The sequence below is a fragment of the Dysgonomonas sp. UBA7710 genome (assembly GCF_002482385.1).
GTDB lineage: Bacteria > Bacteroidota > Bacteroidia > Bacteroidales > Dysgonomonadaceae > Dysgonomonas.
The window spans coordinates 78076-440256 of the sequence record NZ_DLFW01000047.1; the positions used below are offsets into that span (position 1 = coordinate 78076).

The window sequence follows — 362181 nt, forward strand, 5'->3', positions numbered from 1 at the left end:
ATATAACTTTATCCAATCCATGAGACCGTGTACTCAGCCAAAGGTTTCCCTGCTTGTCGGAAAAAGCAGTGTGCATTACATTCGAAAACCTCCAGGTTGGCGAATATGGCTCGTTAAAAAAGGGAATCAGGCTATCTTTTTGAGGATCATAACTGGAAAATCCTCCCCCCCGGGGATGCACCCATAAGCGGTTTTCTATATCCTCAAAAATAAAAAAATTAGAAGGAAATACATTCGAGACAACACTTTCTATCTTCATCCGGAAGTGCTTTATTATCCCTGTTTCCGGGCTGAATTTTGAAACTCCCGCCTGGTCCGATTCAAACCATATATTCTTCGACCTGTCAATGTAACAGGATATAATATGATTAGTAGACATCCCGGCCAGAGTCGATACATCATATTTCTTCAAGTTCTTGGAATTACGGTTATAAATAAAGAAACCGTCACTCCTTGTAGCAATCAATACCTGATTATTATCAATATTCCGGATATGACTAATATATGAATCAGTGCCGGTCTGTAATAAATCCGACTGCCCATTCCCTCTATTATATATCCATATTTTTCCGTTGTCAGACCCGAACCATATTCTGCCCTCCTGCTCCATTACAGAATAAAAACTCTGAGCGGGCTTGGATTCTATATAAATCTTATCCGAGAAAAAACTGGTTATCTTATTGTCTTTAGATAAGAGATAAAGTCCGTTGTCGGTAAGTATCCAGCTATTGAGGTCCGTATCTTCATATACTTCATATATCTTATTACTATTCAATTTGCCATTTTCCTTATTAAAAGTCTCTATCATAAATGTTGAGTCTGTAACACAAACACAGCCCATGTTATCGGACAACAGCCAGACTTTACCTGATTGCATCGTTTCTATCTTGGTAGCGATAAAAGTAAGGTTCTCATATCCTTTCAGCGACCTTATTCCCATAAAAGTTTCGGTATGAGGATCAAACCGGTGAGGCTCCCGGTCATATGGGAGCGCCCATATATACCCGTATTTGTCTTCGTATATATTATCTATGCGATTACTGCGCATATGATATTTGTCTCCCTGTTGAATCCTGTATGTATAAAAATTGTATCCGTCGAAACGACAAAGCCCATTCCATGTAGAAAACCACATAAAACCTTTTTTATCCTGTACAATACTCATTATGGTATGCTGCGGCAATCCATCTTCAGGCCCGTAATGTTCAAAGAAACATTTTTGCTGGGCAGAAGCAGATATAGCAACACACAGAACGAATAGAAAACAATAGAAGCGATTCAAATTCATGGCACCAACAGGTTTTGTACAAATATAAGCAGTTTTAAATAAAATGCTGTAAGATACGGGAGCAAGTCAATTCATCCCCCTTAAAAAAATATTTTACCACCCCTTTGCTCCGGAAATGATATATACATTGCATTCGAAATCTAATAACATCATTTAAATAGAAAAACAAATATTTATCAATGGCTAAAAACATATAAACTATCTATTTAAAGAAAAGTATAACTAAATTTAATAAGGAAAAACTAGACTGATAAAACGACCTTATCCTTTCGGATACAATTTTTAAAGAAATACAAATCATAAATCTAAACAACCATGCAAAAGACAATCAAAAGAATTTTGTCTCTTATTTGTATCTCAATGTTTCTGTTATGCGGACAAAACGTATATGCCCAGCAACGTGAGATAAAAGGGACAGTAACCGATACTCAGGGTGATCCTCTGGTTGGTGTTACGGTTTCAATCAAAGGTACGACCAAAGGCACAATGACCGATATCGATGGTAAGTACACACTTTCTGTCAGTAATACTGACAAAACCCTTTCGGCATCATATATCGGTATGAAACCGAATGAAAAACCAATTACAGGAAATATAATCGACTTTGTAATGGAAGACCTTAGTTCCGAACTGGATGAGGTGGTAGTTATCGGATATGGAACAGTTGCAAAAAAAGATCTGACAGGTTCTGTGGCTTCCATTGGCTCTAAAGATATCGGCTCTATTCCTGTATCCAGTGCTGTTGAGGCTATGACTGGCAGACTGGCGGGAGTAAACATTACTACCACAGAAGGCTCTCCCGACGCAGATATAAAAATCCGGGTGCGGGGTGGAGGCTCACTGTCTCAGGACAATTCTCCACTATATATTGTAGACGGATTTCAGGTTTCAAGTATCAGCGATATTGCACCCACTGAAATACAAAGCATCGATGTATTGAAAGATGCCTCTTCTACAGCCATATACGGTGCACGCGGCGCAAATGGTGTAATCATCATTACAACTAAAAGTGGCCATGAAGGAAAAACCAGAGTCGACTTCGGAGCATATTTCGGTATAAGAAAAGTTGCTAAAATGACTAAAGTGATGAGTCCGTATGACTTTGCTTACTACCAGTACGAATTAGGCAATACCGACTATGGAGATTTTCAGGATCTCGATATCTGGAAATCTATAGAAGGAAACGTTTTTCAGGACGAAATTTTCGGACGCACCGGCAACCAGACACAATATAATGTAAATGTAAGCGGTGGGACTAAAGATATAAAGTACAGCGTAAGTTATGCCCATAACGAAGAAAAAAGCATCATGTTGGGCTCCGGCTTCAAGAAGGATAATATTAATGCAAAAATCAATACTAACCTGAACCAATGGTTGAGTCTGGACTTCAATGGACGCTTGAGTTATACATCTGTAGATGGCTTGAGTGGAGGTGCTGATACAAACGAATCGAATGCAGCTAATTCTATCGTTGCCAATTCGGCCCGTTTCCGTCCTGTTAATCCAATATCCAGCAATACGGACGATGAAGAAAACAATACCTCATCCCAGAAAAATCCATTGGAACGTTTACTAGCTACATACAAAAGACGTAACACATTCAATCAGAATTATAACGCAGGGTTGAACTGGAAACCGACAAAGGAACTTACTTTCCGTTCCGAATTTGGTTATGGCTGGAAATATGACGATACAGACCAAATCTGGTCTGCCGATGCTGTTCAAAACTCAAAACTGAAATATGACGGGCAACCTCAGGCTATATTGTTAAGAACTACAACCAAGAACTGGCGGAATGCAAATACAGTGACTTACGATAATAAGAAAATGTTTGACGGACGCGACCACTTGAATATATTATTAGGACATGAAGTCTCCAGCAGCCAGGCAAAATCAGTTGAAAACACATCTGTGGAATTTCCTGCTTCTATGACTATTGCTGAAGTGAAGGCTAACATGTCGGCGGGAACTCCACTACCTACAATTACGACAATAGGAGCAAAAGAGAATATGTTATCTTTCTTTGGCCGTGTAAATTATACAATGCTGGGTAGATATTTATTCACCGCGACAATGCGGGCCGATGGCTCCAGTAAGTTTGCCCAAGGTAACCAATGGGGTGTTTTCCCTTCTGCAGCATTGGCTTGGCGAATGTCTGACGAAGAATTCATGAGTAGTACCAATAGTTGGTTATCAAATATGAAATTCCGTCTGAGCTTTGGTACTGCAGGTAATAACCGTATTAAGTCAGGTTTGACAAATACCACTTATTCTATGGCCAGCAATACATCAAAAGCCCCTTTCTTTAATGATAACCGCACCAGTATGCTGGAGGTAGGTAAAACTTTATACAATCCCGACCTGAAATGGGAAACAACTGTTACCCGTAACTTCGGTATCGATTATGGCTTCCTGAACAATCGTGTTTCCGGTACTTTAGACTTATATTGGAATACAACCAGGGATTTGCTGATGCAAACGGTAATCCCGTCAAATACGGGCTACGACAATCAATTCCAGAATTTTGGACAGACATCGAACAAGGGCGTCGAACTAGCAGTGAATGCCGTATTGGTAGATCAAAAGAATTTCAATCTGAACTTTAACTTCAACATATCTTACAACAGGAGTAAAATTGACAAGCTACCTATAGAAAGTTCGTGGCAAAGCAGTAACTGGGCAGGCAGCACTCTTTACAAATACGAAGATTTCCGTGTGGAAGAGGGCGGACGCCTCGGTGAAATCTGGGGTTATAAGACCAATGGATACTTTACGGCATACGACCCGAATACTAACCCCAACGGCGAATTGGTATTGAATGGTACAAACTGGGTATTGAGAGATGGTATTGTTGACAACAGTAAAACCATAACCGGAGGTAACTACTATCCGGGTGCATTAAAAGTCGAATGTGACGAAAACGGAGAGCCTCTCAAACAGAGATTGGGCAACACCATAGCTCCTGTTACTGGTGGTTTTGGGTTCAACGGTAATATAGGTAATTTCGATTTCAACGTATTCTGTAACTATTCCATTGGAAACAAAATCATAAACGGGAACAAACTGGCATTAGCTTTCAACACTGGATCTGCAAAAGGTTATAACCTCAATGACGATTTTGCGATAAACAACCGTTATACATGGATTGACCCCGCAACAGGAATGAATCTTGGTAAAATAAGCAATTCTACGATATCTTATTACGGAAGTGCCGATGCTGTAGCTGCACGCCTGAATGAAATAAATGCAGGAGCCAGTATATACAACCCGGCTGCTGTTACCAATATGCAATTGATAGATTATGCCGTAGAGAATGCCTCCTTCCTGCGTATAAACAATGTGACTATAGGCTATAACTTTCCTAAGACATGGGTAAGAAAAGCCTTTATACAAGATGTAAGAATCTACTTAACAGGCTACAATCTTCTGTGTATCACAGATTATTCAGGATCTGACCCTGAAGTGGACACCAGTAGCAAGAGAAATCCTATGACTCCGGGTGTTGACTATGCATCATATCCAAAAAGCCGTTCTTTTGTAGCCGGTATAAATGTATCATTCTAATTTCTAAAGAAGAAAAACGATTATGAAAAATATAATTAAAACAATAGCATTGTCTGCCGGTATACTGGGCTTATCTGCCTGCTCCGATTTTTTAGACCAGAGTTCACCGTCAGAACTAACAAAAGACCTTGTTTTTGAATCGACATATTACACCGGGTTAACAATAAATAAACTCTATGGAGAGATGACCCTGGACCAAACTTACTCACAATATATTCCTATCGTATGGGGAACAAACACCGATTGTGAACTGATAGACGGATTAGGCGGGGATGCAACCAATACTGCTAACGAACGTGGTAATATGAATTACAATGCCAGCCCGGGTTGGGGGAATATTGCCAAACTATGGGACGCTATGTATGGTATGATCGAAAATGCCAACCTTACTATAGAAGGCATCAATAGCAGCACCCTGGCCCAATCGGGAGGTAGTGATGGTAACACAATGCTTCGTTTCAAAGGTGAAGCATTAACCATTCGTGCTATGCTGTATTTTGACCTGATTCGCTTCTTTGGAGACGTACCGTTGAAACTTGAATCTTCGAAATCCGATTTAAGTAATGCCTATCTCGAAAAAACAGACCGGGATGAGATCATGGACCGGTTGATTACAGATCTGGAGGAAGCCATCGGGCTTCTCCCCTGGGCCGGAGAGGTTTCTTCTTACACTACCGAACGTGTAACCAAAGGCTATGCACATACATTATTAGCTAATATCGCCCTGACACGTGGCGGATGGGCTATCCGTGAGAAATCTAAAAGTGGTTATATCACCGCCACTGAAAATAGCGATGGAACCTACCCCACTCAGCGTTGCGACGATGCTACCCGTAAATCCATGTATGAGTTGGCTTTGACTCATTTATCTGCTGTTATTACCAATAACACCCATAAATTGAACCCTTCGGTCGAAGACCAATGGTACTTACTCAACCAGAGCCGACTGGACCAGACTTATCGTGAGAATATATTCGAAATCCCAATGGGATTAGGAGTAAGCAGTGAACTTGGTTATACGATAGGGGTACGTATCAATGGAGCCAGTGCTCAATACGGAGAAAAAGGCAACTCATCCGGAAAGCAAAAAGTTACCGCTCCTTTCTTCTGGTCATTTGACAAAAACGACCTGCGCCGTGACATTACATGTGCCCATGTACAATTGAAAGAAACCAATGGAGTATTGGAAGAATCCACGATAGGCAATGCGCCGTTTGGCATTTACGTCGGGAAGTGGGATATCCGCAAAATGAGCGAAGAATGGCGTAATGTGGCAATCGCTACGGGCAATGCAAAATGGATGAGTGGTATCAATGTAGTAAGGATGCGCTATCCGCAAGTATTGCTAATGTATGCGGAAGTAATGAACGAATTGGCCGGCCCCGATGGAGGCTATACTAATTCGGCCGGGCTGACAGCCCGTCAGGCATTAGGCGAAGTACATTCCCGAGCGTTCAATGATACACATAAAAGTGTCGCGGAAGAATATGTTGCAAACATTCCTGCTGACAAAGATTCTTTCTTCCATGCAATAGTTGATGAAAATGCTTGGGAACTGGCTGGTGAAGGATTCCGCAAATTTGATTTGATCCGCTGGAATCTGTTAAGCAAAAAGATTGATGAATTCAAGGCTAACTATGAAGAACAACTGGCTAACAAATATCCTGAAAAAATCTATTTCAATTACACTGATGTATCAAAAACAGTCATCGACATGTCCAGTGTAACATGGTATGAAACGCCGGCCAACACAGGTAACTATGATGCTAATGCATCATTCTTCGGAGCCGAAAGGACTGCTGCTACCCAGACGCAGTTAAAAACCAATCTGCCGTCTATTTCATCCGGATTGAATTCAACGGTAAGAAACCGTTACTTATTGCCATTGGCTTCGACAACGATTTCGGCATCTAACGGAAAATTGCAAAATTCATATGGATACAGCAATTAATAGTGTACAAAAAAATAAAATGAGCAAGATGAAAAAAATAAAATATATAATCGGTCGGGGAGCATTCATGCTTCTGACCATATTTGCCACTGTGTCTTGTACAGATGGAAATGACTGGGATGTAGACAACTCATACGATCGTTTGTTCAGTGTCACATCTTCATCATTGAGCATTTCTCCCGAAGCTACAACAGCAGAATTCAAGTGGACGAAAACTCCGGGCACCGAATATTATATAATAGAAGTCAGCAAGGATACTTTATACAACGAGGTACCCATGAATAACGCTAATAGCATTGTTTTCGGTGAAGATAAAACTATCACTCAATCTCCTTATGTATTGACAGACCTGGATAGTGACAGTAAGTACTTTATCCGTATTAAAGCCATGTCTTCGGTAAAAACCGGATCAAAATGGACTTATCCTGAGAAATTTTCGTTCAAGACTAAATCTGAACAGATAATGAACTCTGTATCAAACAGTGACAAGACATCGAGCAGTATAAGGCTATCATGGACTGCCGGAGCAACCGTTACTAAAATAGAATTGCTGAAAAACAACCTGGTAGTTCAGGAAAAAACTTTGACTGCTGATGAAATCGCCGCCGGAGAAACTACTTTGACCGGTCTTGAACCGAATACTTCTTATCAGGCCAATCTGTATAATAACATTATCAGAAGAGGCTATGCTCTCTTTATTACTTTCCCGGAAGCACCTAATGCCGACATTATACTATACCTGGCCGCTGATGATGTCATCGACCAAACATATCTGGATGGTCTGGCAACACAGTATCCGGGTAAATCGATAACTCTGGCACTAGCTGCAGACGCAACCTATACGGTAGCTGAAAAAATAACGATACCAGATGGAATGTCAATCAACTTCTTCGGTATTCCGGGGAGTAATAAAACTGCACTAAGAATTCAGGGAACTGTAGATTATGCCGGAAGTCATGATTTCATCACATTCCAGAATTTAAATCTTGATTGCCTGAATAAAGGCTATATAATGAATCAGAGTAGTGCCGGACAGGTAAATAAGATTGAGTTTGATGACTGTCTTATTCAGAATATAGCGACAAGTTTTTTCCGTATGCAGAGTACGCCGATAAAAGTTGTCAACTCACTGGTTCTTAACAATTGTATCTTCCGTAATATAGGTAGCGGTTACTTCTTTATTCATATCGATGCTAATTCAGGAAGTGGCGTATTAAAGAATCTTACTATAAGCAATTCTACCTTCAATAAAGTATGTGCATCAGGGAAAGGATTTATTTACAGCAATAAGACCAATATGGAGAGTCTGACTATAAGCAATTGTACCTTGTATAAAGTAGCAGGAGCCAGCCAGCGTTTTATTGATTTTAACACTGGTTATGGAGCTACGACCTTCAGTATTAGCAATACGATATTAGGTATGACTGGTGATGCGACAACCTTAGGTATCCGTTCCGTACCTGCTCCATCTATAAACTCTACATATGCGACAAGTAATTGGGCTCAAACTAGTGACGCCGTTACTTACTCTACATATAACGGTACTGCAGCCGACTTATTTACAGATCCTGAGAATGGCGATTTCTCAATTAAAGACGGCTCGTTCAACAATAATATCGGAGATCCCAGATGGCGTTAATAAATAATTAATATACAACATAGAGGAGGATATAATATCCTCCTCTATCTAAAAAAAAGTAATGATATGAATTTTTTGACAAAAATGTCTTTTGTCCTTCTATGTATTTTGCTTTCTGTAAGCACAGTAAAGGCTGAAAACAGATATAACTATCTCTATAAAGACCTGCCATTCAAAATGCCGGTCATCCAACGTCCAGTATTTCCAGACAATAAAGTATCAATTACCGACTTTGGCGGAGTCGCTGATGGAATAACCCTGAATACCGAAGCTTTTGCAAAAGCAATAGATGCTCTGTCTAAGAAAGGAGGCGGAACTCTTTTCGTCCCTTCCGGAGTATGGTACACAGGCCCCATTGTTTTCAAATCAAATATAAATTTGCATTTAGAAAAAGGAGCGCTTATATTGTTTTCTGCCGATTTCAATCTGTATCCGCTTGTCAACACAGTTTTCGAAGGTCTGGATACACGCCGCTGCCAATCGCCAATATCAGGACGTAACCTTGAAAATATAGCCATAACAGGTAAAGGTTCCATCAACGGATCAGGCGAAGCCTGGCGTCCCCTGAAGAAAAGTAAAGTGACAGAAATCCATTGGAAAAAAGTAATCACCTCCGGAGGTGTGGTGAAAGATGATAACTACTGGTTCCCATCAAAAGGTTCTCTGAAAGGACTTGAGATAAGCGACATGAATGTCCCCCGCCAAGACCTGACCGAAGCGGAATGGATGGAAATAAAAGACTTTCTCCGCCCGGTAATGGTGAGCTTCATCGAATGTAAAAATGTATTACTGGAAGGTGTTTTGTTCGAAAATTCGCCAAGCTGGAATATACATCCACTGATGTGCGAGAACGTTATTTTAGACAATGTAATGGTACGAAATCCGGGATATGCTCAGAATGGAGACGGTCTGGATCTGGAATCATGTAAGAATTCGATTATAGTAAATAGTATTTTCGACGTTGGTGACGATGCTATCTGTATCAAATCGGGAAAAGATGAAGACGGTCGCCGACGTAACCGACCGACCGAAAATGTGTTGATAGATAATTGCAAAGTTTTCCAGGGACACGGAGGCTTTGTTGTAGGCAGTGAAATGTCGGGTAGTGTCAGGAATATATCGGTGTCCAACTGCCAGTTCCTCGGAACAGACGTAGGTCTGAGATTTAAAAGCTGCCGTGGCCGTGGCGGTGTGGTGGAAAATATTTATATTAGAGACATAAATATGTTTGACATTGCAACCGAATCATTCCTTTTCGACCTTTATTATGGCGGCAAATCGGCGGTAGAATCGCTTGAAGATGGTGATACCATACCTGTAACATCTACCATCCTGGCGGTGGACGAAACAACTCCCGCGTTCAAAAATATTTATGTAAAGAATCTTGTTTCGCGAAATGCACGCCGGGCTATGTTTTTTAACGGTCTGCCGGAAATGAAGATTGAAAATATAAATGTGGAAGATGTTACTATCACGGCAAAGATCGGAGCCGAACTTGTGGAATCGAAAGATATTCATTTCAAAAATGTAAAAATCGTGCCGGCACAGGGGGCGGCTCTTATTCTCCGGAATGTAGAGAATGTGACCATTTCGGATTTTAAATTCCCTGCATCTCTAAAAGAAGTGGTAAATATAAGCGGCGATAATAAAGATATACATTTGCCAAAAACGATAGATAAGACTCTTATTAAAGAAACAAAATAAAAGAAAGGTGAAACAGGCATGAATATTAAACTACTTATTTGCTTATTGTCTATAGCTTCCATCGCATCAATGGAAGCCCAGACAAAATATTATGTCCGCCTGACCGATTCGGAAATCAAGCGAAACCCCGAATCGTGGATGCTTGATTTTTCCAAAGCTCCCAAATGGAACTATTGCCACGGACTTGAGTTGCAAGCCATATTCCAAACATGGCAAAAGACGTTCGACCAAACATATTACGACTATGTATATAGTTTTGCCGACCTCATGGTTGAGCCTGACGGGCAGATCAAGACCTACAAACCTTTGGAGTATAATATAGACCGGGTAAATTCAGGTAAGTTTCTCTTCCCTGTGTATGCGCTTACCAAACAGGAACGCTTCAGAAAAGCTCTGGATCTGATGCGCGACCAGATGCGGACACATCCGCGGACAGCCGATGGCAGTTTCTGGCACAAGAAAATATATCCGCATCAGGTATGGCTCGACGGATTATATATGGCAGGGCCATTTCTGGCAGAATATGCCAGTACTTTCAATGAGCCGGAATTATTTGATGACGTTGTTGTTCAAATATTGGATGTACATAAATACATGTATGATGCTAAAACAGGCCTTTATTATCATGGCTGGGACGAAAGCCGGCAACAACGGTGGGCAGATAAGAAAACAGGCCTATCTCCTAATTTCTGGTCGAGAAGTATTGGCTGGTATATGATGGCGATGGTAGATGTACTTGACTATCTCCCCGAAAATCATGAAAAGCGGGGCGATGTAATCAAGTTATTGCAAGACCTGTCGTCCTCTATCGAAAAATACAGGGATGAAGAAAGCGGTATGTGGTATCAGGTAACCGACCAGACAGGGCGCGAAGGTAACTATATAGAATCGAGTGCGTCGGCTATGTTCATCTATACATGGGTGAAAGGCGCTCAGAAAGGATATCTGGATAAAAGTTATCTCGAAAAAGGGAAAATAGCCTATAACCAGTTTGTAAAAAGATTTATAAAAGACAATGGAGACGGTACCATTTCACTCACAGATGGTTGTAGCGTTGCCGGACTAGGCGGCGAAAAGAATTATCGCGACGGAAGCTACGAATACTATATCAATGAACCTGTAAGAGATAACGACCCTAAAGCTGTAGGACCATTCATTATGCTTAGTGTATTATTGGATAAATAATTTTAATCTCAAGATTTCAGGTTTCAAAATTTCAAGATTAAATATAAATATAGGAGTAAGAAACAATCTTGAAACCTGAAATTTTGAAATTTTGAAATCAAATATGAAAAAACTTATACTACTTCTCTTCTTTTCACTTTGTCTGGCCTTTGCTTATAGCCAGACTCCCGCATTCCCCGGTGCAGAAGGGGGCGGAATGTACACCTCCGGAGGCAGGGGAGGCAAAGTATATTACGTAAACTCTCTCGAAGATACAATAACGGGTAATAAGAAAACTCAGGAAGGAACACTTCGCTGGTGCCTGAAAAGACCGGGGGCAAAAACAATCCTTTTTAAAGTTGCCGGTATTATCCGCTTAAAATCGAAACTGCAAATATCCGACAGTACCACTATTGCGGGACAGAGTGCACCCGGTGATGGTATCTGTATCGCGGATTACCCGGTAAGGGTAGAAGGTAATAATGTTATAATACGTTATATGCGTTTCCGGCTCGGAGACTTACAAAAAGTACAGGATGATGCGTTATATGGTTTCCGCAACAAGGATATTATCATAGATCACTGTTCTATGAGCTGGAGTACGGATGAATGTTCCTCGTTTTATGACAACGAGAATTTCACCATGCAATGGTGTATCATCTCCGAAAGTTTACGGGGGTCGGTTCATCAGAAAGGGAGTCATGGCTATGGAGCAATATGGGGTGGAAAAAAAGCATCGTATCATCACAATCTGCTGGCACATCACGACAGCCGCAATCCGCGTATGTGCGGAAGCCGTTACAGTAACCAGCCTGAGCTGGAACTGGTAGATTTCAGAAACAATGTAATATATAACTGGGGAAGTAACAGCGGATATGCAGGGGAAGGCGGCAGGTATAATTTTGTCAACAACTACTACAAACCTTCTCCCACTTCCTCAAACCCCGACAGGATATTTTCACCGAATGCCGATGACGGAACAAACAAACAGGTCAAAGGGATATGGGGTAAGTTCTTCCTTGAGGGAAATTATTTCCCTGAAAATGAAAAAGTAAACAAAAACAACCTGATAGGTTTACAACCTAATCCATCATCTAAGGATATTAAGGATATCGTAGTGGACAGACCTTTCGATGTACCTTATACAACAACAGATAATGCAAAGGATGCTTATAAAAAAGTATTGGCAAATGCCGGAGCCAGTCACATACGGGATAAAACAGATACAAGAGTAGTGAACGAGACTGCCAGAGGATTAACTCCAGTCAGAGCCTCGGGTAGACTTGGAACCAAACCGGGCCTGATTGATTCACAAAATGATGTGGGCGGATGGGAAACATATATCTATGACCCTGCAACCGTGCCCGTCGATTCAAATATAGATGGCATTCCGGACGGATGGCTGGAAAAACATTATCCGGGCAAATTGGCAAATGATACAGACGAAGAAGGCTATACCTATCTGGAAGTTTACCTGAATAGCCTTTTAAAAGTGAAAAGTGAAAAGTGAAAAGTGTAAAATAAAAAGTGTAAAATAAAAAGTGTAAAATAATTGTCACCTTGTAACTATTATACCCCATGAAAAAACTCATTTTAGCTTGCTTGTTATTATTTTCCACCTGCTTTTATGCTCAGGAGAAAACCGAAATAACCGTCGACCGCAACGGAACCGGTGATTTCAGGAATATACAGGAAGCGATTAATTCTGTCCGCACAGCCGATCCCAGAGGAACAATAACTATATTCATCAAGAACGGAGTTTACAAAGAGAAGTTAATCGTTCCTCCGCATATCACCAATATACATTTAATCGGAGAAGACAAGGATAGAACTGTTATCAACCATGACGATCATGCGAATATAAACAAGATGGGTACTTTCAAAACATATACTTTCCTACTGAGTGGGAATGATATTACAGTGGAAAATCTCACAATAGAAAACTCTTCGGCAGAACTCGGACAGGCCGTTGCCCTGCACATCGAAGGCGACCGTGTAGTACTCCGCAATTGCCGTCTGCTCGGTCATCAGGATACGCTCTACGCGGGTAGAGACGGAGCAAGGCAATATTTTGAGAATTGCTACATCGAAGGTACTACCGATTTCATTTTCGGCCCGTCTACTGCCTGGTTCGAAAAGTGTACTATTCATTGCAAAAGGAACTCATATATTACAGCAGCCAATACACCGGAAAATATCAGATACGGATATATATTCAACAATTGTACAATCACGATGGCCAACGACATTAACGCTGTCTATCTTGGCCGTCCCTGGAGGGCTTATTCCATGACTTTGTTTATGAACTGTACCCTTCCAAAAGGAATAAAGACGACCGGATGGGACAATTGGCGCAATGCTGACAATGAAAAGACAGTCCGCTATATGGAATATAACAACAAAGGCGAGGGAGCAAATACATCAGGCCGTGTAAAATGGGCTAAAATATTATCTTCCGGCGAAGCAAAAGAATACACTATTGAAAATGTACTGAATGGCTGCGACAACTGGAATCCATTAACCAAAACATATCAGTAGTTAAAGGACAGGTGTTACTTTATTCATATAACTTTATCTATATATAAGGATAACAAGCGTGTTATATTACAAAAGGTGACAGAATGAAAAACTTTGAAAAGGTTGTTACTTTTGTTACCTTTTAACAGTTACAAGTTACGAGTAAACAAGATACGAGATACGAGTTGTTTACTGCTAACTGTTGACTGTTAACTGTAAAGGTTGTTACCTTTGTTACCTTTTAACAAGTTACAAGTTACGAGTAAACAAGATACAAGATACAAGATACAAATTGTTGACTGTTCACTGTAAAAGGTGTAACCTTTGTTACCTTTTTTGAATTGACATAATTAAAATAACCATGAACAAGACATCTGTACTTCTGACAATTACACTTTGCCTGTTAAGCATTTCGGCGATTGCACAGAAGCGTATTTTTATGATCGGTGACTCCACTATGGCCGATAAAGTTTTATTTAAAACAGTTACCGACAGCATATCGAGTGATTCCATATGTGAACCTTTTCCTGAAAAGGGATGGGGACAACTTCTTCCGGCCTTTTTCAATGATAATGTTGAAATAAAGAATTATGCAAAAAACGGCCGTAGTTCGCGTTCTTTTATTGCCGAAGGCCTGTGGTGGCAAGTCATAGATAATATAAGTAAAGGAGATTATCTGATTATACAGTTCGGACATAATGATGCTTCTATAGAGAAGAAAGAACGTTATACGACTCCGGAGGAATATGTGAAAAACTTTACAATGTTTGTAGAAAAAGCCAAAGCTAAAGGAGCAAAACCGATCATCTGCACATCGGTGGTAAGACGAAGATTCGATAAGAGTGGAGCATTCCGGGATTCGCATGGTGAATATCTCGATTTAGCACGGGGTGTAGCCAAAAAGGAAAAGATACCGATGATAGATATGTATGAAAAGAGTAAAGCTTTAATCACCGGGTTAGGTGACGAAAGCTCCAGGCCATTATTTCTGCATTTGAAGCCGGGAGAAAACAGAAACTTCCCGAAAGGAAACACCGATAATACACACTTCAACGAAAAAGGAGCTACAGCAATGGCAGCCTTGTTTGTAGAAGGGCTTAAAGAACAAAATATAGAGGATTTAGTTAAAGAGTTAAAGTAATGAATGTAACAAAAAAAACGATTATAGGCTTTTTGTTTTGCATTATACCTCTTGGTATTTCGGCGCAAGACTATGTATCTAAGGTATGGATATCTGACTTAGGAAATGGTAACTACAAGAATCCGGTTTTATATGCTGATTATTCCGATCCCGACGCCTGCCGTGTAGGAGATGATTATTATATGACTGCCTCCAGCTTCAACTGTATACCGGGGCTACCGGTTCTGCATTCAAAAGATTTGGTAAACTGGACTATTATCGGTTATGCTATAAATAAGATGCCCAAAGATGCTTCGTTCGGAAAAGGCGTGAATCATGGAGGTAGTGTATGGGCTCCGGCTATCCGCTATCATAAAGGCGAATTTTATATTTACTACGGCGATCCCGATTTAGGGATATTTATGACTAAAGCCAAAGACCCGGCAGGAGAATGGGAACCATTAACATTAGTAAAAGAAGGTAAAGGATTAATCGACGCCTGTCCTCTATTCGACGATGACGGACAAGTATATCTGGCGCATGCCTATGCAGGAAGCCGCGCAGGAATAAAGAGCCTGCTGGCCGTTACCCGCCTGACACCCGACGGCAAAAAGGCAGTAGGTGAATCGAAGATAATATATGACGGACACGATATAGACCCCACAATAGAAGGCCCTAAGTTCTATAAAAGGAATGGCTATTATTATATATTCGCCCCTGCGGGGGGTGTTGCTACCGGATGGCAATTAGCCATGCGTTCGGGAGATATATTCGGCCCATATGAAAGAAAGGTAGTAATGGATCAGGGTAAAACTGTAATAAACGGACCGCATCAGGGTGCATGGATAGACACGAAAACAGGCGAAGACTGGTTCCTTCATTTTCAGGATGTAGGAGCATTCGGACGCGTTATGCATCTGCAACCGATGATATGGAAAAATGACTGGCCTGTAATTGGCGAAGATAAGGATGGCGACGGCTGCGGCAACCCGGTACTGACTTATAAAAAGCCAAATGTAGGACAAGCATATCCGGTTGCCACTCCTCCCGAGAGCGATGAATTTAACTCAAACACACTAGGCTTACAATGGCAATGGCATGCCAACCCTCAGTCATGGTGGTATTTCACCAATCAGGAAAAAGGCTGTCTTAGCCTGTATTCGGTTCCGGTAGCTGATGACTATAAGAGCCTGTGGGATGTGCCGAACCTGCTGTTGCAAAAAACACCAGCTCCTGCTTTTATTGCAACGATGAAACTTACATTCAGGCCAGATGCACGCTTCTATGGCGAACGTACAGGACTGGTAGTGATGGGAATAGATTATGGACTACTCTCCTTTGAGAACACAGAAAATGGCTTCATCCTATCGCAGAATGAATGCATAAATGCTGAGAAAGGGAATAAAGAGGTTGTCAATGAGTCCATTACGATGAAAGATTCTACAATATACCTGAGAGTGAAGGTCGTAGCCGATGCTACCTGCATCTTTAGCTACAGTACCGATAACAAGAGATATACAGACTTGGGTAAAAGCTTTAAAGCAAAAGAAGGTAAATGGATTGGATCAAAAATCGGTACATTCTGTACACGCCCTGTTCTAAAGAATGATGGAGGGCGTGTCGATATAGATTGGTTCAGGATTACTGAATAAATGTTCTTTAGTTCAGATTGTTTTTAGGTTTTATTGGGAGGTGGAGGCAACTACTACTCATTGCCTCTCCCTCCTTGTATAAATGGCTTTTAAAACTCTGATATCTCACTCAATTCGGTCTTGAATCCCTTTACATCCGATAATACATACGGCTCTACACCTTTGGCTACTTTAGCCCGGTAGTTAACCAAACGGCAACCATCCACATCTTTCATCCAAATGGAAGGACGGTAATCCGGCGTCATAAGATCTACCTGCACATTATTGAGTTCTATATTACGTGCATGGCGGATAAAGAAGCCCGACGCAGGTATGGTTCCGAACATCCAGGGTTCAGGATATAAGCCCTCGTTTTCGGGAGGAGTAAGCTTCGCATCCTCCGCCGTGCCGCCACCCTTATATAATATGCGGATATCCGACAGGGTCACATCTTCGATATGATAATCAGGCACACCGCTAATAATAGAGGCATAGCGCGAATCGGCATTATAGACATTGACATTACTGATCGTTATCCTCGACATGCGCCCCATAGGAGTACCTTTCGGACTTCTCATACGCGAGCCCAGACGAAGAAAGATAGGAGCGTTCACTATATCCCGCATTGTAATATTGCTGATAACGATATCCTCCAGAAAGCCTCCGTCCACTGTTTCGAGGGCAAGACCACGGCAACGTTCGAATACACAATTGGATATGCTGATATTCCTGAATCCCCCACTCGACTCGGTGCCCAATTTTATACGTCCGGTTACATACCCCTGATCCGGGGCTTGTGGCTCATCCCGCCGGAATGTACCGTCTATTAGCGAACCCTTGTCGTATCCGCTTACATAGCAATTAGTTATGGTTATATTCTCCGTATCCCGGAAAAATCCTAAGCCATAGCTGCTTTTCAGTACGATAGCGTCATCCCACGGTGAATTTACCGAACAATCCGATATACGGACATTGCGGCAGCAATCTATATCGAAGCCATCCCTGTTTGTATCCACTTTTACATTGTGGATGGTCATATTATCCACGCCTGTAGCCAATAGCGCAAAATGTCCGCAGTTGACCATCGTCACGTCTTTAAGGATTACATTGCGGCATAGTTTCAAGCTCAACGCCTTATTCCCCACTCCGGGCAGCCGGCTTTCTTCGCGGGTAAGCCCGCGTCCGTCTATCATACCCTGACCGCAAACTGTTATGTTCCCGAGTTCTATCCCCCATATCAGGCTATTCTTCCAATGACTATGGCCGAAATCCTGAAAGCGGTTATGTTCATTATCCTCTGCGAGATCGTATCCTGATGCTTCTCCGGGATAAGCGGCCAATAATACAGACCCGGCATCCAGATAAAGCGTTATATTACTTTGCAGACGAACTGAATAACTCAGGTATGTACCTGCCGGAAAGAATATTGTTCCTCCCCCGTTCCTTGCGGCATCTTCAATAACCCGGTTTATAGCCGGCGAATCTATTTGTATGCCATCGCCCTTTGCCCCGTAATCTTTTACATTATAAAAAACGGATGCATTCAAATTCAAATAACTGAAAATCAACAATATAAAAAATACATATTTCATAATATTCATTCTAACGGCATTAAACGGAATGTCCGCAATTCGGAAGCATTCCCGTACATTGTATGATGTCTCGATAGATTCCAGAATCCATCTTTCTCTTTTCCCTGACTATTATCATAATCAATAACAGCCCAGCAAAGGCCGATCAGTTTATCCTCCCACAATTCGGAAGCGACCGAATGATCCACTCCTTTGGGTGAAGCATAATCGAACGGAGTTATATAAAACTCAAGTATAAGCTTACCGCTTTCGCCCTCTTTGAAATTATAGTTGTATGCATAACCGGAATAAGGTTTCTCCCTGAGCCACTGCTGTGGGCCCCAATACATACACCAATCACCATTTTTGGCCGGGGTGTATATATGATAATTCTGAGCATGCCGCCCGTGAAACAACAGCCAGGCATCTTCTTTACTTACATCCCGGAACGGATAAAACTTATCGATAAAGGGACCACCCGACCGGTCGCCGTCTATTACAACTTCAAATATATCGACCATAAGATCGTCACGCATAAAAGACCAGTAATCATCATAAACTTCGTAGAGAAAGTATAGCCTGTTCTGACCCTGCACCCATCCTACTTTCACTTTTATATCCAGATTCGCCTTATCAGGCCGGCTGTGCTTCCCTTCGTCCTCGGTCATAGATTCCATGCCTATAGTATAGCTATCGGGCACAATATCCCAGTCATCGGTGTTTCCGTCTATCCGTGGAATTTTGTCTGACGGGAAACAAAATACACTGAACACCGTATCGGTCTGCCCCCATAGAGGACTGATAAACACATATTGTATGAAGAGTATAAATACAGCAATACTCTTTTTCATATCATTCACTAATTATACCGGCCGTCTCTTTCCGGAAGAGTGCGGGCAACATATAATGATTATAATCAGCCTTTTCGTTTTGCCTGTATATACAGAAATACTCCTTCTGTCCGCTTTTCAGAGGCAAAACAGCCGCTAAAGCCGGAGCATCCGTCTTTTTCCCCGATTCGAAGAAAGAGAGTGGAGACTGTTGCATATAGGCATCCGACAAACGGATTTCGGAAGAAACCGGCATGACAGCATTGATCGTTTTCAACTTCATACTTTGCCCATAATACAAAGTAAAGGCTGTGCACTCCACACTGAACACATTATACTTACAGTAAACCGGCCTTAAACTACCATTACCTGTCTTTTCCAATACTTCTCCATAAGCTCCTCCGTACGACCAGAACAGGAAAATATCATCCGGTATTTTTACAGCGGAGACCTCTATGATAAGTCCGTTCGAAGAACTCAACGCGACCGCATTTACAGTAATTTCTCCTCCTTTCAATACCGGATCGGAAAGCCTGTATGTCAATTGCCTGCCGGACTGCTTTACATTTTTTACTTTGAAATCTCCCAGCCATATACTGCTCTGCCCTTGTACAATCCCGAACTTTAAATTTCCCGCCATTTCGGGTAAAAGGAAGGAAAATTCGGGATGTGCGGCGCCTTTTATTTTCGCCTCTTTATTTACTCCATTCAAGGTATAAGGAAAATCCGTTTCTATAGCCACAACACCTGACGGGAAATGAACATTTTCACTATTTTTGATTATAACAGGCTCCCGGTTCTTTGCTTTTATATTTATATTGTCAAATTTCCAGTCTCTTGCATATCTGACATCGCCTATCCTGTCTACATTGGCATCTATATCACTGAAGTTGAAATTCTTCATCAGAGAAGTCTCACTCCCTTCCACACTCATAAACGTTTTCGAATTCCGTACCTTAAAACCGGATAGATATATATCTTTGAAGTAGGGCATCCCTTTGTCCGGTTCCACTTCTTCAAGCATTTTCCTCCAGTGTTCAGGTATTTCTTTGTTTGCATATTCTTTGGGCAAAGTAGAATAACTATATGATGGATTCCAGTTCATTGTCGCTTCAAACACCGTTCTCACATTATCCATTTCTACATTCCTTATATAGATATGCTCGGTAGTGCCACCCCTGTTCATCGCTGATTTAAGGCGGATACCTACCGTTGTCCCCTTCGCTTTCAAGCCTTCGGCAAGCACGTGACGGATACCGCCCGAAGTCTCACTGCCGCATGTCAGTAATCCTCCGCCTGCACGCGATATACAATTGCGTATCACGATATATTCGGTAGGACGGTTTACCCGTAGACCATCGGCATCACGCCCCGATTTGAGACAAAAATTATCATCATTACAATCTATATCGCAGTTTTCTACTAATATATAGGATGATGAATCTATATCCACCCCATCCGTACTCGGCCCATGCCCTCCCACGTTGTTTTGGATAATAACCCCGTCTACAGTGCAATAAGACGAATAGAGAATCTGTATAGTCCAGAATCCCGCCTGACGAAAAGTAAGTCCCTTTACCGTTACATCCGACGATTCGGAAACCAAAAGTGTACGCGGACGTTTACAATCGTAATCCACAATCCACCTTAACCCCTTAGCTTCGTAATCCTTACGCATCGACCAGTAGGAATCCCAAAATACTTTACCTTGTGCATGTACCACACCTTCTCCGCTCACCATCACGTTTTTTTGTCCCAGAATATTTATTAACGCCGATGGCCACTGCATCTCTATCCCCGCAACCCGTGTATCCATCTCGGGATAATCTTTCAGATCGGTACTGCCGAGTAGAGTGGTACGCTTAGGAATAATAAAATGAACTCCTTCTTTCAGATAAACAGAGCCTGTAAGATATTTTCCCGGAGAAAAGGTAACAGTTCCGCCACCATTTCCGGCACATTCGTCGATGGCCTTCTGAATAGCTTTTGTATTCATTGCAATACCATCGCCCACCGCACCATAGTCGGTTACATTATACGACCTGTTATTTTTCGGTAAATTTCTCGCACCCGTTTTCCCTACCCAGTTCAATTCGGGGATACGGCTCGCATAAGTCATGCAAGTCACATATAAACAGATTATTAAAATAAAAAAACGGATACTATTTATCATAATTATATTTATTAGCCCCCTAGCCCCCATAGGGGGAACTTTTAATACAGCTGTATTCTCTTTGTGGCTTCCCAAAAGGAGCAGCGCTAAAAAGGTAACACATGTAACAACTTTTACAGTGAACAGTTAACAACTCGTAAGATGTAAAAAACCTTTGCGCCTTTACCTCTTTGCGTGAAACAAAATAAACAGGCTGCCTTTTCCGTAACTTGTAACTGCCCTAGGGCGAAGTAACTCGTAACTTGTTAAAAAGTAACAAAGGTAACAACCTTTACAGTTAACAGTGAACAGTCATCAGTTAACAACTTGTATCTCGTATCTTGTTTACTCGTAACTCGTAACTTGTAACTGTTAAAAGGTAACAAAGGTAACACATATTACATATTTTAAAACCTGTAACCTTTCACTCATTATCAACACTTTGACAACACTGTATAGATAAAATTGTTACTTTCCGATCACATTATTTTTTCCGGCTCTGAGACTTTGCCAGTTTCATCATTTCTATACCCGTATCGATGATAAGCCCCAGTCCATGCTTTTCGTTCTCGCCCACCGGACGGTTGTAATAGAAAGGCAAATCGTCGGTGATTCCCGTACCGACACATACATTCCTAAAATGCCCGTCTGCTGTTATCTGCTTTTCTTTCAAGGCCTTCCATGCAATCTGGGCTATAGCGGTATAAGCCGGATCTATCCATTTATTGTTTACAGCCTTAGCAATACCATAGATATACATGGCTGTAACAGATGACTCGTCATACGATTCAGGCTTATCCAGCAACTGATTCCACATGCCATTTGCATTCTGGTATCGGGATGCACCGACAATCTGTTTTTCAAGCAGGGCTATAAGTTCCCCACGCCTCGGGTGAGTATCCGGCATTACATCCAGAAGCATCACTAAGGAGACAGTTATCCAACCGTTCGCCCGTCCCCAGAATGCCACACCATTGCGTTTCATATCAGTATAATAGCAATGGTAAAACAGTTGCTTTTCGGAGCACCACAGGTAACCGGCAATATTGATAATCTGGCGTGCTGCCTCATCATAGTATTTCGCTTCCCCTGTCATCTTTGCCATTTGCGACAAAAAGGAGACACTCATATAAACGTCGTCGGCCCAGACCGTCATCTCACGGGGAAATGTCCGGCAAAGCGTACCGTCCGATAAGCGTACCTGCCCATTCATTATATGATCGGCTGCCGTTTCTATATATGTCTTATATTCCGCTCTCTTATCCAGCATATATACATCAATCACCGCCGCGCCCATTGCCCCGCAATCATCCAGTTCCTTTGTATTCCATAATTGTCCGAAAGGCCAGTGCCAATGTTTCCGGTCGTTACGGAATGTATTTTTAAAATATCCGTAATTGGCAAAGCCAAAAGCGACATGATTTTTCGCATAGTCCGTATATTTCGGCTCATTGAGGTATTCACCCAGATGCATCATGCTCATATCCAGCACTCCATTGGAATAATGCCACTCTGTAAGCGGACTTTTAAACCTGACGTCTTCACCTTTTGGTATCTCCTTTGTACTGTTGTATGTAACTCCGGTGGTGACTCCTACAAACTGTGTCACAGGTTGTTTCAATATATTGTCGGCGACAGCCCTTATACATTCTTCATCGGTACGTTGTTGTCCGAATACCGGGATTGATAATAAAGAGAATACTCCGAGAATGATTGATGCAGTTCGTTTCATATAATTATAAAAGTTTTTATTTCAAGATTTTATGTATCTGTCAATTTTGTTCTATTCCATATCAGTTACCGTCCGGTTTTACTATCGAAGAGAATGGAGTGGCCGGAATACCGAATTTATCAGGGTCATCGGGATGAGCCGGATCGAAAGGCCTGACATCTTTTCTGATGTATTTTTTTACAGGCAGGTTATTATCGATCATGCCTTTTAGTATGCACCTGGCTATTTCGGTTCCTCCATAAGGATTGAAATGTGTATTATCAGCCAGCGGTTCTTTCTGATTCGGGAAAGTACCTGCGGGATAATAGACAAAAGCTCGTTTTGACCCTTCCACGCCCCATGCTTCATATAATGTCGCACTCATATTATTGAGGTCGATGAGTGTAATATTTTCTTCTTTTGCCAATTGCCTTACAGCGTCGGGATAATCGCCATGCGTATTTTTCACTTTCCCGTTATCATCAAAGAAGCGGCGGTGCATAGATGTTACCAATACGGGAATCGCTCCTTTTTCGCGGGTCTTACTAGCAAGATATTTCAAATCGCTTTTATAACTTGTATAGGGGCCTTTCCCCTCTCCTTTCTGTTTCTGGTCGTTATGCCCGAACTCGATGAACAGGTAATCGCCTTTTCTCATTTTAGAAAGGAGTTTGGCAAATCTTTTTGAGGTAACGAATGTATTGGCCGCTTCACCCGATTCTGCATAATTGGCTATCGCAATATCAGAGGTAAAGAATCCCGGGAAAATCTGCCCCCAACCGCACCACGGCTCTTCGGCTTCATCCACCACCGTAGAATTTCCTGCAAGGAATATGGTCGGAATATTATCAGCCTTTTCTATTTCTATCTTTGCTACCGCCGGATTCTTCCCGTTAAACTCCAACGTAAGTTTATCGTCCCAAATAAGTTTTCCTGTTTCACGCTTCTTTATCCGCACCGAATCCGTATCTCCGATTTTTGTATTACGAATATTCACGGCAAAAGTATGAGCCGAATATTTACCCTTTGAGGTTTTGATATTGGCAAGCATCAGCCTGCGCGACTCGGCTTTCACGGTTGTGTTGCTTTCACCTTTATCGCTGCCTAATACAACCGTTACCTTATAATTGCCTTCGGGTACATCTACGGAAAAGAAAAATGGATTCCCGTCTATCGGATTTGTATTCAAATCATAACCGTATACCGGATTTTCGCCATAGATAGTATTCGACGGCACAGATGTATAACCTTTTACAGGTTTATCCGTAAAGTTGAATTTATAAGCCGTCTGCTGTCCGAGGACAGTTATCGAACTTAAAAGAAGCAGAAAGATGTAACAGGTTTTTCTCATTTGATATACTGTTTAATCCATATGAAAAACTTCCTGCAACGGAATGGATACGGGCGAGTTATCCGGATTCGTATCCATAATATCAGCCATATGAGCCCACCATTTCTGCACAATCGGATTACCGCCTAAGTCCTGAGAGGAACTATCGCCATCAATAACCTGATAACCAAACAATAGATTCGTTTCCTTATCCCAGAAAATCGTATAATCGGATACACCCGTATCTTTGAGTAATTGCTTCAGTTCCGGCCAGATAGCGTTGTGTCTTTTCTCATACTCTGCTTCGAATCCCGGTTTCAAATACATTTTAAAAGCTTGTCTTTTCATGATATGTTATTATTTCAATATATACTGGTTCAAAGAAAAACCATTCAGACTTTGTAAGCCTTCTATTACCGACTGCCCGTTTATGATAGCCCCGTCGTATGTTGTATGCACACTGTCAACGAACAGTTGCTTTCCTTTTTCTTCACCCATGGCATCGCATTTATCAGCCGTGCGATCATTGAGGTCGATAAATTCCACACCTTCCTGCCGGGCCACTTCTTTTGCCCATTTGGTATATGTTTCGGTCATACGGTTCATTTTTCCGTTTGTCCATCTGTTGCCGGGTGTAGGGGACAGCACAACCGGTATGGCTCCGACCGCTTTTGCCTGACGGATATAGATACGCAGATAGTGACCAAAAGTGAACACTTCTTCGGGGCCGCCGTTACGTTCCATTATTACCACCTGAGACTCATCCCCCGTACCATTGAGTGAAGCACGCGCACGCCCTGTATTCAGAGGGCCTCCATCGTTATGTCCGAACTGTATAAACAGATAATCGCCTTTTCGGATACCCGGCAATACCTTATTCCAGAGATCTTCGGTAAAGAATGTCCGGCTACTGCGTCCGCCTAATGCATGATTTTCTACTGATATACGTGTTGTATCGAAAAATTGCTGAAAGAAGCTTCCCCAGCCCCACTGACCGCCGTCACCTTTCCCCCGGCCATTCTTTACGGTAGAGTCGCCGATGAGGAATATCACCGGTGCTTTATCGTTTACCCGTGAGCTGCCTGAGGCGACCGCATCGGGACGTGTAGTATCTTCTATCCCGAATATAGGGGACTTGGTTGTCTGTGGAGAAGTATAATATTGTATGGCACTGTCATTCATGCGCGGGTAGAATTTTTTCAACAGGTTTATCATTTCCGCTCCTGCCAGTAATACAGGCCCGTAACCATGCGCCGCATATACATTCACCGGACGGTAGTAATAGAATGCCGGATCAAATGCCATGCCTGTACCTACACAAGTACCTTCTACCTCTCCGGCATTGTTTATCTTGGTAGAAACCGCGTTCCAGCCCAGTTGCACCACCGGACCATAAGCCAGAGGATCTATCCAGCCTTTGTTTATGGCACGGGCGATACAATATACATATATCGCTGTAGCCGAAGTCTCCGGATACGAATCGTTTCTATCCAGCAACTGATGCCAGAATCCTTCTCCCGACTGATACGAAGCTATTCCTTTGATATGCGCACGCAGTTGTTCCAGTATGCGTTGCCGTTCAGGATGGTTTTCGGGTAATACATCCAGTACTTCAGTCATAGTCAGCACAGCCCATCCGTTGGCACGTCCCCAGAAAAACGCAGGATGGTCTGTCATAGACTCTACCCAGCCATGCATATACAATCCTTTTTCTTTCACAAACATACGTTCCGAGAATTGTTTGATTTGCTTCACCGCTTCATTATAATATTTGGCGTCTCCCGTCAGTTTTCCCATTTGTACTATCGCAGGGATACTCATATACATGTCGTCGAGCCAGAGCGTGTTCATTTGCGGGCGCTTACGGGCAAATGTGCCGTCGCTCAGGCGGTATTCCTTATACATGATGTAGTTCATATAGTTGTCTATAATACTTCTCAGCTCATAGTCAGGTTTGTCCTGTTGCAGCTTTATCATCGCGGCGCACATAGCGCCTGCGTCATCGAGCGCATGAGGAGTAAGCATCTGTTTCATCTGCGGGTCGATAACCCCGTAATCGTTCATCAGTCTTTTGAAATGAGGAGCGGCATCCGACAGTAATCTGAATCTGTCGTCCACATACTTATAATATGCCTTATCGCCGGTAGCCTTCGCCACTTCAAGCATTCCGGAGTAGGTTACCCCCCATTCATAACTCGCAAGGCGGAAATTACCCCGTTCCAGAATCGCATTTTTGTCCACTTTGGATAAGTCGGTAATTACCTTATGGCTATCTTTATCTACAACCCGTGCCGGAGTAGTTTCATCCAGATATTTCAGAACTCTGTCCAAGGATGCTTTTATATCCTTTTCGGTCAGTTCCCTGTATGGAGTATTATAATCGGGAGTCAAAAGATGTAATGGCGTATTGAAATCATTTACTTTCTCCTGCTTCTTTTGAGCAAATGAAATGAAACAATTAAATAATAATACGCCCAATATAAATATGTTCTTTTTCATGAGATTTTTTATTACAAATAAAGCTTTTTCTACAGATAGAGAGTATGTAAAATCATTCAAATAGATAGAAATATGGTTCTATTCCTACTTATTTACGGCTTGATTTATATTTACGATCATCAAACTTAACTTCTTTCCATCGGTAAGATAACCGGACTGAATCAATATCCGGGTATTATCCGGACTGAACGACGGATGTGTATGATCCGGCTTCATCCGGTGATTTGCAGTTAACAACTTCCTTTCTCCGGTCATACTGTTTATAAGATAAACTTCCCCTTCGAAATTATCCGATGCTCCCCACTTTCCATCCGAAGTACCTCCGCAATGCCAGAATCCGGAGCCGTAATCGAGTTGTCCGAGTAGCTGAACTTCATCTGTGCGGACATTAATGCGAAATAAGCCGGTCGGTCTTTTGCGCAAACGGGGTAAATGTCCCATCACATTGAAATATACATGATCCCTGTCTACCCATGTTTCGTGTGTTACCCAATCGTCAGCATCTTCTACAAATAGGGGACGGTTATCCGAACCATCCGCTTTTGTAATCCACATGCGCTGCGGAGCATCCCCCCCTGTTTCCTGACAATATAGGATTTCTCCTGCCAGAAAAGGATTTGCCTGTACATGTCCCATTGTAAAAGGTACATCTATGACTGTGGATATATCTCCCGTTTTCAGGTCAATTGCCCTTATACCGGAAGGTACCTGTGCTATACGGAACTCATTATCATCTTCTGCTTTTTCTACTTTTGCACCAATAAGCCGTACGCCAACATATGCTTTCGTTTCACCGGCATCGAGTGTAAAACCACCAGACTCCGCTAAGTGGGAAGGCAATACTGCAATGGCACGCTCGTAGGCTTCTTTTTGCTTTATCGTATTTCTGTAGCTATCATTAAGTAATGAATCGAGATTTAGCTCTATCAGTGTTTTTACATTATTCTCCGTTCTGAAATAATATAATTTATTGGAAAGACGCGCCACATTCAGACTGCCTGTACCTGTACCCTCACCATCTGTCAGTTGGATAATCTCCCCGGTCGCTTCCGACACGGCAAACGCCTGTGAATGCTTATCTGCCGAACGGTCGGAAGACCTGAAAACGATATACCTCCCATCCGAAGTCCATTGCGGATGCGTCGGATATAATTTAGCATCACTATACGTACCGTTTGTAAGTGCCGTTATTGTATATCCGGTACGGGTATCTACCATCACAAATTTCTCAGAAGGAAAACGCTTGCCGATATCCGAAGCCCGGGTAAAAAGGGACAGGCAAAGGAGTACTATTAAGATTGTGGTATATCTATTCATCATTTAAATGTTATATAAACATAGTCCTTAAACTCGTATCCGCGATAAGTCACAGTCAGTTCAACTCTTGTTTTCTTACCTGCAGGGATATCTTTTGTTGTTATTTTTCTTATTCTCTCGTTTCCTCCTACCGACCAGCTATATGAATCATAATCCATCCCGGCATCCAGTTCTACATAATCTTTATCTACAACAATATCCTTTACGGGAAAACATTTGCCCAAATCGGCTCCGAAATAAAACCCGGATTGGGCAGGCTGGTTATAAGCCACATTCTGAGTAGCGATGCTAATCCTGTAAACAGGGTCCTCGAGGAACGAATGGAACCTATAACCGGTATCATTTGTAGATACATATAATCTCAGATTCTTATTGTCTTTTGTCCTGAAAAGCACCTCTTCACGCCAATCACCGATAATATCGCCTTGCAGGCACGGAGTAGCTTTCGTTCCATTATTGGAAAGGCATTCATCGGCAGAGAAAATGACCTTAGAGATCTTGTTTTTATAATCGTACTTTGTAATACTTACTTTATCCAACAACTCTCTCAGCAGGTCTCCATCCCACCAGCAAGCCATATTTACCGATACATTTTCTATAGAAGGATTAATACATTGTCCGTCCACATTGTAAATCCCATTACTGAAATGCGACCACATCTCCACTCCGGTATGCTCAGGGTCAATATCGGCAGCCATACAGCGCCCGACATCCTCTGATGCTTTTATCTGGAAAAGAACTTCCCCTGTTGCAGCATCACGGTAACTGGAACCATCGCGCCTGTTTTCGTGGCAATCCCAAACCTGCATTCCTTTTCTGCGGGGATCGAACACAGTCATATGCATCGCATCGCCATGCCCCATCTGTGTGCTATACAGGCCTGTTCCATCATGATCTATCGCACAAGAACCATATATAATCTCATCGCATCCGTCCCCGTCGACATCTCCTACCCTAAGGTTGTGATTGCCCTGCCCGGCATATTTCCCGTTTCCGGGCTGATCGGAGTCAAACACCCAGCGGTTTGTCAGCTTGCCCTTTCGCCAGTCAAAGGCAGCCAGCACTGTGCGTGTATAATATCCACGACACATAACCACACTCGGGTACTCTCCATCGAGATAAGCGACACAAGCAAGGAAACGGTCTACCCGATTGCCTCTGGTATCGCCCCATGCACTTACATCTCCTCTCTGCGGAATATAATCGATTGTAGACATTGCTTCGCCTGTTTGCCCATTGAAGACTGTAAGATATTCAGGCCCTTCTATTATAAAACCGTATTTATTTCGGTAGTCGGCATCAGCCTTACCTATGATATTTCCTTTTCCGTCGACAGTCCCGTCAGCTGTTTTCATAACAATCTCGGCCTTACCGTCATTGTCCAGATCGTAGACCATAAATTGTGTATAATGCGCGCCTGCACGGATATTCTGTCCGAGGTCTATGCGCCATAATTTTTCACCGCTCAACTTGTAGCAGTCTATATATACATTTCCGGTATAACCGTTATGTGAGTTGTCATGGGCATTTGAAGGGTCCCACTTCAATATAACTTCATATTCTCCGTCGCCATCGACATCTCCTACCGAAGCATCATTGGGTGCATAGGTATATGTTTGTCCGTCGGGAGTTATGCCCGACGAGGGTATGTCCAATGGAATATTTAAGCAGCCAACAGGTGCATCAGCCGGTAATGTGTAAGATTGTTCGTCAATCTCTGTCTCTCTTAATATTTGTTTTAACTGGTAGGTAAGCGCCCCATCCGGTTGTATCTTGTCCTCAAAGTATGTTTTACCCGAAACAGGTTCTGAATTTATCTTTTTCCCGTTTCTGTATATATTAAAAGAAGCGTCTGAAGCATCCGATGAAAGATAACGCCAACTTATAGAATTTGTATTGCTATTCTTCTTTACCGCAACGAGTCCTCTCCCTAACTTCTCCCTCTTGAGCCTGGAATAGTTATAATTGGGTTGGGAGATAATATGTGTGGTAATAAGTAATAATAGGGAAAGTAATAGGTTGTACTTCATACTACTGAATTTTTATTTTATAAATGAGGGTGTGTCAAAAGGGGCACAGTACTATCAATGTGCTACCCTCTTTGTCATTGGCTCCGCTTCGCTCTGCCGAACGTTGTTTCTGAGTGTAACGAAGGATCTCGACCCAGAGAAACGAGATGTTTCACTCCGTTCAACATGACAACCAACGGTCACAGGAGCGTAGCGTATGTAAATAGAAAGTGAAAAATACTTTTGACACACCCTCATTTAAAGATATTCTTAGAAAACAGGCAGATTAATTACCATTCGGGATTTTGCATAGCCTGCTTTTCTCCTGCGGATAAAGATTGTCCGTTTTTAGTTACAGCATCGAGGAAAGTTTGTGGCAATGGACGAAGGTAGTGCTTACTTGCCTTAAAAGCCGAACCTGTAATAACCGAACCGTCATTAAATGCTTCAAACCGTTTTTCAAGCTGTTTGCTACGAGCCAAGTCTGGCCAACGATGTAATTCACCCATCAATTCACGAGAACGCTCATTCATGATAAAGACCATAAACTTCTCGGCATCTGAACTTGCATTCAGAACATCATAAAATTCTTTTGTGGAATTAAATATATCACTTACCGACGCAAACTGCATCACACTCTTTGTAGGAGCTGTCGTCTCCGGCATATTATTATTAGATTCGTAGTATGTATTTGTCTCCGAGTACACTGCAAATCCGGTACCACTCCCGTGTCCTGCCGAATTCTTCTTATAAGCCTGTCCTCCGTCGACATTTTTATTACGCACTTCCCCATCAGCATATCCGGCTCTCTCACGTAGCTTATTGATATACGGAAGAGCTTCACTGTATTTACCCTGACGGCCATAAGCCTCCGCAACCATCAGATAATCCTCTGCCGAACGGGCCAGTATACCATCGCGGCATCCGAACTGATCTGCAACTGTAGTACGCGAACCATCACGGAATTTACTTAATGCGACATAACGTGATTTAGTCGCATATGTACCACTGTTGCCATGTTCGCCGATGTATAATTTTGACTCACCTTTAAAGTAGCGGACAAACATATAAGGGGCATAATAATTAAGGTTGTCTGAAGTATAACGGGTATCTCCTGCATCGTTAACTATATAGCGGACCGCTTCTTCTCCTCCGGTAAATCTAGGATCATCTGCCGTTTTTCCGGCAGGGGCGTAACTACCCCACTTAGGTGCCGCCGAAGGGTTATTGCAACGATATGATGTTATATAACTTTTCCAAAAACGTGAATCATTCACCCTGTCATATACATCAAGGGCATATTCGGTTGTACGCAAACGGGAAAATTCACGGTCACCCGATATATCCCTCTTCAAACCCACAAGATTCTGATAAAGAGATGGATAATACAAATGTACCTGATTACCATAACGACCTTTAGATGAGGCATCATTTGAAAACTGGGCGGCTAATACAACTTCCGTTACTTTTTCATTTGCACCGTTAGGCTCCTGATAATTCCATAAATCAACAAAATCATTACATAAAGGATGAGCGGTAATAACCTCCTTTGAAAATTTTATAACATCGTCTAAGTCCTGAGTTTTATAACCACTATTCCAGGAGTCGTTTAATTCACTCGCCCGGAATAAACAAGCTTTGGCAATAAAATGAGCTGCCGCCCATTTTGTTAAACGGCCTGTTTGGCTGACGCTTGGAGGTAATAAATTGTACGCTTCTTTCAAATCGGATATTACAAGATTGTATGTATCTTCAATACTGCCACGTTCAAAATCGGTCGTTGCACCTATGACAGGTTCCTTCAATAAAGGCACTCCTCCGAATTGACAAACTAAACGGAAATAGTTGAATCCCCTCATAAAATACCCTTCTCCCAAACGGGTATTATAATTAGCGCTATTCGAATCATAATACAGAGGAACATTCTTTATCAATATATTAGCCGAAGATATGCCGGAATACATATTATCCCATAGTTCGGGCATTCCATTTGCCCTGCTGGGATCAAAAGCCGATGTATAACTATTGTAAGGTTCCTGAATCCCGTCATTTGCCACAGCCATCTCGTCTGTCCCGTATTGCCAGAGGGTATAGACCCATTCATAGTTGAAATGAAACTCAAGATTTTGATAGAGGCCGATAGACAGCTTGTCAAGACCTTCCTGTGTTTCGAAAGACTGCGTACTTTCTGTTGTTATCAATTTCTCATTGAGAAAATCAGCGCTACAAGACGAAAGGCCAAATATTGAGGATGCAATTATCAACCCCGTATATAATATTTTATATTTATTATTCATAATAAGCATTTATTAAAATCCGACATTAATACCAAAAACAAAACTACGGTTGAATGTAGACCCACCTAAGTCCGGATCGATAAAGTCTATCTTTGAATAAATGAGGCCCGGATTCATACATTGTGCATAAAGCTTAAGATTATTAATACCTAAAGATTTGGTTATTTTCGGAGAGAAGTTATATCCTAATGAGATATTTCTCAATTTGACGAACGAACCGTCGCGATAACTCATCGAAGCTTTGTATGTATCACCATTCTCTCCACCTACACCTGGAGCATAATATTCAGCACTTTCATTCACTCCTTCAATCCAGTAGTCGAGTTTGCGCATAGCAAAACGTCCGGAAAGAGTTTCCTCTCCTGTACGAACAGTAAACCCAAAACGCCCGTATAAGAAGAACGATAGTTCCCAGTTTTTATAAGTAAATGTATTCAGTAGGCCTCCGGACCAGTCAGGGCGAGCTTTACCTACAATTTGCCTGTCATTATTAGCATCTATATTTCCGTCTCCATTAAGATCCCTGACTTTCAACTGTCCCGGTTCACGGCCATATTTTGCAGCTTCTTCTTTTTCGCTGGTTTTCCACACACCATCGTAGACATAGTCATAATACGAGCCTATAGATTCTCCGACAAACCATCCGTTGGCTATATCCTGAGTTTTTCCATCCGCCAACTCTGTAATCTTATTTTTATCAGCAGAGAACGTAATAGACGAAGTCCATCCAAAATCTTTTGTTTGTATATTAGTTGTATTTAAAGTGATATCAATCCCTTTATTTTCAGTCTTTCCTACATTTGCCCAGGTTCTCAAATAGCCGGTCAGAGAAGGTAAACTTTTTGTCATCAACAGGTCTGAGGTTTTCGATTTATATAAATCGATAGAGCCTCCTATACGTCCTTTCAGGAAAGAGAAGTCTAAACCCAGATTATATTGGGTAGTCTTTTCCCATCCCAATTCCGGATTTGCCATTACTACCGGATCTTTTGCAGAAGGGTCTGATGCGACCATACCATTTACCGTAACGTCTCCGAAATGGTAATAGTTAGGAGCAATAGCACCTTTTGTCGCATATGCATCAATTGCCGAGTTTCCTGTAATACCCACACCTAAACGAAGTTTAAGCAAGTTGATCCAACTCATCTCTTTCAGAAATTCTTCCTGCTCTGCTCTCCAACCCAAAGCTGCAGATGGAAAGAAATCCCATTTATGCCCCTCTGCCAATTGAGACGCTCCGTCCCAACGCCCGGAAGCCGTAAGAAGATATTTATCTGAAAATGCATAATTCATACGAACCATATATGATTGGAGAGATGTTTCTGTGAGATACGTTCCATAGCTTTGGATATCGCTTTTCGAAGCAATGTTATACCAGAGTTCCTGTGATGAATTAACATAGCTTCTCATATTTGAACCTTCCAGATGATAGGCTGATGCACTTTGCAATAAAGTAAGACCTAAATTATGCTTGCCAATAGTCTTGTCGTAATACAACAGATTGTCCAGAGTCCATGAGCGTTTGGTTTCAGTATTGTACTGAGCCAGATTTTTCCCATCCCCATTTATAGATTCAGCCGGATCGGCTATACCTGTACGACCATAACGGAAATCGGGTCCGAACTGGAAACGGTACCGCAGTCCGTCCAATACCTCTGCCATCTTTCCCATATTCAATTCGGCATAAAAACTACCGAAAGCACGAAGATTCTGCCGTTGATTGTTACAATATTCAGCCTCTCTTATCGGGTTGATGATATTTACGTCTCCTCCCGGATTTCGGATATATCCCCCATTATCATCATAAGGTACAGTCCAGGGTAGCATACCTTGCAAAGCAAAATAGAGATTGGATGCACCCGTTGTACTCTTGCGAAAGTTATAACCATACTCCTGGTCTCCCCATGTGACATTCATGCTACCCCCTAACTTGAACCAATCGTTCGCTTGCATATCCACACTCGTTTTTGCAGTATATCTTTGATAACGTTGTCCCGGTTGCGTGCCGTCCTGATTTAAATATCCAAAGGAGAAATAAGCCTGCATTTTATCAGAACCTCCGCTGGCACTAAGTGTATGCTCGTGAGTAAAAGCCGTTTGAAGACCTGCGTCTGTCCAATCATAAGTAGGGACAAGGCTCCCATCCCAAGAACCGCCGGCCCATCCTTTTTTGAATTGAGCCCATGCATAAGGATCTTGTCCATATACCTTTTCATCATTCTCCATCGAAATAGTTGTAGATCCATTATATGTGCCTGCTTTTATCTTTGCCGCACGGCTATAATCAATCCATTCCTGAGAATTCATCATTTCCAGTCGGTCATGCATATTTTCCACGGAAAAAGTTCCTGAATAATTTATTGAGACTTTACCAGTCTTACCTCTCTTCGTTGTAACAAGAATTACCCCATTGGCACCTCTTGATCCATAAATAGCTGCTGCCGAGGCATCTTTAAGAACATCTACCGACTCTATATCGCCCGGATTTAAATTTTCAATACCTAATCCCTGTAATGGAATACCATCCACTACATATAAAGGGCCATTAGTCGCATTGATAGAACGTTCACCACGTACACGTATAGAGCCTACTTCTCCCGGACGTTCATTAGAAGTTATATCTACTCCGGCTAGTTTTCCCTGCATAGCTTGTAAAACATTTTGCACAGGCATAGCTTTCATTTCTTTCTCACCAACTCTCACCATAGCTCCGGTCACATCACTTTTCTTCTGAACTCCATATCCAACAACGATTACTTCATCCAGCATCTGTGTATCTTCGTGAAGCACAATTTTAATGTGTGTTTGTGATCCTACCGTAATATTCTGCTCAATATAGCCGATGAGCTTTATATTGAGTACATCCTGGGCACCTGCCACAACAGAAAAATTTCCGTCATGATCTGTTACCGTTCCTTTTGTTGATCCTTTTACTGTTATTACAGCTCCGATTACACCATCTCCCAAATCATCGACAACTGTACCGGTTACAGTCTTTGTCTGCGCAAAAACTAATGTCGACATAAAAACGAGAATCAATGTCAACATACCTCTGGCTCTTAAAAGCCGTTTTCCATGGTAATTCCTCATAAATATTAATTTAAAATGGTAATTGAGTTTCGTGTGTTTAAATTCTTTTTGCTTTAGATTCTAAAAATTACAACACCAGGTTTTTCATATTTCGATTTACAGCAGCAAAACTAAGATTAACATATTTTCAGAAAAATGTATTTTTGTTCATAGTTATGGAAATTCATTTTTGCTATTACAAAACATACAATATTGTAAAAATGCAAATTTCGGAAATTGTTTACAGGAAACAGTTACAAGCCAGACTTTCGCAGATTGCAGGACAAAGGAACATGACATCTGTAAAATCGTTCAATCTCATAGATTTTTAGCCACCCGGCCCCGAATAAACATTAGTTTTCGTACTTTTGATAAGAGTTTCAAATATTGTTAGCCTTATGAACCTATTGAAATCTATAGTCTTCATTATTCTATTCATTATCTTACCTGTAAAATCGTATCCGGCAAAGGACAACAATTTGCAGTTCACACAAATCAGTACGAAAGACGGGCTGTCGCAAAATACTGTCCGGGCAATTCTCGAGGATAAAAAAGGTTTTATCTGGGCAGGAACTTTAGATGGACTGAACAGATATGATGGCTATAATCTTATTGCTTACAAACCTCAGCTTAACAATCCGAATTCACTGATAGACCATCGTATAAAAGACGTTTTTCAGGACAAAGACGGGTATTTGTGGATCAAGACATATAAGAATGAGTTCAGCTGTTATAATCCGGTTTCAGATTCCTTTGTAAACTACCATTCACAGGGAAATAAGATCCATGAAAACAATGCATATTATATAAATTATTATGAAACTTCGGATGGTACTATCTGGTTGTGGGGAAATACCAACGGTTGCCTGCGAATACACAAAACGGGGAGTAGATTTTCCACAAAATCATTTCTTACCGGGAAGACAACAGAGAATAAGAAAGACTGTAAATTTCTCTTCGAAGACTCCAAAGCTGCAATATGGGTTGGCGGCGAATCCGGTCTTTTCATGATATCGGGAGATAAGGCAGATACTCTCTTTTACAATGAACATTCTTTTACTAAAGCAATAGAACTTAATAATAAAATATACTTCATAACCGAAAAGTCGGCTATCGTCGAATATGATATTAAACGAAAATCATTTCAGGAAACTGCCAACACCTCACTCAATGACATTTATTCCGATGTGACTAAATTATCAGATAATGAACTATTGATAACAACAAAAGCGTCGGGACTTATTTCATATAATATAAGTACCGGACTTTTTGACAAACCTGTTTGGGCAAAAGATCCGCAACTCGCAGGTAATACAGAGTTTATAATCGATAAGAATCAGGGTATCTGGATATATAATCACTCCGGTATAGTATGGTATTATAATCAAAACAGCCGAAAGGTAAAAAAGATGGAATTAATACCATCGGCTATTGCTCAAATCATCGACTTAGAGAGATATAATGTATTCATAGATTCTAAAGGTTTCATCTGGATTACGACATATGGGAATGGACTATTTTACTATAATCCTGAAACTGAGATTCTACAGAACTATAAGTATAGCGCCGACAAGAACAGTCCTGCATCGGATTATCTCCTGTCCATCACGGAAGACAGATATGGAAATATCTGGATTGGAAGCGAATATGCAGGTATCATTAAGGTTACCAAACCCAATTACGACATACAGATTGTCCGCCCTGAGATAGAGACTTCAATAGGGAAAAACAACAATGTACGCACAATATATGCCGACGCATTCGACAAAACATGGGTAGGCACAAAGAATGGCAGCTTATATGTATATGAAGACATCCTGGAAGCCGGGAGATGTATATATAAAGATATGAATCCTTATACTTTGACCGAAGACTCCAGAAAAAGAATGTGGGTAGGGACTAAAGGAAAAGGCTTATACATCATAGATCTGGCCACATACAAAGAAATAGCTCACTATACGAATATAGAGACAGATACCAATTCACTAAGCTACAATACCATCTTCAATATATATAAAGACAATAAAAGCCGTATGTGGATAGGCACTTTCGGAGGAGGGATAAACCTTGCCGAAGATACACCCGGCGGTATTAAGTTCAAACGTTTCTTCTTCGACGACGGCAACCGTAGTTATATCAGGTATATATATCAGGATAGTAAAGACCGTATATGGGCAGGAAGTAGCGACGGCATCCTTTTATTCAATCCGGAAGAGTTGATAAAAAATCCTAAAGCCTATAAAACATACCGCATGAACCTGAATAAGAAAAACGGTATTAACTGTAATGATATAAAGACAATATTTGAAGACGAGGAAGGCATCATCTGGATAGGTACTGCCGGAGGCGGACTAAATAAGTTTATTCCTGCTACCGCGGAGAATGATGAACATTTTATAGCCTATACTACTGCAAACGGTTTGTCCGGTGATTTTGTATCAGGTATTCAAGAAGACAAAGAACATAATCTGTGGATCAGCACAGAAAGTGGAATAACCAAGTTTAATAAGAATACAAACACATTCATAATCTATCAGTTTTCTGAGAAAACATACGGCAACCATTTCAATGAGAATGCAAATATCCACTACAAAAACGGCAATATGTTGTGGGGTAGCCTCGATGGATTAATCGTTTTCAACCCCGAATCGTTCGTGCCCGACCAAAATACCCCACCTGTTACATTGACAGACTTTTTCATTTATGATGTCAAGGTTGAGGCCGGAAAAAAAGACTCACCCCTGAAACAATCGATAAGCTATTCCGATAAAATAAACTTAAACTATAAGCAGAATACATTCACTATCGAATTCGCCTCCTTAGTATTAAAAGATCCGGCAAAAAACAGGTACGTTTATATGCTGGAAAACTATGACAAGCAATGGAGCGCGATAAGCCATTATAATACAGCCACCTACAAAAACCTTTCATCGGGGAAATATATATTCAAGGTAAGAGGGACAAACAGTGACGGAATCTGGAATGAGGAAGTCACACAGATTGAAATCATTATCTCACCCCCTTTCTGGAAGTCATGGTATGCCTATATTATTTATGGCCTGTTAGTAATGCTCCTTTTATACATCGCTTTCAGACTTATCTATAAGTTTAATATGCTGAATAATAATGTAAAACTAGAAAAAGAGCTGACAAATCATAAACTGCGTTTCTTTACCAACATATCCCACGAATTCAGAACCCCGCTGACGCTGATCAGAGGGGCTGTGGAAAACCTGAATGAACAAACAGGAGTGTCTCCGCACGCAATGAAGCAGATAAACATTCTGGGTAGAAACTCCGTTATACTCACCCGGCTCATCGACCAGTTACTAGAATTCCGAAAACTACAGAATAATGTATTGACTCTCGATTTGGAAGATACCGATATCATTGACTTTTCCAAAGACATATATTCCAATTTTCAGGAAGCCGCTAATCAGAAGAAAATAGAGTACTCGTTTATCAGCAACACCGAGTCATATAAGATGTTTATAGATCGCCGCAAGGTGGATAAGATCCTGTATAACCTGTTATCCAACGCATTCAAGTTTACTCCTAACGGGGGCAAAATAGAACTTATGATTTCTATCGACCAGCAAAAGCAAACATGCCTTTTCAAAGTGAAAGATAACGGTATAGGTGTCGACAAAGATAAGCAGCATATGCTGTTCAGCCGTTTCATGCAAATCAACTTTTCATCGTCCGGAACCGGCGTAGGTCTGTCTCTGGTAAAAGAGTTTGTCGATGTACATAAAGGCAGGATCTGGTATGAGAACAATGAAGAACAAGGCTCCATATTCAATGTCGAGATATCTGTAAATAAGGAAACTTACAAAGGCGAAAATTTCATTACTCCAACTCATTCCGATATTATCCCTACCGAAAACAAGAGCAAGATACTTTATCCATCGGATAATACTGAAAGCATCCAATTACCGGATATAGACGATTCCACACTCTCCAATTACAAGATGCTTATAATCGACGACAACGATGATATCCGCAATTTCCTGATTGATGAATTCAGCAAATACTTTATGGTAGAAGTTGCCGAAGACGGACAAAAAGGATTGCAAAAGGCGGTTGAAACAAACCCAGACCTTATTATCTGCGATGTAATGATGCCTGCCATGGATGGATTTGAAGTGACACGGAGACTGAAAGAAGATTTCCAGACCTGCCATATTCCTATCATCCTGTTAACGGCACATTCGTCGATAGAGCATCAACTGGAAGGTATCCAGAGCGGGGCGGATGCATATATCATGAAGCCATTCAGTCTGAAATATCTTGTAACCAGAGTGTTTAAACTGATAGAACAACGGGAACAACTGAAAAAACGTTTTTCGAATGAGTATGTTCTCGACGGCAACCTGATTACATCTACAGACAAGGATAAGGAATTCTTCAACCTGATAGATAAAATACTGGAAGAACATCTTGCCGACACCGAATTTTCTGTAGATAAGTTCGCCGAATTAGCCAAACAAAGACGTACTATTTTCTACAAAAAGGTTAAAGGCATAACCGGACTTTCGCCTAACGAACTCATAAAGATAAAGCGGTTGAAACGCGCCGCCGAACTGCTTTTACAGGGAGAACTTACTGTATCCGAAATATCTTACAAGGTAGGCTTTGACGATCCGTTCTATTTCAGCAAATGTTTCAAAGCCCAGTATAAATGTTCTCCATCGAAATACGGACAACCGATAAATCAGAAGGAGTAAATCCACAAGTTTCAGAACATGACAAACAACGCTCACAAAAAAGATTTATATCATTAATTACCAACACGTTTAAACGATCATCATTAACTGTCCCCCAAAAGCAAATTTTCTACCATCGGAAAAGAGTCTCTCATAAAGCATAAAGACCGCTGTTTATTCAATTACCAAAATATCTCCTTTCTTCAGACCAAATTCAATTAGCCTGTTTGTATTCTGCCTTAATCCTATTTTCTTACCATTTTTCAAGATTCGAGGAGACGGCATATTTTCAGGTAATTTGACGGAGAAGTTATTATCTATTTTAGCTTTTATCAATGCTTTCTCCACTTTACCATTTTTCCAGTTCAGATCAATTTCGGCACCTCCCCTCACACATAAGCCTTTAAAATAACCTGTATTCCATTGCTGAGGTAAAGCCGGGAGAAATTCTATATATCCCTCATGACTCTGTATAAGCATTTCTGCAATACCTGCACCTCCGGCTTCATTTCCATCATATATGAATATATCATAAGGAGCTCCGGCAATGCCTTCGGGTGAGATAGTCAGCAGGTTCTCACGTGTAAATTCACGTTGTAACTGAACCACACTTTCATATGCCTTTTGTGCATCAAACAGACGCGCGTATAAGCAGATCATATTTGCCCGGCTCCATTCCACATCTTCCCAGTCAGGTGCAGCTAACCTGTATTCTATTGTTTTTCTGGCTGCTGCAGCCAGCCCGGGTGTCTTTATCGCTGAAATCTGGGAGAAAGGATATAATGCCAGTAAATGGGTAGTATGCCGATGATTCGGCTGCGCCTCTTCAAAGTCTTCGAACCATTCCTGTATGGCTCCATTCTTGCCTATCATTATCGGAGGTAGATCTTTCAATGCAGCCTTTATTTCTTCCCGGAACGATGCGTCTACACCTAGTACTTCCGAAGCAGCAATGCATGAAGCAAAGGCTTCATAGGCTAGTTGCCTGTCACAGGCCGGCATCATCGATATGGATAACTCGTCTCCCTTGTATCTGAATGAATTTTCAGGGGAAGTACTCGGACCTGTTATTAAATACCCTGTCTTAGGGTCCTGAACCATGTAGTCAATCAGGAACTCAGCATTGCTTTTCAAGATAGGATATGCCTGCTTTTTCAGGAAATCTCTGTCTAACGTATAAACATAGTGCGTCCACAGATGAGATGCAATCCATGTTCCTGCAAGTGGAAACAATCCCCAATTGACCCCCTGTCCCGATGGAGTATATCCCCATACATTTGCGACTGTATTTGCCAGCCAGCCTCTTGCTCCGTAAGTGTTTTTTGCCGTCCTCTGCCCATGCATGGACAGGTCTTCTATGTAATTGAATAAAGGTATATTCGTTTCATGCAGGTTCCCGATATTTGACAGCCAATAGTTTTGCTGGGTATTGATATCGAGATGGTAATCGTTTGTCCATCCCATGTTGCAGGCAAGGTTATCATTCCATATCCCTTGCAGATTAGCAGGTAATGGCGAATTCTCACGGGAGGCGGCAATTTGCAGATATCTTGCATACTGGAAAAACAAGGCATCCATGCCAATATCATTCTTTCCGGCTTTTACACGCTCCCATCTTTTATCTGTGGGTAAATTGCCGGATTCACTCTTTCCTAAAAACAGATCAACACGTTTGTAAAGATTAGAGTAATCATTTATATGTCTACTTTTCAGCATATTATAATCCTGCGTTAATACGTTATCTACTGTTTTTACACAGTCCTCCTTGTATTGTCCGTTAGCATAATCCGTTCTTATATCTACAGCAATAGTAACAGATGTCGCGTCTTCTATGCTAATCTTATCTTTTGTACCCGATACTTTTCCATCCTTAACGTTCACAGAGACTTTACCCATAAAGTTGACCCCGCCCGGTCCCTGTTTTGGGAAAGAGACTTTACCTGAAAATTCAATACTGTTATTTGTAGCAGTGAAAACGGACTCACGCAACATATCTAATGAAAGATCAAATTTCAAAGACTTCGGTTTATTGGCTGTGAGGCGGATAATGAGCGCATCGTCAGGATTACTGCAAAAATATTCCCTGGTATATTCTACATTTCCGACTTTGTATGTTACTGTATTTATTGCATTATCAAGAGTCAATTCTCTCTTATAATTTGAAATATTTGCCGCAGGGTAATAAAATTTGAGTTTCAAATCGCCTGCCGGAACATGTGAACCGAACGAGTGAGGCACACCCGACATGAACTCTGATACGACACGGTTGCCTTCAGCATACTTTCCGTCAAAAAAGAGCTGGCGTATATTGTTCAGCATTTCTTTTCCTAACGGCCGTTCCTGAAATATATCAGGCTGACCCGACCACATTGTGATTTCATTAAGAGCAACTGTTTCTGTTTCAACACCACCAAATACCATTGCTCCGATTCGTCCGTTACCGAGCGGTATGGATTTCATCCATTCATCAGCAGGTTGCTCGTACCATAATGTATATGACCGGCTGTTCTGAGATATAATATTCTGAATATTAGCGATGGATAAGACTATAATCAAAAAAGTCAATAAATATTTATTTTTCATGGTTCTGGTATTTGATAAAAAAGTAACATTACATAAAACAGTTATTTCTCTCATAATCAATTGATATCTTATTAAAAAGTAACAAAGGTAACAGAAATATCAGTGAACAGTCAACAGTTAGCAGTCAACGACTCGTAAGATGTAAAACCTTTGCGTCTCTGCGTCTTTGCGTGAAACAAAACAAGGTGCCAGCCAACCCGCAACTCTTAAAAAAGGTAACTTTTCAGTTAACAGTAAACAGTTAGCAGTTAACAACTTGTATCTCGTGTCTTGTCTACTTGTAACTATTCCCAAAAAGGTAACAAAGGTGACACTTTTTTCAGTCAACAGTTAACAGTTATCAGTTAACAATAAAATCATCTCTGCCCTTGCAACTTTTCTCAAAAAGTAACAAAGGTTACACCTTTTACGTGAACAGTCAACAATTTGCATCTTGTATCTCGTATCTTGTTTACTCATAAACTTGAAACTCAAAACTTATTACTCTCTATAATAGATAAAATTAAAGGAATATAATAATCACAGGCTTTTATTTTGTGATATTTTAATTAATATCCTTTGCCGGAACAGTAAAAGAGGGCTTTAAACCGATGTTTTCCCCGTTCCATAATTCTCTGGCAGAATAAGAGTCTTCGAATCTTTATTGGCTCTTCCGGTTTCCAATTTACCTCCCACAAACTACGGCCAGAAAATAGTGTACCAATTTTCATACTTAACATGATTGATATATACAGATTCTTATTCCTGAGAAATAAGCAGCACAGAACTATCAAATGGATTTCCTATATTAAGGCTGACCCCGGCTTTCATCAGGTAATCTCCTGTAAATATCTGCCCGTTTCCATAAAAAGAACTTTGCCCGGGCTTCACATTCAACTCTGTGATTTTATAATTCTTATCAGGATCAAGTCCTTTCAATTTTGTCTCAAAATAAGTTGTACGTCCATGATATTTCAGGCTATATGCAAAGAATACCGATTGCTTTTTATCTTTTGCAACGTACATATGTGATGCCCAGCCGTTTTTATCATAAGGAGATATAAGCCGGTATAAATCGCCTAATTGCACAACCGGTCTGATAAGTTTATAGTCTTTTACTGCATTTGTCGCAAAACCATACTCATCTCCCTGTATATCTTTTGGTTGAAGTTCCATACCCAAACGGCCTGACATGGCCACATCGAAGCGAAATTTGAGCGGAGCCATCATCCCCGTCTGATGATTGGGACTAGTGGAAACATGTGATCCTGTCGCAATAGCAGGGAAGAAAAGATTGGTTCCATATTGTATGAAAATCCTGTCGAGGGCATTTGTATTATCGCTTGCCCAGAATTCGTCATGATACTTCAATGCTCCAAATTCGACACGGCCTCCACCGGATGAACATAGTTGTATCTGAATATCGGGATATTTAGCCCTTATTCTATCATATACTTTATATAAGCCTTTGACATACTCATACCAGAAATGGGTTTGTTTATCAGCCGGAAGATAGTCCGAACCCACATTGTCCACATGCCTGTTGGCATCCCATTTTATATAGCTGATGTTTGGAGATAATGAAACCACATCATCAAATGTCTTGAAAACAAAATCCTGAACCTCCGGATTACTCAAGTCCAGCAACCATTGGTTACGCATAGGAAGAATATCGCGCTTACCACTCTTTACAATCCATTCCGGATGGCTCTTTGCCAGTTCGCTATCCGGATTTACCATTTCCGGTTCTATCCATATACCGAATTTCAATCCTTTATTTACAGCATAATCTGCAAGATAGGAAATTCCTCTTGGCAACTTCTTTTTGTTGGTCTGCCAGTCTCCAAGTCCGGCATTGTCACTGTTACGCGGATATTTATTTCCAAACCAGCCGTCATCCAGAACAAACATTTCCACGCCGAATTTAGCAGCATTGTCTATCATATCCGTAATTGTTTTCTCATCAAAAGAGAAATAAGCCCCTTCCCAACTATTCAAGATAACCGGATGAAGCTGGTCTCCATGAGCCATAGCGTATTTGCGTGCCCAGTCGTGATAATTCCTTGATATTTGTCCTATCCCGTTTGCGCTGTATGTGAGCACCATTTCCGGTGCTTCAAGTTTTTGATCAGGTTCCAGATAGAAAGTAGAAGCAAAAGGATTCATCCCGGATAAAATACTCAGTTTGCCTGTTTCATCCAGTTCGAAGGATAACTTATAGTTACCAGACCAAGCTAGAGAACCGGCATAAACTTCCCCCGAATCTTCTCTTGAAGGACTGTTCAGTGATAAAATGAATGATGGATTCTCAGATTGAGTAGCCCTTACTCCCTTTTTAGTTTCCACGACTTTTATACCGTGAGTTAGCTCTTCTTCTTCCACTTGCATCTCGGCGGACCAGGTTCCATTAAAGTGTATGAGATAATATGATCCGGCATGCAAAGGGATATAGGAAGAAGCGAAATCTTCTACCTTGATTTTACTTTTTTCTTTGTGATGGATAATTGCGGACTGGCATATGATATTCTCCTTCAGATAAGCGACAAAGCGAATGTCTACAAAAACAGGATATAATTTATCTTTAAGGCTGATGATCGTTTCTGTCTTGTTAGCATCAAGCACTTTTGTCTGACTACTTATATAAACCAGTTCCGTGGTAAGGACACCGTCGTCATGCGTCAGCTTCAATGCAGGGTTGAGATAATAGCGGCCTCCATATGCCGGATATAGTTGCGATGCAAAATCATCGTTTGTGTCAGGCTGCCCCTTAATCTTTTTATTAAGGAAAGAAGAAACTCCATTCAACTTATTTCCCCAATACTGAAAAATAACCTTTTCGTTTTGGACTGCCGTAAAAACCATCGTCAGGTCTTTTGTTTCAACTTGTATGACTTTTTTCTCTTGACCCTCGACATTGACGTAAATAAAAAAAACGAACAGAACACTTAATACCAACGTTTTCATTTCTATGAATTTTGGAAAGGATATAATGTCGGACATCAGACAAAATATCTTCTTATATTATTAATCTTTATTTATTTCCTAATACATTTAGAAAAGATAACATATATGCCCGCCACAAAGGCATATATGTACCTTATATGATAACCAAACTTAAATCATCTGGTAAGCTTATATACCCTTACATCCTGTGGCGGTACAGAGTATTGGAGCATACCTTTTTCGACCGGGACCTCTGACGAAGTCCACAATTCTTTACATTCTACCTTATTACCGGCCAATCCTATCCTATCCAGATTCATACTTCCCGCTTTATTTGCAATTTTATCGAAATTGAAAACTGCCACATATGTGCAATCCGTAGTTTCGAGCATATAGAACGGTTCTGCTTTTCCCGGGGCATCTGCAATATAGCCCTCTACCGGATAAAAAGATTTGCCAATACGGGCTATATCATTTATTTCTTTATTCGTTGCTACTTTTACAGCCTTTTCCCGTGCAGCTATATTTCCCGGGATTTTGCCTTTACTGCTAAAATTATCACCCAGCATATAAATACCTGTAATAACAGCAGAGGTGATACGCGCCCGGTTAGCACCTTCTTTATAATCATCGGCTTCCTGTGGTTTATAAAGGAGGATATGATCCGCATCATTGAACGGATATACACGGTCGAGCCACCATCCGAAAGAAAGACTGTTGAGCATATAGCCGGTTGTACCCCATTCCCCTTCGGTCATTGCACCCCACGCATCGCAACTGATACGTTTCGACGTACCATATTGAGATGGGAATGTAGGAGCAATGGACAGTGCCATAAACATATCCTCGCCGCATAAATCCGACAAATATTCCATCCCCTCATTGTAAGCCTGTATACCGGTGGTTACAGCCGGATTGTGGAACGAATCTGCTTCTAATGTACCATTATTGATAAAATCAAGCTTTACATATGTATATCCCAGACTCTTGAACTTATTGATATAATGAGCCATCCGTTGTTTTGTACCCGGATGAGTAGGGTCTACAGCCAGAGACTCCACTTTACGTGGTTTACCATTTGCATAAAGGTATATATCTTTATACTTATAAGCATTATTAGTACCCTCTACAAAGGCTTCCGCATTTCCATGCCAATCGGAAAACGGACACCAATAAATTCCGGCTTTCTGCCCGTTGGCTTTGCAATGTTCCACAAACTGACGGAGCTGGTCTTCCGTAAAATTGTCCCAGAAAGAGTCCAGGCCAATATATGTTACATTATCATTTTCGAAACTATTTGGTTGTAGTTCCGTCTTTATAAAATCTGCAACATCTACAGCCCCTTCATAGTTTACTTTTTCGGCCATAGCTCCCCAGCTATTCCAGCCAAAAGGAGTACCACTATTCCATTTACGCGGAGGAGCAACTACGGCATTAGCCTCTCCGAAAGCTTCCATACCCTTGCGCCAGTCTTTAAATATGCCAAAGAATATTTTAGGGGATTTCAGGTTTTTCCCTTTAATACTGCCATGTTCTTTAGATGGTCTGTCGGGTCTTTCGCTGATGTCTCTTGTCAATTCATGAGCAACACCACCAAAACATTCCAGTTCAGTGATATATTGATTATTCTCTCCTCTGTAACGGATTCCTGTCTTCCATGTATCATGTTCTACAGAGCCTATAACCAGCCCATTACGCTCTTTACCGTTAAAGATGGAGGTTACTTCGAAAGACATATCTGCGGTAGATAACGGCGAGGATAAGTAGTGTACAAACGCGTCGTTATCGAAAGGTACGCGTAAAACCCTGTTTGACTCATCCGCCGGAAGAAATGCTGTTTTTGTCGCAGTATATATTGGAGCAATATAATTGCTTGAAATGTCTGATTCGGATTCCAAATATACTTCGGTGAGGAAGTATTCTTTATCTGGATAGAAAAAATATACCTGCTTAATATCAGGCTTACCTGCCAGCCCTGTATAGCTGACTGTAAATTTTACACCTTCCCCGAATATATCGGTCACAGATGTCTTATCAATACTCACTTGCGGATAATTTGTACTTTTTATAAAGTCACCGGCTATTTTTGCTTTTACAAACACACCTGATAGAATATGTTTGCCATTGTGTTTGTAATCTAATGTTTTAGTGTCCTTATTATAAACAATAGACCATTGTTTATACTCTATCTTATTGTCATTGGTATAAGTTGCACATGCCGGCAGGCATATGCAACTCATACTAATAAGAATAATAAGACCTTTTATTGTCCTGTAAATCATCTTATCTAATTTAATTAATTGTAACCCGGATTTTGATCTTCTTGAGTGAATGCTTCGTTAGTCTTGATCTCTGTGTCTGGAATCGGATAACGTTTGTTGAAATCCTGTATTGTTCCCGATTCTCTCGCCCATCTGTTACGCTCTTTTACCAGCTCTACAAAGTTGTTGGTGCGCAACAGGTCGATACGGCGCCATCCTTCAAAACATAACTCACGCATACGCTCATCCATAACTTTTATACGGAAATCGCTCTGAGACATATTACTCCACTTCTTATCTGCCGGTAGTGTACCTCCCCATGCACGTGTACGAATCTCATTATTTACCAGATTTACCGCATCAGAAGTTTGTCCTAATTCATTCAAGCACTCAGCATGCAAAAGTAGAACATCCGCATAACGTATCACAGCAAAATTCTTACCTGAATTCCACATATTGTTGATTCCAAGGCCTGAAAGAATATCCGTGCGGAAATCTTCATATTTCCTGATATGCGGGTCCAATTCATCTGTTGTTCCTGTCCATTGGGTTTTTGATAAGTCCGGGGTTACATATTCAAATGAACCGTCTCCCGTATATTTATTGGTATAGTATGTGAAGTCATAACGCAACGCTGCGTCCTTACGCAAATCTCCATTTTCCCAAATGCCTCCTTCTGTTACCGTTTTATAAACAAATGGGGTAGGAACAAGGAAGTCATAACCGGAGAAAGAGCATCCCTGACTGAACCATGAGTCGCAGGCCCGTGAACCTGTATCGAACTGCCAGTAATTACAATCCGGCCATACGTTATTGAATTGCAATTCGAACAGTGATTCGGCTGAATTGGGGTTGTCATAGCGGAACAAATCACCATAATTATCCAACAATCTGTAACGGCCCATATCGATTATCTGTTTAAAGCAATCATCCGCCTTGGAGAAATCGCGTAAGTTGGTCGATTCGGGAGCGGCCATGTAAGCTTTTCCGAGCATGGCCAAAGCAGCACCTTTCGTTGCGCGTTGTGGCTCGCTGTTATAGGAATCCGGCAAATTCTGGGCTGCAGTTGTAAAATCATCTATAATATATTTCCATACTATATCCAGCGGTTGGCGTCCAAGCCCTAACTCATTAGTCTTTGCAATATCAATAACCGGGATCTCTCCCCAATACATACTCAGCTCAAACATCAACATTCCACGGATGAAACAAGCTTCTCCCAGTAATTTCGCGGCACGTTCGGGCTGTTCGGTAGTCATGCCTAATGCATAAATAGCTTTCGCGGCCGATACAACGGCTGGCCAGCGATTGTTCCAGATACTCGAAACCTGGGTAGAAGTGGCATTCAACTGTCCGTTGTATTTGTCCATACCGGCCTGGTCGCCGGAAGAAATCAACTGGAAGTTCCCTTGCTGAGTTTCATCAGTTCCCAAATAGGGCATTAAGCCGTTACGCCCTTCTTTACAATTGCGATAACTCTTATATAATCCGAGAACTAATGGTTCTACATTATCAATCTTTTCAAAAACCTGTTCTTCGGTTAATGATCCTGTCGGATCTACTTGCAGAAAATCAGCACAGGAAGTTGTGTTCAGAGCAAATGTGCAAACCAACACACATATTGCACTATATTTATATATCTTTTTCATTGTATATTCTCTTTATAATTTAAATGTTTTATATCTCCTGTTCCGTTAGAAAGCTATATTTACGCCGAAAGTCCACATACGTGTAGGAGGATACCAATCGCCTGTTTCAGGATCATATCCTTTATAATCGGTCAGACAGAAGATGTTAGAACCAGTGGTATAAACACGGAGATTGGAGAGTTTCATGGCATTTACTACTTTAGCAGGGAAGGTATAAGCCAGTGTCAAAGCAGACAAACGAAGAAATGACGCTTTTTGCACACTGAAGTCCATCTGGCTTGCGTTATAGTGATTATAATCAAAACCAGCCAACGCACGTGGAAATCTGGCATCTGTATTTTCAGGGGTCCAACGATCCAGCAGGTCAGTTGAGGCAACGCTCGAACCAGTACTACCAATCAGGGACTCATACCACGGACTTAATTTTTTAGCGCCATAAGAGTAACTGAACACAGCATTCAAGGAAAGACCTTTCCAACTGAAATCGGAAGAGAAACCTCCATAGAACTTAGGGTCTGTAGAACCTACGACAACACGGTCATTCTGGTCTATTTGCTTATCATCGTTTACATCTAAAGGATAAAGGTCTCCCGGATTTACATTATAACCATTCCAATTGATTCCGTTCAAACGATCCATATCCACCGCCTGAGCAATACCACCTGTCTTCCAGATATAAAGTGTGTTGCGCGATTCACCCAGAAACAGATTGCCTTCTTTCTGGATATTACGGTCACCATCTACCTTATAAACTACTCCCGTGTTTCCGTAGAGTTGAGTAACCTTATTTTTATCCATCGACAGCGTAGCCGCGAAGTTCCATTCAATGTCTTTTGTTCTCAACAAATTTGCATTCAACGCGAACTCCAAACCTTTATTTTCGATAGCACCAATGTTTTCAATTGTAGTTGAATAACCTGTGGTAGTAGGTAATGAATGGCTCATAAGCAAATCTTTGTTCTTTATTAAGAAAGCATCCACAGACAGATTGATACGACCTTTTAAGAACGCCATATCCAGACCCAGGTTCCATTGTTTTTGTTTTTCCCAGCTAATATCCGGTGTACCACGGCGCCCGTTGGATACGAATGAATTGGTATAACCTGTTTCCGAAGTACCGGTATAGCTGACATTATATAGAGAGAGATAAGCGAAGTCGTCGATATTCTGATTACCTACCACACCAAAGCCGGCACGTAATTTCAACTGGTCAAAGATAGTCTGGTTTTTCATAAAGTCTTCCTGCGTAATATTCCATGCAGCTGACAATGAGGGAAATATACCCCACTGGTTACCTTTAGCAAATTTGGATGAGCCATCGTAACGGGCAGTAGCTGTCAATAAATATTTATCTGCATAAGTATAATTTACACGTGCAATATAGGATAATAAAGTCTGTTTTGACCATCCCGAACTCAAACCACGCTGGTCTTTCTTATAGCCTGATTGTAAGCTGTGATACCCGAATAGGTTAGAACCATAACCTGTGGAAGTTCCATTAATATAACTGTAATTTGTTTGGGTAGCACTTGTACCCAACATTCCATTCAGTTTATGTTGGTTATTAATAGTGGTTGCGTAAGAAATTGTGTTATCCCATTGCCATACGGTACGTGTGTCACGATTGTCGACAGCTTCACCCTGAGTTCCGTAACGCTCCGATTCATAAATATCGTTAGGAGTGTATTTATTTTGCTGCTTCTGAGCATAGTCGATAGAGAAAGTCGACCGCAGATTCAATCCGTCTATTGGATTAATATTAATATAGTTAGAGCTAAGTAAGCGATTATATACTAAGTCATTGTCAACTTTCAAAGATCGTAAAGGATTAAAATTATTCTGATCGAAGATTCCCTGCCAGTTCAATGTCTCCAGTTCATCGGAGATTGCCAGCATCGGGTTAGCCAAACGCGCACGGTTCATAATACCGTCATCAACCAATGTATTATTTGTACGTGTATAAGAAGTGTTCGTACCGACTTTCAGCCAAGGCTTTATCTGTTGGTCGGCGTTAATACGTCCAGAATATTTTTTTTGTTCGGATTTTTCAATCACACCTTTATTATCCGTATAGCCGAAGCTGAGATAGTAAGAACCTCTGTCGTCACCGTTAGACAAACTTACGACATGGCTTTGCTGTACACCTGTACGGCTCACCGCATCCAGCCAGTCATAGTTTTCATTGTTTTTGTAAGCATTAAATTCATAATCGGCAAATACGGTATTTGAACCCATAATAACATCATTAATATAAGCATTTACATCTCCATTCGGATTTGTCTGCTTATAACCGTTTGTATAGGCTTCTTTACGAAGTTCAAATAACTGAGAGGTGTTCATCGTCTTTGGAGTATTGGCATAAGACTGAACACCAATCCATCCGTCATAGGTCACTCTACCTTCCCCTTTCCTACCTTTCTTGGTGGTAATCACTACAACCCCGTTAGAACCGCGTGATCCGTACAAAGCTGTGGCAGAAGCATCTTTCAACACTTCGATAGACGCTACATCATTCAGGTTCACAGCATTGAAGCCGGAAAACGAATTATCCATTACCATGCCGTCTACCACATATATAGGATCGGTAGAACCATTGATTGTATTGATACCGCGGATTTTGATAGAGGCATCATCTGTCGGGCGTGTCGGGTTCGAGATGAAAACGCCGGCTACACGGCCTTGAAGTGCCTGATTGATATTGGTCACAGGTTTTTCTTCCAGTACTTTACTGCTTACACTACCTATAGCCCCAGTCAAATCGCTTTTTTTGAAAGTCGCACCTACTATTACAACTTCATCTATCTGAAAATCCTGTGATATAAAGGTAATATTCATTATTTCACCGGTTACAGAGACTTCCTTTGTCTCATACCCCAAAAAAGAAAAAACCAATGTGTTATTTTTCGCCGCAGATATGGAATATCGTCCGTTTTCATCAGAAAACGTTCCGGTGGTTGTGCCTTTCACCGCCACTGACACTCCAATTACAGGTTCTTTTGTCTGGGCATCAGTTATAACTCCCGTAACAGTCATATTCTGTGCGAAAGCTACACTCCCGGAAACAATAAACAGCATCATTATTAATGCCATTTTCAGTTTGGAATTAATGTTAATACAATTGTTCATAAATTAGTTGTTTAAGATTAAAGATTTATGGTAATATCGATTATTAATTTACTTGTCAGAAATCAACAAATAGAATATTATTTTTCTTAAAATGATATTAGGTATAATGCATTATTCTGATGGTAAAAGTAGATTTTTGATGTCTATTAAAAATGTAAGTTCCTTTTGAAAAAATGTAAAATATTACTATTTTCAATTTTAATACTTATCATTATATTTACTTAGCGAAAGTAGTTTCAATATTTGAATATGAGAGAATTTGACTCTTCAAAAAATAGAATAAATGTAGATTATATGTATTTTTTGATAGATTTGAGACATATGTTATATTTCTTGCGACCATTGTAATTTTCATTTTATGTATACTTGCTCTAATACTACATCATTTTTTCAGAACAGGTATATGAAACAGATATTTATAACGGATATCTATTCTTCGATAGTAGAAAATAATAACTTTGTATTGAAAATACCGTTATCTCAGAATCTTGTAGAAAAAGCAAAAAACAGAATAAGGGATAAATTATTCTTCGGCCCTGAATGAATAAATAATTGTATCCTTTTTTTCTTTGCCGGGTTCCAGAATATTTCGTGTAAAATCAGTGTGATTCATGGCATCGGGGTAATATTGCGCCTCCAGGCATAGCCCCTGAAATGGCAAGAACTGGCCGGATAGAAAATCACCTGTGTAAAACAAAACTCCGGGCATAGTAGAATAGACATCCAATACCCTGCCGGAAATAGTATCTTTTACTGAACCGAGAGCTTTCTTATTATCCTGTTTGATAAAATAAACATTATAACCGTCCAGATTATCCTCCTTGAGTAAGGCCATTTTTTGTATAATCTTGTAATCGCCGAAGTCAAATGCGGTTCCCTCAATGCCTGAAATCCGGCCTGTTGGTAAGAATTCGGCATCTGCTTCCAAATATTTTTGTGCGTTTACTCTCAACTGGTGATTAAGTATATTATCCTTATTAGCCGAAAGATTAAAATAGGTATGGTTTGTAAAACTGGCAGGAGTCCGTTTGTCCGAAACAGCGCTATATTCTATTTGCAACTCATTATTTTCAGAAAAGGAATAGGTTACCCGGAGTTTCAAATTTCCGGGAAACCCTCCTTCTCCATCAGGGCTTTCGATATAGAAGGCCACGCTTTCATTGTTGATGTGATAGCTGAATATCTTCTTGTTTAGGCCATTATATCCTCCATGATTTGAATTCTCTCCATCATTCTTATCCATATTATATACTATGGCGTCCATTGTAAAACGAGCTTTGGATATCCGGTTGGAAACCCGGCCTACAGTATTGCCAAGGTAAAAATTACCGGTAAGATAATCTTCAAGATTGTCATATCGTAAAACAACATTGGAAAGTACTCCTTTCTTATCAGGAACAACGATTGAGACTATACTTGCTCCGATATTTGTGAGTTCGATATATGCTCCTGAAACATTCGATATGCGAAATAAAGCAATTTCCTGTTTCCTGATAAAAACACTTTTCCGTTTTACTATATTCGCCATATTACTGAGGATATATTCTCATCGCAAGACCACCTCCCTGGGCCAGCGGAATTACGATTTTACTGTTGTTATCTATTAATTGTGTTTCAAATATATAATGTGTTGCCCATAATCCGGCATCATCTTCGTCTTTATAGATCTCGGCCTTATATTCTTTTCCTTTGTCAAGAAATGAAAAATCAATTGTCATATTCCGGGCTGCCCAATCGGTCATTCCACCTATATACCAATTCTCACCCTTTTGCTTTGCTATAAGGATATATTCCCCTACTTTAGCATCCAATACTATTGTATTGTCGAATATAACAGGAACATTAGACAGGAATTTCATTACATTGGAATCCTTTCTGTACTCGGAAGGTGAATCGCACAGCATGGCCAGATACTGGTCATAAACGACAAACATCGCTAATTCATGGCAACGGGTTCCTTGTGCAGAAGGTAATCCCGGATCAATCGGCCTGAATAGTTGAGGAGAACAATTACGCATCGCACCCGGAGTATAATCGAGCGTCCCGCCCAACATGCGGGTAAATGGAAAAGTCACATGATGCTTAGGGTTTGCAGTCAAATCCCATTTGGAGCATTCGGCACCCCGTACAGCTTCATAGTTTACTATATTGGGATACATACGTTGCATCCCCGTAGGTTTACTGCAACCATGAAAATTAACCATCAGCTTGTTTTCCGCAGCCTTGCGTGCAATTGTCTCATACCAATCCATTGCCAGTTGGTCATCACGGTCAAAGAAATCGACTTTGATACCGGCAGCACCCCAATCGTGCATCATTTTCAGATATTCATCCGCTTTATCGGTCAGGGCCATAGCAACACACCATAAAAATACACCTACATTCTTTGATTTGCCGTAATTGATTATCTCTTTTATATCTACTTTCGGATTTATCTGCGACAGGTCGAAAATATGCGACCAGCCTGCGTCAATCATCAGGTACTCCAGATTATTTTCTGCTGCAAAATCTATATAATGCTTATACAGGGCCGTATTCCTGTTAGCCATACCCGATGGAATATCCGCTTCGGGCAATATGGCATCGTGCCACCATTCCCACGCCGCTTTTCCGGGTTTTATCCATGATACATCCGTCAGTACCTGAGGTGTTGCCAGTTTGTAAACAAGCTCATTTGTTAGCAGCTTCTTATCATCTTCCGTTACAATGATTACTCTCCAGGGAAACTCCTTTTTACCATCGGTTTTAGCAATATAATCCTTTGTACGTTGTACTACGGAAACAAATCCCCAACTGCCTAAAGCCGTACTATCAGGATAATGTGCGAAATCTCCGGAAAAACCCCTCGCGCTCTTTTCCAGATACATGCCCGGATAATCCCTGACATCGGATTCCGCCACCACAACCTTTACATTATCAGGCATTGTGAATAATACAGGAGTAATAGACCGTTTTCCGTCTGCTATAGCAGACGCACTGGTGTAATCTATTTGCATCAGTTCCCACGAAGTATAATTGGATGTTTCCTGAAAGATAACGGCAGGATCTCCAGCTATATTTACATTGACAATTTCGTTTTTCACTATTATTTCCCCATCAAAATCAGTAATAAACCGATAGGCGACACCTTCGTTATATGCCCTGACAATTAATGAACAGCCCCCTTCAAAATCTATTCTCGTTTCATTATAATTATCAGATAAAAGTTTAAACTTACCATATAACGGTTCAATCGTCTCATTTACAGATTTGGACTGAATATTTTCTATCCTTGCATTTATCCCCGGTGTTTTCCCTTCCAGTTCAAGCCCTATTACCGAACGGGTTACAATTTCTTTTTCGTTAAATAAGGCTCTATAAGACAGAGAATCTTTTGTCTCGATCACAATCTTCAACTTAGAGTCCGGGGATACAATTTCGATATTCTCTTTCTTACAAGAAGTAAAAAAGAGAATACCGGTTAACAGAATATATAAATATTTCATCATCTTACACTATTTAGTTGAAGAACAACACTTTCATATTCATTATACATAGGGAACGTAAGCCCAACATTCATAAGATAATCTCCACTAAATTCCTTACCCTCGTATGCTGACGAACGCGACCAGTCAGGTGAAATTTTGTTGATTTCTTTCAGCGTATATTTCATATCCGGGTCAAGTCCCTGAAGATATATTGTTTGTATATTAGGTTTAATTTCTTTTCTTACAAGGAAATTAAATACAATAGCTTCATTCTTATCTTCGGAAATATACATGAAAACAGTACGATTATTCTTATAGGGAGATAATATTCTGTAAAGGTCTCCATGTAAAACGGTTTTCCTTATTTTTTTATAAGTTTCTATAGCGTTTCTTGAGAAAACTTTCTCTTCATCGGTCATTTGCACGGGTTGCAGATCCATACCAAGTTTACCTGCCATCGCTACATCAAAACGATATTTCAAAGGAGTACTACGACCTGAGATATGATTAGGTGATACAGAAACATGGCTTGCCAATCCGATAGTAGGAAAAAAATATTGTGCGCCCCACTGTGTGAAGATTCGTTGCAACGGGTCGTTATTATCACTGATCCAGTATTCATCGAAATTCTTCATGGATGCATAGTCGATACGCCCTCCGCCACCGGAGCATAACATAAATGTTACATCAGGATATTTCACCCTTATTTTATTCATTATTTCCAGCAGAGCATTACTGTAATCTATCCAGAGATGAGATTGACGGCCGGCAGCAAGATATGATGAACCCGGATTATATACAAATCTGTTGCAATCCCATTTCACATAATCTATACCCGGGTTTTCCTGCAATATATTATCCACAGTATTGTATACAAACTCCTGTACTTTAGGGTTACTTAGATCCAGAATCAACTGGTTACGTTGCTCGGTACGCTCCCTGTGAGGCTGCGCGATTATCCAGTCAGGATGTTTTTCATACAATTCGCTTTTCGGGTTTACCATTTCAGGTTCTACCCAGATACCAAATTTCAAACCTCTCTTATGGCATTCGTTTATCAGGTATGGAATACCGTTCGGCAGTTTTTTCTTATTGGTTTGCCAGTCTCCAAGCCCGGCATTATCACCATTGCGCGGATACTTGTTACCAAACCAGCCATCATCAAGAAGGAATAATTCAAAGCCCATCTTAGATGCATCGTCAATAATCCGGGTTAGTTTTGGTTCATCAAAATCGAAATAAGTTGCCTCCCAGTTATTCAACAGGATACTTCTTTCTTTATCGCCATTTTTAATTCCGTACTTCCGTGCCCAACGATGAAAATTGCGTGTCACCTCGCCACTGCCCTCATTGCTGTATGTATATAATAAAGCAGGAGTTTTAAATGATTTATCTTTATCCAAAGTATATGCAGAGGCATAAGGATTTATTCCGGATAATACGCGCAATTCCTGGTCATTATTGACCTCGAAACAGAATTGGAAGTTTCCGGGCCAGGCCAGTGTGCCACCAATAACTTCACCATGATTTTCCTCCACAGGATTATCCAATGATAAAAGAAAACATGGATGCGTGTATTGATTTGTTCTTACGCCTAATTTCGAATCAATAATTTTAATACCCGGAGTCAGTTCTTGTTCGGCAATGTTCATCTCTTCGGACCAATCTCCGTGAAACTGGCTTACAAAATAGTTCTTCGCATAAAAAGACAAATCGGAAGATGCAAAATTCTCGAGTCTCACGCTTTTGTTTTCGGTATTACGAATCTCTGCCCATTGCTCGATAATATTTTCCTTCTGATAGGCATTATAATGCAGGTCAACATACAACCCGTAATAAGCATCCTTCAGTGATATGACAGTATGGACAATATTACCATCCGGCCGGTCTGATTTTGAAGATATATAAACGAGATCCGTAGATGTATTCCCGTCTGCGTGGGTTACTCTCAAGGCTGCTTCGAACACATGGTTGGTACCAAATGTAGAGTATACGCTATAATCTTTTAACGGGACTTTTTCCAGTTCGTCCAAATGCCTAGTTCTCTTACCGAAGTAGCTTTGTTCAAGCTTCTTCTTTTCGTTTACTTTTAGTAACAGGCATGTATTGTCCGTCGTAATTGTTATAAAATCATTTGCAAATACCCCAATAGCAAGCATGAGGCATAATGTTGTAATCAGGTATCTCATTTTTCAATTTTATTTAATATAAGTTGACTATCCAGATGGTTTATATCCAACTCTTTTACTTTTCTCAGATATTCTTTGGCTTTCTTTAAATTACCAAGTCCCAGATGACCGAGCCCCATTACATAGTAACAATGTATCTGATTACGGGTGTTCAAATCATCTTCCCAAATAGCCAAATCCGGCAAAGAAACCGCAAAATAATCAATACGGCAGTTATCGAACAGATGTTTTTCTCCATGGGCTACCAGCTTGTTATAACGGCTGTGTGCTTTATCCATATTACCCAGAGCCTCCCATGCCAGCCCCTGATAGTAAATCTTGTCCGGTTGCTGATCGTTATAGAAAAATGCCTGTTGCGGCTCCGCCATTCCAACAGTTGCTTTCTGCAAGAAGAACTGAGCTTTTTGTTCATCGCCCAGGCCCCGGTACGCAATTCCTTTGTAGTAATCAATATCATTTTCTTCAGCATTCGCCAATTTGCCTTCGCCCAAATTATGAGGATAAGTGTCTGTTTCATGCAAGAGCCTCAAAGCTTCTCCATATTGTTTACTTGCAATAGATTGTTTTGCCAGCTCTATCCGGCAAAGTATATATTGCCTGGTGATTTTCCCTTCACCACCTTCCCATGGATGAAACTTGCGCGCATTAATAAGCTCCATAGCTTCTTTATATTTACCCAATTGATTATAAAGGGTGATACGTTCTATGCAAAGGTCATCGCGCTGCTCCGTCAGTTGAGGATACTTTTCGAGTAAAGCAAGCCGTTCGGCATGGGAAAATCCTCTTTTTTTGTAGAGTTGATCCAGTTCCATCAATAGACGTGAGTCTGTCGGGTCCAACGCAAATGCTTGTTCCAGTAGCTCTTTTGCTTCCTGTTTTTTATTGTATTTGTTATAGTATGCCAAAGCCAGATTACGCAATACGGTAGGATATTTATTATTCAGTTCTTTTGATTTTTCCCAGCATACTGTTGCTTCATCATATTGGCGGGCGGCATACCAGAAGTTGCCAAGGTAATATGGCGCCAGAGAATCCGAAGGATTTACTTTCATTGCATCCTGTAAAATATTCACTTCTTCTATCCGATTCGGGAAGCACTTTTCGGGAGGCATCTGTGATGCTTTTATATAGTATTCTTTTGCTTTTACCGGATTGCCCGACTGTGAAGCAAAATAACCTAACGTATAATATACCATCGGGTATACATTATTTTCATCGATTATACTGTAAGACAGGAATTGTTCCGCTTCCTCATATATACCTGCATTGGCGAAATCGAGAGCATATTCGATATATGAATGGGTTGCTCCTCGCATCAATGCTTTCAGTTCATTCAGGTCTTTAGTATCGTTTGTCAGAAGATATTGTTCGAAACGGCATCCCATATTGAATTTATCGATTTTCAGCGATTCTTCAATCAGGTTCAATGCCTCTTTTTTTCTTCCCAGTTTTCTTAATATTGAAGTTTTGAGTTGACGTGCCTTATGATTGTGCCAGTTGCGGATAAGGCTCCGGTCTATCCTGTCCAGAGCATCTGTCCATAAACCTCTGTTTGCATCTATTTGGGCTAAGGCGAAATATCCGCAGTCTTGCCATGCCGCATTCCATGTCGCCTTGAAAAAAGCAGCATAAGCGTCATCATTTTGTCCCTGCATTTTAAGGCACCAGCCCAAATTGTAATGCGGTTCACCATCGTATGGATTAGGATTGCGTTCAGTTTGGGTTTCTATTGCCTTGCGAAAGAAAGGCTCTGCTTTGGCAAACTGCCCTCTGCGCATCAGTAAAAGCCCCATTGCGTTGTTGCAACGAATATCACCGGGTTCACGGCTGAGGGCTTCCATATAATAATCAACCGGATTGTAAGTAGCGTGGCGATACTGCTCCAGATGAAGTCCCGTCAGATAAAGCTGTTCCATAGAAGCGATATCCTTAGGCTCTTTCGCTGGTTTTGCAGAATCCGGAGTCGGCTTTATTTCGGGTTTATCAGCCTGATATGCCAATAATTCTTTTCCATCTGATGCATACAGTTCAAATTTCAGATTCTCCGGAAGTATTTCTCCAACTACGACTTCTTTCAGATACGATTCCGCCGGGGAAGTATTTGTACAATCATCCAGAAACATTTTGCCTTCTGTATTCTTTAGAATTACACGGAGATTCTTGAATTCTGAAGTTGTGTAAAGAATAATATTAGCCTTATGGCCTTCAATTTCTATGTTTACAATTGCGTCTTTGTTTGCATTCTTTACATATCCTACCTCAGCGTAAGGCATAAAATACTGTACCCATGATTTTTCTTCATTAGGCTGCAACCATGTGAAGTCTGGCTGGTTATCGGTATAAACACCTGTCATTAGCTCAATGTATGGGCCATCCTCATCTGTGAGGTTTCTATCCCAGGCTATACCGAAATCGCCGTTTCCCCATGTCCATTGTTTTTTCCCCGGAGAAATATTATGGTTGGCAACATGTAACAGGCCTCCTTTTGTATCATCTTCGTATCCGCCTACGAAATCGAATTTGGATTCGATAGCCATATATGAGGTAGGAACAGGTATATTCTTATATTTAGATATGTCTACCCCCGCGGAATAATCTTGTTTATAATATTCACCTGTAGCGATAGGAAAATTTGAAACAGCCCGTTTGCCATGATCGAAAACGGCATGTACATCCGGCGGAAACACCGATTTATACCCATCATTCACTACCACAGCAGGATTAGCCCACCATAGGAACGTTTGAGGAAATGCTGTACGGTTATATACTTTCACGCTAATCTCAATATATGCTTTTCCCGGATAGAGAGTAAAGCCTTGCATACCTTTGGTGCGGAACATACGTTCCACTTCATTACACCATACAGTAACGCTTCCATCCTTATTCTCTTCTATCAGGTAGTCTGTAGGCAGGAATGTACTTGGGCGGTGATGCTGCGGCCAGTTAAACTCGATTCCTCCGGATATCCAGGGACCGGTAAGACCAACCAAAGCAGGTTTGATTACCTGGTTATAATATATAAAATGACGTTGTTTTACTTTATCATAAGCCATTTGTATACGGCCGCCCAGTTCGGGTAATATCATTACCTTAATATATTCGTTCTCAATAAACAATGCCTTATATTGTTTATCTTTCTTTTCATCTGAAACCTTTTCTACTACAGGATAGGGATATACCCCCCCGGAACTTCCCTGATAAACCCGCTTTTCTAAAAAGATCGGATTCTTTTCTTCCTCTCCTATTTCATATGTAGGCAACATGATATTTTCTTTCCATGCACGGACTACATTTTTTTCATTCACTGTAGATTGAATCAGATAATGAGTTATCTTTTCCATTATGCTTTCGCTTTTTAAATTAAATGTTAAACAATCAAGGTCGCAGACCTATTTATTTTCTTTGCAGATAAAACAGCAATAGTTTGTTATAATCTAAGTATTATTGTTTTGGATACTCTCTACTCCTTATCTGGTAAGCTCTTTTTCTATTTCTTCAAGAGATTTACCTTTTGTCTCAGGAAGGTTCTTCTTCACGAAAATAAATCCTAACAGACAGATAATTCCATATAGCCAGAATGTACCATATGCGCCCAAACCGCTATTCAGTAAAGGGAATGTGTAGGTAAGGACAAAGCATGCTGTCCATAGAGAGAATGTAGACACAGCCATTGCCATTCCCCTAATACGTGTCGGGAATATTTCGGAGATAACCACCCATGTGATAGGAGCCAGTGTCATGGCGTAGCATCCTATAGCCAGCATAACCAGCACTAATACCGCCATACCTGAAATGTGAAAATAATAACATGCTCCAAGAATGGCATATATGCATGTCAGGCCAATAGCCCCAAACAATAGTAATGACCTGCGCCCGAGCTTATCCACAGTATACATACCCACTATAGTGAATATGACATTGGTAACCCCTGTAATTACTATATTGAACAGAATATCGGAAACGCCATACCCTGCAGCAGAAAAAATCTCCTGTGCATAATTGAATATTACATTTATCCCGCACCATTGCTGAAATGCGGCTATTACAACCCCGATCAGTAATATTTTAGGCATCTTTCCTTTAAAGAGAAGTCTGAAGTCTGCCATTTCTGTAACTTCTGATAAAGAAGCACGTAAAGACGATACTTCTGACTGAGCATATTCTATACCGCCAATTCGTGTCAGGATTTTTTCGGACTTATCAAATTTCAGTTGTGTACCAAGCCATTTCGGACTTTCGGGGACAATGAATATCATTATAAAGAATAGTATAGCGGGAATGCCTCCGGCCCAAAACATCCAGCGCCATCCTATTTGGCCGTTCCATGAATTCAAAATATCTTCTCCCGGATTAATTGGTTCTGCGATAAGCCAGTTTACCAGTTGTGCAGAAAGTATTCCAATTACAACTGTAAGCTGGTTGAGCGAAACGAATTTACCTCTCACGCTCGCCGGGGACACTTCAGCTATGTACATCGGCGACAAATTGGAAGCTATACCAATACCTATACCACCCAAAATACGGTATGCTATAAACCAGGGTAATGTATCGCTGATACCTGTGCCTATAGCGGCCACGATAAACACAAGAGATGCTATTATCATCAAAGGCTTTCTTCCGTAACTATCTGATAAACTGCCGGATACCATCACACCTATCAGACATCCCAGAATAGCACTACCCATTACCCATCCTTGCATATAAGGTGAGTCTGTAATATCAAAAAAGACTTCATAAAATGGCTTTGCCCCGCCGACAACTACCCAATCGTACCCAAACAGTAGTCCGCCCATAGCTGAGACAAATGTAATAAGCAATAAATAAGAACTATTCTTTTGTTTCATCGTGATATTGATTTAATGTCAGTTTAATGAATGTAAAAGTACTATCTTCATATGAACTAAAAATGTAACTTTTCTTCAAAAACATGTAAAATATTATTATTTTAGCGGACAAAATCAATACCATTTAAATAGAACAATCATGGAAAACATTGAAATAGCCGAAGGTTTCAAAGGTGAGAAGGCTATCGTTACCCCCTATAATATAAGAGAATACCAGGATTCTAACGAAATAACCAGACAATTATATGTAACCCATATTGGTTATTACCCGAATGCAAAATATCATTTTCGACAAAGGATAGATGGAACGAATGAGAATATTCTTATCTATTGTGAAAAAGGTAAAGGATGGATTGAATGCAAGGATGAAAGGTATATCCTTTCAGAAAATCAGGCATTCATCATTCCGGCGAGTGAAAGCCATGCTTATGGAGCAGACAGCCGTAATCCGTGGAGCATATACTGGATACACTTTAACGGAAAAAATGTGCATATGTTCAGTTCTATTATCGGGAGGCAACTATTTATAAAAGAGTCTGATAACAGTAGATATAACGACCGTATCACTTTATTTGAGGACATGTATCAAAATCTGGAAATGGGATATAATCCCGAGAACCTCGAATATATCAGTTTTTGTCTGATGCACTTTCTGGCTTCCCTGAAATACCTTACTCAGTTTAGGGAAATTAAAAATGTGAGAGTCGATGATGTGATACAACAATGTATCCACTATATGAAAGATAATCTCGAAAACAAAATAACCCTGAAAGATATTGCAGATGCTGTAGGCTATTCAAGCTCTCATTTCACTACATTATTCACCCAGAGAACATCTTTTTCGCCTATGGTATATTATAATCAGTTAAAAATACAAAGAGCATGTTCGTTTCTCCAATTTTCAGACCTAAAAATTAAAGAGATAGCTTTCCGGCTGGGATATTATGATCCGTTCCATTTTTCCAATTCCTTTATCAAGGAAATGGGAATAACTCCGAAAGAGTACAGAAAAAGATACCATGAGGACAAAAGCGGCAATATTAAAAATATTTGAAATCATTACTTAGATATAAGGGCAGCACTGTTAAGTTCTAATTAGACTATAAAAAGAAATGTTTGACATTTCTCGCAAAGGCGCCTATACAAAAAAGTAACACATGTAACACTTTTTTCAGTTATTTACACTTATAACTTTTTAATTTCTCTCTCTTCATTTTTTCTTTTTCCCTTCGGGGGCCAGGAGACCTGTTCAATATTTCAAAGAATTAATAACTATCAGCTAACGACAAAAGCTATATACATAGATAAAGTTTTATGGAATAATAAAGGATTCATCGGTTATTATTATCTATGAAATAAATTATTTAATCAAGTTGTTCAATATGTCTTCAGAAACTCTAAAAGCCGTACCATGCCGGACGCCCACAGGGAAAACAATAGAGTCGGAAACATCCTCCCATACTTTCATATCCTTCGACCTTACCGCTCCATATTTATGATCCCTGTATTTATCAAAATACACATAAACATATTCTCCAACTTGTAACGGCGCAGGCCCTTCCGCCCAATAGTCCCCTGTAATAGGCTCTGACACCGTAACAGGAAAGCCGTAAGGCTTATCATTTGATACTATACGGATATTCTTCTCTGCCGGACTTGAATTTTCATTCTTTATAAAAAGATAATGAAGCCCGTCCTTATCCAGTATGGCGCCGTCAATTACACTGAACCCCGGTTCAAAGAACAGTTTGGTATCGCTGAACGTTTTGAAATCTTTAGTTGTTACATAATATTGCCTGTGATTTAATCCCTTTTCGCTTTCAGAAGTAGGTAAATCCGGAAACACACCCGGTATAGTCGAGGCCCAGAAGATATAGAAAGTCCTGTCTTTCTTATCATAGAATAGTTCCGGCGCCCATGTATTCTTCGTTCCTTCAAACTTTTCCATAACCGGAATATTCATTTGTTGCGACCATGTTTTCAAATCTTTGGACGATGCATAGCCAATACCCTGATCCCACCAGCCCGAAGTCCATACCATATGGAAAGTACCTTCTTCATCCTGAACAATACTGGGGTCACGCATCAGTTTATCTTTTCCAATTTCAGGTTTCAGGTAAATGGAATCGTTATTCAATGCTTCCCATTTCATCCCGTCTTTGCTATATGCCAAATGCAGGCCGTCTCCATTTCCCTTGAAATACGAGAATAAATACACAGATTTTGCATCCTCGGCTTCTGCCGTTCTTTGCTTTCCTCCACAAGAGAAAAGAAGTACCGGTAATAAAATAAGGTTAATTAATGTCTTCATTCTTTCTCTGTCCTTTTTTGTTCTTTAACCGAATTATTGTTGCATAAAGTTATTCAATTATAGATATTTTTTCATATTGCCGGTTTATATTCAGAGTAAGCCTCATCATCATTCCTTCCATACAGAGACTCCCGCCGCAGGGATATCCTTACTACCAATCACATATTTTGTGGTTGCGGGCAAAGGCAGCGAATATATTTTGTCCGCGTAATTCACTGCGATTCCAAAGCCGTCACGATATTCGATATGCAATCCCGCAGGCAAATCCGCTAATGGAATATTTAGAATGCCATACAGTTTTTTCAAAACAGCCTTTTCCATCTCCCCTTTTTGAGAATCCACACCTACATAAGTAACCGTGCCTTTACCCAAACGATGAAATACTATTGCAGGACTTCCTTCATAAAAATCGCCCTCATATGTAGCCCATGTGTCAGTATTTGCTTCGGGAACCAATATTTCGCCCCAGCTTGTCCAATCATATTTACGGCCGTCGAATACTATCCGGTCGGGAGTCCGGGGTTGCAGCAAATCGTAAAAATCAATCTTTGCTCCTATCAAAGAATAGATAGGTTCGCCAAAAGGAGCCTCAAACAATTGTCCGTTGCGTGTTTTATGACCAGTGCGACTCGTTAAAACCAGATTTCCACCTTGCTCCACATAGTTCCGCCAACATTGTACCAGTTCCCTGTCCAGCATCTCATATGCGGGAGCGATCATTACATTATATTTCGAAAAGTCGTTTCTTTCATCTATAAAATCAACAGGCGCCCCAAAGTTCTTCAATGCATTGTAATACTTGTCTATATGCTTTTCCGTATCCCATTCGGATGTCTGCCTGTTCCGCTGCATTTCCCATGTGTTTTCATGGTTATAAAGTATAGCAGTACGACGTTTCTCATAACTATCCGGATTTTTTGTACTACCCTTATATTCTTTACGCAGTTGCGCGATCTCCTTTATAAACCGGGAATATTCCAGTCCGCTTTTTGTAGGTGTCACACCATCCGGGCCAACAATACCATAGTGATAAAGTTCCGTTCCGTATATCGGCTGACGGTAGCGATAAGTACAAGTAAATTTGCTTCCTCCCGCAAATACATGCCACAACCACAGCCTGACTGCTCCGGGCAATGGCTGCGAATTTATCCTGCCCCAGTTCACCTGTCCGGGTTGCAACTCCATCACTCCATACACCCCGTCTATAGTACGGAAAAAGTCATTTGCCTTTGCTATTCTTTCCACCGGCCCTAAGCGATAACCTTTGCGCCCGATACCATAATCTTCACCAAATACCATATAGCGGGTATAGGAGTGGAAGTCCAGCTCATTGCTTTTCCTTAAATGTCCTTCACTATATTCGGGAATGTAGTTAGTAGTAATCCATTGTTGCGGATTCGCATATTTACGTATAAGCACCGCCTGCTCATCCAGAAAACCAGCCATTTCGTCTGTTGTAAAACGATGGTAGTCGAGTATTTGATGAGAATTCATAAACATCTGGGATAGACGCGGAATATTTATCTCCGAAAAACCGGAATATACCTGACTCCAGAATGCTGTACCCCAGGCCTTATTTACGGCGTCTATTGTCTTATATTTAGCTTTCACATAATCGCGGAACCGTTGCTGCGCATCCTTTCCGTAATCCTGTGCCGGACGTGGTTCGTTGTCGAGCTGCCAGCCCATTATACGTTTGTCATCCCCATAATGCTGCGCCAGTTTCTCTATCATCTTCATCGAATATTCCCGATAGAAGTTATTTGAAACCGAGGGGTGCTGGCGTGCGCCGTGATCCATCTTCGTGCCGTCCTCATGTTCTATCAGTACATCAGGATGCCGGCGTACAAGCCATACGGGAGGAGTAGCCGTGGATGTACACATAATCACTTTCAAGCCGTTTCTATCAGCAATATCCACCGCTCTGTCAAGCCATGCAAAATCATATACACCTTCCTCCGGTTCAAGTTGCGCCCATGCGAATTCGGCATAATGCACAAAATCGAAGCCGAGCTCCTTTATTTGTTTCAGGTCGCGCTCCCATTGCGATTCGTCCCAATGTTCCGGATAATAATAAGTTCCTACTATCGTAAGGTCTTTCGGATTAAACCTGTCCGGATTTTGGGCTGTGAGGCCAAGCCCTAAAAGCAAAAGGAAGGTCAATAAAAACGTCTTCTTCATGGTTGTATTTTTCTTAATTCTTTTATTGTTACAGGGCCTAATAGTCCCGACGGAACAGGGTTCCACGTATCGAAACGCACATCTTTATAAGTGATGCTTACAAAGTTGATTTCCCGGAATATGCGCCATTCGATACCCTGCTTATCATAGCAGGCAATACGGTTGGCAGGCAGGTTGGTAACTTCAATCTCCAGTGTATTCTCGCCATTGACAAGCAATTGCCCGATATTCGTTTCGAATGGTACAGCGAACAGTGTACTTGCATCCTTCCCGTTAACACGCACCCTTGCACTTTCACGGACATCACCTAAACACAAACGGTATTCTTCATTTGCATGTTTCTTAAAATTGAATTTTATTGTGTAGCAGGCAGTTCCCATATTCCTTTTAAGGTCGTCATTATCCAGTTCCGTCCATGAGCCTAATGTATGTAATTTGAAAGTCCCCTGAATGGCCGGCTCACTTTCTACAAAGTTCATCTCCCATCCGTCTTTCAATTCCGTTTGATTCCCTGCCGGTTGGTAATAATCCCAACTATCCGTTGTTATTTTGGTGTTAGTAAATGTTTTCAGGATAATGGATTCCCCCGGTTGCAACTGCATGTAAACTTCTGTTTTTCCATCCCGCTTTCTTAAAGCCGCCTTGCCTTTCTGTCCGGTCATAGGATCAAAGAATATAGCACTTTCGGCATCTACACCCAAAGTCACCCAGTCGTCTACAGGTTTATTTTTCAGCATAGTAAAGAAATAGTGATATCCGGTAGCGTTCTTACGGCGAATAAGCTGCCCGCCAAGTTCAGACACAAACATTTCTTTGTCTGCCCCACATGCCGGTAATATTTCCCCATAGTCATTTCCTGTAATAATTTTCCCTTTACCGAATATATTCACAGAAACTTTACCAAATGAATCTATGGCCGGAAATGATTTCATTACTGAAGTAAATTTTAACCGTCTTTCTTCCAGATTGGATAATCCCGGAACATCGGAAGGATACTGTTCGGCAAAAATAACGGTAGCACCTTGTTCCGCCAGTTTCTGAATCCAGGTCAGTGTTTCAAGCGGGATTAGTTTTGCTGCCGGAAGTATAAGGGCTTTATAAGTGGTTCCACCTTGCGTCTTCAATAATCCGTTTTCTATGGTGGTTGTTTGTATAAAACGATCCGAGATATAGTCCAGATCATAGCCTTTAGCCATTATTTGTTCCACAGCCCCGCAAAATTCAGGAAGACGGTCTCGCATTCCATGTATGGCAAAGGTGGTAAAATAATTTCCGCGTTGCCCTTCCCAAATATCATACATTGGCAAATACAATAAGAAGTCGTTATCCGGAGTCCCTTCCTGTAAAAACGACTGTATTCTTGTGATATAACTAAAAAACGCAGGGGCATCGCGCCAGATGGAATTTGTCGGGGACATATCCACCGAAGCGTAAAATTTCCAGCCCGGCCAAGCCGCATCTTTAGGTGAATAAGTAGAACCATGGAAGTAAACGTGATTTACACCTGATGTAAATATCTGGTCGATCTCCGGCTTACACTGCGATAAGGATGTGCGGAAATGCTCTGTCAGCCAGGTGAATGTTTCGGATGAAGTGTATTTTTTACCTGTTATATGTGCAGCTGACGACGCATATTTCAGCGTGGTAGGATCTCCGTCGTTCTCTTTCCGTATAGAATCTTTACGCAGATAAGGAATATCAAAATCTGTTATACCGAAAGATTCACATTCGGGAATATCTACCGCGGCATATAAATCCAGCAAGTTCGCAGGTGACCCATGAGCCTGATTCTTTGTAGTCGTATTATGTAAATGCGCCCATGTAGTCCATGCTTGAGTAAAGTTTTCCCGCAACATATCTCCGACAGTTTCACGATAATCGCAAATGACACGTGCAGAAACATCTGTCGCTCCATCTGCCAGCAATTCAGGGAAATAGTCCTGTAGTTTATATCCACGCCTGCGCTCGAACTGATCGAGTAGATCCGGAGTCCAATCCCCGCCATATACTTCATACGAATCGTTGAAAAAGCTATGAGGAAATGATGTTTTATTATCCGTAAAAGCCTTGTCAAACTTGCCGAAATAGCGTTGTACCGCGTCTGCATCGAAATGGTTGAGGACATAACCCTGTCCGCCGGGCGCGGCACGTTTTACCTGTTGGAATGTTTTTCCTATAAACAGAGCAACCAGTTTGTAATTATCGCCGGCAGGTGCGATCCATATCAGTTTTCCGTCAGAACCTACTTTGTCGGTTATATCCAGTTTCTCTCCTTTTGAAGAATAAGCGATCAGTTTGCTCAGATAAGCAACTTCTTTTTGCTTTTCATCTTTTACCTGAATAGATTCTTTCAGTTCCTGTCCTCCTATTAGTTCATATTGCTGAAAAATTGCTTTGGTTGCTGCATCTTCAATTGTAATTTCAGGCCCTCCGAACGGCCATCCCGTGCCCATATTCATATCTACCGCCATCCCCAAACGGTCGGTTTCCGATTCGGTAAAAGCTAACATTTGCATCCATTTTGGAGTCAGATAATTGATATAATGGTTTTCACGGCCTTTAACTCCATAGATAGGGGTAATTTCCACACCTCCGATTCCGGCCTTACTCATCTCCTCCAGATTGTAAGTCAGATTCACAGAATCAACGTCGCTCCCCATCCACCACCAGCGGGTCCACGGCTTTGCTTCTTTTGTTACTTCGGGCCAGTCGGTTATGACTTTATCCTGAGTACAGTTTATTAATGTTGCCAACAATAAAACTGCCGCTAATATTTTTTTCATGTTATTATCTTATAATGTTTTTCAATTCATCCGGAGCATCTGTTGTATGCGTATTGATACGCTCGCCTTCATTCCTCACCAAGTCCTCTATTACAGACAGTTGCACTGACTTTTCGGGTACAAAATGAATTGTGTTCATATAGTTTATTATCGAGTAATACAGCTGTCTTGCCACAATACGCCTATCTGGTTCAGTCGTAATATCGGCGCTGCAGACCATCATTTTGCCATTCCCTACGTTGGCTTCAAACAACGTCCCCAATTTACGGTTGATAAACCATGTATCGATAGGCTGAATGATCGGCTGGAAACCGGCTGGAAAATTATTCATCTCCATCACCTGCCCTTTTTGCACCAGCTCCCACCACTGTAATCCGGTATAGAAGTCTGTAGGAAAATCTTTAAATACAGGATGATAATTATTTATCAATGAGCCTTCTGTATGTGGCGGGCGCATTTTGAACCATGAAGTATTCCAGAACGAAGGGGTCATATATTGTACGACATCTTTGCCCTGTTCTACTTCTCCCGCTAAAAGCAGAAGCACTTTACCACCTTTATCCAATACGCTTTTTGTTTGCTCGTCTATCCGATTGGTTATGTGTATTTCCGAAATATCTATTTCCGGTAACTGCGCCGGATATACCCAGAAATCCCAGTTATTGGAAATATCCGTACAATCGAACGATATCTCAAGATTTAGTTTCTGTGCTTTATCGATTGATTGAAGCGCAAAAGAGACTGTGCCCAACTGCTGACAATTACCTATCTGAATATCTTTAGGTGAAAGTTGTCCTTTTGCCAGTATTTTCCCGTAAGTATCCGTTATCCGCCACTTAGCCGATTGTTGTCTCAATACATTCTCTCCAAAATGAGCAATTTCGATATGGGCGGTCATTGTCTCATCATTTTTAAACGTAAATTTATCCATGCGGGACAATAAGACGGTAGGTGCACAAAACTTACGGAATTCGTCGGCATCAATATATCCTTTTTCTTCCCAAAAGGCATTCAATACGCCAACCAGGGCAGTACCCTGTCCCGAGTAATCATTCAGGCTCAATAATTGAAATCCTGCATATTCTGGTGTACGCAGTGTCTTTTCTATTTCGTGTTTATAACATAATGCCTGTAATTTACCCGAAGCCATCAGGAAATCATAAGCCAAATCTCCCATGTGCCTGTCGGCCAAATCTTCACGGAACAATTCAAAATTACGGGCACGCATTACCCCTGTATATTTTTTTATCTCCGAAAAGTCGGGAAATACACACCATTGCCCTGTTTCGTGCGATACATAGGGCTGTTTTACCGTGTCTATACGTGACAAATAATCCGATTCCGATTCCGGTTGATTATCCCATGCAAGCCCTCTGGCTCCCGCTTTCACATGGAACTGATTGTGAGGCTGCCAAGCCCAGCTATTCCCCACCGAAGCACCTGTATAAACACGTCTCGTATCCGCTTCTTTCCAATAATCGACAAATTTACTTACCCATGGCACCCAACGCCCCCGGGGTTCATTGCCAATAGCAAACATACAGAATGAGGGATAATTGCCATATTGCTTCACTATACGTCCAGCCTCTTTCCACAGATAATCATCTACAGGACGGCCGTCGCCTAAAGACGAACCATGATTAGGCCAGCTGGGTCCCTCAGGTTGCAAATAAAAGCCGACTAAATCAGCTGCTTCCATTGCTGCTTCAGGGGGACAAAATGAATGGAAACGCATATGATTAAGCCCGAAACTACGGCAAATACGGAAAATCCTTTCCCAAGAATCCACATCCATAGGAGCATAGCCTGTAAGGGGAAAAACACAATTTTCGACAGTTCCGCGAAGCATGGTTTTCTGACCATTTACATAGAAGTATTTCCCCTCTATCATAAACTCACGCATACCAAAGCGGACTTCTTTTGTATCTGTTCCTTTTGACGTCTTCAATGATACTAATAATTTATACAGGTTGGGATGAAACTCATTCCAGGTAAGCATTTCATCACCCATAAATAATTCCAGTTCTACCTTTGTAGACTGACTTTTAGCCGTATAATTTTGCAGAACCGGCTCTACCGTATGTACTTTCTCTCCATTGTAGCTTTGCGCTTTAAGTGTTATCTGCCCCGATACCCGGCCTACAATGGTGAGTCTTACCAATGCCTTCTTATTCTTCAGGTCGGGATATACCTGTACATCGTCTATATAGGTAACAGGAGTAGATTGCAGTTCCAGTTTGCCTACTATTCCGTTCCAGTTTCCTTGTGTCTGGTCGGTTATGCTATGTGAATCTTTGCCTACATCTATATCTTTTGTACGATTGTCGATGCGTAAAGTAATAGTATTACTTCCTGCTTTAAGGAAGCTACTGATGTCAAAAACATGAGGAACGGAAAGAGAATTATCCGTACCTACTTCTTTTTCATTGATCCAAAGGCGGGATTCTGTATGTGGACGCTCCAAAAACAAAGTAATCCGTTCTCCCTTCCAATCTGCCGGAATAATCACATCTTTCTGATACCATGCCGCACCGACATAGTATTTTACAGGAGTGAGCCAAAATGGGAGTTTAAGGTTATCCGGATTACGGAATTTTTCTAATCTCGGATTGAAGAAAAACGAACTGTCGTATATACTGGCTGTCCATTGCGTAGTAAGCGTGACATCGTCCCCTTTGTAATTTTCGGTCATGGAACCGGGCAGATAGATATTATCGTTAAGTTTTTTACTAAACCATTTTTCTTTTTCCCCTATATCAGACCTGTCTATCTGAAACCGCCACCTTCCTTCTAAATTTATCGTTCTATTTTGAGCCTGAGATATCAGGCAATTTAATAAAAATAGCGTGCTGAGTAATATGGAAACGTATTTCATGGTTTTTCCCCGGTTTTATATTTTAAGGTGAATTCATACTATTACATGATACAAAAATACCGTTTACATACAATCGGACATATGTAATTTCATTCAAAAACATATAGATTTCGACAAAATTGACATAAACAAGACAAAAGGCACAGATGTTTTCAAGGTTTATTTATATCCGGAATACAAAGCTGATAAATACGATATTAATTAAAGTCCGGTAACCTATTATTCAAACCGGAAGCTAAAATCACACTGACAAAAGATAAATTTTTAAAAATTAATTTCCTTAAAAAGAATAATTGTTTTACTTTTGCACTCACCAAACGACTCCGTAGCTCAGTTGGTAGAGCAAATGACTCTTAATCATTGGGTCGAGAGTTCGAGCCTCTCCGGGGTCACAGAAAGCTATAAAGTTTGAAAGATAACTTAAAGCCATAAAAAAGAAAACTCTCAGAACTAACATCTTGAGAGTTTTTTTATTTCTATATCATAAAATACACAAAAAGACCCCTCAAAACAGATAGAAGAAATAGTTAACACTATTAAAAATGAAAATGTTATACCTGATTATTGTCTGCGTTGGCCTTTACTCTGAGACTCTTATTTTCTTTATCTCATAAGGAGATTTTGGATTGTACTGCCTCAAAATCATTTTTAACAAAAAAATCGGCTTTATTTTAATATCTTTATTTTCCGTATTGTAAATAATGCTAATTGCCATGAAAGAACACTTCTTGTTATATATAAAATCTGTAATCATACTTTTCTCCGGCTTGTTAATGAGTATCTCATTAGCAGCAACAAATAACAGGCTGGATTCGTTGCTGAATGTTCTCGATAACGTGATAAAGAATGAAAGCCAGTATACATTAAAGAAAGAGGAAAGGATACAAAATCTGAAACTTGTACTTCCCAATACTATTAAGCCAGAAGATAAATTTAGTCTATATAAGCAGATTTTTACTGAATATGAAGCTTTCATCTGCGATTCTGCATACCATTATTCTGTTTTATGCCTGTCATTAGCTGAGAAGGGAAAAAATATATTCTGGATAAATGAAAGTAAACTTCAAATAGCCAGTACCCTGACTATATCGGGCATGTATCCCGAATCTGTCAGTTTGCTTGAATCCATAGATAAACCGAATTTGAGCGAAGAGCAGCTCATCGTGTATTATACAAACTACTACCATGCCTATAACGAATGGGGTGAGTATGCCGAATACAGTTATGCAGCAAAATACAAACAACTTGGAAAAGCATATCAGGATTCAGTATTATTGTATGTAAAGCCCGATAGCTTCGAACACACGATGGAATATGCATGGAGATATATGGAGCAGGAAGAATATGACAAAGCAAAAAAAATATTACTCGCATACTTACCAGAAATAGAGCCCGATACACGCAATTATGCCATGATAACTTCTGTCACCGGTATTCTTTATTGGTATTTCGACGATATTGAAAAACACAAAGAGTATCTGGCTATATCTGCCATTGCCGATATAAAAGCAGCTGTAAAGGAAAATACATCACTGAGAAGTCTGGCTAACGTGCTCTTTCAAGAAGGTGGTGAACTGGAAAGGGCAAACAGTTATATAAAGAAGAGCATGAGCGATGCCAATTTCTACAATGCAAGGCTGAGAAGTATACAAATATCAAAACTGTATCCTCTGATCGAAAATGCTTATCAGTTGGAAAGAGAGCAACAGGAAAGAAGGCTTCACATTTTATTGATTGTAGTCAGCGTTTTATCTGTATTACTTATTATTACCATTATTTATATCATCAGTCAATTTAAAAAGTTGTCCGAAGCGCGGAAACAGACACTGATTGCAAATGAAAAGCTAAAAGGTAATAATAAAGTATTGGCCGAGGCCAATCATATAAAAGAAGAGTATATCGGGCGTTTCCTGAACCTTTGCTCAATGTATATAGAGAAAATGGAAAAGCATCACCGGACGCTGAATAAAAAAGCGAAAGAAGGTAATCTTGATGAATTGTATAAACTCTTGAAATCGAATAAGTTTATTGATGACGAACTGAAAGATTTCTATAATAACTTCGATAGTGCGTTTCTCAATATCTTCCCTGACTTTGTCAGCCAGTTCAATGCCCTTCTAATTGACGAAGAAAAAGTAATTCCAAAGCAGGACGAAAAGCTGACAACCGAACTAAGGATATTTGCCCTTATCCGGCTAGGTATTACTGATAGTCAGAAGATAGCCGAATTTCTACGCTATTCGATTACTACTATTTATAACTACCGCTCAAAATACAGAAATAAATCTGTAGTTTCCCGCGACGAATTCGAAAATGAAGTAATGAAGATAAGTTCTTTCTGATTATTTTTCTCAAATCTCGTTTTTAACCGATTTTCCTCTTTTAAAAGATATAGAAATGGATACTAGGGCTTTAGTATCCATTTACTTTTTCGCCACTCTACTCATCGTTTAAATATCAAGATATCAAATATTTATACCAGACCAATATTTACTTTTCACTTCACTCAAAAAAATGAAGTTCAGTTCTTCTATACATTTGTAATACACTCCGTAACATACACCTCTTGTTTATTTTTTGCAAAAAGAACCAGTATTAATATAATTAGAACTAAAAAGAAAGATTAAACCTAAATCTATGTTATTATGAATCTGAAAAATTACAAACAACATTTTCGGGCTTTCCTATTCTTATTGCTGATGATAGGAATCAGTCAGGTATCTTATGCTCAGGGTAAGAGCATAAGCGGTACGGTAAAGGATGTAAACAACGAGCCCCTTACCGGGGTTAGCGTAGTAATAAAGGGAACCACTACCGGAACTGCGACAGACGAGAATGGAAATTATTCCCTTATAGCCGGGTCTAATTCTACACTCGTATTTTCTTTTATTGGTTTTATTCCGCAAGAAGTTGAAATTGGAGACAAAACTTCGATCAATATCACTCTTGAGGAAGACAATCAGATGCTGAAAGAAATCGTAATCATCGGTTATGGTAGTATGGAAAAAAATAAAATTACCAGCGCCATAACCAACATTAAGCCCGAGGATTTCAATAAAGGGAATATTAATAATCCGGCCCAGCTTCTGCAAGGTAAGGTTGCCGGCCTGAGCATTGTTTCTCCTCAGGGAAATCCGAACGGGACATACAATATCCGTCTGCGTGGATTATCCACTATTGGAGCCAATACCCAGCCTCTGGTCATTATAGATGGAGTCATAGGTGCCGAACTTAGCAGTGTAGATCCGAATGATATTGCCAGTATGGATATATTGAAAGATGGAGGAGCGGCAGCTATCTATGGGACACGTGGTTCCAGTGGGGTTATCATTATCACGACCAAGACAGGATCAAAAGATCAGGCAAGTGTAAGCTATAATGGCTATGTAGCCATGGAAAACATGGACAGGTCGTTGCCTATAATGAGCCGCAGTGAATATCTCGAATATGGCGGAACCGATTATGGCGGCGATACCGACTGGATGGATGAAATCACGCGTACAGCCCTTTCGCATGTGCACAATGTATCATTATCGGGTGGAACACAGAAATTCTCATACATGGCATCCCTTAACTACCGCGATGTAGAGGGTATTGTTCACAACACAGGTTACGACCAGTTGAGCGGACGTTTGAATCTTTCTCAGAAAATATTGAATGACAGACTTACACTTAGTCTGAATCTTGCGCTTGCATCCAAAAAGGCAAAGATGGGATTCGATGATGTATTCAGGTCGGCTATCATTATGCCGCCTACGGCACCTGTGTATGGCACAGGTGAAGAATATGACCAATACGGGGGATATTTCCAGAATCGTGCACATGAATTGTACAACCCGATGGCTATTATCAATCAGAATATAAACGACCAGAAAACCACTCGCGTGACATACAATGCACAAGCCGATCTGAAAATTATAGACGGACTATCAGCTACAATGCGTTTTGCACAGAATAATGAAGATATTACGAACGGACAATATATTAGCAAATATAGTCTTTACGGTAGCGGTATAGACCGTCAGGGATTAGCCTCGCGCAGTACTTACAATAATAAAAGCGACTTATTCGAATTTACAGGAAACTATCTGAAATCGTTCGATAAACTGAACCTGAACGCTTTATCCGGATATTCATATCAAAAATTCACATCCGAGCATTTTTATTTACAGGTAGGTAACTTCCTTACCGATGGATTTTCTTACAATAACCTTGCAGCAGCAAGAGACCTTGCCGATGGAAAAGCAAAAGCTGAAAGCTTTAAAGAATCGAGCAAACTGATTGCATTCTTCGGCCGTGTAAATCTGAGTTATGACGATACTTATTTCCTGATGGCATCACTCAGAAGGGAAGGTTCTTCCCGCTTCGGGGAAGGTAATAAATGGGGTAATTTTACAGGAATCAGTGCAGGATTGGATGTATCCAGAATTATAAATATTCCTTATCTAAACCAGTTGAAACTGAGAGGTAGTTATGGTGTTACAGGAGCATTGCCTGCACAGAGTTATCTGTCGAAACAGATTTATGGTCCCGGCTCTTCTCTGGATTACTACCTGTACAACGATAAATTTACGCCGGTATATTCTCCGCAAAGTAATCCGAATCCTGACCTGAAATGGGAAACAAAAACAGAAGTAGACTTCGGTATCGACTTCAGTATGTTCAATTCGCGATTGACCGGAACTCTTGATTATTATAACCGGAAAACATCAGATGCGCTGATTACATTGAATGTACCCGTTCCTCCGAATCTGTATCCTACATCGGTACTGAATGCAGGTAAACTGAGAAACAGAGGATTTGAAGTGGGATTGAATTTTGAAGCTATAAAGACAAAAGATTTTTCGTGGACTACCCGTCTGACCTATTCTACAAACAGTTCGAAGATTATTTCCTTATCGATGGGTGACATACAATACGGAGTAAGGGAAGTAGGAGGACTACCGGCTCCGCTGACAGGAAATGTGGTCAGAGTGCAGGAGGGAAAACCTCTCGGCCAAATGATAGGATGGATATATGAGGGAGTAGATGCAGATGGAAATTACATCCTCAAAGACCTGGATGATAACGGCGTAATTAATGAAAAGGACGTAGATGTTATCGGGCGGGGTATGCCTAAGGGCGAATTCGGTTTCGGAAACACATTCACCTATCATAATTTCGACTTCAGTTTCTTCTTCAGAGGCGTATATGGTCACGATCTGGTTAACTTGCACCGTACAATGTTCGAGCAGGTATCCCGTATCAGTACATATAACCTGATAAAAACAAAACATTTTCAACCGGAATACAAAGGACCTGTTGCTTATAACAGTCACTATGTAGAAAATGCATCTTTCGTCAAATTAGATAATATCACATTGGGCTATAACTTTAAGTTGCCCAAAAATTCGGTAATCGAAGCAGCAAGAGTATATGCCACAGGGCAAAATCTGTTCTATATCACAGGGTATTCGGGCGTTGACCCTGAACCCCGATATTCGTATGACAATAATGTACTGGCTCCGGGCATCGAACCTCTGAACAGCTGGGTGACTACCCGTACATTCACTTTAGGCGTTAATCTTACTTTCTAAAACAGACAATTATGAAAAAAGCATATATATTAAAAACAATCGGCTTATACATGAGAAAATCGGTTGTGGCAGCCGCACTGATTTGCCTTTCTCTCAGCTACTCGTGTACAAACCTGGATGAAACTTTATACAGCCAGTTGGACAATGATAACTTCCTGCAAACCGAAGAAGAAATATCTTCTGCTCTGGGAGCAGCGTACAGCGGATTAAGGACTTTTCAGAAAAACGATCATATGTGGACAATATATTGTACGACCGATGAAGTAGCCGTGCCGGGAAGAACCGGTGGCGACTGGGCGGGTGACGGACAAGACCAGCAAATGACAGATCACAAATGGATTGCTAATAACCGTTTCTATCGCGGGACATGGGAAGCCTTCTTCGCTCAGGTAAATACGTGTAATCGTCTTATCTACCAGTTGGAACAAATAGACCCTGCTAAATACGCATCTTACATCTCGGAAGTGAAAACGATAAGGGCTCTCTGGTATCTGTGGCTTATAGATATGTGGGGCAATGTACCTATTGTTGACAGGTTTGATGTACCGAGCGGCTATCTGCCTTCTACGAACACACGTAAGGAAGTGTACGATTTTATAGAGAAAGAAATAAATGACAATATCGCAAATCTGACAAAGGACAAGTCAAGCCTTACCTATGCACGTGCCGATTACTGGACGGCAAAGGCAATACTGGCAAAGTTATACCTTAATGCAGAGGTATATACCGGAACACCACAATGGCAAAAATCGTTGGATGCCTGTAATGAGATTATCACTTCGGGTAAGTTTTCATTAACCAATACATACAGAGAAAATTTCATATCTAAGAATGAAGGTTCATCCGAAGCTATTTTTGCCATACCATTTGATGATATATACACCGAATGGGGTTGGATTCTGCCACTTGTTTCGTTGCATTACTCCAGTCAGCAGACATTCAATATGACAAATGGCCCCTGGAACGGATTATCGGTACAAACAGAATTTTTCTATATGTATGAAGACAATGATATCCGCAAGAGTGACAACTTCCTGTGGGGACCACAATACAGTTCTACGGGAGAGCCTATAACCGATAGCGGATACGAAAAAGACCTCGATCCCGATGGACCTCAGGTAAACTTTACACCTGAATTTGTATCCCTGTATAATACTATCCGTCAATCGGGTGTACGTATCAAGAAATGGGAGATAGAAATGGGTAGTAACGGATTCCTCAACAGCGATTTCTTCCCTTTCCGTTATTCGGATATTGTGCTGATGAAAGCTGAAATACTGTGGCGGATAAATCCTGCCAGTACTGAAGCTTTGACGTTGGTCAATCAGTTCAGAACCCGCGCAGGAGTGACTCCGTTCGATGCACTGACAGAAAAAGACTTACTCGAAGAACGTGGACGGGAACTGTTTATGGAAAGCTGGCGTCGTTCCGATATGATCCGTTTCGGTAAGTTTAATGACCCTACCATCTTTAAACCGTATAAAAGTGAAGAGTTCAGACGTTTATATCCAGTTCCGAAAGATCAGTTGGATGCAAATCCCAATCTGAAGCAAAATCCGGGGTATTAGTATGTGGTAAATTACTTAAAGTTTTAGGTTTAAAGGGAATAACACGGCCTTTTATTGATTTATTCTCCGGATAAGGCTGTGTTATTTTCAATACGAAATATAAAAATAGATTGTTATGAATATTCAGCATAAAATAGTCATGTGTATCCTGTTAATCATTGTATTGTCATCCAATATCTTATTATCTGTCGCGCGTGACAGCCCTTTTACCCGAAAAGGTACAGGCCCAAAATATTGGATTGCTTACGAACATTGTTGGGTAACCAATGCAGCTATACCCGAAGCCAGATGGAAAGCCAATATAGATTGGATGAACCAGCACTTCAAATCGTTCGGCTACGATATGATCTGCAATGATGGATGGATAGAAGCTGCTCAGACTATCGATGAGTACGGATATATTGTAAAATATAACGATGACTGGGAGCACAGTTTCAAATACTGGGCAGATTATCTTGCCCAGCGCGACATGAAACTAGGTGTTTACTACAATCCTATGTGGATGACAAAGGCAGCCTACGACCACAATGTGACTGTGAAAGGAACGAATTATAAAGCACAGGACATTGTAGGCCCTATCTCTTTCAACGAGCCTTTGTATTGGGTAGATGCCGACAAGGCGGGAGCAAAAGAATGGATACAGGGATATGTAAACTATTTTATCGAAATAGGAGCTACATACCTTCGTATAGACTTTCTTGAGAATTATGAGAAAAATTACGGAACAGCCAAATACATACAGGTACTGGAATGGATTAAAGAGGCTGCCGGAGACAAAATATTTCTTAGTCTGGTAATGCCTAACTGTTTCGATCACGGACGTAATGAAATCACCTATGGCGATATGATCCGTATCGACGACGATTGTTTCGACGGAGGATGGGAGTTTATCAGCAACCGCCGGCGCGGACAACAAAAAGCTATATGGCCGCAATATGGTAATGCTTTTGATGGTTTCATCGGATTTGCCGATATCGGAGGGCGCGGGCAACTGATTCTCGACGGCGATTTTATCCGGCTGAATACAATGGCAAACGACAAAGAGAGAATGTTCCTGTTTTCGCTTATGGTAATGGGTGGTTCGGCACTGGCTATCGCCGACCAGTACGATACTATCGGCGAAAGTACGTGGGTATATCAGAATACCGAACTGCTGGCACTTAACAATCAGGGATTTGTAGGTAAACCATTGAGTTACGATCACAAAGATATTGCAGCAAGCTCTACATGGGCCGGACAGCTACCTAATGGTGACTGGGTTGTAGGCCTTTTCAACAGGGAAGAAACAAAACAGATAAGAAGCATTGATTTTTATCGAGACCTGGGTATTACAGGAATTGTGGAAAATGTAAGGGACTTATGGGCACATGCTGATCTGGGTGCGATGTCGGGCGGTTATTCCGTAGAATTGGCTCCACACGAATGCAGGATTATAAAGATAAAGAACAATTCTTTGAAATATGAAGCCGAGTTTACTTCAATGATGGGTGGTGCGAAAAAAAGTATTTCAGATTTCAAATATAGCGGTTCAGGTTATGTGGATGATTTCCAAAATACTGGTGCAAGCATATTATTGGCAGTAGAAGTTCCTGCTAAAGGAGAATACACATTACAAATAAGATATGCCAACTCTGAAAAAGAATCCGGTACGGGAAGTGTTTACATCAATGACAATAAGATTTCTAAACAAATGGGATTTCCTGTTTTGGACAAAAATGAATGGGGTACTGTCAGCACGAGAGTATCGTTGGTACAAGGGATTAATTTTATTTCCATACAGAAAGATAAGGGAGATAACGGACTCTTCTGTCTTGATTATTTACAGATTGACAAATAATATTATAAGATCAACAGCATTAAATGTAATCATCTTATCTGCCTTATAAAAAAAGCCTTGCATTGCAATTGAATAAAATAGGTATTCAGCTGCAATGCAAGGTTTTCAACTAAAGATACTAAAAGGAAACAGTCTTAATATCCTTTGTTTTGTGACCAATTGGTATTGGTGTTCAGAATATATTTTGGAACAGGGAAGATACGGCGATAAAGTTCTGTTTTAGCACTCGGATTGATGATATGTTTATAACCCCAGTCATCTTCAAACTTACCGAAACGAATCAGATCATTACGACGCCAGTTCTCATCGGCAAATTCACGGGCACGTTCATCAAGAAGCTCATCCAGCGTCGGATTCTGGGTAACTTTCGGAGCATGAACATAATCACGAATCTGGTTCATAAGGGACATAGGAGTGTCCCCGTTAGTAGCAGTAGCTCCACGTAAAATAGCTTCTGCTTTCATTAACAATATATCTGCAAAACGGAAGATAGGCACATCATTACTTTGATTACGGCTCTGAGAGGCTGTCGTTTTCAGGTCCATATAGAACTTGATGGAACGATAACCCTGCGAACGGCCACCATGAGCTGTATTGTCAACCGGCATAGTTTCATCCAAGGCGTTTAATTTAATAACTTTAGTTAATGTTACTTGCTGTCCGCTTACCATCCATGGGGTAGTAGTGGCTTTGTAAGTACTAGCAGAACGCACATATAATGGTCCGCCAATAATTTGCTCGTTACGATCATCGCCTGCCAGATTAAATTTGTCTACAAATTCGGAATTAATCGCAAAACAACCGCCTACACTACTCGGCAAATTTACTCCATAGAATTCAACGTTACCATTACGGTGCGTCCAAAAACGGGCGTATGTCATACCTTGCTGAGTTTCGCGATCGAAAGGCATAGCATAAATGAAGTCTTTGATATGTGCCCCGTTTTCCGAATTAAATTTAGACATATAGCTATCTGTCAGGTCAAATTTACCGGAAGCAATAATGTCGTCACAGAATTTCACCACATCATTTAGCTTATTATTCGCCATTGTCGGAGTATAGGTAGCCACATCACCGCAAGTATAAACGGCCCAGTTCAGATAGAGTTTTGCCAACAGGGCATCGGCCATCCAGCGGGTAGGCTTTCCATATGTAGAGATGTCAACATTCGTAGACAACAGATCGATGACAGCCAACAATTCCGATTCTATGAACTGAGCTATATCAGCACGGGGCGAGCGGTCTATCGCCTCGTCTTCCGCCAATATACGATTCAGCAAAGGTACATCACCATAGCTATCCATCAATACCCAGAGGTAATAGGCACGGACAGCACGGATAGGCGCGGTTACAGCAGCTTCATCCCCTCCCATTTCTGCAATCAGTCCATTACAGGTTGTAATGCCCTGTGTAAAATTTTCCCAATAACCAATTGTAGCATCATCCGGTGTCCAGTTATGCAAAGCCATATGATTATAACGACCATTGTCGTAATAATCAGAACCATTAAAAGAAAAAGACATAGTTTCGTCTGAAGACAAAGTCTGAGCGTGATTATAATCACGTCCCAACGGGCCGCGCATAGCAAAATAAGCATTGGCCGCTTTTGCTTCCGCAGCAATCTCCGAATCAGGAAACTCTGTATACTGTGATTTAATATCTACATCGAGATCCGTACAGCTTGCTGCTAAAACCAGCAGAGCAACTGTCATGAATGATTTTATATATTTAACTTTCATATTCATAGTATTTTAGAAATTGACATTAACTCCGAACATAAAGGTACGCGTACGCGGGTAAGTCTGACGATTGTCGATACCCGGTTCTATACCACCCAAATTCACCTCCGGATCAAGACCTTTGTAACCTGTAATAGTAAATACATTGTTGCAGGTGGCATAAACGCGAAGTCCTTTGATGTAATCATTCATACGGCCAAAGTTATATCCCAAGGTAAGGGATGACAGACGTACATAGCTACCATTTTCCAAATAGCGATCAGATGGAGCATGAGAGTTGTTATCAGTTACCGGATTCTCATCTGCGATAGAAGCCAATACATTCTTACCTGCTGTCACGTTACCGATATTGCTCAGGTAAGCGCGCGAAGCATTCAGTATTTTGTTACCGAATACACCCTGAAAGAATGCGGTCATTGTCCAGTTTTTGTAAGTGAACGTATTGCTCCATCCTGCATTCAGTTTCGGTTGTGCCGAACCTGCTTTAGCACGGTCATCGTATAAAGGCTTGCTGGTAGTCACATACTCTCCGGTTTCATTATCGATATAGCGTCCATCCTCCTGTTTCGTTACTTTACCTTCAAAACCTCCCTGATCTTTGTAGATTTCAGTCAGGCTGCTTTCACTATATACATAAAAATTTGAAACTCCATCTTTAACTCCCGCCCATTTCCAAAGGTAGAACTGGCCGATAGGAGAGCCTTCCATCACACGTTGGTTGGTTGCAGTCGCAAAACCTCCGGCATCAACATTCGCTTTGTCGAAATAGTCGACAGAATACATGCTATTGGATAATTTAACAACCTTATTTTTATTGTGGGAAAGATTCAATGACGTTTCCCAGCTAAAGTCATTTGTTTTCACGGGCATTGCATTGATCGTTAACTCAATACCTTTATTACTGATTTCACCTACATTGGTAGTCAGCCAGTTATATTGGTACTTGGTCGTGGAAACTGCATAATCGGCAATAAGATCTTTTGTACGCTTATCATAGTACTCTATAGTACCACCCAGACGATTATTGAAGAAACCAAAGTCTAAACCTACATTGAACATGCCTGTACGCTCCCATTTCAAATCCGGATTAGCATTACGGGTAGCACCAAGTATATGAATCTGCTCTGATTCACCCGTCGAGGTCAAATGATCGTACCAGCCTGTTGCACCGTAAATCTGGGTAGCAGTAAATACATCAAAACCTAATGAATTACCACTGACACCATAACCCATACGCAGTTTTAAATCGTCAAATATATTCAGGTTCTTGATGAATCCTTCTTCTGAAAGACGCCATGCCAAAGAAACGGAAGGAAAAGTTGCCCATCGGTTGTTATTACCGAACGCAGATGAGCCGTCACGACGAACAGTTGCCTGGAATAAATATTTACTGGCATAAGAGTAATTGACACGGCCGTAGAATGAAATCATGCGCAGAGTAGAAAGTGCCCAGCCTCCAAGACCATTCTTGTCAATCTTATTTGCCATACCCATATTGTGGTAAGTCAAATCATCGTTATAATAATTATAAGTAGTCAATTGGAAACCATCGTTATCATTTGATTCTTCCCAGGAGTAACCGCCCATTAAACCAAGTTTATGAACATCTTTGAATGTTTTGTCGTAGTTCAGGTATGTTTCAAAAACTTTCTTTTTATTGGTTACAGAAGAGCGTTCGGCCTTACCATCCATACCGTTAGCAATCAATGACTTGGTAGAGTTGTAATTACTATAGATATTTTGTTCATTCTGATAGGCCAGACTTAAATTATAAACCAAGCCGTCTATGAGTTTCAGCGAGGCCTTACCATTTCCCTGAATGCGTTTGCTTTCCGTGTCATAGATATTTTCATTAATCAAAGCTACCGGATTGTAGTTCTGAGAGATACCGCTATTTTCGTACCAACTGCCGTCATCATTTCGAACGGGTACCAACGGAGAGTAATAATACATGGCATCCAATACGCTCTTTCCCTGAGTATCCATCGGAACAGTATGATTGTTGGTTACACTTGTATTGATATTGAATGACAGAGTGAGACGGTCTTTCAAGCCTTTAGACTGGACAAATGCACGTCCAATCAGGCGATCCATATCTGTACCTCTGATAACACCCTGACGTTCCATATAATTGATACTGGTATTGTAGGTAGTCTGTTCGGTACCTCCACTGATAGAGACATTATGATTGTGGCTGAAACCCGTACGTTGTACTTCATCCTGCCATTTGGTATCAGCGCCTAAATCGTTGACCAGCTCGATACCTCCCGATTGCGCATAACTACGAAGTTGCTCAGCATTCATCACATCATAATTCTTCATCACATTATCAACTGCTACATAGGCGCTGTAACTGATGCTTGTATGTCCGGCCTTACCTTTCTTAGTAGTCACGATAATCACTCCGTTAGCCGCTTTCGATCCATAGATAGCAGTTGCTGTGGCATCACGGAGAACATCTATACTTTCAATATCGTCCGGTGAGATCAGAGATAAAGACATCCCCGGAACACCATCAATTATATAGTAAGGTTCCATCGCTGCTCCGGTACGCAAGGTGGAAGCACCACGCAGTGTGATGGAAGGAGAAGCATTCGGGTTACTGCTTTGGGTAATCGTCAGTCCGGGGACTTTACCTTGTAACAATTGAGCAGGATCCGAATAAACGCCTACATTCAGTTTGTCAGCTCCTACCGTAGTAATAGAGCTTGTCACATCTTTACGCGTCATGACACCATAACCAACGACCACGACTTCATCGAGAGTTTTGGTATCTTCTTCCAAAGTAATGTTGATTACATTCTGGCTAACTTTTACTTCTTGTTTGGTAAAGCCAATGAAAGAAAATATGAGGGTTTGTCCTCTTTCCGCTTCAATTGTATATTTACCGTCTACATCAGTAATATAACCGATTGTTGTACCTGCCACTAATACATTGGCGCCTGCCAGCGGTTCACCTGTCTTATCGGTCACTGTACCGGTCACCTTGTTCTGGGCAAATGCCAAGGTACTACTTAGCAAGAGCACAACAAAGAGCATTCCTTGTGTAAATGTTCTTTTTCTTTTTATTTGCACATTCAGCATAAAATAAAGTTTTAGTTAGAAATTCAGTTCCTATTTTCCCATCTAAGGTCGCAGACCTATTTGTTATTTTTGTATCTACAGCAGCAAAAATCGCTTACTATAAAATAATGTTACATTAAATACCTTCTTTTACTTATCTATTGAGTATTGTTCCATTGTAGAAATACGACCCACCTGTATACAGGCATATTCCCGGATATTACAACACAAACCTCGGTTATTTGATCAGCTATTTATTGAAGAAAAAGACAAACAGGTTTCACATTACTCTTTATATAAAGCAATGTAAAAGGGATATAGTAATCTTACTGTCCTCCATAATAAGTGTCAATCGGAGGGAGAAACGAAAATGTCTTTGCTTCCATAGTATTCCAGATTTTAATTACAGCAAATTTAAGTCAACAAAAGAAGACGCAGGGGGAAAATGATGCAAAAGAAGAGGAAAATAGTGAAGTTAACATTTTGAATGTCCGGAGAGGTTCCTAAAATTAAAAATAAAGTTGTATCTTTTCGGACAATAATCGCACCTAACGGATACTAAAGAGGGGAATTATCATGAAACGACATATCTCACTAGCCATCTTTTGGCTAATACAAATAGTGGTGCTTTTTTCTCAAAATACAGACCGCTTTTTCGACCAATACAACTTCAAATTCATTACAGAAAGCAAAGGATTGCCTTATAGCTTCGTGAGTGACATTTTTAAAGATTCAGAGGGATATATCTGGGTTGCTACACATCATGGGATAGGGAGATATGATGGTTATGAGTTTCTGAATTACGACATGCAAACTGCACCTATACATTTGAAGAACGACTTTGTACACAAAATATGTGAAGACAATTATAAACGGCTCTGGATCGCTTCCGAAGGAGGAATTGATATTATTGACCTCAATACTTATTCTTCCTCCGAACTTAATCTATCCTCGGACAGCCCGTTGCAACGGCTAATGAATGAATATGTCAGTACGATATACAAAGACAAACGAGGCCATTTATGGATTTCCGGTAACAAAGACCTATGGTGCATAGAATTGGATGAGAAAGGAGATGTCAAAACCTATTATTGCCTGAAGAACGCTTCCGCTTCGCCTGTGCACGCGATCCTTGATATAGGCTGGACCATCTGTGCAGGTATTGATAACCAGGTCTGCCGTATCGAGAAACAACCCAATAATCTTCTGAAGACAAAAATCCTATCTGATAGCCTGACCTCTTTCAGTGAAGATTGGCGTATTTCATGCATGGAGGCTGATGGCGAATATCTGTGGATTGGTTCGAACCGGGGAGTATTCAAATATAACCATACAAAACACAGTCTGAAAAGATACCGTTACTCTACTCATCGCTCAGGAATGTTGAGTCAGGCATATATAACGGACATCAGACTGACCGACAAAGAACATCTTATTGTATCTACTCTTAACGGATTGAATGTCTATCACAGGGACACTGATACCTTCTCATTCATCCGTCAGACCAGCGAACAAAATGGCGCTACGATCAACTGTAATGCGATTAACTGCCTGCTCACGGACGGAGAGATAATCTGGTTAGGCACCGAAACCGGAGGAGTCAATGTGCTTTCTCCGAAACGCCTGCAAACCGAGTTATGGTCATGCGGAACATCTTCTGTCAATATGGATACTCCTACTCCTGTAAATGCAGTGGATGAAGACAAGGAGGGTAATCTCTGGATCGGAATGGTGGAACGTGGGTTGATGAAATGGAATAAGGAAAATAAGGCATGCACTCATTATCTTTTTTCACCTAATGATATCACATCCATTAGCAATAATACGATTAATGGAATCCTGATAGACTCTGATAACTATTTATGGGCATATACCTGGGGTGTCGGTATAAATGGTCTGGACCTGAATATCCGAAATAATCGTACCTTCAAACGCTATACGCGCGAGATCATACCTGAATTGGAAGGCGATTTCATTAATAGTGCCTGTGAAGATAAAATTAATCATGGAATCTGGTTTGGGTCCACCCGTGGAGTACATTTTTACGATAAACGAAAAAACACTTTCACAAGAATATTATTTGACCAGTCCGATAACGAATTCGAGGCTATACATGCCATTTTAATCGACCGGAAGAAACGTTTGTGGATAGGAACAACTCAAGGAGTCTTTATCGTCGACCTGCCATCTTTTGCCAAATCCAATAAAAGATTCGATTATAAATATCTGAAGTATAAGCTGGATAATCCGGAGTCTACACAACTGGAAAAGATAAACAGTATAACAGAGGACAAAAACGGTACAATCTGGCTGGGAGGCAATGGAAGCGGATTATACCAACTGACAAATGACAAGAACAATCATTTCATCTTCAAGAATTATACGACAAGGCACGGATTGCCTAATAATACGATTATCGGTATGGCAGAAGACGGACAGGGAAATTTATGGCTGGCAACCAATGACGGAATCTCACGATTGAAAATCCAGTCGATGACATTCAGTAATTACACGCAAGCCGACGGATTACCTGCCACTCAGTTCTATTGGAATGGCATTCATTATTCTGCAATACATGATTTTATATATCTGGCTACTATAGACGGCTTGGTCATTATCCATCCGGAGAGTGAAACCTTATTACATACAGATTCGCAAGTAAAGTTGTCGTCTCTGGCAATCGGAGGAAACACCATTTATCCATCCAGCGGTAATTACCTCGAGAAAAACATTACCTTCGCTCCTAAAATCTTTCTACATGAAAAAGACAATCGTTTCTCCATCGGCTTTACTACACAGGATTATGGGAACAGTAGTCGTATCCGCTTTGCATACCGGCTAAAAGGATATGAAGAAGAATGGAACGAAACACAGCCCGGAGAGCATCTGGCACGATATACGTCCGTACCTTCAGGAAACTATACATTGCAGGTACGCGCAACAGATGAATTGGGACGCTGGTCAGATAAGATCACTGAAATAGAAGTTGATATAACTCCTTATTTCTATAAGTCCGGATGGTTCTATCTGTTACTTATTGGAGTAACCTGTCTGGCCATCTATTTATTGTATAAGAGAAAAATCCGTACTTACCGTGAACAGAAAGTACGACTGGAGAGAAAAGTTAAGCAACGCACACAGGAACTGGCAGTCCAGAACAAACAGTTGGAAGCCATGGCACAACACATAAAGGAAATAACGGAAGAAAAAATATCCTTCTTTACCAATATTACCCATGAGTTCCGTACACCCGTCACGCTTATCCATGGTCCTATCGAACATGCTCTGAAAGAAACAAAGGACGAAGGTGTAAAAACGCAACTGGAGATTGCCGAACGAAACTCCCGCTATTTACTCTCTTTGGTTAATGAATTAATGGACTTCCGAAAGCTGGAAATGGATAAAGTTATATTGGATAAGCGCCCGGAAAACTTTGTTGATTTCCTGTCGGAGCTACTTCTGCCCTTCAGGGTCTTTGCTAAAGAAAGACATATAGATATACAGACCTATTTCCGCCTGGATAATCCTTCTTTGATTATAGACGCCGCATATATACGTAAAGTAATGGTAAATCTGATTTCAAATGCCATCAAATTTACACCGGACAATGGATGTATCAGCATATTTATAGCATCAGTCAAACGGCACAACAGGGAAAAGTCTCTTTATATAAATGTACGCGATACAGGACATGGCATTGTGACAGAAGACATGGAAAAAATATTTGACCGCTTTTATCAATCCAAAAAAGTATTGAAATACCCTGTTTATGGCCAAAGCGGTACAGGCATCGGGCTTTTCCTTTGCTGGAAAATAGTAGAACTGCATGGAGGAGAAATATGGGCACGTAATAATCCTGACAAGGGAGCCTCATTCCGCATATTGATGCCATTAATTCCTGCCGGAGATGTAGAACTGACTGCCGGAGAAGACATGAAAATTCAGGAAGACAATCGCCTGCGGAATATATTACAACCGGCTGACGGAACAAAGAAAGAAACGGTTCTTATAGTAGAAGACAATAAGGATATGCGTTTGTATATCCGTATGCTACTTGAGGGTGATTATCGTCTGTTTGAAGCCGAAGATGGGAAAGAAGCCCTGCAAATTGTACAGAAGCATACGATTGATCTGATTGTCTGTGATCTTATGATGCCTGTAATGGATGGAATGGAATTATCACGCCATATTAAAGAAAATCTGGCGACCTCGCATATCCCTATTCTCATCCTTACTGCTGTTCACTCAGAACTTCAGGAGAAAAGAAGTTTTGAAATCGGTGTGGATGAATATCTCTGTAAACCTTTTGATGAAGAGGTGCTCCGGCTCCGCATCCGTAACATTTTAAATTTGAGAAATAAGTACAAAATGATGTTCTCGGCAAGCAGCAACGTAGAGGAACTGCACATACAGGAAGAATCCAGGGACAAGGCATTCATTGCAAACGCCGTCAATCTGATGAAAGAAAATTATGCAGAGTCGGAATATAATCTGGAACGTTTTGTCCGTGATATGGGATATAGCAAGACATTGGTAAACAATAAAATGCAGGATCTGACAGGTCAACCCATCGGACAGTTTATGAAGAATTACCGGCTGAATGTAGCACAAAAAATGCTACAGGAAGGACCGGGAGATATAAATGTCTCCGAAATAGCTTATTCCGTAGGCTTCAATGATCCCAAGTATTTCACTAAATGCTTCAAGGAGTTTTTCGGATATTTACCAAGTTCTAAACTTAATAAGAGATAAGTGTTTTTTTACTATTCGCCATATCTGTATGCACCTCTTATTTGTGTTAAATAGGAGTATGAATAAAGTTTGAACCGACTAAAACGAAAAGTGTAAATTCTCCACTTTACTATTTTCTTCCCAATCTTTCTTATTTTCCTCTTTTCATAGAGGATAAGCCGCTATTTTTGCATATCACCCTAAATAATGGATACTATGAAGATGAAGCCCAAGTTCTGTTTTCTCATTTTTCCTGCTTCCGGCCGGTCAATAAACAGGATTATTGCTGATTCAAAAATTTTGACAAGCATTACTTCACCAGTCATTTCCGGAATAGGATATTAATAAGATACAAATGAGACAAACCATTTACACATATTGTTTCGCACTGCTTGCTATTATATTGCTACAGTCTATAATGTCGTGCTCCGGCGGCTACCGCAATACTATCGAGGATTCGCGGATAAAATACATCGATACCCGTGTCGGTACCTCCGCTAGCACAACTCATACGGCAGGTAAATTCGGAAAGAATACGGAGGAATACGGACAGACACTTCCTGCGGTACTCGAACCGAATGGCATGAATTTCTGGACTCCTCAAACACGCGATACAGAACAGAAATGTATAGCTCCTTATTATTATGCAGACACATTACTGCAAGGGTTCCGCAACTCTCACTGGATTGTAGGCGGCTGTACTCAGGATTATGGTTCAATGACGCTTATGCCTCTTTACGGGACTCTGCGCTGCCAGCCTGAATCCCGGGCAACCCGTTTTTCCCACCAGACAGAAAAAGCGACCCCGTCTTATTATGCCACTCTCCTACCCGATGAGAATATATACACCGAGATGACAGCCCGTTCCCGCTCGGCTATTTACCGTTTTACTTATAAGAAAGCAGGAAAAGGATATTTGATAGTCAATCCTAACAGCGATGAAGGTCAGGGATACATCTCTATCGATACGCTCAACAACCTGATTTATGGGTATAATCCTGTTCACCGCATTTATCAGGGCTGGGGAGAACCTGCCGGATACAGTGGCCACTTTATTATCCGGTTCAAGAAGAAAATAACAGACTACGGAACACACAAGGGAGACTCCTTATTTTCACATACCACACAAATAGGAAATGCCGGGCAGATAGGCGTATACGCGGAATTTGATGTGGAAGAAGGAGAAGAAGTCTTGATAAAGGCCGCTTCGTCTTTTGTCAGCAGGGAAGGTGCCATCCGTAATCTGGAGGCTGAAATTCCTCATTGGAACTTTGACCTGACAAGGACAGAGCTAAACCGGATATGGGAGCAACATCTTTCCACAATACAGGTGGAAACCGAAAACCTTGTGGATAAAGAGCAGTTTTACGGCGCCTTCTACCGGGCCTCTTTCCTCCCACGCACATTTAACGATGTGGACGGACGTTATCCGTCTTTTGCCAAAGGCCTTCCGATACGTCAGTTACCCGGGGGGGAAACGTACTATGAGGATTACAGCATGTGGGACACATACCGTGCACTACATCCTCTGATTAACATCCTCTTTCCTACCAAAGGCGGAAATATGATGCAATCGCTTGTACATAAATACGAACAAGGTGGCTGGCTACCTATCTTTCCCTGCTGGAACAGCTATACTGCCGCTATGATAGGCGACCATTCTATTGCCGCTATCGGCGACGCTTATAGCAAAGGTATCCGCAATTTCGATATTGAAAAGGCATATGAAGGGATGAGAAAGAATGCTTTTGAGACTCCTTCCGATCCGGATGAATATAGAAACGGCATGGGACGCCGTGCACTGACATCTTATCTCAAATATGGCTATATTCCTCTTGAAGATGCCGTACCGGATGCTTTTCATACCCGCGAGCAGACTTCACGGACTTTAGAATATGCCTATGATGATTTTGTACTCGCACAGATGGCTAAATCTTTGGGCAAAACGAAAGATTACCAGAAATTGATATCACGTGCGACTAATTACCGGAATGTCATTGATCCCCGCACCGGATACGCTCAGGGACGTCATGCCAACGGCACTTTCCTGAATGAATACAATGCTTTCGACTTTGCCCGGTTCATTACCGAAGGAGCCCCTTGTCACTATACATGGTATGCTCCTCACGACCCATACGGACTGATGGAGTGTATGGGTGGTAAAACAAACTATATAGCGAAGTTGGATTCCATGTTCAGCGAACAGCGCTATTGGCACGGAAACGAGCCATGCCATCAGATTGCCTTTATGTTTAACTATGCAGGAGAACCGTGGAAAACCCAACGTACCGTACGCCACATTATGGCAACGGAATATATGAATACACCGGGTGGACTTTCGGGTAATGATGATGCGGGACAGATGTCGGCATGGTACATGTTTGCAGCTATGGGATTTTATCCTGTCTGCCCGGGTACGCCATATTACATGCTTGCCAGCCCTTCATTCCCCAGTCTTACCCTGCATCTGGAAAATGGAAAGACCTTTACTGTAAAGGCTCCGGATACATCCGAAGAGAACATCTACATACAATCAGCTACGCTAAACGGAAAACCTTATACGCATAATTACATTACGCATCAGGATATAATGAGTGGTGGAACAATCGAATTTGTTATGGGAAACGAGCCTAACCGGAAATGGGGAACCAAACCTGAGGATTGTCCGCCTGATATGATGAAATAAAGATATAAAGAAAGGATATACATGATAACATCTCTCAGAGTTACTATACTATTTCTGCTTGTCATTAGTAGTTCTGCGGTATGGTCTCAATCTGTTTATAATATTATAGACTATGGGGCTGTTCCTGACACTACGCGACTCTCCACAAAGGCCATACAAAAAGCAGTGGATGATTGTGCCGCCCATGGAGGAGGTGTAGTATGGGTACCACCCGGTAATTATCTCAGTGGTACAATTCAGCTCAAAAGCTTTGTTAACCTGCATCTTGAAGCAGGAGCAACGCTTTATGCCAGCAGAAGAAGCGAAGATTTCAGTAATTTCACCAGAGAGATCGGTGCAGCCGATAACACCGAGGCCGAAATGCTGATCGGCGCAGTCAATGCCCGGGATATTTCCATCACCGGACAAGGTACGTTGCATTGTCAGGCAGAGCGTGTTGGATACCGTAGAGAACCAAAGACTGAAGTTACAGACTCTATAACCGCACGGGAAATTGTCAATGCCGGACTATATGGAGTAGACTATCAGAGCAAGTTCAAGAAAGTCCCGCCTTGTCCGGGAGCAATCAACTTCACGGGATGTACAAATATTCATATCCGGGACATACAGGTTGTTGAATCTTCTTTCTGGTCGGTACACCTGCAATGGTGCGACAGAGTATCTGTTGACGGCATATATATCATGTCCGATCCTCACAATGGCGTTAACGCGGATGGTCTGGATATTGACGGTTGCAGCAATGTAACGGTCAGTAATTGCCGGATAGATACCGGGGATGATGCCCTGTGTCTGAAAACAACCCGTCAGAACGGGAGAACTCAACCCTGCCAGTATATTACCATCAGTAATTGCATTCTGACTTCCTCTTCAGCAGCCTTGAAGATAGGGACAGAATCACACTGTGATTTTGAATATATCACCGTATCCAACTGTGTAATCAACCGGGCCAACCGGGGGCTAAACATCATCGTCCGCGACGGAGGCACTGTGCGCAATGCGATCTTCTCAAATATGACTATCAATACTGTACGCAAAGAAACATTCTGGTGGGGAAATGGCGATCCTGTCTGGTTCACGATACAGAAGCGCGGGAACATTCCGTCAGCCGGAAACATAGAGAACGTAATGCTTAATAACATTATTGCCTATGGACAAAGCGGTATCAGGATGGAAGGTTTCAGCAACCGGATGAAAAATATCCGCCTGCGTGACATACAGCTATTTATGGAACCGGAAGACGCTATTGATAAAAGATCCCGTAACGGGTTCCTGTTTCATGGCGTAGATGAACTATCTCTTGCAGATTGTCTGGTACGCTGGAACAAGGACAAGCCGGAGAAGCTCTGGGAAAGCGCTTACCTTTTCCGGGAAATCAATGATTTGACCCTTATCAGGGTCAAAGGTGAGAAAGCGCCGGGTAGCCATTATGAAGCTTTCAGGTACGAAAGCTGTGAAAGAGTAACCATAGACAAGTAATTAATAAGAAAAGCTATATTTATGAAAATTAAAGCACTTTTGTTTACCTTATGCGCCATCTCTCTGTTAGGTGCCTGCAATAGCCCGAAGGCAGGCAAGAGCACCTATAACATTATAGATTATGGTGCTAAGGGAGACGGAAAGACCGATGATGCCACAGCAATACAGGCAGCTATTAACGCATGTTCTCAATCGGGTGGCGGCACAGTACTTATCCCCGCAGGACATACTTTTATGTGCAGTCCCTTTGAGTTGGCTTCATTCGTCGAACTCCGGTTGGAATCCAATTCCCGCCTGCTCGCCAATCCTGACGAGACGGTATATACACAAAGTGCTTTCCGCGACAACCGGGGCGAAGGCATGATGTGGATCTACGGGAAAGATCTGAAAGAAGTCTCCATTACCGGAACGGGTACAATCGACGGGAACGGCGTCGCATTCATGGGAAAAGAGTTGGAAGACTCTTATGAATTGAAGCCCGTGACCGACTTTGATCCCCGCCCACATGTATTGACTCTCATCAATGTGGAGAAAACCGTGATAAGAGATATTACCATCCGCAACAGTGCCTATTGGACTGTTCACCTTATCGGCTGCAACGATGCTTCCATCGACGGCATCACGATACTGAATGACCTGAAAATACGCAACGGTGACGGCATTGATATAGACCATTCCAAAAACGTACGCATTGCCAACTGCCATATCGAGTCCGGTGATGATTGCATATGCCTGAAAAACCGGCGGGAGTTCGAAGAATACGGCTCCTGCGAGGACATTGTTGTAACAAACTGCACCATGGTCTCCCGTTCGTGCGCCATCAAGATAGGGTCGGAGAATATGAATAAGATCAATAATGTGTTGTTCAATAACTGCATTATCAAGAACAGCAACCGTGGCATAGGCATCCAGAACCGCGACGAAGGAACCGTCACCAATGTGATATTCTCAAATATGATCGTGGACTGCATGTTCTTCTCCGATGTATGGTGGGGAAAAGCCGAACCGATTTACATCACATCTTACCCGCGTGCCATAGGCAATCACAAAGATGCAGGTTGGCGTTTCCCGAAAGGAGCTACCGAAGGCCGATGCGGAGAAGTAAGCCGTATCTGTTTCTCGAATATCAAATGTACCAGTGAGAACGGTATTTTTGTAGGCGGGGATACTCCCGACAAAGTCAATCATATCTATTTCAAGGATGTAGACCTGCTATTACAGAAACGTACTGCATACGAAGGCGGCATCTACGACAAGCGTCCGTGCGACGGTGAAGGCTTCATCCGTGATAAAACTTACAGTTTCTACATAGATACGGCATCTGATATCAGACTTGATGACTGCAATATTACGTGGGGTGATATTCGCCCGGATCATGCGGCTGAAGGCATCTGGCAAAAGAATGTCCGCAATTTAAAAATCACCAATTAAGTAGGAAACAGTATTCAATGGTACGCTATCGAATTATAACTTACTCTTGCATTTTCACTTACCAAAGTAATAAACAGGTCTGCGACCTTAAGATAAGGCTTATGAGACAATATATTATATTCACTATACTTTTACTAAGCGGACTTTCGGTCTACTCTCAACCGACGCCGGAACAAACCGGAAGTATTTATTACGCTTATCCTGCTCCTCCCGAGGCCTACACTCCTGCACCGGAAGGATACGAACCTTTCTACATCAGTCATTATGGCCGTCATGGTTCCCGCTGGATGACAGCGGACGAACGTTATATAGAAGTCCTGCACGTTTTTGACTCGCTTTATCAGCGTTCCGAATTGACTCCGCTCGGCATAGATGTCCGTAAACGCCTGCAACAAGTATGGGAAGACGCCCGGGGCAAGAGCGGCAATATCACCCCTCTGGGCGAACGCCAGCAACGTGAAATAGCCGGACGAATGTACCATAATTTCCCTCAGGTATTCCGTGGAGATGCATTTATTGACGCCCGTTCGTCCACCTCGCTGCGCTGTGCCATGAGTATGAGTTATTTCACAGAACGTCTGAAAGAACTGAACCCTGCATTGCACGTAGACCGGAGAGCTTACCAGCGATATATGGATTATATCGCCTACACCTCACCGGAAGGAGAAAAGTTTTCTTCTGGAAAAGCCCCATGGAGACGTGACTTCCGCGATTTTGAGAAGAAAAATGTTCGTCCGGAACGCCTGATGGCTTCACTGTTTGTAAATCCCGATGCAATAACAAATCAGGATGCCCTTATGCGTGGAATCTACTGGATTGCAGCCGATATGCAGAATGTAGACATAGATGTTACTTTCTATGACATCTTCCGGTATGAAGAATTAGCCGGGATTTGGAAAACAGTAAATGCCCGCATGTATGTCTGCAATGCCGGTGCTCCGCTTAATGGTGGTTTGATGCCCCGTTGCGCCATACCTCTACTACGCAATATAGTGGAAAGTGCGGAAACCGCTATAAAAGAAGGAACTCCTGCGGCCGATCTTCGTTTCGGACATGATACGCACCTCATCCGCCTGCTTACACTGATGCAGGTAGAAGGATGCAGTAATCAGGAAACCGATATGGAGAAATTCCATCTGGCCTGGCAGGATTACCGGGTTTCTCCTATGGGAGCTAATCTGCAACTTATCTTCTTCCGTAATAAGAAGAATGAGATACTGGTAAAACTTCTTTTAAATGAAAATGAAGTAAATTTACCTTTAGAGAGCCATACCGGCCCCTACTATCCGTGGGAGACAGTTAAGGCATTCTTTAAAGAGCAATTAAAACAGGACGAAACCGAAATACATCCGGCTACCCATAATCCGCTCTCTGAAGATACGGACTATTAGAGCGACGGGTGTGAGGTTATCCATCTTAATTAGCTTTTATCCGCTAAAAGGTAACAAAAGTAACAGTCTTTTTAGCCTTTGTGCCCTTTGTGATTTCCTTCGTGTACTTAGTAGTTAAAACTCTTTACCACGAGGGACACCCCCGCTCGCGCAGACGTCCCGTTTGTGTGTTGCGTAGCAAACATTTTCGCCCTCTCAACAAGACACGGACTGGAAGTCCGCGCCAGCGGGGGAAGCATCTTGTTCAAAAAGTAACAAAAGTAACAATGAAATCAGTTAGCAGTTAACAGTCATCAACTTGTATCTCGTATCCCGTTTACTTGTAACTATTTTCAAAAAGGTAACAAAGGTTACACTATTTTCAGTTAGCAGTCAACAGTTATCAGTTAACAACTTGTATCTCGTGTCTTGTCTACTTGTATCTCGTGTCTTGTCTACTCGTATCTCATATAACTTTCAACTTATTACTCAATACTTACTACTTTGAAAAGGTAACAAAGGTTACACTTTTTCTACCTATTACTTTTTACCCTCTCTGTAGCCTCCCTTTGGGGAGGTTGGAGGGACCATTCCAATCTTTCAAAGAACTATCAGCTGACAGCTAAAGGCTATCAGCTATATACATAGATAAAGTTTTTAATATCTGCTTCGCCTTGATAACATTTTTCAGGCAAGCGCCCTTTCCAGATCACTAATTAAGTCCCCGGCATCTTCCAGACCTACAGATAATCTAAAAAGTCCGTCTCCTGCAAAATCATTCCATGATTCCAGTTGCTGAGGAGTTGAGAATTTAAACGAAGTTTTTAATAATTCATTGCTATCCAGATAAAAGATCAAAGAACGATGATGACCGAGCGAGACTGCATAATGAATTATTTGTAGTCTCTCCACAAATTTGCGGGCCTGTGACCTTCCGTTATCTATCTGGAAAGTAATAATTCCCGAGAAATTTTTCATTTGCCTCTTTGCCAGTTCATACTGAGGATGTGAGGGCAAACCCGGATAAAATACACGCTTAACTTTCGGATGTTTTTCCAGATATGCTGCAATTTTGAGAGCATTCTCCTGATGAACCCGCATACGAAGAGGAAATGTAGCTAAGCCTCTTAATATCAGCCATGCGTTAAACGGGCTCAGTACTCCGCCAAAACGGATGGCTGTCTTTTTCCGTAAAGGAACCAGATTTTCTTTACTACCCAGAATGACTCCGCCCAAAGCATCACCATGTCCGCCTAAATACTTGGTAAGTGAATGTATCACAAAATCGGCACCCAGTGCCAAAGGTTTCGTAGCGGCAGGTGTCGCGAATGTTGAATCTACAGCCAACTTCGCACCCGCTTCCTGTGCAATTTCCGCCACGGCGGCGATATCTGTAAGGCGTAGCAGGGGATTGCAGGGAGTCTCTATATATATCAGGCGGGTATTTGATTTGACAGCCTCTTTCAGAGACTTCAGGTCGGAGGTATTCACTTTTGTGATTTCAATGTCTAACCCGGGAATCATTTCATTCGTCAATTCAGCAAGGGCTGCATAGGCTACATCACTTACAATCGCATGGTCTCCGGCCTTCAGTAAATGGAAAAGTAATGCGACGATAGCACCCATCCCGCTTGCAAAGGCAACAGCCGTTTCGGCTCCCTCGCAAATAGCCAGCTTTTCCTCCAGCTGATGAACGGTAGGATTACCCCAACGGGAATAAAGCCATGAATCATTTTCGTCAAGACCTTCAACGGAAAATCCGGCGTCGGCATCTGTAATAAAAGTTGTGGACATTATTAGATTCGGGGAAGAAGCTTTAGTCACAGGATCGGGAAATTCCCCTCCATGAATTGCTTTGGTTTGCTCTCCCGCATTCAGTAAAAAATCAGATTCTTTAGACATATTCTTCTCTTTTATGTTACTCCGTACTATATTTTCCGGATGACTTTAATACCAGCGAAGTTATATCCTTTATAAAAAAAGAAAAATACCACTAACATGGTATTTTCCAAATGAGAACAAAAATCTTTATCTATAAATATTTCTGAAACCACCGGGTAATTTCGTCCAAGCGTTTGATCCGGTTTGTAGGTTTCCCTGACCGGGATAATTCATGGTTTTCATTGTTGAATATTATCAGGCGGGTCGGGACTTCAAAATATTGAAGGGCATAATACATCTGCACACCTTCAACCAACCAGCATCTGTAGTCCTGATCGCTATGGAGGAACAACGTTGGTGTATTTACCTGATTTGCATATTTCAGGGGAGACTGTTCCCATAGTAGCTCACTGTTTGTCCATAGATTATGACCGATGTATGATTCGGTAAAAGTATGTCCGATATCACTCGTGTTGCTGAAGGAAATCCATGAAGAGATGCTCCGTTGCGAAGCCGCCGCTTTAAATCTATTGGTATGTCCGATTATCCAGTTGGTCATATATCCGCCGTAAGATCCGCCGGTAACCCCCAAACGTTCTCTGTCAATAAACGGAACCTGTTCTATCGCTGCATCCACAAAAGCCATGAGATCATTATAATCTACAGAGCCGAATTTACCACGCAGATCAATAAATACGTTTCCCCTCCCATTACTGCCTGTGGGATTGGTATATAGAACGGCATAACCCTGATTTGCCCAATACTGCATCTCGTGAAAGAATACTGTCCCATAAGTTGCTTTCGGGCCACCATGTATATTTAATATAGCCGGGTATTTTTCGTTCTTCTTATAATTGGCCGGAGGCAGAATATAGCCGTTTAGTTCCCGTCCATCTTCATTTCTGAATTTTATTTCTATAGGTTTCACAACATTATGGTTCTCAAACAGGGCCGTATTAATGGAACTAAAAAGGGAAATCTCTCCTTTACTGTTGAGAAAATACACTTCTTCACCCTGTTGCTCTGCCATGGCTACAACCAGAAAGCCATCCTTATATGGCACATAATCGTTTATAGAGATATTTTTCGGCGAACGAACAGATATAGAGGTGTCTTTGTAATTTATGTGGATAAGTGGAGCCTGATCTATCACAGTTGAAACAAAATTAAACCCATCTTTATCAAATGTAATTTTGCTACGGCCCCCCGACTTGATATCAGAGCCGATACTATTGCCTATCGCATACAAATCTCCATCATATATTCCTTTAATATTCCCTGATGACAAATTCAGACGATAAAATTCAGGATTCTCCTGTTTATTGCGTTCTAAGCTGCGATTGACCAGAACAACAAATTCATTATTATCCGCAAACTGGATTTGGGAGTAAACGGCTTTATTGAACAAATTCCATTCTTTTTTCTCCAATGTTCCGGTATTCAATGATACCAGACTGTTATCTTGTGAAGCCTTCCTCCGGTATGTTTTACGGATATAAGCCAGATGCTTCTTATCGGGACTAAGTTCTATGTCGGAAACCGTTTCCAGAGAATCTGAAAGGTCGGTGATTTTTCCTTTATCATAATAATAAAGGTGGGTACGGGTTCCACTGATATCACCCTGACCATTCGACCAAAAGGGTAATTCATCGAAGATACGATACCTTCCATTTTCTTTTATGTCTTTCAGCACCTCCGTCTGGGATTCTTCTTTCGGAGCCAACCGATAAGAAGCTGTAAAAAAGAAACGGTTTCCGTCTATTAGCCGGATATCTTTTACAGCATAAGGCAACCGCAACCATTCTGTTGCTTCCTGATAACCTTTGGTCAATTTCTGAAATATTGTAAGCCGCTCTCCTTTCTTTAGTCTTTCTTTGTCCTTTTCATCGCGTACACTTTTGAAAATAATAGTATCGCCAAGAAAAAAGTAATCGGAGACATTTTCTGAAGATGTCAGTCTTAACTCCCTTCCATCCACCAGCTGATATAAGTCACTTCGGTATGTGTCTCCCTCTAAATCGGGCTGTCGAAGGATAAAGAATATATCCCCTTTATTTTCTTTCAGATTAGAAATGCTCCTAACTTTCGTAAAAAAGTCGATACCGACCGGTTCTTTGCCATAGGCCGAATATCCGTAACCTGCATAAATAGGGAAAAGAAAGACAGTCAGCAATACAATGGTATAAATTCTCTTCATATTTTTCGAATTAATTATAAAAATTGGAAGTGCCTGCAAGAAGCACTTCCAACAAATCCACAATCTGGATTTACCTAATTACCTATTTTAACTATACGGCCTTCTATTGTTTGTTCATCCTTCAATAAGTTGTATATCGGACAAACTGCTTCTACGGCATCCCGCAACACTTTGATTTGTTCGTATGTTGCCGGAGATTTCACATGCACAGTATAATGAATCCCATACGGATAGCCGGGGACATTCTCAAAACCACTGCGCCCGGCACGAATATCGGAAGTGGCTTTTACATTCACTTCCAGCGAATCGAGCGGAATCTGGCGGGCAGCAGCCTGAATCAGGAAAATATGAGTAAGGCAGCTTGTCAACACGCCTAACTGATGTTCCTGAGAGGTCGGTCCGAGATCGCTTCCTCCCAGATATGCAGGATTGTCGTGCAATATACGGAACTGGCGGATCTGAAGCTGGCGGACACCATTATTGTTTACTGTAACCACCAGACAATTACGGTTCTCGTTATTCGCCAGCGATGGATTCTTCTTTCTCTCTTCTTCCCGTTTCTTACCTTCTTCCTGAAGATGTAAGTACGCGGCACGCTTATATTTCAGATATTCTCGGAGTCCGGGCTGCCCTCCTTCCGGTATCACCAGCTTATCGGGAGTCCGGGTATAATCAATTTCTCCGGTCACTACTTGTGGTTTAAGGATAAAATTGAATATCGGAGAATTTGCTTCCGCGGCCTTCCGTAATTCTTCCAGTTGCTTATCATCCGCTGACGATTTTATATATGCAGTATAGAGGAAGTTACGGGGATAATTTACTTTATTCGCAGGAACGGCATCCGGGCGATTTATAATTTCGATTCTTAATGAATCGACAGGTATATTTCTCAGAGCTGCCTGGTTAAGGTAGCTATCTGCCAAGTCACTGGCTATAATAGCAACCTGCGATTCAGGTGAACCCGGCCCTACATTGTAACCCGCAAAGTCCGTCCCGCTATCGCTTATGATCTGGAAGCCGCGGATACACATTCTCCGTAAGCCCGACCTCTGCTCTGCCGTGGTACGGGCTTCTAATGTCACAGCCTGTAATTCCTCACTTGGCAGGCTTTGCAATTTAATGAGTGCTTCCCGCCTGCTGAAAAGATAGTTGCGCAATGGACTGGCATTCTGTTCAAATGTCTTTTTAACCGCATCTTTTACAAATACAGAATTGGGGCCTGTATTAGCATTATCAGTCTGTGCATCAACTGATGTTGTTCCAAATACGGAAAGTATAATAATAGCCAATATACTTATCCGTTTTTTTGTATCCTGTGAATAGATTTTCATATTGCTCTTTTTAATGGGTTTCTATTATATAATTTATTTATTCGAATCCGGCATAAGGATTTGCACCGGTCTTCGATTCGTTATAACCGTCGTATCCCCAGTTCTGCCATAAACCTTCAGGATTTATATTCCGTTGGGATTGAGGTATAGGAAAACGGTAGTTTTTGAGGCTTACGGAACTTTTCTTGTAACTCTCGTCTAATCCCGATTCCTTTAAGGTCTTGACGTAAATTCTCCATCTTACCAGATCGAGCCAGTGGCTTTGCTCATAGGTAAGTTCAAACATCCTTTCCTGCTGAACCGCTTTTCTGAAGCCGTTGTAATCAAGTCCTGCCGGCAAATCGTCCGGAGATGTTTGATTTAGAGGGAAATGTTCGAAAGCTCTTCTCCGCACCTGGTTTATTGCGTCATAAGCATCTGTTGTCGGTCCGTTATTCAGTTCATTGATTGCTTCGGCTTTTACCAGCAAAATATCGGCATAGCGTATGATAGACCTGTTGATATTGCGGTTACTGGCCGATCCCAACGGATCGCTGGCGTCGATATATTTACGATAGCGGGGACGGGTGAATGTAAAGACCGAATTTGTAGAAGGATTGTATAACTCTTTGGCATATGTCCCGCTCTTCCGTTGATCACGGTCGTCGAAAGCGTCATAGTATTTATTATCCGAAATAAGTACGTGAGGAGTAGAATTGCTGAAACCGCTGGAAAAGGCACAATGGGCCAAATGGTTTCCTCCGCTACCGTCGGTAGCAGTACCGGAAGCATGCTGAGTTGAGAAAATACTTTCTTTCCCGTTCTTATTATTTACATTCCAGTTGTCCAGAAAATCTTCTTCCAGTTCGTATCCTGTTACACTATTGGCTGCGTCTACAGATTTCCGGAATCTGTCTTTGCGGGCTGTGTCGCCCCCGCTTTCAGATGTTTGTGCCCATACCAGATATACTTTTGATAATAATGCATAAGCGGCACCTTTGCTCGCCCTGCCTTTATCGCTGTCTGCATAACTGCTTACGTCCGGCAGATTATCCGCAGCACTTTTCAGGTCGTCTTCAATCTGTGCATACACCTCATCTATCGACGCGCGGGTCGTATTTTTTCCATCAACATTATGTAAGACAAGCGGCACTTCTCCCCAAAACTGCACTGCATAATAATAGTAATATGCCCGCAGAAACCTGGCTTCGCCGATAGAGCGTTTCTTAATGGATTCTGAAACGGTTTTGGATTCCGACAATTTATCTATGGCATCGTTTGCACTTGTAATGCCTACATAAAAAGCAGTCCATACCGATGTCACATAACTATTGGTCGGCTCCCACTGTATCAAGCCTAATAATCCTCCGCCACTGTTCGGATTCTCCCCCGAAACAGTAGTTTCGGTGGTCAGATCTATCATGTACGCCAGCGAAGTGCTTATGCCGACATTCGGCGTATAAATCCCGTTGGTAAGGGCTATAGCGTCCTCATCCGTTACGGGAAAGTTCCCACCCATCAGTTTGCCTATTGGTGTCACATCAAGACTATCGCTGCATGAAAGAATTGTCACCGATAATATTAAGGTATATAATAACTTCTTCATCTCTTTCTGATTTAATTATTTTATAGTAAGCTGTTTAATAAGATATATTCACGCCAAAAGATATTGTTTTCGCTGTGGGGTATGCTCCGGAATCTATACCGCTGGAAACTTCAGGGTCGTATCCTTTATATTTGGTAAAGGTCAATAAGTTTTGCCCCGTTGCAAAAATTCTGAATTTTGTCTGAGGAGCCTTTGTTATTTTCACAGGAAGGACATAACTCAGAGTTATATTTTTCAGACGTAAGAAAGAGGCATCTTCGATATAGCGGCTATCGAGCCATGTGGCCGATGTGACAGAGGCTTTAGCAATTGTATTGGACGGATTCTGCGGCGTCCACCTGTCACGGAGTGTAGCTAATACATTGTAGCTGGTGGATGGTGATTCCAGCTCCTGCCGGAGCTGATTGTATAGCTGATTACCTTTACTACCCTGAAAAGCTGCAAATAAGCTCAATGATTTATATCTCAGTGTGGTCGAAAATCCGTAAGTGAAATCAGGCTGAATAGAACCTAAGACAACTCTGTCCTCATCCTGAGTAACTTTGCCGTCGTTGTTTTGATCGACATATTTTACATCACCGGGCTCAACACTCGTTTTCCAGCTCGGCGCAGGCACTTTCGAAATATCTGTTCCGGTTTGTACTATTCCATCGAAGACAACACCATAGAAAGAGCCTAAAGATTCCCCTTTCTTTATGATCGTATTGCCGGACAGGAAATAATCCAGATTACCGATATTGGTGACTTCATTCACATTTTTAGCAATATTGGCAGACAGATTCCATTGCAGGTCTTTCTGATCTATAATACTGCCTGTCAATGCAAGTTCCACCCCTTTATTTGTAACATTGCCCACATTCATAAGCATGGTACTGAATCCTGTTGTTATTTCCACAGGCACATCTAGCAGCAGGTCGCTTGTCTTTTTATAATAAATATCGGCTATAATGCCTAATCTGCGGTTAAGCAGATTCAGATCAAAACCCAGATTATATTGCGATGTTTCTTCCCATTTCAGGTCGGGGTTTTCAGCATTAGCCCTGCCGTAAGCCGTAACGAGCTGATTATTGAAAGAATATACCTTTGTAGAGTATGTCGCTTCATATCGGTAGTCGCCTATCTCCTGATTGCCGACAACCCCGAAACTTCCCCTCAGTTTAAGATCATTGATGACCTTATTATTTTTCAGGAAAGGTTCTTCGCTGACGTTCCATGACAAACCGATGGACGGAAAATAACCCCATTTATGATTTTTTGCAAATCGGGAAGAACCATCCGCCCTGAATGTTCCGGTAAGATTGTACCTGCCGAGGAAAGAATAGTTGACCCTTCCCAGTACCGAATTGAGGATAGATTCCGAACCGCCCGAACTTGGTGACAAGAGAGTGGCGCCTCCCTGCAGGTTATGGTAAGACAATTGTTCGTTAGCGAAATTACTGGCCGATGCTATCGAGTATTCTATATCGGTGGTCTGGGTCGTATAACCGGCCAATATATCCACATAATGGTCTTTATTCAGCTTCTTTGTGTAATTGAGCGTATATTCATATTGCCACGAATCAAACCGCTTGTTTCCGATACTTCCATACCCTTTAGCCAGAAAACCTGACGCAGCGCTGGAAGGCGCGAAAAAATTAAGGGTCGTATTACTCAGATTGGTTCCTGCGCTGACCTTAGCCACCAACGAGGGGATGATAGTATATTTAGCGAAAAAGTTTCCGATGACAGTATTATTTTTTGTCTGCGATGTAGTATTAACCAGATCCGATATGGCATTTACGGTACGGTCGCCAAATCGTAAATCCCCTTTTTCGAAAAGGTTATTGTAATTATAGCTTCCATCCTGATTATATATAGAAACTACCTGCGGTATCCTCAATACATAATCGAGCGAGTTTGAAACACCGTTCACATACAGTCCGTTATAGCTGCTCAATCCGCTTTGATCCATTTTACTGGCTGTAACATTCAAACCTACAGTCAGATTCGGGAATAAATCCCTTTCAAAGTTGAACCGTCCGCTATAACGCTTAAAGCCCGTGTTCAGCAAGATACCATCCTGATCGCTGTAATTACCAGATAAGAGAAACCTCGTCTTATCGTCTCCGCCACTTATCGAAAGCTGATGGTTCTGGGTTGTCGCTGTGCGCAGGGCTGCATCCTGCCAGTTTGTACCTTCACCCAATTGTGCCACTTTTTCAGCAGTAAGACCGGTTTCACTGATATTTTCGGCAGATGCGATTTCCAGATAAAGCTCACCCCATTCGCGCGCATTCATCAGATCGAGCTTCTTACGGGCTTGCTGCCAGCCGATAGAATATTGATATTCAATATTCGTTTTCCCTTTTTTCCCACTCTTGGTAGTAATAATAATTACGCCATTTGCTCCACGCGAACCATAGATGGCCGAAGCGGACACATCTTTCAGCACCTCTATGGATTCAATATCACCGGGATTCAATGCAGCTAACGGATTCAATGCCCCGGCAGCACGGCTTATCCCGATATTGGCCGACGAATTGTCGTTATATATTATAACCCCGTCTATCACATACAAAGGCTCATTCCCTCCGTTTATAGAGTTTCCTCCGCGTATGCGAATGTTGGAAGTAGTTCCCGGCTGACCGGAGCTTTGGGATACATTCAAGCCGGAAACAGCCCCACCCAGTAATCCATCGAATGAAGTAGATAATTGCGATAACGCATCTTTTGAAACCGAAGAAATGGCCCCGGTAAGTTCTTTACGCTTCTGGGTACCATATCCAACCACGATTACTTCATTCAAATAATTTAAATCTTCCGTTAAGGGAATAATGATCGGCCCGTTATTTTCATATACATCCAATTCCTGCGATTTGAAACCCACAAGAGCCACCTTGATAGTAACAGGCAGTTGGCCCGAAACAGGGAGAGAAAAGGACCCGTCTATATCAGTGAGACTACCCTGTGTGGTAGAAACCAATGCGACAGAGGCTCCCACCAGAGGCTCCCCGGTTTTTTCGTCTACAACTGTACCTTTTATTACTGTTTGCCCTATCATACTACCTGACAGCAATAGAAAGAATATGATAATGTAATAATACTTATTTACACGATACCTGTCTCTCTTATCGCTAAAAGAGCTAATTGTTTTTGCCATAATTTTTTAATGAATATCCATTGTAGCCAAGTATAGAAGGCTACAAGAAGTGTTTGTTTATAGATTGCTTAATTGAAGGATAATATCTTGCGCATTTATTAGTTCAGGGGTTCAGAACCTTTATAATACAGTTCGGACTACCCTGGAATATATGCGGATATCAATTAGGGGAAATAAACCGACGGGTTTATTTTCGGAATAGTTAAATATAGGTTAACAACACATTCGCATGTGAAAACAAGAAGCCGGACATTGATCTATGGATGATAATACATGTAGAGAATAAAACCGGGACAAATTCCTTTGTTCCTCATGTTCCCCTCCGGGTATGGAGAAGGCCTTAATGGTAATAAAATTTTTCATAGAGTCTTTTTATATTAGTTAATACTTGAATAACCTCATTCTCATATAGAGGTGCTTATTCCGGTAAATCCGGACTTAGATTCTTTTTATCGGTGTAAGTTGATAAGGCAAGCGTGAGAGCTCCGTCGCTGGTTATATTATGGGTAGTCCCGAAACTATCGAGAAGAGCAAAAATCGTTATCATCAGAGCTGCTCCCGCATCATCTATCCCCAAGACAGCATGTATCAGACCTAAAGAAGTAATAAGAGTTCCTCCGGGCAACCCCGGAGCAGCTATCGCAAAAATACCAAGTAACGGAATAAAAATGAGTATCTGAGTTATATCCGGCATAGTCCCGTATAATAATTGAGAGACGGCAAGGGACAGGAATACCACATCGAGGATAGAACCCGGAAAGTGGATATTACCAAACAGTGGTATGGCAAAATCTCTTATTTCCGGTTTTAACTCAGGACATTTCTTTGTTTGCTCTATGGCGACTCCCAGGCTGGCCGCCGATGATTGTGTTCCCAATGCAGTCAATGCCACCGGTCCGTAATATTTGAGTACTTTCCAGGGATTTACGCGGGCATACAGCCCCGAAGAAATATAAAGAAAACTTATCCATATCAGGTGACAAAGCACTGTTATTACTAAAATAGCAAGGAATACAGGCAGTCTGGATGCCAATGCACCTTCGTATGCCAAAATACTGAAATTAGCAGCAATAAAGAAAGGAAGTATCGGAATCAGGATTTTCTTTACCATCGCAAAGATCAGATCCTGAAACTCATATAAGGCCCCTTCTATTTTCACAGCTTTGGTCCATATGACAGACAGCCCCAGTAAAAAAGCAAATACCAAAGCGCTTAATATGGGCATCAAAGGAGGTATATCCAGGCGAAAAAGCATTTCGGGAAGGCTGTTTGTCGCTTCTTTGACCGGAACTATATCAAGTAGCGGAATTATCTTATACCCCACAAAGGCTGCCAGTGAAGCACTTCCGATACACGACACATAGGCCAGCAACAAAGAACTCCCGAGTAACCTCGACGCGTTCTTCTTGAGACGAGTTATAGATGGGGTAATAAATCCGAAAATGATAAGAGGTATAAGGAAAAAGATAACTTGCCCAAGAATATGTTTGATAGGTAATACAACCGCGATTAAAGATTCAGAAGCAAAGAGTCCGAGTACCACACCCCCCAGAACACCCAGCAAAAGCCTCAGTGTGGTGTTTGATAATAATTTTCTCATGCAGATACACTTTGAATAATTTATTCTTTTAAAACATTACAGATCACGATTATTTCTTCACTCTGTAATCGAGTGCCGGCTTCCGGTCTCCCAGTAGCGGTACATACTTAAAGCCAGCTCCCCTACGGGTATCGAATTCTTCTCTTATCTCCTTTACCAATCCGGGATTTGTGTATAATTCTATAGCCGAAAGGCTGAACACTTTAGCTGTATTTATCAGCGATTTTGTTCCTATAGTAGAACCTCCCGCCGCCACATTTTGCCAGCTATGCCCCGCACTTCCCGGTACAAAGGTCGCCGTATTGAAACTTACGGTAGGAACTACCCAGCTAACATCACCCACATCCGACGAGCCACCTCCCAGCGAAGGTTTTTCTTCTTCCAGAGGCTTCACCGATTCGGCATCTTTCAGTATGCTGATATCTTTATTCAGTCCCTTTACTATTTCCTCGGCAAAGGCCTTTTCACGTGCGTCATAATGCACACCACCCACTACCTCGAGTTTACGCTGTACCAGTTCCGACAGTTTGCGGTTATTCAGACGCTCATAAAAACCGGATACAATTTCAGACTTAACTTTTGTCTGTGTCCCTAAGGCTGCACCTTCGGCTGCCTGCCCTATCCATTCCACAAGGTCTTTGAGAATCTCCCTTTTCGGACTCCGTATGTAATAGGACACCCTGGCATAATCGGGTACTACATTCGGGGCTTCGCCTCCATCGGCTATAACGTAATGTATCCGGGATGACATCGGTACATGTTCGCGCAAAAGATTGACCATATAATTGAGTGCTTCTACGCCGTCTAAGGCAGACCGGCCCTTATCAGGACTTGCCGCGGCATGAGCGGCTACTCCAAAGAAGCTGTAGTCTATCATTTGTATGGCTGTTCCCGTATCGGTTGTAACACCATTCCCGGTAGAAGGATGCCAGTCAAGGACGACATCTACGTCATTAAACAATCCGTCCCGTACCATGTAAACTTTACCGCCTCCTCCTTCTTCGGCAGGTGTACCGAATACTTTGATTGTACCTGTGTGTTTTTCTGAATCAAGCCATTGTTTTATAGCGACAGCCCCTGCGACTGCTCCTACTCCGAATGTATTGTGACCGCAACCGTGGCCGCTCCCTCCTTCGACCAAAGGTTTACGATAAGGGACTGTATCCTGCGATAACCCGGGCAAAGCATCGAATTCGGCCAGTACAGCTATCACAGGATACCCTGATCCGTAAGTGGCGACAAATGCGGTAGGCATGCCGGCAACTCCGGCCTGAACTGTAAATTCATTCTCTTTGAGATGGTTTTGTAGCAAAGCTGAACTTTCCGTTTCGAGAAAACCCAGTTCAGGATTACGCCATATCGTTTTCTGTAGTTTATCATACACAGAGAAAGACTTGTCCAGATAGTTAACGGACACATTGTTCAATGGAGCATTCTTTTTAATTTTCTGCGCAAATACAGTGACAGCTAATGTTGTCAGTGCTATTACCAACAATACTTTTTTCATTTTATTTCTTTCGTTTTATATCAATATAGGCCTGATCTGTTTTATCTGAAGCTATTGTATGCATTTATATTATTTCCGAAAACAACAGCGTTAACAAAGGTGCGGGTAGTGGCATCCCAAATACCTCTGAAAAGCGGGTCTTCAGCGAATAATACAATATTTCCGGAGCCTTGTCTTTCTGCTATTATCGAAGCCGATCCTTTCAGATTGCTTAACTGTGAAGCGGAGATATATCCATTCAGGAGCGGGGTATCTGAATAGACTGATACCGTAGCTGACAGATTCTTCGACGGAGCCAGAAAGAGGCTACTCTCACGAGTAACAGGTAAAGACTCATTCGTTAACCCAAACGCTAAAGGATGCTTCAGGTTTATCTTTGTTTCGAATACCGATGTCGGAATTCTGTCTCTCTCCTGTGGAAATTGTTGTTCTGATTGTTTTTGCTGGAGAGAATCGGTCTTCAATTTCTGTAATTGTGCTGCACTTATTCCATTATTTACCGCCCATCTCGAAGCAGAGTTGATTGTAATCAATGTTCCTCCGTTGCGCACCCAGTTTTGCAAATCCTGGATTCCCTGTTTCCCGAGAAATGAATAATCGCCACCTGCCAATACAATCCGGTTAAAGCTGTTCAATGGAATTCTGGGAAATATGTTGTAATCAGCACGGGTTAACTGATAATTCAGTTTCTGGTCGAAGAGATGCCAGACTTCTCCGGCCTCGGTAGAAGATATATTGCCTCCGGTGACAACCAGCACCTTCGGCCGTTCCACTGTGCGGAAAGCGCTACTGCCCAGATCCACTCCTTTTACACTATAGCCTGTAGAGACGGGTATTATTTCCACGTCTGAGGCGACCGCCAATTTCTGTAATGTGGCATATAATTCATCCGGGCTTATAGTCTGGTTGCTGACAGGAATAAGAAGACTTCCATAAGAGAAATCTTTGGTTCCATTCTCTGTTTGTACGGAAAAAGGGCTGAATGATGTCTTTACAAGAATGTTTTTTGCTAATAATTGGAAAAGCAGATGCTGGCTATGCGAATCCCTGTAATCTACGATATAGGCATACTGTGATGTAGAGAATGATGTATTTGCAGATTTCTCCAGTTTCTCAACCTTGGCTCCGCGAACAGCTTTTGTTATGGAAGCATACGACAGGCCGGATGAGTAAGCGACCGAAAATCCCGCGCCGTAACCCAGTTTGGACGGATCGGTATAATCTTTGGTTTCATCAAATATGATATTGACTAACGCACTGTTGGGTTGCCCGAGTGGAACAATGTATGATTTCCCTTTTTCGTATTTTGCCTTATCCACCGTTATGTCCTCCTGATTTTCATATACTTCGAGGCGGTGGTCCAGTAACAACTGAACAAACTTACGCAAACGCGAAATATCATAACTATCTCCTACTATAAATGACTTGGAACTGTCTTTTCCTGTACGCGATGCATCGAAAAATTCTTTCTGCAAGTCGAATAAGCTGTTTTTATTAGCATTAGCGGCATCCACTGTCGCAATACTCGACACCAGTTGGTTTCGTACAGTAAATGCAAATGTAACGATCCCATTCTCAGATTCCTGATGTATGCCTCTCGAAGAACCTTGTTCGAATAAAATACCCACAGCCCCATTATAATCAGGGTATGTAGACCCGAAGGTTGGATTCTTATTATCGTAAGACTCTTTCGTATAATAAAACGAACCGATTTTATCCAAAGCCTTTGAATAATAATCAGCAAATAAACGGTTCAACTTATAAGTGGTTTGCGGAACAAAGCGGCTCTCATTTCCGTCCGGATCAGTGGGTTCGAAAAAGAATGTGCTATTTGTACCCATCTCATGATGATCGGCCTGTACATGCGGTAACCAATCCTGATAATGTGCAACCCGGGCTTTGCTTTCGGGATGGACAATATTAACCCAGTCGCGGTTCAGGTCGAACCAATAGTGATTTCCTCTTCCGCGCGGCCATCCTTCAGTATGTTCCCTGTCATACTGCGATGTATTATAATTGGTTATACTTGTATTCGAATTTACCCAGGATACGAACCGCTCTTGTCCGTCAGGATTACGAACCGGATCAATAAAGTAAATTCCATTTTCGAGCTGTTCTTTTACAAAATCGTTTTGAGCGGCCACGTAGTAATATGCAGACAATAAAGCTGCCTCCGAACCCGAAGCCTCATTCCCATGAACGGTACTTCCCAGAAAAACAATTAACGGAGTATCCGGCTTCTCCCCTTTTCGGGCTTGCTGACGGATCTCTTTGTATTTGTCTATATTCCGGATATTCTCAGGGGAAGAAACAATCAGCACATACAGCTTACGGTTTTCGTATGTCCGGCCTATCTCCACCAACGAAACGCGGTCAGAGAGGGAAGCGAGTTTCTCAAAATAAGCATTTATCTTATAATGCTCTGTTATACGACTACCTATTTCATACCCGAGAAATTCTTCAGGAGAAGGTATTTTGCTATCGAACTGGATGGACGGATCGAAAAAACATGTGATTTTTTCAGCTTTGATACCTGTTGCCACCAATAAAAATAAAGAAAAAAAACTGATTATAATGGTCTTCATAACGCCCTTTTATTCTGATTAGTTCAGTAAATCCTTCAGTGTCTTACCCAATTCTTCACCTCTTATATTTTTAGCGACTATCACCCCATCCTTATCTACAAGCAGATTGGATGGGATTGCCCTTACCCCGTACAACTTAGCTGGCTCACTATCCCAATACAGAAGGTCTGAAACATGTGTCCATGTCAGGTTATCTTTTTTTATAGCTGCCACCCAGGCTTCTTTACCTTTATCCAGCGAGACCGCAAAAACATCAAAGCCTTTTCCTTTATACTCATTATACACTTTTACAACATTTGGATTTTCTCTCCGGCAAGGGCCACACCAGGATGCCCAAAAATCGATAAGAAGATATCCTTTTCCCAAATGATCGGATAGCTTTACCTGATTTCCGTCAGTATCTTTAGCCGTAAAGTCCGGAGCGTGTTTCCCGACAGAAACTGCCTCCAATGTTTTCGTCAACTCTTCGAGCACCTGCACATAAGGAGTTTTCCACAATGAAGAATCGAGCAATTGGATATTTGCCTTGATTTCATCAGGAGATAATCTGTACGAAAAATCCCGATATAGAGCATATGCTGAAACCAGCGATTTAGGATTTGCTTTAATAAATTCATCTATCTTGACCCCTCTCTCTTTTTTATAAGCGACAAACAAGTCCTGAAGTGCGGAACCCGTGACTACGCTATTACGGTAATAGGATGATGAATCCAGTTTTACAACAACAGGATTTTTGTCGAGGAACAGGAGTAATGAGCCTTTGGCCGTATCTAATGTCAATCCATATATTTCCGGCAATTGCACATTTTTCGAAAAACTGAATTGTCCGTCTATAACTTCAGCTGAATCTATTACGCGATACATTTTATTTTCAAACTTCTGCAAATATACTTTTCCCTCCGAAATCCCTTCCACGTTACCATTTAAGGATAGTCCCTCAGGTTCTCCGGTCCCACAGGAAAATGCAACCAGAGATATTAATATTGATAGGATATACTTCTTCATTTTCAGTTATTTAAGTTGGGATTATTATTAATTTCATTTACCGGAACAGGAAACAGATAGTACGGACTATTCGGAACTAATGCCGTTTTATCAGGAAATGTCCATACATAATGGCCCTTTATGGCTATTACGTCCCCTGTCGGGAGAGTGTATGTTTCTGTTGATTCTCTTCTATCGGGGGCTATCTGCAGACGTAGAATATCGGGGAGACGAAATCCTTCACCCCAAAGTTCGCGGCGACGTTCGACCAGAATTTCGTCTATCAATTGACTCTCCGTATAATCCGAAGCCAAAACCTCTTCCAGATTTCTTTTTACACGTAATTCATTCAATGCTTTTGCGGCTCCGGTAAGATCATGGTTGCGGGCTTTTCCTTCAGCTTCTATAAGTACCATTTCTGATGAACGCATTAATGGAATATGACCGGACTGATCTGATTTATTGACAAATTTCTTGTACTTATACCAGCGATACATCGGGTCGGACTCTTTCGTAACAAGCTCAAACAATGAGAATCGTACGTCTTGGGGGTTAAATAATTTCCTGAAATTCGGATCAGGCATAATACTCCGGTAGCCGGTAGCCGGCGTTACATCGAGATACGCGAAATACGAGGCTCCTCCCAAATTCTGATCGGCTGTTTGAGGATGTCCCCATATCCATTCCACATTACTTACGTCATTGAAGCCTAGTGTATATTGGCTCGCTTCCATTACCGGATAGCCGCTTCGGGCTTCAGCCGCATATTCTGCAGCCAGTTCCCATTGTCCTGTTGTCAGATAAGTTCTTGCAAAAAGACCTCTTACTACATTAATATCGGGACGGTTTTTTACCGAACGCTTGAATCCGGTGAGTAATTTCTCTGCTTCTGTGAGATCGGAAATTACACGTTCATAAACCTCTTCAACCGTAGCTTTCGGATTAGGAACGGAGCTTGGCACAGTCGGCTCTGTATATATAGGGACTGCTTTAGCGTTCTTATCCTTTAAGTATGTGAACTGATACTGGCGAACGAGGTTGAGGTAAACAAAAGCACGCAGCGCATAAGCTTGTCCCTTCAAATACTTCTTTTCTTCATCCGTACCTTGTGCTGCATCTACTTTTGCAATAATATTATTTGCATTATCAATTATTTTATATTGCAATGTCCAGAAGAAAAGAGCGCGGCGTGTTGTATTATCATACGGGTCACGATAAGGATAAGAGTCCCTGTATCCATAAACTCCGTCACGGGCTATAGCATCTTCCCCCATCACTTCCTGTGTGAGTAGTATTGCGCCATACCCCGGATTATCCTGCGATGTGGCATTCTCCATCAGATAACGCAAAGTCCCGTTGACTACTGCATTTATATTAGATGTCGTAGAATATGTTTCACTTCCGGTCAGGTCTCCCGATGGCGACGTTTCAAAAAAGCTGTCGCTGCAGGAAACAAATAGTACCGATGAAACAGATAGTATATATATAATCAATTTTGATTTCATAATTGTCCTTTATTTTACTGATTAAGGTCTCAGACCTATTTCTTACTTTGGTAAGTATAACAACTCATGTAAGTTACCGTTCGAAAATCTATCTTTAAATATCTTCTGTTACTTATTATTGTTATGCATTAAAACGTTATATCTATCCCTAACGAAAATGACTTTTGAGCAGGATAACGGTAAAATGTAACACCATCTACGGCCTGTTCCGGATCCATTCCTTTATGTCCGAAAAATGTCAGAAGATTCTCTGCATTAGCTCTCAGTTTCACCTGTTTCAGTTTTGCATGTGACAATACGGATGCAGGAAGATTGTAAGTAAGATTCAGATTTTTCAGACGTGCATATGTAGCATCATACAAGAAACGCGAGGATATCGAGTTCCAGTTTGTAGTTGTAGTCGTAAGGCGAGGATAATTGGTATTGCGGTTCTCTGGCGTCCACCTGGTCAAAGCTTCTTTTGTCCATGTCCGGCCCTGATTGTTGCCAGTATGGGCAATCATCACTTCGTCGAGATCGAGGACTTTACCTCCAATGCTGTATGACAGAAGGAAAGACAACTCAAATTGTTTGTATGTAAATGTATTCGTTATACCGCCATATATATCCGGCAATGAACTTCCCTGAAAATATTGATCGGCATCCGCATACACATTCGTTGTAGTGCGTCCCGATATCACTTTATTTCCATTCGCATCCGTCGTATATTCATTCTTATACCACAGGGCATCGCCATTTTCGGGATTAACACCTGCCCATTCGCGGATAAAGAAATCATAGACAGAGCCTCCGACAACCATCTTTTTTGTAGATCCCAATTGTCCGACAGTTCCTGCGATAATCTCTTTTTGAGGAAGTTCTGTTATTTTATTCTTATAATGTCCGAAATTAAGGCTTACGTCCCATCTGAATTCTTTGTTTCGTAGAGGCACAACTTGTATTTGCCCTTCGATCCCCCTGTTACGCAATGCTCCTATATTTGCATCTATTTGTCCGAATCCTTGCGATGGAGCAAGCGGCCGGCTAAATAAAAGATCCTTTGATTTGCGTTCATATATATCTACTGATGCCACCAGCCTGTTATCAAACGCGGCAAAATCAACACCGAAATTGAGGTTAAGGTTTGTTTCCCATTTCAAATCCGGAGTTGGGAGTCTCGAGCTGATCAATCCCGCTTGTCCTAAACTATTGTAAATAGAGTATAAATCCTGATAGGCGTAATAAGTACCGAGATTATCATTCCCTTGCGCACCATAACTTGTACGGACGGTCAGATTGTTTATCCATTTTACAGGAGCCAGGAAATCTTCTGATTTCGCATTCCACGAAGCACCTACCGACCAGAAATTACCCCAGCGCGAATCTTTGCTGAATCGTGATGAACCATCGCGGCGAAAGCTAGCCGATAAATAGTAACGATGCAGATAATCATAATCTATTTTACCTAAATAACTTGCTAATTTATAGTTATCCGCTGCTCCGGTAAAGCTGTTTAATAATGAAGCGGCTGCTGGTTCTTCTTTATCGAGAAAACCGAAGTTACTACGGCTTCCCGACAAAGAGGATACGTTATAAACATATACTTCGGGGCCTGCAAGTATATTTATAAAATGCCTGTCTTTGACGTTGAATGTATAATCCAGAAAACTATTCACCGTATAGCCAATAGCCCTACTGGAGCCTTTGCTTACAGAACCCCCGTTGCTGATGCCGGAGCCATAAGCAGGATTGGTATATGAATGATTGGTACGTGCATTGTAATCTGCATTGACACTATTTTTCCACTTTAAACCTTCCAGAAATGTAATAGTTGCATTTGCCCTGACTGAAACTATATCTTGTTTGTTGTCATATGTGTTATATTTGGAACTGCCTAAAAGATTGTTTCCTGTCGCTGCCGAACTCGGACGGTAATTACCATAATCGTAGATTTTGTCACCATTCGCGTCAAGTACATACGAGCCATCTGCATTCCGTTCATAGACCGGGTATATATCCGCGACCAAACGTTGGAAATTGGCGAAGTTCCCCTGACTGCTATCTGTTTGGGGAGGAGCACTCTGTTTACTTGTAGAAGCAGAGATTCCGAAGCCGGTCTCTAACCATTTGTTGACTGTAGAAGTCACATTTGCACGGGTATTGAACCGTTCGAAATCGGAGCCTATTATAAAACCTTTTTCATTCAGGTAGCCTCCCGAAACGAAGTATTTAGAATTATCGCTTCCCCCGTTCACACTCAAATCATATTGTTGCCGTATACCGGTGCGGGATAAGGCGTCAGCCCAACTATCGTTCCATAACGGTTCAGCCCCGGCCACTATTTTTCCATCAGTACCCACCGGCTGCGGATATTGTGAGCCGAATGGATTTATCTTTAATGAACCCACCAGTTCGGCTGATGCATATAAAGCAGCATTTTCGGCCGACTTGCCTTGATCCAATTGATTATTGCGAATAGCCTCCCATTGCAATTCATAGTATTCTTTAGTTGTAAGCGTTTTGTAATCCTTAATCGCCCTTGAGGTAAATCCGATAGAGGATGAGAATGCAACCGTCGGCTTCTGGTTAGATACACCTTGTTTGGTACTAATGATAATAACGCCATTTGCTCCACGGGAACCATATAAAGCACTTGCAGTAGCATCTTTCAGTACCGATATAGACTGTATATCATTTGCATTAATGGCACTTATACTACCTGCAAATGGTGCTCCGTCCACTACATACAAAGGAGTGCTGGATGCATTAACAGATCCTACTCCCCGCAAAAAGATGGCAGCATCGCTTCCGGGCTGTCCGGCCGACGATACGGATTGAAGTCCGGGAATAGCTCCTTGCAAGGCCTTGCTGATATTCGTTATTTGTAATTTTCCTATATCTTTATTACCGATAACAGCAACAGCCCCGGTGTAGCTGGATTTTTTAGCTGTTCCGTAACCGACAACTACAACTTCATCAAGTACATTCTGATTTTCCGAAAGCGAGATTGTAATTTCTTCGCCGGATTCATAAACATCTATTTCCTGCGTTTTAAAGCCCAGAAATGAAATAAGAAGAGTGATTGGGAACGGCTTGTTCTCCGATAACTGAAATTTACCATCATAATCTGCCTGAACAGCATTGTTGGTCGACTTAACTTTTATCAGAGCCCCTGATACGGGAATTCCGCTGCGCTCATCCAATACTTTTCCTCTAATCAGCGTTTGTCCCTTTGCCGAAAAAGAAAAGAAAAGCAGAAAAAGTAAAATATAAACAGAAATATTCTTCATCTTTTATTTGAGCTTATTTATTCAATAAATTGTTTAATGTTTTTTCAAGTTCTTCCCCTTTTAAATTTTTGGCAACAATATTCCCTTCTTTGTCTATAAGAAAATTTGCCGGGATAAGCCTTACCCCATAATTCTTCACTCCTTCTCCAGCCCATGCATTCTCATCTATCAGTTGAGGCCAGGTAAGGCCATCAGCCGCTATGGCTTTTTTCCACGGAGCGGTCGCGTTATCTAAAGAAACACCTATTATTTCAAGATCTTTAGCCCCGTATTTTTCATATGCTTTTACCAGATTAGGATTTTCTTTGCGGCAAGGCGCACACCACGAAGCCCAGAAATCAATCAAGACATAGCGTGTTCCCAGATAATCCGATAATTTTACACTCTTTCCCTCCAGATTAGTAGCGCTAAAATCCGGAGCTTTATGGCCAATGGAAACTTTACTTAAAGTATTTGCAAGCTCTGTAAGCACTCTCACATAATCGCTGTTTTTAAGAGAGGGGTCCAGCAATTCTATATTCGCATTGATTTCTTCCGGTGACAACCGGTAAGAGTAGTACCTGTATAGTATGTACAAAGCTGCAATAGACGATGGATGCTCTTTTATTATATCATTAATATTTGCTTTTTTCTGAGCCCTGAGTTCCAGATATAAGTCATGTTCTTTCGAGCCAGTCACTATCGTTTTTTCAAACTCATTGATAGTGTCGAATTCTACTTTGATCGGATTATTATCCAGAAACAAAATATATGAATCGAATGGATTCTCGCCGGAACCATATAGGGATAAACCGTATATCTCCGGTAGTTTGGTCTCTGTATTGAATTTGAATCTTCCACTTATAATATTAGTGGAATCGATGGTGACGAATGATTTATTTATATACTGTTGCAGATATATTTTACCCGTAGTCACATTATTTACCGTTCCGGATAAATCCAGTTTATTCGGATTCTTGCTGCAAGCTGTAATAATAGTAATCAGGAAGATAGCCGCAAGAGTATATTTGTAAAACTTATTTGTTCTCATTGTATTTCTGTTTTTTAATCGTTTATAGCCTTATTCGTTAAGATTTCAGTATTGGGTATTGGAAATATATACCCATCGTCAGTAGGTTTCACTTCGCGGGGAGTCAAACTACTCAGCGAAGGTTTAGTCGGGAATGTCAACAGATCACGCAAAATGTCCGTAGCTCTGAATCCCTCGCCTAATAACTCAATACGTCTTTCTATCCTGATTGTATTCAATATCTCTCCCTGAGCTAAAGATGACGGAGGAAAAGTATAAGAAGGGTCAGAACGTTTTCTCACAGTTTCCAGCAAAGCTGTTGCTTTGCTGAGACTTCCGGCTCTGGCTTCTGCCTCTGCATAATTCAGCAATACTTCCGCATAGCGGATTACAGGTATATAATCTATAGCGGGGTTTGTCTTTGCATACTTCGACAGCAAATACAGACCAAGTGTTCCATTATATGTTACAAAAGACCGGCGTGCATCTGTACTTTTCCACTCTGTATCTGCAATTATTCCTTTGGTATCGGAGTTAAGAACAAAGTCGGGTGCTGTATAATAAATATTAGCCAAAGCTGTACCCGAAGGTGGGTTGGCTGTGGTCATCGGCATTGAAAAGATCGACTCTACAGATGTATAATCGGATGAAAATATATTGACAATATTCGATTGCAATGCATTTTTAACCCCCGATGTAGCGGCAAAAGGAGCCTGTGTCTGAGGAGCAATTTTTTTAGCTTCTTCTATAACTTTTCCAAATTCCCCTTTACTCAGATATACCCTTGTTTTCAGAGCAATGGCTGTATTTTTATGGGCTCTCGTTGTATTCAGCAAATTTGTAGAATAACTATCGGGGAGATTCTGCTCTGCAAAATCCAGATCCGAAATAATTTGCTCGTATACAGAAAAGACCGAACTTCGTGCCAGATCATTATTGGCTGATGACGATTCGGCTTGCAGCCTCAATGGAACGGCTTTGGCTTCTCCGGATTTTTCAATATATGGCCTTCCGTAATAAGTAACCAGATTGAAATAAGCAAGGGCTCTTAGGAAACGGGCTTCGCCCAGATAATTATTTTTGAGTTCATCACTGATTACTCCCTGTGATTTACTCAAGCCTGCAATCAGTACATTAGCATTGTTTATAACAATATATAATTGCCCCCAAACCTCATTAACATCACCTGTTATATTGGAGAAGTTATTAGCCCATACATACCCTCCTGTCAGAGCATTCTCGGTGCGGCATACAAAATCTTCGCCTCTGACATCTCCATACAGAAGGATACGGCCACTATATAGATTCGCACTTTTAAGAGAATTATAATTTCCATTGACAAGTCCTTCAATTCTTTTAGGTGTATCGAAGATTGTGGCAGAGCTGACAGAAGTTTCTGAAGTTTTGTCCAACAGGTCGTCGCATGCACTCAGAGTGCTCAAAGCCACCAGTCCTAACACTATTGTAATCTTCTGTCTGATATGTTTATAAATTGGAATATTCATATTTGTAGAGATTTTTATTTAAAATGTGACATTTACACCGAAAGTAAAGGTCCGCCCAAGTCCTGTAGTATTGTACTCAACCCCGGGTGCTGTATTTGAGTTTCCGTTGGCTGAAACCTCAGGGTCGATACCCGAATAATTCGTAAATAACAGGGCATTTGTTATCTGACCATAAACCCTCACTGCATTTAATCTACTAAATGCTAATGCCTTTTTAGGAATATTGTATGCAAGGGATACGTTTTGTAGACGAAGAAAATCTCCCTTTTCCACATGTTCGGATATGGGAGTAGAACCACCGAAAGAAATTCTATCGCCATTTACTACCCTTGGCATATCCGTAATCTGTCCCGGTTCTGTCCACCTTCTCAGAATATCTGTAGAATTGTTGAAAAATATCTGATCGGTTAAAGTAGACTTTGTTCTGTTCATTATATAGTTACCACCCGCATAGGTAAAGTTCAGATTAAGGTCGAACTGTCTATATCTTAAATTACTGGTCAGACCTCCATACCATTTGGGAAGCGTGTTCCCCAATACATAAAAGTCATCACCGGATAACGCCTGAGCTGCTCTGCCATCTAAATATGTCCACGTGCCAAGACCGTTATACTGTACTTCCTCACCTTCTCCGTTAAGAAATACCCGTTGGCCGTTTTCAGGATTCACATATAATGTTTTAAGCCCGTATAAACTTCCTATCGACTCACCCACCCGTGTAATATTCGTATTTCCTGAACCAGTAGAACCGATAATATCCTGATTATTATTGGCCAGGGCTGTCACTTTGTTTCGTATAGCAGAATAATTAAGCGTTACATTCCATGACAGGTCTTTCCGGCTAATAATCTCATAACCGGCACTAACTTCAATACCACGATTATACATTGAACCTACATTGGCGAGAATAGAGTTACCGGGAATACCCTTAGATGGTGACTGAGCCACACTCAGAATCAGCCCGTCCACATCATTGTTGAAGTATGCAAATTCGAAATGAAGCCTGTTTTTCAAAGCGTTCAGTTCAAGCCCGACATTCGTTTGCTCACTGGTTTCCCATGTCAGATCAGGGTTTCCTTGCTGAGTAATGGCCCATGTGGCTGCACCTCCGTACAAAGAGGCCGAGTATAAGTCATAGGAACTATAATCGTTGGACAGATTACCATTACCCACTCGTCCCCAGCTGGCATTAAGCTTTACATCACTGAATACCTTTGACAGTGACGATGATTTAAAGAAATTTTCTTCCGATAACAACCAACCGGCAGACACACCGCCAAAATTACCATACTTACGTCCCACTGCAAGTGCAGAGTTACCATCCCTCCTGAAATTCCCTGTAATGAAATATCTATTTTTCAGTTCATAGCTAAGACGGGAGAAGAAAGAGGCAAAAACCCTCTCACCTTTCTGATTTCCGGTAGCTACCACATTAGCCCATCCACCCTGATAATATTCGAAAAAATCGTCGGAGGCTTTAGTCGCATTTGCTCCCCATGCAGAGACTTTATAGTTCTGTATATCCGTTCCTATCAGCAGGGAAACATGATGGTCCTTAAAAAAAGTTTCATCGAAGCCGAGCGTGTTCGTCCAGGCTTCTGTTTGCCGTGTTGTCGAGATATTGGACACGGACCCACCACTTGTATAGGCGCTCGATCCTAGTTCCGGACTTTGATATGCTACATCTTCACTCTTTATTCTGTCGATTGCATACCTCACCGTTAATTCCAGTTGTTTAACAGGTTTGATGACGGCATTTACATTCCCTACCAGATGATCGTTCTCTGATGTATATCTCGACAACTTGAACAAGGCCGCCGGATTATATAATGGTATAGTTGCTTTGTTATTTCCAGAACCAAGAGTTCCACTACTTGGGTTGAGATTGAAACTTCCGTCAGCATTATAGGCTCCCACATTTGGAGGCAATACGAGAGCAAGCCGGGTGGCCCCTGTTGTTGTCATAGATGCACCGGGTAAACTTCCCGAATCGAAAGATTCATTGTTACTTATATTATAGACCGCACCTCCCGACACTTTGAGCCAACTTGTAACCTCATTGTCAAGATTGAAGCGTATACCTTTCCTCTTAAAATTATTACCTATAAGAAAGCCTTGCTGATCGGAATAGTTAAGGGACAGGTAATAATTTACTTTTTCGGAACCTCCCGAAATATTCAGCGAATGATTATGTGAAACCGCTGTTCTATATACATAATCTTTCCAATTGGTATCCACTACCGAGCCATCAGGGTTATAAGACAAGGCGTAAGCCGCATCACGGGCTACGCCATCTATAGATGTTGCATTGGCTATTGCTTCATTCTTGATATCTGTATATTGCTGAGCATTCAGCACCTCGGGTAAGCGAGTTGCATTTGTGATTCCAAGCCACCCTTCATAAGTAGTGGTAATACGCCCTGTTTTACCACGCTTAGTGGTAATAAGAATAACCCCACCGGCAGCTCTCGATCCATAGATCGCTGTTGATGCAGCATCCTTCAGTATATCAATTGAAGCTATATCGGCCGGATTGATATCACCTAAAGGATTATTTGAAGCACGATTCGATGAAATATTCCCTGTACTTACAGGGATGCCATCAACGACAACTAAGGGATAAGAGCTTAAGGAAATTGAGTTTACACCTCTGATTCTGATGACTGGCTGCGAGTTGAGCTGTCCGTTAGGTAAAGCAATACTTACTCCGGCGGCCTTGCCTTGCAGGGCCTGCTCAAAACTCTGAACCGGTACATCTTTTATCAAGTCTCCGTTGAGCGAAGATATAGCACCCGTAAATTCCCGCTTTGTTTTTGTGCCATAACCGACAACTACAACCTCATCAAGTACATTCAGATTTTCCGAGAGTGAGATTGTAATTTCTTCGCCGGATTCATAGACATCTATTTCCTGTGTTTTAAACCCCAGAAATGAAACAAGAAGTGTTATTGGAACCGGTTTGTTCTCCGACAACTGGAATTTACCATCATAATCTGCCTGAACAGCGTTGTTGGTCGACTTAACTTTTATCAGAGCCCCTGATACGGGAATTCCGCTGCGCTCATCCAATACTTTTCCTCTAATTACTGTTTGTCCTTTTGCTGAAAAAGAAAGAACTAACAGAAAAAGCAGGGATAGAAAGAGATATTTTTTCTCCTGTAAGAGTAATTTTTTACCCTTATTTAATTGTATATTTGTCATGTTCTAATACCTATTTTAGAATATTAAGTGCTTCTTTATCCGGCTGCAATTGGAAGGAGAAGCACTTTCTCTTACATTTAAACTATTATTTCAGATTCATTGTATATAGCACTTTTTCCAATTCTTTTATCTGGTATGTAAGTACTTTCTCATCCGGGTTTAGAATACCATAACTATGGTTGAATGTTTTGCCTTCAGTCAAAACCCATACAAGAAACTCTTTTACCGTCTTGTTCCCGGGGGAATATGCAAACCCGATATTATCGACAGGGATCAAATCGATAGGCTCCGACTCCAATAACTCAATCACGTTATCTATATTGACCGATTCCGTAAAATAGTTGCGGTATTCTTTCTTCACATCTAACGGAAGAATAGTGATATTGTCTTTTAAACCACGAGTATTAATATCGAATATATTACCCAAAGCATTGAATGTGACACCCGTTTTATCTTTCTGTATGGCATTTATAAGAAATGCATCATCTCCTGAGATCTTTTTGCCTTTCAGGCTTGAAGAAGTATACCCGAAATATGAAGCAAAACTATGTGCTACTGATTCATTGTTATTTCCCGAATATACAGTTACGTCATAACCGGGTTTCGAAGGACTTGTATCTTCGCTAAGTATATCCTTTTCGAAGAACAGATCTTTAATCCTTTTATCATTTAACTTTTTCTTAGAAAACTCAGCGAGTAAAGGATTGTCCTTACCAATGACAGGCAAGATTGCGTATCGACCGAAAAACAGGATTTGTTCGCCAATCTGCAATCCGTTTTTACTATTGTCTGACACTACTACTTTTAAGGAAATATTTTCTGCCTTTACACTATTATCAGCCAGCTTAATCTGTGCCTGAGGATTCACTTTAGTATATTCATTTATCCATTTTTCAATCAGGGGAGATGCAAAGCGTGAGCTTTTGATATATATGGTTTCGTTTACATTATCTTGAGCAAATATTGGAGAGGAAATAAGAAGAATGACCAATATTGATTTGAAAAGCTTCATTGTTTTCATATTTATTATATATTATTGTTTTATATGCTTTTATATCAGAATATATGAAATTCCGTACCTTAATCAAGGTTATATTATTATTGGGGTTACCTATGGGGAAATAGGAAGATTTTAATTTTTTGAGAATAAAGAAAAACTGAAAGATATAGCGGAAGCTATAATAAAAAGGATTAGAAGCAACACATCGACATTCGCATGCCGGAGATTGTAGAAGGAGTAAAATAAGTAGAAGCAGAAGTGATATTCAGAAAGTCATACACCCCGAAAGAATCATATTTCCGCTCTTTCCGTCGTTTAGTAAATCTTTTCATTTTGTTATTTTTTAGAAATTTAAAATCTTTTTGTTATTTGATTTTCATGAAACAAAATTATGATTCGCTATCATTATATAAAATACCATGATGATGGTATTTTTATACCATGCATTAGGTATATATTATAAAACAGAAAATTAAGAAGACCATACTTTTTTATGTTATAAGAATTGCATCTGATAACAAATAGCCATTAATTATTATAAATTCATAGTTATTCATATTCCGGCTCAACAATACCATATGAGATGATTTCCTCATAGCCGCTTGGTATGGAATTGACAACAACTCCATCTTTACGACGTAAGGTGAAGCTCTCTCCATTGGGATCAACAACTTGAAATATTATACTAAAGCCGCTTTCATACCGGGCTGAATACCAGTGATCTTTTATAAAATGTTTTGGGGTCATTATGCTATAAACTTACAATACGCAAAAATAAGACTATTGTAATTGTTTATCAAATTGTAATCGATAGAGTTATGAACATTTGGTTTAAAATAGCATATAAAACTAATAATCAACAACTTTACCCATCAAAAACGCTGTAAAGTCATAGACTAAGAGCTAATACAATACCCTTTACACCATCGTTTTTTGACGTTTACTGTATTTTTGGATCTGTATTCACTTGTGGATATATTTTTTTTTAGCTTTATTTACACAAAATAATTACATCAGCATTCTTTGTAGGTTGCAATCACACTAAACTCTTCTCCCCTTTCTATGTGTAATGTTTTTGTCTCGAAACGTGTTTTTACAATCATAATATTTTTATTATGCGATTTCTTATATGTCTTTTCACAACAGGGAGAGGCCGTAAATAAAGTTATTGCAAAACTAAAGACAGAATTAGAGAAAGATATAACGGATAAAAAGTCATTGAAGAAAATAAGTGAACTATTGATTAACAGCGGCGATTACAATCAAACTATACATTATGCACTACTCTTGGATAGTGCAGCTCAATTAACCAATGATGAAACTGCTCAGATGTACTCCTACATATATCTGGGCCAAGCTCTGGTGATGAATGGAGAAGAACGGAAATCCAAGTATTATATTGATAAGTCTCTGGAACTGGCTACAAAATTATCCAACGATTCTGCATTAGCATCTGTATATAACGGATTAGGGCTGTATGCATCTAATGTAGAAATGGATTACTACAGGTCCATTAATTATTTCTTTCAAGGCATCGAAGCCGCAAAACGAAGTTCTCACGAACGTTTATATTCAATATTACTATGCAACATATCCGGGATATACTATCTGAAAAGAGATACGCAAGGCCTCAAATATGCATTGGAATGTTATACTTTGGGACACGAAAAAGATGATGCCTACCTTATTTATTGCGGGTCTACCAATTCGGCTTATATGTTCTTCTTGTTGGGAAACTATGACGAAGCACTGAAGTATATTAAAGAAGCTGAATTTATTACTGAAAAAAATAATTTCTACGATAAAACGAACTTGTACAATTTGTATGGAAATATATTATTCCGGTCGGGCGATAATAAAGCAGCGATAGATGCTTTTTACAAAGCCTTAGAATATAAGGACCAATCGCAAATATCTTCAGTAGCCAACACATACCTTAGCTTGTCAAAAGTTTTTATAAAACAAAAACAATATAAAGAGTCTGTTGCATTACTGGAACTGGGATTAGATCTTTCAATAAAAAACAAAAATACGATTCATGTACCGGAATTATATGAGTATATATCCATATCTTATGAATTAGATCGCGATTACAATAATGCATTGAAATATTATAAGATTTTCCAATCCTTTTCAGATAGCATATACAATGCAGAGAAAGAACGTTCCTTAAGCGAACTAAGAATAAAGTATGATACTGAAAAACATGAAAATGAGATAAAACAGAGTAAGCTGAGTTTGCTACAGAAGGAGAAAAGATTCCAGCTACTCCTTTTCGCTTTTATTCTGATCTTTCTTATATTAGGAGGAACCTACATTTCTTATTATAAAAAAAACAAGTTATACCTTCAAATAGTAAAAAGAAATAAGGAAGCCATAAAACGTGAAGCGAACCTGAGAATGCAAATAGACGAACTTAGAAATAGAATGGGAAAGGAAACCGGTACAGAAAAATATTCTGTATCATCGATGAGTGAGGAAAAAGAAATAAAGCTATACGAAGAGTTGACTAACCTCATGAGGAATGAACATATATATAAACAGAATGATTTGACAAAAGAAAAGCTGGCGGCACTATTAAATACAAACAGAACTTATTTATCACAGGTAATAAACAAATATTCCGGCTTGTCATTTACTCACTTCATTAATTCCTTCCGTATAGAGGATGCTGTTCATGTCTTGTCCGACCCTAATAATGACATTCCACTTAAAGCTCTTTCTTCCGATATTGGGTTTAATTCTACGACTACCTTCTATACGGCATTTCAATCCTCAGTTGGTATGACCCCATCTCTCTATAGAGAAAAAGTACATCTGTTAGACAAGCAAGAACGAAAAAGACAATAGCTGAATGCTCTCTAATCAGTGATAATTATATCATTTTATCACTAAAAGTTTTACAAAAACAACAATTGCCAATATTGACGTATCATTTTCAGTTGTTTTAACAATTGTTTTCTTTTATTTTACCTTCTCGCATGTATTATTTGAAATAAGGTCTAATATGAAGAAAATTGTAGCTTTTAGTATTTTTATGATCTTTATCTTATTTAATATAGATAAAGCTGATGCACAAAACAACACGAAATCTGAATTTACAGTTTCCGGAATTGTTACTGATGAAGACCAACTCCCGATAATAGGAGCGGTCATTTCAGTAAAAAGAGATGGGAAAATTACAGGTGGTACAACAACTGATTCTGATGGGCATTATACTATAAATGCCAGGTCGGAATCGGATTCTCTTATATTCTCGTATTTAGGATATATTCCCCGGAATTATATTATAGGAGGAAGGAGGATTTTGAATGTCGAGATGCGATCATCGATAACGGGTTTGGATGAAGTAGTTGTTACCGGTTATCAGACTATATCTAAAGAACGGGCTACCGGATCTTTCTCTAAGGTAACATCAGGAACACTTGACAAACAACGGCTGAGTGACCTCAATACACTCCTTGAAGGGCAGGTTGCCGGTTTTACCGGCGGATTATTGAGGGGTACAACTTCAATGTATGGAACAACACAACCATTATATGTGGTAGACGGTTTCCCTATAGAAAATGTCAGGTATGATGCATATACCGGCAAAGCAACAGAAGGCCTTCCCGAACTTAATATGGAAGATATAGAAAGTATTACAGTATTGAAAGATGCCGCTGCAACATCGATTTATGGAGCCAGAGCAGCAAATGGAGTCGTTGTTATTATCACAAAAAAAGCATCGAAAGGGAAAGTGCAAGTATCTTTCTCCAGTACGTTTACCTTTTCTCCGTATTCTTATTATAAAGACGGGTTAACCAATTCAGGTGACATTATTGATATAGAAAGGGAATGGGCTTCAAACAATAAATCATTACAAGGTACCGATGCCCCGGCTTATGCTCAGCGCATGCTTGATTCCAATATATATCCGACTCAGGGAATAACATCTATTCTTAATTACTATACCGGGAAGATATCCGAAACTGAGCTTGAACAGAAATTAAACACACTCTCTGCGCAAGGTTACAGCTATTATAATGATGTAGAGAAATATGCTAAACGAAATCCATTCTATCAACAATATAATCTATCGGTAGGGAAAACAACAGATAATAATATGTTCAAAGCCTCCATTACATATCGGGATAACAAGCAGGCTGACCGTTACACCGACGATCAGTCAATAGGTGTTAACATTACAAATAACCTTGAGGTAACCAAATGGCTGAAACTTGACATAGGAACTTATAATTACTACCAGAAACAAAATAAACAATCTTATGATGCCTTATCTCCGGGATACAAGTATATGCCTTATGATGTACTAAAAAATACAGATGGCAGTAATTATACGTCATTAGCTTCGTCACGGTTAACTAAAGATAATTATGCGCTGATAAGCGATTATGGTTTGTATAATATGGATATAACTCCGCTTAACGAACTGGGTCTGAATAGAGCGAAAACTAACAGTTTTCAAAACAGGACTTATGGTAGATTAAACATAGCATTTGTAGAATGGCTCAATTTCAGTAGCATGTTCCAATATGAATATGGTTCTGACCAGTATTCTAAACTATCAACTAAAGATTCTTACGCTGTACGGTCAAGGGTGAATAATATGGCTTCGCGGACAAACAATACAACAGTATTTAATATTCCATATGGTAATATTTATAACACAGTCGATTTTTATTCTAAAGCATACACATTGCGCCAGCAACTCAATTTTGATAAAACTTTCGGCCAGAAACATCAGGTAACCGCTTTGATCGGAAATGAGGTCCGCGAAAATAAATATGAAATATCCAACAATACATTATTTAACTATGACCCTGATATTCTATCATATACTCTTATCGATGCAGCAACATTAGCTAAAGGAGTAAGTCCTTTCTGGGGAGGAACATTCTATTCTTCAGACATTGCTTCCAGGAGTGAAGTGACAAACAGATTTGTTTCTTATTATGGAAATGCAGCTTATTCCTACGATGATAAATATTTATTTACAGGAAGTTTGCGTTGGGACAGATCCAATCTTTGGGGAACGGCCTCCAAATATCAAAACAAGCCTATCTGGTCTACCGGCTTGGGCTGGAATATAGATAAAGAATCATTTATGACCATTGGATGGATAGATCGCCTTAAACTGAGAACTTCTTATGGGATTGGTGGCAATATCGCTAAAGACAAAGCCCCGTATATGGTTGCTTATTACTCAACAAATGCAAATGTGGGAGGAACTCAGGGATCTATATCTTCTCGTCCCAATCCTTCATTATCATGGGAAAAAACAACCACAACAAATATCGGTATAGATTTCGCCTTGTTTAAAAACAGATTAAGCGGGACTATAGAATATTATAATAAATACGGTAAAGACCTGCTTTCGAGCACAATGGGGGTACCAACTGAAGGATTCGGCTATTCCACGTATCAGATCAATAATGGTGAAATGAGAAACAGAGGTGTGGAAATAACCTTATCCGGAGATATTATCCGCACTAAAGATTTTACTTTAAACTCTACTTTAATTTACGGATACAATAAGAATAAAGTAACATATGTGAATGTTGAAGCACCCGTTTACTATCTTCAGATAGACTATCCGACAGCTTATCCCCGCATAGGAAATCCATATCAGGCTATATATGCCTATAAATGGGCCGGACTCAGCGCCGACGGGCTACCTCAGGTATATAATGAAAAGGGAGATGTTGTATCCTCTGTGCCTACCAGTCTTGATGCGATTGTATATGCAGGTACTACAGTACCGGTTCATAGTGGTTCGTTTAGCAGTAATATACGTTATAAGGATTTTGATTTATCGTTTATGTTGATATATGAAACAGGACACAAAATGCGTAATACCTTCTTGCCAACATTAGGTACTTCATATTCCAGCGCAGCTTATTCTTACATAACCAATATTACCGCAACCAACAAAGATATCGTAAACCGTTGGCGCACCCCCGGAGATGAAGCTCATACAAATATACCTCGCATTATTTTTGCAGAAAGTCCTTTCTATAGTAGTGATCTGTATAGTATATATGCCAATGCTGATATAAATGTAATCGATGCTGCTAATCTCAGATTGAGTAATATCTCCTTGTCATACAGTATACCTGGAAATATTTGCCAAAAGGTATTTCTGCGAAATGCACGTTTACAGTTCAATATAGAGAACCTGTTCACTCTCGCCAAAAGCGATGAGGCTAAATACCTGCTAGGCGGATACAATAGCCCTAACTATGTATGGGGGTTATATTTAAACTTTTAAATAATTAAATACAATTGATATATGAAAACCAATATATTTCCTATAAAATTATTATTTGTATTTGTTCTTACCTTGTCATTTACAGCATGTAACGATTACCTCGATATTCTGCCGAAGGGTGAAAGAATTCCTACTACCCTTTCCGATTTTGAGGCTTTGCTAAGAGATGAATATGGTACCCACAGGCTGGATGCATCCAATGCAATAAATCTACTAAATGACAGATATCAGACAATTGCTAATTTGAATTACTATCCTTTAACCAAGGCAAATTATATGTGGGATGAAAATGCAAACCGCATAGAGCTGAATAATTCGGATGAAACAATGTATTACGCCAGCTATGCCTCTATCTCTACATGTAACCTGATTATAGAACATGCCCCAACTGCGACAGAAAGTACAGATGCTGAGTGTAATGAAGTTATTGCCTATGCAAAAGTACTACGTGCTATAAATTATTTTTATCTGGTAAATTTTTATGCTGAAACTTATCAGGAAAATAATGCTGCCACTAAAAACGCAGTACCCCTTATAACAAATGCTAATATCGGCGCTTCGTATCAACAACTGACCGTAAAAGGAATATACGATTTTATCCTAAATGACATGCAGGAAGCTTTGCCATTTCTGAAATCTGAATCACCAACCCCTTTACATCCAAACTTAGGGACAGCTTATGCATTTTATGCACGTGTGTATCTACAGATGAGTAATTATACGAAAGCTCTGGAATATGCAAATCTGGCTTTAGCCGAGAATGGCCAATTGTATGATTGGACAACGTATTATTCAGAAAATAAAACACAGATAGAAACTCCTGATTCATACACCACGACAGCTTCACCAACAGGGCATTACTATATTGAAAATTATTATTTCAGGCATGGAGCTTCATCCTATTCTTCAACAGAAAATCCTATTTCTGTCGAACGCAAAGCTAAATTTGAAGATGGGGATGCCAGAGCTGCAGCTCGCTGGAAAGTCAGAACTGTAGGGACAGAAACATATTGCGTAAGTACTACCCGTGGATTTTTCAACGCAGGAGGCATCACTACTACAGAGGTTTATCTTATTAAGGCTGAATGCCTTGCCCGTAGTGGAAAGTACAGCGAAGCAATGAATGAACTTAATAAAGTCCGGGAAAAACGTATTTTATCCGAAAAATATGTGCCACTTACAGCTTCTACAGAGGAGAAAGCTATAGAATATATCCGTCGTACGAAAGATAATGAGTTGATATTGACTATTATTCCTTTTGCCGATGCACGCCGATATAATACTGAGACTAAATATGCCCGTACACTGAGTAAAGTGGTAGACGGACAAACAATTTTACTGTCACCGGCATCTCACATGTGGACAATGCCTTTCCCTATGGGAGCTATTAAGAATCCGGGTAATGGTACAATTATACAAAACGTAAGTAAATAACACTAAAAAACATAATCGTCATGAAACTTTTAAAGAATCTATCGGCTTTTTTAATAGCAAGTACAATAATGATTTCTTGTACTGAAAAACCAGCTACATCATATACCATTGAGGGAAACCTTCAAGGCATACCAGATGGGGCTAAAGTTGAATTAATTCCGGGAGCTACCCATAAGGATGAAAAGCCTGTTGCTGAGTCTGTTGTTACAGATGGAAAATTTACATTTACAGGAGCGACCGATGAACCCCGGATATTTTATATACATATAGCTGAAAGCCGGGGATTGGCAAAACTTATGGTTGAAAATGGGAAAATCGAATTAACCGGAGATGTAAAAAAGAATGAACAAGGTGATATTATTAATTATAATTTCGAGGGTATAATAGTGAAAGGGAGCAAATCACATGATCTTTATTTGCAAAAAATATCTCCAAGAAAGATGTTGGACTCTTTATACACAGCTTACCATGACAATAATAAAGAAATATCAGAAGCTATCGGTCAGGCACGTGTAACAAAAAATAAGACTCTGTTAGACTCATTGAACCAAACTGATGCGGCAAAGAAACTGGCTGCAGATGAAAAAAACTTCTTTGAAACTGTAGAAAAAACAATGAAAGGTATTATCATGGATAATAAAGATTCATGGTGGGGTCCGATGCTGATGCTGGATGTTATGAGTTATTTTACTGAAGAACAAAAGCCTTGGTATGAAGAATTTTCACAGGAAGCAAAAGACAGTTATTATGGTAAGATGGTAAAAAAAGAGTTATTCCCTGAAGGATTTGTCGGAAAACCTCTCCCTGCATTTATTCTTATAGGCAAAGACGATAAAGAAACTACGGTGGCAGGAGTAAGCAAAGGTAAGAAATATACTCTTGTCGATTTTTGGGCGTCATGGTGTGCTCCGTGCCGCAAGGAAATACCTAACCTGAAAAAATTATATGAAAAATATTCATCGAAAGGATTTGAGATTGTTAGCATTTCAATAGATAAAAAAGAAGCCGACTGGGAAAAGGCCCTTAAGGAAGAAAAACTGGTATGGCCTAACTATCTGGATACGAAAGGCGCTAGTGATGCCCTTAATGTGAAAGCCATCCCGGCAATGTTTTTAATCGATGACAAAGGCATCATTATTGCAGAAAAGATAAGAGGTGAAGAGTTAGAAAATAAACTCGCAGACTTGTTTAAATAAAACAAGGTAGCCTATGAAAAAAATATTTTTTTCATTATTACTCTCCGTTTTGGCAATCAGTTCCATTGCTCAGATTCAGGAACCTGTAAAATTTTCCGCTGAATTGAAAATTATTTCAGATTCAGAAGCGGAAATAATTTTCACAGGAACGATCGATGATGGCTGGCATGTTTATTCTACCGAATTACCATCCGGAGGACCAATTTCCTCATCCATTACGATAGAAGAAATTAAAGGAGCTGAAACAGATGGGAAACTTACATCCGGAGGCTCGGAAATTAAAGCATTCGATAAAGTATTCGAAATCAATCTTCGTTATTTTGAGAAAAACGTAGTATTTGTTCAAAAAATAAAGATTACAGCCCCCGTGTATCAAATAAAAGGGTATCTCGAATATGCAGCATGCAATGAGGAAAGCTGTTTGCCGCCGGCTGATGTTTCTTTCAATTATACAAACGGGGATGTCGAGGCTATAGCAGGAAACAGCCAGACTGGAGTTTCCGGTGTATCCGAAAGTTCTGACTATTGGACGCCTGTGATTAAAGAGTTGGATAGCTTTGGTGAAACATTTGGAAAAAGTGACACATCCTGGATATATATTTTTATTACCGGTTTTTTAGGTGGACTGCTTGCATTATTCACTCCTTGTGTATGGCCGATAATACCCATGACCGTGAGTTTCTTCCTGAAAAAGAATAAGGCCAGGAAGAGAGGTATCAGGGATGCTATAACTTACGGTGTATCTATAATTGTGATATACGTTCTTCTAGGCTTGGCCGTAACTCTGATATTTGGGGCCAGTGCGCTTAATGCGCTATCGACAAATGCAATATTCAACATATTGTTTTTCCTTATGCTGGTTATATTTGCTGCGTCATTCTTCGGAGCTTTCGAAATCACATTGCCTTCCTCGTGGAGTACTGCTGTAGACAGCAAAGCTGAGAAAACCGGAGGACTTATAGGTATTTTCCTTATGGCATTTACTCTAGCTTTGGTTTCATTTTCCTGTACCGGGCCTATTATAGGGTTTCTGTTAGTAGAAGTATCTACGACCGGGAGTATTGTGGCTCCGGCCATTGGAATGTTAGGATTTGCAGTAGCATTAGCTTTGCCTTTTACATTCTTTGCTTTATTTCCATCTTTTCTTAAATCAGCACCGAAGTCCGGCGGATGGATGAATGTGGTAAAAATCTTTTTAGGATTTATAGAACTTGCTTTTGCTCTTAAATTTCTATCCGTTGCAGATCTTGCGTATGGTTGGGGAATTCTTGACCGGGAAGCATTCCTCTCGCTATGGATAGTTATATTCGGCCTGTTAGGGATATATATGCTCGGGAAGATCAAATTCCCCCACGACGATGACAGCACTAAAGTCAGCATCCCGCGTTTCTTTCTCGGCCTGTTTTCTATTGCTTTTGCAATATATATGATACCGGGATTATGGGGAGCCCCGTTAAAAGCGATCAGCGCTTTCTCTCCGCCGATGAATACTCAGGATTTCAATTTGTATACAAAAGAAGTGCATGCAAAGTTCGATGATTTCGATATTGGTATGGAGTATGCAAAAAAGAGCGGAAAGCCTGTTATGATTGATTTTACAGGATATGGGTGTGTAAACTGCAGAAAAATGGAATTAGCGGTTTGGACTGACAGTAAAGTAAGCAAGATTATCGATAATGACTACATACTTATTACATTGTTTGTTGATGATAAACGCCCATTGCGACAACCGATAACAATTATTGAAAACGGAAAAGAAATTACACTTAGATCTATTGGAGACAGATGGAGTTATCTACAACGGATAAAATTTGGCGCAAATGCACAACCATTTTATGTATTGCTCGATAATAATGGAAAGCCTCTAAACAAATCATATGCTTATGATGAAAATATAGACAAATATGTCGAATTTCTGCAAACAGGTCTTGATAATTATAAAAAGTAAATAATACTCTTTTCTTACAGATGATCTTAGAGGGAATTTTATAATATTAATAATACTGAAGTTCCCTCTGGTTATATTATATCTTATGAAAGATACAGAAAGAATAGATATGAAAGATTACGAAAAAATAATATCTCTGATAAAAAAAGAGGTTATTCCTGCTATTGGTTGCACCGAGCCTATTGCTGTAGCTTTATGCGCAGCTAAATCAAGAGAAATATTAGGAGAAATGCCTGAGCATGTCCAAGTACGTTTAAGTGCAAATGTTCTTAAAAACGCAATGGGCGTAGGTATTCCCGGCACCGGAGGAATGATCGGCTTACCTATTGCTATTGCATTGGGTATATTGGTAGGTAATTCCGATTATCAGCTTGAAGTACTCAAAGATGTTACACCTGATGCGGTTGAAAAGGGAAGTGTATTAATTGACAAAAATATTATTGATATAAAACCTGCCGAATATGTAAATGAAAAATTGTATATAGAGATACATTGCCAATCCAAGAACAATACCTCTATTGCGATAATCGCCGGAAGCCATACTAATTTTGTGTACTTACAAAAGAATGAGTCGACTCTTCTTGATAAGAAGAACTCCTCAATAATAAATACAGGAAACACTGAAGTGGAATTGAATATGTCTAAGATTTATGATTTTTCCATGAATTGTCCCGTTAACAAAGTAGATTTCATACTGGATTCTGCACGAATAAACAAGGCTGCTTCCGAAGAGTCCTTAAAATACAAATACGGTCATGCAATAGGTAATACTCTGAAGGGGGATATAAATAGCATGATAATGGGCAATAGTATATTAAACAGGATACTAATATCTACTACAGCAGCCTGCGATGCCCGTATGGCAGGAATTAAGATTCCTGTAATGAGTAATTCCGGAAGTGGGAATCAAGGTATTGCAGCAACTTTGCCTGTTGTAATATTTGCAGAGAGAAACAAGAACAATCAGGAGGAACTAATAAGAGCTCTTATTCTCAGCCATCTTACAGTAATATATATTAAACAAAAACTAGGCAGACTATCTGCTCTATGCGGATGTGTAATTGCGGCCACCGGTTCTGGTTGCGGCATTGTACATCTGATGGGTGGTAAATATGAGCAAGTATCTTACGCTGTAAAAAATATGATTGCTAATCTGACAGGAATGATATGTGACGGGGCAAAACCCAGTTGTTCCATGAAGTTAGCCAGTGGCGTTTCAACAGCCTTGCTGTCTGCAACACTGGCAATGGAACAAAAAGTAGTGACATCTATAGAAGGTATCATAGAAGATGACGTTGATCAATGTATATTAAATCTTGTTCGTATAGGAGCACAGGGTATGCAAGAAGCTGACAGATTGATACTTGATATAATGACAAACAAGAGGTAATTTCTGCCTTTATCGGTAAATTATCTTTATAGATTTACAACAAGATTACGTGATTAAAAACAGTTATTTTAAAGGAATAATTTTGATATTATAATAATTACCTGAAGCATTTTCTTTTACTACAAACAAAGGTAATCCATCTACAACATCTAAACTTTGTTTATGTATATGTCCGGCAAAAACTCCCAGAAGATTAGAGGTTTTCAGTACCTCTTCCCGAAATTGCATCGTGGTCTTTGTATGTCCTTCTTCTCGCCATGGCTCTCTTCTTTCCAGTTCGTATAATTTATCATTCTCTTTCTTCCAGTCCGGATGAGCACAACCATAATTAACCGGGCATCCCGGCATATATAGAGGAATATGCATTACCAGAATAAGAGGTAGACCAGAAGCTGCTTCTTGTTGAAAAAAGGCAAGTTGTTCGGACGATATTTCATATGTAGAATTGTCTATTACAATGAGCTTAACACCCTTTATCGTAACAGAAAAGAACAAAGGATTACGTTCTTGATATAAAGAGATAAGCCTGTTATTTATCCAGGTTTGCCTCAGCTTTTGAGAGGTTCCTTGCATCCCTTCATAATGCCAGTCATGATTTCCTGTTGTGTAGACATATTTCAATTTAGACTCGATAAGGACGGAGTCAACCCATTCCACAGCCCGTTCCGAAGGATAACTGAATATATCACCTGCAAGTACCAATAGATCAATATTTTTCTTTTTACCTATTTCAATTGTTTCGGCGAATGCCTGTTGAGGATTGGTTTCTTCTCCTGTTTGATAATGTCTGGTTATCGCATATGCTCCGGACATACGTTTACTATATTCTTCATAGGGTTTCTCCCGATCATCTTTCATCGACAAATGAGTATCTGATAATAGAATGATATCTATAGTATCTACAATACTTGCCGAATATATGTTTATAGAATTCCCATCCAAGGAAAAAGAACTTCTATAGCCAGTGTCTTTAATACTCTGATTCGTTTTACAGCCTATCAAATAAATCAGTAATACACTAATTATAAAGCACTTATTCAATTGCTCTTTCATACGTCAATAATTTTATTTTATTCAGGAATAATTCTTACAAAAGGTATTAATCAAAAGAATCAGTTACAATATACGAATTTTAATCCTTCAAAAAGCTAACAAGTAAGTATACGAATCTTCATACAAAGATAAAGTACACTTACTTGCTTATAAATAATATAGATCAGTAGTAAAAAATTGACAGAGTTTATTCTTTACATTTCTCATTCTGTCATTAAAGACAAAATATTTAAAGATGAATCAGGATTTCAACTACTGATTGTCAGAAATATCAGTCAACAGTAATCCATTGATACTCGCCAACCAACTTCGCAGAATATTTTCCGGTCAGGTCTTTTATATCTTCATTATTCTCTACAGTAGATGTAAATTTCCATCCACAAACCAGATCTGATTCGGAACCGGTAACAATAATTTCTTTATCCATTATTTTCCTTACTTCCTCTTCTGTTTTCGCAGATTTCCAGATATGGAAGTCTTTGATATATCCAGACAGTCTCCAGGCATCCGTCATTCCGCCTACTCCTGCAGGCTGGCCAAATGCAACCATCGAGGTTTCAAGATAATTCGACAGATAATTTTTTCCGGCTTGTGCTGTAGCCTGATCCTTCAATTCTCCATTCAGATAGACTTTAATAACTGCCGATTCCCCATTGATGCCATTCTCATCTATAACGGCTGCAAAGTGAGCCCATTCTCCGGTAGTTCCAAAATTCACTCCGGGTTCCATCAAACCCCAGTTCTCAAGCCCGATGGTCATACGCACTCTTGAATTATCAAAATTGTTGATAACCCAGCCTTTACGAGTCTGAGTTTCACCATCTTCATTAAAGCATGAAACTATACTACCAAAGCCTTCCGTATATTTTAACTTAAACCACAGTTCTACTGTAAAAGCCTGTTTACCCGACTCACCAAAATTAGAATAATCAGGGCTATATCCAAAGTCAATATATCCGCCATTTTTGCCATTAACATATAATTCAGCATCTTTAAATTCAGGGGGTAAGTCTTCGGTCCGCTGTGTCGCCTTAAAGTCAGCAATCGCTTTATTCGCAGCGGCAATAGCCTCATCCGTCTTATTCTGGGTAGGATCTGTTTCTGTTCCATTCTTAAAATAACGGATCGTTTTTTCTATCTGTATCACAGCATCGTCTAATATATATTTGCTCTCCTGCGGATACATATCTTTCTTATCGCCATATTGGACATTATCTCTTAACTGTACCATTTCATCGCGGACACCTTCCATTTGTGTAACAAATTTACTCACATCTACTGTCGAATTATCGTTTTCATCGGAACAAGCCGAAAATACAAGTAAAGAGAAGGCTAATAAGGTCAAAAAATTAAAAATGTGTTTCATAATGTAAGAATAATTAGATTCTATAAAAAGTTTAAAAATATGGTCTATTGAAGTGATATCCACTGGGAATCACCGACTAATCGTGCTGAATATCTACCTGTCAGATCTTTTATATCCTGATTATTTACCGGGACAGAATTGAATCTCCATCCGCATACCAGATCAGGTTCAAAGCCTGTAACATCGATATCTTTATTCATAATTTTTCTGATAGTACCTTCCGATTTTGCACTCTTCCAGATATGAAAATCTTTTATATAACCGGAAAGCCTCCAATCGCTGGTCATTCCTCCTACACCCGCAGGCTGGCCAAAAGCAATCATTGGTGTCTGTAAATAATTTGACAAATAATTTCCTCCATCAAAAGATGTACTCTGGTCTTTCAGTATTCCATTCTGATAAACTTTTAAAACCACAGGCTTTCCATTAATTTGTTCCCCGTTTATACCATTCTCATCCACTACAGCAGCAAAATGTACCCATTGCCCGGTCGTAGAGAAATCAAAGCCCGGTTCCAATAACCCCCAATTTTCCAAGCCGAGTGTCATCCTAAGCCTCGAATTATGAAAACTATTGATTACCCATCCTTTGCGAGTCTGGGTCTGACTGTCCTCATTAAAGCATGATACTACACTACCAAAAGCTTCTGTATATTTCAATTTAAGCCACAATTCCACCGTAAATGCTTGTTTCCCATTTTCTCCAAAATTTGAATATTCAGGGCTATGACCAAAATCAATATATCCTCCATTTCGGCCATTAATATATAGTTCAGCTTTAGCTTGTTGCTTATTTTTAACAAACTCACTGACCCAATAAGCAGTCCTATCCAAATAATAGTCGGGAGAAAGACTGCCATAGTCTGAGTAAGTAAAGGAAGAACTACTGAATGGTACAGCCGGTTCTATTTGTGACCCTTCATGCCATTCATTAAAAGAAGTGATAGAAATATATTCAGTACCCGTGTCTATTGCTTTTCGGTACATATTGTCATAATACTGACCATTGTTACGGTTGCGGGTAGTAGCATCGTTCCAAGGACGAACTCGGGTATCTATATACCCGGGACCAACACTTGGAATGAACAGCTTATTATTTTGTTTTGCCCAAGTTTGCATTGAAGCCCAATTAGAAGATGTGGAACCAAAAGTGAAGCCATCAGATGCAAAATAGGTATAGAATCCATCAAAATTAGCATCTAAAATAACGGATGGCTGCGAACTCATATTATTCAACCATAATCCGATAACATAAGAATCATACGGAGTATTCCTTATCGTTCTGCTACCTCCGGGACTTAATAGAGTAGCCCAGTCGGAAGCCGAAGTAAGATAAGAATCGTAAATAAAGAAAACAGGTTTGCCCTTCAGCCTGTAAAAAGCCGGATGTCCTCCATAGGTATCAATTAAGTGAGTAATACTTTCTTTCATAGATGCTGCATTTCGGCCTGAATAAGGTTCTATATGAAAACATACTTTAAGACCGTATTCATTAGCTATATTAAGAAGCAAAGATATTTTTTCCGGTTCGGAGGTACCCGATTCATTCCACCATGACAAGGCTACAACACCGACTCGCAAACGGACAAACATCTCCATGTGCATTCTTATTAAGACCGGATCTTTACTGCTATAGGTCCCTAACTGAGGATAAAAGTTAGCAGCAATATCACCATTTGTCCCCGGTATATAACCAGGACTGGTACTTTGCCCCGGCCCCGGAAGTATATCGTGTCCCCAATGGAAATATCCGTTATCGAATTCTGCATTACCATACCAGTTATAGTAAAATCCAAAAGTATTATAATCTAAATTCTCTGTAGATAATGCCGTGTTCTTTAGTACAGAGGTGTTTGTATTATCCTCTGTTTTTTCGTTCAGATCTAAATTATTGTTACAGCTGAATAAGAGGACAGATACAAACAATAAAATCTGAATAGTCAACATGTTTTTCTTTTTCATTGTTTCCGGTTTTAGATATTGATTAAGTATGTGAAGTGAGTTTAATTTCTGCTCTTTCGAAACTCCTTGATCCAATGAGCGGTTCTTGTTAAATAATAATCCGGAGCTAAACTCTCATAATCCAGATAAGTAAATGCTGAGCCAGTGTATGGTGTAGCTGGTTCTATCTGTGATCCTTCATGCCATTCATTAAATGATGTTATAGATATGAAAGATACTTTCGACTCTATTGCTTTTCCGTACATGACATCATAATATCTACCATTATTCCGGTTACGGGTGGCAGGCGTATTCCATGGACGGATACGCGTATCTATATATCCCGGGCCAACACTTGGAATAAAGATCTTGTTGTTATTTTCCGCCCATTTTTGCATCGTATTCCAATTTGTAGGAGTAGAACCATAGTTGAATCCGAGAGAAGAAAAGTAGGTGTAAAATCCATCGAAGTGAGAATTAAGGATTACAGGGCCCTGTTTATCTACGTTGTCAAGCCACAAACCAATCACATAAGAATCATAGGCGGTATTCCTTATTGTAATTGCACCATTTGGACTTAACAGTTTTGCCCATTCTTCCGCCTCAATATTATATGAATCATAGATAAAGAACATCGGCTTACCATCAACTTTATAAAAAGCCGGATGATTACCATATTTATCAATAAGCTTCTTCATATTTTCTTTCAGATTCTCCGGATTACGCCCGGAGTATGGTTCAAGATGGAAGCAAACCTTTACTCCTACTTTTTGTGCCTCATCCAATAAGAGTTGGTTTTTATCAGCCTCTGCAGCCGTTTTCTCATTCCACCAACTAACAGCAGCAACGCCGATTCGTGCTTTCTTGAACATTTCCATGTGCTTTTTTACAATCTCGGGATCACGATTACTATATCTTCCTAACTCCGGATAAAAATTAGACGCGATGTTACCCTCGGTGCCTGGAATAGTCCCCGGACTACTTCCTCCATTTGGATTGGGTGCTATCGCATGAGCCCAATGTGACATTCCTCCATCAAACTCTTCATTTCCATACCAGTCATAGTAGAAACATATAGTATTATAGTCCAAGGTCTCATTATCTCCGTCCTCCGGTGATTCAGGAGTTACAATATCTTCTCCATTATCGCTACTGCATCCCGTATAAGAAATCAGCATAAATAATGCAAGTAAAGAACAACCGATTATTAATAATTTCTCTTTCATATTTTATAGTTAATTAGTTTTTAGATATAACTTTAGCCGGATAGTATGAAAACTACCTGATATTAATCAAATCAGTAATCTCAACAACAATGATTATGAGAATATCTGTTTTTAATCTCCGTTCATTTCAAAGGATGGAGGAATAGAAGCCTTATCCGAAGCCCATTGCTTATTGGGTCTGTTTCCCATTACAAACTCCAGTTTTCCACCTTTTATTAGGTCTTCATGAGTAAACCAGGATTTATTCCAATCGACACCGTTCAGCTTTGCAGATTGTATATATTTATTCTCTGGTGAATAATTACTACATATAATATCAAATGTCTTACCCTCTCCCAATTTTATACTTGCTTTTTCGAAGGTCGGACTTCCTATGACATACATTGGTAAGCCGGGAGTTACCGGATAAAATCCGAGTTGGGAGAATACAACAAAAGCAGTCATTCCGCCTCCGTCTTCATCACCGGGAACACCCATAAGATCGTTTCTGAACCACTGATCCAACAGATTCCTGATTCTTTTCTGGGTTCTCCAGGGCTGTCCTGCATAATTATATAGATATGGGATATGAAGGCTAGGTTCATTAGCCATCGAAAATTGGCCAACGTTCCCCGTATGATCGGGTAGCTGTGCATAAAAATCAAATTTGCTTTTGCCCAATGGCGTATCGTACATCTTCTCCAGTTCTTCAACAAATAGAGCATCTCCCCCCATTAAGTTAACCAGATCAGCAATATTATGAGGCACGTCCCACCGATATACCCATCCATTGTTTTCTCCATAATAATCACGGGCACCTTGTCCTCCCGAGTACCTGTAATCGAACGGTTTAATATAGCTTCCATTCATATCTTTAGGATGGAAGAATTTAGTATCCGGATTAAACAACTTATGATAGTTCAGGCTTCTTTTCAGAAAATGAGAATAGTCATCCTTTTTGCCTATATGTTTTGCAATCTGGGAAAGGCACCATTCGTCATACACTGTACCTAAAGTGACTGCGACAGGCTGCCTTTTTTCAAAATTATTCACATTGGCAACCGATTCTATCTCACCGTCTCTTAAGGCCGGAAAATAACCGTTCTTTTTATAGAAATCATCTAACACTCCGGCCTTATCTCCTGACCATGGAATAAGTGTTTTTTCAGTAATACCCCTCTTGCATGCATCATAAGCCAATTCGAGATTAAATCCTTTAAGCCCTTTTACATAAGCATCGATGACTGTTGCCACTCCGTGATTTGAATTCATCCTGCGACTATCACCAGTAATTTCAGGAAAAGTTGGCATCCAAAAATTATCCATCTGTTCAGCCATACGGACAAATGAATTAATCATCTGAACTTCCTTTTCGGGTTCTATGATAACTCTCAGAGGATGTGTGGCACGGTATGTATCCCAAATCCAGTCATCAGTATAAAATGGTATACCATTATCGCCATGCACCTTATCATCAAACGAACTATAATACATCCCATCTTCAGAGATACAGATCATTCGTTCATAAGTGCGGTAAAGAGATGTATAAAACACTGCTTTAGCATCTTCACAGTCCCCTTCGACTTTTATTTTACTCAGTGTCTCATTCCATATAGCCCGCCCTTGTTCTTTGACTTCATCAAAGCTGGCATTTTTCACTTCCCGGTAAAGATTCTTTTTAGCCTGCTCTTCACTTATAAAGGATATACCATAACGAATATGTATTTGTCGTGAATTCTCTGTAAATCTCATTACAAGACAAGAACTATCCTCCGTTTTATCATCAAAGGGATCTATCCGTTCAGGATCAATATCCGTTTCGAGATACAGATAGACTTTTGTTGGAAAATCTCCTATTTGCTGATAACCAGATACTGAATTTCCATTCGCTTTCAATATACCATTCTTACTATTTATCACAAAGGACGGAGCGCCCTCACTAAACTGAAATTTATATATTGCAGACTGATACGATGGTACATATTCCACATCGATATTATCCTCATTCAGAAATACCCGATAGAAATATGGCTTAATCACTTCATTATCGTATTCCAGCGGAATAACCGAAGATAATTGCTTGTCCCCGGCAAACGGACTTATGGAAAATGCCGAATTTCCTCTATGACTTGTAACTATCACTGGCAAGCCTTTTATTTTATTTCCGGTATAATCTTCCCTTTCCGGATATACCCTTAGCATACTGTTCGGAAGATGGATGGTAGGATAAGCAGGAACTAACAGATGACTTATATTTCCTATATACGGATTCACATAATCAACCGGTTCTTTACTTATAACCTCTTTATCTGAACAACTTACTACAATCCCCAGAATGAAAGAAAGGGATATAATCCGAAAAATATTTTGAGATATTTTTTTCATGTTTTATTTATTAGCTTGCACTCTGCAAAGATTACAAATCAACATTCACCGCAGGAGCATAATTATATTTAGCCTCCGACGCGCCACTTAATGCACCTATACGGAAATAATAGCTATTGCCCGTGGATATTTTATTATAATTATTTATATCCATAACAATCTCATATTCTACATCTTCCGCAATCGTATTTAATTCGTATGTTACACTCGCCGTTTGTATACGATATCCCACAGATATATCCGGATGGGCAAATAAGGAAATCGCCTTAACAGGCTCCGATGTAGTCTGTTGCATTTTGAATTTCGCGACAATTTTCCCATCTCTAAATTTAATATCAGTATCAGTAATTCTTATATACGGTATAACTTCGAATGTATGGGTATTCGCCCCTTTTTTCATTTGATATCTTATTGTATCCTGCGGAATATAGTTCCCTTTATTCATTATAATCTTATAATCACCCGAGAACATAAGATTATTCTGAAAAGTCCCGTCATTTTTGAACACCATCGATTGCACCGGAGGATTATTCCAGCCCAGTTCAATAAAATAAATTTTCGCGCCTTCCAGAATATCCTGCTGCACTAATTCTCCGGTTTCAAGGTCTCTGATTTCTCCTGAAAAGGATGCATCCGGGGCGTAATCGAGATTATCTTTTTCACAGGAAGAAAAGATTCCGAAAAGCACCAGCATGGCAATTATTGTCAAATTCTTTTTCATAATATTCTATATTAAAGAGTGTTTTTTATGGATTCTGTACAAGTCCGTTACTTCCTATGCCCGGTATTTGTCGGTAATACCGTGAGTAGTTATATGTCTGATTATTATATCCCGGAGGATTCATTCTTACGAATATATATTTAGGAGTAGCTTCTCTCAGGTCGAGAAATGGTACTAAAGAGTGTTTCATCCTGTTTTCAAACAACTTATGGTAAGTTCTCCATCGAGTCAGATCCCATCTGCGTTTGTTTTCAAAAGCAAATTCAATAAATCTTTCTTTACGGACATTATCTACAGTCAATACTATTTCATCTTTATGAGCAGCTCTCTTACGGATATCATTTAATGCTTTTTTGCCTTTTGTCTGCTCCTCCAATGTAGGAGAAGAGTGTTCAGCAACAGCCTCTGCATAATTAAGAAGGACTTCTGCATAGCGGAACTCTATCCAGTCGTTAGAACCCTTATTCCACTCAGGAGTAACATCTTCTTTTTCCTGAAGGAATTTTCTTAATAAGAATCCCGATCTGGTATAATTTCCACCAACCGGACTAAATCCGGAATATTGATTTGCATTATCGGACCCATAAGTATAATATGTCTTACCATCAAGTCCTTTTACACTCGCATCGGTACGGAAAATGAACGAACCATCGGGTTTTACAATACCTCCTTGTATGATAATAGTCTTGTTTTTCCATTCAGTACCCGGAAGTATCATGGTTGCCCATAGCCGGGCATCTTTATTTTCAAAGATTTCGTATGGCTTATCTATAGGAAAAGAATAGTAACTCGCACTTCTATCAAAACCGCCATAAGTGCTTTCATTACCATCCACCCGTGTTTTTATCAGACTACTCAAACCTTGCCCGTCATCAGTATAATCTTCATATGCATCTACCAAATCGAGAGTCGGATTCATTCTTCCGGGATGAGGCCATCCGCTAGCTGTCTGGTTAGGACGGTACCAGATATCATAATTATGGGCTAATACAGTACCTGATGTATAACCTTTGATAAACATAGGTTCTTTTATTCCTGATAAAACATTGTTAGGATTCTCAAACATCTGTTGGTAGGAATTTATAGCATCCTCTTTTGTCGACGGATTCGCTCCGTACAATTCATAATTACCACTTTTCATTATTTCATCAGAAGCATTAATACACTCTTTGTAATATCTGTCAGCTTCAGATGAATCAATCCCTGCTAACTTCTGTTCTACTGCTGGGCCCGAAATACTGACATAGGGAGCATGGGTAAATTTAGCAACCGAAGCAGCATGGAGTGCAGCTCTTGATTTTAAAGCCAAAGCAACCCACTTATTCGCCCGGCGGGTATCGGAAGGAGAGTCTGTCAACTTCGCTGCAGCCATATCACATTCACTCAGAATAAAGTCCCATGTATCTTTTTCTGTGCTACGGGGAACTTTCAGTGCCTCAACATCACCATCATATACCTGTACTTCTTTAATCAGAGGTACTCCACCATAGCGTTTAGCCAAAGCATAATAAGTAAATGCCCGCAGAAATGCTGCCTCACCCTCTAACGTTCTCTTTTTATCTTCCGAAACTTTGGTCAGGGCCGGAATTGTCTCAATCAAGCTGTTAATATCCCGTATTAATGTATAAATTCCTCTCCAGGATTTGTATGTACCTTTATCATCTATATATCCTTCCCAAAAATCGAAACCTTCGTCTACATCATCATTAAATTCGGAGTGCATGGCTTCGTCGCAGGCATGAGCAGCCGAACGGCCTCCATTGTTGGGATCTGTATTGCCTATACCCAGGCTAAAACCTTTGTCGATGGCATATGAAAAGTCTTCGATAGGCAGACGTCCATATAAATTAGCCATATGCATAGCTATACCTTCCTCCGAATCCAGCACTTTATCTGCAGGGACTTTATTATTTGGTTCCACATCCAGAATGTCTGTACAAGCCGTAATCCAAAAGATCAGGCTTAAAAATAATATTGATTTATATATCTGTTTCATAGTTATTATATTTAGAAGTTAGCAGTAAAGCCGAAATTGAAACTTTTCATTAACGGATAGTTCATCCCTGCATTATAAGAGCCCTCTATCCTTTCCGGATCGAAAGGTTTAACGAACGAGTCAGCGAACGTAAACAGGTTATATCCATTCACATAAAGACGGACATTATCAATTCCAATTTTTTTCATCACAGAGTTTGGTAAAGTATATCCCAGTTCCAAAGTTTTTAATCTCAGATATGATGCATTTCTACGCCATATATCACTGTTGTCTTTATACAAAGCCCCTACATCCTGTATCAGACGGGATGCCGGCCATTCTCCTGCAATCCAGCGGCTATCCGAATCGTAAGGATCTTCTTTGTGCCATCTGTCATAAAAATACGCCGGAGTATTGGCTCCTTTCGACCATAGAATCTCAGCATATACTTCACTAAACTGGACTGTATACATGCCCGCACCCTGAAATAGTGCATAGATATCGAAGTTTTTCCATGACGCTTCTAACGTGAGGCCGTAATGAATGAGAGGAGTCCCTGACCAGAAAGCCGGTGTTTTATCATTATCGTCTATAATACCATCACCATTCACATCCCTAAAGATATAATCACCTGGCAGTTCTTTGCTATTTCCCATTTCTCCAGATTGAACCACTCCATAATTCCTTATTTGCTCAGAATTGGTAAATTGGCCAATAGTTTCATACCCCCAGACGAAATCATTCCAACGGTTAGAAGTCTGGTTCCGCCAACGGTCCCAACTACTTACGAATGGCCCTCTTTCTACATAATTCATTTTTGTACGGGCAAGGTTCATATTTCCTTTTATACTATAAGAGAAATCTCCGATTTTATTACGATGTCCCAACGTAAAGTCTATCCCTTGAGTGATATCACTATTCAAGTTCTCCTGAGGTAAACTTGCACCATAAGTATTCGGAAGTGACACTGTACGCGTGGCCAACAGCCCGGTTCTATCTCGTCGGTACAAGTCTAACTCCATTGAGAACAAGCCATTGAACAGAGATAGATCTAAACCGATATCAAATAGTTTTGCCCTGTACCATGTAAGATTCGGGTTGGTTATAGATGGTGAGCCGATTCCTGATAGGGCTGTACCGTCAGTAAATTCATATATACCTACATTCAGATTGTATCCCGGTATATATTGGAAAGCGTCACCGGCATCCTGTCCCGATTTTCCATAAGAAGCCCTGAATTTAAGATTATCTACAAAGTCGAACTTATCTTTTATAAATTTCTCTTCCGAAGCACGCCATCCTATAGATCCCATTGGAAAAAATGCCCATCGGCTATCCGGTGCATATCTGTAAGAGCCATCATACCTGAATGCCAGTTCAAGAAGATATTTACCCATAAAATCATAGTTGAAGCGTCCGACATAAGAAATGAATGCGGATTCGTTTGACATACCACTCGACAGTTGATCTTTTATTCCTGCATAATCAATTTCGTCATATGTATAAAGATCATATTTACGTTCTATATTAGACCAGTCATTTTTCTCCTGTTTTCTTTCATACACAAGAGTCCCACTTACATTATGTATAGTATTAAACGTACGGGCATAGTTTATTTGCGCCTGTAAATCCAACCGGTTTGCTTCGTTATTTCCTACTTGTATCAATGATGGATTATTATATACATTTTCCATGTATTCATCATTATCTGCAGAATAAGTATATGTAGAGTATTTCTTTCTTATACCTTTATGTTTTTGTTGATTATAGTCATATCCTAATTGTCCTTTTATAGATAATCCTTGTACGAAAGGAAGATCATATTTCAGAGAAAATGTGGATTGAAAATTCTTATTATGATAAGTGTGGTATCCTGTTAGATCGGAATCAGCCAATGCTATCGGATTAAAGCCCATTTCCTGGGTAGCCAGATAATCCGGATTATTATTGGCATAAGCCGGATATGTAGGCACATTTATACGGGTTTGCTTAAATATTTCGAAGAATGAGTTCCATGGCTGACTGGTTTTATCCCATCTTCCCGAAAGATTTATTCCTGCCACCAGTCCGTTAGTTATCTTTATATCCGCATTGGAACGAAATGTATATTTATCATAATTCAGGTCTTTCGATTTCAATAAACTTTCGTCACGGGCATATCCGAGACTTCCGAAATACGATACATTATCAGATCCGCCTTGCATTGAAATAGTATGCTGATGCTGCACAGAGTATTTTCTGAAAACATCATCATATAAGTTGGCACTTTCATATCCGGGAGCTCCCTGTTTCCACAAGGCAAGTTCTTCTTTGGTCACCAGGGGATTACCCTCACCTAATATTGCAGCATCATTTCTCATTTCCATATATTGTGCGGCATTTGTCATTTTGGGAATATCGGTAGGCTTTGATATTCCTATATTTGACGATAATGTTATTTTTGTTTTTCCTTTTGCTCCTCTTTTCGTTGTCACTATAATAGCTCCATTCGCCGAGTTCATACCATATATAGCCGCTGTACCATCTTTTAGGAAAGAGATACTTTCAATATCTTCAGGATTTAATCGCTGAAAAGCGTCCGCACCATCGCGAACAATTCCATCAATTATAAATAATGGTGTTCCTAATCCCCTGACATTGATATCAGATCTGAATTGTCCCGGTTCGCCATCTTGCTGCCTTATTCTAAGGCCGGATACTTTGCCTTGTATAGATTGAGCCAGACTCGGAGATTTAGTTTTAATTATTTCATCCGATTTGATGTTCGAAATAGCTCCGGTGAGACTTTCTTTCTTTTGAACTCCATAGCCGACAACAACAATATCATCTAACTTTACATTATCTTCTTCTAATCTTATATCTAAATAATTAGCATCACTCACCTTTATCTTATAAGATTTAAAGCCAAGATAAGTAACTTCAATTTCTGTCCCGATAGGTATATCAAGTGAAAATGTACCGTCAACATCGGTCATTGTACTCTTTATAGGGGATGTCACCGATGCCCCTATTATAGGTTCTCCTTTATCGTCTGTTACTTTTCCCGATACGGCGGGCCTGGTCTGCGCCATAACCAAGCTAATAGAAAGAGTAATACCTATCAATAAAGAAAGAAATCTCAAAATTGTTTTTTGGGATTTTTTTACACGCTTCCTTGTTTTCATAGTTGTAGTATTAATTAAAAAAGTCTTTTATTTTTTCAGGTTCAGATTTCCATAACTATGCTCAATATTCAATCTCCCGGGTATGAATTATTCAGCAATAGGGGGACTATACATTCCTGCATCAAATATAAAATGGATGGAGTTAATCCTGCGTTAATCGAGCATTAACACATGGTAAACATTTTTGTCAATATTTCACAAACAGCTAATAACCAATGACAAAAAAACAATTAAAAATGTATCGATTCTTTGATTAGACAATAAGAGAAACACCATTAATCTCTCATTAATTCTTCGTTAAACTGCTTATAATATCTTCATAAGAGAAGTCCGGTTTTGTATTCAGCAAGCGTACATAGTCTCCACAGAATTTATCATAGCTTTGCTTCGATAATCCTTTTTGTTTCATCTGGTACAGGACTTTACATTTAATGCGGATAGCATCTTCATCTATATTATCATGGATAAGTATAACATCTGATATTTTAAGTAACAATTTAGGATCATCTGCCATCTCATGCCCATTAATTACTTCGAGTAATGCATTTACCAATTTAGTAGAGAATTCTGATTTAAAATCATCTGCCCATTCTGTATTTATATTAGGTAGTAAAGGTCCGGAAGATGCAATGTCTACAATTTGGCTAATTATACCCTTATCAAAAGGATTCTTCTGTAACTGATCCAGAAGCAGAGAAATTTCACTATAATCACAAGTTGTATTATCTCCTATGTTCAGATACCAATAACTATTTTTATTAATTATCTCAATATTACCAATGTCCTGCAACAACAGTCTGAGCTTCCTTATATTTACACGTCTATTATTCGACGCACTATCTTTATCCATACCAAACCAAAAGGTTTCATCCAGTCTCTGAGAAGTGGTACCTTTGTCATTCTTAATGGAATTTAAAAGAAGATAAACCATTATTTGCTTGATAGTAGGTGAAAATTCACCGGTAATATTCTCGCCATTTCTATCATAGATGCGGAAGCCGCCCAAGAGATAAACAGCTGATTTTTGAAACATTACACTTGACCTCTCTTTTCTCGGTCTATGTTGATAGTCTATATCCTCTTCTGGTACCGCCACCTCTCCCATCCTCTTTTTTCTATAATAAAATATGACTATAAATAAAACAGAAATAATAGCAATAACTATAACAAGCGAAAAGACAGGAGAATTACTGCCTTTTTTAGACGCTTCATAAGTATGAATATAGTCTTTGGATAAAGGAGGAAATGCCAATGAATATATTTCTATAACAGTAGATTCTCCTGATGCAAGTTCCTGTTGCACTAATGCATAGAGTGAAGACGTCTTTCTATATAAGAATAAATCACAATAAGACTTAATATCCAGAAAATTATATTTGATAGAATCACTCAGTACCTGCATCGACGGATTTTCTGTATTTATATCAAAAGCAGATAAATACAGAGACGAATAATATCTGTCATTATTATATGTCAGAGCATATATTTTGTTTGCGTCAATGTCGGCGACCATAGAATTACTAAACGTGTAATGATTCTTATCGTTAAGAAAAGACCACAGGCGAATATATTCTTTTGTGTTGATGTTCATTTTATAGAGATCGTAATAATTCCTCGGAGATTCTTCTTGCTTTCCGGATACGCTTCCATATCCACCTAAAACCAGGAAGTTCTTCTCGTCAAGGTTACATAGAGCACTCAGATAGCGGGGCTGGACAACAGAATCAAGGGATTCTATATGCCATTTCGCAGTATCATTAATCCCTATCATGGATAATTGTGCATTGTATCGATGAATTCCATATCCTCCGAAAACAACCAACCGATCATTCTTATAATCTATAAATCTGTTGTGATGCTGCCGGGTATCTATCTCTACAATAGATTGTTCGCTCCACTCATTTTTTTCGAAATCATAAAAATTCAGTTTTGGTAAATCCGGGTTATAAGAAATGAGTTTATTATGTTTACTATCAAACACCAATTGACTCGAAGAACCTACTCTGAAATAAGGATATCCTCTTTGAGGTTTTATAGTATCTGTCTGGTTATTATCTATATGATATGTATATATTCTGTCTCGTGTAACAATAAAAACTCTTCCCAGGATCGAATCATAAGCTAGCTGAGGAAGAGGATTAACATTTGTGCCATTGGTATTTAAGGTAAAAGATGCAACTTTACTCCATTGGGTATGTTTATCTATTTCCCAAATGGGATTATCAGCAATTGCCTGCTCTTTCGTTATTTCATCATATACTTCATTTCTATTATGTGTAGAGAGTTCCCATTTGTGTTTTACTACATTCTTACTATCTCTGATTACAATATTCCGGATCGTCATAGGAGGTACATCATTCGTATAAAAATGAGTATCCTTATTTGCCCCGAAATATATTTTTATATCGGCAAAATTAATTAATGGTTGTTCTATAGTTTGTTTATTATTATCAATCAGAATTTTAATATTCTCCTTGTTAAAAGATAACTTTACCTTAAGCCACTTATCTTTAACTATTCCGATAGAGTCACGGATAGATGACGTTTCAATGACCTTATCTGCTTTTGTCAGTAAAAATCTCAGATTTGACTCCAACAAGTGAGAGATAATATCAAAACTTTCCGAATTATTTGAGACAATACGACAAACATAGCCATAAGTATGAAGTTCTTCTCTCAACTTCAAGTCAAATTCTAAAGAGAACCCTTCTTCCGAATATTTCATAGCTCTCTTTGTCGTCAGATTTAACCCTGTACGCTCATCCTGATTTTTAGTGTGGGCAATAAATGTCAGACCCGAATAATGAGATTGATCATTTATCTGAGCAAACACATTTATTTTCGACAAGAATAGAGATAGTATTAGTGCTAGTAGAAGTATCTTTCGCATTTATGAACCATTAAATTCAAAAATAAGAGTAAAGATAATAATTTGAATATATAATTATATAAGTCTCCAAAAGATTAACTTTAATTTCTTGTGTAGGTAAGGATGGACTAGAGAAAAACATTCACGAATCAAAATCACGAATCAAATTTCTCTCCGGAATTAGCTTAGCATCAAAAAAACGAGTTTTTCAAACTTAATTGAAAAGATTTAATCAGCCCTAAATTTGAAAAGATATTTGAAAAATCGAACACAAGCTGGATTTCAATAATCAAAAAGCAATATATAATATAAACGAAACAAATACATATAAGTGGTACCTGGAAAGATAGTGTAATGGCATTCAGGGACGACCCTCTCATAACAATATATTTTCAGAGAAAAAATATTTCCAGCTACAATTTCCACCCTAGTGTTTTTTCCTGTATTGTCCATAGCTTGTAATAGAGACCATTTTTAGAGATCAGTTCCTCATGTGAGCCTTGTTCCACAATACGACCTTCTTCCATTACAATTATAGTATCAGCACTTTTGATGGTTTTCAGACGATGTGCAATTACAATAACTGTACGTCCTGCAATCAGGCTGTTAATAGCTTTCTGTACGTCTATCTCATTTTCAGGATCGAGCGAAGCCGTAGCCTCATCGAGCAATACTACCGGTGCATTTTTCAGGATAGCCCGCGCAATGGAAACACGCTGCTTCTCACCTCCCGATAAAGTGCACCCTCCTTCTCCCACCATCGTATCATATCCTTTGGGCAGGCGCATAATAAAATCGTGGCAACAAGCTTTCTTTGCTGCCAGAACAATCTCCTCTTCTGTAGCGCCCGATTTGCCAAAACCAATATTGTTTTTAATCGTATCTTCAAATAGATACACATTCTGAAATACCATTGAGATATGTTTCATTAAAGCTTCCGGATCTATTCGGGCCATATCTGCTCCATTGAAAAATACCTTCCCTTTCTGTGGGTCATAAAAGCGTGCGCAAATTTTCATCAGGGTACTTTTCCCACTTCCTGACGGGCCTACCAACGCCGTTAACGAACCTTGTTTCATAGTAACCGATATGTCGCGTAAGACTTCTTTATCCGCATATCCGAACGAAACATGTTCCAATCTGATATCACCACTCTCCGGAGCAGCCTCCGAGCCTTGCATCTCTGGCTCTTTCATCAGGTCAAGAATCCGTCCTCCCGCAATAGAGAAATAACGGAATTCGGCAAAATTTGTAAGAGCTGAAGTAAGAGGATCAAATACCCGGGAACCGACAATAAGAAACATGACGAATGTAAGCAAAGACAGTTCGCCGCCAATCAGCAGATAACTTCCACAAAGGATCATTAAAGTCAGGCCTGCACGGACAATAGTTACCGATAGTAAAACAAATGGCCCTATGATAGCTTCCTGCCGCATACTGGTTTTCATTAAGTTATAAAGTGCATCACGTAAGCGCACAAACTTATCTCCCAGCAGATTATAAGCCTTCATGACACGGATACCCTGCAAATATTCTTCGAAACGATTTCCGGCATTGATCTTAGCTGAAATCTGCTTTCCACTGAGCGACATCTGAACTCTTGAACTCAGAATAAGGACCAGTATGGCAAACGGTAATGCAATAAACATTGCAAGTGACATTCGCCAGTCTATCCATAGCAATGAAAAGAAAGCCAGGATAGGCATTATCAAAGCCCCCATTAACTGCGGCAAGTGGTGCGAAATACCGGTTTCTGCCATTGTAAAGTCTGTAATCATCATCGATGATAAATCTCCCGGATCGCGTTTGGAAAGAGTGCCTAGAGAAAGCTTCCGAAGATGCTCTGCTAAGTTAATCCGCCCGTCTGCGCTCATTTCATAAGCACCCCGGAAGTTATGCCTATACGATAACCTCTCAGCCCAGGCCATTATCAGCATATAAACGGCCAAAAATCCAATTATAATCCAGAGGCGTTGTGCATCCAATCCTGCATTACTGCCATCGAAAGACCTGAAGATTATGTTAACAGCTTCGATAGAAAGCATGAATGGAACGACATTTACCAGATTTGCCAATATTGTATAACCGACAGGCTTTTTTAAACGTTCGGGCTGGCCTATTGTTATGTTTTTGATCGTACTATTCATTATTTTATCTCCTTATTTTACTAATGTCCATTGAAAAGCATCAGTGTATGCATCCCACATCTTTTTATAAAGCCCTTCCGTTTGGGATAATTGCGAATGAAGGCCATGTTGCACAATTTCGCCTTCTTTTAAGACGATAATCTGATTTGCTGAAACAATTGACGATAAGCGGTGAGCAATTATAATTACTGTCTTCTCTTTTATCAGTTCCTGAATAGCCGTCTGCATCTTATGTTCGTTTTCAGGATCAGCAAAGGCTGTTGCCTCATCCAATACAAGAATAGGAGAGTTTTTCAGTATGGCACGGGCTACAGAGACACGTTGTTCCTCTCCACCCGAAAGATAAACGCCTCCTTCTCCGATCAGCGTATTATAACCATCGGGCAACCGCCGGATAAATTCATCACATTGTGCTGCTTTCGCGGCAGTTACAACCTGCTCTTCGGTCGCATTTGGATTACCGACACGAATATTCTCGTAGAGCGTATCAAAGAACAAAAACGAATCCTGAAATACAAAAGACACTATATCCATCAAGTGTTCTGAGGGAATGTCTTTTATATTCACACCGCCAATCTTGATCTCACCTTTCTGAACATCCCAGAACCGGGGGATCAGATTGGCAACCGTAGATTTTCCTGAACCGGATGGTCCTACCAGTGCCGTAATCTGATGTGCGTGCGCTTCGAAAGATATATCTTTCAGAGCCTCTGTCCGTGTAGCTTCTTTGACGTTATCATAAGCGAAACTAACGTTTTCGAATGTTATACCGTAGCTTTCAGGTATCTTAGGTTCAAAGGTTTCAGGAACAGGTGGTTCTTCAAATATACGATCGATACGGGCAACTCCTTCATCTATAGTTTTAGTATTTTGTGCCAGGAATGAAAGCCGGTAAAAGGGAGAGGCAACTCCCGGACCTAATACGATAAAGAATAAATAAACCGCGGCAAAAGCGATATTCGAAGGTTCCCTGCTTAATATCAAAAGTCCGGCTGGTAATATAAAAGTAGCGATAGAGTTAAGCAACACCATAAAAATAACCATTCCTGATTGATAAGTGTCACATACTTTCAATGCATATGTTTTATAGGCTTGTATCTCTTTATTAAACTGGCGAAACGAGTGCACGCTTTGTCCGAAAATTTTGACGACAGGCATCCCCCTAACATATTGTACAGCCGAAGCGCTCATCCGTTCCTGCGTATCAAAATAAGTCCTCATAAACTCCTGGCCCGATTTTCCGAACATCATTACAAATTGCACGGAGATTCCAAGTATAATGGAAAACAGGCAAACGATAGCCATCCAACCATTTAAAGAGAAGAAGATCGCGAACATGACAATGACCGTTGTAGCTACATTCACTAAATCCGGTATGGTATGGGCAATGAATGTTTCTATCTTTTCTATATTCTGCTCCATTGTCTTTTTTATTGTTCCGGTAGATGTACTGTTAAGATAACCCAATGACAATTTGCCAATATGTTCCGATAGCTTTATACGCAATCCGTAAAGGATACGGAATGCAGCCAGATGTGACGACATCAGGGATGCATAAAGGAGGAGTAATCCTCCGACAAGTCCGGCAAAAGCGATCCACGCCCATTGAATCATATAATCCCTGTCTACACTTTTAATATCTCCTGCATTTTGCAATAGTTCATTTATTACGTTATAAACAGATAAGAAGGGAACTAACATGCAGCAGGCACTTACTGCTGACAAAATACCAGCCAGTATTAATAAGTTCTTTTTCTCACCTGCTATTTCAAATAAGCGGGCTAATCCTCTTTTCTTTTTCATTCTTCATATGTTTTGGTTTCATCTCGGTTATTATACTCTCTTGCTTCTCAAAAAAGAACAATATTCAAAAAATGTCAAAAAAAAGAGCTTATGCATCCATAAGCTCTTTCCATCCCGCCGTTCCAAAAGAAACATATTCGGTTATAAATCGTTTCAAATCCTCCTTTTCTATACGATGTGTGACCAGCTCTCCCAACATCGTGAACGTCCACGATATTTGGAGGTGGAGGAAGAATGGAGATATGTCTACATTCAGATGTGGATATTTATGTTTCATCGCCCTAAAGTAATTATCTATTATTACTGTCATTTTATCAGTAAGCTGCTCCCTGAAAGAATCGAGAGACGATCCCTGTGAATAAAATAACAGAAGCTTAAGTCCTACACGATGCTGCTCAACTAGTTTCATGTAATCCTCTACATCGCGCTTACGGTATTCAACAGACGTGAAAACATCCATCGTTACCTGTTCCCCGCTATGATGTGTATAGAATAAATGATATAAATCCCGGATAACAGGCATCAGTATTTCCTGATAAATATCATCTTTACTATGGAAGTAGTTATATATATTACTCAGTCCTACGTTAGACTTTTGGGCGATCTCTCTCATGGAGGTTCCCTGAAACCCCTTATTCAGAAAAAGCTTTTCTGCTTCAGTAAGAATACCCTTTCGTATATCTGATTTTAAGCACTGCATACAAGTGTGAACACTGTTCTTTTTTCAGAATACAAAATAAGCCTAAGTATACCAGTCGCACAATACCTATGAATAGTGATTTTTGATCTTGCCTTTGCCCTATTTGTTAATAATTTGTAGGTATGACAGAATAAAAAGGGTCCCATCTTCTCCACGACATTACGATCTATACCACTTTTTTTAAAGCATAAGAAAAGGAGGTAAATAAACAAATCGATAAATACCTCCTGATATGCTTTATATACTATTATTTCTTGTTAAAATAATCCGAAACCCTTTCCGGACTGAGCATCTGCCAAAGAGATGCGACAGTCCAGCCGGGAGCAAAAATATCATTGTAAAAACCTTTGCCATTCTTCCCGTAATCCCAATGAGTGTGCTGTACAACTTCGGGATAATAGCCGACTTTACCTATATCGAACATATGTCCCTCTACAGGCATCAATTGGAGCATTGAGCTTTTTATAACAGACGAAAATTCAGAGAAACGAGGCTCTTTCCGTTCCACTGCCAGCCAATCGAGAATAGTGGCAAATTCAAAGATAAATACATCGATATGATTATTTTCAACCGAGACATTACCCCAGCCTCTCGACTTAAAGCCTACATCACCCAGCATTTGTCCCTGGGCAAATGGTACATCCCACATATAATACCACGAAAGGCAGAAATAAGCCGACTCTTTACACAGGTCGATATAGTGTTCGCGTTCTTTCCCTTTGGTTACGAAAGACAGGTAATACATAGCTGTAGATGCATAAAGCGAGGCTTCTTTATCTTCACAGTTAGCATCGAGTGTGGATGAGAAATAATCCGATTTGGATATTAACTCTTTTTCGAGATAAACAGCTGTTTTCCGTGCACTCTCCAGATAGTTTTTATCCTTAAAGTAGCTATATGCCATAGTCAGTGGCAATGTTGCCGAGGGTGTACTGCCTCCCGAAGCATCTGTAATATTAAAATTATCATTAAACTTACGCGGAAAGCTTCCGTCTGCTCCTTGTAGTTTTAGGAAATTCCCTAGTATGTTTTTAATCCTGCTCTCCCACTCCGGGTGCGAGCGTCCCTTCTTCTTCTCGTATTGAAGATAGTTCAGAATGGAGAACACCCCTTCCGACTGGCGGCGAATACTGTAAACGTCAGGTTCGGCATTATAAGAATAGTCTACAAATTCGCGGAAGAACCCATTGGGAGTAAACCCGTTTGTCAAATAACTATCAAGTACTGCATTGGCCTTCTGTACTAAATCGGGGCGATTATTCTGTTCTCCATATTCCAATGCATTGAATGCATTAATCAGGACACGTCCCACAAATCCTACTTCCGCAGAACTCGTACTTTTACAGTCATCAGTACGCAAATGTACACCGGAAAAATATTTCAGATCATACTTATCCACGTAACTTTCTGAAAAGAAATTGGTCATTACCTTTTTTGCCGACTCCGCATTATAGCCGGTTTCAACTGTCTGAGGCTTAAATCTGTCATATGAATACGTCCATACATCGGAGACGAAAGCAGAATAATCTTTCACATTTCCTTTTCTGACTTCCCATACAAGATCGCGTGTTTCACCTTTTTCGAGTTTTTCGAAAGCCTGTACAGGAGGGATCAATGTGAGTTTGCGGACATATGCTTTTGGTGCTTCGTGGTAAGGAAAGCCAAATACCAAAGTCGAATTCTCGTCAATATTCCGGAAACCAGTATAACCAATTGATGTTTTCCCTGACAAGATGACCTCACCCGAAGCATGTTGAGCAATAGTCTCGTCCGCAAACTCATCGATCCTTAATATAGTATAGTAATCTCCTGATTTTTCATTATATATTCCTGTAAGAGGAGTGCTCAGCCGGTCCTCCCTTACCTGCCAGCTATCGCTTGTATGGAAAGACGGGGCTTCCTTAGGAGAACGCATATTACGATGATACCAGAATCCCGGCATATAGAACTGGCAATTGCTATGCTTCATTTCAGGGAGCAGATATGCCTGGCTAAAATTGTAATAAGTCTTTTCTTTTGCTTTAATGCTAACTGTGACACGGACTATATCGCCATCTGATGTTAGTTTCCTTCTTATCTGTAAAGGCAAATCCGATCCTGACTCCAAATTACCATCCTTATCGGCTGTCAGCTTGTATGTTACTGATTTATTACCGGGAACCTTTATCGAAATATTACTTGACAGCTGTTTGTCTATGGAGTTTGCATTTACGCAAATAACAGATGCTATAACAGTAATAAACAATAATACTTTCTTCTTCATATTTTAGTAAAATTTATTTGTAATGTGAATCAGTGGTTAAAACAGTTGGCAGTTAGCAATAAAACCTATTCAACCTTATTAACTGCCCCTGTCAAGTTTCAATTATCAACTAAAAAAGGTAACAAAAGTAACAGAAACCAATTAAGAATTAAGAATGAAAAATTAATAATTCTGTTAGTTCAGATTTGCTTTTTATCTCACAACTGACCCTGTATTCTAATTTCATATTCACAACTATATTTAGTTAAAAGGTAACAGATATATCAGTTAACAGTATTTCTCGCAGAGACGCTAAAGCGCAAAAAGGTAATAAAGGTAACACTTTTTTCAGTGAACAGTTAACAGCCTTCAGTCAACAACTTGTATCTCGTACCTCGTCTACTTGTACCTCTTTATTTATAACTTACTACTTATTAAAAGGTAACAAAGGTAACACCTTTTGCAAGTTATCTTCGTTGAACCTTTTTTCCAGACAACACGCTTGTTATCTGCCCTATATAGATAAAATCGGATAAAAAAGTCACAGTTATTCTCAACTATTGATTCACATTAAATACTTCTCAACTTTTAACTTCTTATTCCAATTCTTTAATTTTTATATTCTTAAAGAATACCTCATCGCCATGATCCTGCAATAAGATATTGCCTTCGGCAAGATTTCCGAAATTCGGCCAGTTTTTATATTTGCTATAAGCAACAAGGGCATTAAACATCTGGTTATTACGCTCATATTCCACAACCTTTACCCCGTTTAACCAATGTTCGACTTTATTGCCTTTTACAATTACTGTCGCCGTATTAAAATCATTTATATCAAACTTAAATGAAGCGCCTCTTTGCGACGGTATAAGGTCATACAAAGAACCCAGTGTTCTGTTACCTTTTACACCTAATTTGGCATCCGGATGGTTTTCATCATCCAATATCTGGAATTCACAGCCAATAGCTGACCCTTCACCTTTATTCAAGTCAGAATCAACAAAATATTTTACGCCGCTGTTTGCTCCTTTGGTAATCTTGAAATCGACTTTCAGTATAAAATTCTTATACTTTTTAACGGTAACAATATCCCCGCCATTGGCAGATTCAGCCCCGCCACTCTTATGAACCCGGAGTACGCCATCTTTTATGCTCCATCCCTTTTGAGGAAAAGCATCGAGTTTAGCACCCCGCCAACCATCTGTGGTTTTTCCGTCCCATAGCAATTTCCATCCTTCCCGTATTTCAGTTTCGGTCAGTACATTCGGTTTTTCATTCTGAGCCGGCAGGCTGATAGTAAATAGAGAGACTGATATCAGTAATAATAATTTTTTCATGTCTTTAATATTTTAAATAATAGATAGAATTTAATGATATATTGGCATTATAATTAGCTGTTGTTGTTTGGCTTACCTAAGCAGCAAACAGGACTGAGACCGTTATTATATTTTATAAAAATCCTCCCAACCCTTACGTGGCGGCACTCCTGCCAGCATATCGTTTGCAAATGCATTATTGGTGACAACTTTTGTATTACGGTCAAATTTGATCGGAACATTCAGCCTCTGAGCCATCACCCCTAATGAGAATACCTGACTAAGCGGACCGAATACTTCGAATGGCGAGCGCGTTTTCTCTTTACCCTGACATGCCAGCAAGAAATTAGCAAAGTGATTTGATGTACTCTCAGGTACTTCAGGTAATCTCGAAGCCATCTCTTTCGCCTTGTCTTCAGGGATAATAGATAATGTACTGCCATGCGATCCTCCTTTGAAGATAAGATCTTTTGAGTAAATTATCTTTCCCGGATTTAGTTTTGCCGGTTGTATCTTACCTCCGGCCACAGTCGGGATATTAGGGTCCAGTTCAGATACTCCGTAGCCTTCGGGTACAGGAGGTACATTATTTACACCATCGTACCAGGTAATATCCAATGGGGGCATATCTCCACGTCGTGGAAAACGGAACTGTATGGTGGAAGACATTGGGAAGAAATAATCGTTATGCCCTTCCAGTTTTATTGGATTCACTTCGTATGGCAAACCCAGATCAAGGAATTCGTGTACTGTATCCAATATATGAGCACCCCAGTCCCCTAATGCTCCCATACCAAAGTCGTACCAACAACGCCAGTTCCCATAATGATATTTATCGCTGTAGTCGTGATAAGGTATGGCCATCAGCCATGTATCCCAGTCCATACCTTGCGGTATCGGCTGTCCTTCGGGTAATTTATAAATATTTGTATCCCAGCCGTGCCATCTGCGGGGAGAATTCATATGAGCCACCACTTCGGTCACATCCTTTATAATACCTGCTTCTTTCCATGCTTTAAACTGGAAATAATTTGCTTCGGAATGACCCTGGTTACCTACCTGTGTAACTACATTCGGATATTTCTTAGCGGCCTGCATCATCAATTCAGCTTCGTAGAAGGTCCGTCCCATCGGTTTTTCTACATATACATGCTTGCCGTAGGCCATAGCCATCATACAAATGGGGAAATGGGAGTGATCCGGAGTACCTACCGAGACAGCCTCTATTTCATTACCCATCTTGTCGAACATTTCCCGGAAGTCTCTGAATCGTTTCGCTTTAGGAAACTTCCCCATGATTTCCTGAGTATGTTTAGCTCCCATATCCACATCACACAGAGCGACTACATTTGCTAAACCTGTTTTCTCAAATTCTTTGATTATATCGCCGCCACGATATCCGATACCAACACAGGCAAGGTTAATCTTTCCGTTAGCGCCATTCACCCGTTTCAGGCTCTCCGCGCTTAAAGCGCTCACAGAACCGATGCTGCTTACAGCTAGTCCTGCAGTGGCAAGTCCTGCCTTCTTTAGAAAATTTCTTCGTGTTACCATTTTTATCTTATTTTCTTATATTTTTCTGAATAATATTATCAGAAAGTATATATTGTTGCTTCAAAATGTTTGAAAATATCATGTCTATTTTCGGGTTATGGGCAAAGTATGTTTGACCTCTGAGAATGCACAGAGCCAGGGACTGGATACGAACAAAGCTGCCGCTTCTGCCATAGCCGCCTTTTTTTAAGAAATATCACTTGTCAAAAGAAATATCCTCCATAAGATTTATTTTAATCAGTAATAGACAGGCAATATTCCGAAGCCTGCCTATTACTGTAAATAATTTTTAGATCAATAATCAGTGCCGGTAGCTAAATACTACGTATCTAAACCTCACCCATCCAATTTAACTAATTTATTTTCTTTTTACATCATCACTGGCTAAGCCATATGCACACCACATAAGCGCAGCTTGTCCGTGCAGATCTCCGATCAAGCGTTTACGATTAATGTAATGGTTATAGTCATTTTTTGTACCGGTACCTTCACATACATTCCTAAGATTGTAATCTTCATTCAGATATGTAAGTAAGGCAAGCCATCCCTTACGCACAGCGGCTCCATATGTTTTCTTATCCAGCCAGCCATTCTTTACACCAACAATCATTGCGTATGTAAACATTGCCGTACCGGATGTTTCTCTCCACGAGTTCGGATCGTCGATAAGTTGTCCCCACATACCATCATACCCCTGGTATCGCAATAGGGTTTTCATCATCTTTTTATAGGCTTCTTTTATTTTCTCACTATTCGGATTGTCCTTGGGAAGTATCCTTAATAACTCAGCCATTCCCACAGCCATCCAGCCATTACCCCGCCCCCAGAAGAAAGGAGCTTCCGGTGCGTGATAGAACAGTCCGTTTTCGCGTTGTATACGGTCAAGATAGAGAACCATCTCACTGGCCGACCTATCGATATATTTCTTATCTCCTGTAACCAGATACGCCTGATCTTGTACTGCCGTTATCATAAACATGTCATCGATCCAGAGACGGGTTTGCCAAGAGTAACCTTTATCATGCCATTCTTTTTCATAATCTTTAGGATTCTCCGGCAATATCCATTGACCGTCTGCATATTTCATCCCAAGATCGAGGTATTTTTGTTCTTTTTTCTTCTTGTATATCTCTAGCGGCACAGCCCCAAATACATACCAGTCCACAACATTGTGCGCAGTAGGGCGCAGGGTAGGTAAAAAATCCTTTTCGGTGGTGAACAACGGATCGAATCTGTCAACCAGTTTGTTGTACAGGTTCTCATCTTTTATAGATTGGGTAAACCATAAAGCACCCAACCATGCGCACACATCAGGATAAGTAACAAATGTTACTTTATGTTCAGAATTGATGTTACCCCAGTGTGAATGTGGTGTCTGTAGGTACCTTTCTGTAAGTTTTTTTCCGATAAATTCAGGTTCACATCCTTCAGGAAAATTTTTCAGATCATAACTCTGCGCAAATGACAACTGAGTCGAGAAAACGAATAATAACGCAAATATTTTTTTATACATAAAGTTCTTTTTTGTTTGTTAAATAACTAACACTATTAACCGGCTAAATTTATATCTCGCCGGTTAATAGCATTCAGGTATACAGACTCCTATTTACTCTGTTTTATATTCGTCTGCTACGGCATCCTCCCAGTTATCCCATACCGGAGTATCAGGATTATAGCCATCATAACCGTAATTTTGCCCCAAGTCACCTTTGTTGTTCGCTCTGATCTCCTTATTAGGAATCGGCCAGTAAATATTCTTTTTATCCATCATATAGTTGATGGAACCTTTGGTTGCATTAACGCTTATAGGGCCTTTATTATACATACCTTTTTTTGTAACACGCTGATACCAATAGCTTCCGCCAGTAGCATCCGTACCGCTCTGTTTGTCGAAAGTATTCAAATTATAAGTATTTCCCCATTCGTCAGGTTTACCGCTACGGGCAAGACACAGCGACACACGGGTCAACTCTACATTACGCCATTCTTCCCAATACAATTCGCGGGCACGCTCATCCATAATGTCCCCGATGGTGACGGTAGAGTAAAGTTCGGTACATTTAGCTCTCTTTCTCACTTCATTCACATCATCCTTTGCTGTGGCATCACCCAGGTAAAACTTAGCCTCTGCCCTTATCAGATATGCTTCTGCCAGACGATAAAGATACCAGTCGGCTATACCTCCATTTGTAGCACCCCTGTTTCCGTCAGAGCCGCTTATATTAGCTTCATTGACAGGGTCGTCCAGATAGAATTTGTAATGAGGAACATCGAACCAGCGACGGATAGTATCACTGCATAATAACTTCCCTTTGTCATCGAAAAGTGTTACAGGATTTCCAAATTCTGAGGACGCTTTATTATTCACGCGATAATCTTCCATCCGTACCCAGTTGCCGGTGGCTGAACTGTGACGCAAGTCGGTGGCATCCATTTTCCCGTTTACTTCCCATACTTTATGAGTCTGGAAGTAAGAAGGACGGAACGTAGCGATGCCACGTCCGAATGCACGCATGTAATCATACTTGGAATTGTAATCAGCGCTATTGCGTTTTATGTTCATCAGTGCCTGTTTGCTATCTTTTGTCTGTACCTTTCCGTCAAAAACAAAAGGATATAAGATACGCATTGTTAACATTTTAACAAAAGATTCAGCTTCTGCCCCACGATTTGGCATCCCCATAATAACCTCTTTGTTCGCGGAAATAAGTTTATTTTCAGCACGGTGCATATCCCAGATTACATTACGGGTAATAGGCCAGGTGGCAGGTTCCCCACCGTCGTTGAATGTTCCGAAATTTTCAGTCATTAGCGAATAGCCCGATTCGTCGATCAGAATATCTGTCTGCCCTTTAGCTTTGGCATACTCGCCCAATGCCAGATAACATTTTGCCAGCAACATGCGGCAGGCCCCTTTATTTATCATGCCTATCATAGACATGTCCTTCTGGTCAGGCACCCATTGCACGGCAAATTCCAAGTCCTTGACAAGCATTTGCAAAATGGCATCGCGTTTGGTCCTGCGGTAGTTTTGCTTAGGCACTTCCACCACTTTGGCTGTAAGCGGCACATCTCCATACTGAAAAACCAAAGCATAATAACGGAATGCGCGATGGAAGTATGCCCTGCCTTTGAAAGCGTTTTTGGAGGCTTCATTCATTCCTTCAACTCCATCCACATATTGGATAATGGTGTTGGCGTACATAATCCCTTTATAAGTTTCCTCATAGAAATACCAGATGCTGTTCGTCCTGTCCAGGTTGTTTTGAGACGATTGATCGCTTGTCGGTGTAAGCATACTTGCTATATTGTCGAGCATTCCACTTTTGTCGGTGGCGGAACCAACCATCAGGTCGGAGAAGATATATTCCGTCCCCAGCGTAAGCATTTCGTTATGGTCAGTCGAGTAATATCCTCTGAGATGGCGGTCACATATGGCCATTGCCGCCATCAGACCCGATTCGGTAGTGAACGTGGCTCCGGGTTCGTAAATGGATAACGGATCGGGGCTCAGAAAATCCTCCGAACATCCGCTAAATAAGATTGTGCCTCCCATGAGCAAGCTGAGGCATATATAGTTCATTTTCTTTATTATCTTTTTCATATCTGTTACTATTAGAGGTTAAAAGGTTAAATTCAATCCCAGCGTATAAAGACGTGTGGCCAATCCACCATATTTCCCATTACCTGAATCGAAAGCCGGATCTACTTCAGGATCACCATATTCCCAGTCTTTTGCCCATGTGGCAACGTTACGAACAGAAGCGTAAACTTTAACATTCTGTATATCAAATTTTGAAACCCATTTTTTTGGTAATGTATATCCTACAGAAATATTCTCAAGACGGATAAATGAACGATCGTATAATCTACCCGGACTGGCAGGCCCCCCTATCTTACTAGGTCCCTGAGCATTGATCCGTCCATACTTATTTGAAGGGTTATCGATACTCCAGTATTCTTTTGCCGGCACATTCTGTAAAGCATAAGTCATACGTCCTCCATCGTCATCAAAGTTAAGATAGTAGCCAGCCAGACTCTTATGTCCCATATAAGAATAGATATTGAATGAGACAGTCAGGTCTCTCCACAATGTAAACTCATTACGCACAGACCAATGGATAGGAGGCGATGTTTGTCCCAGAAATTGTCTGTCCTTGTCATTATACACAGGCGTAATAGAACCATCAGCATTTACGATATCATCAGCAGTGTAGCTGTTTTCCACTTTAGGGTCGCCCGGAACCTGTCCGTGTCTTGCAGCTTCTTCTACTTCATCTTTCTGCCATATTCCGGTAACACGATAGTTCCATATCTGGCTAACAGGTTTTCCGATAAACCAACCGTTTGTCAGGTCATCCATTTCTTTGCGACCTGTTACATTGCCATTGGCGTCCAACACGTCTTCATACTGGTAGTACAAGTGCTTTATTTCGTTCTTGTTGTATGAAAACCCAAATCTGGTAGTCCATTTAAAATCCTTGGTATCGATATTCAGCGTATTTAATGAAATTTCAATTCCACGGTTATCCACCTGCCCTAAGTTGGTAGTAATATTATTAAATGCCGTAAAGGTCAGCAGACTTTGTCTCATAATCATATCATGGGTTTTCATGTTATAATATTCGAGAGTACCTGATATCCGGTCGTTGAGGAACCCAAAATCAAGTCCAAAGTTCCACGACGCGGTTTTTTCCCATTGCAGATTAGGATTTGCCATCCGTTCCGCCATTAAATAACGGTACAGGTTCAACTCCCCTTTCGAATCGATATAGCCATGCATCTTACCGGCTCCTGCATAAAGGTTAGAGAGCGCCTGGTAAGGGTCTGATAATCCTCTGTTTCCATTCTTTCCGTAAGATACGCGCAACTTACCGTTATTCATTATATGGCCCCATTTGAAGAATTCTTCGTTTGTAAACGTCCATGCAGTTCCTGCAGAAGGGAAAGTCGCATATTTATTGGATGCGCCGAATCCGGAATATCCATCCCGGCGAATAGTTCCGGTAATCATATAGCGGTCGTCATAGGAATAAAATAAACGGGCTAACAATGCGTCTGCTGTTTGGTACGTATCGTAAGAATCGAACGTACTGTTTTCTTTAGTGCCATTCTTGGTATTGTGGAAACCTAATGCATCTGATGGCTGGATATTGCGGGCTTCGATGCGATCCTTCCATGATTGCAGTATCTCGGCTTCCTGCACAAGCGTTAACATTGCGTGATGCTTTTTATTGAAAGTGTAATCCCAGGCAATGGTATTGTTATGCGACCAATCGAAACGCTTTGTCTGTTCACGGTTTACTCCACGGGATGCAGGATCGGAACCCGGCAATTCGGCCGACATAAAATAACGGTCGTAGAAAAACTGGTAGCGTGGCGAAGCATTGAATGTGTAAGTAACATTGTATGGCAGTGTTATTTTGGCATTGAGTATAGTATTCAATGTTGTGTAACCCTTTTCCAGTTCCAGGTATTGTTTCTGGAAATCATAGTTATAGCCTCGTTGACTATAGCTTCCGTCGAGAGGATATTGTACAGGGTTGCCGTTTTCATCCGCATAATCGGCATAAGGGCTGTTGCGCATCTGATAATCCAGGTCTATACCGACTTCGCCATCCGACCGGTCCTGAAAGTTTACGTTGGCGCCTATCTGGAGCCATTTGGTGACATTAGCATCCAGTTTCATATTGGCGCGTATAGCTTCATATTCATCACTTTTTGCAGCTCCTTGATTTTTCAGGTAACCCAATGAAAAATAATAATTTACATTTTCTCCGGCACCGCTTATACTGGCATTATAGTCCTGGTTGAATCCTGTGCGGTAGGTCTTATCTGCCCAATCGACAGTCCTTCCCGCAAGAAGATTATCGAGAGCATTCCCTTGAAACTCCAAACGCTTGGCCCAGACGCTCAGATCAGAATCATCAGTTCCGTTAGCTGTATAACCACGCCATGTATCCTGAGATACGCCATAGCGGCCAAGACCTTCCACCCTTGCAAAATATCCGGTCGGAAATTGCAGGCTGCCGTCTGTTTTTCTTGCCTGATATGCTTCATAAACGCCGGTTTCCGGATTCACACCATAAGTTCTTTGTTCGAACCAATCCTGACGGTGTTGCAAATAGTCTTCCGGGCTGAACCTTTCGCGATAGTTACTCCGTTGTGTAAATCCGATGCTGGTGGTAAGGTTTATAACAGGTTTTCCCTGCTTTCCTTTCTTAGTAGTAATGATAATAACTCCACTTGCTGCTTTTGCTCCATAAACGGCTGCTGCCGAAGCATCCTTAAGAACGTCTATCTGGGCGATGTCATCCGGATTAATTTCCGAAAGTTCTCCATAAAACTGCATTCCGTCAAGAATGAGTAGCGGGTTATTATGACCACCGTCGGTATATACCGAACGCTGTCCACGTATTTCCATGTTACCTCCACCTTTGGCAGTTGCGCTATAACCTACCTGCAAACCGGGTGTACCCCGTAGTATATCCTGAACAGTTTTCGGATTTTCATTTGCGAGGTCATCGGGACGGATTTGAATAACGGAACCAGTCAGGTCTTTTTTCCTCATAGTACCATATCCTACTACGACAACTTCCTCCAGATTAAGAGCGCCCTCACTCATTACTATTTCGTAATTGGAATTCCCGGTTATTTCCAGTTCCTGAGTAGTATAACCAATATAAGAAACAACAAGCGTACCTTTCGATGGGACACTCAGTCTAAACTTACCATCCACATCCGTCATAGTTCCCAGAGTAGTGCCTTTTACCGCGACTGTGGCTCCGATCACAGGCTCCCGTTGGGTATCCAACACCGTTCCTGTAATATTTTTATTACTTGTTTGCGCATTCAGATGAATGCATAAAAACATGCTGTATAGAATCAGCATACAAAATCTAATTTTTGAAATCATACAATACAGATTTATGGTTTAACTATTTACAATTGATATATTTCATAGGTATAAATAATTGGGTTTCGTTAGGTATAATAGATTTATCTCTAATTATTAATCCTCAAATTATCAGTAAGATCAATTGAACGAATTCATTAATCCCCTGTCACTTCATTGTTTTTCCATAGGCATAAACTTTGGGGTTATCTAATTAATTTTTTAAGTATATAAATAGACGAACTTCATCTTTATTTCAGGATACTAATTACCGGTAAACACAAAAACCTTCTTCCGGGAACAGATTCGTTCCACGGAAGAAGGTTTTCTTAAAACAGAAATAACTGGCCGGATTGTATTTACGACATCCGGTCTGTTGTTTTTTCGCCCTTTTTTTAGTAAGATTAGTCTCTCTCTCTCTCTCTCTAACAAAATACAGTTAACAGACAAATTTTCAAGCAAAAAAATGTCATTCACAATCGTTGTATTTTGTATTATATGGAGCATATATTATACGTATAAAGGTTCTTCTTTCTGGTATTCTTTAAATGAAGTTTCAAAGGAAAAGAATTATGGATAAAACAGGTAAAACAACCTGTGCATTAAATGAGAAATTCCGGTCAACACTGCCTTGTCGACTAAAAAACACCATTTTTTATTCTATTTTTCACATTCCTGATATAAGACAGATTATCATTCAAAGGTTACTACTACCGGCTTTAAAATATCACCGTACACCTGCATAACCGGTATTGCTTCATTTGTAAACCGAACAGAGGCAATATACATATGTCTCGGATGGATCTTTTCCTGATTGTTATGAGCATGGAATACAATTCTCAACTGCCCTTCTTTATCTTTAAACATAGCACTATGCCCTACACCAACAAGAGTATCCGGTTTTTGGAGAATCGGGTTTTTGTCGTATTTTGTCCAAGGCCCCACAGGAGAGGCGGCTGTAGCATAACCGACTCCATAAAAAGGACTTTCGTAGCTATTCCCTGAATAAGTCATATAATATATGCCTTCATACTTAGTAACAAAGGCGCCTTCATTGACACGTGGATGCACCTCTTCCCAAGACTGGGATACATTAATACATTTCGTTAAAGTTGGAAGCTTGATCGTTTTAAGATCCTCCTCCAATTCTGCCACCCATATATTCAGTCCGTCGTTAAAGCGGTCAAAATACAAATAGGGCTTCCCGTCATCATCAATAAATAATGAATTATCTATACATTTTTCGTCTGCAATCATGGGTTGTTTCTCATCCTGCACAAAAGGGCCAAGAGGAGAATCGGAGGTAGCCACACAAATATGTTCGTCTGCCGAATAGTACATAAAAAATTTATTTTTTTCTTTTATATAATACACTTCAGGAGCCCAGAACCAACGTTCACCCCACGAGTCCTTCTGATGTAAGGCCAGAGATCCAGCTTTTTCCCAATGTACCAAATCACCGGATGTATATACCTCTATCCCATCTTTGGCATGTGTACCATATGCATAGTAAACATTTTCGTGAAGTATAATAAATGGATCTCCAAGAGAAATCGCCTCCACCTTCTCTTGATTGATTTTCCCATTATTTTGACAAGACACAAAACCAAAACTAAACAATAGGGCTGTCAGAATGTTGAGTATTTTCATTTTATCGGATCTTTCTTAGTTTTTCAATATCGTTTAATGATTTTCTCTTTCTCAGATTTCTTTAAAATATCGGATACAACTGAAATCCGAGCAGGAAAAAACTATACGCAAATATAGCGGGGGTAAAACATGCTTAAGGATACTTTTAAAAATAAAAAGAGTAAAAATCGGTCAATAAACCCCGTTTGACCGAAAATTATCATACATTGGTTATTTTTTATCACAAATATGCCCGGTCTCTTACATTACCGATTCATATATAAAGTAATTTTACTTATCAAAAAATGTTTGCATACATATGAACATCATTAAATTTATCATCCTATCACTATTTTTCGTAACTAATTTGCCTCTGTTCTCCCAAATAGAATCGGATTTTCATTTCAAAAAAATACAGGTTGATGAAGGTTTGTCGGAGAATGCAGTCTATTGCATACTACAAGACTCGAAAGGTTTCATGTGGTTTGGGACAAAAGACGGACTGAACCGTTTTGATGGAAATAACTTCCGTGTTTTTCGTCATAGTTTAGAAAGGACGAATTCAATAGGAAACAATTTCATACGATGCCTGATAGAAGGAAATGACCGCAATCTATATATCGGTACTGACGCCGGATTATATATAATGGACCCGGTGGAAGAAACTTTTAAAAAGGTTACCGGAGCCACAAATAATGAAAAGAATTATTTAACCTCTGCTGTCAATGCTCTATATCAGGATCGAGCCGGTGATATCTGGATAGCATCTATGAATCAGGGTATATTTAAATATAATCCTAAACAGAAGAAACTTTCGAGAATAGAGCTTTCGAGATATAATCTGCAGAACAATGCCAGCTGGGCGATATATGGTGACCTATCCGGAAATATCTGGGTAGGGACCCGTCTAGGCTTACTTAGATATAATAAGGAAACGAACAAGCTAGATCCTATAGAGTCCATGTTTGGCTTCTCTGATAATTTTTCTTACGAAACCTTATCCATCTTGGAAGACAATAAGGGTAACTTATGGCTGGGTACCTGGTCTAATGGGCTCTGCCTGTACGACAAACAATCTAACAGCCATATATCATACCTCGGCCGGAACGATATATTTCAGTATGTGACACATATCAGAGCGATTTTTCAATATGATGACAGATCCCTATACATTGGCTCGGATGATGGATTATACCTTTTCGATCTGGATACAAAGAAAGCCAAAAGAATAGATATGCCTCAACTGCAGCATAGTCTTAGCGACCAAAATGTGTATTCTATCTATAAGGATAAGGAAAACGGGATATGGATAGGAACTTATTTCGGAGGAGTGAATTATCTGAATCCATCTCAATTAAATATTGAGACTTATTATCCCGACCGCCGCCCCGGAACATTATCGGGAAAAGCGATCAGTCAGTTTTGCGAAGATCGGTTCGGAAATTTATGGATTGCAACCGAAGACGGAGGAATAAATTATTTCAACTCTGTAACGAAAAATATCGGCCAGCCGATAACAACGTCTTATCATAATACGCACGCATTGCTTCTGGACGGAGATAATTTGTGGATCGGGACATTTTCGAGAGGTATAGATGTATATAATACCAAAACCAGATCTTTGACAAACTACAATAGTATAAGCGGGAACAAAAACACGCTAAATGACAATTGTGTTTTTTCATTGTATAAAACCAGTAATGGAGACATCTACGCAGGCACACCGGTAGGCTTAAACAAATATAATAAGGCGACCAACAGCTTTACACCTATAGAATCCATTGCCGGTTTTATCTATGATATAAAAGAAGATCATTCCGGCAATTTATGGCTGGCAACATATGGAACCGGTGTTATAAAACTGGATATCAAAACGAACAAATGGATATATTATGACGCTATATTAAATAGCGAGGATCCCATCGTCAAGAGTAAGCTAACCAGTGTATATATAGATAGCCAGAGAAGGATTCTTTTCTCAAGCGAAGGGAAGGGCATTTTTATTTATGACGCAAAAAAAGATAATTTCATAAATATATCAGAATCGGATGGTTTGCCTAATAATGTTGTTTATGGCATACTTGATGATCCTTTCGGTAATTTATGGATCAGCTGTAATAAGGGATTAGCTTGTTTTAACCTGTCAGCCCCTCAGAATTCAATCCTATATAACAAAGAGGATGGACTACAAAGCAATCAGTTTAATTACAAGTCAAGTTATAAGGCCAAAAACGGAAAATTCTATTTTGGTGGTATAAACGGCTTTAATTCCTTTTATCCTCAAGATCTCAATGCAAACAAGAATATAGTAGTACCACCGGTAGAGATTACGGGAATAAGCCTATTTGGCAATTCCGATGCTGAAACGGAAGACGAAATACAAATTAAACTGAATAAGAGACAAAAAATAACGCTGCCATACAATAAGTCATCTTTTACAATATCATATGTCAGCCTGAGTTATGTTACTCAGACAAAGAATCAATATGCATATAAACTGGAAGGAGCCGATACAGACTGGAATTACACAGGAAACAATAAAAGTGTGACATATGTCAATCTGCCTTATGGAAAATATTGCTTCTGGATAAAAGCAACAAATAATGATGGTTTATGGAACGAAACCGGAGCTAAAATAGAAATAGAAATACTCCCTCCATTCTGGCTTTCGCTACCGGCAAAGGTATTGTACTTCATAATACTGATATCTTTAATTTATATTATCATGTCTTATTATTGGGCTAAAGACAGGAAGAAACGGATACAACAGCTGGAAGCATATAAAACTGAACAGGAAACTCTGGCCTTCAAGTCGAAAATAGATTTCTTTACAACCATAGCTCACGAGGTAAGAACGCCGTTAAGCCTTATTACAGCGCCATTAGAGGAAGTAATTAATATAAATGAGGATAATAGCGAGACAAAACAAAACCTTCTTATCATTGAGAAGAACTGCAACCGCTTAACCGTACTTATCAATCAATTGCTCGATTTCAGAAAGATGGACTCAACTGTATACGTTGTAAATCCGGGAGATATTAACCTCAAAGAATTTGTTTATGAGCTATATGAACGCTTCAAAAAAACAGCTCAACGAAAACAAATAGACTTTATACTAAATTTACCTCAGGATAAAGAAATCAGGATAAATTCCGATGTAGACGCCCTGACAAAAATAATCGGAAACTTATTGACAAATGCTTTGAAATACACTAAAGACCAAATCATATTATCTTTAGCCTGTAATAGTGATAAATCATATACCATAACTGTCGAGGATAATGGAAGAGGCATATCTGATGAGCATAAATCACTGATATTCGATCCGTTTTTTCAGGTTCAGACCGACGATCGTAATATCGGAACAGGCCTCGGATTAGCATTAGTCAAGAATCTGACCGATATTCTGGGTGGAACCATCAATGTGGCTGACGGTAAGAACGGTGGAACAACATTCATTTTCCAATTTTGCGATATAGAACCATCATTCGACAAAATGCCATCTGTATTCCCGGATCAATCCATACCTCTTACATCCGAAAGCGAACTTCAAACAGAGGCTGGCAACCAATATTCAATCCTGATCGTTGAAGATAATCCCGAGATGGCCCTATTTATAAAAAAGACCTTACTTAGCGATTATATAGTTGATTCTGCTCCGGATGCCACAGTAGCATTATCTCTGCTCGAAGAAAAGAGTTATGATATCATTATATCGGATATAATGATGCCGGGTATAGACGGAATTTCTTTTACAAAGAAACTAAAATCAGATATTAGTTACAGCCATATTCCCCTAATATTATTATCGGCCAAAACAGAGAATGCAGTTAAAATAGAAGGACTGCTTTCCGGAGCTGATGTATTTATAGAGAAACCATTCTCTACCTCTTTCCTCAAGGCTCAAATCCTAAGCCTGCTCGAAAACCGTAAAGCAATGCTGGAAGCATTCAACCGTTCACCATTGACTTCCTATTCAGTTCTTGTCTCCAACAAAAATGACGAAATCTTCCTTAACAAACTAAACGAAGAAATAGAAAAGCACATAGCAGAAGAAACCTTTTCTGTGGAATCGCTGACCGGTATCCTCAATATCAGCCGTTCTAACCTCCAACGAAAGCTGAAAACAATAAGCGGAGTAACTCCCGGTGATTATCTGAGAAATTATCGTTTAAGGAAGGCATGCAAGTTACTGATAGAAACCGATATGCGAATCAATGAGGTTGCCTATAGCATAGGATTCAATTCCCCTTCTTATTTTACAAAAGTCTTTCAAAAAAATTATAACATGCTACCTAAAGAATTCGTAAATAAATATTTGAACGAAGACAAAGAAAAGAGAATATAACTTTTATTCTAATACAAGGATAACCAAAAGTAAATAGAGGTTATTCTTTAGCTAAAAACGATAAAAATACAATAGGTCCCGGGTTGTTTCTTTAATAATATGTCCGTTGCAAACAGCACTAAATTAACCTGTATTCACTATATATAGTTAAAAAGTAACAGTATAATCAGTTAGCAGTTAACAGTCATCAACTTGTATCTTGTATCTCGTATCCCGTTTACTTGTAACTATTTTCAAAAAGGTAACAAAGGTTACACTTATTACAGTTAACAGTTTGCAGTCATCAATTCGTAAGATGTAAAAACTTTGCGTCTTTGCGTCTTTGCGTCTTTGCGTGAAACAAAACAGGGCGCCAGCCAACTTGTAATTTGTAACTCTTAAAAAAGGTAACAAAAGTAACAGATATATCAGTTAACAGTCAACAGTTAGCAGTTAACAACTTGTATCTTGTATCTCGTACCTTGTCTACTTGTAACTATTCCCAAAAAGGTAACAAAGGTGACAGCTTTTACGCATTTTAATTATTGAATCCTTAAACATTAAATTTTTAAATCTTAAAGCCAATACTTCAAAGAACTATCAGCTATCAGCTAATGGCTAACAGCTATACCTATAGATAAAGTATTCTCAAAAAAGCACCTTGCTCAGAAATATCCGCTAAAATAGAATAGACTCCCAATCTGGAACTTATTTCTATTTAATAGTAAGCATATAAGGTTTTCCATATTTGTCACTGCTGCCGGAGTATTTACTCCAGCTTTAATGAAACTAATTATTTAAATAAAGAGTACAAGGTAAAACGACTTTATATTGTCCTTTTTCACCCGATTGCTCATTTTTTTCCCGAATCTCTCCAAGTAAAATATCCATAGCATTCTTACCTATATCGGCAACCGGCATTTTTGCGATATTAATTTGGGGGGCTAATATTTTAAACAAAGATACTCCATGTATACATGCCAGTTGAAATTGCCTGTTAAAATCTATTCCTCTATTATTAAAATAAAGGAAAGCCTCCAACGCAAGGATATGTGTGGTAAAAAAGAAACCATCGACATCCGGTACCTTTTCAAATATATTGTCCAATATCTTTACAATTTTATTCTCGTAGTCTTCATATTCTACATTTCCTACCAATGTGGGATTGAACTTGATCCCCGAATCCAATAATGCTTGTTTGTATCCCTCATTTCTCTCACCCATTGTCGTAAGATATGAGTTAGTTGTAATAAGTGCAATATTTTTACATCCCTTATTTACAAGATGTTTTGTTAATTTATAACTACTTTCTTTATTATCAATGATGATATAACTTGTTTCTAATTCAGGAAAATAACGGTCAAATGTAACCAGAGGGAATTTCTCCAGCATAAGCCGTTCAATCTCTACTTTCGATCGCTTTGTCGGAGCTATAATAATTCCATCCACCCCCTTAGACTTAAACATCTGTATGACAAGCTCTTCTTTATTAAAATCAGATTCAGAGCTTGCTATCATAAGAGAATAACCATACAGGTTAGCTTGATTTTCTATTTCTCTGGCTACAGAAGAATAGAAAAAATCCGATATTGAAGGCAGAATAAGGCCAATAGTCTTGGTCTGGCCTATATTGAGACTCCGGGCTATTAAGTTAGGTTGATAATGCAATTCCTTAGCACAGTTCAGTACAATCTCTTGTGTACTCTTACTGATACCTTTTTTTTCTGCTTGTCCATTCAGCACCCATGATACTGTAGTTTTTGACAAGTTCAGTTTTTCTGCAATATCCTTGAGTGATGTCCTTTTTTTCATTTCCAATACGCAAATAAGATGATTTTATTTTATTGAACGGTTAAATATCGAAGAATAAGAGAATATACACAAGAAAATCAGATATTTTAATAAAATAATTAGTTAGTATTATTGTTTATCAGTCTTCTCTTATCTGAATCCTGATTATTGAGTTCACATATCAGCAGCCTCAATTATTTTGTGAAAGATTCTTCTTATATATGATTACTTATATCTTCCTGCGCTTTTAAAGCATACAATGGCTATCAATACTATTCCGCTATACAAATATAATATTCGATTTATATTTCTACAAATGTAGATTATTTTACTTTCACGGTAAAATTAAAATTCTCTTTTTTTATTTATAGGAGATGAATCTCACTAAAACTACGAGCTGAAAATATAATTCATATATATTATCCATATGCCATAAATGAACATAAAAATATATAAATCAAATATTTAAATAAAGAATAGAACTCTTAGAAGAGAGATATTCCTATTTTTAACAAATGTTAATCACAAAAGAAATTTAATCTTATTGTTGGAATTATTAAAATAAGCATTAAATTTGCATTACTTAACCGATTAAGTTAATTGTAAGTTTATAAAAGTAAGCTATATAAGATATCCATACCCGCTTATGTAGGAAACTTCATTTACTTGAGACTAGGAAAAGTACTTTTTTTTGTGTATTACACAGGGTATATAAGAAGTTATGGATGTCTACATTAAAAAGCCATCGTAATATATGAAAAATACAATAAAACCATAATTTAATAACTTTGAAACAATTTATTAGCTAAGAATCCCCACTTTTGCGGACAATTATAAAATGAGATTTTATTTTTTGAACATTTTGCTAAACCGTTAAAGTTAATTTACCATATAATAATAAAATTATGCCTAAATCTAAATCAATTGTAGCTGTTTTATTGCCGGTAACCCTTCTTTTAGTTCTTGTGGTACAATCATGCCGAACCAAAAATGTCAAAATAGACAATTTAAGATGCGAGTATATGCACAACCCCAAAGGGATTGATGCGGCTACCCCACGTTTTACATGGAATTACGAAACAGCTTCCAGTCACGATTTCAAACAGGGAAGTATCCAACTCCTTGTATCTAAAAGTCCGGATGCTCTTTCTGACAAAGCTTCCGATAATGTATGGCGTTCGGAAGTAGTCAGCACCGGAGAATCTTTTATCACTACAGACTCCGGTTGCAGGCTCGAACCAAGCACCACTTATTACTGGAAAGTTATAGCATGGGACAAGGAAAACAAAGAGGAAATAATATCACCTATAGCTCAGTTTGAAACAGCCTTCATGCAGTCTTCAGACTGGCAGGCAAAATGGATATCGGACAACGAAGCTATAGATAACCCGCGGGCGCCCATGTTGCGGAAATCTTTTGAGGCAAACATCAATAAACAAATAGAAAAGGCCGGATTATATATTAGTGCAGCAGGATACTATGACATATCGATCAATGGAAACCCTGCCGATACATCCGTATTTCTGGCACCGGGATACACCCATTATGACAAGCGCAACCTGTACAACACTTATGACGTAACCCTGCTGCTACAATCCGGTAAGAACGCCATAACATGCGTTCTGGGCAATGGATTCTACAATGCATTTGCACCGGTTGCAACATGGAGTTTCGAGCAGGCGCGTTGGCGCAATCGCGCATCCATGATCTGCGAATTACATATTACTTATACAGATAATACAAAAGATGTGATAGTATCTGACTCCACATGGAAAGTTTCCCCGTCAGGACCTTATACGCAAAACAATATTTATAGCGGAGACACCTACGATGCAAATAAAGAGATTGACGGATGGGACAAACCTGCATTCAACGACTCTGCGTGGCCACAGGCAAAAATAATGAAGGCTCCATCAGAGCGCCTGGTTGCTGAGACAGAACCCGTAATAAGAAAAGTAAAGGATATACAACCAGTATCGGTAAAATCCTTTGGCGACACTGTGTTTGTGTATGATTTTGGAGTTAATATGACAGGTGTATGCCAACTGAAAGTAGAAGGGGAGAAAAATACAAGAATTGAAATGCAATATGGTGAACTCCTGAGACCTGACGGGCATATAGAAATGCGGAATCTCGACATCTATTACAAACCGCTTCCGGGACTGGCTTTCCAGACAGATGTCCTTATTCTTGATGGCAAGGAGCATGTTTTCACTCCTAAGTTCTCATACAAAGGATTTCAGTATGTGGAGGTACGTTCGGACCGTCCGATAAAACTCGATAAAACGAATATAACAGCGCTTAACTTCCATTCCGATCTGAAAAAAACCGGACATTTCAGCTGTTCCAACGACTTGCTGAATCGGATATGGGAAGCTGCAAACAGGTCGTATTTATCAAATATAATGAGTATCCCGACAGATTGTCCTCAACGTGAAAAGAACGGATGGACTGCGGATGCCCATATCACAATGGATCTCGGATTATTGAATTTCGACGGTATCCGTTTTTACGAAAAATGGATCGAAGATTTAATAGACAATCAGACTCCGGAAGGACGCATCTCCGGAATTATCCCAAGCTCAGGTTGGGGATATGATGATTGGATCGGCCCGGTGTGGGACGCGGCCATGTTCATTGTCCCAATGGCTCTATACGACTATTACGGAGACAAACAAAGTATAAGCAGAGTATATGACACTTGCCAGAAGTATCTGGTATACCTGGCAGCCCGTGAAGACAAAGACGGCTGTGTCACTTATGGAATCGGAGACTGGGTACCATACAAAACCCAGACGCCGACTGAATATACGACATCGTGTTACTATTATCTGGATAATCTTTATATGTCCAAATTTGCTGATATACTGGGACGTGACGGATCGGCCTATAAAGAAAAAGCCGATAGGCTGAAACAATTGATAAACAAGAAGTACTTCGATTCGCAGAAAAACATCTATGCCAACGGATCACAGACGTCGCTGGCTGTAGCCCTTTATCTGGGAATAGTACCCGATGGACTGGAACAGGACGTAGCTGACAATTTGTACAGGATAGTAAAAGGAAACAACGGATATCTCGACTTCGGTGTATTAGGCAGCAAAACCGTACTGAGAATGCTATCAAAATACGGCTATGCGGATATGGCCTACCAAATGGCTTCTAAAGAAGATGAACCATCATGGGGAGCCTGGATAAAAAAAGGATTCAATACAATGCCCGAGACATGGACACTATCCCCCGAATTCAGGGACGCGTCTATCAACCATATGTTTTTGGGAGATATTAATGCCTGGATGTACAATGTATTGGCAGGCATAAACTATGACCCGGACAGCCCCGGATTCAAACACATACTTATCCGGCCTCACTTTGTCGAAGGTTTGGATTGGGTGAAAGGAGAATATAACTCCATCAAAGGACTTATCCGGTCCGAATGGAAACGGGAGGGAAGTAAAGTCCGGCTGGAAGTAGAGATTCCTATCAACGCTACTGCCACAATCGAAGTCATGGATAAGAAGATTTCTGTTGAAGGAGGCAAACATACGTTCAAATTTTAAGAAATAAATAAATGAAAGGAGGTAAGGATATGAAAGTATAAGTAACCTGAATGCAAAAATATTAAAGGCAATTTACATCAGTAAAAAATAAATTAAATAATCTTCATCAATGAAAAACAAGCTTAATTGTTATCGAAAGGTATTTTTGGTAATGTTTATGTCCCTTTTGTTTATAAACATTGTACATGCTCAAAATATATCGACAAATGGCAATATAAAAGGTTCCGTTTTTGACAAAAAAGGGGAACCTATTATTGGTGCAACAATAATAAACAGTATAACAAAGGCAGGGACCGTTACAGACCTTGATGGACTGTTTACTATTGCCGCACAACCGGGTGAAACGCTCACTATATCTTATATAGGTTTCAATTCCAAGACAGTACGGATTGGAACTGAAAAAGAATATCAAATAGTTTTAGAAGAAAATACCTCGCTGCTGGATGAAGTCGTTGTTATCGGATATGCGACCCAAAAGAAGAAACTGGTAACAGGTGCGACATTACAGGTAGACGGGAACAGAATAAAAGAATTGCATACGCCTAATCCACTGACAGCTTTGCAAAGTATGTCTCCGGGTATGCAGATAACCAAGACATCCGGAGAACCCGGATCTTCATACAAAGTTTATATCCGGGGGATGGGAACTATCGGAAACGCCGATCCGCTCTACATCGTAGATGGTGTACCCGGAAATATATCAAATATAAATCCTGCGGATATCAAATCTATAGATGTATTGAAAGACGCGGCATCTGCTGCAATCTATGGAGCGCGTGCAGCCAATGGTGTAGTACTGATAACCACACACCGCGGAGAAGGCGAAGACAAGGTGCGCATCGCTTATGATACATATCTGGGTTTTTCGAATGCTCCTGACTATAAATGGTACAGCGATGCCACCACACAGGCAATGCTGGATGATGAGTATTCGAAAAACACTTACGGGTACGGAATCAATTTTTCCCAGATGGTTCCCCACTGGGACAAAATACTATCGGGGGAATGGAAAGGTACCAACTGGTACAAAGAGATAAAGAACAAAAATGCGTTCTCGCAAAACCACTCTATAACAATTTCGGGAGGAAGCAAAAAATCGTCCTATTTTACCAGCTTCTCATATTCATCACAGGAAGGTACTCTTGGCAAGCCTGTACAAACAAAACAGGATAGATATACTTTTCGCCTGAATGCAGACCAGACTCTTTTTTCCGCAAACGGACGGGATATCGTACGCATGGGAGAAACAATCAATTTTGTGTATGCCAACAAAGACGGATCATTAAGCGGAAGATCTACCGAAGGATTGGGTGCGTTGGGTATGATAATGGGAGGAAGCCCCTTTATGCCTATATATGACGACAATGGAAATTATCATGGGCCTATTGCATATGCCCCATATGCTCCTAACCCGATTGCATATCTGGTATATAACAGTAACAATACCAAAAAAAATTACCAGTTAAATACAAATGCATTTATAACAATCGAACCAATTAAGAATCTAGTATTCCGCTCAAATTTCGGTTTAACGATGGATGGTGAAGAAAGCCGGTCTTATATACCTCAATATAATCTGGCTCCCGAATATACAAGCCAGGAAACAAAAGTAAGTCAGGATATATCACTGGGTTTTAGCCGCATGACGTTCGAGAATACCCTGAACTATAAATTCTCACTGGATGAAAACAAACATAACTTCGATGTATTAGCTGGTACGAGCGCCGAAAAAGGAGGATTGGGGACAAGTGTTTCCGGATTTAATACCAACTCCATTTTCGAAGGATTCAAATATGCCTATCTTGTAAACACACCTAAAGTAAGCGAAACCTCGACACGTCTGGGCGGTTCGCCTTGGAGCAGATCGGCATTACTTTCATATTTCGGACGTATCAATTACGACTTCAAAGAGACCTATATGCTGTCCCTTATTGCCCGTTCGGATGGTTCTTCAAACTTTGCTCCGGGAAAACGCTGGGGATTCTTCCCTTCAGTTTCAGCCGGCTGGGTTATAAGCAACGAGAAGTTCATGGAACCATTTAAGAAGCATCTTAATATGTTCAAACTCAGAGCAAGTTGGGGGCAGAACGGAAATCAAGCAATCTCCCCATTCCAATATGTAGCAAAAATGCGGGTAGGCGGACAAAACACAGGTGACTATTCAAGTGTAGAGTACAGCTATTATTATCCGGGAGTGGATAAAAACAGTTATACGATTGCTTCATACCCTATGAACCTGCCCAACCCCAATATTACATGGGAAACCTCGGAACAGTTAAATGCCGGCTTTGATGCCTTATTACTGAAAAATAGATTATCATTCAACTTCGACTGGTATCGCAAGACGACAAAAGACTGGCTGGTAGCAGCGCCTGTACTTGGTTCATACGGAGCCAATGCGCCCGATATAAACGGTGGAGATATAAGAAATACAGGAGTAGAATTAGCTGTAGTATGGAGAGATCAGATCAGTGATTTCAGCTATGATATAAACGTCAACTGGGCGTATAATAAAAACCGGGTAACCCGCATTGCTAACGAGGAAGGAATCATTCACGGCAGTGCACGGACTGTCGGCACGTGGAGCCCCGAATTCTATCGGGCACAGGTAGGTTATCCTATCGGCTACTTCTGGGGACTGAAAACCGATGGTATATTCCAGAATCAGGATGAGATCGACGCTTATCGCAATTCGAAAGGAGAGTTAGTTATGCCGAATGCCGTACCGGGTGACGTCAGATATGTGAATCAGAATGACGATGGCGAAATCAACGAAGAAGACCGTGTATTGATCGGTGACCCTAACCCCGACGGGATATTCTCTTTCTCATTCGGCGGTGCATGGAGGGGATTCGATTTCCGGGCATCATTTTCAGGAGTGTACGGTAACCAGATATACGGAGGTCAGCATGACCCGCTGGACCGCTGGCATGGTGAAGGCACTTCCAACAAATGGCCAAGGCTGGGACAATCGGCATATACCAATATCGTTTCCGACCTTCATTTATACGATGGGGACTATATCCGGTTGAACGACCTTACCATTGGTTATGATTTCGCAACCTTACTAAAGAAACAAAATATCTTTTCTCAAGTACGGCTTTATCTTACAGGGCAAAACCTGTTTACATGGACAAAATATACAGGGCTCGACCCGGAAATAGGCGCCGGCCCTACAGGATGGATGAGCGGTATAGATCATGGATTCTACCCGAACTCCCGTACATTCTTATTTGGTCTTAATCTCAAATTTTAAAATCTAAGGCAAAATGAAAAAGATAATTATAATATTAATTTCTGTTTTTATAGTTAGCTGTTCCGATTTCCTGGACACAGATCAATTAACACAGAAAGACTCATCAAACTATCCCCAAACTCCGGACGAGGCATATACCGCGCTGATGGGAGTCTACAACGCTTTCGGGTCCCGTGTGGGGGGTGGTGAGACCGAGCATTCCTTCATTGTTCTAAACCTCATGGCCGACGATATGCTGGGGGGAGGAGGAAAAGACGACCTTACGGCCCATGCTATCGACCTGTTTAAACTGACATCCAGAACAATGTACACCGACCTCTGGGAATGCACATGGCGTTCGGTTTACAGGGCAAATTTACTGCTCGGCTCTCTGGATAATATAGAATGGCCAACTCCCGAATCCAGAAACAAAATAGAGGGTCAGGTACTCTTCTTACGTGCTTTCACCTACTTCCGTCTGTGTTCCATGTTCGGACCGGTACAATTAGTCACAAGCCCCGAGCCTGTGAACTTTCCAAGGGCATCGGCTGAAGATATATATGCGCAGATGGGAGCTGATTTGAAACGTGCAATAGAAATATTACCCGCTACTAAATTTCAGGATATACCTAAAACCGAAAACGGATTAGCCACACGCTGGGCCGCTCAGGCTCTGATGGCCCGTATTTTCTTGTTCTACACCAATTACTACAAACAACCCCGGATGGGAGATATAACAAAAGATCAGGTAATAGGCTGGGTGGATGATTGTATTGCCAACAGTGGGCATGACCTGCTTCCCGACTTCAGAAACTTATGGCCATATTCGATAGTAATGTCTGGCAAAACAATATCCGATTACAAATATGCGGCGGACAATGACCTGAAGTGGATAGGCGAAAACGGAGACAATTATGAAACTATTTTTGCTATTAAATGCTCAACCGCAGCTCAGGGCAATAATTACGACCGCCGGAACACTGTAAATCTGCACTTCGGATTCAGAGGAAACCAAGACTTATTGCCTTTTGGCTCAGGTTGGGGCAAAGGGCCAGTCAACAGCAAATTCTACAATGAATGGCCTAATGGCGATGTGCGGAAAAGAGGCTCGGTTCTGGATGTTTCGGACGCGACACACGAAGGCGAAGGCTCCACCACCAAGTATAAATGGGGACAAGCCTATCAATGGAATGAAACGGGCTATTGGTCAAAAAAATATATGCCGGTCAATGTATACGACGATAAAGGAAATATTGTATCCTACAGCTCTATCCTGTGGAATATGCCAAACGATCCGCAGTTCAACAGCACTCAGGATATTGTACTAATCCGTTTTGCCGATCTCCTGTTAATGGGCGCGGAACTCGGTGGTTCCAAAGCGCAGGGATATATGGACCGTGTGCGTGGACGTGTAGACCTTCCAACTGTTCCGGCAACATTGGAAAATATCAAAAACGAACGCAAATACGAACTTGCATTCGAAGGCATACGCTGGCTCGACATATTGAGATGGGGAGACGCAGAAACCATTGTCAACGATATGAATGGCATAACCTTGAAAAATAATAGCCAGAATGCCACATATAAAATAAAATTCCGTCCGGAGACAGGAGGATTCCTTCCCATTCCGGAAGCCGAAATAACATTGTCGAATGGAGTCTTGACTCAAACACCGGGGTGGAACAGCAACGATGCCATGCTACAGCCGGGTGAATAAGAAAAAAATAATTATGACTATAATTAAATACAGATTATTAACCCTATTAACCGCAATCCTATATCTGGGAAATATGGCAGCCTCTTCAGGCAATATTCCTTTGAATGGGAAATGGCAGCTTTCGTACTGGAAACAGCCGGCCGAAGCAATTGTTACCCCGCAAACTATCAATGATATGCAGGTGGAAACGATAGAAGCAACTGTTCCGGGAAATGTAGAGCTGGACCTGATGGCTGCCGGATTGATTCCCGACCCGATGATAGGAAGTAATGTGAACGCCCTGCGAAAATATGAAAACTATCAGTGGTGTTACACAAAAACATTCGGGGCGCCATCAATACAAAACGGTCAACGGCTCGAACTGTTCTTCGGAGGAATAGACTGTATGGCCGATATCTGGCTGAACGGGGAAAAAGTGGGAGAAGCTGCAAATATGCTGATCGAACACAAATTCGATATAACCGACCATCTGAAAAGCGGAGAAAACACTCTGCAGGTTATAATCAGGTCGGCGGTTATGGAAGCCCAGAAACATACATTAGGCACATTCAGCATCGGCAATTTTCCGGCCGAGGAGGCTGTTTATATCCGAAAGGCTCCGCACATGTACGGATGGGATATTATGCCTCGTCTGGTCAGTGCCGGATTGTGGCGCGATGTTGAGCTTCGGGTACTGAATCCTACCCGCCTGAAAGATGTGAACTGGATGACCATCAGCATAGATACAGTAGCCCACACTGCACGTATTTTCACTGATGTGCAACTAATCATGCCCTTCGACAAATTTGATAAAGTCAAAGCCCAATTCACTCTCCGCCGTAAAGGGAAAGTCGTATATCAAAATTCGCAGACAGTAAGTACTCCGGCTTTCCGCCACATATTCGAACTGAATAATGTCGATTTCTGGTGGCCCAGAGGTTACGGTGAAGCTGCCCTCTACGATGCCAGTGTACAGTTGATCGGTCCGGATGGTAAAGAGTTGGATACTAATAATTGCAGAATCGGAATCCGCACCGTGAAACTTGATATGGACGATATCAATCTTCCCGGTAAACCCGGACAATTCCGTTTCATAGTAAATAATGAACCGATATTCATTCACGGAACCAACTGGGTACCGATGGACGCGTTGCATAGCAGGGACAAATTACATTTGAATATGATGATCGATATGGCCGTGGATATCAATTGCAATATGATCCGCTGTTGGGGTGGGAATGTTTACGAAGATACCGGCTTTTTTAACCTTTGTGATGAGAACGGAATCCTCGTATGGCAGGATTTTGGGATGGGTTGTACATTCTATCCGCAACGGGAGGATTTCGCTAAAATGATCGAACAGGAGGTTACTTCTGTGGTGCTCAAATTTCGCAATCATGCATCCCTGATCCTTTGGTCGGGCAACAACGAAAATGACCTGGCAATGCGCTGGACGCTGCAACCACTGAATATCAACCCGAATAAGGATGTCATAACCCGTGAGGTTATTGCCCGCGTTCTCTACGAGTTTGACCCGACACGTCCCTACCTGCCAAGTTCTCCTTATTACAGCCAAGCTGTATGGGAACACGGAGGAGGTGATGAATTGTTGCCGGAAAACCATTTATGGGGACCACGAGGTTATTATAAAAAACCGTATTACACGAAGGCCAGCTGTTGCTTCGTCAGCGAAATCGGTTATCATGGATGTCCTAACGTAGAGAGTTTGAACAAGATGATGACTAAAAATGCCGTTTACCCTTGGACCAGAGATAAAGAATGGAATGACGAATGGGTTACAAAATCGACACGCCGCTTTCCATCTCAGGGAAAAACTTTCGACCGCAATAATTTGATGCTCAATCAGGTGAACCTGCTATTTGGTGAAGTACCAACCAAGCTCGAAGATTTCGTTTTCGCATCGCAAGCCGTACAGGCCGAAGCCATGAAATTTTTTGTAGAGCTGTGGCGCGGGCAGAAGTTCAGCCCTAAAACCGGTATAATCTGGTGGAATCTGCGTGACGGATGGCCAATAATTTCAGATGCCATTGTAGATTACTACAACTCGAAAAAGATGGCATACTATTTTATTAAAAACGCACAGACAGACCTTTGTGTACTCATAAATGACCCTGTCGATAACGCTTATCCCCTGATTGTTACCAATGATACCCGCAATGCTCAAAAAGGGCAGGTAGTAGTAATTGACGTCGCATCCAATAAAGAAATATATACGGGAAACTTTGAGGTATCGGCAAATAGTATGAACAAAATAACTTTATTACCTCTCCAAAAAGGACAAGGAATACTCCTCATTAAATATAAAGTCGGACAAAAGGAATATAGTAACCATTATTTATATGGGGAAGCTCCTTTCAATTTACAAGAATATAAGAAGTTATTGAAAAAGACAGGATTGTACCCTGACATTAAGCAGTGATATGGAAGATAATTTATTAGGAATTGATATAGGAGGCACTAAATGTGCCATCGTTTACGGTAAAAGAATAGGTTCCGATTTACAGATAGTAGATAAAATAAGAATTGAAACTACTGTAGTTGAAGAAACTATAAGAAGTATAATAAGCGAAGCAGAAAAAATGATGGCATGCTATAATCTCACCGCTGATAAAGTCCGCGCCATAGGCATTAGCTGTGGCGGACCACTCGACAGCAAATCCGGGACGGTTATGTCTCCGCCCAACCTGCCGGGCTGGGACAGTATCCCCATCGTGAAAATCATCGAAGACCAACTTGGCATAAAAGCGGGATTACAAAATGACGCCAATGCATGTGCATTAGCCGAATGGAAATTCGGTGCGGGAAAAGGAACCGAGAATATGATCTTTCTTACATGCGGAACAGGACTTGGAGCGGGAATCATTCTTAATGGCTCTTTATATTCGGGGACAAACGACAATGCCGGAGAAGTAGGACATATCCGTTTGACGGAAAACGGGCCTGTTGGATATGGAAAAGAAGGTTCGCTTGAAGGATATGCCAGTGGAGGTGGAATTGCTCAATTGGCCCGTAGCATAGCAGAAAATGAGATGAACCGGGGAGGCCATGTTTCATGGTGCCCGTCCCGTGAAGATTTAGATATGATAACTGCCAAGCTGGTTGCTGAAGCCGCCGATGCCGGAGACAAACTCGCGCTGAAAGTGTATGAAACATCTGCTTCTTATTTGGGAAAAGGGCTGGCTATTTTAATAGATATTCTAAATCCCGAGCTTATTGCCATCGGCAGCATATATGCCCGCAACAAGGATATGATGGAGCCTTATGCACTGGAACAAATATCAAAGGAAGCGCTGGAAGGTGCAAGAGAAGTTTGTAAGATAGTTCCGTCTGCCCTTGGCGAAAATATCGGAGATTATGCAGCCCTTTCCATAGCTGCCAATTTAATCGATTAAAAACAATTTTATGAAAGATTTGATAATAGAAAGCTCTGATGCTATACTGAAAGAAGCTGATATATTCTGGAATAGTCCGGGAACAATAGAAACAATCGAACGGGCTGCCGCACTATTGTCTGAAGCGTTGGCGAACGGAAATAAGATAATCAGTTGCGGAAATGGAGGCTCACTCTGCGATGCCACACATTTTGCAGAAGAACTGACCGGACGCTACCGCAAAAACAGAACATCCCTGCCTGCCATTGCAATAAATGACCCGGCATACATAACGTGTATAGGGAATGATTTTTCGTTCGATGAAATATATTCCCGCTATGTGGAAGGAGTCGGGAACGAAGGAGATGTATTATTGGCGATCAGTACCAGTGGCAATTCGGGCAATATCGTAAAAGCCGCTGAAAGCGCCCGGTTGAAAAAGATGAAAATTTTGGTTCTGACCTCTACCGGCAATAATCGTCTTTCTTCCTTGGGAGATGTTGTAGTAGCTGCGCCGAAAGCCGATTATTCCGACCGGGTACAGGAGATACATATTCAGGTAATACATATTTTGATTCAAGCTATAGAAAAACAACTAGGTTTTGAATAACTGAATTTTATAAAAAAGATAATCAATGAAAACACTGAAATATTTTAAACAGACCTTCCTTATAGGTTTAACTTTAAGCATGGTTACCATTTCAAGTGCCTGCTCTAATATAGATGAAGGCTATAACAGTATTCCATCCAATTTCTATCCGGTGGAAGTGAAAGAATCGACAGGAGTAAAACTGGTGGGAATGGGCGTCGAGCTGGACCCGCATTTCTTCTCTCAGAACTTAACCCGCCCGCAGGACGGATCTAAAGCCGAGGATTGGAATATAGTGAAAGAACGCGTAAAGAAAATGGGTATCCAAAACTTCCGCGTAATGGTACAGCCTCATTGGTGGGAACCGCTGAACGACAACGATGATCCCAATGTTGCGGATATGAGTAAGTTCACATTCGACTCTCAGGAGATGGAGTCATTGTACAAAGTGCTGGAACTGGCACAGGAAAACGACGGAGAAGTAACACTTGTCTTATGGGGATGTCCTGTGAACATGGACCTGATAGCAGGGACACCGACCGGAAAGCATTTTCTTTGCGACAGCAGGCCTAATGCGCCCTGGGTATGCGGAACTGACAAATATGAAGAATTTGCAGAAAACTTTTCGGTATTGGTCAAATACCTGATCGAAACAAAAGGTTTTACATGCGTGAAAGCGATAACTCCGTTCAATGAGCCGGACAGCCATACAGCCAATTACGGAAGAACAATGTGGCAGGGAGAGCCCGACAGCCATCCCGATCAATACGCTCCTATGGCAAAGGCTTTGGATGCAAAATTTAAGGCTATGGGCGTTCGGGACAAAGTCCGGTTTAACCTGTCCGATAATACGGACGGCAGCCCCAATTACCTGAAGTCATGCGCAGAAACTCTACAGGCAGAAGCGGATTTGTTCAACACCCATACTTATATATTCGGATATACGACGCCGAATGCTGACATCGTTAACTGGGAAAAAAACAATGTAGCCATGTCGAACGGCAAAAAACACTTTATCGGCGAGTTCGGCTCTAACCAGACTTCGGGTTCTTCCCGTCAATTGGATATTGATAAATACGAGCGGGGAGTACTATTGACCCGCATTGCCATCAACCTGCTTAACGGAAGCGCAGCAGGCGTAAGCTACTGGTCGCTGATCGATCAATATTACAGCAGGAACGGCAGTTATTCGGAAATGCAGCAGCTCGGCCTGTGGAAATATGTAAAAAAAGCTTATGAACCCGACCCGGAAATTTATAATGCGATAAAAGAAGACTATGAGGTCAGACCGCATTATTATGCATATGGCATGTTGACCCGCTTTATCAAAAAGAACGCGGAAGTATTCCCGTTGGATCTGAACGAAGACCTTGTTGCCGGAACAGCCATTCTGAATGAAAATAATAAATGGGTGTATATTTTTGCCAATGGTTCGGAACACAATAAGCCGGTAGAAATCATAAACAGCAAATCTCAGGCAAATGGAGAATACGCCGCATATAAATACATTGAAGGAAGTCTTCCCGCCGGGGATGATCTCATCCAATCGTCGGAAACTATAAATATTAAAGACAGGGCTTCACTCAGCATTCCGCGCTCCAGTGTATTAATATTAGTTCAAAAATAAACAATAATTAAAACCGAATAAGATGTATAAGTTTAGATTATTAATATTATTGGTTTCGCTAACTTGCTTTTGGAGTTGCGATGATGTGACCGAATATGATTTATCGTTCGGTATATCCGGCGTTGTTATTCCCGAATATGAAGATGGTATTCAAGGTACGGAAGTGACAATCGAAGGACGGGGTTTTCAGTCCGGTGACCGCCTGCATTTGCGCCCGCTGCTCAAACCGCTTGATAATTCTTTCGACATAGAAGTGGAAATAAAAGAAGTGACATCTTCCCATCTGAAGTTCTTATTCCCTCTCAATGCACAGGAAAGCGGGTATTCATTAGTCCTGATAAGAGGAGACAAAGAAATATCGCTCGGTAGTATGCAACAATGGTTACCTAAAGGATGGGTGGCGGATGTAAACCTTCGAAATTCTTTGAAAGTAATAGGGCCACAGCTTTTCGACGCTCAGGACAGTTTAAAACTTTCCGTAGCGGCTGCCTTCGAATTCGAAGGCGGAACTCTGAATGTTTCGGGTAAAGGAATTACCAGTTTAAGCGGTTTGGAAAACTTCCCTAAACTGAAAACACTCTGGGCTACCGACAATAACCTTGGTAATATCGAATTAACAGGAATGGATGGTATTGTCAGCATCTTTGCATGGAGCAGCAATATTACCAGCATGAATATACAGTCTAAAACATTACAGACATTATACATGGGCAACAATCCTCTGACAGAACTTGACCTGAGTAAATGCCCGGCATTGCTTAGTATTGTATTGGACAATATCAAGTTCCGCAAATTGGATATCAGCAACTGTATGTGTTTCGGCTCGTTCGATAATTTTAAGTTTGACTTCGATACCAGTCAGGAATGTCAATTACTGGTGAGTAACATCTGGTTCTGGCACATGGATATGTTCAATAGGTCAACTGCTGTAAGGACTGCCGGCTTGTCGGGAGTGAAGGTAACAACAATAGGCCTCGACCGGGAAGTTGTATTCGACAAAATTAATTGGGGGAATACAGGTACGGCAGCAATGCCCGATGCTAATCTGCGTACTATAATGAAGGGCTATTGTCCTCAGGCTTTCAGTGGAAATGATATTATAATCAGTGAAGCCAGAAATGCCAAATTACCAACAAACCTGGCTAACAAGCTGGATATATCGAACAAAAATATAACATCGCTGGACGGCTTGAAATATTTCGATGATATATGGCATCTGGTATGTGACAACAACAATATAAGCGAGATAGATATGGCCGGATGGTTCAACCTGACAACCATATCGGCGAAAAATGCAGGACTGACTTCGTTCGTAACAAAAGACCAGCCGTGGTTGAGAGATATAGACCTAAGTAACAATACTGCATTAACATATATAGATATGAGAGGTATTTCATTGCTTAGCAACTATGATATCCGGTTCATAGCTACAGGATGTCCGATAGAGTATCTCGATATACGCAATGGATATGCCTGGTCTACATGGGGACAGAGTGGCGATAAACTGGCTTTCGACTTTACGGCAAATACATCCAAATCGCGCATACTGAAAGTAGAAACTGCCGAAAACGGAGGTTGGAGCAGCACCTGGAATTCAGGAGTAAATCCTGTACAGAAAGCAATCGAAGCCGGCGTGCGTGTCGAATACTATAACTGGACAAATGCCGCTACGGGTAACTATGGAGAGCTATTAAAAACCGTCAACTAAAAGTATAATTAAAACATTCCAAGCTATCCCGGAATTAGTCCGGGATAGCTTTAATCAAACGAATTTGTAAAGGATGAAAAATAATACTTCCGCCATAAGAATTCTATCAGTGATGTTCGGTTTTTTCATCATGGGATTTGTAGATATTATAGGAATATCCACAAATTATGTAAAAAATGACTTTAGTCATCTTACCGATTCCGTGGTGAACCTTATATCATTGTCCTGCTTTTTCTGGTTTCTGGTCTTATCTGTCCCAACCGGGATGCTGATGAACAAGATAGGCCGCAAAAAGACAGTGCTGATAAGTTTTGCGTTCCATGTGCTGGCTATGTGCCTGCCACTGGCCGCTTACGATTTCACTACTGTTCTTATCATGTTCGGACTGATCGGAATCGGCAATACATTGTTACAGGTATCGCTCAATCCTCTTGTAGCCGATGTTGTAAACTCCGATAAGTTGACCGGCACCCTTACTCTGGGGCAGTTTGTGAAAGCGGTAAGTTCCTTTATCGGCCCTATTCTGGCAGCATCGGTAGTAGGTTCTACTCTGGGGTGGAGGATGATATTCCCTATATACGCCGCTCTTTCTCTCCTCGCTTTCATCTGGCTGAGCCTTACCCCGATAGAAGACAGGCGAAGTGAAAAATCGAATATTTCGATAAAAAACACACTCGAGCTGTTCAAAGACAAATATATCGTGGCCTTTTTTATTGGAATACTGGTACTGGTCGGTGTCGATGTAGGAATGAACATGACTTTCCCTAAGCTGTTGATGGAAAAATCCGGGCTTTCGGTCGAAGATGCCGGTATGGGTAATAGTATATACTTTCTTTCCCGTACAGTGGGCGCTTTCTTAGGCGGGATATTACTAATGAAAAGTTCCGAATCGAAGTTCTTTATCTACAGTGTGTGGATAGCGTTAGCAGGATTAGTCCTTCTATGCATCAACGCCAATCTGTGGGCAACGCTGGCCTGTGTTGCGGTTTTCGGTCTGGGCTACGCCAATCTGTTCTCGATCATATTCTCGCTGGCATTGAAGCGTATTCCCGAAAAGGCAAATGAAATATCGGCCCTGCTGATTGTCGGAGTCTCGGGAGGAGCTATTCTGCCTCCTATTCTCGGCGTTGTCACAGATGCGTTCAAGACTCAGGTATCGGCGATCATTCTCATAGCTGCCATATGGTGCTATCTGTTGTGGCTGATTAGCATTGTCAGAAAAACCAGTAAATAGAAAAAATTGGAATCAATAAAAAACATTACAAATTTCTTGTACAAAATAAACGTTTCATGATAAAAAATATTTGCAGTAAAACAATCGTTATATTCCTCATTCTTATCTGCGCAACAATCAGTTCGAGAGGACAAACTGTAACTAAAATAACAAAGGCTCCCGTAAATGTGGAGAATCTGGTATCAACTCTGTTTGCCAAAGGGAAGACTCCTCCTTTCTCCTTTATATACGGCGGAATCTCATCGAAAGAGTTTATCCGCAAATGGAAGCACTCCATAGAGAAACAACCCGGCAATGAACCGGGGGTTGTCCGGTATCTGGCAATTTATACAGAATCGGAAACCGGATTGAAGGTTGAATGTGAAATTAAAGGATATCCGGCCTTTAAGGCGTTGGAATGGACAATCCATTTCACAAATATGGGTACCGCCAATTCAAAAAACCTCAAACAAGTGAAAGCCATAGATATGGAGATGGAATATCCGACCGGAGGAGATTTCAACCTGCATTACGCGGATGGAAATCATATATCCAAATATGACTTTCATCCCCGTACACTGATACTAAAACCGGGTGATAGCAAATCCATGGAGCCGATCAACGGCCGTTCATCCGAAGGAGATTATCTGCCTATATTCAATATAGAATCAGCTTCCTCTCAGGGCGTATTTGTCGGTATAGGATGGAGCGGTAGCTGGTATGCAGATATCCGCTGCGAAAAAGAGAAGAGAATATCCATAGAATCGGGGATGAAAACAATGGATCTCTATCTGTATGGAAAAGAAAGCATACGCACGCCGGGCATTACACTTATGTATTGGAACAGCGACGACAGGATGGACGGGCATAATCAGTTCCGCCGCTTTGTATTGAGCCACAAGACACACAAAATAAACGGTAAGAATGCCCCCTACCCTCTGGCTACAGGATTCAACTACAAAGACCCTGCTCCTTATACTGAATATTCAGGTCTGACCGAAGAATACGCTACAGCCATGATGAAGCGTTACAAACAATTCAACATAATGCCCGAAGTATTCTGGCTCGACGCCGGATGGAATACCGGAGCCGCGGATTGGGAACACGGAAAAAGCTGGGCTAACACAGTAGGTAACTGGACAGTAGATACCACACGTTTCCCCAAGGGTTTGAAGCCTATTTCGGAAGAAGCTCACAAGTTAGGCGCAAAATTCATGGTATGGTTCGAGCCCGAACGTGTGATAAGGGGTACGCAATGGGCGGTAGAGCATCCCGAATGGATGCTGGATATCCCCGGACACAACGATGATACTTACCTGATGTTTGACTTAGGCAACGCCGAAGCATGCGACTGGCTTTGCAAATATATCGGCGATATGATAGAAGAGAACGGAGTGGATCATTACCGCCAGGATTTTAATATGCATCCCGATATTTATTGGGCGGCAAATGAGGAAGAAGGGCGAACCGGGATGAAAGAAATACGTCATATCGAAAATCTGTATAAATTCTGGGACTATCTGCTCAAGCGTTTCCCGAACCTGTTTATAGATAATTGTGCCAGTGGAGGAAAACGTATCGACATGGAGACAATTCCGAGAAGTGCACCTCTATGGCGAAGCGATTATTACCATTACGACGACCCCGACGGCTATCAATGCCATACTTACGGACTGAACTTCTTCCTTCCCCTGCATGGAACGGGTATTTTACAGACCGACCCGTATGCGTTCCGTTCGAGTATGAGCACCTGTCTGACCTGCAACTGGAAAATAACGGATAAGAGCTTTTCGATATACGAAATGCAAGCCCGGTTAAATGAGTTTCAGAACATCCGCCCCTATTATTACGAAGACTATTATCCATTAACGGGAATAGAAGATACGACCCTCGATAATATCTGGCTGGCATATCAACTGAACCGCCCGTCGGATGATAGCGGCGTCATAGTCGCTTTTCGCCGCAAAGCGTCGAAAAAAAACAATATCACGGTGAAACTTTCGGCTATTAAGCCCGAAAAGAAATATGAAGTAACTGATCTTGATAAAAAAGAATCTGTTATTGTAAACGGCAGTGAGCTTGCCGCGCGGTTTGTTTTGACTCTGGATAAACCTAACCAATCATTGTTGATAAAATACAGAGTGGCAGAATAGAGCGAATAAGCGGAAAATATGTTAGAGAAAGCAGAATACTTTATCTATAGGTATAGCTGTTAGCCGATAGCTGATAGTTCTTTGAAGTATTGGCTTTAAGATTTAAAAATTTAATGTTTAAGGATTCAATAATTAAAATGCGTAAAAGCTGTCACCTTTGTTACCTTTTGAAAGTAGTAAGTATTGAGTAATAAGTTGAAAGTTATATGAGATACGAGTAGACAAGACACAAGATACAAGTTGTTGACTGATGACTGTTTACTGAAATAAGTGTTACATGTGTTACTTTTTAACTATACACAGTTAATTAATGTAAAAATTACAAGATAAAAACAATGAAAAAACTGTCAGATGTGTCATATTTTAACATTGCATGGTTAATAAATGCAAATACGGCAATAAGTTATGAATTATGAGTTGGACTTTGCGGCTTTGCATGAGAACATTGTTAATTGCTAACTGCTAACTGAAAAGGTAAATCAACAAATTTGCCCTGAGCTATTAATTGAAAAATAAAATATATAATGAAAAAAAACATAGTTTATCTGATTTTATTATTATTTGTCTCGTCTTTTGTCACAGGACAATCGACGACACAAATAGCAGATAATAAAAATGATATAAATAAATGGATTTCCTCCAATTTCAGAAAAGGAACCGCTCCGCCTTTCTCATTTGTTTATGGAGAAAAACATTCTTCTTCTTTCATAAAACATTGGAGTTATAGCGTAAAAAACATCAAGGAGAATGATCCGTCCATCATCAGACGTATTTATTCATATAGAGACCCTGTATCGGGGCTCACGGTAGAATGCGAAGTAAAAGGCTTCACAGATTACAATGCGGTGGAATGGGTGCTTCGTTTTATAAATACAGGCAATAAAAACACCGACGAAATATCATCGGTCAACGCCTCCGATGTCACATTTGCATATAAAGAGAACGGAGACTTCAAATTGCATTATGCCGATGGCAGCCATGTATCGAAAGAGGACTTTCATCAAAGACTGAAAGTCATGCAACCGAACGACAGTGTCTGCATGCAGCCATACGGAGGACGTTCCTCCCAGAACGCGTTTCCATTCTTCAACATACAGGCTCCCAAAGGACAGGGAGGTGTCTTAGCGGCTATCGGCTGGACAGGCACATGGTTTGCCAAAGTAAAGGCTGAGGCAGACAACAGGACAAACCTAAAAACGGGTATGGTAAACTTAAAAACATACCTTTATCCGAAAGAGGAAATCCGTACCCCGAAGGTATGCCTGTTATTCTGGTCCGGTGACAACCGCTTTGTAGGGCACAATGCCTTCCGACGGCTTGTTCTCGAACATTATACATGGAAGCAGGATGGCAAGCCGACGGTTTATCCGGTATCGACCAGTTTCAATTACGGCGACCCCGCCCCGTGCAACGAATACACATGTATGACCGAAGATTATGCTATCGCCCTGATTAAACGCTATGCGCAATATAAACTGATCCCTGACGTCTTTTGGCTGGATGCAGGATGGTATATCAAAGCGGCCGATGTTGCAGGTAAGAAAAACTGGGCTAATACTGTCGGGAACTGGACTATCGACCCCGAACGATTTCCGCGCGGATTCCGTCCCATCGCAGATGAAGTGCACAAACAGGGAGCAAAATTCATGGTGTGGTTCGAACCCGAACGCGTGATGAAAAATTCGGACTGGGCAAATCAACATCCTCAGTGGATGCTGGATGCGAAAGGCTCTGTAAAGCAGGAAGAATGGCAAAAGGATGGAGAGCATGACGCCGTTCTGTTCAATCTGGGAAATCCGGAGGCTTGTAAATGGCTGGGGGAATTTATAGGTGACTTTATGGAAACGAACGGAATCGATTACTACCGTCAGGACTTTAACACAGAACCGGCCGGTTTCTGGTACAACAATGATGAGGAAGGACGCCGAGGAATCTGCGAGATACGTTATATCGAAGGCCTTTACAAATTCTGGGAGTATCTATTAAACAGATTTCCGAATACGATAATTGATAATTGTGCCAGCGGCGGACGCCGTATCGACCTGGAAAGCATATCCAGAAGCGCCGCCCTATGGCGGACTGACTATAACTATGGCGAACCGACCGGATCGCAATGCCATACTTACGGACTCGAACTTTATTTGCCGTTGCATGGCACAGGCGTACAACAAGCCGACTCCTATACCTTCCGCTCCAGTTTAGGCACATCCGTTATCTACAACTGGAAAGTAACAGAAGGAAGCTACAATGTCGTGGATATGCGCAATAAGCAGGCCGAGTTCAATGAAATACGCCCTTACTTTTATGAAGATTATTATCCGTTGAGCGGATCAGGCGACATCGATATCACTGCCGGCAATATCTGGATGGTATACCAGTTGCACCGCCCATCGGACGACAGCGGATATATTGTCGGTTTTCGCAGGCCCGACTCTCCGGACAAAACCTATATGATAAGGTTGCAGGGGTTAAAAGCGGATAAAGAGTATAGGTTGACGAATAAAGACACGGGCACTGTCCTCGTAAAAAAGGGCAGTGAGCTGTCCGAAGGGTTTGAACTCTCTTTGGATCAAACCCGTTCGAGCCTCTTAATCAAATTTGAAATAAAGCCTTAATATTTATTGCAAAAGATAGTATCAGAAATGGCTGTTTTTGATAATAACCGGGAATGGTACTATCTTTTTTACTATTTAAAACAACACAACCATGTCCAGAATATTTTCTCCAATACATAAGATACTATTGATATCTTCTCTTTTCTTTCTTTTCTTATCCAGCACTTACTGTTCAAAAACATCTAAGCCGGATTCAGATACAGATGATAAAGAAAACGTTACAGAACTCACTGTCTTGCAACTTAATATTTGGGTCGAATGCACTAAAGTACCCAATGCTCCGCAGGCGTTAACAGATCAGATTATAGGATTAAAGCCTGATGTAGCCACATTTTGCGAACTATACAAAGGAGATGCGGACGATCCTGTTATGCCGAAACTAATAGCTGAATTAAAGAAAAACAACCTTCATTATTATAACGCACGCATCAACGGGCGGGCTATTATAAGCAAATACCCGATCATCGAGCAGCGGCGGGTCAACAAGTGGCAATTTAAGGCTGTACTCGATGTGAATGGTAGACGCGTCGCGGTTTATCCGGCACATTCCGAATACAGATACTACACCTGTTATTATCCGAGAGGTTATAACGACGGTAGCAAGGACTGGAACAAGCTGGAAGCGCCGATCACGGATGTGGATACAATACTGGAAGTTTGTAATCTATCGGGACGTATCGAATCGGCTCAGGATTTTATTAATGATGCCAGGACTGAAATCTCGAAAGGGTCTCTGGTCATTTATGCCGGAGATTTTAACGAACCATCCCACCTCGACTGGCAGGCCGGGACAGCGGATATGTTCGGCCACAACGGCTGCATCGTAAACTGGGGCGTCTCTTCTTTATTGTACAGGAACGGATTTAAGGATGCGTACCGGGAGATGTATCCGGATGTCGTAAATTATCCGGGCTTCACATTCCCGGCTGACAATAAAGATATTGAACCTGACGCGATAACATGGGTTCCCGATGCGGATGAACGGGAACGTATCGACTTCGTATATTACTACCCTGATAAGCAATTGGCTGTAAAGAAAGCGGAATTATTCGGTCCGAAAGGTTGTATTGTAAAAGGAAGAAGGGATGAAAACGTAGCTAAAGATCCGGTCATTTCTCCATTCAACAATCATTGGCCGAGCGATCATAAAGGTGTTCTCATTACTTTCGAAGTTAAATAGTAAGGCTTTGGTAATCCGACAAGAACAGTACAATGGCAGCAATCAGACTATCGTAGTCATTATCCCCCTAAAATAAGAAAAGACTGTCATCCCGACAGCCAATCTTCATTGTTAACCTTAAATCTAATACCATGAAAAACACAGTACAAAGATAGAATAAAAATATGTTATAAAACATATTTATAGAAAGAATCAATGAAGAAAAGATAAAAACTATTGGAGATGCATACAAGAACGTTATTCTTTATCCTGTTTTATTATAATCTTCTGTTCCGGTATATAAGGAGGGTAGTACCTATTAAAAAGGACTAATTGTCCATTTAGAAAATGCAGCAAATAAGGAACCTCTGTTTGCGAATAATACTTAATTATTTCTAACACGCCATTCTCCTCCTGAGAGGTCGATTCAACAATATACTTATCCCCCATGATACTTATCGCATCCTGTTTGCTCATTCCAATATGGAGTTGCTGTATTTTTTTACTATTATCATAGTTATCTCCATAAATCACCGCACATGAAGAGCATATAATACAAATGGCAAAAAGATAGAGTAGTTTTTTCATGCTAAACATATTTTTATTCAAAAATAACAAAACATTTCAAATAATTAACCCTATAATAATAGCAATAAAATTCCACAATTGAAGGATTACCTATATATGCCGGTTCAATGTTTATAACATACAGCATTTCTATTAAAGGAGTTGCGAAGACTTCGTAAAACTTTAAACCGGTTTATATCATAGCAACAACATATTTACATTCTTTAACTATATATTTTCTGCTAAGATTCTCCTTTGATTTAATTTTGATAAAACTTAAAATTTGTAGTTATGAATCACCATTCTGATTCAAGCCCATACATAGATATGATGGAATCAGAATTTAATGATTTTCGAAAAAAGACTAAAGAATATTTATCTAATACTATATAAAAATCATAAATTGGATGGGTGTGGGATAATAGTACACTCTTGATAAATATTGATCTTTTCTTGAAATATTTAATTCTGAAAATGACACTCAAACAGAAAAAATATGTTTGATAAGTATTTAGAAACCTTATATATAATATAGTGAAGTTTCCTTTAAGAAAAATCATCTTACTATACTGCCTGATACTACATATTATACCCTGTGTAATTGCACAGGATGTGGAATACGGTTTAAAATTCAGATCGTACGAAGTAGAGAAAGAGAAACGTACGGGCCTGAATCTTACGCCTGATGCACCACTATCTCTGCCGGAAAACTATCATCTTTCGTTTAATCTGAAAATAGATTCTGCTGCACTATATCCATTCGGCTATGTATTCCGGATTATCAATAAAAACGGACAACATATAGACTTCTTACTCAACGAGAAAAAGAATACTGGAGAACCAAAATTCTTAATGGCTCATTCATCCGGAGAGATTCTCAGTGAAGTATTTAAAGACGCAGGAATAAGCTATAGCAAATGGATATATATTGATATTCACATAGGCACTAAAACCAATACACTGACTGCCAGGATAGGAGATAAATCATATACAAAACAGATAGAATCATTAAATGAATTTCGCCATGTTTCTATAATATTTGGAAAGAATAACTATCAGGGATTTCAGGTGACCGATATCCCCGCTATTTCTCTGAAAAATATAGAGATCACAAATGAAAATAAGAAGACATTATATCAGTGGATATTAAATAAATATACATCAAACGGAGTTTACGATGAAATAAAACATCATAAAGCAGTATCTGAGAATCCTAACTGGATCATAAATCAGCATATATTCTGGCAAATGCAAACTTCCTTTACTACAAAGCTGAGACCTATGATCAATTATAATCCTGATAATGATGAAATAGCTGTATATGACCAGACGTATTTCTATAAGTATAGTCTAAAATCCAATACGATAAACCGGAAAAAGGTAAATAATTCCGTACCATATACAGTACAATCTAACAACCTTATATACAACCCTGTTATAAGAAAATATGTTAGCTATACTTTCGAATTGGAACAGGAAAAAGATGTCTTGCTATACGATACCCTTAAGAACAGATGGAACATAATACCGGATATAAAGTTGCCACCCGACTTTTGGCATCACAATCGCTTTATCTCCAACAAGGATAACTCCCTCTATCTTTTTGGCGGGTACGGGTATCACAAATACAAGAATGATTTGCGAATATATGATTTCGAAACCCGTACATGGAGAAAAAACAAATTGGCAGGGGATAATCCTCAGCCCCGCTATCTGAGTGGTTTGGGAAAACTTGATGATAATCATTTCTTAATTTTCGGAGGATATGGTAACCAGACAGGGAACCAGGAATTATCACCTCAGTATTTTTACGACCTGTATGAAGTAGATGCACAAACTCTGCAATCGAAAAAACTATGGACGCTGCAGCCGCCGGCAAATAATTTTGTAGTAGCAAACTCTATTGTAGTAGATATCGCTAATAGATCATTCTATGCATTAAGTCATCCGTTGCAACAGTTTCATACAAAAATGACATTACTGAGATTTTCGATAGACAAACCCGAATATGAAGTGCTTGGAGACAGTATTCTTGTTAATTTTGAAGACAATAAATCATATGCAGATCTGTATCTGGACAAACAAAAAAACAGGCTGATCGCTGTAACCTCGGGACCTGGTAGCATCGGGGACACCCTCAATACTGTATCTATCTACACACTATCATTTCCGCCTGCATCCAGAGAAGAACTATATCAGGAGGAGAATGCCGAAACCGGTTATCGAATCTTCATTATAGGAGGATTCTTGGTCGCGATCCTACTAATATGTATTGTAATGCTTATCTACACTCATTATAACAGGAAAAAACCGGGATATGCAGAAGGTAATGATCTGTTGCAAGAGTACAACGATATGGCAGTAAAACCTATCAGCAAAAAAAAACGGAACAAGTCGATATCCCTATTCGGAGGATTTTGTGTTATTGACAAGGATGGAAATGATATCACAAAAGAGTTTTCCCCTATGCTTAAACAGTTGTTCATCCTTATCCTGCTGCATACATTCAAAGGAGGAAAGGGAATATCGTCTGTAAAACTAAAAGACACATTATGGTTTGACAAAACGGAAGAAAGTGCGAAAAACAATAGAGGAGTATCTTTCAACAAACTGAGAATAATATTCGATCTGGTAGGACAAATAAACATAAAAAGTAACAACTCATACTGGACTGTCGAATTCGGAGACGATGTTTATTGTGATTATTCACAGGCGCTCTATCTCATAGATAAACTTTCTAAAAATAAAGAGATAGACACCAATGACATAGTAAAACTCTTGTTGATAGTCTCAGGTGAACTGCTACCCAGCCTGCAGGTAGAGTGGGTAGACCCGTTCAAAGCTGATTTTTCCAATGCACTTGTCGATCTTCTACTTGATTTATCAAAAAAAACTGAAATAAGATTAAATCCTCAGATATCTATCAACCTGGCTGATACCATTTTTATCCATGACTCACTAAATGAAGACGCCCTTCGGTTAAAATGTTCTCTTTTAGTAAAAATGGGAAGGAATAGACTTGCCCAAAAAGCATATGCAGCATTCATCAAAGAATATAATATGCTGTTCGGAACAGAGTTTGAATATTCTTTTGATCAAATTATCAACAGCAATAGTTAAAATTACACTACTTTATCTGCGTAACAATTCCGGCCTATAAACAGTTCTGTAAAAGTTTTAGGAAATTTAAGCATTTCTTTCTGAACACTGGAAGAGAGAAAAAGCTATACTTCACTCTTGCCCCTTAGAGACTTAAAGTATAAAATAAGAAGAAAGTCAAAATTTTGCAATCTATTAACCAAATCATTAACCGTCTTATTAGGCCTGAACAAGCATCTTTGCAACAAATAACCCACCCCTTATTTATATTATTAATCTTTAAATTAATGCCTATGAAAAATTATTTTTTAAGGAAAGGGAAGGAATATATTCCTTTTTACCAAAGAAAAATTCACTTAAAGATGTTTGCGCTTTTACTGATATTTATCAGTTCTATCCATTTAGGATATGGGCAAAACATCAAAACTATTACAGGTACGATAACAGATGAATTTAGCGAACCTATTATCGGTGCCAGTATAACCATAGAAAACACTTCTGTAGGAACTATTACAGATAGTGACGGGAACTTCAGTCTTAATGTACCTTCCAATACACAAAGATTGAAAATATCGTATGTCGGATTTATTTCACAAACTATAGACATTACGAACAGAGTGAGTTTCAAGATCGTGTTAAAAGAAGATCAGAAGATGCTGGACGAAATTGTAGTAGTAGGATACGGTACCCAGAAAAAGGCAACCCTGACAGGATCGGTAGCAGCCATCAACAGCGAGGAACTGATGGCAACAAAAAACTCGAATGTACAGAACATGTTGACAGGAAAAATAGCCGGAGTACGTGTGATTCAGAAAACATCGGAGCCGGGAGAATTCAATAACCAGTTCGATATTCGCGGTTTCGGTAATCCGCTGGTAGTTGTGGATGGTGTACCTCGCGGAGATTTTTCCCGTATGGATCCGAATGACATAGAGAGTATCTCTGTTCTCAAAGATGCCTCTGCCGCCGTATATGGCGTGCGTGCAGCAAATGGTGTGGTTCTGATAACAACAAAGAAAGGAGAAAAAGGAACCGCAAAGATTGAATATTCGATGTACTATGGTATTCAAAACCCGATAGAGAAACTGAAACCTGTAGGAGCTGTAAACCGTATGACCCTGTTTAATGAGAAAAGTATGCGCAGCACCACCGACCCAAAGCTTACGTTCAGTCAGGAGCAAATAAACGAATATCTAACCGGCCAAAAAGTAAGTACCGATTGGTACGACGAAGTAATGAAAAGCACAGCGACCCAACAACAGCACAATGTATCTGTAAGTGGTGGTGGCGACAAAGTCGATTACTATGTTAACTTCGGTTATACCGAACAAGGGGGATTCTTCAAAAGTAACTCATTGAATTATGACCGTTACAATCTGCGTTCGAATCTGAATGCCCAAATTACAAATAATCTGAGAGCCTCATTGAAAGTAAACGGGATCATAGATCAACGAGATCGCCCGCGTGCTTCTACATGGGAAATATACAAAACTCTATGGCGTTCGATCCCTTCAGAATCTGTATATGCCAACAATCGTATCGGATATTACGACAAGCCGAACGGAGATATACAAAACGTCGTAGCCATGTCCGATGCAGATGTATCGGGTTATGTGAATAATAAGAAAAGGATATTTCAGTCAACAATGGATCTGACATATGATATCCCATTCATTACAGGATTATCAGCCAAAGGCTTGTTCAGTTATGATACGACTGTAGACGACAATACAGAATATACAAAGGAATATAATGAATATAATTATGACGAAGCCACAGGCATATATACAGCTGTTCCTAAAAATGTACCATCCAGATTATATCGCAGATACAACACCTCGTATAGCAGACTATGGCAGGTATCATTAAACTATAACAGGCTGTTTGCAAAAGCGCATAACGTTAGCGGATTGCTCTTATGGGAAGAGTCATACAATCAGGGCGACAATATATGGGCGCAACGCGATCTCGAGATACCTATACCATACCTGTTTGCAGGAAACTCTACAAACCAGATCGGAAATGGTGACGGTATAAGCGAGTATGCTTCTACCGGTCTGGTAGGAAAATTCAACTATGATTATAAAGGTAAGTACCTCGCCGAATTTAGCTTTCGCTACGATGGTTCCTCTAAGTTCCCTAAAGATTCCCGCTGGGGATTTTTCCCTAGTGCATCCGTAGGCTGGCGCTTATCGGAAGAGGAGTTCATTAAAAATGCTATTCCTTTTGCCGACAATCTGAAGGTCAGGGCTTCATACGGGAAAATGGGAGATGACAGCGCCGCCAAATATCAGTTCCTGAGCGGTTACAACTATCCGAATACAGATGGCAACACTCAGGATAATTATCCTAAAGGATATGTTTTTGGCGGAGAGTTTATCAACGGATTAGGATTCCGCTCCGTAGCCAATCCTTACATTACATGGTATACTGTAAAAACCATGAATATCGGATTGGATACAGACTTATGGAAGGGATTGTTCGGCTTTTCCATCGACCTGTTCCTGCGTAATCGTGACGGCTTGCTTGCCGACCGTCTAATATCCATTCCGGGAACATTCGGATCTACTATGCCGCAGGAAAATATCAACAGTGACAGGACAAAAGGATTTGAACTGGAACTTAGACACCGCAACAAAATAGGACAGGTAAACTACAATGTAACCGGTATAGCGTCTATAACAAGATCTATGAATCGCTATGTGGAATCGGCTACACGTGGTAACTCATACGATTACTGGAGAAACAACCTGGCTTACCGCTACAATGACATTTGGTTCGGAAAAGGAGATAACGGACGTTATACTTCTTATGGTCAGATAGCAAATTCACCTATATTTACAGGTAACGGAACCCTTCCTGGCGACTATATATATGAAGATTGGAACGGTGACGGTACTATCGACAGTATGGACGAATATCCTATAGCCACTACTACCGATGCTAGCAAAACAGACTTTCAGGACAAGCGGAACTACCCTTTGATGAACTTCAGTATGAACATTTCTGCAGACTACAAAGGCTTCGATCTGAATCTGATGTTTCAGGGATCGGCAATGTCGTATGTAGCCTATGGTGAACAATTATCGATGCCGCTACTGTGGGATGGCAACGCATTAGACATGATGATGGATCGCTGGCATCCGTCAGACCCGAATAAAGATCCATTCGACCCGAGTAACCAATGGGTAAGTGGCTACTACGCATATGGTGCTGTCGGTTATGATACAAACTCAAGGTTTGCAATTCAGAACGGAGCTTATCTGCGTCTGAAAAGTGCCGAGATCGGCTATACCCTGCCGGCATCTCTGATCGGAAAAGTAGGTATCAAACGTATGCGTATATATACAAACGCATATAACCTGTTCACTATAACATCGGTAAAAGGTGTCGATCCTGAAAGACCTACTGAACTATACGGATATATGTATCCACTTAACAGAACAATTAATTTTGGAGCAAGCATTACTTTCTAGTTATTATAATAAGAAAACAATATGAAAAATTATAAATATATATTACTGGTCTTCTCCTTCCTGTTTATGGGAGCTTGTCAAGACTTGGATATTCCTCCGACAAACATACTCACAGACGAGGATATATACAACGAAGCGGGAATAAAAGCATATATGGTTGGTTTATACAACCATCTGCCAATGGATGATTTTAATGTAAGCCAAGAAGGAGACAAAGGCGGTTATTATAACTGGAACAATATCGTATGGCCTATGCTCAGTACCGGAGAAACAGGCAATAGAAACAATACGGGTATATACATCCCCGAAAAAGGATATTGGAGCCAGGGATACCAGATTATCCGTCAGGCAAACACTCTTATCCAGAATCTGCCAGCCTACATCGGTCAACTGGATGGAGCCGAATCATGGATAGCAGAAGCTCGTTTTATCCGTGCTTATGTGTACTTTCAGTTAACTAAACGTTATGGGGGCATACCTTTGATTGGAGAACCTCAGCCATTACCTCAAGGCGAGAATAGCGAAAGCTCTCTGTGGGTCCCACGTAACAGCCATGAAGAAAGTTATGATTTTATTTTAGCCGATCTGGACTATGCCATCGAAAATATGGTAGCAAAAAGTGTCGCGGGAAGAGCCAACAAATATGTAGCCGCTGCCCTGAAAAGCCGCGTTGCAAACTTTGCCGGTTCGATAGCCCGTTATGGACAAAAATACAATTATTCTGTAGAAGGAGTAATGTTATGCGGAATACCTGAAACAAGAGCTAACGATTACTTCCGGCAAGCATGGGATGCATCTGTAATTGTGGAAAAAGGTGGCTATAAACTGCTACAAGCAGAGGGAACCGCTACCGAAGACAATTTTGCTAATATATGGCAAAAGGCTGACGATAGCCCCGAATCGATCTTTATAAGACAATACGATTATATAAATTATCGTCACAGCTTCGACGCTGTATATTGTCCACCACGCATGACCACTACCTATGGAGATCGCTACAATGTTACTTTAGACTGGGTGGAGTTATTCGATGGATTACCTATAAATCCGGCTACAGGCAGGATAAAAACAACTGACGACGACAACAATTACATTGTATTCAATACTCCACGCGAACTATTCGAAAATGCGGAATCTCGCTTGAGAGCATCTATACTGTTACCTGGAAATACATATAAAGGTATAGAGCTGGATATACGCAGGGGCATCATCAAAGAAACAGTAGACCCATCTGAAAAGATTAAAAAAATGAGTATAGATGATGGACAAAACACCCAATCGTACTCTACTACAGGCGGAAGTTTCTGGAAAGATAATATTCTGGAAACCACAGAGAATATTACACAACAAAAACCATACGAAATGGCAAATGGGGTAAAACTGAATAAAAATGGTATGGATGGCCCTGCAAACGGAGGTTCAAACAATACTATTACCGGTTTTCACGGTAGAAAATGGCTGAGTATGGATCTGACTGTAGGCGCCACCAAGCTGCACGAATCGCATCAGACCTGGATAGATATGCGCTATGCAGAAGTATTGCTGAACCGGGCGGAAGCTGCCATAGAACTGTCACAAAGCGGAGTAGCTACTTACGGAGGTAAAAATATGATAGAAGATGCTTACGAATCTATAAATAAAATAAGAACAAGAGCCGGAGCAGACCTGCTGAGCAGTAGTGGCGAACTTTCCACAGCCCCCGCTTATGAAAAAGGTGCCGGAAAAGGTGGATTCGTCCAGGCTCCTAACCGTGCGTTACAAATTCTCCGTGTGGAACGTTACAAAGAGCTTGCATTCGAACACAAGATATATTGGGATTTACGCCGCTGGTTCACGTTCGATACCCAGATATACAACTATCGCAGAAGAATGCTGAATCCGTTCTTGTTTGCCAAAGGAGCAACTGTAAACGAAAATGGTAATCCGGAGGGTAAATACATATATGATGCACGCGTATCTGAAAGGGCCAACAACAATCTCACATTTGCTACCAAGTATTATTATGAAAAAATACCTGATGGACAAATCAAAACGAATCCGCTATTGAAACAAAACAACCAATATTAATTGTAATAATCAGACAGATATGAAAAAGTCAATTACTTATATAATTCCCCTGATATTTGCATTGTGCATTTTCGTTTCATGCGAAAAAGACAACTACGATGCACCCGAAGCTACGATACAGGGTAAAATATTAGATCATAACGGAAACCTGTTACAAACAGAACAGGGCAACGGTAATATGAGGATCAAGATGGAGGAACTGAGTTGGGCCGGCGATGACGAAAGCATAGCTATTACTCCTCAATATCTGAACATGAGACAGGACGGTACATATATTAATACGAAATGGTTTGCCGGAGAGTATCGCATGACTCCCGTAGAAGGAGCTTTCTACCCATACAAAACAGAAGGCGAGAGTGTACAGATCAAAGGAATCTCTACTCAGGATTTTACCGTAATACCTTATCTCGACATAGAATGGGTAAAAGAACCGGTACTGACACCGGATAACTTTATAGAAGCCTCTGTCCGTTTCAAACGTAACGCCAAAGAAGGCGTAAATATGCCTAATCTCAACAATGCCATACTATGCGTTGCTACAACCCAATATTGCGGCAACAATAACAAAGATGGACAGTTATTCAACGGCACACAGAAAATCACTAACGATCAGGAAGGAACCGTTATAGATTTTAAAACCTCGATGGCAGTAAAATATACAAACACTACTTATTGGGTGAGAGTAGGTATCTGCTGTGACGACACGTACAAGAAATATAATTATACGGACATCAAGACCGTAAAGGTTCCATAATTATCAATTACTTATTATCAAACAAGGGGTCTGTTACGACCCCTTCTAATTCAATTTATCAAACCTGGTGGAATAATGAGAAACAGAAGACTAACGTATATTTTATCCTTGCTTACAATTATCTGCAATCTGGGGATGGAAGCTCAGATAAAGGAAACATTCAGTGATTCACAGTCGAAACTTACTATAATAGGCAGGGGAAATTGCCGTATAGAGAACGGTGTATTTCTGTCTAAGGACGCATATGCCTGCTTCGGAGATCAAGAGATGAAAAACTATACCTTTACATTCAGGGCGCGCGCGCCGAAAGATGCCGAACAGGTCCAGATATGGGCCGGGTTCAGGGCATATAACCGCTTCGACCGTTATATCCTGGGCGTAAAAGGAGGATTGCAAAACGACATATACCTGAGTCGTATGGGCTATATGGGAACAGATGAATTACTTGATATACGGCCGCTGGACTTCCACCCGGTTGTAGGTCAATGGTACGATTTCAAAATAGAAGTATGCGGAAACCGTATACGTGTATTCCTCAACAATGAAACCCTGCCGCGAATAGACATAACAGACAAGAACGGAAATCTGGCTCCGGCAGGACCTGTTACACTGGGTGGCGGATGGATAGAGACCGAATTTGACGATTTATCAATATCTGAACTTCCCGCCAATATCCTGGACGAGATACCGGACAGAATATATGAAGTAAAGGCTAACATTCAGGAAAAGGAAGCAGAAAGAAAAAATTTACGGGCTGCTTATCAGCCTGTCAAAATAGATAAAATCAATACAACACGCACAGAAATAGCACTAAATGGCAATTGGCTCTTTCTACCCGACTATGAATCAAAGAATGCAGAAAAAGAAGCAGATCCGAATATCGCGGACAATCAATGGCACACAATGAATGTACCTGATTTCTGGAATCCTATCCGCATATGGTTACATGGCGAAACTATGGGTAAATTTCCGAAAGGGGTATCGGATACATACTACCAACAGGAAACAGCACGTTGCGAAAACTATACATTCGATTATAGAAAAACCAAAGCCGCATGGTATCGTCAATGGATAGAATTGCCGGCCGATGTGAACGGTAAGAATATGAAACTTGTATTCGATGCCATTTCTAAGATGGCCGATGTATATGTAAACGGAACTAAGGTGACATCAAATGTAGGTATGTTCGGAGAGATCAAAACCGATGTTTCTTCGTTGCTAAAACCCGGAAAAAATCTCGTGGCGGTATATGTTACACGCGACTATATAAAAGATATAGAGGATGCCGATAAGATAGTGGATGTTGCAGTTACAGTTCCTGTTACCAACAAGATGCTGAAAGACATCGCTCACGGCTTTTACGGGGATGATCCGGCCGGAATATGGCAACCTGTTTCTCTCATTATTTCTAATCCGGTGAGGATAGAAGATGTATTCATCAAGCCTGACCTCAATGGAGCAACGTTCGAGATTACATTAAAAAACTATTCGGGTAAGAAAGCCAGATTTAGTTTATCAACAGATATTACAGATCATAATACATCAAATCTTTTCTATGGTCAGGAATCTTTAAATAAGATAGAACTCAATTCAGGAGAAGAAAGAGTAGTCAGCTATTCTATCAATAACCTGAAGCCACGGTTATGGACACCACAGTCTCCGAATCTTTACGATTTCACATTCAGACTGACGGCAAATAACCAGACAATAGACGATACCACCATTTTGTCTGGATTCCGCACATTCGAGTCTAAGAACGGATTATTATACCTCAACGACAAACCATACTGGCTGCGGGGAGGTAATCACACGCCGTTTGCACTAGCCCCTAACGACCTGAATCTGGCAAACAGTTTTTATCAGATAATGAAAGCCGGAAATATAGACGTAACCCGTACTCATACTACTCCCTATAATAAACTCTGGATAGAGGCTGCCGACATAAACGGTATCGGCATTAGTCACGAAGGCACATGGCCCTGGCTGATGATACAGCAGTCTATGCCCAATAAAGTACTCATAGACATGTGGGCTAAAGAATATCTCGGCTTGATCAAGAAATACAGGAATCACCCTTCCATCCTGTTTTGGACAGTAAATAACGAAATGAAGTTTTATGATAATGAACCTGATCTCACAATACGAAAAGAAAAAATGAAGATCATTTCAGATGTTGTAAAACAAATGAGAAAAATAGATTCTACCCGACCGGTCTGTTTCGACTCCAATTACCGAAGAAATGTAACTAAGCAAGGTAACGCTTTTTATGAAGGAATAGACGACGGGGACATAGACGACATACACTCATACATCAACTGGTATGATCATACGATCTTCAAAGAGTTTAATGGCGAGTTTCAAAAGAGGAACCGTAATGAAGGCCGCCCGCTAATCAGTCAGGAAATGTCTACCGGATATCCGAACAACGAAACAGGGCACCCTACTCGTTTCTATACACTTGTACATCAAAATCCACAAACATTAGTAGGATATCAGGCTTATGCCTATGGCAATCCGGAGGCATTCCTAGAAGTGCAGTCATTCATCACAGGCGAACTGGCAGAAGCGCTGCGCCGCTCTAACGATAAGGCATCAGGCATACTGCACTTTGCCCTGCTCACATGGTTCCGCAATGTATATAACGCCGAAACAATAGAGCCTTACCCTACTTATTATGCAATGAAAAGAGCCTTGCAACCGGTATTGGTTAGTGCAGAATTATGGGGACGCAACTTTTATGCAGGAGAAAAGATTCCTTCCCAGATATATATTGTGAATGATAGAGAAAATGGCAAAGCTCTGGAACCATCCTTATTATACTGGTCATTAGAGACTGAAACCGGAAAAGTGTTGATAAAAGGACAGGAAAAGGTCGTTGGGGTAGCACACTACGGACGGCGGGTAGTTACTCCTTCCATTAAAATACCGGACATCTTGCCTGCACAAAAAATAAAAGCCAGACTAAAGCTAAGATTAACTGAGAAAGGCGTACAGGTCTCTGAAAACGAATATAAAATATTGCTCGCCGAGAAAAAGTGGAATACAATACAAACGGGTGATAAAAAAATTGTACTGTTAGATTTCAGTGATATAAAACCGGCATTAGATTTTGCAGAAATACACTATAACACAGCTACATCTGTAGCCGCCGCATTGAAGGCCAAAGCCGACCTGTATATATTTTCGGGGATAGATGATAAATGCAGTATAAATGAAATCAAACAGATCAAGGAATATGTTGCCAAAGGTGGTAAAATATTTATCTCAAATTCACCCGAAACCGCACAACAGATATATCCGGAATACATATCAGGTAATATGAAACCTACCGAAGGTGATATTGCAAATATGGAAATACCCGAATCACCTGTATTTGATGACATTGACCTCCTCGAACTGAGATATTTCAACAACAATAAACGCGAGATTCCTACCATCTGCAATACCGTACTGAAAGTAAACAGGAACCCGAATGTAGAGGAATTAGCCAATCAGACCAAGATACACGGATACATAAATGGAGACATGGCACAGCGCTCTGAGTATGTAAAAACCATAAAAGGGTATCCATTGCTGAAAATACATGACGACAAAGGCGTGGCAACCATATCAACCATGTCTCTGGAAAAAGCCGTAACCGATCCTGTTGCCGGAAAACTACTGACTAATATAATATATGATCTTCTCAAATAAACCGAATAGAGAGTATTTTAGTCTTCCTTACCCTCATATATGGTTCTTAGAATAGCACTAAGAACCATATATAGTGAGTAAGTTTATTTATATTCCTTTTTATATTCCTTATACAATAAAAACAGATGTGCGGCCGACCAGCTGAAATGCGAGGCTTTTAGCCGTTCTCCTGTATATACGTCATAATTCTCATGTATCGGCGCATCGTTTTCCAGACCTTGCAGCCGATCGAAAACCTGCTGTGTATACATATCCGCCTCTTTTGTATATCCATACTTCCGTATGCCGGATATGGCAAAATAAATCTGGTCGATCCAGATAGGTCCCCGCCAGTATCCCCTCGGTGCAAATTCAGGATTATCTGCGGCAGCTGTCGGAAAAGGAATATATGTAGAGAACTTTTTCACATCGAACATGATTTTAGCGGCTTCATCCGCCTGCTCTTTAGTTGCCAGTCCTGTCCATAGCGGAGTCCATCCTTCGGGACCGAATACTTTTATGAACGATTTATTCAGCTTCTTATCAAAAAAGTAACCTGTTTCTTTATCGAAGAAGTAATCCTGAATAAGACTTTTCCTGTCCGGCTCATTAAAAGGAGTATTCAAGATTGCAGCAAACCCTTTCAACAGTGAATATTCGTATTGCAGATAAGCATTCAGGTCGATGGATTCCTGATCCATACTCCATGCCATCTCTCCGTTTTTCACCATTTTTGTATCATCGAAACGTATTGCATTATCCATGCCGCTCTCCCATTTCGCAGCTTCCAATGTTCCATCGGTTGCTCCGTATTCACAGATACCGTTCCGGTCGTGATCCCTGAATTTATACCACCACTGATGGTATCTGAGTAGTTTCGGGTACATTTCAGCCACAAAAGAAGTGTCCTTATCGGCCTGGAATACTCCATTTACAGCCCAGGCAGCTAAAGGAGGTTTCGTATCACGGTAATTATTCTCGGCAGGATCGGTATAGATACAGTCTGCAATCATTCCGGCATCATCCTGATAATCGAACATCGTCCGTATCTGGTCTTTTGCGAGAACCGGATCAAGATACGACAGGGCAACAGCATGCTTCCATGAATCCCATGCCCAGAATCCGACAAAGTAGTTCATCGCATGCGATGGTACAATACCTGCGTGCAGCAATGCCCCTTTGGGACTACGCCAGTTACTCATAAGCGTCATGATGCTTTTTACCATTATCCGGTTATTCTTATCCGGCATATCCTGACGGAGATTCTGCCTAATATAATGATTCCAGCATATATTGCGTTCTTCGGCTTTAGTATCGGAATTGGTCAAAATATCAACTATTTCCCCGTTCTTTTTTAAGAAATCCTCTTTTGTATTAAAATACGAAATTACAATATCGAATTGCTTTCCGATATCTTTCGATGTAGCAGTATAATGACCTGCCGATAGTTCCAATAGAATATCTTGAGGAAAACTAATCATTATTATTTCTCCGTTTCTTAAAGACGCCGTAATCCCGTGCGATTCTTTATTCCATATCAGGCTGTCATTCAGGCATCCCTCTGTCACAAAATAAACTTCATTATCCGATTTACATTTCAATAGAGCATGATTGGCTGTTACGAAAACCAGTTCCTGCCGGATGCTTTGCTCATCGCCCGACAAGTTCAGTGTCAATTTGCCCGGATAATAGATTGCCGTATCTTGCTTTAATATAACAGGCGCGCTTTTTCCATTTAAGACCGAAACTTCACAAATGGAATTACTTATCCACTTACGATGGTCTAAATCGACAGGGCCGCAAAATCCACTGATACCTGCTTCTTTACCGGGTATTGAAAAGCCCATCCACGAACCGCAATCTGTAAAATAGCCTTGTCCCTGACTGACTTTTCCCTGTGGGGTATGAACTACATTAAGCAAATTGGGAAAATTGAGAGTTAAATCTTCTTTCTGAAGTTCCGCCTTGTCCCCGGCCTTACAGGAATGTAAAAGCATTCCCGTAACAACAGCCAGAAGTATAAAAATTTTTGATCTATTCATTTCGCTCTTTTAATATTGTTTACCGGTCTCTACAAGGTTTGTGTCTTTATCTACCGGAATAATAGTGAATCCGTACGACATATCTTCCGGAGTAATCGTATATTCAGGGTGAGTCTGGGCTCCCCAAGTATTATCTCCGCCCACGCCCATCTGCATATAGTCTATATTCACCCATACCATATCCTGCTTTCTTACACTGCCGCCATGCTTGCGCTCTACATCGAAAGGTATATACATCAGGTCTTTCATCGGAAAATTCCATGCACTTATACTCAGAGGTTGTTTACCTTTTATCAATAGCCCGTCTCCCGTTGCATTTTGCAGGCTAAACCACCGGACATCGGATTTATTTGCAGTTTCCTGCGGGCGTATATACGGGTGGAACTGGCTCCAAACATCACTTTTATACAAATCCACCATAGCGGAGGTTTTCCTGTCCCAATAATTCTCATGAGGTCCGCGGCCGAACCATGTCATCTGGTCATATTCACCTTGTAATACCATATATAAGCCCACTTTCGGTATTTCGGGCAAGACGATATCCCCTGTTGTCAACTTATAATCCGTCTCAATAGTACCATCCGGGTAAATCATATAACTGATGCCAATCTTACAATTTTGTTTTTCCAGATTATAGGCAACCTTTATGAGTGTGTTATTACCTGACTTCTCACTAGTCAGGTTTTCTAATGTCATTTCCCCGGTTGCTTCCTTCCATGTCAGGCTACGTGTACCCAATCCGTTAGCTACGTCATTATCGGTCAGCGGTCGCCAGAAATTCGGAGTAATGCCCGTTTGCAGCAGTTCTTTACCATTTCTCCTGAGTGAATACAATTGTCCGTTTTCCTTTGAGAATGAGACTTCGAAAGCATTACCCGACACAACAATACGGTTGGCATATTCAGCTGATTGGGTATTACCCTGTATGCTGTTCTTTACAATATCTTTACTGCCGGCAGGCAGGGGAAACTGTTCATATGCCTGTAAGTGTCCTTCAGGTATAAATGGATGGCTACCCCTGTAATAAGCATTAAGATGTAGAAAATATTCGGTGTTATTCCTGACGGCAAAATCGGGAATATCGAGTGTAATATTTCTCGATTGATGCGCATTTAATCCTTGTACATCAAAATTTTTCCGGGCGATAATTTCTCCGTCAGCTTTCACCTGCCATTCGAAATCAAAGTCATCCAGATTTATAAAATCGAATTTATTGGTAATACGGACTACATTATTCGTAAACGGAACAGATTCGAAACGTACAGGCTGATATACTTTTTTCACTTCCCATATATGCGGGCGAAGCTTCCTGTCCGCCAATACTAACCCATTGGCACAGAAGTTGGAATCATTGGGAATGCCGACGAATCCCATATCTCCTCCATATCCCCAGATATCATTACCGGCCTGGTCTTTGATAGGGAAAGTCTGGTCTACCCAGTCCCATATAAATCCGCCTTGCAACTGGTCGTGCTCATCTATAAGATCCCAGTAATCCTTCAGATTACCGACACTGTTCCCCATTGCATGTGCATATTCGCAGAGAATCAACGGGCGGCTCTGGCGTTGATTGACATGCTCTCTCAATTGCCAGATGCGTGCATACATCGGACAATAAATATCCGAAAGGCCTGTCTTACGCGCACCTTCGTATTGTACAGGACGCGAAGCATCGAACTTTTTCAGCCAGTGATATACCGTCTCGAAATGTTCTCCGTATCCGGATTCATTTCCCAGAGACCATGTAACGATACTGGTATAATTACGGTCGCGCTTTACCATTCGTTCCACCCGTTCCTGAAACGGTACAATCCAGTCCGGAAAGTTTGCCAGCGTACGGGCTTCCGTTGCTTCCATTCCATGAGATTCTATATTAGCCTCATCTACAAGATATAAGCCATATTCATCGCATAGTTCGTACCAGCGTTCTATATTCGGATAATGGCTACAACGCACGGCATTGATATTGAATTGCTTCATCAACCTGATGTCTTCTATCATGCTGCTCTCGGTGATGGTACGGCCTGTTTTCGGCTCGAATTCATGGCGGTTTACCCCCTTAATCGTAACAGGTACACCATTTACCATAAAGAGTCCGTTCTTCATTTCCACCGTACGGAAGCCGAAACGATGGGAAAAAGCTTCTGAAACTTTTCCTCCTTTGTCCAATGTAGAAACAGTCAGGGTATAGAGGTCAGGCGCCTCCGCACTCCATGGTTTCACTGCCGCAAATGTATTTTCTATGCTGATCGTGCTGCCCGTTTTATCTGACAATTTTTTAATTGAAGAATAAATGATTTTTCCGTTTTCAGCAACTTCTATTTGTAGCGAAGAATTGGTAAAAGAAGTATTCTTATCCATCTCTATATTGAGTCTGAACAGGCCGTCTTTATAGCCATTGACTAAATCGGCCTTCAATTCAAAGTCCTGAATTCTTACTTTAGGACGGGCAAGAAGAGATACGCTGCGTTCTATACCGCTATACCGCCAGTAATCCTGCCCTTCGAGATAAGACCCGTCGCTGTATCTGTACACTTCTACCGCGATGTCATTAGTTCCGGCCTGCAGGTAATCATTGACAAGGAATTCGGCCGGGAGCCGGCTATCCTCACTGTATCCTACATAATGTCCGTTTATCCAGCAATAAAAAGCGGATTCAACCCCTCCAAAGTGCAGGATTATATCCATTCCTTTCCAATGCGCAGGGAGTGTAAATGTGCGTTTGTACGAACCTACCGGATTGTAATCGTGCGGAACATAAGGAGGGTTTGCAGGGAACGGATAAGCCACATCGGTATAGATAGGCGAATCGAAGCCTTGTAGTTCCCAACTTCCGGGAACCGCAATTTTACTCCATTCCCTCACATCGAAATCCTTTTGATAGAAAGCGGACGGACGCGAAGCCGGATTTTTTGCATAATGAAAATCCCATGTGCCATCGAGGGATAATTCCCTGTCGCTTGCCTGTTGTTTTATTGCAGCTTCTTTAGTCGAATGCGGCCTGAAAAAAGCATGCATAGGCAAACGGTTGACCTGATTGACCAATGGATTTTCCCACTCTTTGGGCTGTTGTTGAGCCAGACTGCATTGTAAAAACAGAAACAGTCCGATTAAAAGATTTATTTTTTTCATAATGATTTAGGTCGCAGACCTATTTATTACTTTGTTAAGTTCAAATACAACAAGAAGTTAAACTGAAATAGCATATCATTAAATCCTTATTCTACTTATTTACAAATAGCAGAAGAAAGTAACAAGAAACGGGACGGTAAGATCGAGTGTAATTCCATGGAATATGGCAATTATTACAAATTCCGGCCCGGAATATTTGGTAATAATGGGAAGTGTAGTATCCATTGTCGTCGCTCCGCCGGATGAGACAGGGGCCAGTTTTCCGAAATAAGTAACAAGCAACGGTGCCGCGAGCAGCGTAAACAGTTCCCTTATAATATTTGAGACTAAAGCGATTGTACCTAATTCAGCCCCCTTATATTGAGTAATAAAAATACTGGATAACGAGTAATACCCGAATCCCGAACCTACTGCCATACATTCGAAAATGCTCCAGCGGGGAATAAACAGACCGACGATTGCACATCCTGCCAAAGTGCCGACCAGTGTAGCTGCTGGTACGAGTATCACCTTAAGCTTATTATTTTTGAGAGCGGATAATGCTTTCTTATCATATCCTATATTAATACCAACCAGAAACATAAGGCCATAAAGGATATACACGCTTAAATCGTTATCAAGAACGACCTGAGGCAATATGCCCATACATGAAGCAATGGCTCCGGCTATAAAAAACGCAAGGATTATCAGACTGCCTTTCATATTTATTCTTTTCCTTTTACAAAGAATTTTTTATAGACAAACCATGCCAGCAAGATGCTGCCTGCAATGGCTCCCATCGTGATGATGAGAGCCTGCAAGCCAATTGTTGTCAGATTGTTCACTATCTTTTCATTATGTCCTACCGATATCCCCAGAAAAAAAAGGAGCAGGAATATGAAACAGGTTATCAGTTTCCCGATTATTTTAATATCCGGGATGCGGCGCAGAAAGTATCCGGCACCGATGCCGGCAAGCATAATAGCAAAGACTGTAAGCATAGTAATTTAGTGAATAGAAAAGAGTGTTTTTTCTTTTATTGATACAAAATTAAGGTCTCAGACCTTTTTATTACTTTGGTAAGCACAACAACGATAGTCTGTTATAATTCGAAAATATATCATTAAATACTTTCATTTACTCAATTAATCTGGTCGTTCGATTTTATTTCCAACAAAGGTATGGGATAAAAATTATTTTTGTCGGGAGAAAAACCCGTCCGACCGACAGCGGTAAGGGCTTCCTTTACCTTACCCCAGCGGCGCAAATCATAGAAACGTGTGTTTTCAAGAGCAAATTCCAGTATACGTTCATGCTCAATCTGCTTCTTCACAAAGTCCTGATTCGAGTCAGCAGGAATCCCCGGCATATCCGCCCTGTCCCTTACCTGATTGATAAGCGGTACGGCTTCCGGTGTCTTCCCCTGTTCGTTTAAGCTTTCGGCAAGGAGCAACAAGACATCTGCATAACGCATCAGAGGCAAATTGACCGCCGTCCTCGATTTATTCAGGTCTTCCAGAGTCGCAGGAAGATATTTTCTGAAACAGGCTTTTTGTGAAGCGGCCCCGAATAATTCATTATAGGTATAACCGTACACCTTCTTGTCTGCCATATCATTGAAATATGAATCGTTAAAGAAGACGGTTTGGTATAGCCGGGAATCGTACAGGCCTGTAGTGGCTGTCTTTCCTTCTTTTTTATATTCATCGATAAGTATCTGGTTAGGGAATATTTCGTCCCATCCTCCCAGTTCCCCGGTCGATATCCATTTGTGCAATGCAGTTCTGTATGCTGCACCATTAGCAGTATTTTCTGTGAACTGCAACTCAAAAACAGACTCTTTGGAATTTTTATTTGTCCCGTTAAACATAGACAGGAAATTCTTTTCCAATTCATAGCCTTTCACCTTTTTAAAGGCGTCTTCAGCCTTAGCCAGATATTCGGCTTTCTTGCCTGTTTCTTCATAAGCCCGGGTAAGGAGCGAATATCCCATGTACGCATAAGCTGCTCCCTGTGTGGCACGTCCAGTACGTTCAGGAGTTTGTTTCTGAGGCAAACCTGTAGCCGCTTCAAATTCACCGATTATAAAGTCCCATGCAGCGGCCCTGTCTGACAATGGCTTGCTGATCTGCGCTTCACTCGTAATATATTCGTTACGGATAATTATTCTCTCCCAGTTAAGCAATAGTTTCATGTGGTAATATCCTCTTAAGAAGTGGGCTTCGGCCAGGATTTGATTTTTATACGCCTCATCCATGCTGATGGAAGGAACTTTTTCCAGCACCTGATTAGCATAAGATATTCCCTGATAATGGATCTCCCAGTATGTGTAAAACTGGCTGTTGCCATTAGTATATGTGAAATTGAATAATTCTACCCATGTAGGATAATTAAGCGCATCACTTCCGATATTACAAACATCCTCTCTGTAAGCCTCTACGGGGAACTTTACTTCGGCAAATTCCCAGGTTTCAGTCGCACATTCCAGTTTTGAATATACTGCCGCGAGTCCTGCTTCCGCATCGGTCTGGCTACGCCAGAAGTTGGTTGAAGTAAGTTTGTCGGGAGAGTTCATATCAAGCCTGTCATCGCAAGACGATACAAAAAGTCCTGTAAGTACCAGACAAAGTATAATATATAGATTTTTTTTCATGTCGATAAAATTTATAAATTCAACAAGCCTCATTTAAAATGTATATTGGATACCCAGTACATATGAACGTGTGAAAGGGAATATATAACGGTCTACCCCTGTATTCAAGACATGTGAAGGGGCAAATTCAGGGTCAATCCCTTTATACTTAGTCCATGTAAGCAGGTTCTCGCCACTGATATATATCCTCAGATTTTCGGATTTCATCTTCGCAAGCAATGACTTAGGTAATGAATATCCTATCTGTATCTGACGCAAGCGGATAAAGTCGCCGGACTCAAGGAAACGATCCGATTCACGGCTATTTCCGTTAGGGTCCTGTAAGACAGCGCGAGGTACGTTGGTATTCGTATTTTCCGGTGTCCATGAATCCAGAGTGGATGCAAGGAAATTCGATCCGGAGTTCATACCCTCGTAAAAATATCTGTTGGCATTGTATAACTTGTGTCCCCAACCGCTACCGATAAGAGCACTGAAGTCAAAACCTTTGAACGAAGCCCCTAAAGTCAGGTTTATTTCAGCTTTCGGAAGCCCCGTTCCGGAATATACCTTGTCGTTATCGTCAATTACACCGTCGCCATTTGTATCTGCGAAGCGGATATCACCGGGTTTTGCATTTTCCTGCAACAATTCTCCCTTATCGTTTTTATGAGCATTAACTTCGGCTTCCGTCTGGAAAATACCGTCCGTTTTGTAGAGGAAAAATGCCCCGATAGGATATCCCACCCTTGTCTGATTCGGGAAATGCTCCGTATCAAATTTCAGTCCGGTTCCCAATAATATCTGATCTTCATCGGCCAGTGCAACCATTTTGTTTTTCAGCAGGGAAACATTAAATCCTACATTATATTTAAAATCCCCTGAACTCTCCGCATAAGTAAATTCAAATTCCAGACCGGTATTACGCATTTTTCCTACATTGAGCGTCGGATTCTCCAATCCGGCGGAAGGTGCAAGCCTCTTGGTTATCAGCAAATCCTCTGTAGTATTGTTGAAATAATTTATTGTACCCGTAATTTTATTGTTCAGGAATCCGTAATCCAGTCCGATATTTTTCGATACTGTCGTTTCCCATTGCAGTTTTTTGTTCTCAAGTCCCATCGCTATACTTCCGGGCCATGGATTGTTGCCATCGCCCTGTACGTATCCCATATAGAGGCTGTTATATGTAGTTATCAATGCCTGATGAGCATAATATCCCAAAGCTACTTCATTTCCCAGTTTACCCCAGCTCGCTCTCAATTTCAGGTTCGAAACCGGAGTATTTTCGGGGAAGAACGCTTCCTCTGTGATTCGCCATCCTAAAGCCAGTGACGGGAAGTTACCAAAACGGCTGTCTTTACCGAACTTGGATGAACCGTCGCGACGGAATGTAAACTGCAACAGATAGCGGTTATCGAATGAATAGTTTACACGTCCGAAATAAGACATGCGGTTATATTTATATTTGGAGCCATCGGCACTGTATGTACCACCTTTTCCAGCTCCTATAGTCATAAAGAATGGATCAAGGAAACCCTCTGGTAACTCACTGGTTATAATAGACCCGTTATCTATAGAGTAAATTGTCTTTTTACCTTCAACTCCGACGCTGTTCCAGTTGTACGACTGCAAATCGAGAGATGTTCCCAGCATTGCATTAACCGAATGCTTATTGAAGGTGGCATTATAGTTCAACAGGTTATCAAACACCTGTTCGTCCCAATAGCTTCTGTTCTCCTCATAATATGCATATTCGTACGGATTTTTGATATCAGAAGTGAAAGGCGGGTTATGATAATATGACTGAGTATTGTTACCCCTGTATGAGTAGCTGGTTTTGAAGGTCAAACCTTTCATTATGTCCACTCCTACCGCAATATTTCCGGCAACCTCCTGACTCTTTGTCCAGCTTGTGATATAGTGATTGTTTGCCATCACATTCACATTATTTGGAATATCGCCCCAGTTTGTAAGAGCAAAACCGTCTTTTTCATTCTCATCATATACAGCCACCAAAGGGGAAATCATGTACACTTCCTTCAAGCTGAAATTCGGGGTTTTCCGCTTCTTTCCGGTAAAAGCCAGATTGCCATCAATGGTGAATATATTTTTCTTGGTGCTGATTTTCATTCTGGCATTCTGCTGCATAAGATTATTGGATAGAACGATTCCTTTTTCCTCTGTGAGATTACCCGACAATGCGTAGCGAGTGTCTCCCTGTCCGCCCCGTACCGCAATACTCTGTGTAGAAGAAAGACCTGTTCTGAAAACTTCATCCTGCCAATTGGTATTGTTTGTACCCGGATTTGTAAAGTAAGCCGGAAGATTGACAGGCTGGGAAGCATATTTGTTATATTCATCATACATTCGCTTGTGTACAGTAAGGTAGCCGTCTGCATCAAGCATTTTGAGTCTTTTAGCTGTTTCCGTAATGCTTACATACGAATTTATATCCACCTGAATTTTTCCCTGCTTACCGTTTTTGGTCGTCACAATGACCACCCCATTGGCAGCCACGGAGCCATAGATAGCTGCCGCTGCCGCATCTTTCAGTATTTCCATCGATGCTATATCGTTTGGATTAACAGTAGATATATCTCCCGGAAACCCGTCGATAACATAAAGAGGCTCATTGCTCCCGAATGTATTGACACCTCTGATTTTCACAGCAGCTCCGGCTCCGGCCAATCCGCTGTTTTTCTGTATATTTACACCGGCAACCACACCTTGTAATGCTTCTACTGGATTACTTGTCGCCTTGGTAGTTATATCTTTTGTATCGACAGACGCCAGCGAGCCTGTCAAATCGCTCTTCTTCAATGTACCATAACCGATAACGACAACTTCATCGAGGATTTTATTGTCTTCTTTCAGCCGGATATCAAATGAAGTCTGGTTCCCTATTCTGATTTCTTGTTTTTCGAAGCCTACATAAGATATGAGCAGTGTTTCGCCGGATGATGCGTCGATATCGAAATTACCGTCTATATCGGTAGTAGTACCTCTGGTTGTGCCTTTGATAACAACGCTTACTCCGATTACAGGTTCATTAAGATCATCTACAATATTTCCCCTTATCTTTTTCTGAGGCTGCGTTTGTTGAGGTGCTATACTTCCCGCTTTAGTAAGAATTATTTTATTTGACGATATTTCATAACTGATAGCCTGATTTTTAAGGGCGCTGGTGAGCAGGGAATTTATATCTCCATTTTTTTCGTCTATAGATATACGTTTGCTGTCATCTATATCAACATTACTATACATGAATGAATACCCCAGCTTTTTCTCTATCGTAGAAAAAAACTCCTTTAAGGTTACATTGTTCAGGGTAAGGTCTATTTTTTCTTTGCTCTGCGGAAAAACCGCAACTGAAAAGCAAATAAAGAACAGAACGCAAAGTGAAAGTGTTTTTCTTTGCATAGCAAAACTTATTTATATTGTTAATAATTAATATATTAAGAAATAGAACAGAAGTCTATTCCGGAATAATAAAGAAAGGTTAATTAATCTATTTCAATAGTATAGATATCTAAGGTCACTTATTAATAATGGTCACCTCCTTTCCGTTTATTTTATAATCGATTGGGGTTAACTTATTAAATAATTCGAGCAATTCGCGCAAAGATTCGGTTTTTACCGAGAATGTATATTTCTGTTTTTCATCAGGGTTTACCAGTTTAATATTTATACCATACCAACGTTCCAACTTCTTGGTCACTTCATATATATCCTCATTATAGAATATCAGTTGATCCTGTGTCCATGAGCGATAAGTATTTGCATCATCCTTAAACAAGGTGTACTTCAGGTTTTGCCGCGAGATGATGGCCAGTTCGTCCGGATTAAGGTCTGTCATATATTTTCCCGTTTTATCGGTGATGACCACCTTTCCTTCCAAAAGGGACACACTTATTTCGCGGTCGTCGTTATAAGCCGATACATCAAAGGAGGTTCCCTTTACTACTATATCGACATCCGATGTTCTTACCTTGAATTTTTTACTTTGATTTTTTGTCACATTAAAAAAAGCTTCACCTTCAAGGTTTACAATACGTTCGGAACGATTGAAATCTCCTGCATATGTCAGCTTCGACCCGGAATTGAGCCATACTTTTGTGCCATCGGGAAGAGTCATTTGCATTTTCTGTCCCTGCATAGTTTCTATGGTTGTAACCGACTGGGACAGAAAAGCCGAATCTATGGTAGATTTCACAAAAACAGTAGCTGCAACACCAACGATAATCGCAACCATAGCTGCAATACCGGCAACTTTGATAAGTAACTTCCTTGTATATGATTTTACCGGAAGCGATGTCCTTATGTGCGAAGATATACCCGACCATATTTTGTCCTTGTCTGCGCGAACCGACTGTTCCGGACTGTCGTAGATATTTTCCCACTCATTTAATAATTGCTCGAATAATTTACGGTTTTCGGCAGAACTATTAATCCACATATCTATTTTATGCCTTTCCTGTTCAGATAATTCCTGACGGATATATCCGGCTATTTCATCATATGGAATATGTGCATGATTCATATTTCTGCTTTGTTTTATTATTAGACACGTAAGCTATCCGAATACCCTTAAACTATTTTCATTTTTTTTGATCCAATCAAAAGAACACCACCATAATACTCATTATCAATCAAATAACAACATAAATTGCATAGCTAAAGTAATTATTATTGCAGGTAAAAGATTTCTTCCATTGTAATATTTAAGTATATATTCCCTCACTTTCTTTATTGCAATAGACATTTGAGCCTCCACTGTTTTTACAGACAAGTCCTTCTCTCCGGCAATCTCCTTATATGTTTTATTCTGTTCTCTGCTTAGGATGAATATCTCTCTGCATTTTTCAGGTAAACTATTAATAGCCTGCTGGTATACAGAACTAAATTCTTCCATATTTATACAATCCCTGGCTCTTTGCTTTTCGAGTTCCCGGCTGGCCCACCCTTCGAGTAGAAGTGATCTGTTTTGTTCGTCACGCAGAGAATTTAATACCCTGTTCCGGGCCGCATTGTAAAGGTATGTTTTTATGTAGAAAATATTTATTGCATCCCGTTCTTCCCAAAGCCTGATAAAGACATCCTGTATAATATCTTCAATCAGCTGTTTATCATGGGTGTAATAGTTGAGAAAAGTACACAAACTATCGGAATATACATTAAAAAGTTCTTTCAATGTAGATTCATCTATAACAATTCCTTTGTGTTCAGGATCTTTTCGCATCCAATAAGTCAATAAAGATCAAATTGTACGAAACTATAAATTTTATTGAGATCTTTCTCTTTTTTAAGGTTAATTTTGCTCAGAGCCTGTTTAAATTTTCCACAAATATTTTTCTATGAGTATTTTTCAGTCTTTCTTCGTTCATTTTTAATCTCTTTTTGTCTGATCTACCCTTTTGTTCAACTCTAATAGCCCGCTATTATCATTTCCAAAGTTTAATTTTTTTGAAGAAGTTTATCAATATAGTAAGCTGAGAGCCTTTAACTGTTAGCTGAGAGTTCTTTGAAAGATTGATATGAGAATTTAAAAATTCAAAGTTTAATGCTTTAAAAATTGAAAATGTGTAAAAGCTGTAACCTTTGTTACCTTTTGCGCCTTAGTGTCTTTGCCAGAGAACATTGTTAACTGATGACTGTTCACTGTTGAGTTGGCTAGCGTCCTATTTTGTTTCACGCTAAGACGCTAAGACGCAAAGTTTTTACATCTTACCAGTTGTTGACTGATGACTGATGACTGATAACTGTTGACTGTAAATAGTGTTACCTTTGTTACTTTTTAACAAGTAACGAGCTTTAAGTAATAAGTTGAAGAACTGTATTTCTGTTAACTGCTAACTGTTGACTGTTAACTGAAACATATGTTACCTTTGTTACTTTTTGAGGATTCATGTAGAGGCAATCCCTTGTGGTTGACTACCTGTCGCATAACGAGGGTGTGTCAAAAGGGGAACAGTACTATCAATGTGCTACCCTCTTTGTCATCCTGAGTGTAACGAAGGATCTCGACCCTGAGAAATGAGATGTTTGCCTCGCCTTCGCTTCGGCGATTTTGGCTCCGCCGATTTTCAATTCAATTCACTCCGTTCAACATGACAACCAACGATCAGGAGCGTAGCGTATATAAATCGAAAGTGAAAAATACGTTTGACACACCCTCCTACAAGAATTATAAAAGTGTTACTTTTGTTACTTTTTCAAAGTAGTAAGTACTGAGTAATAAGTATAAAGGGCTTCTAATTGTTTACTGATAACTGTTTACTGATATATCTGTTACCTTTTTCTACCTTAGCGTCTCTGCGTGAGAATATTGTTGACTGAAACATTGCCGATTTTCGTACGTTTACCCTAAGAATATAATGTTTATGAATTTAGTATATGACTAGATTCAGTAAACTTTCCCAAAGACAAATACTTCCTGTACAACTCTTTATATTGCTCAAAATTCTCCCAATCAGGCTTGTACTCACAGATATAACCTTGTCCCATTTTCAACTGTGCTTCCTGCACTGTATTATACTTTCCTGCAACAACAGCCGCGAACATAGCCGCACCCAATGCGCAGGTTTGCTGCGAACGGGCGATTTTTATCGGTAAGCCTATTACATCTGATAACGTCTGCATTACAAAAGGAGCTTTCAGCGAAATCCCACCAATGCCGATTACTTCTTTTATTTCGATGCCGGATTCTATAAAACGTTCTATAATCGCCTTAGACCCAAATGCAGTAGCCTCAACCAACGCCCTGAAAATCAATGGGGCAGAACTTCCGAGAGTCAAGCCTGCAATCGTTCCTGTAAGCAGCTGATTTGCATCCGGCGTACGACGGCCGTGCATCCAGTCTGTAGCTACAATCGTACTTTTTTTTACAGGAACTTTCATCGCCTCTTCCGAAAGGAGTGGAATAATAGCATCACCCACTTCTTCTATCAATTTGGATTTCAATTCGTCGTTGAGTAATTCTGATTTGGATAGTATATTCTCCAACGGCCATTCCAATAATTTCCGGAACCATGCATACAAATCACCAAAAGCCGACTGTCCCGCTTCAAGGCCTATATATCCGGGAAAAACCGAACCATCTACCTGTCCGCAAATACCGGGGATAAGTTTATTCTTCATCTCATCGTAGGGCACAACCATTATATCGCAGGTAGATGTTCCCATTACACGAACAAATGCTCCGGGGCTAATACCTGCCCCAACTGCTCCCATATGGCAATCTATAGCTCCTATCCCCACCTTAACTTTCGTTGTCAGTCCCAAACGTGAAGCCCATTCGGCAGTAAGAGTCCCGGCACAGGTATCCGAAGGATATGTTTTCTCAAAGAGACGGGACCGAAATCCTGATAGTAATGGAGAAAGTTCTGAAAGAAACTCTTCGGATGGAAGACCATTCCACTTCTCGTGCCACATGGCTTTATGCCCGGCTGCACAACGGCTGCGGAGAACGCTTTCGGGTTTCGTATTCCCTGTCAGTAATGCCGGCATCCAATCGGTATGCTCAATCCATGAATAGGCTTTTTCGCGGACTTTTTCATCTACACGAAGTACATGTAATACTTTAGACCATACCCATTCGGCGGAGTAAATTCCCCCTTCATAAGCAGTGAAATCGACAACCCATTCTTTCGCCAGTTCATTAATTTCGATGGACTCCTTTATGGCCGTATGATCTTTCCATAAAACAAACATAGCGTTAGGGTTATCCTTATACTCATTCAGTAAAGCTAAAGGAGTTCCCTCTTTATCTACAAGCGCCGGTGTACTTGCGGTCATGTCGAATGAGAGACCTATTATATCTTCGGCAATATTCCCCGGTGCGTTCGATAAAGAATCCTTAACTGCAGCTTCGAGCGTATCGATGTAGTCTTGCGGATGTTGCCTGTACTGATTTGTCTGTGGATCACAATATAAACCTTTCTTCCAGCGGGGGTAGTATTTTACGGAGGAAGAAATTTCCTCCCCATTCTCGACATCGATTATCACGGCACGGCACGAATCCGTTCCAAAGTCCACTCCTATCACAAATTTTCTATTCATAATATATCTTTTTATTAATAAATAAGCTGTTTTACACTTCAAAGGATCAGTCAAAGCTACCCATATCTGCTAGTTCGGCTGTCATCAGAAACACATTATAAGGTAGCCACATAGACATCAGAAAATACAGGCTGTCGCCATCGACCGACAACGGATGAAAATAAGAACCGTACAACTGCGCATATTCCGTTCCTGATGCCAATTCATAAGGTTCACTCCAAGGTCCGGTTATTTCTGTTGCCGTACGCATGGTTATGTTATATCTATCGGCGTTAAAATAGGCAATTATCCATTTTTGATGCTTCCGGTTATATATAAATGATAGTTCTCCCACTTTATCATTAAATATGTCCGTAGCCTGTTCTTCATCACCTTTGAGCCATTGCTTGGTTAAGCCATTCCAAAATTCATAATTAGCCTGATCCTCTATATGCTGTTCTTTGAACCGGGCCAGGCGCGCATTACTGTCGCGTCCTGTTTGAGTTCCAATCATATACATATATCCATCCTTCTTAAAATATCCTCCCTGGCCAAAATTACTATTGGACGAAAAACGTACATTTTCACATTTTGCCCATGTTTGGCCGTTATCGATAGATTTATACATACCTGAATAATTGGTAATCCAGCCTGTCCAGTTTTTTATATTAAAATAATGCACATAATCTATATTATTTGCGCGGATAGCTGCTGTCGGAATAGATGTCCAGTCTCCATTACCCGACGCATCTTTTCCTCCATATATAATTTCGCGGGCATTACCCGACGCATCTACAGCCATACTATTGAATGTCAATCCATCTTCAAGATCATTATCATCCGAAAAGGCAAGAACATTACTGCGCCAACTCCCGCCGTTAGGACCGGGAGCGGCAGAGTTAGGCGAAAAGTCGCGCCCGAATGTATCCCCAAAGAAAATCCCATATTTTCCCGGATTCATTTCCCAGATAATACCCAGATCGGTTCCTCCCACATTCCATTTCTGCGCTGTATTATTCGGGCTAGGGAATTGTTCGCCAGACATAGGGCTCCCTGTTACACGTGCCGTACGGGAAACCTTACGAATAAAAAACCCCCACCGATTATCTATAGTCAGAACTTTTTCTTTCGATTTATTTCCGCCCTTGTAGTAAGCAGTCAATAATAGCCGAAAGGATTCGGGATCTGTTTTTTTTACCACATACCTGAATAGATAAGAAGCAGACAATTCCGATTTTTCTATTTTCGCAGAATAACTCTCCCCTCCGCTTTTTGTAACCAGCAGGTAATCTATCTCTCCTATATTTTTAAAAGTAAGTGTCGTAGAAACTGCTTTTGTTTCCTTATCAGGTACCAGTTCTGCTATTGAAACTGTAATTTCGTCAATAGGGATATAGGGTTCATTCTCTTCATCTTTACTACAAGAGTAAAACCCTGAAAAAAAGGCCAGCGCCCATATATTAACTATATATTTAAATAATCGAGTCCTCATATTAATATATTATTATTCCAATTCCGCTCTCATCAGGAACACATTATATGGCCTCCACATCGACATCAGAAAATATAAATTATCACCATCTAATGATGCCGGATGTATATACGAACCATATAACTGAGGGTATTCTTTCCCTGTCGCCAATATCTGAGGTTCGCTCCACCGGCCGGTCAATTCTTCCGCATAACGTATAGATATATTATATCTGGCTGCGCAGAAATATGTTATAATCCAACATTTATACTTGTTATGATATACAATAGACAGTTCACCCACTGTATCTTCAAACAGGTTAGTAGCTTGAGATTCATCACCTCTGATCCATTTATTGAGGTCCTTGTTCCAGTATTCATACAAGGATTGGTTTTCTATATCTTTTTCGTTGAACCGTGCCAGACGTGGATTACTATGCCGGCCTGTTTCCGTTCCTATCATATATACATAGCCATCCTTTTTATAATATCCGGCTTGTCCAAAATTACTATCGGAAGTAAAATGGACTGTTGTACATTTTCCCCATGTTTTTCCATCGTCTTCCGATTTGTAAAGACCTGAATAATTGGTTATCCATCCCGCCCAGTTCCTCATATTGAAATAGTGCACATAATCCTTATTATTTGCCCGGATAGCCGCTGTCGGGATCGATGTCCAGTCTCCATTGCCCGACTTATCTTTTCCTCCGGGAATAAGTTCTCTGGCATTGCCATTTTCATCAGAAACCATGCTGTCAATCCTCAACCCATCTTCAAGATTACAGTCATTAGAAAAGGCTAAGACGTTGCACCGCCAGTTATTACCAAAGTTTGCAGGATCATCCTGATCGGGAATGAAGCCTTTACCAAAAGTATCGCCAAGAAAAATCCCATATTTTCCCGGATTCATTTCCCAAACAATACCGAGGTCTGTACCTCCCACATCATACACGGCGGTTGTGTTGTTAGGAGAAAGCAGATTTTCAGCGTCTACCGGAGTTCCTGTTATACGGGCAACCCGCTTTACTTTTTTTACTTTTAGATGCTTTCTATTTTTTGAAGTTCCGGGGTCTATTTTCAGATTGTTGCTCATCACAACTAAAGAAAAAAGAAATCCGCCCCAGAGAAATATATGCTTAATTGTGCGTGATAATTTCATATTAATATCATTCGTGAATTCTTCCGGAAGAAGACAATACCCCTTCGCTCAATTCAAGAAGGGGTATTATGGCTTATTTACAATTATTGTTTAGGCATTTCATTACCCCAAAGTTTAGAATCTTCACCCCTGTTTTTTCTCCATTCGTGACGCCACCGGTGCATATCCGGCACATTGATAAACGGCTTCAATTTACGCACTTCTTTCGATGGTGCAGGAGGTAAAGGGCAGGCTTCCGACTGATACCAGTATGCGACGGTAGCCAAATCCAATGTAAGATTATTAGCATGTCCGTGTTCTATACTTGCTTTCAAGCTTTTTTCGAAGAAAACAGGATCCTCTATAAAGAAGCGATATATATGTGTACGTCCCAGCCAGCCTACATCATTGTTTACACGGGGATATCCGAAGTATGGATGAGAATAAGCCTCTTTTGGACACCATGATGTATTGAACAGGTCTTCCGTACCTGTCCCCAACAATGAAGCATCTTCTTCTCCATCAATAAACCAAAAGTCGTCCCCTTCACCATACCAGATTGGAGAAGGGCAATGGACATAATAATTAAGTCCTACAAAATGTCCTTTACCTTTGATATCAGCAAATACATAATTGCGCTCGCCGGTTGTATTATTGTCCTGTTTTCCGATTACAGCCCATTCTGTTTCTCCTTCAGGCGCAGCCTCTGTCAGTTCCTGATTGTACCATGCATGGAAACGTCCCAGATCGGCCGGTAATTTTTTAGTCTCATAATAATCTACATAGAAATAAAATTTCTCAAGATTTACATCCGACTGGTTTTCAATTTCGATCCTGGCCCCCTTAGCAAAAGGCATGGAGAAATACGATACCATCGAGGTGCCATTTGCAGGGCCTGCTGTAATAGGCAACGCCGAGTAGTTGTACCGTTCATTCCATCCCTGACCAAAGAATGGCCCGATAGGTGATTCAACAGAAGGATAGGTATTGCCATCCCAGTACATACGGATTATAACGTCACTACGGTTCAGAACATGGGGTTCGGGAGCCATTGTTATCCATATATGGTTTATAATACCGGAACCGGATATATCTGCAATTATACGTTTCTCCCCCGGACGTATATCTGAAAGATGATCCAAAACTCCTCCTGCAGGATCATTACTGCTAATGCGACGGTTTCGCATACCGTTTTTTATTTGCGATAGCTCATACATAGTTCCCGGAACGGGATTTTGAGCTACTGAATCCGGCATACAAAATGATGTAAGTAATAAACAAATCAAGACTAGCTTTAATGATTTCTTTTTCATGATAATAAATTATTTATCTAAAACTTCTCAAGATCTGCCCCTCTAAAAAAGAGGCAGACCAAGATATTAATACTCACAGTACACGATCAATCAAATTTCAGAGGAAAAGTAATTTCATCATATTCTGAAATAATAATCATAGAATTTATGTTATAGAATTTTGCCCATTGAATATTGTTGGGACCGGCCTGCAGAGTTATATGTATATTACCTTCGTTATCCGGAACAATATTCTTAATCATTGCTATTCCTGATTGATTATGAGCTGTACTAAGAGTAGTAGAACCTTGATTCTGGCCTTCAACAATATATTCATTCTCTGTTCCATTATCATTTATAGCGGAATAAAATATAAATGAATATTTAAAGCTTTTATTCAAATTGGAAAGCTTGAAGCCTGCAGAAGCGACCCCTATACCATCGTTGAAAAACATATCGTTAGATACCTCTGAAGGAAATCCAAGTGTGTTAGGGATATCTCTGATTATTTCAAAATCGTTGAAAGAGCCTACAATTTCTATCGAATATCCTGTATTCTCTCCGTCTCTGGTTAACAAATTCTCGAGTTTCCCATCTCTGGGTCTTTGAAAATTGTTGAAAGGTGATGGAGATAAGACCGGACCAAAATCGATAAAGACTGGTTCAAAGTCAGGCGCTTTCATCACATTCAAAGTTGAAAAATATTTTAGACTCCCGTCTTCCGACTCCAATTTAAGTGTTGTTTCTCCAGGAGTAAGACCTTTAATAGTCACAGAATTATCCGAGTGAGATTGCAAGGAAGCAAGTCCTCCATCAGATATGCTCCATACAAATTTTTCTTTTGCCGTTTCTTCACTATCAAAGACGGGATGTATTGTTACATTATATTTCTCTGCAGTTTTCACTGTTATATTCTTTTGAGTAATCCTTGCATATTTAGTTGGGAATTCAGGCATATCATCATCGCTCTTGCAAGAATTGATTACCAAAACTATTGAAAGAATATAGAAAATATATTTAGAAGATTTCATAAGATAATATTTTATATTCACTATTATTTGTATCAGTAAGAAGAACCGGAGCGGAAACTACCGATCCCGGTTCTCCCTGTTTGAGAATTAATAACCCGGAGCCTGAATCAGCTTGGGATTAATATCAATCTGGGCTTGTGGCACAGGCCACAGATACATTTTTTTGTAAAATCTACGATTTTTGTAAAAAGTACGTTTATAGAATGCATCAGGATTATTAATATCATCACTTTTCGCAGACCCTTTAAAGTTCATCCCGTAATACGGACGATTAAGTTCAGTTTCTGCAATTTTCCACCGACGTACATCATGAAAGCGAATACCTTCACAGTTAAACTCCACCCGCCTTTCTTTTTGAATCAGCTTACGGATTTCGTCCTGAGAACCTGATGTTACATTCGGGATTCCGGCTCTCTGTCTTACATCGTTGATGTATTTTAAAATATCCGCATTACCCGGGTCGGATTCATTCAGAGCTTCGGCATAACCTAAGTATGCTTCTGCCAAACGGTAAAGAATGCCAGGCTGATACGGATACTTCCCTTCCCGGGGAAATGCATCCAAGCTGATTCTTTTTCTTACATTATAGCCATTTTGCGGAGCATCGAAAGTATTTCCGGTATCACGTCCTCCATTCTGATAGAATTCGACTCTCCTGTTGTCTACTCCGAGCCATGCTTCATTATAAATTACAGACACATAGAAACGTGCCTCTCTGTTGCAATACATGTTAAATGTACCCGATAAAGTCACTTGCCCTTGTATATTATCTGGTCCTAAACCTCCTTTCCATTTGGTATTCCGAATTTCTCCGCCTGTAGAAAAACCACTTTCAGAATATCCCGAGGCAGCATTTATTATAGGCATATTATTAGAGTCATATCCCAGTATCGGACTCATCCCATTCTTCATGTAAAACGCATCTACCAATTCTTGCGTTACTCCCATTCCTGCATTTCCGTTTATTCCCTTAGGTAAATGATGGGCCTGCCAATTTGCCAATCCTTCATAATAATCCCTGCCCGGATCCCAAGTTCTACCAAATATAATCTCTTTGTTGCCTTCCGAAAACTTTTTCAAAGACATATTATAATATGACATAAACGGATCTATTGTACCATCATTATTATATTCCTTATATAACTGATAGCCATTAGCATGAGCCAGATCAATCAACTCTTTATGAGCTGTTGCCGCACGGGCCCACTTACCGATCTCCGCTGTAGGTTTGAATAAATTGACCCCATCACTATTCTTCCAGTCTTTAAGATCCGGATTTCCGTTAAATAAAGGACTTGCTGCAAAAAGGAGCATACGGGCTCTTACAGCATAGCACATTGCAGAAGTAGCTCTACCCCAATCAGCTTCTTGGGTATAAACTGCAGGCAGGTTTTTAGCCACTTCTACCAATTCATTATCTATCCAGTTCACAATATCATCATACGGGGTTTGAGTAATCATCAACTCTGATTCCGGAGCATCAACAGATTCTATAACCCCGGGCTTGAACGGGATCGGACCATATATCTCCAGCATTAACGCATAGTAATACGCAATCAGAAAGCGGGCTTCATATTTCATTCTCGTGACATATTCCTCGCTCATACCCTGTGCCTGATTCGGACGCGCATTTTCTATAAATATCAATGCACTCCGTATTTTTTGAGGAAAAGTAACCCAATAATAGGGATTCCATGCCGATTCGGGATTCCAATCCCCGGCAGTGTATGCATACACATTTTTCCATCCAAAAGGTTGCCACTCTGATGGAATAGTAATGTCATCTGACATTATGTTCCATCCCTGTTCTTTAAAATACCCCCACATCGGATTAGGTACCCCTGAATACACACCTGCAAGCCAGTCTTCAGTTCTGATTTTATCAGAAAATATCATCTCCATCGTCAGATAATCATCAGGTTTCTTATCCAGAAAATCGGAGCATCCTGTTGTGCCAATTATTAGTAATGAAGAAATAAGGGCCAGTATTAAATATTTTATATCTTTCATATTCATCATTATTTATTGGAAATTAATACTTAATCCAAATGATATGGACTGAGTCATAGGATACTTAAGCCCATCCGTCGTGGCTAATTCCGGATCCCATAATTTAAATTTAGAGAAAGTAAAGATATTCGAACCCCTTGCAAAGAGACGCAGGTTTTCTATTCCGGCCGGTCTCATCCATGTCTGAGGTAATGTATATCCAACCTCTAAAGTTCTCAGGCGCAAAAAGCTCATATCCCTCAACCACCAGGTAGATGCTTGCTCGTTGTTGGTATTGGCTCCATAAGTTAGTCTCGGCCAGAACACATTCTGATCCGGATTCTCTTTAGTCCACCGGTCATCAATATTCGTGAAAATATTCCCTGTTGCACCTAAAGCGGTACCTGGCAACCAGTTTTCACCACCAAGCATCTGATATGTATTTGCTGTACCCTGGAAGAAAAAGCCAAAATCGACAGCCTTATACCTGATATTAGCGCCAAATCCGTATACAATTTCCGGATTAAAGGTTCCCCCAATAGCTGTCCTGTCTCTTACATCAATCGAATTATCTCCATTCAGATCTTTATATTTGATATCTCCGGGGCGAACAGTCCCAAAAGTATGAGCAGGTATTTCCGGCTTCAGATTGCCATTAGCATCGAAATCATCTTCAGTAAAAAGCCCCTCTGCGACAAGTCCAAAAATTTGATTAATGGGGTGCCCTGTCTCTGCTCTATTGGTTCCTATAACAGCAGCAGGCTCATCTTTCTCTGTAATTTTGTTTCTGGCAAAAGTATAGTTTGCCATTGCCGAAATATACCAGTCGTCAGACAATTTCTTATTTGCATTTAAGGACAATTCAAAGCCTTTATTCTCTACTTTACCAAAATTGGCATAAGGAGTCTGCATAAAACCAGCCGAACCCGGAACTGTCCTTCTCTGCATAAAAATATCTCTTCGTTTATCCATGAAAACATCCGCCGTCAAATTGACAGAATTACCCCATAAACCAACTTCCAAACCCAGGTTAGTCTTAGTTGATGTTTCCCATGTTAATGCAGTATTTTCGGCATTACCTTCCGCTTTTCCTATACGATGGAAATTACTATCTGTCCCGAATGTATACCATCCGTAATTTTCATTAATTGTAGATAGATATGCAAACCTGTTATCCCAGATATTTACTCCAAGGATACTATTACCTACCTCTCCCCACGATCCTCTGAGCTTAAGGTTAGATATAGTTTTCGCGAGACCTTGCATAAAATCTTCCTGTGAAATAATCCAACCTAAAGAAACAGAAGGGAAAAATCCGAAACGATTGCCTTTAGCAAAATTTTCCGAACCATTATATCCAAAATTGAACTCCGCAACATAACGTGTATCATAAGTATATGAAAACCTTCCTGCGAATCCCTGGGTACGATAAGGCAACCGGTCCCAATATTCAGAACCTCTTTCCAGTTCCCTCTGATTATATAGAAACATGGAATTCACCGCATGTTTTTTGTCAAAAGTTCTTTCATAGTTGACTGCACCTTCCATATAGATACTTTGTTCTCCCCATTCAGAGCCAACATCATAACCTAGAAACTGTTGGCCATTGGTATATATAGACAGGACTAAATTCCCATTAGCATCCCTTTCTGTAGCAGGTGTATAATAATCCGGATTTTTACCTCTAACTTTATATGACCCCGAATATCTGTCAAAAGAGAAACTAAGTTTTGCACTTAACCCGGGAGTGATAAATTTCAGGTCTTGTTCAACAGACGCCAAAGATTCTATTTTGTGTCGGTTCAATGTTTCATACCCACGTTGTGTAGCCCAAGCCCATGGATTCTCCCTCGCATATACCCTTGGTATTTCTCCGGTTGAGTAAACAGGAGGATGAACATATGGGGGAATCCTGGACGCCTGATAAAAAATACCAACATTGGTTTCATCCCATCCGGGAGGGGAGTTGCGACTTATCAAATGCCCACCTAAATTAAATCGGAACAAGGTTGTCTTAGTCAGATTAACGTCTATATTTGAACGGACATTATAACGCCTGACTTTCAGAGAAGAATCCCATGCCTGATTTTTATCTCTCTCTATAATTCCACTCTCATCATAAAGCCCTAATGTCAGAGCATAACGTAATATGTCACTACCTCCGTTTATATCTAAATTAGCAGTAGTACTACTTGCATAATCCTTTGCTACTACATCCCACCAGTTAATATCCGGATATAACTCGGGATCTGTTTGATTTCTATAATTCTCGATAGTTGCATTATCAAAAATCGGGGATTGATTGGGATATGCATCCAGATACACATCGTTCATCAGTTCCAGATACTTCACAGAACCTACATACTTAGGCAGTTTCGTTGGTCTAGTATACGCCTGCTCTATGCGCGCGCTTACTTTTGGTGCTCCGATCTTACCTCGTTTTGTGGTAATCATTATCACGCCATTAGCCCCCCTAACGCCATATACGGCACTGGCAGCAGCATCTTTTAACACAGAAAATGATTCGATTTCATTCGGGTCCATATCGTGTAAGGAGCGCTCTATTCCGTCTATCAACACTAAAGGCTTAGAATTTCCAAAAGAACTCATACCTCTAATCCAAAAATCAGAATCATTAAACCACGGATTGCCACTTCGTTGTACAGCAATTACCCCGGCTAACTTCCCTGCAAGATTATTGCTGACCGAACGAACCGGGGCTGTAAGTAATGATTGAGGCTCAACAGTACTAATAGCTCCAACAACAGATGCTTTTTTCTGGGAACCAAATCCGACAACCACTACTTCATCCAAGAAAGCGACATCTTCATCTAAGGCAATATCAATAACCTTTCTATTCCCTATTTCTTCTACTTTCTCTTTAAAACCAATACATGTAAATCTCAATACGGCACTATTCGATTTTGTACTAATGGAATAAGTTCCATTTTCATCTGTGATTACTCCATTTGTAGTGCCAACTTCCGTAACGACTACTCCGGCCAATAACTCTCCTTTCGAATCGCTCACACGTCCTGTTATTACTCTGCCTGACTGGGCAAAAGCAAAAACAAGGTTTAGGAAACAACACATCGTCAACAGGAAATACTTTCCATTTTTTCTTCGCTTTATGTGTCTCATAATAATCATAATTTTAGCATAAATATCTCATCTATATATTTTTTAATAAGATCATCCTTTTTATCGTACCGGGTATTGGTAAATTTCGTTTCTTAGATTTTGCTATTCAGGTCCCAGACTACAATTCATATATTATAAGCAAGTCCTATATAAAAAACTAATACCCGGTATCTTCCAAATCCTCTGGCATTCCTGCATATTAAATTATTCGATATGAATAACCTGCCCTTCTGAATAAACTCTGTCTGTTTTACCCTCTTCTTTTGCTTCATTAGTCAGATAACCCAGTAGTTTCACAACAAACCGATATTTCTTACTTGTATCGATTGTTATATCGCGAGATGTTCCTTCATTTTCGACTATAACTATTTCTCTGTAAATATTATTCTCTACTACCTGTATACTGACTTCCAATGGCCGTCTGAAATCATCTGATATATTTGCAGGAATCTGCCATGATAATTTGACAAGATTATTCTGCTTTGTATAACTCAAATTTTCAATCTTTGGTAAAGAATAATCAAATTCTTTATAATCAATGACATCTCTATCATAACAGCTTGTAAATGATATAATGGTGAGCGTTATGATCAGCATTCTAGCTATATTTTTCATAATCATATCTTTATTTTCAATATTAATACCCCGGATTCTGTGTATAATTACCTTTTGCCCATTTCATTTGAGGTAATGGAATTGGGAAATACTCATCTCTACCCGCTGTAAAGCGCGCATTATCCATCCATGAAAATCTATTTTTCTCAACAGCAAAATAATCATTCATCGTTTTTTCCAAAATACCCCAACGCTGCAAATCGAAGAACCGACGCCCTTCACAAGCCATTTCCAAACGGTTTTCCCATTGTAATGCTTTCATTGCAAAATCTTTTGTCCAGGTACAATTAGTTCCGGGCTTATATGTTTCACATTTGTAATTCAATATTGGCGATCCATCCGCTTTCCTCAAACGGATAGTACTTTTTGCCGCCCGCTCCCGAATTTTGTTGATTAACGGCAAGGCTTCATCCCATCTATCCAACTGTATGAGCGCCTCAGCTTTCCATAGTAATACTTCATCGTAACGAATCATCCTTTTATTCATCGAATTGAACTGCCAACCATCATACAACAAACAATTACAATTAGGATGTACCAATTCCTTTATTGATTTCAGATATCCATATTCAGCCGGGTTACGAATTGCTTTTTGTTCGAAGATCAGAAAAGGATCATATTTATAGGGTTGTCCCGGAACGGCGGCAGTATGACTAAAACGGGGATCGAATGTATTTTTACCGAAAAATTCGTTATCCCCATCAGCATAGCTACCGACATTGTAAGTATCAAACATTGGCAATCCGTCCGCTCCGGTCTTGAAAGCATTTCCCATTGTGTAACTCACATGGTGAAAACCACAGCATTGAAATCCGGCCCATTGCCATGGATGATTCAATCCTTCACTTCTGTTTATTTTTCCTCCGGTAGAGCTACCGTCATCGATCGAATATTGTATTTCCCATATAGATTCTTTCGTATTATTATCAAAAGCAATATCAAAATTATCTCCAAAATCATCGCACAAGCCAACAGCTTTACCTTCCTGCTCCGTCAACTTATTGAGATATACCAAGGCTTCTGTTAATCTCTCTTTATTGATGGTTGTTACACGGTGTCTTTCATCCTGCTCATAGGCCATAGAAAGCAGTACCCGGGCAATCATTGCCGTTGCTGCATTCTTCGTTATGCGCCCTTTATCCACTTGGCTTGCGGGTAAAAGATTTTCCGCGTCTTTAAAATCGTTCAACAGTTTTTCCCATAAGTACAGATCGTTTGGCATATCTTTTTCCCTGTTCGGTACTGATTCAAAAGCAGAGGAAGTCCCAACAACCTTCTCGTCAATATAAGGCACATATTTCCAGAACAGCTTAATACGATAAAGCGTAAAAGTCCGTATAAATTTCATTTCTCCCATTCTGGCGTTCCTGGCCGGAAATTCATCTTCAGTGATTGTCTCCAGTCTTTGCAAAGCTGTATTACATCTCTGTATTACCTGATATGATACATACCATGGGTAATCGAGAGGCCATCCATTTGGAGTTACGCCCACAAAGGTTTCCATAAAATGCCAGCCATCTCCATCCCATGTACCTCCTCCACCTTTATAAGAATCGTCGGAACGTAATGAACCTGACCACCAAGGAGCAAAAGGTGAATCCCAGGACGGTATATCTGTCATTCTTGCATATGCTGCCGTTACAAAACCTTCCATATCTTCCGGTTTTGTAAGCAAAGATTCATCTAATACCTGTTTGGGAGCCACATCTAAAAAATCGGAACAACTATTTGCCGTAAAAAAGAAGGCCAAAACGAATATTATTAATTTAAACTTTTTCATAGATACTAAGATTTAGAATGTAACATTAAGTCCAAATGTTAATGAGAATGGAGTCAAATAACCGTAACCGGGCATCTCCGGATCAAAACTTGTGTATTTATCTTTACCCCAGCCTTTTTTCAGAGTTAAGACGTTTCGTGCCGAAGTATAGATTCTTAAGTTCTGCATCAACATCTTACCTGATATTTTCTTCGGAAGTGTATACCCTAATTCTATATTTCTTAGTTTGAGGTAGGACCCATCTTCTACAAAATAGCTGGAGAAACGATGTTCTGCATTTTGTGTCGAATTAGATATAGCTGGAATATCTGAATCAGGGTTATCGAATGACCAGGCACCTAAGATTCTCTCCGGATGATTTTTATGAGCCGGTACAGTTATATTCCATAAGTCGGATTCTTGTTTCCAGATATTATTTACTTTATTGCCATAAACACCCTGGAAGAATATATTCATATCAAAATTGCGGTATTTAAGGTCAAATGTGATCCCTCCGAAGAAATCGGGATCTGTAACTCCGATATATGTTCTGTCATATACTTCGTCTACCACTCCATTTCCATCGAGATCTTTGTAGCGAATACGGCCGACAGCCTTTCCTTTCTGTTCGGCATGGTTATCAACTTCCTCCTGTGTCTTAAAAATGCCATCAGCAACTAAGCCATAGAGTATATTAGGAGTTCTTCCGGTAACAAGGTCAAGTACCCCATCGCCCGGATATTTATTAATTACGTTTTCGGGAAGATCTATTATTTTGGTTTTATAGGTTCCTATATTAGCCGAGATAGTGTACTGGAATGCTGATTTAGGATCGTTGCTATAACTAATGGAAAATTCTATCCCTTTATTATTCATATCAGCACCATTAATCCAAGGTTCGCCACCTTCGCCCATCGCTGCAATGTAAGGCGTTTGTACTAATATATCCGATGTTTTCTTATAATAATATCCTAACGATCCGTTGATCCGTTGATTAAGGAATCCGAAATCTACAGCCAAATCGGTCTGTGTTGTTGTTTCCCATTTGAGATCCGGATTACCCAACCATGTTCTTCTATAGCCCGAATATAAAGGCCCGGTCTCGTTCCCTTCTATAGGGTAAGATGTCCCGAAATAATCGGTTGTGAACGGAGTGGATGTATAACCTCTGGGTAAACCTTGTACACTCCCGTTCGCTCCCCAACTGGCACGCAACTTAAGGTCAGATATAAAGTTAAAGTCCGCCATGAAAGGTTCGTTATTGATCCGCCATCCTGCCGAGAATGCAGGGAACGTCGCATAACGATTATTTGCACCGAAAAGTGAAGACCCATCCCGACGCAACGTGGCTGAAAACAAATACTTTGTATCATAAACGTAATTGGCTTTTCCAAATACGGAGAAATATGTATACTCATCGGCAGAACTTCCAAGAGAATATTTTGATCCGGTAGTTATCCCTAAGTGAGCAAAGTCACGGTCTTCAAGATAGACACCTTCTCTTCTCGCTGAAAACCCTTCCTGTACAAACCTTGTCAGTTCTACTCCAAATACGGCATCAAGGCTATGTTTCCCTTTGTTCATATTATAAGACATCGTATTAGTCCAAACATAGCTAAGCGGATGAGACTGGCTACTTCCTACATAGTTTTCGCCGTCACTATTCCTACCTCCGTTTTCGGACCAGGCACGATCCAGAGTCCTGTTATATGCATTCCCGTAATCGACACCAAACTGTGTGCGGGCAGATATTCCCTTCCAGATATCAAGATCCAGAAAAATATTACCAATCACTTTTACATAATTATTAGTATTATCCCTGTTGTTTGTCAATACACGTACAGGGTTTGTAAAATCGTCAAAACCAGCAGCTCCTGCCCATCCTCCATTGACGTCATAAACGGGAACCGCCGGAGGCATAATCATAGCCCAACGCATCTCGTTGCCATCTCTGTACTGCAAATAAGATACAGCAAGATTTTCTCCTATCTTCAACCGGTTATTTATCAGATTATACTCAGTATTGACCCGTATTGAATACTGTCTGAAATATGTATGAATTTGCGTTCCCTGATTGTCGTAATAGCCTAACGAAAATAAACTTTTCGATTTATCCGATCCACTGGAAACCGTTAATTGATGATTAGTCATTATTGCTGTCCTGAGAATCTCATCCATCCAGTTTGTATCAGAACCTCTTACCGTTTTGTCGGCATTAAGCCATTCAGCCGGCCGCGCCGCATCCAGTATAGCTCTTCCGTTAGCATCTCTATGCCATGTGAAATCGTAGGTAGATGGTAACGACATAGCCATCCCATATATCTCTTCGTCATATGCCTGCGCTCTGAAAGTCGCAATCCCGTATTGTTCAGCATTCATCAGTTTCGGCTTATTCAATACGGTATTAAAAGAAACGCTTCCATTATATTCGACCTTGGTTGTGCCAGCTACTCCTTTTTTAGTCTGAACCAATACTACCCCTCCTGAAGCCCTGGCTCCGTATATACTTGCAGAAGCCGCATCCTTCAAGACTTGAATAGACTCAATATCTCCTGAGTTTATATCACGAAGATTCAGGTTTTCAGTTGGCATCCCATCTAATACTATCAAAGGCTTAATTCCTCCCGATAAAGATGAAAGTCCCCTGATTTGTATATTAACTCCTTCTGCCGGATCACCTCCGTTAGTAGTAATATATACTCCTGAAAGTTTTCCCTGAAGAGACTTCATTGCATTCGCTGACGGATTTTTTGCTAAATCAGCGGCATTGGCAATAGATAGTGATCCCGTCAAATCAGCCTTCTTCTGAGTCATATAACCGGTATAAATCACCTCTTGCAACATGGTAGCATCGTTCTCCATATTTACATTAATCGTGCTCTGATTCCCGACTATAACCTCAATTGTTTTCTTTCCAATAAAGTTAAAAATCAAAATAGCTTTGTCTGAATCGACTTCTAATGTATACTTCCCATCAATATCAGTCATCGTACCTTTTTGAGTGTCCTTAATAAAGACACTCACCCCGGGCAGAGTCTCTCCGGTTTCAAGTTCAAATACCGTACCTGTAACTATTCTTTTTTGGTATGTCTCATCAGTACCGTTTATCGCAAACAGGCCAACTGATGTGAAAATCATTAGCATTAGAATAAGTGCCTTTCGATACATGTTTTTCCATAGTTTTAGAAACAATATAATTCTGAGATTACATAGCAGTTCCTTTTTCATAATTTTTAGTTTAAGGTGAAACAGTGTAAAAAATCTTATTTTTGATTTTAAAGATTATAGACAGGAAGAGTTTAGAAGAAAACTCTTCCTGTTTTTATATCAACCTTCTATTTATAAATAGGGCCATATGTATTACATGCCCTATAATCAGAACCTTCAGGATCAGAGCCAAAGGCACTCCATGCCGATGGACGGAATATCTTATCCTCATCCACATTATGCATACAGACAGGGATAGAACACATGGAAGCAAGCGAAATCAGATCTGCTCCGATATGTCCGTAACTGATAGCTCCATGATTGGCTCCCCAATAATTCATAACAGAGTACACATCTTTAAAATGGCCCTGTCCGGTAAGTCTGGGCACAAAGAATGTAGACGGCCAGGTTTTATCTGTACGCTGATCAATAACACTAAATATTTCTTCAGGGAATGTAGCTGTCCATCCTTCTGCTATCTGAATAACAGGCCCTTGCCCTTTCACCAGATTAATGCGGCACATTGTAACAGGCATTCCCGCTTTTGACAAAAGCTTGGAAGAATAACCACCTCCACGGAAATATTCTAAGGAAGAAGGCCCCCACTTTGTCGCTTTAAGCATAGCGTTTACCTCCTCTTCATCTATTTCCCAGAAAGGTTTCATTACAGGTTTACCATATTTGGTCTGCTCTCCTGTAGCATCCAAAGTACAGGCTCCGGAATTAATCAGGTGGATAGCCCCATTCTCCAACAAGCCGTCCGGTTTCCAGCCTGTAACCCTTTCCAAAGCTGCAGGACTCCAATATGTTCTTACATCTGCAAATATCTGAGCCGTATTTGTTAATAATTTACCAAATAACATTGATATCCCATTCAGATGATCATCCTCTGTCGCAAATGTAAAAGGCTCACGTATGCCATTCCAGTCAAAAGATGTATTAAGAATTGCTTCAGAAAAATCGCCGTTCGGAAGAAAATCTGTCCACTGGCGCTGTCCCTGGAATCCTCCGGCAATAGCGTTGTGCCCCATTGCTTCTTCTCCAAATCCCATATCCCATAACTTATCATTGCCTATCATCAGATCGCGCATGATTAAAGTCATTTTCACTACAAATTCCCAGTCTTGGTCTTTCTGCTCACGCGAGCGCCGGATTGTTTCAGGATTATGATCCGGCAATTCATTCACAACACAGTTTTTCTTGGTCCAAGCCAGCGCTTTTTCAAATTCATCCTTATCATATATCTCCTGCTGAATCCTCCGAAGCACTTCGGAACAATCTACATATTCGGTACGCATACCCAGATATTCCTGAAGAAAATCAGGGTTTACAATAGATCCACCTATCCCCATCGAGACAGATCCGATAGCCAAATAAGATTTCCCCCGCATGATGGCTACTGCAAGGCCTGCTTTAGCAAAACGTAACAGTTTTTCCTGCACATCTTCAGGTATTACAGGATCGCCCATATCCTGAACATCACGCCCGTAAATACCGAAAGTAGGGAGGCCTTTTTGCGTATGTGCGGCAAGAGCAGCAGCCAGATATACAGCACCCGGACGCTCAGTGCCGTTAAAGCCCCATATTGCTTTTGGTATCAAAGGGTTCATATCTATTGTTTCTGATCCATAACACCAGCATGCTGTTACGGAGAGAGAAACTCCAACATTTTCCCTTTCAAACTTCTCTGCGCAGTCAGCCGCTTCTTTAACACCGCCGATACATGTATCCGCGATGACGCATTGCACAGGTGATCCATCCGGATAGCGAAGATTTGTGCTATAAAATTCAGCAACTCTTTTTGCCATATTCATCACTGTATCTTCTAAAGACTCACGGATACCTCTCCTGCGCCCGTCAATAACAGGGCGAATCCCAATTTTTGGATAGTTCGTTTTTTTCATTTTTTACTTTTTAAATTTTACTTTTTCTTTATTGTTTCTCAAGGGTCAGTATATCGAAGTGAAATTTTGATCCCCTCTCTGTTTTTTTCACTTTAATTGAAATAGAATTTGTATGTCTGGTAAGAGTAAATATCCCTAACTCTGCATTCTCCATTTTTTCTTCAGCCTTACTGTATACATCTTCCCACGATTTTATTTGCTTTTGTCTGTTCCAGACTTCAAAAGCTCCTCCATCGGGAGTTTTATAATAGGTCAGCTTAATTTTATAGACGCCCTCAGGTACTTCATCCAGCATAATACGCACCATACCTTCATTTTCAGTATCCGCGATCAAGCGATCTTTGTTTTCAACTTTCAGTCCATGGCCGATCGACAAATTCATTAACTGTGGATAAAAGATATGTGTAGAAGGCTCATAGACCGTACGCAGTTCTTCGGTCGGAAACACACCACATTCAGCAGGTTTTGATCCGTAATAGAATGCCAGAGATGTATAATCGACAGGAAATCTGTTTTGCTCAGGTCCATGTTCGATCGTAACCAGAAGGTTCTTATCGAATGTAACTTTATCCGTCATAAAAAAACGATATCCTCCGGTGCGTGCCATCGGTAAGGAATAATCGAGAGATCCGTGTATGGGTAAACTCACCCCCCGATCCCATCTATCGAGTAAAGCATACCATCCTCCATTGTAATAATCCTCCGACCCTGTACCATGCATCCTCAATTTATTATCGACCACAGTAGAATCATCTCCTTCGAAAAACAGAGTCATACCCGGGCGTAAAGCTTGAGCAATATGTATTATCCCTATATAATGCCCCCGATCTTTGATGTCTGCAAATAAATAGGGTTCGAATTCCTTTGGGTCAATCTCCCGGCGCCAGATACTATATAGGCGACCTTCTTTTTCGGGGTTCTGCGCTTCTTTTGTATAAAATACCCTGGCTTTTACTTCTACCTTCGATTGATTTATATCCTGCCTTTTTTCATATACAAGGCTCAGCCTCGCTTTTTTACTGTATGGCATAGGGATATATGAATAGTTGATTGACTGAAAAGAGCCTAATAGAAGGCTTTGCATGGCTGGCTTTCCGTATGCGTAGCCAAAGAAATCGGCGGCGGGACTGTAAATAGCAGGAGACTCATCATCATCCCACTGCGCTTTCAATATAATATCTTTATATTTACCTTCCAGAGCCGGACTAAAATCCAGTTCGATACCAGATATACGTCCTCCTTCATTGGCTGAGAAAAAAGGAACAGCTTCTCCTGGAGCAATAAAAAATTCTTTTGTTTCTACCAGCTGTTCAGCCCTATTCAAACTAGTTAAAGGTTTAACTTGACAGAGCCAAAAATTACAAGCCGTGTTTAAAGCCTCTTTTTGCTCTGTATTCCATACCATACTGAAAGACTCTGTTTGCGCATTCTCCGGATAAGGGCGGTATTGTATCTGATGAAACATGATCTTCTCTCCACAAAATACTATTTTACATGATTTTGCAAATTGAATAGGTACATAACAATAGTATCCTCCTATTTCATTTCCGCAAACCGGATTAACAAAAGGAAAAATCTTTCCTGAAAACAAGTCTATAAAAGGAATACTGATACGTGGCGTTTTTTCGCCATCAATATAGAATTGTATTGTATCTGTAGTCGGTGTGGGCGTCCAAATACGATTAATAACGCCAGGTCCTTTGTAATCGGCCAATACCAATTTCCCATTTTCCTTGCGTAGATAGGAATATTTTCCCGAAAAACCATCATCATTGTTTCCTGTACGGTCATAACTTGATTCTTGTTCTATTATCCCGGTCCGGTATTGTGGCAATAATGCAAGATCGTATAACTGCTCCAATTCACTGACCAGTGTAATAGCACCTGCATTTTTCTTCTTTTGTGAGTATGCAGGAAAAACAAGTAAAAATCCGAAAATAATAAAAATTAATTTTTTCATATTTAGTATATATTATCTGAATATCTCGACGCCAAATTTATCACGGATGCGGTTATATACCTCAGCAGCAGCCCCATTACCCCAATCGTAAATAGTGAATTCACCTATACCTATCCCATCCTTACTTGTCCGGCCGTCGTGCCCGTAGTTTTCCATCGTAAAGCCATAGTCTTTTTCATTGAAGAATGGCCAGACTCTTTCCCATTGCTCTTTGGCTAAAGGATTTTCTGGACAATACATCATTGAGAATGAAGCCCGGATCGCAGATAAACCCCGCTCTTTGTATTCTTTTTTATTCAGCAGTTTTCCATATTGAAGAATCGTTTCGGCAAAAAGGCTTTGACGAGAGTCATTCCATTCTCCGTCTGCATTCATTACACCAAATCCACCCACTGCATTTACATAAATATAGGGAGGCTGCCATACGGTTTGTGTCATAAGCATCTCATCAAGTGTGCGCTGACCAAGTTTGAGATATTCCTTATTCTTAGTTATTCTATAGCTTTCGAGAAGAGCTTCCGCTGTCCAAAAGATAGAAAAATTACATTGCTTGTACATATTGTTCCTCTCCACTTTCTTCCCTACCCACTCCGGTGTTCCCAGACGGCAACATGACCAGTACGTTTCAAAATCCTCCCACCGTCCGACAGGCACAATCTCCTTACATACAGCGTCTATCGCTCTTAATGCAGATGAACGATATTTTTCGATTTTAGTCAACTCATACAGCTTGAGCAAGAAAGTAACGCTCATTGATGTCTCCGGCGAATCGTTAAGATATTCCATCGGTTCCAGAGTTTCCAGATCGAGCCATCCCGGGAAGAAACCTTTTGCATCCTGCTTTTTTAATAAGGCGTCTGCGTATTTCCGGGTATATTCCAGTAACCGTTCATCTTTCTCTAATTCTTCATACCAACGCAGCATCAGGGTAGCAGTCCAACTCATATCCAGAATATGGAAAGGAGATTTCCGGGCATCCCAGGTGTATGGATTTCTATTGGAGTTTCCCCAATAATAAGTATCCCAGCCTTTCGAACGATTATATTGCTTCCCTTCAGTTTCTACCGTTTCCATCTCCGTACCGATCAACCCATAGAAAAAACCTTCTTTCATGCGAGCGGCCAAAGCTAATTCTTTTGAGAGTAGCGCCTTATTCAATAGTTCCTTATCGCCTTTGCGACGGGCATAACGATACAATCCACTTGCCGAACGCAAAGAACTAAACCATGCCTGATTCCATATCGACCGAAACTCCCTCTCATTTATTCTGCCGGGGTAATTAGGGCTTTGAGTTGTATTTACGATAAACACCGGAGCACCCACTTTCTTGTCACCTAACATAAATTCTTGCCAAACGGCATCTTTCCATGTATTAAATGCCCAGTTATAAGTGTAATCAACATAAGGTTCCAAATCTCCTTTTACCGGATTTCCTTCTTCATATAGTTTCTTTCCCCAATTTGTCCAGAAGAACTTTAACGGTCGGCGAAAAGGGTTTTCCAGATCTTCCTTATCTGTATATTTCATCAGATAAAAGCCGAATTCAACCCTCCCCTTAGGATATACTGCTCCTTCTTTGCGCTCATAGATAACATGTCCTGATACAAGTGTTTCACTCATACCTATTATAAGCTTATTTTCCGGAGCGATCATATCCATATACCATCGTGTAGGAGTTCCATTTTTCATTATATTGATATCCGGTATTACAGCCAGCCCTTGCTTATTATCGGTCACTATCATAGCAGGACTACGAAAAACATGTTGATCGATAATATTCTTCTCTCCGGGAGTAATATGAGGGGCCCAATTAAAGTCAGGGATAAACGCAGGCTGTATCGTTAGTTGCCAGTCATCTTGCTTGATTTCGGCAGACAAATCAAAGATAAGCCTGACATGAATCAAGCCTCTGTCTATATTCTTTATTTCCTGCTGCGGTTTAATCGAACCTAAACGATCAAACTTGATACTGTGAATTACTTCCTGAAATTCTTTTGGAAGTTTTTTCATCTCTAACAATTCTTCACTTAATACCTTAACAGGGAAAAAAAGACTTGAAATAAAAGATAGAAAGCCGACAACTAACAAATAATACATTTGTTTATTCATAACTATTATATTGTTGTATTCCTCTTATATATACTGTTTTATTAAAATGCATTGGTAATATCATCTATAGAAACTCCAAGCAGTTTTTCCGTTATTTTTGTCAAATGAGCAGGTTCTCCCACAAAATGGAATACATTATGATTATGAACCTGGGACTCATTTGGTTTGAGGAAAGCGGCCGGGGAGCAGCTCTCCACTTCCAGGAAAGGCCCCATAATACTGCCATCTTCAAGAGGTCCATCGTTATATGCATTCATAGCATCCCCAACAAGCGGATCTTTCGAAGGATTCCATTCCTGATTAAGATAAGTAGCACCTTTTTCCACATCGAAAGTAGTGATAGTCAATCTATTCAATTCAGGATCATAATTTCCGGCAATACCTTTTGTCCTGAATGAATTCAAACCTAATTTTCCCCGCTGAGCACCATCTGTCTTCAGATAGAGCGTTTCTTCTTTTACAGTTAATCTGCCGGCAGGAATTTCTCCGAAATAATCACTGGTCACGATTTTACCCATCGTTTTTTCATCACCCTTATTAAATGGAATAATAGTTACAGCTTTTGGTGCCGGGATAAACATATCCAATATCCATGTAGAAATCGTACCCGTAGCTTTAGTCCATTCAAAATCATTTTTATTGGTAATAATATTCCGGGTACTATATGCTACATATTTGACTTCATCAGCTAACCGGATACCTAGCAGGGACTTTATTTGCTCTCCATCTAATAATTCGACAGTACGGTCTACATTCAACTTAAATTGCGTTCCAAGAAAGTTTTTTACTTCCATTTCTTTTTTCATAACAACCCGTTGGCCAGTTGCCGAAATCAATTCCCATGGTTCTATATCAATAGGCTTAGGTGTATGCCAGTTATCATAGATCTGCTCCTTTCCCTTTTCGAAATAGACAGAGTATTTTCCGCCTTCAGGACCAAGCCAAAAACGATTTTCGCCTCCATAGCCATTCATATGTTCATCAGGAACAGCCTGTTCGAAAGCTTTATAGCCTATAAAACCCAGACTCCTGCCCCTTGGCCCGTCAACAGTACTGGTAAATACTTTTGCCTGATATTTGGGAGAGACGATTACCTGAGCATCATTATCCCCTTTCAGTATTACCAAACTGTCTTTTTCAGACAGATAATTCAGATCGTATCCGAATGTCCCTTTTTCATAATTTTCCATAGCGGTTTCTTTTCCCTTCTTGTTAGAATTAGCACAACTGAACAATAGGCCTAAAGCCAAAATCAGGGCTATAAATTGACTGATTTTAATCATATTATTATTTTTTTATATCTATTTGGTGATGTCTTCCCGAAACCAGACACTCCTGAATGTCGATTTCTCCGTATTTAACCTCCAGAAATGGCTTTCCATTTTTCAATCCCACATTCGCAAATCCGGTATCAGTAGAGAGAAAAGACACAAAATCATCCCCGATCCGGGAGTCGAAATAAATTGTCTTATCTACTGCATCGTAGCGGATACCGGTCAGTCCCTCCAAAAGAGCATAACTCGCCATTGCACGGGCATACCATGCTCCACATTCATATTCATTGAAAGGATTACGTATTTCTCCACTATAACGGTCACGGCATGCACGCACTATTTCCAAACCTTTCTCAACTTCGCCCTCGAACATCAGATGTGCTGCAACCTGATATTCAATACCTGTCCACACCTCATCACTATATACAAACGGGAGTTTAGGTTTACCTCCTTTCGGCCAGGAGCAGAGAAGCAGGCCACCTTCATTACCCATTGCAAACGTTGGGCGTTGAGGGTTCGCGTGTTCGCGTAAATCATGTTTCAGGTTATATTTATGCACGGCATTCAAGTGACTCGTAACTTTCGTTTTATCTATTATCTCAGGCATTCCGCATACAATTGACATCCACGAACCTAATATACCATCTGACAAACAGCCCTTGCCGTATTGATATTTAGGACCTTCTGCTTCCAATATTTTAAGAGCTTCATCCGAATAGCCCGAATTAAATGCCTGTACTTTGGTCGGATCGTCCGCATTCAAACCTTTCCATTGTATATTCTGAATAAAATATTCGCCATCGAAAAGCTTTGTTTCCATATATACTTTACTCTTGTCCATCAGCGCTTCATAACGTGAAATATCTTCTCCCAAATATTTTCCCATCAAACATATCGCCTGTAATGCTCCGGTATAGAAACTCGTAATCATACCATCAGCTCCCCAGAATTCAATATCGTAGGTATTATGATGAGGCTCTTCTATCGCCCCTACTTCACGCGGGTCCCATGTCCTGATACAGTAGTCCATACTTGCTTTTACGAAAGGGTACATTTCTTTGAGCCAATTATTATCACCCGATATACGCCATTCGCGATAGACCTTCATGATACCGCCGAGTTGTCCGTCCGCTGCCGAATGGAAATCGTGAATAACAGGACGTATAGGCAAATTGCTCCGGAATACCTGATGGCCTTCCTTATTTTGGCCTGCATAATATTCTGTCTCCCGCAATGTGCGTTCCATTGCCGGAAACAAATGAGGCACTGCCTGCGCATAATTCCAAACATGTGTACAGGAACCATGGCACGATCCCCAGGTATCTCCACATCCTTCCCAATTCCACATACGTCCATCATATTGGCGGAAGACTGTCGGAGATTTTAATATTGTAAGATTAGCAGTAACGGCTTCAACCACTTCCGCAGGAAGCGTACTATTATAAAAAGCCTCTGTAAATAGCTTAGTCTTTGATTTTAGATCATTATAGTTTTTAAGCCAGTAAGCAGAAACTTCTTTTATATTCTCAAATTTATTACTATACCATGGACGGTAATTCCCATCCCCTTTATTATCATAAGGATAGCATTTTGTTGTACCATCTGTGCATTCAGGGATATTTGGATAGTCCGATCCGGATTTAGGATCTCCGCCTATGCGCAGATTAGAGTAAGGTACATACCAAGCCATATAGAGTTTTACTGTTTTAACTTCTCCGGGTTCCAGTTTCACGGGAACAAACAATGACGCTCCGGTAGCCCCCTCTAATTCGGGTGGATTGTTTTCTATTGTTCCTGTAACGACATTATTCCAACAGATAGTCAGCGGGTCAAACCACCCTCCTCTGAACCAGTTATGATTTACCTTAGTTTCAGGATCATCAGTAAATATAGCAAACTCACCCTGATGGAAAGGTTCATCCCCGGCTCCGGACTGGTATAGAATAAAGCCATTTTCGTGTGATTTTATACAAGAGGTACCTTTCCCGTGTACATACATAAAATTGCGTGTATTGTACGAAAAAATTGCTTCGATGACAGTATCGCCTGTATTTTTGAATTCATACTCCAATCCCCCTACCGGCAGACTCGAGTTATCAGCATCTGTAGGGATAAATGGATTCCATGCGTTTATTTTTACATCCACAGGCATTTGATCGTCTTTCAACTCTATTTCGGCAAATGGAAAACGAGCAGTAAAGGTATTTTCCTTATAACGGGGTAGCCCCCATGTCCCACCTCCACCTAAAGCAGAGAGCGGCATTCCAAACTTTTTCCAGTCAGGGACCTGACCTTCTAAGATTTTGGTTGTATTGTTGACATCTTTTATATGAAGGGCCGCAAACATGGCAGGTTCATGAAAAACCTCTGGACGATGCCGCAACGACATATTTGATATCGCACCACTTCCTTCGAGACAAAACATCCCTGTTCCCATTCCCCCTATCGGGAAGGCAATCCGGTTTGTATAATCTCCTGTATATTTTTCATTATAGATTCTGGATCGTTCCCTATTACTTTTCTGAGTACAGCAAGTAAGAGATGCCAGCCCAATCACAGCCATACATAACAGGCTATGGTGTACTTTTTTCATAGATACAGTCTCGTTAAATTAAGGACGATGAATATACCTTTATAGAAGGTATCAAAAAGACATTAAGAGTAGATTATAATAAGCCTTCAGGGCTTATACGTTTTTGTTTTCTTACTTATTATCTTAAGAGAGACAAAGAAATATCTTATATATATTCCAGAACAGAATCTAAAGGGGGAGGATAAGGCTTACATCCCCCTTTAGATAAATAACCTAAATTATTAATTAACCTCTAAATCCTGCCAACCCGGTAATTTCGGAAATTTAGCATGTGGTTCACTCTGATACCAAAAAACAACTGAAGATATATCCGATTTTTGAGGCAGGTAACGTCCCCCTGCTCTCCAACCCAAATCTTGAATTGTTATTTTGAGATCTTTTTCGAAACGTACAGGATCCGCTATGTGCCATCTATACATACCGAAGCGTTGCTGGGAACGGTAAGTTCCATCGGGACGAATAACCTGATGTAATCCTGCATAAGGCGTACAAAACTCTTTATACTGTCCTTCACGGTCAAAATTGTAAGATCCACAGAAATAATCTTCCGCGCCGGTACCGCAAATAGTAGGGTATTTAGTATCTCCATCCATAAAGAATTTTATTTCTCCTTCGCCCCACCATCCATTATTATTTACTCCCTGAGCCATATATGTACCCACGTAATGTCCTTTTCCTTTAACTCCGTCAATCATTGTATAATCTGATGTTTCATTGTAATGTGTACGACGGAATTGCGCATGGAAGTACCCTGCATCAGCCGGAACATCAGTCAGTGTATAGTCGACTTGATAATAAAGTACCATCGCATCTTCCGGATTGACATTTTCCATTGTGATCTTACATTTCTTACGGAAAGGCATTGTCCAGTAACAATTGAATGCGCTTCCCGGATTAACGCATATGGCCAATGAGCTTAAAGGAGCATAAACACCCCATCCCATACCGAAAAAGTCTCCAACAGGACATTCTACCGATGGTTCTTTTTCATCGTCCCAATAAAAGCGCAGAATAGAAAAACGCCAGTTGCCTGTAGGTGTCATCCAAATATGCTGGATTGCCCCAGGGCCTTCAATCTCAGCTAATGTAAATGTTTCGCCGGGTGCTATATGAACATACGGATTAACTTTCCATGTTTGCCCGAGATCCCGAGCAGCATGGTGTGCATTCGCTACATTCCGTTTATCTCCCTGCATAGCCGGATCAGCCATTCCTCCTTTACCCTTCTCTCCTGTAAAATTTTCCGGGCTGATAGAACGTGTTTTTGCATTAGATAGCCGATGCAGATTACTCATATCCACACCAAGACCGTTAAACGCTTCTTGCGAGAATAAAAGCTGCGTTATAATAAAAAGACTAATTAGAAAACAAGTTTTTTTCATGGTATTTTATTTTTAGATAATAATTGAAAGTTCGGTTTAATTTTTTGCCGGCTTATAGCCATGTAAGCCAAAATATAAAATAAATAAGAAACATGCGAGCGGGATAAAAAAACCGATAGCCATATTTTCCTCACCTAATGCACCCATTATAATCGGAGAAAACGCACCTCCTGCAACAGCCATGGTTAAGAATGACGCGGCACGCTTTGTGTGCTCGCCCATTTTCACAAGCCCTAATGCATAAATCGTAGGAAACATAATGGACATGAAAAAGAAATTAATGTATAGGGCATATAAAGATATCTTCCCTAAAGAAAGAATAACCAGAACCATTGATATAGTACACATTAAAGCATAAAGAGACAAAATATGCTGAGGTTTGAATTTTGCCATAATAAAACTCCCCGACAGTCTGCCAATCATAAATAAAAGCATGCCTCCGAACGACAATAACTGGGTAGCCTCTATTTTTGATATATTATGATCCTGCTCCATCACATAATTGATAAAAAAACCAAATATTCCCGATTGCGCCATCATATATGCGACCAAAGCCGCTATCGCTAACACAAAATGCCGATGCTGAAATAAAGGTATGGCGTTATCATGTCCGGGTTCGGCAATTTCCTGAACAACTTCTTCATCGGACTCCTGTATATCCGGAAGTTTGACAAAAAAGAACAATACTGTAATAACCAATGTACAAATACCAAGCAGAATATAAGGCTTTGTTAAGGCTAATGTATCACCTTCTTCTGCACCGAAAATAAGAGCACCTCCGATAAGTGGGCCAAGAATCCACCCCAATCCGTTTAACGACTGGGACAAATTGAGCCGCTGCGCGCCACGTTCTTTCGGCCCTAACACTGTTGAATAAGGATTTGCCGCAGTTTCAAGAAAGCATAACCCGCACGCAACAACAAACAGTGCTATAAAAAACGGGTTGGCCGAATGAAGATAGGCCGCCGGAAGAAAAGAAAAGGATCCTACGGCGTAAATCAATAAGCCAAATATAATCCCCTTTTTATATCCAAAACGGCGCATGAACATGCCTGCGGGAACACTCATAAGACCGTATGCTATATAGGTAGAAAATTGCACAAACCCCGATTGGGCCTTGGTCATAGTAAACGCTTCCTGAAAATGTTTATTCAAAACATCAAGTAACCCATGGGCAATTCCCCACATTAAAAACAGGCTACTAACCAGAATAAAAGGGATCAAATAACTCCCTCCGCCGGGTGAGGCAAACAATGATAATTTCTTTTTTTTGTGTTTTTCCATTATAGTATTATTAATAAAAATATGCTTATACGTTTAACTAAAAATAAAAAAAATTTATCTTTTCTATTTTTGTTAATTTTCTCCGGGAACCACTATATTCGTTTGTAGGGTTACGCTTTCCACAATTTTATATTTTGGGTTCTCTATATATTTGAATAATATATCCAGAGTCCTTTCCCCCAATTCCTTCACAGGCTGCTCTATACAAGTAATATCTATATCTGCAAAAATATACTCATCAGGATTATCTATACTTACATATTTCAAATCGCGATAATTATCAAATTCTCTCAACGCAATTAATGACTGTACTCCCACCCTGTTGGTCGCAAAAACAACAGAATCGACCTTCTTATCCATCAATGCAGCTATAGCCTGCTTCACATTTTCTTCAAAATTCTCGAATGAGACAGAACGAACAAGATCACCATCAACAGCAACACCATTCATTTCTAAAGCTTTCGCATAACCTTCATATCTCTTCTTTATATTCGGCAAATTAATATTATAAGCCATAAAACCGATACGCTTACAACCCTGCTCCAACAGGATATTAGTCAATTGAAAAGAAGCCCCTATATTATCAATCTGAATAGAACTTACGGGCAAGCCTTCGATACCTCTATCCACTGAAACCACCGGCACTTTACGCTTTACAAGTTCCATCATAGCCTTTTCGCTATCCTGAGGTGGCACTACAATTATACCATCGACATTTTTTTCTATAAAAAGATGAATAAGACTTTCAAATTTGACACTCGACTCATCAGAACTACCGAACATAACCTGATACCCCTTTACCTCCGCAATATTTTCAATATGCCTGGCCAGTTTCGCAAAGAAAGGATTGGATATATCGGCAACAATCAAGCCAAGAGTCTTTGTCTTCCCTGTACGCAAGCTTCTTGCGGCCATATTAGGCCTATAGTTCATTTCAATTGCAGCCCGGCGAACTTTTTCTGCAACTTCCTTCCCAATACGGGAATCTTTGTCTTTTTCATTCAAAACCAAAGAGACCGTAGCACTGGACACTCCTAATTTTTCTGCAATATCTTTTATAGAAACTCTAGCCATAAATCTATTTTACCTAATCGATTCCACAGGGTTTTTGCACTCTTAAATAAACTAATAACGACAACCCATGATGCAAACATAATACTATTAAATCGTTTTAGCAAACTTACGGATTATTTTTTTTATCAGATTATTAATTTTAACATTTAACATAATTAAAAACATATTTAGGCATAGTCTACATATCGATTTTCTATATTTCGATTTTAAAGCAGAAGAAGGGCATCATTCATAGGAAAAAAACATAAACATCTGTTTATAAATTATATGATAAAAAAAGATAAAGCATTATGGTAAAAAAAGAATCATGTTAAATCAGAATTATATATTGTCAACGACGAAAATATGGCACTTTCTTCAATATTTATTTCTAATTAATTTATACATTTGTTATAGTTAATCGTTTTATTAAAATAGAAATACCATAAAGAATATTATTTCCATTGTTCTACTCAGCCTATTTACATTATTATCAAAAGCACAGCATGAAAAACTAAAATTCGAAAATATGGCGGCACCCGATACAAGTGAAATATGGATACAGCCAATTCAGGGGAAACCTGCAATGGCAATATGGGGACACACTAAAGGTATTTCTGTTGCTATTCCCCAACTAAACATTATGGCCAGAGGAATTATTACAAAAGAGAAATGAAGGAGCCCTTTAAAAATGGGAACCGATATATATCTGACACTACACCTGAATCTCCTAAGGACTTTATAAAAAAATAAGGACAGGCAAGTAAGCAGGTTATATCTATTCTTTTTTTCGAAAGATAAATTAATTAAAACCGTGATCCTGCACATTGCTCCTGTATTGTCACGTTTACTAAAGGGTTATGAATATTTACTAATAACCGGAGTTATTCTTTCCCTGCGAATAAGATGGGAAAGATAAGCATTGTTTTGGATACACATTGTTATCAATCAGAACTTAACTAATCGGGGCCACATGATAATCTTCTCTATGAAGGCTGGGTTCCTTTCCCTTACATGAATAAGCAGTACCGAATAGAAATATCACGCTGTCATATGATTATTATATCAGATTTATATGTACTTTTATCCGTAACATAAGAATCTTACAACTAAATGAAAAAGACACTCCTCTTCCTGCTTTGTATTATATACAATACAGCAGGATGCATATATTCAAAAAATGAGATTGACTCTCTTCTTAAAGTTCTGGATAAGACTATCTCAGAACGTCCTACATATATGAAGGAAAAGATACAAAGAATAGACCGGCTCAAATTAAAGCTAAATAATAGTCTTTCACTAAATAAAATATTTAGTATAAATGAAGATATTATTGCCGAGTATGAATCTTTTGCTTGTGATTCCGCCATTGCATACATTGATAAGAATATAGAAATAGCTAAAAAGTTAGACAATAAAGAATTTTTGTCGCAAAGCAAACTGAAGCTTTCTTTTGTACTATCCTTGTCCGGTTCATTTACGCAGGCTTTAGAGGAATTAAACAGCATAGAGTATAAAGAACTGCCCACGCATCTGAAATCCATGTATTGCTGGACATATATACGATACTACGAAAACCTTATAAAATATACAGACGACCCTCAATATGAGAAAAAATATCAGATTGAAAAAATGCGATACAGGGATACAGTCATGTCCTTTCTTGGAGAAGGAACAGATATGTATGTAAAGGAAGAAGCTTTCAAGTTTCAGGATGAAGGCCGCTACAATGAGGCTCAACAGATACTGTCCGATATATTTTCCAAACAGGAACTCCGGACACACAACTATGCAATGTCTGCAATGAGTCTGGCATTAGTAAATAAATATCTGAAAAATAGCGAATTGGAGGAAAAGTATCTTATATTAGCCGCAATAACAGATACTCAGCTTGCAGTGAAAGAGAATGAAGCACTTTTGGCATTAGCAATAAACCTATATAATAAAGGCGATGTTAATAGGGCATATAACTATATAAGAGCGGCTCTTGACGATGCAAATTTCTATAACTCCCGTTTCAGAAATACGATGATTGCACGTGTACAGCCTATTATAGAAGATACATACTTAAATAAGATAGAACAACAAAAGAAAAATCTAAAGGCATATGCAGTAGTTATCAGTTTGTTTGTTATTGTATTGGCTATTGCTTTATTTTTCATATACAAGCAAGTAAAAATAGTTTCCAGAGCCAGGAAAAACCTGAAAGCAATGAATGAGAAGTTAGCCAGTATTAACCATAAACTGGATGAAGCGAACCTTATAAAAGAAAAGTACATCGGTTACTTTATGAACCAATGTGCCGTTTATATTGACAAACTGGATGATTACAGAAAAAATGTGAATCGCAAAATAAAAGCCGGCCAAATTGACGATTTGTACAACATGACAGCTTCTACACGTAATCTGGAAAAAGACGTAGAAGAACTGTATATCACCTTCGATAAAGCATTCTTCAAGATATATCCCAATTTTGTGGAAGAATTCAATGCTCTGCTTAAGAAAGAAGAACGCTATAAGCTGGAAAAAGAGCAACTGAATACAGAACTCCGGATTTTTGCTCTCATCAGGTTAGGTATAACAGATGTCAATCAGATAGCCGTATTTTTACGTTATTCCGTCCAGACTATCTATAACTATAAAAGCAAAGTAAAAGGAAAAGCTACCATAGACAGTGAAAACTTTGAAGAAGAAGTAAAAAAAATCGAGGTATTTTCTATTAAAGACAACTCTATATAATTTACCAAAACCAAGAAATACAAACCAAGTAAATATCTAATAAATAGCACCTTGGTGGATATATGACTTGAAAATCATTTACTCAAAGGCTTACTTCGGACAGGAGTAAGTTTCTTTTGTAAATATATTTGTACATGGCTTTTTGAGGCCGTACACTAACGTAAGCATTTTGAGACAACCTGACCAAAAGTCGTAAAATCCAATACCTGATGAAAAACAAATCTGTTACAATCATTATTCTGTTCGTGCTGCTATGTTTTTTCATACCATCGAACGCTCAGAAAATCACTCCATTTAAAGACGGGGAAAGAGCCGTATTCCTGGGGAACAGTATCACTCATGGTGGACACTATCATTCGTATATATGGCTTTATTATATGACTCATTTTCCGGAAATGAGGATTAAGATATTGAATGCCGGAATTGGAGGTGACAGGGCCATTGACATGGTAAAACGGCTGGATGGTGATGTATTCAGTAAGAATCCCACAGTCATAATAGCCACTTTTGGTATGAACGACTCGGGCTACTTCGAATACAACGGAGATCAACCTGAAAAATTTGCAGACGAAAAGGTCAAAGAATCTTATGACGCATATAAGCAAATGGAGGCCAGATTCAAAAATCTGGAAAACACGAAGGTTGTGCTCATGGGCAGTTCCCCTTACGACGAAACAGCTGCTATAGAAGGAAACAATCCTTTCAGGAATAAGAATAAGGCAATGCTCAGGATAGTCGATTTCCAACGCGAATCAGCAAAAAATAACGGATGGGAATTTTTCGACTTTAACGAGCCTATGACGGCCATTAATCAACAATTCCAACAAAACAATCCTAAGTTTACCCTTTGTGGAACCGACCGCATTCATCCCGACAATGACGGGCATATGGTAATGGCTTATCTGTTCCTTAAAGCACAGGGATTTGCAGGTAAGGAAGTTGCAGATATAAATATAGACGGCTCAAAGATGAATATCATATCTTCTTCGAACTGTGAAATTTCCAATCTGAAAAAAAGTTCGACTGGAATGGCGTTCGACTATCTCGCAAAATCATTGCCCTACCCGATGGATACAATAGCCCGCGGATGGGGATATAAGAAAAGCCAGGCCGAAGTGGTAAAATCAGTTCCGTTCATTGAAGAAATGAACAGGGAGATACTATCTGTAAAAGGATTGAAAGGAAATTATAAACTAATGATAGATGAGGAAAATATAGGAACATGGCCTGCAAAAGATCTGGCAGAGGGCATCAACCTTGCCACGCTTACCAATACACCTCAGTACCAGCAGGCCCTCAGAGTTATGTTCCTGAATGAAGAACGCTGGGAAATAGAATGCCGTTTTCGTGAATATGCATGGGTACAGTTCAACTTTTTCCTGAACAAAGGTATAACCGATCCGAATACCAGGGAAGCTATTAAGATACTGGATAAATATAAAGGCAGTGATGGCTGGCTTAATGGCAGGCGTGACCTTTACTCGAAAGCGATGTTTCCTGAAGTAAGACAGGCATGGCAGGATGAGATGGATTTGCTTCTTTCAGCTATTTATGAAGTAAATACTCCTGTGAAAAGAAAGATAACTCTTATACGTGTAAACTAATACTGTGAATTGAAAACACATAGATTGTTTTGCGAATGAAATCTATTTAAAAGTTAATTGTAAGTAAGAGAAAATCAGAGAGTAAGTATATTAAAACCACTTCGCTTACGCTTGAATGAGGACTACAATCCAAATTCAAGCGGAGGGCGAAGAACACCCGGAGTAAAAGAACTTCGACAATCTCATAAACCAACGTATTCGAAAAATAAACCCAAAACTGATATATGAAGCGGATTTTTGCTTTTGTACTGATATCTGTGTCTATACTCGGAAAAATATCTTCCCAGCAACAGGCATACTTTGTCGACGGCTATCATGGCGGCGTCTACGGGCATTACCCGATGTGGGTGACCCAGTTTATGACAGATAAACTGTCACAACACCCCGAGTGGCGCATAGGGCTCGAAATAGAACCCGAAACATGGGATACGGTAAAAGTAAAAGAACCGGTTGCGTACAACAATTTCAGAAGTATCGTAACAGATAAAAGAATCGAGTTTACGAATCCTACCTACGCCCAACCCTATTTATACAACATATCGGGAGAAAGTATTATACGGCAGTTCGAATATGGTATTAATAAGATACATCAGCATTTCCCGGATGTGACTTTTACGACATATGCAGTAGAGGAACCCTGTTTTACAAGCAGTTTGCCACAAATTCTGAAATTGTTCGGATTCAAATATGCTGTGCTTAAATGTCCGAATACCTGCTGGGGCGGATATACGGCAGCCTATGGTGGCGAACTGATTAACTGGATAGGACCTGACGGAACTGCTATCCTTACAGTGCCGCGCTATGCATGCGAAGAGTTGGAAGAAAATTCCACATGGCAAACCACAGCATGGGGAAATTCCAAAGCCTACCTCAAGGCATGTTTCAACTACGGAATAAAAAATCCTGTCGGAATGTGTTATCAGGATGCCGGATGGAAAAACGGCCCGTGGCTTGGTCACGGAAACAAGGTAAGGAACAACTCTGTATATGTGACATGGAAAGAATATATAGAAAACAAGTCGGTAGGCAGTTCCTCTGATAATCTGCACTTTTCGCAGGAAAATATGCTGGTCAACCTGATGTGGGGAAGTCAGGTGCTTCAGAAGATTGCGCAGGAAGTACGTACATCAGAAAATAAAATCATAATAGCCGAAAAAATAGCAGCCATGGCGACTATCGAGAATAATTATACTCCGTTGCAAACATCACTGGACGAAGCTTGGCGTACTCTGATGCTGGCACAGCATCACGACTCATGGATAGTTCCTTACAACCGTCTGCATAAAAATCGCACATGGGCGCAGGAGATCACTCTGTGGACAAACAATACAAATAAAATTTCGGACAATATCATCAAAGAGGCTACCGGAACTTATGATTCTGAAAATACAACACCTTTCCATAATTCAGGCTTTGTGAAAGTATACAATACGCTGGCGACAAAAAGGTCGGAATTAGTTGCCATAAGCCTATCGGCTGCCGACATCAGGCAGGGATTGACGGTGTACGATTCGAAGAAAAAAAGAGTTCCTTCCAGATTCCGCCATGAAGGAGATTCCGTTTATCTCATTTTCAGAGCCGAGGTACCTTCTTTCGGTTATGCAACATACAGATTACAAGATGAGAAACCGCAAAAAGAGACGTATCCTTCTGTAAAAAATAATTCAAAAGGCGATTATATACTGGAAAACGATATGTATAAGATCGTTATCGATCCGGCAAAGGGAGGAACGATAAAAAGTTTGATTGCAAAAAAAGAGAAAAACAAAGAATATATCGATGCTACCAACCAATATGAGTTCGGGGAACTAAGAGGCCATTTTTACGAGGATGGGAAATATTATTCCACCGCCGACTCTCCGGCAAAAATAACAATATTGGAAGACAATGGTCTCAGAACCATCATAAAAATAGAAGGGAGTATTTCTATTCACCCCTTCACGCAGATTATCACTTTGAACAGTGGGCAAAAACGTATAGATTTCGACCTGACGGTAGATTGGAAGAGCAATGTCGGCATAGGCGAATACAAACAAGCTGGTAATTGGCGCGATAACAGGAGGGCATATGTAGATGACAGGTTCAAATTAAATATAATGTTCCCTGTCGGCTTATCTTCACCCAAACTATATAAAAATGCTCCTTTCGACGTATGTGAAAGCAATCTCAAAAATACATTTTTCAACACATGGGACAGTATAAAACACAATATAATACTTAACTGGGTAGACCTCATCGATAAAGACGAGACATATGGCTTTGCCCTTTTGTCAGATCATACCACCTCTTATTCTTTCGGAGAAAATTATCCGTTAAGCCTGACTGCCCAGTATTCGGGCATCGGATTATGGGGTATGGATTATAAAATAACAGGGCCCTTGAAAATGAAGTATGCCATGATCCCCCATACAGGGAAATGGGAAAAATCCCATGTGTCGACCGAAGATAACAAGTGGAATGAACCATTAGTGGCTTCACTTCTCGGCAAAACAGCCGTAGAAGACAAATCCTATTTCGACACCGGCAACTCAGGTTATGAAGTAACTGCCTTTAAAACTCACGGAGACGATCTTATTATCAGGTTATTCAATGCCGAAGGAAATACTTCCATACAAAAATTGAAGTTCGGGTTTCCCGTATCATCAGTAGAAGAAGTTGATTTAAGAGGAAATATAATCACAAAGAATGCAATTGATAAAAACAGTATATCGCTGTCAATACCCCGTTTCGGGATTAAAACATTATTAATAAAAAGATAAGATCGGATAATAATTGAAATGATTGATACTATGCTAAAAATGACAACAGCTCTTATAACGGTTCTTTGCCTGACGATAACAGGATGCACCACGGAAGTCAAAATAAAAAGTTCTGCTCCTTCCGATTATGTCAATCCGTTTATCGGGGCCAGTACCAGTGTAGGCGCTGCCGGAGTTTACCACGGACTGGGGAAAACATTCCCCGGCGCGGCCACACCTTACGGAATGGTTCAGGTTAACCCAAACACAATAACGGGAGGTGACAATTCGCCGGGTTACAGTTACGAACATAAAACTATCGAAGGTTTTGCGTTCACACAAATGAGTGGTGTGGGTTGGTTCGGCGATCTGGGAAATTTCCTTGTAATGCCTACTACTGGTGACTTGAAGATAATTGCGGGTAAAGAAGACGGAAGCATAAGCGGATATCGCTCCCTGTACGATAAAAAGACCGAAACCGCTAAAGCAGGATACTATTCAGTAAACCTGACCGACTACAATATCGGAGTAGAGGCCACAGCAGCGCCGCACAGCGGGATGTTACGATTTACATTCCCCGAACATAAACAATCTCGTATACAGATAGACCTGGCTCGAAGAGTTGGCGGGACATCTACATATCAATATGTAAAAGTAGTTAATGACAGCACTATACAAGGATGGATGAAATGTACGCCGGATGGTGGCGGCTGGGGCGATGGTGAAGGCAATACTGATTATACTGTGTTTTTCTATGCGCAATTCAGTCGTCCGTTAAACAAGTACGGGTTCTGGAGTGCCGATATACCCGACAATTGGAAACGAAAACTCAAAGATGTGATAAGCATCCCTTATCTGAAAAGAGTATCGGAAGCTAAAATTTTTAGAGAGATTAAGGAACTGGAGGGTAAGCACCTCGGCTTCTTTACCGAATTCGATACTAAGAAAGATGAAGAAGTGACATTGAAAGTAGGAATATCTTTTGTCGATATGGATGGTGCGGAAAAGAACTTCAAAGCGGAAATAGCAGACAAAAATTTCGACCTTGTCCGCAATGAAGCAAAAGAGAGCTGGGATAAAGAACTGGGCAAGATAAATATTGCGGGAGGAACCGACGATCAGAAAACTATTTTTTATACATCGCTTTATCACACAATGATAGATCCGCGCATATATACCGATGTAGACGGACGTTACACAGGTGGTGACAACCGGATATACAGCGATTCCACATTCACGAAACGTACTATATTCAGCGGATGGGATGTATTCCGCAGCCAGTTCCCTTTGCAAACCATCATTAACCCCCAATTAGTAAACGATCAACTTAACTCTCTGATTACCCTTGCCGAACAGAGCGGACGCGAATATTACGAGCGTTGGGAAATTATGAACGCATACTCGGGCTGTATGATAGGAAACCCTGCCCTATCCGTTCTGGCGGATGCTTATGTGAAGGGTATATGTAATTACGACATAGACAAAGCCTACAAGTATGCAGTGAACACATCGAAAAGATATGGTAATGACGCTCTGGGCTATACAGCTTCATCACTCAGCATATCCCATACTCTCGAGTATGCTTATGCTGACTGGTGTATATCCCGTATTGCCAACAAAATGGGCAATAGCGACGATGAAAAACTATTCAGGGAAAAAGGTCAGGCCTACAGGAATATTTTTGATAAGGAAAAGGGCTGGTTCCGTCCGCGGAAGGCTGATGGTTCTTGGGAAGAATGGCCTGAAAATGCGCTATTTAAAGAATGGTATGGCTGCATAGAATCTAATTCTTACCAGCAGGGGTGGTTTGTACCTCACGATGTTCCGGGTATGGTCGAGTTGATGGGTGGTGAAGATAAAGTTATCGCAAACCTCACAAACCTTTTTGAAAAGACTCCCGAGGATTTTTTATGGAATGACTACTATAACCATGCCAACGAGCCGGTACACCACGTTCCGTTCCTGTTCAATCGTCTGAGACATCCTTGGCTGACACAAAAGTGGACTCGCCATATATGTGATAAAGCTTATGCTAACAAAGTAGAAGGTATAGTAGGTAATGAAGATGTGGGCCAAATGTCGGCCTGGTATGTACTTACCGCTTCCGGAATACATCCTGTGTGCCCGGGAGACACACGTATGGAGATAACAAGCCCCGTATTCGACAAGATAGAATATAGGCTGGATTCGAAATACTTTAAGGGAGGGAAGTTTACCATAATAGCACACAATAATTCACCTGAAAATATATACATACAAAAAGCGTTGCTGAACGGAAAAGAATATAGAAACTGTTATATAGATTTTTCAACTATAGCAGACGGAGCCACCTTGGAATTGTTTATGGGTAGCAAACCAAACAAGGACTGGGGTATATGAAACTTGGAGAGGCTTAGAAATATGATGCGGAATAAATCACAAATACATTTTCTTATGGAATGAAAAAAACAAATACAAAAGAACCATAATTTAATATATAGCCATATGAGAAAACTATCGATTAATAATATTGACTGATAAGTAAAGCTCTAGCTATTTCAATGATTGTTTTATTAACCTAATACATTATATGTATGAAAAACATTTTATATCTATTATTAACATTGACTGTCATATGGGGATGTTTTTCCTCCTGTAGTGACAAAGGGTTTCTGGACGAAACTGTAACGACAAACCTTGATTATAATAAGGTCTTTTCCGACAGTGCGCTTACCGAGGGCTTTCTGGCTGAAATCTACCGGGAGGTTGGTTTTGACGTGAAAGGTAACCGTTTCAGCACAATATCGGAACAATTGGGCGGGCTTCAGACCGCATGCGATGAAGCCGAATTCAGACTGTCTTCGGAGGGTATTGCCGATGTGCAATTTGCATCGGGAACTGTCAATCCAGTAATTATTACTGACGATGCATGGAGAATACCTTACCAAAACATCCGCCGGGTAAATGTCTTTTTTAAAGGAATTGAACAGGCCCCTTTACAGAAATCACGAAAAGACCGCCTCAAAGCCGAAGCTCGTTTTCTGCGAGCCTGGTATTACCATATCATGGTGAGACATTATGGAGGTGTACCATTGATCGGTGATACTATTTACTCTAACGACGACAAGACAAAAGATACACGCGACACGTTCGATGATTGCCTGAAATATATTATCAATGAATGTGAAACTGCGGCCTCCGAGCCCAATCTACCGGTAAAACCATCGGGAACATACTACGGACGTGTAGGAAGTGGTGCCTGCAAAGCTCTGATCGCCCGCATGAAATTGTATGCAGCCAGCCCGTTATATAACGGGAACAGCGATATAGTTGCCGGAACAAATGTCCCTGCCGAGTTAGTCGGATATCCGGAGTATAGCAAGGAACGATGGAAAGAAGCCATGGATGCCGCGTATAACGTCATAGCTCTGGGGCGGTATAGCTTGTATGTATTACAGACCGATCCGACTAACAATAACAGACCCGACCCCGGACATGGTTTCTATGCTTTGTTCCAGGCATTAGAAAACATATATAAACCCGGATCTCTCGTTGAATCGATACTCGACGACCGCAGCCTTGGACGAGTAGCAAGAGAAAGCTGGTTCCAGCCTCCATCCCGTGGTGCTGCGAAGAGCGGATTCATTTATCAGAATCTGGCTGACGCATTTCCTATGAAAAACGGAAAGCCGATCAGCGATCCGGCTTCGGGGTACGACCCTAATAATCCGTATGCAAACCGCGATCCAAGATTTTACAATACCGTGGCTCACGATCAGACTATGATTGCATATCCGCCTAATAATATCCCTGAACCGATAAATGTCTATCTCAATGCCGACGGTTCGTCCAGCGGTAAGGATGCTGTACATCAGGGTACACCTACCGGCTATTATATCAATAAGATGGTTAGTCGTATCAGGGCGGCTAATGCTGTGCATGGCGACAATGAGGAGACTCCTATCTTACGCTTCGCCGAAATCTACATGGCCTATGCTGAAGCAATGAACGAATATGAGATAGGCGACGGCAACGGATCTCAGATAGTATTACCGACTGATAAGACATACGAAGTATTGAAAGCAATCAGGGAACGCGGAGGAATAGAAGCCGGCACAGATGGAATGTACGGACTAAAACCGAATATGACGCGACTGGAAATGCGCCAGGCCATCCGTGACGAAAGGCGTATCGAATTTGCTATAGAAGGCCACCGTTTCTTTGATGTTAGGCGCTGGAAAATTGCCGAACAAACAGACAATCAGATGATGGCAGGTATGGAAGTTCGCTTGAAACCCGATGGTGGTAAATCCTATACACGTTTCAATGTGCGGCAGCGTGTTTTCAGAAAAGCGATGTATTTCTGGCCTATCCCATATGGGGAAACCTCCAAGTCTCCCAACCTGATACAGAATCCTAACTATTAATCCGAAACCTTTTTTCTAACTCTATAAATAAAGATACATTATGAGAAGATTAAACATAAAAATGATGTTTATGCTTTGCATTATGGTATGCTCTTTCATTTCCTGTGACAAGTTTAAAGATTCGGCCGATTACGATATCGAAGAACCAGTTAAAGACCTCGCGGGTTCCTGGTATATCACGAAGGCTACAAGGAATGGAATAGATATTACCAAATCCATGGATTTCAGTGACTTTAGAATCACTTTCAATGGAGATAAAACTTATACCATCGACAATTACCTCCCGTTTTTGGTTCGTCAGGACGGGACATGGAATGTAAACGACCCTCAGTATCCCACACAGCTGTTGTTCAAGGAAGGAACTTCTACTCAATCCAATATATCTCTTTTCGAATATCAGACAGTGAAGGGCGAACGTCAGATCACCCTTTCGTTCTCGCCGGGATGTCACAGCAATGTATATTCTTATATATTAGAACGAGTGTCTAATAATTAAAATCGAACACTATGAAATCAAATCCGAAAAATAAAATATTAATATATAAGATATTAGTCTGCATAATATCTCTTATTATATTCATCTCCTGCGGTATAGCATGGTACGAGAATCATGGCGATACGTTTAAAGATGAATATAAGGATAATCGCTCGCCGGTTATCTATAAGACGAGTGCGGTAAAAGCAGGTGAAGAGGCCGAATTTGTCATGTATGTAAAATGTGCGTCGAATCAAGATAACGAAACGCATAAATTGATTGTCGCCGTAAATGTTCCCAAAGTATGGACAGATACTAAAAATGCGGAAATAACATGGGAAAACAGTGATGATCTGGGTACCGAACGGAAAATGTCGTTGATACCGGAGGGAACTTCACCTAAGAATAGACCCGGGCTGACTTGGGACCAGGCACTGCTCAATGCTGTGGGCGGACGTAACCCGAATATATTAGACGACATGCAATGGGTTGCATTTCAATCTAACGACTCGTGGACAATCAACAACGGTGGAAATGATTATACGTTATTTATAAAAGTAAAAATAAAAATAAAGACCGGACCTGATAACCTGAGAGCAAAAATAGGATTCTTTGCAAACTATGATAACGACGGACTGGGCACAGACGAAGACCGCTGGAAAGTGATGTGGGGTGACTGCTTTGAAGTAACAGATGGGGAAGGTGCCGAGCCGATAGACTTTTGTCAGTACCATTTCTTTCAGGCAACTCCGGGCAATGCTACTCAAAATGATATTCTTACATTCAAGTATATTGGCGACTATTACAACAACCAGTTGATAAACGAAAGCAACATCTACCTGAATGCCAAGGCGCACACTGCAAATGGTAAGACTTATACAATAGACGAAATATCCGATAAAACAAAGTTGATAAAAGATTCCAAATGGGGAGTAATGTGGAGTAATACATTATGGCCCGAAGGCTATTTCGGCATACCGGCTAACGAAACGATTACCCATATCGAATATTATTTTACAAACGCGAATGGAAGTCTTTATGTCAGCAAATATGACGACGAATTGGTAAGAGATGCTAATCCGGGTTATGAAGAAGAACTGGTACGTCCGGGGAGACCAATCACACCATTTGTGTACTATTTCGTTTGTAAATGAGATTAATGTATAATTTTTTATAATTAAAACCGGAATTTATGTATAATTCAATATATAAAAGAATCAGTAAGAGCTATTTCTTGCTTATGGTTGTATGCTGGTTATTGTCAGGGTATGGGGCCACATATGCTCAAGAGAATGCGGCTAACGGCACATCCGGCTTTTCGGGTGTGGTTGTCGACCAATACGGGAGACCAGTACAGGGAGTGGAAATAGCCGTTAAAGCGAGTAATTATAAAGCAATCAGTGACGAAACAGGTACATTCGGTATCGATGCTATCAATGGAAATATACTTATTCTCACACATCCTGATTACCTTATAAAAGAGGTCAAAGTTCCTAAAAACATTAAGAAAGGAACAGTATTTACAGTGGATATAAAAGATAAGAAACTCAAAAATCCATTAAAACTGGATGTCCCTTATGGGAGGACAATAGACAAAGAAAGTTATTTGGGTGCGGCTTCGACCATCTATACAGACGAAATAACCCCTACATTGTCGGCAAATATACTGGGTGCATTGGCAGGCCGGTTACCGGGTTTGTATGTTTCTCAAAGCAGAGGATACAGAAATACCTATACCGGAGCAAGTACACTTAGTAACGCTTATCTAGGCGGCATGGCTGACGATTCCAGAGTAGGATACAATGATAATACTCAGTATAGTTTCTCCTTGCGGGGGGCCTATTCCCCTGTAGTAATTGTCGACGGATTTCAAAGCGAACTGGTCAACCTTGATATGGAAAGTATCGAATCCGTTTCGGTACAGAAAGATGCTTTGTCTTCTATGTTTCTGGGAGGAAGAAGTTCTCGAGGAGTGATGTATGTGACTACAAAAAAACCGGTAGGAGAAGGATTTAAAATATCGTTCACCGGCAGGTACGGCATACAGGAACCGATAAAAAATCCTAAACCGCTTCCTTCTTACCAATGGGCATATTTGCTAAATGAGGCGTTAGTAAACGACGGCAAAAAAGGTTTATATACAGCCGATAATATCGAATCGTTCCGTTACGGAACAAATCCGCAGACATTCCCGAATGTAAACTGGTACGATCAGGTAATGAAAAATAACTCCGATATACAGTCATATAATCTGAATGCTACCGGAGGTAATAAAACAGCCCAATATTTCGTCAGTCTGGGATATTTTTCCGAAAACGGACTACTTCGTGAAGACACACAGAATGCTTACAATACCAACCTCTCGTACGATCGGTACATGGTGACTTCCAAGATTAATGTAAATGTCTTACCGGGACTTAAAATGGGAGCTACCGTTATAGGACGTATCGAGGAGGGGAATCAACCAGGAGCGGGCCTGAGTAGTATTATGAGCGATGTATACACACTTCCCGGAGGTGTATATCCTGTTCGCAATCAGGACGGAACCTTTGGAGGAAACAACAATTACCAGAATAACCTGCTGGCGAAGACTATCAGTTCAGGTTACCTGAAAGACCTCACCCGCGACGGATACGGCAATATCGTCATCGATCACGACATGGCATGGCTTACCGAAGGCTTGTCGGCACGCATGGTGGGTAGTGTCGCTTCTCAAAGCCGCAGCGCCTTGGATCGTAGCAAGCAGGAACCAGTCTATTTACATACTCTAAATCCCGATGGGTCGGTAAAAAGCTCTGAACGTTTTGGAAATATAGTACCGCAAAAGAACGGTTTCATCGGTGTGTCAAACTTCCAGTATATGTACGGACAGATTGCTTTGGACTATAAAAAAGTGATTAATAGGTCGCATACTATAGAAGGAAATGTATTTGCTGACGTAAAAGAAGTTCTGGACAACTATCAGTTGCCTGAAAGACCTATAAACCTGAATGCAGAAGCTAAATACGATTTTCAGCAGAAATATTTTGCGCAAGCCGCCGTCTCCAGAAGCTACCTGAACAGGTATGCACCCGACAAAAGATGGGGTACATTCTATGCTTTCGGTTTAGGATGGGATATAAGCAAGGAAACATTTATGCAATCAGTTGACTGGATAAACAAACTCAAGCTGCGTGGGGTATTCGGACGAACCGGAAACAGTATCGGACGCGACAACTATTATACGTGGAGACAGCAATACGACGGAGATCTCGTTGCTGTTGGTCAAGCCGGCTATTATTATCCTCAGGGATCGATTTATACATCCTTATACAATGGACCTGCAATAGGAATTATAGAAACGAATCTTAGCTTGTCCAATCCGAACCTGACATGGGAAAAGGCCTATAAACTGAATCTGGGGCTCGATGCCAATCTGTTCGACAACAAGCTTTGGATTTCAGCCGACTTTTACAACGATAAGCATTTCGACTTATTGATGTCAAGAGGAAAGAGCATAGAACTCATCGGTTTGAACTATCCGAATGAAAATATAGGAAAAGTTCGCTATCAAGGTGCAGACCTGTCCGTTACTTACCAAAACAATGTGGGGGATTTCAATTATTACGTGACCGGAAATTGGAGCATAAATCAATCAAAGATATTATTCATGGACGAACAGAATGTTCCTGAAGAATATATGCGCAAAACAGGCAATCCTATCGGAACCCGCTACGGACTCATTGCCGAAGGATTTTTCCAAACTAAGGAAGAAGTGGCAAACAGCCCGGTTATTTCCGGTTATAACATCGCTCCCGGCGACCTTAAATATAAGGATATGAATGGAGACGGAGTAATCAACGAATATGACCAGACAGCGATCGGAGGCACTAAACCTCTCTGTTTTTTCGGGCTGAATTTTGGCTTCGAATACAAGGGGTTTGAACTGTCCGCCTTATTTCAAGGTGCTTACAACAGGGAAATTTATTTTCCGGATGCCGGATGGGAATATGCGACAGGATTCATAGCATGGGGTAATACTTACAGCCAGGCCTACGAGCATGTATTGAACCGCTGGACCCCCGAAACGGCAGAAACGGCTCTTTTCCCGAGGCTTTCCACAAGCCCGAATTACAATGTCGCTCCTAGTGGTATGAATAATTCATTTTGGTTGAAATCAGGAAATTACATCCGGTTAAAAAATCTGAATATCGCCTATACCCTCCCTGATTCATTTTCGAGGGATTATCTTGGCGGAGTGAAAGTAAAAGTATTTGTGGGCGGTCAAAATTTATGGACACAAGCTGCTTTCGATCTGGTTGACCCTGAGATTGTAGATTTCAGGAACTATCCGGCACTACGTGGCTTCAATACAGGGATCAATATCAAATTTTAGTATTCTCTAAAAATGAAAGACATGAAAAATAAATTATATATCATACTGATAGGCCTGTTCTGCACGCTGTGGTCATGTAACGACTACGAAGATGTACCTGTAGAAAAGCATACGCTTGAATATGTGTTTTCAACCACAGACTCACTGGGAGTAGACGCAAAAAGATATTTAAACAACATTTACAGTGCTTTGCGATACGGACACAATGCCATAGACGGAGACTATCTCGACGCAGCTTCGGATGATGCTGTCACATCAGTCAATTCGGAAAATCAAATTTATCAATTACAGATAGGCAGGTACTCACCTTTTGTACGCCTCGCTGACATGGGATGGGCTAATTATTACAGGGGAATCCGCTGGTCGAATACGTTCATAAACAATATAGACGTGGTCCCCTTCATGCAAACATATGACAATCACATCGGAACTAAAATGCCTCTTAACAGAGCACTGAAGGCCGAGGCCCGATTCTTCAAAGCTTTCTACTATTTTGAACTCGTAAAACGCTATGGCGGTGTGCCTTTGGTTGGCGATATACCTTACGAATTAGGTGAACCGATGGAGTTTCCGCGAAATACATTCGACGAATGTATAGAGTATATCGTAAATGAGCTCGACAATATCAAAGACAGCCTGCGTTCGGTTCCTATCGCCAATGCCGGAGCAGACGGCCATGTGGTAACATCAGGAGCGGCTATGGCTCTCAAGACAAGGGTATTGTTATATGCCGCCAGTCCATTATTTAATGAATCTCCGATCAAAGCCGGAAATCCGTATGTAGGTTATGAAAAATATGATCCTGCCCGCTGGAAAAGAGCTGCGGATGCAGCAGAGAATTTCATCAAAGACTGGGGTCCTGGAGGAAATTATGGCGGATATGCCTTAATGAGTGATTTCAGGGATGTTTTTCTTAACTATTACGGCCCGTCTACAAACGAAGTTATCTTCCATGTGCAGGGGGGTAACGACAAAACAGATGTGGAGGTAAACAACGGTCCATTAGGATTTTCAAGTGAAGCGAAAGGTAACGGACGTACCAGCCCTACCCAGGACCTGGTAGATGCTTTCCCCATGAAAGACGGAAAACAGATAGGCCAGAGCACAAAATATGTGTACTCGGAACAGACGATGTACGATAACCGCGATCCTCGCCTTAATTATACTGTACTACATAATGGTTCACAATGGCTGAGTTCGATGCTGGCTACATACATCGGTGGACGAAGCAATCCAAGCGGAGTTACCGAAGCTACAACAAAAACCAGTTATTACCTGCGTAAGTTTATGGGTAAATACGAAGATCAGGAGAAATATACAGGGATTCTCCGTAACTGGGTTTTGTTCCGCTATGCCGAGATATTGCTCAACTATGCCGAAGCACAAAACGAATATGATCTTGCTACTTCAAAGACAACGGCTGATGCCAAAGTAATTAATTATATCAGGGAAATAAGGAAAAGGGCAGGAATTGACGGCGATGACGAAACTTACGGTATAGCCAATAACACAACCTGCGTAGAGATGAGGGAACTTATCCGCAACGAAAGAAGAATTGAAATGGCATTTGAGGAGCAACGTTTCTGGGATATACGACGTTGGAAAATCGCCGAAGATATTTTCAGCCGACCACTGAAAGGATTAGCGTTGGTGATGAGAACAGGAAACGTCCAGATAGAACATATCAATGTTCTGGATGCGAAATTCGACCCGAAAAGATATCTATATCCTATACCGTACAGTGAAGTAAACAAAAACAGTAACATGGTTCAAAACCCAGGCTGGTAACAAAGCTATGTTTATCAATTCTTTAACAATCAATTGATATGAAAAGACTAACTCTATTATTTATAAGCATACAAATCTTTGCCTTTGCTTTCGGACAACAACAGTTCCAGCTGAAAGGCAAGGTATCATCAACTGACGGAGAACTTCTGGCGGGAGTGAGCGTTACCGTTGATGGAACAACAAACGGCACGATGACTGATCCGGACGGTAATTATATATTAACGGTGAAATCCGGAGATCAGGTTACGTTCTCTTTTATCAGTTTCGCAAAGCAATCTGTCAAAATAACTAACCAGAAGACTTTGGATATTGTACTCCGGCCCGATCAGACAGCATTAGATGAAGTCGTGGTTGTCGGTTACGGTAAAGTAAAGAAAATCACGTTGACCGGAGCCGTGAGCGCTATGTCGGCCGAAGAAATACGAACTGTTCCCACATCCAGTGTACAAAATGCATTGGCGGGGAAATTACCCGGATTCTTTTCGCAACAACGTTCGGGACAACCGGGTAAAGATGCATCCGATTTCTTTATCAGGGGTGTAAGCTCTTTGAACAATGAAGGTAACCAACCACTGATTATTGTAGACGATGTTCAATATACATACGACCAGTTGCAACAGATCAATGTAAACGAAATAGAAAGTATTTCAATCCTGAAAGATGCTTCTACTACGGCTATCTACGGTATCAAGGGTGCTAACGGCGTTTTGGTAGTAAAAACCCGTCGTGGCGAAGAAGGTCGCCCCCGCATAAATGTAAGGGTTGAAGGCGGTTTGACTATGCCAATCCGCACTCCCAAATTTTTGAATGCTTATGAAGCAGCATCACTGACAAACGAGGCTTTCGTAAATGATGGGCTGGAAAGCAGCAAACCGTTTACCAATGCTGATCTTGAACATTTCAGGCTTGGAGACGACCCTTATGGTCATCCTGATGTGAACTGGTACAAAGAGATTTTTAAAGACGTAGCCAGCCAGCAGAATGCAAACGTGGATATTTCGGGTGGTACCAAAAGATTGAGATATTTTGTTACAGGCGGATTCTTCTCGCAAAATGGCTTGACACGTAATTTTGAGGACCCGTACGGCGAAGTGAATACCGACTATTTTTACCGTAGGTTTAATTTCCGTACTAATCTGGATTTCGATGTCACGTCTACAACAAAAGTACGTTTGGATATGTCGTCCCGTTTTATGAATATCAATGAACCGAACAGTTTGAACGCCGTAGGGGAAATCTACAACTTTAAGAATATGACCCCATTTTCGGCTCCTCTGAAAAACCCGAACGGAACTTACGCTTATCATAATTACTTCCTTACCGACAGTAAAGATCCTACGTTGAATGCGCGTCTGGCAAATGAAGGTTACAGCCGTACAAGGAGATTCGATTCTAATATACTATTCGATGTATCCCAAAACTTAGATTTCATCACCAAAGGGCTTTCGGGCATGTTGCGTATAGCATATTCCAGCATAGATGAAAACTCCAGAAGAATGTGGCGGGCTAAGGACATGTATCCTACCTATCATTATACGCCTACTGAGAACGGAGAAGGCTCGTATACGATCAATCCTACGGCAAACTCATACGCTTATGAGAAGTATATACCCGGGGCAGGTATCAACAAAGCTATCAGAGATTTTAATTTACAGGCTTTTGTTAATTACGAGCGTACTTTCAACGAAGTCCACAATTTGAAGGGAATGTTGATGTGGAACAGACAAAATCGAACCAGAGATTGGGATTACCTTTTTATGAATCCCGAAGTTCCTGCAAAATTCGAAGGTTATACAGGCCAGATTAACTATAACTATAAAAACCGTTACATGCTCGACCTGAACACGGCTTATAACGGAACCGACCGTTTTGGAAAAGACAACCGCTTCGGATGGTTTCCTGCTGTCGCGGTAGGATGGAATATAGGTGAGGAACCTTTCTTTCAGGAAAAATTCGGCAACAAGGTTGATATGCTGAAAATCAGAGCTTCATACGGATTGGTAGGTTCTGATGTAACAGCAGGCAACCGCTATCTCTTCAAGCAGGTGTATGAGCAAGGAGGCGGATATCGTTTTGGCGAAAGCCATACGAATGCAGCAGGTGTGGCAACATATAAGGAAGGCACGCTAGGCAATGAGTCGGTCACTTGGGAAAAAGCCCGTAAATTAGATATCGGTGTTGATGTCAGCCTGTTCAGCAACAAGTTATCGTTTACGGTAGATTATTTCTATGATTACCGCTACGATCAGTTGGTAGAAAGAAAGGATGTGCCATTACTTTTGGGTATAGGCTTACCTCGCACAAATATAGGGGAAACCTCCAATCAGGGCTTCGACGGACAAATTGGTTATACAAGTAAATTCGGAGAATTTAATTTTAATACCAACCTCGTATTCTCTTATGCAAAGAATAAAGTGAAGTATAAAGCCGAGGCTCAGCAAAGATTCCCATGGCTGGCCGAAACAGGTAAACCGATCGATCAACCTTTCGGTTATACATGGGTAGGATATTACACACAAAGTGACATAGACGAGATCAATGCGGGCAACCCGAATAAAATTGCCGTTCCTTCTGTTCCTGTATCGGCAGGTGACCTGAAATATCTGGATATGAATGGAGACGGTGTCATCGATGACTTCGACAAAAGCGCTATCGGTAAGCCTAACCTGCCTACCACCACACTTGGTTATACCATAGGCGGATCATACAAGGGCTTCTCCCTGAGTCTGTTGTTCCAGGGATCGTTCGATTACAGTTTCAGTGTAGTAGGAACGGGTATAGAATCTTTCAAGAGCCAGTTCCAGCCCATTCACATGAAACGCTGGACACAGGAGAGATATGACAATGGAGAAACAATTGACTTCCCGCGCCTGACAACAAACCCTGCGACCGTAAGCAGCAGTGAAGCCTATATGTCGAACTTCTGGTTAGTAAATGCATGGTATATCCGTCTTAAAACGATTGACTTTGGTTATGAACTACCTAAGAGTACATTGCCAAAAGGAATATATAGTACACGTTTCTATGTGAATGCTTACAATCTGTTCACTAAGACGAACTATGATAAATATCAGCAGGACCCTGAAATAAAGACGAACTCGGCAGGTGACGCATATATGAACCAGCGGGTGATAAACTTCGGCGTGCAGATGTCGTTCTAAAAAACTATTGAGGCAGGGTTATCAATCATGTATATGAATGATAACCCTGTATACTATTACGATACACATTCATGACCTTTATTTATAATGCATATGAAAAGATTTTATGAATTTTTCAAAACTTCGCAGAGGTTATACATATTCGTCCTGTCATTATTCGTTATCAGCTTTATACTATATGGCTGTTTCAGATTGAGATCGCTGAACCATCCCACAACGGCGGAGACCAACAGTTATTTTGACGTGACCTTTGTCTGCGAACATACCAATCCGACCAAAACAGAAGGAAGAGGCTATTTCGGCGCGCTTTTGCCTGAAGGATGGAGAGCGCAGGATTATACCGAATATACCGTACATTTTCCTAATCCCGATGAAAATATATACGGGCGCCTCGCTTTCGATCAGTATTATACGGATGCTTTGAATGCTGCTTTTCCGGCTCCGGCCGGTTACTATTGGTGGGGGGGGCGTTCGATTGATATACTTGAGCTTTTACATAGCGACAATAATAAAAGCGATGATTTTACTTTTACGTTCCGCATATTTACCGATAATCAAACCGGGGATTTTAATCTTAGATATGTGGTAGGTACCGATGGCAATGGTGAAAACCCGGCCGGTAACGGGAAGTATATCGATGAAACACGGACAATCTCTATTACACAAGGCAGCGAATATCCGATGCAGAAGACTCCAAACTGGGTACTCTTGCCAAACAGAGGTGAAGATGCCAATGTACAGGTTTATTCCGATAAGGATTACGACGGTTTTTTCACTCGCTGGCACGGATGGACAGGCGGTGATATTGGCCGGTCTGAGCCGCTGGGCGACGGGCGGAGTATTTGGGTATGGGGCGACTCCCATACAGGTACTGTACTTTCTGACCGCACCAGAGTGGGAACAGGAGATAACCAATTCGAACGCAACTTCGTCATGGTACAGGATGGTGAGGATTTTAGCGCTTTCCGGCTATTGAATGAAGGTTCGCCGGGCGGCAATCCTCCGGTAAAGGAAGTCATGATACCGACCGATGACAATGGGAATCCTTTGAACAAAAACAGTGTATGGTACTGGCCTGCGGGTAGCTCTGTCTATTATCGCAATGGTGTTCCCGAACTTCAGATGATCCTCAGCCGTGTGCAAAACGATGGCTCGGGAGGAATGTGGGGTATGAATGGTGTGTCGGCCGATGTGGCTGTATTCTCCCTGCCCGATCTCAAGTTGAAGGAGATAAAAAAGTATAAGCATATGACACGGAATCTTATGAAAGGTGAGAGCAGATATGGACTGGATTTCGGGGGATATGTATTCAAGGACGATGACGGAACTGTGTATATATACGGTTATGCCGATATTGAAGGCATCTGTACACGGTATGGCCTTGTTGCCCGTGTTACTAATGGCGACCTTACGGGTGGCTGGGAATTTTATAATGCCAAAACAAAAGAATGGTCTACCGATACGTCATGGCAAAATGACCTTGCCAATTGGGAAGGAGCTACTATAGTGCAGGACCCTGTGTTTGTATTTAAAGATGCCGGGAAATATTATGGGATTGCCCAGCCGGGAAAATGCTTTAGCGATGAAATCGTGCTTTATGAGGCCGAGACTCCCTATGGGCCATTCACAAACAAGAAAATAATAGCGAAATTACCGGCCGAAATAAGTACGGAGAACTCATTTTTCTGTTCATTATTGGCTGTTCATCCACAACATTCCAAAAACGGGGAAATATTCTTTTCCGTTTCCAAAAATTTTCAGGACGACAAGCCGTGGTATGCAACCGGAAATGCCGACACATACCTGCCGTACTTCTTCCGGGTGAAAGACTGGCGCGACAACCTGAGTATTGTGAATCAGGATGCTACCGACAACAAAGGGGTTCTTACCGCCCAATACGAAAGCGGTATGGAAAATGCGACTGATAATGATGCTGCGACTATCTATTCGGTCAATGCAGGAAAAGCCTGGATTGAATACGAATCTCCGTCTCCGGTTAATTTAAGGCGCTATACAATCACTTCTGCGCCGGATTCTCCCGACAAAGACGACAAAGACCCTTTGCACTGGAAGCTATCGGGTTCGAATGACGGAACATCATGGACTGTACTCGACGAGCGTTATTACGCTGAATTTGAGCACCGCTCCCAAACCGTGAATTATAATGTGCCTGTCAATGGTAATTATACTCATTTCCGCCTCGATGTTTTGGCATCAAAGGGAGGAACAGGATTGCAAATAGCAGAATGGCAGCTTTTGGGGAAATTTAAATATGAGACCGGTTCTGTCGCCGAATTGGAAAGCGTGACTGTAGATGGTAAACCTGTGGCTGTACAAGATGTTATGGCTATAGACTTGCCGGCTTCGAGCGGAAGCAGTTTTGCGGTTAATCTGACAACGGTAGACAAAGGGACTATAGATGGTAAGGCAAGTGAATATACATTTTCTGCGGAACTGGACAGGCCCGACATCAAAAAATATAACATAAAAGTCACATCGGAAGACGGGAAAGCCGAAAAAGAATATACGTTAATCTTTAACAAGCGTTTTACCTTTGACGACCTTATTAAAGTGAAATGGAACAATACGCTCATGTTGTATCTTAACAAATTAAAAGATTACAATATAACGGGTTACCAATGGTATCTCGACGGAAGTCCGATTGCAGGCGCTACGGGAACCAGCTACCTGGCCGGTTCGAAGAAGAACGACCTGTTGAGCCAGACATCTGCTTATCACGTTGTATTGAAAACCCCTGACGGAGATTTACGTTCCGAAGCAGAACGGATAACGCTGAAGAGTATGAGTATACTCACTCATCCGAATCCTGTTAAATCAGGTGAACAAGTGACTGTAGATGCGGATATTGATGAAGATTTACTCCAGAATGCAACGATTGAAGTCTACAACATTTATGGTAACAAGCTCAGTGCGGTTAAAGCTCAGGGACGTTCAACCATGGTGAGTATGCCGTTTACATCCGGTATATATATGGTCAGGTTTAAAGCAAAGAATGATTTTGAAAAAACGCTGAAGGTCGTTGTTAAATAGGAATATTTTAGTTAAACGTATATTAATGAAATGATTATGAGAAAAACAATAATAAAAGCCCTTATCGCTGTTTCCATTCTATTTGCTTCGGCTACTGTTGTTTCGGCTCAGAAAAACAAGTCTGAGGTTTCGGTATCTGTAGCGGGAGGACTGTCGACGTTGGATTATGAAGCAGCTTTTGGCAACCATAAGAATGGCACCGGTGGTAACTTTGGAATAGGTTATACCTATTTCATTTCCAAAAATTTCGGATTGAATACAGGGGCAGAGTTCTCCCTATATCAGGCGGAGTTGACTCAAGATAAGTTTAATAATGTGTCCCGGTCTCTGGTTGACGCGTCGGATGGAGAATTGTATGATTTTTATTCTTCGGTGAAGAGTTATAAGGAAAAACAAAATGTGACATATCTGAATATCCCGCTAATGGCGCAGTTCCAATCAGGGGAAAAGAACAAGCTGTATGCGCAGGCAGGAGTTAAATTGGGCATTCCCGTGAAAGGGAAATATAAATCTTCGGCCTCAGAAATGGTAAATAAAGGATTCTTTCATGATACTGAAAACTGGGGTGAAACTCAGGAATTTATGGGCTTCGGAACGTTTACAGATTATTCGAATAATGAAGATATCAGACTTAGAGTTGTTTGCTTTTTCAGCGCCGATTTCGGAATGAAGTGGGCTTTGGCGGATAAGCTGTTTATATATACGGGTGCATATCTCGATTACGGATTGAATGATATCGTGAAAGACAGCCGCAATCAGAACTTTACCAAGTTCGGGGATACAACCGAAGGATTGGTTCCATTGAATAACAGTGTTCTTAATTCATCAATCGGCTATGAAAGCAATACACTTACCCAAACATTGAGTGATAGGGTGATACCTGTCAGTATCGGGCTAAAAGTCAGATTGGCTTTAGGGTTATAAATTATAATTATCCGCAAAGTCCGGATATAAGAATGTTTAATATTCGGACTTTGCGGATTCAATAATCATATATATGAAAAAAATTAACTTTATATTCTGGGTTCTTTTATTATCCGCTACAACCGCCAATGCACAGTTAAAAGACCTTGTACAATATGTAAATACGCTTCAGGGAACCGATTCCAATTTCGGGCTTAGTTACGGTAATACATATCCTACAACGGCTATGCCTTTCGGGATGCACACATGGGCAGCTCAGACAAACAGGAACGGAGAAGGGTTCAAATATATGTATGCCGATAATAAAATCCGGGGATTCCAGCAGGCCCATCAATGTAGTCCGTGGGTGAGTGACTATGCTGTTTATTCCTTGATGCCGATGGTTGGCGAATTGATTGTTAATCAAGATAAGAGAGCCGCGAAGTTCAGCCACGATAACGAAATCGGCAAACCGCATTATTATAAAGTTACATTTGACAATGGTATTACTACCGAAATGGCGCCTACAACGCGCGGGGTACATATCCGCTTCTCATTCCCTGAAAACGGGGACGCTTATCTGGTACTCGACGGATATACCAATATGAGCGAAGTAAAAATAGATCCGCAGAAAAGACAGATTAAAGGCTGGGTAAATAACCAGCGTTTTGTAAATCATTCGGAAAACTTTCGTAATTATTTTATAATACAATTCGATAAGCCTTTTGAGGCATATGGTACATGGGAGAATGAGAAAGACGAAATTTTCCCTGACGAATTGCATCACGACGGCAAAGGTGCGGGTGCATACATTAAATTCAAAAAAGGAACAACAGTACAACTAAAAGCTGCTTCATCATATATAAGCCCCGAACAGGCATTGCTCACATTAAATAGTGAATTAGGTAACAATAAGAATCTGGAAGTAACAAAGGCCCGGGGGGCAGAAACCTGGAACAAATTACTAAACAGGGTAATTGTAGAAGGAGGAACGGATGAGCAAATAAGAACTTTTTATTCGTGCCTTTTCCGTGCAAATCTTTTTTCGCGCAAATTTTACGAACGTAACGAGAATAACGAACCTTATTATTATAGCCCTTACGACGGGAAGATTTATAGCGGTTATATGTACACCGATAACGGATTCTGGGATACATTCCGTACACAATTCCCTCTGACTAACATTCTCCACCCTACTATGCAGGGACAATATATGAATGCCTTACTCGATGCGCATGACCAGTGCGGCTGGCTGCCGTCATGGTCACAACCCGGCGAAACAGGCGGTATGATCGGTAACCATGCAATCTCGCTTCTTGCCGATGCATGGGCAAAAGGTATCCGCACATTCGATCCCGGACGGGCTTTGAAAGCCTATGCGCACGAAGCGATGAATAAAGGCCCGTGGGGCGGTGCTAACGGACGTATTTTCTGGAAAGAATATTTCCAACTGGGTTATGTCCCATATCCGGAATCGTCCGGCTCTACTGCACAAACACTAGAATATGCTTATGATGACTGGTGCGGCTATGAACTGGCAAGAATGACAGGAAACCGTTTCTACATGGATGTTTTTGAAAGACAGGTGTATAATTACCGCAATGTATTTGACCCGACCGTAGGATTCATGAGAGGAAAAGATAAAGACGGTAAATGGCAGGAACCATTCGATCCGTTTGTCTGGGGAGGTCCTTATTGCGAAGGCAACGCGTGGCATTATACATGGTCTGTTTTCCATGATGTACAAGGCCTGATCGATATGTTTGGAGGTCCCGATAAAATGACGGCGAAGATGGATTCGGTATTCATCGTTCCTAATATTATCAAACCCGGCACTTATGGTGGTGTAATCCACGAAATGAGAGAAATGGAACTAGCCGGCATGGGACAATATGCACAAGGCAACCAGCCTATCCAGCATATGATTTATATGTATTCGTATGCGGGGCAGCCATGGAAAACCCAATACTGGGCACGCCGTATAATGAATGATCTGTATAATCATACGGAGAGAGGTTATCCGGGCGACGAAGATCAGGGAGGCATGGCGTCATGGTACGTTCTTAGCGCTTTGGGGATTTATGCCGTTTGTCCCGGAACGGATGAATATGTATTGGGTAGTCCGTTATTCAAAAAGGCGACTATTACGATGGAAGACGGTAAAAAATTTGTAGTCGAGGCAAGCAGCAACAGTAAAGATAATGTATATGTACAGTCTGTTACATTGAATGGCAGCCCGTTGAGCAAGAACTATATCACTTACAAAGACATCGTAAACGGAGGAACAATCAAATATGAGATGGGAAGCCAGCCGAACAAGAGCAGAGGTACGGGTAAAGATGCAGCTCCATTCTCTCTTTCAAAAAAATAAAAACAAAGATGATTTAAGGTTATGAGTAAAAAGATATTGATATTGACTTGTATGCTGGTTATTTGGGCGGTTCATTATATAAATGCACAAAACACTAAAATTTCACTGAACAGCGATGCCGGCAATATAGACTGGAAGGTCAGGGCGCAGGATGAAGTTGATAGTAATGGCCGGAAAATGATGTCTTCCGGATATAATACGTCCGATTGGATACCGGCAGTAGTTCCGGGTACCGTTTTCGGATCGTATGTAGAAGCCGGACTTGAAGAAGACCCGAACTTTGGAGATAACGCTTATAAAGTAGATAAATCGAAATATGATAAGAATTTCTGGTATCGCGGCGAATTCAATACACCAGCTTTATCAGACGGAGAATTACTGTGGCTCAACTTTGAAGGAATAAACAGAAAAGGTGAAATTTTCCTTAACGGAAACAGGTTGGGGCTTCTCGATGGTTTTATGGATAGGGGCAAATTCGACATCACCGGCCTGATAAACAAAAACGGCAGGAATGTATTAGTGGTATTGGCGTATTGGGTAGGGCTTCCCGTACCTAATTATGCAAGCCCGACTTACATTTCCAGCGCCAGCTGGGACTGGATGCCTTATGTCCCGGGCTTGTTGAGTGGTATAACCGATGATGTGTATCTCAGCACTTCACGCGAAGTATCTATGGTCGATCCGTGGATAAGGACAAAAGTCCCAGACAAGGATAAAGGCTTAATCGAATTACAGGTAGAACTGAGCAATAACACGGCAACAGAACAAACGGGCGTATTGAAGGGTATTATCCGGCCCGGAAATATCGAATTTTCCAAAGAAATAAAAATCGGCGGAGGTATGCAGAAACCGTTCAGGATAGAACCGAAAGACTCTAAACAATTGGAAATAGATAATCCAAAACTGTGGTGGCCTAATGGCTACGGCGATCCTAATCTGTATACATGCGATCTCACTTATACAGTGAATGGCAAAGTATCCGATTCTAAAAAGATAACATTCGGGATAAAAGAGTACAGCTACGAAAGAGTCGATGATGTATTCCGTATCAAAGTAAACGGAGTACCTGTTTACGCCAAAGGCGGTAACTGGGGCATGAGCGAATATATGCTTCGTTGCCGCGGTGAGGAATACGATCTGAAAGTAAGGTTGCATAAAGAGATGAACTATAACATTATCCGTAACTGGATAGGCTCTACAACCGATGATGAATTTTACGACGCCTGCGATAAATACGGTATTATGGTATGGGACGACTTCTGGTTGAATTCCCATAAGAACCTGCCGGACGATGTCCAAGCGTTCAATAACAATGCAATCGAAAAGATCAAGCGTTTGCGTAACCATCCCTGTATAGCTGTATGGTGCGGAGAGAACGAAGGCTATCCGCTTGCTCCGCTCAATGACTGGCTGAGGGGGAATGTGGAACATTTCGATGCCGGCGACCGTTGGTATCAGGATATTTCCAATAATGACGGCCTGTCGGGTAGCGGCCCTTGGGGAAATTTCCACCCGAATTGGTATTTCTCAAAGTATCCGATGATGTACGGCTTCAAAGGCAAACCGGGTTGGGGATTCCGCACTGAAATAGGCACTGCCGTATTCACTACGTTTGAGAGCTTCAGGAAATTCATGCCGAAAGAATCGTGGTGGCCTCGCAACGATATGTGGGATAAGCACTTCTTCGGCCCGCAGGCGGCAAATGCTTCCCCCGACAAATATGTTGGCATGATTACTGAAAATTATGGCAAACCTGAAGGAATCGAAGATTTCTGCCGTAAAGCGCAGCTTCTGAATATAGAGTCTAACAAAGCCATGTATGAAGGATGGCAACACCATATGTGGAATGACGCCAGCGGTATAATGACATGGATGAGCCAGTCGGCATACCCGTCATTTGTGTGGCAGACCTACGATTATTATTATGACCTGACCGGTGCATACTGGGGAGTGAAGAAGGCTTGCGAGCATGTTCACATTCAGTGGAGCTATGCCGATAATTCTGTGAAAATAATCAACACTACGCTCAACGATGTTAAAGGTCTGACCGCTAAAGCAACAGTTTATAATCTCAACGGAAAGGAAATGAAGAAATATGAACAGCGCATTGATGCAGATGCAAAGGCCAATAGCGTTACTGATCTGTTTTTTATGAACTTTGTCACCGATAATATGGCTTACCAGAAAAAAGTGGTGGCCTCTTCCAGATCTATCGATGCAGAAGAAGCTGTTGCAGTAACAGACGGCAGCGATGGAAGCCGCTGGGCCAGCAATTACAACGATAATGAATGGATATACGTAGATCTGGGCGAACGGCAGGAAATTAGCAGTATAACCCTTAAATGGGAAGATGCGCATGCCCAGGCGTATAAGTTGCAGGTTTCGAATGATGCTGCAGAGTGGAAAGATGTATATCAAAACGATAATTCCAAAGGTAAAAACGAAGAGATAAAGATCAGACCCGTTATGGCACGATATGTAAAGATGCTGGGACTGAAACGGGCCACAGAATGGGGCTATTCATTATATGAATTTGAGGTTTACGGACGGAATAAGGCTAAACCCGATTTAACTCCCGTTCATTTCCTGCGCTTCGAACTGACAGATAACAACGGCGATATTGTATCCGATAATTTCTACTGGCGGTCTACTGTTTTGGGAGATTATACTGCTTTAAACAAGATGGGAAAAGCTAAACTCAGTACGACTTCGAAAATTGAAACACGCGATAATAAGAAGTTTATAAGAGCAACGATTAAGAACATAGGTTCATCTGTCGCATTTGCCGTGCATGTACAGCCTTACAGGATATCCGACGGAGAACGTATTCTTCCGGCTATTATGAATGACAACTATTTTACCCTGATGCAGGGGGAAAGTAAAGAACTGGAAATAGAATTCGATGCGTCTATTCTACCGGATAACAACTATAAACTGGAGGTAGTGCCTTATAATAATAAATGAGAACAGCGTATTGAGTATCCGGACTAGCGTTATTTTTATTTACATCTGGAGCAAACCTCGAAATTTAATCCTTTTAAAAAAATTTATCTATATACAGCCGTTAGCTTATAGCTCTTTGAATTGAAAATCGGCGGAGCCAAAAATTGACACCCCCTCCCCCCTGACAAGGGGGACTTACAGAGAGAGTAAAAAAGATAGATAGAAAATAGTGTAAAGTTTGTAAAGTTTTTGAAAAAAGTTGCGAGTAAACAAGATACGAGAAACAAGTTGATGACTGATAACTGATGACTAAAAATACTGTAACCTTTGTTACTTTTTAACTATACATAGTTAACGAATGCAAAAATGACAAATAAAAAAAAGTAAAAAAAGTGTCAGATGTGTCAGATTTTAACATTAAATAGTTAATAAATACAAATTGACCTAATAATTATAACAATCAATTTTTGTGTGCCCTGATTTACATCATTAAATAAAGAATATTATGAAAAATCTTTTATTATTCTTTTTCCTCTGTATCGCTCATGTGAATTTATCAGCACAGAGTGAGTGGAAAGGAATCTTTTTATTCGAAAAATTTATGCCAGGGAAGATAGTCTATAAAACCGGTACGGAAAAAAGCGCCCTTCTCAATTACAATAAAGTGGACGAAAAGATGTATTTTATTCTTCAAGATCCGGATTCTACATTATTAGAATTGACACAAACTTCCTATATAGCAGAAATAAGCATCGCAAATCGTAACTTTGAACATATAAAAGAAGGGCAATTTTATGAAAAAATAAACATCGATAATAATGCTCTGTATATACGCTGGAAATCGTCCATCGTATCAGAAGGGAAATCTGTCGGATATGGAATAAAATCTTCTACGGGAGCGGTGGACAATGCCGCACGGGCATTCGGGCACTTAACCACTCAAAAACTTCAATCGACCGAATCTTTTAAAACAAATTCCCACAATGTTTATTATTTGAAAATACTAAATGAATTCAAGCGTTTCGATTCTTTCAAATCATTGGGAAAATTATTGAAAAAACAAGGAAAATCCGCAGAAACATATGTAAAATCGGAGAATCTCGATTTCAAATCTGTCGAAGATATAAAAAAAGCAGTGGCTTATTATTCTCAGGACAGTCAATAGCTTTAGCGTGTGAATAGAATCGGAATTATCATCAAGCCATTGTATATCTTATATATAACCCTTAAAAACAAGAAGAATTATGCAAAAGAAAAAATGTTTAATTTTCACAATCATATCTTTCCTGTTTATTGCAATCAGTTGTAGTCTGAATGCCTCTATAACAGTATATGACCTGAAGTGTGAAAACCTTACAAACCCTAATGCGATAGATAATACATCGCCGCATTTCAGTTGGAAAATAAAATACACCAAAGGAACTATGCTACAACGGTATTACGAAATACAGGTTGCCTCCGACAGTATGTCTTTGCTCGGAAACAAGGCTGACTTATGGAACTCCGGCAAGCAAAAATCAGCCTCTTCCGTAATGGTTCCGTACAAAGGTAAGGGATTGGCCTCCCGTTCGCTGTGCTACTGGCGGATTCGTGTATGGAACAGTAAGAATGAAGTTTCCGGATGGAGCGAAATCAACAGATTCGGAGTAGGTATAATCGATAAGGAAGATGCGCGGGGCAGTTATATCGGCTTATCGTCGACAGCGGGAAATATACAAAGTCCGATACTAAGAAAGAGTTTCAATGTCGATAGTATCAATACATCATTTTTGCATGTCAACGCATTGGGATACTACGAAGTATATATCAATGGCCGGAAGGTAAGTGATGATGTACTCTCTCCTGCGGTATCGCAGTTGAATAAAAGATCCTTGATAGTTACATACGATGTAACCCCTTACCTGAAAGAAGGTAAAAACGATCTGGTCTTATGGCTTGCCAAAGGATGGTACCGGAAAAATACATTCGATGCCGTATATGACGGGCCTTTGGTGAAAGCTCAGCTGGATATCAAAGAGGGCGGTGGATGGAATACCGTGATTGCGACTGACAGCTCATGGAAAGGCAGACACGGAGGATATATAGAGACAGGTATATGGCAGGCACTCCGGTTTGCAGGTGAAAAACTGGACGGAAGAATACTTCCTAAAGATTTGAACCCCACCACTCTCGACCAAATGAGCTGGTACCCTGTCGTGGAAATCGGTATTCCGGAACATAAAGCCACTCCTGTAATGACGGAGTCCGACAAAATACAGGAAACCTTAGTTCCTCAGAATATCACACAACTTGGTGACAGTACATGGCTCGTGGATATGGGTAAAGTCCTGAACGGCTGGTTTAAGATCCGCCTGCCTCATCTGAGCGAAGGCCAGGAGATTTTAATGGAATATAGCGATTTCATGGATAAAGAGGGTAAATTTCTCGATCAGGGACAAAGTGATATTTATGTCGGAGTAGGCAACGGTACGGATGTATTTTGCAATAAATTCCATAGCCATGCTTTCCGTCATATCCGTATATCCAATCTTACGGTCAGACCGGATAAGGAAGATATAAAAGCATATCTCATCCATACCGATTACCGTCAGGCATCGACATTCGAATGTTCTGATCCTGAACTAAATGCCATACACAACATGATTCAATACACCATGAAATGCCTGGCATACAGCGGATATATGGTAGACTGTCCTCATCTCGAACGTGCCGGATACGGAGGCGACGGAAATTCTTCGACGGAAAGCCTCCAGACCATGTATAATGTTGCCCCCCTGTTTACCAACTGGATGCAGGCATGGAACGATTCGATGCGTGAAGGCGGCAGCTTACCTCATGTCGCCCCCAATCCGGGAGCAGGCGGCGGTGGCCCGTACTGGTGTGGCTTCATCATTATGGCTCCATGGCAGACGTATCTGAATTATAACGATCCGAGATTGATAGAGAAGCATTATCCGGCCATGAAAGAGTGGCTCGGCTATGTGGAAAAATACACCGTGGACGGATTGCTGAAACGATGGCCTGATACTCCGTATCGTGACTGGTTTTTGGGAGACTGGCTGGCGCCAATAGGTGTAGACTCGGGTAATGAACTGTCTATAAATCTGGTTAATAATTGCTTTGTAAGTGATTGCTTTTCCAAAATGGAAAAGATAGCTGGAATACTGGGTAAGTCCGATGAGGCAAAAGAATTTGCGTCACGCAGGGATAAACTTAACCAACTGTTGCAAAAAACATATTACAATAAAGATGAAAAGATGTATTCGACAGGTTCACAACTGGATATGTCTTATCCTATGCTGGTCGGGGTCACCCCTCCTACCCTATACAACGACGTTAAGGAGCGGCTTCTCTCCCTGACAGCCGAACGGCACAACAACCATATAGCCGTGGGACTGGTCGGGGTACCTATCCTTACCAGATGGGCAATCGAGAATAAAGCCGTCGATTTCATGTACACGATGCTGAAGAAACACGATTATCCGGGTTACTTACATATGATAGACAACGGAGCAACTACTACCTGGGAATATTGGAGCGGTGAACGCAGCAGGGTGCATAACTGCTACAATGGTATAGGATCGTGGTTTTATCAGGCTGTGGGAGGTATTCGTACCGATGAAGATAAGCCCGGTTATCAGCATGTGATAATAGAACCGCAAATCCCTAAAGGCGTATCATGGGCAAAGACGACGAAAGAATCGCCTTACGGTACTATTTCGGTAGATTGGAATCTGAATGCCGATAAACTGACAATCAATGTCATATTACCTGTAGGCAGCATGGGGACGGTTATCCTACCCCGGGATGCAGCAGGTTATAAATTGAATGGAAAGGTAGTTAAGAGCAAAAATAAGAATGTTACAATTAATAATGGATCTTATAGTTTTGAAATCTTATTGGGTAATTAGTAACCCGTCCTCGTTACTAATTACGGGCAGTCCGGCATATACATTAAGCAAAGCAGCGAGAAACTGGTAATTATCAAAGTAGCTTTTCCAGCCAGGTTAGTTGTATCTGGCCGGATTTAACATCCTGCTGATATTTCGTCAGTCAACCTCTTCTCCCCATAGGTCAATGTCTGTAGGAATTCTTTTCATACTTAAAATAATACATATCCAGCATATAACCTGATATCCTGCCAAAAGAAAAAAACATACGTCCATTGTCTATTTTTTTAACCTTGTCAATTCTTATATATATGATACTTATCAGAGTACCCATTACTACTTCATTTATAGCGCGATTATACCAGTTTGCCATATAAGAGTAAGCAGGAACCTAAAGAAAACAATTGACGGAGAGACTTAATGTTTATTGATATTCAGATTCCTGCAAGCTCCCAGATTGATTATTTCCGCCAGTTTCTTGCCTGCTTACGAAGCCGGTCGAGCGAGCTTTGACTGGATTGTATCGTATCAGGTCTTACAATCTTTGGCGCTACGCCTTCGATCTTTACATGAGGTGTTTCTTTAGGCTTAGGTAACGTGGATAAGAATTTATTATATGCCTCCAGTAAGTGAGTCGCTTCCTCTGTATTCAAGTCAATGTTTTGATAACCTTGAGCATAATGAACTGTAAAATTCTTTATCAGATTATTACTTAGAAAAGACAAATCTCCGCCAAAGATAACCCTTATGTCTGCTGTTTTCTGGGCAACAGTACTCATCCTTCTGGCTTTGGCATACCTTACTGCCCGAAGCTCAAATTTTCCTTTGTCTGTAACGCATTCCAACTTTTCATTTTTGTAATATTCCACCGGGACTGCCTCTTCAAACACTGCATCTGTAAACATGTATTTAAGGGAAAGGTGCAAAAAACGGGCTCCTTCTTCCGAAATAAAACGAACAGAAATCATAGGCTCTTTAAACCGAGGTTTCTTTTGCAACTTACCTAACGATATATTTTCCCACTCCGAGGTTATCGAATTCTTGGAATCCGTTTGTGAAAGAACTGTCAAGGCTGCAACCAAGAATCCTAATGTCAATATAGTTCTGATATAATTCATACTATCTTATATTTATATTATGTTAATATTTACTTAGCCGTGGCCATAAGTTGACTCTGTCTGCCAGTTCGCTAACTTCCGAATCCAGTCTTATTCTATTGTATAGATCGGGATTTAATTTACAGGCATTTATCAGTCTTTTGGCTGCCTCTTTATCATCTTTTTTACGGGAAAATATAATGGCCGATAAATACTCATTTTGCGGAGATTCCGGCAATCTATCCAAAACATTTAAAGCCTTATCATTATATCCCAGACATACCAGGCATAAGGCCGTATTATAGTCACCATAAGCCGCCAATATTTCAAGAGCATCCATGTATTCGCCGTTTTTCAATAAACGGATCGCATCGGCATAATCTTCACGATAAGTCACCTGAATCGTATCTTTTTCAATATCAGTCCTACACAGCTCTATAAAATAATCAATACGATTTAGTTTAGGGTATATTTCATCCCGGATAATTCTGTAATCTTCAGGATACATTTTTTTGATAATTTCTTCCGATTTATCCGGATAGACGGCATTGGTTAATGTGTCCAGTATCGCTGCTCTATTAGGTAAATCATTTCGCAGTTGAATTTCTTTGACTAAAGAGCTCCAATCTTCCCCTTTAGGTTTAACTACCAGAGGTGCCGCAATCTTATTTTTCAAAAAAGCGGAAATCGCATTTCCCCGGCGCAGGGATTGTTCATAATTAGACTCCCAATCACCTTGCAGATCTACACTGCATTGTATAATTATACTATCCACTGAATATTCAGGCTTGGCTGCATAAGTATTATACGCTTCCACTAATTTATCGAAAACACCCTGATTTATACTCTCATCAAACTGATATGATTTGCGTGTCTTATAATCCGGCTGTACACTTCCTTTATCAAATAGAAATTTATGTAATTTCCTACGGTCTGTAGCGAGATCTCCATCCGCCAATTGTGATAATGAAGCTATAAAATAAGTCAAAGTATCAGAAGTAGGAAATACAAACACAGAGCGATCTATAGCCTCTGCTTTTGATTCCAGAACTATCTTCAAATTCTTCATACCCGGCCTTACCACCCACGGCTGTCGATAATGGTAAATAACATCATTCTCTGCTGTAATCGTCGTATCTATTTTCAATCCTCCCAGACCGGAACGGTAAGGGAATTCAACAGTTTCTTTAAAAATATCATCTTTACGGTTTATATTAAGTTCATTCAACACAATCTCATCTATCAGATAGTGATGCTTTGCTATCCTGGCTGAATCTTCCGGGGTAAAAGCTTGCGCCTTCATGTCATTTAAGGTTAGCTTTTTTGCGTGTATCTCCCGATATTTGCGGGGTACATGGCTTCTCTTTAATATGCTATCTTTTTGTGCATGCAGATTAAGATCAATCGTAACACTATCGAGCCAATGCAAAGAGAATACATCTTTCAGAAAATTTACATAGTCTTTCTTATATTTCTGATCGTATTTCTCATGTATACCATCCGAAATTTTTCCGTTCTCTTTATTCTTTATTACCTGATTCTCCGCTTTGCGCCAATATTTGCTATACATATGTTTCTTGTGCCGCATGGCTAGAGCCTCCATACTCAGGAATTCCATTTCGTTCATCTTTTTCCAATCCTCATAGTTCCTTACCAGCTCATATTGATTCCGATAATCTTCATAGTTGCGCCGCTGCACTTTATGAATTTCTTTGTATAAACTTTTCCAATTTACGAACAAAGAATCGTAGGCTGAAGGATCGACGATAGTAGAAAGAAAGTCTTCATAAGCCTCATAATCTCCTGTTTGCTTATCTTTGAAGCCTTCTCCTGCAAGAATGACCGTATCCAACCGGCAAATGGAATCCCCGTCTATCAGCTTGGGTACAAGTACCAGCCGCCAATTAGGATCTAAAACATCAACGGGTGCAATGATATTGAAGTCAAGATTAACCTTCCCATCGCGCTCAGGTGCAAAATATGATTTAACCTTTATAACTACTTCCGATAATTTATAAACTTTACTGGTATCTAATTTGGTTGCTTTACTGGCGAAGACTTCATTCTCTTCCAGAGATTGGTCTTCGGGATTTGTAAATGATACTTCTTCCGATATTGTCCGGGGTCCGCCCTGCCCTTGTAGTCCTCCGCTATTTACAAAATCTATTTCAGGCTTTGTCGTTTGCATGAAAAGCCGTTCTATTTCTATTTTGCCTCTCATCTTATTCGAAGAACAGGAAACAAACATAACAAACATAGCTACCAACGAGAGCAACAATAATAAAACAGATGACGATATATTTGATTTAGTACTTTTTTTCATATTAATAATTTTGTCCTTGATATATTTTTACTTTGGAGATATACTCAACCTCAGCCTAGGTATTTTAATCCGTATTTGTTCGCTTCTGGAAGTTCCCGGATAGCCCAGTACCACTTCTGTTACTTTAGGAACAGCGTCTTTGTACGTGTAATCGGGATCACATAAATATTGTTCTTCGACCACCCAGTCGTATCTTATATTTCGGGGGTTGGTTGTATGTTCGGTGATATTTTTTCTGTAAAGGGTGTACTTTCCCTGCATTTCACCGGCTTCATTCACTTTTCCCAATGCTTCATATTTCAGGTTTCCGAGTTCGAAATTGAATGTCCCGGCCAGTGTATCATTCTTTACAGTTAACTTTAAATTATTAACGATATAAGATTCTACCGGAATCAATGACACTTTTCTACCTTTTCCTTTTATAAACTCACTTTTTCTCTGCCATTTATATTTTTCACAGTTAATGGTTACAACACCATTCAACCTATTATTTGCAAATATTGCCGTTATGACCTCGCGTCCCGACCAGTTACCCCTGTCATCCTTGGGAAGAGACCACTGCCGCTTGTATTTGCCGTGAAGTATCTTTTTCCCCTCCGGGTCTTTATAGTACTCGTAAGTGATAACACATCCGGTGATTCTATCCTTAAATTCTTCTGTTAGAATTTTTCTGCCAGACTCCGGTTTTTCTTTATCCCGGCTTTTACCTCCATCCGCCTGTAATGAGATGGCCACAAGCAGTCCACTCATTAATACTAAAATAATTCTGTTCTTTATCATCCTGTTCTATCTTTAATTTCTGCTTAACTGAATCTTTATTGAATGGAAAATGCAGCAATTTGTAAACTACACAATACTAAATAGTTAATCCGATTAAAACAAATCTCAGAAACTCCATTTGTCATTACTCTGTTTACCCTTCTGCTAACCTTCCCAAGAGGGGGGGGAAGGTTAGTTACAGGGTTGATTACATTGGCTTCCCAGCTCATATAATCACAACAGACTTTACAAAACTACATTGCGGTATCCATTCTATTTTTATTACTCGTTATCGACCATTGGTAATATACCTGTCTTGACATCTTTGAGAATCTCATCTTCTTCCATTCTGCAATTACCAAAAAAACTAGCTCCTGCTTCGATCTCTATGTTACGGGCTGTTATCTGCCCTTCATAATAGCATGAGGCACGCAAGACAACAACGTCAGAGACTATCACATCACCCAGAATCTTCCCAATGACTTCAACTGATTTTCCTACTATTTTCCCTTTGACACAGCCTTCAATGCCTATAACTACTTTACCACCGCTATAGATATCTCCGTGCACATTGCCATCTATTCTAAAGTCATCTTCTATTTTGATTTCACCCTTCAGTTCTGCAGAACCGGAAAGAATACTAAGTGACCGTGAATCAGGACTCTGACCATTAGAGCCCTTATTTATTCTGTATTTATTAAACATCTCAATATATATTAAAAAAGATAACGTAATGAGGCTGAATACCCTTTGTTACAGACATACACTGTTTGGTCGCCAAGCATTAAATTACGACCGGCAAATCCGTGTTCATACTTGATATCCAAAACAATATACCGGGTCAGATAAACTCCGGCACCTATGACAATTCCATAATCGAGCCGGTGTCCCGCTTTTTCGTATTTCAGACTATTCTCGGAGTCGCTGTCCTTTATGTTACCTGAGATAGCATAAGAAGTATATATCCCCCCTTGTACAAAAGGTTTTATTTGTGCCGGGAACGGGCTCCATTCGGCTATCAGAGGCAACTTCAGATTATCCTCCATAAAATGGTAGGTAATTCCGGTATTGTTTCCCATATCGTTTTCCAGACTGAATTCCTGATTGAAATAAAGTATCGCAGCACGAAAACTCAGGCCAGGCAAACCGATAGTATGTTGGTAAGAAAAGCCACCTTCAAAGCCGGCTTTACGGCTTATATCAACTCCGGTATATCTTACAGTAGATGTATTGAGCCGAATCCCGGCTTGCACCCCGATATTTTGGGAACTGGCTGTATATGTACCTGCAAGAAGCAATATAGAGATAAAGAGTGTCTTCATAGCAACATAAAAGTTATCATACTAAATAAAAACACCACAATAGTACCACACCCTCCAATCAGGACTGCTCTTATATCTATTACCGGATTATTACAATGTTTCTTGAGCACGGGCAACGCTCTTTTTCTATCTCTTCGCACAATATGTATATAATCAGATAAATTTTCAGAAATCATTACCATTTTATTTATTATTGATAAATTATAATTTACGATACCGGATTTGATACCGGTCTCTATATGTTTTTATTAGCATAGCAACATCTCTAAACTCAAATGTTGGAACATATGAGGAATATCATCCTCTGAGACGGGATGAATATTTTTTCTAAACCTCGGAATCAAGCTGTCTTTCCAAAAAGCGAATCCCTTACAGATCGTACGGCTGGCTATCAGCATTTCATTCTCTGAACTGTCAAGAACCGTGAAATGCGGATTGAACAAGCAAGGCTCCCCGTCCTTCACGATGACAATCAGAATACTGCTTCCTTCTTCCCGAACGTCTTTTATCTTGAGAATCATATCTACGTTACAGACCGAGAACAAATTGAAGGCTGAACGCTCAAAGGCAAGCCAGTACCCATCGATCCGGTATAGGCGGATATGCTTGTCGTTAGACTTTTCCTTTTCCAATATTTGCTGAATGTTGCTCATATTTTTCTATTTTTAAGGTGCTATAATTTTGCCAACTTTTATTCCTCCCTCCTTAGTATGCACTTTCACAATATAGATTCCCTGATTTAGAGGGATGAATTTTACATAAAGGCTGGTATTTATTTTCACATCAGAAAATATACGGCGCCCAAGTACATCATATATCCGGATTTGCTCTATATTCCGGTTTGCATTAACTACCAATTGTTTATTATTGTATATGATACTGATGTCAGATCCCGGCTCCGACTCTAACAGATCTGGCGATATTAATTGCAAAGCAAACCTACCGGCATCGATATATTCATTTTTAGAATCTACCGGACGTTGAGTAAAATCATATGTATTATTCAAAACCAGATTTTGCTTAACTCCTAAATATTTATCAACGAGTATCGGGTATAAATCACTGGCAGATAAAAATCTATCCACATTCTCGAATTTAAGCGAAAGTGTATTTTTAGTATCAGAGCATTTTACTCCTATTCCTATTTCACCAACTCCTTTTTCATATGCCTGAATTAGATTATAACTTTTGTTATCAGCAGTAAGAAAGAATGTTTCGGGTATGGCATACCCTTGCGAACTAATCATTTTCTTAACATTGGATATATTCGATTCTGCTTTAGGCCCGGAAGGGACAAGAACAGAACGGTCACCTTCCGCCCCATTACCAGCAGTAGACTTCAGATATAAGTTTCCCGCACTTAAAACTGAAGAAGGGCTGCTGGCTGTAATTGGGCTTGTCAGAGCATAATTACCTTCGAGAGGGAAAAGCAGATTTACTTCCTCATCCATAAGGGTAATTATAAACGATTGGTATGCAGGGATATAGTTGGCCGTTGAAAATGGGTAGTGCTTCCATGTACCATCCAGGCTGTTAAACAACTGATATCCTGCCGTTTCATTTATTTTTTTCCTGGCAGCATCCGAATTGTTTATATCTAAAAAATGACCGGAGTTTATTTGTGCCAGAAACGGATTACCAATCATGGCCTTCAATGATGTACTGCTATTTCTTTTTACCTTTTGTTCATAACCAGGGACTTTAGTAGGAGAGTCTGGAACAGTAATATTGGGTACAGTTCCATTTTCTTCATAAATAAATCTATAAGCTTCGCTACCACGCTTCATTCGCCCGAGAGGGGAATACAACAGTTGTAATGTCTGCGTATTGAAGTAGAAAAACTTACTTTCTTTTGTAAACCTGTCGTAGCTGTGTCCCGGATAATAAGGAAGTTTTGCAGCATTTTCAAAATACGGAATTTCTATTATTCCCTTTAGACCTTCAAGATTACGATGGTCTGCATAGCCGATAGAGTTCTGATATAAAGCAACTTTTACTGCAATAGCATTATTTGTTTCATTTAACGGCACATCATTAGCAGAGAATTTTTTACTGAAATCACCAACTTCAATCTCCCGTCCTTTTGTTCCGGTTTGAGGATCGGACAAAGCAAACCCGGCCTGCCATGTCAGAGGATATCCCGCAAAAGCAAAATCTCCTGTAGCCATTCCTTTCAGTGGGGCCGATAGTGCATACCACTTATCCCGCAGCATCGCTGTACCCGAAATACTGGCATTACCAACGGGCTGATTTCCATAATTTACCCCGGCCATATTCTCATAATAACCCCAGTTATACTGGATATACGCTTTCTCATAAGTCAGTCTGTGCTGATATGCCAGTTCTGCTCCATATTCGAATGTTATGTTGCAGCATATAGGCATGCCATACACATCAACCGGCGTACTATTGGTATCCAGCGATGGATAGACAGTTAAACCTCCCGGAATATATACATTGGAACAAGAAACAGGTACCATATTCAGCGCTGTTCCCGATACATCTACCCAGTTGGACGGATCGTTCCAATTATTGTTGGCAGCACTTTTTTTCCAATATAGTATCTGACCACCTGCTACTATACTGATAGAAAAAATATTACTGTAGTAAGTTCCTCCATACTGATTGTCTGTAGTTGTCCGGCGATAATAAACCGTGGATGCGGTCAATACAGCCGGAGTATAGTTAAGTGCATTATTCGTGCCGGGAGCATCGGTCCAGATTACATTGTCCGTACTTAGCTGCCATCTGTAACTAAAATCACCACTACCGCCCGAGGAAGCTTCGCCTTTTATTTCGGTTGGAATTTGCCCACTACATACATACGGATTACCAGCCAAAGTACCTGCTGTTACAGGATCAGCAATTATATAGGGTCCAAAGCCGCCGTATATAAGCGGAGGATCAGTTACATCCTGACTATGTGCATATACCACACCCGATTCTACATACCAGTGAATATAATAACCGGTCCTTTTATTTATATTTGCTCCGTTAAAAGAGACTGTCGTTTTCTTATCCGTATTAATACCATCAGGGACATTCAGATTTGTCCAGTCATTGACGGAAGTGGTAATTGCATTATAATTCTTTTCTGTTGTTATTAAATATTTGGCTTTTACATCAAGCGGGTCATAGTTAACTCCTGTACCTGTATGATTTATATTCAAGGCTAACTCAACATCTTTATTTGACGCCGACGTCAGGAATATAGACTTATTGGGTGAAGCGGTTACTTTAATATGTTCATTTATACCCGTATCATTACTTACAACTCTTTGCATGCCTATCCTGCGGATATAGCCGGGTAAGGCGACACCTTTCCAGTTCCCGTTAATAAGAAGGACATCAGAATACACACCTATCTGCTTACCTGTTACTATAGGTAAAACTATATAATAAACATCACCTTTATTTAAGGTAGTAGGCGCAGAAACTTCAGTAATTCCGTCGGCTGCAAGGAATTTAATCCCTGTAAAATTACTCGCCGTTCCTGCCTGAAGTTTGAAAGTAAGATTGCTCATAGACTCATCGTCTTTGTATTCCATCTTTATCCTATGAGCATTGTTCCATGCTTGTTGGGCCGTATAGCCAACCTCAAGAGGTGTTGACGCATAATCAGTAAAGGCAATATCTGTTTTTAAAAGTGGTAGTTCTATATCCCTTGTACTACCCTGGTTTCCTGTTACAGTGGTCACTACCGGCATATAAGGACGCCCGTTACTATTACTGGATGCATCGGTAAAGAATGTTGTAAGCTGTTCAAAATGTGCATTGAAAACAAATTTACCGTCCGCACCGGTTCTTCCAACCCTTACCTTTTTCAAATCATAGTCAATCCCCAACTGGGTAAATATATTTGCCAGACCTGTGGTTTGCGTCAGATCGAGATAAATATTCGCATCGGGCTGATAATCTTCAGTATGCACTGTGATTTTTGTTTTGTTCGGATCGTTTATATAAGTTATATTTTTTGCTCCTGCCAGTGCCAGATCAGGAACTACCGTATTTGTTTCCCCTGCTCCATAACCTTCTATGGTTGCAGGTGGCAATGATATTATTGCGCTATTATCCGCATAACATCCAATAACTCCGCTTCCGGTCGGACACCCGCTTCCGATACCTGCCGCATGACGTTTCGAGCTGGCTGTTACATCACCTCCATATATCAGGATTATCCCGTTATAATATGTGTACCATCCACCACCAATACCGGCAGCATGTCCTCCATTAGCTATTACCGTTCCACTGGAAATAATAATATTCCCTCCGGCTGTATTTTTATACGACCCACCATTACTTCCTGCATTACAGGTGATTGAAGAAGAAGTGCCTTGTCCGTTTCCCTGAGTAAAATTGGGCGCGCCAATGGCAGCTCCACCTCCTCCGCTACCGCTTGCTCCATATGTACATTCAGCAGTTAACTTCCCGGAAGAATTAACATCAGGGTTATCAGCACTGATATGTATCTGCGCCCCCTGATTTACCTGAATGGCACAATAGTGATTTTGTGTATATGTAAGGGTATTGGTTCCTTTCAGTATAAAATTGACTTTAGTAACAGGATTGAGATTGGATCGATTATTCTCACCCAGAACAGAGATACACGAGACATCTGTACTGGTTCCTCTGGCTGTCCCTGAAGTTGCTCCTGTCTTTGATGATGTAATAGACATATTGTCCAATGTGACAGTACCATGGTAACCGGATTGAATTGTTATAGTATTAGCTGTAGTTGTCCCGGTAATAATATAATTACTGGAAGAATTACCCGGTATAGTCAGACTTCCTGAACTTATATTATGTGAAACCACAGTCTGCGCCTGCATGGCTGTCGTTATAAATCCTAACCACAGAATTGAAATTACCTGTACCAAACGTTTTCTTATGCCTTTCTGAAGAAAAGAACCGTTAGAAAATATTTTATGTAAAACAGTAAAATGTTGCATATTTCTTTACATTTATTACTTCACTACTAGGATGAAAATATGTTACTTATTTTTTGTATAAATCAGTAAAATCTTAATTTCCTTTGATGTATTATAGGGATTAGAACTATTGAACTCCAGGTATAACTTGCCGTCGAGTACAGCCCATTCAGCGATGAACGATTGTCCGGATGAAAGGTCAAATCCCAGAAAGTTTCCATCCACTTCGTATTTCACTTCCTGATTTTTCGTCTCATCTTCTTTAAGACATATTATATTTTCTTTGATCTCTATTCCGGAGTAAAATTCACCGTAACTACTGGAGCTATCAATATATAGCGTACGTCCTGCATCATCAACACAAACATTCTCCAGTACCCATTTCCCTTGCAGCGAATTCTTATTATTTTCTTTTGTCTGCGCAACAGAGAAGAGCGATATACTAAAGAAAATAATTAGTAAATGTGCCTTTGAACGTATATTTTTAGGTTCCATAAACTTGCTGTTTTAGTTTAATCAAATATTATCTCCTGATCGATGGGATCAGCCCAATCCTTAACAGTTATATTTATACTCAGATTTGTTTCCGGTTCTCCCCTGAAAGTGACTATGAGTTGTATGATCCGGTTAATCTTAGGTACAAAAGATATCTCGATGGGAGTCTTCCCGAAATAGCTCTGTCCTTTCAGTGGCATGCTGGTACGCAATCGCAATTTGTGAGTTGTGGTATCTACATGCTGTGTTTCGAAAGCATCCGAACCCCTGTGCGCCGGAACTATAAAATTTACGGTATCGGCTTTTAATTGGGCATTAAAGTTGAAATACTCCCTGACCGGTATATTTCCCGAGTGGTCCGGATTGTCTTTACCCGGATAATATCCGCCTGTCCAATCCAGCGTTGTAGGCACATCCAGCAGATCGACAAATGCATAATCATTTCTTCCTGAATGTATCTGGTCAAAGCCGGTATAATCCTTTAATATAACCTGTATTTTTGCCACATTCCGGTTCATCGTAGCTTGCTTTTCCGTCTTCATATTTTCGGTTATAACCGTATTTGGTAACGACGCGTATCTGAGTTCTGCCGGAGTTTGTGCTAAAAACTCATTTGCTGAAGTCGTAAAACCCGTTTTCCACATAGGATAAGTATTTGCTCCCCCATAAGGTGGAAGGGTTACTTTACCGGCTATATCCGTATTACAAGTCAAAAGCACAAGATTAGATATACCCACAGGCATATAAGTAGAAAGCTTATTGTCATTTCTGACTACATTCAATTTCTTTTCTACAAACTTATCAGTGTTAGTAAATACATATATTAAAGCGTTATTCAGGAATACAGGGTCGGTACCTGACTTTAAAGTCATCGTAATATTTGTCTCAAGAGGTTCTTCTCCCACGATTTTATCTCCGTCGCATCCGGACAAAAGCGCTATTAAGGCAAATGTGACTAACAATCCGAATGCTTTCGCAAATAAATCCATACAATTGAAGGATAAGCTTATAATGATATTCTTATTCATAATCATTTCTTTTTACTTGTAAACATCTCCTGTCCAAGGGAAGAGATTTCGCCCCACTGTTTCTGTTATTTCAACTTCCGAATCCGTTGCCTGCGCATTCTTTAAGGCTGTAGGATTTCCGTACATGCTTCCCAATCCTTTTATAATAGCTGTGATCTGGTATTGATAATTACGCTTAACATAGTCATGATCTGCCAGTTTTCCGGCTTTAGGCTGATTTACTATTACCGGATAGTAGCACTTGAGAGTATTGAGACTGTTATCTTTAGAACTTTTAAAATTGTATCTGACACCTATTACCAGATAAGTGGGATAGCTACCGCTTTCATTCTCAAATGCGTAGAACCATAGAGGCGTCGCATTTGTACTAATATCATAATTAGTCGCTGTTATGGCTTCCATAAGATAATCTGCCGGCTCACTATCCTGATTCAGATTGTAAATCCGGGTTGAATTATTCAAAAAAGAATAACCTGTTTGACATCCATGGCCAAACTTTTCTGTAAATCCAATCTGAGAATCAGCTGCAAATTTTGACGTTGTCTTTGTATTTAGCATGAATACAGAGTCTATCTGAAAGGTGTAATCATTTGAAGGATAGCCCACTCCTTCAAAAGGCAGACTGGCAGGCAGATCAAATTCAATTTTTCGTATGGCAATTCTTGCAACTAAGCGCTCTATGTAAAAAGGGTTAGAGCTATCCAGCAACCAACCCTGACCTGGGTCGACACCGTCGGGACGGCCATTATTTGTTGTGTATCCCAAATACTGATGATCATATAAATTGTTAAGGGATACATTTTTTTTATAATTGCACATAGTAAGATTCATTTTCAGATTGGAAGGATTTATGCCTCCAATCGGTAAATCTTCGTCCGCATTCGGGGTTGTAGTCCCCGGATAAGGATAGCGTCCCTGTGTTGATAAATCCTCGTATTTCTTCAGGAAATCCTGGCTATTGGTTACTGAACTGAAATATTTATCGGGAGCATTCGCAATTACATAAATATCCCGTTTCCCTGCTGTAACGGTTATATCTTTTATTTCATTGATCTCTATATATTCTTTATCGTAAACTTGTCCGGTTACATTTTTTGTCTGACGGGCAACATATCCATATCCATCCAGTTTTCCTTCTTCCGACTCACCTTCCGATCTGAATACAAGCACTTCGAGACTGTATATCTTACTTTCAGCGCTTAGATCCGGATTACCGGAGGATTTCTCTTTCCCTTGCTGAGGGGCATTAAGTAAAATAGAAAGAGAGGTTTCCTGTTTAAGACCTTCAGGAGCTGGGGATTCATCTCCGGAACATGAATACATAAGTGCCCCTGCCAATATGCACATTAGCAGATTAGTATGTTTCTTTATATTCATTTTTTCCATTATCAATTTTCTTCTTTGCATTTGAGTCAGCTTCTTAATTATTGAAAAACATAGTGGATATTGCACCAGGCTATTTTTCTCTTTTCGTTTTTCAGTAAGGATAAAGTAGACAGACCTGCATAATTAAATGCACTCCAACATGTCTCGTTGTAGTTCAATGAGCGTTTCTTTTCTACACCGCGGATATCCACTATACCTGTCAGTCCCAATCTTATTGTCAACTTATCCCTGTTTCCATAGGCGAACGGTATCCATTTATCTTTTCCGGAAACCAGAATTTCCACAACTCCGTTTCTCATCCTATATCTGTAGAAATAGCCGTAAGGCATGATTTTTAGCCGGGAATCATCTATAAAAATTACTCTCATTTCTTTATATAGATTTTCTTTTTCTTCTATCTCATCTTTCCACAAGTCGGATGGTCTTACCTCCGTAATGTCACAGGAGATGGCTCCTTTACGAGAACCTGTGTACATTACAAACTCTTTTATCTGTGAATGTCTGAATGATAAAATCAAAGGAATATTTATGTGTTTCATGTCTTACTTTTCATTAAATTTTAACTACTAACGACCCCGGCTTTCCATCATACTTTACTTATTATTCGACAACTGAAAATCCGGCTATAGATTCTTTGGGGGAAATCTGTATTTCAGGAGCATTGTCCGGTTTTTTTACAGAATCTATGCCTACTGCCAATTTTTTAATTCCCTTGTTATCCGGATTATGCAGAATGATGCCGCTCAGATTGATAGCGCTACGGTTACCATCGCCCCAGATACGTAAATCGTGACGATTTGTGAATACAAAGTCTTTACCTTCCTCTGCTGTTGTCTGAGTATCTACTGAACAAGAAATAGCTATATCACCTCCCGTGGCATTTGTAAGCAAAGCGCCATCCGAAGCCCTTAACAGAGCAAATTTGAAAAAGCCGGATACAATACTATTCATTCTGCCATGGTCGCCCAGCGAGTTAATTGCAATATGCGCCGGTTGATCTATAATTGTGCCGGTACAGCTTAAGTTTGAACTTTCGAAATTGATATTCGCATCATTGATTGCATATATCTTTCTGAAGTCTACAACCACAGACTTAGGTAATTCATAACGGGTATCTTCTAATGTTTTTACATTAAACTTACCGGAGCTAGCACCTCTTCCTATAACTATGCGTGGACTGACCCCCATATCAAAGTCTAAATTGTCGGCAGTGCCTTTTCCATAAATACCTTCCACTATAATATCCGAGCCTGTAGCATTGATTAATGCTTCGCCATTTGTTTTGAAGATTCCCAGTTCGTATATAATATCCTGTGTACCTTCAAGTCCATCACGTGTACCCATCAGCTTAACCAATACTTCCTGATCTTCTATATCTCCTACACCGACAGGTTTCACCATATAGCTTTGCTCCACATTTGCCAGACGCAGTTCAAACATTTTACGTCCTTCCATCAAATTATTGGCCTTCACTGGAACTTCTACATCCTGCTTTATCATATATCGCGCTGTACCATCGTTGGAAGGGACAAAAGACAGGCTACCCTTGACAGGAATATAGTTGTCGCTTTTGTTAGCTGTGCCGTCTGTAGTTAGATATTCTACTCTTACAGGTATAGGGGCACCCTGGTCTGTTGTCGGATAACCGGTAAGTGTGATGGTAAAGATAGCAGTTGTGAAGCCACTTACCGGTTTGTTTATCTTTACATCCGACACATATAGTCCATGCCCTAATTTTATCAGGCGGTTTTTCATATCTTTAAACAGGATATCCCCGTTTGGTGTGAACAGTATTTCTTCAAACATCTTTTTGTCATCTTCTATAGCATAACGATCGAACAGGAGTTCACCCGATGCAGACAGCATACATACCCGTCCGCTCGACCTGCTGGTTAAGAATATGCCGTTTGTTGTCATATGCACCTGATCGAAATTGCCATCGGTAGCTTTTTGGTATATTTGGCGTCCGTCTTTAGACAATCCGATCATTGTGCCACGACCACGTTCTGTATCATAGCCAACAATAACAGATTCTCCCGAAACAGGATTCATTTCCATACCCGAAACAATTCCCTTCATTATATATTTTTGCAAATCCGTGCCATCGTTGCGCAACAGGGAATAGTAGCTTTTATCCGCTGAATTTCCACCAACAAGGACATTCCCGTTCTTTGCAAGAGATAAATATTGTAATGATACTTCGCTCGAAGCCGGTACAATCTCTTTGCTGAATATAATATCTCCTTCCGGACGTATTTTCATTATTCGTCCACCGGCTATTTGGCTGTTTCCGATAAGGAATATATGGTCATCCTCGGCTGTAATCATTTTAAAAAGATGAAATTCCGGTTCCGGTAATTTTGTAACGAATACAGGTTTTCCATTGCTGTCAAGTCTGACTACAGCAGACACAGTACCTTCTTCGGCCGTAAAAGCCGCGTGTATATATTCCCTGGAACTACCGAGCACATCGAAACCCATACATGGACCACCTTCGTCGGAAACATATTTATAAACCACCTTGCCGGTAGAATCCACCTTGGCAAGCATACCTGCCCGGATGCTTCCCGAACGTGGCTCATATCCTCCTAGTACAAAACTGCCGTCACGAAGCTGCTGTCCGCAGAACAGTTCACTACCGGTTTCTCCGACATTAATATCTTTAAGTATTTCTCCTGTTTTATCAGTTATAATAAATCTGCCGTAAACGCCTTTGTCTTTTTTCTTCGAAAGCCAATCCCGGGATTGCCCCAGTATCAATAGTTTACTATTACCTATGTGGTAAGCGTTGTTTACAGACTCAAACCCTTTCGTCAAAGTACGGGAAGCAACAGCCGATCCATCCCTGCTGATCCATGTAACCGTAGTAACACCATCATTACTTCCTATCAGGGCTACCTCCCCGTTTGTGACAGGGCAGGTATACTGGTATGTGATGTCTTCACCATATGTCCTGTCGTAAACGACAGGCATGTATTGGGCCTGAATATTCATTAGTGGATATGTCGATGACAAAACCAAAACGACCAAAATGGTATACAATTTCCTTCTTAACTGCATTGTAATAATATTTATTTTGTTATTGCTTTTATATCTACTCGCCGTACATCCCGGTTGAGTCTTATTTTATTCTCTAATGGAAGATATTGGTAAAGGGATTTACCTGATAATTCCTGGCTGAATTGCGATAATAAAGAGGCAAAATCAATATCGGCCGCAATCTGTCCTTTACCTTGCATTAACAGCTTAGCCCTTATACCATTATCTTTCATCCAGTTTCCGACTTCGATAGCTCTTTTTTCAGAAAGAACCTGATTATATTGTTCTCCTCCGATTTCATCAGCATAGCCTTCCATGACGAGCGTATCTATTTTGCTGAAATCAGATTCTTTTTGCCATGCTTCAAGGGCTTTCAAGGCTTCTGTTCCCAACATATAAGAGTTAAAATCGAAGTACAGGCTTAACACATGTTCTACAAACCGGCTACTGGGCAAAGCCTCCTTTAAAGGAATACCTGTATAATTTTTATTCTCGTCCCTTATTAAATTTATAGATCCGTTGCTTACAGCTTTAGCTTCTGATATACCAAAAAGCATGTTGTTATTTCGTTTGTCCGATATATTTCGTTCGAAATAGAATATGTCATCTTTATTTGCCGTTTTCCTGTCCGAAACAATGTATCCACGATCCTCGTCGATATGAAGCAGGCTAAAATCATTGTGAACTGTGTTTATTGGATAATCAAAATGCACTAAGCTTCCATCTACGGTATGTCCGTTCTCATAAGTTATACCGTACACATCATAACCGCCAAAACCAATATGACCATTGGAGGAAAAGATCAGCATATCATCAAACAAACTCGGTGAGATTTCATCTCCTTCGGTATTGACCTGAGAACCAAGATTTACAGATTCTCCCCATGTTCCTTTCCGGTCGTCCCAGTGAGTGACATAAATATCGTACCCGCCAAAACCTCCGGGCATATCCGATGCAAAAAGCAACGAACGGTCGTTATTGAATAAATAGGGATGAGAATAAGAACTACCTTCTATTTGAGGGAAAATTTCTTTGAAAGAAGACCAGCCTTTTCGTTTTTGGTCATAGTTTGAATAATATAATCTGGTCTGAAAAGTATTTAGTCCCTGAGATGTCATTCCTATTCCTTCGCTTTTTCCGTAATAAACCTGAGTTACTACCATTCTGGTCATATTACGCGAAAACGACACAGGGCCATTTTGCAAACTGGAAGGAATCATATCCAACATCCGATTCTTTACATCTCCCTCACTCCTAACGGAATATCCGGAATTTTCGGCCAGTGAAAAATAATTGCTGCGATGATAGAATTTCTTATTCGGATCATGAAAACGACTCTTACTGCTGGCATAAAAATATTCGCCGGTTTTCACGCCTACCCAAAACTCAGAATTAGAAGTATTTACTTTATCCAATGATCGAACTGTAAATTCGGGCATCCCTATTGGTAAAAAGCCATCTTCGTAATTAAGAGCATGTAAGATATTCTGGTAACGCTGATCTGAATGATAAGTGTCGCGAAAAGCGTATCGGCGCGCCAGACTAATGGCTTTCATCCGCTGTCCAGAAAAGCGCAGGGCATCCAGATAATTACAAATGTCCGCAGTACTGAACACGTTGCCGGAGATAGCCATGGCTGACTCATAATGAGGTACAGCCTTCGTATAATCCAATAAGGTAAGGTATAAACGTGCTACCTTCAGATGCAAAGCTGCCCCATATCCTGAACTTAAGGCATGATTAAAGGCTGTTTCGTAAATAACCATCGCCTCGTCAAAATCCTGACGAATGAATTTCCGGTCGGCGCGAGCCTCAATCCCTTTAGCTCTCCTATCTCCTTCTGTTTCATTCTTAATATCATCACCTATTGCGGATAATGAAATAAAAAACAAAAGTATAAGGAAAACGGATCGTATTATATTGTTAATCATAAGAGTCTTTTATCTGAATATATTATACACGAATGATACTCCGATTTTAGTGGGTCCTACATAATTTTTTGTCTTTTTGATTTCCTCTGCAAAATTCGCATATTCACCACCAAGTTGATATTTATCATATTCCAGAAGAGCATATCCTACTCCAATATTAACATCTATGCGAAACCGGCTCGACAGATAGAATTTATATCCGGCTGTGACTCCGGCCGACATTCCCCATCCTTTGCGACGGTAACTGGTTTTCTCTTCGTCCTTGTTTTTTAGTCCGATATTGAAATTTCCAGCCATTGCATAAGGTCCTACATAAAAACCATCCCAAAGGTCGTTTGTATAATAATACTTAGGATTGAGGTAATATCTGAAATCGAGACTGCCGACAAGTACACGGAACACTTCTTCATTTTTTTTGAATAAATAGGGCATCCACATGATGTCTGTGTTTATTGTAAGTTGCCGTCCTACGGTCCACTCAATACCAAAATTGGGGTTTCCGGTCAAAATAAAAGGAATATTTGTTTTCAGTGCCTGAGATTTTACTACCGGAGTATAACAAAAGAACATCAGTAGTATAGCAGCTGTAAAAATGCATTTGAAATAATGTTTCATTGATTCATAAATTAATAAATATCTGTTTATACGCCTATTCCACCGCCACCGGGGCCGGAGTTTTCTTCCGTCTCTATCTGAGGATTCCATTTCTCGGGATCTTCCAACCTCATTATCTGTATATTATTACCATCAACTTCTATTATGTGAGTCTCATTCATATGCAAGACGATCGGGATTCCCATCTTGTCCGTAAAAGGAATGGTCAGAACGGATAAGGTATTATCAGATTGTCCGATAAAATTCAACTTTAAAACGATGGGTTCGCGCTCACGTCCTTCTCCGGATAAGTCGGGCGAAGGAAAATAATAATTCTGAACCCCGAACTCAAAATCTTTATATTCAACATCGAATGTCTTACCGCTCAATCGCATTATATCTGACGTACTATTTCGCGAAGATCGAGTACTGGTACTGTCTTTTAGTGCCAACAGGTATTGGGTGACACCTACACCTGAAGCCTCAATATCTATTTTCTTTATATTGGTATATGTTAAAGAAGCATCTAATTTGAAAAGATTCTTAAAAGCTATGCAAATACGCCCCACATATTTCCGTTCGAAGAAAGCCGTATCGGAAACTACCGGGCCAGGAAAATTAATTGTCGGAGTTCTGTACTCCAGATAAATTGCAGAAGGTTCTTTATAAGTTCCATCCGTAGATTGTTGCAGATCGAATCTGGCTTGGCTATATATGTTTAAGTCCTGAAAAAGTGTTCCCTGTGCATTTGTGAAGCAGTAGACGTTATAGCTACCGGGATAAAGCCTGAAATTAAAGTTTCCCAACCTGCTTCGTGCATTCTCGGAAAATGGGTTATCGGAATATCTTTCCTTTTTAAGTTCATCGTTATAGATAAAGATGCTAAGATCCTCGATACTATATGTCTCTGTTCTTATATTCTTATCAGCTTTGGGTACATAAATTTCATAATTGGTTTCATCCTCGAAATAGTCATATGTACATGATGATAAATACAATAGAGCAGGCAGATAAAAAAACTGTAAGTAATATCTTTTATTCATTTTTTTTAGATAATAAGATAACATCCAGCTACTATCCGCTCCGCCGGAACAATACTTTAGTCAAAGTATTGTCCCAGTAAAAGAGCAAGATAATAATGTTCAATTAGTTATTCAGATCTTGATTGTTTATGAAAAACCCGGCACAAATATTTAGACTTCTACTTGTTCGCTTTCTATTTTTGAGTTCCAGTTTTCAGGAGCGCCAACTTCTATAATCAGTGTGCCCTCGTTTTGAGGTTCAGGTATTTCGGGGTACCCCTTAGATTTGATGGTCATATTTACTTCCCGTATCACATTCGGCGAGAAAACACCTTTGATTGTACCTGCCCAATATACCGGCTGAGGTTTTGATGCTATTGTCTCATCAGCATACTGGTATCCGGTTGGAGCCCATCCTGTAAGGATAATAAAATACATTCTTGCAGGCTCCGCGTTAACATTAGTAGCTTTTCCTTCTGCCTTGGTGGCATTTGGCAAAACGTGAATATCTTTCCATAGTGTAAACTTACTATCTACAATAACTTTTGGATCATAGCCTGTTGTTGGATCGGCATCATTATAAGTACTTGTTCCACTGGAACCTATCATTATTCTGTCAGCATCGGAAGCAGTCTCATAAATACCGCCGGCAAATGATCCCAATTTGAGACCGATACCAACAGGCATGTTTCCTATAGCGATAAAATTGCTGGTATTAGCAAAATCTACAGTACTCAACTTTGGCGCATCCTCCTTGTCAGTTTTATCTATGCGTACACGCATCAATGATATTTCTCTTTTCAGCATTAATGGGGTAGAAGAAAGATCTGTAGTTTTTCCTTCTTCTACTTTTATATTTGAAGAATATGCTGTGAATATTTCTGAAGCAGGCGAGTATGCGGCTGTTTGAGAGAAAGTATGTCCGGCCGGCAAAGTAGATTCTTTCAGATCAATGAACAATTCTGAATTAAGTTTTTTGCTCAAAACATTGTATGCATCAAATTTTGCCCAAGTTGTGCCGCCATCTAGTGAAGTAGCTACATTGTCCACATCGCTTTTGATGTTTGCCACGATTGCCAGATCGTAAGTACCCTGAGGTACATTTGTCCATTTAAAAATCTTAGTTGAAGATGTTGATGGGTCTATAACATCTGAGAAAGCAACAGCGCCACTCACCGAGTTATATAAAAATAATTGTATTTTGTTCACGTTGCTCCAACTTGTAACAGGTATAGCTGTTGAAGACGCATCTTTGGTGGTAATACCATCAAATCTGACTTCAGTCACTAGGTCTCCTGTATTTGAAGCCACCGGAACATTTTCATCGCTACCGCAAGAAGACAATAGCAGAATGGCAGAAGCCAGGCTAAATAATACTTTTTTCATTTTTCTAATTTTTAATTTAAAATAAATTTTAGATAATATAGTTGATTAAAAAATGGATAATCTCTCTCAGTCCAACCTTTACCAATGTCAAACAATATTTGTTAATATATAATTCAATCAAATAGTCTTAACATTAGATAATTCATTTCGCTTCATGTTATATTATTGATAATATTATTATTATCAAGGTTGTAATAACATTATCCCTCTGTTAATTGTCTGTCACTTTAGAAGTGACAGGCAGATGATAGACACTAATATATAAATAGCTGACATATAGTATATAAAATACTAGCCCAACCTTCAAATAGTTTTACAAACTGTCGAACAAATTATTTATCCGAAAGGGTATATAGTATGTAAACATATAGCTATTAATCTGTATAATAGCTATTTATACTTAATGCTATATATAAATAAAGGCTAAAATTATTTTTTCTTACAAACATTTGTTAAACATATTGAAAACTTGGGTATTATGGGACTTTTATATTTAGAGGAGCATTTAAGATGTATAAATTATGACCATGATAAAAACCCCGCAATAGAATTCGTTTCTATTGAAGAGGGGGAATCATGGGAAAATCTGTCTTTAGGCAATAAATTAATATTCTTGTTAGATGGAAGGCTTGTTTTCTCGTTCGGAGAATATTCCGATTGCCAAATTAGATGTAAGCAGATCGTATATCTTCCTACAGGCTATAAGTTTACTTGTAAGGCATTGGAAAAAAGTATTTTTTTTGTAATATGTATACAAGGGCATACATGTTTCTGTGATAATTATCACTTCAAAGATCTTGAGAAAGAAGTCATATATAAGATTAAATATCCGGTCTCTACCGGAAATAGCTTATTCACATTAGAAATGAATGAATACTTAGAGAAATACCTTAATAATCTACTAGATTATGTACATGTTGGAGTCAGGTGCAGATCTTTTTATCAACTGAAAATAAAAGAGTTATTCTATATTTTCCGATGGTTTTATCCGAAAAATGTCTTATGGGAGTTTTTTCAATATGACTTGAAGAGCGGAAACGAGTTTGCAGCATCTATCATGGATACCTGGTATAAATACAAGTCAGTGGGAGAATTCGCTAATGCCATGAATTATACAACATCCGGCTTCGAAAAACGATTTAAACGTATATTTGGATTATCTCCATATAAATGGATGAAGGACCAGAAAGCTAAAAGGATCTTTCATCAAATAAGAAATACGAATCAACCTTTTAAGCAAATAAGTTCTGATTTCGGATTTTCTTCCTTACCTAGTTTTAATGACTTTTGTAAAGCTAATTTCGGAAAACCACCTGGGAATATAAGAGAAAAATAGCAGGTTTGGCGGAAAATCAGAATAAGTGGGTAGCTATTAATAAGGTTTAATATTAAAATTTAAGTAAATTTGTGTATCCATTTTTTTGCATCTGCCTGTCACTTCTAAAGTGACGGAGTTGACGGTAAATAATCTACTGGTGGTAAAGATATATATTTAACATTTATAAATTGACATATTTATGAACATTTTAACAGTTTTTTAATTGATTGTACATATATGCTATTTATTAAAAAATGACGTTTTCTTATAATTATAAAAATCTCTGCCTACCTTACATAAGGTAAGAAGAACAGGAGATAATATCTTATGAGTTTTGCAAGTTTATAATTATTGATAAGTACTTAATCTGCGGTAAACAACTGTTTTCGCGAATTTATATCTATAGAAGCTGAAACAATATCATTTGCATTGTCTAAAACTGAGCGATCTAAAGAAGCTAAATAAGTATAAGTCGTTTTTTCATTATTATGTCCTAAACTTTCACTTATTACCCATATGGGCAGATTTTCCTTTTTAGCCATTGTCGCCCAGCTATGACGCGATACATGCGTTGATAAGGACTTATCAATACTGGCTTTGGCTGCTAAGATCTTGAGATACCTATTCTGTTGACGCAACCCACTCTCATAGTACAATCGTTTGGATTTATTATCATCGTGAATAATAGGGAACAAATAAGGAGAGTTCTTCACATCGTTGGCAAAGCTATCGATTAATAATTGTAATCTAGGTGTGATCTTAATTTCGATTAATTGGCCTGTTTTTTTTCGATAATAACGGATGAGTTCTCCTTGAATATTGTCTTTGCGTAAATAAGCCATATCTACAAAACTCATACCGCGGGTATGGAAACAAAAGAAAAATAAACGCCAGGCTTTGTACAAACTCGCATCATTTACTGAATTGGCAGCCTTTTCACTGTCGGGAAATTGAGAGAATTTCAAATTATGCAGCCGCAGAATTTCATCCTGATCCAGCGCTCGTTTTCGTGTTTTATCTACTCCTGTATAAACTTCCAGAAATGGGTTTTCATTCTTATTCTCTATAAATCCCTTGCGGACAGCTTTATTATAGATAGCTCGTAGATTTCGCATGTAAAAAGAAATAGTATTCAGACTTCGTCCTTTTTCTTTCATAGAGCGCTCATAGTTTCTAATAAGAAAATTGTCAATATGAATCAGAGGGATATCTTTTCCTTTATTGAATTCTATAAGTCCATAGGCTGCTGTCCGGTAAGCCCGGGCTGTACGCTCTTGTCCGAAGCGGATTAATTCACAAGATAATTGCCGGACTAATTGCTGAAGACTCATATCAGACGGATCGTGTCTAAAATGGACGGCAATATCCTCCACGTCATAACATCCATCTTTCTCCAATAAACACACAGTCTGTTCAAATACACTTTTACTTTGCTTCAAATACTTTTCAGCCTGAAGCATATATGACTCTCTGTCAGGATATTTATGTACTATCCGTTGCTGAATGGCATCCCATTCTTCAGGATATAATTTGAACGGAATACTCAACTGTTTAATTTTTCGAAGATGGATAAATCTCATATTCAAACTTCCAACATAATCCGCTCCTCGGGATGAGGGACGGTAGATAAAAGACATAGTCGCCATTATTAAGCTCTTTATATAAATACTAAAAAATTAATTTCTCAAATATTTTTAATAGATTCATGTGGTATTAACAGTCACGATCTGAAGATATGTTCCTTGATAAATGACAAATACATTTATGGAAATTCTTTCCCTCATATAACATCAGGCTCCTCCGATTCGACTTAAGCAGGCTGATAATAAATCTCCATATTCGGATATGCATCAAAAATGCCTGATATTGCCAATATAGAGAATGACCAGGTATCTATCTTCGTATGTCCGAAAGTCTCTTTTAAATGCTTTTTGACGGATAAGAATCACTCTTCTGCATAGGCCATCTTTTTATACGATTTATACATCTAAAGCCTGTAACCTTTCTTAGAAATCTGTTTGTAAGCAATTATAAATTACGGCTCTATAGGAAAACTATATAGCGATACCAAATAAACTGAGATCATCGTAAATAGGATAATGCCTCCTGTCAAAGTCTCACATTCTTTTAAACTTTTAAAAATTTCTTATATTTTTTTGTCTGTCGTCTTTTAGCTTCATCTATCTTAAAATAGAAACCTTTGTTTCGCTGGGAAGCAGACCCAATGAGTGAAGCAAATCATAAATATTGGCTTGATATAAAATTCCCTGAAATAATCTCTGTCCGTACTAATGTATTAAACCCGCAATGCTCCGACCCCTGCTTTAGAAATTTTTTAGAAACTCTTTCTGTTTTCAACTTAACTGTGCCGGATTTACCTTTGCTGAATTGAAAAACAGTATAAAACTTTATCTTCAATTTGTATTTATCATCATAATTTTCTCTAAGCAATAGCCCTTTTTCTTTATGGTCTATAATTTTATATGATTTAGACATAAAGATAATAAGAATATATGTATGTTCTATTTATCCGAAAGCTTTTATCTGTCTTTTCCTGAAATAGGTGGTCCTTCGTTATATTTGAAAACGAAAAAATCGTTATTTAGGTAGTTTTCTCTGTGAAACTGGAGAAAATGTTAATATTCAAAAAAATTGATTTTAAATATTTTATATGTTATTAATTAGAGATGTACCCATTCCTTCTTCGGCACATCAAGGACAAATCCGAATTATGGGCTGAAATATGGTGTAAACATGTAGATTTAGTTTATATACCCTATTGTATGTTTACAGCCTGCGATATTGGCGGCAGACATTATTTTGAATTGCCATTAGATAAATACCGGCAGATTTACCGGAGAGCTTACCCTAAAGTAAGAGGGGAAAAGATTTTGAATATGTAGCTGATATAGTGATAAGAATTTAGAAATCAAACTTATGGCAAGTAAAAAAACTCTAAAGAAAAAAAGCCGGAAAGGAGCTTCAATACCTTTCCGGCCGGCTATAATATGAATTATTTCAGATGAAATACAGGAGAATATATTCCCTGATCGGCACCCGCAGTCCAAACACAAATGCGACCGAAAAGAGTTGTAGCATTATTAGCTTCATCGTTTATATCGAATGAATAGGACAGAGAGCCTGTTTTAGCATCAGTACCAGTGTAATCGATGCGGTCTATCCTGATATCATCGTCTACAAACTGAGTTCTGTTCACCAATAGTAGAATACGCTCTATCTGTCGATTCGTCACAATTTGGTCGATAGTGAAAGTCGCAGTCACCTTTTTACCTGATAATTTCATATCGGCATCAGTTATTGTGAAATAAGGGGTCACCTCCATATTTTGTACAGTATTTCCCTTGACAGTAATATATGTGGTATCGCGTGAATTAACCCAAGGGCCATTGTTGTCACGGGTTACCATCTTATATTCTCCGTCAAACAACTTGGCGGAGAAAGAACCGTCCTGAGTTACGAATACTTCAATCGGTGTATAATTCTGGTATCCACTCTGATATAGCTGCAAGCGCACCCTTTCGTTAGTACCTCTTACCTGTATTGGTTCGCCTTTGTAAACGACTTTGCCGGTCAATAGAGATTCAGGAGCATCATAGTTATCTGTTCCGCAAGAAGTAAGCAATAAGAGGAACAGTATTGCCTGTAAAATTATTGAAAATGATATCTTCATTTTAATCATATTTTTTAATTATTGATAAGGATTCTTCTTCAATTTCGGATTTTTATTTATCCAACCTTGATCTATGTCCGCATAGTAGTTCCGATCTTCAAAGTGCATATTGTTCGGGTATAGAAAACTCATATTGACTTCTTCGAAGAACCACTTTCCATCGTTAGGATCGCCGGGAGCTACTACCAGGTAAGGGTATAGGCCTCTGCGTTTAGCTGTTTCTGCCTGCCTGTTCCATAATTTATCTGCCAGACGCCAGCGTTTCATGTCCCAATAGCGTTGGTCTTCGAATGCAAATTCTACACGCCTTTCGTGAACGATGTTGTCGAATGTTACAGTAGTTAATGGTTTCACACCTGCGCGTTCGCGCACTTCATTGATGTATGGCAGGGCATCATCTGCCTTATTGGTCTCTACCAGCGCTTCGGCTGCGATCAGATAAGCTTCAGCCATACGGAAGTATGTACTCCATGTGTCGGAGCCGGTGAAAGTTGAAGCTGATGGATTTTCATCAAGAAACTTAAGGATGGTAAACCCAGTCTTATTTACATTTATATCGTTAGACATGATAGGCCCGTTGACAGAAGTAACCAGTTTGCCGTTGGCATCTTTATCTCCCATATTATCAAAAGCCGCCGCAATCTTTCTCCAACTGCCATTTTCTCCTTTTACCAATTGTCCGGCCTGTAAAACAATCTCTGCTCCACCGAAGAAAGAACCCGGATACAAAACAGTGCCTCCCAATCGTGGGTCCCTGGCTTCGAAAAGTTCGGTAGGCGTATTATAAAATACGGGGTTTTCAATAGTTCCGATATTGAACTTCGCTCCCTGTCCGGGAGTTGACGTATTAACAGGTTCAAATTCTTCCACCAGATTTAGTAATACCGACAAATAGCATGATGTAGCTTCACCGGCAATAGACCGTGGAATACAGTCCTTAGTATAATAATGTTTACTGTTAGGTACCAGATAGTCACGTGACCATATTACCTCGGTATTGTTTGACTTCACACTGACTGCGTCGAAGAAATTCCGTGCTTTGTTGTCGTTCTTTCTTGCCTGCAATACATACGGACTGTTTTTCACCACATCGTCGGCGGCAGCAAATGCTGTCTGGTAATATGCAGAAGCTTTACCTGCATCGATACCTACGATCCCACCTTCCACTGTCAGATTGGGATGAGTTACATTATATTTAGCCAAAGAACCTGCATATAAAGCGGCACGGGCTTCAAGCATTTTAGCTGTCCATTTATTGGCACGGGCCGAGTTCACATTGGTGGTTACAGGCAATGCACCGGCTATTTCGTTACATTCCTGAATGATGTAATCATATATCCCGGCTTCCGAAGAGCGAGGCAACTGCATCGTTGTAATATCCATGCCGGGAGTATAATCGAACACTTGATCTCCGACAATAGGCATTCCTCCCAAACTGCGGGCTGTACAGAAATAACACCATGCGCGGAGGAAACGGGCTTCGGCGATCAATGGTTTCTTTTCATCTTCGCTTAAGACCGCGGTTGCTTTAATACCTTCCAGAAACTGGTTGATATTTCGGATCAGTGTATAATCATATACTCTCCACCAATTGCGGTCGAAAGAGTTAATCTCATCCCTGTTATGGCGAACGGCCTCATCCAGAAACGAAAAATCATTTACTGCTCCGCCGGTATTCTGTCCCCAGGTAACGCGTCCATAGAAATTGGCCAATGTTGTTTTTATAAGCTTAGGATCGCTGAAAACCTGATCGTTACTTAATATTTTGTCCGGCTCCTCATCCAGAAATCCGGAGCAGCCTGTCAATGAAACAAACAGTAGTGTTGCTATTAGTATTATATATTTTTTCATGATTTCTTAAAACTTAAGATTTACACCTATATTAATTACGCGCATGGTAGGGTATCCCAAACCGTTATCATCCTGCTGTTCGGGATCAATCCCTTGTACATTGCTCAGGGCAAATAAATTGCTTCCTGCCACATATAAACGTAAACTGCTGATGTTTACTTTCGATACAAGATTTTTAGGGAATGTATATCCGAATTCTAAATTTCTTAATTTCAAATACCTCACGTTTGTCTTCCAGAATGTACTTCCCCAATAAGTATTATCTCCGTTACGGTCTTTGAGTGCCATCGGATATTTTCCGGGAATAAGTGGACTTTTCGCATCCCATATGTCAGACAAGCTCCAGCTATCTTCTAATAAGAACTGAGGGCTGTTTCCGTTGTTCTGGAAGGCACGTGCCTGCTCCCATTGTTGAAAATAAGTAGAGAATAACGATCCGGAAAAGTCGACAGCAAAATCAAAGCCTTTCCATGCCGCACCCAGATTGATACCATAGTTGAATACAGGAGTTGCATCCTGGCGATAGCCTATCGGACGTTCATCCATACCGTTGATTACTCCGTCGCCATTAATATCCTTATATTTTATATCGCCTGGCATTACGGTTCTGTTTCCCTGGCGGTCATTATCGATAGGATAATTCGCTATTTCTTCCCAACTCTGGAACTGTCCGATAGCTTCTAATCCCCAGTTCAGATATCCATAACGTTTTACGATACTGTTCCGGTATTTATCCCATGAATTTCCTCTGCGGTCGTCGTAGCGTTCCCAGTCATAGAAGCGCGCGTATGTAGCATTAACTCCGACATTATATGCAAAGTCGTTCACATTGTCGCGCCAGCTTATCATACCGTCCATACCTTTGTGGGCATTAGAGTTCAGATTTTCGTACGGTACATCAAATCCTGCTTCGGAAGGAATCACAACATCCCATCTACGTTCCGGAATCCCTGTTTGTATACGGCTGAAATAGCTAACCTCTGCTCTCAAACGATTGTTAAGGAATCCGGCATCGAAACCGACATCCAGAATCTTGGCTTCCAGCCACGATAAGGTTTTTACAGGCAGTCCGCGGGCTTCCGAACCTTTTATATACTGACCGTCGAGAACAGCACCCCCTTTGTCAAAATTATAACCTGCCATATAGTCGAAAGCACTGTAATTAGGAGTATCATCATTACCAACCAAACCATACGAACCGCGAATTTTCAGATAATCGAAAAATCCGGAGATTTTACTTTCTTTCCAAAAGTCTTCTTCCGATATTCTCCAACCTACAGAGGCTGAAGGGAAGAATCCCCAACGGTCATTAGGCGGGAACTTCCATGAACCGTCGTAACGGCCGGAGAGTTCTACCAGATACTTTTCCGCGAAGTTGTAGTTAACCCTGCCTACCCATCCCATACGGGCCTGAGGTTGATCCAGCGATTCAGTAAACTCTTTGATCTCATTCAGGTAAATATTTTCCATATTATTGGCAATAGGAGTAGACACCACCCTTGTGTGAGGATTCTTACGCTTGATAGTTTCCAATCCGGCAACGGCATCCAACGAATGCCGTCCAATTTTTTTCTCGTATGCCAACTGAATATTAGACGTCATTTCCGTTACTTCTTCGTGTACACGTTCACGGTATGGCGTATTCATGGTATAGTCTACCAGATACTCGTCATTTTGCTTGTCGTACCTGTAAAGGTCGTATGTATATTCGTGGTTATTAAACAATTTGTTCGCGTAATAGTAACTTACCAAAGCCTTAGCTTTCAACCCCTTGATGATTTCGTATTCGGCATTGGCATTAACTTGCATAACACGCCAGTCTTCAGTCATTTTACCCGATTTGTCATAGCTCAGAATAGCGAAATTCACTTGCTTGTCATCTGATGTTACCTGCGGATAATTAGGGTTGCCGTTGGCATAAGGGCCTACCGTCGGTATGTTTCTCAGTACTGCAAAACGCGGTAACCAATAGTCGTCTCCTCCCGGTACTCCCGGATTGACACGCGACTCGAGACGCCCGTTAAAACCTGCACCTATTTTGAGCTTTTCTGTCACCTGAACATCCAGATTCATCTGGGCATTAGTACGTTTAAATCCGCCATAGTTGCGAACAGTCGCATCCTGACTCAAGTGGCCTACAGATACATAATAATTTGATTTTTCCGATCCTCCGCTTACATTCATATCTACATAAGATTGCGGTGCAGAGCCCCAGATATAATCCTGCCAGTTGAAGCTCTGGTATCCGGGTTCCGTGCCTGCCATCCATTTGTCATACTCTTCACGGGTATATCTGCGTTGGTCTTCTCTCATGCGGCCCTGCGAAATGAGCATAGTTTCGGATTGTACATATTTGGTTACATATGTTTTTGCATCAGCAGGTTCTGCGAACTTAAAGTTGCTTTGCCAGCCGTAATATCCGTTAACAGATACGGTATTCTTCGTATTTCTTCTGCCTCTTTTTGTTGTAACCACCACAACCCCGTTAGCTGCCCGCACCCCGTAGATAGAGGCCGAAGCGTCTTTCAATACCGAAATGCTTTCGATATCATTGAAGTTAATGTTGTTAAACTGTCCACCGTCGGACTGAATACCATCGATTACATAGAGTGGATTACCCATGTTACGGATGCTGATTTGAGTGCTTCCTCCGGGACGCCCGTCTGTCTGGCGGGTATTTAATCCCGGAATTTTTCCGACTAAGGCTCCCGAAACTGTACTGGCAGACGACCTTTCGATGTCTTTGGAACCAATAGTCGAAATAGCTCCGGTAAGAGTAGCTTTCTTCTGGGACAAACCAAAACCGGTTATTACGATCTCGTCCAGAGATTGCGCGTTCTCCTTCATCTCCACTTTTATATTGTTTGTATTGGCTACACTTACAGATTGTGTTACAAACCCAAGATAAGATATCTCCAGAATCGCATTTGCATTTACCTCTAATGTGAAATCACCGTTTACTCCGGTTATTGTTCCGTTTTGTGTGCCTTTTTCTTTGATCGTTGCGCCGATAATCGGTTCTCCTGTAGCATCAACGACAACCCCCGTTACACTTTTCTTTTCCTGTTGGAAAACGTTAGTTTGCAATAGGGCTTCTGAACTTTTTGCATAGGTATTATTAGTACCCATAGCAGAAGAGAGCACGGCAAATGATACCAGGCAAAGCCCGATTTTCCACTTTCTGCTCTTCCAATTTAATGCATCCTTTTTTTTATTCATAATTAATTAAATTAAAAAATTAATATACTTGGCCATTTTATATCTATTTCCATATACGAATGGTTTTCTCATACACTATCTTTTTGTTTTTTATTATTACACTTTCAGATTATTCAGTCAACAAGTATGCAGGATACGCCCGTCGCATTCACAGGGCTATTAGTAACGAAAGAATAAATATTACTTTCATCGTAAACTCACAATGCTTCCAGTCTGTATCTACGGCCGAAGCCTATTTTTGACTCTATCTATATTTAGGAGGAGGACTTGTCAATACGTTCTTTTTCATGTTTATCTATTTTTAGGAAGTATAAATCGCGTTATCGGGAGTAGAGAACCGGAGAATGCAGATACCGGCGGTATCCTGTTACTTTTTATTTTCCGGATTAGCAAGGTTTTGATTCAGCCCTGATTATGTACCTATTTTATTGGTGCCTTTAGCTATTAGCATGAGCGTGGAAGTAAAACAAAGTATTGGACAAAAGGCCATAACCTTTTTTGTAAGAAGCTTTACAATGTTTTTCATAAATTAAGATGTTAATAATTATTTACTTAAAAGGCTAAGAATAGAAAATGGCTCAGGCATCAACATGATTTGGTTATATTTCAGGATTAAATTCTTTCAGGAACAGGTTTTCTGTTATTAATTGTTTTTAACGCAAAAAGCCCTATTCCGGGAACTGGATGTTCTCCGGAATAGGGCTTCTATATTTAAAAGTAACAGAAGAATATTATCTAAAATATTCGCTCTGTTGTTTTTTATTCTTTTTTTATCTAAATTACATTCTCTCTCTCTCTCTCTCTCTAATAAAATATGGCTAAGTACCAAATTTTCAAAAGAAAAAATGGATCTGTTTATCGATGTATTTTGTGAGATTTTACACATTATATATTAATAAGATTTAAGGTGTATTTCGCGTTTAGATTAATTATAATTCTATTTGATATTTTTTGTTCAAATATTGAAAGATCAGGGTTAATTAACGGGTTAAATCTGGATTAAAATCATGAAATAAACATTAACCCTATTAATTTAAAGTTCAACAATCAATATCAATTGTAACTGAAAGTTTACTATTAAATAAAAACGTTCGATTGTTTTCTGTTACACGCGATCAAAGATTACTTGTGTTCCTTTTTCCCAATGCCACCAAAGGAACCAAAAACGTTTTATAAGATACCTTTCTATTTTCTAATATATTTTATTTTATTAGTTGTTTTCATAAGAAAATTTAGATAAAAAATTAAATAAATATTATTTTTATACATCTTTTAGCCAGCATATAGTGTATGAAACATTTTATTAGTTTACTTCTATTTCTTTGTCTTTCCATATTATCTGTATCTGGAGCAAAAAGCCAATTGGACTCTCTTCTCTATGAATTGGACCTGACCATAAAAAACAGGTCTCAATATAATATGATAAAAGAATTGAGAATAGATAGTCTTAAAGCAAAGCTTACTCAGGCTTCGAATGCTGAAGAGTCTCATAAAATTTATCATCGTCTTTACAGAGAGTACAGGAACTACAATATGGATTCGGCTCTTTTTATGGCAACTAAAAAGTATGACATAGCCCTCAACATCGGAAATATACAATATCAATATACGGCAAGTATGAATATCGCGGAGATTCTCGGTATAATGGGTATGTATAAAGAGGCTTTCAATATTGCAGATAAAATAAATAGAAATGGTCTGGATGAAGATCAGATGCCTTATTACTATCATTTTTACCATTCTACCTATTCTTTATTATTCGAAAATTCATTAGCACAAAATGAAAAAAGTCATTATGGACATTTAGTTAGCCAATACAAAGATTCCCTTCTACAGGTAAACGATCCTAAATCACTAGGATACCTTCTTGTAGAAAACGGCAAACTGGTTGAATTAGGACGATACGATGAGGCCTTATCGCTAATGACAAAATGTTATAAAGAAAACAAAAACAATGAATCAATAGTTGGATCATTGGCATATGGACTCTCCGATATCTATGAAAAGTTAGGAAATACCGAACAGCAAAAAAAATATCTGATAATTTCAGCGACTTCAGATCTTAGGAGAGCGGTTAAAAGCTATATTTCCTTACGAAAACTTGCCGTAATCTTATATAAGGAAGGAGACCTGGACAGGGCATATTCATATATTAAATGTTCGATGGAAGATGCTACTTTCAGCAAAGCCCGTTTCAGAACATTAGAAATATCCGAAACATTACCGATCATAGTAGCCGCATATGACAAGAAAGCAACACAGGAAAAAAGCAATTTAAAGAAGTATCTCGTCCTTATCTCCATATTATCGGCTATACTTATCATTTCCCTGGTATACATATATAAACAGCTTACAAGACTATCTCAAGCCCGAAAGCGTATAAAAGATATGTATGAAGAGGTAAAGCAAATGAATACAGAGCTTAACGGCCTCAACAAGAAGCTTTCTGAATCTAACCTGGTCAAAGAAGAATATATTGGCTATGTCTTCAACTTGTGCTCCAGTTACATTGATAAAATGGAAACTTATCGTATCAATGTAAACAGAAAATTAAAAACAGGAAAAATAGATGACGCATTAAAGACAACCAGTTCAACATCATTAGTATCAGATGAATTAAAAGAGTTTTTCAGAAATTTCGATATAATCTTCTTAAACCTCTATCCGAATTTCGTTGATGAATTCAATGCCTTATTGAAGGAGGACGAGCACATTACCCCTAAAAGCGATGATATACTGACTCCCGAACTCAGGGTATTTGCACTCATTCGGCTAGGTATTAACGATAGTAGTAAAATTGCAAGCTTTCTTCATTATTCCCCTCAAACTGTATATAACTACAAATTGAAAATACATAATAAACTCGCTGTATCAAAAGATGATTTTGCTAATTCAATCCAACAAATAGGCTAATAAAATCTCCTTTAAGCTACACTCTTATCTACTTTTTTTCTTTCACAAAACAACCATAAAGGACTGAATTAAAGCAAACTAAAATTTACACAAATCTACTCTACATATCTCCCTACATATAAAATATGGATTGATGGATAATAGCTTTGTTTTTGTAAACTCAGCTAAAAAATACTATTAATGCAGATACTTTAGCTGAGATGTTTAACTAAATCTATTATTAAAAAACCATGAAATGCAAATCTAAAAGAAGACCGATGAAAGAGATATTCATCCTCCTCCTGAGTATCCTGATTCATTCCAGTACTTATGCACAGACAACAAATAATATCTTTATAGAAGGTAAGGTGGTTGATGACCAGAGAGAAGCTGTTATCGGTGCAAGCATATTGGTAAAAGGCACCACAAACGGAACAGTTACGGATGTTGACGGTTATTTTAAACTTAATGTTCCATCGAATGCAATCTTAGCAGTCAGCTTCATCGGCTACGAAGCCCAGGAAATCCCGGTCAATGGCAAGAATAAATTTTCAATAGTCCTTCTTGAGAATCAGGAAATGCTTAATGAAGTGGTCGTTATCGGCTACGGACAAGTAAAGAAAGGGGACGTTACAGGTTCACTTACGACATTCAAACCGGACGAACTTAGTAAAGGAAAGGTATTAACGGCCAAAGATGCATTAGTAGGTAAAATTGCAGGAGTTAGCGTAACACCGGGTTCCGGTGCACCGGGAGACGAAGGTACTATACGCATACGGATGGGAGCTTCATTATCTGCATCGAACGATCCGTTACTGGTTATAGACGGAGTGCCGGTCCGGAGTACATCTATCAGCTCTATCAATCCGGCCGACATAGAGTCGTTCACAGTACTCAAAGATGCATCCGCAACCGCCATATATGGTTCCCGGGCATCAAATGGAGTGATTATCATTACCACAAAGAAAGGTAGTCAAACAAAAGGAAAAGTCAATCTGAATTATAGTGGAAGTTTCACTATCAGCCAGGTCGTAAAGTATTTGGATGTATTAGATGCCGATACTTACAGAAAAACATTTAAGGAACATGCCAATAATGTACCTGATGGCTATATGCTTGGCGATGTCAGTACAAATTGGCAGAAGGAAGTATCCAGAACTGCCTTTGGTACAGACCATAATTTATCGGCTACAGGAGCTGTCGCTGATATCCCCTATCGCATATCGTTCGGTTATTATAATCAAAATGGAATTGTCAAAGAAAATAATTATGAACGCCTCAGTCTTGGAGTAGGATTTGCCCCGCAATTTTTCAACAAACACTTATCCCTTGATATTAACATTAAAGGTAGTATAGAAAATGAAAATCCTGTATCCAGCGGGACAGTAGGAAGTGCTTCCACATTCGATCCTACACGTCCTGTACATGTAAATTACCCGAACAATGTCGGACTGGGATACTTCATGTGGATGGATGATAATGGCAATCCGATTACAAAAGCAGGTAGCAACCCTGTTGCGGATTTGATGCTAACAGATAAATTCCAGAAGAACAAGCGTTCGACAGGAAATCTGGCAGCAAACTATAAAATACATGGATTTGAAGATCTTACTCTACATGCAAACTTGGGTTATGATGTCCGGGTAGATGATTATGACGAGTCCATTCCCAACAATGCGCCATCTATGTATGTTTCGCATATGCAGGACGGGTCAGGAAAGTCATATACTTCAAAAAATGAAAACAGGAATTACCTGATAGATTTGTATGCAAATTACAAAAGGGACTTCCAGAAAAACCATAGTATCAGCGCAATGGGCGGTTATGGCTGGCAACGCTTCTGGTATAGAAATGCTGCTACAACCTATGATTCGAAAGGCGAAGTATATGGCGACCCCACTACAGGAGAAGCAGAATTATATCTATTATCTTTTTATGGACGTCTTAATTATTCCTATGCCCAAAAGATACTTTTAACAGCGACTCTACGTGCCGATGCCTCTTCCCGCTTTGCGAAAAATAACCGGTGGGGATATTTCCCTTCTGCAGCACTGGCATACCGCCTGTCTGAAGAATCCTTCCTTAAAGATATCAAGGCTTTGTCGGACCTTAAACTACGACTTAGTTACGGACAAACAGGACAGCAAGACATAGGTTCGTATTACCAGCATCTGGGAACCTATACCACTTCATATGATGCTTCCAGATATATGTTTGGCAACGAATGGATAACGCTTTACAGACCTAATGGTTATGATCCTCTTATCAAATGGGAAACAACCACGACCTACAATCTGGGGATAGATTATGGCTTCCTTAATAACCGCATATCTGGTAGTATCGATATTTACACCCGCCGTACAAAGAATCTGTTGAATTTCATCGATGTTCCGGCCGGTAGTAACTATACAAACAAAATAGATACCAATATCGGGAACATGAAAAATAAAGGAATAGAGTTTGCTGTATCGGCAATACCTGTCAAAACCCGCGATTGGGAATGGTCGATAGGAGGAAACTTTACATGGAATGCATCGGAAATCACCAAACTGAATACAATAGACAGCGAAGATAATTCAATAAATGCAGGTAGCATTGGCGACAGGGACTATGTTCAAAGACATAAAGTCGGAGAAACACCTTACACTTATTTCTTACTGAGACAGGCATATGATGATAATGGCAACCCTCTGGACGGAAAATATGTGGCTCTGAACGGGGATATTGTAACAAGCGAATCAGACGTAAATAAATACATGACAGGAAAGAGTTCACATATGCCATATTTCTACGGCCTTTCGACCCGTATATCATACAAGAACTGGGATTTGGGAGCAAATGCACATGGAGGATTCGGACACTACGTTTTCAACTATCAGGCAGCAAGAGATTCATTTGACAAACTTTATAGTGCAGATGGCAATACATCTGGTAATATTATGAGTTCGACTCTGAAAACAGGATTCACGCAGTCCCGTAAATTTTCAGATTATTTTCTGGAAAAAGGAGATTTCTTCAAGATAGACAATATCACGCTGGGATATTCTTTCTCAAAACTATGGAATGACAAAACTTCTTTGCGACTGGCATTTAATGTACAGAATGTAGCTCTCATTTCAGGCTATTCGGGCATCGATCCTGAAATATTTTCGGGCATCGACCGTAACTCATACCAGCGTCCGAGAATGTATTCTTTCAGTTTAAACCTAAACTTTTAATATAAAAACAAATTATCATATGAAAACGAGCATGAATCACGATTCACCAAAGTACAGGATAATTTTGTCATGCGAGTTTCCATACATCCATTAAAAACAAAATTATAGTATGAAATCAAATATATTAATCATATCAATTCTGATTGCCTGTTGCAGCATGCTTTCTTCCTGTCTGGGAGACCTCGACACACAGCCTCTGGATAAGAACCAATTAGTTGCAAAAGATGTGTACGAAACAGCCGCAGGATACAAAGGTGTAATAGCTAAATGTTATGCATCACTTATTCAGACCGGACAAAAAGGCGGTGACGGCGGTGACGGAGATGTAGGTGGTATCGACGAAGGGTATAGCGGATATACCCGTGCATTATTCTATCTGCAAACGACAGTATCTGATGAAATTATCTTACATGCAGGTAGCAGCCAGGGTTCACGGGATCTGCTCTATGTAAACTGGAACCCGTCTACCTCAATTATCAAATATCCTTACTATCGTTTATATATGACTATAAACTACTGTAACGAATTTATACGTGAATGTACAGAGGATAAACTGAAAGAAAGAGGTGTTTACGACGAACTGAAGGACGAATACCGGTATTATGTGGCTGAAGCCCGGTTTATCAGGGCATATTGCTATAGTATGATATGTGATCTGTACGGGTCCGGACCGTTTATTGAAGAAACAATGGTAGTGGGAACCCTGCCTCACCAAAAAACAAGAGCTGAAATTTATGATTACGCAGTAAGCGAATTAGAAACAGTATTACCACTGCTAAAGACATCGAAAACAAATCAATACGGGCGTATAGATCAGGTAGCCGCATGGTTTTTACTCGCACGTATCTATTTGAATTCAGATGTGTATGTAGGTAGAAAAGAATATGAGAAAGCATACAAATACGCTAAAATGGTAATAGACAGCAAGGCTTATCCGTTGGCATCAGACTATCGTCATATCTTTCTGGCAGATAATAATACATGCTCCGAGATCATCTGGCATCTGGTACAGGATGCTGATTATGCACAAAGCAGCGCAGGAACTAATTTTTATGTAAAAGCATTGATGAACGGAAATATAAACAGCTATCTGAAAACGGGAGTCGGAACCAGAGGATGGGGGAATGCCCGCGTTACTACCCAATTAGTAGACCTGTTCAAAAGCGGTGACCAGACATTCGACGTAAACGATATCTGGGGAAATAACAAAAAAGATAAAAGAGCTCAATTCTTTAGCGTAGGGCACACTAAAGAAACATGGGTAGATGGAAAAGATTTTCAAGGAACATTTACCAATGGATATGCATGTATCAAATGGCGTAATGTAAAAGCCGACGGTTCGGAACTAGCCGAAGGCGGCACAGTATACTCATCGATTGATTATCCTATGTTTAGAACAGCTGATGCTTATCTGATGGCCGCGGAAGCTATATTAAGAGGCGGCGGCGGAAGCAAAAGCGAAGCTCTTGACTATGTAAATGAGATCAGAGACAGGGCATACATGTCGGGAAGTTACGGAAATGATGCTTCGGGGAGAATTACAGAGGCTGAATTAAATTTGGACTTTATATTAGATGAGAGAGGGCGCGAACTGTATACTGAACTGATTCGTCGTACAGACCTGATCCGTTTCAATAAATTTACAAAAAATCATAACTGGGACTGGAAAGGTAGCGACGGTAAAGCAGGAAACTATGTCGGAAAAGATGTGGATGACAAGTATAAGTTATTTCCTATACCTCAGGAAGAATTTACCGTTAATCCTTATCTGACACAGAACCCTGATTATAAATAAAGTATATAAAGAGATAAAAAGAATGAAACGAATTTACCTACTGTTACTGTCATTTGCAGCCTTTGTCTCTGCATTTTCACAAACATCAAAAGAAGAATTGTTTGCTACTCTGGAGAAAACTGCAGGGGTATATTATGCTTATCCGGCGAAGGAAATCAGGCCTTATACAACACCGCCAAAAGGATACGAACCGTTCTATATAAGCCACTTTGGCCGTCATGGGTCCCGGTACCTGATAAGTGACAGTGACTATAAGGATATCCTCGATCGTTTTGAAGATGCCTATAATAATAATGTATTAACTGATTTAGGTAAAGATGTTTATATCCGCTTACAACAAGTATGGGAGGAAGCTGAACTTAGAGGAGGGGATCTTTCACCTTTGGGAATACGGGAACATAAAGGCATTGCCGAACGCATGTATATAGCCAACCCTCAGGTTTTTTCCAAAGATGGAAAATATACGGCTTGTGCAACTACCGTTGTTCGTTGCGTACTCAGTATGGATGCTTTTTGCGAGCGGCTGAAAGAATTGAACCCTTCTATACAGATCGAGCGCAATTCGGGTATGAAGTGGCAAAATTATCTGAATCATCATACTAAAGAAGCAATTGAATTTCGTTCTGCAAAATATACATGGCGTGAGCAACACCGTAAATTTCAACAGGAACATGTAAAGCCAACACGTTTAATCAATTCTCTTTTTTCGGATAAAGATTACATCTACAAAAATATAAATCCGGAAGAGACAATGTGGCAACTCTTTTATATTGCAGGAGGAATGCAAAATATAGAAACCGATCTGTCTTTCTATGATATATTTGAGAAACAGGAACTTTTTGATCTCTGGCAATGCAAGAACTACAAATTATATGTCAATGACGCTAATGGAGCAATAAATGGCGGTCTGATGTTTGAAAACTGCAAACCTCTTCTGAAAGATATATTGAAAAATGCCAGTTATATTATATCAACTAATGGAAAAGGGGCAGACCTGCGCTTTGCCCACGATGGCAACATCATCCCGCTAGCGATGCTTTTACACCTTGATGGGTGTTACAACAGCGTATCCAATCCTGACGAGTATTATAAAGCATGGAGTGATTTTAAAGTAGCACCTATGGCGGGTAATATACAGATCATATTTTACCGCAAGCCTAAATCGGATGATATTCTGGTTAAATTCCTTCTTCACGAAAAGGAAATATTAGTGCCGCCGATCGAAACAGATATGGCCCCCTTTTATAATTGGACTGATGTAAAAGCCTATTATGAATCTCTTTTGAAATAATCAAAGAACATAAAGAAAAAGCTGTGAAGCTTATTGATTAACTTTAATATTGAGAAAAGAAGAATAGACCGAAGCCTAAATCTCTTTGGTCTATTCTGGTTTACCCTGAAATATTATTTTAGATTTATTTAAAAGATATGAAAAGAAAGGCCTCTAAATAAAGGGGTCTCAACATAGTACTGAGACTCCTTCGCATTAGAAAAAATTTGAGCTTTGTTAAATAACCAAGCTTATGATCTATCTTAAAGAAAAACCTGTTTTAGCCTTGATATCAGAAGAAGAAGCTCCAATAAGCGCTTCAAAATCGCCCGATTCGGCAACCCAATCGTGCTTATCTGCATCAAAGAAACTCAAAGCGGCTTTGTCTATTATAATGGTAACCGCTTTCTCCTCTCCCGGTTTAAGGCTTACTTTCTGAAATCCTTTTAATTCTTTTACAGGACGGACAACGGATGATTTCAGGTCGCTTATATAAAGCTGGACGATCTCTGAACCCTCACGATTACCTGTATTCTTAATATTCACTGTAAAAGATATTTTATCCGATACTGTCATTTCCTTTTTATCTGCTACAACTTTTCCATACGAGAAGGTTGTGTAGCTCAACCCATGACCGAATGCAAACAAAGGCTTGATTTTCTCTTTTTCCGTCCAACGATATCCAACAAAAATGCCTTCGTTGTATGTCTCTTCTCCATTGCCCGGATATTCACCTAGTTTGTGGGCTCCATTATCCTCTAATTTTACAGGGAAAGTGAATGGAAGTTTGCCTGATGGGTTTGCGTCACCAACAAGAATGGAAGCTATTGCATTTCCGGCTTCGGTGCCCAGATACCATACCTGCATAATAGCAGGAACTTCATTCACCCATGGCATTGCCACGGCATTCCCCGAGATATTGACTACCACCAGATTTTTATTTGCTTTAGCCAGTTCTGCAATTACCTTATCCTGCCCGTATGGTAAACCCAAACTTGAGCGATCGTTTCCTTCACAATCCTGGCCATCGTTTTTATTCAATCCTCCTACAAAAATCACAACATCGGCTTCCTTAGCTACCTTTACAGCCTCTACAATCAGTTCAGCTTCGGAGCGGTTGTCACTGATATCCTGTCCGGTACCCAAACCATCCTGTGCGCCCGATTTTTCACCTGCATAGCCCCTTGCATAAATCACTTCTGCCTGTGAGCCGATACGATTCTTAATACCTTCAAGCGGAGATACTTCATACTTAGCCTTCAGAGAGGAACTACCTCCACCTACTGTCATTACCTTTATTGCATTCTCCCCTATTACCGCTACTTTTTTCACCTCCGCCAGATCGATAGGAAGTACATTGTTTTTATTTTGTAACAGTACGATACCTTCTTCTGCTATCTTGCGCCCGGCAAGTGCATGTTCTTGTGTTCCGAACGAACCCCAAGGTCGCTTGGTATTCATTGTGCTACGAAAGGCAAGACGAAGTATGTTCCTTACTTTCTTATCCACTACCTCCTCTTTTACTTCTCCCGATTTGAGCAGCTTAAGGAATGATTTTGACAGGTAATAGTTGTCGTAAGCGTTACTTATACCATCGGTTAATCCGTCGGTCCATGTACCGAATTCCATATCCAGTCCATTATAAATGGACTGCATAGTATTGTTTACGCCACCCCAATCGGAAACGACAACACCATCAAAACCCCATTCTCCACGAAGTATATCGTTCAGCAAGTACTGATTGTGACAAGCCCATTCACCTTTATATTTGTTATATGCTCCCATTATCGCCCAAGCCTGGCCTTCCTGTACGGCAGCTTTAAATGCCGGAAGATAGATTTCATACAATGTACGGTCATCAACATTCACATTTACTGTATGGCGGTCAATTTCCTGATTATTCAGAGCAAAATGCTTCACACATGCAGCTACACCGTTTGCCTGTACACCATGGATATATGGAACCACCATCTTTGAAGTAAGAAAAGGGTCTTCACCCATATATTCAAAATTCCTTCCATTCAACGGCGTGCGGTAAATATTGACTCCTGGTCCCAACAAAACATTTTTATTGCGGTAGCGGGCCTCTTCACCGATTACTTTACCATACAGCAACGACATATCTGTACTCCATGTAGCAGCCAGACAGGTCAGTGCAGGAAATGCAATACATGAGTCGTTAGTCCATCCGGCCTGATTCCATTCATCCCAAAACACTTCAGCTCTGATACCGTGTGGGCCATCAGTCATCCAGTTTTCGGGAATGCCTAAACGAGACACACCGGCAGAACTAAACTTAGACTGGGCATGGCACATTGCTACTTTTTCTTCCAGTGTCATACGTGACAAAGCATCCTCGATACGCTGTTCGATGGGCTTCGTCTCATCCAGATAAACAGGTAATTGCTGAGCGGATAAGTGCATCACACCTATGCACATTACAGCCAGCATAATAATTTTGAGTTTCATATATGTTATTTTAAATTATGATGATCGAATTATATGTCTATTGTTAAAAAGTAACAGAAGTAACAGTTTTTGCAGTTATCAGTCAACAGTCATCAGTTAACGCCTCGTATCTTGTTTACTCGTCTACTCGTATCTCTTATAGCTATCAACTTATTACTTGTTAAAAGGTAACAAAGGTAACAGAAAACTAATGTGCCGATTCGTAAATTTGCCAATTTGCCAATGGCGCGAAGCGACAAAACTTGTAACTCGTAACTGTCCGCAGGGCGAAGTAACTTGTAACTATTAAAAAAGGTTACAAAGGTTACAATATTTTCACTCATTTGCTAATATGCTAATTTACAAATTTACTAATCAACTTTTCAAAGAATACTATAAGCTAATGGCTAAAAGCTATCAGCTCATTACTATAGATAAACGAAATCTACTTTACTATAGATCTTAAATAAATATTATTCCTAAAGTAAAAAAAAGAACGTGAGCCTGTTATCCTTATTTCCCAGGCTCACGCATAATAAAACCTCAGATTCCCTAATGGTATATATTATTTTTTTACAACAGTCAGCACTGCATTATCATTTCCGGCAGACAGATCAACCGTAAACACATAGGTTGCATCTTTTTCCAATGATTTTCCTTCTACTATTCCCAGATTACCGGAATCGCGTCCATTCGTGCCATTACCGATAAATACGATATCACTTGTTGTAGTTATATCATCACCGCCAAACTCGCCTCCCCAGTCTCTCTGATGGAAGAATTTGAAGTTGATACTTTCTGCTGTTATGGATTTTCCGGCAACAACAGTTATCTGATATTTCTTACCTCCGACAGGAGCTAAGCAAAGGCCACTCGCTGTATTCCAGCCAACAAGATTTGTTGCAACAGAAGGCTTTCCGATATTATCTCCTATAATCCAGATTGCACCTGTTCCATCGCTTTGTAAAGTAGCCAGACTGCTGCCAATCATTGCCTCAACTCTCAGATATTGTAAGTCAAAATTCGCTGTAATACGGTATTTGCCATCGATAGGAGCAAATGTAAGGTTTCCGTCGGCATCTTTAGTAAAGAAATCCTGGTCAATCCACCAGTCGCTAAAATTATCAATACCGTCCACAGTGATTTCCTGACCTTTTGTAAGATTCATTTCCACTTTATAATTACTGTCGTCAATCCGTTCCATTACAGTACCATTTACAGTATAAGCTACAATAAACGGAGATGCTTCATAATTGTATGTATTGAATTCGATAGCATACTCTCCCGGAAAGTTAGAGAACGGAATGGTAGAAACCGAACCTTGAGTTATTGCATTGTCTTCCCAACCGAAAGAGATTTCATTCCCATAGTTCCCCACAGCCGGAGCCTTAATATAGCCCGGAACTTTCATCGGGAAAGTTTCCTTTGCTTCATACTGATACAAGCCTGTACGCTCCATACGATACTCTGTTTCGCCCGATACTAAAGTAAGGTATGGGAAATCGGGACGGGTCAGAGATAATTCATATGATTTCTCGGAAATAGTAAGGCTGGTATTTTGCAGTACAAATTTTAATATAGCTGTTCCATCCGGTATATTCGCATAATACGGAATATAGATTTTCCCCGAATATTCTCCATTTGTCTTCGTCCGGATTACTTCTTCCGAAACAAGTTCATCACTAAAATAAAGGCGGACTTTCAGTGTAGAAAGTGGTACATCGTCCGATACAGCCATAGAAAATGGAAGACTATCTCCAAACATGGCGCTGCCAAATTCGGTTTTAGGCTCTATAACCGGATTTCCCGGTCCCTGCTCATCATCGTCCGAACATGAATTCAGGAATACAAAACCTGATAAGATTATTAATAGATAGATATATTTTTTCATGATTTATTCGATTTATTATTTTTTCCAACGATATGAAACAACCGATTTGGCAGGAACTTCATAACTGAAATAATTTGTTCCATCACTCACTGTAATCTTCTTTGCTTCCGATAGTTCGTTAAGCAATACAAAGGCATATGTACCATCTGTATTTTCGAAAGCCGAATACATAATGCTCGAAGCCGAGTAACCTGTAGTGCCTATTCTTACTGCACCCGGTTTCACTACGGACGAAAGGTGCCCGATGATATAATAATGTGAATTTTTAGTTATTGTCTTGTAGTTGGAACGGTCAATATCTACTGCTCCGTAGCAAGTCTGGCAACCTCCGTCGCGGTTAGGACCTTTGTCTGTATCCAACATCAGATTCCATACTATAACTGCTTTACACCAGTTGTTGATAGTACCCAGAGCCACTTCGCGCATATCTTCCATTAGTCTGAGGGACAAATTACGTCCATCGTTCCATGTCCCGATAGATGTTTCTGTAAAAATCAGCTCTTTGTTCGGATATTTATCATGTACATCGAGAAGTTCCGACCTGTCTCCGCCATAGTTGTGATATGCAGCACCGGCAACATAATCGGAAGCCATGGCATCATCATATATTTTTACAGGATAGTCATTTTGGTCGCTCATGTTATCATAGTTGTAGTTGTGGTCGAACAGATAGATTTTTGTATTCAACCCGGCAGATTTCAATTGTGGGCCTAATGCCGTCTTCACAAAATCGCGCTGCTCTTCCCAACCCATGAATAAAGAAGCTGAATTCCCCCTGTTCAACGGCTCGTTCTGAGGAGTAACAGCATCCACTTTTATCCCGTTAGAAGCCATAGCCTGAATCCATTTCACAAAATATGTTCCGTAATCCTGATAATAAGCCGGATTCAGTTGTCCGCTTGTCCATGAGTTATATGGTTGCAGGCTGCTGAGGTTATTTACTTTCATCCAGCGCGGACAAGTCCATGGAGAACCTAGTATCTTGATATTCGGATTGATTGCCAGTATTTCTTTCAAAACAGGAATCACATAATTCAGTTCTTCAGACTGTAAGGCAAAGTTTTCAATACCCGGAGTATCACAACAAGTGTATTCGCTCAGTGAAAAATCCGAACAACCTATTGCTATACGAACATAGCTTTGTCCCATACCTTCCGTTTCGGAAAAGGTTTCTTTCAAAAACTTTGTCCTATCGTCCTGCGTCATCTTTAGCAGGTTGAAACTTGAAGAACCTGTGATGGCAGCACCAAAGCCATCCATAGTCTGGTAGCGCTTGGTAGGGTCCAGGGTTATTGAAGTAGGCGACATATTGCTGCCACTACCGAAATCAACGACTTTCCGGGCAAAATCGAGAGAACGGGAATTTGTTGTCACATATATTGTCACATCTCCATTTGCCGGCTCTTCGGGAGTGGTTATCTCCGGTCCGTCCGAATTACTGCCGCAAGCGGTTAATATCGAGCTTAAAAGGCAAATTGCCAGTATCAAATTTTTAAAGCTATATTTCATGTCTTTTATCTTTATTAATAACCCGGATTCTGTACCAGATTGGGATTTTGGTCTATTTTTGACTGAGGTACAGGAAGCCTGTATGAATCTTGGTTGAAAGGATATATCTGCGCTTTGCGGCCCGAATCTTTTGCATATACCGCATTCATTACGCTTTCTACTTTGTTAAGGCGCACAAGGTCGAACCAGCGCTGACCTTCGAAAGCAAGTTCCATACGGCGTTCTTTCAGTAATGCTTCCTCCATTGCATCTTTATTACTACGTACAGTAGAAGACAATTTTGCAAGCCCTGCACGCTGACGTATCTTATCGATGATATTGGCTGCAGTACTCAGGTCGGGACTACTTTTCATAATTAAGGCCTCTGCTTTGAGCAGAAGTATATCTGCATATCTGAATTTAATGATACTGCTATAAGCTGAGCGGCATTTATACATAAACGGATAGTTATCTTTCGGATAGTAGTTGCTCCAATCGCATTTATAATACACAACAGATTGATTATAACGTATTTCATCACCCTCACTTGTGTACAGTTTGATAAGGTCACGCGACGGGGTAATCCATTTAGCCCATGTGAAGTTATTATTCCAGTTGACGATGTCACGGCCATACATCCATGTAACCCAGTTGCCACTACCGGGGAAAAACTGGGCTTCAAGTATAGATTCCTTTGTATTACGCATTTTTGCATCAGTATTGGTATCATTCATACCGAATAAGTCACTGAAATCACCTACAAGGTCAAAACCGTCCGATGTTACCAGATCGCAATATTGTACTACTTTATCATAGTTTCTTAAAGGTTTCTCTGCATATACTTTGGCCAATAAGGTGCGCGCAACTGATTTTGTAAATAACGTCTTATTATCCGGATTGTTGTCCGGAGCAGCAGCAAGTGATTCCAACAAATCTTTTTCAATCTGTGCATATACCTCTTCCTCTGTACTTTGGGATGGGAAATATTCAGGATATACTTCTCCAACTGTTTCAGAAGTGATATCACCGGCTACAGTTGTAATCAAAGGTACACTACCGAAGATACGAACCATATCGAAATAAACCATAGCCCTGAATATCAATGCCTGAGCTTTATATGTAGCACGTTCTGAATCTGAAATACCACTGATTGCCGGATCATCAATGTTTACAATCAGCTTATTAGCTCTTGCAATATCTTCCAAATAACGTTCCCAGTCGCGGTTAACTACCGAATTTGATCCTTCAATAGAATTATTTTCAAACGGAACAACTTCAGCACCTGTAGTTCCGGCATATGCATTATCGGAATGGGAGTCGGCTATCAGAAGTAAATCCAGATACCAGTGCTCCTGGCGATCCCTCATCTGGTTATAAATAGTTGTCATATGACTTTCTACAGCAGCCTTATCTTTGAATACAATTTCCTTTTCGGACTCGGTAACCCCTTCCGTCACATCCGAATAAGTATCAAGTGGATCATAATTCAGATCACAGGATGTTATAAGAAGTGCGAGACTGCACATTGCACAACCGAATATATATTTGATTTTCATATTATTTTATTTATTAGAATTCGACATTAAGACCAAATACAAATGACTTACTATGTGGATAAGTACCCCAGTCGATACCTTGCACAGCACCACTATTACCCCATTGGTTCACTTCAGGGTCCATTCCTGAATAGCTGGTCCATGTAATAAGGTTTGTCGCCGTAAAGTATGGTTGCAGGCGACTAACACCCCATTTCTTGAGTATACCACCGCGGAAGTTGTATGAAAGACTTATATCCTTTACTCTCAGATAACTGCCGTCTTCTACAAAGTATGAAGAGTTTTTTATATTAAAGTTTGCTTTCGGAACATCTGTAATCTGTCCCGGAACTCTCCATCTGTCGAGTACACGTGTAGACTGGTTTTTACCGTCATACATACCCTCTGTTTCTATCTTCGATGCATTATAGATATCATTTCCGTAAGAACCCTGTATGAAAATGCTCAGGCTCAAATCTTTCCACGAGAATGTATTTGTCAGTCCGAATGTGAAGTCAGGATTCGGGTCTCCGATATATGTACGGTCAGTTGAAGTTATTTTTCCATCGCCGTTTCTGTCATCATATATCAGATCACCGGTTTCAGGATCGACACCCATATTCACATATCCATAGAATCCGCCGAGAGAGCGTCCCGGTTCGTTGCGAACTACTGCTTCATGAAGTACGTCGCTAGTCCAGCCATCTGTGTAGATTTGCTGTAAAGCCAGTTTTTCAAGCCTGTTTTTATTGAATGAAATATTGAAATCGGTATTCCAAGAGAACATACCTTCCAGATTGCGGGAACTCACTGAGAATTCAAATCCTTTATTTGTCATTTCACCTTCATTCCGCTGGATACTGCTTGCGGCAGCAGCTCCGGTAGGCAATGAAACCCACATCAACATATCTTTTGTTCTCTTGTAATAATAATCGACATTTACTGTCAGTCTGCTCTTCAAAGCGGTAAAGTCAATACCCACATTTGTCTGTGTTGTAGTTTCCCAAGTAAGGTCGGAAGTTCTGAGGTTTGCCTGACTGATAGTAGGAATAGCATTATCCTGACCTTCTTTAAACCATTCGACTCTACTAATATTATAACGTTGAAGATAGCCGTAGTCTCCGATTCCCGATTGATTTCCGGTTTGTCCCCAACCTCCACGAAGTTTTAAATCGTCAAGCCATTCTACACTGTTCATGAATTCTTCCGATGATATGCGCCATGCGGCCGAGAATGAAGGGAATGTACCCCATCTGTGGTCTGGATGTAGTTTCGAAGAACCATCGGCACGTACATTAGCAGTGAACAGATACTTGCTGTCATAGTTATAGGCTGCACGTCCAAAGTAAGACATAATACCCCATTGAGAGGCTCCTGTTCCAGTACCTGTCCATGATATCTTATTTGCAGCATTCAGAGTCTGTATAGAGTTATTGCGATAGTTCGAACCGCTTATCCAGCTATTTCTATAGTCAGAATCTGTCCATGAACTACCGGCCATAGCTTCTATACCATGCTTGTTAAACGATTTAGAATAAGTCAATATATTATCGAATGTGATAACCGTATTCATATTCCGGTTGTCCCAACCCGAGCCCCAGTCATCTCTGTCATCAGCATGGACAACAGGAGTAAATCCGGTTTCCAAAGCGTTTCTACGATCAAGAGTGAAGGATGATTTCAGTGTCAACTCAGGGATGAAAGTAAACAAAAGACTACCGGAAGCAATCAGACGGTTCTCTTTAGTCCGGTTATTTTTCCCATTTTCCAGACTTTCTATTGGATTTGCGATATTCATACCATAAAAAGATCTGTTGTAAAGGTGGTTTTCCTCATCTTTAAATATCGGAATGCTGGTCGGCAGGTTCACTACCGAAAGTACAACGCCACCTCTGTTTGAGCCTTGTCCTGTCGTAATTCCATTTTTTACATTATCCGAATAAGAAACATTCGCACTAAGAGTAAGCCATTTACGTACCTGATTGTCGATATTAGCCCTGAAATTGTAGCGTTTGAACATAGCTGCATTCAATACTCCCTTTTCATCGAGATATCCGGCAGATACGAAATATTTCAGTTTATCTGTTCCATCGGTAATAGATGCCTGGTAGCTCTGTGTAATACCGGTTTTGTATACTTCATCAAACCAGTTAGTTACATCAGTCGTTCCGTCAGGTACAGAGACCAGTCCGATTTCGTCCTGCAATTCCTTATACTGGGCAGCATTCAGCGACTTAATTTTATTGGATACTTTATTAAGTCCCAGCTGGGCATTGAATGCTATTTTAGCATTACCGCTTTGCCCTGCTTTAGTCGTAATAATAATTACACCATTAGCTGCACGCGAACCGTAGATAGCTGCAGAAGAAGCATCTTTCAATATTTGCAGGCTTGCGATATCGTTCGGTGCAAGGAAATTGATATTGTCTACGGGTACTCCGTCTACTACATACAATGGGTCATTGCTTGCATTGAAAGATGTGGTACCGCGTACACGGATCGAAAGTTCAGCTCCCGGAGATCCATTTGGCTGGATGACATTAACCCCTGCGGCTTTCCCCTGAATAGCCTGTCCTGCCGAAACAATCGGCCGCTGGTCAATATCTTTGGTAGAGACAGTAGAAATGGCTGTAGTAACGTCTTTGCGTTTTACTGTTCCGTAACCAATAACAACCACTTCATTCAGCGCTTCGCTCGATTCAACCAGTTTAATGTCAATCTGGGCCGAGTTGGCAAGCACTTCCTGCGGATTGTATCCGATATAACTGATTGTCAATATAGTACCCTGAGGCACTCCGAGTTCAAATTTACCGTCAATGTCCGTAACAGTCCCGTTGGTGGTTCCTTTTTGCACAACAGAGACACCAATCAGCGGCTCTCCCGTACCAGAATCGGTTACAGTACCTTTCACTTGTATATTTGTCTGTGCATTGGCTGGAATAGCCAGCATCAGGGCAAATATCACACATAAGCTAAGGAAGAAATGTTTTCTTGATAAGCAATACTTCATAAGTTTCATGATATTGATTAGTGATACACATAGTATGAAGAATAGGTCAAACGACTTTTTGTAATATAAAAAAGGTTAACTGATTCTTTTCAAACCAAAGGTATAAATACGGAAATTCCAATACTTTTCTTTCATAAAAAAAGTACTAAATCAAAAAATTAAAAATCTAATAATCAAATTATTGGATAAAAAATGAGAAAGAAAAAAGTACTGGTTTGGGACTGAATGATTAATCTGCTTTGTGTTGTATAGTACCAATTTTTTTAACAATTTCTTCGAATTCGTCACGCGAAACTGCAGCTTTGTTTCTGACTTTTGTCCGGTAGTTGTAAACAGTTCGTAACGAATATCTTAAAAAACTGGCTATTTTAACGCTATCCGTTATACCTAAACGTATCAGGGCAAAAATTCGTAACTCTGTATTAAGTAGTTCACCGTATTTTGGAAGAATTTGTTCGTTGGGCATCAGTAATGAATTAAATTCTTCGACGAATGTGGGGTATATATTCAGGAAGATGGCATCGAAGTTCTTATATAACTCCTCCAGTTCATTTTCTACAATAGTTGTGGACTTCAGCATCTTAAACAAATCATCAAGCTGATTATTCGCAGCTTTCTTATTAAGAGATTTTCTGTAACCTTCAAGTTTATCGATATAGGCAGAGCACAGGTCAAAGAAATGAGCAATATATTCTTCCTTCACGTGATTGGCCTCCTGCAGATTATTGTTGGCAGTATGCAAATCATCATTAAGTTTCGTCAGTTTTACATTAGTACGGTACAACTCTTTTCTTATCATAGACAGCCTTTTCATCTGCTTGTAAGTATACACAATACCTGCTATAAGCACAACAGAAAGGATACTGATGAGAATAAGATATGTCTGTAGTTCCGATTTCTGTTTCTTTTCCTTTTCCTGATAAGATGCATTGATTATCGGATAAAATGCCGATGCATCAACTGCTCTATAACGCACATTGCAAAATACGGCATCATCCACTGCCGCCTGAATAAACCGGTACGCTTCGTCAATATCACCCAAATCATAAAAAGTAAGTGCAAGGCTTTGCATGGAAGCATTGTCTTTTATACTGTTTTCAATATCTGCTATCGCAGATATACTAAAATATTTTTTTTGTAACTCTATATTTCCTTCATCCTTATATGTATACCCTAAAAGATATGCAATCATTGCCCGCTCCAGATTCTTATCCGTAGTCTTTTCCAGCAGAGATAGAAGAACTTCTCTGGCCTGCTCTTTCTCTTTCCCGCCAGATCTGCCTTCATATAGTATTTTTGTAGCATACATCAGCTGATATTTAAGAGACTGCGGATCTAGTATAGTTAAGAGAGTATCACGGTAAAGGCTGCTTTTAGCATAATACTCATAGTGGTTATTGCTTTGCCCGTAATGGCTGTAAAATTCCAGATAACTTTCATAGTAGTATGATAAAAATTCCGGCACTAAACTTTTCTTCTCTATATTATCCAAAATCTCTTTAGCTTCGATATACATCCCCTTTGTAGAGTATAACCAGGCCAACTGCATATTTGTTTCCTGCTTCAATTTCACTGAGCCGAGAATATCTGCAATTTTCTGGTTTGCTGCATTATAATGTACAGCAGAGTCGGAAATATATTTTTTATATTCTTCACTCAGTTTATAATTAATATCATACCTCTGTTCTAAAGACAGATTACTCAGCGTCAGCATCTGTTTCATATCCCGTATCTTCTGCTCCTTATTTTCCATATATAAGGATTTATTATCCAATGCCCTTCCTAATTTCAAGGACAAGGAATCCTTTTTACCTGCAGAGAAAGATGTGCTTGTAAAAAAGAGAAACAAGAAGACTAGCAGGATACATTTTTTCATAATATTCCCGATGGTTGTACAAACTTATATAAGGTAATCATTATTATTTGCAATTACAAAGTTAATAGAGATAACTAAATAAACATAAAATTAATGTTTTGAAAATAAAAAACCGATCTGTTATCTCACAGACCAGTTTTTATTTGTGATAAAATAATAAAATAACGTATTCAGATTGTATTTTTAATATCCCTTTTGTAACCAATTCGTGTTTGTATTCAAAACTACTGGCAGGAATAGGGAAAATCCGGCGGTTTTCTCTGTCAATTGACTCACCACATATTATCCGGAAACCGCGTAGACTGATATTAGCATTAAGAGATAATACCATTACCCTGTCAATAATAAATATCTTTATCCGCTCATTCAATAATCATTCAATTAAGTAATCTGTTAACTAATCCTATAGCGAATAAAAACTATTTTTTCTTAATATCTTACACTATTTGTCTTTGCGACATCCTCTAATTTGTCTTATAACAAATCTGAAAGAACTGGTATTTCTTAGTATTAAATATTTTTATCGACTCCCTCAATTATCAAATAATTCAGATATAAATACTTTTCAGCTTTCTAGACTTGAGTTATATCTAACCAATAATATAGTTTTCATTCACTTCTATCTAAGAATTCGCCACTCTATATACCTATAAATAGGTAAAACAGATGCAAATTATAACTATATATTGCGATTGAAGAAAAAGCTATAAATTATTATCTTCGCGAACAAAATTATAATGCACACGCAATTTTAAGCATGAATACTGTTATACTATGCGATAATATCACCCACTATTACGGGGATAAATTAATATATGAAAATCTGAGTTTTGACGTAAAACAAGGTAAAATACTCGGTTTATTAGGTAAAAACGGTACAGGAAAGACAACAATCATTAACATTCTCAATGGATACTTGAAACCCCGATCGGGAGAGTGCTATATGTTTGACGAAGATATGGAACACATATCTCCTGCAACAAAGGCCAGAATAGGCCTTTTATTAGAAGGACATATCCAACACACTTATTTCAATGTCCGTCAGATTGAACGGTTTTACAGTCGTTTTTACCCTAACTGGAAAAATGAGGCATATTACGAATTGCTCAAAAAACTTCAAGTAACAGAAACACAGCCAATAAGTACTATGTCTTGCGGGCAACGCTCTCAGGTCGCCTTGGGTCTATTGTTTGCCCAAGACCCAGATCTGTTGATCCTCGACGACTTTTCGATGGGACTTGATCCGGGATATCGCAGGTTGTTTATTGAATATCTGAAAGAATATGCCACAGCTGAAAACAAAACCATATTCCTCACATCCCACATTATCCAAGATATGGAAATGCTCATTGATGATTGCATGATACTTGATTATGGGCGATTGTTACTACATGAGCCAACACACTATATCTTGGATAATTTCAGACGATTTCGATTCAAATCGGACGTTCTGGAAATACTTTCAGCTGACGGCTTGTGGAATAGTGAAAAAATTGGTTCATCATGGGAAACTTACTCATTTCTCTCCGATGAAGAGGTAAAAAAAATACTATCGCAATATCAAATAAGTGATCTGAAAGTAGAAAAACTTTCACTTGAAGATGCCTTTATCGGACTAACTGGAAAATATTAATCAGACAGACTATGTTTCAAGCATTATTTTATAAAGAATGGGTTAAGACTCGTCGGATCATAATTCTTATAGGAGCTATTTTTGCAGGAATTATAATTTATAGTTTTATCAATACCGGACAAACATTCCGAATCGGAGGTTCTGTTCAGGCATGGGCTGATATCATATTGAAAGATGCACCCGTCTTTCCTTCCATTATACAATGGTTGCCATTGTTAACTGCATTATTATTGGCTTTTGCCCAATTTGTTCCTGAGATGACAAATAAAAGATTGAAGTTATCTTTACACTTGCCAATGCCCGAGACAAAAATAATTTCAACTATGCTTTGTTATGGACTTGTTATTTTGGTCATAATTTACCTGATAACTTATATTATTCTGATAACAGGTTTATCTTTTTATTACCCTCAGGAAATAAGAATTCTAGCATTTTGGAAGTCACTCCCATGGTTTATTGCCGGATTAACAGGTTATCTATTAGCTACATGGATATGTCTAGAACCTGTCTGGCGCCAACGAATATACAATGCTTTTATATCCATTTGTATATTGGCCCTGTTCTTTATCAGGGCACAGTCCGGAGCATATCTGCCGCTATTATACGTGTTGGCAATCATTGTTATTATTGGGTTTGGATTGCCATTTTATTCTGCTACTCGTTTCAAAGAAGGTAAACAATAAAAATATTCTATAAATATTTGAAAGAAACAACGATGAGATATAAAAACATAATATATTACTCAATCCTCATCCTCACCACTCTTCTGATGATGTGGTTGCTACCCGTACTAGTAAGTAAGCTTACTTACAAACCAGACCGTTATCCATTTGTCTATTATAGTACCATCCTTAACGAACTCGCTGTCATAGACTATACGAATAAGCAGCTACCGATGAGTGACAAAAAAGGAAATACCTATACTACCTCAGAAATGGATTCACTCCTTCCGATGCTCAATTATCGTCAATTGATGAGCGATGGACGTCTACCTGATAGTATAAAAGGACAAGAGATAAATGCCAGAATATTGAGGGCAAAATCGTTTACATTCAGGTATGACCCGGCAGAAATAAAAACGCCAAATAACGGACTGTATATATTGTTTGAATCGATGCCTAAACGCGTAGGACTGACAATGCCTGATGATGTATTCCGCATGAAAGATAAAATAGAGTTTATCAATACTGAAAGTAATAAAGTGGATGAGGCGAAAAGCCAGATATTTCAGGAAGAGCTAAGCAAAAACGGATACACCTTCCCTTCCAGCTGGCTTATAGGCAACCCTAATCCCAGAAAGCCATACGATGAAGGGTATTTCAGTCTGGACAATAAGGGACAACTATTTCATATGAAGATGGTAAACGGACGTCCATATATTAAAAACACAGGTATTGGAGACAAAATAGATATTGCTTATTTCTCTATGCTTGAAGTACCTGACAAACGCTTCTACGGATTTCTTTTCAGCGAACAAGGTGATATATATATTATACAGAATGAAGTGGGTAACTATCAGACCCTCAAACTGGAGATACCACCAATCGACATAGAGGCAGATCAGATAATCATTATGGGAAATCTTTTCGAATGGACTGTATCTATTACAAAACCCGAAGGTAAACAATGTTATGGTTTAGATAATAATTCGTTGAAACAACTTGACGAACACTTTATACAACGTGAGCTAGGAAAATGGGATAAAGTTTCAGAATGGGTGTTTCCAGTGTATCTGACAGTGGAGAGTAAAGATTCCAATTATCTAACGCCTACATTCCTTTATACAGGAGTCTATGCCTTAGTTTTGAATATATTACTAGCAATAATTGGTGGAATATGCTTCTCTAATATAACAAAAAGACGTATCTTTAATGCTATATATATATTGATAACAGGTGTAGCCGGATTTTTAGCATTACTCATACTACCTAAATTCAGAAAAAATTAAATTAAACATTATCATCATATGAAAAAGTTACTTTTTATTACACTTATTACATGTTTATTTATTTCATGTGGAAATAAGAAATCAGAAAATGCAGAGCAAACAGCTGAAACCACAACAACAGAAACTACAGCTAAAGTATATAAACTGGATGAGTTGTTGACCGTTGCAGACCAAATGATTGACAAAACTGTAAAGGTAAGAGGAAATGTGACACATACCTGTAAGCACTCTGGAAAAAGATGTTTCATCGTTGGGGAAAGTGGAAACGTATCGATGAGAGTAGAAGCTAAAGGCAATATTGGCGGTTTTAATCGCGAATTGGTAGGTTCCGAACTCGAAATAACTGGAGTTCTGAAAGAACGTCGCCTGACAAAGGAATACATCGATCAGATGGAAAAGGATACTAATGAGAAAGCGCTCAAGGAAGACGGATCTGCAGAAACTTGCCAAGCTGAATTGAATAATATAGCCAGTATGCGAGAATGGATGAAGGCTCATAACAAAGATTATTATTCGCTATATTATATGGATGGGCAAGACTATGACGCCATCTGATCCTAAGATTAAAAACAAAATTACAAAATGGGCGCGAATCATCCATCGGAATTTGGGATTTCTGATGGTTGGCGTTTGTTTAGTCTATGCCATATCAGGGATATTACTCAACCACATGGATGGAAAAGACCCTGCATTCCGTACCGAAGAAGCAACCATCCAACTTACAACCGACCTAACACGAGAAGAGCTTGCTGTGGCATGGGACGACAGGAAAGATCTCCCTCCTTTGCGTAAAATACTACCTATAGATGAAGAGCATCTACGCTTGATGCTTGATGGAGGTGTCGGGGTATATAATATCAAGAAAGGTACTATCGACTACGAGACATATAAAAAAAGAGAATTTGTATATTGGATAAATAAACTCCACTACAATAAGATAAAAGGATGGAGTATTATGGGCGATTTCTTTGCCGTATCCCTTATCTTTTTTGCTTTGTCGGGACTGGTTATGGTTAGAGGTAAAAAAGGAATCGCAGGAAGAGGCAAATGGTATCTTATTTTAGGGTTATTAATTCCTGTTATATACGTTATATTAGCATAGTTAAGGACATAACGGATATTTCCGGAATTAGAAATAGCAGCCTACTGTTATACCAAGCGATCCGAATGTACTTCCTGAAAGATATTCAACGTCGAGTCCCTTGGCTACTTGATATTGTACATTTCCATAAATAGCTATATCTTTATCTATTGGACGCTGATATCCAAACCCTGCAGTAAAATGAATTTGCAGGTTTGTCAGATACTCATATTCTCTGTGCAAATATGAATCCAACATAGTTGGAGAACTACCTCCGGATGATCCTGTTGAATATATGCCATCATTTTTATCGGTACCACCACCTTTACTGAAACCAGTACCTAATAACAATTTGTATATCTGCCCTTTGCCTGTAAAAATATTTCGATTAGCTGAAATATCTATGTTTGCCACATTTATTGTTTGTTTCCTATAATAAGGATAAAGAGAAGCCGTCTTTTTTTGCTGATAAAAATTAATATCAGCTTTCAGTACCCATGTGGGGTTATAGTTTACTATATCAACATTAGCCGTATACGCCAGTTTCGCTGTTAGCCTATCCTGATCTAACACCTTATTGGTTCCATAATATATAATTGTAAGCAAACCGCCGGGAGTAGTATTTACATTATAAATATTTTCATTATTTTCGAGGTTCTCTTTTCCTGCATATAACTCTATAGAGTGTAAATCACGACCAGAGGCTATAGATAATACCCCGTTATATTCATACACCGATGCATTATGTTTAGAGTAAATAATGGATGATGATGAGTTTTTGCCATAAAAACCATCTCGTGATTTATACGTTAATTCATTAAACAACTTTATCTTTTCGGAAAGTCTCAGACCTAATTGAACCGATCCTCCATTAAATCTATTGAATAAAGGTTTGTCATCCCCATCCTTAGTATATCCTCCATCACCAAATTCTTCCCGACGACCGAAGAAAGCCCCTAAATCGATAAGAGAATAATATCGCATATCTTTATTTCCATATGTTTTAAACTCTATACCTTCTATAGTGCGTCTATAAAAGTAGTTGATTCCGACCTCGAGGAAGTTACTGATAGGATAGCTCGCACCAATAGTCAACGACAAATCTGTCAGCTTGTTTTTGTGTCTCAAATCTTTAAATTTCGCATAATTGGTTGCCAAATAATCGATCTTACCGCCTACTTTCAGCCCTTTATAAACATCTACGCTTATAGCTCCTATAAGATGATAGTTTTCCATTTGTTTTTCTCCGGCAGTGCTATCAGCTTCAGCTATTATGTTGAAGGGATTATAGTAAGGATCGATAAAAGATGCTCCCCCCATGTGCTTTCCTTTAAAATTGTCATATGAGACCTTTCCGTATACTACTACTTTAGGCGACAATCGGTAAAACGACTCAGCCTTACCACCAAATACATAGCTATTATCCGATTGGTAATAATTAATAAACTTGCCGTCGCTCTTGTTGAAAGAAACCTCCCCATAAGAGACATCGTCCAACAATAGCTTATACAAACCAGAGGCATTATTGCTCGTTAACCACGGATCGGATTTGCTCACATATTCAAAATCGTGAAAATACTCCTCGTTATTCTGAGCATAAAGGGCGGAGTAAAATACTCCGCCTATTATAAGCATTATAAGATGTTTATGCATTCTTCACTTAATTTCTTAGAGACGCCTTGCTACGTTGGTGAAAATCGTTAGTAGAATTATTTGTATCCTTATAGACTATACGCGCTCCATTCTTGATAGAAGCCTCGGCATCAATACCGCTTATATCTGTTGTTTCTGTACCCAAAGAATAACTATAAACCAATTTTGATTCATTTCCTTCGATTGCAAGAGTAGCTTCTTTATCCACATTGCGATATAAGGTATATCCATATCCATCTGTATAATAAACATACCCTCCATCTACATCTGCAGTTAATCGTTTATTATTATCAGTATAATCTTTTCTAAACACTTCTATTCCATCAACAACCCATTCTACAGGTACTTTCTTTCGAACCTGACTTGTTAGATTGTTGTAATAACTGGTCTTACTTGCATTAGTGACAAAATCTGCTAAATCTTCTTTAGGTGAAAATATAAAGAATGCAGGAGAACTTATACTTATTACCCACGCATTTCCTGTACCATAATGATAGGCTTTCATATGGTGAGATGCAGGAATTCCAACCGGAGTGGGATAGCTTGTTGTATTAGCGTATGCTGTCAAGTCATAAGTACAATAATATTCCGAATTGTTAAAGTTAATAGATTTGCTGTAAAGCGCTGTATTATCCACAGCATTATTCAGTGCTATTACAATTTGTTTTCCGGGCTCAAGGCTTACAGAATTTGTGAAATACCAGATTCCTGTTCCGGCAGGAATCCAACCCTCAGATTCATATGATAAAACACCATTTACATAATCTCTATTCGTTCCATTCGAATTATAAGGTAAAGTTACGCCCAAGCAAATTTTATCTAATGTTGCTGTTGCTTCTGAATTGTTATATAGAATGACATATTTATCATTAATAAAAGTTCCAGAACCATCATCTTTTTGACAGCCACCAACATATAGCTCTTTAATTATCACTTGACTTCCCTTCGAGACCTTAAGCTCCAGATCGATGACTGTTGCAGCATCCCAGTTTTGCGTAATAGAAATATTGCTCTTTATTCCATTATAGTTATATTCTGAACCACTAATGTAACGGTCTTCTGTAGCCGAAACTTCATACACACCTGCAAGTACAGTAAAAACAGCTTTTCCACTGGCATCTGTTTTCGATTTGTATGTAGAACTACTTGTAGAACTATATAGATTAACTTCAACACCCTCTTTAGTCGATATATCGTTTGGATATACCAACTGAACAGTAATGGTATACGTTTTTTGCCCATCATCACTATCATCACTACATGAGTTGAAAGCCAGAATGAGCATACACAATAATAAGTAGAGTAGATTTTTTTTCATTTTTATAATAAAATTTTTACAATTACTAAATTTTTATTCTTAAAGACAGCCCATAGTAAAATGACGGTATATAACCACTTCCATACAAGCTCGATTCGGCATTAGTATTGCTGTTTTTTACTTTTGCCATGCTATTCAGAAAGTTTTTTGCAGTAAACGATATTGAAGCATATTTTCCTACCTCTTTAGTAACGGACAAATTTGCAGAGAAATAAGCGGATAATTTATTCGAAACAAATGTATAGTCATTCGTCGTCACATTAATGAGCCTATACAAGTCATTATAAAGATTTATATCATTTATTTTGGCCCAAGCCAGTTTTTCGGCAAAAGGTATTTTAGTATTAGGATCATCATAGGAAGTATAATAGAGCGGAAAAACTGCTGCATATTGGTTTCCTGCATATATATCACCTCCTAGATTTGTAGATAGATCATTCTTATCAACAACAAAAGCCATGGTCTTACCTTCGTATTCACTTATGTTTTGTTTATAGTTGTAGAGCGAACTCTCTACCCGTAACGAAACAATCAACCTTATTTTAGGAATGTGTGTTGTAATAGTCAGGTTAGTATTCAATTTTTTGACAATAGACCCATTGTATGTACTATTTGTTGAACCAACATAGTGAGCAATGTATGGATATTCTTTCCATGTAGTGTTCAAATTTTGATATAATGTTTCATCAATTCCTTTATAGTAATAATATTTGCCATCTAATCGGAAGGAAGTGCTCAGTGCCGAAATTTTATCGAAATCGAATACCCATTCAAGCCCTCTTCTTAGGATGGGCGATCCATTCTCTCTGGTAGAATTTGTTTTAAATGTTTTGGTTTCAACGTATGTCAGTTGTTCGCTTGGATAAGTTCCGGTTTTGTCCGATACTATTACTTGTCCTGTATTCTGGTCTATAGAAAAAACTCTATTCCCGGAAGGTATAGCAGACGATTCTAGCTGAGCATGATCGGTAAAATTATATGAGAAAGGCGAGTAACTTGTATTGTTTACATAAGGATCGATGGTTTTGTTATTATAGAATGAAAGAGATATGCTTACACCTTTCATCTTCAGGTCAAGCCCAATTTCTTGTAATCTTTCCTTTTGCCATTTCAGATTAGGGTTATATTCAGGATCGGTAGGGATAATGTAATATCCTTTGGCATTAGTCTCGTTAAATATAATAATATCTTTGTACGATGTTTGTGGATATAAAACCGAAAATGTTGGCAGTTTGACGGTTTCTCCAATACCGGCACGGATAGCCAGATTCTTAACTAAAGAGCTATTAACCGGAATATTATATCTCAGATTGAACCGTGGCGAAAAGCTACTGACAGTACCATACTCTGATCCACTTATCATTGTAATTTCGGATCGTAATCCAGCAGTAACTTGCAAAAATGTATTCTCTATAGGTATATTTATTTGCTCCTGTGCATAAAGAGATAAATTATTCATTGCCGGCAATTTATCATAGCGGTACCCCCTCCATGTAGGAGCAACATTCATATCATCATAATATGTTCCTCTCCCTTTATTTTCAGAACGCTTATAATCTATTCCAAGTACTATTTTATTATTTAATTGCCCAAACTTTTTCGCCCAATTTGCTTTTATTTTTGCTGTATAATCTAAATATTTATTATCTATTATTGATAGCTCATACCAGTTCCCTCCGGGCCGAAGGATAATCTCCGCATTCGGATTGTCTGCATATGTTCCAGTGCCTATAAAATAGCCTTCTTCTTTGCCATGTAGTACGGCAGTAGGAACTGCGCTATTATTATATTTATTCTCTTTATTTAATCTGTCATTATAGTTGACCGAGGCTGAAGCAACTATACTGGTAAGCCAGGGTTTATTAATCATCCAGTTTACATCAAGGAAACCTCGAAGTACGTTGTCACGTTGTTTATTATATGTATCTTGATAATAATCAGGATCGCTTTTGCTGTCATATCCGCCTATATTCCCTGTCAATCCGACTTTTAAAACTATAGGTTGACCAATTTGCTTATTAAAAGTATTAGCATAAGTAAGAGACAGAATATTTCTGGCATATGTTGTATAAGGAGAAGCTAGATCTGAAATAGATTGTGTATGTTCAATATTTGTATTTAATATTCCATTATTTACCCCTAAATCAAAACCCTTGCTTAAAGCATATTGTTTCGTATTCGGTTCTGTTATAAGATCTATTAGAAGAGGTGTTTTTCCTGAGCGCGTATTTATTTTGACAATCCCGTTCGACATATCTCCATATTCAACGGATGGAACGCCTGTGATGACCTCTACAGATTCGATATTACTCGTGCCTATACTCCGTGTATCAATACCTCTGTGGTTACTAACATTCGAGATATCATTCATGGTAGCATTCGAAGACAGTTGAACGCCATCCACAGAAACAATCGTCCCCAGAGTAGGGTTTCCCATTTCGGCGGTACCTCCGCTACGCAATGAAAAACGCTGTGCTACAGTTAAATTATTAGCTCCATTAGTAGACTCTCCCGGCAATAGAGACGAAATATTCGCTACATCCAATATCTGAGCATGATCGAGCATAGTTCGACTTATCAAGTAACTAGTGGTAGCCTCGTCTGCTCTTCGTTGAGCCGTGACAACAACCTCATTAAGAGTAAGATTATCCTCTTTCAGATGGAAAGTTAGTTCTGATACATTTTTCTTTAGTATTATTTCAAACTCCTGAGCGACATATCCCAGATTAGACATTCGAATAGTGAGTATTCCTGAAGGAATGTTATTTATAAAAAAATGCCCCTTCTCGTCAGTTATTGCCCACACATCATAATCCAACAACGTAACAATGGCATTGCTAATGGGCTCGTTAGTCCGAGATGATAACACATTGCCTTGAATAGAATAAGTCTGCCCCAAGATAGAACTTGTATACAAAACTACAACTCCAATCAGCGATAATAATCTCAACATATCTTTTAAAAAGAGCCCCAAAGTTCGGGATATTTTAAGGCTTTTACAATAACAAAGTATTGGTAAATTAGCTATGTCTAATACCAACAAATAGGTATTACACGGGTTTATTTTGTACACATGTGTTTCAAATGATCTAAATGAAAAGCATCAAAGATTGCAATCTTCTCCTCTCCTGCCTGATGCTGGTTCACCCTCAGAATATCCACAATTTCATTTTCAGGATTGATCACGACATTACCCTCAAACCAAGCAGCAAAGTACCCGTCCATACTGAAACTCCATCCCATAGCATCAGGCCCGCCTTGTGTATATGGAGATTGGCTTATTTGAGCATTTCTTGCTAAATCCCCATTCTGGAAATCTTCAGGGGAATAATAGACAGTTAGTGTATTTTGATCATAATGTAAGAATGTATAATCATCAATTCTCTGGCTATACGTTGATCCAATATTCGTATATGTTGTGGTAAAACTACCGTTTTCGCCTTCATATGTCTTTGTTACAGTTTCATCATCTCCTTTCTGCCACATAACATTTCCTTTGTCATCTCTATACCAATCCATTCCCGTCGGGTCTATATGTTTCATCGGATTGTTCGCCACCCACGCATACGGACTCCAGCTATAGTAATTCTCCGCATATGGGTCAGGGGTGAGGGTAAGTGGAATTCCGGGGTCATATAACCGTGCGCCACTGTCATATAGATTTAAGCCGTTCCTACCATCCAATTCCTTATTATTATACTTATACGGCTGAACACCTGCTCCCGTAGCATCCGCAAACGGCATTCCGAAAGGATAATACTGCGTACTCTGAACCACCGATGCCGCTGCATTGGCTACTATCCGGTTGTTACCCAGATGGTCGGTGATGTAAAAGTAATAATTTCCTCCTTCATAATAACCCCATCAACCAGAATTATTTTAAATAATTGGATACTATACCACTAGCTCAAAAAAAGTTACAAAAGTTACACTTTTTCTATCTCTTTTTTCCCCGTAAACCCATCATTGTATTTTATATTTATTAACTATATATAGTTAAAAGGTAACAAAAGTAACAGACTTTTCAATAACTTTTATCCTGTATCTTTTTTGCTCCGCTGAACAAAATGTATATGCTATAGATAAATAATCCTGCCGACGATGATACCGGCAGGATTATAATTATTGCTGTGCAACACTCAGACGGGGCGTCTGCGCGAGCGGGGGCGGCTAAGTTCCCGTCCATACTGAAACTCCATCCCATAGCATCAGGCCCGCCTTGTGTATATGGAGATTGCGGGCTTAGCTTTTACATTATTTGTTTTTATTTAGTAAAATGAGTGTAGATATCGATATTCCTAAATTCAACAAAGCAACTAATATTAATGATAAGTAAATAATATTTTTTTCTCCAAAGAAGAGAAATAGAATCCCTGTTAATATCAAATAGACTATCGAATAAACTATCATTAATACAGAATACAAATAATTCCACTTCTGATTTGATGTAATCCACTTCGAAAGACCCAAAGTAAATATACTGACAGATAGTACTTTAGGCAGAATGCCAAAACCGTGCATATTAAAAATAACAATAGCTTGTATTATCCAATATACAACAGATAGATTTATAAAAACTTTACTCTTGTTCATTGAAGCTTTGTTATTTCTTTCTTATATAAGTTCCATTAGGATTACTATTTCTTATGGCTTTAAATGCTTGACTTGGCAACCAAGGGGTAACTTCTTTAGTAGATGGGCCAATCATTACATCTGTCATCCTTTTTGTTTCAGAAGTCTTTATCCCTACAGCATTCAATGATCTCTGGACTGCTGTCGCACAATTATTACTAAATATACCATATTCTTCATTTTGGCTAATACCTACAAAAGTTTCTCTTATAGTGGCATCTTGTTCTGGCGTTGTCGCCAAAATATAGCCTTCTGTAAAACCATATTTATTAATACTCTTATCATCTTTATCTCCTTTTGAATTATATGCACTTTGCATAAATTGTTCTGGGCTATCAAATTCTCCTACTGCTAAATCATCAAATTTTCGTCCTCCTAGATGAATATCTGTGCCAGGAATATATACATTATCGCCATTAACAGAATAGTATTGCCACTTTCCTTTGTCATTCTGAATTAAAATAGCCATGTGTTCCCCATCATTCATATTTAAAACAGTAATACTATCTCCTTTTATATCAATATTTCGTATTGGATTATTCCCCGCGTATACATACGGACTAATGCTATAATACTTCTCCGCCAGCGGATCGACCGTTGTAAACCTAGGGACATCCAGAGCCAAACGTCTAGCAGAATAATCATACATGTTCAACCCGTGCATCTGATCCAGTTCCTTATTATTGTACTTATACG

At 40.2% G+C, this 362181-nt stretch carries 194 protein-coding genes, 1 tRNA gene and 2 pseudogenes (1 of these 197 only partly in view); 73 read left to right on the top strand and 124 right to left on the bottom strand.

The window, feature by feature from the left end; genetic code table 11:
• Positions 1-1288 carry the 5' portion of a hybrid sensor histidine kinase/response regulator transcription factor gene (locus B3317_RS16075; RefSeq protein WP_291113443.1) on the bottom strand. The gene continues 3134 nt to the left of window position 1, outside the view, so 1288 of the gene's 4422 nt are visible here — the first part of the coding sequence; the start codon lies at positions 1286-1288; its stop codon lies beyond the left edge, outside the window.
• Between the two features lie 315 nt (positions 1289-1603).
• Here B3317_RS16075 and B3317_RS16080 point away from each other — a divergent pair, with 315 nt between their 5' ends.
• From B3317_RS16080 to B3317_RS16120, 9 genes are all read left to right on the top strand, one after another.
• A complete protein-coding gene (locus B3317_RS16080) occupies positions 1604-4852 on the top strand; it encodes a SusC/RagA family TonB-linked outer membrane protein (RefSeq protein WP_291113445.1) in 3249 nt (1082 codons plus the stop codon).
• 22 nt (positions 4853-4874) lie between these two features.
• Positions 4875-6803: a RagB/SusD family nutrient uptake outer membrane protein gene (locus B3317_RS16085; RefSeq protein WP_291113447.1), complete on the top strand. Its 1929-nt coding sequence runs from the start codon at positions 4875-4877 to the stop codon at positions 6801-6803.
• 28 nt (positions 6804-6831) lie between these two features.
• Positions 6832-8442: a DUF5123 domain-containing protein gene (locus B3317_RS16090; RefSeq protein WP_291113449.1), complete on the top strand. Its 1611-nt coding sequence runs from the start codon at positions 6832-6834 to the stop codon at positions 8440-8442.
• 66 nt (positions 8443-8508) lie between these two features.
• Positions 8509-10146, top strand: coding sequence for a glycoside hydrolase family 28 protein (locus tag B3317_RS16095; RefSeq protein ID WP_291113451.1), 1638 nt, complete (start codon positions 8509-8511; stop codon positions 10144-10146).
• Positions 10147-10164: 18 nt separating this feature from the next.
• Positions 10165-11331, top strand: coding sequence for a glycoside hydrolase family 88/105 protein (locus B3317_RS16100; RefSeq protein ID WP_291113453.1), 1167 nt, complete (start codon positions 10165-10167; stop codon positions 11329-11331).
• A gap of 103 nt (positions 11332-11434) precedes the next feature.
• Positions 11435-12820 (top strand): pectate lyase family protein, encoded by a 1386-nt coding sequence (locus tag B3317_RS16105; RefSeq protein ID WP_291113455.1) that lies wholly within the window; start codon positions 11435-11437, stop codon positions 12818-12820.
• Positions 12821-12888: 68 nt separating this feature from the next.
• Positions 12889-13848 carry a pectinesterase family protein gene (locus B3317_RS16110; protein ID WP_291113457.1) on the top strand — a complete coding sequence of 320 codons (960 nt, stop codon included), beginning with the start codon at positions 12889-12891 and terminating at the stop codon, positions 13846-13848.
• A gap of 340 nt (positions 13849-14188) precedes the next feature.
• Positions 14189-14968, top strand: coding sequence for a rhamnogalacturonan acetylesterase (locus B3317_RS16115; RefSeq protein ID WP_291113459.1), 780 nt, complete (start codon positions 14189-14191; stop codon positions 14966-14968).
• Positions 14968-16599 carry a glycoside hydrolase 43 family protein gene (locus B3317_RS16120; RefSeq protein ID WP_291113461.1) on the top strand — a complete coding sequence of 544 codons (1632 nt, stop codon included), beginning with the start codon at positions 14968-14970 and terminating at the stop codon, positions 16597-16599. Before B3317_RS16115 ends, B3317_RS16120 begins: the two co-directional genes overlap by 1 nt.
• Before the next feature lie 89 nt (positions 16600-16688).
• Here B3317_RS16120 and B3317_RS16125 read toward each other — a convergent pair whose 3' ends face one another.
• The 12 genes and pseudogenes from B3317_RS16125 to B3317_RS16180 form a co-directional block, all read right to left on the bottom strand.
• The gene (locus B3317_RS16125) at positions 16689-18170 is read right to left on the bottom strand and encodes a rhamnogalacturonidase (RefSeq protein ID WP_291113462.1); all 1482 of its coding nucleotides are present in this window, start codon (positions 18168-18170) and stop codon (positions 16689-16691) included.
• Between the two features lie 5 nt (positions 18171-18175).
• Positions 18176-19000, bottom strand: a complete 825-nt coding sequence (locus B3317_RS16130) for a hypothetical protein (RefSeq protein ID WP_291113464.1) — start codon at positions 18998-19000, stop codon at positions 18176-18178.
• Position 19001: 1 nt separating this feature from the next.
• On the bottom strand, positions 19002-21098 hold the full coding sequence (locus B3317_RS16135; RefSeq protein WP_291113466.1) for a DUF4450 domain-containing protein: 2097 nt from the start codon (positions 21096-21098) through the stop codon (positions 19002-19004).
• A 517-nt stretch (positions 21099-21615) separates the two neighbouring features.
• Positions 21616-22863 (bottom strand): glycoside hydrolase family 88/105 protein, encoded by a 1248-nt coding sequence (locus tag B3317_RS16140; RefSeq protein ID WP_291113468.1) that lies wholly within the window; start codon positions 22861-22863, stop codon positions 21616-21618.
• Between the two features lie 61 nt (positions 22864-22924).
• A complete protein-coding gene (locus B3317_RS16145) occupies positions 22925-24193 on the bottom strand; it encodes a rhamnogalacturonan acetylesterase (protein ID WP_291113470.1) in 1269 nt (422 codons plus the stop codon).
• 12 nt (positions 24194-24205) lie between these two features.
• Entirely contained in the window at positions 24206-24520 is a 315-nt protein-coding gene (gene rhaM / locus B3317_RS16150) for an L-rhamnose mutarotase (protein WP_291113472.1), read from the bottom strand.
• Between the two features lie 9 nt (positions 24521-24529).
• Entirely contained in the window at positions 24530-25225 is a 696-nt protein-coding gene (locus B3317_RS16155) for a rhamnogalacturonan acetylesterase (RefSeq protein WP_379997743.1), read from the bottom strand.
• A gap of 57 nt (positions 25226-25282) precedes the next feature.
• Positions 25283-26671, bottom strand: a pseudogene (locus B3317_RS16160) (glycoside hydrolase family 88/105 protein); the annotation flags it as partial.
• Positions 26672-26755: 84 nt separating this feature from the next.
• Entirely contained in the window at positions 26756-27991 is a 1236-nt protein-coding gene (locus B3317_RS16165) for an oligogalacturonate lyase family protein (protein WP_291113474.1), read from the bottom strand.
• Positions 27988-30018, bottom strand: coding sequence for a rhamnogalacturonan lyase (locus tag B3317_RS16170; protein ID WP_291113476.1), 2031 nt, complete (start codon positions 30016-30018; stop codon positions 27988-27990). The genes B3317_RS16165 and B3317_RS16170 overlap by 4 nt, the downstream gene beginning before the upstream one ends.
• A gap of 269 nt (positions 30019-30287) precedes the next feature.
• A complete protein-coding gene (locus tag B3317_RS16175) occupies positions 30288-32294 on the bottom strand; it encodes a RagB/SusD family nutrient uptake outer membrane protein (RefSeq protein ID WP_291113478.1) in 2007 nt (668 codons plus the stop codon).
• Positions 32295-32306: 12 nt separating this feature from the next.
• The gene (locus B3317_RS16180; RefSeq protein WP_414647514.1) at positions 32307-35384 is read right to left on the bottom strand and encodes a SusC/RagA family TonB-linked outer membrane protein; all 3078 of its coding nucleotides are present in this window, start codon (positions 35382-35384) and stop codon (positions 32307-32309) included.
• A gap of 377 nt (positions 35385-35761) precedes the next feature.
• Here B3317_RS16180 and B3317_RS16185 point away from each other — a divergent pair, with 377 nt between their 5' ends.
• Positions 35762-40090 (top strand): hybrid sensor histidine kinase/response regulator transcription factor, encoded by a 4329-nt coding sequence (locus B3317_RS16185; protein WP_291113480.1) that lies wholly within the window; start codon positions 35762-35764, stop codon positions 40088-40090.
• A gap of 153 nt (positions 40091-40243) precedes the next feature.
• Here B3317_RS16185 and B3317_RS16190 read toward each other — a convergent pair whose 3' ends face one another.
• From B3317_RS16190 to B3317_RS16210, 5 genes are all read right to left on the bottom strand, one after another.
• Complete coding sequence (locus tag B3317_RS16190) at positions 40244-42652, bottom strand: glycoside hydrolase family 95 protein (RefSeq protein WP_291113482.1); 2409 nt, start codon at positions 42650-42652, stop codon at positions 40244-40246.
• A 738-nt stretch (positions 42653-43390) separates the two neighbouring features.
• Positions 43391-45595: an alpha-galactosidase gene (locus tag B3317_RS16195; protein ID WP_291113484.1), complete on the bottom strand. Its 2205-nt coding sequence runs from the start codon at positions 45593-45595 to the stop codon at positions 43391-43393.
• 155 nt (positions 45596-45750) lie between these two features.
• Positions 45751-47856, bottom strand: a complete 2106-nt coding sequence (locus B3317_RS16200; protein ID WP_291113486.1) for an alpha-galactosidase — start codon at positions 47854-47856, stop codon at positions 45751-45753.
• Between the two features lie 14 nt (positions 47857-47870).
• Positions 47871-49484, bottom strand: coding sequence for a RagB/SusD family nutrient uptake outer membrane protein (locus B3317_RS16205; RefSeq protein ID WP_291113488.1), 1614 nt, complete (start codon positions 49482-49484; stop codon positions 47871-47873).
• Positions 49485-49529: 45 nt separating this feature from the next.
• Positions 49530-52574 carry a SusC/RagA family TonB-linked outer membrane protein gene (locus tag B3317_RS16210; RefSeq protein WP_291113959.1) on the bottom strand — a complete coding sequence of 1015 codons (3045 nt, stop codon included), beginning with the start codon at positions 52572-52574 and terminating at the stop codon, positions 49530-49532.
• A gap of 439 nt (positions 52575-53013) precedes the next feature.
• Here B3317_RS16210 and B3317_RS16215 point away from each other — a divergent pair, with 439 nt between their 5' ends.
• Positions 53014-53154, top strand: coding sequence for a hypothetical protein (locus B3317_RS16215; protein WP_291113490.1), 141 nt, complete (start codon positions 53014-53016; stop codon positions 53152-53154).
• On the opposite strand, the gene B3317_RS16220 is transcribed toward B3317_RS16215, so the two are convergent.
• The 5 genes from B3317_RS16220 to B3317_RS16240 all read right to left on the bottom strand — a co-directional run bounded on the left by B3317_RS16220 (position 53134) and on the right by B3317_RS16240 (position 63110).
• Positions 53134-54138 (bottom strand): aldose epimerase family protein, encoded by a 1005-nt coding sequence (locus B3317_RS16220; protein ID WP_291113492.1) that lies wholly within the window; start codon positions 54136-54138, stop codon positions 53134-53136. The genes B3317_RS16215 and B3317_RS16220 overlap by 21 nt on opposite strands.
• A gap of 1 nt (position 54139) precedes the next feature.
• Positions 54140-56098, bottom strand: a complete 1959-nt coding sequence (locus tag B3317_RS16225) for a glycoside hydrolase family 97 protein (protein WP_291113494.1) — start codon at positions 56096-56098, stop codon at positions 54140-54142.
• Positions 56095-58266 (bottom strand): alpha-galactosidase, encoded by a 2172-nt coding sequence (locus B3317_RS16230; RefSeq protein ID WP_291113496.1) that lies wholly within the window; start codon positions 58264-58266, stop codon positions 56095-56097. The genes B3317_RS16225 and B3317_RS16230 overlap by 4 nt, the downstream gene beginning before the upstream one ends.
• A complete protein-coding gene (locus B3317_RS16235) occupies positions 58263-61607 on the bottom strand; it encodes a DUF5107 domain-containing protein (protein WP_291113498.1) in 3345 nt (1114 codons plus the stop codon). The genes B3317_RS16230 and B3317_RS16235 overlap by 4 nt, the downstream gene beginning before the upstream one ends.
• Before the next feature lie 126 nt (positions 61608-61733).
• A complete protein-coding gene (locus tag B3317_RS16240; RefSeq protein WP_291113500.1) occupies positions 61734-63110 on the bottom strand; it encodes a sugar porter family MFS transporter in 1377 nt (458 codons plus the stop codon).
• A 139-nt stretch (positions 63111-63249) separates the two neighbouring features.
• Here B3317_RS16240 and B3317_RS16245 point away from each other — a divergent pair, with 139 nt between their 5' ends.
• Positions 63250-64164 carry an AraC family transcriptional regulator gene (locus B3317_RS16245; protein ID WP_291113502.1) on the top strand — a complete coding sequence of 305 codons (915 nt, stop codon included), beginning with the start codon at positions 63250-63252 and terminating at the stop codon, positions 64162-64164.
• Between the two features lie 306 nt (positions 64165-64470).
• Here B3317_RS16245 and B3317_RS16250 read toward each other — a convergent pair whose 3' ends face one another.
• From B3317_RS16250 to B3317_RS16265, 4 genes are all read right to left on the bottom strand, one after another.
• The gene (locus tag B3317_RS16250; RefSeq protein WP_291113504.1) at positions 64471-65421 is read right to left on the bottom strand and encodes a glycoside hydrolase family 43 protein; all 951 of its coding nucleotides are present in this window, start codon (positions 65419-65421) and stop codon (positions 64471-64473) included.
• 108 nt (positions 65422-65529) lie between these two features.
• A complete protein-coding gene (locus B3317_RS16255; RefSeq protein ID WP_291113506.1) occupies positions 65530-67602 on the bottom strand; it encodes a beta-galactosidase in 2073 nt (690 codons plus the stop codon).
• Positions 67599-70385, bottom strand: coding sequence for an alpha-L-rhamnosidase (locus B3317_RS16260; RefSeq protein WP_291113508.1), 2787 nt, complete (start codon positions 70383-70385; stop codon positions 67599-67601). Before B3317_RS16260 ends, B3317_RS16255 begins: the two co-directional genes overlap by 4 nt.
• 4 nt (positions 70386-70389) lie before the next feature.
• Positions 70390-73260, bottom strand: coding sequence for an exo-beta-1,4-galactosidase (locus tag B3317_RS16265; protein WP_291113510.1), 2871 nt, complete (start codon positions 73258-73260; stop codon positions 70390-70392).
• A 319-nt stretch (positions 73261-73579) separates the two neighbouring features.
• Between B3317_RS16265 and B3317_RS16270 the strand changes: the two genes are divergently transcribed.
• The 5 genes from B3317_RS16270 to B3317_RS16290 all read left to right on the top strand — a co-directional run bounded on the left by B3317_RS16270 (position 73580) and on the right by B3317_RS16290 (position 82241).
• Positions 73580-73652 (top strand) — tRNA-Lys (locus B3317_RS16270).
• A gap of 321 nt (positions 73653-73973) precedes the next feature.
• Positions 73974-75602: a DUF6377 domain-containing protein gene (locus B3317_RS16275; RefSeq protein WP_291113512.1), complete on the top strand. Its 1629-nt coding sequence runs from the start codon at positions 73974-73976 to the stop codon at positions 75600-75602.
• A gap of 303 nt (positions 75603-75905) precedes the next feature.
• Positions 75906-78836, top strand: a complete 2931-nt coding sequence (locus B3317_RS16280; protein ID WP_291113514.1) for a SusC/RagA family TonB-linked outer membrane protein — start codon at positions 75906-75908, stop codon at positions 78834-78836.
• Positions 78837-78847: 11 nt separating this feature from the next.
• The gene (locus tag B3317_RS16285) at positions 78848-80404 is read left to right on the top strand and encodes a RagB/SusD family nutrient uptake outer membrane protein (protein WP_291113516.1); all 1557 of its coding nucleotides are present in this window, start codon (positions 78848-78850) and stop codon (positions 80402-80404) included.
• 115 nt (positions 80405-80519) lie between these two features.
• A complete protein-coding gene (locus B3317_RS16290) occupies positions 80520-82241 on the top strand; it encodes a CBM35 domain-containing protein (protein ID WP_291113519.1) in 1722 nt (573 codons plus the stop codon).
• Between the two features lie 134 nt (positions 82242-82375).
• Here B3317_RS16290 and B3317_RS16295 read toward each other — a convergent pair whose 3' ends face one another.
• Together B3317_RS16295 and B3317_RS16300 are read right to left on the bottom strand one after the other, a co-directional pair.
• Positions 82376-83986 carry a RagB/SusD family nutrient uptake outer membrane protein gene (locus B3317_RS16295; RefSeq protein ID WP_414647515.1) on the bottom strand — a complete coding sequence of 537 codons (1611 nt, stop codon included), beginning with the start codon at positions 83984-83986 and terminating at the stop codon, positions 82376-82378.
• A gap of 6 nt (positions 83987-83992) precedes the next feature.
• Positions 83993-87064, bottom strand: a complete 3072-nt coding sequence (locus B3317_RS16300) for a SusC/RagA family TonB-linked outer membrane protein (RefSeq protein WP_291113525.1) — start codon at positions 87062-87064, stop codon at positions 83993-83995.
• A 555-nt stretch (positions 87065-87619) separates the two neighbouring features.
• Here B3317_RS16300 and B3317_RS16305 point away from each other — a divergent pair.
• The 5 genes from B3317_RS16305 (at position 87620) to B3317_RS16325 (ending at position 98758) form a co-directional block, all read left to right on the top strand.
• Positions 87620-91795 (top strand): two-component regulator propeller domain-containing protein, encoded by a 4176-nt coding sequence (locus B3317_RS16305; protein WP_291113530.1) that lies wholly within the window; start codon positions 87620-87622, stop codon positions 91793-91795.
• A 334-nt stretch (positions 91796-92129) separates the two neighbouring features.
• Entirely contained in the window at positions 92130-94460 is a 2331-nt protein-coding gene (locus B3317_RS16310; protein WP_291113533.1) for a GH92 family glycosyl hydrolase, read from the top strand.
• Positions 94461-94481: 21 nt separating this feature from the next.
• Positions 94482-95936 carry a glycoside hydrolase family 28 protein gene (locus B3317_RS16315; protein WP_291113536.1) on the top strand — a complete coding sequence of 485 codons (1455 nt, stop codon included), beginning with the start codon at positions 94482-94484 and terminating at the stop codon, positions 95934-95936.
• Between the two features lie 21 nt (positions 95937-95957).
• Positions 95958-97367: a glycoside hydrolase family 28 protein gene (locus B3317_RS16320; protein ID WP_291113539.1), complete on the top strand. Its 1410-nt coding sequence runs from the start codon at positions 95958-95960 to the stop codon at positions 97365-97367.
• Positions 97368-97468: 101 nt separating this feature from the next.
• Entirely contained in the window at positions 97469-98758 is a 1290-nt protein-coding gene (locus B3317_RS16325; protein WP_291113542.1) for a histidine-type phosphatase, read from the top strand.
• 666 nt (positions 98759-99424) lie between these two features.
• Here B3317_RS16325 and B3317_RS16330 read toward each other — a convergent pair.
• The 17 genes from B3317_RS16330 to B3317_RS16410 form a co-directional block, all read right to left on the bottom strand.
• Positions 99425-100639 carry a trans-sulfuration enzyme family protein gene (locus tag B3317_RS16330; RefSeq protein WP_291113545.1) on the bottom strand — a complete coding sequence of 405 codons (1215 nt, stop codon included), beginning with the start codon at positions 100637-100639 and terminating at the stop codon, positions 99425-99427.
• A gap of 130 nt (positions 100640-100769) precedes the next feature.
• On the bottom strand, positions 100770-102815 hold the full coding sequence (locus B3317_RS16335) for an alpha/beta hydrolase family protein (protein WP_291113548.1): 2046 nt from the start codon (positions 102813-102815) through the stop codon (positions 100770-100772).
• Positions 102816-102889: 74 nt separating this feature from the next.
• A complete protein-coding gene (locus tag B3317_RS16340; protein WP_291113551.1) occupies positions 102890-104146 on the bottom strand; it encodes an OsmC family protein in 1257 nt (418 codons plus the stop codon).
• Positions 104147-104183: 37 nt separating this feature from the next.
• Entirely contained in the window at positions 104184-105731 is a 1548-nt protein-coding gene (locus tag B3317_RS16345; RefSeq protein ID WP_291113553.1) for a RagB/SusD family nutrient uptake outer membrane protein, read from the bottom strand.
• A 34-nt stretch (positions 105732-105765) separates the two neighbouring features.
• The gene (locus B3317_RS16350) at positions 105766-108870 is read right to left on the bottom strand and encodes a SusC/RagA family TonB-linked outer membrane protein (protein WP_291113555.1); all 3105 of its coding nucleotides are present in this window, start codon (positions 108868-108870) and stop codon (positions 105766-105768) included.
• Between the two features lie 418 nt (positions 108871-109288).
• Positions 109289-110470 (bottom strand): cation:dicarboxylate symporter family transporter, encoded by a 1182-nt coding sequence (locus B3317_RS16355; RefSeq protein ID WP_291113557.1) that lies wholly within the window; start codon positions 110468-110470, stop codon positions 109289-109291.
• Between the two features lie 49 nt (positions 110471-110519).
• Positions 110520-111977, bottom strand: coding sequence for an amidohydrolase (locus B3317_RS16360; protein WP_291113560.1), 1458 nt, complete (start codon positions 111975-111977; stop codon positions 110520-110522).
• 41 nt (positions 111978-112018) lie between these two features.
• Positions 112019-114562 (bottom strand): M14 family zinc carboxypeptidase, encoded by a 2544-nt coding sequence (locus tag B3317_RS16365; protein ID WP_291113563.1) that lies wholly within the window; start codon positions 114560-114562, stop codon positions 112019-112021.
• Positions 114563-114580: 18 nt separating this feature from the next.
• Positions 114581-115567, bottom strand: coding sequence for a TlpA disulfide reductase family protein (locus tag B3317_RS16370; RefSeq protein WP_291113567.1), 987 nt, complete (start codon positions 115565-115567; stop codon positions 114581-114583).
• A gap of 2 nt (positions 115568-115569) precedes the next feature.
• Positions 115570-117051, bottom strand: coding sequence for a RagB/SusD family nutrient uptake outer membrane protein (locus B3317_RS16375; protein WP_291113571.1), 1482 nt, complete (start codon positions 117049-117051; stop codon positions 115570-115572).
• Positions 117052-117179: 128 nt separating this feature from the next.
• Positions 117180-120320, bottom strand: a complete 3141-nt coding sequence (locus B3317_RS16380; protein WP_291113574.1) for a SusC/RagA family TonB-linked outer membrane protein — start codon at positions 120318-120320, stop codon at positions 117180-117182.
• A gap of 13 nt (positions 120321-120333) precedes the next feature.
• Positions 120334-121350 (bottom strand): TlpA disulfide reductase family protein, encoded by a 1017-nt coding sequence (locus B3317_RS16385; protein ID WP_291113577.1) that lies wholly within the window; start codon positions 121348-121350, stop codon positions 120334-120336.
• Between the two features lie 14 nt (positions 121351-121364).
• Positions 121365-122834 (bottom strand): RagB/SusD family nutrient uptake outer membrane protein, encoded by a 1470-nt coding sequence (locus B3317_RS16390; protein WP_291113580.1) that lies wholly within the window; start codon positions 122832-122834, stop codon positions 121365-121367.
• An 18-nt stretch (positions 122835-122852) separates the two neighbouring features.
• Positions 122853-126035, bottom strand: a complete 3183-nt coding sequence (locus B3317_RS16395; RefSeq protein ID WP_291113583.1) for a SusC/RagA family TonB-linked outer membrane protein — start codon at positions 126033-126035, stop codon at positions 122853-122855.
• 85 nt (positions 126036-126120) lie between these two features.
• The gene (locus B3317_RS16400; RefSeq protein ID WP_291113586.1) at positions 126121-127056 is read right to left on the bottom strand and encodes a hypothetical protein; all 936 of its coding nucleotides are present in this window, start codon (positions 127054-127056) and stop codon (positions 126121-126123) included.
• Between the two features lie 170 nt (positions 127057-127226).
• The gene (locus B3317_RS16405; protein ID WP_291113589.1) at positions 127227-127367 is read right to left on the bottom strand and encodes a hypothetical protein; all 141 of its coding nucleotides are present in this window, start codon (positions 127365-127367) and stop codon (positions 127227-127229) included.
• 217 nt (positions 127368-127584) lie between these two features.
• Positions 127585-127782 (bottom strand): hypothetical protein, encoded by a 198-nt coding sequence (locus B3317_RS16410; RefSeq protein ID WP_291113592.1) that lies wholly within the window; start codon positions 127780-127782, stop codon positions 127585-127587.
• A 471-nt stretch (positions 127783-128253) separates the two neighbouring features.
• Here B3317_RS16410 and B3317_RS16415 point away from each other — a divergent pair, with 471 nt between their 5' ends.
• The 6 genes from B3317_RS16415 to B3317_RS16440 all read left to right on the top strand — a co-directional run bounded on the left by B3317_RS16415 (position 128254) and on the right by B3317_RS16440 (position 139274).
• Positions 128254-129885 (top strand): AraC family transcriptional regulator, encoded by a 1632-nt coding sequence (locus B3317_RS16415; protein ID WP_291113595.1) that lies wholly within the window; start codon positions 128254-128256, stop codon positions 129883-129885.
• Between the two features lie 157 nt (positions 129886-130042).
• Positions 130043-133306, top strand: coding sequence for a SusC/RagA family TonB-linked outer membrane protein (locus B3317_RS16420; RefSeq protein ID WP_291113598.1), 3264 nt, complete (start codon positions 130043-130045; stop codon positions 133304-133306).
• A gap of 21 nt (positions 133307-133327) precedes the next feature.
• Positions 133328-134740 carry a RagB/SusD family nutrient uptake outer membrane protein gene (locus B3317_RS16425; RefSeq protein WP_291113601.1) on the top strand — a complete coding sequence of 471 codons (1413 nt, stop codon included), beginning with the start codon at positions 133328-133330 and terminating at the stop codon, positions 134738-134740.
• A gap of 20 nt (positions 134741-134760) precedes the next feature.
• Positions 134761-135936: a TlpA disulfide reductase family protein gene (locus B3317_RS16430; RefSeq protein WP_291113605.1), complete on the top strand. Its 1176-nt coding sequence runs from the start codon at positions 134761-134763 to the stop codon at positions 135934-135936.
• A 13-nt stretch (positions 135937-135949) separates the two neighbouring features.
• On the top strand, positions 135950-137884 hold the full coding sequence (locus B3317_RS16435) for a protein-disulfide reductase DsbD family protein (protein ID WP_291113608.1): 1935 nt from the start codon (positions 135950-135952) through the stop codon (positions 137882-137884).
• A 103-nt stretch (positions 137885-137987) separates the two neighbouring features.
• On the top strand, positions 137988-139274 hold the full coding sequence (locus B3317_RS16440) for a serine dehydratase subunit alpha family protein (protein WP_414647521.1): 1287 nt from the start codon (positions 137988-137990) through the stop codon (positions 139272-139274).
• A gap of 63 nt (positions 139275-139337) precedes the next feature.
• Here the strand turns inward: B3317_RS16440 and B3317_RS16445 are convergent, their stop codons facing one another.
• From B3317_RS16445 to B3317_RS16535, 19 genes and pseudogenes are all read right to left on the bottom strand, one after another.
• Positions 139338-140327, bottom strand: a complete 990-nt coding sequence (locus tag B3317_RS16445) for a metallophosphoesterase family protein (RefSeq protein ID WP_291113614.1) — start codon at positions 140325-140327, stop codon at positions 139338-139340.
• A gap of 271 nt (positions 140328-140598) precedes the next feature.
• Positions 140599-141693 carry a DUF4972 domain-containing protein gene (locus B3317_RS16450; protein WP_291113617.1) on the bottom strand — a complete coding sequence of 365 codons (1095 nt, stop codon included), beginning with the start codon at positions 141691-141693 and terminating at the stop codon, positions 140599-140601.
• A 44-nt stretch (positions 141694-141737) separates the two neighbouring features.
• Positions 141738-143654, bottom strand: coding sequence for a LamG-like jellyroll fold domain-containing protein (locus B3317_RS16455; RefSeq protein WP_291113620.1), 1917 nt, complete (start codon positions 143652-143654; stop codon positions 141738-141740).
• Positions 143655-143695: 41 nt separating this feature from the next.
• On the bottom strand, positions 143696-144859 hold the full coding sequence (locus B3317_RS16460; protein WP_291113623.1) for a glycoside hydrolase family 99 protein: 1164 nt from the start codon (positions 144857-144859) through the stop codon (positions 143696-143698).
• Positions 144860-144970: 111 nt separating this feature from the next.
• Entirely contained in the window at positions 144971-147223 is a 2253-nt protein-coding gene (locus tag B3317_RS16465) for a GH92 family glycosyl hydrolase (protein WP_291113626.1), read from the bottom strand.
• A 31-nt stretch (positions 147224-147254) separates the two neighbouring features.
• Positions 147255-147944, bottom strand: coding sequence for a DUF3823 domain-containing protein (locus tag B3317_RS16470; RefSeq protein WP_135107422.1), 690 nt, complete (start codon positions 147942-147944; stop codon positions 147255-147257).
• A gap of 25 nt (positions 147945-147969) precedes the next feature.
• A complete protein-coding gene (locus tag B3317_RS16475; protein WP_291113629.1) occupies positions 147970-149940 on the bottom strand; it encodes a RagB/SusD family nutrient uptake outer membrane protein in 1971 nt (656 codons plus the stop codon).
• 11 nt (positions 149941-149951) lie between these two features.
• On the bottom strand, positions 149952-153083 hold the full coding sequence (locus tag B3317_RS16480; protein WP_291113632.1) for a SusC/RagA family TonB-linked outer membrane protein: 3132 nt from the start codon (positions 153081-153083) through the stop codon (positions 149952-149954).
• Positions 153084-153369: 286 nt separating this feature from the next.
• On the bottom strand, positions 153370-155973 hold the full coding sequence (locus tag B3317_RS16485) for a hypothetical protein (RefSeq protein WP_291113635.1): 2604 nt from the start codon (positions 155971-155973) through the stop codon (positions 153370-153372).
• Positions 155974-156365: 392 nt separating this feature from the next.
• The gene (locus B3317_RS16490) at positions 156366-158099 is read right to left on the bottom strand and encodes an ABC transporter ATP-binding protein (RefSeq protein ID WP_291113638.1); all 1734 of its coding nucleotides are present in this window, start codon (positions 158097-158099) and stop codon (positions 156366-156368) included.
• Positions 158100-158111: 12 nt separating this feature from the next.
• Positions 158112-159902 carry an ABC transporter ATP-binding protein gene (locus B3317_RS16495; protein WP_291113641.1) on the bottom strand — a complete coding sequence of 597 codons (1791 nt, stop codon included), beginning with the start codon at positions 159900-159902 and terminating at the stop codon, positions 158112-158114.
• An 88-nt stretch (positions 159903-159990) separates the two neighbouring features.
• The gene (locus B3317_RS16500; RefSeq protein ID WP_291113644.1) at positions 159991-160602 is read right to left on the bottom strand and encodes a TetR/AcrR family transcriptional regulator; all 612 of its coding nucleotides are present in this window, start codon (positions 160600-160602) and stop codon (positions 159991-159993) included.
• 247 nt (positions 160603-160849) lie between these two features.
• Positions 160850-162865, bottom strand: a complete 2016-nt coding sequence (locus B3317_RS16505; RefSeq protein ID WP_291113647.1) for a hypothetical protein — start codon at positions 162863-162865, stop codon at positions 160850-160852.
• Between the two features lie 575 nt (positions 162866-163440).
• A pseudogene (locus B3317_RS16510) lies at positions 163441-164091 on the bottom strand (3-keto-disaccharide hydrolase); the annotation flags it as partial.
• 195 nt (positions 164092-164286) lie between these two features.
• Positions 164287-165714, bottom strand: a complete 1428-nt coding sequence (locus B3317_RS16515; RefSeq protein WP_291113654.1) for a Gfo/Idh/MocA family oxidoreductase — start codon at positions 165712-165714, stop codon at positions 164287-164289.
• A 358-nt stretch (positions 165715-166072) separates the two neighbouring features.
• Positions 166073-167227 (bottom strand): glycoside hydrolase family 88/105 protein, encoded by a 1155-nt coding sequence (locus B3317_RS16520; RefSeq protein WP_291113656.1) that lies wholly within the window; start codon positions 167225-167227, stop codon positions 166073-166075.
• Between the two features lie 93 nt (positions 167228-167320).
• Complete coding sequence (locus tag B3317_RS16525; RefSeq protein WP_291113659.1) at positions 167321-169318, bottom strand: RagB/SusD family nutrient uptake outer membrane protein; 1998 nt, start codon at positions 169316-169318, stop codon at positions 167321-167323.
• An 18-nt stretch (positions 169319-169336) separates the two neighbouring features.
• Positions 169337-172606 (bottom strand): SusC/RagA family TonB-linked outer membrane protein, encoded by a 3270-nt coding sequence (locus tag B3317_RS16530; RefSeq protein ID WP_291113662.1) that lies wholly within the window; start codon positions 172604-172606, stop codon positions 169337-169339.
• A gap of 696 nt (positions 172607-173302) precedes the next feature.
• A complete protein-coding gene (locus B3317_RS16535; protein WP_291113665.1) occupies positions 173303-174259 on the bottom strand; it encodes a glycoside hydrolase family 43 protein in 957 nt (318 codons plus the stop codon).
• Between the two features lie 298 nt (positions 174260-174557).
• On the opposite strand from B3317_RS16535, the gene B3317_RS16540 reads away from it, so the two are divergent.
• Entirely contained in the window at positions 174558-178586 is a 4029-nt protein-coding gene (locus tag B3317_RS16540) for a hybrid sensor histidine kinase/response regulator transcription factor (protein WP_291113668.1), read from the top strand.
• A gap of 768 nt (positions 178587-179354) precedes the next feature.
• On the opposite strand, the gene B3317_RS16545 is transcribed toward B3317_RS16540, so the two are convergent.
• The gene (locus B3317_RS16545; RefSeq protein ID WP_291113671.1) at positions 179355-180377 is read right to left on the bottom strand and encodes a LacI family DNA-binding transcriptional regulator; all 1023 of its coding nucleotides are present in this window, start codon (positions 180375-180377) and stop codon (positions 179355-179357) included.
• Between the two features lie 884 nt (positions 180378-181261).
• On the opposite strand from B3317_RS16545, the gene B3317_RS16550 reads away from it, so the two are divergent.
• From B3317_RS16550 to B3317_RS16605, 12 genes are all read left to right on the top strand, one after another.
• On the top strand, positions 181262-183916 hold the full coding sequence (locus B3317_RS16550; protein ID WP_291113674.1) for a family 78 glycoside hydrolase catalytic domain: 2655 nt from the start codon (positions 181262-181264) through the stop codon (positions 183914-183916).
• A gap of 109 nt (positions 183917-184025) precedes the next feature.
• The gene (locus tag B3317_RS16555; RefSeq protein WP_291113676.1) at positions 184026-187172 is read left to right on the top strand and encodes a SusC/RagA family TonB-linked outer membrane protein; all 3147 of its coding nucleotides are present in this window, start codon (positions 184026-184028) and stop codon (positions 187170-187172) included.
• 13 nt (positions 187173-187185) lie between these two features.
• Entirely contained in the window at positions 187186-188868 is a 1683-nt protein-coding gene (locus B3317_RS16560) for a RagB/SusD family nutrient uptake outer membrane protein (protein ID WP_291113678.1), read from the top strand.
• A gap of 13 nt (positions 188869-188881) precedes the next feature.
• On the top strand, positions 188882-191287 hold the full coding sequence (locus B3317_RS16565; protein ID WP_414647516.1) for a glycoside hydrolase family 2 protein: 2406 nt from the start codon (positions 188882-188884) through the stop codon (positions 191285-191287).
• Position 191288: 1 nt separating this feature from the next.
• The gene (locus tag B3317_RS16570) at positions 191289-192260 is read left to right on the top strand and encodes an ROK family protein (RefSeq protein WP_291113680.1); all 972 of its coding nucleotides are present in this window, start codon (positions 191289-191291) and stop codon (positions 192258-192260) included.
• Positions 192261-192270: 10 nt separating this feature from the next.
• On the top strand, positions 192271-192849 hold the full coding sequence (locus B3317_RS16575) for an SIS domain-containing protein (RefSeq protein WP_291113682.1): 579 nt from the start codon (positions 192271-192273) through the stop codon (positions 192847-192849).
• Positions 192850-192874: 25 nt separating this feature from the next.
• Positions 192875-194455 carry a hypothetical protein gene (locus tag B3317_RS16580; protein ID WP_291113685.1) on the top strand — a complete coding sequence of 527 codons (1581 nt, stop codon included), beginning with the start codon at positions 192875-192877 and terminating at the stop codon, positions 194453-194455.
• Positions 194456-194477: 22 nt separating this feature from the next.
• Positions 194478-196163, top strand: coding sequence for a hypothetical protein (locus tag B3317_RS16585; RefSeq protein ID WP_291113687.1), 1686 nt, complete (start codon positions 194478-194480; stop codon positions 196161-196163).
• A 73-nt stretch (positions 196164-196236) separates the two neighbouring features.
• Complete coding sequence (locus B3317_RS16590) at positions 196237-197397, top strand: MFS transporter (protein ID WP_414647517.1); 1161 nt, start codon at positions 196237-196239, stop codon at positions 197395-197397.
• A gap of 56 nt (positions 197398-197453) precedes the next feature.
• A complete protein-coding gene (locus B3317_RS16595) occupies positions 197454-199529 on the top strand; it encodes a glycoside hydrolase family 36 protein (RefSeq protein ID WP_291113689.1) in 2076 nt (691 codons plus the stop codon).
• Positions 199530-200053: 524 nt separating this feature from the next.
• A complete protein-coding gene (locus tag B3317_RS16600; RefSeq protein WP_291113692.1) occupies positions 200054-202144 on the top strand; it encodes an alpha-galactosidase in 2091 nt (696 codons plus the stop codon).
• Positions 202145-202235: 91 nt separating this feature from the next.
• Positions 202236-203324 (top strand): endonuclease/exonuclease/phosphatase family protein, encoded by a 1089-nt coding sequence (locus B3317_RS16605; protein ID WP_291113695.1) that lies wholly within the window; start codon positions 202236-202238, stop codon positions 203322-203324.
• 237 nt (positions 203325-203561) lie between these two features.
• Here B3317_RS16605 and B3317_RS16610 read toward each other — a convergent pair whose 3' ends face one another.
• Positions 203562-203891: a hypothetical protein gene (locus B3317_RS16610; RefSeq protein ID WP_291113698.1), complete on the bottom strand. Its 330-nt coding sequence runs from the start codon at positions 203889-203891 to the stop codon at positions 203562-203564.
• Between the two features lie 591 nt (positions 203892-204482).
• Between B3317_RS16610 and B3317_RS16615 the strand changes: the two genes are divergently transcribed.
• The 5 genes from B3317_RS16615 (at position 204483) to B3317_RS16635 (ending at position 216959) form a co-directional block, all read left to right on the top strand.
• On the top strand, positions 204483-206990 hold the full coding sequence (locus B3317_RS16615) for a Kelch repeat-containing protein (protein WP_291113701.1): 2508 nt from the start codon (positions 204483-204485) through the stop codon (positions 206988-206990).
• A 341-nt stretch (positions 206991-207331) separates the two neighbouring features.
• Positions 207332-210445, top strand: coding sequence for a SusC/RagA family TonB-linked outer membrane protein (locus B3317_RS16620; protein WP_291113704.1), 3114 nt, complete (start codon positions 207332-207334; stop codon positions 210443-210445).
• 21 nt (positions 210446-210466) lie between these two features.
• On the top strand, positions 210467-212512 hold the full coding sequence (locus B3317_RS16625) for a RagB/SusD family nutrient uptake outer membrane protein (protein ID WP_291113708.1): 2046 nt from the start codon (positions 210467-210469) through the stop codon (positions 212510-212512).
• Between the two features lie 19 nt (positions 212513-212531).
• Positions 212532-213266 carry a DUF3823 domain-containing protein gene (locus B3317_RS16630; protein WP_291113711.1) on the top strand — a complete coding sequence of 245 codons (735 nt, stop codon included), beginning with the start codon at positions 212532-212534 and terminating at the stop codon, positions 213264-213266.
• Positions 213267-213341: 75 nt separating this feature from the next.
• On the top strand, positions 213342-216959 hold the full coding sequence (locus tag B3317_RS16635) for a glycoside hydrolase family 2 TIM barrel-domain containing protein (protein WP_291113714.1): 3618 nt from the start codon (positions 213342-213344) through the stop codon (positions 216957-216959).
• Positions 216960-217042: 83 nt separating this feature from the next.
• Here B3317_RS16635 and B3317_RS16640 read toward each other — a convergent pair whose 3' ends face one another.
• The 26 genes from B3317_RS16640 to B3317_RS16765 form a co-directional block, all read right to left on the bottom strand.
• On the bottom strand, positions 217043-218980 hold the full coding sequence (locus B3317_RS16640; RefSeq protein WP_291113717.1) for an MGH1-like glycoside hydrolase domain-containing protein: 1938 nt from the start codon (positions 218978-218980) through the stop codon (positions 217043-217045).
• Positions 218981-218989: 9 nt separating this feature from the next.
• Positions 218990-222112 carry a glycoside hydrolase family 2 TIM barrel-domain containing protein gene (locus tag B3317_RS16645; protein ID WP_291113720.1) on the bottom strand — a complete coding sequence of 1041 codons (3123 nt, stop codon included), beginning with the start codon at positions 222110-222112 and terminating at the stop codon, positions 218990-218992.
• A gap of 99 nt (positions 222113-222211) precedes the next feature.
• Entirely contained in the window at positions 222212-222814 is a 603-nt protein-coding gene (locus B3317_RS16650) for a lysine exporter LysO family protein (protein ID WP_291113723.1), read from the bottom strand.
• Positions 222815-222816: 2 nt separating this feature from the next.
• Positions 222817-223092, bottom strand: a complete 276-nt coding sequence (locus tag B3317_RS16655; protein ID WP_291113726.1) for a LysO family transporter — start codon at positions 223090-223092, stop codon at positions 222817-222819.
• Between the two features lie 140 nt (positions 223093-223232).
• Complete coding sequence (locus B3317_RS16660) at positions 223233-224744, bottom strand: RagB/SusD family nutrient uptake outer membrane protein (RefSeq protein ID WP_291113730.1); 1512 nt, start codon at positions 224742-224744, stop codon at positions 223233-223235.
• Between the two features lie 33 nt (positions 224745-224777).
• Positions 224778-228146, bottom strand: coding sequence for a TonB-dependent receptor (locus B3317_RS16665; RefSeq protein WP_291113732.1), 3369 nt, complete (start codon positions 228144-228146; stop codon positions 224778-224780).
• Between the two features lie 115 nt (positions 228147-228261).
• Complete coding sequence (locus tag B3317_RS16670; RefSeq protein WP_291113734.1) at positions 228262-229266, bottom strand: FecR family protein; 1005 nt, start codon at positions 229264-229266, stop codon at positions 228262-228264.
• A 105-nt stretch (positions 229267-229371) separates the two neighbouring features.
• Positions 229372-229965 carry an RNA polymerase sigma-70 factor gene (locus B3317_RS16675; protein ID WP_291113738.1) on the bottom strand — a complete coding sequence of 198 codons (594 nt, stop codon included), beginning with the start codon at positions 229963-229965 and terminating at the stop codon, positions 229372-229374.
• Between the two features lie 1139 nt (positions 229966-231104).
• Entirely contained in the window at positions 231105-232784 is a 1680-nt protein-coding gene (locus B3317_RS16680) for a ribulokinase (RefSeq protein ID WP_291113741.1), read from the bottom strand.
• A 46-nt stretch (positions 232785-232830) separates the two neighbouring features.
• The gene (locus tag B3317_RS16685; RefSeq protein WP_291113744.1) at positions 232831-234255 is read right to left on the bottom strand and encodes a DUF4185 domain-containing protein; all 1425 of its coding nucleotides are present in this window, start codon (positions 234253-234255) and stop codon (positions 232831-232833) included.
• 12 nt (positions 234256-234267) lie between these two features.
• On the bottom strand, positions 234268-235392 hold the full coding sequence (locus B3317_RS16690) for a DUF4185 domain-containing protein (RefSeq protein WP_291113747.1): 1125 nt from the start codon (positions 235390-235392) through the stop codon (positions 234268-234270).
• An 83-nt stretch (positions 235393-235475) separates the two neighbouring features.
• The gene (locus B3317_RS16695; RefSeq protein WP_414647518.1) at positions 235476-236684 is read right to left on the bottom strand and encodes a glycoside hydrolase family 172 protein; all 1209 of its coding nucleotides are present in this window, start codon (positions 236682-236684) and stop codon (positions 235476-235478) included.
• An 86-nt stretch (positions 236685-236770) separates the two neighbouring features.
• Positions 236771-237694 carry a hypothetical protein gene (locus tag B3317_RS16700; protein ID WP_291113753.1) on the bottom strand — a complete coding sequence of 308 codons (924 nt, stop codon included), beginning with the start codon at positions 237692-237694 and terminating at the stop codon, positions 236771-236773.
• A gap of 87 nt (positions 237695-237781) precedes the next feature.
• Positions 237782-239704, bottom strand: coding sequence for a RagB/SusD family nutrient uptake outer membrane protein (locus B3317_RS16705; RefSeq protein ID WP_291113756.1), 1923 nt, complete (start codon positions 239702-239704; stop codon positions 237782-237784).
• A gap of 12 nt (positions 239705-239716) precedes the next feature.
• Positions 239717-242824, bottom strand: a complete 3108-nt coding sequence (locus B3317_RS16710) for a SusC/RagA family TonB-linked outer membrane protein (RefSeq protein WP_291113759.1) — start codon at positions 242822-242824, stop codon at positions 239717-239719.
• 204 nt (positions 242825-243028) lie between these two features.
• Positions 243029-243439 carry a DUF4945 domain-containing protein gene (locus tag B3317_RS16715; RefSeq protein WP_291113762.1) on the bottom strand — a complete coding sequence of 137 codons (411 nt, stop codon included), beginning with the start codon at positions 243437-243439 and terminating at the stop codon, positions 243029-243031.
• A 22-nt stretch (positions 243440-243461) separates the two neighbouring features.
• On the bottom strand, positions 243462-245219 hold the full coding sequence (locus B3317_RS16720) for a RagB/SusD family nutrient uptake outer membrane protein (RefSeq protein ID WP_291113765.1): 1758 nt from the start codon (positions 245217-245219) through the stop codon (positions 243462-243464).
• A gap of 12 nt (positions 245220-245231) precedes the next feature.
• On the bottom strand, positions 245232-248426 hold the full coding sequence (locus B3317_RS16725) for a SusC/RagA family TonB-linked outer membrane protein (protein WP_414647519.1): 3195 nt from the start codon (positions 248424-248426) through the stop codon (positions 245232-245234).
• Positions 248427-248533: 107 nt separating this feature from the next.
• Positions 248534-250309, bottom strand: a complete 1776-nt coding sequence (locus B3317_RS16730) for an L-fucose isomerase (RefSeq protein WP_291113768.1) — start codon at positions 250307-250309, stop codon at positions 248534-248536.
• Positions 250310-250337: 28 nt separating this feature from the next.
• On the bottom strand, positions 250338-252269 hold the full coding sequence (locus B3317_RS16735) for a glycoside hydrolase family 172 protein (protein ID WP_291113771.1): 1932 nt from the start codon (positions 252267-252269) through the stop codon (positions 250338-250340).
• A 12-nt stretch (positions 252270-252281) separates the two neighbouring features.
• Positions 252282-254279 (bottom strand): hypothetical protein, encoded by a 1998-nt coding sequence (locus tag B3317_RS16740; protein WP_291113774.1) that lies wholly within the window; start codon positions 254277-254279, stop codon positions 252282-252284.
• Between the two features lie 140 nt (positions 254280-254419).
• Positions 254420-255661: a DUF6786 family protein gene (locus B3317_RS16745; protein WP_291113777.1), complete on the bottom strand. Its 1242-nt coding sequence runs from the start codon at positions 255659-255661 to the stop codon at positions 254420-254422.
• Positions 255662-255665: 4 nt separating this feature from the next.
• Positions 255666-258245: a GH116 family glycosyl hydrolase gene (locus tag B3317_RS16750; protein WP_291113780.1), complete on the bottom strand. Its 2580-nt coding sequence runs from the start codon at positions 258243-258245 to the stop codon at positions 255666-255668.
• Positions 258246-258466: 221 nt separating this feature from the next.
• On the bottom strand, positions 258467-259627 hold the full coding sequence (locus B3317_RS16755) for a glycoside hydrolase family 172 protein (protein WP_291113783.1): 1161 nt from the start codon (positions 259625-259627) through the stop codon (positions 258467-258469).
• A gap of 36 nt (positions 259628-259663) precedes the next feature.
• On the bottom strand, positions 259664-260911 hold the full coding sequence (locus B3317_RS16760) for a sugar MFS transporter (RefSeq protein WP_291113786.1): 1248 nt from the start codon (positions 260909-260911) through the stop codon (positions 259664-259666).
• Between the two features lie 72 nt (positions 260912-260983).
• On the bottom strand, positions 260984-261985 hold the full coding sequence (locus B3317_RS16765) for a LacI family DNA-binding transcriptional regulator (RefSeq protein ID WP_291113789.1): 1002 nt from the start codon (positions 261983-261985) through the stop codon (positions 260984-260986).
• Positions 261986-262493: 508 nt separating this feature from the next.
• Here B3317_RS16765 and B3317_RS16770 point away from each other — a divergent pair.
• From B3317_RS16770 to B3317_RS16850, 17 genes are all read left to right on the top strand, one after another.
• Complete coding sequence (locus B3317_RS16770; protein WP_291113792.1) at positions 262494-262640, top strand: hypothetical protein; 147 nt, start codon at positions 262494-262496, stop codon at positions 262638-262640.
• A 437-nt stretch (positions 262641-263077) separates the two neighbouring features.
• Positions 263078-264703 carry a DUF6377 domain-containing protein gene (locus tag B3317_RS16775; RefSeq protein WP_291113795.1) on the top strand — a complete coding sequence of 542 codons (1626 nt, stop codon included), beginning with the start codon at positions 263078-263080 and terminating at the stop codon, positions 264701-264703.
• 209 nt (positions 264704-264912) lie between these two features.
• Entirely contained in the window at positions 264913-266307 is a 1395-nt protein-coding gene (locus B3317_RS16780) for an SGNH/GDSL hydrolase family protein (protein ID WP_291113799.1), read from the top strand.
• Between the two features lie 224 nt (positions 266308-266531).
• Positions 266532-269066: a glycoside hydrolase family 38 C-terminal domain-containing protein gene (locus tag B3317_RS16785; protein WP_291113802.1), complete on the top strand. Its 2535-nt coding sequence runs from the start codon at positions 266532-266534 to the stop codon at positions 269064-269066.
• Positions 269067-269096: 30 nt separating this feature from the next.
• Positions 269097-271424 carry a GH92 family glycosyl hydrolase gene (locus B3317_RS16790; RefSeq protein ID WP_291113804.1) on the top strand — a complete coding sequence of 776 codons (2328 nt, stop codon included), beginning with the start codon at positions 269097-269099 and terminating at the stop codon, positions 271422-271424.
• 194 nt (positions 271425-271618) lie between these two features.
• The gene (locus tag B3317_RS16795; RefSeq protein WP_291113807.1) at positions 271619-273451 is read left to right on the top strand and encodes a RagB/SusD family nutrient uptake outer membrane protein; all 1833 of its coding nucleotides are present in this window, start codon (positions 271619-271621) and stop codon (positions 273449-273451) included.
• A gap of 40 nt (positions 273452-273491) precedes the next feature.
• Positions 273492-273947, top strand: a complete 456-nt coding sequence (locus B3317_RS16800) for a DUF5004 domain-containing protein (RefSeq protein ID WP_291113810.1) — start codon at positions 273492-273494, stop codon at positions 273945-273947.
• Between the two features lie 11 nt (positions 273948-273958).
• A complete protein-coding gene (locus B3317_RS16805; protein ID WP_291113813.1) occupies positions 273959-275080 on the top strand; it encodes a DUF4961 domain-containing protein in 1122 nt (373 codons plus the stop codon).
• A 38-nt stretch (positions 275081-275118) separates the two neighbouring features.
• The gene (locus B3317_RS16810; protein WP_291113816.1) at positions 275119-278301 is read left to right on the top strand and encodes a SusC/RagA family TonB-linked outer membrane protein; all 3183 of its coding nucleotides are present in this window, start codon (positions 275119-275121) and stop codon (positions 278299-278301) included.
• A gap of 12 nt (positions 278302-278313) precedes the next feature.
• On the top strand, positions 278314-280089 hold the full coding sequence (locus tag B3317_RS16815) for a RagB/SusD family nutrient uptake outer membrane protein (protein ID WP_291113819.1): 1776 nt from the start codon (positions 278314-278316) through the stop codon (positions 280087-280089).
• A gap of 38 nt (positions 280090-280127) precedes the next feature.
• The gene (locus tag B3317_RS16820) at positions 280128-283250 is read left to right on the top strand and encodes a SusC/RagA family TonB-linked outer membrane protein (RefSeq protein ID WP_291113822.1); all 3123 of its coding nucleotides are present in this window, start codon (positions 280128-280130) and stop codon (positions 283248-283250) included.
• 93 nt (positions 283251-283343) lie between these two features.
• Positions 283344-286301 (top strand): DUF5005 domain-containing protein, encoded by a 2958-nt coding sequence (locus B3317_RS16825; protein ID WP_291113825.1) that lies wholly within the window; start codon positions 283344-283346, stop codon positions 286299-286301.
• A 36-nt stretch (positions 286302-286337) separates the two neighbouring features.
• Complete coding sequence (locus tag B3317_RS16830) at positions 286338-287225, top strand: porin family protein (RefSeq protein WP_291113828.1); 888 nt, start codon at positions 286338-286340, stop codon at positions 287223-287225.
• A gap of 73 nt (positions 287226-287298) precedes the next feature.
• Positions 287299-289575 (top strand): GH92 family glycosyl hydrolase, encoded by a 2277-nt coding sequence (locus tag B3317_RS16835; RefSeq protein WP_291113831.1) that lies wholly within the window; start codon positions 287299-287301, stop codon positions 289573-289575.
• A 21-nt stretch (positions 289576-289596) separates the two neighbouring features.
• Positions 289597-292539: a discoidin domain-containing protein gene (locus B3317_RS16840; protein WP_291113834.1), complete on the top strand. Its 2943-nt coding sequence runs from the start codon at positions 289597-289599 to the stop codon at positions 292537-292539.
• 484 nt (positions 292540-293023) lie between these two features.
• Positions 293024-293683: a hypothetical protein gene (locus B3317_RS16845; RefSeq protein WP_291113837.1), complete on the top strand. Its 660-nt coding sequence runs from the start codon at positions 293024-293026 to the stop codon at positions 293681-293683.
• 79 nt (positions 293684-293762) lie between these two features.
• Positions 293763-296429 (top strand): family 78 glycoside hydrolase catalytic domain, encoded by a 2667-nt coding sequence (locus B3317_RS16850; protein WP_291113840.1) that lies wholly within the window; start codon positions 293763-293765, stop codon positions 296427-296429.
• Between the two features lie 440 nt (positions 296430-296869).
• On the opposite strand, the gene B3317_RS16855 is transcribed toward B3317_RS16850, so the two are convergent.
• The 16 genes from B3317_RS16855 to B3317_RS16930 form a co-directional block, all read right to left on the bottom strand.
• Positions 296870-297526 carry a hypothetical protein gene (locus tag B3317_RS16855; protein ID WP_291113843.1) on the bottom strand — a complete coding sequence of 219 codons (657 nt, stop codon included), beginning with the start codon at positions 297524-297526 and terminating at the stop codon, positions 296870-296872.
• Between the two features lie 22 nt (positions 297527-297548).
• Positions 297549-299828, bottom strand: a complete 2280-nt coding sequence (locus B3317_RS16860) for a tetratricopeptide repeat protein (RefSeq protein WP_291113846.1) — start codon at positions 299826-299828, stop codon at positions 297549-297551.
• 27 nt (positions 299829-299855) lie between these two features.
• Positions 299856-300608 carry a hypothetical protein gene (locus B3317_RS16865; protein WP_291113849.1) on the bottom strand — a complete coding sequence of 251 codons (753 nt, stop codon included), beginning with the start codon at positions 300606-300608 and terminating at the stop codon, positions 299856-299858.
• A 261-nt stretch (positions 300609-300869) separates the two neighbouring features.
• Positions 300870-301292 carry a bactofilin family protein gene (locus tag B3317_RS16870; RefSeq protein WP_291113851.1) on the bottom strand — a complete coding sequence of 141 codons (423 nt, stop codon included), beginning with the start codon at positions 301290-301292 and terminating at the stop codon, positions 300870-300872.
• A gap of 11 nt (positions 301293-301303) precedes the next feature.
• Complete coding sequence (locus B3317_RS16875; RefSeq protein ID WP_291113854.1) at positions 301304-301909, bottom strand: porin family protein; 606 nt, start codon at positions 301907-301909, stop codon at positions 301304-301306.
• A gap of 248 nt (positions 301910-302157) precedes the next feature.
• On the bottom strand, positions 302158-302562 hold the full coding sequence (locus B3317_RS16880) for a hypothetical protein (RefSeq protein ID WP_291113857.1): 405 nt from the start codon (positions 302560-302562) through the stop codon (positions 302158-302160).
• A 12-nt stretch (positions 302563-302574) separates the two neighbouring features.
• On the bottom strand, positions 302575-306858 hold the full coding sequence (locus B3317_RS16885) for a T9SS type A sorting domain-containing protein (protein WP_291113860.1): 4284 nt from the start codon (positions 306856-306858) through the stop codon (positions 302575-302577).
• Positions 306859-306900: 42 nt separating this feature from the next.
• Positions 306901-307332: a hypothetical protein gene (locus B3317_RS16890; RefSeq protein WP_291113863.1), complete on the bottom strand. Its 432-nt coding sequence runs from the start codon at positions 307330-307332 to the stop codon at positions 306901-306903.
• A 17-nt stretch (positions 307333-307349) separates the two neighbouring features.
• Positions 307350-308360 carry a FimB/Mfa2 family fimbrial subunit gene (locus B3317_RS16895; protein ID WP_291113866.1) on the bottom strand — a complete coding sequence of 337 codons (1011 nt, stop codon included), beginning with the start codon at positions 308358-308360 and terminating at the stop codon, positions 307350-307352.
• A 12-nt stretch (positions 308361-308372) separates the two neighbouring features.
• Positions 308373-309767: a fimbrial protein gene (locus B3317_RS16900; protein WP_291113869.1), complete on the bottom strand. Its 1395-nt coding sequence runs from the start codon at positions 309765-309767 to the stop codon at positions 308373-308375.
• 17 nt (positions 309768-309784) lie between these two features.
• Positions 309785-310285 carry a hypothetical protein gene (locus B3317_RS16905; RefSeq protein ID WP_291113871.1) on the bottom strand — a complete coding sequence of 167 codons (501 nt, stop codon included), beginning with the start codon at positions 310283-310285 and terminating at the stop codon, positions 309785-309787.
• 61 nt (positions 310286-310346) lie between these two features.
• Entirely contained in the window at positions 310347-312806 is a 2460-nt protein-coding gene (locus B3317_RS16910) for a Calx-beta domain-containing protein (protein ID WP_291113874.1), read from the bottom strand.
• 11 nt (positions 312807-312817) lie between these two features.
• On the bottom strand, positions 312818-314716 hold the full coding sequence (locus B3317_RS16915) for an OmpA family protein (protein WP_291113877.1): 1899 nt from the start codon (positions 314714-314716) through the stop codon (positions 312818-312820).
• Positions 314717-314725: 9 nt separating this feature from the next.
• Complete coding sequence (locus tag B3317_RS16920; RefSeq protein WP_291113880.1) at positions 314726-315331, bottom strand: DUF3575 domain-containing protein; 606 nt, start codon at positions 315329-315331, stop codon at positions 314726-314728.
• A gap of 26 nt (positions 315332-315357) precedes the next feature.
• Positions 315358-316353: a hypothetical protein gene (locus tag B3317_RS16925; protein ID WP_291113883.1), complete on the bottom strand. Its 996-nt coding sequence runs from the start codon at positions 316351-316353 to the stop codon at positions 315358-315360.
• A gap of 150 nt (positions 316354-316503) precedes the next feature.
• On the bottom strand, positions 316504-317718 hold the full coding sequence (locus tag B3317_RS16930; RefSeq protein ID WP_291113886.1) for a FimB/Mfa2 family fimbrial subunit: 1215 nt from the start codon (positions 317716-317718) through the stop codon (positions 316504-316506).
• A gap of 478 nt (positions 317719-318196) precedes the next feature.
• Here B3317_RS16930 and B3317_RS16935 point away from each other — a divergent pair, with 478 nt between their 5' ends.
• Positions 318197-319054, top strand: a complete 858-nt coding sequence (locus B3317_RS16935; RefSeq protein WP_291113889.1) for a helix-turn-helix domain-containing protein — start codon at positions 318197-318199, stop codon at positions 319052-319054.
• Between the two features lie 344 nt (positions 319055-319398).
• Here B3317_RS16935 and B3317_RS16940 read toward each other — a convergent pair whose 3' ends face one another.
• The 4 genes from B3317_RS16940 to B3317_RS16955 all read right to left on the bottom strand — a co-directional run bounded on the left by B3317_RS16940 (position 319399) and on the right by B3317_RS16955 (position 327797).
• Complete coding sequence (locus tag B3317_RS16940; RefSeq protein ID WP_291113893.1) at positions 319399-320616, bottom strand: site-specific integrase; 1218 nt, start codon at positions 320614-320616, stop codon at positions 319399-319401.
• Positions 320617-322049: 1433 nt separating this feature from the next.
• The gene (locus tag B3317_RS16945; protein ID WP_291113896.1) at positions 322050-322727 is read right to left on the bottom strand and encodes a DUF3823 domain-containing protein; all 678 of its coding nucleotides are present in this window, start codon (positions 322725-322727) and stop codon (positions 322050-322052) included.
• A gap of 18 nt (positions 322728-322745) precedes the next feature.
• Entirely contained in the window at positions 322746-324578 is a 1833-nt protein-coding gene (locus B3317_RS16950; protein ID WP_291113899.1) for a RagB/SusD family nutrient uptake outer membrane protein, read from the bottom strand.
• 6 nt (positions 324579-324584) lie between these two features.
• Positions 324585-327797: a SusC/RagA family TonB-linked outer membrane protein gene (locus B3317_RS16955; RefSeq protein WP_291113902.1), complete on the bottom strand. Its 3213-nt coding sequence runs from the start codon at positions 327795-327797 to the stop codon at positions 324585-324587.
• Between the two features lie 1290 nt (positions 327798-329087).
• Between B3317_RS16955 and B3317_RS16960 the strand changes: the two genes are divergently transcribed.
• The 4 genes from B3317_RS16960 (at position 329088) to B3317_RS16975 (ending at position 336993) form a co-directional block, all read left to right on the top strand.
• Positions 329088-330710: a DUF6377 domain-containing protein gene (locus tag B3317_RS16960; protein ID WP_291113906.1), complete on the top strand. Its 1623-nt coding sequence runs from the start codon at positions 329088-329090 to the stop codon at positions 330708-330710.
• Positions 330711-330967: 257 nt separating this feature from the next.
• Positions 330968-333907, top strand: coding sequence for a SusC/RagA family TonB-linked outer membrane protein (locus tag B3317_RS16965; RefSeq protein ID WP_291113909.1), 2940 nt, complete (start codon positions 330968-330970; stop codon positions 333905-333907).
• 109 nt (positions 333908-334016) lie between these two features.
• A complete protein-coding gene (locus tag B3317_RS16970) occupies positions 334017-335702 on the top strand; it encodes a RagB/SusD family nutrient uptake outer membrane protein (RefSeq protein ID WP_291113912.1) in 1686 nt (561 codons plus the stop codon).
• A 22-nt stretch (positions 335703-335724) separates the two neighbouring features.
• Positions 335725-336993 (top strand): histidine-type phosphatase, encoded by a 1269-nt coding sequence (locus tag B3317_RS16975; protein ID WP_291113915.1) that lies wholly within the window; start codon positions 335725-335727, stop codon positions 336991-336993.
• 237 nt (positions 336994-337230) lie between these two features.
• Here B3317_RS16975 and B3317_RS16980 read toward each other — a convergent pair whose 3' ends face one another.
• From B3317_RS16980 to B3317_RS17005, 6 genes are all read right to left on the bottom strand, one after another.
• Positions 337231-339441: a glycoside hydrolase family 3 C-terminal domain-containing protein gene (locus tag B3317_RS16980; protein ID WP_291113918.1), complete on the bottom strand. Its 2211-nt coding sequence runs from the start codon at positions 339439-339441 to the stop codon at positions 337231-337233.
• Between the two features lie 544 nt (positions 339442-339985).
• The gene (locus tag B3317_RS16985; protein WP_291113921.1) at positions 339986-341311 is read right to left on the bottom strand and encodes a DUF5125 domain-containing protein; all 1326 of its coding nucleotides are present in this window, start codon (positions 341309-341311) and stop codon (positions 339986-339988) included.
• Positions 341312-341326: 15 nt separating this feature from the next.
• Entirely contained in the window at positions 341327-342820 is a 1494-nt protein-coding gene (locus tag B3317_RS16990) for a glycoside hydrolase family 30 protein (protein WP_291113924.1), read from the bottom strand.
• A gap of 14 nt (positions 342821-342834) precedes the next feature.
• Positions 342835-344355 (bottom strand): RagB/SusD family nutrient uptake outer membrane protein, encoded by a 1521-nt coding sequence (locus B3317_RS16995; RefSeq protein ID WP_291113927.1) that lies wholly within the window; start codon positions 344353-344355, stop codon positions 342835-342837.
• A gap of 13 nt (positions 344356-344368) precedes the next feature.
• The gene (locus B3317_RS17000) at positions 344369-347344 is read right to left on the bottom strand and encodes a SusC/RagA family TonB-linked outer membrane protein (protein ID WP_291113930.1); all 2976 of its coding nucleotides are present in this window, start codon (positions 347342-347344) and stop codon (positions 344369-344371) included.
• A gap of 229 nt (positions 347345-347573) precedes the next feature.
• Positions 347574-349097, bottom strand: a complete 1524-nt coding sequence (locus B3317_RS17005; protein WP_291113933.1) for a DUF6377 domain-containing protein — start codon at positions 349095-349097, stop codon at positions 347574-347576.
• Between the two features lie 880 nt (positions 349098-349977).
• On the opposite strand from B3317_RS17005, the gene B3317_RS17010 reads away from it, so the two are divergent.
• The 5 genes from B3317_RS17010 to B3317_RS17030 are packed head-to-tail and all read left to right on the top strand — an operon-like array spanning position 349978 to position 353903.
• Positions 349978-350853, top strand: a complete 876-nt coding sequence (locus tag B3317_RS17010) for an ABC transporter ATP-binding protein (protein WP_291113936.1) — start codon at positions 349978-349980, stop codon at positions 350851-350853.
• 11 nt (positions 350854-350864) lie between these two features.
• Positions 350865-351536 carry a hypothetical protein gene (locus B3317_RS17015; protein WP_291113939.1) on the top strand — a complete coding sequence of 224 codons (672 nt, stop codon included), beginning with the start codon at positions 350865-350867 and terminating at the stop codon, positions 351534-351536.
• A 32-nt stretch (positions 351537-351568) separates the two neighbouring features.
• A complete protein-coding gene (locus B3317_RS17020; RefSeq protein WP_291113941.1) occupies positions 351569-352801 on the top strand; it encodes a DUF4857 domain-containing protein in 1233 nt (410 codons plus the stop codon).
• An 18-nt stretch (positions 352802-352819) separates the two neighbouring features.
• Positions 352820-353356 carry a hypothetical protein gene (locus B3317_RS17025; protein ID WP_291113944.1) on the top strand — a complete coding sequence of 179 codons (537 nt, stop codon included), beginning with the start codon at positions 352820-352822 and terminating at the stop codon, positions 353354-353356.
• Positions 353331-353903, top strand: coding sequence for a PepSY-associated TM helix domain-containing protein (locus B3317_RS17030; RefSeq protein WP_291113946.1), 573 nt, complete (start codon positions 353331-353333; stop codon positions 353901-353903). Before B3317_RS17025 ends, B3317_RS17030 begins: the two co-directional genes overlap by 26 nt.
• Positions 353904-353930: 27 nt before the next feature.
• On the opposite strand, the gene B3317_RS17035 is transcribed toward B3317_RS17030, so the two are convergent.
• From B3317_RS17035 to B3317_RS17055, 5 genes are all read right to left on the bottom strand, one after another.
• Positions 353931-355517, bottom strand: coding sequence for a DUF6850 family outer membrane beta-barrel protein (locus B3317_RS17035; protein ID WP_291113947.1), 1587 nt, complete (start codon positions 355515-355517; stop codon positions 353931-353933).
• A gap of 25 nt (positions 355518-355542) precedes the next feature.
• Complete coding sequence (locus B3317_RS17040; RefSeq protein WP_291113948.1) at positions 355543-356853, bottom strand: DUF4876 domain-containing protein; 1311 nt, start codon at positions 356851-356853, stop codon at positions 355543-355545.
• A 25-nt stretch (positions 356854-356878) separates the two neighbouring features.
• Positions 356879-359806 carry a TonB-dependent receptor gene (locus B3317_RS17045; protein WP_291113949.1) on the bottom strand — a complete coding sequence of 976 codons (2928 nt, stop codon included), beginning with the start codon at positions 359804-359806 and terminating at the stop codon, positions 356879-356881.
• Between the two features lie 107 nt (positions 359807-359913).
• The gene (locus B3317_RS17050; RefSeq protein WP_291113950.1) at positions 359914-360630 is read right to left on the bottom strand and encodes an RHS repeat-associated core domain-containing protein; all 717 of its coding nucleotides are present in this window, start codon (positions 360628-360630) and stop codon (positions 359914-359916) included.
• A gap of 826 nt (positions 360631-361456) precedes the next feature.
• Positions 361457-362181: RHS repeat-associated core domain-containing protein (locus B3317_RS17055; protein WP_291113952.1), on the bottom strand; the 725-nt coding region annotated here is incomplete at its 5' end.

Excerpts from the sequence above, each read along its gene's own strand:
- B3317_RS16900 (WP_291113869.1), bottom strand. The coding sequence starts at position 309,767 with ATGCAAAGAAGAAAATTGATAATGGAAAAAATGAATATAAAGAAACAT.
- B3317_RS16320 (WP_291113539.1), top strand. The coding sequence starts at position 95,958 with ATGAAAATTAAAGCACTTTTGTTTACCTTATGCGCCATCTCTCTGTTA.
- B3317_RS16165 (WP_291113474.1), bottom strand. The coding sequence starts at position 27,991 with ATGATGAATAGATATACCACAATCTTAATAGTACTCCTTTGCCTGTCC.
- B3317_RS16825 (WP_291113825.1), top strand. The coding sequence starts at position 283,344 with ATGAAAAGATTTTATGAATTTTTCAAAACTTCGCAGAGGTTATACATA.
- B3317_RS16395 (WP_291113583.1), bottom strand. The coding sequence starts at position 126,035 with ATGACAAATATACAATTAAATAAGGGTAAAAAATTACTCTTACAGGAG.
- B3317_RS16855 (WP_291113843.1), bottom strand. The coding sequence starts at position 297,526 with ATGAATTATATCAGAACTATATTGACATTAGGATTCTTGGTTGCAGCC.
- B3317_RS16355 (WP_291113557.1), bottom strand. The coding sequence starts at position 110,470 with ATGAGAAAATTATTATCAAACACCACACTGAGGCTTTTGCTGGGTGTT.
- B3317_RS16435 (WP_291113608.1), top strand. The coding sequence starts at position 135,950 with ATGAAAAAAATATTTTTTTCATTATTACTCTCCGTTTTGGCAATCAGT.
- B3317_RS17015 (WP_291113939.1), top strand. The coding sequence starts at position 350,865 with ATGTTTCAAGCATTATTTTATAAAGAATGGGTTAAGACTCGTCGGATC.
- B3317_RS16490 (WP_291113638.1), bottom strand. The coding sequence starts at position 158,099 with ATGAATAGTACGATCAAAAACATAACAATAGGCCAGCCCGAACGTTTA.
- B3317_RS16470 (WP_135107422.1), bottom strand. The coding sequence starts at position 147,944 with ATGAAAAAGAATTTGACAATAATTGCCATGCTGGTGCTTTTCGGAATC.
- B3317_RS16755 (WP_291113783.1), bottom strand. The coding sequence starts at position 259,627 with ATGAAAAAAACTTGTTTTCTAATTAGTCTTTTTATTATAACGCAGCTT.
- B3317_RS16455 (WP_291113620.1), bottom strand. The coding sequence starts at position 143,654 with ATGAAAAAGAAAAACATGTTGACTATTCAGATTTTATTGTTTGTATCT.
- B3317_RS16360 (WP_291113560.1), bottom strand. The coding sequence starts at position 111,977 with ATGAAAAAAGTATTGTTGGTAATAGCACTGACAACATTAGCTGTCACT.
- B3317_RS16305 (WP_291113530.1), top strand. The coding sequence starts at position 87,620 with ATGAAACGACATATCTCACTAGCCATCTTTTGGCTAATACAAATAGTG.
- B3317_RS16620 (WP_291113704.1), top strand. The coding sequence starts at position 207,332 with ATGTTTGCGCTTTTACTGATATTTATCAGTTCTATCCATTTAGGATAT.
- B3317_RS16445 (WP_291113614.1), bottom strand. The coding sequence starts at position 140,327 with ATGAAAGAGCAATTGAATAAGTGCTTTATAATTAGTGTATTACTGATT.
- B3317_RS16860 (WP_291113846.1), bottom strand. The coding sequence starts at position 299,828 with ATGAAAAAAAGTACTAAATCAAATATATCGTCATCTGTTTTATTATTG.
- B3317_RS16285 (WP_291113516.1), top strand. The coding sequence starts at position 78,848 with ATGAAAAAAGCATATATATTAAAAACAATCGGCTTATACATGAGAAAA.
- B3317_RS16180 (WP_414647514.1), bottom strand. The coding sequence starts at position 35,384 with ATGAGGAATTACCATGGAAAACGGCTTTTAAGAGCCAGAGGTATGTTG.
- B3317_RS17035 (WP_291113947.1), bottom strand. The coding sequence starts at position 355,517 with ATGCTTATAATAGGCGGAGTATTTTACTCCGCCCTTTATGCTCAGAAT.
- B3317_RS16790 (WP_291113804.1), top strand. The coding sequence starts at position 269,097 with ATGCTAAAAATGACAACAGCTCTTATAACGGTTCTTTGCCTGACGATA.
- B3317_RS16830 (WP_291113828.1), top strand. The coding sequence starts at position 286,338 with ATGAGAAAAACAATAATAAAAGCCCTTATCGCTGTTTCCATTCTATTT.
- B3317_RS16735 (WP_291113771.1), bottom strand. The coding sequence starts at position 252,269 with ATGAAAAAATTAATTTTTATTATTTTCGGATTTTTACTTGTTTTTCCT.
- B3317_RS16605 (WP_291113695.1), top strand. The coding sequence starts at position 202,236 with ATGTCCAGAATATTTTCTCCAATACATAAGATACTATTGATATCTTCT.
- B3317_RS16785 (WP_291113802.1), top strand. The coding sequence starts at position 266,532 with ATGAAGCGGATTTTTGCTTTTGTACTGATATCTGTGTCTATACTCGGA.
- B3317_RS16945 (WP_291113896.1), bottom strand. The coding sequence starts at position 322,727 with ATGAAGATATCATTTTCAATAATTTTACAGGCAATACTGTTCCTCTTA.
- B3317_RS16720 (WP_291113765.1), bottom strand. The coding sequence starts at position 245,219 with ATGAAAAAGTTTAAATTAATAATATTCGTTTTGGCCTTCTTTTTTACG.
- B3317_RS16140 (WP_291113468.1), bottom strand. The coding sequence starts at position 22,863 with ATGAAACGAACTGCATCAATCATTCTCGGAGTATTCTCTTTATTATCA.
- B3317_RS16600 (WP_291113692.1), top strand. The coding sequence starts at position 200,054 with ATGAAAAAAAACATAGTTTATCTGATTTTATTATTATTTGTCTCGTCT.
- B3317_RS16295 (WP_414647515.1), bottom strand. The coding sequence starts at position 83,986 with ATGAATATGAAAGTTAAATATATAAAATCATTCATGACAGTTGCTCTG.
- rhaM (WP_291113472.1), bottom strand. The coding sequence starts at position 24,520 with ATGAAAAGACAAGCTTTTAAAATGTATTTGAAACCGGGATTCGAAGCA.
- B3317_RS16425 (WP_291113601.1), top strand. The coding sequence starts at position 133,328 with ATGAAAACCAATATATTTCCTATAAAATTATTATTTGTATTTGTTCTT.
- B3317_RS16265 (WP_291113510.1), bottom strand. The coding sequence starts at position 73,260 with ATGAAATACGTTTCCATATTACTCAGCACGCTATTTTTATTAAATTGC.
- B3317_RS17040 (WP_291113948.1), bottom strand. The coding sequence starts at position 356,853 with ATGAAAAAAAATCTACTCTACTTATTATTGTGTATGCTCATTCTGGCT.
- B3317_RS16705 (WP_291113756.1), bottom strand. The coding sequence starts at position 239,704 with ATGAAAGATATAAAATATTTAATACTGGCCCTTATTTCTTCATTACTA.
- B3317_RS16505 (WP_291113647.1), bottom strand. The coding sequence starts at position 162,865 with ATGAAGAAGAAAGTATTATTGTTTATTACTGTTATAGCATCTGTTATT.
- B3317_RS16955 (WP_291113902.1), bottom strand. The coding sequence starts at position 327,797 with ATGAATAAAAAAAAGGATGCATTAAATTGGAAGAGCAGAAAGTGGAAA.
- B3317_RS16170 (WP_291113476.1), bottom strand. The coding sequence starts at position 30,018 with ATGAAGTACAACCTATTACTTTCCCTATTATTACTTATTACCACACAT.
- B3317_RS16840 (WP_291113834.1), top strand. The coding sequence starts at position 289,597 with ATGAGTAAAAAGATATTGATATTGACTTGTATGCTGGTTATTTGGGCG.
- B3317_RS16190 (WP_291113482.1), bottom strand. The coding sequence starts at position 42,652 with ATGAAAAATAAATATTTATTGACTTTTTTGATTATAGTCTTATCCATC.
- B3317_RS16700 (WP_291113753.1), bottom strand. The coding sequence starts at position 237,694 with ATGAAATCTTCTAAATATATTTTCTATATTCTTTCAATAGTTTTGGTA.
- B3317_RS16095 (WP_291113451.1), top strand. The coding sequence starts at position 8,509 with ATGAATTTTTTGACAAAAATGTCTTTTGTCCTTCTATGTATTTTGCTT.
- B3317_RS16870 (WP_291113851.1), bottom strand. The coding sequence starts at position 301,292 with ATGTTTAATAAATACAGAATAAATAAGGGCTCTAATGGTCAGAGTCCT.
- B3317_RS16250 (WP_291113504.1), bottom strand. The coding sequence starts at position 65,421 with ATGAAGACATTAATTAACCTTATTTTATTACCGGTACTTCTTTTCTCT.
- B3317_RS16275 (WP_291113512.1), top strand. The coding sequence starts at position 73,974 with ATGAAAGAACACTTCTTGTTATATATAAAATCTGTAATCATACTTTTC.
- B3317_RS16865 (WP_291113849.1), bottom strand. The coding sequence starts at position 300,608 with ATGATAAAGAACAGAATTATTTTAGTATTAATGAGTGGACTGCTTGTG.
- B3317_RS16555 (WP_291113676.1), top strand. The coding sequence starts at position 184,026 with ATGAAAAACAAGCTTAATTGTTATCGAAAGGTATTTTTGGTAATGTTT.
- B3317_RS16315 (WP_291113536.1), top strand. The coding sequence starts at position 94,482 with ATGATAACATCTCTCAGAGTTACTATACTATTTCTGCTTGTCATTAGT.
- B3317_RS16375 (WP_291113571.1), bottom strand. The coding sequence starts at position 117,051 with ATGAAATCAAAATTGATTATATATATACTATCTGTTTCATCGGTACTA.
- B3317_RS16385 (WP_291113577.1), bottom strand. The coding sequence starts at position 121,350 with ATGAGAACAAATAAGTTTTACAAATATACTCTTGCGGCTATCTTCCTG.
- B3317_RS16205 (WP_291113488.1), bottom strand. The coding sequence starts at position 49,484 with ATGAAAAAGATATATAAATATAGTGCAATATGTGTGTTGGTTTGCACA.
- B3317_RS16940 (WP_291113893.1), bottom strand. The coding sequence starts at position 320,616 with ATGAGATTTATCCATCTTCGAAAAATTAAACAGTTGAGTATTCCGTTC.
- B3317_RS16550 (WP_291113674.1), top strand. The coding sequence starts at position 181,262 with ATGCCTAAATCTAAATCAATTGTAGCTGTTTTATTGCCGGTAACCCTT.
- B3317_RS16500 (WP_291113644.1), bottom strand. The coding sequence starts at position 160,602 with ATGCAGTGCTTAAAATCAGATATACGAAAGGGTATTCTTACTGAAGCA.
- B3317_RS16680 (WP_291113741.1), bottom strand. The coding sequence starts at position 232,784 with ATGAATAGAAAATTTGTGATAGGAGTGGACTTTGGAACGGATTCGTGC.
- B3317_RS16195 (WP_291113484.1), bottom strand. The coding sequence starts at position 45,595 with ATGAAAACGTTGGTATTAAGTGTTCTGTTCGTTTTTTTTATTTACGTC.
- B3317_RS16745 (WP_291113777.1), bottom strand. The coding sequence starts at position 255,661 with ATGATTAAAATCAGTCAATTTATAGCCCTGATTTTGGCTTTAGGCCTA.
- B3317_RS16960 (WP_291113906.1), top strand. The coding sequence starts at position 329,088 with ATGAAACATTTTATTAGTTTACTTCTATTTCTTTGTCTTTCCATATTA.
- B3317_RS16105 (WP_291113455.1), top strand. The coding sequence starts at position 11,435 with ATGAAAAAACTTATACTACTTCTCTTCTTTTCACTTTGTCTGGCCTTT.
- B3317_RS16810 (WP_291113816.1), top strand. The coding sequence starts at position 275,119 with ATGTATAATTCAATATATAAAAGAATCAGTAAGAGCTATTTCTTGCTT.
- B3317_RS16330 (WP_291113545.1), bottom strand. The coding sequence starts at position 100,639 with ATGTCTAAAGAATCTGATTTTTTACTGAATGCGGGAGAGCAAACCAAA.
- B3317_RS16795 (WP_291113807.1), top strand. The coding sequence starts at position 271,619 with ATGAAAAACATTTTATATCTATTATTAACATTGACTGTCATATGGGGA.
- B3317_RS16750 (WP_291113780.1), bottom strand. The coding sequence starts at position 258,245 with ATGAAAAAAGTACACCATAGCCTGTTATGTATGGCTGTGATTGGGCTG.
- B3317_RS16530 (WP_291113662.1), bottom strand. The coding sequence starts at position 172,606 with ATGCTGATTCTATACAGCATGTTTTTATGCATTCATCTGAATGCGCAA.
- B3317_RS16710 (WP_291113759.1), bottom strand. The coding sequence starts at position 242,824 with ATGAGACACATAAAGCGAAGAAAAAATGGAAAGTATTTCCTGTTGACG.
- B3317_RS16685 (WP_291113744.1), bottom strand. The coding sequence starts at position 234,255 with ATGAGGACTCGATTATTTAAATATATAGTTAATATATGGGCGCTGGCC.
- B3317_RS16300 (WP_291113525.1), bottom strand. The coding sequence starts at position 87,064 with ATGCTGAATGTGCAAATAAAAAGAAAAAGAACATTTACACAAGGAATG.
- B3317_RS16775 (WP_291113795.1), top strand. The coding sequence starts at position 263,078 with ATGAAAAAGACACTCCTCTTCCTGCTTTGTATTATATACAATACAGCA.
- B3317_RS16280 (WP_291113514.1), top strand. The coding sequence starts at position 75,906 with ATGAATCTGAAAAATTACAAACAACATTTTCGGGCTTTCCTATTCTTA.
- B3317_RS16850 (WP_291113840.1), top strand. The coding sequence starts at position 293,763 with ATGCAAAAGAAAAAATGTTTAATTTTCACAATCATATCTTTCCTGTTT.
- B3317_RS16580 (WP_291113685.1), top strand. The coding sequence starts at position 192,875 with ATGAAAACACTGAAATATTTTAAACAGACCTTCCTTATAGGTTTAACT.
- B3317_RS16110 (WP_291113457.1), top strand. The coding sequence starts at position 12,889 with ATGAAAAAACTCATTTTAGCTTGCTTGTTATTATTTTCCACCTGCTTT.
- B3317_RS16515 (WP_291113654.1), bottom strand. The coding sequence starts at position 165,714 with ATGGTAACACGAAGAAATTTTCTAAAGAAGGCAGGACTTGCCACTGCA.
- B3317_RS16335 (WP_291113548.1), bottom strand. The coding sequence starts at position 102,815 with ATGAAGAGAATTTATACCATTGTATTGCTGACTGTCTTTCTTTTCCCT.
- B3317_RS16480 (WP_291113632.1), bottom strand. The coding sequence starts at position 153,083 with ATGAAAACAAGGAAGCGTGTAAAAAAATCCCAAAAAACAATTTTGAGA.
- B3317_RS16245 (WP_291113502.1), top strand. The coding sequence starts at position 63,250 with ATGGAAAACATTGAAATAGCCGAAGGTTTCAAAGGTGAGAAGGCTATC.
- B3317_RS16365 (WP_291113563.1), bottom strand. The coding sequence starts at position 114,562 with ATGAAGACCATTATAATCAGTTTTTTTTCTTTATTTTTATTGGTGGCA.
- B3317_RS16185 (WP_291113480.1), top strand. The coding sequence starts at position 35,762 with ATGAACCTATTGAAATCTATAGTCTTCATTATTCTATTCATTATCTTA.
- B3317_RS16895 (WP_291113866.1), bottom strand. The coding sequence starts at position 308,360 with ATGAATAAGAATATCATTATAAGCTTATCCTTCAATTGTATGGATTTA.
- B3317_RS16875 (WP_291113854.1), bottom strand. The coding sequence starts at position 301,909 with ATGAAGACACTCTTTATCTCTATATTGCTTCTTGCAGGTACATATACA.
- B3317_RS16610 (WP_291113698.1), bottom strand. The coding sequence starts at position 203,891 with ATGAAAAAACTACTCTATCTTTTTGCCATTTGTATTATATGCTCTTCA.
- B3317_RS16240 (WP_291113500.1), bottom strand. The coding sequence starts at position 63,110 with ATGAAACAAAAGAATAGTTCTTATTTATTGCTTATTACATTTGTCTCA.
- B3317_RS16740 (WP_291113774.1), bottom strand. The coding sequence starts at position 254,279 with ATGAAAAAACTTCCAAAAGAATTTCAGGAAGTAATTCACAGTATCAAG.
- B3317_RS16950 (WP_291113899.1), bottom strand. The coding sequence starts at position 324,578 with ATGAAAAAATATATAATACTAATAGCAACACTACTGTTTGTTTCATTG.
- B3317_RS16115 (WP_291113459.1), top strand. The coding sequence starts at position 14,189 with ATGAACAAGACATCTGTACTTCTGACAATTACACTTTGCCTGTTAAGC.
- B3317_RS16290 (WP_291113519.1), top strand. The coding sequence starts at position 80,520 with ATGAATATTCAGCATAAAATAGTCATGTGTATCCTGTTAATCATTGTA.
- B3317_RS16215 (WP_291113490.1), top strand. The coding sequence starts at position 53,014 with ATGAAACAGATATTTATAACGGATATCTATTCTTCGATAGTAGAAAAT.
- B3317_RS16990 (WP_291113924.1), bottom strand. The coding sequence starts at position 342,820 with ATGAAATATAGCTTTAAAAATTTGATACTGGCAATTTGCCTTTTAAGC.
- B3317_RS16370 (WP_291113567.1), bottom strand. The coding sequence starts at position 115,567 with ATGAAGAAGTATATCCTATCAATATTAATATCTCTGGTTGCATTTTCC.
- B3317_RS16595 (WP_291113689.1), top strand. The coding sequence starts at position 197,454 with ATGATAAAAAATATTTGCAGTAAAACAATCGTTATATTCCTCATTCTT.
- B3317_RS16100 (WP_291113453.1), top strand. The coding sequence starts at position 10,165 with ATGAATATTAAACTACTTATTTGCTTATTGTCTATAGCTTCCATCGCA.
- B3317_RS16485 (WP_291113635.1), bottom strand. The coding sequence starts at position 155,973 with ATGCGAAAGATACTTCTACTAGCACTAATACTATCTCTATTCTTGTCG.
- B3317_RS16915 (WP_291113877.1), bottom strand. The coding sequence starts at position 314,716 with ATGATTAACAATATAATACGATCCGTTTTCCTTATACTTTTGTTTTTT.
- B3317_RS16430 (WP_291113605.1), top strand. The coding sequence starts at position 134,761 with ATGAAACTTTTAAAGAATCTATCGGCTTTTTTAATAGCAAGTACAATA.
- B3317_RS16570 (WP_291113680.1), top strand. The coding sequence starts at position 191,289 with ATGGAAGATAATTTATTAGGAATTGATATAGGAGGCACTAAATGTGCC.
- B3317_RS16925 (WP_291113883.1), bottom strand. The coding sequence starts at position 316,353 with ATGAATAAAAGATATTACTTACAGTTTTTTTATCTGCCTGCTCTATTG.
- B3317_RS16695 (WP_414647518.1), bottom strand. The coding sequence starts at position 236,684 with ATGAAAAAGAAATCATTAAAGCTAGTCTTGATTTGTTTATTACTTACA.
- B3317_RS16575 (WP_291113682.1), top strand. The coding sequence starts at position 192,271 with ATGAAAGATTTGATAATAGAAAGCTCTGATGCTATACTGAAAGAAGCT.
- B3317_RS16765 (WP_291113789.1), bottom strand. The coding sequence starts at position 261,985 with ATGGCTAGAGTTTCTATAAAAGATATTGCAGAAAAATTAGGAGTGTCC.
- B3317_RS16255 (WP_291113506.1), bottom strand. The coding sequence starts at position 67,602 with ATGAAGAAGACGTTTTTATTGACCTTCCTTTTGCTTTTAGGGCTTGGC.
- B3317_RS16420 (WP_291113598.1), top strand. The coding sequence starts at position 130,043 with ATGAAGAAAATTGTAGCTTTTAGTATTTTTATGATCTTTATCTTATTT.
- B3317_RS16350 (WP_291113555.1), bottom strand. The coding sequence starts at position 108,870 with ATGGCAAAAACAATTAGCTCTTTTAGCGATAAGAGAGACAGGTATCGT.
- B3317_RS16980 (WP_291113918.1), bottom strand. The coding sequence starts at position 339,441 with ATGAAACTCAAAATTATTATGCTGGCTGTAATGTGCATAGGTGTGATG.
- B3317_RS16135 (WP_291113466.1), bottom strand. The coding sequence starts at position 21,098 with ATGACTTATGCGAGCCGTATCCCCGAATTGAACTGGGTAGGGAAAACG.
- B3317_RS16845 (WP_291113837.1), top strand. The coding sequence starts at position 293,024 with ATGAAAAATCTTTTATTATTCTTTTTCCTCTGTATCGCTCATGTGAAT.
- B3317_RS16535 (WP_291113665.1), bottom strand. The coding sequence starts at position 174,259 with ATGAAAATACTCAACATTCTGACAGCCCTATTGTTTAGTTTTGGTTTT.
- B3317_RS16210 (WP_291113959.1), bottom strand. The coding sequence starts at position 52,574 with ATGGCATTAATAATGATGCTGTTTATTGTTTCCGGGAGTGTAGCTTTC.
- B3317_RS16390 (WP_291113580.1), bottom strand. The coding sequence starts at position 122,834 with ATGAATATTCCAATTTATAAACATATCAGACAGAAGATTACAATAGTG.
- B3317_RS16985 (WP_291113921.1), bottom strand. The coding sequence starts at position 341,311 with ATGAAAAAATATATCTATCTATTAATAATCTTATCAGGTTTTGTATTC.
- B3317_RS16835 (WP_291113831.1), top strand. The coding sequence starts at position 287,299 with ATGAAAAAAATTAACTTTATATTCTGGGTTCTTTTATTATCCGCTACA.
- B3317_RS16475 (WP_291113629.1), bottom strand. The coding sequence starts at position 149,940 with ATGAAACAGATATATAAATCAATATTATTTTTAAGCCTGATCTTTTGG.
- B3317_RS16660 (WP_291113730.1), bottom strand. The coding sequence starts at position 224,744 with ATGAAAAAAAATCTATATATTATACTTTGTCTGGTACTTACAGGACTT.
- B3317_RS16230 (WP_291113496.1), bottom strand. The coding sequence starts at position 58,266 with ATGAGATACCTGATTACAACATTATGCCTCATGCTTGCTATTGGGGTA.
- B3317_RS16540 (WP_291113668.1), top strand. The coding sequence starts at position 174,558 with ATGAACATCATTAAATTTATCATCCTATCACTATTTTTCGTAACTAAT.
- B3317_RS16565 (WP_414647516.1), top strand. The coding sequence starts at position 188,882 with ATGACTATAATTAAATACAGATTATTAACCCTATTAACCGCAATCCTA.
- B3317_RS16780 (WP_291113799.1), top strand. The coding sequence starts at position 264,913 with ATGAAAAACAAATCTGTTACAATCATTATTCTGTTCGTGCTGCTATGT.
- B3317_RS16625 (WP_291113708.1), top strand. The coding sequence starts at position 210,467 with ATGAAAAATTATAAATATATATTACTGGTCTTCTCCTTCCTGTTTATG.
- B3317_RS17010 (WP_291113936.1), top strand. The coding sequence starts at position 349,978 with ATGAATACTGTTATACTATGCGATAATATCACCCACTATTACGGGGAT.
- B3317_RS16200 (WP_291113486.1), bottom strand. The coding sequence starts at position 47,856 with ATGATTTACAGGACAATAAAAGGTCTTATTATTCTTATTAGTATGAGT.
- B3317_RS16975 (WP_291113915.1), top strand. The coding sequence starts at position 335,725 with ATGAAACGAATTTACCTACTGTTACTGTCATTTGCAGCCTTTGTCTCT.
- B3317_RS16910 (WP_291113874.1), bottom strand. The coding sequence starts at position 312,806 with ATGCAGTTAAGAAGGAAATTGTATACCATTTTGGTCGTTTTGGTTTTG.
- B3317_RS17030 (WP_291113946.1), top strand. The coding sequence starts at position 353,331 with ATGGGCAAGACTATGACGCCATCTGATCCTAAGATTAAAAACAAAATT.
- B3317_RS16650 (WP_291113723.1), bottom strand. The coding sequence starts at position 222,814 with ATGAAAGGCAGTCTGATAATCCTTGCGTTTTTTATAGCCGGAGCCATT.
- B3317_RS17020 (WP_291113941.1), top strand. The coding sequence starts at position 351,569 with ATGAGATATAAAAACATAATATATTACTCAATCCTCATCCTCACCACT.
- B3317_RS16120 (WP_291113461.1), top strand. The coding sequence starts at position 14,968 with ATGAATGTAACAAAAAAAACGATTATAGGCTTTTTGTTTTGCATTATA.
- B3317_RS16545 (WP_291113671.1), bottom strand. The coding sequence starts at position 180,377 with ATGAAAAAAAGGACATCACTCAAGGATATTGCAGAAAAACTGAACTTG.
- B3317_RS16670 (WP_291113734.1), bottom strand. The coding sequence starts at position 229,266 with ATGAATCATGCACATATTCCATATGATGAAATAGCCGGATATATCCGT.
- B3317_RS17005 (WP_291113933.1), bottom strand. The coding sequence starts at position 349,097 with ATGGAAAATAAGGAGCAGAAGATACGGGATATGAAACAGATGCTGACG.
- B3317_RS16635 (WP_291113714.1), top strand. The coding sequence starts at position 213,342 with ATGAGAAACAGAAGACTAACGTATATTTTATCCTTGCTTACAATTATC.
- B3317_RS16655 (WP_291113726.1), bottom strand. The coding sequence starts at position 223,092 with ATGCTTACAGTCTTTGCTATTATGCTTGCCGGCATCGGTGCCGGATAC.
- B3317_RS16085 (WP_291113447.1), top strand. The coding sequence starts at position 4,875 with ATGAAAAATATAATTAAAACAATAGCATTGTCTGCCGGTATACTGGGC.
- B3317_RS16590 (WP_414647517.1), top strand. The coding sequence starts at position 196,237 with ATGAAAAATAATACTTCCGCCATAAGAATTCTATCAGTGATGTTCGGT.
- B3317_RS16675 (WP_291113738.1), bottom strand. The coding sequence starts at position 229,965 with ATGCGAAAAGATCCTGAACACAAAGGAATTGTTATAGATGAATCTACA.
- B3317_RS16800 (WP_291113810.1), top strand. The coding sequence starts at position 273,492 with ATGAGAAGATTAAACATAAAAATGATGTTTATGCTTTGCATTATGGTA.
- B3317_RS16145 (WP_291113470.1), bottom strand. The coding sequence starts at position 24,193 with ATGAGAAAAACCTGTTACATCTTTCTGCTTCTTTTAAGTTCGATAACT.
- B3317_RS16400 (WP_291113586.1), bottom strand. The coding sequence starts at position 127,056 with ATGAAAACAATGAAGCTTTTCAAATCAATATTGGTCATTCTTCTTATT.
- B3317_RS16970 (WP_291113912.1), top strand. The coding sequence starts at position 334,017 with ATGAAATCAAATATATTAATCATATCAATTCTGATTGCCTGTTGCAGC.
- B3317_RS16090 (WP_291113449.1), top strand. The coding sequence starts at position 6,832 with ATGAAAAAAATAAAATATATAATCGGTCGGGGAGCATTCATGCTTCTG.
- B3317_RS16465 (WP_291113626.1), bottom strand. The coding sequence starts at position 147,223 with ATGAAAAAAATATCTCAAAATATTTTTCGGATTATATCCCTTTCTTTC.
- B3317_RS16310 (WP_291113533.1), top strand. The coding sequence starts at position 92,130 with ATGAGACAAACCATTTACACATATTGTTTCGCACTGCTTGCTATTATA.
- B3317_RS16340 (WP_291113551.1), bottom strand. The coding sequence starts at position 104,146 with ATGAAAATCTATTCACAGGATACAAAAAAACGGATAAGTATATTGGCT.
- B3317_RS16260 (WP_291113508.1), bottom strand. The coding sequence starts at position 70,385 with ATGAAAAAAATATTAGCGGCAGTTTTATTGTTGGCAACATTAATAAAC.
- B3317_RS16405 (WP_291113589.1), bottom strand. The coding sequence starts at position 127,367 with ATGAAAAGATTTACTAAACGACGGAAAGAGCGGAAATATGATTCTTTC.
- B3317_RS16730 (WP_291113768.1), bottom strand. The coding sequence starts at position 250,309 with ATGAAAAAAACGAACTATCCAAAAATTGGGATTCGCCCTGTTATTGAC.
- B3317_RS16225 (WP_291113494.1), bottom strand. The coding sequence starts at position 56,098 with ATGATGAAATATTTATATATTCTGTTAACCGGTATTCTCTTTTTTACT.
- B3317_RS16560 (WP_291113678.1), top strand. The coding sequence starts at position 187,186 with ATGAAAAAGATAATTATAATATTAATTTCTGTTTTTATAGTTAGCTGT.
- B3317_RS16235 (WP_291113498.1), bottom strand. The coding sequence starts at position 61,607 with ATGGAAAAGATAACTCATTATCTGATTCAATCTACAGTGAATGAAAAA.
- B3317_RS16410 (WP_291113592.1), bottom strand. The coding sequence starts at position 127,782 with ATGACCCCAAAACATTTTATAAAAGATCACTGGTATTCAGCCCGGTAT.
- B3317_RS16815 (WP_291113819.1), top strand. The coding sequence starts at position 278,314 with ATGAAAGACATGAAAAATAAATTATATATCATACTGATAGGCCTGTTC.
- B3317_RS16495 (WP_291113641.1), bottom strand. The coding sequence starts at position 159,902 with ATGAAAAAGAAAAGAGGATTAGCCCGCTTATTTGAAATAGCAGGTGAG.
- B3317_RS16920 (WP_291113880.1), bottom strand. The coding sequence starts at position 315,331 with ATGAAACATTATTTCAAATGCATTTTTACAGCTGCTATACTACTGATG.
- B3317_RS16520 (WP_291113656.1), bottom strand. The coding sequence starts at position 167,227 with ATGTATAAAAAAATATTTGCGTTATTATTCGTTTTCTCGACTCAGTTG.
- B3317_RS16345 (WP_291113553.1), bottom strand. The coding sequence starts at position 105,731 with ATGAAGAAGTTATTATATACCTTAATATTATCGGTGACAATTCTTTCA.
- B3317_RS16525 (WP_291113659.1), bottom strand. The coding sequence starts at position 169,318 with ATGAAAAAGATAATAAAGAAAATGAACTATATATGCCTCAGCTTGCTC.
- B3317_RS16880 (WP_291113857.1), bottom strand. The coding sequence starts at position 302,562 with ATGAGCAACATTCAGCAAATATTGGAAAAGGAAAAGTCTAACGACAAG.
- B3317_RS16690 (WP_291113747.1), bottom strand. The coding sequence starts at position 235,392 with ATGAAATTATCACGCACAATTAAGCATATATTTCTCTGGGGCGGATTT.
- B3317_RS17000 (WP_291113930.1), bottom strand. The coding sequence starts at position 347,344 with ATGAAGTATTGCTTATCAAGAAAACATTTCTTCCTTAGCTTATGTGTG.
- B3317_RS16585 (WP_291113687.1), top strand. The coding sequence starts at position 194,478 with ATGTATAAGTTTAGATTATTAATATTATTGGTTTCGCTAACTTGCTTT.
- B3317_RS16770 (WP_291113792.1), top strand. The coding sequence starts at position 262,494 with ATGGCGGCACCCGATACAAGTGAAATATGGATACAGCCAATTCAGGGG.
- B3317_RS16125 (WP_291113462.1), bottom strand. The coding sequence starts at position 18,170 with ATGAAATATGTATTTTTTATATTGTTGATTTTCAGTTATTTGAATTTG.
- B3317_RS16725 (WP_414647519.1), bottom strand. The coding sequence starts at position 248,426 with ATGAAAAAGGAACTGCTATGTAATCTCAGAATTATATTGTTTCTAAAA.
- B3317_RS17045 (WP_291113949.1), bottom strand. The coding sequence starts at position 359,806 with ATGTTGAGATTATTATCGCTGATTGGAGTTGTAGTTTTGTATACAAGT.
- B3317_RS16715 (WP_291113762.1), bottom strand. The coding sequence starts at position 243,439 with ATGAAAAATATAGCTAGAATGCTGATCATAACGCTCACCATTATATCA.
- B3317_RS16640 (WP_291113717.1), bottom strand. The coding sequence starts at position 218,980 with ATGAATAGATCAAAAATTTTTATACTTCTGGCTGTTGTTACGGGAATG.
- B3317_RS16380 (WP_291113574.1), bottom strand. The coding sequence starts at position 120,320 with ATGAAGAATATTTCTGTTTATATTTTACTTTTTCTGCTTTTCTTTTCT.
- B3317_RS16760 (WP_291113786.1), bottom strand. The coding sequence starts at position 260,911 with ATGGAAAAACACAAAAAAAAGAAATTATCATTGTTTGCCTCACCCGGC.
- B3317_RS16325 (WP_291113542.1), top strand. The coding sequence starts at position 97,469 with ATGAGACAATATATTATATTCACTATACTTTTACTAAGCGGACTTTCG.
- B3317_RS16220 (WP_291113492.1), bottom strand. The coding sequence starts at position 54,138 with ATGGCGAATATAGTAAAACGGAAAAGTGTTTTTATCAGGAAACAGGAA.
- B3317_RS16820 (WP_291113822.1), top strand. The coding sequence starts at position 280,128 with ATGAAAAGACTAACTCTATTATTTATAAGCATACAAATCTTTGCCTTT.
- B3317_RS16995 (WP_291113927.1), bottom strand. The coding sequence starts at position 344,355 with ATGAAAATCAAATATATATTCGGTTGTGCAATGTGCAGTCTCGCACTT.
- B3317_RS16890 (WP_291113863.1), bottom strand. The coding sequence starts at position 307,332 with ATGGAACCTAAAAATATACGTTCAAAGGCACATTTACTAATTATTTTC.
- B3317_RS16905 (WP_291113871.1), bottom strand. The coding sequence starts at position 310,285 with ATGAAACACATAAATATTCCTTTGATTTTATCATTCAGACATTCACAG.
- B3317_RS16935 (WP_291113889.1), top strand. The coding sequence starts at position 318,197 with ATGGGACTTTTATATTTAGAGGAGCATTTAAGATGTATAAATTATGAC.
- B3317_RS16805 (WP_291113813.1), top strand. The coding sequence starts at position 273,959 with ATGAAATCAAATCCGAAAAATAAAATATTAATATATAAGATATTAGTC.
- B3317_RS16460 (WP_291113623.1), bottom strand. The coding sequence starts at position 144,859 with ATGAAAGAGAAATTATTAATAATCGGTTGTTCTTTACTTGCATTATTT.
- B3317_RS16885 (WP_291113860.1), bottom strand. The coding sequence starts at position 306,858 with ATGCAACATTTTACTGTTTTACATAAAATATTTTCTAACGGTTCTTTT.
- B3317_RS16930 (WP_291113886.1), bottom strand. The coding sequence starts at position 317,718 with ATGAAAAAAGTATTATTTAGCCTGGCTTCTGCCATTCTGCTATTGTCT.
- B3317_RS16080 (WP_291113445.1), top strand. The coding sequence starts at position 1,604 with ATGCAAAAGACAATCAAAAGAATTTTGTCTCTTATTTGTATCTCAATG.
- B3317_RS16665 (WP_291113732.1), bottom strand. The coding sequence starts at position 228,146 with ATGCAAAGAAAAACACTTTCACTTTGCGTTCTGTTCTTTATTTGCTTT.
- B3317_RS16175 (WP_291113478.1), bottom strand. The coding sequence starts at position 32,294 with ATGAATAATAAATATAAAATATTATATACGGGGTTGATAATTGCATCC.
- B3317_RS16450 (WP_291113617.1), bottom strand. The coding sequence starts at position 141,693 with ATGAAACACATTTTTAATTTTTTGACCTTATTAGCCTTCTCTTTACTT.
- B3317_RS16130 (WP_291113464.1), bottom strand. The coding sequence starts at position 19,000 with ATGAAAAAGAGTATTGCTGTATTTATACTCTTCATACAATATGTGTTT.
- B3317_RS16630 (WP_291113711.1), top strand. The coding sequence starts at position 212,532 with ATGAAAAAGTCAATTACTTATATAATTCCCCTGATATTTGCATTGTGC.
- B3317_RS16965 (WP_291113909.1), top strand. The coding sequence starts at position 330,968 with ATGAAAGAGATATTCATCCTCCTCCTGAGTATCCTGATTCATTCCAGT.
- B3317_RS17025 (WP_291113944.1), top strand. The coding sequence starts at position 352,820 with ATGAAAAAGTTACTTTTTATTACACTTATTACATGTTTATTTATTTCA.
- B3317_RS16645 (WP_291113720.1), bottom strand. The coding sequence starts at position 222,112 with ATGAAAAAAATAAATCTTTTAATCGGACTGTTTCTGTTTTTACAATGC.